General features: G+C 61.3%; 288 protein-coding genes, 4 tRNA genes and 3 pseudogenes. 113 read left to right on the forward strand and 182 right to left on the reverse strand.

The features are described from left to right. The first annotated feature begins 182 nt into the window (after positions 1 to 182). Positions 183 to 1643 (forward strand): ribonuclease G, encoded by a 1461-nt coding sequence (rng, locus tag ERD78_RS15000; RefSeq protein ID WP_129970156.1) that lies wholly within the window; start codon positions 183 to 185, stop codon positions 1641 to 1643. A 3-nt stretch (positions 1644 to 1646) separates the two neighbouring features. On the opposite strand, the gene ERD78_RS15005 is transcribed toward rng, so the two are convergent. Next, positions 1647 to 2153 carry a hypothetical protein gene (locus ERD78_RS15005; protein ID WP_129970157.1) on the reverse strand — a complete coding sequence of 169 codons (507 nt, stop codon included), beginning with the start codon at positions 2151 to 2153 and terminating at the stop codon, positions 1647 to 1649. Positions 2154 to 2247: 94 nt separating this feature from the next. After that, the gene (msbA, locus tag ERD78_RS15010) at positions 2248 to 4023 is read right to left on the reverse strand and encodes a lipid A export permease/ATP-binding protein MsbA (RefSeq protein WP_129970158.1); all 1776 of its coding nucleotides are present in this window, start codon (positions 4021 to 4023) and stop codon (positions 2248 to 2250) included. A gap of 108 nt (positions 4024 to 4131) precedes the next feature. On the opposite strand from msbA, the gene ERD78_RS15015 reads away from it, so the two are divergent. Continuing rightward, a complete protein-coding gene (locus ERD78_RS15015) occupies positions 4132 to 5112 on the forward strand; it encodes a glycosyltransferase family 9 protein (RefSeq protein WP_129970525.1) in 981 nt (326 codons plus the stop codon). Positions 5113 to 5122: 10 nt separating this feature from the next. Further along, positions 5123 to 5887, forward strand: a complete 765-nt coding sequence (locus ERD78_RS15020; RefSeq protein ID WP_129970159.1) for a YdcF family protein — start codon at positions 5123 to 5125, stop codon at positions 5885 to 5887. 54 nt (positions 5888 to 5941) lie between these two features. Here ERD78_RS15020 and ERD78_RS15025 read toward each other — a convergent pair whose 3' ends face one another. Genes ERD78_RS15025 through hrpA form a run of 5 tightly spaced genes read right to left on the reverse strand, consistent with a single transcriptional unit; the run spans position 5942 to position 16027 of the window. After that, entirely contained in the window at positions 5942 to 6688 is a 747-nt protein-coding gene (locus ERD78_RS15025) for a glycosyltransferase family 2 protein (protein ID WP_129970160.1), read from the reverse strand. Then, on the reverse strand, positions 6685 to 7524 hold the full coding sequence (locus ERD78_RS15030; RefSeq protein WP_129970161.1) for a polysaccharide deacetylase family protein: 840 nt from the start codon (positions 7522 to 7524) through the stop codon (positions 6685 to 6687). Before ERD78_RS15030 ends, ERD78_RS15025 begins: the two co-directional genes overlap by 4 nt. Then, positions 7521 to 8624: a glycosyltransferase family 4 protein gene (locus ERD78_RS15035; protein WP_129970162.1), complete on the reverse strand. Its 1104-nt coding sequence runs from the start codon at positions 8622 to 8624 to the stop codon at positions 7521 to 7523. The genes ERD78_RS15030 and ERD78_RS15035 overlap by 4 nt, the downstream gene beginning before the upstream one ends. Continuing rightward, the gene (gene dnaE, locus ERD78_RS15040) at positions 8624 to 12115 is read right to left on the reverse strand and encodes a DNA polymerase III subunit alpha (protein ID WP_129970163.1); all 3492 of its coding nucleotides are present in this window, start codon (positions 12113 to 12115) and stop codon (positions 8624 to 8626) included. The genes ERD78_RS15035 and dnaE overlap by 1 nt, the downstream gene beginning before the upstream one ends. 48 nt (positions 12116 to 12163) lie before the next feature. Then, positions 12164 to 16027, reverse strand: a complete 3864-nt coding sequence (gene hrpA / locus ERD78_RS15045) for an ATP-dependent RNA helicase HrpA (protein WP_129970164.1) — start codon at positions 16025 to 16027, stop codon at positions 12164 to 12166. 131 nt (positions 16028 to 16158) lie between these two features. On the opposite strand from hrpA, the gene argA reads away from it, so the two are divergent. Both argA and ERD78_RS15055 read left to right on the forward strand, forming a co-directional pair. Then, a complete protein-coding gene (gene argA, locus ERD78_RS15050) occupies positions 16159 to 17517 on the forward strand; it encodes an amino-acid N-acetyltransferase (RefSeq protein ID WP_129970165.1) in 1359 nt (452 codons plus the stop codon). Positions 17518 to 17667: 150 nt separating this feature from the next. Next, positions 17668 to 17946 carry an oxidative damage protection protein gene (locus ERD78_RS15055; protein WP_129970527.1) on the forward strand — a complete coding sequence of 93 codons (279 nt, stop codon included), beginning with the start codon at positions 17668 to 17670 and terminating at the stop codon, positions 17944 to 17946. 102 nt (positions 17947 to 18048) lie between these two features. On the opposite strand, the gene phoU is transcribed toward ERD78_RS15055, so the two are convergent. From phoU to alr, 13 genes are all read right to left on the reverse strand, one after another. Next, positions 18049 to 18774 carry a phosphate signaling complex protein PhoU gene (gene phoU, locus ERD78_RS15060; RefSeq protein WP_129970166.1) on the reverse strand — a complete coding sequence of 242 codons (726 nt, stop codon included), beginning with the start codon at positions 18772 to 18774 and terminating at the stop codon, positions 18049 to 18051. Between the two features lie 81 nt (positions 18775 to 18855). Continuing rightward, complete coding sequence (gene rpiA, locus ERD78_RS15065) at positions 18856 to 19539, reverse strand: ribose-5-phosphate isomerase RpiA (RefSeq protein WP_129970167.1); 684 nt, start codon at positions 19537 to 19539, stop codon at positions 18856 to 18858. 49 nt (positions 19540 to 19588) lie between these two features. Further along, positions 19589 to 19945 carry a Spx/MgsR family RNA polymerase-binding regulatory protein gene (locus tag ERD78_RS15070; RefSeq protein ID WP_129970168.1) on the reverse strand — a complete coding sequence of 119 codons (357 nt, stop codon included), beginning with the start codon at positions 19943 to 19945 and terminating at the stop codon, positions 19589 to 19591. Then, entirely contained in the window at positions 19942 to 20757 is an 816-nt protein-coding gene (locus ERD78_RS15075; protein ID WP_129970169.1) for an ABC transporter permease subunit, read from the reverse strand. The genes ERD78_RS15070 and ERD78_RS15075 overlap by 4 nt, the downstream gene beginning before the upstream one ends. Then, positions 20754 to 21671: an ABC transporter permease subunit gene (locus tag ERD78_RS15080; RefSeq protein WP_129970170.1), complete on the reverse strand. Its 918-nt coding sequence runs from the start codon at positions 21669 to 21671 to the stop codon at positions 20754 to 20756. Before ERD78_RS15080 ends, ERD78_RS15075 begins: the two co-directional genes overlap by 4 nt. Continuing rightward, on the reverse strand, positions 21668 to 22798 hold the full coding sequence (locus ERD78_RS15085) for an ABC transporter ATP-binding protein (RefSeq protein ID WP_129970171.1): 1131 nt from the start codon (positions 22796 to 22798) through the stop codon (positions 21668 to 21670). Before ERD78_RS15085 ends, ERD78_RS15080 begins: the two co-directional genes overlap by 4 nt. A 4-nt stretch (positions 22799 to 22802) precedes the next feature. After that, positions 22803 to 23903, reverse strand: coding sequence for a polyamine ABC transporter substrate-binding protein (locus ERD78_RS15090; protein ID WP_371734619.1), 1101 nt, complete (start codon positions 23901 to 23903; stop codon positions 22803 to 22805). Positions 23904 to 23963: 60 nt separating this feature from the next. Next, on the reverse strand, positions 23964 to 24683 hold the full coding sequence (locus ERD78_RS15095; RefSeq protein ID WP_129970173.1) for a 3-deoxy-D-manno-octulosonic acid kinase: 720 nt from the start codon (positions 24681 to 24683) through the stop codon (positions 23964 to 23966). After that, positions 24683 to 27187 carry an ABC transporter permease gene (locus tag ERD78_RS15100; RefSeq protein ID WP_129970174.1) on the reverse strand — a complete coding sequence of 835 codons (2505 nt, stop codon included), beginning with the start codon at positions 27185 to 27187 and terminating at the stop codon, positions 24683 to 24685. Before ERD78_RS15100 ends, ERD78_RS15095 begins: the two co-directional genes overlap by 1 nt. Next, positions 27184 to 27960 carry a sulfite exporter TauE/SafE family protein gene (locus ERD78_RS15105; RefSeq protein ID WP_129970175.1) on the reverse strand — a complete coding sequence of 259 codons (777 nt, stop codon included), beginning with the start codon at positions 27958 to 27960 and terminating at the stop codon, positions 27184 to 27186. Before ERD78_RS15105 ends, ERD78_RS15100 begins: the two co-directional genes overlap by 4 nt. Before the next feature lie 33 nt (positions 27961 to 27993). Next, positions 27994 to 29355, reverse strand: coding sequence for a DNA repair protein RadA (gene radA / locus ERD78_RS15110; protein WP_129970176.1), 1362 nt, complete (start codon positions 29353 to 29355; stop codon positions 27994 to 27996). Positions 29356 to 29423: 68 nt separating this feature from the next. Beyond that, the gene (locus tag ERD78_RS15115; protein WP_129970177.1) at positions 29424 to 30143 is read right to left on the reverse strand and encodes an SDR family oxidoreductase; all 720 of its coding nucleotides are present in this window, start codon (positions 30141 to 30143) and stop codon (positions 29424 to 29426) included. Then, positions 30140 to 31336: an alanine racemase gene (gene alr / locus ERD78_RS15120; protein WP_129970178.1), complete on the reverse strand. Its 1197-nt coding sequence runs from the start codon at positions 31334 to 31336 to the stop codon at positions 30140 to 30142. Before alr ends, ERD78_RS15115 begins: the two co-directional genes overlap by 4 nt. An 86-nt stretch (positions 31337 to 31422) precedes the next feature. Here alr and hpnC point away from each other — a divergent pair, with 86 nt between their 5' ends. The 3 genes from hpnC (at position 31423) to hpnE (ending at position 34630) form a co-directional block, all read left to right on the forward strand. Next, positions 31423 to 32292 (forward strand): squalene synthase HpnC, encoded by an 870-nt coding sequence (gene hpnC, locus ERD78_RS15125; protein WP_129970179.1) that lies wholly within the window; start codon positions 31423 to 31425, stop codon positions 32290 to 32292. Positions 32293 to 32337: 45 nt separating this feature from the next. Beyond that, positions 32338 to 33204 (forward strand): presqualene diphosphate synthase HpnD, encoded by an 867-nt coding sequence (hpnD, locus tag ERD78_RS15130; RefSeq protein ID WP_129970180.1) that lies wholly within the window; start codon positions 32338 to 32340, stop codon positions 33202 to 33204. An 88-nt stretch (positions 33205 to 33292) separates the two neighbouring features. Continuing rightward, the gene (gene hpnE / locus ERD78_RS15135; RefSeq protein WP_129970181.1) at positions 33293 to 34630 is read left to right on the forward strand and encodes a hydroxysqualene dehydroxylase HpnE; all 1338 of its coding nucleotides are present in this window, start codon (positions 33293 to 33295) and stop codon (positions 34628 to 34630) included. Between the two features lies 1 nt (position 34631). Here the strand turns inward: hpnE and thrC are convergent, their stop codons facing one another. From thrC to alaC, 3 genes are read right to left on the reverse strand one after another with little or no spacing between them, the layout of a single operon-like run. Beyond that, on the reverse strand, positions 34632 to 36044 hold the full coding sequence (thrC, locus tag ERD78_RS15140) for a threonine synthase (protein WP_129970182.1): 1413 nt from the start codon (positions 36042 to 36044) through the stop codon (positions 34632 to 34634). Positions 36045 to 36095: 51 nt separating this feature from the next. Further along, complete coding sequence (locus ERD78_RS15145) at positions 36096 to 37406, reverse strand: homoserine dehydrogenase (protein ID WP_129970183.1); 1311 nt, start codon at positions 37404 to 37406, stop codon at positions 36096 to 36098. Beyond that, positions 37403 to 38590 (reverse strand): alanine transaminase, encoded by a 1188-nt coding sequence (gene alaC, locus ERD78_RS15150; RefSeq protein ID WP_129970184.1) that lies wholly within the window; start codon positions 38588 to 38590, stop codon positions 37403 to 37405. The genes ERD78_RS15145 and alaC overlap by 4 nt, the downstream gene beginning before the upstream one ends. A 132-nt stretch (positions 38591 to 38722) precedes the next feature. On the opposite strand from alaC, the gene ERD78_RS15155 reads away from it, so the two are divergent. The 5 genes from ERD78_RS15155 to ERD78_RS15175 all read left to right on the forward strand — a co-directional run bounded on the left by ERD78_RS15155 (position 38723) and on the right by ERD78_RS15175 (position 43449). Continuing rightward, positions 38723 to 39172: an Mth938-like domain-containing protein gene (locus tag ERD78_RS15155; protein ID WP_129970185.1), complete on the forward strand. Its 450-nt coding sequence runs from the start codon at positions 38723 to 38725 to the stop codon at positions 39170 to 39172. After that, the gene (locus ERD78_RS15160) at positions 39169 to 39636 is read left to right on the forward strand and encodes a peroxiredoxin (RefSeq protein ID WP_129970186.1); all 468 of its coding nucleotides are present in this window, start codon (positions 39169 to 39171) and stop codon (positions 39634 to 39636) included. The genes ERD78_RS15155 and ERD78_RS15160 overlap by 4 nt, the downstream gene beginning before the upstream one ends. A gap of 58 nt (positions 39637 to 39694) precedes the next feature. Then, positions 39695 to 41353: a PhoH family protein gene (locus ERD78_RS15165; protein ID WP_129970187.1), complete on the forward strand. Its 1659-nt coding sequence runs from the start codon at positions 39695 to 39697 to the stop codon at positions 41351 to 41353. Positions 41354 to 41358: 5 nt separating this feature from the next. Continuing rightward, entirely contained in the window at positions 41359 to 42363 is a 1005-nt protein-coding gene (pdxA, locus tag ERD78_RS15170) for a 4-hydroxythreonine-4-phosphate dehydrogenase PdxA (RefSeq protein WP_129970188.1), read from the forward strand. 81 nt (positions 42364 to 42444) lie between these two features. Beyond that, positions 42445 to 43449 (forward strand): bile acid:sodium symporter family protein, encoded by a 1005-nt coding sequence (locus tag ERD78_RS15175; RefSeq protein WP_129970189.1) that lies wholly within the window; start codon positions 42445 to 42447, stop codon positions 43447 to 43449. Here the strand turns inward: ERD78_RS15175 and ERD78_RS15180 are convergent. The 6 genes from ERD78_RS15180 to ERD78_RS15205 form a co-directional block, all read right to left on the reverse strand. After that, on the reverse strand, positions 43430 to 44809 hold the full coding sequence (locus ERD78_RS15180; protein ID WP_129970190.1) for a replicative DNA helicase: 1380 nt from the start codon (positions 44807 to 44809) through the stop codon (positions 43430 to 43432). The two genes, ERD78_RS15175 and ERD78_RS15180, sit on opposite strands and share 20 nt — an antisense overlap. Positions 44810 to 44924: 115 nt before the next feature. Then, positions 44925 to 45380, reverse strand: a complete 456-nt coding sequence (gene rplI, locus ERD78_RS15185; protein WP_129970191.1) for a 50S ribosomal protein L9 — start codon at positions 45378 to 45380, stop codon at positions 44925 to 44927. 14 nt (positions 45381 to 45394) lie between these two features. After that, positions 45395 to 45667: a 30S ribosomal protein S18 gene (gene rpsR / locus ERD78_RS15190; RefSeq protein ID WP_129970192.1), complete on the reverse strand. Its 273-nt coding sequence runs from the start codon at positions 45665 to 45667 to the stop codon at positions 45395 to 45397. A 93-nt stretch (positions 45668 to 45760) separates the two neighbouring features. Continuing rightward, entirely contained in the window at positions 45761 to 46078 is a 318-nt protein-coding gene (priB, locus tag ERD78_RS15195; RefSeq protein WP_129970193.1) for a primosomal replication protein N, read from the reverse strand. Positions 46079 to 46093: 15 nt separating this feature from the next. Then, on the reverse strand, positions 46094 to 46471 hold the full coding sequence (gene rpsF, locus ERD78_RS15200) for a 30S ribosomal protein S6 (protein WP_129970194.1): 378 nt from the start codon (positions 46469 to 46471) through the stop codon (positions 46094 to 46096). Between the two features lie 179 nt (positions 46472 to 46650). Next, entirely contained in the window at positions 46651 to 47787 is a 1137-nt protein-coding gene (locus ERD78_RS15205) for a YhdH/YhfP family quinone oxidoreductase (RefSeq protein ID WP_245152493.1), read from the reverse strand. 58 nt (positions 47788 to 47845) lie between these two features. Between ERD78_RS15205 and ERD78_RS15210 the strand changes: the two genes are divergently transcribed. Continuing rightward, on the forward strand, positions 47846 to 49075 hold the full coding sequence (locus tag ERD78_RS15210) for an acyl-CoA dehydrogenase family protein (RefSeq protein WP_129970195.1): 1230 nt from the start codon (positions 47846 to 47848) through the stop codon (positions 49073 to 49075). Positions 49076 to 49085: 10 nt separating this feature from the next. Here the strand turns inward: ERD78_RS15210 and ERD78_RS15215 are convergent, their stop codons facing one another. After that, positions 49086 to 50318, reverse strand: coding sequence for a CaiB/BaiF CoA transferase family protein (locus ERD78_RS15215; RefSeq protein ID WP_129970196.1), 1233 nt, complete (start codon positions 50316 to 50318; stop codon positions 49086 to 49088). A gap of 117 nt (positions 50319 to 50435) precedes the next feature. Here ERD78_RS15215 and ERD78_RS15220 point away from each other — a divergent pair, with 117 nt between their 5' ends. Genes ERD78_RS15220 through ERD78_RS15235 form a run of 4 tightly spaced genes read left to right on the forward strand, consistent with a single transcriptional unit; the run spans position 50436 to position 54614 of the window. Beyond that, positions 50436 to 51275: an IclR family transcriptional regulator gene (locus tag ERD78_RS15220; protein WP_371734616.1), complete on the forward strand. Its 840-nt coding sequence runs from the start codon at positions 50436 to 50438 to the stop codon at positions 51273 to 51275. Positions 51276 to 51300: 25 nt separating this feature from the next. After that, a complete protein-coding gene (locus ERD78_RS15225; RefSeq protein WP_129970197.1) occupies positions 51301 to 52467 on the forward strand; it encodes an acyl-CoA dehydrogenase family protein in 1167 nt (388 codons plus the stop codon). A gap of 45 nt (positions 52468 to 52512) precedes the next feature. Continuing rightward, positions 52513 to 53496 carry a Bug family tripartite tricarboxylate transporter substrate binding protein gene (locus ERD78_RS15230; RefSeq protein WP_129970198.1) on the forward strand — a complete coding sequence of 328 codons (984 nt, stop codon included), beginning with the start codon at positions 52513 to 52515 and terminating at the stop codon, positions 53494 to 53496. Next, a complete protein-coding gene (locus ERD78_RS15235) occupies positions 53493 to 54614 on the forward strand; it encodes a nitronate monooxygenase (RefSeq protein ID WP_129970199.1) in 1122 nt (373 codons plus the stop codon). The genes ERD78_RS15230 and ERD78_RS15235 overlap by 4 nt, the downstream gene beginning before the upstream one ends. On the opposite strand, the gene folE2 is transcribed toward ERD78_RS15235, so the two are convergent. The 4 genes from folE2 to ERD78_RS15255 all read right to left on the reverse strand — a co-directional run bounded on the left by folE2 (position 54611) and on the right by ERD78_RS15255 (position 58643). Next, positions 54611 to 55432, reverse strand: coding sequence for a GTP cyclohydrolase FolE2 (gene folE2 / locus ERD78_RS15240; RefSeq protein ID WP_129970200.1), 822 nt, complete (start codon positions 55430 to 55432; stop codon positions 54611 to 54613). The genes ERD78_RS15235 and folE2 overlap by 4 nt on opposite strands. Positions 55433 to 55538: 106 nt before the next feature. Further along, complete coding sequence (gene dxs / locus ERD78_RS15245) at positions 55539 to 57398, reverse strand: 1-deoxy-D-xylulose-5-phosphate synthase (RefSeq protein ID WP_129970201.1); 1860 nt, start codon at positions 57396 to 57398, stop codon at positions 55539 to 55541. A gap of 60 nt (positions 57399 to 57458) precedes the next feature. Continuing rightward, positions 57459 to 58373 carry a polyprenyl synthetase family protein gene (locus tag ERD78_RS15250; RefSeq protein WP_129970202.1) on the reverse strand — a complete coding sequence of 305 codons (915 nt, stop codon included), beginning with the start codon at positions 58371 to 58373 and terminating at the stop codon, positions 57459 to 57461. 3 nt (positions 58374 to 58376) lie between these two features. Beyond that, a complete protein-coding gene (locus ERD78_RS15255; protein ID WP_129970532.1) occupies positions 58377 to 58643 on the reverse strand; it encodes an exodeoxyribonuclease VII small subunit in 267 nt (88 codons plus the stop codon). 235 nt (positions 58644 to 58878) lie between these two features. On the opposite strand from ERD78_RS15255, the gene ERD78_RS15260 reads away from it, so the two are divergent. Continuing rightward, on the forward strand, positions 58879 to 60030 hold the full coding sequence (locus tag ERD78_RS15260) for an aromatic ring-hydroxylating oxygenase subunit alpha (RefSeq protein WP_129970203.1): 1152 nt from the start codon (positions 58879 to 58881) through the stop codon (positions 60028 to 60030). A 235-nt stretch (positions 60031 to 60265) separates the two neighbouring features. Here the strand turns inward: ERD78_RS15260 and ERD78_RS15265 are convergent. Continuing rightward, positions 60266 to 61096, reverse strand: a pseudogene (locus ERD78_RS15265) (DMT family transporter); the annotation flags it as partial. Positions 61097 to 61242: 146 nt separating this feature from the next. Here ERD78_RS15265 and htpX point away from each other — a divergent pair. Together htpX and ERD78_RS15275 are read left to right on the forward strand one after the other, a co-directional pair. Next, positions 61243 to 62124, forward strand: coding sequence for a protease HtpX (gene htpX, locus ERD78_RS15270; protein WP_129970204.1), 882 nt, complete (start codon positions 61243 to 61245; stop codon positions 62122 to 62124). Positions 62125 to 62287: 163 nt separating this feature from the next. Next, the gene (locus ERD78_RS15275) at positions 62288 to 63961 is read left to right on the forward strand and encodes a Na/Pi cotransporter family protein (RefSeq protein WP_129970205.1); all 1674 of its coding nucleotides are present in this window, start codon (positions 62288 to 62290) and stop codon (positions 63959 to 63961) included. On the opposite strand, the gene ERD78_RS15280 is transcribed toward ERD78_RS15275, so the two are convergent. Next, on the reverse strand, positions 63958 to 64743 hold the full coding sequence (locus tag ERD78_RS15280; RefSeq protein WP_129970206.1) for a dienelactone hydrolase family protein: 786 nt from the start codon (positions 64741 to 64743) through the stop codon (positions 63958 to 63960). The genes ERD78_RS15275 and ERD78_RS15280 overlap by 4 nt on opposite strands. A 93-nt stretch (positions 64744 to 64836) precedes the next feature. After that, on the reverse strand, positions 64837 to 67554 hold the full coding sequence (polA, locus tag ERD78_RS15285; RefSeq protein ID WP_129970207.1) for a DNA polymerase I: 2718 nt from the start codon (positions 67552 to 67554) through the stop codon (positions 64837 to 64839). Here polA and ERD78_RS15290 point away from each other — a divergent pair. From ERD78_RS15290 to pdxR, 5 genes are all read left to right on the forward strand, one after another. Further along, the gene (locus tag ERD78_RS15290; RefSeq protein ID WP_129970208.1) at positions 67553 to 68233 is read left to right on the forward strand and encodes an LOG family protein; all 681 of its coding nucleotides are present in this window, start codon (positions 67553 to 67555) and stop codon (positions 68231 to 68233) included. The genes polA and ERD78_RS15290 overlap by 2 nt on opposite strands. Before the next feature lie 281 nt (positions 68234 to 68514). After that, entirely contained in the window at positions 68515 to 69561 is a 1047-nt protein-coding gene (tauA, locus tag ERD78_RS15295; protein ID WP_129970209.1) for a taurine ABC transporter substrate-binding protein, read from the forward strand. A 23-nt stretch (positions 69562 to 69584) separates the two neighbouring features. Then, positions 69585 to 70409, forward strand: coding sequence for a taurine ABC transporter ATP-binding protein (locus ERD78_RS15300; RefSeq protein ID WP_371734615.1), 825 nt, complete (start codon positions 69585 to 69587; stop codon positions 70407 to 70409). After that, positions 70402 to 71229 (forward strand): ABC transporter permease subunit, encoded by an 828-nt coding sequence (locus ERD78_RS15305; protein WP_129970210.1) that lies wholly within the window; start codon positions 70402 to 70404, stop codon positions 71227 to 71229. The genes ERD78_RS15300 and ERD78_RS15305 overlap by 8 nt, the downstream gene beginning before the upstream one ends. 4 nt (positions 71230 to 71233) lie before the next feature. Further along, positions 71234 to 72766, forward strand: a complete 1533-nt coding sequence (gene pdxR / locus ERD78_RS15310; protein WP_129970211.1) for a MocR-like pyridoxine biosynthesis transcription factor PdxR — start codon at positions 71234 to 71236, stop codon at positions 72764 to 72766. Between the two features lie 25 nt (positions 72767 to 72791). Here the strand turns inward: pdxR and ERD78_RS15315 are convergent, their stop codons facing one another. Together ERD78_RS15315 and ERD78_RS15320 are read right to left on the reverse strand one after the other, a co-directional pair. Further along, positions 72792 to 74201, reverse strand: a complete 1410-nt coding sequence (locus ERD78_RS15315; protein ID WP_129970536.1) for an NAD(P)/FAD-dependent oxidoreductase — start codon at positions 74199 to 74201, stop codon at positions 72792 to 72794. Between the two features lie 58 nt (positions 74202 to 74259). Continuing rightward, positions 74260 to 74652: a nuclear transport factor 2 family protein gene (locus ERD78_RS15320; protein ID WP_129970212.1), complete on the reverse strand. Its 393-nt coding sequence runs from the start codon at positions 74650 to 74652 to the stop codon at positions 74260 to 74262. Between the two features lie 309 nt (positions 74653 to 74961). On the opposite strand from ERD78_RS15320, the gene xsc reads away from it, so the two are divergent. Together xsc and pta are read left to right on the forward strand one after the other, a co-directional pair. Continuing rightward, positions 74962 to 76758 (forward strand): sulfoacetaldehyde acetyltransferase, encoded by a 1797-nt coding sequence (gene xsc, locus ERD78_RS15325; protein ID WP_245152494.1) that lies wholly within the window; start codon positions 74962 to 74964, stop codon positions 76756 to 76758. Positions 76759 to 76776: 18 nt separating this feature from the next. Next, positions 76777 to 77754 (forward strand): phosphate acetyltransferase, encoded by a 978-nt coding sequence (pta, locus tag ERD78_RS15330; protein WP_129970213.1) that lies wholly within the window; start codon positions 76777 to 76779, stop codon positions 77752 to 77754. On the opposite strand, the gene ERD78_RS15335 is transcribed toward pta, so the two are convergent. The 3 genes from ERD78_RS15335 to ERD78_RS15345 all read right to left on the reverse strand — a co-directional run bounded on the left by ERD78_RS15335 (position 77751) and on the right by ERD78_RS15345 (position 81279). Next, positions 77751 to 79454, reverse strand: a complete 1704-nt coding sequence (locus ERD78_RS15335; RefSeq protein ID WP_129970214.1) for a cobaltochelatase CobT-related protein — start codon at positions 79452 to 79454, stop codon at positions 77751 to 77753. The two genes, pta and ERD78_RS15335, sit on opposite strands and share 4 nt — an antisense overlap. A gap of 4 nt (positions 79455 to 79458) precedes the next feature. Continuing rightward, positions 79459 to 80406: an AAA family ATPase gene (locus ERD78_RS15340; protein ID WP_129970540.1), complete on the reverse strand. Its 948-nt coding sequence runs from the start codon at positions 80404 to 80406 to the stop codon at positions 79459 to 79461. Positions 80407 to 80472: 66 nt separating this feature from the next. Beyond that, positions 80473 to 81279: an IclR family transcriptional regulator gene (locus tag ERD78_RS15345; RefSeq protein ID WP_129970215.1), complete on the reverse strand. Its 807-nt coding sequence runs from the start codon at positions 81277 to 81279 to the stop codon at positions 80473 to 80475. A 63-nt stretch (positions 81280 to 81342) separates the two neighbouring features. Between ERD78_RS15345 and ERD78_RS15350 the strand changes: the two genes are divergently transcribed. From ERD78_RS15350 to ERD78_RS15375, 6 genes are all read left to right on the forward strand, one after another. After that, positions 81343 to 82425, forward strand: a complete 1083-nt coding sequence (locus ERD78_RS15350) for an FAD-dependent oxidoreductase (protein ID WP_129970216.1) — start codon at positions 81343 to 81345, stop codon at positions 82423 to 82425. After that, positions 82422 to 82640: a sulfur carrier protein ThiS gene (thiS, locus tag ERD78_RS15355; protein ID WP_129970217.1), complete on the forward strand. Its 219-nt coding sequence runs from the start codon at positions 82422 to 82424 to the stop codon at positions 82638 to 82640. The genes ERD78_RS15350 and thiS overlap by 4 nt, the downstream gene beginning before the upstream one ends. A 7-nt stretch (positions 82641 to 82647) precedes the next feature. Then, the gene (locus ERD78_RS15360; RefSeq protein WP_129970218.1) at positions 82648 to 83454 is read left to right on the forward strand and encodes a thiazole synthase; all 807 of its coding nucleotides are present in this window, start codon (positions 82648 to 82650) and stop codon (positions 83452 to 83454) included. 346 nt (positions 83455 to 83800) lie between these two features. Further along, positions 83801 to 85525: a transferrin-binding protein-like solute binding protein gene (locus ERD78_RS15365; RefSeq protein WP_129970219.1), complete on the forward strand. Its 1725-nt coding sequence runs from the start codon at positions 83801 to 83803 to the stop codon at positions 85523 to 85525. A 127-nt stretch (positions 85526 to 85652) separates the two neighbouring features. Further along, positions 85653 to 88187: a TonB-dependent hemoglobin/transferrin/lactoferrin family receptor gene (locus ERD78_RS15370; RefSeq protein ID WP_129970220.1), complete on the forward strand. Its 2535-nt coding sequence runs from the start codon at positions 85653 to 85655 to the stop codon at positions 88185 to 88187. Positions 88188 to 88271: 84 nt separating this feature from the next. After that, complete coding sequence (locus ERD78_RS15375) at positions 88272 to 89723, forward strand: surface lipoprotein assembly modifier (protein WP_129970221.1); 1452 nt, start codon at positions 88272 to 88274, stop codon at positions 89721 to 89723. 64 nt (positions 89724 to 89787) lie between these two features. Here the strand turns inward: ERD78_RS15375 and typA are convergent, their stop codons facing one another. The 8 genes from typA to scpB all read right to left on the reverse strand — a co-directional run bounded on the left by typA (position 89788) and on the right by scpB (position 101398). Beyond that, positions 89788 to 91608, reverse strand: a complete 1821-nt coding sequence (typA, locus tag ERD78_RS15380) for a translational GTPase TypA (protein ID WP_129970222.1) — start codon at positions 91606 to 91608, stop codon at positions 89788 to 89790. Further along, on the reverse strand, positions 91605 to 92366 hold the full coding sequence (gene truB / locus ERD78_RS15385) for a tRNA pseudouridine(55) synthase TruB (RefSeq protein WP_129970223.1): 762 nt from the start codon (positions 92364 to 92366) through the stop codon (positions 91605 to 91607). The genes typA and truB overlap by 4 nt, the downstream gene beginning before the upstream one ends. Before the next feature lie 33 nt (positions 92367 to 92399). Then, positions 92400 to 92807, reverse strand: a complete 408-nt coding sequence (rbfA, locus tag ERD78_RS15390; protein WP_129970224.1) for a 30S ribosome-binding factor RbfA — start codon at positions 92805 to 92807, stop codon at positions 92400 to 92402. 5 nt (positions 92808 to 92812) lie between these two features. Beyond that, on the reverse strand, positions 92813 to 95785 hold the full coding sequence (gene infB, locus ERD78_RS15395) for a translation initiation factor IF-2 (protein ID WP_129970225.1): 2973 nt from the start codon (positions 95783 to 95785) through the stop codon (positions 92813 to 92815). A 61-nt stretch (positions 95786 to 95846) separates the two neighbouring features. Next, entirely contained in the window at positions 95847 to 97331 is a 1485-nt protein-coding gene (gene nusA / locus ERD78_RS15400; RefSeq protein WP_129970226.1) for a transcription termination factor NusA, read from the reverse strand. Continuing rightward, the gene (rimP, locus tag ERD78_RS15405) at positions 97328 to 97810 is read right to left on the reverse strand and encodes a ribosome maturation factor RimP (protein ID WP_129970227.1); all 483 of its coding nucleotides are present in this window, start codon (positions 97808 to 97810) and stop codon (positions 97328 to 97330) included. Before rimP ends, nusA begins: the two co-directional genes overlap by 4 nt. 260 nt (positions 97811 to 98070) lie before the next feature. After that, a complete protein-coding gene (locus ERD78_RS15410; protein ID WP_371734618.1) occupies positions 98071 to 99822 on the reverse strand; it encodes a pseudouridine synthase in 1752 nt (583 codons plus the stop codon). A 685-nt stretch (positions 99823 to 100507) separates the two neighbouring features. Further along, positions 100508 to 101398, reverse strand: a complete 891-nt coding sequence (scpB, locus tag ERD78_RS20045) for an SMC-Scp complex subunit ScpB (protein ID WP_245152495.1) — start codon at positions 101396 to 101398, stop codon at positions 100508 to 100510. A 107-nt stretch (positions 101399 to 101505) separates the two neighbouring features. Here scpB and ERD78_RS15420 point away from each other — a divergent pair. Beyond that, a tRNA-Met gene (locus tag ERD78_RS15420) sits at positions 101506 to 101582 on the forward strand. 641 nt (positions 101583 to 102223) lie between these two features. Here the strand turns inward: ERD78_RS15420 and ERD78_RS15425 are convergent. Continuing rightward, the gene (locus ERD78_RS15425) at positions 102224 to 102946 is read right to left on the reverse strand and encodes a CobW family GTP-binding protein (protein ID WP_129970228.1); all 723 of its coding nucleotides are present in this window, start codon (positions 102944 to 102946) and stop codon (positions 102224 to 102226) included. Positions 102947 to 103079: 133 nt separating this feature from the next. On the opposite strand from ERD78_RS15425, the gene ERD78_RS15430 reads away from it, so the two are divergent. After that, the gene (locus tag ERD78_RS15430) at positions 103080 to 104309 is read left to right on the forward strand and encodes a GNAT family N-acetyltransferase (RefSeq protein WP_129970229.1); all 1230 of its coding nucleotides are present in this window, start codon (positions 103080 to 103082) and stop codon (positions 104307 to 104309) included. On the opposite strand, the gene ERD78_RS15435 is transcribed toward ERD78_RS15430, so the two are convergent. The 9 genes from ERD78_RS15435 to ERD78_RS15475 form a co-directional block, all read right to left on the reverse strand. Next, positions 104299 to 105723: a 4Fe-4S binding protein gene (locus ERD78_RS15435; RefSeq protein ID WP_129970230.1), complete on the reverse strand. Its 1425-nt coding sequence runs from the start codon at positions 105721 to 105723 to the stop codon at positions 104299 to 104301. The genes ERD78_RS15430 and ERD78_RS15435 overlap by 11 nt on opposite strands. A 15-nt stretch (positions 105724 to 105738) precedes the next feature. Further along, positions 105739 to 106593, reverse strand: coding sequence for an FTR1 family iron permease (locus ERD78_RS15440; protein WP_129970231.1), 855 nt, complete (start codon positions 106591 to 106593; stop codon positions 105739 to 105741). A gap of 15 nt (positions 106594 to 106608) precedes the next feature. Next, positions 106609 to 106953, reverse strand: coding sequence for a cupredoxin domain-containing protein (locus ERD78_RS15445; RefSeq protein WP_129970232.1), 345 nt, complete (start codon positions 106951 to 106953; stop codon positions 106609 to 106611). After that, positions 106953 to 107489 carry an iron transporter gene (locus ERD78_RS15450; RefSeq protein WP_129970233.1) on the reverse strand — a complete coding sequence of 179 codons (537 nt, stop codon included), beginning with the start codon at positions 107487 to 107489 and terminating at the stop codon, positions 106953 to 106955. The genes ERD78_RS15445 and ERD78_RS15450 overlap by 1 nt, the downstream gene beginning before the upstream one ends. 89 nt (positions 107490 to 107578) lie before the next feature. Further along, positions 107579 to 108154, reverse strand: a complete 576-nt coding sequence (gene phaR / locus ERD78_RS15455) for a polyhydroxyalkanoate synthesis repressor PhaR (RefSeq protein ID WP_129970234.1) — start codon at positions 108152 to 108154, stop codon at positions 107579 to 107581. Positions 108155 to 108232: 78 nt separating this feature from the next. After that, positions 108233 to 108970, reverse strand: a complete 738-nt coding sequence (gene phbB, locus ERD78_RS15460) for an acetoacetyl-CoA reductase (RefSeq protein WP_129970235.1) — start codon at positions 108968 to 108970, stop codon at positions 108233 to 108235. 83 nt (positions 108971 to 109053) lie between these two features. Then, entirely contained in the window at positions 109054 to 110682 is a 1629-nt protein-coding gene (gene phaC / locus ERD78_RS15465) for a class I poly(R)-hydroxyalkanoic acid synthase (protein WP_129970236.1), read from the reverse strand. Between the two features lie 65 nt (positions 110683 to 110747). Continuing rightward, complete coding sequence (pgeF, locus tag ERD78_RS15470; RefSeq protein ID WP_129970237.1) at positions 110748 to 111587, reverse strand: peptidoglycan editing factor PgeF; 840 nt, start codon at positions 111585 to 111587, stop codon at positions 110748 to 110750. Continuing rightward, positions 111575 to 112570 carry an RluA family pseudouridine synthase gene (locus ERD78_RS15475; protein ID WP_129970238.1) on the reverse strand — a complete coding sequence of 332 codons (996 nt, stop codon included), beginning with the start codon at positions 112568 to 112570 and terminating at the stop codon, positions 111575 to 111577. The genes pgeF and ERD78_RS15475 overlap by 13 nt, the downstream gene beginning before the upstream one ends. 111 nt (positions 112571 to 112681) lie before the next feature. On the opposite strand from ERD78_RS15475, the gene ERD78_RS15480 reads away from it, so the two are divergent. Then, positions 112682 to 113467, forward strand: coding sequence for an outer membrane protein assembly factor BamD (locus ERD78_RS15480; RefSeq protein WP_129970544.1), 786 nt, complete (start codon positions 112682 to 112684; stop codon positions 113465 to 113467). A gap of 35 nt (positions 113468 to 113502) precedes the next feature. Here ERD78_RS15480 and yoaA read toward each other — a convergent pair whose 3' ends face one another. Continuing rightward, positions 113503 to 115641 carry a DNA repair helicase YoaA gene (gene yoaA / locus ERD78_RS15485; protein ID WP_129970546.1) on the reverse strand — a complete coding sequence of 713 codons (2139 nt, stop codon included), beginning with the start codon at positions 115639 to 115641 and terminating at the stop codon, positions 113503 to 113505. 154 nt (positions 115642 to 115795) lie between these two features. Between yoaA and ERD78_RS15490 the strand changes: the two genes are divergently transcribed. Both ERD78_RS15490 and ERD78_RS15495 read left to right on the forward strand, forming a co-directional pair. After that, on the forward strand, positions 115796 to 118165 hold the full coding sequence (locus ERD78_RS15490) for a Tex family protein (RefSeq protein ID WP_129970239.1): 2370 nt from the start codon (positions 115796 to 115798) through the stop codon (positions 118163 to 118165). Between the two features lie 2 nt (positions 118166 to 118167). Continuing rightward, complete coding sequence (locus tag ERD78_RS15495; protein WP_129970240.1) at positions 118168 to 118698, forward strand: hypothetical protein; 531 nt, start codon at positions 118168 to 118170, stop codon at positions 118696 to 118698. A gap of 75 nt (positions 118699 to 118773) precedes the next feature. Here the strand turns inward: ERD78_RS15495 and ERD78_RS15500 are convergent, their stop codons facing one another. The 5 genes from ERD78_RS15500 to ERD78_RS15520 all read right to left on the reverse strand — a co-directional run bounded on the left by ERD78_RS15500 (position 118774) and on the right by ERD78_RS15520 (position 127014). Next, entirely contained in the window at positions 118774 to 120117 is a 1344-nt protein-coding gene (locus tag ERD78_RS15500) for a tryptophan--tRNA ligase (protein ID WP_129970241.1), read from the reverse strand. A 47-nt stretch (positions 120118 to 120164) separates the two neighbouring features. After that, positions 120165 to 121256, reverse strand: coding sequence for a cell division protein ZapE (zapE, locus tag ERD78_RS15505; protein ID WP_129970242.1), 1092 nt, complete (start codon positions 121254 to 121256; stop codon positions 120165 to 120167). 69 nt (positions 121257 to 121325) lie between these two features. Further along, positions 121326 to 122753 (reverse strand): dihydrolipoyl dehydrogenase, encoded by a 1428-nt coding sequence (gene lpdA / locus ERD78_RS15510; RefSeq protein ID WP_129970243.1) that lies wholly within the window; start codon positions 122751 to 122753, stop codon positions 121326 to 121328. A gap of 166 nt (positions 122754 to 122919) precedes the next feature. Beyond that, positions 122920 to 124107: a 2-oxoglutarate dehydrogenase complex dihydrolipoyllysine-residue succinyltransferase gene (odhB, locus tag ERD78_RS15515; RefSeq protein ID WP_129970244.1), complete on the reverse strand. Its 1188-nt coding sequence runs from the start codon at positions 124105 to 124107 to the stop codon at positions 122920 to 122922. Between the two features lie 36 nt (positions 124108 to 124143). Next, positions 124144 to 127014, reverse strand: coding sequence for a 2-oxoglutarate dehydrogenase E1 component (locus ERD78_RS15520; protein WP_129970245.1), 2871 nt, complete (start codon positions 127012 to 127014; stop codon positions 124144 to 124146). 307 nt (positions 127015 to 127321) lie between these two features. Between ERD78_RS15520 and ERD78_RS15525 the strand changes: the two genes are divergently transcribed. The 4 genes from ERD78_RS15525 (at position 127322) to ERD78_RS15540 (ending at position 132156) form a co-directional block, all read left to right on the forward strand. Further along, a complete protein-coding gene (locus ERD78_RS15525; protein WP_129970246.1) occupies positions 127322 to 129619 on the forward strand; it encodes an NADP-dependent malic enzyme in 2298 nt (765 codons plus the stop codon). Between the two features lie 199 nt (positions 129620 to 129818). Further along, positions 129819 to 130787, forward strand: a complete 969-nt coding sequence (locus ERD78_RS15530; protein ID WP_129970247.1) for a Bug family tripartite tricarboxylate transporter substrate binding protein — start codon at positions 129819 to 129821, stop codon at positions 130785 to 130787. Continuing rightward, the gene (locus ERD78_RS15535) at positions 130787 to 131461 is read left to right on the forward strand and encodes a 3-oxoacid CoA-transferase subunit A (protein WP_129970248.1); all 675 of its coding nucleotides are present in this window, start codon (positions 130787 to 130789) and stop codon (positions 131459 to 131461) included. Before ERD78_RS15530 ends, ERD78_RS15535 begins: the two co-directional genes overlap by 1 nt. Then, positions 131458 to 132156: a 3-oxoacid CoA-transferase subunit B gene (locus ERD78_RS15540; protein WP_129970249.1), complete on the forward strand. Its 699-nt coding sequence runs from the start codon at positions 131458 to 131460 to the stop codon at positions 132154 to 132156. Before ERD78_RS15535 ends, ERD78_RS15540 begins: the two co-directional genes overlap by 4 nt. Positions 132157 to 132279: 123 nt before the next feature. Here ERD78_RS15540 and ERD78_RS15545 read toward each other — a convergent pair whose 3' ends face one another. The 7 genes from ERD78_RS15545 to ERD78_RS15575 all read right to left on the reverse strand — a co-directional run bounded on the left by ERD78_RS15545 (position 132280) and on the right by ERD78_RS15575 (position 138047). Beyond that, on the reverse strand, positions 132280 to 133581 hold the full coding sequence (locus tag ERD78_RS15545) for a citrate synthase (protein ID WP_129970250.1): 1302 nt from the start codon (positions 133579 to 133581) through the stop codon (positions 132280 to 132282). A gap of 19 nt (positions 133582 to 133600) precedes the next feature. Then, the gene (locus ERD78_RS15550) at positions 133601 to 133861 is read right to left on the reverse strand and encodes an FAD assembly factor SdhE (RefSeq protein WP_129970251.1); all 261 of its coding nucleotides are present in this window, start codon (positions 133859 to 133861) and stop codon (positions 133601 to 133603) included. Between the two features lie 12 nt (positions 133862 to 133873). Further along, entirely contained in the window at positions 133874 to 134590 is a 717-nt protein-coding gene (locus tag ERD78_RS15555; protein WP_129970252.1) for a succinate dehydrogenase iron-sulfur subunit, read from the reverse strand. 13 nt (positions 134591 to 134603) lie between these two features. Next, positions 134604 to 136382 carry a succinate dehydrogenase flavoprotein subunit gene (gene sdhA / locus ERD78_RS15560; protein ID WP_129970253.1) on the reverse strand — a complete coding sequence of 593 codons (1779 nt, stop codon included), beginning with the start codon at positions 136380 to 136382 and terminating at the stop codon, positions 134604 to 134606. 3 nt (positions 136383 to 136385) lie between these two features. Then, positions 136386 to 136766 (reverse strand): succinate dehydrogenase, hydrophobic membrane anchor protein, encoded by a 381-nt coding sequence (gene sdhD / locus ERD78_RS15565; RefSeq protein ID WP_129970254.1) that lies wholly within the window; start codon positions 136764 to 136766, stop codon positions 136386 to 136388. Continuing rightward, on the reverse strand, positions 136766 to 137179 hold the full coding sequence (gene sdhC, locus ERD78_RS15570; RefSeq protein WP_129970255.1) for a succinate dehydrogenase, cytochrome b556 subunit: 414 nt from the start codon (positions 137177 to 137179) through the stop codon (positions 136766 to 136768). Before sdhC ends, sdhD begins: the two co-directional genes overlap by 1 nt. Positions 137180 to 137276: 97 nt before the next feature. After that, positions 137277 to 138047, reverse strand: a complete 771-nt coding sequence (locus ERD78_RS15575; protein WP_129970256.1) for a GntR family transcriptional regulator — start codon at positions 138045 to 138047, stop codon at positions 137277 to 137279. Between the two features lie 189 nt (positions 138048 to 138236). On the opposite strand from ERD78_RS15575, the gene ERD78_RS15580 reads away from it, so the two are divergent. Continuing rightward, positions 138237 to 139226, forward strand: a complete 990-nt coding sequence (locus tag ERD78_RS15580; RefSeq protein WP_129970257.1) for a malate dehydrogenase — start codon at positions 138237 to 138239, stop codon at positions 139224 to 139226. A gap of 105 nt (positions 139227 to 139331) precedes the next feature. On the opposite strand, the gene ERD78_RS15585 is transcribed toward ERD78_RS15580, so the two are convergent. Beyond that, positions 139332 to 140714: an FAD-binding oxidoreductase gene (locus ERD78_RS15585; protein ID WP_129970258.1), complete on the reverse strand. Its 1383-nt coding sequence runs from the start codon at positions 140712 to 140714 to the stop codon at positions 139332 to 139334. 246 nt (positions 140715 to 140960) lie between these two features. Continuing rightward, entirely contained in the window at positions 140961 to 143093 is a 2133-nt protein-coding gene (prpR, locus tag ERD78_RS15590) for a propionate catabolism operon regulatory protein PrpR (protein ID WP_129970259.1), read from the reverse strand. A gap of 418 nt (positions 143094 to 143511) precedes the next feature. Here prpR and prpB point away from each other — a divergent pair, with 418 nt between their 5' ends. From prpB to efp, 11 genes are all read left to right on the forward strand, one after another. After that, a complete protein-coding gene (gene prpB / locus ERD78_RS15595) occupies positions 143512 to 144408 on the forward strand; it encodes a methylisocitrate lyase (RefSeq protein WP_129970260.1) in 897 nt (298 codons plus the stop codon). A gap of 17 nt (positions 144409 to 144425) precedes the next feature. After that, positions 144426 to 145628, forward strand: a complete 1203-nt coding sequence (gene prpC / locus ERD78_RS15600; protein ID WP_245152497.1) for a bifunctional 2-methylcitrate synthase/citrate synthase — start codon at positions 144426 to 144428, stop codon at positions 145626 to 145628. An 84-nt stretch (positions 145629 to 145712) separates the two neighbouring features. After that, the gene (acnD, locus tag ERD78_RS15605) at positions 145713 to 148307 is read left to right on the forward strand and encodes a Fe/S-dependent 2-methylisocitrate dehydratase AcnD (RefSeq protein ID WP_129970548.1); all 2595 of its coding nucleotides are present in this window, start codon (positions 145713 to 145715) and stop codon (positions 148305 to 148307) included. A gap of 17 nt (positions 148308 to 148324) precedes the next feature. Beyond that, positions 148325 to 149524: a 2-methylaconitate cis-trans isomerase PrpF gene (gene prpF / locus ERD78_RS15610; protein WP_129970261.1), complete on the forward strand. Its 1200-nt coding sequence runs from the start codon at positions 148325 to 148327 to the stop codon at positions 149522 to 149524. A 65-nt stretch (positions 149525 to 149589) separates the two neighbouring features. Then, on the forward strand, positions 149590 to 151041 hold the full coding sequence (locus ERD78_RS15615; protein WP_129970262.1) for a bifunctional 2-methylcitrate dehydratase/aconitate hydratase: 1452 nt from the start codon (positions 149590 to 149592) through the stop codon (positions 151039 to 151041). 103 nt (positions 151042 to 151144) lie between these two features. Beyond that, complete coding sequence (locus ERD78_RS15620) at positions 151145 to 151540, forward strand: hypothetical protein (protein ID WP_129970263.1); 396 nt, start codon at positions 151145 to 151147, stop codon at positions 151538 to 151540. A gap of 15 nt (positions 151541 to 151555) precedes the next feature. Next, positions 151556 to 151834 (forward strand): GNAT family N-acetyltransferase, encoded by a 279-nt coding sequence (locus ERD78_RS15625; RefSeq protein ID WP_129970264.1) that lies wholly within the window; start codon positions 151556 to 151558, stop codon positions 151832 to 151834. A gap of 193 nt (positions 151835 to 152027) precedes the next feature. Continuing rightward, on the forward strand, positions 152028 to 154613 hold the full coding sequence (gene acnB / locus ERD78_RS15630; protein WP_129970265.1) for a bifunctional aconitate hydratase 2/2-methylisocitrate dehydratase: 2586 nt from the start codon (positions 152028 to 152030) through the stop codon (positions 154611 to 154613). Positions 154614 to 154739: 126 nt separating this feature from the next. Then, positions 154740 to 155939 carry a DUF2863 family protein gene (locus ERD78_RS15635; protein ID WP_129970266.1) on the forward strand — a complete coding sequence of 400 codons (1200 nt, stop codon included), beginning with the start codon at positions 154740 to 154742 and terminating at the stop codon, positions 155937 to 155939. A 1-nt stretch (position 155940) separates the two neighbouring features. Continuing rightward, positions 155941 to 157071: an elongation factor P maturation arginine rhamnosyltransferase EarP gene (earP, locus tag ERD78_RS15640; protein WP_245152498.1), complete on the forward strand. Its 1131-nt coding sequence runs from the start codon at positions 155941 to 155943 to the stop codon at positions 157069 to 157071. 154 nt (positions 157072 to 157225) lie between these two features. After that, complete coding sequence (gene efp, locus ERD78_RS15645) at positions 157226 to 157783, forward strand: elongation factor P (RefSeq protein WP_129970268.1); 558 nt, start codon at positions 157226 to 157228, stop codon at positions 157781 to 157783. Positions 157784 to 157938: 155 nt separating this feature from the next. Here the strand turns inward: efp and ERD78_RS15650 are convergent, their stop codons facing one another. The 7 genes from ERD78_RS15650 to ERD78_RS15680 all read right to left on the reverse strand — a co-directional run bounded on the left by ERD78_RS15650 (position 157939) and on the right by ERD78_RS15680 (position 167467). Next, positions 157939 to 158424, reverse strand: a complete 486-nt coding sequence (locus tag ERD78_RS15650; RefSeq protein WP_129970269.1) for a DUF1178 family protein — start codon at positions 158422 to 158424, stop codon at positions 157939 to 157941. Positions 158425 to 158477: 53 nt separating this feature from the next. Continuing rightward, a complete protein-coding gene (locus ERD78_RS15655) occupies positions 158478 to 160229 on the reverse strand; it encodes an ABC transporter ATP-binding protein (protein WP_245152499.1) in 1752 nt (583 codons plus the stop codon). Continuing rightward, positions 160226 to 161701 (reverse strand): ABC transporter permease, encoded by a 1476-nt coding sequence (locus ERD78_RS15660; RefSeq protein WP_129970270.1) that lies wholly within the window; start codon positions 161699 to 161701, stop codon positions 160226 to 160228. Before ERD78_RS15660 ends, ERD78_RS15655 begins: the two co-directional genes overlap by 4 nt. 3 nt (positions 161702 to 161704) lie before the next feature. Further along, on the reverse strand, positions 161705 to 162682 hold the full coding sequence (locus tag ERD78_RS15665; RefSeq protein ID WP_129970271.1) for an ABC transporter permease: 978 nt from the start codon (positions 162680 to 162682) through the stop codon (positions 161705 to 161707). Beyond that, a complete protein-coding gene (locus tag ERD78_RS15670; protein WP_129970554.1) occupies positions 162679 to 164889 on the reverse strand; it encodes an ABC transporter substrate-binding protein in 2211 nt (736 codons plus the stop codon). The genes ERD78_RS15665 and ERD78_RS15670 overlap by 4 nt, the downstream gene beginning before the upstream one ends. Before the next feature lie 110 nt (positions 164890 to 164999). Beyond that, a complete protein-coding gene (locus tag ERD78_RS15675; RefSeq protein ID WP_245152500.1) occupies positions 165000 to 165638 on the reverse strand; it encodes a thermonuclease family protein in 639 nt (212 codons plus the stop codon). 149 nt (positions 165639 to 165787) lie between these two features. Next, positions 165788 to 167467 (reverse strand): isovaleryl-CoA dehydrogenase, encoded by a 1680-nt coding sequence (locus ERD78_RS15680; protein ID WP_129970272.1) that lies wholly within the window; start codon positions 167465 to 167467, stop codon positions 165788 to 165790. 82 nt (positions 167468 to 167549) lie between these two features. Here ERD78_RS15680 and ERD78_RS15685 point away from each other — a divergent pair, with 82 nt between their 5' ends. Next, positions 167550 to 167924 carry a DUF423 domain-containing protein gene (locus tag ERD78_RS15685; protein ID WP_129970273.1) on the forward strand — a complete coding sequence of 125 codons (375 nt, stop codon included), beginning with the start codon at positions 167550 to 167552 and terminating at the stop codon, positions 167922 to 167924. Positions 167925 to 167970: 46 nt separating this feature from the next. Here the strand turns inward: ERD78_RS15685 and lptF are convergent, their stop codons facing one another. Next, positions 167971 to 169092: an LPS export ABC transporter permease LptF gene (gene lptF, locus ERD78_RS15690; protein WP_129970274.1), complete on the reverse strand. Its 1122-nt coding sequence runs from the start codon at positions 169090 to 169092 to the stop codon at positions 167971 to 167973. Positions 169093 to 169148: 56 nt separating this feature from the next. Between lptF and ERD78_RS15695 the strand changes: the two genes are divergently transcribed. The 3 genes from ERD78_RS15695 (at position 169149) to ERD78_RS15705 (ending at position 171964) form a co-directional block, all read left to right on the forward strand. Then, positions 169149 to 170654, forward strand: coding sequence for a leucyl aminopeptidase (locus ERD78_RS15695; RefSeq protein WP_129970275.1), 1506 nt, complete (start codon positions 169149 to 169151; stop codon positions 170652 to 170654). Positions 170655 to 170656: 2 nt separating this feature from the next. Continuing rightward, complete coding sequence (locus ERD78_RS15700) at positions 170657 to 171178, forward strand: DNA polymerase III subunit chi (RefSeq protein WP_129970276.1); 522 nt, start codon at positions 170657 to 170659, stop codon at positions 171176 to 171178. Positions 171179 to 171259: 81 nt separating this feature from the next. Next, the gene (locus ERD78_RS15705) at positions 171260 to 171964 is read left to right on the forward strand and encodes a Bax inhibitor-1/YccA family protein (RefSeq protein WP_129970277.1); all 705 of its coding nucleotides are present in this window, start codon (positions 171260 to 171262) and stop codon (positions 171962 to 171964) included. 34 nt (positions 171965 to 171998) lie between these two features. Here the strand turns inward: ERD78_RS15705 and rarD are convergent, their stop codons facing one another. The 20 genes from rarD to ERD78_RS15805 form a co-directional block, all read right to left on the reverse strand. Then, on the reverse strand, positions 171999 to 172910 hold the full coding sequence (rarD, locus tag ERD78_RS15710; RefSeq protein WP_129970278.1) for an EamA family transporter RarD: 912 nt from the start codon (positions 172908 to 172910) through the stop codon (positions 171999 to 172001). Further along, entirely contained in the window at positions 172907 to 173545 is a 639-nt protein-coding gene (locus ERD78_RS15715; RefSeq protein ID WP_129970279.1) for a PIN domain-containing protein, read from the reverse strand. The genes rarD and ERD78_RS15715 overlap by 4 nt, the downstream gene beginning before the upstream one ends. Further along, positions 173542 to 174126: a DNA repair protein RecO gene (gene recO / locus ERD78_RS15720; RefSeq protein ID WP_129970280.1), complete on the reverse strand. Its 585-nt coding sequence runs from the start codon at positions 174124 to 174126 to the stop codon at positions 173542 to 173544. Before recO ends, ERD78_RS15715 begins: the two co-directional genes overlap by 4 nt. Next, on the reverse strand, positions 174119 to 175006 hold the full coding sequence (era, locus tag ERD78_RS15725) for a GTPase Era (protein WP_129970281.1): 888 nt from the start codon (positions 175004 to 175006) through the stop codon (positions 174119 to 174121). The genes recO and era overlap by 8 nt, the downstream gene beginning before the upstream one ends. After that, complete coding sequence (gene rnc / locus ERD78_RS15730; protein ID WP_129970282.1) at positions 175003 to 175761, reverse strand: ribonuclease III; 759 nt, start codon at positions 175759 to 175761, stop codon at positions 175003 to 175005. Before rnc ends, era begins: the two co-directional genes overlap by 4 nt. Then, a complete protein-coding gene (gene lepB / locus ERD78_RS15735; protein ID WP_129970283.1) occupies positions 175761 to 176648 on the reverse strand; it encodes a signal peptidase I in 888 nt (295 codons plus the stop codon). The genes rnc and lepB overlap by 1 nt, the downstream gene beginning before the upstream one ends. 27 nt (positions 176649 to 176675) lie before the next feature. Then, the gene (gene lepA / locus ERD78_RS15740) at positions 176676 to 178469 is read right to left on the reverse strand and encodes a translation elongation factor 4 (protein WP_129970284.1); all 1794 of its coding nucleotides are present in this window, start codon (positions 178467 to 178469) and stop codon (positions 176676 to 176678) included. Between the two features lie 113 nt (positions 178470 to 178582). Next, complete coding sequence (locus ERD78_RS15745) at positions 178583 to 180103, reverse strand: Do family serine endopeptidase (protein WP_129970285.1); 1521 nt, start codon at positions 180101 to 180103, stop codon at positions 178583 to 178585. A gap of 24 nt (positions 180104 to 180127) precedes the next feature. After that, positions 180128 to 181159 carry a MucB/RseB C-terminal domain-containing protein gene (locus ERD78_RS15750; protein ID WP_245152501.1) on the reverse strand — a complete coding sequence of 344 codons (1032 nt, stop codon included), beginning with the start codon at positions 181157 to 181159 and terminating at the stop codon, positions 180128 to 180130. 14 nt (positions 181160 to 181173) lie between these two features. Then, positions 181174 to 181668, reverse strand: coding sequence for a sigma-E factor negative regulatory protein (locus ERD78_RS15755; RefSeq protein WP_129970286.1), 495 nt, complete (start codon positions 181666 to 181668; stop codon positions 181174 to 181176). 10 nt (positions 181669 to 181678) lie between these two features. After that, entirely contained in the window at positions 181679 to 182278 is a 600-nt protein-coding gene (rpoE, locus tag ERD78_RS15760) for an RNA polymerase sigma factor RpoE (protein WP_129970287.1), read from the reverse strand. Beyond that, positions 182275 to 182613: a hypothetical protein gene (locus tag ERD78_RS15765; RefSeq protein ID WP_129970288.1), complete on the reverse strand. Its 339-nt coding sequence runs from the start codon at positions 182611 to 182613 to the stop codon at positions 182275 to 182277. The genes rpoE and ERD78_RS15765 overlap by 4 nt, the downstream gene beginning before the upstream one ends. Positions 182614 to 182626: 13 nt before the next feature. Continuing rightward, positions 182627 to 183856 carry a beta-ketoacyl-ACP synthase II gene (gene fabF / locus ERD78_RS15770; protein ID WP_129970289.1) on the reverse strand — a complete coding sequence of 410 codons (1230 nt, stop codon included), beginning with the start codon at positions 183854 to 183856 and terminating at the stop codon, positions 182627 to 182629. A 150-nt stretch (positions 183857 to 184006) separates the two neighbouring features. Continuing rightward, positions 184007 to 184246 (reverse strand): acyl carrier protein, encoded by a 240-nt coding sequence (gene acpP, locus ERD78_RS15775; RefSeq protein WP_043680887.1) that lies wholly within the window; start codon positions 184244 to 184246, stop codon positions 184007 to 184009. 185 nt (positions 184247 to 184431) lie between these two features. Next, the gene (fabG, locus tag ERD78_RS15780) at positions 184432 to 185169 is read right to left on the reverse strand and encodes a 3-oxoacyl-ACP reductase FabG (protein WP_129970290.1); all 738 of its coding nucleotides are present in this window, start codon (positions 185167 to 185169) and stop codon (positions 184432 to 184434) included. Further along, positions 185162 to 186106 carry an ACP S-malonyltransferase gene (fabD, locus tag ERD78_RS15785; protein ID WP_129970291.1) on the reverse strand — a complete coding sequence of 315 codons (945 nt, stop codon included), beginning with the start codon at positions 186104 to 186106 and terminating at the stop codon, positions 185162 to 185164. The genes fabG and fabD overlap by 8 nt, the downstream gene beginning before the upstream one ends. 71 nt (positions 186107 to 186177) lie before the next feature. Further along, positions 186178 to 187152, reverse strand: coding sequence for a beta-ketoacyl-ACP synthase III (locus ERD78_RS15790; protein ID WP_129970292.1), 975 nt, complete (start codon positions 187150 to 187152; stop codon positions 186178 to 186180). Between the two features lie 20 nt (positions 187153 to 187172). Continuing rightward, positions 187173 to 188252, reverse strand: coding sequence for a phosphate acyltransferase PlsX (plsX, locus tag ERD78_RS15795; RefSeq protein WP_129970293.1), 1080 nt, complete (start codon positions 188250 to 188252; stop codon positions 187173 to 187175). Positions 188253 to 188300: 48 nt separating this feature from the next. Continuing rightward, the gene (gene rpmF / locus ERD78_RS15800; RefSeq protein ID WP_129970294.1) at positions 188301 to 188483 is read right to left on the reverse strand and encodes a 50S ribosomal protein L32; all 183 of its coding nucleotides are present in this window, start codon (positions 188481 to 188483) and stop codon (positions 188301 to 188303) included. 63 nt (positions 188484 to 188546) lie between these two features. Continuing rightward, positions 188547 to 189086 carry a YceD family protein gene (locus ERD78_RS15805; RefSeq protein ID WP_129970295.1) on the reverse strand — a complete coding sequence of 180 codons (540 nt, stop codon included), beginning with the start codon at positions 189084 to 189086 and terminating at the stop codon, positions 188547 to 188549. A gap of 83 nt (positions 189087 to 189169) precedes the next feature. Here ERD78_RS15805 and ERD78_RS15810 point away from each other — a divergent pair, with 83 nt between their 5' ends. The 3 genes from ERD78_RS15810 to ERD78_RS15820 are packed head-to-tail and all read left to right on the forward strand — an operon-like array spanning position 189170 to position 191424. Next, positions 189170 to 189751 (forward strand): Maf family nucleotide pyrophosphatase, encoded by a 582-nt coding sequence (locus tag ERD78_RS15810; RefSeq protein WP_129970296.1) that lies wholly within the window; start codon positions 189170 to 189172, stop codon positions 189749 to 189751. Between the two features lie 18 nt (positions 189752 to 189769). Then, positions 189770 to 190489 carry an SAM-dependent methyltransferase gene (locus ERD78_RS15815; RefSeq protein ID WP_129970297.1) on the forward strand — a complete coding sequence of 240 codons (720 nt, stop codon included), beginning with the start codon at positions 189770 to 189772 and terminating at the stop codon, positions 190487 to 190489. A gap of 44 nt (positions 190490 to 190533) precedes the next feature. After that, positions 190534 to 191424 (forward strand): N-acetylmuramoyl-L-alanine amidase, encoded by an 891-nt coding sequence (locus tag ERD78_RS15820; protein ID WP_129970299.1) that lies wholly within the window; start codon positions 190534 to 190536, stop codon positions 191422 to 191424. Positions 191425 to 191453: 29 nt separating this feature from the next. On the opposite strand, the gene ERD78_RS15825 is transcribed toward ERD78_RS15820, so the two are convergent. The 4 genes from ERD78_RS15825 to ERD78_RS15840 form a co-directional block, all read right to left on the reverse strand. Next, positions 191454 to 192140 (reverse strand): protein-methionine-sulfoxide reductase heme-binding subunit MsrQ, encoded by a 687-nt coding sequence (locus tag ERD78_RS15825; RefSeq protein ID WP_129970301.1) that lies wholly within the window; start codon positions 192138 to 192140, stop codon positions 191454 to 191456. Continuing rightward, positions 192085 to 193050, reverse strand: a complete 966-nt coding sequence (gene msrP / locus ERD78_RS15830) for a protein-methionine-sulfoxide reductase catalytic subunit MsrP (protein ID WP_129970303.1) — start codon at positions 193048 to 193050, stop codon at positions 192085 to 192087. Before msrP ends, ERD78_RS15825 begins: the two co-directional genes overlap by 56 nt. 226 nt (positions 193051 to 193276) lie before the next feature. Beyond that, positions 193277 to 193930 (reverse strand): HAD-IA family hydrolase, encoded by a 654-nt coding sequence (locus ERD78_RS15835; RefSeq protein ID WP_129970305.1) that lies wholly within the window; start codon positions 193928 to 193930, stop codon positions 193277 to 193279. Continuing rightward, entirely contained in the window at positions 193927 to 194883 is a 957-nt protein-coding gene (locus ERD78_RS15840; protein ID WP_129970307.1) for an RluA family pseudouridine synthase, read from the reverse strand. Before ERD78_RS15840 ends, ERD78_RS15835 begins: the two co-directional genes overlap by 4 nt. Before the next feature lie 494 nt (positions 194884 to 195377). Between ERD78_RS15840 and ERD78_RS15845 the strand changes: the two genes are divergently transcribed. Further along, complete coding sequence (locus tag ERD78_RS15845) at positions 195378 to 198464, forward strand: Rne/Rng family ribonuclease (protein WP_129970309.1); 3087 nt, start codon at positions 195378 to 195380, stop codon at positions 198462 to 198464. A gap of 157 nt (positions 198465 to 198621) precedes the next feature. On the opposite strand, the gene accD is transcribed toward ERD78_RS15845, so the two are convergent. From accD to ERD78_RS15865, 4 genes are all read right to left on the reverse strand, one after another. Beyond that, on the reverse strand, positions 198622 to 199500 hold the full coding sequence (gene accD, locus ERD78_RS15850; RefSeq protein ID WP_129970311.1) for an acetyl-CoA carboxylase, carboxyltransferase subunit beta: 879 nt from the start codon (positions 199498 to 199500) through the stop codon (positions 198622 to 198624). Positions 199501 to 199598: 98 nt separating this feature from the next. After that, positions 199599 to 200453, reverse strand: coding sequence for a tryptophan synthase subunit alpha (trpA, locus tag ERD78_RS15855; protein ID WP_129970313.1), 855 nt, complete (start codon positions 200451 to 200453; stop codon positions 199599 to 199601). A gap of 14 nt (positions 200454 to 200467) precedes the next feature. Next, the gene (gene trpB, locus ERD78_RS15860; protein ID WP_129970315.1) at positions 200468 to 201667 is read right to left on the reverse strand and encodes a tryptophan synthase subunit beta; all 1200 of its coding nucleotides are present in this window, start codon (positions 201665 to 201667) and stop codon (positions 200468 to 200470) included. A gap of 125 nt (positions 201668 to 201792) precedes the next feature. After that, positions 201793 to 204066, reverse strand: coding sequence for a RelA/SpoT family protein (locus ERD78_RS15865; protein WP_129970317.1), 2274 nt, complete (start codon positions 204064 to 204066; stop codon positions 201793 to 201795). A gap of 93 nt (positions 204067 to 204159) precedes the next feature. On the opposite strand from ERD78_RS15865, the gene ERD78_RS20250 reads away from it, so the two are divergent. Beyond that, a complete protein-coding gene (locus ERD78_RS20250; protein ID WP_371734612.1) occupies positions 204160 to 204852 on the forward strand; it encodes a flavodoxin family protein in 693 nt (230 codons plus the stop codon). Positions 204853 to 204880: 28 nt separating this feature from the next. Here the strand turns inward: ERD78_RS20250 and ERD78_RS15875 are convergent, their stop codons facing one another. Together ERD78_RS15875 and pncB are read right to left on the reverse strand one after the other, a co-directional pair. Further along, complete coding sequence (locus ERD78_RS15875) at positions 204881 to 205234, reverse strand: RidA family protein (protein WP_129970319.1); 354 nt, start codon at positions 205232 to 205234, stop codon at positions 204881 to 204883. An 85-nt stretch (positions 205235 to 205319) separates the two neighbouring features. Continuing rightward, positions 205320 to 206495, reverse strand: a complete 1176-nt coding sequence (pncB, locus tag ERD78_RS15880) for a nicotinate phosphoribosyltransferase (RefSeq protein ID WP_129970321.1) — start codon at positions 206493 to 206495, stop codon at positions 205320 to 205322. A gap of 208 nt (positions 206496 to 206703) precedes the next feature. Between pncB and fdxA the strand changes: the two genes are divergently transcribed. The 9 genes from fdxA (at position 206704) to ERD78_RS15925 (ending at position 214411) form a co-directional block, all read left to right on the forward strand. Next, positions 206704 to 207027 carry a ferredoxin FdxA gene (fdxA, locus tag ERD78_RS15885; protein WP_129970323.1) on the forward strand — a complete coding sequence of 108 codons (324 nt, stop codon included), beginning with the start codon at positions 206704 to 206706 and terminating at the stop codon, positions 207025 to 207027. Positions 207028 to 207089: 62 nt separating this feature from the next. Then, positions 207090 to 208310: a polyhydroxyalkanoate depolymerase gene (locus ERD78_RS15890; protein ID WP_129970325.1), complete on the forward strand. Its 1221-nt coding sequence runs from the start codon at positions 207090 to 207092 to the stop codon at positions 208308 to 208310. A 41-nt stretch (positions 208311 to 208351) separates the two neighbouring features. Continuing rightward, positions 208352 to 208984: an RnfABCDGE type electron transport complex subunit B gene (locus tag ERD78_RS15895; RefSeq protein WP_129970327.1), complete on the forward strand. Its 633-nt coding sequence runs from the start codon at positions 208352 to 208354 to the stop codon at positions 208982 to 208984. Positions 208985 to 208988: 4 nt separating this feature from the next. After that, complete coding sequence (nth, locus tag ERD78_RS15900; RefSeq protein ID WP_129970329.1) at positions 208989 to 209621, forward strand: endonuclease III; 633 nt, start codon at positions 208989 to 208991, stop codon at positions 209619 to 209621. 94 nt (positions 209622 to 209715) lie between these two features. Further along, the gene (locus ERD78_RS15905; protein ID WP_129970331.1) at positions 209716 to 210486 is read left to right on the forward strand and encodes an ABC transporter ATP-binding protein; all 771 of its coding nucleotides are present in this window, start codon (positions 209716 to 209718) and stop codon (positions 210484 to 210486) included. Further along, the gene (locus ERD78_RS15910) at positions 210486 to 211199 is read left to right on the forward strand and encodes an ABC transporter ATP-binding protein (protein ID WP_129970333.1); all 714 of its coding nucleotides are present in this window, start codon (positions 210486 to 210488) and stop codon (positions 211197 to 211199) included. The genes ERD78_RS15905 and ERD78_RS15910 overlap by 1 nt, the downstream gene beginning before the upstream one ends. Before the next feature lie 52 nt (positions 211200 to 211251). Beyond that, positions 211252 to 212463, forward strand: a complete 1212-nt coding sequence (locus ERD78_RS15915; RefSeq protein ID WP_129970335.1) for an ABC transporter substrate-binding protein — start codon at positions 211252 to 211254, stop codon at positions 212461 to 212463. An 86-nt stretch (positions 212464 to 212549) separates the two neighbouring features. After that, on the forward strand, positions 212550 to 213437 hold the full coding sequence (locus ERD78_RS15920) for a branched-chain amino acid ABC transporter permease (protein WP_129970337.1): 888 nt from the start codon (positions 212550 to 212552) through the stop codon (positions 213435 to 213437). After that, complete coding sequence (locus ERD78_RS15925; protein WP_129970339.1) at positions 213434 to 214411, forward strand: branched-chain amino acid ABC transporter permease; 978 nt, start codon at positions 213434 to 213436, stop codon at positions 214409 to 214411. Before ERD78_RS15920 ends, ERD78_RS15925 begins: the two co-directional genes overlap by 4 nt. A 222-nt stretch (positions 214412 to 214633) precedes the next feature. Here ERD78_RS15925 and ERD78_RS15930 read toward each other — a convergent pair whose 3' ends face one another. The 4 genes from ERD78_RS15930 to ERD78_RS15945 form a co-directional block, all read right to left on the reverse strand. Then, positions 214634 to 215413, reverse strand: a complete 780-nt coding sequence (locus ERD78_RS15930) for an ABC transporter ATP-binding protein (RefSeq protein WP_371734611.1) — start codon at positions 215411 to 215413, stop codon at positions 214634 to 214636. Beyond that, positions 215410 to 217257, reverse strand: a complete 1848-nt coding sequence (locus ERD78_RS15935; protein ID WP_129970341.1) for a branched-chain amino acid ABC transporter ATP-binding protein/permease — start codon at positions 217255 to 217257, stop codon at positions 215410 to 215412. Before ERD78_RS15935 ends, ERD78_RS15930 begins: the two co-directional genes overlap by 4 nt. Before the next feature lie 4 nt (positions 217258 to 217261). Then, entirely contained in the window at positions 217262 to 218299 is a 1038-nt protein-coding gene (locus tag ERD78_RS15940; protein WP_129970343.1) for a branched-chain amino acid ABC transporter permease, read from the reverse strand. A 174-nt stretch (positions 218300 to 218473) separates the two neighbouring features. Further along, the gene (locus tag ERD78_RS15945; RefSeq protein ID WP_129970345.1) at positions 218474 to 219640 is read right to left on the reverse strand and encodes an ABC transporter substrate-binding protein; all 1167 of its coding nucleotides are present in this window, start codon (positions 219638 to 219640) and stop codon (positions 218474 to 218476) included. 338 nt (positions 219641 to 219978) lie between these two features. Between ERD78_RS15945 and msrB the strand changes: the two genes are divergently transcribed. Genes msrB through ERD78_RS15965 form a run of 4 tightly spaced genes read left to right on the forward strand, consistent with a single transcriptional unit; the run spans position 219979 to position 222011 of the window. Next, positions 219979 to 220371 carry a peptide-methionine (R)-S-oxide reductase MsrB gene (gene msrB / locus ERD78_RS15950; protein ID WP_129970347.1) on the forward strand — a complete coding sequence of 131 codons (393 nt, stop codon included), beginning with the start codon at positions 219979 to 219981 and terminating at the stop codon, positions 220369 to 220371. Then, complete coding sequence (locus ERD78_RS15955) at positions 220371 to 220952, forward strand: septation protein A (protein ID WP_129970349.1); 582 nt, start codon at positions 220371 to 220373, stop codon at positions 220950 to 220952. Before msrB ends, ERD78_RS15955 begins: the two co-directional genes overlap by 1 nt. Then, positions 220952 to 221215, forward strand: coding sequence for a BolA family protein (locus ERD78_RS15960; RefSeq protein WP_129970351.1), 264 nt, complete (start codon positions 220952 to 220954; stop codon positions 221213 to 221215). The genes ERD78_RS15955 and ERD78_RS15960 overlap by 1 nt, the downstream gene beginning before the upstream one ends. 19 nt (positions 221216 to 221234) lie before the next feature. Beyond that, positions 221235 to 222011 carry a peptidylprolyl isomerase gene (locus ERD78_RS15965; protein ID WP_129970353.1) on the forward strand — a complete coding sequence of 259 codons (777 nt, stop codon included), beginning with the start codon at positions 221235 to 221237 and terminating at the stop codon, positions 222009 to 222011. 89 nt (positions 222012 to 222100) lie between these two features. Here the strand turns inward: ERD78_RS15965 and ligA are convergent, their stop codons facing one another. The 3 genes from ligA to smc are packed head-to-tail and all read right to left on the reverse strand — an operon-like array spanning position 222101 to position 228812. Further along, on the reverse strand, positions 222101 to 224224 hold the full coding sequence (gene ligA / locus ERD78_RS15970) for an NAD-dependent DNA ligase LigA (protein ID WP_129970355.1): 2124 nt from the start codon (positions 224222 to 224224) through the stop codon (positions 222101 to 222103). Then, positions 224221 to 225237: a cell division protein ZipA C-terminal FtsZ-binding domain-containing protein gene (locus ERD78_RS15975; protein ID WP_129970357.1), complete on the reverse strand. Its 1017-nt coding sequence runs from the start codon at positions 225235 to 225237 to the stop codon at positions 224221 to 224223. The genes ligA and ERD78_RS15975 overlap by 4 nt, the downstream gene beginning before the upstream one ends. Positions 225238 to 225287: 50 nt before the next feature. Next, positions 225288 to 228812, reverse strand: coding sequence for a chromosome segregation protein SMC (smc, locus tag ERD78_RS15980; RefSeq protein ID WP_129970564.1), 3525 nt, complete (start codon positions 228810 to 228812; stop codon positions 225288 to 225290). A gap of 244 nt (positions 228813 to 229056) precedes the next feature. On the opposite strand from smc, the gene lplT reads away from it, so the two are divergent. Continuing rightward, positions 229057 to 230370 (forward strand): lysophospholipid transporter LplT, encoded by a 1314-nt coding sequence (gene lplT / locus ERD78_RS15985; RefSeq protein WP_129970359.1) that lies wholly within the window; start codon positions 229057 to 229059, stop codon positions 230368 to 230370. A gap of 37 nt (positions 230371 to 230407) precedes the next feature. Here lplT and ERD78_RS15990 read toward each other — a convergent pair whose 3' ends face one another. Together ERD78_RS15990 and tsaB are read right to left on the reverse strand one after the other, a co-directional pair. After that, a complete protein-coding gene (locus tag ERD78_RS15990; protein ID WP_129970361.1) occupies positions 230408 to 231277 on the reverse strand; it encodes a uracil-DNA glycosylase in 870 nt (289 codons plus the stop codon). After that, positions 231274 to 232710 (reverse strand): tRNA (adenosine(37)-N6)-threonylcarbamoyltransferase complex dimerization subunit type 1 TsaB, encoded by a 1437-nt coding sequence (gene tsaB / locus ERD78_RS15995; protein ID WP_129970363.1) that lies wholly within the window; start codon positions 232708 to 232710, stop codon positions 231274 to 231276. The genes ERD78_RS15990 and tsaB overlap by 4 nt, the downstream gene beginning before the upstream one ends. Before the next feature lie 268 nt (positions 232711 to 232978). On the opposite strand from tsaB, the gene ompR reads away from it, so the two are divergent. The 3 genes from ompR (at position 232979) to ERD78_RS16010 (ending at position 235781) form a co-directional block, all read left to right on the forward strand. After that, the gene (gene ompR, locus ERD78_RS16000; protein ID WP_129970365.1) at positions 232979 to 233713 is read left to right on the forward strand and encodes an osmolarity response regulator transcription factor OmpR; all 735 of its coding nucleotides are present in this window, start codon (positions 232979 to 232981) and stop codon (positions 233711 to 233713) included. A 32-nt stretch (positions 233714 to 233745) separates the two neighbouring features. Beyond that, positions 233746 to 235155 carry an ATP-binding protein gene (locus ERD78_RS16005; RefSeq protein ID WP_167668957.1) on the forward strand — a complete coding sequence of 470 codons (1410 nt, stop codon included), beginning with the start codon at positions 233746 to 233748 and terminating at the stop codon, positions 235153 to 235155. A gap of 77 nt (positions 235156 to 235232) precedes the next feature. Beyond that, positions 235233 to 235781 (forward strand): peroxiredoxin, encoded by a 549-nt coding sequence (locus tag ERD78_RS16010; RefSeq protein WP_129970367.1) that lies wholly within the window; start codon positions 235233 to 235235, stop codon positions 235779 to 235781. A gap of 19 nt (positions 235782 to 235800) precedes the next feature. Here ERD78_RS16010 and ispF read toward each other — a convergent pair whose 3' ends face one another. Both ispF and ERD78_RS16020 read right to left on the reverse strand, forming a co-directional pair. Next, positions 235801 to 236295: a 2-C-methyl-D-erythritol 2,4-cyclodiphosphate synthase gene (gene ispF / locus ERD78_RS16015; RefSeq protein ID WP_129970369.1), complete on the reverse strand. Its 495-nt coding sequence runs from the start codon at positions 236293 to 236295 to the stop codon at positions 235801 to 235803. 58 nt (positions 236296 to 236353) lie between these two features. Continuing rightward, positions 236354 to 237088 (reverse strand): IspD/TarI family cytidylyltransferase, encoded by a 735-nt coding sequence (locus ERD78_RS16020; RefSeq protein ID WP_129970371.1) that lies wholly within the window; start codon positions 237086 to 237088, stop codon positions 236354 to 236356. A 50-nt stretch (positions 237089 to 237138) separates the two neighbouring features. On the opposite strand from ERD78_RS16020, the gene mfd reads away from it, so the two are divergent. Next, positions 237139 to 240597, forward strand: coding sequence for a transcription-repair coupling factor (gene mfd, locus ERD78_RS16025; protein WP_129970373.1), 3459 nt, complete (start codon positions 237139 to 237141; stop codon positions 240595 to 240597). Positions 240598 to 240636: 39 nt separating this feature from the next. Here the strand turns inward: mfd and serB are convergent, their stop codons facing one another. Continuing rightward, complete coding sequence (serB, locus tag ERD78_RS16030) at positions 240637 to 241539, reverse strand: phosphoserine phosphatase SerB (protein WP_371734609.1); 903 nt, start codon at positions 241537 to 241539, stop codon at positions 240637 to 240639. Positions 241540 to 241730: 191 nt separating this feature from the next. Between serB and ERD78_RS16035 the strand changes: the two genes are divergently transcribed. Next, positions 241731 to 242192 carry an Lrp/AsnC family transcriptional regulator gene (locus ERD78_RS16035; protein ID WP_129970375.1) on the forward strand — a complete coding sequence of 154 codons (462 nt, stop codon included), beginning with the start codon at positions 241731 to 241733 and terminating at the stop codon, positions 242190 to 242192. An 11-nt stretch (positions 242193 to 242203) separates the two neighbouring features. On the opposite strand, the gene ERD78_RS20255 is transcribed toward ERD78_RS16035, so the two are convergent. The 21 genes and pseudogenes from ERD78_RS20255 to ERD78_RS16135 form a co-directional block, all read right to left on the reverse strand. Beyond that, a complete protein-coding gene (locus ERD78_RS20255; protein WP_371734617.1) occupies positions 242204 to 242500 on the reverse strand; it encodes a DUF2818 family protein in 297 nt (98 codons plus the stop codon). A gap of 75 nt (positions 242501 to 242575) precedes the next feature. Further along, positions 242576 to 242752, reverse strand: a pseudogene (locus ERD78_RS20260) (DUF2818 family protein); the annotation flags it as partial. 25 nt (positions 242753 to 242777) lie between these two features. Next, complete coding sequence (gene nuoN / locus ERD78_RS16045) at positions 242778 to 244262, reverse strand: NADH-quinone oxidoreductase subunit NuoN (protein ID WP_167668961.1); 1485 nt, start codon at positions 244260 to 244262, stop codon at positions 242778 to 242780. A 9-nt stretch (positions 244263 to 244271) separates the two neighbouring features. Beyond that, positions 244272 to 245774, reverse strand: coding sequence for an NADH-quinone oxidoreductase subunit M (locus ERD78_RS16050; RefSeq protein WP_129970381.1), 1503 nt, complete (start codon positions 245772 to 245774; stop codon positions 244272 to 244274). Further along, positions 245771 to 247795, reverse strand: a complete 2025-nt coding sequence (gene nuoL, locus ERD78_RS16055) for an NADH-quinone oxidoreductase subunit L (protein WP_129970383.1) — start codon at positions 247793 to 247795, stop codon at positions 245771 to 245773. Before nuoL ends, ERD78_RS16050 begins: the two co-directional genes overlap by 4 nt. Positions 247796 to 247811: 16 nt before the next feature. Then, a complete protein-coding gene (nuoK, locus tag ERD78_RS16060; RefSeq protein ID WP_129970385.1) occupies positions 247812 to 248120 on the reverse strand; it encodes an NADH-quinone oxidoreductase subunit NuoK in 309 nt (102 codons plus the stop codon). After that, positions 248117 to 248758: an NADH-quinone oxidoreductase subunit J gene (locus ERD78_RS16065; RefSeq protein WP_129970387.1), complete on the reverse strand. Its 642-nt coding sequence runs from the start codon at positions 248756 to 248758 to the stop codon at positions 248117 to 248119. The genes nuoK and ERD78_RS16065 overlap by 4 nt, the downstream gene beginning before the upstream one ends. Positions 248759 to 248775: 17 nt before the next feature. Continuing rightward, entirely contained in the window at positions 248776 to 249264 is a 489-nt protein-coding gene (gene nuoI, locus ERD78_RS16070; protein ID WP_129970389.1) for an NADH-quinone oxidoreductase subunit NuoI, read from the reverse strand. A gap of 17 nt (positions 249265 to 249281) precedes the next feature. After that, positions 249282 to 250355, reverse strand: coding sequence for an NADH-quinone oxidoreductase subunit NuoH (gene nuoH / locus ERD78_RS16075; protein ID WP_129970391.1), 1074 nt, complete (start codon positions 250353 to 250355; stop codon positions 249282 to 249284). Further along, positions 250355 to 252682, reverse strand: coding sequence for an NADH-quinone oxidoreductase subunit NuoG (gene nuoG, locus ERD78_RS16080; protein WP_129970393.1), 2328 nt, complete (start codon positions 252680 to 252682; stop codon positions 250355 to 250357). The genes nuoH and nuoG overlap by 1 nt, the downstream gene beginning before the upstream one ends. Positions 252683 to 252696: 14 nt before the next feature. Further along, the gene (gene nuoF, locus ERD78_RS16085) at positions 252697 to 254064 is read right to left on the reverse strand and encodes an NADH-quinone oxidoreductase subunit NuoF (RefSeq protein ID WP_129970395.1); all 1368 of its coding nucleotides are present in this window, start codon (positions 254062 to 254064) and stop codon (positions 252697 to 252699) included. Then, a complete protein-coding gene (gene nuoE, locus ERD78_RS16090) occupies positions 254061 to 254555 on the reverse strand; it encodes an NADH-quinone oxidoreductase subunit NuoE (protein ID WP_129970397.1) in 495 nt (164 codons plus the stop codon). Before nuoE ends, nuoF begins: the two co-directional genes overlap by 4 nt. A 42-nt stretch (positions 254556 to 254597) precedes the next feature. Then, positions 254598 to 255854: an NADH-quinone oxidoreductase subunit D gene (locus ERD78_RS16095; protein ID WP_129970399.1), complete on the reverse strand. Its 1257-nt coding sequence runs from the start codon at positions 255852 to 255854 to the stop codon at positions 254598 to 254600. Between the two features lie 3 nt (positions 255855 to 255857). Continuing rightward, positions 255858 to 256469: an NADH-quinone oxidoreductase subunit C gene (locus ERD78_RS16100; RefSeq protein WP_129970401.1), complete on the reverse strand. Its 612-nt coding sequence runs from the start codon at positions 256467 to 256469 to the stop codon at positions 255858 to 255860. 36 nt (positions 256470 to 256505) lie between these two features. After that, a complete protein-coding gene (locus ERD78_RS16105) occupies positions 256506 to 256982 on the reverse strand; it encodes a NuoB/complex I 20 kDa subunit family protein (protein ID WP_129970403.1) in 477 nt (158 codons plus the stop codon). Positions 256983 to 257093: 111 nt separating this feature from the next. Continuing rightward, positions 257094 to 257453, reverse strand: a complete 360-nt coding sequence (locus ERD78_RS16110) for an NADH-quinone oxidoreductase subunit A (protein ID WP_129970405.1) — start codon at positions 257451 to 257453, stop codon at positions 257094 to 257096. A 204-nt stretch (positions 257454 to 257657) separates the two neighbouring features. After that, positions 257658 to 258794: a porin gene (locus tag ERD78_RS16115; RefSeq protein WP_129970407.1), complete on the reverse strand. Its 1137-nt coding sequence runs from the start codon at positions 258792 to 258794 to the stop codon at positions 257658 to 257660. Between the two features lie 431 nt (positions 258795 to 259225). Continuing rightward, entirely contained in the window at positions 259226 to 260377 is a 1152-nt protein-coding gene (locus ERD78_RS16120; protein WP_129970409.1) for a DUF1513 domain-containing protein, read from the reverse strand. A gap of 30 nt (positions 260378 to 260407) precedes the next feature. Beyond that, positions 260408 to 261559 carry an imelysin family protein gene (locus ERD78_RS16125; protein WP_129970411.1) on the reverse strand — a complete coding sequence of 384 codons (1152 nt, stop codon included), beginning with the start codon at positions 261557 to 261559 and terminating at the stop codon, positions 260408 to 260410. A 59-nt stretch (positions 261560 to 261618) separates the two neighbouring features. Beyond that, the gene (locus ERD78_RS16130; RefSeq protein WP_129970570.1) at positions 261619 to 263151 is read right to left on the reverse strand and encodes a di-heme oxidoreductase family protein; all 1533 of its coding nucleotides are present in this window, start codon (positions 263149 to 263151) and stop codon (positions 261619 to 261621) included. 143 nt (positions 263152 to 263294) lie between these two features. Next, positions 263295 to 264590 (reverse strand): imelysin family protein, encoded by a 1296-nt coding sequence (locus ERD78_RS16135; protein ID WP_129970413.1) that lies wholly within the window; start codon positions 264588 to 264590, stop codon positions 263295 to 263297. A gap of 314 nt (positions 264591 to 264904) precedes the next feature. Here ERD78_RS16135 and ERD78_RS16140 point away from each other — a divergent pair, with 314 nt between their 5' ends. From ERD78_RS16140 to ERD78_RS16165, 6 genes are read left to right on the forward strand one after another with little or no spacing between them, the layout of a single operon-like run. Further along, positions 264905 to 265714: an NAD-dependent epimerase/dehydratase family protein gene (locus ERD78_RS16140; RefSeq protein WP_245152502.1), complete on the forward strand. Its 810-nt coding sequence runs from the start codon at positions 264905 to 264907 to the stop codon at positions 265712 to 265714. Then, positions 265714 to 266445, forward strand: a complete 732-nt coding sequence (locus ERD78_RS16145) for an amino acid ABC transporter permease (protein WP_129970415.1) — start codon at positions 265714 to 265716, stop codon at positions 266443 to 266445. The genes ERD78_RS16140 and ERD78_RS16145 overlap by 1 nt, the downstream gene beginning before the upstream one ends. 9 nt (positions 266446 to 266454) lie before the next feature. Further along, positions 266455 to 267105 carry an amino acid ABC transporter permease gene (locus tag ERD78_RS16150; protein WP_129970417.1) on the forward strand — a complete coding sequence of 217 codons (651 nt, stop codon included), beginning with the start codon at positions 266455 to 266457 and terminating at the stop codon, positions 267103 to 267105. After that, complete coding sequence (locus ERD78_RS16155; protein WP_129970419.1) at positions 267089 to 267817, forward strand: amino acid ABC transporter ATP-binding protein; 729 nt, start codon at positions 267089 to 267091, stop codon at positions 267815 to 267817. Before ERD78_RS16150 ends, ERD78_RS16155 begins: the two co-directional genes overlap by 17 nt. 60 nt (positions 267818 to 267877) lie before the next feature. Continuing rightward, positions 267878 to 268675, forward strand: coding sequence for a transporter substrate-binding domain-containing protein (locus ERD78_RS16160; RefSeq protein WP_129970421.1), 798 nt, complete (start codon positions 267878 to 267880; stop codon positions 268673 to 268675). 21 nt (positions 268676 to 268696) lie between these two features. Next, on the forward strand, positions 268697 to 269437 hold the full coding sequence (locus ERD78_RS16165; protein ID WP_129970423.1) for a FadR/GntR family transcriptional regulator: 741 nt from the start codon (positions 268697 to 268699) through the stop codon (positions 269435 to 269437). Between the two features lie 326 nt (positions 269438 to 269763). Here the strand turns inward: ERD78_RS16165 and ERD78_RS16170 are convergent. Together ERD78_RS16170 and nhaA are read right to left on the reverse strand one after the other, a co-directional pair. Beyond that, positions 269764 to 269849 (reverse strand) — tRNA-Leu (locus ERD78_RS16170). A 456-nt stretch (positions 269850 to 270305) separates the two neighbouring features. Further along, the gene (gene nhaA, locus ERD78_RS16175) at positions 270306 to 271688 is read right to left on the reverse strand and encodes a Na+/H+ antiporter NhaA (RefSeq protein WP_129970425.1); all 1383 of its coding nucleotides are present in this window, start codon (positions 271686 to 271688) and stop codon (positions 270306 to 270308) included. Between the two features lie 180 nt (positions 271689 to 271868). Here nhaA and ERD78_RS16180 point away from each other — a divergent pair, with 180 nt between their 5' ends. The 5 genes from ERD78_RS16180 to ERD78_RS16200 all read left to right on the forward strand — a co-directional run bounded on the left by ERD78_RS16180 (position 271869) and on the right by ERD78_RS16200 (position 275640). After that, entirely contained in the window at positions 271869 to 272846 is a 978-nt protein-coding gene (locus ERD78_RS16180; RefSeq protein WP_129970427.1) for an NAD(P)H-quinone oxidoreductase, read from the forward strand. Positions 272847 to 272994: 148 nt separating this feature from the next. Further along, positions 272995 to 273747 (forward strand): triose-phosphate isomerase, encoded by a 753-nt coding sequence (gene tpiA / locus ERD78_RS16185; RefSeq protein WP_129970429.1) that lies wholly within the window; start codon positions 272995 to 272997, stop codon positions 273745 to 273747. 16 nt (positions 273748 to 273763) lie between these two features. Further along, positions 273764 to 274336, forward strand: coding sequence for a preprotein translocase subunit SecG (secG, locus tag ERD78_RS16190; protein ID WP_129970431.1), 573 nt, complete (start codon positions 273764 to 273766; stop codon positions 274334 to 274336). Between the two features lie 111 nt (positions 274337 to 274447). Then, positions 274448 to 274532, forward strand: a tRNA-Leu gene (locus ERD78_RS16195). A 205-nt stretch (positions 274533 to 274737) separates the two neighbouring features. Continuing rightward, positions 274738 to 275640, forward strand: a complete 903-nt coding sequence (locus ERD78_RS16200; protein ID WP_129970433.1) for a DMT family transporter — start codon at positions 274738 to 274740, stop codon at positions 275638 to 275640. Positions 275641 to 275770: 130 nt separating this feature from the next. Here ERD78_RS16200 and acs read toward each other — a convergent pair whose 3' ends face one another. From acs to ERD78_RS16215, 3 genes are all read right to left on the reverse strand, one after another. Then, entirely contained in the window at positions 275771 to 277750 is a 1980-nt protein-coding gene (gene acs, locus ERD78_RS16205) for an acetate--CoA ligase (RefSeq protein WP_129970435.1), read from the reverse strand. Between the two features lie 147 nt (positions 277751 to 277897). After that, entirely contained in the window at positions 277898 to 279124 is a 1227-nt protein-coding gene (locus ERD78_RS16210) for an MFS transporter (RefSeq protein ID WP_129970574.1), read from the reverse strand. Positions 279125 to 279183: 59 nt separating this feature from the next. Continuing rightward, positions 279184 to 279588 (reverse strand): GlcG/HbpS family heme-binding protein, encoded by a 405-nt coding sequence (locus ERD78_RS16215; RefSeq protein ID WP_129970437.1) that lies wholly within the window; start codon positions 279586 to 279588, stop codon positions 279184 to 279186. 344 nt (positions 279589 to 279932) lie between these two features. On the opposite strand from ERD78_RS16215, the gene ERD78_RS16220 reads away from it, so the two are divergent. Next, positions 279933 to 280571 (forward strand): C40 family peptidase, encoded by a 639-nt coding sequence (locus ERD78_RS16220; protein WP_129970439.1) that lies wholly within the window; start codon positions 279933 to 279935, stop codon positions 280569 to 280571. Positions 280572 to 280648: 77 nt separating this feature from the next. Here the strand turns inward: ERD78_RS16220 and ERD78_RS16225 are convergent, their stop codons facing one another. The 4 genes from ERD78_RS16225 to ERD78_RS16240 form a co-directional block, all read right to left on the reverse strand. After that, the gene (locus tag ERD78_RS16225) at positions 280649 to 281050 is read right to left on the reverse strand and encodes a DUF2325 domain-containing protein (RefSeq protein ID WP_245152503.1); all 402 of its coding nucleotides are present in this window, start codon (positions 281048 to 281050) and stop codon (positions 280649 to 280651) included. 79 nt (positions 281051 to 281129) lie between these two features. Beyond that, the gene (locus ERD78_RS16230) at positions 281130 to 282116 is read right to left on the reverse strand and encodes a CysB family HTH-type transcriptional regulator (protein WP_129970441.1); all 987 of its coding nucleotides are present in this window, start codon (positions 282114 to 282116) and stop codon (positions 281130 to 281132) included. A gap of 251 nt (positions 282117 to 282367) precedes the next feature. Then, the gene (locus ERD78_RS16235; protein ID WP_129970443.1) at positions 282368 to 283861 is read right to left on the reverse strand and encodes a CoA-acylating methylmalonate-semialdehyde dehydrogenase; all 1494 of its coding nucleotides are present in this window, start codon (positions 283859 to 283861) and stop codon (positions 282368 to 282370) included. A gap of 21 nt (positions 283862 to 283882) precedes the next feature. Then, positions 283883 to 285094, reverse strand: coding sequence for an ABC transporter substrate-binding protein (locus ERD78_RS16240; RefSeq protein WP_129970445.1), 1212 nt, complete (start codon positions 285092 to 285094; stop codon positions 283883 to 283885). Positions 285095 to 285300: 206 nt separating this feature from the next. Here ERD78_RS16240 and ERD78_RS16245 point away from each other — a divergent pair, with 206 nt between their 5' ends. Together ERD78_RS16245 and eda are read left to right on the forward strand one after the other, a co-directional pair. Beyond that, a complete protein-coding gene (locus ERD78_RS16245; RefSeq protein WP_129970447.1) occupies positions 285301 to 286221 on the forward strand; it encodes a LysR family transcriptional regulator in 921 nt (306 codons plus the stop codon). Between the two features lie 80 nt (positions 286222 to 286301). Further along, entirely contained in the window at positions 286302 to 286931 is a 630-nt protein-coding gene (gene eda / locus ERD78_RS16250) for a bifunctional 4-hydroxy-2-oxoglutarate aldolase/2-dehydro-3-deoxy-phosphogluconate aldolase (protein ID WP_129970449.1), read from the forward strand. A 30-nt stretch (positions 286932 to 286961) separates the two neighbouring features. Here the strand turns inward: eda and ERD78_RS16255 are convergent, their stop codons facing one another. From ERD78_RS16255 to ERD78_RS16315, 13 genes are all read right to left on the reverse strand, one after another. After that, a complete protein-coding gene (locus ERD78_RS16255; RefSeq protein ID WP_129970451.1) occupies positions 286962 to 287939 on the reverse strand; it encodes a 2-hydroxyacid dehydrogenase in 978 nt (325 codons plus the stop codon). A gap of 49 nt (positions 287940 to 287988) precedes the next feature. Continuing rightward, positions 287989 to 288957, reverse strand: a complete 969-nt coding sequence (locus ERD78_RS16260) for a sugar kinase (RefSeq protein WP_129970453.1) — start codon at positions 288955 to 288957, stop codon at positions 287989 to 287991. A gap of 89 nt (positions 288958 to 289046) precedes the next feature. After that, complete coding sequence (locus ERD78_RS16265; RefSeq protein ID WP_129970455.1) at positions 289047 to 289838, reverse strand: amino acid ABC transporter ATP-binding protein; 792 nt, start codon at positions 289836 to 289838, stop codon at positions 289047 to 289049. Positions 289839 to 289890: 52 nt separating this feature from the next. After that, positions 289891 to 290727, reverse strand: a complete 837-nt coding sequence (locus ERD78_RS16270) for a transporter substrate-binding domain-containing protein (protein WP_129970457.1) — start codon at positions 290725 to 290727, stop codon at positions 289891 to 289893. Positions 290728 to 290771: 44 nt separating this feature from the next. Further along, positions 290772 to 291425: an amino acid ABC transporter permease gene (locus tag ERD78_RS16275; RefSeq protein ID WP_129970459.1), complete on the reverse strand. Its 654-nt coding sequence runs from the start codon at positions 291423 to 291425 to the stop codon at positions 290772 to 290774. Beyond that, positions 291425 to 292096, reverse strand: a complete 672-nt coding sequence (locus ERD78_RS16280; protein ID WP_129970461.1) for an amino acid ABC transporter permease — start codon at positions 292094 to 292096, stop codon at positions 291425 to 291427. Before ERD78_RS16280 ends, ERD78_RS16275 begins: the two co-directional genes overlap by 1 nt. Positions 292097 to 292276: 180 nt before the next feature. After that, a complete protein-coding gene (locus ERD78_RS16285; protein WP_129970463.1) occupies positions 292277 to 293314 on the reverse strand; it encodes a LacI family DNA-binding transcriptional regulator in 1038 nt (345 codons plus the stop codon). Next, a complete protein-coding gene (locus tag ERD78_RS16290; RefSeq protein WP_129970465.1) occupies positions 293311 to 294456 on the reverse strand; it encodes a Gfo/Idh/MocA family protein in 1146 nt (381 codons plus the stop codon). The genes ERD78_RS16285 and ERD78_RS16290 overlap by 4 nt, the downstream gene beginning before the upstream one ends. A gap of 11 nt (positions 294457 to 294467) precedes the next feature. Next, a complete protein-coding gene (locus ERD78_RS16295) occupies positions 294468 to 295526 on the reverse strand; it encodes a sugar phosphate isomerase/epimerase family protein (protein ID WP_129970467.1) in 1059 nt (352 codons plus the stop codon). A gap of 12 nt (positions 295527 to 295538) precedes the next feature. Then, positions 295539 to 296507, reverse strand: coding sequence for a substrate-binding domain-containing protein (locus ERD78_RS16300; RefSeq protein ID WP_129970469.1), 969 nt, complete (start codon positions 296505 to 296507; stop codon positions 295539 to 295541). A gap of 71 nt (positions 296508 to 296578) precedes the next feature. Next, entirely contained in the window at positions 296579 to 297652 is a 1074-nt protein-coding gene (locus ERD78_RS16305; protein WP_129970471.1) for an ABC transporter permease, read from the reverse strand. Beyond that, positions 297624 to 299120 carry a sugar ABC transporter ATP-binding protein gene (locus tag ERD78_RS16310; protein WP_129970473.1) on the reverse strand — a complete coding sequence of 499 codons (1497 nt, stop codon included), beginning with the start codon at positions 299118 to 299120 and terminating at the stop codon, positions 297624 to 297626. The genes ERD78_RS16305 and ERD78_RS16310 overlap by 29 nt, the downstream gene beginning before the upstream one ends. After that, complete coding sequence (locus tag ERD78_RS16315) at positions 299120 to 300217, reverse strand: LacI family DNA-binding transcriptional regulator (RefSeq protein WP_167668958.1); 1098 nt, start codon at positions 300215 to 300217, stop codon at positions 299120 to 299122. The genes ERD78_RS16310 and ERD78_RS16315 overlap by 1 nt, the downstream gene beginning before the upstream one ends. Before the next feature lie 94 nt (positions 300218 to 300311). On the opposite strand from ERD78_RS16315, the gene zwf reads away from it, so the two are divergent. From zwf to ERD78_RS16335, 4 genes are read left to right on the forward strand one after another with little or no spacing between them, the layout of a single operon-like run. Further along, positions 300312 to 301772 (forward strand): glucose-6-phosphate dehydrogenase, encoded by a 1461-nt coding sequence (gene zwf / locus ERD78_RS16320; protein ID WP_129970475.1) that lies wholly within the window; start codon positions 300312 to 300314, stop codon positions 301770 to 301772. A gap of 3 nt (positions 301773 to 301775) precedes the next feature. Then, positions 301776 to 302450, forward strand: coding sequence for a 6-phosphogluconolactonase (gene pgl / locus ERD78_RS16325; RefSeq protein ID WP_129970477.1), 675 nt, complete (start codon positions 301776 to 301778; stop codon positions 302448 to 302450). After that, complete coding sequence (locus tag ERD78_RS16330; RefSeq protein WP_129970479.1) at positions 302431 to 303441, forward strand: glucokinase; 1011 nt, start codon at positions 302431 to 302433, stop codon at positions 303439 to 303441. The genes pgl and ERD78_RS16330 overlap by 20 nt, the downstream gene beginning before the upstream one ends. Before the next feature lie 56 nt (positions 303442 to 303497). Further along, positions 303498 to 303914 carry a DUF1488 family protein gene (locus ERD78_RS16335; RefSeq protein WP_245152504.1) on the forward strand — a complete coding sequence of 139 codons (417 nt, stop codon included), beginning with the start codon at positions 303498 to 303500 and terminating at the stop codon, positions 303912 to 303914. Positions 303915 to 303937: 23 nt separating this feature from the next. Here ERD78_RS16335 and ERD78_RS16340 read toward each other — a convergent pair whose 3' ends face one another. Further along, the gene (locus tag ERD78_RS16340) at positions 303938 to 304270 is read right to left on the reverse strand and encodes a YnfA family protein (protein ID WP_129970580.1); all 333 of its coding nucleotides are present in this window, start codon (positions 304268 to 304270) and stop codon (positions 303938 to 303940) included. Next, a complete protein-coding gene (locus tag ERD78_RS16345; protein ID WP_129970481.1) occupies positions 304270 to 304986 on the reverse strand; it encodes an HAD family hydrolase in 717 nt (238 codons plus the stop codon). Before ERD78_RS16345 ends, ERD78_RS16340 begins: the two co-directional genes overlap by 1 nt. A 338-nt stretch (positions 304987 to 305324) precedes the next feature. Between ERD78_RS16345 and ERD78_RS16350 the strand changes: the two genes are divergently transcribed. After that, positions 305325 to 305840 (forward strand): hypothetical protein, encoded by a 516-nt coding sequence (locus ERD78_RS16350; protein WP_129970483.1) that lies wholly within the window; start codon positions 305325 to 305327, stop codon positions 305838 to 305840. A 20-nt stretch (positions 305841 to 305860) separates the two neighbouring features. Here the strand turns inward: ERD78_RS16350 and ERD78_RS16355 are convergent, their stop codons facing one another. Continuing rightward, positions 305861 to 306460 carry a TetR/AcrR family transcriptional regulator gene (locus ERD78_RS16355; RefSeq protein ID WP_129970485.1) on the reverse strand — a complete coding sequence of 200 codons (600 nt, stop codon included), beginning with the start codon at positions 306458 to 306460 and terminating at the stop codon, positions 305861 to 305863. Between the two features lie 61 nt (positions 306461 to 306521). Here ERD78_RS16355 and ERD78_RS16360 point away from each other — a divergent pair, with 61 nt between their 5' ends. Continuing rightward, positions 306522 to 307748, forward strand: a complete 1227-nt coding sequence (locus ERD78_RS16360) for a glycosyltransferase (RefSeq protein ID WP_129970487.1) — start codon at positions 306522 to 306524, stop codon at positions 307746 to 307748. 77 nt (positions 307749 to 307825) lie between these two features. Here ERD78_RS16360 and icd read toward each other — a convergent pair whose 3' ends face one another. After that, the gene (gene icd, locus ERD78_RS16365) at positions 307826 to 309085 is read right to left on the reverse strand and encodes an NADP-dependent isocitrate dehydrogenase (protein WP_129970489.1); all 1260 of its coding nucleotides are present in this window, start codon (positions 309083 to 309085) and stop codon (positions 307826 to 307828) included. A gap of 143 nt (positions 309086 to 309228) precedes the next feature. Between icd and ERD78_RS16370 the strand changes: the two genes are divergently transcribed. Next, entirely contained in the window at positions 309229 to 309657 is a 429-nt protein-coding gene (locus tag ERD78_RS16370) for a DUF1841 family protein (protein WP_129970491.1), read from the forward strand. Positions 309658 to 309661: 4 nt separating this feature from the next. On the opposite strand, the gene ERD78_RS16375 is transcribed toward ERD78_RS16370, so the two are convergent. Further along, on the reverse strand, positions 309662 to 310021 hold the full coding sequence (locus tag ERD78_RS16375) for a c-type cytochrome (RefSeq protein ID WP_129970493.1): 360 nt from the start codon (positions 310019 to 310021) through the stop codon (positions 309662 to 309664). A gap of 12 nt (positions 310022 to 310033) precedes the next feature. Continuing rightward, complete coding sequence (locus ERD78_RS16380; protein ID WP_129970495.1) at positions 310034 to 310405, reverse strand: c-type cytochrome; 372 nt, start codon at positions 310403 to 310405, stop codon at positions 310034 to 310036. Between the two features lie 130 nt (positions 310406 to 310535). Between ERD78_RS16380 and ERD78_RS16385 the strand changes: the two genes are divergently transcribed. From ERD78_RS16385 to ERD78_RS16400, 4 genes are all read left to right on the forward strand, one after another. Then, complete coding sequence (locus tag ERD78_RS16385) at positions 310536 to 311408, forward strand: AAA family ATPase (RefSeq protein WP_129970497.1); 873 nt, start codon at positions 310536 to 310538, stop codon at positions 311406 to 311408. Positions 311409 to 311462: 54 nt separating this feature from the next. Continuing rightward, complete coding sequence (locus tag ERD78_RS16390) at positions 311463 to 312083, forward strand: GNAT family N-acetyltransferase (protein ID WP_245152505.1); 621 nt, start codon at positions 311463 to 311465, stop codon at positions 312081 to 312083. Then, on the forward strand, positions 312073 to 313245 hold the full coding sequence (locus ERD78_RS16395; RefSeq protein ID WP_129970499.1) for a vWA domain-containing protein: 1173 nt from the start codon (positions 312073 to 312075) through the stop codon (positions 313243 to 313245). Before ERD78_RS16390 ends, ERD78_RS16395 begins: the two co-directional genes overlap by 11 nt. A gap of 117 nt (positions 313246 to 313362) precedes the next feature. Next, the gene (locus ERD78_RS16400; RefSeq protein WP_129970501.1) at positions 313363 to 316356 is read left to right on the forward strand and encodes a M16 family metallopeptidase; all 2994 of its coding nucleotides are present in this window, start codon (positions 313363 to 313365) and stop codon (positions 316354 to 316356) included. 184 nt (positions 316357 to 316540) lie between these two features. Here ERD78_RS16400 and dnaJ read toward each other — a convergent pair whose 3' ends face one another. From dnaJ to hrcA, 5 genes are all read right to left on the reverse strand, one after another. After that, on the reverse strand, positions 316541 to 317656 hold the full coding sequence (dnaJ, locus tag ERD78_RS16405; RefSeq protein ID WP_129970503.1) for a molecular chaperone DnaJ: 1116 nt from the start codon (positions 317654 to 317656) through the stop codon (positions 316541 to 316543). 136 nt (positions 317657 to 317792) lie between these two features. Beyond that, positions 317793 to 319712, reverse strand: a complete 1920-nt coding sequence (dnaK, locus tag ERD78_RS16410; RefSeq protein ID WP_129970505.1) for a molecular chaperone DnaK — start codon at positions 319710 to 319712, stop codon at positions 317793 to 317795. Positions 319713 to 319860: 148 nt separating this feature from the next. Beyond that, positions 319861 to 320454, reverse strand: coding sequence for a nucleotide exchange factor GrpE (gene grpE, locus ERD78_RS16415; RefSeq protein ID WP_129970507.1), 594 nt, complete (start codon positions 320452 to 320454; stop codon positions 319861 to 319863). 138 nt (positions 320455 to 320592) lie between these two features. Beyond that, complete coding sequence (hemH, locus tag ERD78_RS16420) at positions 320593 to 321645, reverse strand: ferrochelatase (protein ID WP_129970509.1); 1053 nt, start codon at positions 321643 to 321645, stop codon at positions 320593 to 320595. Then, positions 321638 to 322645 carry a heat-inducible transcriptional repressor HrcA gene (gene hrcA, locus ERD78_RS16425; protein ID WP_129970511.1) on the reverse strand — a complete coding sequence of 336 codons (1008 nt, stop codon included), beginning with the start codon at positions 322643 to 322645 and terminating at the stop codon, positions 321638 to 321640. The genes hemH and hrcA overlap by 8 nt, the downstream gene beginning before the upstream one ends. 115 nt (positions 322646 to 322760) lie before the next feature. Here hrcA and ERD78_RS16430 point away from each other — a divergent pair, with 115 nt between their 5' ends. Further along, on the forward strand, positions 322761 to 323660 hold the full coding sequence (locus ERD78_RS16430) for an NAD kinase (protein ID WP_129970513.1): 900 nt from the start codon (positions 322761 to 322763) through the stop codon (positions 323658 to 323660). Between the two features lie 3 nt (positions 323661 to 323663). Then, entirely contained in the window at positions 323664 to 325307 is a 1644-nt protein-coding gene (gene recN / locus ERD78_RS16435; protein ID WP_129970515.1) for a DNA repair protein RecN, read from the forward strand. Between the two features lie 69 nt (positions 325308 to 325376). On the opposite strand, the gene fur is transcribed toward recN, so the two are convergent. After that, positions 325377 to 325817, reverse strand: coding sequence for a ferric iron uptake transcriptional regulator (fur, locus tag ERD78_RS16440; protein ID WP_129970517.1), 441 nt, complete (start codon positions 325815 to 325817; stop codon positions 325377 to 325379). Positions 325818 to 326003: 186 nt separating this feature from the next. Between fur and ERD78_RS20050 the strand changes: the two are divergent. Together ERD78_RS20050 and dapB are read left to right on the forward strand one after the other, a co-directional pair. After that, positions 326004 to 326331, forward strand: a pseudogene (locus tag ERD78_RS20050) (outer membrane protein assembly factor BamE); the annotation flags it as partial. 437 nt (positions 326332 to 326768) lie between these two features. Beyond that, positions 326769 to 327560: a 4-hydroxy-tetrahydrodipicolinate reductase gene (gene dapB / locus ERD78_RS16450; protein ID WP_129970521.1), complete on the forward strand. Its 792-nt coding sequence runs from the start codon at positions 326769 to 326771 to the stop codon at positions 327558 to 327560. Here the strand turns inward: dapB and murB are convergent. Then, positions 327503 to 328699: a UDP-N-acetylmuramate dehydrogenase gene (gene murB, locus ERD78_RS16455; protein ID WP_167668959.1), complete on the reverse strand. Its 1197-nt coding sequence runs from the start codon at positions 328697 to 328699 to the stop codon at positions 327503 to 327505. The genes dapB and murB overlap by 58 nt on opposite strands. 170 nt (positions 328700 to 328869) lie before the next feature. Here murB and ERD78_RS16460 point away from each other — a divergent pair. Further along, positions 328870 to 328945, forward strand: a tRNA-Gly gene (locus ERD78_RS16460). 90 nt (positions 328946 to 329035) lie between these two features. Here ERD78_RS16460 and ERD78_RS16465 read toward each other — a convergent pair. Then, positions 329036 to 329123, reverse strand: an 88-nt coding sequence (locus ERD78_RS16465) for an IS3 family transposase (protein WP_129970584.1), incomplete at its 5' end; no start/stop codon positions are given.

The following is a 329123-nucleotide window of genomic DNA, read 5'->3' on the forward strand; positions in this document are numbered from 1 at the left end:
CCGCCCTTGCCACACCGGCGCGCGCCCCCCGGGGCCCGCCCACACGCGCCCCATCGGGCGCCACGCCGCAGGCTGCGCCACACCGCCCGCTACGGCCGGCAAAAAGAAAATTAGATGCGCGGTTTGCACCCTCTATACTTCGTTCATTGCTTCTCTCTTATCGAATGACTTTCCGGCGCACCATGACAGAAGACATCCTGATCAACGTAACTCCTTTTGAAACACGCGTCGCCCTGGTGGAACAGGGTGCGGTCCAGGAGATTCACATAGAGCGCAGCGTGCAGCGCGGCCATGTGGGCAATCTGTATCTCGGCAAGGTCGTGCGCGTGCTCCCGGGTATGCAAAGCGCTTTCGTTGACATAGGCCTGGAGCGGGCCGCTTTCATTCATGTCGCAGATCTCCGGCAGAACCGTAGCGAGCGCAACAGTGGCGCGCCCGTCACGCCGATCGAGAAGCTGCTGTTCGAAGGGCAGTCGCTCGTGGTGCAGGTCATCAAGGATCCGCTGGGCACCAAAGGCGCGCGGCTTTCCACGCAGATCAGCATCGCTGGACGCCTGCTTGTCTATCTCCCCTACGAACCGCATGTGGGCATATCACAAAGAATCGGCTCAGAAGCGGAACGCAACGCGCTGCGCGAGCGGGTGCAGGCGCTGCGCGCCGAGGACGACGGCGGCTATATCGTAAGAACCCAGGCCGAAGATGCCAGCGACGACGCACTGCAGGCCGATCAGTCCTATCTGCGCACACTGTGGGCCAGCATACAGGCAAAAGCGCGCAGTCAGCCCGCGCCATCGCTGCTGTATACAGACCTTACTCTCGCGCAGCGAGTCCTGCGCGACATGGTGGGCCCGCAGACGTCATCCATCCGGGTCGACTCGCGCAGCACCATGCAGCATCTCGTTGAATGGGCAAACACCTACACGCCTGCTGTGCTGGATCGTATCAGTCATTACAGCGGCGAGCGGCCACTGTTCGACACGGCCAACGTGGACGAGGAAATAGCGCGCGCGCTGTCGCGGCGAGTCGATTTGAAATCGGGCGGCTATCTCATCATTGATCAGACCGAGGCGCTGACCACGGTGGATGTCAACACCGGCGGCTATGTGGGCGGCCGCAATTTCGACGACACCATCTTCAAGACGAATCTGGAGGCGGCGATTGCCATTGCACGCCAGCTGCGCCTGCGCAATCTGGGCGGCATCATCATTGTGGACTTCATCGACATGGATGACCCCGAGCACCGCAGCTCGGTGCTGGCCGAACTGAACAAGGCGCTTACCAAGGACAGAACCCGCATGACGGTCAGCGGTTTCAGCCACCTTGGCCTGGTGGAAATGACGCGCAAGCGCACACGCGACTCTCTGACGCACCAGCTGTGCGAGCCCTGCCCCACCTGCCAGGCCCGGGGCAGCGTGCGCACCGCGCGCACGCTCTGCTACGAGATATTGCGCGAAATTCTGCGCGAATCGCGCCAGTTCAATCCCAAAGAATTCCGCATCCTGGCATCGCAGGCGGTGGTGGATCTGTTTCTGGAGGAAGAAAGCGCCCACCTCGCCATGCTGGGCGATTTCGTGGGCAAGCCGATTTCGCTGGAAGTGGAAACGCAGTATTCGCAGGAACAATACGATATCGTGCTGATGTAGCGGTCAGTTGCCTTCTGGCGCCGCCGGTTCCTCCACGGCGCCCGCGCAGCGCCCGGGATCGGACAGGATTGTAAAAAGACTGCGCATGCGCTGCTGGGTCGCCTCGTCCATGTAGTAGCTGTATGTTTTTGCCCTCATGCGCGGGCCGTTGAAATGATTGGGCTGATACGCCACAAGATCAACAAGAATGGTGTGCGCATAATTGCTGGCGCCAGCCGGCCTGTCCATCAGTGTCGCGAAGCTGGTCTGCCCTTGATCCAACCTGAGTGTGGGCGACTCGCCGCAGGCGCGCTCGTGCGTGATCAAGGCCTTCTGCAGATCGGCGAACGAGCCGGGCAGGATGCGCTCATCCTGCAGATAGCGGTCGCTGCGCAGGTCCGTCAGGCGCAGGCCCGCCGGGTTGGTGCTCGACGCGCAGGCGGCCAGCATCGCCAGCGCCGCAGCCGCGGCCAGGCGGCCGGCTTGCCGCAACGATAGGAGAGAATGCGCTGGATGCCGGGTGTGCTTCATCAGGTGCTCCGAAAAACCCCGCCTCTGACGGGAAAACGATCAGGATAGTGCCCCGTACCCCGATGCATCCTGCAGCAGGGGTACGCGGCGGCTGTCAATCCGCGCGGAACTGCATGTGATAGAGCGAGGAATACAGACCGCCCTTCTCCAGCAGCTCTGTGTGCCTGCCCTGCTCCACGATGCGTCCGGCATCCAGCACGACAATGCGATCGGCCTTCTGCACCGTGGACAAGCGGTGCGCAATGACCAAGGTCGTGCGGCCTGCCATCAGGTGCTCCAACGAGGCCTGGACCTGCATTTCAGATTCATTATCAAGCGCTGAGGTCGCTTCGTCGAGTATCAGGATGGGGGCATCCTTGACCAGTGCACGGGCAATGGCCAGGCGCTGGCGCTGCCCGCCGGACAGCTGGCTGGCGTTTTCGCCCACCTGGGTATCCAGGCCTTCGGGCAGGCCGCGGACAAAGTCGCCCAGATTGGCCGCCTCGAGTGCCCGGACGATTTCCTCAGGCTGCGCTTCTCCCCAGGCTCCGTAGCCAACATTCTCGGCAATCGTGCCGTCGAACAACATGACGTCCTGGCTGACCAGGGACAGTTCGGCACGCAGCGCCGTGAGCTTCAGATCCTGGATGTCGTGGCCGTCGAGCAGCACCTGCCCGCCTGTTGGCCGGATGAAGCGTGGCAGCATATTGACCAGCGTGGTCTTGCCACTGCCCGACCGTCCGACCAGCGCAACGGTCTGGCCTGGCTCGACAATGAAAGACACATCGGAGAGCGTTTCATGCCTGGCATCGCCGAAACGATGATGCACGCCCCGAAACTCCACACGACCCTTGACCGGCTTCGCCAGCGTGCGCGTGCCTGTATCGTTCTCTGGCTCCTGGTCTATGAGCATGAACACACTTTCGGCGGAAATCAGCATGCGCTGCATGGAACTGGCAATCTTGGTCAGCCGCTTCATGGGGTCGAATATCTGCCCCAATGCAGCCATGAAAGCGGCAAAACTGCCCACCGTCAGGTTGCCCTCGTTTGCCTGATAGAGCGCCACGGCAATGACGCTGGCGACCGAGAGGGCTATGCTGAACTGCGACAGCGGCGACATGGCGGCGTCCGCGCTGGCTGCACGCATGGCAAAACGGCGCAGCCGCCCATTGACGTACTTGAAACGCTCGGACTCTCTCGCATAGCCGTTGAACAATTTGATGACGCGCTGGCCGGCGATGCCTTCGCGCACCACATGGGTCAATGCGGCGTTCATGCCTATGGTGTCGCGATTGATACGGCGCAAACGCCGGATGAACACGCGCATGACCAGCGTGGAAACAGGCAGCATGACCAGCACGATGAGCGTAAGCTGCCAGGACATGTATAGCAGGACGCACAGCAGGGCCACCACGACGAGTGTCTCGCGCACCACCACGGTAATGACTTCCGTGGCCAGGCTGGTGACCGTGCCGGCGTCGATGGTGAAGCGGTTCAGGAGGCGACCGGTATCCCCGCGTTTGAAATCCTCGTCGGACAGACCCAGCAGCCTGTCAAACATGTCCTTGCGCAGCCCAAGGAGCATATTATTGGCCACCCAGGCCAGCAGATAGCTACTGGCAAAGCTGCAGATGCCACGCAGCAGCATCAGACCGACCACGGCCAGCGGAATGGACCAGACATAGGAAGGCTTGGTCCCGGAGAATCCGTCGTCCAGGAGCGGCTTCATGATGACGGCGAGCGTGGGCTGGGTTGCCGCGGCAATACTGACCAGCACGACCGACAGCACGATCACTTTCCAGTACTGTGCAACACGGCTGTATATCCTGCGCCACAGACCGAGATTGACGGGCTCGGCGTTAGACTGCGCGGCATGGTCGGCTGGCTTCAAGAATAAACTCGCTTATATATACTATTGGACTGGCCATTTTAACGTTCCGCGATCCGCTGTCGCGAGATGCGGGCCTGGCATCTTTTCAACGCACCGTTCTTCATGCCCATGCAGCCATTGTCCGCCATCTATGTACGCTTCCCAAACTGGATTGGCGATCTTTGCATGAGCCTGCCCAGCCTGCACACGCTGCTGGACACCGGCGTGCCGCTGGTCGCCTGCGCCAGGCCGTGGGCGCGTGACCTGCTGGCCGCCTACGCCCTCGATGGCCACATTGACATGAAGGGGCGCTGGCGAGAGGACAGAGCGGCAGTGAACGCATGGCGCAAAAAGGCGCAGCATGCGCATCCGCACGGCCTGCTGCTGCCCGATTCGCTGTCCAGCGCCATGGTATTCAAGTTTGGCGGCGTACCCAGCGCCGGATACCGCGATGACGGACGCAGCCTCATTCTGCGCTGGCCGGTAAAGAAACCCGGCGGCGGCCTGCACGCCGTGCAATCGTGGCATTACGTCACGACTCAGGCCCTGCACCGCTGGGGGCTGCCGGCAAGCCCCTTGCCGGCGCAACGCCGGCTGGGACTGCGGCTGGCTCCCAGGCACCACCAGGAGGCACAAGCTGCGATGGCGCAGGCCGGCCTGCGCGGCGAACGGTTCATTCTTATTGCGCCCACCGCCACGGGTCTGCACCATGGAAAGGTCAAGGTCTGGCCGTATTTCGATGCACTCACCCGTGTGTTGCAGGACCAGGGCCATGTCGTGGCCATGTGTCCACCCGCCTCGGAACAGGCTGCCGCACGCGAGGCGGCCCCCACCGCGCAATGCCTGCCCTCCCTGAACCTGGGCGCGTTTGCTACACTCACCCGGCATGCATCTCTGGTCATCTGCAACGACTCGGGCGTATCGCATCTGGCCGCCGCCGCCGGGGCACGTCAATTGACACTGTTCGGTGTCACGCAGCCCGAGCGCACGGGCCCCTGGTCGGACACGGCGCAGTGCCTGGGATCGGCACATGCATGGCCCAACCTGGACCAGGTGCTGACGCAATTGCAGTCCATCCTGCCCCCGGCTGCCCAGTCGACCGCACTCTGAACAACCCGGCATGAATTTATCGAGTTTTCTCACCAACCTCGTCATTCCCGCAAATCTGTGTGCCGTCATGCTGGTGGCGGGCATGCTGTTATTCATCGCCCGTCTGCGCAAGACGGGCCTGGCCATCGCATGCACCGGCATAGCCTGGGCAGTATTCTGGTCTCTGCCCGCTTCTTCGCTGTGGGCCGGCGGCCGGCTTGAGCAGCTCTATGCGCCAACCCCGGCCGCAATGCTACCGCATGCGCAAGCCATCGTCGTGCTGGGGGGCAGCACGGCCAACAGCCGCAAAAACTGGTTTCAACCTTATGACGACGATACGGCGGTATCGCGCGTAGAAACCGCCAATATGCTCTACCACCAGGGCCTGGCGCCCAAGGTGGTGCTATCGGGCGCGGCGCTCGACGGCAATGTCAGCGAAGCGGAAATGATGGCGCGCTTCCTCAGACGCCATGATGTGCCCGAAAATGCGATTCTGCTCGAGACGCAAAGCTACACCACGCATGAAAATGGCGTGTACACGGCCAGACTGCTACGCAATGAGCATATCGGGCACATTCTTCTCGTTACATCGCCCCTGCACATGCCACGTGCCATGGCGGTATTCCGTAAGCTGGGCGTGGATGCCACGGCCGCCCCGTCGCCGCCCCAGATCGTCGTGCCTGATTCTCCGGGTTTTTCATTCTGGGTACCCAGCATGCGGGCGCTGTCTGCCAGCCGCTCCATCGTGAAGGAATATGTGGCGCTGGTGGTGTACTGGATACGCGGCTGGATCTAGCTGGACCGGCGGTGGCATGTCACCCCGGCCAGCCCATCCACGAGCCAGTGGCGGTCAGCCACGGCGGTTCAGAAACAGCAGCTTTGTGTAACGAAAATAGCTGCCAGCCGCCGCCATGCAGGCCAGGATGAAGCCCTCCCTGCCGTCAAGAAATCCGCGGCGAAGCACATAAATGCGAATGAAAGTCCACGTCGCATGGCCCCAGGCCCCTAATGCCGTCGTTCGCTTTCCACGCGCATGCATCATGCCGGCGGCCACACTGGAGTAATGATTGATCTTCGCGATAAAGCTTTCCAGATCGGCGTAGGGGTAATGAAGAAAATGCCCATCCAGGGTTGAGACGGCGCCTTCGGCCAACACGCTTTCATGCACCGGTACATCCTTGAAGCGTGCCGTGCCGCGGCGGAACAGGCGTATAACGTAATCGGGCCACCAGCCGCTGTGCCGTATCCAGCGGTCACCGAAGCGGGACAGCCGTGCAATCCGGTAGGCATCGGCTGCCGGGCTGGCCATGGCCCGCTGCACCGCCTGCGCGAGCTCGGCAGTGACCCTCTCGTCCGCATCGATGGACAATACCCACTCACATCGCGCCAGATCGAGGGCGCGGTTTTTCTGCGGACCGAAGCCGGGCCAGTCGGACGTGAGGGTAACGCGCGCGCCATGCGCCTGGGCAATCTCCCGCGTGCCGTCTGTGCTGCCCGAGTCGACCACGATGATCTCATCGGCAAAATCGACCGAATCGATGCAGGCGCCGATGTGGGCCGCCTCATTCTTGGTGATGATAATGACCGACAGACTCACTTGCCCTTCCTGAGGCTGCGCTTCCAACGTTTCCAGCGATTGAAGACAGGCCCGACAACCGGATTGGAGGCATACAGAATGCGCTGGCCCAGCGTCCCGCCGCCCCGGTTGCGTACGGCAAAGCGGTAAATATGCGCGGGATCGGCGCCTGCCCGATTCTGGCCGAAGGCATCGGTCGTGTACAGATAGCGAAAGCCTGCTTCGCGGGCCAGATCGATATAAGCGGGTTCCGTATAGCCCTGCGGCCAGCAAAAATGCTCGGAAACATATCCAAGGTTCTCGCACAGCGACTGACGCGAAAGCGCCAACTCCTGGCGCATGCGCTCAATGCGCCCATCGGGATCCTTGATGTCCCATCTCGTGTGTGTGTGCGTATGGCTGTGGAACTCGAACACACCCTCTTCGCGCATGCATCGCACCTCGCTCCAGCGCAGTATGGCGTCGTCGGCACGGCCAGCCGCAATGCGGCGCCCGCATTCCTTGTGCTCAGGTGTCTCGGGCAAGCCAGCCTGACCCATGCAAGGCCGGACATCGCCCTCTCCAACCCACGAGGTGACCAGAAACACCGTGGCCCTGAAGCCATATTTTTTCAGCAGAGGGAAGGCGTAGACCCAGTTATCGAGATAGCCGTCGTCGAAGGTGATGAGCAGGGATCTGGCGGGCACCGCATCGCCGCCCAGAAAGCCGGCGAACTGGTCGGTGGTCAGCGTATGAAAGCCTTTGGCTTTCAGCCACTGCAGTTGTCTTTCGAAGTTTGCGGGCGAGGTGGTGATCATGCCAGGCGAGGGCGAGACATGATGGTACATGAGTACCGGCACGCGGCGGGCGTGGGTCATGTCTCGCGCTCCTTGAGCCAGCGCAGGTAGCATGCCTCGATGCGCTCGCCCATCTTGTCCGGCCCAAAGCGGTCGCCATCGCGGCAATAAGCCAGGCCTGCCCGTCCCATCTGACGGCGCAGGATGGGGTCATCGATAAGCCGCATCAGGGCTTCGGTAAGCGACTGCCTGTCGTCCAAGGGCACGAGGATGCCTGTTTCGCCATCGCGCACCATTTCGGGAACGCCGCCCACCCGTGTGCCGACAACGGGCAAGCCCGCAGCGCCAGCCTCGACAAAGGCCGTACCGGATGCTTCGATGCGCGTGGCCAAGGCAAAAATATCAAATCCCTCGAGCAGGTTGGGCACATCGCGCCGCTGTCCGAGAAAATGAACGCGATCCTGGATTTCCAGGCCATAGGCGTGCGCCTTGACGGCGTCGACGACCGCCTGCGACCCGCCGCCGACGATAACCAAGTGGACATTGGGCCGCGCCCGGACAATGGGCTCCATGGCATCGAGAAGTTCCTTGTGTCCCTTCTGGAATCGCATGACCGCAACGCAGCCGACTATGATGTCGTCAGATCCCAGGCCAAGCTCGGTTCGCAGCGTGGAGCCCGCCGGCCGGGGCTGCAGGTCAACGGCGGGATACACGGTAGCCACATGCGCGCGCGGCACGCCGCGAGACACTAGATAATCGCTGACATAATCGCTGGCTGCCGTGACGCGATGAGGGATGACGGTATAGGACAGCATGGAACCCACCTTGCTGGCCAGATGGCGGGTGCGCACGATAAGTGGCGTGCCTGCAAGACGGCCACCCAGCCCGGCCACCAGCGTGTCGCGCCTGGAGTGGCAGTTGAGCACGTCGAACTTGCCGCGGCGAAGAATACCGCGCACGACACCTATGCTGCGCAGAAAATTCATGGGTGGATCCATGGGCGTCTCGTGAACAACGAAGCCTGCTTCGCGCACGCGCCCGCCCAGCGGCGCGCCAGGCTGGCAGACCAATTCAAGACTGTGGCCCCGCTCGCGCATCGCATTCATCATGCGCAGTATGTATTGTTCCTGGCCACCCATGCCGGTTGCCGCCTCGGAATGCAAGATACGCAGTGGCCTCATCAGTAATTGATCTCCACGCCGTCGGGCTGCGCCCAGTCTTCGAGCTGCTCAAGCATATTGTCTGCCATTCGCACGCGCCACTCTTCGCTCAGACGCACGACACAATCATAGTCGTCGCGCCGCAATCGTATTTCAACCGGCACGCCAGGTATGCCGTTCTCGGGTTCGGCGCGAAACGGATTGAGCAGTTGTCGAAGGCGCGTCGCATCGGCATTGCCATTCAGCGTAATGCGCAGGCTGCGAGCACGCGCCTCGCGCGCAAGCTGCAAATCGTAGATCGTCTCGGCTGAAACGCGCAGTCCGCCGGAATAGTCATCGTGGCTCACTTTGCCCTGGATGATGACCAGTTGATCTTCCTTCAACCGATTGCGGTGCTGTTCATACAGTTCGTTGAAAATAGCCACCTCGATCTGGGCGGAGCCGTCGTCCAGTCCCGCATAAAGCATCTTGCCTCGACGCGTCATCTTGGGGCGCACGGACGCAAGCACGCCGGCAAACCATTGCAACCCCCGGGATGGCTCCAGCCTCGCCAGGGGCTTGGGAGCAAAACGACGTACCTCGTCACGCCATGCGTCAAACAGATGGCCACTGAAATAAAATCCAAGCGCCGTCTTTTCTTCGCGCAGCCGCGTCTGCAGATCCCAGGGCGTCACCTTCGCCAGTTCGCCTTCGACAATATCGTTCGCGTCATCGGCAAACAGGGACACTTGATTGGCACTGCGTTCTGCCTGCTCGGCAGCCTCAAGCGCATTGCCGATGGTGGCCAGCAGGGCGGCGCGGTTTTCCTCGATGCTGTCGAACGCGCCTGCGCGTATCAGTGCCTCGATGGTGCGCCGATTAACCGTATGACGGTCGACCCGGCGGCAAAAATCGAACAGGCTTGTGAAAGGCCCGTCTTCCTCGCGCGCCCGGATTATCTCCTCGACCGCGCCTTGGCCCGTGCCCTTGACCGCTCCCATGCCGTAACGCATAGTGCGCGGCGGCTCGCCCAGCGCCGTGTGCTCATCGGCCACAGGCTCGAAGCGATACGCCGACGCATTGACATCGGGCGGCAACACCTGCACCCCGTTGGCCAGCGCATCCTTCCAGAAGACCTGAACCTTGTCGGTGTCATCCATGTCGGAAGACAGCGTCGCCGCCAGGAACTCGGCAGGATGGAATACCTTGAGCCAAGCGGTCTGGTAGGCAATGAGCGCGTAGGCCGCCGAATGGCTCTTGTTGAAACCGTAGCCCGCGAACTTTTCCATGAGATCGAAGAGCTTGACGGCCAAGTCCGGATCGTAACCCTTCTCGACGGCACCTTTCTCGAAAATGACGCGATGCTTGGCCATTTCCTCGGGCTTCTTCTTACCCATGGCCCGCCGCAGCAGATCGGCGCCGCCCAGCGTGTACCCACCGATGATCTGCGAGATCAGCATCACCTGTTCCTGATAGACGATGACGCCGTAAGTGCTTTTCAAGACGGGTTCGAGGTCGGGATGGAAGTAATCGACTTCGGCGCGGCCATGTTTGCGATTGACGAAGTCGACCACCATGCCCGACTCCAGCGGGCCTGGCCTGTACAGCGCCAGCATGGCGATGACGTCTTCGAAGGTGTTGGGCCGAAGATTTTTCAGCAGCTCCTTCATGCCGCGCGACTCTAGCTGGAACACCGCGGTGGTATTCCCTTCGCTGAGCAGGCGATAGGCCTGCGGGTTGTCCAGCGGCACGGCCATGATGTCGAAGTCGCGCTTGCTTTCATTATGCTGGCGCACGTAGCGTACAGCCCAGTCGAGAATGGTGAGGTTGCGCAATCCAAGAAAGTCGAACTTGACCAGCCCCGCCGCTTCGACGTCATCCTTGTCAAACTGCGAAACCGCGTTGCTGTCGGTGCCGGGCTGACAATAAAGCGGACAGAAATCGGTGAGCTTTCCCGGTGCGATGAGCACCCCCCCCGCATGCATGCCAATGTTGCGGGTCAGCCCCTCGAGCGGCCGGGCCAGGTCTATGAGCGCGCGCACTTCCTCGTCCTGCTCGTAACGCTCCTTGAAGGCGGGTTCGTCCGCAAGCGCACGCTCCAGCGTCCATGGATCGGCGGGATTGAAAGGAATGAGCTTGGACAGGCCGTCGCACATGCTGTAAGGCAGTTCGAGCACGCGTCCGACATCGCGCACGACGGCCTTGGCGCCCAGGGTACCGAAGGTGGCAATCTGACTGACCGCATCCTTGCCGTATTTATGCTTGACGTAGTCGATGACCCGTTCGCGGTTGTCCTGGCAAAAATCGATGTCGAAGTCGGGCATGGAGACCCGCTCGGGATTCAGGAAGCGTTCGAACAGCAGGTCGTAGCGTATGGGATCCAGATCGGTAATGCCCAGCGAGAATGCCACCAGCGACCCCGCCCCCGAGCCGCGCCCCGGGCCGACGGGCACGCCGTTCTGCTTGCCCCAGTTGATAAAGTCCTGGACGATCAGGAAGTATCCCGGAAAACCCATGCCGATGATGACTTTGCACTCAGTCTCAAGGCGCTCGGTGTATTGCGGGTAGGCAGCATTGCGTTCGGCTTCGTCTGGAAACAGCTGCTGCATGCGCCGTGACAGTCCGGTTTCAGCCAGGTGTATCAGGTGATCGTCCAGCGTCACCCCTTCCGGCGTCGGAAATTGCGGCAGTTGGGGTTGCCCCAGCACAAGCGTGAGATTACAGCGTTTGGCGATTTCGACAGTATTGGCGAGCGCTGAAGGCACGTCGGCGAAGCGGTTGGCCATTTCCTGCGAACTGAGCATGTATTGCTCGCGCGTAAAGCGGCGAGGCCGCCGGGCATTGCCCAACTGCTCCCCCTCGGCAATGCAGGTGCGCGCCTCATGGGCGCGGAAGTCGCTCTGTTCCAGGAACTGAACCGGATGCGTGGCTACCACGGGCAAGCCCTGCGCAGCCGCCAGGCGCAGAGCCGCCTGGACATAGGTTTCATCACCGTCATGGCCGCTGCGCTGGAGCTCGATGTAATAGGCGTCCGGGAAGTCCCGCGCCCAGGCCGCCGCCAGCGTGGCGGCTTCGTCGGGCTTGCCGGCCTCCAGCATCTGGCCCACATCGCCGTGCCGCCCACCCGACAGCACAATCAGCCCCGGCCTGTCGCGCAGCCATTCGCGCCGCACTTCGGCCCGCCCCCTGTATTGATTCTCCAGCCAGGCACGCGTCAGGATCTCGCACAGCGCCAAGTAGCCCGCATGATTGCGAACCAGCAGCAGCACGCGGCCAGGCTTGTCGCGGTCGGCTTCGTTTTCGAGCCAGACATCGCATCCACAAATGGGTTTTAGCCCTGCGCCACGTGCTTTTTTATAAAATTTGATGAAACCAAACAGATTGCATAGATCTGTAACTGCCAACGCCGGCTGGCCGAACTGAGCGGCACGCGCGACCAGGTCGGGGATGCGCGCAATGCCGTCAACCACCGAAAATTCGGAATGGACACGCAAATGAACAAACGGGGAGGCGGAAATGGCTGCATCGGTCATGACGGAATTGTACCCACCCCCGGGAAAAAATGACGCGCAGCCTTCCCGCTAGCGCTGCATGGCGCTCCACGCCTTCTGCAGGCGTTTGGCAGACACGGGCATGGGTGTTCGAAGCGCCTGCGCAAAGAGCGCCACCCTGAGTTCCTCCAGAAGCCAACGGAAGTTATCGAGCTGCGCATCGCGCGCACCCTTCAACCCGCCCGCAGCCCGATCGTACTGCGCCAGCAACGGCGCCATTTCGGCCATCAGGCGTGCGTCGCGCTCCGGGTCTGCCCGCAGCTTGTCGATGCGGGCTTGCGCAGCCTTGAAATAGCGCGGGAAATGCTTGAGCTGTCCATAAGGCGTGGCACGCAGAAACCATTTGCCCATCAGTTCGCCCTGCTGGCGCTGCAAATCCTTGTAGGCGGCCGCGTGCGGCCTGGCCTGAGGGAGTTTTTTCTGCAAAGCCGACCATTCCAACAGGATCTGGCCCGCAAGCCGGGCAACCTCCTGCGCCAGCAGGCCCAGGCGCTCCTTGCCCTCGGCGCGCCGCGCCTGGAACTGGGCCTCGTCCACGGGCCAAGGCTCGGCCAGACAAGCCTGCTCCAGCGCGCAATCGATAATCTGGTCGCGCAACGCTTCTTGCGTGCCCAGGCTCATATACAGCATGCTCATGCGCGTGAGATCGGGCAGGTTCTTTTCCTGAAACCTCACCTGCTCGCGCAGGGCCAGGCGGAACAGACGGCGCAGCCCGGCCGCGTGATACGTGCGGGCCTGCGCGGGGTCGTCAAAAACATCAAGATCGCAGTGCGTGCCGCGATCCACCAAGGCGGGGTAGCCTATGAACGACTGCCCTTTGCGGCGGATCTCCATAATGTCGGGCAGCGGACCGAAAGACCAGTCGGTAAGTTGCTCGTGGGCCAGTGCATGGGCGACGTGCTCATCCTTCGCTGCCACTTTCTGAAAAGATGCCTGCGCCTCCCGGCCGTGCTCGGCCTTCAGTTGGTCCAAATTGCGCCCGCCGGATAGCATGCGGCCATGCTCGTCGACTACCTTGAAGTTCATGAAGAGATGCGGCGGCAGCGTTTCCAGTTTGAAGTCGGCATTCTGTGGCCGGACCTTGACGTGCGACCACATGTCTTCGCCGATGGCCTCCAGTAATCCTATGCCTGGATCGCTTGCGCGATCAAACCAGCGCTCGAAGAAGGCCGCCGCATACTCCGGCAGCGGCACGCAATGGCGCCTGAGCTTCTGCGGGAGAGACCTGAGCAGCAGATGCGTTTTTTCCTTCAGCATACCCAGCACCAGCCATTCACAGCGTTGCGCGTCAATCTGGTTCAAGGCGAACAACGGCACGGTAAGCGTGACGCCGTCTCGCACCGATCCCGGTTCGAAGTGATAGTCCAGGGCCATGGTCACACCATTCCACTCGACCTGCCGGGGGAACACGTCTGTGGTGACCCCGGCGGCATCGTGCCGCATCAGATCGTCGCGGCTCAGCAAGAGCGCCCGTTGCCGCGCCTCGTCCAGGCTCCGATGCCATTTTTCCAAGGTGGCGGTCTGAAAGACATCAGCGGGAATATGCCTGTCGTAGAACGCGTATATCAGACTGTCGTCGACCAGAATGTCGGGACGGCGCGACTGGTGCTCCAGCTTCTCGATGGCGGCCGCAAGCTTGCGATTGTGCTGCACGAATGGAAGATGCGTTTCGATATCGCCCGGCACCAGCGCCTGGCGGATGAAAATCTCGCGCGCCTGGGCCGGATCGATGCGGCCGTAATGCACCCGCCGGCCATGATATACCTGCAGCCCGTACAGCGTGCCCCGCTCGTTGGCCACCACCTGGCCGGTTTTTTTCTCCCAGCGGGGGTCCGACCAATTGCGCTGGATAAGATGGGCGCCAACGCGTTCCAGCCAGACGGGATCGACGCGTGCAACGCAGCGGGCAAACAGGCGCGAAGTTTCGACCAGCTCCGCCGCCACGATCCAGCGGCCCGCCTTCCTGACCAGTCGTGATCCGGGATGGATCTGGAATCGGATGCCGCGCGCGCCCTGATAGCCCGGCCCTTCCTCGCTCTTCAGGCCGATGTTGCCCAGCAGCCCGGCCAGCAGCGCCCTGTGCACCTGCTCATGCGTCGCATCCACTGTATTCTGCCGCCAGCCCTGCTCTCCGGCCAGGGATGCCAGCTGGGTATGCACATCATGCCACTCCCGCAACCGCAAGGGTGAAAGATAGTTCTGGCGCAGCAGCGCGGCCAGCTTGCGCTGGGACGCCTTGTGTTCGACCTGCTCCGCATACCACCGCCACATCTTCACGTACGACATGAACTCCGACTTGTCGTCGGCAAAGCGGGCATGAGCCGATTCAGCGGCCTCGCGTTCCTGCATGGGACGATCGCGGGGATCCTGGACCGACAGGGCCGATGCGATGATGAGTATCTCGGTCATGCACTGCTGATCGCGGGCTGCAAGAACCATGCGCGCCACGCGCGGGTCTACCGGCAGGCGCGCCAGTGTCCGGCCTGTGTCTGTCAAGGCGTTGCCATCATCGATCGCACCCAGTTCCTGCAGCAAATGGTAGCCGTCGGCGATTGCCCTGCCGCTGGGCGGATCGACAAAAGGGAATGCTTCGATGCTGTCCAACTTGAGCGCCTTCATGCGCAGAATGACCGACGCCAGCGAAGAGCGGAGAATTTCAGGGTCGGTGAACGGCGCGCGAGCCTTGAAATCGTCTTCGCTGTACAGACGCAGGCACAGCCCCGGCCCGATGCGCCCGCAGCGGCCAGCGCGCTGATTGGCGGATGCCTGGCTGACGGGCTCGATGCGCAATTGCTCGACCTTGTTTCGCCAGGAATAGCGCTTGATGCGCGCCAGGCCGCTGTCGACCACAAAGCGTATGCCAGGCACGGTCAGCGAGGTTTCCGCCACATTGGTGGCCAACACAATGCGCCGCATATTGCCCCGAGGGTGGAAAATGCGCTCCTGCTCAACTTGCGACAGGCGCGCGTACAGCGGCAATATCTCGCATGCGGCCAACGGGCTTTTACGCAGTCCTTCAACAGTTTCACGGATTTCGCGCTCGCCGGGCAGGAAAACCAGCACATCGCCGGCGCCGTGGCGGCAGCATTCGGCAACGCCGTCCACAACCGCGTCGATGAGGTCGCGCTCTTCGTCCAAACTGGGGCGCCGGCCGGGACCCTGGGCAGCCGCCTTTCCGTCTGGACGCATCCGTGCAGGCCGCGCGGTGCTTTCTCCGCTTTCCAGACCTTCGTCTTCCTGCGCGGAGCCCGCGCCATCCCGCAGGACAGGCCGGTAGCGGATTTCGACCGGAAAAAGTCGCCCCGATACTTCGATGACAGGCGCCGGACGGCCCCCTCGACCGAAATGATCGGCGAACCGCGTCGCATCGATTGTGGCCGATGTGATGACCAGCTTCAGATCGCGCCGCCGGGCAAGCAGCTGCTTGAGAAACCCCAGCAGGAAATCGATGTTCAGGCTGCGTTCGTGGGCTTCGTCGATAATGATGGTGTCGTAGCGGCGCAACAAGGGATCGCGCTGCGATTCAGCCAGCAATATCCCGTCCGTCATGAGCTTGATGGCCGTGCCCGGGCCGCTGCGGTCGTTGAAGCGTATCTGATACCCCACCCAGTCGCCCAGCTCCGTGCCCAGCTCCTGCGCAATGCGTCGCGCCACCGACGTGGCCGCAAGCCGGCGCGGCTGTGTGTGGCCTATCATGCGATCCCGTCCGCGTCCGAGCTCCAGGCATATCTTGGGCAATTGCGTGGTTTTGCCCGACCCAGTTTCGCCTGACACGATCACAACCTGATGGTCGCGAATGGCCGCGGCAATATCAGCACGGCGCGCGCTGACAGGCAGATCCTCGGGATAGGACAGCGCCGGCAGCGGACGGCCTCCAGCTTTGGCCGATGCCATCCGCCCGCGCCTTTCCGGCGCGCGTTTGTGTTTGTTTACCGACAGTTGATCAGGCTCTTGCATCAAACTTCTTCATCTTGATTAACTGGTCATTATAATTTTGCTTGAAACAACCCCTCCCGGACGCAGCAATGACCGCCCCTGAAGCCGATATCACGCTTTCCGCCCACGACGCACCCGAATTCGCGCCCGCCCAGTTCGTGCGCTGGTTTCGCGAGGTCGCTCCCTATGTTCATGCATTCAGGGGCAAGACCTTCGTCGTGGCTTTTGGCGGCGAGCTCGTGCGGGACGGCGCCCTCAATGCTCTGATCCAGGATCTCTCCCTGCTGTCGTCTCTGGGCGTCAAGCTGGTGCTGGTGCATGGCTCGCGCCCCCAGGTCAACGAACAGCTCAAGCTGAAAGGCTACGATCAGCAGTTCGGTAGCGGCACCGAGCCAACAAGCGCTGAAGCGCTCGAATGCGCCAAGGAGGCGGCCGGCGAGATCCGCCTCGACATAGAAGCCTCATTCAGCCAAGGCCTGCCCAATACACCCATGTCGCATGCGCATATCCGCGTGATCTCGGGCAACTTCGTCACGGCGCGCCCTGTGGGCGTCATTGACGGCGTCGATTATCTACACACCGGCGCCGTACGCAAAATGGACATCGACGCCATCAAAAGCGTCATCAACCAGAGCGCCATCGTGCTTCTGTCGCCGCTGGGTTTTTCTCCCACCGGCGATGCCTTCAATCTGGCCATGGAAGACCTCGCCACTAGTGCGGCCGTTGCCCTGCGCGCCGAAAAACTCATTTTCCTCACGCCCGACAATACCGTGCACAATGCCGATGGGTCGGTGGACACCGAACTTGCGCGCGAGGACGCCGACCGCCTGCTGTCCGATGGATCGCTCGATGAGGAAACCTCCCGCTTTCTCAGCTATGCCTCGCTGGCGGTGAAGCGCGGCGTAGCGCGCGCCCATCTCGTCCCTTATCCGCTGGACGGCAGCGTCCTGCTGGAAATCTTCACGCACGACGGTGTCGGCACCATGGTGGTGGAGGATACGCTGGACGACCTGCGACCGGCCACCATGGATGACGTGGGCGCCATCGTTCAGCTCATCGAACCCCTGGAGGCAGATGGAACGTTGGTGCCCCGCGGGCGCGGCGTGATTGAGCGCGATGTGGAAAAATTTACCGTGCTGGAGCACGATGGCGTTATCTATGGATGCGTGGCGCTCATTCCCTACCTGGACGAAGGCATGGCGGAAATGGCCTGCCTGATCGTACATCCAGAATGGCAGAGCACCGGCGAAGGCGAAATATTGCTGCGCCATACCGAAGCGCGCGCGCGCGCCGCCGGCGCTCGACGCTTGTTTGTGTTGACCACGCGCACATCGCACTGGTTCATGAAGCGCGGCTTTGTGCGCGGCGGCATTGCCGACCTCCCTAGGGAGCGCCAGGCACACTACAACCACTCCCGCAATAGCCTCATCTTCATCAAGAAGCTCTGAGACCGGTTTTCGGGCCGCACGTCCTCTCGCATCTCGTCCATCCTGGCATGTGCCGCTTAGCAGGCGGTGGATGCTTGCATGCGCGGCTACAATAGGGGCATCTGCGGCATTGTGCCTATCCGATCCATTTTCCTTAAAGGCCTTACCATCATGGCACGCATGGTCAACTGTGTAAAACTCAAACGTGAAGCCGAAGGGCTGGATTTCCCGCCCTATCCGGGCGATCTTGGCGTACGGATCTGGCGGGACATATCAAAAGAGGCCTGGGCGCAATGGGTGCAGACCCAGACCAGGCTCGTGAATGAAAACCGCCTGAATCTTGCAGACGCGCGCGCGCGCAAGTATCTGGCCGAGCAAATGGAAAGCTTTCTGTTCGACGATGCCGACGTCGAAGCACAAGGCTACGTGCCCCCTTCCCAGGACGCTTGATTTCTCCCAAACGGCGCGACATTAAGGCACAAACCGTCACCCTTGCGTCCCCCTGGCTGTGAGGGTGCCTCGCGTGCAGCGCAAGCGTCGGGCCCGCGCCGCTCAAATGTTGTTTTCTTCTTCCGGCAACTCGCCCCGGGCGGTGCGTTCGGTGTTCTTGACACCCGTATGGCGCACGTCGTCGCCGCGCACCATGTAAATGACACGTTCGGACATGTTCTTGGCATGATCACCAATGCGCTCCAGCGCGCGCGCAATGAAGATGAGATCGATGGAATGGGAGATGGTGCGAGGATCCTCGATCATGTAGGTGATGAGGTGCCGCAGGGAACCCTTCCACTCTTTGTCCACCTCTTTGTCATTGCGCACCACGCGCGCGGCATGCACCGGATCCAGCCGAGCGAAGGCATCCAGCGAATCGCGTATCATCGCGGCCACGGCATTGGCCATGTGCCGTAATTCGATAACAGGCTCGTAGCCACCGCCGGATTCATGCAGACGGCGGGCCATCTTCGCAATTTTCTCGGCCTCGTCGCCGCAGCGCTCCATATCCGTCAGCATCTTGGACACCGAAAGCAGCAAGCGCAAGTCCACCGCAGTGGGTTGATTGCGGGCAATGAGCAGGCCGATGCGTTCGTCGATCTCCACTTCCAGCCGGTTGACGTCTTTTTCCCGCTCACGAACCTTGTCCACCAGGGCAAGATCGCCGGTGGCCAGGGCATCCATGCCTTCCTTGACCATGGACTCGACCAAGCCGCCCATCTGTAAGAACAGCGAACGGGTTGTTTCAAGGTCGGTATGAAATTGCTTGTTGGTGTGCTCGGTCATGGGGGCCTCTGGAATGAACTGCTGTGCAACAGCTTACAGTGCCATTATGACGCAATTGTGACGCTAAAAGACACCAGGCTGTCAGGCCGGCTGCCGGTCAATGCGGCGCACGCCGTCTTGCGTGGAAATCAACGCCACGTCGGCGCCATCCAATGCGAAGAGCCCGCAGCAAACCACACCCGGAATATTATTGACGCGTGCCTCGAGGTCAGCGGGATCGGGAATGCGCAAGCCGGCCACATCCAGTATCTGGCAACCATTGTCGGTGACGAATCCGTCGCGCAGCACCGGCCTGCCACCCAGCTCGGTCAGCCTGCGCGCCACAGCCTCCCGCGCCATCGGAATCACTTCGACCGGCAGGGGAAAACGGCCGAGACCTGCCACCAGCTTGGACTCATCGACAATGCAGACAAATTGCCCGGCCACCGATGCGACGATTTTTTCGCGTGTCAACGCACCTCCGCCGCCTTTGATCATGTTCAGTTGCGCATCGATTTCATCCGCACCATCGACATAGACCGGCATGGCCGACACCTCGTTCAGATCGAAAACAGTAATGCCGCGCGCGCGCAGGCGCACCGCGCTTCGCTCAGAGCTGGATGCCGCGCCACGAAACAGCGCCTTGTGCGCTTCCAACGCATCGATGAACAGGTCCACTGTGGATCCGGTGCCCACGCCCAGCACGACGTCGGGGCCGAGCAGAGGCTGAATATATTGAATGGCCGCCTGGGCCGCATTGTGTTTCAGTTGTGTTTGATCGAGCATGATTCCAGTCAATTCAGCGGCCCCAATCTGCAGCGGCCCAATCTGCGCGTTAGCGAAAGCGCTCAGTGTACTTCTTGTCGGAAAACCCCACGCCCGCTTCACCCTGGGCATCCACGGCGACGGGCCTGCGCACCAGCGCAGGGTACTCCGCAATCAGAGCCAGCCACTGCGCGTCCGTGCCGGGATTTTTGCGCGCCTGCGGTAAATTGCGCCAGGTCATGGACGCGCGGTTTACCAGCTTCTCCCAGCCGCCGAGCTGTTCGGCCCAGTCGCGCAGGACATTTGGATCGACAGGCGACTCGCGGTAATCCACGAAATCGTAGCCCACTTTGTGCTCGTCCAGCCACTGCATCGCCTTGATGCAGGTGCTGCATTTCTTGAGACCGTAAAGAACAAGCGTACTCATGATGATGTTTCCTTGCTGACACGCCGCCACTGCATGCGGTTGGCGACAACGACAAAAATACCGACCACCAGGATGAACAACGTGGCCAGCGCGTTGATTTCAGGCTTCAGACCGAGACGCACGCGCGAAAATACCTCGAGCGGCAACGTGGTGTATCCAGGGCCCGACAGGAAGGAGGCGATCACCACATCGTCCAGAGACAAGGTAAAAGCCAGCAGCCAGGCCGCCATGAGTGCAGGCGCAATGAGCGGCAAAGTGACATGAAAAAATACGCGAACCGGTGTGGCGCCGAGATCCAGGGCTGCCTCCTCGAGCGAGCGATCCAGATCGCGCAGGCGCGACTGGATGATGACCGCCACATATGCCATGCACAACGTGGTGTGCCCCACCCAGATGGTGAAGATGCCATTGCCCTCCGGCCAGCCGGTAAGATTGCCCAGCTCCACGAACATCAGCAACAATGAAATGCCAAGCACCACCTCAGGCATGACCAGCGGCGCGCTCAGCATGCCGATATACAGGCCGAAAGCGCGAAAGCGCCCCATTCTGGCCAGTACGTAGCCGGCCCAGGTGCCCACGATGACGGCTGCCGTGGCGGTGAGCGCTGCGATGATGAGCGACAGACGGGCCGCGCTCAGCAGGGCCTGGTCGTCCAGAAGCGCCCGGTACCATTTGAGCGAAAAGCCGCTCCAGGAGGTCATGAGCGAGGAGTCATTGAACGAGAAAGCCATCAGGCAGATAATGGGGATATACAGGAAGGCATAGCCTGCCACGAGCGTGCATGCGCGTAGCCATGCATTGGGCCGGGTCATCGTTCTCCCCTTCGCCGCGCTTCGAATTCGCGCACCTGGTTGTACTGGAATATGACCAGCGGCACCAGCAGCAGCATGACCATCACGCACGTGACCGCCGCCGCCATCGGCCAGTCGGCGTTGTTGAAGAATTCATTCCACATCACCCGGCCCATCATCAGCGTGTTGGCGCCACCCAGCATTTCGGGGATGACATACTCGCCAACGGTGGGAATGAATACCAGCATGGCGCCGGCGATGACACCTGGCATGGACAGCGGCAGCGTCACACGCAGAAAAGCGGTGATGGGACGCGCGCCGAGATCGTAGGCGGCCTCGAGCAGGCGCATATCCATCTTCACAAGATTGGCGTAAAGAGGCAGGATGAAGAATGGCAGATAGGCATAGACCAGGCCGATGTACACAGCCAGATCGGTGCGGTAGATTTCCAGCGGCGCGTCGATGATGCCAACCCACAGCAGCAGATTGTTCAGAAGCCCGTCGTTGCGCAGTATGCCCACCCAGGCATACACGCGCAGCAGCAGAGAGGTCCAGAACGGCAGGATGACGCCCAGCAGCAATATGTTGCGCACCGACGGCCGCGAACGCGCAATGTAATAGGCCATGGGGTAGCCCAGTAGCGCACACCATACCGTGGTGACGGCTGCCATCTTGACCGAATTCAGGTAAGTGGCAATGTACAGACTGTCGCTGAACAGCAGTGCATAGCCTCGCAGGCTCAGCGCCAGTGTCAGCGTCTCCTCCTTGAGTTCGGCCAACGGCGTATAAGGCGGAATACCGAAGCGCAAATCGGCAAAGCTGATCTTCAGTACCAGCAGGAAAGGCAGAAGCAGGAACAGCGCGAGCCATAGAAACGGCGGCCCTATGGTCAGCCAGCGCCGCGAAGGCGAAAGGCGCCACGCGATGCGCTTCATGATGGCAGCACCGTCGCGCTGTCGCTGGACCAGGAAACGTAAACCTCCTCATCGACGCCAGGCGCCTCTGATTGCACAAGCACCTGGCTGGGTACGTTGGCTTCGATGGTCTGGCCCGCATCCAGCCGCACCTGGTAGCGTACAAAAGCACCCATCCACGCCACATGCGTCACCATGCCATGGCCCCAGTTCGAGGCGGCATCCGGCTGCTGGCGCAGAACCCGGACATGTTCCGGCCGCACCGATACGTGCACAGCCATGCCCAGCGGTTCGCTGATGCCATGGTTGACATACAAGGGCCTGGCGAGACTGTCGCTTTCTATCAGGACATGGTCGGGCTCATCGACCGTAATGACGCCAGCGAACAAATTGGTCGAACCGATGAAACCCGCCACGAAACGGGTGCTGGGGAAGGCATAGACATCGTGTGGCGTGCCGCACTGTACGATCTGCCCTTCGGACATGACCGCCAGGCGATCCGCCATGGTCATTGCTTCTTCCTGGTCGTGCGTCACCATGATGCAGGTGACACCCACCTGCTCGAGAATCTTGACCAGCTCAATCTGGGTCTTTTGCCGTATCTGCTTGTCGAGTGCGGACATAGGCTCGTCAAGCAGCAACAGCTTGGGCCGCTTCACCAGGCTGCGCGCCAGGGCAACGCGCTGCTGCTGGCCGCCAGACAACTGGTGCGGCTTGCGCCGGGAATAACCCGCCAGTTGGACGAGATCGAGCGCCTCGAAGACACGCTCGTGGATCTCATTGCGCGGCACACCTTCCTGGCGCAACCCAAACGCCACATTGGCCTCCACCGTCATGTGCGGAAACAGCGCGTAGGATTGGAACATCATGTTCACCGGTCGCCGGTAGGGAGGCAGTCCCGTGATGTCCTCGCCGTCCAGGTAGATGCGGCCCGCGGTGACCTCCTCGAAACCGGCAAGCATGCGCAGCAGCGTTGACTTGCCGCAGCCTGAACTGCCCAGCAGCGCAAACAGCTCATGTCTGCGTACGGCGAGATTGACCGCACGCACCGCCACAGTATCGCCAAACAGCTTGTCCACATCCTCTATGCATACAAATGCATCGGCGTCGCCGGCCCACGGCACGGACTGGGTGTGCAGCGCCCCCATGGCCTCATCGCCCCGATTTCAGCTCGGCCCACATCCGAGTCTGCAGCCGCAGCACTTTCAGCGGCTGGGGCTTGAGGACATACAGTGTCTTCGAAACATCGGCAGGCGGATAAATCATGGGATTGTCGGCAACCTCCTTGATTACATACTTGCGCGCTTCCTTGTTGGCATTGGGATAGAACATGGTGTTGGTGATAGCCGCATGCACCTGTGGCGTCTCGATGTAGTTGATGAAGGCATGCGCTTCGTCGACATGGGCCGCGTCCCTTGGAATGGCCATGGTGTCGAACCACACGGGTGCGCCGCCCTCGGGTATATAGTAGTCAATCTTGTAGGATTTACCGGCCTCTCTGGCGCGGTGCGCGGCGATCATGACATCGCCCGAGAATCCGTAGACCATGCAAAGGTCGCCGGCTGCAAGCTCGTCGATGTATCCGGAGGAACTGAACTGGCGGATATAGGGCCGTATGGTCTTTAGCAGCGCAAGCGCCTGCTTGTAGTCCTCCGGATTGCTGCTGTTGGGATCCTTGCCCAGGTAATGCAGCACGGCCGGAAACACCTGCGCTGCCTCGTCCAGCACCGAAATACCACATGCCTGAAGCTTGCTGGCGTTCTCGGGCTTGAACAGGATATCCCAACTGCCAAGATCAGCGCCCTGACCGAGAATGTCTCGAACCCGGGTGACATTGAAGCCCAACCCATTGGTGCCGTATCCCCACGGAACCAGATATTGATTGCCCGGGTCGACGGCCGCTACGACGTTCATGATGTCCTGGTCCAGGTATTTCCAGTTTGGGATCTTGGACTTGTCTAGCTTCTGGAATAGGCCGCCCTGAATCTGGCGGGCGGCATAATGGGTGGAAGGGACAACAACATCGTAGCCCGACTTGCCTGTGAGCAGTTTGGCCTGCAAGGTATCGTTGCTATCGTAGACATCGTAGCGAACCGTGATGCCTGTTTCCTTTTCGAAACCGGACAGCGTGTCAGGAGCCGTGTATTCGGCCCAATTATAGACATTGACGACTTTTTCCTGCGCCCAGCCCGCTGGCGCGGCAAGCGCAAGTATGGCGCCCGCCGCAAGGGCCTTCACCATGCTCATGTCCATCATAGCCTTCCCTCCCCGACAATATGGAATCTGAAAGGCGAGATGATAAAGCCTTTTCGGCTACAGGTGTCCTCGGGCATGCGCGAGGGCATCGTAGGCCCGGCTCAGCCCTTCCCACCAGACCAGGCCCGGCTCCCCTGCCACCTTCACCAAGGAACGGCGCAACCGCAGTAGATTGGCGCGCCGCCGCTCCTCCGACAGCAACGGACGCACGGTGCTTTTGTCAAAGTCGATCAGCCATACCTTGTCATGGTCGTCGAACAGAATGTTGTAGGCATTCAAGTCCGCGTGCCACACTCCCTGTTCGTGCATGGCATGGATGGCCGCCGCCACGTCAGCGTGGTGATCGGGCTCCAGGGACTGCGCCAGTGTCCTGGCGCCAGCAATGCGCTGCACCAGTATGGCGGCGGTGTAGCTTGCCGCCGAACGCCAGTAGGCGGCAGCCAGGGGACGAGGCACGGCCAGGCCGTGCCGGTACAGAAAATGCAAAAGATCGAACTCCGCAAATGAGCGGGTGGCCTCCTCTCCTCCCCATATATAGCGATCCCTGCTCAGCTTCGCCATCAACCCTCCGCGCCTGTAGCGGCGCAATACCCCATCGCCAAACGTGCCATGTACGAACCACGCGGCGTTTCGCCCTCCTTCGGCCACCGGCGCCGCCGACAGCGCCTCGTGCGCCGGATCGAAAAGATACGCCCCGGGCTCGGTCACGATTTGCGCATCGTAGCGCATACTGCCTCGGGGAAAGGCCAGATCTCGCACCTGCAGGACTGTATTCATCAGGACTCTCTCAAAGACACCAAGGGTGGGGTGCGCAGAACACCGGCCAATGCCACGGCTCCGCCCATCCATGCAATCAAGACGCCAGCTGCCACGCCGGCTGCCCAGGGCCACCAGGACAGGGCCAAGGAAAAGTCGAATACCTCGCTGGCCAGCAGCAGCGCGGTCGCAACGGCGCCTGCCGCAGCCATGAGGCCGGCCATGGTGCCCAGCAATGCCAATTCCACCCGCAGCATGATGGAAAGCTGGCGCCGACTGGCCCCCAGGGCACGCAACAGAGCTGCCTCGTGCATGCGCTCGTCCCGCGTGGCCAGCAACGCTGCCCCCAGCACCAGGAGCCCCGCCGCCAGCGTAAACAAAAACAGCAACTGCACCGCCTGTATGGATTGATCCAGCACGCGTCTCACCTGGTTCAAAATGGCGCCCACATCGAATACGGTGAGATTGGGATACTGCTGCACCAGCATGCGCGCCAAGCCAGGACTGGCGGGCGGCAGGCGGAAGGCGGTGATATAACTGGCCGGCGTGTCGCGCAGCGCCGCCGGGCTGGCCACGGCGAAGAAATTGGCTTGGAAGGAATCCCAGTCCACCTCGCGCAGACCGCTGATGCGCACATCGATCAGGTCGCCGGCCACGTCGAAGCGCAGGCTATCGCCCACTTTGAGCTGGAGCGTTTCCGCAAGCCCGTTCTCGATGGAGACTTCCGCTGCGTCCGGATCGAGCCAGCGGCCGGCCGTCATAACATTGCCTTCAGGCAGCGTATTGGAATACGACAGGTTGAAATCGCGTTGTATCATGCGCCGCGCGCGCGCATCCTGGTAGTCGCCGGCGCGCGCCGGGCGGCCGTTGATGGCAACCAGCCGTCCCCGCACCATGGGCCACAATCGCGGATCGGGCACACCCGCCCGTGCAAGACTGTCGCTGACCTGCCTGACCTGATCAGGCTGAATGTTGATCAGGAACGTATCGGGTGCCTGCTCGGGCACCGTCTCCTGCCAGCCTTGCAGTAAATCAGTCCGCATGATGGCCAGCAGCAGGATGATCATCAGGCCGGCGGACAGCGCGCACACCTGCACGATAGTCAGCGCCCTGCGCCGCGCAAGCCCGGCCAGCGCCAGGCGGAAAGGCGCAAGGCGACCCTCGCCATGGCGCATCGAACTCACCGCGGCGAGGAGCAGCCATGCGGCGAATGCCGACACACCCAGGGCGGCAAGAAAACCTCCGGTGACGATGACAGCCAATGCAGGTCTTCCCGATACGACGAATGCCAGCAAGATCAGAACCGCCGTACCCGCCAGCACGCCGCGGCCGGGCGCGACATCCCGTCCGCCGCTGCGTAAAATACGCCCTGGCGCGATGCGGCGCAGCGCAGCCAGAGGCGGCAAGGCAAAGCCCAGCAACAACAGCAGACCAGTCGCCATGCCCAGCAGCGCCGGGCGCGGCGACGGTGGCGGCAGCGGCGCATCGAACCAGCCAGCCACGATCAGGACCAGCCCCTGATGTGCGAGATAGCCCAGCGCCACGCCGGCAAGCGAGGCAAGGAGCCCCAGCACTGCGAATGCGACGCACAGCATGCGGCTCAGCCACGGCCCGCTCGCGCCCATGCAACGCATCACCGCCACGCCGTCTTGGTGCCGTACGGCGTAGCGGCGGGCCGCAAGGGCCACGGCAACGCCGGCAATCATGACCGTCAGCACGGCAACCAGTGACAGAAACTGCCGGGCACGGTCAAATGTGCGGCGCATGCCCGACCCGCTGCTCTCCATATCGACAATCCGCTGGCCGGGTTCCAGTCGCGGAACAAGCCAAGTGCGATAGGCTTGAATCGCCTTCGGTTCGCCTGCCGCGAGCAGGTAATGCGTAACGCGGCTGCCGGATCCCAGCAAGCCGGCATCGGCCAGTTCATCCATGCGCATCATGACGCGCGGCGCCATGTTGATAAAACGCATGCCGCGATCTGGCTCGTAGGCCAGCACCCCGGCTATGCGCAGCGACAGATTGCCGACGGAAAGGGCATCGCCCACGCGCGCACCCAGCATGGCCAAAACCTGCTCATCGACCCACACGGCTCCGGTTGGCGGACCATCCGCAAGGCTGCGGGCCGGCCCGCCAGGCTCACTGGCCACCAGCACGCTGCCGCGCAGGGGATAATCAGGCGTCACCGCCTTGAGCGCAGCCAACTGCATGGCCTGGCCGTGGCCGACCATGGAAGGAAACTCCACCGTGCGCGCCACACTCAGGCCCCGCTCAAGGGCCTGCGAGGCCATCGCCTTGGGTATCGTGGCGCCCGAACGAAGCACCAGATCGCCGCCCACCAATTGAGCGGAATCGCGTTCCAGGGCGCCGCCCAGTCGGTCGGCCAGAAATCCAACGCTGGCCACGCATGCCACAGCCAGAACAACGGCCAGCGCCAGTAGCCGCAACTCACCCGAGCGCCAGTCGCGACGCAAGGCGCGCAGACCGGGAAGTAAAAAGCGGGCGAGGTGGGATGCGGTAGAGTTCACACGCTGACAAGCAGTAGCACCATAATGACCACCAGCATACACGCGAACAGCAGTTTGAGCCTGGGCTCAGGCAAGGCATACGCCAGGCGCACGCCATAGGGCACGAAGAATATGCTGCCTATCGCCAAGGGCACGCCGAGCAGCCAGTCCGCCTCGCCATGGGCGGCATAGGTGAACAAGGCCACGAATATGCCCGGCGTGATCATTGTCAGCGCAACCGCCTGCGCGCCCGTCTGGCTGAGCCTGAAGAAGGTGGTGAGTATGGGCACCGTGATCACCGAACCGCCCACACCGAATATCCCACCGGTAATTCCAGCCAGCATGCCCAGCAGCACAAACCATCCCTTGTGAAATGCCGAGGCCTCGCGGCGGGGTTTTTGGGGACGACCCGGCCGGCTGCCACGCAGGCTCTGATGAAAATAAAAAACGGCGATAAGCAGCACAAAGAGCGCGTAGATATTGCGCAGCATGGCGGGATCCAGTCCCAGCGCCACGCGCGCGCCCACCCAGGTGAACACAATGGAGCCCGCAGCGCCCGCCGCCGCGGAATGGAAATCGATGTGCGCGTTCTGATTGTACTTGCGTATGGTCTGCAGCACCGCGGGAAGCACCATGATAAGCGCGGTGCCCTGTGCCAGCTGCTGATCCATGCCAAGCACTAATCCGAGCAGCGGAATGGCCAGCAGCCCGCCGCCTATGCCCAGCACGCCGCCCGTAAAACCAATCAGGGCGCCCGATGCCAAGGCGCCCAGAACCAACCAGTACCACTCCATTTTTTGTTCCTGCCAGTTGACTGCAAATAGGGTTTAATCCAGATCGCGAAGACGCGCTATGGCGGCATCGATGCGGTCGACTGCGATGATGTCCAGCCCCTCGATGGGCTGCCGCGGCGCATTGGCCTTGGGTATGAGGGCGCGGCCGAAACCCAGTTTGGCGGCTTCGCGCAGGCGCTCCTGACCACGCGGAGCGGGACGTATTTCTCCTGCCAGCCCCACTTCGCCAAAGACAACCAGCCCGCGCGGCAGCGCCCGATTGCCAAGCGAGGACATGATGGCAAGCAGCACAGGCAGATCTGCCGCCGGTTCGGTGATCTTCACACCGCCCACGGCATTCACGAAGACATCCTGGTCGTAGGTAACGACGCCCGCGTGGCGGTGCAACACCGCCAACAACATCGCCAGTCTCGTGCTTTCCAGACCAACAGTCAGACGGCGCGGATTCGGCGCGTTGGCCGAATCGACCAGCGCCTGTATCTCGACCAGCAGGGGCCGCGTGCCCTCCTGTGTAGCCATAACGCAGGACCCGGGCACATTCTGTTCATGCTGCGAAAGAAACAGCGCCGAGGGATTGGACACCCCGCGCAACCCACGGTCGGTCATGGCGAATACGCCCAGCTCGTTGACGGCGCCAAAGCGGTTCTTGAAAGCACGCACCAGCCGGAAGGCCGAGTGTGTGTCACCTTCGAAATACAGCACAGTATCGACGATATGCTCCAGCACGCGCGGCCCGGCCAGTGTGCCGTCCTTGGTGACGTGGCCTATGAGCACAATGGCGGTTCCGGTCTGCTTGGCCAGCCGGGTCAGCTGGGCCGCGCATTCGCGCACCTGCGACACTGAACCCGGCGCCGCGCTCAGCTCACTGGAATAAAGCGTCTGGATGGAGTCTATGACGGCAATGCTGGGTTTTTGCTCCATCAGCGCCGCAGTAATGGTCTCGAGCCGGATTTCCGCCAGCAGGTCGACGCCCGCCGTCTGCAGTTCAAGCCGCCTTGCCCGCAGCGCCACCTGCTCTGCCGATTCCTCGCCCGTGACATAAAGCACTTTCACTGCCTTGGACAACGACACCAGCGCCTGCAGCAGCAGCGTGGACTTGCCTATGCCCGGATCACCGCCGATGAGAACCACGGCTCCCGATACCAGGCCGCCGCCCAGCACACGGTCGAATTCGGCAATGCCTGTAGGCTGGCGCGGCAGCTCACGGGCTTCGATTTCGGCCAGGCTGCGCACCGGGCTGGCCCCCGCCAGCGGCGCATAGCGGTGTGCGGGTGCAGCACTCTCCCGGGCTTCTTGCAGCGTATTCCATGCCCCGCAATGCGGACACTTGCCTTCCCACTTGGGGCAAACACCCGCACACTCGCTGCATACAAACAGAGTTTTGACTTTGGCCATGCCGCAGTTTAACCGCTGGGCCGTGCATCCCGGCGTGACGGGATACCCATTACGCGTGCCCGCACGCGTCAGGCCCGCCCTGCTAGGCTTCCGCCCCCGTCCACGCCAAGCACCTGCCCGGTGATATAGCTCGCAGCGTCGCCCAGCAAAAATGTGACCGCCGCTGCCACATCGGCCGGCGCGCCAAAGCGGCCCATGGGTATGGACGCCAGTGCGGACCTTTCTGCATCACTGCCAGCCGGATGGTTGACCCTGAATAGCTCTGTTTCGACCGGCCCCGGCGACACAGCATTAACGGTGACGCCGTAGGGAGCCAGCTCCAGCGCCCAGGTGCGCGTCAGGCCTATGAGGGCGCTCTTTGCGGCCGAATAGCTGCTGCGATTGATGCCGCCATGCGTGACACGGCTGCAGATATTGACGATACGACCCTCATGGCGGGCCTTCATGGCGGGCACAAATGCCTGCGTGACTTGCAGGGCCGCCCGCACGTTAAGGTCCAGCACCTGGTAAAGCGATGCCAGATCAACCTCGCCCAGAGGCTGGGGATTGACCAGGCCAACATTGTTGACGATGCCGTCCACGGGATATTTTTCCCGTATGACCCTAAGCATGTCCTCCGTTTCGCCCGCGTTGGACAGATCGCAGGCATACAGATAGCCCGGGAAATCGATGTCCTGCGCATTGCGGGCCAGGCCCACCACATGGCAGCCCAGATCGGCCAGATGGCGGCTTACGGCCCAGCCTATGCCCTTGGTCGCTCCGGTGACGAGTACGCATTTGTCTTTCATTGGGTGTCCTCGGTAGAGATGATGGTGCGCGGTACGCGCGGCGCCACCGCACATAGCAGCTCGTATCCTATGGTACCCGCGGCCGCGGCCACTTCGTCGACCGACGGGCCGCCCTCGCCCCAGAGCACCACCGTCGATCCAACGCGAGCCTGGGGGACGGCGTCGAGATCCACCGCCAGCATATCCATGGAAACGCGGCCAACCGTCACGGTGCGCACGCCGTCCACCGTGATCGGTGTGCCCGACACGGCGTGTCGCGGGTAGCCGTCGGCATAGCCGCAGGCCACCACACCGATGCGCATGGGTGCAGGCGCATGGAAAATATGCCCATAACCCACACCGGTGCCCGCCGGGATGTCTCGTACGCTGATAAGCGATGCACTGAGCGTCATGGCCGGCCTCAAGCCCAGCGCGTGCGCCGACCGCTGCGCGAAGGGAGAAGCACCGTACAGGCAGATGCCGGGCCTAACCCAATGGCTGGCTCGAGCGGCCATTGGCGTCTTGTCCTCCCTGGTGGGGCCGCCGCCGGAGTCCGTGCCGGCAGCGGCGCCCGCCTTCGCCCACAGGCCAGGCGTAAGCGTGCCGGCCGAATTGCATACGCTGATCGGGCCTGGCAGGCCCTGCGTGATCTGGTTGAAGACATCAAGCTGCGCCTGCGTGACGTCAGCGTCATCGTCTGCGCGAGCGAAATGGGTCATTTTGCCGAGCCTGCCCAGAATGCCCGCCTGCTGTGCCCGCAAAGCGCGCTCGAATGCGCTACGGTAGCTGGCTGGCGTGAAGCCGAGCCGGCTCATGCCGGTGTCCAGCTTGATGAAGGCATCGATGGGACGGCGCGGGTGCGCGCCGCGCTCAAGCATCTCCAACTGCTCGCTGCAGTGAATGGTGGTGTGAAGACGGTATTCGTCGAGGACGGCCACATCGGCGGCCTGAAAATGCCCTTCCAGCAACAGAATGGGGCCCGCCCAGCCGAGCTCGCGGCATTGCACGGCTTCCTCGAGATCCAGCATGGCCAGGCCGTCGGCGCCAGCGAAAGCCGAAACAGCGGATTCGATTCCATGCCCATAGGCTCTCGCCTTGATGACAGCCCAGACGCGAGGCTGCATACCCTGCCGCGCCTGAAGCTGTGACTGAACGACTTTCAGATTGTGACTCAGCGACGCCGGACGGATCGTGGCTGAAATAGGACGCGGCATACTTTCCTCTACTTTACCCGGATAGCGCAGTCTAAACCTTCGCGCCCGTGAACGGTAGCCCATGGCAGGCCTTATACTTCGCGCCTATGGCTGTTGATCATTATGAAAACTTTCCGGTCGCCTCGATGCTGCTGCCCCGGCGCCTGCGCCCCGCGGTGCATGCCATCTATCGGTTTGCCCGCAGCGCCGATGATATCGCCGACGAGGGCGATGCGCCTGCGCACGAGCGCCTGCGCCGCTTGACAGACTATCGCCGCGCGCTGGCGCAAGTGGCCAGCGGCACCGACCGCTGGCCGCCGGGCGACCCGCTTGGGGCGGTTTTCCAACCCCTGAGCCTCGCCATACAGCACCATGATCTTCCGCTGCAGCCTTTCGAGGACCTGCTCTCCGCCTTCGAGCAGGATGTTTCCACCACCCGCTATGGCAGCCAGGCAGACTTGCTGGATTATTGCCGCCGGTCGGCCAACCCGGTCGGTCGCCTGATGCTGCATCTGTACCGTGCCGCCGACCAGGACAATCTGCTGCTGTCCGATGCCATCTGCACAGGTCTGCAATTGGTCAATTTCTGGCAGGATGCGGCCGTGGACTGGCGCAAAGGGCGCATCTATATTCCTCAGGAGTCGATGTCCCGGCACGGCGTGGACGAACTTTACATTGCGCGGCGCATCAGTCTGGCAGACGGCATGGCGCGGGCGGCGCCCGGCGACCCCATCGCGGATACCACGTGGGCCGCCCTCATGGCAGAGCAGGCTGCCTGGGCGCAAGGCCTGCTGCTGGCGGGCCTGCCTCTCGCCAGCCGTTTGCGCGGACGCATCGGACTGGAGCTGAAACTGGTGGTGCTGGGTGGCCTGCGTATCCTCGAACGGCTGAACCATTTACACTATGACATATTCCTGCAGCGGCCCACACTCGCCCGACGCGACTGGGCGCTGCTGTGCTGGCGGGCGCTGCGCTAGAACCAAACCACAGGCCGGCCACCCGCCTCCAATCACAAGTCCCGCATGAATCCCGACGAATATTGCCAGAACAAGGCCGCCCAGAGCGGTTCCAGTTTTTATTACAGCTTCCTGTTCCTGCCGCCCGAAAGACGCAGGGCCATCACAGCGCTCTATGCCTTTTGCCGCGAGGTGGATGACGTCGTCGACGAGGTCACCGAACCCTCCGTGGCGCGCATGAAGCTGGCGTGGTGGCGCACGCAGGTCGAAGCCCTGCGCGGCGGCCAGGCCGAGCACCCCGTCATGCAGGCACTTGCACCGCATGTGCAGGCCTTCGGCCTGGACGAAGACAAGCTGCTGGCCGTCATCGACGGCATGGAAATGGATCTGGACCAGGCCCGCTATATGGACTGGGATGCGCTGCGCACCTACTGTTGGCATGCCGCCAGCGTGGTGGGCGAGCTGTCGGCCAGTATTTTCGGCTATACCCGGGAAGAAACCATGGTCTTTGCAGACAAGCTGGGCCTGGCATTCCAACTGACCAATATACTGCGCGATGTTGGCGACGACGCCCGTCGCGGCCGCATCTACCTGCCCGTCGAGGATATGGAAAAGTACAACGTGCCGGCATCGGATATTCTCCAGCGCCAGCACTCCGACCGATTCGAGGCGCTGATGCGTTTCGAAGCGCAGCGCGCGCGCCAGCACTACCGCGAAGCCATGCAGGCCCTGCCCGATGTGGACCGACGGGCGCAGCGCCCTGGTCTCATGATGGCTGCCATCTACCACACGCTGCTGGATGAAATCGAAAGGGAGAACTGGCGGGTACTGGATCAGCGCATCGCCCTGACCCCCATACGCAAGTTCTGGCTGGCCTGGAAAACCTGGGTGGGCGGCGGCGCGGGCGTCGTAAAGCGCCTGAGCCGCCCATGATCTGCATGCGCAACCCCGCCGCCACTGCGAACCGATGCCAGGCAACGGGTTTTGAGCCGGCCCGGCGCCGCCCGCAGGAACGGTGTTCATGAGGGTTGGCGTAGTAGGCGCAGGCTGGGCCGGGCTGAGCGCGGCATGGGCATTGCACCGGCGAGGCCACTGCGTACATGTGTTCGAATCGGGACGCACCCCTGGCGGGCGCGCGCGGGGGCTGTGGTCTTCTGCGCTGAACCGCCGTCTGGACAATGGCCAACATGTCCTGCTGGGAGGCTATACCGAAACACTCGCACAGATGCGCGAGCTGGGCCTGAACCCAGACCAGCAATTCAACCGCCTCCCCCTATCGCTGCACAGCGCCGACGGCAGCTTCAGCCTACGCGCGCCATCGCTGCCCGCCCCCATGCATCTGCTGACAGCCTTGCTCGGCGCGAAGGGACTGTCCTGGCCCGAAAAATGGCGGCTGACACGGCAGATTGCCACGCTGCGCGCCAGAGGCTGGCGCGTGCGGGAAGGGCTTTCCGTGGAGCACTGGCTTGTCCAGGGCCATCAAACGGAAAACTCGCGCCGCGTGTTTTGGAATCCGTTGTGCCTGGCGGCGCTCAACACACCTGCCGCCGCCGCCTGCGCACAACTGTTCGCCAATGTGCTGCGCGACAGCTTGGGCGGCCCGCGCCAAGCCAGTGACATACTCATTCCCGATGTGGATCTCACCGCATTGTGGCCGGCACATGCCGTGGCCGCGCTTACGCGGTGCGACGCGCATCCGCGGGCATGCGGGGAAAATAGCGTGGCGTTCGGACGCACCATACGGCGACTGGCCATCGACGGAAACCGAGTGATGCTGGATGACATGCCGTACGATGCCGCCGTCGTTGCAACACCACCCGTATCCGCCCGCCGGCTACTCCGGACGCTGCCGCAAAACACCGCATCGGCCCGCTACGACGACATGCTGGCCGCCTTTGCCTATATGCCCATAGCAACCATCACATTCAAGTTCACACACCCCTGGGCCTTGCCCCACCGCATGCTGCTGCTGCACGACCACCCTGGTGCGAACGCGCATGGGCAGTGGCTGTTCAGCCGAGGCGATCTCGCCCACGTCGTCGTGAGCGACGCCCGCGCCATGGCGGATGAAGCACAGCAGAGTATGGTGGCCGGCGTGCTGCGCCAACTGCGCGAACAGGCGGGTGGCCGCTGGCCCCTGCCCGATGTCAGCGGATATCATGTCATCGTCGAAAAACGCGCCACATTCGCCGCAGTCCCCGGCCTGAAGCGCCCCACCAACGCCACGGCCTGGCCGAATGTGTGGGTTGCGGGCGACTGGACGGATACCGGCTATCCAGCCGTCCTGGAAGGCGCCGTGCGCAGCGGCCGGCGCGCGGCGGCCATGGCCGGGGCCGCGCAAGAGACCCGGCGGATTTGAATCAGGCCGCGCTTGAGACGTGCTGCTGAATATATGCGCGCACCGCGTCCACATCGTGCTCCATGACCGTGACCCGCTGCGGCAGGGCCGACAGCGACGCAAGCTCCGGCGGCAGCGGCACGGAACGGCCCAAGGCCTCTTCGATGGTTGCGCCGAACTTGGCCGGCAGCGCGGTTTCGAGAACAAGCATGGGTACGCCATCCTCGACATGCGCAGCTGCCACCTTTACGCCGTCGGCCGTGTGCGGATCAATGAGCACGCCGCAGTCGCGATGGATGCGGCGAATGGTTTCAAGACGGTCGCCATGGCTGCTCGCACCCGCCACGAATCCGTATCGGCTCTCAAACTGATCGCGCAGGCTGCTGAGATCGAACTGACCGGTGCGCGACAAGGTGTCCCAGCAAGCGCTTACGCGTGCGGCATCGCGCCCCAGCAGATCAAACACAAAGCGCTCGAAATTGGATGCGCGCGAAATATCCATGGATGGGCTGGAGGTAGCCCGCGTCTGCTCGGCCGAACGCGGGCGGTAGATGCCCGTGCGGAAGAACTCTTCGAGCACGTTGTTTTCGTTCGTGGCCAACACCAGGCGCCGAATGGGCAGTCCCATTTCCCTGGCAAAGTGTCCGGCAAGAATATTGCCGAAGTTCCCTGAAGGAACGGCAAAGGAAACCTGCTGCCCTGGCGCCGATGTTGCCCGCAGCCAGCCCCAGAAGTAGTAGACGATCTGCGCCGCGATGCGGGCCCAGTTGATGGAGTTGACCGCACCGATGCGATAGCGGCTCTTGAAGTCGAGATCGCCCGCCAGTGCCTTGACGATGTCCTGGCAGTCGTCGAATACGCCCTTGATGGCAATATTGTGTATGTTCTCATCCTGCAGCGTGTACATCTGTGCACGCTGAAAGTCGCTCATGCGGCCGTGAGGCGACAGCATGAAGACCGCAATACCGCGCTTGCCGCGCAAGGCATGCTCGGCAGCCGAGCCGGTGTCTCCCGACGTGGCGCCAAGAATATTCAGGCTGGTGCCGCGTCGTTTGAGCACATACTCGAAAACCTGGCCCAGAAACTGCATGGCCATGTCTTTGAAGGCGAGCGTGGGGCCCTGCGACAACCCTAGCAAAGACATGCCGCCGTCCAGCGGCTTGAGAGGAACCATATCAATGCCGAAGACCTCTGGCCTGTATGCCGCGTGCACAAGCTCATCAAGGTCGCCGCGCGGAATGTCGTCAATGAACAAGGCCAGGACGCGCGCCGCCAACTCCGCATATGACAGCGAGCGCCAGGAAGCCAGGGTTTCGGCGTCGACGACGGGGATGCGCTCGGGGATGGCGAGGCCGCCATCGGTGGCCAGGCCTTCGAGCAGGATGTCCGAGAATGGCTGCGGCTTCATGCCGCCGCGGGTCGAAAGATAATGCATGCTGTCTAATCCGGCGGATCCGGCGCCCTATGGCGGGCATGCCGGCAATGATCAGGAAAGGTTCTCCACGCGCAGTCGGGTGACGTCGGAGTGAACGAAGGGAAGCCCCACGATGCGCTGCAGCGCACTGTCGATATCGCCCTCACGAGCCTGATGCGTAAGGAAAATGATATCGGCCTCGGTATCGCCATGGGGCTCCTGGAACATGGAACCAATGGAAATGCCGACATCGGCGAGAATGCGCGCCACGTCAGCCAGCACCCCGGGCCTGTCCTGAACCCGCAGGCGCAGATAGTACGACGACAGCACGTCGGCCATGGGCAGGACAGGCGTGTCGTCCATGGCGTCCGGCTGAAATGCCAGCGGCGGCACCTGATGGCCCGGATCAGCCGCCTGCAGGCGGGTGACATCGACCAGATCGGCGACCACCGCCGACGCCGTCGGCAAGGCGCCCGCGCCTTGACCGTAATAGAGCGTCGGACCAACTGCGTCACCCTGGACGAGTACGGCATTCATGGCGCCCTGCACGCTGGCGAGCATGTTTTCCGCAGGCACCAGCGTCGGATGGACCCGCAGCTCTATGCCCTCGGGCCGGCGGCGTGTTATGCCAAGCAGTTTCACGCGGTAGCCCAAGCGCTCCGCGTGAGCCAGATCCTCCTGGGCGAGACGCGCGATGCCCTCTGTGTAGGCCTTGTCGAACTGCACGGGTATGCCGAAGGCGAGCGATGCAAGCAACGTCAGCTTGTGCGCGGCATCTATGCCCTCGACGTCGAAGGTCGGATCGGCTTCGGCATAACCGAGGCGCTGCGCCTCGGCCAGCGCCTCCGTGAAAGGCTCGCCGCGGGCGCGCATTTCTGAAAGAATGAAGTTCGTCGTGCCGTTGATGATGCCGGCCAGCCATTGGATGCGATTGGCGGCCAGCCCTTCACGAATGGCCTTGACGATGGGAATGCCGCCGGCAACCGCGGCCTCGAAGGCCACCATGACGCCCTTGGCCTGCGCCGCCGCAAAAATCTCGTTGCCGTATTCGGCGAGCAGTGCCTTGTTGGCTGTGACGACATGCTTGCCATGCGCGATTGCCTGCATGATCCAGTCGCGTGCCAGGCTATGGCCACCCATGAGTTCGACCACAATATCGATGTCCGGATGCGTGGCCACCTGGGCGCCATCCTGGACCACCAGAATGTCGTCGCCCACCAGACGGCGCGCTTTTTCAATGTCGCGCACCGCCACCGCGGCAACCTCGATGCGCCGTCCGGCGCGCCTGGCGATTTCCTCGGCGTTCTGATTCAACACTTTCCAGGTGCCGCCACCGACGACACCAAGACCCAGCAGTCCTACCTTGATTGGATGCGCACTCATTTTCCGACACCATCCTTGCGGAACATTTCCTTGATGCCACGCACCGCCTGGCGCGTGCGCTGCTCATTTTCGATCAGGGCAAACCGCACGTATTCGTCGCCGTAGTCGCCAAAGCCGATGCCGGGCGAGACGGCAACCTTGGCATCGGCCAGCACCCGCTTGGAAAACTCGAGCGAGCCGAGTTGCTGATAGGCCTCGGGAATGCGAGCCCAGATATACATGGATGCCTTGGGGATATCCACCATCCATCCTGCCTCGTGCAGGCCTTTGGCCAGCACGTCGCGGCGGCGTTGGTACTGAGCCACCACCTCGGTGACGCAGTCCTGTGGCCCCTCGAGGGCGGCGATGGAGGCGACCTGGATGGGCGTGAACATGCCGTAGTCATGATAGCTCTTGATACGCGCCAGCGCATTGACAAGCTCCCGGTTGCCGACCATGAAACCCACCCGCCAGCCCGCCATGTTATAGCTTTTGCTCATGGTGAAGAACTCGACTGCCACGTCGCGCGCGCCGGGCACCTGCATGATGGATGGCGCGACATAGCCATCAAAGGTGATGTCGGCATAGGCCAGGTCGTGCACCACCAGAATACCGTGCTCGCGCGCAAGCTCGATGATGCGCTCGAAAAAGGACAGGTCTACGCACTGGGCGGTGGGATTGCTGGGAAAGCCCAGAATCATCATCTTTGGCTTGGGAATGGCTTCCCGGACCGCGCGCTCGATTTCCTCGAAGAAATCGAGCCCTGGCGTCATGGGCAGAGAGCGAATGTTTGCGCCAGCGATGACCGCGCCATAGATGTGTATGGGATAGCTTGGATTGGGTACAAGCACGGTATCGCCGCGATCGAGCGTAGCCAGCATAAGGTGGGCCAGGCCTTCCTTGGAGCCGATGGTGACTATGGCGTTGGAATCGGGATCGATGTCCACGCCATAGCGGCGGCCATACCAGCCCGATATGGCCTTGCGCAAACGGGGAATGCCCTTGGAAACCGAATATCCGTGCGTATTGGGCCGCGCCGCCGCCTCGCAAAGCTTGTCCACGATATGCTTGGGCGTGGGTCCGTCCGGGTTGCCCATGGACATATCGATGATGTCTTCCCCACGGCGCCGCGCGGCCATCTTGAGTTCGCCGGTAATATTGAATACATAGGGCGGCAGGCGCTCGATGCGCGGAAAGGTGGTCATGATCTTCCTTGGGATGGGAAAAAGTGGCGTGGGGACCGGTGAATCAGCTAGTTTAATCCATCCAAAAAAAACTGGAAAATGCCATTGGACCGCATGTGTTTGCGCTATGATCGAATTGAATCGGAGCAATCTGTGCAATTACAAAGTGAATCCAATCCCGCCCTGAACACCGTAACCGCGTACGGGGAAGGCTATATCGAAATCAACCGGGTGTCCTACGCACATCCCGTGTATTTTGCCCCCGAAGGCGAGATCCATACGTGGCAGGTGCAGGCCGCCGCCGAAATAACGGCCGATGCCTTGCGTACGCTCACGGGCCTGAACGATGCGCGCCCCGATCCCATGGCTTTTCTCAACGGCGCGGATGGCGCCGGAAAGCCGGATGATGCGCCCGAGGTGGTCATTATCGGCACTGGCGGTCGGCAGCACCTGCTTCCCGCCCACGTCATCGCGCCGCTGCTGCGCGTGGGCATAGGCATCGAGGCCATGAGCACGGAAGCCGCGGCCCGCACCTACAACATCTTGATGTCCGAAGGGCGCCGCGTTCTCGTCGCCCTGTTGCCCAATCAGGAGACTGCATGACTCAGATCGCCACAGGAAAAACCGTACCGGCCTTTACCGCCGCCAGCACCCAGGGGGAAATCTCGCTGGACAGCCTGCGCGGACACCGCGCGGTGCTGTATTTCTATCCCAAAGACAACACGCCGGGCTGCACGACAGAAGCCCAGGATTTTCGCGACCAGTACCAGCATTTCGTCGATGCGGGTTGCCAGATCATCGGCGTGTCGCGCGACTCGCTCAAATCCCACGCCGGCTTCACTGACAAGCAGAGCCTGCCCTTCCCGCTCATATCCGACGACGCCGAGGCGCTATGCGAGCTGTTCGGCGTCATGAAGCTCAAGAATATGTACGGCAAACGAGTGCGTGGCATTGAACGCAGCACGTTCCTCATCGGCGCCGACGGCGTGCTACTGCGCGAATGGCGCGGCGTGCGCGTGCCGGGTCATGTGGACGCCGTTCTCCAGGCCGTGCGCGACGCTGCCTAGGCGATCGCCGCCTTCCGTCACACAGACATCTTTCAGCCAGCCCAGGAGCGCCTACTCTATGCCGTTGCCCAAGTTGCCGACCCGCATGGGTACCGTGGTTTCCACCGCCACGTCCGACAACGACACACCCGCCACCGTACGCAAGCGCCCGACAGGCCCCGTGGCGGGCAGGCCAGAGACCGGCGCGCCGGCCCGCGCATCATCAACTAGCCCCGAGCCCCGTTCCGGCAAGCAAGGTGCCCTGCTGACGCCGCCGCCCGAGCCGCCGCCCGCCCTGCGCGTTGTGTCGCCCAAGCCGGCGCGCAAGGCGCGCCTGGCAGTTGCCAAGCGCAAGCTGTTCGTGCTCGACACCAATGTGCTGCTGCACGACTCCAACTCGCTGTTCAAGTTCGAGGAACACGACATCTTCCTGCCCATGATGGTGCTTGAAGAACTGGATCACCAGAAAAAAGGCATGTCCGAGGTCGCGCGCAACGCCCGCCAGGTCAGCCGCTTTCTGGATGGGCTCATCGAAGGCAGTACCTCGCTCGACGAAGGCGTGGAGCTCGACGCACTGGGCAATCAGGAAGCGCTGGGCAAACTGCAGTTCCAGACCACGCTGCTGCAATCCAAGCTGCCTGTGGAACTGCCCATGGGCAAGGCGGACAACGCCATCCTCATGGTGGTGCATGCACTGCAGGCGCGCTATGCCAAGCGCCAGGTCATTCTGGTGTCCAAGGACATCAACATGCGGCTCAAGGCCCGCTCCCTTGGCCTGCGCGCGGAAGACTACCTGAATGACCACGTCCTGGATGATTCCGATCTCCTTTACGACGGCGTCATGCCGCTGCCGGAAAACTTCTGGACCAAGCATGGCAAGGATGTCGAATCGTGGCAGCAGGGCGGCACCACCTACTATCGCATCAAGGGCCCTCTTTGCTCGGAATTCATCGTCAACGAGTTCGTGTACTTCGATGGCGAGATGCCGATGCAGGCGCAGGTCAAGGAGGTGAGCGGCCGCAGCGCGGTTCTGGCCACGCTGCGCGACTACAGCCACGGCAAGAACAATGTGTGGGGCATCACCGCGCGCAACCGCGAGCAGAACTTCGCACTCAATCTGCTGATGAATCCAGAATGCGACTTCGTCTCCCTGCTCGGCCAGGCAGGCACGGGCAAGACGCTGCTCGCGCTGGCCAGCGGCCTGACCCAGACGCTGGAGACCAAGCGCTACAACGAAATCATCATCACGCGCGCCACTGTGCCTGTAGGCGACGACATCGGCTTCCTGCCGGGCACCGAAGAAGAGAAAATGCTGCCCTGGATGGGCGCGTTGGAGGACAATCTTGAAGTGCTGCACTTGGGCGCGGGCGGCGGCGATGCCGGCGCTGGCCAGGACTGGTCCAAGAATTCCACCATGGAAATCATTCGTTCACGCATCAAGGTCAAGTCGCTCAATTTCATGCGCGGCCGCACCTTCCTGAACAAGTTCCTCATTATCGACGAAGCCCAGAACCTGACGCCCAAGCAAATGAAGACGCTGGTCACGCGGGCGGGACCGGGTACCAAGATAGTCTGCCTCGGCAACATTGCCCAAATCGACACCCCCTATCTTACCGAAGGCAGTTCGGGCCTCACCTATGTGGTGGATCGCTTCAAGGGCTGGCCCCACGCCGGCCACATCACGCTGCAACGCGGCGAGCGTTCGCGCCTGGCCGATTACGCCAGCGAGGCGCTGTAGCCGCAATGAGCACGCTGTCCGCGCTTCCGGTCGGATTCACCATGGGCGATGCGGCGGGCATAGGGCCCGAAATCATCGCCAAGACATTCGCTGGCGGCCTGACCGGTCCGGCGGTGGTGTATGGCGACGCTGGCGTGATGTCCGCCACACTGGCCAGGCTGGGCATGGGCGACGCGCTCCAGGTACGCATCGTGAGCGCGCCGGCACTGGTCAAAGGCGAGGATGGAATTATCCCCGTCCTGAACCGCTGGCAAGCCTTGTCCGACATCGTGCCTGGCCGCGCCAGCGCCCAGGCGGGAAGGGGCGCATACGAGTATCTGTGCCACGCCATGGACGACGCGATGTCCGGCGAACTGCGCGCCATCGTTACCGCGCCGCTTAATAAAAAAACCATGCAGGCTGGCGGCGCCGATTATCCCGGCCACACCGAGATCCTCGCTGAACGCAGCGGCACCAAGCACTATGCCATGATGCTCGCCAATCACGAGCTGCGGGTGATCCTGGTCACGATTCATGTGGCGCTGGCCGATGTGCCCGCGCTCGTCACCCTCGACACCGAATTACAGACCATACGCCTTGCGCATCGCGCATGCCGCCAAGCGGGCGTGGCCCATCCGCGCATCGCCGTCGCCGGCCTGAACCCGCATGCGGGCGAGGAAGGCCGCTTCGGGCTCGAGGAGGCGGAAATCATCGCGCCCGCCGTGCGACTGGCCCGGGAGGAAGGCCTGGACGCGAGCGGGCCGTGGCCCGGCGATACCGTATTCATGCGGGCGCGGCGCGGCGAATTCGACATCGTCGTGGCGCAATACCACGACCAGGGCCTTATTCCGGTAAAATACTTGGGCTTGGACGCCGGGGTCAATGTCACAGTCGGCCTGCCGTTTGTGCGTACCAGCGTAGACCATGGCACCGCCTTCGACATCGCCGGCTTGGGCGTCGCCGACCCTTCATCGCTGCGCGCCGCCTATGACCTGGCCCTTGCCATGACTGTCGGCACGACGCCCACCTGAATACCAACCATACCGCCTATCCGATTTATCACCGCAGCGCCTTCGCGCATCGCCTATCCGGATACGGCTCCCGCGCATTTCATGACCTCCCGCTTCAACATAGACCCCTTCGTTCTCCGGCTTCTTGCCGCCATAGCACTTGCCAGCCTGTTTCCGGCGCATGGCGTCGGCGTGCCCATCTTTGGCTGGGCAACCAATCTGGCCATCGCCCTGCTTTTTTTCCTGCACGGCGCGCGGTTGTCCCGAGAGGCTGTGGTGGCGGGCATGTCGCACTGGCGCCTGCACCTGAGCATTCTGTCCGTCACATTTGTCGTCTTCCCGGTGCTCGGGCTGGTGCTGGGGCTGCTGGCCGCGCCGCTGCTTACGCCCGATCTCTACACCGGCGTCGTTTTTCTGTGCTGCTTGCCTGGTACGGTGCAGTCCGCTATTGCCTTCACCTCCATCGCACGCGGCAATGTCCCGGCGGCCATATGCAGCGCTTCCGCATCCACACTGTTGGGTGTCTTCCTCACGCCCCTGCTGGTAGGCTTGATACTGGCAGGCGCGGGCAGTGCGGCGGGCGGGCTATCACTGGATGCCATCGGCAAGATCATGCTGCAATTGCTGGTGCCCTTTGTGCTGGGTCAAGCGGCCCGCCCCTGGATAGGCGGATGGGCGGTGCGCAACAAACGTGCACTGAAGGTGGTCGATCAGGGATCGATTCTGCTGGTGGTCTACACCGCCTTCTCCAATGCGGTCACCGCCGGCCTGTGGCAGCATACGCCATTGAGCGCGCTGGCCAGCCTGGCGGGCCTGTCGGCGATACTGCTCGCGCTGGTCATGGCGGTGGCACTCGGCATGGGCCGCATTTTTGGTTTTTCGGCGCCTGACCGCATCACACTGCTGTTTTGCGGGTCCAAGAAAAGCCTCAGCTCGGGCATCCCCATCGCAAACATCCTGTTCGCCGGACATGCCGTGGGCGCCATCGTTCTGCCGATTATGATTTTCCACCAGATACAGCTTTTCGTCTGCGCCCTCATCGCCGGGCGCTATGCCCGCCGCCCCGAAGGGCCAGCCTCCCGCGCGCTCAATCCATCGCGGACGTGAAATTCAGGAAGCGGGTGCTGCTGCCTTGGAAGGTCAAGCGCACCGTGCCTATCGGGCCATTGCGCTGCTTGCCGATGATGATCTCCGCCGTGCCTTTGTCGGGGGAGTCGGGGTTATAGACTTCGTCGCGATAAATGAACAGAATCAGGTCGGCATCCTGCTCGATGGCGCCTGATTCGCGCAGATCGCTCATGACGGGCCGCTTGTTGGGCCGCTGCTCAAGGCTTCGGTTAAGCTGAGACAGCGCGATCAGCGGGCAATTCAACTCCTTGGCAAGGCCCTTGAGCGAGCGGCTGATTTCCGATATTTCCGTGGCGCGGTTCTCGCCCGTGGAACTGGCGGACATGAGCTGCATATAGTCGATGATAATCAGCCCCAGTTGCCCACACTGCCGCGCCAGGCGCCGAGCCCGTGCGCGCACCTCCATGGAAGTGAGCGCAGGCGTTTCATCTATGTATATCTGCGCCTCCTGCACGCGCTGCACGGCATGGGTCAGCCGTGGCCAATCCTCGTTGGTGAGCTTGCCCGTCCGCATGCGATGCTGGTCCAGCATCCCCACAGACCCAACCATGCGCATGGCCAGCTGCACTGCGCCCATTTCCATCGAAAACACCGCCACGGGCAGGCCCTGTTCGATTGCCACATGTTCTCCGATATTCATGGAAAACGACGTCTTCCCCATGGAAGGGCGTCCGGCGACAATCACCAGATCGCCCGGCTGCAGGCCCGAAGTCATGCGATCCAGATCGTTGAAACCCGTGGGCACGCCGGTAATATCGGAATCGCCCTCGCGGTGATAAAGCTCGTCTATGCGTTCGACAACCTGACTGAGCAACGGTTGGATGTCCTGGAAACCCGTGGTGCCACGCGCGCCCTCTTGGGCAATCTGGAATACCCGCGACTCCGCCTGGTCCAGCAGCTCGCGCGCCTCCTTGCCCTGCGGATTGAAGGCAGCCGCCGAAATTTCATCCGCCACGGAAACCAGCTTGCGCAGCATGGATCTTTCACGCACGATCTCCGCATAGCGCCTGATATTCGCTGCAGAGGGTGTATTGTGCGCGAGTGCATTGAGATAGGCGAGCCCGCCGGCGTCCTCGGCCTTGCCGGCGCTGGTCAGCGATTCATTCACCGTCACGACATCGGCGGGGCGCGCCAGCTCGATCAGCCTGGCTATATGCTGCCAGATGAGCTTGTGATCGTAGCGATAGAAATCATCGTCATGCAGCACCTCGGCGACCCGATCGAAAGCGGCGTTGTCCAGCAGCAGTCCGCCCAGCACCGACTGCTCCGCCTCCACGGAGTGCGGCGGCACGCGTAAATAGTCGAGTTGCGGTTCGCTGTTGAAAGTCTTGCTGTCCAAGTGAGGCTCCGGAGTCAGGCCAGTCTAAATGAAAAAAGCCGGCATGCGCCGGCTTTTGCACTGCGGGGCGCCGGGTACATTCAGGAATGAATGTACCATGCGCGGGCAATTGCGCTCAGGCCATTTCGCCTTGCACAAGCACGTTGATGTCGGCCACGACATCCGCGTGCAGCGCCAGTTGGACGGGAAACTCGCCCACAGCCTTGAGCGGACCGCTCGGCAGGCGCACCTGGGCTTTCTCGACAGAGTCAAAACCTTGCTGTTGCAGGGCTTGCGCAATGTCGCCATTGGTCACGGAACCGAACAAACGACCGTCCACGCCAGCTTTCTGGGAGATGGTGATGGTCTGGCCCGACAGCTTTTCCCCCACCGCCTGGGCGGCAGCCAGCCGTTCGGCCTGGCGCTTTTCGAGCTCGGCGCGGCGCGCTTCAAATTCTTTCAAGGCGGCGTCGGTGGCACGGCGTGCGATTTTCTGAGGAATGAGGTAATTGCGGGCATAGCCGTCGCGTACGCGCACGACGTCGCCAAGATTGCCCAGGTTTACGACTTTTTCGAGCAGAATGACTTGCATGACGTAGCCTCGGATTATTTGTGGTTATCGGTGTAGGGCAACAGGGCCAGGAAGCGCGCACGCTTGATTGCCGTGTCGAGCTGACGCTGGTAGTGCGCCTTGGTGCCGGTCAGGCGGGCAGGAATGATCTTGCCGTTTTCCTGAATGAAATCGCGCAGGGTGTCCAGATCCTTGTAGTCGATTTCCTCGACGCCAGCCGCGGTGAAGCGGCAGAACTTGCGGCGCTTGAAGAGCGGATTCTGATGCCCGAACTTGCGTTTTTCCTTGCCTTTCTTGAAGTAAGCCATGATGTGCCTCTTAAGTTCCCGGGGCGCGGCCCCGGGTCGTGTATGTTGTGTGCGCCGGCATTCGAGTTCGCCTGCGCCTGGTAGTGATGGAACCTAGACGACTGTCGTGGCTCCGCCTGGATAAGCCCGATCGGCCTGCTGTATGTGCAGCACCAGCTTGGTGGAACCCTTGCGCACCGGGGCCAGAAAACCCTCGATCGCCAGTGTTGCGCCCAGCGGCGTGTCTGACAGCAGCAACGCGACGTCTCCGAGCGCCACGGCGGAAATGCTCAATTCGATGCGCCGGCTATGCCCGGCTTCGATGACTTCCGATTCATGGGCCAGCAGCATTTCCACTGCTGGCAAGCCCGCTGGCGTATACCTGAGAGGATGAACCTCCAGGGCGACAGCCTCGAGCCTGACCCGGTTCACGCGCGACCGCGCGGCCTAGCGCGCCTGGGCCGGTGCTGCGGCCTCGGCATTCGCCTTGCGTGCCTCTTCGCGCTCGACAGACTTCATCATGACCGAAGGCTCGGTCTGCACTTTCTTGGTTTTGACAACCAGATGGCGCAGGATGGCGTCGTTGTAGCGGAATGAATGCTCCAGATCGTCGAGAACAGCCTGGCTGCACTCGATATTCATGCAGACATAATGGGCTTTGACGAGCTTCTGGATGGGATAGGCCAGCTGGCGGCGGCCCCAATCTTCCAGGCGATGTACCTGGCCACCATTGCTGGTGACAGTGGATTGATAGCGCTCGATCATGGCGGGCACTTGCTCGCTTTGATCGGGATGCACAATGAACACTACTTCGTAGTGACGCATGGAACACTCCTTGTGGATGTCTTGCGCCGCCGCGTAAGCGGCACAAGGGTCAGCCCGCCCGTAAGGGCAACGCCGCGCCGCAATGCGATTGCGCCGCAACGCCCTACCCTGGATACGGATCGAGCAAGAAACCGTTTATCATAGCAGTTTTTTAATAAAGGAAGCAAGCACAAGGCTGCTTAGCACTCTGCCGCGCCAGAGGCTGGCCCAAAATCCACCAGGATGCGCCCCCCTGGCCCTTCTCCTCTTAAGCGGTGTGTTACATGATCAAGCAGGTGTTCCAGGTCGACCATGTGCACATGTGGCGCCAATGCTGCCATATCGGGACGCCATTGATGGGATAGCCTGGACCAGATATCATGCCGAACCGGCCAATCAGCGTCGGCAACAATGCCAAACATGTGTATACGGCGCATAATAAAAGGCAGAACACTGCCAGCAAATGCATTGTTGCTGGCATTCCCTACCGAAGCCAGCATTCCATCCTTGCGTAGCGAGCGCAGTAGCCAGGCAAGCAGGTCCCCTCCTGTGTTGTCGATAGCTGCAGCGAATCGCGCACTCTCCAGAGGCCGTTTCGATGCGACGGCGGCGGCCGCATCCACGATGTCAGTGGCGCCAAGCTGCCTGAGCGCACTTCCATGATCGGCACGGCGCGTGATCGCAGCCACCTGATAACCCGCTCGAGACAGAATGGCTATCGCCATAATGCCCACGGCACCTGCTGCACCACTGACGGCAATCTCACCTAAGCCCGGGCGAAGGCCGAGAGACTCAAACTTCTGCAACGCCAAGCCAACCGTGAATCCCGGCACGCCCAGGACGGCAGCGTCGTGCATGCTCAATCCATCTGGCACATGCATGACGTGTTCGCCGGGCGCCCTCAAAAACTGCGCAAATCCTCCGTCAAATGCAATGCCGGTTTTAAATCCGTGCACAATCACCGCATCACCAGGCTTGAATTTCGCATCAGCACTGCTGACTACCGAGCCAACGCATTCAATACCCGCAATGCGTGGGAATTCGCCGATGATTTTAGCTGCACCCAGAACAGCCAGGCAGTCTTTGTAGTTAACACCCGCGTACCGTACGCGAATCACCACCTCACCTTGACTTAACTCAGCGACACTAATGCGTTCAAGCCGGCTTTCAATACGCTCGCCATGACGATGCGTGCGTAAGGCCAGAAAGTGTTCGGTTGTTTGAGGTGCTGATGACATGATATTCCTGGAAAGCCTGAGAAATAAAGCCATCTCACCATGGGCTAATAAAACATGCAATATGGCATTTTGACTGTCGAAACAGTCTCTCGACTTCATGTGAATTTGCATCGAATATATCCGCTAATCCAAATCCATCGAGCAGGAGTCACACCGCATGAATAAGTCCAAGAAGGAGCGTCTGTTTGGAGATCACTTCCGACAAGGATTGACCGAGGCAGAACAGGCGCTTATCGAGCAGGTACGAGAACTGTGCCGCGAGCATATAGGGCCAAATGCGGCTGCCGTGGCACAGGAAGATCGCTTCTCCTGGGATACATTCCATTTGCTTGCCCGTTCAGGCGTCCTCGCCACCGCATTTCCAAAAAAATATGGTGGAAGCGAAGCGCGCCAAGTTGTACGCATTCGCATTCTGGAAGAGTTGGGTCGCACATGCAGTACTGCGGCCTCCATGGTTACAGGCGCAGACCTCTCCACGCGCGCGATTGTGGCAGGAGCATCAGAGAGGTTGAAGGAACAGCTCCTGCCGCAGCTCTGTACGGGAAAAACACAATGCGCTTTTGCACTAACCGAGCCGGGCGCCGGCTCGGACGTTCGGGGCATACAGACCAAAGTGCACAAGGAAGGATCCCGATATGTGATCAGTGGCAGCAAAAAATTCATTACCCGCGCCTCAACAGCGGACTGGTTCGTGGTGATAGGCCGCCTCACCGAATCGGACGCAAAATTCGTGGCATTGATAGTGCCCCGAGACGCGCCTGGCTTGACCATTAGCGAGGACGAGCCGAAGCTGGGCTGGTATGGCGTACCGATCGCTTCGCTGGAACTGCGCGACGTAGCCATTGCAAACACCCACCGTCTCGGCGAAGAAGGTGATGGCTTCAATCTGGCGCAGGATGCGCTGTTGCGCGCCCGCATCGGCCACGCAGGCATGGCCCTGGGCCGCGCCATGGGTGCGCTGGAAATAGCGTCCAGTTATGTGGTTGAGCGCCAAGTGTCTGGCAAGCGCTTGAGCGAACACCAGGGAGTGCAGTGGATGCTGGCGGAAATGGTGGTTCAGGTTGAAGCGACACGCGCTTTATTGACACTCACAGCGGAAAAATATGACAGGGAAGCGCCTGATGTAGCCCTGTTCGCATCCATGGTCAAATTGCAGGCCACCGACCTGTGCATGAAAGTTGTCACGGACGCTTTGCAGCTTACGGGAGGACGAGGCTTCTTGAAAGCGTTTCCCCTGGAGCGTTTCTTCCGCGACGCAAAACTAAACCAAATTGGGGAGGGGTCCAGCGAAGTACACAAAACCATCATTGGGCGGGACATCGTGCGCCGTGCTGTTGCCGCAGAACGCCACCCGTGCCTAAAGCCCGGTCCTCTTGTCGATTATTGAGCAAGTACTCTCAGATTACGCCCTTGCTGCGCAACTCTTCCAGCAGGTCCTCCGACAGGCCGAGGCTGCCATACACCATGTCATTATGTTCGCCGACATCAGGCCCTGTTCTAGGAATGGGTAGCTCCCGACCGGCCACACGAGGGACAATGCAAGGCGCTGGCAGGCTGCCATAGTCGTGATCAGGTAGCCGCACAATGGTGTGGCGCGCCTGAAAGTGTGGATCGGACTCGATATCCGCTATGTTATATACCTTACTAAAGGGAATGCTGTGAGCGTCAAGCGCTTTCGCGATTGCATCATATGAACGCTCCTGAAACCATGGAGACAGGCGCGCCTCAAGCTCATTCACATGGCGCACGCGATCCGGGTTCGTTCGAAAACGCACATCCTCCGACCACTCCGGGTGCCCAAGCGCAATACAGAGCCGACGAAAAACGGGATTGGACGAGGCCACGAGAGAAAAATACACGCCATCCTCACTGCGATACATATTGGACGGCGCAGTATAGGATGCACAATTGCCTACCGGCTCCCGCACAAAACCCAGCTGCTCATGCTCGACGGGTAATGGGTCTAGTAGCCGAAACAGCGCTTCTGTAGCGGACAAATCAATCTCCACACCGCCTGCCTGTGGGTCGTCACGCAAGCGCACCATCTCGGCTGCGATCGAAAATGCGGCGAACAATCCCGCAACGGCATCACCGACCGGAAAGTTGCAATGCAGCGGTGGCCCGCCCGCAAAACCATTGAGATTGGTAAATCCGCTCATGGCTTCAAAAATTCGTGCAAAACCGGCTCGCGAACTATACGGGCCATTCTGCCCAAAACCGGTCAACCGCAGAATAACAAGGCGCGGGTTGTGCCGGAATAGTGTATCGGCATCCAGGCCCCAGCGAGCCATCGTCCCCGTCCTAAAGTTCTCCACCAGTACGTCGAATGACGGCAGCATCTTCAAGAACACATCCCGCCCAGCGGGCGTCCGCACATCCAGCGTGATACCGAGTTTGCCGCGATTTGCCACCTTCCACCACAAGGCCCGCCCATCCTTGATCGGCTGAAGCCCCCGTAAGGCGTCGCTACCGTCGGGCAACTCCAACTTAACGACCTCCGCGCCTAAGTCGCCGCATAACGTGGCGCCAAAAGGCGCTGCCAAGACTGTGGCCATGTCAAGAATGCGCACACCCGAAAGCGGGCCGGACTGTTCAGTTGCATGTGAAGAGGTAGTCAATGGCAGCTCCATTATCGTCGCGTATTGAAAGTCTTGTTTTTGCCTGATCTATGATAGAACTGCAATCTAAATTTCGCTAAGCGAAATGCTATTTCTAAATTATTGACCTACGTTTCACTCGAGGAGATGATGAAAACCGTGCAAGACAAGAACTCTATTGCGTCCATGATTCATTTGCCAGGCCTCGTGAGTCCGCATGACCTTTCCACTGATCGTCAGTTCTCTATGAACCTCGCTCGTGGTCTCGAAGTGCTGCGCGCATTTACACCATTGGACGCCGTATTGGGCAACCGGGATATATCCGACCGAACAGGCCTGCCAAGACCCACCATATCGCGTCTGACCTACACCCTGACGCTGCTCGGATACCTGAGCTACGACGAGCGGCTGCAGAAATATCGCTTGGGATCGGGGGTGCTATCCCTGGGCTATCCGTTACTGGCCAGCATGCGCATTCGGCAGATTGCGCGGCCCTTCATGGAACATTTGTCCAAGGACACGGGCTGCACGGTGAACCTGGGGATGCGGGACAGAAGCAACATCGTCTATGTGGAAACTTGTCGCCTGGACGCGGGAAACGCATATCAGCCAGACATCGGCAGCACGCGGCCGCTGCTCTCCACCGCGATGGGGCGGGCGTTGCTGATGGCGTGCTCGACGACTGATTGCAATGCCATATTGAACCGTCTGCAAGTCATGGACCCAGGAAGTTTTGCAAAGGACAAACCCAGTTGGGACCGGGATAAAAAGGCCTTTTCACGTCGCCATTTCTGCCATTCCCAGGGAGACTGGCGCGAAGAAATACACGCTATCGCTGCACCAATCCGGCAGCCTCACAACGAACCGCAAGTTGCCCTGAACTGCACAATGTCCGCGATCCGGCTTAGCAAAAATTCGCTGGAAGAGGAAGCCGCTCCTCGAATGCTGGAAGCAATACGGCAGATTGAAGGCGCATGTGGAATTCACTGACAATCAACCATAGGACAGCCGTTTCATGATCCGCGATCCGTATAAGCTGGAGCAACTGCTCGCTGAAGTCAGGCAGTTTATTAAAGAGGAGTGCATACCGTGTGAGCGCGAGGTGGATCAAGCCGACGAGATCCCTTCACATATTGTCGCCCGCATGCGGTCTCTAGGACTGTTTGGCCACAGTATTCCTGAAGCATATGGCGGTGGAGGATTGACAAGCGAAGAACTGTGTCTTGTGAATATGGAGGTTTCACAAGCAGCCACAGCTTTTCGTGCCCGCTTCGGCGGGAATACGGGCATCGCGTCCGAATCGCTAGTCGTTGATGGCACGGAAGAACAGAAACAGCACTATCTCCCGCGCCTGGCCTCGGGAGAAATAACGGGATGTTTCGCCCTGACCGAACCCGGGGCGGGCTCGGACGCCACCGCTCTGAAGACCACTGCTGTCCGTCGAGGTGGTGACTACGTGCTCAATGGCCTCAAGTGCTACATCACCAACGCGCCTATCGCCGACCTGTTCACCGTGTTTGCCCGCACAGACCCGGAAAGCCGGGGTGCGCATGGAATAAGCGCTTTCCTCATAGAAAAAGGCACATCAGGTCTGGCGGTGTCATTGCCATATAGAAAAATGGGCCAGCACGGCTCTCCCGTTGGCGAAGTCATACTGACCGATTGCAGCGTTCCTGCTTCTTCGATTGTGGGGGAAATGGAGAACCAGGGCTTTCGTACCGCCATGAAAGCACTGAACAAGCAGCGAATCAATCTGGCTGCCCTGTGCATCGGTCCGGCAATACGTCTGCTGGATGAAATGGTTTCCCGGGCAGCGAGCCGGCAGCAGTTTGGACAAAATATCGCCGAATTTCAAATGATCCAACAGATGATTGCACAGAGCAATATAGAAATTCATGCTGCAAGGGCTCTGCTGATGGAAACCGCTCGCAAACGGGATGCAGGCGCGGATGTGACCATGGAAGCGTCCATGTGCAAGTTTTTTGCATCGGAGATGTGTGGCCGCGTCGCAGACCGCGCTGTGCAGGTTTTTGGTGGAGGGGGCTATATCGCGGATAACGCTGCCGAACTCTTCTATCGGGACGTTCGTCTGTTCCGCCTGTACGAAGGCACTAGCCAGATCCACCTCATTAATATCGCCAAACGTACCATGGCGACCGCCCATGAGCCATCCGGCTCGTGAACCACGCTTGAAGAAGCAAATCATAAATAGAACTGGAGACAATTCATGAAAAACCGCAAACCACAACTTGCCGCATTTCTTGCGCTAGCGCTGCCAGCCATCTTCATGAGCGCGCCTTCGCAGGCAGCCAGTTATCCCGAGAAGCCAGTCACCATCATCGTGCCCTTTAGTCCTGGTGGCGTGGTGGACACAATCACACGCATAATTGGAGATAAGCTTTCCGCACGATACGGCCAGCCCGTCGTCGTTGAAAACAAAGCGGGAGCAGGAGGCACCATCGGCACCGGATATGTGGCACATGCGCCGGCCGATGGCTACACTTTGTTGAGTGTCAGCCCAGGCCATGCAGTGGCTCCCAGTCTTTATAAGAACCTTGGATGGAATCCAATTCGAGATTTTAGGGCGGTTGAAGGATTCGGCATTGTTCCTAATGTATTCGTCGTGCCCCCCAGTGTGCCTGCCAAGAATATGGCGGAACTCATCGAAATGGCGAGAAAAAGTGATACGCCACTGACCTATGCCACGGCGGGCATTGGAACCTCAAACCACCTGTCAGGCGCACTCCTTTCAGAAATGGCTCACATCAAGCTGGAGCAGGTGCCATACCGAGGTCAGCCCTTGGCCCTCAACGACCTGCTCGCCGACCGAGTAACGATGATGCCACTTACCATCGCGCTGGCAAAACCCCGTATTGAATCAGGCAAACTGCGTCCGCTTGCAGTTACTACAGCTCAAAGAGCCACCGCGTTACCTGATATCCCCACCGTGGCGGAAGCCGCAAACCTGCCGGACTATGCAGTAGGTACGTGGTTCGGTTTTGTAGCGCGCAAACAAGTTCCAGATGACATTATCGATAAACTGTCCAAGGACATCGCGGAAACCCTTGCCATGCCAGAGGTCAAGGAAAAGTTGACCGGCATCGGCCTGCAAATTCAACCACAAAACCCGCAAGAATTTGACGCCTATATTGACGCCGAATATAAGAAATGGTCGCGCGTTCTTAAACAGGCAGGAATCAAACCACAATGAACGCCGCTATCGAAACCGCCTTCACGACGCCGCTATGTCGCAGGCTGAGAGTGCGCTTTCCTATATTCGGATTCTCGCACTCCGTCGATGTGTGCGTTGCCATTGCCCGAGCAGGCGGCTTTCCCGTTGTTGGGCTGGCTCGGGAAATGCCTGAAGAGATACCGGATATCATCAAGAGCCTGGAACGTAAGATGCAAGGCATGCCTTATGGCATAGACCTGATGCTTCCTGGCGGTGTCCCCGAACATGGCAACCATGCGTCACTCCAGGAAGCACTTCCGATTGAACAACGCAATTTCGTTTCCGCGCTGCGCCAACGCTTCGAGATCAAGCCTCCAAGTCAGCCAAGCTTTTTCACTACGCAGGTGCGCACGCAGGCATTGTTCGACCAGCAGATCGAGCAAGTGCTCGCATCGAACGCAACCGCTATCGCTACTGCGATCGGGCTGCGTGCGGACTTGATCGTGCGCGCCAAAGCGGCAGGGAAAATGACTTTTTCCTTGATCGGCTCGCCGCGACACGCTGCAAAGGCACTGGACATGGGCGTGGATGTGCTCGTGGCCCAGGGATACGATGCGGGAGGCCATACGGGTCCCATCGGTACTATGTCGTTAATTCCACAAATCGTCGAGCTTGCGGGCGACACACCCGTACTCGCTGCCGGAGGCATTGCCACTGGCGGCCAGATACTTGGCTCTATGGCCATGGGGGCCCAAGGGGCGTGGCTGGGAACGCTGTGGATGGCGGCAAAGGAAAACCACACGCCCTCCGCCCTACTCGAACGCCTGGTAAACGCCGCCAGTGACGATACCGTAGTAACGCGCGCCCATAGCGGCAAACCTTGCAGAGTCGTGCGGAGTGCCTGGATCGACGCTTGGGAGCAAACAGATGCTCCCGCCCCCTTGCCGATGCCCTTTCAGCAAGTGCTAACGGGCGATGTGTTCACATCCATCCATGAAACCAACGACAATCGGCTTATCTACGAGGCGGCCGGGCAGAGCCTGTTCGCAATACGCGGCCAAACCACCATAGCGGCTCAATTTGAGCAGTTGGTCTCCGAAATGCGCGAAGCGTGGCTGTCTTTGCAACCATGGGCAGGTGGAGAAACCTCGGCCTAGACCTCCACCACGGCATACGCCGAGTGGTTGTGGATGGATTCGAAGTTTTCCGCCACGACGCGCAAGTGGCTGATGCCGGGCGTACCCCGAAGGTGTGCAGCCACGTCGCGTACGAGATCCTCGACAAACTTCGGGTTCTCGTAGGCGCGCTCGGTGACGAATTTTTCATCGACGCGCTTGAGCAGTCCCCACAGTTCGCAGGAAGCCTGCTGCTCTACGCCGCGGATGAGCGTGTCGACCTGTACGTTTTCAGGATGGTCGAATACGACCGTGACCGACACATGCGAGCGCTGATTGTGGGCGCCGTAGTCGGAAATGGCCTTGGAGCAGGGGCACAAGCTGGTGACGGGCACCGTGACGTGGAGTTCGAATTCGGTGGCGGCAGGCATGCCGTCCCGCCCTTTGCGCGCTCTTGCCGTCCAGGCGATCTCGTAGTCCATGAGGCTGGGGACGCCGGACATGGGTGCGATCTTCGTCAGGAAATAGGGAAAAGTAACGGAAATATCGCCTTTGTCGGCATTGAGCAGAGGGAGCATGGCCTGTGCCATTTCGCAAAAACGCTGTGGTGTCATGGCCGTCTGGCGATATTCCTCAAGCAGGGCAACGAAACGCGACATATGCGTGCCCTTCTCGGTCGCCGGCAGTGCCACGGTAAGCTCCCATGTACCCACCGTGGGCTGCGCCTGCCCATCTGAATTCTGCACCAGCATGGGATGGCGGACTCCCCTGACCCCCACGCGCTGGATAGCGATATGGCGTGTATCAACGCTGCTCTGCACGTCCGGCATGGCGACAGCGGAGTCAAGTGGAATATTCATTGTTCAAACCTGTATGCGAGGCGGAAATTGCCCGTGATATTGATCTATATCAAGTATGCGGCACCGCCGCAATGCATGACTTTATAACCACAATGGTAACAGGCTCTTAGGCTAAATCGGGATACCGGCTGCGTATCGACCGCTCCACGCCGGCCGCGTCCAGTCCCAATTCGGCCAGGAGCGCAGCCTGGTCGCCATGGTCTATAAACTGGTCAGGCAGCCCAAGCTGAAGCACCGGCACCTGCAAACCTTTCCTTGCCAGAAACTCGAGCACCGCACTGCCGGCACCGCCCATGATGGCTGCCTCCTCGAGGGTGACAATCGCCTTGTGGCTCGTGGCAAGACGTTCAACCAGCGCTTCGTCCAGCGGCTTCACGAACCGCATGTCGGCAACGGTGGCATCGAGTCGCCCAGCTGCCTCCATGGCGGCCTGGCACAGTGTGCCGAACGCCAGAATGGCAATCTGCTTGCCTTCCCGGCGCACGATGCCCTGCCCCAAGGGCACCGCGTCAAGCCCGGCCCTCACTTCGACGCCCGCACCCGCGCCCCGTGGATAACGCACCGACGCAGGACCGGGATGCCGGAAGCAGGTATTGAGCAACAGGCGCGTCTCGTTTTCGTCCGAGGGCGTCGCCACAACCATATTGGGCACGCAGCGCAGATAGGCGATGTCATAGTTGCCGGCATGCGTGGCGCCATCCGCGCCGACAATGCCCGCTCTATCGAGGGCAAAGGTGACGTCAAGGTTCTGCAGGGCCACATCATGAATAAACTGGTCGTACCCTCGCTGCAGGAAGGTGGAATAGATGGCGACCACGGGCTTCTGCCCTTCGCAGGCCAGTCCGGCGGCAAACGTCACAGCATGCTGTTCGGCAATGCCCACATCGAAATAACGCATCGGGAACTGCTTTTCGAACTCCACCAGGCCGCTGCCCTCGCGCATGGCGGGCGTAATGCCCACCAGGCGATCATCCGCTGCAGCCATATCGCATAGCCACCGGCCGAATACCTGGGTGAAGGTCTGGCGCGCGGGCGTTCCCGGCTTTTGTATGCCCACTGATGGATCGAACTTGCCCGGTCCGTGATAAAGCACCGGATCGGCCTCGGCCAGCTTGTAGCCCTGCCCCTTGCGGGTCACGACATGCAGAAACTGCAAGCCGCCCAATGCCTTGAGGTTCTCGAGCGTGGGTATCAGCGCATCAAGGTCATGGCCATCGATGGGGCCCACATAATTGAAGCCAAGTTCCTCGAACAAGGTCGAAGGGGACACCATGCCCTTGGCATGTCCCTCGAACCTGCGCGCCAGTTCGAGCACAGGCGGGACGTGCTGCAGAACCGCGCGCCCCACATTTTTGGCCGCCGCATAGAAGCCGCCGGACATCAGTCGAGCAAGATAGCGGTTGAGGGCGCCGACCGGCGGCGAGATCGACATGTCGTTGTCATTGAGGATGACCAGGACATTGACCCCGGGCGTGACACCCGCATTGTTGAGCGCCTCGAATGCCATGCCGGCGGTCATTGCGCCGTCGCCAATCACCGCAATATGCTGGCGGTCTTCGCCTGCGTTACGCGCGGCCACGGCCATACCCAGCACGGCGGAAATAGACGTCGATGAATGCGCGGTACCAAACGCGTCGTACTCGGACTCGCTGCGCCGGGGAAATCCGGATATGCCGCCACGCTGGCGCAGGCCCGCCATGCCTTCGCGGCGGCCAGTCAGTATCTTGTGCGGATACGATTGATGACCGACATCCCAGACAATGCGGTCGTAGGGCGTGTTGAATACGTGATGCAGTGCCACCGTCAGCTCGACCGTGCCCAGGTTGGACGACAGATGCCCCCCAGTCCGGGAAACCGACTGCAGAACGAAGTCCCGCAGTTGGTCCGCCAGCTCGCTGAGTTCGGAGCGGTCCAGGGCCCGCAAGTCGGCAGGGCTATTGATCGTGTCGAGAGAGACAGTGGTCATACAGATTCAACAAGAGTTTGCTAAGGCCATTTTAGCCCCAGGCCGGCATGCGCCCCGATCTCAATGGTCACGGCCCACAATATAGTCGGCAATACACCCAAGATGCGCCGCGGCGGGCCCCAACGGCAACAGGGCGGCGCGCGCCTGGGCATGCAGGTCCTTGAGCAGGCCGCGCGCACCGTCCAACCCCAGGGCACTGACATATGTGGGCTTGTTGCCGGCCGCGTCCTTGCCGGCGGTCTTTCCCAAGGTGGCCGTATCCGCAGTCACATCCAGGATGTCGTCAACGACCTGAAAGGCGAGCCCGACGGCGCTGGCGTAGGTTTCCAGGCCCTGGCGCGCCGACGAGCCCGCCCCCGCCACGATGCCGCCCAACAGCACGCTCGCTTCCAGCAACGCGCCGGTTTTCATGCTGTGCATTTGCCGCAACGCCTCGGGGGTGAGCGTGCAGCCCACGCTCGCACAATCTATGGCCTGGCCACCGACCATGCCCAGGCTGCCGGTAGAGCGCGCCAGCAACTGGGTGCCCTGTACAACCAGGGCGGGCGCAATGGGCATCATGCCCAGCAATTCGAATGCCAGCGGCTGCAGGGCGTCGCCAGCCAGCATCGCCGTGGCTTCGTCAAATTGAACATGTACCGTGGGGCGGCCGCGCCGTAACGCATCATCGTCCATGCAGGGCAAGTCGTCATGGACCAGGGAATAGGCGTGGATAAGCTCGACGGCAGCGGCAGCATGGTCCAGCGCAATCTCCTGGGCGGATGCGGCCGTGCCCGGTTGCAGGGAGGCCTCGCCGGCCGCATATACAAGTGCAGCCCGCACGCGCTTTCCGCCGCCCAGGACGGCATAGCGCATGGACTCGTGCAGCCGCGCCGGCGTTGTCGTAGCGGGCGGCAGCACTTGATCGAGAACGGTTTCTATGTGCTGGACGCGGCCAGCCAGCCAGGCGGGAAAATCAATGGATCTGCGCGGCATGCCCTACTCTTCTTCGCCGCCGTCGCCATCGCCATAAGGCTTGAGCAGATTGTCGCGCAGCACCTTGACCTGCTGCTCCGCCTGATCCAGGCGCCGCTGGCAGATGCGCGCCAATGCAACACCCTGCTCGTAGGCAGCCAGGGATTGCTCAAGAGGGAGGGATCCGTTTTCCATTTGCGCAACCAGTGTTTCCAGCTGAGCCAGCGCTGTTTCGAAATCCTGTGGCAGCGCCGTGTCGTCGGCCTGTCCCGCCGCGGTATCCGGTGGCATGTCAGTCATATCAGTATCCGGGCGCGCCCTGCGCCGCCCCGTTTGTCGTGTCTCATGAACGGGATTGTACGGGATGCGCATGGTGCGCTGAGTAACAAAATGCCTGAATCAAGCCATCGACACGCAAATACGATACAATGTTGGGTTTCCTAATTTTCATCGGGCAATCCGATTTTTTCTTCGCGCCGGGTCCTTTTCTGGTATTGCTGCCTGGTTCATCACTGCGGGGGGAATCATGACCGACATCGGAAGGCAGGCACACGTGATGCCTGCGCAATCCCAACTTCCAGTCAACAGCTATTTCGACGAGCGCATTTTCGCCCTCGAGCAAGCGCGCATCTTCGGGCAGTCCGCAAGATATGTGGGCCACGAAAAATTCGTACCCGAGCCCGGCGACTGGCGCACATTGGCCCAGGAAGAGGCAGGCCGGGTGCTGGTGCGCAATCCGAACGGCGTGGAGCTTATTTCCAACGTGTGTCGTCACAGGCAGGCTATCATGCTGGGAGGCCAGGCGGGCGATGTCAGCAGCACCGCACTGTCCAAAGGCAATCTGCGCCAGATGGGCGGCAACATCGTCTGCCCGGTGCATCGCTGGACCTACCGCAATGACGGCAAGTTGCTGGGTGCGCCCCAGTTTCCCAGCACGCCCTGCATGGATCTGCAACGTTTTCCGCTCAAAAACTGCCACGGGCTGCTGTTCGAAGGCCCGCGCGATCCTAGCCGCGACATGGCGCCGTTATTCCAGCGCCCCGAGTTCGATTTTTCCGATTACGTGCTGGACCACATCGAGGTTCACCATTGCCATTACAACTGGAAGACCTTTATCGAGGTCTACCTCGAAGACTACCATGTGGGTCCGTTTCACCCAGGCCTCGGGAAATTCGTCACCTGTGACGACCTGACCTGGGAATTTGCCGACTGGTACAGCTGCCAGCGGGTGGGTGTGCATGAAGCGCTGGGACAACCCGGCACGGACGTCTATCGCGCCTGGCACGATCGGCTGCTCGATTACCGCAGCGGGGACCAGCCCGATTTCGGTGCGGTATGGGTCACGTATTTTCCCACCCACATGATCGAGCTGTATCCGCATGTGCTGGTGCTGTCCACCCTGCACCCGGTCAGCCCCCAGGAAACGTTGAATATCGTCGAATTTTATTATCCCGAAGACATAGCGGCATTCGAACCCGATTTTGTGAAAGCCCAGCGGGCCGCCTATATGGAGACCGCCATCGAGGACGACGAGATCGCCGAGCGCATGGATGCGGGCCGCAAGGCGCTCATGCGGCGAGGCGTCAACGAGGCCGGCCCGTATCAGTCTCCGATGGAAGACGGCATGCAGCATTTCCACGAATGGTATCGTCGCACCATGGGCGCCGCCGCGCTCTAGTCGGCAGGCAAGCCAGCGTCTGTCAGGCGCCGGCCCCCTGGCCGGCTGGAAGGCTCGCGGCGCGGCCCGGCATGTCGCCGGCGCCTTCCGCGAGATTTTCATCGGGTGCCACCCTTTCATTGGCGACACGCGCCTCGTCGGGCGCAAGAGCCTGCAGCGGTGCGTCATCTGGCGATGGGGGCGTGTTTTCAGGCGCCATCGCCACATCGCCCCGCAGCACCCTGTCTTCGCTATACGTGCGCCAAATGGACAGCAGGCCGGAGGAAATAATGAGGGCCATGCCTGCCCAGGCGATGATATCGGGCACCGTGCCCCAGATCGCCATGCCAAGCAAGGCCGCGAAGATGATGGTTGTGTACTGCAAGGCCGCAGTCAGCAGCGCCGAGCCCAGTCCGAAGGCGCGCGTCATGGCAAGCTGGCCCACCAGGCCCAGCACACCTATGCCGACCAGGGCGGCCCAGGCGGAAGGACTGATATCGTTTACGCCCTGTATCGCCAGTTGCGGCACGCTGGACAGACACACAAAGCATGAGAAGATAAACACAGTGCGCCATTCGGGTTCGCCAACACGCCCCAATTGACGTATCTGCATCATGGCGACTGCCGACATGGCGCCTGCGCCAAGCCCCAGTGCGGCGGCCAGCAAATGTTCATGCTCGAGGCTGGGCCGCAGCACGGCCAGCACGCCCAGGAAACCCAGCGCCACGGCGGCGATGCGGATGGGATCGCGCTGTGTGCCGCCCCATCCGAGCATCCAGCCGGCAATGAACAATGGCGCCGTATAGTTCAGGCTGATGGCGGTGGACAAGGGCAGGTGCGAAATGGCATAGAAGCCCAACCACATGGAGCATATGCCCGAAATGTTGCGCCAGATGTGCAGGCGCCAGCTTGTGGGTGCCAGACTGCGATGCGTGTAGCGCGTCCAGATGAACAGCAGCAGCACGGAGGGTATGCCGCGAAAAAGCACGACGTGCGCAAGCGATGCGCCATGATCGGACGCGATCTTGACGCAAGCCCCCATGCCAGCAAACATGACACTCGCCAGTAACATCCACAGAGACTGCATCTGACCCAACCGAGACTGAAGAACGGAACGCGAAACCCCATACTATACTCTCTTGCTCGCTCGGAGTATGCGTCCTCCTTTAAAATCCGGAACCTGGCCGCATTTGCAGGCTCCAAGCACAACGCTCGCAATCACGGAAAACCACAATGAAACGGATCTTCCTCTTCCTGCTGACCAACATCGCCGTCATGATCGTCCTCAGCGCGTCCATGAACGTGCTGGGTGTTGGCCGCTATCTCACCGCAAACGGCCTGAACCTGTCCCAGCTGCTTATCTTTTCGGCCATACTGGGGTTTGCCGGCGCCCTCATTTCACTTTTCATCAGCAAATGGATGGCCAAGCAAAGCACCGGCGCGCGCGTCATCGACCCGCAGCATCCCGCCAATGCCCAGGAAGCCTGGCTGCTTGATACCGTGCATCAATTGGCCGACCGCGCAGGCATCGGCCGCCCCGAGGTCGCCATCTACGAAGGTGCACCCAACGCCTTCGCGACTGGCGCCTTCCGTAACAATGCACTGGTGGCAGTGTCCACCGGACTGCTGGACAGCATGACCGAGGCCGAGATTACAGCCGTGCTCGGGCACGAGGTGGCGCATGTTTCGAACGGCGACATGGTCACGCTCACTCTCATCCAGGGCGTGGTGAACACCTTCGTCATCTTTCTGTCGCGCATTGTCGGCTATTTTGTCGATCGTGTGGTGTTCAAGAACGAACGGGGCGTCGGCATGGGTTATTACCTCACCGTCATCGCCTGCGAACTCGTCTTCGGCATTCTTGCATCCCTGATCGTCGCCTGGTTCTCGCGGCAGCGCGAATACCGTGCAGATGCAGGTTCCGCCCGGCTGCTCGGCTCCCGCGAGCCCATGATACATGCGCTTGCGCGGCTGGGCGGCATGGAACCCGGCGACCTTCCCAAAGCCTTCCAGTCCTCAGGCATCTCCGGCCGGCGCTCGGTCAGCGCGGCCTTTGCCTCGCATCCGCCGCTTGAGGCGCGCATCCACGCGCTGCAGGCCGCCCAAAGCTTCTGACAGGCCAGACGCGCCTGCGCGCATCCGTCCACGACCAGCCCGATCGCGACGCTCGGACGCGTCTGGTTTATCATGATCAAGCATAAGCGCAGGCTGCTGTCCTGAAAAAAACAGGGAACAACCCGCAATATGTGGCCATGAGGCGCGCCGTCACGGATCCCGAATGAAAGAATTCTTCGCCCTGCTCGATTTCGGTGGCTATATCGCACTGCTTCTCTGGGGCGTGCATATGGTCCAGAGCGGCGTGCAGCGCGCTTTCGGCGCCGCGCTGCGTATCTGGATGGGCCGCGCCCTCGATACGCGCGGCAAGGCATTCTTCACGGGGCTAGGCATTACCGCCGCCATTCAAAGCAGCACGGCCACGGGCCTGATGATCAGCAGCTTCGCGGCCGGCGGCTTGCTGGCCCTGGTGCCGGGCCTTGCAGCAATGCTGGGCGCCAATGTCGGCACCACGCTCATCGTCCAGCTCCTGTCTTTCAATTTCACCGCGCTGGCGCCAGGCCTGATACTGATCGGGGTGTGGCTGTTCCGCCGCAACCAACCCAGCCGGCGCCGCGATCTGGGGCGCGTGTTCATCGGCCTGGGCCTTCTGCTGCTGGCCCTGCACGAACTCATGCGGCTGTTCCAGCCCATCCAGGATGCGCAGCTACTTCGCATCGTGCTTGATGCGCTTTCAGACCAGCCCGTGGCCGCGCTGATTCTATCCGCCGTTCTGGCCTGGGCCTCGCACTCCAGCGTGGCGGTGGTCGTGCTGATCATGTCGCTGGCCAGCCACGGCATGATAGGCATGCCGCTGGCCTGCGCGCTGGTTCTGGGCGCCAACCTGGGCACTGCCATCAATCCGGTGCTGGAGACCAGTGGCGGCGACGATCCGGCGGCCAGGCGCCTGCCCCTGGGAAACCTGGGCACACGGCTGGCGGGATGCATGGTCGCGCTGCTGTTCCTGCACTGGGTAGGCCCGCTCATGGAACATCTCTCCGGCGGCCCTGCGCGCGCGGTTGCCAACTTCCACACGTTTTTCAATGTGATCGTGGCGCTGATTTTCATGCCGTTGCTCGACCCCTATGCGCGTCTGCTGCGGCGCATGCTGCCCAAGCGATCCGACCCCAACGATCCGGCCCGTCCCCAGTACCTGGATGAATCGGCTGGCGAGGTGCCCAGCATTGCCCTGGGCAATGCCGCGCGCGAAGCACTACGCATCGCGGACATGGTACAGAGCCTGCTGTCCACCGCGCGCGCCGCATTTCAACGCGACAACCGGCATAGGCTAACCCATGCGCGTTATATCGAAAACGCAGCGAGCCAACTGGACAGCCTCATTACAGCCTATCTGGCTTCGCTGGACGTCGATAACATGAACAACGACGACCACCGTCGGCTTGACGAGGTGGTCGCGTTTTCTTCCAATATGGCCCATGCCGCCAACCTGATTGCCAATGGGCTGATCGGCCACACAACCACCATGCGCAAGAAGGCCTGGGTGCTCAACGACTGGCAAAAAGAGCAGTTGCTGGCGGCGCTGGAGCGCCTGATGCGCAATGAACGCCAGAGTGCCGCGCTGTTCGTGGCTGAAGACATCAAGAGCGCACGCTATCTCGCGTTCGAGAAAGATCACTTCCGCGAACTCGAGACCGCCGCCGCCGAACAAAACCTGCAGGCAATCAAATCGGGCAAGCTGGAGGACATTGAACAGGGCTCATTCTTCCTGGACATCCTGCGCGATGCGAAGGCCATCAACTCCTGCCTGGTCGGCGCCAGCGCCTACCCCATTCTGGCCAAGCACGACGAGCTACTGCCCAACCGCCTGCGCGACAACGAGGCGCCGGCCGATACCTAGGTCAGGTACCTGGCGAACCAGGCCAGGCATCGCTCCCAGCCGTCCTTGGCATCGGCAGGGTTGTAGCTGGGCCGGTAATCAGCAAAGAATGCGTGCCCCGACGCCGGGTACACCACGATCTGCGAGGCCTGCGCCGCTTCCCCGCCCTTGGCGAGAGCCCCCTCCATGCTGCGCACATCCTCAAGCGGTATGCTGGCATCCTTGCCGCCATACAGCCCCAGCACCGGACCGTGCAATTGCCCGGCCACGTCGACCGGATTGCGCACCTGCAGCGGACCATGCCCCGTAGCCAGTCGGCCATACCACGCCACGCCGGCCTTGCAGACGGGGTTGTGCGCGGCATACATCCATACGATACGCCCGCCCCAGCAGAAACCACTGATGCCGACGCGCTCAGTATTCGCGCCCTGCTCGCCGGCCCAGGACACAGCGGCATCAAGATCGGCCATGACTTGCTCGTCGGGCACTTTGGATACAATTTCCTTGATGAGGCGGGCATTGTCGTCGTAGCTGCTGGCATCACCCTGACGCTGATACAGTTCAACCGCCACCGCCATATACCCCTGGTGCGCAAAGCGACGGCAGATGTCCTGGGTATGCTCATTCACGCCAAAAATCTCCTGGACCACCAGCACGAGCGGGAAGCCGCCCTCTCGGGTCTCCCCTGGCGCAGCATAGTATGCCTGTATCGGCTGGTCGAAGGAGGGTATGTCCACCCTACCCGTGCGCAAGCCTTCGGCGCTGGTGTGCAGTGTGGTTTGCGTACCCGATGCATGTGACATGTCTGCTCCTTTAAAAACGTGATTGACGACGGCCTCATATGCCGTTGCGGCGAGCCGGAGCCAGCCGCCATGGACAGGCTCCAGCCAAAAATTTCAGTGCGCCTGCTCCCAGTTCGGCCCCGCCCCCACCTCGGCCACAAGGGGAACAGTCAATTGCGCAACGTTGCTCATGAGCTGAGGCAATTCCCGTTCCACGACAGACACTTCGTCGGCAGGCACGTCCAGAACCAGCTCATCATGAACCTGCATGACAAGCAGACTGCGCATGGCCTTGGCCTGCAGCCAGTCCTGGACCGCCACCATGGCCATCTTGATCAGATCAGCCGCCGTGCCCTGCATGGGCGCGTTGATGGCGGCACGCTCCGCCGCCGCACGGCGCGGGCCCTTGGCGCCACGCAACTCGGGCAGCCACAGGCGGCGGCCAAACACCGTCTCGACGTAGCCGAGTTCCTGCGCCATGGCCTTGGTCTGCGCCATATAGGCCGCCACGCCGGGATAGCGTGCAAAATAGCGATCAATATAGGAGCGGGCCGCATCGCGCGTAATACCCAGGTTGGCCGCCAGGCCGAATTCGCCCATGCCGTAGATCAGTCCAAAATTGATGGCCTTGGCCGCGCGGCGCTGTTCCGCCGTGACCTGCGCCTGCGCCACGCCGAAGACTTCCGCCGCCGTGGCCCGGTGAATATCGTCGCCGCGCTCAAAAGCCTGGCGCAGATTGTCGTCGTCGGAGACGTGCGCCATGACCCGCAACTCGATCTGGGAATAGTCCGCTGACACAATGCTGCCGCCGGTGGCGACAAACGCCGCACGCACGCGCCGCCCTTCCGCGGTGCGCACGGGGATATTCTGCAGATTGGGGTCCGAGGACGCCAGCCTTCCGGTAATGACCGCGGCCTGCGCATAGCGCGTATGCACCCGCCCGGTGGCGGGATTGATCATGCGCGGGAGCTTGTCGGTATAAGTGGACTTGAGTTTGGCGAGGCCGCGATACTCCAGCAGCAGGGCGGGCAGAGGATAATCGCGCGCCAACTTGTTCAACACATCCTCGTCGGTGGAGGGCGCGCCGCTGGCGGTCTTGCGCACTACCGGCAAAGCCATGCGCTGAAAGAGTATCTCGCCCAATTGTTTGGGAGAGTTGAGATTGAAGGGCTGGCCAGCCAGCTCATGGGCGCGTTGTTCAAGCTCCAGCAGTTGCTTGCCCAGCTCGGCGCTCTGTTCAGCGAGCAGCCGCGCGTCGATGCGCACGCCATTGTGTTCCATGACAGTCAGCACACGCGAGGCCTGTACTTCAAGCTGATAAATGCGCTCCAGGCCGGGATCGGCCGCCACCTTGGAACGCAGCACACCGTGCAGTTGCAAGGTGAAATCGGCGTCCTCGCTGGCATAGAATGCCGCCTTGCCGACATCGACCTCGTCGAAACCGATCTGCTTCGCTCCCTTGCCGCACAAGTCCTCGTAGGTCGTGCCAGTACGGCCTAGCCAGCGCTCGGCCAGCTCTTGCATATTGACGCGCCGGTGGGACTCAAGCACATAGGCTTGCAGCATGGTGTCGTCGGTGATGCCCGACAGTGCAATACCCTCGTTGAGCAACACATGCGTATCATACTTGGCGTTGTGCAGCAGCTTGGCGGCTCCCGCATCCTCGAGCCAGGGGCGCAGCCGGTCGAGCACGTCTTTCTTGGGCAATTGCGGCGTATGGTCCGGTCCGCGGTGCGCTACCGGTATGTAGCAGGCATGGCCCGGCTCGGTGCTGAGCGAAAGACCCACAAGCCGTGCACACATCGGATCCAGCGACGTGGTCTCGGTGTCCAGCGCCACGAGTTCGGCTGCCTGAATGCGCGCCAGCCAGCGAGACAGGCTGTCCATGTCGAGTATTGTTTCATAATGTGTCTGCATAGGCGCCGCCGGCTGGTCGGCCGCTTGGCGGCTGTCCTGTTCGGGGATGCGCTCGGGGTCTCCGGTCAGTTCGCGCAGCCAGGTACGGAAGCCATATTCCTCATACAGCTGCACAAGCGCATCGCGATCGGGATCGCGCGGCAGCAGTTCGCCAAGCCCGTGGGGCACTTCGGGAATATCGCAATCAGTGCGTATGGTCAGCAGTTCGCGCGTCAGCGGGAAGTTCGGCACCGCAGCCTGCAGGTTCTTGCCGGCCACGCCCTTTATTTCCGCTGCGTGCTCGATCAGGGTTTCCACGCTGCCGTACTGGGTCAGCCACTTGGCGGCAGTCTTGGGGCCGACCTTGTCCACGCCCGGGACATTGTCCACCGCATCGCCCGTAAGCATCAGGTAATCGACGATCTGCGCGGGCGTAACGCCAAACTTGCGTATGACGCCCGCAATATCCTGGCGATCGCCGCTCATGGTATTGACTAGCTCGACGTGCTCGTCGACCAGTTGGGCGAGGTCTTTGTCGCCTGTGGAAATAATAGTGTGCACACCTTCGCGCGTGGCCCGGCAGGCAAGCGTGCCGATGACATCGTCGGCCTCCACGCCCGGAATGCTTAGGACGGGCCATCCCATGGCTGTCACCGCACGATGGATGGGGGCGATCTGCGCAGCCAACTCCTCGGGCATCGATGGGCGGTTTTCTTTGTACAACGGGTAGATATCTTCCCGGAACGTCTTGCCTTTTGCATCGAAAACGCAGGCCGCGTAATCCGCCTTGTAATCCTGTGCCAGTCTCCGTAACATAGAGATGACACCATACAGGGCACCAGTCGGTTCTCCCCTGGCGTTACGCAAATCCGGCATGGCGTGGTACGCACGGTAGAGATAGCTGGACCCATCAACAAGCAACAAGGTTTTTTTCATGACAAACAATAAAGTAGTCCGGCTGCCGGCCTCGCAGCAAATTCCCCGAATTATGTCAGAGCTGCAGGAAGCGGCCGATACATTGCGGGAAATCGGCTGGTCAGTCAGTATATTCGGGAGTGCTCGCATACGCCCCGATTCGCCGTACTACGCGCTTGCGGAGAATCTCGGCGCCCGTCTTGCCAAGGCCGGCCTGACTGTCATTGCCGGCGGCGGCCCCGGCATCATGGAGGCCGCCAACAAGGGCGCCTTCGAGGCTGGCGGCACCAGCATAGGCCTCAATATTAAACTGCCTCACGAAGCCGCCAACAACCATTACCAGACACGCAGCCTGCATTTCGATTATTTCTACTCGCGCAAGGCAACCTTTTTCATGCACAGTGCGGCCTACATCGTGCTGCCCGGCGGCTGGGGCACGATGGACGAAGTATTCGAGGTCATGACCCTGGTCCAGACGCGCAAGATTCCGCCCGCCCCCATCATACTCATGGGCTCCTCCTACTGGAACGGTCTTATCGACTGGATGCGCGAGCAAATGCTCGCCAGCAAATATATCGGCCCGCACGATATCGATCTGCTCACGATCACCGATGACATCGGCGTTGCCCTATCCGCAATCGAAACCTTCTGCGCCGAATTCCGCCACGAGCGTGAAGAGGCCCCAGCCCTGCCCGAGTAACACCACCCTCCCTCCCCGCCTTGCGGCCTGGCATGCCAGGCGCCAGCCGCATGGGCATTTACCCTTACTGCATTCACGGTACCTTGCACTGCGGGTATAGTTCAGCACTCTGACACGGCACAGCTGGCTGATGCCCCGCCGCGCGGCGGCGGAAAACTGGCCCTATCTAATGAAATCATCTGGACCTAGTCTCATTCCCCGACTATAGGCACTATCCATTCACGAGGCGGCACCTTGCGCCACAAGCACCGCGTGTCGCTATAACCCGAATGGAGAGAGACATGAAAACGATGTTTGGACGTATACGCGAATACACTGTGCTGGGATTGGCGGCGGGCGCGCTTGGCCTGGCCTCTGCCGGCGCGGCTGCACAGACCAAGGTCGTGGTCGGCTATCAGCAGATCGTGGGACCATTTGTCAGTGCCATTGCCGACGGCAGTTTCGACAAGGCAGCCAAGGAAGCCGGCTACGACATAGACTGGCGCCAGTTCAGCTCGGCTGGCGATATTTCCAGTGCCTTTGCCTCCGGCGACGTGCCTGTTGGCGTACTTGGATCCACGGGGATCACCGCTGCCGTGACGCGAGGGGTGGATGTCGAACTGTTCTGGATCCTGGACAATATTGGAAAGTCCGAGGCGCTGGTGGCACGCAACGGATCGGGCATCACCAAGCCCGCCGATCTGGTGGGTAAAAAAGTGGGCGTACCGTTTGTATCCACATCCCACTTTCACCTTCTGATCGCGATGAAGGATATCTGGAAAATCAATGCCAAGGACGTGCAGATCCTGAATATGCAACCTCCACAGATCGTGGCGGCGTGGCAGCGCGGCGACCTGGACGCCGCCTATGTCTGGCCGCCGGCGCTGACGGAAATACAAAAGACGGGCACGACCATCGCGGATTCGGCCGAGATCGGAAAAAAGAGCGTTCCCACCTTTGACGGCATCATCGCCAACAAGGACTGGGCGAAGAAAAATCCGAAATTCATGGAAGCTTTCACGCGCGTGCTGGCTAAAGCATACAAGGACTATAACGCGAACAGCGCCAACATCACCGCGGATTCGGACACTGTAAAGGGCATCGTCAAGATGATAGGCGGCAAGCCCGACGACATCGTTTCCGCGCTCAAGCTCCTGCTGTTTCCGGATGCCACCGAACAGGCTTCCAATGCATGGCTTGGCGGGGGCAAGGACAGCGGCGCAGCCAAGGCATTCGCGGCCAGCGCGCAGTTTCTGAAGGACCAGCGCCAGATCAACAAGCCGCTTGACGACTATACGCCGTTTGTCAACGCGAGCTACGCGGAGGCGGCAGCCAAGGCGCAGCAATAGGCCAAAACACAAGGAGCGGAACCATGACTTCTCCCATGCCCAACCTCAGTGTCAAAGGTGTCAGCGTCACCTATCCCGCCCAGCAGCATGGCGGGTCGGTGACCGCGCTCAGGGACGTCAATCTGGAAATCGACGCAGGCGATTTTGTCGTGGCGCTGGGTGCCTCGGGTTGCGGGAAAACCACCTTGCTCAATGTCCTGGCGGGCTTTCTCTCTCCGACGGAGGGAGAAATACTGCTGGGCGGCGAGCCCATACAGGGGCCCGGTTCCGACCGAGGCGTTGTATTCCAGAAGCACGCCCTGCTGCCTTGGCTGAATGTCATCGACAACACGGAGTTCGGCCTGAAGCTGCAGGGTGTAAACAGGTCGCGCCGGCGGGACATCGCCGCCCGCAACCTGGAGCTGGTGGGCCTGCAGGACTTTCATCGCCACATGATCTATCAGTTGTCGGGCGGCATGCAGCAGCGTGTCGGCATCGCCCGCGCGTTGACCTGCGACCCGGCCATGCTGCTCATGGACGAACCCATGGCGGCATTGGACGCGCTGTCGCGCGAGACCATACAGGAGTTGCTGCTTGACGTCTGGCAACACACGCACAAGATGTTCTTCTTCATTACGCACAGCGTCGAGGAAGCACTGTTCCTGGGCTCACGCCTGATCGTCATGTCGCCAAGGCCGGGACGAATCACCAACACCTACGAACTGGATTTCAATAAACGCTTTCTTGAGACGAGGGATGCCCGTGCTATCAAATCAAGTAAGGACTTCATCGAAATGCGCGAGACCGTTCTGGGCATCATCTACGGCGACGAACGCGAAGCTGGCGAAGCCGGGGTCCTCCATGTTTAACAAAGTCATGGCCCGCAAGCCTGCAATGCCGGGCAAGGTGTACGGTGCGCCGGGCGCCGGCTACAGTGGCTTCATCAGCATGATGACGGCCATCGTCCTGATCGCGCTGTGGTTTCTCATCACAGGCATGGGATGGATCAAGCCCATATTCCTGCCTTCGCCATTTGCCGTGTATGACAAGTTTGTCGAAGCACTCACCATAGGGGTTGCCAACTCGACCCTGGCGCAACATACCGCCGCAAGTCTGGGGCGCGTCATGGGCGCCTTCCTGCTCGCGCTGATCACCGCGGTGCCCGTGGGGATATTGATGGGGGTGAATCGCGTGATGCGGGGCCTGTTTGATCCCATCATCGAGTTCTACCGGCCGCTGCCCCCCTTGGCCTATCTGCCGCTGGTCATCATCTGGTTTGGCATCGGCGAGTTTCCCAAGGTATTCCTGATCTTCCTGGCCATTTTCGCGCCCATGGCCATCGCCGCGCGGGCAGGGGTTCGCTCCGTTTCCATGGAGCAAATTCACGCCGCCTATGCGATGGGCGCCTCGCGCAGCCAGATCATTACGCACGTTATCCTCAAGGCCGCCCTGCCCGAAATCTTCACCGGCATGCGCATCGGCATCGGGGTGGGATGGACCACCCTGGTGGCCGCCGAAATGGTGGCATCCGCCCGGGGCCTGGGCTTCATGGTCCTGAACGCCGCCCAATACCTGGCCAGCGACACCGTGATCATGGGCATACTCGTCATCGGCTTCTTCGCACTGCTGTTCGATATGCTGCTGCGCTATCTGGAACGCATGCTGATTCCATGGAAGGGGAAAGTCTGAATTCATGACGACACATCTCCCCCCAGGGCTACCCATCCAGTGGCGCACCCTGTTCGATCGGGCTGGCGACTCCAGCCTGAGCCTGCAGGGGCGCATAAGACAGATGCTGGTATCGGCGATCCTGAGCGGCCACCTGCCGCCGGGGTCGCCTGCGCCGTCCAGCCGTCATCTGGCCGAGAGCCTGGGCATCGCGCGCAACACAGTGGTATTTGCCTATCAGCAGCTTGTGGCCGAAGGCTATCTGGTATCCCGCGAGCGCAGCGGGCATTTCATTGCGGACGATGTGCTGCGCACACACGTGCGCGAGCTGGAGGCAGACCCCGCCCCGTCAGCGCCAAGCTGCACGTCCAAGGCAATCACGACAAGCTGGAGCAGCCGCATGGTGTTCCATCCGTCGCGCCAGCGCAATATCGTCAAGCCGGCCAACTGGCAAAGCCAGCCCTATCCGTTTGTCTATGCGCAATTCGATGCGAGCCAATTTCCCACAGCCGAATGGCGTGAGTGCTGTACAAAGGCGTTGTCCATACTGGATATACGCAGTTGGGCGCCGGATCTCGTCACCAATGACGATGCGGCACTGATAGAGGAAATACGCACGCAGGTGTTGCCGCGACGCGGCGTCTGGGCGGAAACCGACGAGATTGTCATCACCGTTGGCGCACAGCATGCGCTCTACCTGCTGGCGGACTTGCTGATGCACGGCCACACGGTGGTAGGCATGGAGGATCCAGGTTATCCCGATGCCCGCAATACCTTTGCCCACCGCACCGAGCGCCTGATGCCGCTCGCCATCGATCAAGAGGGGCTATGCATCACACCGGCCCTGGCAGATTGCGACTATATATTCCTGACACCCAGCCACCAATGCCCCACCACGGTCAAGCTGACCATGGAGCGGCGCATGGCGCTACTGGCGCTGGTAGAGAAGTCGAACGGCATCATCATCGAGGACGACTACGAGACCGAAAACAGTTACGACAACGTCCCCTCCCCTGCGCTCAAGAGTCTGGACCGAAACGAGCGGGTAATCTACATCGGCAGCCTCTCCAAGAGCTTTGCCCCCGGCCTGCGCATTGGCTACATCGTTGCGCCGCGTGCGCTAACCCATGAGCTTCGGGCTTTGCGCCGCCTCATGCTGCGCCACCCCTCCGCCTACATTCAGCGCGCCTTCGCCATGTTCATCTCATTGGGGCATCACCACACCCTGTTGCGACGGCTTTCCGTGCTGCACGCGGAGCGGGCTGGCGCGCTGACCAGGGCGCTGGCCGAGCATCTGCCCGAGTTCGATCTGGTACCGATCAGCGGCGGGTCGTCATGCTGGGTACAGGCGCCTGGCGTGGATACGCAGCTTCTTGCAGACGCCGCACTGAATCAGGGTGTGGTCATTGAGCCTGGTCATGTGTTCTACCATCGCCAAGGCTCGCACAGCGTCAACCACTTTCGCATGGGCTTCGCTTCCATAGCCAGCGAGCGGATTCCCGAAGGCATAGCACGCCTGGCCGAGGTCTACCGAAGCTTGAATGCCCCCGCCAGGTAGGCGGGGACGATCGGCCGCCTCTCTTTCAGAACATCTCATCGCGCAGATAATAGTAGCGGTACAGCATAGCTTGGCCAAGACGGCGGAATGGCGCGAACAGATGGCCCGGCAACGGTGAGTTGTAGATGGGCAGATTCCACTGCCGGCCATCCTTGCCCACGACTCGCTCGGCGAGCCGGCGGCCAGCATGAGCGGAAAACGATACGCCGTTGCCTCCATAGCCAAAAGCATAGAACACCTGCTGCGCCGGATCCGGCTGGACCACCCGCGGCATCATGTCATGACTGACATCCACCCAGCCCCACCATGAATAGGCGATGGGTATATTGGCCAGGGTCGGAAATTTCCGGGCAAGACCGTGCTTGAGCAAATCAAGATGGCGCGGATTGCGGGCGTCTGCCCCTTTCAGCGCACTGCGGCTGCCTATCTGCATGGAACCGTCGGGCAGCAGGCGATAGTAGAAGCGCAGGGTGCGGGTGTCGGTGATGAACGTCGTGCTTCGAAGCCCCGCTTCCTCCCTCTCCTGCGGGGTCAGCACGCGCGTCACCATCGAGTTGGACAGAATGGGCATGATGCGGTTGGTCAGCAGCGGATGCAGCCCTTGAGGCGTATAGCCGCCTGTGGCCACCGCCACGCGCCGCGCCCGCACGGTTCCGCCCGGCGTGCGCAAATGATGAATGCCATTGATGGTTTCCCAGCCCAGGACGGGGCTGCCCGAATGCAGCTTCACACCCAGTGCGCGTATTCGCCTTATGTAGCCGAACGCCAGCTTGAGCGGATGCACACCGATACCATCGGGTTCGTGCAGCGCACCCGCCGCTTCTTGATCGGCGGCATAGCGCTCATGCAGTTCGGCCCGGCTAAGCATACGGGTGTCATAGCCAAAGATATCGCGCATGACACGGCATTCGTTCTCAAGAAACGCCATTTTCTTGGCCCGGTGCGCAGTGTACAGATGTCCGCCTGGCTGGGCATCGCAATCCAGGGTTTCGATCAGGCTCTTCCAGTATTCGAACCCGCCGCGAATTTCCGCGTCCAGGCGTTTGGCCACATCCAGCCCCCAGCGCGCGATCCACTGCGATCGGTACAGGCGGCCGGACGCGTTCTGGCCCTGGCCGCCATTGCGGCTGGTGCAGCCCCAAGCGGCCTTGTTGGCCTCCAGCACCACTGCCCGCACGCCATGCTCCTGGGCCAGATTGAGCGCCGTCACCAGCCCAGTGAAGCCCGATCCGATGACCACCACATCGGCGTCGAAGTCCTGGCTGACCGGTCCATCGTCCTGCGGCGGAGGTCCGGCGGTTCCAACCCAGTATGTGGGCGCATATGCCTGCCCGCGCCCGGTGGGTGAAACCAGCGGATCGTAGGTGGGATCGTAGGGACTACCTGCCGGTGTGGCCGATGACGAAGGTTCGGCGGTGACGGGATTGGCTGCCATCATGACTCCATATTGAGTGAATGGCCCAGCGGATCTGGACATGCCGGGCACGACCTGCTCAGCCCTTGGCCGGCAGATGGGGGCGATTCTTGCGGTATGCGTTTTTCAGGATGATTTTGCCGTCGCGGAAATACAGCAGGTCGACCATGTTCGCCTCGATGCGGGAGCCATCGGCAGCGGTACCCGTAAAGGTCGATTCCATGACGCCTCGATCATCGCTCCCCCAGCACTTTGCGTCGCGCCACTGCGCATCGGGTATGGTTTGCCAGGCGGCCTCAAAGGCCTTGCGCACGGCCTCCCTGCCTTCATGGCGCGCGCCGCAGGCCAGCGGACCCGCCACCGTCTCAAACACGCAATCGTCGTGCATGAATGACATCAGTGCATCGATATCGTGCCTGTTCCATGCATCGCCAAAGGCTTTGATGGTGTCGATCAGATTCTGCTTGGGCATCGGTTTCTCTCCTCGCTTCAGTGCCACGCCGGTTTCGAAGGGAATCCGGGCTGTTGACGACTAAGGTAGGAGATCGCTCCAGCATGGTCTAGGGCCAGTATTGACGTTTCAGATGCGCCAGATGCGCTGCACGCCGACGTCTTGTCTCTCGTACTGATAAATTCCGAGATATTTAATTCCGAAAACAATATTTTTCTATTGACTTGGCGATTTTGTTGTTTAGAATTGAGCTAAAAGAATAATTATCGGAATGTTTTATCTCATAAATTAATCACTGCAATCGTGGTGAAGGTACTCAGGAAGACAATCATGAAATCAGATACCCGCAGCCCCGTGACGGGCATACAGAAGATGACGCCTTCGGAAGCCTTCGTGGAAACGCTCGTGTCATACGGGGTAACCGAGATGTTCGGCATTATGGGCTCGGCCTTCATGGACGCCATGGACATCTTTGCACCCGCCGGCATACGCCTCATTCCCGTCGTCCACGAACAGGGCGCCGCGCACATGGCCGACGGCTACGCACGCGTCAGCGGACGCCACGGCGTCGTCATCGGCCAGAACGGCCCCGGCATCAGCAATTGCGTCACCGCCATCGCGGCAGCCTATTGGGCCCATACGCCCGTGGTGATTGTCACCCCCGAGGCCGGCACCATGGGCATAGGTCTGGGCGGCTTCCAGGAGGCCAATCAATTGCCCATGTTCCAGGAATTCACCAAGTATCAGGGCCATGTCACCCACCCCGCGCGCATGGCCGAATACACTGCGCGCTGCTTTGATCGCGCACTGTCGGAAATGGGTCCCACACAGTTGAATATTCCGCGCGACTATTTTTATGGCGAGATCAAGGCGGAGATCCCCCAGCCGCGCGTTCTGGAGCGCGGCGCCGGCGGCGAACAGTCGCTGGACGAGGCGGCCAGGCTGCTTGCCTCGGCGCGCTTCCCCGTCATTATTTCGGGTGGCGGCGTGGTCATGGGCGATGCGGTGGAAGAATGCAAGGCGCTGGCCGAGCGGCTTGGCGCACCGGTGGTGAACAGCTATCTGCACAATGACTCCTTTCCCGCCAGTCATCCCCTGTGGTGCGGGCCGTTAGGCTACCAGGGATCGAAGGCAGCTATGAAACTCATTTCCCAGGCTGACGTCGTCATAGCGCTTGGCACGCGACTCGGTCCATTCGGCACGCTGCCCCAGCACGGCATGGATTATTGGCCCAAGGAAGCCAAAATCATCCAGATAGATGCAGACAGCAAGATGCTGGGCCTGGTCAAGAAGATCACCGTCGGCATCTGCGGCGACGCCGGCGCTGCCGCGTCAGCGCTGCTTGCGCGTCTGGAAAAAGCGGAGTTGGCCAGTGATGCGACGCGCGAGGAGCGGGCGGGCCGCATCAAGGCGGAGAAAGACGCATGGGAGCAGGAACTGACCGAATGGACGCACGAAAAGGACGCTTTCAGCCTGGACATGATAGACGAGCAAAGCAAGGAGGAAGGCAGCTATCTGCATCCTCGCCAGGTATTGCGCGAGCTCGAAAAGGCCATGCCTGATGATGCGATGGTGTCCACCGACATCGGCAATATCAATTCCGTTGCAAACAGCTACCTTCGTTTTGAAAAGCCGCGCAGCTTTTTCGCACCCATGAGCTGGGGCAACTGCGGTTATGCATTGCCGACCATCATCGGCGCCAAGGTAGCCGCGCCCGAGCGCCCTGCCATCGCCTATGCCGGAGACGGCGCATGGGGCATGAGCATGTCGGAAATCATGACCTGCGTACGCCATGACATCCCCGTTACGGCTGTAGTCTTTCACAACCGGCAGTGGGGTGCGGAAAAGAAAAACCAAGTGGATTTCTACAACCGCCGCTTCGTGGCCGGGGAACTGGACAACCAGAGTTTTGCCGGCATCGCGCAGGCCATGGGCGCGCAAGGCATCGTCGTGGACAAGCTGGAGGATGTGGGGCCCGCACTGCGCAAGGCGGTCGAAGCGCAGATGAACGAGGGCAAGACCACCGTGGTGGAAATCATGTGCACACGCGAACTGGGAGATCCCTTCCGCCGCGATGCGCTGTCCAGGCCGGTACGGCTGCTCGAGAAATACAAGGACTTCACCTGACCAGCGCGCAGCCCGGACATGGAACCGCTGAAACGTCTTTGGGACAGGGCTCGCCGCCAGCCCATGCGCATCGTGTTGTGCGAAAGCGACGATGCCCGGGTTCGGGCGGCAGCGCAGCGGGCGGCGGCCGACGGCCTTGCCCGTGTCACGCTGGTGGGCCCGCCTACTGCCGGTGGAGCCTGTCCAGACTGCGACTTCATAGATCCGCAAGCATCGCCATGGATTGAAGCGTTTGCGCAGACGATGGCTGAACTGTCGCAAAAGCACGGCATGACTATGGAGCAAGCTCACCAGGCGGTACTCGATCCGCTCACGTTTTCCATGTTGATGGTGCGCCTAGGCCATGCCGACGGATCGGTGGCGGGCGCCACGCACACGACGGCGGACGTCGTCCGGAGCGCCATACGCATCATCGGCATGCATCCGGACTCCAGGCTGGTTTCCAGCTTCTTCGTCATGATGCGCGAGCAACCCTTTCATGGCACGACGCAAGCCATGATTTTCTCGGATTGCGGCCTGGTCATCGATCCAAGCAGCGAACAGCTGGCCGAAATCGCACTCGCGGGCGCGGAAAGCGCGCGCCGACTGCTGGGCATCGAGCCCAAGCTGGCCATGCTGTCGTTCTCGACCAATCACAGTGCGTCGCACAGCGAGGTGGAGAAGGTTCGAGATGCCACGGACATGATCAGATCCAGACATCCCGAATTGGCTGTGGATGGCGAAATACAGCTGGACGCGGCCATCGTACCCGAGATCGCTCAACGCAAGCTGCCGGACTCGCATATCGGCGGCGCGGCGAATGTATTGATATTTCCGAATCTTGCGGCGGGCAATATTGGCTACAAACTGGCCGAGCGTCTGGGGCAGGCGGTTGCCTTCGGTCCGCTGCTGCAAGGGTTGAACCGGCCAGCCAACGACCTGTCGCGTGGCTGCGCCGAAGACGACATCTACAATGTGATCGCCATCACCGGCATCCAGGCGCAGCCGCAGCGCTAGGCGCGCCCACCATGGCCGAGTAGTCTCAGGAACGCGTCAAAAAAGGCATTATCCAGTCCATCAGCCAGATCGACAGCCAGCGATTTCGTGTAGTACGGGCTGAGATCCAGCCCCACGCCCAGGCCGAAGACTTCCACGCCCTGTTCGCGCGCAGCCTGGCGGACAACGGCCTTCAGATGATTATCCAGATAGAACGCATCATTGGCCAGATTGGTGGCGCTGTCCATGGGCGAGCCGTCGGAAACGACCACAAGCAGGCGCCGCCGCCTATCCTGCTCCAGCAAACGGGTGCAGGCCCACTGCACCGCCTCGCCATCCACGCCTTCGCGAAACATATCCTGCTTCAAGAATGCGCCCAGCGCCGGTCTGGCGCGCCGCCACGATGTCGATGCGTCCTTGAAGATCAGATGGCAGACTTCGTTCAGCCGGCCCGGCGCGGCAGGACGGCCCTGCGCCGCCCACTGCCTTCGCGGACGCCCGCCGTTCCAGCTGCGCGTGGTGAACCCCAGTATCTCGATTTCAACGCCAGCCTGGCTGAAGGCACGCATGAAGATGTCCAGCATCATCGCCACAGCCAGGCCATGCTGTTTCATCGAGCCTGAGCAGTCGACGAGAAAAGCCACAGCGCAGTCGGAGAGCGGATAATGGCGGTCCTGGCGAAATAGCCGCCGCTCGGTGGGTGAACTGACCAATTGCGACAAGCGCCGCCCGTCCACCACACCCTCCTCTTGCCCGAACAGCCAGCCGTCCCGCTGCGGCCTGGCCAACACCGCACGCAGGCCGCGGGCAAGCCGGCCAATGTTGATGCCCAATCCCGCCAACGCGCCGTCCAGTATCCCGCGATTCGCGGCCAGCACCGCCGGCCGCACGTGTTCCGCCACATGCTCCTGCACATCGAATTGCCGGGAAAATATGCGGTAGCGCCCCTGCGCTGCCCGGAACAATAGGCTTTCGCCACCCTGCGCAGGCTGAAAGCCGGCGCCGTCGCATGGGTCGATATCCAGCGACAGCGAGAAATCACCCCTGTGAACATTGCGCGAAGCAGGGTCGTCCTCGTATTCGGACTGTACCCGCGCAGCCAATTCATGCGCGATCCGGCGCGCGAAACGCCCGCAGGCCGCCTGATCGCCGCGCTGACGCCGGATGGCAGCCAGCCAGCCGCCAATGGCAGGCCCCAGCGCGGCGCGGGTCGGTTCGAGCAGGTCATCCACATCCTCCGGCAGCGGCTGCGCCATGATGCGGCTCCAGGCCATCTGCGAGAAGGCGAACAGCAGAATGCCGAGACTGGATTCCGCCGCACCCGAGTCCAGAAATGCCGCAGACCATGCCCGGTATCTGCCCACCACATTGCGATGCATACCCGGCAGGCTGGCCGGCGCCATCGCTTCGGTGCGCAACTGCTCCAGCCACTCGAAAATGAATCGCTCGACCGGGTCGTCGGGCGCCAGGCGCTGGTGCAGTGCCGGATCCGAATGGCGCAGCCTCAGCGCCAGGCCATCGGCAATACCCCGATAGTCCGCCACGCTGCGTTCGCCATCCCGCAGTTGCAAATGCGGGGCACGGTCTGGCAGTGGCCGCGCGTCATCGAATGGCCGGCCACCTTCGAAATGCAAGCCTGCGCGGCCAGTCAGGGCCCGCATGACCGCGGCCGACAATTCTTCGGCGTACTGCTGCCTTATTCTTGACCGGGCGGCTTCCATGCGGTCAGCGCGCGGCGATCAGGCCGTCGCCGGACATGTCCTCGCCGAACGACCGCTGGAAGTACTCCTGCACAATGGCGCGCTCGGCGTCTTCGCACTTGTTCAGAAAGGATAGGCGAAAGGCCAGGGCAACATCGCCGAATATCTGCAGATTCTCGGCCCAGCTTATGACTGTGCGCGGCGACATCAGCGTGGACAGGTCGCCCAGTTCAAAGCCCTTGCGTGTCAGCGCGGCCACGCTGATCATGGCGCTGATGATGCCGCGCCCGCGCGCGTCGCTCAGCGCGGGCACCCGGGCGACCACGATGTCGAGCTCGTCCTGTGGCGGCAGAAAATTGAGGTTGGCGACGATATTCCATCGATCGAGCTGGGCATGATTGAGAAGCTGGGTGCCATGGTAAAGGCCGGTGGTGTTGCCCATACCTAATGTATTGGACGTCGCAAACAGCCTGAAGCCGCCGTGCGGCGCAATGACTCGGTTTTGATCCAGCAGGGTCAGCCGGCCGTCGCGCTCCAGCAAACGCTGTATCACAAACATGACGTCTGGCCGGCCCGCATCGTATTCATCGAGCACCAGCGCAACGGGCCGCTGCAGCGCCCATGGAATAATACCTTCCTGGAATTCGGTGACCTGCAGGCCGTCGCGCAGCACGATGGCGTCGCGGCCGATCAGATCCAGGCGGCTGATATGGCCGTCCAGATTCACGCGCACGCAAGGCCAATTCAGCCTGGCTGCGATCTGCTCGATATGGGTGGATTTTCCGGTGCCGTGCAGGCCCTGCACCATGACCCGGCGATTGCGGGCAAATCCCGCGAGTATCGCCAGTGTCACATCGCGATTAAAGCGATAGGCCGTATCGATCTCCGGAACATGCTCCTCGCGCTGCGCGAAGACGGGCACGCACAAGTCGCTGTCTATGCCAAACAGCTCGCGCACCGGCAACTGCCGCATCGGCGCATCCTCGCCGGCATCCACCGAAGCTTTCTGTTGTGGCGTCATGGCTTCTTCCTTGCGATTTCAGGAACCAGGATGGTTCTCGGCTTCAATGTGGGCCAGCGCGGTTGCCGCGCGCTGAAGCGCAGGCAGGCACAGCAGCGACTTGTCGACGGTCATGCGCATGATGGGCGCCTGGATGGCGACAGCCATGTTCGATACGCCTTCGGCCACCGGCACGAGCACCGCAACGCACAGCAGGCCAGGCAGGAACTCCTCGTCGTCCATGGCATAACCGTCGCGGCGCACGCGCTCAATCTCCGCATCAAGCTGCGCCGGTTGCGTCAGCGTCTTCTCAGTGTACTTCTGCAGTGCGCCATGGGCGAGCAGACGCCGGCGCTGCGACGGCGTCATCTGCGCAAGAAACAGCTTGCCGCTGGCGGAGCAGTGCAAGGGAACGCGGGAACCCGGATGCAAATAGAACCGCAGCGGCGCTGCTGTCTCCACCCGGTCGAGATACAATACCTCATCACCCGAGCAGGTGGTTATATTGCAGCTCTCACCGACCTCTTCCACCAGTTGGCGCAGCACAGCGTGGCGCGCGCCATGCACCGTGTTGTTCAATAGCAGGCTTTCCGCCATGCGGCGCAGTCTCAGGCCAGCGCTGTACTGCCGCCCGTCACCGTCGCGCTGTATCATGGCTGCGCCCTCCAATTGCTGGAGCATCCGGTGCAAGGTGGGCTTGGGCAGGCCCAGCTCCTCCACCAGGCTTTGCAGCGTAAAGTACTGGTTTTTCCGGGCTATGACTTCCAGCAGGGAAAAAAGACGCATCGTGGGCGTATTGCCGTCTATCTTCGATTCGTCGTCTAGGATGTGTGGACGTGCGGCCATGATCACTCTATATTCCAATAATAGGAATAAATTGTACCGTTTTTTGTAGAATCAGGATATCAAATGCACATCGCTATAGTAGGGGCCGGAGCACTGGGGCGTCTTCTGGCTTACCTGCTGTCCCGGCAGCCGACGCATCGCATCAGCGTTTTCGACCCGGCCGATGGCCCCGAGGGGCGCGGTGCCGCGGGATGGACGGCGGCGGGCATGCTCACACCCACCGCCGAACTCGAGTGTGCCGACCTCGATGTCTTCAACCACGGCCTGCGATCGCTGGAGCTTTGGAGCCGGATCATGCCATCGCTGCCCGGCGATGTCTCCTTTGCGCGCGACGGCAGTCTACTCCTGGCCCATCGGCACGACAGCGGCGCGGCCCAGCGCACGGTCGGCCTGCTCAAACAGAAGGCCCCGCAGCCCTACCGTCCTGTCGCCCTCCTGCCCGCGCAACTGGCCGAACTGGAGCCTGACATACATGGCCCCAGCCTTGCCTGGATGCTTCCGGGTGAAGGCGTGCTCAACGCCGTCGAAACCATGCGCGGGCTGTATTCAGCGGCGGCGGACAAAGTGACATGGCACTGGAACCACACCATCACCCAGGTTGCACCGGGCCTGGTGGGCAATGGCACGCAATCCTGGACCTTCGACCACGTTTTCGACGCGCGCGGCCTGGGCCAGCGCCCTCCCGGCATGTCATCCTCCGATAATGCACTTTCCTGCCAGAATGTGCGCGGCGTGCGCGGCGAGATCTTCTGGCTGCACGCGCCCGGCGTTGTACTGAATCGCCCTGCCCGCCTGCTGCATCCCCGCCACCGCGTCTATGTCGTACCCCGGCGCAACGACATCATCGTGGTTGGTGCAAGCGAGATCGAGAGCGAGGACCGTTCGCCGGTGTCGCTGCGCAGCACGGTAGAATTATTGGCGGCGGCGCACAGCATGATGCCGGGGCTGGCCGAGGCGCGGCTAGTGCATACGGAAACCAACCTGCGTCCCGCGCTCGTCGACAATCTGCCGCGCATCGAACATGAGCCGGGCCTGACGCGAATTAATGGGCTGTTTCGCCACGGCTGGCTGATCGCGCCTGCGATAGCGGAAAAAGCGCTTGCGCAGGCTTTGCCGGATAATACGCTCATCCAGGTATCACCATGACCACAATACAGATCTTCCTGAACGGCCAGGCGCACCACATAGCGCAGGGGCTGACCCTCGCGCAGGCGCTGGAACAGTTGCTGGACGCCGCCGACACCGCACTGCCTTACGCCAGCGCGGTCAACGGCGAGCACGTCGCGCGCCAGGTGCGCCAGAATGTCATCCTCAATGACCAAGACAGCATCACCACGTTTGAACCAATCACTGGGGGTTGAAAACACCATGACATGGACCATCGCCGGCACACAGTTGGACAGCCGTTTCTTCCTGGGCACGGCCGGCTATCCATCACCGCGCATACTCGAGCAATCGATTCAGGCATCGGGCGCGCAGGTTGTAACGGTAGGGTTGAAGCGCCAAATGGCGCACGGCGAGCCGTCGCCCGGAAGCGATGGCCAGAAGCCCGGTGGGCAGGCCTTCTTCCAACTCATCCGCCAGAGCGGCGCCCGCCTGCTCCCCAATACGGCGGGCTGCCACACCGCCGCCGAGGCCATCGCGCTCGCGCGTATGGCCCGGGAAGTCTTCGACACCCACTGGCTCAAGCTGGAAGTCATCGGAGACCACTACACGCTGCAACCCGATCCCTTCGAATTGGTCAACGCGGCCCACACGCTGGTCAAAGAGGGATTCGAAGTCTTTCCCTACTGTACGGACGATCTTGTCACCTGCCAGCGCCTGCTGGACGCAGGCTGCCGCATTCTCATGCCCTGGGGGGCGCCCATAGGCTCCGGCCAGGGGCTCATCAATCAGTACGCCCTGCGCACGTTGCGCGATCGCATCACGGACGTGCCGCTCATTATCGACGCAGGCATCGGTTCGCCCATGGACGCCGCACAGGCCATGGAAATGGGTTTTGACGGCGTGCTGCTCAACTCGGCTGTCTCCCATGCGCATAACCCTCCCCTTATGGCCGAGGCATTCAAGCTCGCGATCGAAGCCGGTCGCAAGGCCTTCGAGGCAGGCATCATGGCGGAACAAGACATGGCCATCGCCACCACGCCAGTCACGGGACGCCCTTTTGTGCTCTAGCCCTATGCGCCGGATTTCGAGTCCGGCCCGCCATTCAGTCCCTTCCTGTGTGATATAGCCTCTTCGGCCCATTCGCCGTAGAGCCTGCGCAATGGCCATTGGGGCTCTGGCGGCGCATGGGCCTGCGCTTCTCCTGGCTTTTCCGCCACGGCTACACGCCGTCTTTCACTGTTCATTTCTGGCTTGCCGCCTCGTGCTTGCGGCGTGGCCGGGCTGCTTCGCACTCGATAGATATCTTTTCAATAAGCCTTGCTTACATTATCCTGAATATTTTATTGATAATGCGTTTCATTACTGATAGAATTTTCAGATAAAAATAACAATATATTTTCACATTAAGTAGCATATGCTTGATATCAAACCGATTCGCCTACAGCGCCATCTCATGCTTATCACGCTCGCTGGCCTATGCACAGCCTGCGCCACAGGCGGTGGCAGTTTCGACAGGCACGCACTGCCGTCACCCATCGTCATCAACACCTGGGATACCGGCCCGTCGGAGCAAGATCATGTCCTCGAGGGCGTGCTGCAACCGCCGCCGTCCGCCCATCCGGAATACGGTTTCACCGCAGCCGAGCCCTATATCATCCGCACCAGTAACGCAGCCCAGCCGGTCGACCCCGATCGGGCCACAGCCGACCAGGACGACCAATTCGACACCACGCTCTATCACCGGCATCCCGACACGGTCAGCGATACCCACCCCGCCTCTGAACGAATCAGCATCAACCCCGAAACGTGGCGAGCCAAGCCGGGTATACAGGACTACACCAGTTATCTTGAAGGCGACAACGACGGTCAATATCTTCTATTGGCCGACGCAAGCAACGTCCTGAAAACAGCCACATTTACTTATACGCGTCTGGGCATGGTCCAACTTGCACCAGAGAATCGCTACGATCCATCGCTATCCAATATTTTCTACAAGGGCTCGCTCCGGCCGGAGGCCATTCCTGTTTCCGGGCGGGCCACCTACGAAGGCTATTGGGAACGTGCCCTGGCCACGCTGGCCAATGACTACGTGAACGGCTACCGTGGCAATACACTCACTGTCAGCAAGGCCTCCTTCGAGGTCGACTTCAGCACACGCAAGCTGAGCGGCACGCTTGACGGCCGAAACGGCGAGCGCCGCCAAGGCTATACCATCCAGGCCGACATCACAGGCGCCGATTTTCTCGGTGTGGCCACGCCGCTCGAATACAGCAATGTTCAAGAAGATGCTGTCCTGTCCGGCAGTTTCTTCGGCCCCCAGGCCGCCGAACTGGCGGGCCGTCTTGTCGGCATCCACCGCAACGCCGTCGGCGTTTTTGCCGCCCGCCAGACGTCCGCCAGCAACATAGTCGAGGGCGAGGCTTCCAGCCTGGCAATCGGGCTGCACGCCGATGCCTCAGCAACCGAAGCCCCCACTTCCGTGTTCCAGGATGCGCGTACCCTTGCTTATTCAGGCAACATTCACGTGCTTCGCTTCAACGGCACAGACATCGACCTAAGACAGCTTTCCACAGACCAGGGCTTGTCATGCTGCGTGGAGCCTCAATTCCAATTCATACAGATCGGTGCCCTGCCTGTCGATTCCGATGGACAGAAATCTGAAAAAGTCATGTATTTCACTCAAGGCACGCTGACCCCGCTCGCCGACATGCCCGCGTCTGGCCAGGCCAGCTACCGCGGCCGGTGGCTGGCCTTTGGCCGAGCGCCAAAGGGCCAGGCCTATATCGCTTCCACGGAGCATGCCGCGCGCTTTACTGCCGATTTTGATGCCAGGACACTGACTGGCACGCTCCAAGGCCCGTCAGGTGCCGATCTCATCGATGTGCGCGCCAACATCCAAGGCAACCGTTTCAACGGCACAACGCACATCCTGAGCCGTTTGTCGTCGGACAGCCAAGGAATAAATATCGCGTCCGATGCCGTTATTCGCGGCAGTGGACAGCTATCGGGCGCTTTTCACGGCCCGGGAGCCAACGAGCTTGCCGGGCATTTCATCAACGAAGACAAACGCTTCGGGGGCGTTTTTGGCGCCAAGCAGCGCATACCCCTCAAGACGGCTGCCGAAGGCCGACACCCTTAACAGCCCAACTGGGGCGTTACCGCATGGTTGCATTTGCGCTGTGTGTGCCCTCCACGCGTTGATCACTTTGCAGCACGACATTTACCTTATTTGTATCTAATCTTATTATTTAAATACTATATATTTCATGATGAGCCCATCAGTACTGTCTTCACCGCGTAAAAGACTGGCTCTCCTTGCCCTGGCCGGCATGCCGTTGATCGCCGTTGCCAACATCGAGTCACCCGTCAATCAGCTCGATACCATCACTGTTCAAGGACAGGTGCCAATACGCCCCGACGATGTCACCGGTGTTGCCCGCATTGAGAAAACCGCAGACGATCTGGACAAAGAGCAAGTTATGGGTATACGGGACTTGCTACGCTACGATCCTGGCATTTCCGTCAATGAGTCTGGCGGACGCGGCACGTCAACAGGCTTTTCCATGCGCGGTGTGGACAAGGAGCGCGTAGCGGTCACAATCGACGGCATGGCACAGGGCCAAACGCTCACACGCCAGCACGCTGGCCCCTGGGGCAAAGGCCAGGGGCGCGGCAGTGGGGCCAAGAACGAAGTCGAATACGAAAACCTCAAGCTGGTCGACATCAGCCAAGGCGCCAATTCGGTATTGGCCGGCAGCGGTGCGCTTGGCGGTGCAGTCATGATGCAGACCAAAGACCCCGCCGATTTTCTACATGATGGCAAACCGTTTGGCGCGCACAACAAGATAGGCTACACCAGTAAAGACGGCCGCTGGATGCGATCCTTAGGCATGGGTTTCCGTTTTTCGGACATGGAAGGCATGATGCAATATACAACCCGCGCCGGGCATGAAATCCGTCCACACCGTGCTGTCTATGACAGCAGCATCGACATCGTGCGCTATGACACCGATGCCTCCGGCCTAGTCACCGAATCTCTTTCCGCCCGTGATATCTCGGGCCCCGAGCGTCAGGCGCCTAATCCAATGACCTATCGCAGCGCTTCGTGGCTGACCAAACTCAATTATGCATTCACGCCCGCTCATGTCGCGGGGATTGTGCATGAACATACCCGGCAGCGCTACGACTTGCGCGATTTTTTCGAGCGCAACTATTGGTCGCTGCACGCCCATGAAAGCGACAACAATATTTTCATGACCAGCGGTAATATCCAGGCACTTGCCTACACACCGACCCGTTTTGTCTATGACCGGCATCGGTACGATCGCACCGGACTCGAATACCGGTTTCTACCCGCCAAGGGTGCCACCTGGCTGGACTCTATGCGCGTACGTCTCGATCGCCAGGCAATCACGACAAACAGCCATGTCCACAATTTGCTCTGCGCACCCTACCCCAAGGCTGATCCCGAATGCCGTCCCGCGCCCCTCGCCACCGGCACGCGCATGTATCTGAGCGATACGCGTTTCACGCAAAAACTGCACCGATTCGACCTGATGGCCACAAAATCTTTCACCGCATGGCGCAAACATGCACTGTGGGTGCACGCTGGCATTGAACATGGCAAGGCTGTTGTGGCCGACCGAGATCGCAGCGCCCATGCCTACCGGGAGTACAACCATGTAGACGGACGCGTCCATGATCTATACAGCAATAGCGAACTCGCCTACATCACACCACCCATCCAATCACGGCATGTATTCCTCGCAGTCAACGATGCTATCCGATTAAGCAACACATGGCGGCTCGGCGCCGGGCTACGCTACGACCGCCATACGCTCAATGGCATCCCAGGCATCTTCGATGAAACCGCCAGCACAGCAAGCCCCTACAGCGACCTTCCCCGCAGTCGCTATAACAACCTCTCTTGGGACATCGGCCTGACCCACCACCTCACACCGCATATCGACCTGGCGTATAAATCCACATCAGGATTCCGTGTCCCCAGTGTAGGCGAGCGGCTGGGCCCCGGCTTCAATCGCCGCATGATGCGCCCGTCGCAACCCGAGCTCAAGGCCGAAACATCACGCAACCATGAAATCGGCCTGCATATGGACACCCGATACGGCACATTGTCAGCCAGTTACTTTCATGCGCAATATGCCAATCTAATTGACGTCGGCATGCCTTCACCTGAATCCGGCCTGCCCCAGACGCCGCTCTTCCATAATCTGCAATCAGTCAAGACCAAGGGCGTAGGCGTCAAGGGAGCAATCAATCTTCATGAGGCATGGCAACGCATGCCCGATGGGATGCAGGCAATGTTCGCGCTCAGCTATATAAGGCCGCGTGGCGACGCACCTTCCAACACTGACTTCATTGGCGCCGCAAGCTATGCGCTCGATATGCTGCAGCCACTGCGCGTGGTCTACGGGCTGGAATACAACCATCCATCCAGCAACTGGGGTGCCGCGATAAAAACCACCTACTCGGCGGCCAAGAAGACGGACGAGCTCCTACGAAACGCAGTAACGGGCGGGCTCATTACCCGACATGACAGCACAGCCAGCTTCGGCACGCCCAAATGGATCGTTACCGACCTGAGCGGTTACTACCGTTTCAACAGATATGTAACCCTGCGCGCCGCGGTCCATAACGTGTTCGATTATCGCTACATTACCTGGGAATCCGCCCGTCAGGCGGAGCGCAGCGTCATGAACAACAATCTCAGCGAGGTCAACCCGCTGGCTCTTGCCGCGCCTGGCCGCAATTACGCTGTCAATCTCGAAATCAAGTACTGATATTCCCGGCAATACCGCAGGCACGCCCAGCCGCAAACCTCATGGCAATGCGGGATAGGTCGCTTGCCTGTTGCCAGCACACATATGAAAAACTGGTCCTACCGCATGGCGCCCCAACTATCGGGCGTCTTGCTTCTGTTCGCGCTCACGTTCCCGTCAAGGACTGCCATGGCTGTTTCTCCCGATGATGACATGTCTGCCAGGCTGCCCATCCATACCTCGCATTCATCCGCCGGCGCCTCAGCCGCCGCGCTGACGCACTTGACCGCAACATCAACCACAGCCGAGCCAGTCGAAGTCGACGAACTGGGATTGCTGGCGCAACCCGCGCTGCTTCACCAAGCGATGGCAGCGGCTATTCACGCTGGCCATGCCGCTGGCATACGGGTGCTGTTACCTGTATATGAAAAGCGCCAAGACGCCGATCCCGCCATGCTTGCGTATGCACGTGCCATCGACGCGCGCCTGCGCAAGCAGCCCGGGCTCGCGGCTGCGTACTACAACGAGTCGCTATACCATCAGCCAAGCGCGCATGGCATCCGGCTACAGTTGGCCGAGATATTGATTGAGGATCAAAAGAATAGTGAGGCGGCACATCAGCTGGCCCTGCTTCCTGCCGCCATGCTGCCGGAAACACTGCAACATCGTGTTGCCGGATACCAGTCATTGCTTGCCCGACGCAGTGCGTGGTCTCTGCAAACAGGCATCCGTATCCTGAACGAGGAAAACATCAATAATGCACCCCGCCGGCGCACGGCGGGCAACTGGACTTTCGACGCGCCCGTACACGGCCGGGGACTTGCCTGGGACGCGGACGCCGCCAAGCTGTGGACACTGACTGGCGGGCGATTTCTATCAATGGATATCAGCGGCTGGGGTAAACACTACATCGGTCATAAACGCTACGACGATGCCATGCTACGGCTTGCTCCCGGGCTGGGCCATGCGGACATGGCGAACCAGCTGAGGCTGTTTCCATTCCTGGCCTACCGTCGTTTTGGTCAGCGGATCTACTCACGCAATGCCGGCGTTCGTGTCCAATGGGATCATCACTGGGCGCCTCGCTTGAAAACCATGGCTGCCATGGAGGCGGGCCGCCAGATTCATCCCCGGCGCCGCTTCCTGGATCACCGAAGCCACCTGATCTCTGTTGCCGCGATTTACCATACTAACGCAGCACAATCTCTGCTGCTTGGCCTGGACACCTACCGCGAGTGGGATACACCAGACGTCGCCGATCGCTTTCATATGCATAGTCTACGCGTCGACTGGGCCAGGCAATGGCCCAACGGCATAGGGGCTCGCCTGCATTTCAATACAGGTCTGCGGACATACCGCGGGCCAACGCTATTGACCCATGACGACCGCAGGCGCGACCATATTCTTGGATCGGCGCTTTCCGTATGGCACCGAAAGATCGACATGGCTGGGTTCACACCAAGACTGACGCTCTCCCACCAGCGCATCCGCAGCAACAGCGCGCTGCACGATTGGCGTAAACGCCAGATTGCAGTCGAGCTTCAGCGTGCGTTCTGAACGCTCACGCCATGCATGTCTGGCTTGGACATCTACGCACTTCACAGCACCCGACGTCGAATGCTTAGGCGCTTTCCCGCGCCATGCGCCGGCGCTCGTGCTCCTGCAGATAGCGCTTGCGCAAGCGAATGGACTTGGGCGTCACTTCGACAAGCTCGTCATCGCTGATGAACTCTACCGCATACTCCAGCGTCAGCTGTATAGGCGTCACCAGATCGATATGCTCATCCTTGCCCGAAGCACGAACGTTGGTCAGCTTCTTTTCCTTGATCGGGTTCACCACCAGGTCATTGTCGCGACTGTGGATGCCTATGATCATGCCTTCATACAACGGATCCTGAGGGGAGACGAACATGCGCCCGCGCTCTTGCAGCTTCCATAGGGCGTAAGCGACGGCGGCGCCGTCGTCCTGGCTGATCAATACGCCGTTGCGTCGCTCGCCGACGCCGCCTTCCCGCATGGGGGCGTAATCGTCGAAAATATGGCTCATGAGGCCAGTTCCACGCGTCAGGGTAAGAAACTCGCTCTGAAAGCCGATCAAGCCGCGCGCCGGAATGCGATACTCCAGACGGGTGCGGCCTCGGCCATCAGGCTGCATGTCCTGCAGGTCACCCTTGCGGCGCCCCAGCTCTTCCATGACGCCGCCTTGGTGGCCGTCCTCGACATCGACGGTAAGCAGCTCATAGGGCTCGAGCCGCACGCCATTTTCTTCCTTGAAAACGACGCGCGGACGCGAAACGGCCAATTCGTATCCTTCGCGGCGCATGTTCTCGATGAGAATGGTCAGGTGCAGCTCACCCCGCCCGCTGACCTCGAAGACCGTATCGTCGTCCGTGTCCTTGACGCGCAAGGCGACATTGGACTTCAGCTCACGCTCGAGCCGGTCGCGCAACTGGCGGCTGGTGACGAACTTGCCTTCCCTTCCCGCCAATGGCGAGGTGTTGACCATGAAGTTCATGGTCAGCGTCGGCTCATCGATGCGCAGCATGGGAAGCGGCTCGGGATTGGCCGGATCCATGACCGTGCAGCCAATGCCTACGTCCTCTATGCCATTGATAAGCACGATGTCGCCGGCCTGCGCCTCGTCCACCAGCACACGATCCAGGCCATGAAACTTGAGCACCTGATTGACACGCCCTTTAATGGGATCGCCTTCGGGACCGAATTTCACGATGACGTCCTGGCCGGCGCGCATGCGACCGCGATTGATGCGGCCCACGCCGATCTTGCCGACATAGCTGCTGTAATCCAGCGAAATGATCTGCATCTGCAAAGGGCCGTCGGGATCGTCCTCGCGCTGCGGAACATGCTTGAGTATCGACTCGAACAGCGGACGCATATCACCTTCCCGGACATCGTCGGTGAGACCCGCATAGCCGGCCAGCCCCGATGCATATACCACCGGAAAGTCCAGTTGCTCTTCTGTTGCACCCAATTTGTCGAACAGATCGAATGTGGCGTTGATGACAAAATCGGGCCGCGCACCGGGACGGTCTATCTTGTTGACGACGACAATGGGCTTGAGGCCTAGCGCAAGTGCTTTCTTTGTCACAAAGCGCGTCTGCGGCATCGGCCCTTCCACCGCATCCACCAGCAAGACCACGCCGTCCACCATGGACAGCACACGCTCGACCTCGCCGCCGAAGTCGGCGTGCCCCGGTGTGTCCACAATATTGATGTGGGTGCCTTCGTATTCGACGGCACAGTTCTTGGCGAGGATGGTAATGCCGCGTTCCTTTTCAATATCGCCGGAATCCATGACGCGTTCGGCAATCTGCTGATTGTCTCGGAAAGTACCCGATTGCCGCAGCAGTTGATCGACCAGCGTGGTCTTGCCATGGTCGACGTGGGCGATGATGGCTACATTACGCAAAGCGCGATTCATAATTGTTCCTTTCGTTGTTCAGTTGCCGACAGCAGGCCGGCGGGCAGGGCATCCAGCCCGACAAGGACGGACTGCGGGTTGGGCATGTCCTGCAGGGTTTCCAGTTCGATGGCATCCCGGATATCAAAAGGGCCGGCCTGCGTACGACGCAGCGCAGCCAGGTGTGCACGGCATCCGAGCGCGCGGCCGATGTCTTGCGCCAGGGTGCGAATATAAGTACCTTTGCTGCAATGGACGCGGATCTCCGCCATGCGTCCGTTGTCAAAGCAGCGCAGCAGTTCCAGGGCGTGTATGGTGACGCGGCGAGGCGGGCGCTCAAGTTCGATGCCCTGGCGCGCATACTCGTACAGCGGCTTGCCGTCGCGCTTGAGCGCGGAATACATGGGAGGAATCTGCTCGATCTCCCCCCGGAAGGCGGCCAGGGCCTGCTCCAGCTCCGCAGCATCCACACCGGTAAACTCGGGGCCGGCCTGCGCCACGACATGGCCTGTGCAATCGCCGCTATCGGTTTCTTCGCCAAACTGCAGCGTGGCAATATAGGTTTTGTCGGCGTTGAGCATGGCGCCGCAGATTTTGGTGGCGCGCCCCATGCAGCAGATCAGCAGCCCCGTGGCAAAAGGATCGAGCGTTCCCGTGTGCCCGGCCTTGCGCGCATCAAGCGTACGCTTGGCGCGCTGCAGCGCATGGTTGCTCGACAAGCCCGCGGGTTTGTCGAGCAACAGGACACCATCGAGCATCTGCCCGCGTCGGGAAGCCATCGTTCTTGAAATCCTGGTAAAAAACGACAGCCCTCAGGGCTGTTCGTCCGGGTCCTCGGGTTCCGAGGGCGTGAAGACCTGGGCAGGCCGATTGGCCTGATCGATCAGTTGGGACAGCGCGATGCCACGGGCAAGCTGATCGTCGTGAACAAAACGCAGGGTGGGTACCGTATGAATGTGCAGCATCTTGAATAACAGCGAGTGCAGCCAGCCCGCCTTGTCGTTCAGGACGGACGCCGCGGTCGCCGGTTCCGCGCCCATGACGGTGAAATACACCTTGGCATGGGCGTAGTCTGCGGAGAGATCGACGCCTGTGAGCGTGATAAGGCCCGCGCGGGCCACGTCAACCTCGCGCTGGATAAGACCGGCCAGATCCTTTTGAATCTGGTCGGCCAGCCGGGTATTGCGGCCAGGATTGGGTTTTGATTTGTGACGGCCCATAATGATTACAGTGTGCGGGCGATTTCCCTGATTTCGAAGAACTCCAGCTGGTCGCCGATTTCGATATCATTGTTGCCCTTGAGCGTGATGCCGCAGTCAAAGCCCGATTTGACTTCCTTGACGTCATCCTTGAACCGGCGCAAAGAATCGAGCGAGCCCGTCCATTGCACAACATGGTTGCGCAGCAGCCGAACCTGGGCATCGCGGCGCACAACGCCGTCGATAACCATGCAGCCCGCAATATTACCCACGCGCGACACATGGAACACCTCGCGGATCTCGGCCGTGCCGATGACTTCTTCACGCTTCTCGGGCGCCAGCATGCCCGACAGGGCATTGCGAACATCATCCACGGCATCGTAAATGATGTTGTAGTAGCGCAAATCGATGCCATTGCTATCGGCAAGCTTCTTGGCGCTTTGCTCGGCCCTGACATTGAAGCCGATCACCACGGCGTGCGAGGCAATCGCCAAGTTGACATCGCTTTCGGATATACCGCCAACAGCGGCGTGCACAACCTGCACACGGACTTCGTCGGTAGACAGCTTGACCAACGACGCAACCAACGCTTCCTGCGACCCCTGCACATCTGTCTTGACAATAAGCGCCAGCGTTTGCACGCCTTCGCCTATGTTGTCGAACATGGATTCAAGCTTGGCCGCCTGTTGCTTGGCCAGCTTCACATCGCGGAACTTGCCCTGCCTGAACAGTGCGATTTCGCGCGCCTTGCGCTCATCGGACATGGCAATGACCTCATCGCCTGCGGCTGGCACCTCGGTAAGACCCTGTATCTCGACGGGGATGGAAGGCCCTGCGCTCGACACCGGCTTGCTGTTCTCGTTGAGCATGGCGCGGACCCGGCCATAGCTGGCACCGGCCAGCAATGCATCGCCGCGTGACAGCGTACCGCTTTGAACCAGAACCGTCGCCACCGGACCGCGTCCCTTGTCCAGGCGCGCTTCGATCACGATGCCCTTGGCGGGTGCATCGACGGGAGCCTTGAGTTCGAGTATTTCCGCCTGCAGCAGCACATTCTCGAGCAGATCATCAACCCCCTGGCCTGTCTTGGCAGAAACACCGATGAAAGGCACATCGCCGCCATATTCCTCTGGCACGACCTCTTCCGCAACGAGTTCTTGCTTGACGCGCTCGGGATTGGCTTCGGGCTTGTCGATCTTGGTAATGGCGACCACCAGCGGCACGTTGGCGGCCTTGGCGTGGTGTATGGCTTCCTTGGTTTGGGGCATGACGCCGTCATCGGCAGCCACGACAAGAATGACAATGTCGGTGGCTTTGGTGCCACGGGCACGCATGGCCGTAAAGGCCTCGTGCCCCGGCGTGTCCAGGAAGGTCACCATGCCACGATCGGTCTTGACGTTGTAGGCACCGATATGCTGCGTAATGCCGCCCGCTTCGCCCGATGCCACCTTGGTCCGGCGCACATAGTCGAGCAGAGAGGTCTTGCCATGGTCGACGTGGCCCATGACCGTGACGACTGGCGCACGCGGAAGGGCCTCGGCCTCGGAAGCCTCAACAGTGTCCAGAAAGGCCTCGGGATCGTCCAGCTTGGCGGCGATGGCGGTGTGTCCCAGTTCCTCGACCACTATCATGGCCGTTTCCTGATCCAGCACCTGGTTGATGGTAACCATCTGCCCCAGCTTCATGAGATGCTTGATGACCTCGGACGCCTTGATGGACATCTTGTGCGCCAGGTCTGCCACCGTGATGGTCTCGGGCACATGCACTTCGCGCGCAATGAATTCAACGGGTTGGACTTCCTTGCGTTCCGGCTGCGCATTGCGCCCGCGTCCGCGGGCCCCCTTGCCGCCCTTGCCCGCCTTGCCGCCGGCGCGCCAGCCTTCACGGCCAGGCGCGGAGGGCGCATTCTCGTTGCGGGCAGCCGGTTTCTTGCGGCCGCCGTCGTCCGACCAGGAGGAAGAAACCTCGGTCGCCTTGATAACTTTCTTGACGTCCCCAGCCTTGGCATCCTTCTTCCCCTTCGCGCCGGCTGGCTTGTGCAGCGTACCGGAAATACCCTGCGCTTCCGGTTCCGGCGCTTTGAGGACCTTGCGGGGGCGATGCAGCATGGCCCTCAGCGCAGCCGCCTCGGCTTCGGCCGCTCGGCGGGCGCGTTCGCGCTCGGAGTCTGCGGCAGAGGTATCGGCTCCGCGGCGGGCAGCGGGCTTGCTTTTCGGGGCCGCCGGCGCAGTTTCTTCCGGTTCGGCCGGCTTCACGGCTTCGGTCTGCTCGGGCGCTTCGGGCGCTTCGGGCGCGGCGGTGGCTTGCGCTTCCTGGGCCGGCTCTTCGGATTCCTGGGAAACAGCCTGCTCCGCCGCTGGCGCATCTTCGACGGGCTCGGACGGCACATCGGATTCAGCAGCGGGTTGATCAGCATCGACCACCTGTGGCTGCGTTTCTTCGTCCCGCACCGGCTCGGCCTTGGCTACCGTCGCCTCGGGTTCTGGGGAGGATTCGGCTGCGGGCGGCGTCGCGTCGTGGTGCTGCGGTTCAGCAGCAGTTTCCGCTGGCTGCGGCTGCGCCGGTTCGGCTACAACGGCAGGCTCGGCCACCGGTTGTGCAGGCACGGCGGATTCAACCGCGTCTGCCTGGGCCGCGACAGCATCCGCGTCAGCCGCCGCAGCTGCCTCTGCCTCCGCCCTGGCTTCAGCCGCCAGTTCCGCTGGATCCCGCTTGACAAAAACGCGCTTCTTGCGCACCTCTACCTGTATCGTGCGGGAACGTCCGGATCCGTCGGCCTGCCGGATCTCGGAGGTTTGCCGGCGGGTCAGCGTGATTTTCTTGCCCTCGGATCCGCCGTGGGCACGGCGCAACGAATCCAGTAGTTTCGCCTTGTCCGCGTCGGTGACGACATCTTCGACCGACTTGAGGTCAACGCCCGCGCCACGCAGCTGCTCCAGCAGTACGTTGGCAGGCATTTTCAGTTCGACGGCGAACTGGGCGACGGTGTTACTCGGCATTCGATTCTCTCTTGCTTTCTCAGCTACTTTTCAATAAACACTGACTCATATATGCATATGGTCAGGCCTCGTCGTCAAACCAATGTGCCCGGGCGCGCATGATCATTTCGCTGGCCGCCTCGCTGGGCAAGCCTGTCATCTCGGACAACTCGTCGGTGGCCAGCTCGGCCAGATCATCCAACGTCAGCACCTGGTTCTCGGCCAGGCGGGCAATGATTTCCGGCGTGATGCCCTCGACCTCGCGCAGGTCCTGCGCCACCGTCTGGGCCACTTCCTCGTGTGCGATGGCCTCGGTGAGCAGGGCATTGCGGGCGCGAGTGCGCAACTCGTTGATGGTGTCCTCGTCGAAGGCTTCGATCTCGAGCAATTCCTGCATGGGCACGTAGGCAATTTCCTCAAGCCCGGTAAATCCTTCATCGATCAGGATGTCGGCAACCTCTTCGTCAACGTCAAGCTTGCTGATGAAGGTCTGACGCACTGCGCTGCGCTCCTCTTCCTGGCGATTCTGGCTTTCTTCCGGGGTCATGATGTTGATCTGCCAGCCGGTGAGCTCGGAGGCAAGCCGTACGTTCTGCCCGCGTGCGCCAATGGCTTTGGGCAGGTTCTCGGCGTCGACCACGACATCCATGGCATGCTTGTCCTCGTCGACCACAATGGATTCGACATTGGCTGGCGCCAGCGCGCCGATGACGAACTCGGCCGGGTCCTCAGCCCACAGGACGATATCGACCTGCTCGCCGCCCAGCTCGTTGCGCACCGCCGTCACGCGCGAGCCCCGCATACCCACGCAAGTGCCGATGGGGTCTATGCGCTTGTCGTAGGCGATGACCGCGATCTTGGCGCGCACACCCGGGTCGCGGGCCGCCGCCTTGATCTCCAGCAGCCCCTGCTCGATCTCGGGGACTTCATTCTCGAACAGCTGGCGGATGAACTCCGGCGCAGTGCGAGACAGAAAAACCTGCTGGCCGCGCGCGGCATGATCCACCTTGAGCACCCAGGCGCGCACCCGATCGCCTACACGTATGTTTTCCTTGGGAATCATTTCGCTGCGCGGCAGGCGCGCTTCGATCTTACCCGTTTCGATGATGGCATCGCCCTTGTCCATGCGCTTGACACTGCCAGACACAATGGTTTCGCCGCGCTCGAGGAAATCGTTCAGCACCTGCTCGCGCTCGGCGTCGCGAATCTTCTGGAGAATGGCCTGCTTGGCGGCCTGCGCACCGATACGGCCGAATTCTTCGGGTTCAAGCGGCTCTTCGATGTACTCGCCCACCTCGATGCCGGGCACGATCTCCTGGGCGTCGGAATACAGCTCCTGTTGATCCGGTTCCTGCAGGCCCGCGTCATCGGGCACCACCAGCCAGCGGCGGTAGCCTTCATGCTCGCCGGTGTCGCGATCGATAGTCACGCGGATATCCGCCTCTTCCTTGAAGCGCTTTTTCATTGCAGACGCCAGAGCGCTCTCGAGCGCGCCAAACACGACTTCGCGTTCTACATTTTTCTCACGCGCTAAGGCGTCAACCAGCAAAAGAATTTCGCGACTCATCGCTTTTTACCCTTGAAATCGAGAATGGGATCCAGTTTGGCACGTTCGACGTCATCGAAAGTGAAATCAAGCACCTGGCCATCACCATCGTGCTGTTCGAGCTCCAGCGCGAACGCCGCTGGCGCCGACGCGCCGGCATCGGCGGGCGCGCGCAGAGTACCCACGAACACCTTGCGGTTGCCGACTGCGGTGCGCAGCCTGACTTCCACGCGCTGGCCCGAGAAACGCGTGAAATCGGCCACGCGCTTCAAAGGCCTGTCGGTGCCGGGAGAGCCTACTTCAAGACGCTTGTAATCAATGTCTTCAACCTCGAACACCCGCGACAGCTGCCGGGATACCTGCTCGCAGTCTTCGATGCGCACACCTTCCGGCCGATCGATCGTGACGCGCAGCAACCCCATGGGCGCACGCTCGACATCGACCAGCTCGATGTCCGAACCCGACAGTGCCTGTTGAGTCAAAGCAAAGATATCCGCCATAAATTCCAAAAAAAAATGGGCTGTACGCCCCAGCCCACTGATATTGCACCTGCGGTTCGAGGCCTGGCACCAAGCGCATGCCATGCATGCGCGGCCGCCAACCCCTACCAGGAAGCATTCGATAATGTGCCGCTACCATCGCAAATGACCATGGTCAAAAAAACAATGGAGCTGTAAAGCCGTCCATTCTAACAGAAATTTGGAAAATTTCCTGTGATGTCCGGACTTTACAGGTAAAAAGCAACACTGGCCGCCTGCCTTTATCTTCCCCGGCCGCCTCCAAGCTTGCCCAGATGAGATTCATGCGCAAAGGCCCCCCGAGGCTGCCAATCGTCACCGCGTGTCGCCGTGCCGGTGCGGCCGGTTCGCCGCTTTCCGCCCTTGCGCCCTTTCTCGGTCCCGCCGCCCTGGGCAGCGGCACCACTTTGCCCGCCGCCAGGGTTGCTGGCCGAGCGGGCGCCCGGCCCCCTGCGGCGTTGCTCCGCGCCCCCTGGTTTGCCGCGCGCCTTGCGTCCCTTGCTCTTGCCCTTTCCCGACGGCGCGCCCCCATTTGGATGCCCGTTGGGCAGGCCGCCACTGAACATCAGGCCGGTCCCGTAAGGGTCCGACGGGAAGGCGTCGTGGACAGCGGCCCCAACACCACGGCCACCGGAAAGCTTGCCGCGACGGCTGATCTTGGCGCCATTCATCCCATTGCGCTCGATCGTGCCAAAGCCCGGAGGCAATGCGCTATCGTACGACAAGGGCTGGCGCTCACGCCGGCCGCGTCCCCCGTCGCTGTCGTCGTCATCGCCGCGCAGCAGACCCAATTGAAGCATCAGGGCGGTAACCAGACTGCTGTCCAACTCCTCCCAACGCCCGCGGCGCAGTGTCCGCGGCAGAACGACCTCGCCGAACCGGGTACGGATCAGGCGACTGACTGTCACGCCCGCCTGCTCAAACATGCGGCGCACTTCGCGGTTGCGACCCTCCTTCAGCGTGACGCGATACCAGCGATTGCTGCCTTCTCCACCGATGTAGTCCAGCGTCCCAAAACGAGCCGGTCCATCTTCCAGCTGCACGCCGTCAGTCAAGCGGGCCTTCTGCTCGTCTGTCAACTCGCCCAGGACGCGCACTGCGTATTCACGCTCCGCACCATAACGGGGGTGCATCAGCCGGTTGGCCAGATCCCCAGAGGTGGTAAGAATAAGCAGCCCCTCAGTATTGAGGTCAAGACGGCCCACGGACAGCCATTTGCCCATTCTTACCTTGGGCAGACGTGCAAATACGGTGGCGCGTCCCGCGGGATCATCATGGCTGACAATTTCTCCGGCCGGCTTGTGGTACAGAATGATGCGGGGCGGCTTCTTGGCGTTGGGCCGCGCCACGGGTTTGCCATTGACCCGCACCAGGTCATTGGCACCCACGCGCTGACCTATATGGGCGGGCTCGCCATTGACGGAAACGCGCCCCGCAATGATGAGCTCCTCCATCTCGCGACGCGAGCCTATGCCGGCATCCGCCAGGACCTTGTGCAACTTGGGCATGAGCAGGTCGCTGCCAAGGTATTTGTTCAGCCGCTGGCTCATGTGGGCGGCATTGTCCAGGTACGACAGTGCCAGTTCCGTTTCCTGCTCGCTTTCTCCATTTTCATGACGGCGCCGATTGCGGCCACGATGGCGTCCAGCTTCGCCGCCAGCGGCTGTCCGGTTATCGGCGGCCTGAGCGTCCTGCCCTTGCCTGCCGCGTCTGCGCCCGGCAGGGTCGCGGTATGCCGGCTCCTGCCTGTCGGCCGCAAACGATGCCTGCTGATCCGGTTCGGCCTGTGCGCCCTCGGCAATGCCGCCCTGCGGCGCATTCTGGGCATCGCCGCGCCGCCGGCGAAACGGCGTGCGCAGCTTGCGTCCACGGCTTCTGTTCACACCCAGCCCCGCCGCATCGTCCGATGCCTGCGCCTGTGCGGACGCGCCGGCGTCCCCTGCATCAGCCTGCCTGAAGACCGAAGACGCCGGGTCTGCCGCCGCCGGCGGCAAAGCAGACGCGTCGCCCACCTGGCCGGAAACCTGCGCCTGTACTTCCGGCGCAATGGTCTGAACAGGCTCGCGAGACGCCGCATTCGCGCCAGCCCCTGTATCCGCCACTGGCTTGCGGCGCGCCTTGCGTGCCGGCGCGGGCGCATCAGGCGCTGCGCTTGTCTCCGGCGCCATCGCATCAGCCTGCAGGGCGGCTTTTGTGCGCCGGGGCCGCTTCACGGGCTCGGCCACTGCGGCGTCGGATGGCGCCGCAGCCATGGTAGGCTGGACTGGCATTGCGGCAGGCGATATGGCCACCGCGTCGCGCGCGCCGCTGTCCGCCTGGGCAGCATCCGCTTCGCTGCCGGGGCTCGCTGCTGCCTTGCGCGCCGACGATGCACGCGACGTCCTGGTTACCGTCCCGCTGGCTACCTTCTTGGCCGCCGTCTTCCTGGTGGTTTTCTTTGCCGCGGTCTTGGTGGCGGTCTTGGTGCCGGTCTTGGCTGTCCCCGCTTCAGGCATCTCTCCCACGGCTTTCCCTGCCGTTTTCGCGGCCGCCCTGCCCGACGTCTTCCTGACCGTGTCGCCCGCCACGCCGCCGCCGGACTCGTCGGAAGAGGCGGACTTCTTTGCTCGCGTCGCCCTTTTCTTCGGGCTGGCTTTCACCGGAATATCACCCAGTGGCAAGTCGAATTGTTCCGTGGATTCAGTCATTTTCTTTCAAGTACTCCGTATTTATTTCTTCTTCCAACCCCGCTTTGGCGGAATCAGCAACGTCCGATGCGCCGGGTTCCGGCTGCATAGCGGCAACATCCTGTGTGCCGCTCCCAATCTGTTCATTACGCGCGGCCGTGAGTTCGCCATCGTCATTCATATCGACAAAAGCCTCATCATGGTCGTCCGCATTGCGGCCGACCACTTCCTCAACTGCCGCATTGTCAGCACCCTCGCCATCTGCCACACCCTCGCCATCCGCGGCATCCTCGTCAGTCTCACCAGCCTCGGTTGGCGCGGAGTCAACCGCACCGCTGGGCGCCTCTTCAACCACTTCGAGCGCCAAGCCAGCCAACGCCACGACCTTATCGTGCGACTCGAGTTCGGGCAGGTCATCCAAGGCCTTGAGGCCAAGGTCATCCAGAAACTGACGTGTCGTGCCAAGCAGCGCCGGGCGCCCCGGGGCGTCGCGATGGCCCAGCACCTCGATCCAGCCTCGATCTTCAAGCGTCCGAACGATCTGCGACGACACGGTCACACCGCGTATGTCCTCGATGTCGCCGCGGGTGACGGGCTGGCGCCAGGCAATGATGGCCAGGGTCTCCAGGACAGCCCGCGAATATTTGGGAGGCTTTTCGGGATTCAGGCGCCCCAGATAGCGCTGCATCTCAGGGCGGCTCTGGAAGCGCCAGCCCGAAGCCAGGCTGACCAGTTCCAGTCCGCGATCCTGCCACATCTGCTGCAGCGATGCCAGATGCGCTTTCAGATCGTCATTGGAAAGGTCTTCGGTTGCGAATAACTTGCGCAACTCACCCAGCGGCATGGGCTGGTCGGCGCACAGCAGTGCGGTTTCAAGTGCCCGGATGATCTCGGTTTCAGTCATCAAATCGATTCAACATTCAAGGTGCTGCCCGTATCCAGAAGGGGAGGAGTCAGGGCTGGCGTTGCTTGCAACATGCCATGGTTAGTGTTAATATCTTTTTTTCCAGACGCGGGGTGGAGCAGTCTGGCAGCTCGTCGGGCTCATAACCCGAAGGTCACAGGTTCGAATCCTGTCCCCGCAACCAGATTCCCAAATGGGCCGGCCATGCGTCAAAGCAGCCGGCCCATTTGTTTTGCCGCTAGCCGCATCAACGCAAATACAGGCAATGGAACCGACCGCACCGCGAACACGATCGCGCCAGCACCCTCGCACCACAATATTATTCGCGTCAGCCACGTTCTTGCGGATCCTGCCCTCGCTGACGAGCGCCAACACAAGCCTGCGCGCGGCCGGAAAAGCATGATAGCCGCCACCGATGGCGTTCATATGTGCGATAAGCCCGCGCAAAACCCGGCTTATGCGCGCATGCCAGCCTGCTCCAGTCGTGCATTGCGTGGACAGACCATCGGATGTATGCGGAATATCAGCCATTATTCCCGTATTGGTGCAGAACCGGCTTTCCGGACCCTCGCCCTGCATGCCTGCAATGGCTGCCGGGTGATTAACGCAGAATAGCAACGGGCTGCTTTCGAGCCGCCTGACCGATGCCTGTTGGCATGCGGTTGAGCGAAAGCGCTTGCTTAAATTGTTCAATTTATATTGCAGTGGCTCGGGAACGGAACCCTGGAGCCGGCCAGCAGGCGCCTTGCATGCGTCGTGGTTAAAAGACCTAAGGGGCCAAGGGCTGCAAACCAGATTGCGTTACCCTGCCTGTGGCATATGTTTTCAATTACACCATCTGTACGCGCGCAATGCAACTGGGCCGTTGGGCCAGTTGCTGCCAGACCACAAGCTGGCCCGCGCTGAATGCATCAGACGCGCAGCGCCAGATCCTGCGCCAAGCCCCTCCAGAGACAATACACCCCCTTGGCCAGGCCCCACAGCGGCCGGCAGACCGTTGCCTGCAAGACTGTACAGTGGCGCATCAATACCTGCGGTGGACAGCGCCTGAAGCAAGTCGTTGGACGGCTGCCCATCCGCGATAACCAGCGCGTCCGCCAGGGCCGCCTGCCGCATCATGTCTCGCATCGGCGACGCAGTGCCAAGCACGGCAATACAGCCTCCGTAGAGATACCTGTCATTCAGAAAGGGGTCGTAGCGCAGCGTGTGCATGACGGGCGCCGCATCTTCCGCCGTGGCGCAGGACACAACAATGCGCTTGAATGGCGCCGACCTGCGGGAAAGGGCGTCCATAAAGCACTCGCGTAAAACCCGGGCCAATCCGGTGCGCATGGTGCAGCAGGGGCAATCGCCCCGGTTGATACGGGGTGTGTCGACGAGGGCCCGTGTGCGCGCAAAGGCCAGCCCAGGCAGATCGCCAGACGGCGCAAGCACGATGGCCGAGACGTCCGAATCGTCCGCACAAGGGGCAAGCAGGCGGCTGATCAGCGCCTGCCTGGCATGGGCCGAGGCCGCCGTCACCGCCGTCACGACAATTGCTCCCGCCATGTTGTATGCACACTCCCCGTCCTGTCAGCCGCATGGTCCCTCATTGCGGACATGGCCGCCCACCGCAAACCTTCAAGCAGGCAGTGGCGTCCTCAAAATCTCGCGGCAATTGACGCTATCATACTCTTGGCGGATGCATCCGCCCCGTGCATGTACTACTTTCCATATCGCCTTGACTCCTGAATTCAAGCTGATCCGCAATCTGCATGAAATTGATGCGCCATCGTGGAATGCGCTGGCTGGCACACATCCCTTTCTTCAGCACGATTTTCTGCTGGCCTTGGACGCCAGTGGCTGCGCCACGCCCGAAACAGGCTGGTCTCCGCACTACTTGCTGATGCATCGCGGTGGCGGCCTCGCAGGCGCGATGCCCCTGTATCTGAAGTCACATTCGCGCGGCGAATATGTCTTCGACTATGCCTGGGCGAACGCCTTTGCCCAGCATGGGCTGACGTATTATCCCAAGCTGCTTGCGGCAGTACCCTTCACGCCGGTGCCGGGCCCTCGCCTGCTGGCTGGCGACACGGCAGACCGAGTGTTGCTTGCGCGCGCGGCCGCGGCTATCGCGCGCGACAACGGCCTATCGTCCCTGCATGTTCTCTTTCCCGACTCGGATGACCAGGTCGCGCTGCAGCAGGCGGGATTCCTCATGCGCGAGAGTGTCCAGTTTCACTGGTTCAACCAGGACTACCGCAGCATGGACGATTTCCTGGCTCGTCTTACACAGCCGAAGCGCAAGAAAATAAAGCAGGATTGCAAGAAGGCCGCACAGGCCGGCGTCCGGTTTCGCTGGCTGCACAGTGGGCAGATCAGCCAGCGCGATCTCGACTTCTTCTATCGCTGTTATCAACAGACTTATCTCGATCATGGCAACCCGCCCTATCTGAGCAAGACATTTTTTGAACGCCTGCGCGCATGCATGCCGGACGCCCTGCTCATTGTGCAGGCCGAGCGCAACGGCCACCCCATCGCCGCCGCACTCAATATATGCGGAGACGATCGCCTTTATGGACGATACTGGGGCAGCATCGAATATGTGCCTGGACTGCATTTCGTGACGTGCTATCTGCAGGGCATCGAATACTGTATCGAAAAGGGCCTGGCGGTGTTCGAAGGCGGCGCGCAGGGAGAACACAAACTGTCGCGCGGCATGCTGCCCGTACCCACCCGGTCCGCGCACTGGATAGCCGATGAACGATATGCCCGCGCCATCGCCGACTTTCTCGAACGCGAAGCGCAGGTTATGGATGCATATATCGACGAGCTGAATGAGCACGCGCCGTATCGGAACCGGGCCGACTCGCAGCCTGCACACCCGGATGCGCGCCACGCCGCCGCCGCGAATAAAGACGCTACCAAATAACGAAGAACATCAGCCAGGCAACACAGAATGGAAGCGTGCCTGCGGCCACCAAGGCTAGCGCCGCGACACGCCGATGCAGGGCAGCGCCGCCCGAAGCGGAGATGCGCCAGACGAGCCGCAGGCTCCAGGCAAGCGCCAACCCCAGCAGAATGAACCGCAATGCCGTGGCCCAAGGCGTGCTTACGCCTTCGTTGTGCAGCAGCGTTAGGGTCGTGGCGGACAGTCCGAGAAACACGCCCACGCCCGCCGCCGGTATAAGCCCTTGCGCAAGGCGATGCAGATTGGCCCGCCCGACAGGCGCTCCCTTGGCATCATGCACGGCGGGCCCCGTGCACTGCGCGGCAGGGCGTGCGCCTCGAAGCAGGCGGCTTGCCATCCACAGAGAGCCATAAAGCGGCCCGCCGACAGCCAGCGCGGCACCAAAGATGAATAACAGGATCACCTGCCCGTCAAGCCAACTGAAACTGTCGTTCACATCGGGGTAGTGGGTAAGAATAAACCAAGGCGCGTTCTGCGCCAGCGGCCAGTAGATGTCGTGTTCCACCAGCCATGTTGCCTCCGCCTGCTTGATGGTGATGAACCAGGGGCTCGCGCTCCATAGAAACGCGCCGACGGCCAACCCCATGAGCCCGAACACGATCAGCGCGGTCTGCCAGTTGTCGCCCTGCGCGATGTGCACCACCTCGGCTTCGGGCGAACGCGGCGTAAGATGCACAGCGCCGCGATAGTCGCTGCAGCGGCCGCACATATGGCAATCGCCGGCGCCTTTCATGTGGCGCAGTGGAACCAGCGGCGCACAGTTGATGGCTGCGGTTCGGCGCTCTGGATGGCGCCATGCATCCTCGCTGACTTTGTAATGCCATGGCGCGAGCTTGGCAAGCAACTGGAACACGCCGTTGACCGGGCACAGATATTTGCACCATACACGCTTGCTGCGGCCATAGCGATAGCCCACCACCATCGCTGCGGCCGTGGATCCGCCCAGTACGGCCAATACAGCCAGCGGATACTGATAGACACTGACCAACTGGCCATAGATGGTCGTGAGCGAGAAGGCGACAAACGGCCACCCGCCCCATCTCATCCATCGGGGAATGGCATGCCCCTGGCCGTGTTCGCTGGCCCATTCAGTCAACATGCCCTCGGGACAGAACCAGCCGCACCATGCGCGGCCCAGCAGAGGCATGGACAAGAGCACAAATGGCCACCATACCCCCCAAAAAGCAAACTGCGCAAAAACAGTGAGGCTATTGAACACAGACGCCGTGCGGTCCGGCAAAGGCAGTAGGGCCGGCACGACAAGCAGCGTGAGATAAAAGCCAACGATGATCCATTGCAGGCGCCGCAGCCAGCGCGCGTGGTCGCGCAGGAAGTTGGCGAAGCCGGTCGCGCCCGAACGCAGTGCATGCAGCATGCCGCTCGCTCCGCACTAAGCCCTGGCCGATGCCGATGCCGCGCGCACCGTGCCAGAACTCGCATCCGCGCGGCGCAGCAGCAGATAGACTGTCAGCCAGTAGGCAAGCCAGAGAATCAGCTGCGACAGGCAGGGGTATGCACGATAGCCCGCGAAGTCGGCCAGCACTTTGCCCAGGTCGCCGCTGGTATCCAGCAGCCAGCTGCTGTCCCATACCGGGTCGACAAGCGTGGGCAGGACACCCAGGGAGATAAGATGATCAGCGCCGGATATCAGCAACGCGCTGGCCAGCAGGAGCAGCAGTATTTCCGTAAGCTTGAAAAAACGGCGCCAGGTAATGAGCCTGCCGCCAGCCTGCAGCAGCCAGAACGAAATCAGCGCCGCCACGAATCCCAGAGCACCGGCCAATGCGAGCATAGCGCCGGAGCCCTCGGCAACGCCGGCCATGATGGTGCCGTAGAGAAACACCACGGTTTCGCTGCCTTCGCGAGCCACGGCAATCGCAACCAGCACCAGCAGCCCCCACCAATTGTTGCTGGCCACATCCTGGCTGGCCCCCTGCTCCAGTTCGCGCTTGAGCCCGCGGCCATGGCAGCGCATCCAGTACACCATCTGCACCACCAAAGCGCAGGCGGCGAAAGCCATGATGGCCTGGAACCATTCCTGGCCAGTGTCCGAAAGCCAGGAAGATATCCCCAGCAGCACGAGCGCAAGCAGCACGGCCAGACCCAGCCCCGCGGCTACGCCCCCCCACAGCCAAGGCATTCCCTTGCGGCCCTCGGGACTGGCCCGAAGCCATGTGTACAAAATGCCCACGACCAGAAGGGCTTCGACGCTTTCACGCCAGACGATGAATGCAACTTGTTCCATAAATACCCATAGGGGTCACGGCTTGGGCAGCACGACCAGTGTGCCTTTTACATCTTGATGGAAGTCATCAAAAAAGGGGTACTCGCCAGGGCGCGAGATCGTAATGACCACAAACGAACTGACGCCAGGGCCCAGCACCTTTTCCTTGCGCAGCGGCAGGCTTTCGAACTCGACGGGCTGCTTGCTTTCGTTGATCAGCTTGATCTTGAAACGACCGGCCGGCACCTCGAGCCGCGCCGGCTCGAACGTGCCGTCATCCTTGAAACGCAATTCAAAGGTGGGCAGCCCGGCAGCCAGCGCAGGCCCGGCCGCGCACAGCAGGAGCACCGCCATCAACAAGCTGCGCAGCAACTTCGCCATCAGTAGCCGCCTTTCTTGCCTGTGCCTGCAAAGACGAACTCATAATGTTCTTCGAATGGCTTGAACCATGGCGCAACGCCGGTCTCTTTATCGACGTGGCGTCCGAAGTGATTCATCTTGTTGGCTTCCGGCGACGCGATGAAGAAAGTCAGTGTGTACTTGCCCGGCCCGTCGAGCTTGACGTTGTCGCCATAGTGTGGGCCATCATTGGCCACCATGGGCATCAGGTCGCCTTCGATAACCTCGTCGCTGCCCTTTTTCTGCAGGCGATACTTGATGTTCAGATACGGTGCCCAGGCGCCTTCCGGCAAGCCATTCTTGTTATCGGCCGTGGCATGGATGTCCGCCTCAAGATGAATGTCGGAATCCTTGGCATCGCGCATGACGCCCTCGGGTTCCATGGTCACCGGCTGAAGATAGACGGCGGCCACTTCAAGCCCCGCATGCTCGGCAGGCTGGCCTATCGGATATTCCAGCGCAAGCGCGGGCATTGCAAGCCCTGCACCCAATATCAATGTCGCCAAATGTTTGTACATGCCTCGCACTCCATTAACAAGATTCATTCTCATTATTATGAAGCAAGGCGTCTTACATGAATCTGAATGGGGCCGGATGCGGCAGTGGCCTATCCTTCGTTCTTGTCCTTGTTTTTGTCGCCAGGCGTTACGCCGAACGGGAAGACGGAGAACATGTTTCGCGTCTGGTCCTGCATTTGATCCTGCATCTGTACGAACAGGTTCTTGCTTTGATCCACGTAGTTGCTCATCATGTTCTGCAGTATCGGCGCCTGCACGTTCATGAATTGCGCCCAGGCCTCTGGCCCGAACTGCTGCCCGTAGAGGCCCTTGGATTGTTCCGCCATGCGCTCCTGGATCTCGATGAAGGCAGCAACATTCTTCTCCAGAAACGAACCCATCACGCCCTGCATGGCGTGTCCGTAGAATCGGATGATCTGCGACAAGGTGGTTGCCGAAAACATGGGCATGCCGCCGCTCTCCTCCTCGAGAATGATCTGGAGCAGGATGCTACGCGTGAGTTCCTGGCCTGTCTTGGCATCCACCACCTGGAACTGTTCTGCGTCCAACACCATCTGCTTGACATCGGCCAACGTGATGTAAGCGCTGTTGCGGGTGTCGTAAAGCCGTCTGTTGGGATATTTCTTGATCAGGCGTATTGCGCTTTGCGCGTCGGATTGGGTCATGACTCGAGCCGGTTAATGGGTGTCCATAGTAATAATTTTACAAACAGGGCGGGGCCATGAGAGCCCCAAGCCCAGAGGTTACCCCATATGCAGCCCGCCGTTCAGAGAAAAGTCGGCGCCCGTCGCAAAACCCGATTCGTCCGAGGCCAGCCAGGCCACAATGGAGCCAATCTCCTCCGGCGTGCCAAGACGGCGCACCGGGATGGTGGCTACGATCTTCTCCAGGATATCCGGGCGCATGGCCCTGACCATGTCCGTACCGATGTAGCCAGGCGACACGGTATTGACGGTAACGCCCTTGCCCGCCACTTCCTGGGCGAGGGCCATGGTGAAGCCATGGATGCCGGCCTTGGCTGTTGAGTAGTTGGTCTGGCCGAACTGCCCCTTCTGTCCGTTCACCGAGCTGATGTTGATAATGCGGCCCCATTGGCGATCGACCATGTCCTCGATGACCTGCTTGGTCACATTGAACAGGCTGTTCAGATTGGTGTCGATGACCGCCCGCCAGTCTTCGTGGCTCATCTTTCGAAACAGCCCGTCGCGCGTTATGCCGGCATTATTGACCAGGACGTCCACCGGCCCGAGGTTCTCCCGGATCTGGTTGAATGCCTGCATCGTGGAATCCCAGTCCGAGACATTGCCGACAGAGGCATGAAAGGTGTAGCCCTGTGCCGCCTGGTCATCGAGCCACTGCTGAAAATTGCGGCTGGGGCCGCAGCCTGCCACCACCGTAAAGCCATCCTTCGCCAAGCGCTGGCAAATGGACGTGCCTATGCCTCCCATCCCCCCCGTCACATAAGCAAGTTTGCCACCCATAGCCTTCTCCTTCTTCTTCATCAGTGTCTACAATGTCCCGCCAGCTTAGCTGGCGAATGTTGAAACCAGATTTAAATTTACAGCTAGGTTGCGCGTGTCGCGGCATAGCGTCCAGGCGCGGGCTCGATGGCCTTGTAGCCTGCGCCGCCCGGCTTGCGCGAGGCACGCACCATGGCGCCCGAATGACCGGCCAGCCAGGCGCTCCAGTCCGGCCACCAGCTACCGGGCCGCTCCTGTGCACCCGCCATCCAGAGGTCCGGGTCGCCGGGCAGCCCGTCGTCACAGGCATCGTGCACCCAGTGGCTGCGCCTGCCTTTGTCGGGCGGATTGATGACGCCCGCAATATGCCCCGAAGCCCCAAGCACGAACCGCGTTTCCCCGCGCAGCAACTGGCTGCTGGCATAGGCGGAGCGCCAAGGTACGATATGGTCGTCGCGCGAACCATACAGGTAAACGGGCATGCGCAAGCGGCCCAGATCCAGGGGATGGCCGTCAACCTTGATGCGACCCGGTATCTTGAGATTGTTCTCCAGGTAGGTATTGCGGAAATACCAGGCAAAGAACGGGCCGGGCAGATTGGTGCCGTCGGCATTCCAGTACAGAAGGTCGAACGCGGGTGGCGTGTTGCCCTTCAGATAGTTGCCGGCCACATAGTTCCAGACCAGTTCCGCCGGCCGCAGAAAGGAAAACGTGGTGCCAAGCTCGCGCGCGGACATGAGACCGCCGGCGCCAAGCTGCTGTTCCCGCGCCTGCGCATGCGCCTCGTCCACAAACACGCCGAGCACGCCGGTATCGCTGAAGTCGAGCAGCGTGGTGAGCAGCGTAAGTGCGCGCACGGGATCATCTCCGCGCGCCAGCGCCAGCGCCAGCGCCGACGCAAGCAGCGTCCCCCCGACGCAGAACCCGAGTGCATTGATCTGCGGTTGCCCCGACACCTCTCTCGCAACCCGCACCGCCTCGAGTACACCGTCACACAGATAGTCGCGCCATGTAGCGGCATCGATGCCGTCCCCATCCGACGGCAAGGGATTGCGCCAGGAAATCAGCATGACGGAAAACCCCTGCTCAAGCGCGTGGCGCACGAAGGAGTTGGCAGGCTGCAGATCCAAAATATAGTACTTGTTGATGCAGGGAGGCACGATAAGCAGCGGCGTGCGGTACGTCCGGGCGTTGCGGGGCGTGTACTGTATAAGCTGTATTAACTCGTTCTGGAAGATGACGTGCCCTTCCGTCGTGGCCAGCGACACGCCAAGCTGAAAGCCCGATTCATCCGATTGCGTCAGGCGCCCCCGCTGCATGTCTTGCATGAGATTGCCGAGCCCGCGCAGCAAGGACTGACCGCCAGTCTCAAGCAGCGCCTGCTGCGCCTCGGGATTGGTGGCGATGAAATTACTCGGTGAACTGGCCTCCGCCCATTGCATCACGGCAAAACGCAGCCGGTTGCGTGCCGCCTCCGGCAGTTGCGCCGCCTCGACCATATCGGAAAGCGCTTTCGAGGAAAGCGTCCACGCGTGAGCCATGAAGGCATGGCGAGGATCGCTGGCCCAGGCCGGATTACTAAACCGTCTATCGCGAGGTGGTTCCAAGCCGCCTTGCTGTGCCTGCGCACAGAGGGTGTGCCATCCCCGCGCAAACTCTGCCTGAATTTCCGCAAGCCTGTCCGGCGCGATGCCGACCGGCATAGGCCGTGTTGACGAATATGAAGCACTCAATTCAGACACCTTGGTAATGCAACGCTCTGTGGGTCAATGGTGTCCGTCGCGCAGGAGGCTGTCAATCAGGGTAAGTCGCTAGCACCCGTCAGCCAGGCCAGCGTTGCCATGCGTCCGGTCACGTGCTCGCGCCGATACGAATAATACAATCTGTCCCGCCTGTACGTGCATTCACCGCTGAGTTCGATGTCACTCACGCCGGCGCGCTGCAGCCTGTATCGCGCCAGGCCTGCCAGATCCGCCAGCCATTTGCCACCGGCAGGCCGTGCCGCGAAGAATGTGCGGGCGCCAGAATCCTTGCAAGTGAAAGCATCGAGTACATCGCCACCCACCTCGAAATGCACCTGGCCGATGCCAGGCCCTATCCAGGCGCGCCACGAAGCCGCTTGTGGCGCACGTTTGCGCAGGCATCCCAGGGTATTCTCCAGCACGCCTGCCGCCAGACCCTTCCAGCCCGCATGCGCAACGCCAAGCGCCCTGCCATCGCTGCTTGCTATGACGATGGGCAAGCAATCGGCGGTCAAAATTGCCAGCACCTGCCCGGGACGTTCCGTGATCGACGCATCGGCGGGCGGGGCAGCCTCCCCTTCCGGCCCGCCGCGGGCGGCGCCATCCGCGCCGGTCGGGCATACGGCATAGCAGCCCAGATCAGCATCCCAGACGGCTGCGCCGTGCACTTGACGCAGCCAGCACGGCTCGCCCGGCAGGCCGGCACGCAGCACCTGACGATTGGCTGCCACGTCCGTGGGGTCGTCGCCTGCATGCTCGCCGAGATTGAACGACGTCCAAACCCCGCGACTGCCGCCTCCGGCGCGCGTCGTGCAAAAATAATTCACGCCCGGCCATGCCTGGCCTGAAATGGTTGCCGGTGCGTCCGTATCGTCATGCCGCGTCAAGTTTGCCATGCAATAGTGTCCAGTACATGCTGAAGATCGGCTGCCAACTCGGACTCGAAAGCCAACCGCTCGCCAGTGGAAAAATCGTCGAAACGCAAGGCGCGCGCATGAAGTAGATGGCGGGCCACGCCCTCGGCCATGCGCCCTCCGTATAGCGTGTCGCCCAGCAGGGGATGGCCTATGCTGGCCATATGCACGCGAATTTGATGCGTGCGCCCTGTCTCGAGCGCACACACGACTTCAGTGACGGGCCAGCGCGGCCCGGCCTGTCCGCCATCGCATGCCCCATTCTGCTGCAAGTGGCCCGACCTGAGCGGTGTGTAGTGCGTTACGGCCGGCTTGGGTGCAATAGGGCGTTCCGCCGACATACGCACCGGGACACGCGGATCTCGGCCTATCTGCGCGCGTACGGTGGAGGCTTGCCGCAGCTGGCCATGCACCAGCGCAATATACTCCCGGCTGACACTGCGCGCCTGCAGCTGACGCACCAGATGGGTTTGCGCCCGTTCATGGCGTGCGACGACCAGCAGGCCCGAGGTGTCCTTGTCCAGGCGATGCACTATGCCCGCCCGCGGCACCGAGACCAACTCCGGATAGCGGAACAGCAGGCCGTTGAGCAGGGTACCGCTCCAGTTGCCCGCTCCCGGATGCGTGACCAGGCCTGCTGGCTTGTCAACCACGATCCAGTCGGGGCTTTCGGCGATGACGCCGAAAGCCACATCCTGAGCCGTGAAGGCGAGGGATTCGGGCGACGCCTGGATCCAGACGGTAAGCTCGTCGCCCGGGTAGACGGCTTGCTTGCGCTTGCCCGTCTGCCCGTTGACCAGCACCTTGCCGTGCTCGATCCACCCCTGCAGGCGGCTGCGGGAATGTTCGGGCAGCAGCCGCGCCAGCGCCTTGTCCAGGCGCTCGGCGGGCGCGTCCGGCGCAAGCCGGAACATAATGGGCTGGGACGCCGGGGAACGTTGGTGGGCGTTTTCCGTCTCAGGCATAATGAGTAACCGTATAATCAGCGTGCAATGCTAACACCAAGGATGCTTTCTGTGACCCGAACCGATTCCTATTCGCTGCGCCACCCTGGCCATGCACGCCTGTGGCTGGCCATGCTGGGGCTGATTGCCATCATGCTGCTTTCCGCCTGCGGAACGACCAAGCCTGAACGCGACGAAACGGCGGGCTGGACGGCCGAGCAGTTGTACAAGGACGCCCGCAATGAGATGTCTGCCGGCAACTGGGAAAAAGCGCGTACGCGACTGGAAACAATCGAGGCGCGCTACCCGTTCGGCCCTTATGCGCAGCAGGCGCTCATCGACCAGGCCTATGTCAACTGGAAGGATGAAGAGCCGGAACAGGCACTGGCCGCCATCGATCGCTTTCAGCGCCAGTATCCCAACCACCCCGGCTCCGACTACATGCTCTATCTGAAAGGGCTTGTTACCTTTACGCCACCCAGCGCTGCATTCTCGAAGATCACGCGCCAGGACCCCAGCGAGCGCGACCCCAAGGGACTGCGCGAGTCCTACGAGGCCTTCAACGAGCTCATCAAGCAGTATCCAGACAGCCGCTACGCAACAGACGCCCGCCTGCGCCTCACCTGGCTCGTGGACACCATTGCCAAGAACGAGGTGCATGTTGCGCAGTACTATTACGAGCGCGGCGCGTATGTGGCGGCTGTCAATCGCGCCAAGACCGTGATCTCCGACTTCCAGGGCGTTCCCGTCGCTGAAAAGGCGCTGTACATCATGATGCTGTCCTACGATAAGCTGAATCTGCCCAAGCTGCGCGACGATGCCAAACGCGTGTTGGACACCAACTATCCCGACAGCAAATACTACAAGCAAGGGTTGGACGAAGAAGGAAGCGCCTGGAATCCGATCAACTGGTTCTAGCCCTGCCCGGCGCGTTGGCCAAGCGCGCTGCCCGCTCAGGGCGGCAGCGTTTCCGCCGCAACTGCGTGACTGCCGGCCTGCTTCTCCCGCAGGAATGCCAGCGCCTGCCCTGCTTCCCGTGTGCGGGAAAAAGGCGGCAAGCCCCGCCACAACAGGCGTCCGTAGGGCTTATCAACCAGGCGTGTATCACCGACTAGCAGCACGCCCCAATCAGCCTCGGAGCGTATCAGCCTGCCTGCGCCTTGCTTGAGTGCAATGGCCGCCTCGGGCAATTGATACTCCATGAATGGGTTGCCGCCCTGGGCACGGCATTGGTTCAGGCGCGCCGCGAGCACGGGGTCGTCAGGCGGTGCGAAGGGCAGCTTGTCGATTGCAACCAGCGTAAGCGCATCGCCCGGCACATCGATGCCCTCCCAGAAACTCGCGCTGCCTACCAGCACTGCATTGCCCGCCTGGCGAAAACGCTCCAGCAGGGCTCTGCGTGCGATGTCGCCCTGTTTCAGCAGCAAGCGATCCATGCCCACGTCCTCGAAGCACGCTTCAAGCAAGGAGGCAATATGGTCTACTGCCCGCAGGGTCGTGCATAACACCAGCACGCCGCCTTGCGCCGCGGTAACCAGCGGCATCAGCGTCTCGACAAAACGCTGATTGAAGCGCTGATCGCCAGGCAGCGGCAGATTGCGCGGCACGTAGAGAACGCCCTGCGACCCGTAATCGAATGGTGAATCCCAGTGCATGGCCGCGGCCTCTGCCAGACCCAGCTGGCGGGTGAAATGGCCAAAATCGCCATTTACCGACAGTGTGGCGGAGGTAAGCACCCACGCCTGCCCGGGGCGCCGGTAACGCGAGAATATCTGCGCCACCGACAACGGCGCGCTGTGCAGGCGCAGATGGCTGGGCCCGAGCTCGGCCCAGCGGACCGACGGTACGCCGCGCAGGCCTGACACAGCGGGCGCCTGCAGGTCCGGCGAAACCGCTGGCGCATTGAGCTCGAAGCTGCCCGCAACGGAGGGCAGCGGCGCGAGTGGATCATCGTCCCGCGTTAGGCCAGGCAGCGGCCGCGCCAAGGCATTGTTTCCAAGACGATCAGGCTGGCTCCACAGAAAAAGCCGGGCGCGTAAATCCAGGCATGACTTCAGGGCGGCGGCCAGATCGGGATGTTTGTCCCGCACCACGCCCAATAGTTGAGCGCTGCGATCGAGTGTCGCCAACAGCTGCGCCAGGCCCTCGTCGAAGGCCTGGGCCTCAGGCATGGCCTCGAACGTGGCCTTGCGCCCGGGCAGCTTGTCTATGGGCGCGGCAGCCAGCCTGAGATTGCGGGCGGCCTGTTCGATTTCCTTGCCCACGAGGCTCCAGTTGGTTGCTTCGCGTGCATGGGCAAGCCCGGCCGCCTCGGTGCCGCGGGCGAGATCGAGCAGTTGGTGCGTCGAAACGCTGGTCCCGAGGAACCGCGTGGCGATGTCGGGCAACTGATGCGCTTCGTCGAACACCACAAGATCGACATCGGGCAGCAAATCGGTGATGCCTTCCTCGCGCAGCACGATGTCCGCCATGAACAGCGCGTGATTGACGACCACGAGATCTGCATCCTGGGCCTGGCGACGCGCCTTGAGAACGAAGCAGTCCTTGACGTGAGGACACTCCTGCCCGAGGCAGTTTTCACGCGTGGAGGTCACGCGGTTCCAGATATCGGCGTCTTCGGGCACTTCGGCCAGATCGCCGCGATCGCCAGTGGCGGTACGGCCTGCGAAAACCTGGATGCTGCGCAACTGGCCGATTTCAGCACGGGACTTGAGCGCGCGGTCGTCGCCCGCCAGCCGGCCCAGATGATAATGGCACACGTAATTGCCTCGCCCCTTGAGCAGGGCGACGGAAACCGGCAGGGCCAGGGCCTCGCGCAGCCGGGGCACATCGCGGCGAAATAACTGGTCCTGCAGCGTGCGGGTGCCCGTGGAGACCAGCACCTTGCCGCCGCTGAGAAAGGCCGGCACAAGGTAAGCCCACGTCTTGCCCGTACCCGTTCCGGCCTCGGCAATGAGCGTGGAGCGCTCCTGGAGCGTTGACTCGATGGCCTGAGCGAGCTCGAGCTGGGCCTGGCGGGGACGATAACCCGGCAGAGCCTGGGCAAGCGGCCCATCGGCGGCAAACAAGTCGGACAATTCCTGGAAAAGCATCGAAAGGTAAATAAGAGGAAACGCGGTCGAGGCGCGTACGCCAAAAACGGTAAAGTATGGCCTGGAGGCGCAAGCCATGATGATAACCCTGTATTTATTCCCAGGCTTGCCGTTGTGGCAGAATGCGCCGCGTACCCCTCATTTTTTTTGACCAATGACTGACACACTCGCTCATCCCGTATCCGACGCCATCGCCCCTCATCAAACCGATCCCGCGCGTATTCTTGCCCTGCTTGCCACCGAGTTGGGCATACGCCCGGCACAGGCGGCAGCGGCGGTGGATCTGCTGGACGGCGGCGCCACAGTGCCTTTCATCGCCCGCTACCGCAAGGAAGCCACCGGCGGCCTCGACGACACCGTGCTACGCAACCTCGAAGTGCGCCTGTCCTATGTGCGCGATCTCGAAAGCCGCCGTGCCGCCATCCTGGATTCCATCTCCCAGCAGGGAAAGCTCACACCCGAACTCGAACAGACCCTGCGCGCGGCCGACACCAAGCAGCGTCTGGAAGATCTTTATGCGCCCTACAAGCCCAAGCGCCGCACCCGAGCCCAGATCGCGCGCGAGGCGGGCCTGGAGCCTCTGGCGGACGCCATTCTTGCCGATCGGGCCTGCGATCCGGCCGCGCTTGCCCAGGGCTATATCAACCCCGAGACGGTAAAAGATGCCAAAGCCGCGCTGGATGGCGCACGGGACATTCTTGCCGAACGCTACGCGGAAGACGCCGACCTGCTGGCCGATTTGCGCGAACATTTGTGGAACACCGGCCTGCTCTACGCAAAGGTCGTCGAGGGCAAGGAAACCGAAGGGGCGAATTTCCGCGATTGGTTCGATTTCAGCGAACCGCTGCGCTCAGTACCCTCCCACCGCATGCTTGCACTGTTGCGCGGACGCCAGCAGGGCGTATTGGACATACGGTTGGGCCTTGATGCGGAACTCGAATCCCTCACACCGCATCCCTGCGTCGAACGGATAGCCCGGCGCCTGGGCATGGGCGCTGAGTTCGGTCCCGAGGCCTCGCCGCGCGGCCGCTGGCTTGGCGAAGTGTGCCGCTGGACGTGGCGCGTCAAACTATTGACGGCATTCGAATCCGAGCTGATTGGCCGGCTGCGGGAGCAAGCGGAAGAGGAAGCCATCCGGGTTTTTGCAGCCAACCTGAAAGATCTGTTGTTGGCTGCGCCGGCCGGCCCCAAGGCCGTGCTGGGCCTGGACCCGGGCATACGCACCGGTGTCAAGGTGGCGGCCATCGATGCCACCGGCAAGGTGCTTGCCACGGCCACCGTCTACCCATTCGAACCTCGCCGCGACCGGGAGGGGGCCATCAATACGCTGGCAGCGCTCATCGCGCGCCACAAGCTGGAACTCGTGGCCATAGGCAATGGCACCGCCTCGCGTGAAACCGAGAAGCTGGTTGTAGACATGCAGGCCAAGTTTCCTGAGCTCGCCCTGACGCGCGTCATGGTCTCGGAGGCTGGCGCCTCGGTGTATTCCGCCTCTGAACTGGGTGCTGCGGAATTCCCTGATCTTGATGTCAGCCTGCGGGGCGCGGTTTCCATTGCGCGCCGGCTCCAGGATCCCCTGGCCGAGCTGGTCAAGATTGAACCCAAGGCCATCGGCGTCGGGCAATACCAGCACGATGTCAATCAGCGGGAACTGGCCAGGTCGCTGGACGCGGTCATCGAGGATTGCGTGAACGCGGTAGGCGTCGACCTGAACACGGCCTCCGCTCCGCTGCTTACCCGCGTCTCGGGGCTGAACAGCCTGCTTGCCCGCAATATCGTGGCTTGGCGGGACGAAAACGGCGCCTTCGCCGACCGCAAGAGCCTGCTCAAGGTGCCCCGTTTCGGCGACAAGGCCTTCGAGCAGGCGGCTGGCTTCCTGCGTGTGCGAGAGGGAAGCAACCCTCTGGACGCCTCCAGCGTTCACCCCGAGGCCTATCCGGTGGTCGAGCGCATTCTGGCACGCATCCAGGCCGACGCTCGCGACATCATGGGTAAACAGGGCACGCTGAAGGGCATCTCGCCATCCGAATTCACGGACGAGCGTTTTGGCCTGCCAACCGTTCGCGACATCTTCCAGGAACTCGAAAAACCAGGCCGTGACCCTCGTCCCGAATTCAAGACGGCGCAGTTCAAGGAAGGCGTCAATGCCATTTCAGATCTGCATGAAGGCATGATTCTGGAAGGGGTGGTCACTAACGTCGCCAATTTTGGCGCATTCGTCGACGTCGGCGTGCACCAGGACGGCCTGGTGCATATCTCCGCCTTGTCCAACCGCTACGTCAAAGACCCGCGCGATGTCGTGCGCGTGGGCCAGACGGTGAAGGTCAAGGTGCAGGAAGTTGATGTGCCGCGCAAGCGCATCGGCCTCACCATGCGGCTGGACGACGATGCGCCGCCAGCCCGGCGATCTGCGGGCGGCGACCACCGCCCATCAGGCGCTTCCAGGCGTGCAGGCGCTGGAGGCAAGGCGCAGGCTGAAGGCATGGGAGCCATGGCGGCGGCATTTGCACGGTTGAAGCGGTAGCCATGAACACGCCTGACCTGCCCCACGCGCCCGTGCACGAGCTGCTGGCCTCTCTGGTGGGCATGCTTTCCTGCGGCGATCTGGACACACACGAAATCGGCCGGATCGCCGCCCTGTGCCAACACGCCAGGGACGACGCCGAGGCCGTCTTGCATCGCGAATACGGCCCCGAGGCCGCACGCCTGGCTGGCCAGCCCTCGCCCGCCATAACGGCTTTCATTATTTTTGTGGAGCTCGAAGATTATTTCGCCGTCGCCGATACGGTGGACGAGCTCTATGAGCAGATCGTGGCTGCTTTCGAGCGGCCCTTGCTGCCGCCCTATCCGTACGATGACAACGACTTCCAGACGGTCGACGATTTCTATCAATGGACCGAAGCCCAACTGCGGATGCATCATCCCCGCTACCGCCTTCTTGCTTTCGGCCAAAGCTACACGCACGATTTTCAGGTCATACTCGTGCTGCGCGAGCAGGTTGACGATATCCTGGCCCTGTGCGGTCAACTGGGGCTTTACGCGGAGTTATGCGCCTGAACTCGCAGCCCTGCGGCCACGCGTTTGCGCCGCGGGCGCTTCATCGCGCCCGCGAGCGATGCAAAAGCGAGTGGATCAAGCCTCGGCGGTTTGCGCGATGGCGTCGCGCACCAATGGCAACAGTGCCGTTTCGAACCGGCTGATCACCGCATCGCCCAGACGCACCGTCACCATGCCTTCGGCTTCAGTGGCAAGCGCATCCAATGGTTCGAGTTTGAGTGTGCTCATGGCCTTGCCCGCAGCCTTGGCATCATTGAAGGCGGCCGACAGCATCAGCTCCTGCCCATCTGCGCCAAGCAGGCGAAAACGAAACTGCCCCGCTTCATCCCTAAAGCTGACAAAACGCGCCTTCCTGGCTTTTGTTTTTTTCTTCGCCGTCGCGCCTGCGCCCGCCACGCCCGGACCCGCCACCGCGCGCAAGCCAACCGCCTCGCGCAACTGGTCCATGAATGGACGGGACAGCTTGCGGGCCTTGTCGGCGCCTGCCTGCAGAATATCTTCAATCCGGTCGGGGCGAGCCGTCAAGGCAATGTAGCGCTCGCGCATCGGCGCCAGTATATTCTCCAGATAATCATAAAGCTGGGTTTTGGCATCGCCCCAGCCCATGCCTTCCTCAAGCTGCCTGCGGAACTGCGCCGCCTCGTCGCGGGACGCAAAAGCCCGGTAAAGCATATAGAGATGCGACTGCTCGGCATCCTTGGGTTCGCCGGGTCCGCGCGAATCCGTAACGATGCGCATGATGGCCGCGCGCAGCGCCTTGGCGCCGCCCTCGAACAGCGGAATGGTATTGTCGTAGCTCTTGGACATCTTGCGCCCGTCGAGCCCCGGCAGCGTGGCCACGTCGTCATCCACCTGCACTTCAGGCAGCACAAATAAATCCCTGCCCCCGCCATATAGATTGTTGAAACGCTGCGCGATATCGCGCGTCATTTCCAGATGCTGGATCTGGTCGCGCCCCACGGGCACCTTGTTGGCGTTGAACATGAGAATATCGGCCGCCATGAGCACCGGATAGCTGAACAACCCCATCGTGACACCGTCGTCGGGATCGGTGCCACGCAATGCATTCTGGTCGACATTGGCCTTGTAGGCGTGTGCGCGATTCATCAGGCCCTTGGGTGTCACGCAGGTGAGCATCCAGCACAGTTCAGGGATCTCGGGGATATCGGATTGACGATAGAACGTGACATGCTCCGGATCAAGGCCGGCCGCCAGCCAGGTCGCCGCAATCTCGAGCCTGGAGCGGGCAATGCGCTGCGGATCATCGCATTTGATCAAGGCATGGTAGTCGGCCATGAAATAAAAGGCATCCACGCCCGGCTGCGTGCTGGCCTCGATGGAGGGGCGCATGGCACCCGCGTAATTGCCCAGATGTGGGGTGCCTGAAGGAGTGATGCCGGTAAGTACGCGTGTATTCATGGGTGAAATGACAAATACGGTTCGGGGGAAACAGGATACAGCATGGATTAGAGTACAACCGCCTCCCGGCGCGCCTCCTCCAGATATTCGCGCGACTGCATTTCCTGAAGACGCGACACCGTGCGTTGAAATTCGTTGGCCATCGGTCCTTTGACATACAGCTCATCGGCCGGACATTCGGCGGAAATCACCAGCTTGATCCTGTGGTCGTAGAACACATCGACCAGCCATGTAAACCGGCGCGCTTCGGAGGCATGGCGCTCGCCCATGCGGGGAACATCAGAAAGTATCACGGTCTGGAAACGGCTGGCGAGGTCGAGATAGTCGTTCTGGGACCGCGGCCCTGCGCACAAGGTGGCGAAGTCGAACCATACTATGCTGCCGCCCCTGGCCAGCGCCCGCAGCTCGCGATGCTCGACAGTCAGCACCGGGTCCAAGGGCGCCGTGTCCAGCAGACGTTCGAAAATGGCCCGCAGCTCCGCTCTGGTGTCATCCGTGATGGGCGTCAGATAAGCACGCACCTGCTCAAGCGCACGGCGGCGATAGTCCGTGCCGACATCGACATTGAGTACATCCATGCGCGCCTGGATCAGCTTGATGGCGGGCAGGATGCGGTCACGATGCAGGCCGTCGGGATACAGTGTGGAAGGCTCGTAGTTGGATGTCATGACAAAGGAAGTGCCATGGTCAAACAGGCCTTGCAGCAATTTATGAAGAATCATCGCGTCGGCCACGTCGGACACATGAAACTCATCGAAGCAGATGAGCCGGTAGCGTGACGCGATCCGTCGCGCCACCTCATCCAGCGGGTCCTGCTGCCCGCGCAGCGCCCGCAACTCCGCATGCACACCGCGCATGAACTCGTGAAAATGGACCCGCGTCTTACGCTTGACCGGAACGGTCAGGTAGAACGCGTCCATCAGGAAGCTCTTGCCCCGGCCCACGCCACCCCACATGTACACGCCGCGCGGCACATCGGGCCGCCGGAATATCTTCTTCAGGCGTGACGATCGCGCCTTCTTGAAATTGACCCAGGCATCGTAATAACGCTGCAACCGCGCCACGGCGGCCTCTTGTGCCGCATCGGGCTGATAGCCTCTGTCGAGCAGGGCTTTCTCGTAATATTGACGAACGTTCATCTGGTGTGTGAAAGACAAAGGGCGAGCCCGCCGCCCGCCCCTTGCGTAATCTGGCCGCGCGGTGCGCAATCAGAGGTTGAGGGTACGCTTGTCCACCGCCAATGCCGCTTCCTTCATGGCTTCGGACAACGTGGGATGGGCATGGCAGATACGGGCAATGTCCTCTGCTGCGCCACGGAATTCCATGATGGTCACGGCTTCGGAAATCAGCTCGGAAGCCATGGGTCCGATGATGTGCACCCCCAGCACCTCATCACTCTTCGCATCGGCCAGCACCTTCACGAAGCCTGTGGTGTCGCCCAACGCCCGGGCGCGCCCATTGGCCATGAAGGGGAAACTGCCTGCCTTATATGCGCGGCCTTCGGCCTTGAGCTGCTGCTCGTTCTTGCCAACCCAGGCAATCTCGGGCGAGGTATAGATGACAGACGGAATGGTGGCGAAATTGACGTGACCGTGCTGGCCGGCGATACGCTCGGCCACGGCAACGCCCTCTTCTTCTGCCTTGTGCGCAAGCATGGGGCCGCGCACGACATCACCCACCGCCCACACATTGGGCAGATTGGTCTTGCAGTCGTCATCGACCGCAATGAAGCCGCGCTCATCGCGTTTCAGGCCCACTGCATCGGCGCCCAGGCCATCAGCATTGGGCACCCGCCCAATGGACACGATCAGTCTGTCAACCACCAGTTTTTGCTCCGCACCGGCTGCGTCCGTGTACGGAACGGTAACGGACTTGGCGGTCGTCTTGACCTCGCCGATCTTAACGCCTGTATGTATGGCCAATCCCTGCTTCGTGAGCACTTTTTGCGCTTCTTTGGCGACCTGCTGGTCGGCCACGGCCAGAAAGTCGGGCATGGCCTCAAGCACGGTGACCTCGGCGCCCAGGCGCCGCCACACACTGCCCAGTTCCAGGCCGATTACGCCCGCGCCAATAACGCCCAGCTTCTTCGGCACGGCAGGAATGCGCAGCGCGCCATCGTTGGACAGGATCTTGTCTTCATCAAAAGAAAGGCCGGGCAGTTGGCGCGGTGAAGAGCCCGTGGCGACGATGACATGTCTGGCAAGCAGCGCTTCCTCGGCCTTGCCTGCCACCTTGATGGACCAGCCGTCGTCGGCCTTGCCCACAAACGAGCCGATGCCATGGAAGAAGGTCACTTTGTTCTTCTTGAAGAGATAAAGTATGCCCTCGTTATTTTGCTTGACCACCGTATTCTTGCGGCCCAAAAGCGTATCGAGCTTGAGACCCACACTCTTGACTTCGATGCCGTGCTCGGCGAAATGATGGTTGGCCTGCTCAAAATGCTCGGACGACTGCAGCAATGCCTTGGATGGAATGCAGCCCACATTGGTGCAGGTACCGCCGGGAGCCGGCTTGCCGTCCGCGGTGGCCCATGCATCGATGCAGGCCACAGAGAGGCCCAGTTGCGCGGCGCGAATGGCCGCGATATACCCGCCGGGGCCGGCGCCGATGACGACTACGTCAAATTGTTTTGCCATGTTTTTTCTCGGTGAATGAGCGCCTTGCGACGCTGCGTACGATGGTGCCGCGAACCTTGCGCCAGGCTGGCTGGCGAAGTGGCGCCTGTGCCGGCGCCGGCGGAACCGCAATGAAGCATGCCGGCAGGCCGCCCCGTTTCACGAGGCAGCCTGAAAAGGCACTGGTCTAGACATCAAGCAGCAGGCGTTGCGGATCTTCCAGCGCTTCCTTCATCGCCACCAGGGCAAGGACAGCCTCGCGGCCGTCAATAATGCGATGGTCGTAGGACAGGGCCAGATAATTCATGGGGCGAATCACAACCTGGCCATTTTCTGCTACAGGGCGATCCTTGGTGGCGTGTATACCCAGAATGGCCGATTGAGGCGGATTGATGATGGGCGTGGACAGCATGGAGCCGAATACACCACCATTCGAAATGGAGAATGTGCCGCCCGTGAGCTCTTCGAGCGTCAGCTTGCCGTCGCGTGCCCGATTGCCGAAATCAGCGATCTGTTTCTCGATTTCGGCAATGGAAAGCTGGTCGGCATTGCGCAGGATGGGTACAACCAGGCCGCGAGGACTGCCAACGGCAATGCCGATGTCGAAATAACCGTGATAGATGATGTCCTTGCCATCGACCGATGCGTTGACCACGGGATACTTTTTCAGCGCGGCAACGGCGGCCTTGACGAAGAAAGAGGTAAAGCCCAGCTTGACGCCATGCTCTTTCTCGAACTTGTCCTTGTACTGTTTGCGCAGGTCGAGGATGGCCTGCATGTTGACTTCGTTGAACGTGGTGAGAATCGCGTTCTCGGACTGCGACTGCAGCAGGCGCTCGGCGACGCGGGCGCGCAGTCGGCTCATGGGCACACGCTGCTCGGGGCGGCCGTCCAGCGACAGCGTGGGGGCCGCTGCGGGTGCGGCGGCCTGCTTAGCGGGTGCGCTGCCGGCCTCGAGTGCATCGCCCTTGGTGATGCGCCCGCCACGGCCGGAGCCTTCGACGGTTGCCGGGTCAACGCCCTTGTCCGCGAGAATCTTGCCGGCAGCCGGCGAAGTGATGGTCGAGGCGGCTGGCGCGGCGGCGGATTCCTGCTTGGCAGGCTGCTCTGCGGGCTCGGCGGCAGCGGCCTTGCCATCGGTATCGATGCGGGCCAGCACTTCGCCGGAGGTGACGGTGCTGCCATCACCCTTCACGATTTCCTTGAGTACGCCCGATGCAGGCGCAGGCACTTCCAGAACCACCTTGTCGGTTTCGACCTCGATCAGTATTTCATCGGCCTGCACCGCTTCGCCGGGCTGCTTCTTCCACTCAAGCAGCGTGGCTTCCGAGATCGATTCGGACAGCTGGGGTACGAGAACATCTGTAATAGCCATGATTAGTATTCCGTTGTATTGGTAGGTGGTTGTTCTTTACTTGGTCAGCATGAAGCCCTTGAACCGCGGGGCCAGTGCCTGCTCGAGCAGCGCACGCTGCTGTTCCTGGTGCTTGGCGAGATAGCCTACCGCTGGTGAGGCGGAGGCGGCGCGTCCCGCGTAGCCCAGCTTCTGGCCTTCGGCCATATTCTCGTACAGATGATGTTGCACATAGAACCAAGGTCCCTGGTTCTGCGGCTCGTCCTGTGTCCAGACAACCTCTCTGGCATTGGGATACTTCTGCATTTCAGCCTGGAACGACTTGTGGGCGAACGGATAGAGCTGCTCGACGCGCAGGATGGCAACATCCTTGCGACCCGCCTCCTCGCGCGCATGAACCAGATCGTAGTAGACCTTGCCCGAGCAGACGACCAGGCGCTTGACCGCAGCCGCGTCGATATTGGCGTCCTGTTCGCCGATGACCGGCAGGAACTGGCCGGTGGCCAGATCTTCCAGGGGCGATGTGGCTGCCTTGTTGCGCAGCAGCGACTTGGGCGTGAAGATGACCAACGGCTTGCGGAAAGGCCGAATCATCTGGCGGCGCAGAACATGGAAAATCTGGGCGCCGTTCGTTGGCTGCACGACCTGCATATTGTTGTCGGCACAAAGCTGCAGAAAGCGTTCGACACGCGCCGAGGAGTGCTCAGGGCCCTGTCCTTCGTAGCCGTGCGGCAGCATGAGGGTCAGGCCGCATTGGCGCCCCCACTTGGCTTCGCCGGATGAAATGAACTGATCGATTACCACCTGCGCGCCATTGACGAAATCGCCGAACTGCGCCTCCCAGATGGTCAGCGTGTTGGGTTCCGCGGTGGCGTAGCCATATTCGAACCCCAGAACTGCCTCCTCGGACAGAACCGAGTCAATGACGGTAAATGGCGCCTGGTTGTCCGATACGTTCTGGAGAGGGATGTAAGTGCCATCGTTCCAGCGCTCGCGCTTCTGGTCGTGCAACACCGCATGGCGGTGCGTGAACGTGCCGCGCCCGGAATCCTGGCCGGTGATGCGAATGGCATAGCCGCTCGCCACCAAGGTGGCGAAAGCCAGATGCTCGCCCATGCCCCAGTCGACATTCTGCTCGCCATGCGCCATCTTGCGCCGGTCGGTCAGCAGCTTGTTGACCAGTGTATGGACCGTGAAATTCTCGGGGAGCGTCGTGATGCGTTCACCGATGCGCGTGAGCTCCGAAAGCGGCACGGCGGTGTCGGCCTGATCTGTCCATTTGGCGCCCAGGAAGGGCGACCAGTCGGTGGAGTACTTGTTCTTGTAGTCGGTAAGCACCGGCTCTATGGTGCGTTGTCCGTCCTCCATGAGCTGGCGGTAGTCCTTGACCATCTGGTCGGGCTCGTTTTCAGCCAGGATGCCCTGCGCCACCAGCTTGTCGGCGTAGACCTTGCGCGTGCCGGGGTGCTTGCCGATGCTCTTGTACATGAGGGGCTGGGTAAGCGATGGTGTGTCCTGCTCGTTGTGGCCCAGCTTGCGGAAGCAGACGATATCAACGACAACGTCGTGCTGAAATTTCATGCGGTAGTCGAGCGCCAACTGCGTGACATACACGACCGCTTCGGGGTCATCGCCATTGACATGGAACACTGGCGCCTCGATCATTTTCACGACGTCGGTGCAATACAGTGTCGACCGGGTGTCGCGCGGGTCAGACGTCGTGAAGCCGATCTGGTTGTTGATGACGATGTGCAGGGTGCCGCCTGTACCGTAGCCGCGCGTCTGCGCCAAGTTCAGCGTTTCCATAACCACGCCCTGCCCCGCGAAGGCTGCATCGCCATGCACCAGCACGGGAAGCACTTGCAAGCCGTCTTCATCGTTGCGCCGGTCCTGGCGGGCGCGCACGCTACCCTCGACCACAGGATTGACGATCTCGAGGTGCGATGGGTTGAATGCCAGAGAAAGGTGAACGGGACCGCCACGCGTGGACAGATCGCTGGAAAACCCGTTGTGATACTTGACATCGCCATCGGTAAGCCCCTCGGCGTGCTTGCCCTCGAATTCGGCAAACAGGTCGCCGGGCATCTTGCCCATGATATTGACCAGCATGTTGAGCCGGCCGCGGTGGGCCATGCCAACCACGATTTCCTGGATGCCGTTTTCGCCGGCTTGATGCACCACCTCGTCCATGGAGGCAATGAAGCTTTCTCCGCCCTCAAGGGAAAAGCGCTTCTGGCCCACATACTTGGTATGCAGGAAGCGCTCCAGGCCTTCGGCTTCGGTGATCTGCTGCAGGATGTGGCGCTTGCGGTCGGCTTCGTAGCTGGGAACGCCCAACGTGGATTCGAGGCGTTCCTGGATCCAGCGCTTGGCGGCAGGATTGGAAATGTGCATGAACTCGGCGCCGATGGTCCGGCAATAGGTGTCACGCAAGGCCTTGAGCATGTCACGCATGGTCATGGTGTCGGCCTTGGTGAAATACGTGTTCGTGGCCGAGTACACCTGATCCAGATCAGCTTCGGTCAGGCCGTAGAACGCGGGGTCGAGCTCGGGAATATCGGGGCGCTCGCGGCGCTTGAGCGGGTCGAGATCGGCAAAACGCACCCCCAGGGAGCGATACGCTGCGATAATGGACTGCACATAGACTTGCTTGCCCGCCACGGCCAGATCGGGCTGGGCCGCGTGCGAGACAAAGGCATTGGCCTTGGCGCGCTGCGCAAACGACGCCACGACGGGCGCATGGGCCTGATCGCGGGTACTTTCACTGCCATCGGCGGCAGGCAGATGCTGAAGCTGGTCAAAGTAGATTCGCCACTGATCGGAAACCGAACCGGGATTATCCAGATAGGACTCGTAGAGTTCCTCGACGTAGGAGGCATTGCTGCCGAAAAGATATGAATTGGATGAAAGTTCTTTTTCCGATGACATTTTATTTACGCTTCACCTGTCCGAGCGTCTCGCTCGTTATGATGCAGGACAACCTTCCGCGACACGGCTTGACCGGTTAGCGGATAGCGGGGGGCAGAAGGCAACGGTACGACGCCTTGAATAGCCGTAGTCACGGTAGTATACCCCTGATGTCATATGGGGATAACCCCAGGCCGGGAAAAGCCGGGGAAATCGGGAAAAGCGTTGGCTTTAACAAACACATCTCCCGGTGGCCGCCGTTTTTTTCCACCCGGGCCTTACACAAGGCAGTAAGGTTCTTTTTTTCGCGATAAGCAGGAGTTTTTGTATGGATGCCAATGCAGATATGGCCAAACTGGCCCTGGATTACCACGCCCAACCCGTGCCGGGCAAGATATCGGTAATGCCGACCAAGCCCCTGGCCAACCAGGACGACCTCTCCCTGGCCTATTCGCCGGGCGTGGCGGTTGCCTGCACCACCATCCATGCACAGGGTGAGGACGCGGCCTCCATGTATACCTCGCGCTCCAACCTGGTCGGCGTGGTCACCAATGGCACCGCCGTGCTTGGCCTGGGCAATATCGGCCCGCTGGCCGCCAAGCCGGTCATGGAAGGCAAGGGCTGTCTGTTCAAGAAGTTCGCAGGTATCGACGTGTTCGATATCGAACTGGCCGAAACCAATCCGGACAAGCTGGTCGATATCATTGCCGCGCTTGAGCCCACACTGGGTGGCATAAATCTTGAGGACATCAAGGCGCCCGAATGCTTTTATATCGAGAAAAAACTGCGCGAGCGCATGAAGATCCCGGTTTTTCACGACGACCAGCACGGCACTGCGATTATTTCGGCCGCTGCAATCCTCAATGGCCTGAAAGTGGTCGGCAAGGATATTTCCCAGGTCAAACTCGTATGCTCCGGCGCGGGCGCCGCGGCAATTGCATGCCTGGACCTGCTCGAGAAACTCGGCGTGGCGCATGGCAATATTTATGTCGTCGACTCCCGAGGGGTGATCTTCAACGGCCGCGACGAAAACATGGAGGCGAACAAGGCCCGCTATGCGCAGCAGACCGAGGCGCGCACGCTGGCCGACGTCTGCAGGGACGCCGATGTATTCCTGGGATGCTCTGCACCCGGTGTGCTCACCGGCGACATGGTCAAGACCATGGCCGATCGACCGCTCATTCTCGCGCTGGCCAACCCCGAGCCGGAAATCCGTCCCGAGGTCGCAAAGGCCGCGCGGCCTGACTGCGTAATGGCCACGGGACGGTCCGACTATCCCAATCAGGTCAACAATGTGCTGTGCTTCCCCTTCATCTTTCGGGGCGCACTCGATGTTGGCGCCACCGTCATCAACGAGGAAATGAAGCTCGCGTGCGTCAAGGCCATTGCCGAACTGGCCGAAGCCGAACAGAACGACGAGGTTGCCACGGCCTATGCGGGCCAGGAACTGGCCTTCGGCCCCGACTACATTATTCCCAAGCCCTTCGACTCGCGCCTTATCGTCAAGATCGCACCCGCTGTGGCCGAAGCTGCCGCCGCTTCGGGCGTGGCGCGACGCCCTATCGAAGACATGGAGGCGTACCGGCAGAAGCTCATGAGCCTGGTCTACCATACCGGACAGCTCATGCGCCCTCTCTTCATGCAGGCCAAGAAGGCCCCTAAGCGCGTCATCTACGCCGATGGCGAAGACGAGCGGGTTCTGCGCGCGGCGCAGACCATTGTGGACGAGAACATCGGCCATCCCATCCTGGTGGGCAGACCGTCGGTCATCGACATGCGCATACGCAAGTTCGGCCTGCGCCTGGAAACGGGGCGCGACATCGAGATTGTCGATCCAGAAGACGATTCCCGCTTCAACGAAACCTGGAGCGCCTACTACAAGCTCAAGGGACGCGACGGCGTCACCCCCGAAATCGCCAAGGCCATGGTACGCAAGCACAATTCGCTCATCGGCGTCATGCTGCTACAGCGCGGCGATGCCGATGCCATGATCTGCGGCGTGAGCAGCCGCTTCGACAACCAGCTCAAATATGTCGAGGAGGTCATCGGCTTGAAGCCCGGCGTCACGACCTTCGCGGCCATGAATGTGCTGATGCTGCCCACCCAGACGCTGTTCATCTGCGACACCCATGTCAACGAGAACCCGAGCGCGGAGCAGATTGCCGATATGACCATACAGGCCGCCCAGGAGATGCAACGGTTCGGCGTCGTGCCCAAGATCGCCCTGCTTTCGCATTCCAATTTCGGCAGCCGCCGCACGGCTTCGTCGCGCAAGATGGCCCAGGCGCGCGAGCTGTTGGCGCAGCAGGCGCCCGAACTCGAGGTGGACGGCGAAATGCACGCCGACTCGGCACTGTCGGAAGCCATACGGCTGAAGTCATTCCCCGACTCAACACTGAAGGGCCCTGCCAACCTTCTGATCACCCCGAATCTCGACACAGGCAACATCACCTACAACATGCTCAAAATGACGGGCAGCAACGGCGTTGCCATGGGACCCGTGCTGCTGGGTGCGGCTCGACCGGTGCATATCCTCACCACAAGCTCCACCGTGCGTCGCATCGTCAACATGACGGCGCTGGCCGTTGTCGACGCCCAGCAAGAGGCCGGACAAGTGTCGCTGTAGCCTCCGGCAGCCGCTCTTAATCTTCCTGGAACGCCGCCCTCGTCAAAACAAAATTCCGATTTGGGACAACTGAACCGAGAATGACGAGGCGGCAAGCCAACTGCAGCGCCGATCTGGCGCAGCAGTCCGGCCCGCGACGTTCATTCCGACCTGGCCGGCGCCGCCGGCGCATATGCGGTCGACAACAGGGAGATACAACATGAAGCTGACCCGATTTGCGCCCGCGCTGGCGGCCCTGGCACTTGCGCTGCCCATGGCCGTCCAGGCGGCCTGGCCCGAGCACCCCATCAAGATCATTGTCCCTGCGGCCCCTGGCGGCACGACCGATATGTCGGCCCGCCTGATCAGCGAGACCATGGCCAAGGAACTGGGCACCACCGTTGTCGTCGAGAACAAGGCGGGTGCTGCGGGCATCATCGGATCCCAGGCGCTGGGCAAATCCAGGCCGGACGGCTATACATTGATCATGGGCAATATAGGCCCCAATGCAATCAACTACAGCATGTATAAGGAGCTGCCGTATACGCCTGACGACTTCAAGGCCATCACGCTGGTCATTTCCGTACCGAATGTGCTGGTGGTCAATGCCGACACGCCGGTCAAAAATGTACAGGAACTCGTGGCCCTGGTGAAGTCGAACCCCGACAAGGCCACTTTCGGCAGCTCCGGCACAGGACAATCGCCGCACCTGTCGGCCGAGATGTTCCGCCAGCGCGTGGGACTCGAGGCCACACACGTGCCCTACAAGGGCGCGGGGCCCGCTGTATCGGCCTTGCTGGCCAATCAGTTCACCTTCATGATAGACAATCTGCCCAGCTCACTGCCTTTCGTCAAGGAAGGCCGGCTGCGCGCGCTGGCCGTCACGGGCGACACGCGGTCGGATCAGTTGCCCGATGTCCCCACCATGGCTGAAGCCGGCGTAAAGGACATGGTTGTCACGGCGTGGTTCGGCCTGATGGCGCCCAAGGGCACGCCCGACGACGTGGTTCAGAAAATCTATCAAGCCGCCAAGGTGGCGCTGGCCTCGCCCGAGGTCCTGAGCCATTTCAAGACCATGGGTGGCAAGGCAGGCGGCAACACGCCCGCCGAGTTCGAGGCATTCATTGCCGCTGAACGAGCCAAGTGGAGCAAAACTGTCGAAGCCGCCGGGCTGGCCAAGAGCCGATAATGATCAACAAAATTCAGTCTTCGCTCTCGGAGGCGGTCAGCGCTATTCCGGATGGCGCCAGTGTGATGATAGGCGGCTTTGGCGATGCGGGCATTCCCTTCGAACTCATCGATGCTCTGCTCGAACGGGGAACACGCGACCTGACGGTCATCAGCAACAATGCTGGTGCGGGCGAAATCGGCATCGCCAAGCTGATCAAGGCGGACCGCGTAAGAAAAGTAATCTGCTCGCACCCTCGGCCGCCGAAATCGGAAGTGTTTGCCGCTGCCTATCGCGCCGGGCGCGTGGCGCTTGAATGCGTTCCGCAAGGTACGCTGGCCGAGCGCATGCGCGCGGCCGGGGCGGGGCTGGGACCTTTCTTCACGCCCACCGGCTACGGCACGCCTCTGGCCGAAGGCAAGGAACAGCGCGTCATAGACGGACGAGGCTACGTCCTGGAGCAGCCCCTGTCAGCCGACTTCGCGCTGATCCGCGCCCACGAGGGAGACCGCCTGGGAAACCTCACTTACCGACTGGCAGCGCGCAATTTCAATCCCGTCATGTGCATGGCTTCCAGGCATGCCATCGCGCAGGTCGACATTATTGTCGAGGCTGGCGCCATTGAGCCCGTACATGTGATGACGCAGGCCATCTTTGTGCAGGCCGTGGTGCTGGCAAGAGGAGCAACGACATGACCGACTCCCTGGTATTGAACCGCGAGCAGATCGCGCAACTGGTCGCGCAGGACATCGCCGAGGGAGCCAGCGTCAATCTGGGCATCGGCATGCCGACCCTGGTTTCCGACTATCTGCCCAAGGAGAAGGAGTTCTTGCTGCACAGCGAGAATGGTATTCTGGGCATGGGCCGCACGGCGCAAGGCGACGAAATCGACCCTGATCTCATCAATGCGAGCCGCGTACCAGTCACGCTGCAGACAGGCGCATCCATCACCGAGCATACTGTCTCATTTGCCATGATGCGCGGCGGGCACCTGGATTATTCGATTCTCGGTGGCTTCCAGGTTGCACCCAATGGAGACCTCGCCAACTGGATCACCGACGCGCCGGATGCCATACCGGCGATAGGCGGCGCCATGGACCTGGCGGTGGGCGCGCGGCGGGTGCTGGTCATGCTGACGCACAATACCAGGGATGGCGAACCTAAACTCGTCTCCTCGTGCAGTTATCCGCTGACGGGGGTTGGCGTGGTCACCACGGTGTATACGGACCTGGCCATCGTGGATATTGTCGGCGGGCGCTTCGTGACACGCGCGATGGTGCAAGGGATGCGTTTCGACACCTTGGCCGAGAGGACGGGTGCCCCCATCGCGCCGGCAGCTGACATGCGGACCATAGTGCTGGATGTCGAGGGACGACCTGGGCTGGCCTGACAGGTCAGCCGAAAGTGCACGGCAGGCGCGGCGGCAAGCCGCAAAAACAAGAAAGCCGGCATGCCTTGCAACAAGGCATGCCGGCTTTCTTGTTAGCGGGCGCCTCGCACCCGCGCAGCCTTGTCAGCGGCTCGGCACGTCGCGGACCTGCGGCCCGACGTACAGCTGACGCGGACGGCCGATCTTGTAGTCGGGGTCGGACAGCATTTCGTTCCATTGGGCAATCCAGCCAACAGTGCGCGCCAATGCGAAGATGGCCGTGAACAGCGAGGTGGGAATGCCAATGGCACGCTGCACAATGCCGGAATAGAAGTCGACGTTCGGATACAGCTTGCGCTGCACGAAGTAATCGTCTTCCAGGGCAATGCGCTCGAGCTCCATGGCCAGTTTGAACAAAGGATCGTTTTCCAGACCCAGCGATGCCAGCACTTCCTTGCAGGTTTCTTGCATGAGCTTGGCACGCGGATCGTAGTTTTTGTAGACACGATGGCCGAAGCCCATCAGGCGCACGCCTGAATTCTTGTCCTTGACCTTTTCCATGAACTCGCCGACCTTGGCCACGCCACCGTTGGCCTGCAGGTCTTCGAGCATCTGCAGGCAGGCTTCGTTGGCGCCACCGTGGGCGGGACCCCATAGGCAGGCCACGCCCGCCGCAATCGCTGCGAACGGATTGGTGCCCGACGAACCGCACAGGCGGACGGTGGATGTGGAAGCGTTCTGCTCGTGATCGGCATGCAGAATGAAGATGCGGTCGAGCGCGCGCTCCACCACTTCGTTGACCTTGTACTCCTCGCAAGGCGTGGCAAACATCATGCGCAGGAAATTGCCGGTATAGGACAGATCGTTTTGTGGATAGATGAAAGGCTGGCCTTGCGAATACTTGTAGGCCATGGCCACCAGCGTAGGCATCTTGGCTATGAGCCGGATGGCCGACACTTGGCGGTGATGCGGATTGGTGATGTCGGTGGAATCGTGATAGAACGCCGACAACGCGCCCACCAGGCCGGTCAGCACGGCCATGGGATGGGCGTCGCGGCGGAAGCCGCGCAGGAAGAAATGCAGTTGCTCATGCACCAGCGAATGGTGCGTGACGAGAGAATCGAACTCGGCCTTCTGTTCCTTGTTGGGCAGGTCGCCGTTCAGGATGAGATGGCAGATGTCGAGAAAGTCGCATTTCTGCGCAAGCTGGTCGATGGGGTAGCCGCGGTACAGCAGTTGACCCTTGTCGCCGTCGATGTAGGTGATGCCCGACTCGCACGAAGCCGTGGCCAGGAAGCCCGGATCGTAGGTGAACATGCCGCTTTGCCCATACAGCTTGCGGATGTCAATGACGTCCGGCCCAATGGTGCCCTGATAGACAGGAAACTCTATGGGCGCGCTGCCGTCCGAGAAGGACAGGGTGGCTTTCTTGTCTGACAATTGCATTATCAATCTTCCTTATAAATTACAACTCTTGCATCTGCCTGACCATGCGCCGCAAAGGAGGAATGTCATACTTCCCCTCAAGCTGGGCACGCTCCAGCAAGACGTCGAGCAATTCGTTGTCGCCCATGTCGAACAGCAGGGACAAGGCGGAAACATCTTCGTCAGTCAGGTCCGATTCGTACCGATCGAGAAATCGGGTAATGATCAGATCGTTTTCCAGCAAGCCTCTTCGGGCCCGCCAGCGCAACCGCGCGCGTTCGGATTCGGACAGCTTTTTCATCAACCGTATAGCCTAGATGGTGCGACGGACCAGAAGTTCCTTGATCTTGCCTATTGCCGCCGAGGGGTTGAGTCCCTTGGGACAGACATCTGCGCAGTTCATGATGGTATGGCAGCGGAACAGACGGTATGGATCTTCCAGATTGTCCAGACGCGCGCCGGTCGCCTCGTCACGGCTGTCGACAATGAAGCGGTAGGCCTGCAGCAGGCCGGCGGGGCCGACGAATTTATCGGGATTCCACCAGAACGATGGGCATGCGGTGGAGCAGCAGGCGCACAGAATACATTCGTACAGCCCATTGAGCTCTTCGCGCGCCTCCGGACTTTGCAGCCGCTCTCTTTCGGGCGGCGGCTGGTCGTTGATGAGGTAGGGCTTGATGGAATGATACTGGTTGAAGAAGTGCGTCATGTCGACGATGAGATCACGCACCACAGGCAGGCCGGGCAGCGGCTTCAGGACGATGGGTTCCTTGAGCTCGCGCAGATTGGTAATGCAGGCCAGACCATTCTTGCCATTGATATTCATGGCATCGGAGCCGCAGACCCCCTCGCGGCACGACCGGCGCAGCGCAAGGCTATCATCGACATTGTGCTTGATGCGAACAAGCGCGTCGAGCAGCATCTTGTCGGTGGGCAGCAGCTCGACCTCGAGTTTCTGCATGTAAGGGCGCTCGTCCTTGTCGGGATCGTAGCGGTAGATTTCGAATTTGACGATACGTTTTTCGCTCATTTCTATATCCTGCTTAGAAGGTCCGGGCCTTGGGCGGGAAGCTGTCTACGGTGAGCGGCTTCATCTGCACGGGCTTGTATTCCAGGCGGCGGTCTTCGGAGAACCACAGCGTGTGGCGCAGCCAATTTTCGTCGTCGCGTTCCGGGTAGTCGGCAAGCGCATGGGCGCCGCGGCTCTCGAAGCGGTTGGCCGCGGATTTGGTCGTGGCCAGGGCTACCTCTTTCATGTTTGCCAGTTCCAGGGCTTCGATGCGTGCCGTATTCCAGACCTTGGACTTGTCCTTGAAATAGACGTTGTCGCAACGGTCGGCGATCTGCTCGATCTGGGTGACGCCCTCGTTCAGCAGATCGAGGGTGCGGAATACACCGCAATGCCCCTGCATGCTGTTGCGCATGGCATTGTGCACTTCATAGACGTTTTCACCCGAGCTGCGGGTTTCGAGTTCGTCAACGCGCGCTATCGACTTGTCTATGCTGGATTGCGGAATGGGCTGGTGCGAATGCTGGCGCTCGGGATGCGAGGCCACGATATGGTTGCCCGCCGAACGGCCGAAAACAATGAGGTCGAGCAGCGAATTGGTGCCCAGGCGGTTCGCGCCGTGCACGGAGGTAGCCGCGCACTCCCCGACGGCATAAAGGCCCTGCACAGGCGTGCTTTCGCCATTGACCCAGCTCATGACCTGACCATGAATGTTGGTGGGCAGCCCGCCCATCTGGTAATGAATGGTGGGAATGACAGGAATGGGATCCTTGATGGGATCGACATTGGCAAACTTGATGGCGATCTCGCGGATGGACGGAAGTCGCTTCATGATGGTTTCGGCGCCGATGTGGTCCAGCTTGAGCAGGATGTGATCGGCGTCGGGACCACAGCCCCTGCCTTCCTTGATTTCCTGATCCATGGACCGGGAAACGAAATCGCGCGGCGCCAGATCCTTCAGCGTGGGCGCATAGCGCTCCATGAAGCGTTCACCGTCCTTGTTGAGCAGAATACCGCCTTCGCCACGCACACCTTCGGTGATGAGCACGCCCGCACCCGCCACACCGGTGGGATGGAATTGCCAGAACTCCATGTCTTCGAGCGGGATACCCGACCGCGCCGCCATGCCCAGGCCGTCACCGGTATTGATGAAGGCGTTGGTCGAAGCGGCCCAGATGCGGCCGGCACCACCCGTGGCCAGCACAGTCTGCTTGGCCTCCAGCACGTAGATGTCGCCAGTTTCCATTTCCAGGGCGGTAACGCCTAGCACATCGCCCGCCTCGTTGCGAAGCAGGTCGAGCGCCATCCATTCGACAAAAAACTGGGTACGTGCGGCGACATTGCGCTGATACAGCGTGTGCAGCATGGCATGGCCCGTGCGGTCGGCGGCGGCACAGGCACGCTGGACGGGCTTTTCGCCATAGTTGGCTGTATGGCCGCCGAACGGACGCTGGTAAATGGTGCCGTCGGCGTTGCGGTCGAAAGGCATGCCGAAATGCTCGAGCTCGTACACGGCATTGGGCGCTTCGCGGCACATGAACTCGATGGCATCCTGGTCGCCGAGCCAGTCGGAGCCCTTGACGGTGTCATACATGTGCCAGAGCCAGTGGTCTTCGCTCATGTTGCCAAGCGAGGCGCTGACGCCACCTTGCGCAGCCACCGTATGCGACCGTGTGGGAAAGACCTTGGACAGCACGGCCACGGAAAGGCCAGCCTGGGCAAGTTGAAGGGAGCAACGCATGCCGGATCCGCCGGCACCCACCACCACTACATCAAACTGGCGGCGTGGTAAGGAAGTATTGACAGCAGCCACGGCTTATAGACTCCAGAGAATTTTTGCAAAAAAGACGACGGCGGCCACCAGCCACAGCACCGTCAGCACCTGCAGGAGCAGGCGCAGGCCGGCTGAGCGGATGTAGTCCATCCAGATATCGCGCACGCCAATCCAGGCGTGCCACGCCAGCGACAGGAAGAACAGCGTGGCCAGCAGTTGGCCGACCGGCAAGCCGAGGCAATGGAAGGTGAACAGGCCGCGCCAGCTTTCGAAATCCATTTCAGGGGTGAAAATGATTCCGAAAAACAGCACGATCGTGTAGACGGCCATGATGATGGCCGTGACCCGTTGCACGAGGAAGTCGAATGCGCCGTAATGCGCGCCAACCACCAGGCGCTTGGTACCGAGAAGTTCTTGTGCCATTACCACACCCCGAACAGTTTAAGACCGAAGACCAGCGTGAGCGCCAGGCTCACACCAAACACGACGCCTGCGCTCTTCTGCGCGGTGACCTTGTCATTGCCGATATGAAGATCAAGCACAAGATAACGGATGCCGGCGCAAAAATGGTGCAGGAAACCCCAGATGAGCACCAGCAACAACAGCTTGAACAGCGGGTTGGCCACCCATTCGCGCATTTCGGCAAAACTGTCCGGCGAGGTGACGCTAAGGGAGAACAGCGGCAGAATCACCAAGGGAATACAGAGGAACAGCAATGCGCCGCTGATGCGGTGCAGAATTGACGATTTGCCGGCCAGCGGCAAACGGTAGCTCAGGATCTGCGGCACGCTGATATTGCGGTACTGCGGACGCGGCTTTGAAGCGGTATCGGACATGATGGCCTCGAGGTTTAACAAATTAATTCATTGCAAAGCGCAACTGGCATTTTCGCCTATTTGGCATGGCTGTTTCAAATGAAGCACCCATTGGCGCCTAGTTCAGACTGTTTCGATAATGGAACTGCTCTGTCAGGTAGAGGCCGCGCCTCACTTCCATGGGGCGGTCGCCATAGGTGTACGAAACGCGCTCGACGCGCAGCAGGGGCGCGCCCGGCTCGATCCGCAGCAGTTGTGCCTGTTCGTCGCTGGCGGCGACAGCCTTGATTTTTTCATCTGCCCGGACCATGCTGACGCCAAATTCGGATTCGAACAGCGCGTACAGCGGACTGCGCAAACGCTGCATGGACTCCGCCGTGAGCCCCTTGAAGACGGCACCGGGCAGCCAGATATCGTCCAGAATGGTGGGCGTATCCTCGAAGGATAGCAGACGCCGCAGACTGACGACGGCCTCCCCGTTGCGCAGGTCAAGCAGCGCGGCGATGTCGGCAGGCGCCTTCACACGCCTGCAATCGAGCACCTGGCTGGCCGAGCCGCGCTGGCGCGCATCATCGGGCGTGAGACGCAGGAAGCGGAAACGCACGTTGGCCTCGTGATGGGTGGCCACAAACGTGCCCTTGCCCTGGCGGCGCACCAACAGGTTATCCGCAGCCAGTTCGTCGATAGCCTTGCGCACCGTGCCCTGGCTGACCTGAAAACGCGCGGCGAGATCGAGCTCGCTGGGGATGGCCTCGCCGGGTTTCCATTCGCCCCTATCCAGGCTTTGCAGCAGCAAGCCCTTGATCTGCTGGTACAGCGGACTGAAGGCCGCACTGCCGGCAGAGCGATCGGGGACGTGGCCGCGATCTGGATGGGTGGATTCGGACATGGAAGTAACAAAATGAGCAAACTTCGCTATTTTCGCATGCCGCGCGTTTTATGTCTAACACTCTTCTGTCTTATATAAGATATAAGATATTTGACGCCGAAAGGAATATTCGCTACGCTTTTCGGTTGTCCGTGCCAGACGTTACACTGGCAAGCCACCCAGTTTCTCATACCCTACCGGGAGATTTTAATGTCCAAACCCGCCATGCGCGTCGCCGTCACCGGTGCTGCCGGCCAGATCGGCTACGCCCTGCTGTTTCGTATTGCCTCGGGCGAGATGCTCGGCAAAGACCAGCCGGTCATTCTGCAACTGCTCGAAATTCCCAATGACAAGGCTCAGGCCGCGCTCAAGGGCGTCATGATGGAACTGGACGACTGCGCATTCCCGCTGCTGGCGGGCATGAGCGCGCACAGCGATCCGCGCGAGGCCTTCAAGGATGCCGACATCGCCCTGCTGGTGGGCGCGCGCCCCCGCGGCCCCGGCATGGAACGCAAAGACCTGCTGCATGTCAACGCCCAGATATTCAAGGAGCAAGGCAAGGCCCTGAATGATGTCGCCAGCCGCAACGTCAAGGTGCTGGTTGTCGGCAATCCCGCCAACACCAATGCCTACATCGCCATGAAGTCGGCGCCCGATCTGCCCGCCAAGAACTTCACTGCCATGCTGCGCCTGGACCACAACCGCGCGCTGTCTCAACTGGCCGCCAAGTCTGGCAAGCCCGTTGCCGACATCGAAAAGCTCATCGTGTGGGGCAACCACTCGCCCACCATGTATCCCGACATCCGCTTCGCGACCGTGGGCGGCCAGAGCCTGGCCCAGCTCATCAACGACGACGACTGGAACCGCAACACGTTCATCCCCACCGTTGGCAAGCGCGGCGCGGCCATCATCGAAGCGCGCGGCCTGTCCTCCGCCGCGTCGGCCGCCAATGCGGCGATCGACCATGTGCATGACTGGGTGCTGGGCTCGAACGGCAAGTGGGTCACCATGGGCGTGCCGTCCGACGGCTCATATGGCATTCCCGAAGGCCTTATTTACGGCGTGCCTGTGATTACCGACAACGGCGAATACACGCGTGTCGAAGGCCTGGAAATCGATGCTTTCTCGCGCGAACGCATGGATTTCACGCTCAAGGAAATTACCGAAGAGCGTGACGGTGTGGCCGAGCTGCTGAAATAGAGCGGCCGCGCCGCACAGCCGCGCAAGGCGCGCTGTATCCGCACCCCAAAGGCTGGGCATCGATCACCCCGCCTTTGGGGTGTTTTCATGACGGCCCCGCCCTTTCTATGGCCGGATGTTCTGATTCACATGGAACAAATTTTCCGGATCATATAGCTGCTTTGCGCGAACAAGCCGCGCATAATTGCTGCCGTAGGCATCCTTGACGCGATCGCCCTCTTCGGCAGTCATGAAGTTGACATAGGCACCGCCCGAGGCATGGGGTCCGACTTTCTTGAACAAGTCGCGCGCCCAGCCGATGCACGCCTCGTCCTGCCCGGCATCTTCCCATCGGGCGTGGACATTCATCACAAACTCGGCGTCGCGCTGAACGTACGCCGTCGCATTGGCGGGAACACGGTTGGCCGCGCCCGCAATATGCCCAATGAAAAGCTCGCATTGCGGCGACGGCAGCGCGGCGGCCGCATCGGTCATGATGTCCAGCGCCTCGTCGTTCAGCTTCGTAAAATTGTGCGTTTTCCAGTAGTTTCTTGCACCCGATGCCAGCAGCGGATCGAACGCCTGCTGCCACTGTGCATACGGCTGTACGCCGACATGCCGGCCCACGGGATCGCCAAAGCCGAAAATGGGTTCGATAACGCCTTCGCCCTTGGCTGTGTCGCCCGTGTAGGCCAGCGCCAGCGCCAGAATGGGCTTGCCGTGGATGGCTTCGGGCAGAAATGGAAGCGGGGGAGCTTGGCGCAGCAAGGCCCATACACACAGATCTTCCGGGGCGCCGGCAACAAACTCACGATATTGTTGCAGCACCCGCTTTGCCTGCTCGATGGGAAACACGATGAGCCCGGCCAGTATCTCCGGGCCCACCCGGTGCAGATTGAACTCAAAGCGCGTCACCACACCAAAGTTTCCCCCGCCGCCTCGCAACGCCCAGAATAGCTCCGGGTTTTCATCCTGGCTCGCGTGCAGCTTCCGGCCATCCGCCATGACAGCGTCCGCCGAGAGCAGATTGTCGACTGTCATCCCCAGCCTGCGGGTCAGCCAGCCAATGCCGCCCCCCAAAGTCAGGCCCGAAACGCCCGTCGTGGAATTGATGCCAAGCGGCGTTGCGAGACCATCGCGCTGCGTAGCCCCATCCAGATCAGCCAGCGTGGCGCCAGGTTCCACATAGGCCCGCCGGCGTGGCGGATCGGTCTGCACATTCTTCATTGGAGACAGGTCTATCATCACACCGCCATCGCAAAGTGCGTTTCCGGCGATATTATGCCCCGCGCCCCGGATGGAAATTTCCAGCGCGCTCCGTCGCGCATATTGCACGGCGATGGACACATCGTCGGCATTGATGCATTGCAGGATCAGCGCGGGACGCCTGTCTATCATCCCGTTCCAGACGCGACGGACCTCATCGTAATCGTTGTCTTCCGGCCGTATCACTCGGCCCTGCATTCCCGCCAGGCTGTCCCGGCCATTTTCCTCGCTGGTGTTCTTCATGGTGGCTTGCCCCTGCGCGAGTTTCAGGCAGCCGGCGCCGCGTCAGCAGGCAGCGCCTTTGCGCTGAACCGCTTCAATAGTTGTGGCCCGGTGTATTTTTTCAAACGTAGCGCAAAGAAGAAGCGATCTGCCCGCGTTCTCGTCCGAAACACTGGAAATCGGAAGGTGGCGGAGAAAAAGGGTGGCCGGCCTGCGGAGAATTGAATTGAGGGAGGCTACGGCGCCACTTGTGGTTATTTTTATCCTTCAAAAGGTATTGGGCAATCGGTAATTCCGCGCACCCGCCTCCATGCGCTTGAGCCTGCGCCAGAGCGTGGTTCTGCTAATGCCAAGCGCGGCGGCCGCCGCTGCACGGTTGCCGTCGCATGCCTTCAATGCTTCCAGCACGGCTTGTGGCGTAAGCGCGGCTGTATCTTTCAGCAGACGGTCAGCATAAAAGACTTTTTCGCCAGACGGCTCTTCGGGCGCGCCCTTCTCATTCAACGCAGTCGCCGCCCCCTTGGTGAGAACCCCCGCCACAGCGAGCGCTGCCTGCCTATTGCCCGGCACCGGCCGTTGCGCCCCGCCGGCGGCCATAAAGAGCTCGGGCGCAATACTGCGCAACTCAATCGCGGCATCGCCGCCAGCGGGCGCGGACTCGCAAAATACCATCACGCGCTCAATCAGGTTTTCAAGCTCGCGGATATTGCCGGGCCAGGCATAACCGCGCGCCGCCTCGACGATGGCCTGGACGACTTCCCGGCCTCCCCCGGCGGCGTGACCAGCCTCGCCCAGCGTCGACTCCACGCTGTTGCTCACACCAAGACGCCGGGCGATTTTTTCGTGAAGGTGGCTCACCAGCAGAGGCAGGTCGCTCAGGCGCTCGCGCAATGGCGGTAGCGTCAGCAGAAGGATATTCAGCCTGTAGTACAGGTCGCTGCGAAAGTGTCCGGACCGCGCGCGCTCGGCCAGGTCCTGGTGCGTGGCGGCGATGATGCGCACGTCAACCGGCGTGGGCTGGGTCGCACCAATACGCAGCACTTCGCGCTCCTGCAACACGCGCAGCAGGCGTGTCTGCAGCGGTAGGGGCATTTCACCGATTTCGTCCAGAAACAGCGTGCCGGTATGTGCTGCCTCGAACAGTCCCACCTTGCCGCCACGCGAGGAACCGGTGAAGGCTCCGTCGACATAGCCGAAGAGCTCGCTTTCAAGCAGACTGTCAGGGAAGGCCGCGCAGTTGACGGCCACGAACGGCTGGGCGCGGCGGTTGCTGGCATTATGTATGCCCTGCGCAAGCAGCTCCTTGCCTGTGCCGCTCTCGCCAATGATGAGCACCGTGGCATCGCTGCGCGCGCAGGTTAGTGCGCGCTGGCGCACTCGGCCGATGGCGGGACTGCGCCCGACCAGCTGCTCCAGACCGTAGCGCGCCGCATTGGAGCGCGGTTTGCCGCGCGAACGCAGACTGCGGTCCATACGTTGTATGGCGACCGGATCCTGGCAGACCAGCACGGCCCCGGTGTGGCGTCCCTGCTCGAGCACAGGCATGCGCGTGAGCACCACCGTCTTGCCCCCGACCTGGCGCACGAGTTCGGCCTCCGTCTGGCCCGTGCGCAAGGTGTCCTGCAGGCTGAGCACGCTGTTCACCATGCCCAGCCGCTGCCCGACAAGCTGGTCAGCCGGACGGCCCAGCACGGCAGCCATGGCGGGATTGATGATTTCGATGCGCTCGTCCAGATCCACCGCCACGACACCGTCCTTGAGCCGGCCCAGTATGGTATTGAGTTTCTCGCGTCGTGCGGATTCCAGCCTGGAGATGCGCGCCACCTCGACAGCGTCTTCTATGGCCTCGCGAACGGCGCCCTGCGAATACAGCAGTATGCCCTCGATGCCGTATGAGCGTGCCAGATCGGTCACCAGCCCGTGACCGATGATGGACTCGACGCCAAGCGCCAGCAGTTCGCGCACACAGCCCTCCGCCTCCTCTTCCGCGCTATATGCCCGCAGCGCCACGCCAAGGCCGAAAAGGTCATTGAAATGCCGCAACTCGGGCGGCACGGCGCCGTAGGCCACCAGCCCGATACGGCGCGAGCCGCGCGACGCCCTGGCCAACCCGCGCATGATGTCCAGGCCGCCCGCCTTGACCATGACCACAGGGATGTCCAGATGCTGTCTGAGAAAGCTGCCGTTGGTGCCCGCGGACACAACGATGTCCACGCCCTGGTCCTGGCGCATGGCCTGAATATCGCTCACTGCCTGGCTATAGCCCTTGTCGATAATGGTGATTTCCGCCACTGGGCTGTATTGGGGCGCCACCTCCTCGAACAGCAGGCGCAATTCATGCATGCCGGCCGCCACGAGCCGCAGCCGCGTTCCCTGTGAAGCCGTGAAAACCGAAGACATAGCGCTATCGTTCCTGATTGCGGCGGGGCCCGGCATGCCCGCGCCTGCATGGGGTGGTGAAGTCAGGTCGGCCGTCGCACTCGCGAACATGATTGTCTTGTGGCTCGACGGATGGGATCCGTCTCCACCGGCCCACCGAGTGAGACAAGCGAGCAATTGGCCGGCGATCAGCAAGATGAAACATTTCAGCCTTTATTTTGAAACTTGATTGAAACATTGATGAAACAACATGGAACATTAACTGAAACAGCAGCCGCAACACAAGCGGTATTCACAATCCCGACGCTTGCGGAAATGCCGGCTATGCATTGCAATGGAGAATCTGGCCTTGCCTGCGCTCACCGTGCCAATTTCTGGCACGTATTTTGCTTGAAATCATGGCAAACCATCCGCAAACCCATAGCGAGGAACCTTCATCGTGCCCGACCTCTCCCTCTCCGCTGGCGGCCGTTTCCGCCAGGCTCTCCAAGAAGAACATCCCTTGCAGGTCATTGGCGCCATCAACGCCAATCATGCCCTGCTGGCCAAGCGTGCGGGCTATCGCGCCATTTATCTGTCGGGAGGCGGCGTCGCGGCGGGATCGCTGGGGCTGCCCGACCTTGGTATCAATACGCTTGATGACGTCCTTACCGACATCCGCCGCATCACCGACGTCTGCGATCTGCCGCTCATGGTCGACATCGACACCGGTTTCGGGCCGTCGGCCTTCAATATCGCACGCACCATCAAAAGCCTGATCAAGTTCGGCGCAGGCGCCTGCCATATCGAGGACCAGGTTGGCGCCAAGCGCTGCGGCCATCGTCCCGGAAAGGAAATTGTGAGTCAAGGCGAAATGGTGGACCGGATCAAGGCGGCAGTGGATGCGCGCACCGATCCGGCGTTTTTCATCATTGCGCGCACCGACTCCATTGCCGTCGAGGGCGTAGACAAGGCGCTGGAGCGCGCCCACGCGTTCGTCGAGGCCGGCGCGGACGGCATTTTTGCCGAAGCATCGTATGATCTGACTACGTACGAGCGATTCAAGAAGGAACTGAGCGTACCGGTACTTGCGAATATCACCGAGTTCGGCAAGACGCCGCTGTTCACTGTCCAGGAACTGGCCGGTGTCGGCGTGGACATCGTGCTGTATCCGCTGTCCGCCTTCCGTGCCATGAACAAGGCTGCGGAAACCGTCTACGAAGCCATACGCCGCGATGGCCACCAGAAGAACGTGGTGGATATGATGCAGACCCGCGAAGAACTGTACGATCGAATTGGTTATCACGAGTTTGAATCCCGCCTCGATGCGCTTTTTCAACAAGCCAAATCGAAGTAACTTTCAGGAGTAGAGATATGGCAACAAAAGCAGCCGCCAAGACCACCGCCAGGAAAAAGCAGGAGGTCGCGGCAACGGCGCCCAACGGTCCCAAGCCCAAGAAGTCGGTCGCGCTCTCGGGCGTGGTTGCCGGCAACACGGCCCTATGCACAGTGGGCCGCAGCGGCAATGACCTGCACTATCGCGGATACGACATCCTGGACATCGCCGACACATGCGAGTTCGAGGAAGTTGCTCACCTGCTGGTTCACGGCAAACTCCCCACCAAGACCGAGCTGGCTGCCTACAAGGCCAAGCTGCGCAAGCTGCGGGGTCTGCCGGCCCAGCTTCAGGTGGCGCTGGAATCGCTGCCCGCCAACAGCCACCCCATGGATGTCATGCGCACTGCGGTCTCTGTGCTGGGATGCGTACTGCCCGAAAAAGACGACCACAACCTGCCCGATGCGCGCGACATCGCGGACCGGCTTATGGCCAACCTCGGCTCGGCGCTGCTGTATTGGTATCACTATAGTCACAATGGCCGCTACATCGACGTGCAGACAGACGACGACAGCATAGGCGGGCACTTCCTCCATCTGCTCCATGGCGAAAAGCCGAGCGACGAGTGGGTCCGGGCCATGCACACGTCGCTGATTCTGTATGCGGAGCACGAATTCAATGCTTCCACGTTCGCATGCCGTGTCATTGCCGGCACGGGCTCTGATATGTACTCCGCCATTACCGGCGGCATCGGCGCCCTGCGCGGCCCCAAGCACGGCGGCGCAAACGAAGTGGCATTCGAAATCCAGAAACGCTACGACTCTCCCGACGACGCCGAGGCCGACATCCGTCAGCGCGTTGAAAACAAGGAAGTGGTTATCGGCTTTGGCCATCCGGTCTATACCGTGTCGGACCCGCGCAACAAGGTCATCAAGGACGTCGCGCGCAAGCTGTCGAAATCGCAGGGCAACATGAAGATGTTCGATATAGCGGAGCGCCTGGAAAGCGTGATGTGGGACATCAAGAAAATGTTCCCCAATCTCGACTGGTTCTCGGCCGTGTCCTATCACATGATGGGTGTGCCCACGGCGATGTTCACGCCCCTGTTCGTCATTGCCCGCACCGCCGGCTGGTCGGCACATATCATTGAGCAGCGTGTCGATAACAAGATCATCCGTCCGACGGCAAACTACGTCGGCCCGGAAGACAAGAAATTCGTCCCGCTGTCCAAACGCCGCTGATCCGGCGCCGACAGAGCAGCACCAGGCGGCGCATCCGTGCCGCCTGGTGCTGCCCTGCCCGCTCACCCTTCTTCCTCGCATGCCATGAACACCGCCTACCGCAAGCCGCTGCCCGGCACACTGCTGGATTATTTCGACACGCGCGCAGCCGTCGATGCCATTGAACCCGGCGCATACGACAAGCTGCCGTATACATCACGCATCCACGCAGAAAATCTCGTGCGCCGTTGCGATCCGTCGATACTCACCGACTCGCTGCGCCAGCTTATCGAGCGCAGGCGCGAGCGCGATTTCCCCTGGTATCCGGCCCGCGTCGTATGCCACGACATCCTTGGCCAGACGGCGCTGGTGGACCTTGCGGGGCTGCGTGACGCAATTGCCGCGAAAGGCGGCGACCCCTCGCTGGTCAATCCAGTCGTGCCCACGCAGCTCATTGTCGATCACTCCCTTGCCGTGGAGCACGGCGGCTACGACAAGGATGCCTTTGCCAAGAACCGTGCCATTGAAGACCGCCGCAACGACGATCGCTTCCATTTCATCAACTGGACCAAAAAAGCATTCAAGAATGTCGACGTGATTCCGCCAGGCAACGGCATCATGCACCAGATAAATCTGGAGCGTATGTCGCCCGTCGTGCATGCCCGCGACGGCGTGGCCTTCCCCGATACGCTGGTAGGCACCGACAGCCATACGCCGCATGTCGACGCGCTGGGCGTGATTGCCGTGGGTGTGGGCGGGCTCGAAGCGGAAAGTGTCATGCTTGGCCGCGCATCCTGGATGCGTCTGCCCGACATCATCGGTGTCGAGCTGACCGGCAAGCTTCGGCCCGGCATCACCGCCACCGACCTTGCGCTGGCGCTGACCGAGTTCCTGCGCAGCCAGAAAGTCGTTTCCTCCTACATCGAATTCTACGGCGAGGGCGCATCCAGCCTGACGCTGGGCGACCGGGCCACGATTTCAAACATGACACCCGAATATGGCGCCACCGCCGCGCTGTTCTATATCGACCAGCAAACCATCGACTACCTGAAGCTTACAGGCCGGGACGATGCACAGGTCAAGCTCGTGGAGACCTACGCCAAGCATGCCGGCTTCTGGGCGGACAGCCTGGCGAGCGCCGAGTACGAACGCGTACTCAAGTTTGACCTATCAACCGTCGTGCGCAATATTGCCGGTCCATCCAATCCGCACCGGCGTGTTTCCACCTCCGACCTGGCCGAGCGCGGTATTGCGGGCAAAGTGGAGAACGTACCCGGACTCATGCCCGACGGTGCCGTCATCATTGCCGCCATTACCAGCTGCACCAATACCAGCAACCCCCGCAACGTGATTGCCGCCGGACTGCTGGCACGCAATGCCAATGCGCGCGGCCTGGCACGCAAGCCCTGGGTAAAGACGTCCCTGGCGCCCGGTTCCAAGGCTGTGCAACTCTATCTCGAAGATGCAGGCCTGATGGCCGAGCTGGAAGCACTCGGCTTTGGCATCGTGGGCTTTGCCTGCACCACCTGCAATGGCATGAGCGGCGCGCTCGATCCGAAAATCCAGAAGGAAGTCATAGATCGCGACCTTTATGCGACGGCCGTATTGTCAGGCAACCGCAATTTCGACGGACGCATCCATCCTTACGCCAAGCAGGCTTTCCTGGCATCGCCACCGCTGGTGGTTGCCTATGCGATTGCCGGCACGGTGCGCTTTGACATTGAAAAAGATGTGCTTGGCATGGACAAGGACGGCAAGCCGGTCACGCTGAAGGATATCTGGCCTGGCGACGAGGAAATCGATGCCATCATGCGTGCCAGCGTCAAGCCCGAATTCTTCCGCCAGGTCTATGAGCCGATGTTCGCATCCAGCGTGCGCAGCAACGAGCAAATCAGCCCGCTCTACGACTGGCGCCCCACCAGCACCTATATACGCCGCCCGCCCTACTGGGAAGGCGCACTGGCCGGTGAGCGCACGCTCAAGGGCATGCGCCCTCTGGCCGTGCTCGGCGACAATATCACCACCGACCACCTGTCTCCCTCGAATGCCATTCTGCCCAGCAGCGCCGCAGGCGAATACCTGGCAAGGATGGGATTGCCTGAGGAGGATTTCAACTCCTACGCGACCCATCGCGGCGACCACCTGACCGCGCAACGCGCCACATTTGCCAATCCGAAACTGCTCAACGAGATGGTCATGGACAACGGTGAAATCAGGCAAGGATCGCTGGCCAGGATCGAGCCGGAAGGCAAGGTCACCCGTATGTGGGAAGCGATAGAAACCTATATGGAACGCAAGCAGCCCTTGATTATTGTGGCGGGCGCCGACTATGGCCAAGGTTCCTCGCGCGACTGGGCCGCCAAGGGCGTGCGCCTGGCTGGCGTGGAGGCTATCGCGGCCGAGGGCTTCGAACGCATTCACCGCACCAATCTTGTCGGCATGGGCGTGCTGCCGCTGGAGTTCCAGCCAGGTACGACCCGCAAGACACTCGGCATCGACGGCACCGAAACCTACGATGTCATTGGCAAACCCAGGCCTGGAGCCACGCTGTCCCTGATCGTCAACCGGCGCAATGGCGAACGCATCGAGGTCCCGGTGACCTGTAGGCTGGACACCGCCGAGGAAGTCTCCATCTACGAGGCGGGCGGCGTACTGCAGCGCTTTGCGCAGGACTTCATTCAATCGTCGGCGGCCGTTTGATACCACAGGAACAGACCATGGCTCACGCACCTCAGATCAGCATTCCCGCCACCTATATGCGCGGCGGCACCAGCAAGGGCGTCTTCTTCCGCCTTCAGGACCTGCCGCCGGCCGCACGGCAGCCCGGCCCGGCACGTGACGCCCTGCTGCTGCGGGTGATCGGCAGCCCCGACCCCTACGGCAAGCAGACCGACGGCATGGGCGGCGCCACGTCGAGCACGAGCAAGACCGTGATACTGTCGCGCAGCACGCGTCCCGACCACGAAGTGGATTATCTCTTCGGCCAGGTTTCCATTGACAAGCCCTTCGTGGACTGGAGCGGCAATTGCGGCAATCTGTCCGCCGCAGTGGGCCCCTTTGCGCTGACGCGCGGGCTGATCGATGCTGGACGCATACCCCGCAACGGTATTGCAACCGTGCGCATCTGGCAGGCGAACATCGGCAAGACCATTGTTGCCCATGTGCCCATCACGAACGGCGAAGTGCAGGAGACTGGCGATTTCGAGCTGGACGGCGTCACGTTCCCCGCCGCCGAAGTGCAGCTCGAATTCATGGACCCCGCCGATGACGGCCCCGACGGCGGCGCCATGTTTCCAACCGGCAATGTGGCGGACGACCTGGACGTGCCAGGGATAGGCATCCTGCGCGCCACCATGATCAATGCCGGCATTCCCACCATTTTCATCAATGCCACCGACATCGGCTATACGGGAACGGAACTGCAGGGGGCCGTTAACGGCGACGACAAGGCGTTGGCCATGTTCGAAACCATACGGTCGCACGGCGCATTGCGCATGGGTTTGATCGGCGATCTGGCCGAAGCGGCCACACGCCAGCATACGCCCAAGGTCGCTTTCGTGGCCTCGCCCGCAGACTACGTAGCCTCAAGCGGCAAGGCCGTTGCCGCGCGCGACATCGATCTGCTGGTTCGGGCGCTGTCCATGGGCAAGCTGCATCATGCCATGATGGGCACGGCGGCGGTGGCCATCGGCACGGCTGCCGCCATCCCCGGAACACTGGTCAATCTTGCGGCTGGCGGAGGTGACCGCGAGGCGGTACGCTTTGGCCATCCGTCCGGCACACTGCGCGTGGGCGCGCAGGCATCGCAGGAAGACGGCGAATGGAAGGTCCGCAAAGCGATCATGAGCCGCAGTGCGCGCATACTGATGGAAGGCGCGGTGCGTGTGCCTGGCAGCGTTCTTGCACCCGGCTTGTAGGCCGCTGGCCTGCCGCCCCCGTAGCCTATTTGTTCTTCATTTTCAGCAACACAGGAACCATCATTATGTCCGCTCCCATTTCCAATGTTCGGCCCGATCCCGATCAAGTGCTGGTTGACATCGTCGACTATGTGCTCAATTACGAGATCAAGAGTGAGCTGGCCTACGAAACCGCCCGCAACTGCCTCATCGATACGCTGGGCTGCGGCCTGGAGGGGCTGGAGTATCCGGCCTGCACCAAACTCATGGGCCCCATCGTGCCCGGCACGGTCGTCCCCAATGGCGCCAAGGTACCGGGCACCCAGTTTCAGCTCGATCCGGTGCAGGCCGCCTTCAACATCGGCGTCATGATACGCTGGCTCGACTTCAATGACACATGGCTGGCCGCCGAATGGGGACATCCCTCCGACAATCTGGGCGGCATACTGGCCATGGCCGACTGGCTTTCGCGCAACGCTGTTGCCGCCGGCAAGGCGCCGCTTACTATGCGCGACGTGCTCACGGGGCTGATCAAGGCGCACGAAATTCAAGGCTGCATCGCGCTGGAGAACTCCTTCAACAAGGTCGGCCTGGACCACGTCGTACTGGTCAAAGTGGCCTCCACGGCAGTGGTTTCCAAGATGCTCGGCCTGTCGCGGGATGAAATCATCAATGCTGTCTCGCTGGCCTGGGTTGACGGCCAAAGCCTGCGGACCTACCGACATGCGCCCAACACCGGCAGCCGCAAGAGCTGGGCGGCGGGCGACGCCACCAGCCGCGCGGTTCGCCTGGCCCTCATCGCCCGCACCGGCGAAATGGGCTATCCCTCGGTGCTCACGGCCAAGACCTGGGGTTTCTACGACGTACTGTTCAAAGGCCAGCCATTCAAGTTCCAGCGGCCCTACGGCAACTACGTCATGGAGAACGTACTGTTCAAGATTTCCTTTCCGGCCGAATTCCATTCGCAAACGGCGGTGGAATGCGCCATGCAGATTCACGATCAGATCAAGAAGGCCGGCAAGACAGCCGCAGACATACGGAAGATCACCATTCGGACTCACGAAGCGTGCATTCGCATCATCGACAAGAAGGGGCCGCTGAACAACCCGGCTGACCGCGATCACTGCATACAGTACATGGTTGCCGTGCCCATTCTGTTTGGCCGCCTGACCGCTGGCGACTACGAGGACGATATCGCCGCCGACCCGCGCATCGACGTCCTGCGCGACAAGATGGAATGCGTGGAAGACCCCGCCTTCACCCGCGACTATCACGATCCCGAGAAGCGCTCCATCGCCAACGCGCTGACAGTGGAATTCGAAGACGGCAGCAGGCTTGACGAGATCGTGTGCGAGTACCCCATTGGCCACAAGCGCCGCCGCAAGGATGGCATCCCCCTCCTGGAGGCCAAGTTCCGCACCAATCTGGCGCGACGCTTCCCGGCCAAGCAGCAGCAGCGCATCCTGGATATATCCCTCGATCAGAAGAAACTCGAATCCATGCCTGTTCATGAATACGTGGACATGTACGTCATCTGACGGCAGGCAACCCGCCGCGACCCTCGGGAACGGCGGCGCCGCCAACGGGCCGGGGCGTCTTTTCCGGCGCCGCCATGCGCCGGCTGTGGCAAAATAACCGGTTATGTCTTCCACCATCATCCAATACACACTGGCCTTGTCCTTCACCGTCATGGTGGCCTGCGCATTGACCGCGCTGGTATCGGGACTCGTGCTGGTCTTTTTCCGGTTGCGCACCACCAATCTCACTTTGCGCCATCCCTACCTCGACCGCTACCCCTGGGAGCGCTATCCTTTCCCCATCAAGGCGGCCATGCTCATGGACTATTTCTTCCGCCTGAGCCTGCCTAAAAGCCGCTGGTGGGTCGTCGGCAATGCCAACCGGCTGCTTGCCCACGTCAATCCTGCCGAGGTGCCATCCCGCATAAAATGGCCGCTGTACGGCCTCTGGGGAGGCTGCTTCCTGGGTATTGCCGCCATGATCCTCCTGTGGATCATGATCCTGATTACAATGGCCTGACGCATAGGAACACACATGAGCCGCGCCATCGAACACAACACCGAAGCACAGCGCTTCCAATACACAGAAGAAGGCATGCTGTCCGTCCTCGACTACACATTGCGGGGCGGGATCATGGCCATCACCCATACTGGCGTGCCTGAGGCCGTGGGCGGCCGGGGCATCGCGGCCGATCTCGTCCAGGCTGCCCTCGACACCGCCCGCGAGAACGGCTGGATGGTCCGGCCCCTGTGCTCCTACGCGGCCGCCTACATCCGCCGCCACCCCGAACAGCAGGATTTGCTGGCCTCCTGATGCCCGCGGCAGGCCCTTCGGGCAGGCCACCGTACACCTGGCCGCGGCCGATCCCGTGCAAGAACGCAACACCTGGGCTGCGCTTTGTGCAACAAGTCTTATATAAGATATAAGACATTTGCCGAAACAGTGCCTCTGCCCTTACAATACGGCCATCAAGATACTCCTCATTCCTCAACACAAAGGCTACCCAATGCTGGACACCTACCGCCAACACGTCGCAGAGCGCGCCGCCCTGGGCATCCCTCCCCTGCCCCTCACCGCACAGCAAACCGCAGATCTCATCGAGCTCATCAAGAACCCGCCAGAAGGCGAGGCCGAGTTTCTGCTCGAGCTGCTCACGCACCGCGTGCCGGCCGGGGTCGACGATGCCGCCAAGGTCAAGGCGTCCTACTTGGCCGCCGTCGCCCTGGGCACGGAAACCTGTGCACTCATCAGCGCCAAGCGCGCCACCGAGCTGCTGGGCACGATGCTGGGCGGCTACAACATCAGCCCCCTCATCGATCTGCTCGACAACGACACCCTAGCCCAGGACGCCGCCGACGCCCTGAAGCATACGCTGCTGGTTTTCGATGCCTTTCACGACATCAAGGAAAAGGCCGACAAGGGCAACGCCTATGCGCGGCAGATTCTGCAAAGCTGGGCCGACGCCGAATGGTTCACCTCTCGTCCCGAGGTGCCTGAAAGCCTGCAGCTCACAGTCTTCAAGGTTACCGGTGAAACCAACACCGACGACCTCTCCCCCGCGCCCGATGCCTGGAGCCGTCCCGACATTCCGCTGCATGCGCTGGCCATGCTCAAGAATCCTCGTCCCGGTATCGAGCCCGACGAGCCGGGCAAGACCGGCCCCATCAAGCTCATCGAAGCGCTCAAGCAAAAAGGCAATCTCGTCGCCTATGTCGGCGACGTCGTGGGCACCGGCTCATCCCGCAAGTCCGCCACCAATTCCGTGCTGTGGCACGCTGGCGAAGACATCCCATACGTTCCCAACAAGCGTTTCGGCGGCGTTTGCCTAGGCAGCAAGATCGCGCCCATCTTCTACAACACCATGGAAGATTCCGGCGCCCTGCCCATCGAGCTGGACGTCTCGCAAATGGACATGGGCGACATCATCGAGCTGCGCCCCTACGAAGGCAAGGCACTGAAAGACGGCAAGGTTATCGCCGAGTTCGAACTCAAGTCCGAAGTACTGCTCGACGAGGCCCGTGCAGGCGGCCGCATCCCCCTCATCATCGGCCGCGGCCTCACCGCCAAGGCGCGCGAGGCGCTGGGTCTCGAACCTTCCACGCATTTCCGCCTCCCGCACAACCCGGCCGACAGCGGCAAGGGCTACACATTGGCTCAGAAAATGGTCGGACGCGCCTGCGGCCTGCCGGAAGGCAAAGGCGTGCGCCCCGGCACATACTGCGAACCACGCATGACTTCCGTGGGAAGCCAGGATACCACCGGCCCCATGACCCGCGACGAGCTCAAGGATCTCGCCTGCCTGGGCTTCTCGGCCGACTTGGTCATGCAGTCGTTCTGCCATACGGCCGCCTATCCCAAGCCGGTCGATGTCAAGACCCACCACGAGTTGCCCGCCTTCATCAGCACACGCGGCGGCGTCTCGTTGCGTCCTGGCGATGGCATCATTCACTCCTGGCTCAATCGCATGCTGTTGCCCGATACCGTCGGCACCGGCGGCGACTCGCACACGCGTTTCCCCATAGGCATCAGCTTTCCCGCCGGATCCGGCCTGGTGGCCTTTGCTGCCGCGACAGGCGTCATGCCACTGGATATGCCCGAGTCCGTACTGGTGCGCTTCAAGGGTGAGTTGCAGCCTGGCGTCACCTTGCGTGATCTGGTCAATGCCATTCCGCTGTATGCCATTAAGCAGGGTCTGCTCACCGTCGAGAAAAAAGGCAAGAAAAACATCTTCTCCGGCCGCATCCTCGAAATCGAAGGCCTGCCCAATCTCAAGATAGAGCAGGCTTTCGAGCTTACCGATGCATCCGCGGAGCGTTCTGCAGCGGGCTGCACCGTACGTCTGAACAAAGAGCCCATCATCGAATACATCAACAGCAATATCACGCTGCTGAAATGGATGATCGCCAATGGCTACGAAGATGAACGCACCCTGGCGCGCCGCGTGCGCGCCATGGAGGCATGGCTGGCCGATCCGCAACTGCTCGAACCGGATGCCGACGCCGATTACGCCGCCGTCATCGATATCGATCTGGCTGACATCGTCGAGCCCATCGTCGCCTGCCCCAACGACCCCGACGATGTAAAGACATTGTCAGACGTGGCTGGCACGACCATCGACGAAGTGTTCATCGGCAGCTGCATGACCAACATTGGCCACTTCCGCGCGGCATCCAAGCTGCTCGAAGGCAAGCGCGACATCCCCACCAAGCTGTGGGTGGCGCCGCCCACCAAGATGGACCAAAAGCAACTCACCGAGGAAGGCCATTACAACACGCTGGGCACTGCGGGCGCGCGCATGGAAATGCCGGGCTGCTCGCTGTGCATGGGTAATCAGGCACAGGTGCGCGAGGGCGCCACCGTGATGTCCACCAGCACACGCAATTTCCCTAATCGCCTTGGCAAGAATGCCAATGTGTTTCTGGGTTCCGCTGAACTGGCTGCCATCTGCTCCCGCCTGGGTCGCATCCCCACCCGCGAAGAGTATATGGCCGATATGGGCATCATCAATCAAAGCGGCGCGCAGATCTACCGCTACATGAACTTCGACCAGATCGACGACTTCAAGGAAATCGCCGACGCCGTCGGGGTCTGACCATCCAGGGCCGGCAGGCCCTTTCCACGACGACAAAGCGCGGGCGGGGTTTAGTCCCCGCCCGCGCTTTATTGCGACCGCAAGGTTACACTAGTCTTATTCATCCCGAACCTCGCTACATGCCGTATGACCGCACCCTCCCCTTCCCGCTTTTCCCGTGACGCCCAACGCCTTCTGGCCCTGACCACGGCGCTCGCTCGCTCGGGCAGCCGGCTCGAAGATATATTCTGGGAGAACCAGCTTGGCGCACTGCTGGACAAGATCCTGCTCGGAAAGAAAAGCCGGACGCTGGAAAACGCCCTCGAACATCTGCTAGCCACGGACACCAATGCCTACGAGATCCTGGTCGAACAGGCGGAAACCCTGTCCGAATCAACAACATTGCGGCTCAAGGACCAATCCTGGGACGCACTGCTGTTTTCCGCGCCGATTGTTGCCTGGACGCGCTACCAGTTACCCGTCGGCACGCTGAGGCCGGCGCAGCATGCGCAACTGCTCGATCAGATAAAAACGCATATTGCGGCGTCCGGCACGCGTGTTGCCGTGCTGCCGCAGTTGGTGGGGTTTGACCAGATGCCGCAGACATTCCAGGACACGCGCGCTTGGACCCAACGCCTTGCCAGCGAGGCACTGGACCAGAATGGCGACCTCCAAGGCTTGATCAAGTCCGTCGACGCCGACAGCATGCTGGCCGATGCGCGCTTTGTCGTCGGTATTCTGGTAGCGCCTCACGGCGAACCGCTTTTCCGCTGGCAAACAACCCAGGACGGCCAGGCGGCAAGCCGCGAGGCATGTCGTGAGGCCTGGGTGGAGGCGGCCAATCCAATTTTGGCGCCACTCTTCACAGGCTGCCAGATGGAATACCTGCAGCCGGACGCCTACTATGTCAACAGCAGGGAAGCCGACCGCCGCATACGGCCGCTGGCGCTCAAGGCCGCCGTCACCTGGCTGCACAACGCCGGGCCCGTGCTCGATCAGGGCGTAAGAGCCGTCATTGCCGCCTGCGGCGAATCCGTTATCGAGGAATATCGTATCGGCTTCAGCCTGAAGCAAAGTAACGAAGTCATCTACGGCTGCGTATGGCCCGTGCTTAGCAAGGAAGAAGCCGTGGCGGATGGCATGGAAACCGGCCAGGTGGACGTGCCGGACGAAATCGCGGCGCTGCTCAAGGAAATGGACGTGCGCGACGTGCGCCGGCTCCCTGGCATATATCCCGCCGAATTCTGCGATGACTGCGGCGCACCCTACTTCCCCAATCCGCTGGGCGAGATGCTGCATCCCGAGTTTCCCGAGGAGGCCGATCCGGGGCCTATCCATTTTCACTGATGTGACGCATCCTTCCTTCGATCTGTTCTGCCGCGTCGTCGACAACTTCGGTGATATCGGCGTGTGCTGGCGGCTAGCCCGCCAGCTGGCCCGTAGGCCGGACACCGGCCCGGTTCGCATTTGGGTGGATGACATGGCCGCCTTTTCCTGCATCGAGCCGGGCGCAGCGAGCGCAATCCCGTCGGCTTCCGCCACGATGCGCATTGCGGATGTGGACATCGTGCCCTGGCGGCCCGACACCGCCTTGCCTGCTCCCCATGATGTCGTGATCGAGGCTTTCGCCTGCGATCCACCTGCGGCATTTGTAGCCTCCATGGCCAGCCGCGACAGCTTCTGGATCAATCTGGAATATCTCAGCGCCGAGCCCTGGGTGCGTGACTTCCATGCATTGCCCTCGCTGCGCCCGGATGGCCTGCGCAAGGCTTTTTTCTTTCCGGGCTTCGAGGCGGGGACGGGCGGCCTGCTGCGTGAGCCTGGCCTGCTGTCGCAGCGGGACCAATGGCTTGCCGATCCCGATGCACGCTGGTTCACGCTGTCGCAAGCAGGCGTGCCAGCACCGGCCCTTGCCATGCTGCGCGAAGGGGCGCGGCAGATCATGCTGTTCTGCTACCCGCATGCGCCAGTCAACGGGCTCGTCCATGCGCTGCAGGCGCAGCCGCAGCCCAGCGTCATGCTTGTTCCCGCAGGCGTATGCCCGGCACTGCGTCGCGGACAGCATGGTTCACTACTCATAACGGAGATCTCTTTCGTCAGCCAGGATATGTTCGACCGGCTGCTTTGGAGCAGCGATCTGAACTGTGTTCGTGGAGAGGACTCCCTGGTCCGCGCGCTATGGGCAGCGCGTCCCATGCTCTGGCATGTTTATCCTCAGGCGCAGGATGCCCATATGGCCAAGCTGCGGGCATGGCTGGCCCTGGCGCCCTACGATCCCACCGTTGGCCAGGTCATGCGCTGCTGGAACACGGAAGACGACGATGCATTGTGTGCGGCACTGTCCGCCTGTCTGGGCGCGGTCCAGTACCAGGCGTGGGCCAAAGCGAGCGAAGCATGGTGCAAGGCGCTCTCAGCGCAGCGGGATCTTGCTAGCGCCTTGCTCGATTTCTGGCGACAGGCCCGAAAACTGAACCGCTAGTCCCAAGTCATTGACATGTATCCCTTTTTTTATTCTGCGACGGGCTTCTTGCAAGCAGAAAACGGCCAAACGCGCTAAAATAATCAGCTTTGCAAGTCTGCTCCGGCCCGCAGCGTCACCTGGCGGAGCAATCATCCCCGGAGTCCCAAGTTTTATGAAAACCGCACAAGAATTGCGCGTCGGCAATGTCATCATGGTTGGCACCGATCCCTTGGTCGTGCAGAAAGCCGAATACAACAAATCGGGCCGTAACGCGGCTGTCGTCAAGCTCAAATTCAAGAACCTGCTTACCGGGTCGGGTAGCGAATCCGTCTACAAGGCCGATGAAAAATTCGAGGTGGTTGTTCTTGATAAAAAAGAATGCACCTACTCCTACTATGCCGACCCCATGTACGTCTTCATGGACGAGGAGTACAACCAGTACGAGGTCGAGGCCGAAAGCATGGGTGATGCGCTCAGTTATCTTGAGGAAGGCATGCAGGTCGAAGTCGTGTTCTACGAAGGCCGGGCCATCTCTGTCGAGCTGCCCACCATTGTCGTGCGCGAGATCAGCTATACCGAACCCGCAGTGAAAGGCGATACCTCCGGCAAGGTGCTCAAGCCCGCAAAAACCAACACGGGCATGGAAATCTCCGTTCCTCTGTTCTGCAACATCGGCGACAAGATTGAAATCGATACGCGTACAGGCGAATATCGCAGCCGTGTCATGTAATAGCGGTACATACAAAAAAGGCAGCGCATATGCGCTGCCTTTTTTGCCTCGGGCCAGTCCGAGCCAGCCCGGGGATCGGTATCGAGAACACTCCGCACCGTCGTCCAAGAAGCACAGCCCGCACCGCCTCGCAACGCGGATAGGGTTTTCCGGTTCTATTGCAGGCGATCGTCATCCAGAAACGCAGGGATGGGCATGATCGCGATGCCCTCCTGAGCCAGGGCTTCTTGCTCGCTCGGCGTGGCGGTGCCGCGTATGGCGCGCTCTGCCACTTCTCCTTCATGCATGCGGCGGGCCTCTTGCGCGAAACGGTCGCCCACATTTTCCGTGTTGCGGATAATTCCGCGGATATGGCGCAGCACTTCGGCCTGAAGCTTCGCCAGCTGGGCGCCGCCGGGCGCGGCAACGGCATTGGCCGCCTGCCGGGAGGCGCCCTGGGGAGCGGGCGCTTGCGCTTCGGCCCGCAGATGGCTGACATTTAGTCTCGGCGCGGACAACTTGCGCTGAACATTTGTGCTATCGCAGACAGGGCAGGACAGCAGCCCGCGAGCGCGCTGCGTTTCGTAATTGTCTTCCGACCCGAACCAGCCTTCGAAGACATGCCCGTGGTCGCATTGAAGGTCGTAAACTTTGAGTGCCATGAAGTCAATATGGGGGTGAATGCAGATAATTGCAAGGCCTTGCAGCAAACGAACTACAGGCGGGGAACGGCCTGCAGCAGCCGGCGCGTCTGCGCATCGGCAGGCTGCGCCAGTACTGTCTGTGCCGGCCCGGACTCTACGATGCGTCCTTCATGCATGACTGCGATACGGTCGGCCAAGTACTCCACGACGCCGAAATTATGCGTGATGAACAGATAGGCTATGCCGAACTCCGCCTGCAGCTCCCGCAACAGATCGAGAATCTGAGCCTGAACCGATACATCCAGCGCTGAGGTTGGCTCGTCGCAAACCAGAACCCTGGGCTCCACCGCAAGCGCCCGTGCAATGGCGATACGCTGGCGCTGGCCGCCCGAGAACTCATGCGGATATCGGGCGGCGGTATCCCTGGGCAGGCCCACGCGATCGAGCAGGCCACGGATGAGATTTTGCCGCTGCGTGCGAGATCGTTCAGGATGCAGCGCCGCCACGCCTTCTTCAAGAATCTCGCCCACCAGCATGCGCGGGTCCAACGACGCATAGGGATCCTGGAACACGATCTGAATATGCCGTCGCAGGCGCTTGAGCCCAGCACCACGGGCCTTTATCAGATCCACGCCCTCCATCAAGGCCTGCCCGCGAACGATGGCCTGTTTCTCCAGCAGCCGAAGCAAGGCCTTGGCTGTTGTTGTCTTGCCACATCCCGACTCGCCCAGCAGTGCCAGCGTTTCCCGGGGCCGCAACGTGAAGCCGACATCCCGGACGACATGCAGGCCAGCACGGCCTTGGCCAAACCAGCGCCGTTTTCCAGCATATTCCACAGACAAATTCCTGACTTCCAGCAAGACCGCGCCCGCCGCCCGCGCCTGCTTGCCGGCCGCGGTACCTTCTAGCGGCGCTGGTTCGCCGCCGGGCGCGGCGCCAGCCTGCCCCTCATTCCGAGCCCGGTGCGATCCGCCCGACAATCGCCGCCCGCGCTTGGCAAGACCCGGAATGGCCGACAGCAATTCCCGCGCATAAGGATGCCGGGGATTGTCAAAGAACTGTGCCGCGGCAGACGTCTCCACGATCTCGCCGGCCCGCATCAAGGCGACCTGATCCGCCACATTTTTGACCACGGCCAGGTCATGCGTGATAAGCAGCAGGGCCAGCCCCATGTCTCGCTGAATGTCCGCCAGCAAATCCAGTATCTGCGCCTGTACCGTCACATCAAGCGCCGTGGTGGGTTCGTCGGCAATGAGCAGCCTAGGCTCCGCTGCCAACGCAATGGCGATCATGATGCGCTGCTTCTGGCCGCCGGAAAATTGATGCGGGTAATCCTTCAGCCGCTGCCGCGCCTGCGGAATGCCCACCCGCTCCAGCCACCAGGCGGCGCGCGCTTCCTGGGCCTTCCCCCGGTATGACGTATGAACGCGCAATGTTTCGCTTAATTGCTGCCCCACGGTCATGACGGGATTCAGGCTAGTGGATGGCTCCTGGAAAATAATACCTGCCTGGCCGCCACGGACTGCCCGCATACCGCGCTCTGGCAGGCTGTTGAGCTCCGTGTCGTCCAGCCAAACACGGCCCGCCCCTATGCGCGCCGCCTCGGGCAACAGACGCAGCAAGGCCAGGGCCGTCATGCTCTTGCCGCATCCGGACTCTCCCACCAGAGCAAACGTCTGCCCTCGCGCAATGGTCAGGCTCAATGCCTTGACAGCCTCCTGGACGCCCGTCTCGCCGGCTATCTGCACGGAGAGTTCACGCACGGTCAACACCGCGTCAGGCCGCCCTTCGTCGCCGGGGTGATATGCGCCGGCGGCCATCATGACGGCGCCCCGTTCGACCGCGACTCAGCGGGTTGAGCCGATGGGGCCGCAGCCAGCCGGCTGACGCGGAATCGACGCATGCGCGGATCAAAGGCGTCCTGCACGGCATCGGCGAAGATATTGGCCGATAGCACCAGCGTCAGCAGGAATACAAATGCGCCCAGCAGATTCCACCAGATCATGGGATCGCGCGACATTTCGACCCGCGCCGCATCGATCATCGTGCCGAAGGACGGTGTACTCGGATCAACACCTATGCCAAGATAGGACAGCACCGCCTCGTACAGCACCAGGCCCGAAAACTCGAGAACCAACGTGATCAGGATTATGTGCATGACATTGGGTAGCAAATGGCGCCTCATGATGCGCCAATGCCCAACACCGAACGCACGGGCCGCCTGTACATATTCCAGCTCGCGCAGCTTCAGTGTTTCGGCCCGCAGCAGCCTGCACAGCCCGGCCCAGCCCGTCAGCCCCAATATCATGCAAAGCAGAAACAGGCGCAGGTCGGCTCTTGCCTGTATGGAGTCGAAAAGCGTCGGATTTTTATCGATGTATACCTGCATCATCAGCACGCACGCAGCAATCAGCAGAACGCCCGGAATGGAGGTCAGCGTTGTGTAGATATACTGGATGATATCGTCGACACGCCCCTTGAAATAGCCGGCCGCGATACCGAAACACAGCGCGGGCGGCAGCATGGCCAGCGTGGTCAGCGTGCCGATGACCAGCGCGGTGCGTATGCTCTTGATGCAGCGCCACAAAACGTCTCTTCCGCTGCGGTCTGTACCCAGCACATGATAGTTTGTGCCAAGCGCGATGGCCACGCAGGCAAGCATCAAAATAATGGACAACGTTAGCCATATGGCGCGCCAGGGCACGCCCGATTCATTGTGCCACCATGCCCGGCAGGCCTGCCCCGCGCGTCTTGTGCGCATATGGCACAACGTAAGCAGCATGGCCGCAACCGCCATCGCGATCAACCCGCAGGCCAGCCCCGCGCCCAGACGCAGCCAGACATCGCGCCAGTGCGTGGCGCCATCCTGCACGCCCTGCCCGGCGTGTTTGAGCCGCGGAAAGTCGCGAACCGGGCTGCCGTGGACCAGTTCGGTCTCTTTGGTGAACTGGCGTATGGCCAGGGGGGCCGAATATGTTTTCTCCTGCCCCGACATCTGGGTCAGCCCCAGCAGATCATCCAGTGCGGAACGCGCGATCGGCGCATAAACCGGCGCGGCTGCCGCCTGCCCGGGAACGGGCGGTAGCCTCGGCTGATAATGCACGGAGTCGAGCATCCCGGCCAGCGCGAAGAAGGCAAGCACCACGGCGGCGCACATCGCCGAAGGCGACTGCGCCACCTGTCCCCAGGCGCGGCGCAGCGATGTGCTGCCCCGCACCCGCCATGCATAGGCCAGCAGCGCGGCCAATAGCAGGTAGATGAAGATATCTGTCCAGAAAAAAATGAACTTGGGCATAGGCTACTCGAATCGAACGCGCGGGTCGGCAATCGTGTAGGAAATATCAGCCAGAATGAGTCCCACGATATAGAGCGAAGATCCCAGAAAAACCATGGCGCGCACAATGGAAAAATCCTGCGCGTTGATGGCATCGATGGTATAGCTGCCAAGCCCCGGGATACCGAAGAATGATTCGGAAATCAAGCTGCCCATGAACAGAAGCGGTATGGCGGACACTGTGCCCGTGAGAATGGGCAGCATGGCGTTTCTTAACACGTGCCTGAACAGGACGGCCGCCTCGCCCAGCCCCTTGGCGCGCGCAGTCCGCACATAATCCTTGCCCGCCTCCTCGAGAAAAAGGGTGCGGTAAAAGCGCGCCTGCCCGCCCAGGCCCGACAGAATACCCACCAGCACCGGCAGCACCAGGAAGCGCAGGCTCTCCCAGCCCTCCACGTAGCCCGAATACGGCACCCATCGCAGTATCTTCGCAAACAGCCATTGGCCTGCAATGATATAGAAAAGCCCCGAAATGGACAGCAGCACAACGCAGACCACCACGCCTGCAAAGTCCAGCCGGGAGCCACGGAAAAACACCAGCAGCAGCGAGAAGGCAATACACGCGACTAGACCCAGCAAAAAAGTGGGAACAGCTAATGCCAGACTGGGCATCATCCGCGTTGCAACCTCGTGCCCGATGTCATGCCCCTGATCCGAAAAACCAAAGTCGAATCGCAGCAGCGGCACCGAGCGGGCATAGAAAATCGTGTCCGTCCATTGCGTCACGCCCTCGGCATCGCTGTTGAAGAACAGCGGCCGGTCGTAGCCGCGTTCCGCCTTCCAGCGCTCCACCGCTTCCGGACTGACACGCTGCCCTCCGATGGCCAGCCGCGCCATGTCATCGGGCGTGTTGACCGCAAAGAACAGAACAAAGGTGAGAAGGTTGACGCCGACCAGGATAAGCACACCATACAGCAGGCGACGGGCAACGTAGCGCATCATTGGCGGCTCCCCTGGGCGGGGCGCACGGCCACGGCGCGATCGCGCCGGCGCGCGGCCCGCCAGACCAGCACGACGGACACCAGCGCCATGCCCGCAAGCAGCCAGAGAGGCCACCATACCGGCGTGTTCCATCGCCGGATATCTGTGGCCCGCAGTTGTGGATCGATGCGCAGATACTGAAGCACATTGCGCACCATTTGCGTGGGCTTGGCATTGTGCACCCATGGCTGATAGGCACCGCCCTGCTTTGGAAAATAGCCGAACATCCAGGGCGCATCACGCTGCACGATGTCCACCATTTCATGGATCAGCGTCGCCTTCTCAGGGCCGTCATCCAGGTAGCGCATCTGCTCGAACAGCCTGTCGTATTCCGGGTTCTGATAATTGGCGGCATTTTCACCGCCATGACTGGCCTTGGCATTCGGCCCATAGAGCAGGAAAAGAAAATTCTCCGCATCCGGATAATCGGCCACCCATCCCCACATGAACAACTGCGCACTGCCGGTACGCATCTTGTCCTGGAATCGGTTGTAGTCGGTGGCGCGCACTTCAAGCTGCACTCCGATCTTGCCCAGCTGGCGCCGCATCCAGTCAAGCATGGCGCTGGATCCGCGCCCGCCCGCCGAATCGAAATGCAGAATGAGTGGATGGCCGGTGCGCGCATCGCGCCCATCGGGGTAGCCCGCCTCCGCCAGCAACCGTTTGGCCTCTTCAATAGGCTTGCGTATCGCATGGCCATTCTCCAGCGTATAGACCGACTCGTTCAGGCCACCGGGCAAATCCTGATATCCCGGCACACCCGGCGGTACCGGGCCGTATGCCACCTGGGCCTGATCATTCTCGAAGATGCTGACAAACTGCTCCCAGTCGAAGGCTATGCTGACGGCCTGACGCAGCTTGCGATTCTTTTCTTGTTGCGCTGGCGTGCCGCTGCCGCCCACCACGGGATCAAGCCAGTTGAAGCCCAGGTAAAACATCTGCGGCTCCGTCGCGCTGCGTATCTGCAGGCCGTGACTGGCATAGAGCGCCGCCTTTTCTCGAGAATCTCCGGCGGCCACGTGCATGGCTACGCCATACTCGCCCCGTTCTACTTGAGGCAGATCATAATAGCCCTGGATGAACTTACCCATCAGGGGCACGCTCTCCTTTTCGATGGAAAACACAACGCGATCCACGAACGGCGTCTTCTTGCCGCAGTCGTCGAGCAGGCCCGCCTCGCGATCGCCGGGCGCGCCCTCGCAAGGATAGGGTTCGCCGCGATAATTCGGATTGCGCGCCAGCACATGACGCCGATTCGGAATGGACTCGACCAGCATATAGGGGCCGGTGCCGGCCGGCCAGGTATTCAACGACAGATTATGTTCGGCCATGCCCTGCTGGTGATAAAAGCGATCCGCCTCCCAAGGCACGGGCGCGGTGAATGTCATGGCCAGCCAGTACTTGAATTGTGGATATTTTCCCTTGACCTTGATACGTAGCGTGTGCGCGTCCAACGCCTGCACACCCTCGAAGTCCTCGCGTCGCAAATCCATCCAGGGCACGTAACCCTGGCCCGCCTCGGCCTTGAGCGACTGATCCACCTGCTTGAGGCGCCCGGCCAACTCGCGCATGCCAATGACATGCTCCGCCATGATGCTGTAGATGGGCGATACCACCCTAGGGCTGGCAAGCCGTTTGAATGCATAGACGTAATCGGATGCCATCAACTCGCGCGTGCCCGTGTGCGGAAAATCCGTCAAGGCATACCGGCCATCAAGCTGGCCAGGCTTGAGAGGCCAATAGAGATAGGCGCCCGACGCGTCGCGCGCGAAAGCGGGGTGCGGGGCGAAAAGAATACCAGGCTTGATGCGGATGTCATAGACGCTGACCGCCACCCGCTCGCCCGCCACGTCGTCCGGCAGGCGCTGACCGGTCGCATCATAATAAACAGGTGGCGCAATGGCCTGCGCCGCGGCGGGTATGAGCTCATAAGGACGCTTCAGGTAATGATAGCCATAGAGCGGCTCGTAGATTGAATAGGTAAAGGGTGTTTCGTCCGTCGAGTATGAACTGGCTGGGTCAAGATACTTGGGGGAACGCTGCGTGAACGCGGTGTAGAGCACGTTCTGCGCTTCATCGCGGCTGGCATAGGGGCTATTGACTGGCGTACGTGAACACGCGGCAAGAAGCAACGCAAGCGCAATGATCACCAGGGCGCCGATGGCCATGCGCGCAAGGCGGGGGGCGCCGTCGCGCCAGCCGTACCGCCCTGGCGCACGGCTGGCGAAAAGCCCCCGAAGGTCGATGCGAAATGGCCGAGGGCCGGTTATGCCGCCACTTAGCACTGCTGCTTCTGCCAGCAGCGATAGCGCCACTCCCAGGGCCGTACTGGCGCCTGGTCGCGCCAAATGCCCAGCTTCTGCCCACGCGCCTTGTTTTCCAGTTCCGGAAGGGATTCGTCGCGCATGAAGCGTCCTTGCTTTTCCATATTCGCCCACGCCATGCCCGCCTCGACCTGGCGCCGGTTGGCAGTGCTTCCGTCCGGCAGGGGTACGTTGCAGATGCTGCGCTCGTAGCGATCGCGCTCGTAGCACTGCAATGTCAGCGTGCGGCCGGCCAGCAGATCGGAAAGCGCCTTGCGCGATGCCTGAGCATAAGGCTGCCCCGGACGGTCGGCATCCTTCGTGGTTTCGGGCGCGTCAATACTGGCCATGCGGATGCGTTCGCGCCGGCCATTGACAAGCAACGTAAAGGTATCGCCGTCGGCCACATGCACGACGCTTCCCGTCAGGGAAAACCCCGGCTGCGTCGGCGATGCATCCTGGCGCTCAGCCTGGGCATCGGCGTTCAACGCCGGAAAAAGGCCCGCATACGCGGCAATGGCCAGCACCACGGCAACCGCCGCCACACGCCCCCAGCGCCTGGCCATCAGCGCCCGGACCAGCTGGCGCGATAATGAATTCAGAAAATTGTTCACTGCACTCCCGAAAACATGCCGTCAATGCCCTGACCAGCCATCATGAGTCAGGCGCACTGATTATAGGGTGTCGGGACAGCAGACAACAGACGGTTATTCCCGCATCTCGCCCATGTCGGTGCCAGAGCATCAGTTCGGCCGGGCGCGGGCTACTGGGGCCAGGCGCGCGCGATCAGAGCGCGCGCGCTTTCGTCATCGCACGGCGCGGTGCCAAACAGCCCGCCCATACGATCAAAACGCGTGTCGATAAAGGCGTCGGCAACCAACGAGGGCGCGTGTTGCATGAGCAGACTGGCCTGGGTCAGCAAGACCAGTTCCTGTGCGATCGCCCGAGCATGAGGGGAAACGTCGCCGCCGCGCGCCAGATGCGCGGCAAGCGGACGCAGGCGCTCGCGCAATGCAGGCCGCTGCGTAAATACACGATCAAGCAGCCCCATAAGCGCCCGAACGGCGTGAGGCTCGCGCGCGCAGGCGCGCAGCACGTCCAGGCACATGATATTGCCCGAGCCTTCCCAGATGGCATTCACCGGTGCCTCGCGGTACGGGCGGGCCAGGGGACCGTTCTCGATATATCCATTGCCGCCCAGCACCTCCATGCACTCGGCTATGCCGCCAACGGCCCGCTTGCATATCCAGAACTTGGCCGCCGGCGTCAGAATGCGGCGCAGGGCCAGATCAACCAGCGCCTCGTCTTCCTCCGCCCCCGCATCCGTGGCGGCCTCGGCATCAAAGGCACGCGCCAACCGCAAGGCAAGCACGGTCGCCGCTTCGCTTTCCAGCGCCAGATCAGCCAACACGGTCTGCATGAGCGGCTGATCCGCCAGCGGCTTGCCGAAAGCCGTGCGATGGCGCGCGTGGTGCAACGCCTGCACGAGCGCCTGGCGTAGCAGCGCAGCGCTGCCCAGCACGCAATCCAGGCGGGTATAGGATGCCATGCGCACAAGCGTGGCAATGCCCTTGCCCGGCTCGCCGACCAGCACACCCAGGGCATCCTGGAATTCGGCCTCGGCACTGGCATTGCTGCGGTTCCCCAGTTTGTCCTTGAGGCGCTGCAGGTGAATGGCATTACGGTCTCCATCCACCCAGCGCGGCACAAAAAAGCAGGAAAAGCCAGCGTCCTCGCCATCGGCCGTGCGTGCCAGCACCAGATGCGCATCGGACGTCGGCGCGGAGAAGAACCATTTATGGCCGGTAATGCGGTAATGGCCGCCGCGTCCGCCCATTGCCAGGGGCGTGGCCCGGGTGGTGTTCGCCCGCAAGTCGGATCCGCCCTGTTTTTCCGTCATGCCCATGCCTATCGTCATGGACAGCTTGTCCTTGAGCGGCATATCGCGGCCATCGAAGTGTCGCGAATAGAGAAAGCCCCGCAGCGTATCGAAAATCGGCTCGTTACGCAGTACGGGAATGGCCGCCGAGGTCATGGTCGTGGGGCACAGCGACCCGGCCTCGATCTGCCCATGGACAAGGTAGGCCGCGGCCCGCGCCACCTGCGCGCCCGGGCCGGGCCCGGACCAAGCGCTGCAATGCATCCCTTGCCCGAAAGCCATCGCCATGAAATGATGCCAGGCGGGATGGAAATGAACGCGGTCCACACGCCGCCCCTGGCGATCATAGGCTTCGAGCTCGGGTCCGCAGCGGTTGGCCTGATGCGCCAGCTCAAGGCACTCCCGCCGGCCCAGGGCTTCGCCATAGGCAGACAGCGCCGAAGCAGCCCGCGCGTCCGCCCCCTCGCGCCGCACGCCCTCGGCAAGCGCGACATCGGTGTCGAACAGATTGTAGTCGCCCAACTCGGGCGGCTGATTGCTGACGGTGTGGGTTATCCAGCTCATGACGCGCCTCGTTGTATGGTACGCGACAGTCCTGCTACAGTAGCAGCCCGCTCTCTCGTCATGATATCAAGGAAACCGCGTCATGCCCCACCGCTTCCTCATCGCCCTTGCCGCACTCCTGCTGCTGACCGGCGTGGCAGCCGGCGCCTTCGGTGCGCATGCGCTCAAGCGCATGGTCGCTGCCGACATGCTGGCTGTATGGCATACCGCCGTGCTCTACCAGCTTGTGCATGGGCTGGGCATGCTGCTGATAGCCGTTCTTGCAGGCCAGCACGGGGCTCCGCTCATGGCGCTGGCCTGCAAGATCATGTTCGCCGGCGTGCTGGTGTTCAGCGGCAGCCTCTACGTGCTGGTGCTCACGGGTGCGGGCTGGCTCGGCGCCATCACGCCCCTGGGCGGCCTGGCATTTCTGGTGGCATGGGCCATGGTTGCCTGGGGCGCGCTGCGCGCGGGATGACACCGGCATGAAGCCCGGGAACGCGGGTCATTCGCGCCCCGCCTCCTCAGGCCCTGCCCGCACCGCCCTTGGGCCGGCGAGGCGGCCGCACGCGCAGCTTGCGCCACATCATGAAGCACATCAGCAGCGCGAAGATCGCATGCACCAGCCATAGGCCAAGGCGGTAGTCCAGTATGCCGCTACCTATCCAGCCACGCGACAGATTGATGAGGTTCATGTACAGCAACCCGACCAGCCCGGCAATGAGGATATCGCCCGAACGTCCCAGGCGCGGATTGACAGCGCCAAGCGGAATGGCCAGCAATGCAAGGTTGAGCGCGGCCAAGGGCAGCGCGAGGCGCCACATGATCTGCGAGCGCGCATTATCGTTATCATCGTCAAACAATTGCATGGTGGGCCGCGCCTTCATCTTGCTTTCGGCAAGGCGCCGCACAGCCTCCGCGGAGCTGGCCTCCGACCGGTTCTCGAGACGAATGCCATAGCGCTGAAAGTCCACCATGCGAAACTCCGGCATGCCCGGCTTCAGATCATAACGATGGCCGGAACTCAAGACCAGGAAGCGATCGCCGTTCGGCTCCGTTTCAATGGAAGCGCTCTGCGCGGTGATAACGCTGAGCCAGTCGCCGTCCAGCACCCGCGCCACGATATTGCCCATTTCCTCGCCTTTCTTTGCCGGCTCCTCGGCAAAGAACACGCGGTCTCCGTGCTCGGTCTCTATGAACTGCCCCACCGTGACCTTGGCCAAGTCCGAGCGCTGCTCATAGCGCTGCCGATACTCGCTGATCTGCCGGTAAGCCCACGGCGAGGCCATCAAGGTCAGTATGGAAATAACCACGGCTACCGGGACCGCGCAACGCAACACCGGCCCTATCCAGTCCTTGAGCGACAGGCCGCTGGCAAACCACACCACCATTTCGGACTCACGGAAGTTGCGGGTGACGGTCGTGAGCACGGCAATGAACAGCGACACCGACAAAATGACGGGCAGCGCCGTGATGCTGGAAAACGTGGCCAGCCCGAACACGACATCCGCCCCGATGCTGCCATTGGCCGCTTCGCCCAGCAGCCGGACGAGCAGGACGCTGAGCCATACCACCAGCAGGGTGGAGAACACCACGCCGGCATGGCTCATGATTTCCGAGACGACGGAACGCTTGAATAGGGTCATGAGAGAATATGAAGGATAATCGTCAGTATCCTTTCAGACACTTCCGGGAAATTTGCATGGAATTTAGCACACAGACCTCGGCTTCTTTGCATCAAATCAAGACAGCGGCTCTCGCCGTCGGGGTATTTTCCGACGGCATTCTCACTCCGGCCGCCGATGTCATCGACCGTGCCAGCGATGGCGCGATCCGGGATATCGTCAAATCAGAATTCAATGGCAAGCCCGGCACCCACCTGGCACTGCATACTCCCAAGGGCGTGACCGCCGCACGTGTCGTGCTCGTGGGCCTCGGGAAACAGGACGCCTACAGCGCCTCCGTACAGGCGGATGCCGAGCATGCCTTTGCACGCTACTGCGTCCAGGCGGAAATCGCCGAGGCCGTCACCACACTGGCAGCCACGGAATGCGCCGATACAACGTTGCGCGACCGCGCCCGCGCCGCCGCCACAGCCGCCCTTCGCGCGGTCTACCACTACGATGCCACCTTCGGCAAGCGCAAGGAAACGCCGCCGCGCCTGCGCAAGCTGGCTCTGTCAGTCACTCGCGCCCAGTCCGCGCAAGCTCAACAAGGGCTGGCCGAAGGGCGCGCCATTGGCAATGGCATGAATCTCACCCGCCTGCTGGGCGATCTGCCGGCCAATGTCTGCACCCCTTCTTATCTAGGCCAGACGGCCCGCAAGCTGGCGCGCGAGTTCAAGAGCCTGAAGGCGGAAGTGCTGGACCGCAAGGGCATCGAAGCCTTGAAGATGGGATCCTTCCTGTCCGTGGCGCGCGGCTCCTACGAACCGCCCGCCTTCATCATCCTCAAGCATACACCCGCCGCCGCGCGTGGGGCGTCTCGCAAGCGCAAGCCGCCCATAGTCCTTGTGGGCAAGGGCATCACCTTCGACGCGGGCGGCATCTCGCTCAAGCCGGCGGCGGCCATGGACGAAATGAAGTACGACATGTGCGGCGCCGCCACGGTACTGGGCACCTTGCGGGCGGCGGCCGAACTCGAGCTCGACCGGGAGGTCATCGGCCTGATCGCTTCCTGCGAGAATCTCCCCAGCGGACGGGCAAACAAGCCCGGCGACATTGTCACCAGCATGTCGGGCCAGACCATAGAGATCCTGAACACCGATGCCGAAGGCCGGCTTGTGCTGTGCGATGCCCTCACCTACGCGGAACGCTTCAAGCCCGCCGCCGTTATCGACATCGCAACGCTCACGGGCGCCTGCGTCGTGGCGCTGGGGCACGTCAACACCGGCCTGTTCAGCAAGAATGATGCGCTGGCCGATGGCCTGCTCAAGGCTGGCCGCGAGGCGGGCGACACCGCATGGCGCATGCCGCTCGAAGACGCCTATCAGGCGCAGCTCCAGTCCAATTTCGCCGACATGGCCAATATCGGCGGGCGCGATGGGGGCGCTGTCACCGCGGCCTGCTTCCTGTCACGCTTTGCCGAAAGCTATCCGTGGGCGCACCTGGATATCGCGGGAACCGCCTGGCGCAGCGGCAAAAACAAGGGTGCGTCGGGGCGCCCCGTCCCCCTGCTGGTTCATTATCTGCTGGCGGAGGCTGCCTGAGCATGGCCACGCGCGTCGATTTCGCCTTCGGCGCTTCCGACCGGCTGCGCATGGCCTGCGAGGTCGTGCGCAAGCATCATGCGGCCGGGCGGCGCGTAGTGGTGTATACGCGCGACATGCAGCACCTGGTCCGCTTTGACCGCCTGCTATGGGGGTTTGACGCCACGGCCTTCGTGCCGCACGTCATGGCGGACGATCCGCTGGCGCAAGATACCCCGGTTCTGCTGGCCACGTCCCTGGCATCCTTGCCGGCTGCCGGCAGCTCGCTTGACGCCAAGCCCGACGGGGGCGGTCCGCCGGCGGAACAGGAACCTTTCAGCCCGAAGCCGGTCGATACGACGGACAGCTGGTGGCTGTTGAATCTGGACCACGACTGCCCGCCTGAAGCGCCCGTGTTCGGGCGTATACTGGAAATCGTATCCAATCAGGAAGACGACCGGCAACAGGCTCGGGCTCGATGGCGCCAGTACCACGCAAGCGGCCATGCGCTGCATGCGCACGACGTATCTGGCCGCCAGCCCTGAAAGGCGCACAGCGCACTTGCATGTTCAGTTATTTGTAAGGTACTCTTGCAACAAAGTATTTACTTCAAGAAGGAATCATCTATGACCGACTTCCGTCAAACCGCCGTCGACCGCGGCCACTACGGCAGTGCAAGCCAGGTCATGCGCAATCGCGTCATGCGCAATACGTACTGGCTGCTGGCTGCCTCCATGGTGCCCACTGTGCTGGGCGCGCTGGTCGGGCTAAATACAGGCATCAATCAGGTCATGGGCGCCAGCCCAGGCACCAGCGCCATCGTATTCCTTATCGGCGCCTTCGGCCTCATGTACATGATAGAGCGCAACAAAAACAGCTCGCTTGGTGTGGCCTTGCTGCTCGCATTCACGTTTTTCATGGGTATCATGCTGTCGCGCCTGCTGGGCCATGTCATCGGCCTGCAAAATGGCTCTCAGCTCATCATGCTGGCCTTTGGCGGCACGGCCGCCGTATTCGGCGTGATGGCCAGCGTCGCCAGCACCAGCAAACGCGACTTCTCGGGGATGCAGAAATTCCTGTTCATTGGCGTGGTCATGCTGATCGTGGCATCGCTGGCCAATATCTTCCTGCAACTGCCCGCGCTCATGCTAACGGTTTCGGTGCTGGCCATCGGCATATTCTCCGCCCTGCTGCTGGTCGATCTGCAGCGCGTTATCAACGGCGGGGAAACCAATTACATTTCGGCCACGCTGGCCATTTACCTGGACCTTTACAATATTTTTGCCAACCTGCTCATGCTGCTGGGCGTGTTCGGGGGCAATCGCGAATAGGGACGCTGCATCTGCAGCCTTGCACAAACCGGGCTCAGGCCCGGTTTTTTTTAGCCAGCCACGCAACCCCAGCCTCTCCCGCGATCAGCATTACTGCCAGCCAGATAGGCACATAGGTCAGCAGCGCCTGGCCCGACACGGGTTCGCCCAGAAAGAGCACCGATACCCAGAACAACAACACGGGCTCCACATATCCAAGCAAGCCAAACAGCCCCAAGGGCAGGATGCGGCTGGCCGAAATATAGGCCGCCACGGCAACCGAGCTGATAATGCCCAGCAGCAGCACCAGCAGAATCAGCGCCGGATAGGCAATCAGCAGGCCAAAGCCATTGCGCTGCGCCGCGCCTGGCGCAGGCCCAGCCGCCAGTAGAACCAGCAAAGCAACCGGCGCCAGCAGCAGCATGTCAAACCACAGCATACCCATGGAGCCTGCTCGCAAATAGCGCCGCAGCGCAAAATAAGGCGGATACCCCAGAACCACGATTGCCGTGGCCCAAGAGAAAGCGCCCGTATGCAACAGCTCGTGGGCCACCCCCAGGGCGGCCACAAGAATGGCAACATGCTGCGTCCTGCTCAGGCGCTCCTTATAGGCGATTCGGCCCAGCAATGCCATGGACAGCGGCAACAGAAAGTAGCCCATGGCCACATCGAGGGCCTTCTGGTTGACAGGCGCCCAGACAAACAGCCAGAACTGTACACCAATCAGTCCCGCGCTCAGTGGCAACCACAGCCACAGAAGGCGCTCGCGGCGCAGCCTGCCGGTAATCTCCCTGACCTGCCCCCATGCCCGGCCACGGGCCAGGATAATCGCCAGGGCGGGCAGCGCCAACAATATCCGCCATGCAAAGATCTGAGCCCCCGTCATGGGCGCCAGCAATGTTGTATAAAAGTAAAGCAAGGCGAACAGGCAGGACGACAGAATCGAGAATCCGACTCCCAACCTCATGGTGACGATCCGCTTGACCGGGATGGCGATGACAAAGTTTGCGCCGGCGCATCATCTTGGGCCAGCCAGAGCTTGGCGAACCTGAACAGGCGCTCGCGCTTCAATATATCGACAATCGAGGGCGCGCGTTCTTGGTACTGGCGCACGTAGCCAGGCATGTCGGCCACCATATCCCGTGTTTGTGTCGGATAGGCTTCCAGGCAGCGCACCAGCAACTGATCTGGATCCAGAAGCGCAATGCCCAGATGGCGCAGCTCGGCCCGATGGAAATCGCGGACATTGCGAGTCACAATGCCCACCGTGCAATCCTGCGCCGCCCCGGCCTTGGCCTTGCGGGCCGCAGCGATGACATGCCAATCCTTGGGATCGCTGTGCTCCAGCCCCTGCTTGAAGGCCGTGACATCGCCCTGGTCGGCCAGTGGGCAGGCTTGTTGCAGGCATTCCCATTCCCGCTGGACATCCTGAGTGCTTATCTTCCAGACACGCGCCGCATTGCGGCGCCACTCATCGCCTATCACTGTGCTCCAGGCAACGTCGAAGCAGCCCGCCTGCCCCAGGCGCACCAAGCCCCGGCGCAAGACGCTGGAAATCAGCGTGCAAGTGTCGAGAATCAGTATTCGAGGTACCGCGTTCAATATTTCTGTAGCTCCATCAATATCTTGCGCGTCTGCAGAGGATGCTGCAGCAAGGCATCAAGACGCTGGCGCAGCGCCTGGCGCACAGCGGGCTCGGTCTCCGGATTCTGAAAATCAGGCATGGGCTCATCCACACCGTATCCTGTCTCGTTGAGCAAGACCCACTCAAAACGCCGTAAGGCACTGGCGGCGCCGCGCTGGCCGGTCAGCAGCAGCAAGGCCTCGTCATAAGCATCAAAGAGCAAGGGATGCGCATCTTCACGCGGCAGCAGGCGCAGCAGCAATTCATTCATGTACCAGGCCGACATATGTGCCCGCCCCGACAGGGGACGAATGCCGGCCGATTCGGCGCGAGTAAGCGTCTTGACCTCGCCGGAGCCGCTCCATGACAGCAATAGCGGTTGAAAGGCGCTGAGCACGGGCCGCAATACCGAATGCGGGCGTTTGGCTCCCTTGGCCACCAAGGCCACCACGCCGTGCGAACGCGTGAAAACCTGGATAATGAGGGACGTTTCACGCCACGCCGCCGCATGCAGCAAATAGCCCGCCGCATCCTGCACGCGCAACGCACGCTTACTCATAGCCCAATTCGCGCAGCGCGCTCTCCCTCTCCGACCAACCCTTGCGCACCTTGATGTACACATCCAGATGCACGGGCTTTTCAAGCAGCTTGAGCATGTCCTGCCGGGCTTCCGTGGCAATGCGCTTCATGTGCGCGCCACCCGCCCCCAACAGTATCGGCTTGTGCGCCTCGCGCTCCACGACAATGCAGGCGGCAATGCGCGCGCCCTCTTCGGTTTCGTCCCATTGCTCAATCACGACGGTGCAGCCGTAGGGTAGCTCATCGCCCACGAGACGAAATATTTTCTCGCGCAGGATTTCAGCGGCGATGAAGCGCACTGGCCTGTCCGTGAGCGCATCCGCTTCGAACATATGCTCTCCGGCGGGCAGGCGATCGGCGATTTCCGCAAGAAGATTCTCAAGCTGCACGCCGCGCAGCGCACTGACCGGCACAACCGCGCCATACGTGAACTGCGACATGATCTTGCCAACATAGGCGAACATGTCATTCTTGTTGCGCAAGGCATCCACCTTGTTGACGGCCAGTATGGTCTTGGCCGGATCAGGCAGCAGCGGCAGCACCTGGGCATCGCCTGAAGACCATTTCCCGGCCTCCGCCACATGCACGACCACGTCAACCTCGGCCAACGTGCGGGTGACAACCCGGTTCATCATGCGGTTCATCGCGCCACCATGACGGGTCTGAAAGCCCGGCGTATCCACAAACACGTACTGATCCCGGCCGCGCGTCAGCACACCATGGATGCGATGGCGCGTGGTCTGCGCCTTGCGCGACACAATGGAAACCTTGCTGCCTATCAAGGCATTGACCAATGTGGATTTGCCGACATTTGGCCGGCCTATGACCGCCACGAAGCCGCAGCGGGTGGGTTCAGTCATTTTTTCTCCTGGGCGACGGCGACGGGTAGCGTCAGTTGCGCCGACTTGCGTGGCCGGGCACCGCGCCCCGTACGGGCCGGCGCCAGCGCCTTGACGGCAGCGATAGCCTTTTCCGCAGCCAGTTGCTCGGCGGCGCGGCGGCTGGCACCGCCCGCTGTAACCTGTATATCAAGCTTGGGCACGCGGCACTCCACCTCGAAGGTCTGGCTGTGCGCGGCGCCATGCGTGGCCAAAACGGTATAAGTAGGCAGGTCCAGCTTGCGTCCCTGCAACAGCTCCTGAAGCAGGGTTTTGGGATCTTTTCCCAAGGTCTTGGGGTCTACATTTTGCAGTATCGGCTCATACTGGTGCTCAATGACCTTTTGCGCGGCATCGAATCCGCCGTCCAGAAACACGGCGCCAAAAATAGCCTCGACCGCATCGGCCAGGATGGAAGGCCGGCGAAAGCCGCCACTTTTGAGCTCCCCCTCCCCCAGACGCAGATACTGCGACAGCTGGAGCCGGCCCGCAATCTCGGCCAGGGCTGCCTGCTTGACCAGATTGGCACGCAGCCGCGACAGGTCGCCCTCATCGATGCGGGGAAAACGCTTGAACAACAGCGCCGCCACGACAAAATTCAGCACGGAATCGCCCAGAAACTCCAAGCGCTCATTGTGGCGCGCGCTGTGGCTGCGGTGCGTCAAAGCCTGTTCAAGCAACGCCGCGCTGCCGAACCGATAGGCCAGGTCCGCTTGCAGGGAGTCAGGGCCAGACATCAGTGAAACCCGCCTATACGGCTGGGTGAGCCGAAGTTCATCCAGATGAAGAAAGCCCGCCCGACAATGTTCTGGTCTGGCACAAACCCCCAGTAGCGACTGTCCAGGCTGTTGTCGCGATTATCGCCCATCATGAAATAATGATCCGCGGGCACCGTGCAGCGCACCCCGTCGGACAGATATTCGCAGTTGTCGCGATAGGGGTAGTCGGTAATGGGCATATAGTCCTGGCGAGCCCGCTTGTTGAGCAGAATGCTGTGCGATACCTTGCCCAGTTGCTCGGTGTAGCGCCCGACATATGAAGAGCGATCAGGCTCGAAGAAGTCGCCGTCGCGCATGTGGGCCACCTCCTTGCCATTGATGGACAGTACTTTGTTTCTATACTGTACAACATCGCCGGGCAAGCCCACTACCCGCTTGATGTAGTCGACATCCGGATCCACCGGATAACGGAAAACCATGACGTCCCCACGCTGCGGCGTACCTATATCGATGATCTTCTGGTCGATAATGGGCAGGCGTATGCCATATTGAAACTTGTTGACCAGAATCAGGTCGCCATCCTGTAACGTGGGCAGCATGGACCCGGAGGGAATGCGAAAAGGCTCGACGACAAAGGAGCGCAGCAAAAAGACAAAGAGGATGACAGGGAAAAAGCTGACGCAATACTCGACCCACCACGGCGCCTTGATGGCCTGGTCATAGGCTTCTTGCCGTATGCGCGTGGCCTCGCCTTCGCCCAGGCCTTGCACCGCGGGTGCCGTGGCCGCCATGGCAGCCACGGCATTGGCTCTGCGGCGCCGTCGAAGGCAGAAAAAATCCAGGCACCAGACCACACCTGTAACAACCAGCAACAAAAATAGTATCAGCGCAAAATCCCAGCTCATGCCCACTTCACCTTGTTGTTTTTCAAGTTATTTATCCTCGACTTGCAGTATGGCCAGGAAGGCTTCCTGGGGTATTTCGACATTGCCGACCTGTTTCATCCGCTTTTTGCCTGCCTTCTGCTTTTCCAGCAGTTTCTTCTTCCGGCTTATGTCGCCACCATAGCACTTGGCAAGCACATTCTTGCGCAAGGCCTTTACATTTTCGCGGGCAATGACCTCGGCGCCGATAGCCGCCTGAATGGCAATGTCGAACATCTGGCGGGGAATGAGGCCGCGCATCTTGGATACGACCTCGCGACCCCGGAAGCGGGCGTTGGCCCGGTGCACGATCATGGACAGCGCGTCGACGCGGTCGCCGTTGATGAGCAGATCGACCCGCACCACGTCCGCCGCGCGATATTCCTTGAACTCGTAGTCCATGGATGCGTAGCCGCGCGATACCGATTTGAGCCGGTCGAAGAAATCGAGCACGATTTCGCCCAGCGGCATTTCATAGGTGAGATGAACCTGGCGGCCATGATAGCCCATGTTCTTCTGAATGCCGCGCTTGGCCACGCATAGCGTCATGACCGGCCCGACATAATCCTGGGGCATGAACAGGGTGACGGTCACGATGGGTTCGCGGATCTCGACAATATTGCCGACCTCGGGCATGCGCGAGGGACTTTCTATCATCAGCATCGAACCGTCGCGCTGCTCGACCTCGTACACCACGGACGGCGCCGTAGTGATAATGTCCATGCGGAATTCGCGCTCCAGCCGCTCCTGCACGATTTCCATGTGCAGCAGCCCCAGAAAACCACAGCGAAACCCAAAGCCCAGCGCCTGAGACACCTCGGGCTCGAACATCAGCGATGCATCGTTCAGGCGCAGTTTTTCCAGCGAATCACGCAACTGATCGTATTCGCTGCTTTCAACCGGATAAAGCCCCGCGAAAACCTGAGGCTTGACTTCCTTGAAGCCGGGCAAGGCCTTGGGGGACGGCTTGCCTGCCAGCGTAATGGTGTCGCCGACCTTGGCATGGGCCAGCTCCTTGATCCCCGCAATAATAAAGCCGACCTGCCCAGCGGACAATGCATCGCAAGCGACGGCCTTGGGTGTAAATACGCCGAGCTCTTCGCACAGATGTGTGGCGCCGGTAGCCATGAGCAGTATTTTGTCCTTGGGCCGCAATACGCCATTGACGATGCGCACGAGCATGACCACGCCCACATAGTTGTCAAACCAGGAGTCGATAATCAGGGCCTGCAGCGGAGCGTCGGTATTCCCCTTGGGCGGCGGCACGGTAGCCACAATCTGCTCCAGGATATCGTCTATGCCCATGCCGGTTTTCGCACTGCATAAAATGGCTTCGCTGGCATCGATACCGATCACATCCTCGATTTCCGCGCGGGCATTGTCCGGCTCCGCGGAAGGCAGGTCCATCTTGTTGAGCACAGGCAAGACTTCGACACCTAATTCAATGGCCGTGTAGCAGTTGGCCACTGTTTGCGCCTCGACGCCCTGGGACGCATCAACCACCAGCAGCGCACCTTCGCAGGCGGAGAGCGAACGGCTGACCTCGTAGGAGAAATCCACATGTCCCGGCGTGTCGATGAGATTCAGGGCATAGACCTTGCCATCCCGCGCCTTGTAGCTCAGGGCTGCGGTCTGGGCCTTGATGGTAATGCCCCGCTCGCGCTCGATGTCCATGGAATCGAGAACCTGCATGGACATCTCGCGGTCCGCCAGCCCTCCGCAACGGTGTATGAGGCGATCGGCCAGCGTGGACTTGCCGTGATCAATGTGGGCAATAATGGAAAAGTTGCGGATATGATCCATAAAGGCGGCAAAAAAACCGTATTTGATAGTAAAAGGCAGAAAGAAGCATAAAAAAGGGAGCGCTAGAGGGCGCTCCCTTCCGCTTTGCGCTATTTTAGCGGTTTCCGCCGAATTTATTTTTCTGGCTTGATTGCCACCCACTGGGATTGTCCGCTGCGAAACACCAGCAACGCCGCCTTGCTTGTCTTGCTGAGCCCCGCTACCACCTTGGCGTACTGCTCGGGGCTGGTGATATCGACGTTGTTGACGGTGGCGATGATGTCGCCGGGTGCCAGACCCGCCTCAGCCGCCGGCCCGCGCGCCTCGACCACCTTCACGCCGCCCGAGATATGCAGCTTGGCGGCGGTCGCGCCGTCCACGCCGGTCACCTTCAGCCCAAGCGCATCGGCCTGCGACACCTTGGGTGATTTGTCGGTCTGACTGGCGGCCTGCTCCTGCTCGGCGGAAGGCATTTCACCCACCTTGACGCTCAGCGACTTGGCCTTGCCCTTGCGCCATACCTCGAGATCGACCTTGGAGCCAGGCTTGGTGCTGCCCACGATGCGCGGCAGGTCCGTCATGTGGTTGATGTCCTTGCCGTCGAACTTGATGATGACATCGCCCGGGCGAACGCCGGCGTCGGCTGCCGGACCGGAAGGATCGACCTTGCTGACCATGGCGCCCTTGTCGTCAGCCAGGCCTATGGCCTTGGCCACATCATCGGAAACGGGGCCGATCTGCACGCCAATGCGTCCGCGCGTGACCTTGCCGCTTTCCTTGAGCTGCTTGATCACATCCATGGCTTCGTCGATGGGAATGGCCAGGGATATGCCCATGAAGCCGCCGCTCTGAGAAATGATCTGCGAATTCACACCCACTACGCGCCCGGCCAGATCGATAAGCGGGCCGCCGGAATTACCCGGATTGACAGCCACGTCAGTCTGGATGAAAGGCAGATAGTCGCCCGTATCGCGGTTGATGGCGCTGACAATGCCCGACGTGACCGTGGAATCGAGGCCGAAGGGCGATCCGATGGCAAGCACCCACTGCCCTTTCTTCAAGGCGTCGGAGTCGCCGATCTGCAGCGGTGTCAGGCCGTGCGCGTCGATCTTGATCAGCGCGATGTCGGTGCGCTTGTCGGTGCCAATAACCTTGGCGGGATATTCCTTGCCGGACGTCAGTGTGACAAAAATGCCGTTGGAATCCGCAACCACATGGTTGTTGGTAATGATGTAGCCATCTTCCGAGATGATGAACCCGGATCCAACTCCGCGGGGCACGGTGCGCTCTTCAGGCTGGCTGGATGAATCGTCGTTGCCGCCGCGGTCGCGCGGCGAAGGGCCGAAGCCCGGCGGCATGAAATCGGGCCCGAAAAACCAGCGGAACATATCGTAGGGATCGTTGCTGTTGGGGCCCATGCCGGGACGGCGCACAGGCACGGCCTCGGTGGTGCGAATGTTGACCACCGATCCTTCGGTTTCCGCGACGACCTTGGTGAAATCGGGCACACTCAACGTGGGCGCCGGTGCGCTCGCGCCGGCCTTGGGGGATTCGCTGGTAACAGCCCCCACTGCGGTGCACGCAACCAGCAGGCCCACGGAGGCGCTGGCGAGAAGCCGCTTGACTGACAGTTTTCCTATAGAAGCTTTGGGCATCTTGGAACTCCTTTACAAATATTTTTATTGATGCTTGGCCAACGGTACATACTGGGTGTGCTCGGCAATTTCACGTACGGTTTGCGCCGGGACCTCTCCCAGGGAAGTCAGCCAATGATTGCCTATCCGCGTCCGGAATATATTCATGGCCCCCGTGCTGACCGCCTCGTTGGCAAAGGGCGGATCCTTGTCCACCCGATGGGGTTCGATAAAAACTGAAATGGAAGCCAGACCGTCGGTCAGGACCAATTGGTTTACGCGACGGCTGGCTTTCTTGATGTTGCGCGAGACCTCCAGAACAGGCTCATAACCAGGCGGAAACGGGATTCGCCATCCCGATTTGGCCAGGTCGACAGGCGCCATGTCGGATTCGAATATTTTCCAGCCCTTGGTGTCCCAGCTGGGGGCCAGCCCTTCGGGCGCCACCTGCTTTCCTGTACGAAGCGAGGTGAAAGCGATCTGATCGACAACGCCATCCGGCCCAACCACCTGCGCCTTCAGAAGCAGATGCGTTTCGGTATCGGTACAGAGGCGATAGCCATATCGCTGCGCGTCCTTGGGAACAAGCTCCAGCAAGACGCATTCCCGGCCAGCGATGCGGTGACCGCCCGATCCGGTGTGAATCTCGTAGAACTCGGGGATGCGTTTCCCGTTGCCGAGGATGAGCGCAGGGAAGCGATCGCCGCGGCGATGCTCCATGATGACCAGCTTCTTGGCGGGGACCAGGCACTGGGTAACTTCGTTGTGGCGTATGAACTCTCTGGGCTCGCCGTCCAGCAGCTCGATGCGTTCGCGCTCCCCCGTGCCATCCACGATATGGACAATACGGGACGATTGCATGGCTGCGCCCTGCTGGTAGGTATAGGTGCCGGAATAATCGAGTTGGCGGGCGGCGTTCTGGACTTTTTGAAGCAGCGCCAGGCCCTGCGGGTCGTCCAAGGCTTCCGCGCTTGCCAGGGATGGGGCGCCTATCGCGCAGGCCGCCGCGAGCATTAAGGTGCCATAGGCACGCGCCATGTCGGGCCAATGCGGCCGCAAGCCAGTGGAATCAGTCATGCACACGCCTGCCATCAACGTCCCACCTCGAAGGATGCGCGACGAATGGGGCTTGCGCCAACCACTTCGCGATGCGCCTCCAGATAGTCGCCCAAACCAGGGTCTTCGGAGGCGCTGGCCATGACCTGCACCTGCCGGGACGGATTTTCGTCGGAAAAATAGGGAAGCGCCACCCAGACCACGGTCGCCACGGCCGCAGCCACCGCCAGCCCTGACAGGCCCGCGCGCAGCGCGCCATGGCGCAGCGCACGTGGCGCAACGACATGCGGCTCGGCATCGATGGCCTTGGACACGCGGGCGTAGAAGAAATCGCTGGGCCTGACCGCGAGGTCGGGGTTGCGCAGGGTATCGCCGATAAGATGGTAGGTATCCCATACCTGCCGGCCATAAGGGCTGTCGAGATCCTCCGGGCGGATTTCACCCTCGCCGTCTATCCATGACGATACCGAAGCTTCCCAGGAGGCCTGCTCGGTGTCGGCTTCGTGTTTTGACTGATGGGCGACTTGCATAGGTAGCTCCTTACCAGCGGCGCTCGGATTCATTGCCCAGCACAGGCCTCAGCTGCGCCGCGATCGCCTCGCGCGCACGGAAGATGCGTGAACGCACGGTACCGATGGGGCACCCCATGCTTTGTGCAATGTCTTCGTAGCTCATACCTTCAATCTCTCGCAACACGATAGCAGTTCGTAATTCGTCGGGCAGCGCATTCATGGCCGCATTGACCGTTTCGACGATCTCGCGGCTGGCTACCATGGATTCCGGCGTGCTATTGTCTGTTAGGTTGTCAATCTGGCTAAAAGTTTCACCGTCTTCGTTTTCCATCGTATTCAGCGTGGCGGGACGGCGCGCGCGAGCCGCCTGCCAGTTGCGCGCGGTATTGATGGCAATGCGATAAAGCCAGGTGTAGAACGCACTGTCGCCCCTGAATTGCGGCAGGGCGCGGTAAGCCTTTATGAAAGCGTCCTGGGCCACGTCTTCTATTTCGGCTGGATCGCGAATAAGACGGGACAGCAGGCGCATGATTTTGCGCTGATATTTCAGAACCAGGAGATCGAAGGCGCGCTTGTCTCCGCGCTGTACGCGGGCAACCAGTTCTGCGTCGACATCCCGTTCACTCATTGTGTTTCCTTGGTGACGGCCCGCATGGACAGGCTGGCCTGCCGGGCGAGCTGCCGGTGCAATGCGCGCCAAGCGCTGTCTGACAGGGCTGGCCGCCACAACGCCACATCGACGAGCTTGCGCTCGGCAGCGGTAGCGCTAAAACGCAAGACCGTCCATGCACCGCATGGCCAGGCACGTTCAAGGCACAGGGCCTCGCCCGGGCCTGGATCAAGCCGCCAGCAACCGTCAGGCTGCAGCGTCACTATACCCGCAAATGGGCGCGGCCTGGTCCCGAGCAGGCCAAGCATGGCGAGACGGCGCAAAGGCCGAACCCGCCACTGCATGGAGAGCATGTGCGTCTCCAGCCTACAGCCTCCGGACAACCATGGAGCCGTTTGTGCCGCCAAAGCCGAAGGAGTTGGACAAGGCAACGTCGATCTTCATGTCACGCGCCTCGTTGGCGCAGAAATCGAGATCGCACTCGGGATCCTGATTGAAGATGTTGATAGTGGGCGGAGAAACCTGTTTGTACACCGCCATCGTGGTGAACACCGCTTCTATGCCGCCGGCGGCCCCCAGCAGGTGGCCGGTCATGGATTTGGTGGAGTTGACCACGAGCTTGCGAGCATGATCGCCAAATGCCAGCTTGAGCGCATCGGATTCGTTTTTGTCGCCCAGGGGCGTGGACGTACCATGCGCGTTGACATAGTCGATCTCGTCCGGGTTGATGCTGCCGCTGCGCAAGGCGTTGACCATACCGCGGCGCGGGCCGTCTTTGTCGGGCGAGGTGATGTGGTGCGCATCGGAACTCATGCCGTAGCCCACCAGCTCGCCATAGATGCGGGCGCCGCGCTTGCGGGCATGCTCGTACTCTTCCAGCACCAGGGCGCCTGCCCCTTCACCAAGCACGAAGCCATCGCGATCACGATCCCAGGGACGGGACGCGGTCTGTGGATCGTCGTTGCGGGTGGACAGCGCGCGCATGGCCGCGAACCCCCCGATGCCCAGCGGAGACACGGTGGACTCGGCGCCGCCGGCAATCATGACATCGGCATCGCCATATTCGATCAGGCGACCTGCATCGCCTATGGAATGCAGGCCCGTCGTGCATGCCGACACAACCGCGTAGCTCGGCCCCTTCAGGCCAAGCAGGATGGACAACTGGCCCGACACCAGATTGATGAGCGAGCCCGGCACAAAGAATGGCGATATACGACGCGCGCCCCGCGCCAGATACTCCGACTGGGTATCCTCGATGCGAGGCAGCCCGCCTATGCCAGACCCCAGTATGACGCCGTAGCGGTCGGCTTGGTCTTCGGCAATCTCGATGCCGGCATCGCGCCACGCCTGCAATCCCGCGGCCACGCCATAATGGATGAACGTATCCATCTGCTTGGCTTCCTTGGCGGAAATATACTGCGTTACGTCGAACCCCTTGACCTCACCCGCAATGCGCGCGCTCAGCGCAGACGCGTCGAAGCGCGTGATGGTGCCGATGCCAGAGCGTCCGTTGACGATATTGTCCCAAGCGCTGTCCAGATCGTTGCCGACAGGTGACACGATGCCCAGGCCGGTAATGACGACACGTCGTTTCACGGATGACTCCTGAATTAAAAAAGCGGCTCTGAGTGGATAGCCACGCATCCCGGCAGGCGACTGCGCCCCGCGCGGGAATACGGAACTACCCCCTTGGAAACCGCTTCGGGATGGCGCTGCGGTATACCGCGGCGCTTCCAGTGAATTTTATTACTGCTTGCTGTGCGAGGTGATGTAATCAACCGCCTGCTGAACCGTCGTGATTTTTTCGGCCTCTTCGTCCGGAATTTCCGTTTCGAATTCGTCTTCGAGTGCCATCACGAGCTCGACCATATCGAGCGAATCGGCACCGAGGTCGTCAAGAAAAGAAGATTCGTTCTTGATCTCGGCTTCGTTGACGCCAAGTTGTTCAGCGACGATCTTCTTGACGCGCTGTTCGATGCTTTCCATGCAGATCTCCAAGTTGGGAAAATTCCCGCGAATTATAGCCAAACGTTAAAGTGAGTGGTGCTGGCCTTGACAAAAAACGGTGCTGCCTGCCTGGGAACCCCTGCGCCGATGCGCGGGATCAGCCCGGGCGCAATACCTCTGGGCTGAACAGATTTTACCCCAGTATAGGTATCTGTTCGGATTTGCTACATATACATGCCGCCATTGACGTGCAGTGTCGTGCCCGTGATGTAGGCGGCCCTGGGGCCGGCCAGGAAGGCTACGGCGGCGGCCACGTCATCGACGTCGCCCAGCCTGCCCAGTGGGATCCGGGCCAGAATGGCATCCGCCTGCTCGGCACTCAAGGCGCGTGTCATGTCGGTATCGATGAAGCCGGGCGCTACGCAGTTCACGGTTATGCCGCGGCTGCCGAGTTCGCTGGCCAGAGCGCGCGACAAGCCCGCGACACCCGCCTTGGCGGCCGCGTAATTGGCCTGCCCAGGGTTGCCGATGGAGCCGATGACCGAGGTGATATTGATGATGCGGCCCGCCCGCGCCTTCATCATGGCCCGGGTGACGCCCCGCGCAAGACGGAAAACGGCGGTCAGGTTGGTGTCGAGCACCGCCTGCCAGTCGTCGTCCTTGAGACGCATGGCGAGATTGTCGCGCGTGATGCCGGCATTATTGACCAGAATGTGCGGCGCGCCGTCCTTGGCCAGCTCAGCCACCAGCGCGTCGCAGGCCTGAACATCGGTAACATCGAGCACCGCACCGCGACCGCCGCTGGCGGCGAGCGCCTCGCTGATGGCCTCGGCGCCCGCGGGCGAGGTTGCGGTTCCCACGACCGTGGCGCCCTGCCCGGCCAGTTCGCGTGCAACCGCCTTGCCTATGCCGCGCGTAGCACCCGTTACCAGGGCAATTCTGCCTTCCAGCGGTTTATCCATTGCGCTGCTCCTTCAGTACGTCCAGCGTGGCGGCCAGGGAGGCCGGATCCGTCATGGACAGCCCCACCAGGTCGCGATCTATGCGTTTTACCAGACCCGCCAGCACCTTGCCGGGGCCGCATTCGACAATATGGGTGACGCCTTGCGCCTTCATGGCCTGGATGGTCTCCACCCAGCGTACGGGATGCCAGGCCTGGCGCACCAGCGCGTCCTTGATGGCTGCCGGCTCGGTGGGCGCAGCCACGTCGACATTGTTGATCACCGGCAAGGCGGGCGCCTGGACAGGCGTTTCCGCCAAGGCCCCGGCAAGTACCGATGCGGCCGGCTCGAGCAGGCTGGAATGAAAAGGCGCCGACACTGGCAACACCAGGGCGCGCTTGGCGCCTTCCTCGCGCGCCAGCGCACAGGCACGCTCGACGGCCGCCTTGTGGCCGGCGATGACAACCTGAGACGGCGCATTGAAGTTGACTGCTTCGACGACCTCGTCGCCAGCGGCGCGGGCGCAGACGTCCCTGACCTGCTCGTCGGCCAGACCAAGGACTGCCGCCATCCCGCCCGTGCCGACGGGCACCGCCGCCTGCATGGCGTCTGCACGGATCCGCACCAGCCGTACTGCGTCGCCCAACGTCAAGGCACCTGCGGCCACCAGGGCGGAGTATTCCCCCAGGCTGTGTCCGGCGGCAATGGCGGGCGGCAGGCCACCCGCCGCCAGCCACGCCTGGTAGATCGCCACGGCTGCGGCCAGCATGGCCGGCTGCGTGTTGGTGGTGAGATTGAGTGCCTCGGCCGGGCCTTCGGCAATGAGCGCGCCAAGATCCTGCCCGAGGGATGCCGATGCCTGGCCGACGACGCCGGCGACGGTGTCGTTGTCTCGCCATGCATCAAGCATGCCAACGGATTGCGAACCCTGACCAGGGAAGACAAAAGCGATTTTCATGGTGCAAACAGGCAAAGATGAGGTTGAGGAATCGCGGACTGAATCAGCCCGAACGAGCAGACGCAAGCCGCCTACATGCGGGCCAGCACAGACCCCCATGTGAAGCCACCGCCAACGCCTTGCATGAGGACAAGGTCGCCCTGTCGGATGCGCCCATCGCGCCGGGCAACATCCAGCGCAAGCGGAACGCTGGCCGCCGAGGTATTGGCATGTTTGTCGACTGTGATCACGACCTTGTCATCGCTCACGCCAAGGCGCCGGCCAAGAAAATTGATGATGCGCACATTGGCTTGGTGCGGCACCAGCCAATCGATGCGCTCGAATGAGATGCCGGCCTCCTCGCAGACCTGATGAGCCGATTGAGTCAGCGACGTGACGGCCAGCTTGAAGACGGCCTGACCGTCCATGCGCAGGAAGGGATCCCCAACGACCTCGCCGTGGGAAACATTGCCTGCCGCGCAAAGTATTTTCATTTGACTGCCATCCGCATCCAGACGTGCGCCAAGTATGCCGGGTTCCTGGGAAGCGCGCAGCACCACCGCGCCGGCGCCGTCGCCAAACAGAACACAGGTGCTGCGATCGTTCCAGTCGAGAATGCTGGAGAAGACTTCCGCGCCGATGACCAACGCGCATTGGGCCCGGCCAGCCTGGACAAAGGCGTCGGCCGTGGCAAGTGCATAGACGAAACCGCTGCAGACCGCCTGCACGTCAAAGGCCGCGCCGCCTTTGATGCCCAGGCCCGCCTGTACCAGGCAAGCGGTGCTGGGAAATACGAAATCGGGCGTCGAGGTGGCAACGATGATGAGATCGACATCGGAGGCGGCCACGCCCGCGTCTTCAAGCGCTCGCCTGGAGGCTTCGATGGCCAGCTGGCTGGTGCTGACGCCTGGATCGGCGATATGCCGCTGCCGGATACCCGTGCGCTCGACAATCCAGGTGTCGGACGTTTCGATCTGCCGCGTCGCAAGTTCGGCAGCCAGTTCGTCGTTGCTTACAACCCGCGGGGGCAAATAGCCGCCGGACCCGATAATCTTCGCATAAGGCATGATGATGTCCGAATACCTGTCTAAGTCGCAGGATCAGATAGATCGTTGGGAATGTCGCCCGCGGCGGCTGCATCGCGCAGGCTCTGCCGCAGGTTGTCGATGGCGCGCGTGGTGCCGTCGAGCAGACCGTTCTGCACCGCCTCGTGAGCGCGCTGCAGTGCCCAGCCAAACGCATAGGCGTCCGCGGAGCCATGGCTCTTGATGACGATGCCACGCAAACCAAGCAGTGCCGCGCCATTGTAGCGCCGGTTGTCGACGCGGTCGCGGAGCCGGTTGAGCGCGGGCTTGGCGAGCAGCCCGGTAGCCATGGACCAGGCATCGCGGGTGAATTCGCCGCGCAGCATGGTTGCGATCATGCGCGCCACACCCTCGATGGACTTGAGCACCACATTGCCCACGAAGCCGTCGCACACGATGACGTCGACCGTGCCCTTGCAGATATCGTCGCCCTCGACATTGCCGTGGAAGTTGAGGCCGCTGGCGCGCAACAGCTCGGCGGCCTGCTTGACCACCTCGTTACCCTTGATGACTTCCTCGCCGATGTTGAGCAGGCCCAGGGTGGGCTGTTCGCGATGATCGACGATCGAGGCCAGTGCCGAGCCCATGATGGCGAACTGGAGCAGATGCTGCGCTGTGCAATCGACATTGGCACCCAGGTCCAGCATCGTCGTAGCACCGCCCTTGACATTGGGAATAGAGGTTGCAATGGCGGGCCTGTCTATGCCATCCAGCGTCTTCAGCACATAACGCGAGATGGCCATCCAGGCGCCGGTGTTGCCGGCCGAGATGCAGGCGTCGGCCCGGCCGTCCTTGACCGCCTGGACGGCGATCCGCATGGAGGAATCCTTCTTGCGGCGCAACGCAACCTCGACCGAGTCGTCCATCAGGACAACCTCGGAGGCGGGCAGAATCTCGTACCAGTCCCGCGTCGGGCCCTGACTGGCTTGCAGTTGGGCCTCGATGGCCGCGGGGTCGCCCGCAAGCAGGAAGCGCGTATCGGCGTTCCGCTGGGCAAAGGCAACGGCAGCCGGTATCGTGACCGGCAAACCCACGTCGCCCCCCATGCAGTCGACGGCAATCCGGATGTCAGTTGCGGGCATCAGTCACGCAACTCGTGGCGTTGCAACATTGTGTGCAATGCGGACGGCTTACTCGTCGTTCTTGGTCTTGATGACTTTACGGCCGCGATAAACGCCGTTGGGGCTGATGTGGTGACGAAGATGAAGCTCGCCGGTAGTGGGCTCAACCGCTGTGGCAGGACCCGAGATGAAGTCGTGCGAACGGTGCATGCCACGCTTGGACGGGCTTTTCTTGTTTTGCTGGACGGCCATGTAATGCTCCTGTAAACGGACGGCGTATTGTACGCGACGCCCGCATGTTGAATGCTGCTAAATTCAATGCTTCTTCAGTTTTTCCAGAACCGCGAAGGGCGAGGGCCTGGAATCGCCGCCGCCATCCGCTTTCAGCGCATCGGGCAGCGACGGGCATACGTCATGCTTGGGGACATAGGGCAGCGAGAGAATCAGCTCATCCTCCACCAGAGCAAGCACATCAAGGCGACGCGACGCCACGATACGCTCAACCATGTCCTGGTCGTCCAGGCCGCTGGCTTCGTCGCGCGCATCCAGGGCCTCAAGCTCGGCCTCGGACGCCACCAACTGCAGGCTGGTGTCGGCCTCGAGGGTGCAGACAAAGGGCTGCATACAGCGTTGGCACACCAAGGTGGGCGCGGCGTGCGCTCGCACATGAAGCCAGCGCTCGTGCTCACCCGCGGCATCGCCGCTGGCGCTCCCCCGTACCGACCAGGTTACCGGACTGTCCGGCTGCGGTTGGGCCGGCAGGCCATCCAGCAGGCGCACAAACTGCGAAAGCGGTGTCTGGCCACTGATCCCCTGGCCCAAGCGCACAAGCTCAAGGCTGTCGACAAACTGCACGGTCTTTCCAAGCACTAGGAAAACATGAGAATATAGCGTGTTTAGCCATTTTCAGTCAAACAGGCCCCGTCCTGAACCAGTCCATGCGTCTCATCCTCGCATCAAGTTCTCCTTACCGGCGTCAGATGCTCGAGCGCCTGGCCGTTCCTTTCACCTGCGTATCGCCCGATATCGACGAAACGCCAGGCGACGGCGAGGCGCCGGCGGCACTCGCTTTGCGCCTTGCGATCGCCAAGGCGCGGGCTGTGGCGGCAACGCATCCAGACAGCCTGATCATCGGCTCAGACCAGGTGGCCGCGCTGGACGATGGCTCTCCCATTGGCAAGCCGGGCACGCATGCCAGGGCCCAGGCCCAATTGCGCAGCCTCAGCGGACAAACCGTCTCCTTCCACAGTGCGCTGTGCGTCACTGACGGCCACCGCATCGAAACAGACGATGTCGTGACCGTCTGTCGCCTGCGATCCCTGTCAGATGCCGAGATCGACGCCTATCTGCGGCACGAACGCCCGTACGACACGGCCGGCAGCGCCAAGGCCGAAGGCCTGGGCATCGCCCTCATGGAGCGCATGCACGCCGACGACCCCACCGCCATCATAGGGCTGCCGCTCATTGCCTTGTCGCGCATGCTGCGAAGCTTTGGCCTGAACCCGCTGCTTCGCTGCTGAACGCCTCGCCACACTCCCATGAAAAAAACCGGAATCCTACATCTCATTCCCGTTGGCCTGGGCAACGCGCCCATTTCCGCCTGGCTGCCGTGTTCGGCGCGCGAAGCCGCTGCCCGACTGGACACTTACATTGCCGAAAACGCCAAGACAGCCCGCGCCTTTCTCAAGCTGATCGGCACGCAGCGTCCCCTGCAGGAAATCACCGTGCATACCCTGGACAGAAAGGCCGATGCACGACAGATGCGAGCTTGGTTGCAACCCCTGCTGACAGGCGGAGAAATCGGCCTGGTTTCCGAGGCCGGATGTCCCGCCGTTGCCGACCCCGGCGCGCGGGTGGTGGCCCTGGCGCACGATATGGGCCTGCAGGTTCGCCCCTGGGTGGGCCCGTCGTCCATCCTGCTCGGCCTGATGGCCAGCGGGTTGGACGGACAACGCTTCGCCTTCCACGGCTATGCGCCTGTCAACCCGGCTGAGCGCGCGCGCCAGATCAGGGCCTGGGAACAACTGTCGCGCAAACATTCCCAAACACAGATTCTTATCGAAACGCCTTACCGCAACGACGCAATGCTGACCACCCTGCTGCAGACACTTCAGGGCGAAACCCGACTGTGCGTCGCGCGTGCACTGACCACGCCCGATGAGTGGATCGCCAGTCACGCCATATCGCGATGGAAGACACTGCCTCCACCGGATCTGGCAAAAAAGCCGAGCCTGTTTCTTTTTCTTGCAGGCGGATAAGCCCAGGCAGACTCAGAAAGGCGCGGCTGGAGTAACATGCCCGCATGTTCCCATGCGCCTTTTTTTTCATTCGCCCATTCGTGCGCCGCACCGCGACTTCTCCCTCTGGCCCTCGCCCAGGCGCCGCCCGCGCCGACTCGCGTCCCTCTCCGCCTCCATGGCGCGCTGCCCTGAGCGCGTGCCTGTTGCTGGCATTGGGCGCCTGCGCAAGCTACGATCCATCCAAACTCGACATAGACCGCAGCATCCAGGCCAAAAGCCAGAACAGCCGCGTGGAAATGGTCGTGCTGCACTATACGTCCAGCGGCAACGAAGCGGCGCTCAAGACGCTGTCGCAACTGAATGTCAGCAGCCACTATCTGGTTACCAATGCACCGCGGCCTCATGTCTATCAGCTCGTTGACGAAAGCCGGCGCGCCTGGCACGCCGGGGTAAGCGCATGGTATGAGCGCAGCGATGTCAACAGCGCCTCTATCGGCATCGAAATCGTGAATGACGGGAGGCGACGCGACGGCACATGGGCGCCCTATCCCGCCGTGCAGATCAAAGTGGTGGCTGCACTGCTGAAGGACATCATCCGCCGACACCAGATCAAGCCGCGCAACATCGTCGGCCACAGCGACGTCGCGCCCCAGCGCAAAATAGACCCCGGCCCGCTGTTCCCATGGCGTGAACTGGCACGCCAAGGCATAGGCCGCTGGTACGACGAGGATCTGGCGCGGCGGTACGCGCTGCAGTTCCAGCAGCAAGGCCTGCCCGATGCGGCATGGATACAGGGTGCGCTGCGCCGGGCCGGCTACGATACACCGTCTAGCGGCGTGCTGGACGAGGCCACGCGGAATGTCATTGCTGCATTCCAGATGCATTACCGCCCTTCCGACTATGGCGGCGAACCCGATGCGCAAACGTTGGGGATATTGAAAGCCCTACCCTGACCCTCTGGCCCGTCGGAATGCGCCCTCCTCTACGGCGTGGCATGCTGGCGCAGAACGCGATATCCCAGTCTGAACAGCAGCAGCGCCGCCAGAACGGCCATGTAGGCATAAGGTTCAAGAAAATCGTTCTTACCCGCGCGCACAAGCCAGAAATGCCATACCGACAGCGCGGCGATTATATAAATGCTGCAATGCAACATTTGCCAACCCCTGCCCAAGCGCCGCATCCACCCGCGGGTGGAAGTAAAAGCCAGCGCCAGCATGGGCACAAAGGCCAGCATACCCACTGTAACGAAAGTGCGCTCAATGACGTCGTCCCACATGGCGGCCGGGGAGAGACCCCGCTCCCATAAGGCCCAGGCAGCCAGATGGAGGCAGGTGTAGAAGAAGGCGAATAGCCCCAGCATGCGACGCAGGCCGACCAGGGCCGGCTGTCGCAGCATTCTGCGCAGCGGCGTGACCGCCAGCGTCAGCAGCAGCGCAACCAGCCCCCAGACACCCGAGGACCGGATAAGAAACTCCGGTGGATTGGCGCCCAGCCCGCCGCTGAAACCAAGCCAGAACCATCGCGCCAGGGGATAGAGGCATAACAGAAACAGCGGCGGTTTGAAGCGCGCGACGCGTCGCGCTGTCCACGCGGCATGGCGGGCCGGGACAGAACTAGAAGTGCTTGACAAGATCCATGCCCTGGTAAAGCGACGCCACCTGCTCGCCATAGCCGTTGAATTTGATGGTGTCGGCGCGCGGAGCAAAAAACCCCGCGCCTATGCGCCTTTCGGTGGCCTGGCTCCAGCGCGGATGAGGCACTTCCGGATTCACATTGGCATAGAAGCCATACTCGCTGGATGCGGCCTTGACCCAGCTGGTCAGTGGCATGTCAGCGGTGAGCCGGATGCGCACAATGGACTTGCCCGACTTGAAGCCATATTTCCAGGGTACCGCGAGCCGCAGCGGCGCACCGTTCTGATTGGGCAGCACCTTGCCGTACAGGCCGAACACCAGCATGGCCAGCGGATGCATGGCCTCGTCCATACGCAGTCCTTCGACATAGGGCCAGTCCAGGATGCCGCGCCGCACGCCGGGCATGACATCAGCCTGCTCGGCAGTGATGAATGCCACGTATTTCGCGCGCGAGGTCGGCTGAACCTGATTCAACAGCTCGGACAAGGAATAACCGATCCAGGGAATGACCATGGACCAGGCCTCGACACAGCGCAGGCGGTATATGCGTTCCTGCATGGGCGCGAGCTTGAGCAAATCATCGATGTCAAAAGTCCGCGGGCGCATGACCTCACCCTCGACCACGACAGCCCAGGGACGCGTGCGCATCTTGCCCGCGTAATCCATGGGATCGGTCTTGCCGGTGCCGAATTCATAGAAATTGTTGTAGGAGGTGATGTCCTGCTCGGAAGTGAGGGGCTCATCGACGCGAAAATCGGGGTTGGGTGTCGCATGCAGGGACGCAAGATCGTCCGGCGCCGGGCCGGCGACAGCGGGGGACAGTCTTCCGGCGCCCAGCGCCGCCACGCCAAGGCCGGCGCGCTGCAGCCAACGCCGTCTGGAGAGCCAGACTCCTTCGGGTGTTATTTCAGAGGGCGGTATTGTTGGCTGATTGATGCGCGGCATGACGGTGCTCCGGGGTATTGGCCGCGTCCAGAGGGTCGTGTTGTCTCCGGGCGGATCTTTCTGCTGAGGGCTTCCCGATTATGACGCATCTCGTGTCCGGAAGTTTCACGGCGCCGCCTTCGAAATCGGGCATGCCGCATCGGCATTGCCACGCCTGCGCTCGCGGGACGGGCATTCTGACCGACGCAGGCAGCGTTGCATGCGCCAGGCGCCCGGTTCCGGATATTCAGATGCGGTCCAGTATCCAGGATTGCATTTCCCGCACATTGCCGACCAGCACAGTGGGTTGGGCCTGCACCAGGGTGCGCTTGTCGTGCGCGCCATACGTGACAGCCATGCTGTCCACGCCCGCCGCAGCTGCCATCTGAATATCGTGCGAGGTGTCGCCCACCATCAGAATCTGCTGTGGCTCCAGGGACAGCGTACGCATGATTTCCAGCAGCATGGCCGGATGCGGCTTGCTATGGCATTCGTCCGCGCAACGGGTTACGGTGAAATAGGGTTCGAGTCGCATGGCGCCCAGGATGCGGTCCAGCCCGCGCCGGCTCTTGCCCGTCGCCACCCCCAACGACACCTGGCGGTCCCGCAGGGTGCCAAACAGGTCGAGAATGCCATCGAACAGTTGGATTTCAGCGTCGCGCAACATGAAATGATGGCGGTAGCGCTCCAGGAACAGCGGCAACTGCTCAGCTGTCAACGTGGGAACGCATCGGTACAAAGCGCTCTCCAGCGACAAGCCTATGACCCAGCTGGCTTCCCGGGCCTCGGGCACGGGAAGGCCGACATCGGTACAGGCGGACTGAATGGCCGTCACGATACTGTGCGTGGAATCCATCACGGTGCCGTCCCAATCGAACACCACCGCCGCGTACTTCTTCATTTATTGCTCCCTTCCAGATAGCGAAGTATAGCCATACATTCCGGAGGCAGCGGCGCGCGCAGGCTCAACGGCTCTCCTGACAGAGGGTGCGGGATATCGAGACTGCCCGCATGTAGAAACATCCGGTGCAGGCCCTGGCGGGCAAATGCCTGACGCACCTCGTCGGCGCCGTATTTCTCGTCGGCCACGATGGGAAAACCCGCTGCAGCCAGGTGAACCCGTATCTGATGCGTGCGCCCCGTGCGCAATTCGGCACCCAGCAGGCTGTAGCGGCCAAACCGTCGTTCCAGGGTGATGATGGTATGGGCGGGTTTGCCACCCGGATCGACCCGCACCCGGCGCTCGCCGCTCGGCGTCAGATACTTGTAAAGCGGTTGGCGCAGATGCTGCCGGTCGTTGACCCAATCGCCCACCACCAACGCCTGGTAGCGCTTCCGCCCGCCGCCTTCACGCATCATGTCATGCAGGCGGAGCAGCGATTTGCGCTGCTTGGCCACCATGATCAGCCCCGAGGTCTCGCGATCGAGCCGATGGGCCAGTTCGAGGAACCGCGCCTCGGGGCGGGCGGCCCGCAATTGCTCGATGAGCCCGAACGATACCCCGCTGCCGCCGTGCACGGCCAGGCCCGCCGGCTTGTCCAGCACTACCAGCGCCTCGTCTTCGAAGACGACGGGAAAGGCGGCGGGGGGTACCGGCCGGGCCGCCCCCGGCGCGGGCAGCCTCAGGGGCGGGATGCGAACCTGGTCGCCGGCGGCCAGTCGGTAGTCTGCGCTGGTGCGCCCCTTGTTCACGCGCACCTCTCCGCCTCGAATGGCCTTGTAGATGTGACTTTTGGGCACGCCCTTGCAGACGCGGAGCAGGAAATTGTCGATGCGTTGACCCGCCTGCTCGGCGCCGATTTCGACAAAGCGCACACTGGGGGCCGGCGCGGAATCAACAGCAATTTTGCGCATGAGGAAAAGGGGAATATAATCGCGTCAGCCTATAGAGGCTGGAAAACGGCGTCCGTAGAGATGCAAGGGTGCGTCTCCGTATGCCGCAAAGGCCATATTGTACTTGTAATGCCTCGATTCCAGCCCCTGGGTCATTAGGTCGCCGGGGCAAGGGCGGTCTGTCGGGCAGTGGCGTAAAACGTAACCCGCTGCCGGCAACCCTGCCGCCACCCGCGTGCGACGCGAGATTTGCAGATTGTCATCGTTTTATGCACCAGCCGCGCCACCAGCGCGTCTGCCGTTCCCAGCAATACCTGTCAACCACAAACGTGAACCTGACCTCCATGCTGATTGAACAGCGTATGTCGCAACCGTACGCCGTGCCTCCCAGACACAGGGAGAGCGCGGCCTGACGGCGTCAGACCCGCTCTCCACGCAGATTTAGCGCCACACACCGAGTGACCCGCGGTCGTGCGCCGTTTTTACGGTGCGCCATGACTACGGAGAATCACCTCATGAAACGGATGTTGTTCAATGCAACGCACCAAGAAGAATTACGCGTTGCCATAGTCGATGGTCAGAAGCTCATAGACCTGGACATCGAAACCGCCGGGCGCGAACAGCGCAAAGGCAATATCTACAAGGGCGTCATCACACGCATCGAGCCGGGCCTCGAGGCCTGCTTCGTCAACTACGGCGAAGAGCGTCATGGCTTCCTGCCATTCAAGGAGGTGGCGCGCAGCTACTTCAAGGAAGGCGTGGATGTACGCAGCGCGCGCATCCAGGATGCCCTGACCGAAGGCCAGGAGCTTATCATCCAGGTCGAGAAGGAGGAACGCGGCAACAAGGGCGCGGCGCTGACCACCTTCATATCCCTGGCGGGCCGCTACCTGGTACTCATGCCCAACAATCCGCGCGGCGGCGGCGTTTCTCGCCGGGTCGAAGGCGAAGACCGGCAGGAGCTGCGCGAAACGATGGACCAGCTCAATCTGCCCTCGGGCATGAGCATCATCGCCCGTACCGCCGGCATAGGCCGCACGGTCGAGGAGCTCCAGTGGGATCTGTCCTATCTGCTTCAGCTCTGGAATGCAATCGATGCCGCCGCGAAGGACAACGCAGCGCCCATCCTGATCTATCTCGAATCCAGTCTGGTCATCCGCGCCATCCGCGACTATTTTTCGCCTGAAATCGGTGAAATCCTCATAGATACCGACGACATCTACGAGCAGGCCACGGCATTCATGAGCGTGGTCATGCCCGACAGCGTTCAGCGCGTCAAGATGTACCGGGACGACATTCCCCTCTTCTCCCGCTTCCAGATCGAACACCAGATCGAAACCGCCTATTCGCGCACCGTGCAGCTGCCGTCCGGTGGCTCGGTCGTCATCGATCACACTGAAGCCCTGGTCGCCATCGATGTGAACTCGGCCCGCTCCACGCGCGGCTCCGACATCGAGGAAACGGCCATGCGCACCAATCTCGAGGCCGCGGACGAGGTAGCCCGCCAACTGCGGTTGCGTGACCTGGGCGGTCTGATCGTCATCGACTTTATCGACATGGAGGACAACAAGAACCAGCGCGCTGTCGAACAGCGCCTGCGCGATGCCCTGCATTTCGATCGCGCCCGCGTACAGATGGGCAAGATATCCCGGTTCGGCCTTATGGAACTCTCGCGCCAGCGGCTGCGCCCGGCGCTGAACGAGGGCTCGCATGTCACCTGCCCGCGCTGCAATGGCACCGGCGTCATTCGCGATGCCGAATCCAGCGCCCTGCACGTGCTGCGCCTGCTCCAGGAAGAAGCCATGAAGGAAGGCACAGCGGCCCTGCACGCGCAGGTGCCCGTCGATGTGGCCACTTTCCTGCTCAATGAGAAGCGCCGCGACATCGCCCTGATCGAATCCCGGCTCAAGATCAACCTGATACTCATCCCCAACAAAAACCTCGAAACGCCACATCATCACATCGAGCGCCTGCGCCACGACGATCCACGTCTCGAAGACAACAAGACCAGTTTTGAGCTGGTCACGCAGCCTGAGGCGCCCGCCACCTGGTCTCCAAGCCGTGCCACCGAGGCCAAAGCCAAACCCGAAGCGCTGGTCAAGAGCATTGCCCACACCCAGCCGGCGCCGATGCACGCCCCCTCCGCCGCCCAGGCGGCAACCTCCCTTGTTTCGGACGGCGGCGGCCTGTTCAAGCGCATCATGGGCTGGTTGACAGGCGCGACCCCAGAGCAGGAGGCCAAACCAGAGGAAGCCGCCAGCGCCACACCTTCGCAAGGCAACCGCACACGCTCCGGGCGTAACAAGTCCGAGCGCGGCGACAGGCCCTCCGAGCGTGGGCGTAACCGGCGCGGCGAACGCCGCCAGGACGCCCGCACAGAGGCCAGCGCACCTGCCTCGCGATCCCGTCGCCAGGCAGGGGCCGATACAGAAGCGGGTGCCGAGAACCAACGCCCGGCGGCGCAGGAACAGGACGCCGCCAATGGCAATCGCGGCCGCAACCGGCGCTCCGGGCGCGGACGCAATCGCCGCGACGAAAACCGCAACGATCAGGCCGAAACCGAGTCCACCGCCGTCGCAGCCGTGGCAGTTGCCGCCGCGAGCACCACGGGCACCGCTCCCGAAGCCGGAACTGCCGCACCGTCAACGCCGCAGGCCCAGCAACCCGCGGAAACCCAGGACAATGTCCAGGACATTGCGCAGGCGGGTAGCAACGAGACGGCCGGCACGGCCGCGGGCAATGGCGAGCAGACGGATCCGGAACGCCGGCGCCGTCGGCGCCGCAGCCGTCGAGGCAGGCGCGGCACTGACGCGGCGGATGCCAGCGTGGCCAATGCAGAGAACGGCGACAGTGACGTGGCAGCTCAACAGAACCAGGCAGACGATCTGGCAGATACCACGGCAGCCCGTGAGCCGGACACTGGCACAAGCCAGGAACCCGCGCCGGCGCCACAGCTTGCCGAAGCTGCCGAAAGCGTTGCCGCGCAAACCGGACAGGATGAAGCTTCTGTAGTCGAGGCTGCTTCCACCGCCGAAGAAAGCGGCGTGGCAGCCGAAGCCGCGCCCGTGGCAGCCGCTGATGCCGCCAAGGCCGATGAACAATCCACCCAAGCTGGGCCGGCTGATGTGACAACGCCCGACGCTCCCGCCCCTTCCACGCAGGAATCCGCAGCACTTGCAGCAGCCGCGCCAGTGTCTGACGACGGCACAGCCAGCATGCCGCAGCCTGATGTCGCCGAGCATGAAGCCACTAAGCCTGCGCTGGAAGAAGCCACCGGGCAGGACACGGTGACCACAACGCCCGCGGACGCCTCTGTGGAGGAAGTCACGGAAGTGCCTGCCAGCGTGACAAAGGCCATCAGCCTGGGCAATGGCATTCATACGCCCGCCGCGACAGCGGATGCCGAAGGCCGCACCCTCTCACCGGCCAATGGCAGCGCCAGCACGCTTGACAACATTCTCGCGAACGCGGGCATGCAACTCATCGAGACGCGCGCGGCGGCGGCGCCCCCGGCGCCCGAACAGCCCCAGCGTCTCGGACGCGCCCGCAAACCGGTCGCGAAAGTTGCGGACGAACCCCTGCAACAGGTGGAAACCCACTAGCCGCCCGTGCGGCGCATGGCAGCCTATGCGGCGGCCATGCAATAAAAGCCCGTTCAACAAAATTGAACGGGCTTTTATTTGGGAGGCCACCATTGCATTGGAAGGTCGCCACTGCAATGCGGCCCCCATGAATTCGGGCGGGTTGGCCTGTCGCCGGCTACGATGTTCTGGCCACGGCCTCGATGGGCTGGCGCACAAGCAGCGCAATGAGATGAGCCAGTTCGGTGCGCATTTCGCGCCGGTCCACCACCATGTCTATCGCGCCCTTCTCCAGCAGGAATTCAGCGCGCTGGAAACCTTCGGGCAGCGTTTCCCTGACTGTTTGCTCGATGACCCGCGGACCAGCAAAGCCAATGAGCGCCTTCGGTTCGGCAATGACGATGTCTCCCATGAATGCAAAACTCGCGGACACGCCGCCCATGGTCGGATCTGTAAGCACGCTGATGAAAGGCAGCCCTTCGGCGGACAGGCGGGTCAGCATGGCATTGGTCTTGGCCATCTGCATCAGCGAAAACAGGCTCTCCTGCATGCGTGCGCCGCCCGAGGCCGCCACGCAAACAAATGGGGTACGGTTCTTGATGGCCTCTTGAACGCCGCGCGCAAAGCGCTCTCCCACCACAGAGCCCATGGATCCGCCCATGAATTCGAACTCAAAGCAGGCTAGCACCACAGGCATAGCCAGAATGGATCCACCCACGACCACCAGCGCCTCGGTTTCATCGGTCTGTTTGACCGCTTGAGCGACACGCTCCGGGTACTTGCGACTGTCCTTGAATTTGAGCGGGTCCATGGGGCGGGTATTCTGGCCGATTTCAACGCGGCCCTCCGCATCAAGCAGCGACTCGATGCGTGACCTGGCCCCAATGCGCATATGGTGATTGCACTTGGGGCAGACATTTAGCGTTGCTTTCAGGTCTTCCTTGTACAGTACCGACTCGCAGGCCGGACATTTGACCCAGAGCCCTTCCGGCACCCGCCGCCCGCCATCACTGTTGCGATTGATGCGCGGGGGCAAAATCTTGTCGATCCAACTCATGTATTTATCCCTTTTACGCCCGGCTCCCCGCCGGGATTTTCATTCTGTTTTACCCTTGCACCGCGACTTGCCGCAAGGTGGGGCCGCGAATGTTCCGATCAGCCGGTACGCTGCAATGCACGAGAAATCGTGCCCAGCCAGTCTTGCGCCGCCTCGATGGCCGCAACATCGGCACCCGTATCGTCCTTGCCCTGTTGTTGCGCATCCGCCACGGCGGACTCCATGGTTTCGATCAATTTGCTGCCGATGACCACCGCATCCGCGCAAGCCGCAAGCCGGCAGGCGCTGGCGGCATCACGGATGCCAAACCCCACGCCCACGGGAATCGAGACATGGCGGCGTATACGCTCGAGATGGCGGGCCACATCGTCGATGTCGATATGGCCCGCGCCTGTAACCCCCTTCAGGGACACGTAATAGACATAGCCGCGCGCAACCTGCGCGACCCTGGCAATACGGCCGTCTGTCGAGGTGGGGGCCAGAAGAAAAATGGGATCGAGTCCGTTGCCCGCGAGCTGGGCGGCAAACTCCTCTATCTCTTCGGGAGGGTAATCAACCACCAGCACGCCATCGACGCCGGCCTTGGCAGCAGCCTGTGCAAAGGCGGCCTGCCCCATGTGTTCGATGGGATTGGCATAGCCCATAAGCACGACAGGCGTCTCGACGTCGTCGCGGCGGAATACCGCGACCATATCAAGAACCTGCGACAGGCCTGTGCCCTTTGCAATGGCACGCTCCGTGGCACGCTGTATGACAGGCCCATCCGCCATCGGATCGGAAAATGGCACGCCAAGTTCGATGACATCGGCGCCAGCCTTGACCAAGGCGTGCATCAGCACCGGGGTCGCCTGCGGCGAAGGATCGCCGGCAGCAACATAGGGGATGAGCGCGGCACGCTTTGCGGCGCGGGTACGTTCGAACGCGGCAGCGAGCCGCGAATTGGAAGCAGTCATGTGAGCAGGCCCATCTACAGGGTAATGCCGCTGAAGTCGGCAACAGTGTGCATGTCTTTGTCGCCCCGGCCGGAAAGGTTCACAAGGATAATCTTGTCTTTTGGCAGCGTGGGGGCAAGCCTTGCCGCATGGGCAATGGCGTGCGCCGATTCGAGTGCGGGCATGATGCCCTCGAGCCGGCAGCAATCGTGAAAAGCTGCCAGGGCTTCGCCATCCTCGACGCCAACATAGGTGGCACGCCCGGCGTCTTTGAGCCACGCATGCTCCGGCCCCACGCCGGGATAGTCGAGCCCTGCCGAAATGGAATGCGTTTCGATGACCTGGCCGCTGCCGTCCTGCATGACATATGTGCGGTTGCCATGCAGGACTCCCACCTGGCCCGCATTGAGCGAGGCGGCATGGCGCCCCGAATCCAGACCCTCGCCGGCGGCCTCGACGCCTACGAGCCGTACGTCGTCATAATCGATGTAAGGATAGAAAATGCCCATGGCGTTGGATCCGCCGCCCACCGATGCCACGATGTAATCGGGCTGGCGTCCGGCATGGCGCGGCATCTGCTCAAGGCACTCGTCGCCGATGACAGCCTGGAAATCGCGAACCATCTTGGGGTATGGATGAGGGCCCGCCACCGTGCCGATAATGTAGAACGTATTCTCGACATTGGTGACCCAGTCGCGCATGGCCTCGTTGAGCGCATCCTTGAGCGTGCGCGAGCCAGAGTTGACCGGTACCACGGTGGCGCCCAACAGCTTCATGCGATAGACATTGGATGCCTGGCGGCGCACGTCCTCGCTACCCATGTAGACCACACATTCAAGACCATAACGCGCTGCCACTGTCGCCGTGGCAACGCCATGCTGGCCGGCGCCGGTCTCGGCAATGATGCGGGGCTTGCCCATGCGCCGGGCCAACAGTATCTGGCCCATGCAGTTGTTGATCTTGTGGGCGCCGGTGTGGTTAAGGTCTTCGCGCTTGAACCATATCTGCCCTCCTCCCAGCTTCTCCGACCAGCGCCTGGCATGGTACACAGGGCTTGGGCGGCCCACGAAATGCTCGAGCTCGTAGGCAAACTCGGCCAGGAACTCCGGGTCGGACTGGTATTTTTCGTATGCGATGCGCAGCTCGTCCAGGGCGTGCACCAGCGTTTCGGCTACGAAGGAGCCGCCATAGCGGCCGAAATGTCCGGTGGCATCGGGCAGGGAATAGGATGTCAAGGCTATGCTCTCTTTACGCATTGTGGCAGCAATACGGGCAGCCACCTTCGAGATAAACAAGCATTTTACCAGCCCCGGGGCGTAACAAAGGCGCGCCGCGCTCGTGGCGGCGGCGTCGCATTCCGCTACTGCCTGCTCGCCGTCACGCCAGCCAACTCGTTGAGCGCCGTCAAGGCGCGCGCGATCTGCTCCCCGTTGTTCACCTCTATGGTGAATACCATATGCGCCAGCGAGCGGCGGCTGTGCGTGTTGACGCCAACCACGCGTATGCGCAGGCGCGCCAGAACCTCCGACAGGTCGCGCAGCAAATTGGCCCGGTCTGGCGCATGGATGGCAATGTCCACCGGATACAGGGCGTCCCCCGTATCACCCCAGTCGACATCGATGAGGCGTTCTGGATGACGCGCGGCCAGCGCCGCGTACGACGAGCAGTCGTGCCTATGTATGGAAACGCCACGTCCCCGTGTGACGAACCCGACGATGGGATCGGGCGGTGCGGGTCGGCAGCAGCGTGCCAATTGCGTCAGCAAGGCATCCACGCCCACCACCAATACGCCGCTGCGTCCGGTGCGCACCACATTTTCGGTGCCGCTGGCATACACCCGAGCCTCGGGCTGCGGCGGGCCCGCATCGGCCGCCTCGCCCGCTTTTCCTCGCCCCGTCAACAGATAATCGATCTGCCGCAGGCTGAATTCTTCCTTGGCCACGGCCACATACAGATCGTCGGCGCGGGCGAAATCCAGTTGCTGGGCAAGCTGTTCCATATTGATAGCGGTCTTGCCCAGGCGCTGGAGCTCTTTTTCCACCAAGGTCTGGCCCTGCGCGATGCGCTGCTGGAGTTCGATGGCATTGAACCAGGCTCGCACCTTGGAGCGCGCCCTGGGGCTGGCCAGAAAGCCAAGCTGCGGGTTGAGCCAGTCGCGCGAGGGCCCGCCGGACTTGGCCGCCGTGATTTCCACTGTCTGCCCGGTCCGAAGCCGTGTCTGCAGCGGCACCATCTGCCCGTCGACCCGCGCGCCCCGGCAACGGTGACCAAGATCCGTATGCAGGTGATAGGCAAAATCGACCGGCGTGGCCCCGGCGGGCAACTCAATGACACGCGCCTGGGGCGTCAGCACATAGATGCGCTCGTCCTGCCTGCGACCCGACCTGGCGGCAGGCGTCCCGGGCGTAGCGGCGCCATCCGCCTGCGCGCCAGGATCGTGATCCCAGGCGAGCAATTGCCGCATCCACGCAATTTTTTGATCATAGGCGCCGGCCGCGGCCACCTGGCCACCGCGCGGCCCCGACTCCTTGTAGCGCCAGTGCGCCGCCATCCCGTACTCGGCGAACTCATGCATCTCGCGCGTGCGTATCTGGATTTCGAAGCTGCGTCCCCGCCCATCGGCCACGACGGTATGCAGAGAGCGATAGCCATTGGGCTTGGGGCGAGAAATATAATCGTCGAATTCGTCCGATACAGGCGTCCAGAGTGAGTGCACCAGCGCCAGCGCGCTGTAACAGGCGCGCTCGTCCTCGACAATGACACGCAGCGCCCGCAAATCGTGGAGTTGTCCGAAGGATAGATTCTTGTTCCGCATCTTGTTCCAGATGCTGAAGATATGCTTGGGGCGCCCACTGACCTGCGCGGCGATATGCGCCTCGGACAAGGCGCCGCGCAATTGCTCGACCATGGCGGTAATGGCGCTTTCGCGCTCGACACGCTTTTCCTCGAGTTGCCTGGCGATGGATTTGTAGATATCGGGCTCAAGGAAGCGAAAAGCCAGGTCTTCCATTTCCCACTTAAGCTGCCAGATGCCGAGTCGGTTCGCCAAAGGCGTGTACAGCTCCATGGTTTCACGCGCGAAGGCCCGCGGACACGGCGTGCGCGTTGCTGCATACCAGCGCAGGGACTGCAGCCGGGAAGCCAGCCGCATGAGAACAATGCGCAGATCTGCCGCCATGGCCAGAAGCATCTTGCGCCGCATTTCCTTCTGGTCGGTGCCGGCATCGTCTGCCGGCGCCGCCTGGCCGGCCAGGCGTCCCAGGTGAAGCAAGGCGCGGGTGCCTTGCACCAGGGCCAACACATCAGCCCCGAAACGCTTGCGCAAGGGGTGATTGCGCGACGGCCCCGTCTGGGCCCCCGGCGGCGCATCATCAGGCAACACCGCCAACAGCGCGCTTGCCCGCGTTTGCGCATCGCCACCCATGCCGGCCAGTATGCATGCAACCTGCGCGCTGTGCGAAGCCAGCGGCTCCCCAGTCGTGGCATACAGGGAAGCAAGCGGCTCGCGCACCCACAGCGCAGCTTTGTGCAGCAGGGCGAGGCCATCGTCATCCAGGCCTGCGCCGGCCTGCTCCAGCCAGGCGGCATCGAATGGCGGCGTATCGAGCGTTTCGTCGGATGAGATTGTGGACATGTCGAGAAGCTGTGCAGCGCGCGGCATACCGGATGCCACACGCCTCTATACTACCGTGCATTGGCTCGCATTTGGGCCGGCAAGGGCGACAGAATGAAGGACACTGGCGACAAAACCATTCTCATGATCTGGCATTCACGCACCGGCGCGGCGCGCCAGATGATGCAAGCAGCAGCGCGCGGCGCCCTCGATGTGGCCAGGCAGTTGGCCGTCCCCACCGCCTCCCCTGGGCAAGCCGGCGCACAGACGCGACTGCCGCCCGCGGCGCGCAAAGCCCATGATGGCGCACGCCTGTCGCAGGTCCGCGACATGCCGGCGCAATCGGGCATGGCCCTGCTGGACAGCGTCAGCGACATCCGTGGCGATCCACTGGCCCGCGCCGATTTTCAGGAACAGGGACTGCGGTTGTGCATACGGCATGCCTGCGAGACCCATGCCGAAGATCTCCTTGCGGCTGATGCCTATTTATTCTGCGCGCCTGAAAACCTGGCTGCGCTGGCCGGCGCAATGAAGGAGTTTTTCGACCGGACCTACTACGCGGTACTGGACATGTTGAATGGACGCCCGTACGCCTTGATGATCAGCGCGGGGTCCGACGGCAGCGGCGCAGCCCGGCAAGCGGAACGCATCTGCACCGGCTGGCGTCTTTCGCCCATCGCGCCCGCACTGGTGGTGAACTTTCGGGCCCAGACCGCCGAGCGCATCTGGGAACCGAAGATGCTGGAGCCAGCCGACGGCCAGGCTTGCCACACGCTGGGCGGCACCCTGGCCGCACTGCTGCTCTAGCGGCAGGCGGCTTGGAATGCGCGCCCGTTCAGGGCAGCGCAGCCGTCACCACGATCTCGACTTTGTAGTCGGGATTGGCCAGCCTGGCCTCGACCGTGGCGCGCGGCGGCGCGTTGCCGGCGGCAACCCAGGCATCCCATGCCTTGTTCATGCCATCGAATTCCTTCATGTTGGCAATGAAGATCTGCGCCATGAGGATGCGCGACTTGTCCGTGCCGGCGGTGGCCAGCAAACGGTCTATGGTTTCCAGCACCTGCGTGGTCTGGCCCTGCATGTCCAGTGACGCGTCATCGGGCACTTGGCCGGCCAGATAGGCCACACCATTGAAAATGGCCATGTCGGACAGGCGCTTCTCGACGTTGACTCGTTCCACTTCCTTCATTGTTTCACTCCGTTGAAAATCAAGATATCCCGACCGTGTCCAGGGCCAGGCCCTGGCGCGGTCCGGCGTTCGGAACCACGCTGCCTCAGGCAGGCGGCAATTGGAATACCTGGCGCAAATAGGCCAAGTAGGCAGGATCATCACACATCGTCTTTTCAGGCGCATCCGACACCTTGGCCACGGGCTGGCCGTTGCAGCGCACCATCTTCATCACGATCTGAAGCGGTTCGTGGCCCAGGTCGTTGGTGAGATTGGTGCCGATGCCGAAGGAGACCCGGCATCGGCCGGCGAAGCGCTTGGCAATCTCAATGGCGCGCGGAATGGTCAGCGAGTCCGAGAACACAAGCGTCTTGGTGCGCGGATCGGTGCGGTTGGCCTGATAGTGCGCCAGCAGGCGCTCGCCCCAGACAAAAGGATCGCCGGAATCATGCCGCGCGCCGTCGAACAGCTTGCAGAAGTACATGTCGAAGTCGCGCAGGAAGGCATCCATGCCATAGACATCCGACAGCGCAATACCCAGATCGCCCCGATACTCCTTGGCCCATACCTCGAGCGCGTAGACCTGGGAATCGCGAAGCCTGGGGCCCAGGGCCTGACAGGCCTGCAAGTATTCGTGCCCCATGGTGCCCAGCGGCGTAACGCCATGCTTGCGGGCCAGCAGGACATTGCTCGTGCCTGCAAAATGCGGCCCCATTTCGGCCTTGAGCGTATTCACCACTTCTTCATGCCAGGTGCGGGAGAAGCGCCGGCGCGTGCCATACTCGGCCACGCGGAAATCGGCCAGATCGGGATCCCCGGTGACCAACTGCATCTTGGTGCGCAGCCGCTCCCGCCCTTCCTTCCAGTTGGGCTCGCGCGATGTATTGCGGAAATACACCTCGTTCACGATGGCGAGCACCGGTATCTCGAACAAAATAGTGTGCAGCCAGGGGCCCTTTACCGTGATGTCGATTTCTCCCGGCACCGCGCTCGGTTGCACCACGATGCTTTTCTCGGGCAAATGAAACAGTCCCAGGAAATCGACAAAATCGCTTTTTATGAAACGCAAGCCGCGCAGATACTGCAGCTCGGGCTCGGTAAAACGCAACTGGCAAAGCGCATGAATCTCCTGGCGGATCTCCTCGATATAGGCCACGAGATTGATGCCAGGCGTGCGGCATTTGTAGCGGTATTCGACATGAGCCGCCGGAAAATGGTGCAGGACGACCTGCATCATCGAAAACTTGTAGAGATCGGTATCAAGCAGCGAGGTGATGATCATGACGCACGGGAGAAAATGTTTCAGCTACGTTAGCACATAGCAGCCAGTGTATTCGATGCGCCCAGGCGGGCGACTTCAGGATGCCTGCGCGGTTCGAGGAATGCGCATGGCCTGTGCCGCAGCAAAGACCTGTCGCCGGCATGACTATATCGGGTAATGGCCAGGAGGATTGGTTAAAATCGTCAGTATCTGAAGTTGGAGCACCACAATGACTCATGTAGTCACCGAAAACTGTATCAAGTGCAAATTCACCGACTGCGTCGATGTCTGTCCCGTGGATTGTTTCCGCGAAGGTGAAAATTTTCTTGTCATCGACCCCGATGAATGCATAGACTGCGCAGTGTGCGTAGCCGAATGCCCCGCCAACGCGATTTTCGCCGAGGAGGACGTGCCCGAGGACCAAGTTCAGTTCATCGCGCTGAACGCCGAGCTCTCGCCTGAATTCGGCACCATCAATCGCTCCAAGAAGCCTTTGCCCGATGCCGATGAATGGAATGGCGTGCCCGGCAAGCTGAAGGATCTGATACGCTGATGCATGCGCGGGGCCCAGCCTTGTTGCATAAAACCAACATATTCAAATGCAAAGAGCGCAACATGCTGTATGACCTGCACGAGCTACAACGGTCCTTTCTGACGCCGCTGTCCATGTTCACCGAGACCGGGGCGCAAATGTTCTCGCATCCCTGTAGCCCCCTCGCCTACACGCCCATGTCCCGGCACATCGCTGCCACCTACGAACTCATGCATCGATTGGGCAAGGATTACGAAAAACCCGCCTGGGATCTGCCCTTCACCGAGATCGACGGCAAGCAGGTTGCAGTCAGCGAGCAGGTTGCCGCCTCCCGCCCCTTCTGCCGGCTCGTCCATTTCAAGCGCCAGGGCATTCCCCAGGATCGCGATCCGCGTGTGCTGCTGGTGGCGCCCATGTCGGGCCATCACGCGACGCTGCTGCGCGATACGGTGCGCACCCTGCTGCCTCATCACGATGTCTATGTCACCGACTGGATAGACGCCCGCATGGTGCCGCTCTCGGAAGGCGGCTTCGGTCTTGACGACTACGTACACTACATCCAGGCCTTCATTCGCAAGCTTGGGCCCGACCTGCATGTCATGTCGGTATGCCAGCCCACGGTGCCCGTACTGGCAGCCATCTCGCTGATGGCCGCCAGCGGCGACAAGGCGCTGCCGCGCAGCATGGTCATGATGGGCGGGCCCATAGACCCGCGCAAGTCGCCTACCCAGGTCAACAAGCTCGCCACCACCAAGCCGTACTCATGGTTCGAGGACAATGTCATCGAACGCGTGCCCGCGCGCTTCCCCGGCGCCGGCCGCCGGGTGTATCCCGGATTTCTCCAGCATGCGGGCTTCATCGCCATGAATCCCGACCGCCACCTGCAATCGCACTACGACTTCTACATGGATCTGGTCAAGGGCGACGAAAGCGATGCCGAGGCGCACCGGCGCTTTTATGACGAGTACAACGCGGTACTGGACATGGCTGCCGAGTTCTATCTGGACACGATCAGGATCGTGTTTCAGGAATACCGGTTGCCGCGCGGCGAATGGACCATTGACGGCCAGACGGTGCAGCCCTGCGCCATCGAGTCGGTGGCGCTGCTGACCATCGAGGGAGAACTCGACGATATTTCGGGCCAGGGACAGACGCGCGCGGCACACGGCCTGTGCGACCATATTCCGGCGGAACGCAAGCAGCACTACACCGCAAAGGGCTGCGGGCATTACGGCATATTCTCCGGACGGCGCTGGCGCAAGGATATCTATCCTAAAATAGCCGCATTCATCCGTCAGGCTTGATGCGTGCCTCACCAGGGGCCGTGCTCCGTCAATCTGCCCGTATGTCCAGCAACACCCTCGTCGATCGCATCGACGCCATACTGCCTCAAACCCAATGCACCCGTTGCGGCTTCGACGGATGCCTGCCCTATGCGCACGCCATGGCGAATGCGCAGGCGCCCATCAATCGTTGTCCGCCCGGCGGCGATGAAGTCATACGCAAGCTCGCTGCCCTGCTGGACACTGAAACCATCGCGCTGGATCCCGACTGCGGCCAGCACGGCCCCCCCTTGCTGGCCGTCATTGACGAAGCGCATTGCATAGGCTGCACGTTGTGCATCCAAGCCTGTCCGGTAGACGCGATAATCGGCGCCAACAAGGTCATGCATACCGTGTTGCCCGATCAGTGCACGGGCTGCGAACTGTGCGTAGCGCCATGTCCTGTGGACTGCATCGCCATGGAGCCCGACCCGCAACCCTGGAGTGACGCGCGCGCCCATGCAGCACGTGTGCAGCACCGCGCCCGCGAGGCTCGGCTCAGCAGGCTGCATCATGAAGATTCCGCGCTGGCTGCGCGGACCCTGGCCAACAAGGCCCCGGTGTCCGCACATGCGGCCGACGATGCCGATGCGCGCCGGCAGGCCATAGAGCGGGCCCTGGCTCGCGCGCGGGAACGGCGTCGACAATTCCAGTGAAACCATGAACCAGGCCAAGCGCACAGAAATCTTTCGGCGGCTGCAGGCTGCCAACCCCGCACCCACCACTGAACTGGAATACAGCTCCACCTTCCAGCTGCTGATCGCCGTCATTTTGTCGGCCCAGGCAACCGACAGATCCGTTAACCTGGCCACGCGAAAATTCTTCCCGCAGCATGGCACGCCGCAAGGCTTGCTCGATTTGGGGGAGTCGGGGCTGTCGGACTTCATACGCACCATCGGCCTGTACCGGACCAAGGCCGCCAACGTCATCAAGACCTGTCACATATTGATGGCGCAACATGGCGGCGAGGTGCCGCAAGACCGTGCAGCGCTTGAAGCGCTCCCCGGTGTCGGACGCAAGACAGCCAATGTGGTGCTCAACACCGCCTTCGGCCTGCCGACCATCGCGGTGGACACGCATATCTTCCGCGTTGCAAATCGCACCGGTCTTGCACGCGGCAACACGGTGCTGGAGGTGGAACGCAAACTGGAGAAGGCCACACCCGCGCCCTATCGCCTGAATGCGCACCACTGGCTCATCCTGCATGGACGCTATATCTGCGTGGCCCGCAAGCCCAAATGCCCGCAATGCGGCATTGCCGATCTGTGCGAATACAAGGAAAAAACAATCTGAAGCAATTCCACCTATGAAAAACCCGCATGGCGCAACGCCAGGATAACTCGCATACTTGCGGTCAACTTTAGACAAATAACCATAACCGGCCCGCATGAGCAAATATATCCTGGAGACGCAGCACCTTACGAAGGAATTTCGTGGTTTTGTCGCGGTCAACGACGTCAGCCTGCAGGTGGAGCGAGGGCACATCCACGCGCTGATCGGCCCGAACGGCGCGGGCAAGACAACCTGCTTCAATCTGCTGACCAAGTTCCTGACGCCTACATCGGGCAAGATATTCTTTTCCGATCACGAGATCACCCACGAGAAGCCCGCGCAGATCGCGCGCCGCGGCATCATTCGCTCGTTCCAGATTTCGGCTGTGTTTCCGCAGCTCACCGTGCTGGAGAATGTACGCATCGGCCTGCAGCGCGCCACCGGCCTGTCCTATCAGTTCTGGCGCAGCGATCACGCACTGGACCATCTGAACGACCAGGCGCGCAGTCTGCTCGACCAAGTCGATCTGGGCCAGTTCGCGGACGAACTGACCATCAACCTGCCCTATGGCCGCAAACGCGCGCTGGAGATTGCCACCACGCTGGCCATGGAGCCGGAGCTGATGCTGCTGGACGAACCAACACAGGGCATGGGTCACGAAGATGTCGATCGCGTCACGCAACTCATCAAGAAGGTGAGTGCCGGCCGCACGATACTCATGGTGGAGCACAACATGAGCGTGGTGTCGCGCATTGCGGACCGCATTACCGTGCTGGCGCGCGGCGCCGTACTGGCGGAAGGACCTTATGAAGAAGTGTCCCGCAATGCCGACGTCATGGAGGCATACATGGGCACCACGGCGGGCGAACTCGAGGGAGCACACTGATGACTGCCGTCTCGCTTGAAATTTCCGACCTGCACGCCTGGTACGGCGAATCGCATGTCCTGCATGGCGTGAACCTTCACGTCAACAAGGGCGAAGTGGTCACGCTGCTGGGCCGCAACGGTGCGGGCCGCACTTCCACGCTGCGCGCCATCCTGGGCCTGACTGGCTCGCGCAAGGGTTCCATCCGCATTCAGGGCACCGAATCCATCGACCTGCCCACCTACCGTATTGCACACCTGGGCATAGGCTATTGCCCTGAGGAGCGCGGCATCTTTGCCGGCCTCACGTGCGAAGAGAACCTGCTGCTGCCTCCCGTGGTCGGCGACACCCTGGGCGGCGGCATGTCGCTGGCGGAAATCTACGCCATGTTTCCTAACCTGCATGAGCGCAGGCATTCGCCAGGCACCCGGCTCTCGGGCGGCGAGCAGCAAATGCTGGCCGTTGCACGTATCCTGCGCACCGGCGCCAACCTGTTGCTGCTGGACGAGATATCGGAAGGGCTTGCACCAGTCATTGTCCAGGCGCTTTCGCGCATGATTTCCGCGCTCAAGCAGAAGGGTTATACCATCGTCATGGTCGAGCAGAATTTCCATTTTGCGGCACCCCTCGCCGATCGCTTCTATGTGATTGAACACGGCCAGGTCGTGGAAGAGTTCGCCGCGTCGGAGCTGGCTTCCAAACAGGACACCCTCAATACCCTGCTGGGTGTCTGATCGACAATCTACCCACCGGCACAACCGGTATCAACAAGAAGGAGACTCCCACATGAAACTGCGCACTCTCAGTTCTGCGCTGGCACTGGCCGGTCTGGCTTTTGCGGGCACGGGACACGCAGCCGGCATATCCGACGATGTGATCCGCATAGGATTCATCACGGACATGAGCAGCGTCTACTCCGACATCGACGGCCCCGCCGGCGTCGATGCGGTGAAGATGGCCATCGAGGATGCCGGCGGATCGATCGACGGCAAGAAAATCGAACTGATCACAGCCGACCATCAGAACAAGGCCGATGTTGCGTCCGCCCGCGCGCGCGAATGGATAGACGAGCGCCACATCGATCTGCTTCTTGGGGGCACGAACTCAGGCGTCAATCTGGCCATGGCGGGTGTGGCCAAGGAAAAGCATGTGCCGTTCATCGCGGTCGGCCCCGGCTCGTCCAATCTCACGAATTCTCAGTGCTCGCCCTACACCATTCACTACGCCTACGATACCGTGGCCCTTGCCCGCGGCACGGGCGGAGCTGTGGTGAAAAACGGCGGCAAGTCCTGGTTCTTCCTCACCGCCGATTATGCCTTCGGCCACTCGCTCGAACGCGACACGACCAAGGTCGTGAAGGATGCGGGCGGCGAAGTGGTAGGCAGCGTGAATGTTCCGCTGGCCACCACGGACTTCTCGTCCTACATGCTGCAGGCGCAGTCCTCGGGCGCCAAAATCCTGGGCCTGGCCAATGCGGGCGGCGACTTCGTCAACTCGGTCAAGGCAGCCAAGGAGTTCGGCGTCTCGAACACCATGAACCTGGCTGGTCTGCTCGTGTTCATCAACGATGTGCACGCACTGGGACTGGAAGCCACGCAGGGCATGTACCTGACCTCAGCCTGGTACTGGGATCAGGACGACGCCTCGCGCAAATGGGCCGAACGCTTCTTCGAGCGCAATAAGCGCATGCCGTCTTTCCTGCAGGCGGGTGACTACTCGGCTGTCAGCTATTTCCTGAGGGCGGTCAAGGAAGCCGGCACGGATGACGCGGACACGGTCATGAAGTGGATGAAGTCCAACAAAATCGACGACTTCTTCACGCACGACACCACCGTGCGCGCCGACGGCCGCGTGCTCAACCAGATGTATCTCATGCAGGTCAAGACACCGGCGGAATCCAAGAAAGAATGGGATTACTACAAGGTGGTGGCGAAAATGAAGGGCGAGGACGTCTATACGTCGCCTGAAGAGTCCACTTGCCCGCTCCTCAAAAAATAACAATCCTGGACACCGGGGCTGCCGCGGGGCAGCCCCGCGCTGCGCACAGAGGCGGCTGGGCCGCCTCACCACGGACTTCATGATTTATGACTGCAATATTCGGCATACCCATCCAGGCCCTGCTGGGGCAACTGCTGCTGGGGCTGGTCAACGGTTCGTTCTATGCGGTACTGTCGCTGGGACTGGCCGTCATCTTCGGGCTGCTCAACATCATCAACTTCGCGCACGGCGCCCTGTACATGCTTGGCGCATTCGTAGCCTGGATGGGCCTGCAATACCTGGGCCTCAACTACTGGTTGATGCTGCTCGTGGCGCCGCTGGTGGTGGGACTTGTCGGGATAGTGCTTGAACGCACCCTGATCCGCCATCTTTACAAGCTGGACCACTTGTACGGCCTCTTGCTGACCTTCGGCCTGACCCTGCTGATCGAAGGACTGTTTCGCAGCCTGTACGGCGTATCGGGCCAGCCGTATGCCACGCCCGAACTGCTCAAGGGCGGCGTGAACCTGGGCTTTATGTATCTGCCCATCTATCGCGGCTGGGTGGTGGTGGCCTCCATTGTCATATGTCTGCTGACCTGGTACGTCATAGAGCGCACGCGCCTGGGCGCGCTGTTGCGCGCGGGTACGGAAAATCCCAAACTGGTCGAAGCCTTCGGCGTGAACGTGCCGCTGCTGGTAACACTGACCTACGGCTTTGGCGTTGCCCTGGCCGGCTTTGCCGGCGTGCTGGCTGCGCCCATCATGCAGGTTTCGCCGCTCATGGGCTCGAACCTGATCATTGTCGTGTTCGCCGTGGTCGTCATCGGCGGCATGGGATCCATCATGGGTTCCATTGTCACCGGACTGGGGCTGGGCGTGATCGAGGGATTCACCAAAGTGTTCTGGCCCGAGGCTTCCAATACGGTCGTCTTCATCATCATGGTCATTGTCTTGCTGCTGCGTCCGGCCGGGCTGTTCGGGAAGGAAAAATGAATCGTCAATTCTTGGGCTATCTGCTTGCCGTCATCTTGATCGCGATATTGCCTTTCATCGGCGCCTATCCGATCTTCATCATGAAAGTGATGTGCTATGCGCTGTTTGCGTGCGCATTCAATTTGCTGCTGGGCTACACCGGCCTGCTGTCCTTCGGGCACGCGGCCTTTCTGGGCGCGGCCGCCTATGCCCTGGGCCACGCGCTGGCGGTGTGGGGGCTGCCAACGATAGGCGGCCTCATATTCGCTACCGCCGTAGCTGCGCTCATGGGTCTGCTCATGGGCGCACTGGCCATACGAAGAAGCGGCATCTACTTTGCCATGATCACGCTGGCCATGGCGCAGATGGTATTTTTCTTCTTTTTGCAGGCGCCCTTCACCCACGGCGAGGACGGCCTGCAGGGCATTCCGCGCGGATCGCTGTTCGGACTCGACCTGCACTCCGACCTGAATCTCTACTACGTGGTCATGGCCATCTTTATTCTTGGCTATTTCATATGCTGGCGCACCGTCAACTCACCCTTCGGCCAGGTGCTCAAGGCCATTCGCGAGAACGAGCCCCGCGCCATCTCGCTGGGTTACAACGTCGACCGCTTCAAGCTGCTGGCCTTTGTGCTGTCGGCAACCCTGGCGGGCCTGGCGGGCGCCACCAAGGCACTGGTGTTCGTCTCCGCCACATTGTCGGATGCCACATGGCAAATGTCCGGTATGGTCATCCTCATGACCCTGATCGGCGGGTTGGGCACCTTTACCGGGCCTGTGTTGGGCGCCATCATCATCGTGGTGCTGGAGAACAAGGTGGGCGAGTTCGGGCGCTTTCTCGCCGAGGCCACCGGCTTCATGTGGTTCCGGTCGCTCGGCGAGTCAGTCACCATTGTCATCGGCTTCATTTTCATCGTGTCCGTGCTGGCGTTCCGCCGCGGCATCATCGGCGAAATCGCCCATCACTTCAAGCTACGCCGGGCCGGCACCTGAGAATACGGGCGCCGGTGGAAAATCGGCAGCCCATGCATGCCACCGCGGGAACCGGACTGAGTCGCACCCCAAACGTTGGATATCAATCTCCAACCTTTCGGGGTGTTTTCAATGAAATGCAGTGCCGATTTCGGACGGAAGGGGTCTCATCGTCACATACGCCGCGCCCTCCCCGCGCGGCGGGCAAGCCTAGCCGCTCAATACGCAAGGTTGCCTGGGCACTTATTTGCGCGAGGCGCCCAGCCCCAGATAGCTTTCGGCCACGCGCGGATTGCTGGCCAGATCGGCCGCCTGCCCTTCCATGACGATCTCGCCAGTTTCCAGCACATAGCCATAATCGGCCACCTGCAGGGCCGCTCGCGCGTTCTGCTCCACAAGCAGTATGGCCACGCCCGTGCTGCGCAGGCGCGCGATGATCTGGAATATCTCACGCACAATGCGCGGCGCCAGGCCCAGGCTGGGCTCGTCCAGCATCAGCAGCGCCGGCTGCGCCATGAGCGCTCTGCCCACAGCCAGCATCTGGCGCTCCCCGCCAGACAGCGTGCCGGCCTCCTGCCTGCGGCGCTCCTGCAGCCGGGGAAAGAGTTCGAACACTTCGTCCATGGTATCGCGCCAATTGCGCTGCCTGGCGCGATACAGGCGAAAGCCGCCAAGCAGCAGATTGTCTTCAACCGACATGCTGGCAAACAACTCCCGACGCTCCGGCACCAGCGACATGCCGCCGGCGACGCGGCGCTCCACCTGCCAGCCCGAAACCTCCCCGCCCAGATAGCGCAGCGAGCCGGCACTGCTCCCCGTGGCGGGAAGCGCACCCATGATGGCGTTGAGCAAGGTGGATTTGCCTGCGCCGTTTCCGCCAATGACCGTGACGATACTGCCGCGCTGGACACGGATATTGGCATCGGACAGTGCGGCCATTTTGCCGTAGCGCGCCGAGAGCCCGCTCACCTCAAGAACGAGATCCGCGCCCGCCATGGCTGCCGCTGATTTCCCTTGACTCATGCCGGCCTCCCCTGCGGCGCCTGTCCGGCATGGCCGGGCGCTTCGATCGCATCATCATCGTCGTCCACGCCGCCCAGATAGGCTTCCAGCACCGCGGGATCGCTCTGGATGTGGCTGGGCGTGCCCTCGGCAAGCTTGGTGCCGAAATCCATGACCACAATGTGATCGGTCAGATTCATAACAAAATCCATGTCGTGTTCGACGAGCAGGATACTCATGCCCTCTTGACGCAGTTGATCCAACACCCTGGCCAGATCCTGCTTCTCCTTGTAGCGCAGGCCCGCTGCGGGCTCGTCAAGCAGCAGCAGCACCGGATCGGCAGCAAGCGCGCGAGCAATTTCCACAATGCGCTGCTGCCCCAGGGCGAGATTGCCGGCCTGCTCGTACAGATAGTCCCCCAGACCCACGCGCTGAATCTGGCGCGCAGCCTCGTGAAGCAGTTCCGCCTCCTGGCGCCGGTCCGAACGCAGCACCGCCGGCAGCACACCGACCTTGCGGCGCAGATGCGCGCCCAGCGCAACATTCTCGAGCACGGTCATGCTCGGCAGCAGCTGCACATGCTGGAATGTGCGCCCCACGCCCAGTGCGGCGATGTCCCGCGCGCGCAGCGTGTCCAGACGGTGCCCAAGAAAGTCCACCTTCCCTGCAGTCAGCGGCAGCACGCCTGAGATGAGATTGAAGGTCGTGCTCTTGCCCGCGCCGTTCGGGCCGATCAGCCCCATGATCTCGCCGGCCTTGAGGCTGAAGTTGATGTCGTTCACCGCAACCAGGCCACCGAACTCCTTGCGCAGGTCGTCCACCCGCAACACCTGCGTGCCTTTCTCCGGGCGGGGACGCTGCGCCAACTCGGGCGCGGCCGCCGGCGGTGCCTGGCCGCGCAGGCTTGTCTGGCCGATCAACGACGCCCACCACCCCGCCAAAATCGGCCACACGCCGTGGCGCGCGTACTGCAGGACCAGCACCATGATGATGCCGAAAGCCACCAGCTCGAAGTTGGCCGTCGTGTTCAGCAGCTTGGGCAGCACATTCTGCAGTTGGTCCTTGAGCGTCAGGATCAGGCCCGATCCCACCACGGCGCCCCATACGCTGCCTGTTCCGCCCACCACGGCCATGAACAGGTATTCGATGCCATAGTTCAACCCGAAGGGGCTGGGACTGACAGCGCGCTGCATGTGCGCATACAGCCAGCCGGATACGCTTGCAAGGAGCGCGGCATAGACAAAGATAATGACTTTGTACGCGGCCATGTCCACGCCAAAAGATTCGGCCATGCCGCCGCCGCTGCGCAGCGCGCGGATGGCACGGCCCGGGCGCGAATCCAGGAGGTTGCGTGTGCCCCACATGGCGAGCAGCACGCACAGCCAGATCAGATAGTAGATCCGCCTGCCGTGTCCAAGGGAAAAACCGAAAACCGAGATGGGTTCGATGCCCGCGATGCCATCGTACTGTCCCAGGAATGCCAGGTTGCCGAACAAGTAGTACAGCGACAGGCACCACGCTATGGTGCCCAGGGGCAGGTAGTGCCCGGAAAGTCGCAGCGTAATGGCACCCAGCAGATAGGACACGGCAAAGGTAATGACCAGCCCCAGCAGCAAACCCAGCCAGGGCGACGGCACGACCGCGGTGGTAAGCCATGCGGAGGCATAGGCGCCGATGCCCACGAACGCGGCCTGGCCGAATGAAGTCAGCCCCGCAATGCCGGTCAGCACGATCAGGCCCAGCACCACCAGACTGGCCAGCCCGATATAGTTGAGGTGAGTGATCCAGAAGGTTGGTGTGGCGGGCAACAGAGGCAGCAGCAGCAGAATGGCCACCACAACAAGAAGCAGCAGGCGGTTCTTCATGCCTTTACTCCTCCTCGTCCACGGCGCGGCTGCCGAAGGATCGCCACACAATCACGGGAATGATCAGCGTAAAGACGATGACCTCCTTGTAGGCGCTGGCCCAGAACGATGAAAACGCTTCGAGTATGCCGACGAAAAGCGCGCCGCCCGCCGCGATGGGATAGCTGACGAGACCGCCAAAGATAGCCGCCACGAATCCCTTTAGCCCGATCAGAAAGCCAGTGTCATAGTATATGGTGGTAACCGGTGCGATGAGCATGCCCGACAGCGCGCCGATTGCGGCCGCCAGGGTGAAGGTCAGGTTGCCCGACATATTGGTGCTGATGCCCACCAGGCGGGCACCGCGGCGATTCACCGCTGTTGCCCGCAGTGCGCGGCCATAGAGCGTGCGCCCGAAGAATATCCATAGCGCGAGAATCAGCACGGCACACGTGGCCAGCACGAAAAATGTCTGAGCCGTCCAGTTGACAGGTCCCAGCTGTATGTTGCCCTCCATGAACGGCGGCGTGCGCCATCCTTCCGCGCCGAAAAACACCAGCCCCAGCCCCGTCAGCACGAAATGCAGTGCCACGGAAATAATCAGCAGCACCAGCACGCTTGCCTCGGCCACAGGCTGATAGACCAGGCGATAGAACATCGGCCCCATTGGAATGACCAGCGCCAGCGCGAAGATCACATTGAGCCACAGGGGCGTATCCTTGGCCACGATGTGCGGTGCGAGCAGATACAGGGCGATGGGAAGCGCCAGCGTCCAGAGAGCGGTGCGCCCCAGGCTTCGCCACATCTGGTGCCGCCAAGCGGAAAGGCATTCGATCAAAAACACGAGCACGCCCAGAATCAGCAGCAGGTTCACCGTCCCGGGCATCTTGCCGTTGACCAGAAAGGCCAGCGTCAAGGCGCCGAATGCGACAAACTCCCCTTGCGGGATGAAGATGACCCGCGTGACAACAAACACCAGCACCAGGGCCAGCGCGAGCAGCGCATAGATGGCGCCGTTCATGATGCCGTCCTGCAGCAGGATCAGGATGATAGTGAGATTCATGAGGGTACAGCCGTCATGCGTGAATGAAAAAACAGCCATGCAAGCCCGGGCTGCGCAGACCGGACGCTGCCTGGGGTGCCGGCCACGCCGCGCATCCAGCGAAAAAACGCGCGCCGCCGCCATGACAGCATGGCGAACGGCGCTGTCGCCGGAAAGCCTGTGGCGTTCCGGCCTTTACAGATCGGGTTGGTAGGTCCACTTGCCGTCGACGACCTTGACTATGACGCGTGCACGCTTGTCAAAGCCGGCGTGGTCGGTCGGGCTCATGGTGAACACGCCCTGCGATGCGGGCAGGTCTTTGGTCTGCTCGATGGCATCACGCAAAGCCTTGCGGAATTCGGGCGTGCCCGGCTTGGCGCCCGTCTTGAGCGCGCCCGGGATGGCGGTGGAAATCAGTAGGCCTGCATCCCACATGTGGCCGCCGAAGGTGCTGATGGTGCCCGCGCCGTACTTGGCCTCGTAGGCATTCTTGTAGGTCAGCGCACTCTTCTTGACCGGATTGCTATCGGGGAGCTGGTCGGCAACCAGCAGCGGGCCCGCAGGCAGGATCATGCCTTCGCAATCCTTGCCGCAGACGCGCAGAACGTCATTGTTGGCGGCCCCGTGGGTCTGGTACATGATGCCTTTGTAGCCCCGGCTCTTGAGTTCGCTTTGCGGCAACGCCACAGGCGTTCCCGAGCCAGCCACCAGAATGCCGTCGGGGTTGGCGGCGATCAGCTTGAGAATCTGGCCTGTCACGCTGGTGTCGGTGCGGCCATAGCGCTCGACCGCGGTCATTTCTATGCCCTTGGCCTTGGCGGCTTCGGTCATGACATTGAGCCAGCCCTGGCCGTACGCATCGGTGTAGCCGATGAAGCCCAGGGTCTTGATGCCTTGCTTGGCCATGGCGTCGGCCAATGCCTGAGCCATCAATTGATCGTTCTGCGGCGTCTTGTAGACCCATTTGCGCGGGCCCTCGACAGGCTCGACGATTTTCGCGTTGGCCGCCACGCTGATCATGGGCGTCTTGGTTTCGCCCGCCACATCCACCATGGCCAGCGAGCCGGGCGTCACTGACGTGCCCACCACAATATCGACCTTATCGTCGGTGATGAGCTTGCGCATGTTCTTGACCGCCACGGTGGTATCGGTGCCGTCATCCAGTACGATGTATTCGATTTTCTGGCCTGCGACCTCCGTGGGCAGCAGCGAAACCGTATTGCGCTCGGGAATGCCCAGGGAAGCGGCGGGGCCGGTGCTCGCCACCGTGATGCCCACCTTGATCTGGGCCGAAGCGAGCATGGGCAGGGCCATGACGACGGCGCCCGCCAGCACCGAAAGCCGTACCGAAGTGATAGTCATTGTTGTCTCCAAGAAAATTGCGCGCATTGCCTTTCCGTCCAAACGGCGACTCGGCGCAGAATGTTATACAGAATCTGCTCCGTCGTTCAAAATAGCGTATCAATTTACGACAGTGCAATACATTAGTATTTACCAGATAGTTTAGGTTTCTAGCACATCGGCGCTGGAAAGAGCAGCATTATGGCCCGGAAGATGGCTGCGCGCCTCCCCGGGGATTCCCTGCCCTCCCGCACGCCACCGGCGGCGGAAAGGACCGGTTGCAAGGGGAACCAACTGGCCTCGGCCAAAGTCGATTAACATTGTATTTGTCACTTTTCTATTTTTCGGCAGGTAAGCAAGTGGACAAGATAGTCAAGAGCGATGCGCAGTGGCGCGCCGATCTGGCCCCGGAAGAATACGCCGTCGCGCGCCAGAAAGGCACCGAGCGCCCATTCACCGGGCGCTACTGGAACACCACGGAACCCGGCATCTACCGATGTGTCGGCTGCGGCACGCCGCTGTTCCGCTCCGACACCAAGTTCGACGCCGGCTGTGGGTGGCCCAGCTACTTCGAGCCGCTGGACCCGGATAATGTGCGCGAGGAAACCGATACCAGCCACGGCATGGTGCGCACCGAGGTGCTGTGCAATGTGTGCGACTCTCACCTGGGGCACGTATTCCCCGACGGCCCGCCTCCCACCGGCCTGCGCTACTGTATCAACTCGGTTTCGCTCAAGTTTGAGCCCTCCTGATGAAAAAATTCCTATTTGATCTTTTCCCGCTGCTGCTGTTTTTTGCGGCATTCAAGTTCTCGGACATCTTCACGGCGACCGCCATTGCCATGATCGCCGCCGTCGGGCAGCTGGCCTGGCTGAAGGCGCGCGGCAAGGCCATAGAAGCCATGCACTGGATCAACCTGACCGTTATCATTGTGTTTGGCGGTGCAACGCTGCTTTTTCACAACGATGCCTTCATCAAGTGGAAGCCCACGGTGCTGTACTGGCTGTTCGGGTCCATCCTGATCGGCGCGCGCGTGCTGTTCAAGCGCAACCTCATGCGCAAGCTCATGGGAGACAAAGTGTCCATGCCCGACGCTGTCTGGGACAGGCTAAACGCCAGTTGGGCCGGCTTCTTCCTTCTGTCCGGCATACTCAACCTGTATGTTGCCTTTTCCGGCCAGTTCACCGAGGCGCAGTGGGTCAACTTCAAAGTGTTCGGCCTGATGATCCTGCTGCTCCTTTTTGTCGTGCTCCAGTCGCTCTGGCTGGGCCGGCATATCAAGGAAGACGCTGCGCCCAATAAGGCCCTGGCCGAAACAGAGGATCCATCCTGATGACCGAGGATCGCAAATCCCTACTGGCGCAACGCCTCTCGGTGCTGTCTCCCACCCGGCTGGACATCACGGATGAATCGCATCTGCACGCCGGACATGCCGGCGCGCGCGAAGGCGCCAGTCATTTTCGCGTGCGGATCTGGACACCCGCCTTCGAAGGGCTGGGTACCGTGGCCCGGCACCGCATGGTGTACGATCGCGTACAGGATCTCATGCCCTATCCCATCCACGCCCTGGCCATCGACGCCCGGGCGGATACTTGAAAAACCCAAAAGGAAACACATGAAACGTCTCGCCGTCCTGGCTGCCGCCTGCGTCATTGCCTTGCCCCTGCACGCACAGACCGTGGCCACTGTCAACGGGCAAACCATCTCGCAACAACAGCTCGATCAATTTGTCACACTGCTCATTTCCCAAGGTGCGAAAGACACGCCCGAGCTGCGCACCCAGGTGAAGCAGGAAATGGTCAACCGCCTAGTTGCGGTGCAGGCTGCCGAAAAAGCGGGTATAGACAAGAAAACCGACGTCAAGCAGGAAATCGAGCTTGCGCGCCAGGGTATCCTGGTGCGCGCGCTCATGGCCGATCATCTGGAAAAAAACCCCATCACGGATGCCCAGATGAAATCCGAATACGACAAGATCAAGAAGGCGCAGGCTGGCAAGAAGGAATACAAGCTGCGCCATATCCTGGTCGACGATGAACAAAAAGCCAAGGATCTGACCGCGGAAATCAAGGCCAAGAAAATCTCCTTTGCCGATGCGGCCAAGCAGGATTCCAAGGATCCCGGCAGCGGCAAGAACGGCGGCGAACTCGGCTGGGGCCCGGTCAGCAACTACGTTCCCGAGTTTGCGGATGCAGTCAAAAAGCTGAAGAAAGGCGAAATCACCAGCGCACCCGTCAAGACGCAGTTTGGCTGGCACATCATCGAGGTCGAAGACATGCGCGACGTGAAATTCCCCGACTTCGAGGACGTCAAGCCGCAACTGGAGGAAATGCTGCGCCAGGAAGAACTGGCAAAATTCCAGCAGGACCTCATCAAGAAGGCCGATATCAAGTAAGTGGCGGCCTGGCTCCCGCAAAGCCCGTTGCGGGAGCGCCCATCTGCCACCCGCCCGGGCCGTTGACTGTCGGTCGGTGCGGGACGGCGCTATTGGCCCAGGAGCGCCTTGAGGCCATCCTCGTCCAGGATGGCCACGCCCAGGTCCCGTGCCTTGGCCAGCTTGCTGCCCGCATCCTCTCCGGCCACCACATAGGATGTTTTCCGCGACACCGAGCCACTGACTTTCCCGCCGGCTGAAAGTATGTGCCGCGTTGCCTCGTCGCGCGTCCAGTTCGGCAGCGTTCCCGTAAGAACAAAAGTCCTACCGGCCAGGCGCACGCCCGCCTGGCTGGGACGTTGCGGCGAACGGGGCTGAACGCCCGCCGCCAACAGCGCTGCCACGACCTCCCTATTATGCGGTTCGGCAAAGAAGCGGATAATGGAACCGGCAACCACTGGTCCTACGTCGTTAACCTGGAGCAATGCGGCCTCGTCCGCGTGCATGACAGCATCGACGGAGCCGAAATGCAGCGCCAGGTCACGCGCCGTGGCCTCCCCCACATGCCTTATGCCCAGCGCGTACAGCAGTCGGCCAAGCTCGGGCGTGCTGGCGTCATGAAGCGCCGCAACCAGATTCTCCGCCGACTTGCGCCCCATCCTGTCATAGAGCGCAAGCTCTTCGGCGGTCAGCGTAAAGAGGTCTGCGAGCGTCTTGACACGCTCGCTGTCCACGAGCTGATCCACCAGTTTTTCGCCAAGCCCTTCGATATCCAAGGCCTTGCGGCTGGCAGCGTGGCGCAAGGTCTGCTTGCGTTGAGCCGCACAGAAAAGTCCTCCGGTGCAGCGGGATACCGCCTCGTCTTCGGGCCTCTCGATGGCTGACCCGCAAATCGGGCAGGTGTCCGGCATGACAAACTGCTTGGCATCGGCGGGCCGAGCCTGCACGACAGGCCCCACCACCTCCGGAATGACGTCGCCAGCCCGGCGGACAATCACGGTGTCGCCGATGCGTACATCCTTGCGGCGCACCTCGTCCTCGTTATGCAGCGTCGCATTAGTGACAGTAACACCGCCCACGAAGACCGGCTTGAGCCGGGCCACGGGCGTTATGGCGCCGGTGCGGCCCACCTGAACCTCGATGCCGAGCAACTGCGTAGTCTCTTCCTGTGCGGGAAATTTGTGCGCAATGGCAAACCGCGGTGCGCGCGAGACAAAGCCCAGCACCGCCTGCGCCGCCAGCGCATTTACCTTGTAGACAACGCCATCGATGTCAAAGGGCAGCCGGCCACGCTCCCCGCCCTGCGCATCATAGTAGCTGAGCAGGCCCTGCACACCGCGCACGGCCTTGCGGCCCGGACTTGCCGGCAAACCCAGGCTGGCAAGCCAATCGAGCATGCCCGCATGGGTATCGCGCGGCAGGCCCGCCAAACCATCTTCTTGACCAAACAATTGCGCCTGCGCTGTATCGGTGGACGGACGATCGCCCTTGGCGCCGCGTACCGCACCCAGAATCTCGCCCCAGCCATAGGCATAGAAGCGCAGCGGACGTTGTGCCGTAATACGAGGATCAAGCTGGCGCAGACTGCCAGCCGCCGCATTGCGCGGATTGACGAAAACCTTGTCGCCGCGCGCCCGCTGGGCCTCGTTGAGCCGTTCGAAATCGCCACGGCTCATGAGCACCTCGCCCCGCACTTCGAGCACCTCGGGCGCCTTGCCGCGCAGCGAAAGCGGTACTGAGCGCAAAGTACGAATATTGCTGGTGATATCCTCGCCCGTACGCCCGTCGCCCCGCGTCGCGGCACGCACCAGGCTGCCTTGTTCATAGCGCAGGCTGACCGCAAGCCCATCAAACTTGCGCTCCGCCATATACTCGACCTCGCCATCCTCCCCCGCCATGCCGGCCTCGCGCAAGGTGTCGGCGACACGCTTGTCAAAGGCCTCGATATCTTCGCGGTGAAAGGCATTGCCCAGGGAGAGCATGGGAACGGCATGCCGCACGCTGTCAAACGCGGCAAGAGGCGCCGCCCCGACGCGCTGTGTGGGCGAATCGGGCGTGATCAGATCGGGATGATCGGCCTCCAGCGCCTGCAGCGCATTCATGAGCCTGTCATAGGCCGCGTCGGAAATGCTTGGCGCATCCTCGACGTAATACCGGTGATTGTGCTCGGCAATCTGGCTGCGCAGATCGTCAATACGCTGCGCCGCCGAGGGTTCTCCCTCTTTCTTTGTCACGAAAATACCCTGATCGTCCGCTCCGAACCTGCCACAAAGCCGGCCTGCCCGAGGCGCTCGTACATTTCAAGCAATTGGCCGTCAATCGCCTGATCAGCGCTTTCGGAAACCGGCCGCCCCTGGTCATCCAGCAGCTCGGCATCCAGGCGGCGGGCCAGATCGCGCCCCACGCTGGCCATGCGGCTGAAAGCCTGCTCATCGGCGGGGCTGTTGGGCAGGTCGAGCAACAGGTCGACGCGGTTGACGCCGTCCGCCTGCACATCGGATAGATGCACGCCGTCGAAAAGCACGGTAAAGCGCGGCCTGCCCTGGTCGGACATCCAGGCAAGCTGACCCTGGTAAGGAAGAAAGCCGGCATCCTTGAGCACACGCGACACATCGGACAGCGAGCGCGTCTGCGGCATGCGCAACGCCAGGCCGACCTGGGCATCGAGTCCGGCACACAGGGCATCCAGTTCCTGGGCCTGCTGCATGACGGGCGCCTGCTCTGGTCCTTCCACCGCGCCATCGAAGCGCTCGGCCAGGCCTTGCGCCTGCGCCCACAGCTGCGACCACTCTATATCCGTCAAGGCCCCCCGGCGATTGGCCAACAGCACGGCAAGCTGCATGGACACATAGGATTCCTGTGGCCGCAGGCGGCTGCGATGGCCGCCTCCCTCGCGCTCCACAATGACGCGCACCGGCTTGGTACCCACCTTGTCCAGCGACGCGATGGCTTCATAGAGTTGCTCGGAGGGTACCGGCTGTGCAAAGGCGATATCGATGACCGCTTCGGTGACGCCGTCGACCTCGGCTTCACCGCCCGCATCGTCGTCAGGCGCACGCTGCGCGAGCCCGGGCTCGCGCCGGTCAGCGCCGGCCTGGGCGTGGCTCATGAGAGGATCCTGCTCGCGTTCAGGAAAATGTTCCTGCATTTTCCGGCGTATCCGCCTGTCCTGCCACCAATTGAAGATGAGTACGATCAGGATCAGTATGACGCCAAGAAGTATCAAACCTATCTGCAAGTCACTCATTATCGGCCTCGTATTTTTCTTGCCATGCTGTATAGGCGCGCATTCCGCGTTCAGGCTTCCGCCAGTTGCAGCGCGGATTCGATATCGACCGCCACGATGCGCGAAACACCCTGCTCCTGCATGGTAACCCCAACCAATTGCCGCGCCATCTGCATGGCAATTTTATTATGCGATATGAACAGGAACTGGGTGTGCTCGCTCATGCTGCTCACGAGATTGGCATAACGCTCGGTGTTGGCGTCGTCCAGCGGCGCATCCACCTCGTCCAACAGGCAGAAGGGCGCGGGATTGAGCTTGAAGAGTGCAAAGACCAGCGCAGTGGCCGTCAGCGCTTTCTCGCCCCCCGACAACAGATGTATGGTGCTGTTGCGCTTGCCGGGCGGCTGTGCCATGACCTGGACCCCTGCATCCAAAATTTCGTCGCCAGTGATCGTGAGCCGGGCTTCCCCACCACCGAACAGGCGGGGAAAGAGATCGCCAAAGTGCCCGTTCACTGTATCGAAGGTCGCTTGCAGCAGTTCGCGCGTTTCCCGGTCTATCTTACGGATGGCGTCTTCCAGTGTCTCGATGGCCGCCGTCAGATCCGCGTGCTGAGCGTCCAGGAACTGCTTGCGTTCCCGCGCGGCCTCCAGTTCGTCCAGTGCGGCCAGGTTGACTGCGCCCAAGCCGTCGACCAGACGGGAAATGCGCTGCACTTCCGATTGCAGCCAGTTTGTGCGCCGCCATTCGTCAGGCTTGTCGGCCAGCATCTGGCGCAGTTGGTCGCGGTCGACGCCCTGCCCGTCCAACTGCTCTGCAAACTGCTCCACCGCCAAGCGCGCCGCCTGCTCCTGAAGCTGCAGCTCCGTGATGCGGCCCCTCAGGGGCTCGAGCGCGCGCTCCTGGGCAATCCGCTCCTCATCAGCGCTGCGCAGCGAAGCCGAGAGATTATCAAGCTCGATACGAGCCAGATTGAGCGCTTCCTCGCGCTCCGCACGCAATGCCACGGCATCCTGAAGCCCCGCCTGCGACGCGGAGGCATCGAGTTCGAAGAGTTCGCCCTGCAGGCCCTCGAGTTCGGCCTGGGCACGCTGCGCCTGATCGGCAGCCAGCTGCATGTTGCGCTTGAGATCGGCGATACGCGTGTGCAGTGCGCGCTCTGCGTACTCCGACTCCTGCACAGCCCGTTCTTTTTCACGCAGAGCCTGCCGCGCCTGCTCGGCCTGCGCCTGCAGATCCTCGCCGGATATTTCCGCATCGGCAAACCGGGATTGATGCTCACCAAGCTGCTCATCCAGCGTCTCGAAGCGCGTCTCGGCTTCTTCTCTTGCGGCGCAGAGCTCTTCACGCTGCGCGCGGATCTCGGCCAGCTCTTCGTGTATGCGCTGCGCCCGCTCGCCGGATTGCTCGGCACGCTGCCGCAGACGCGAATAGTCCAATTGCACATCATGCAGGCGCCGGGTGAGTTCGGAGACACGCTGGCGCACCGGCCCCTGTGATTGCGACAGCTGCTGCCAGGCGGTGTCGGCGCGCGCTGCGGCGCCCAGCGCTTCGTCGGCGATGAGCTGACTGGCCCTGATGTCGCGGCGTAGGTTCTCGATTTCCTGCTGGCGCGCCAGCATCCCCGACTGCTCGGAATCGGGCGCATAGAAGCGCACGCTGTGCCGGTCGACGAGATGTCCGGCCTTGACGACAAACACGCCGCCCTCGGGCAGGTTCGCACGCAGAGACAACGCCTTCTCGACGTCGGGGCAGATGTAGACATGCAGCAGCCAGTCATTCAGCAACGTACGCAACTCGGCGTCGCTAATGCGCAGCAGTCCAGCCAGCGGCTCCATGCCGGCGGCCGGCGTGGCCGCTGCGTCGGGCACGGGCAATTGATAGAACGCCAGTCGCGCGGGCGGCGCATCGGCAGCAAAGGCGCGGGCATGCTCGAGCTGGCGCAGCTCCAGCCCGGCCATGCGCTCGCGCAGCACCGCCTCCAGTGCGTTTTCCCAACCTGGCTCGATATGCAGTTTCTGCCAAAGCCGTCCAAGCTTGTCCAGCTCATGATGCGCCAGCCAAGGCTCAAGCGCGCCCTGCTTCTGTACGTCTTCTTGAAGCTTGGTCAAGGCGGCGAGACGCGCGTCCAGACGGCCCACGACCTGGCCGGCCTCCTGGGAGGCCCTGTGCGCCTCGATGCGCTGCGTATCCAGTTCGGGCAGCCGTTCCTCGAGCTCGGCCAACTGACCCTGCGCTTCCTGCAGCTGTTCCTCCATGGCCGCCGCGTCACCGGCCAGCCGCGCTATATCGGCGGGATCGGGCGTGTCCATGCCGCGCATTTCCTGCTCGAGCCGCTCCTGGCGAACCTCAAGCGCCTGGATCTGGCGGTCTGCGTCTCGCTGGGTTTGCGCAGCCAGGGCAAGCTCCTGCTCAACACGGGCCAGCCCCACACGCATCTCGTCGCGCGAGGCCGCAGCATCGCGAACGCGCGTTTCAATGTCGGGCAGCCTGGCCTGCGCATCATCCGCGGCGGCGCGCGCCTCTTCGGTGCGGGCAGCGGCTGCCTCCAGGTCCGCTTCGGACTGTCCGATTTGCTCCGTGCAATGCGTTTGCTGGTCGGCCCATTCCTGCATCTGCTCCTGCAGCTGGCTGCGGCGGGACTGAAGACGATTGCGGGCATCGACGACATGGCGAATCTCGGCTTCAAGCCTGCTGACCTGGGCGCCGGCCTCATACAGCAGACCCTGCGCGGCATGCACGGCATCGCTCGCGGCGTAATGGGCCTGCCGGCGCGACTCAAGGGCAGATTCGCCCGCGCGCAGGCCCGCAATGGCCTGCTCAAGGTCCGCCTGGGCCTGTTCGATGGCGGCAGACTTGGCCTGTTGGTCTTCTCTTGCCTTGCTTTCCCTCAAGAGCCACAGGGCATGCTGCTTCTGCTCGCCCTCTTCCTGAAGCCCCCGATACTGGCGCGCTACCTCGGCCTGTCCCTCCAGCTTTTCGAGATTCGCCCCCAACTCGCGCAGAATGTCTTCGACCCGAGTCAGATTTTCTCGCGTATCCCCGAGACGATTCTCGGTTTCCCGGCGGCGCTCTTTGTAGCGCGATACCCCTGCCGCCTCTTCCAAGTAGACACGCAGCTCCTCGGGCCTGGCCTCGATAAGCCGGTTTATCATGCCCTGGCCGATGATGGCATAGCCGCGCGCGCCTAAGCCGGTACCCAGGAAAATGTCATGAATGTCGCGGCGCCTGACCTGCTGATTATTGACCAGATAGCTGCTGGTGCCGTCGCGCGTAAGCACGCGGCGCACGGCAATTTCGGCATATGCGCTCCATTGGCCGGCCGCCCTGCCCTCGGCATTGTCGAACACCAGTTCGACCGAGGCGCGCGCGGCTGGCTTGCGGTTGCCGGATCCGTTGAAGATGACGTCCTGCATGGACTCGCCGCGCAATTCGGAGGCGCGGGTCTCGCCCAGCACCCAGCGCACCGCATCGATGATGTTGGACTTGCCGCAGCCATTGGGGCCCACCACGCCGACGAGTTGGCTCGGCGTGGGAATAACCGTCGGTTCGACAAACGATTTGAAACCGGCTAGTTTGATTTGGGTCAGACGCACAATAAGGAAATCGAAAAGAAGGATATCGGCGGCCAGGTGCCCCGGGGCGGCAACTGCCTGCCATGGATCGGCCGGCCCGCCCTGCGGCGCGAGCACGTATGATAACGCACCCGCACCGCCATCCACGGTCCGGTTTGAAAACACGTTATCATTTTCCGTTTATGGGCGCTTCGGGCGCTATACTCGTTAACATTTTTTTGCCGTCTGCATCATTCGGCACCGCACCATCCACCGGGACCATTCATTGAAAAAAGGCTTTTATCTGGTCATGCTGGCGCAGGCGCTATCGTCCGTGGCCGACAATGCCCTGCTGATCGCCGCCATCGCGCTGGTCGCCGATCTACATGGGCCCCATTGGATGGCACCCATGATGAAATGGTGGTTCGCGCTGGCCTATGTGGTGCTTGCGGCCTTCGTTGGCGCCTTTTCCGATGCCTACCCCAAGGGCCGGGTCATGTTCATGACCAACGCGGTCAAAGTGTGTGGCTGCCTGCTCATGTTCACCCACGGCTGGTACAACATGGATGACGGCGGGCAGCTTCTGCTGGTGTTCGTGGCCTATACACTCGTGGGCATCGGCGCGGCGGCTTATTCGCCGGCCAAATACGGCATCGTCACGGAGATGCTGCCTCCGGAACTGCTGGTCAAGGGCAACAGCTGGATCGAAGGCCTGACCGTCCTGTCCATCATCGTGGGCACGGTCCTGGGGGGCGTCCTCATCAGCCCTTCCGTGTCGGCTGCCATGCTCGCACATCCCTTGCTGGGCGTGGTCGTCTCCACGCGCACCGAGGCCGCCATCTTCATGATCGCTCTGGTCTACCTGGCCGCGGCGGCCACCAATCTGCTGATCCCGCGCACAAACGTGCGCTATCCCAGGCAGCAGCGCAACCCCATTGCCCTGACCCGCACCTTTTGGGGCTACGTCCGCATTCTCTGGCATGACAAACTGGGCCAGATCTCCCTGGCGGTGACCACGTTGTTCTGGGGTGCTGGCGCAACATTGCAGTTCATCGTCATCGAATGGGGTGCGCGGCATCTCGGATACCGCCTCGACCAAGCCTCGCTGTTGATGGGCGTGGCGGCATTGGGCACGGTGGGCGGCTCCATGGTGGCCGGCCGCGTGCCGCTTAAGCGCGCGCTTTCGGTCTTGCCGGTAGGCGTGGCCATGGGATTTGCCGTCATGCTGATGCCCATCGTGCGCGAGCCCTGGTCCGTGTATGGCGTGCTGCTGCTCATCGGCGCACTGTCGGGCTTTTTCGTGGTGCCCATGAACGCCCTGCTGCAGCACCGCGGCCATGTATTACTGTCGGCGGGCCATTCCATCGCCGTGCAGAACTTCAATGAACAACTGAATATTCTGCTCATGCTGGCGTTCTACAGCTTCCTTCTCTGGCTGAACCTTCCCATCAACGCCATCATCATTCTGTTCGGGCTGCTGGTCGCCATCCTGATGCTCGTCATCATCCAATGGAACCTCAGCAACCACCGGGCTGATCCAGGGCTGGAAAACACCATAGGGCAGCACGGCCACGGCCAGGCGCTGCGGCACCCGAGATAGCCTAGCCGCCACTTTGCGCCTCCGGACCGTGCCGCGCTCAATGCAGATTGCGCATGAGGTTTAGATCTCGCCACGCATCCAGCTTGTGCTGGGGGCGCAGCAACAATGAAGCGGGATGATAGGTCACCAGCGACGGGATATCCTGACCCGCCTCCGACCTGTATGAATGGACGCGGCCGCGCAAGGCATCCAGCTCGTCGCGCGTGCCCAGCAGGGTTTGGGCGGCAAGCCGCCCCAGCAGCAGCAGGCGCGCCGGCCGCAACAAGGCAATCTGCCGGCTGAGCGCAGGCATGCAGGCCTCGATTTCCTGCGCACTGGGCGGCCGGTTGCCCAGCGGCCTGCACTTGACCAGGTTGGTGAAATAAACGGATGCCTCGGCACCCAGCCCCGCTGCAGCCAGCATCGCCCTCAGCAGGGCGCCGGCCTTGCCCTGGAAGGGTTGGCCGGCCCGATCATCGTGATCGCCTGGCGCCTCGCCGATGACGAGCCAGTCGGGCGCCTGGGGCGCGCCAGCCCCAAACACCACCTGCCCGCGCGCCTCGTGCAGGCCGCAGCGCTTGCACGAGGCCACATGGGCCGCGAGCGCATCCCAATTCTGCGGCAGCGGCCCTGCCGGTTGGGCCAGGGATTGAACCGGGCCGGCGGGCGCGGCCTGGGGCTGGCGCTTGGCCGCGCGCTGCGCCACCACCTTCATCGCGTCGGCAGGCCCGCCAGAATCCGTTGCCGCCTTGCTGGGCGCGGAATCGGCGTCGCCGCGAGCCGGCATCGCCGGCGTCGTGCGCGGCGCAGGCTCGGCAACAGGGCTGCCGGCCGCGGGAATCGCGGACAGCCGCGCCAGCATATGCCGGTCAAGGCCGATTTCTTCCAGCCATGTGCGCTGCAGTTCGGACAACCGGGGCGCGCTCATGCCGTATCCAAGGTCTTGCTCATGACGTACGCATCCTCGCGCCGGCCATGTCCGGCCGGGTAGTAATCTTTGCGGGTGGCGAGCACGGCATATCCGCGGGCGCGATAAAAGCGCAACGCATTGTGATTGGACGGGCGCACTTCAAGCATGATGCGCTGCAAGCCCCTGCCGATCGCCTCCTCTTCGCAGCGCCGCAGCAGCAAGCCGCCCGCTCCCTTGTTTTGCGCGTCGGGCTGGACAGCAATGACCAGCAGATGGGCCACATCCGGCGCCAGCAACATCATCGCAAAACCCACCACCTGCTGATTATTCCGGGCAACCCATGCCTGATAGCCCGCCTTCAGCCCATCCGCAAAATTGCCCCGCGTCCAGGGAAAAGACTGCACGGAGCCTTCGATCGCCGCCACGTCGTCGAGATGCGCCGCCGTCATGGGCATGAGCCGCAGGGCTGGCGCGGCCTGACCGCCGGCCTCGGCAGCCGCGGCCAGCGGCACACCGGCCAGGCCATGCGCGCGCGGGTTGCCGCCCGCCCCCGCCTCCCGTTCCCGCACCGTGAACGCGACTTTGTCACGCACATACAGCGGCGCAGCCAGATCGGGCTGCATGCCGCGCCCCGCCTGCCAGTCTTCAAATGCCAGCCATGCGATGGACGACGCATCTGCGCGCAGCGGCGAGCCTATTTCCAGCCACTTTCGCAACACGCAGGCAACCGCGGCATCATCGCCTTCCTGCGTGTCCCGGGCGTGCGCGTACTCCGATTGCGTGCCGCCCGCGGGTGCGAGCCGGGCGAGTTCCGGATAGGCCTGCAGCGCGTCGCCAAGCAGGCGCACGCTGGGCTGGCTGCCGTCTGTATTGCCGCGGTCCAGGCCGTCCAGCCACAGGCCCACGTCGTCCAGCCCCAGCAGCATGGGCGCATGCAGTGTTTCCCATGCGCCGTCGTGACGATAGGCGGCCAGATAGGCTTCCCGCATACGCGCATCCTGTGCCACCACGCGGATGAGCGGTTCTGGGGCTGCCTGCCCCTCCTGCCGCCCCAGTTGCCCGCCAAGGGCCGCACGCGTATGCGCCATGCCGGAGGCGCCCGGGCTTGTCTGCCCATTGCAGGACCGGTCGCGCGCCGCGACGGCCAGCAGGGAAGGCACGGGCAGCACCGGAATATCCAGCGCGAATGCCATGCCCTGCGCCACGCCACAAGCCACGCGCAGGCCGGTAAACCCGCCGGGGCCCTGCCCGAATGCCACCGCCGAAAGCTGATGCCGGCCGATGCCGGCCTCGCGAAGCAGGTCATCGACCAGCGGCAGCAACCGCTGGGCGTGCTCGGCGGTTGCCTCGTGCTCGCGCGCCCACAGCAGGGTCTGGCCGTCGCGACAGGACAACAGCGCAACGCCGCAAAGACTGGACGAGGTTTCCAGCGCAAGAATATTGACAGTCATGGAATGGCATTTTATACGCTGGCGGCGGCGCGCGGCCGCAAGGAGGGATGCGGTTCCTCCGCAAAAATATACCGTTGCACGCATATAGCCGGTAAAATGATCAATCAGGCCAGTCCTGGGTACAACCTGGTTGACGCCAAAACAAAACCAACAATGTGCGGCCGGTATTTCCGTACAGATGTAACATCAGTTCGTACCAGAAGAATAATATGTAATTTCTTGCTACGCCCCTCTATGCGGGTTAACTCTACGCTGTTACATTTTCCCCATGAACACTCAAAACCAAACTCTCTCCCGCAAAATCCTCATCGTTGACGATGATCCGCGACTGCGCGACCTGCTGCGCCGGTACTTGTCCGAACAAGGCTTCAATGTCTTCGTCGCCGAAGATGCCAAGGAAATGGGCAAGCTCTGGCAGCGCGAGCATTTCGATCTGCTGGTGCTCGACCTCATGCTGCCCGGAGAAGACGGCCTGTCCATCTGTCGTCGCCTGCGTGGGGGACATGACAACACGCCCATCATCATCCTCACGGCCAAGGCCGAGGAAATCGACCGTATCGTGGGTCTGGAAATGGGCGCGGACGATTACCTGTCCAAACCTTTCAATCCGCGCGAGCTACTCGCCCGGGTAAATGCCATTCTGCGCCGCAGGGGCACAGAAGAACATCCAGGCGCTCCCAGCCAGGAAAACGAATCCATCGAGTTCGGGCCTTACGTGCTCAACCTGTCCACCCGCACCCTCACCAAGAATAATGAGCAGGTGCCTATTACCACGGGCGAGTTTTCCGTTCTTAAGGTTTTCGCGCGCCATCCCAAGATCCCGCTTTCGCGCGACAAACTCATGGAACTGGCCCGCGGACGCGAGTACGAGGCCTTTGACCGCAGCCTCGATGTGCAGATATCGCGGCTGCGCAAGCTGGTTGAACCCAACCCCTCCAAGCCGGTCTTCATCCAGACGGTGTGGGGCCTGGGCTATGTCTTCGTACCTGACGGGGGCAATTGATATCCTGCCTGTAGCCTGAGCAGGGCCCCTTCATGGTGCAAGAACTCACACACAGGCCCCAGAAGCAATCTCGTTTCCGACTGGGGCTATTCAGCCGCTCATTCCTGTTGCTGGCCGGCCTGATGCTGGTCAGCCTGGGTGCGTGGCTGCAGGTGTTTTTCAGCATGGAGGAAGGCCCGCGCGCCAAGCAAATGGCTCAGCGGGTGGCAACAGCCGTCAGCATCACGCGTTCCGCGCTCATCTACGCGCCTCCCAGCGTGCGCCCCGCGCTGCTCCTTGATCTGGCCACCAAAGAAAGCCTGCGTGTACAGCCGCGCGAACCCACGGACACACTGGCTCCACTGCCCAATTCCAACTACTGGAATCACGTCGCCGCCGAAATTAAAGACCGCCTCGGGCCCGACACCTATATCATGTGGTCCGTCAACGACGCTTCCGGCATATGGGTCAGCTTCGAAATCAACAACGACGAGTACTGGCTGGTGTTCGACCGCGAGCAGATCGGCCTGACCGCGGGGGCGGAATGGCTGGGCTGGGGCGCCACGGCCTTGCTGCTGGCACTCATCGGCGCAGCTGTCAGCGTGCGCTTTGTCAACAGGCCCCTGGCGCAGTTGGCCAAGGTTGCCCGCCAGCTGGCGCGCGGCGAAACGCCCTCGCCCCTTCCCGAGAAAGGCCCGGCCGAAATCCGCGACATGAATATTGCCTTCAACCGCATGGCTCGCGACATCCGCCAGACCGAGGCAGACCGGGAGATCATGCTGGCCGGTATTTCGCACGATCTGCGGACCCCGCTTGCCCGCATGCGCCTGGAAATCGAAATGAGCGCAGTGTCTGACGAAGCCCGGCAAGCCATAGACGAGGATCTGGCGCAGATCGACCACAGCATAGGACAATTGATGGAGTACGCGCGCCCGGCGGGCATGGTGCCCGAGCAGGGCGTGGATGTGTCCTCCGTGCTGCGCGACGTGTACGAGCGCGAGCGCAGCCATACCGAAACGCTGGGCGACATGCTCACCGCGTCGATCGAATCAAATCTCTATGCGAAAATCAATGCGCATGATCTGAAGCGCATCGTGACCAATCTTATCGAAAATGCCCGACGCTACGGGCGCTCTCCGTCGGATGACAAGGCACGCATCGAACTGACTGCCGGCCAGCAGGGCAATATTCTGGCGATCGAGGTTCGCGACCACGGCGCGGGCATTGCACCCACCGACGTCCAGCGTCTGCTGCGGCCTTTCTCCCGAGGCGACTCCGCCCGCACCGGCGTGAGTGGCGCCGGCCTTGGGCTGGCCATCGTGGAGCGCCTTCTGGGCCATGTGGGCGGCTCGCTGGAGTTGATTTCACGTCCGACCGGCGGCCTGGTAGCCCGCATAGAGCTGCCCAAGGCCCGCACACGCGGCATGGCGGCAGACGCTGCGGGCAGCCACGGCACGGCGTGAATCCTGTCCTCCGAATCGCGTAGAATCTTCTGTCAGGCCCCACAACGGCTGGCCAGACACACAATCAGGATCTCTTCATGAAAACCATAGGCGATAAACTCGAACCCTTCAAGGTCATCGGCGTAAAGCCCGGGTTCACGCAAGCTGAAGAAAACGGCGTCTCCGCTTTCGAGGACATCACCGAAAGCTCATTTCCAGGCAAGTGGAAAATCATCTACTTTTATCCCAAGGACTTCTCCTTCGTGTGCCCGACGGAAATCCTCGGCTTCAACAATCTAGCACCGGACTTTGAAGACCGAGACGCCGTCCTCATGGGCGGTTCCGTGGACAATGAGTTCGTCAAGCTGGCCTGGCGCCGCGAAAACCCCGACCTGGCCAAGCTGATGCATTATCAGTTCGGCGACACCAACGGTGCGCTGGTCGACCAACTGGGCATACGCGACCGCCACGATGGGGTTGCCTATCGCGCAACCTTTATTGTCGATCCAGACAACCTCATCCAGCATGTGTCAGTCAACAACCAAAGCGTGGGCCGCAACCCCGAGGAAGTGCTCCGGCTGCTCGACGGCCTGCAAACCGAGAAGCTGTGCCCATGCAACCGTGCCGTGGGCGGCGACACCCTTTGATTTCCCGCCGCCGCGACGCTCACTGGCCGTCGCGGCGCACAATCAGCGCGGCAACCGACGCCGCGATCCCTTCCTTGCGTCCCAGGTAGCCCAGGCCTTCATTGGTTTTTCCCTTGATGTTCACGTCCGCCGGCGATATATCCAGATCGGCGGCGATATTAGCCGCCATATCGGCTGCATGGGGCGCAATCCTGGGTGCCTGGGCGTGCACGGTGGCATCGATGTTCACCACGCGCCAGCCCGCCTTCGATACCTTGGCCCAGGCCGTGCGCAGCAACAGGCGGCTGTCCGCGCCCTTGTAAGCCGGATCATTATCGGGAAAATGCCGCCCGATGTCGCCCAGCCCCGCCGCGCCCAGTATGGCGTCGGTAACGGCGTGCAGCAGCACATCGGCATCGGAATGTCCCTGCAATCCGTGCGTGTGCGGAATGCGCACGCCGCCGATGATCAGAGGCCGTCCTGAAACCAGCGCGTGCACATCGGTACCCTGCCCGATCCGAAAGGAAAAACTCATTTCAACTCCAGATAATGTGTTGCCGCAGCCGCTGTCGGCCCCTGAGGCGCAGCGACTTCTAAAGCCATTTTTCCATCAGCACGAAGTCCTCCGGCCACGTGACCTTGAAATTGCGTACTGATCCGGGCACCAGACATGGTGCATAGCCGGCGCGTTCCAGCGCCGATGCCTCGTCGGTAAGCTGCGACAAGGCCGTGCCCGCCGCCTCAAGCGCGCCGAGCAGCAGGCCTGCGGGAAACATCTGCGGCGTCTGGGCCAGCCACAGCGCATCGCGGGGTACCGAGGCCTGAACGACCTGCGGCGCCTTCGCCTCGCCCGCATCGGCATCGCGCGCCCGCTTGACAGTGTCCGCCACCTGCTGCGCCAGCAGTCCCCCGGCGCCGTGCGCAAGACATGTATCGATAAGGCGTTCCAGGGCGCTAGGCGGCAGGCCCGGCCGGGCCGCGTCATGCACCAGCACCCAGTCGCCGGCGTCCAGGGCCGCATCGCGCAGCGCCGACAGGACGGTCTGGGCTCGCGTGGGGCCGCCACAGGCACGCCACACGGTGCGGGGCAAGCCAGACAGCGCCTGCGCAACCCATGGATCACCTTGGGCGACGGCGACCCTGACCTGCGCTATACGGCTGTCGGCCAGCAGCGCGCGCACCGAGCGACGCAGCATGGGCTCGCCCTTGAGCATCCGGTACTGCTTGGGCATGGTCTTGGGCGCAAGCACCGCGCCGCCCGATCGAGCCGCCTGCGCACGTGCGCCCACGCCCGCAGCAGGCACGATGGCAACAAGTTTGCTGGACATCTGTATTCCCGCCTCCAGAAATTCCAAGGCATTTTATAATGAGTGTCTACATGCTTACAGACACCGCAACTCCCGCAAGCCTCAACGTCATCCGTCCCATACTCAAGGCACTCAAGCCCGGACAGCGGCTGGCTCACCCTCTGCCCCCCGGTTCAGGCGATGCCTGGCTTCTGGCGGACCTTGCACGCGCCTGCGGCAAGACCCTGGTGGTGGTTTGCGCCGATCCCTTGGCGGCACAGCGGCTAGCCGATGAAATCGTGCTGCTGTCCCCGGATCTGCGCGTACGCCAGTTGCCGGACTGGGAAACCCTGCCCTACGACAGTTTCTCGCCCCACCAGGATTTGGTGTCGGATCGGCTGCGCACCCTCCATGCGCTCATGCAGCGCGCCGTGGACGTGCTGCTCGTGCCTGTCACCACAGCGCTGTACCGGCTGGCCCCGCCCTCCTTCATGGCGGCGTATACGTTTTCGTTCAAGCAGGGCGACACGCTGGACGAAGAAGCCTTGCGCCAGCAACTCATGCTGGCCAATTACAGCCATGTTACGCAGGTTACCGCACCGGGTGAGTTCTGTATACGCGGCGGCCTCATCGACCTGTTTCCCATGGGTTCCGTGCTTCCCTATCGGCTCGACCTGTTCGACAGGGAAATCGAATCCATTCGAAGCTTCGACATCGATACCCAGCGCAGCCTGTATCCGGTCAAGGAGATACAATTGCTGCCCGGCCGCGAGTTCCCCATGGACGAAGCGGCGCGCAATCACTTCAGGGCGCGCTTTCGCGAAACTTTCGAGGGTGACCCGTCCCGGGCACTACCCTACCGCGACATTGGCAACGGCATCGCATTCTCCGGCGTCGAATACTACCTGCCGCTATTTTTCGAGCATACCGCCACATTATTCGACTATTTGCCCGAGGAAACCATCACGGTCACGCTGGGCGATATCAGTCAGGCTATGCAACGCTTCGCCCAGGATACGCACAGCCGCTATCAATTCCTGAAATCGGACCGCGAACGGCCCGTTCTTCCGCCAGACCAGCTGTTTCTGGACGAAGAGGCCTTGTTTACGCAGCTCAAGGCCTTTGCGCGCCTTGCGCTGACCGCCGGCGAGCCGCATCCGGACTTTGCGCGTGCGCCGGGCGTCGCAGTGGCGCGCCGCGCGGACGACCCGCTGGCCAGCTTGCGCGCGGTTGTCCAGACCCGCGATCATCGCATCGTGCTGTGCGCCGACTCTGCCGGCAGACGGGAAACACTGCTGCAGATGCTGGAGGAATTCGGTATCAAGCCCGATACCGGCATTGAGACCCTGCAGGACTTCCAGTGCGCCGACAGCCACTTTGCGTTGATTGTTGCACCGCTCACCACAGGCTTTACCGTTCTCGGCCAGCATCTCGTCCTGCTCACCGAAAACGACCTGTATCCCGAACAAGGCCGTTCGCCGCGACGGGGCCGCCGCGCCCAGGAACACAGCTCCGATGTTCAAGCCATGGTTCGGGATCTTTCCGAACTGCGCGCGGGCGACCCTGTCGTCCATGCCCAGCACGGTATCGGACGCTATCAGGGCCTGGTTGAAATGGATCTGGGCGAAGGCCAGATGGAGTTCCTGCATCTGGAGTACGCAAGCGGAAGCACACTGTATGTGCCGGTTTCGCAATTGCATGTCATCGCACGCTACAGCGGCGCCGATCCGGAGCACGCTCCCCTGCATCAACTCGGTTCCGGCCAGTGGGACAAGGCACGGCGCAAGGCCGCCAGACAAGTTCGGGACGCGGCGGCGGAACTGCTTGCCCTGTATGCCCAGCGGGCGGCGCGCGAAGGCTACCGCTTCAAGCTCCCGCCAGCCGACTACCAGACTTTCGTCGAAGGCTTCGGCTTCGACGAGACGCCCGACCAGAGCGCCGCCATCGAAGCCGTCATCGGCGACATGACTTCGGGCCGCCCCATGGACCGCCTTGTCTGCGGCGACGTCGGCTTCGGCAAAACCGAGGTTGCGCTGCGCGCCGCATTTCTTGCGGTCATGAACGGCAAGCAAGTCGCTTTGCTCTGTCCCACGACCTTGCTGGCCGAACAGCATGCCCAGACCTTCTCGGACCGTTTCGCCGACTGGCCGGTGCGTGTGGCCGAGCTCTCGCGCTTCCGCTCCGGAAAGGAAGTCGCCGCAGCGGTGGAAGGGCTGAAGGAAGGCCGGATAGACATCGTTATCGGCACCCACAAGGTACTGTCCAAGGATGTCAAATTCAAGAGCCTGGGCCTGGTCATCATCGATGAAGAACATCGCTTCGGCGTGCGCCAAAAAGAAGCGCTCAAGGCGTTACGCGCCGAAGTCGATGTGCTGACCCTCACTGCGACCCCCATTCCGCGTACGCTGGGCATGTCGCTGGAGGGAATACGCGATTTCTCGGTCATCGCCACAGCGCCGCAGAAGCGCCTGGCCATCAAGACATTCGTGCGCCGCGAGGACGGAAGCACCATCCGGGAAGCCATTCTGCGCGAGCTCAAGCGCGGCGGTCAGGTGTATTTCCTTCATAACGAGGTGGCAACCATTCTCAACCGCCAGGCCATGCTTGAAGAGCTTGTCCCTGAGGCGCGCGTGGCCGTGGCCCACGGTCAAATGCCCGAGCGCGAGCTCGAGCAGATCATGAAGGGTTTTTATCAGCAGCGCTACAACGTGCTGCTGTGTACGACCATTATCGAAACAGGCATAGATGTTCCATCGGCCAACACCATCGTGATACACCGCGCCGATCGCCTGGGGTTGGCGCAGTTGCACCAGTTGCGTGGACGCGTCGGACGGTCGCATCACCAGGCCTACGCCTACCTGCTGACGCCTGGCGAAGATGCCATGACATCGAATGCCAAGAAACGTCTGGAAGCCATACAGGCCATGGAGGAACTGGGCGCTGGCTTCTTCCTGGCCATGCACGACCTGGAAATCCGCGGCACTGGCGAAGTGCTGGGCGAATCGCAGTCAGGCAATATCCATGAAATCGGCTTCTCGATGTACTCGGACATGCTCAATGCGGCGGTCAGAGCCCTGAAGTCAGGCGAAGAGCCTGATCTCGACACGCCTTTTTCCGCGCTGTGCGAAGTCAATCTGCACGCATCCGCATTATTGCCGGCGGACTACTGCCCCGATGTGCACGCTCGTCTGGGGCTTTACAAGAAGCTTGCCCATGCAGCCAACGAGGATGATCTCCTGCGCATACAGGAAGAACTAGTGGATAGATATGGCAAGCTGCCCGACGCCGCGCGCACTTTGCTGGCAACCCACCGCCTGCGCATTGCCGCCGAGCGGCTGGGCGTCATCAAGATCGACGCCAGCGAAGCCACTGTCTCCATCCACTTCTCCGCCAAACCCAATGTTGATCCGCTGCGCATCATCGAACTGGTGCAAAACCGGCGCGATGTGAAGCTGGCGGGACAAGACCGCTTAAAGGCCGAGATCAAGCAGGGGCAGAAAGTGGAAGCGCGCATCGAGGCGGTCAAGGCCTTGCTGCGTGCCCTCGCGTGATGGGCCCGGGCCGGAAGGCGCCATTGTGCGCTGATGGATTCAGTGACGAAGACGAAACCAGTTCAGTACGGCGTCCAGGGGGCTGAAGTTCAAGGCAAAGCGCGCCTGTTCGCGCACCACAGGCTTGGCCCGGTAGGCCACGGAATACTCCGCCAGGGCAAGCATGGCGAGATCGTTCGCGCCATCGCCCATGGCGATGATGTGTTCGGGATCGGCGCCCATATCCTTGGCCAGCGCTTGCAAATGCGCCGCCTTGGCCGCGCCGTCGACGATAGGCCCCTCGACCTCCCCTGTCAGCTTGCCCTCATGGACCTTCAACACATTGGCATGACAGTGGTCCAGTCTCAGGCGCTCTTGCAGCCTGCGGGTAAAAAATGTGAAGCCGCCTGAAACCAGGAGCGTGGCAAGCCCATGGCCGCGTGCGGTTTCCACCAGGCGTTGTGCGCCCGGGTTCAATTGCAGCCTGTGCTCGTAGACTTGATGCAAGGCCTGCTCGGGCACGCCTTTCAGCAATGCAACACGCCGGCGCAGGCTCTCGGCAAAATCCTTGATCTCGCCGCGCATGGCCGCTTCGGTGATGGCTGCCACCTCCGCCTTGCGTCCCGCCGCCGCCGCGATTTCGTCTATACATTCTATGTTTACCAGCGTCGAATCCATGTCCATCGCAAGAATGCGGCAATCGGCAATGTGCCGGATCCGGGCCAGGTAGGCGCAGTCCATGCCTGCCTGCAGGCATAGCGCCTCGACCTGAGCACGCGTATCGTCCTGCGCGTGCAGCAGGCGAACCGCCGTGGGTCCCAGGGCCTGCACGCCTTCGGCGCTTGCCAGCGCCGCCACTTTTTCCACTTGTGGCGCATAAAGATGGGGGGACTGAAGAATGATGTGTACGGACATGGGCAAAGATGGGAATACGAAACAGGCGCACGCGGCGAAGGCGCTCATTTTACCTTCTTCATCGGCGCCGGCTGCCATGGCTCGCAGGGGTGCAGGCCTCGGCAGCATCGCTGCCTGCTGTCATGCGCAAATAGAAGTGCCCAGCGTTACCGCTTGCGGGGCACCCGCATGCTTGCCACAATGCGCCATATACAGGTACCATATTCTTCATATCTATTTATTCATGGATGAATATTCGAATGGACAAGGTAGATAGAAAAATTCTTTCCATTCTCCAGCAGGATGCGGAAACACCCATCCATGCTATCGCCGACGCGGTCAATCTCTCCCCCACCCCGTGCTGGCGGCGCATTCAAAAACTGAAGGAAAGCGGCATCATCCGCAAGCAGGTGGCGCTGTGCGACGCGGCCAAACTCAATCTGGGCGTCACGGCATTTATTTCAATCAAGACCAGCCAGCATACGCAGGCCTGGCTCGACAACTTCGCCCGAGAGGTCGTGGACATCCCCGAAGTGATTGAATTCTACCGAATGAGCGGCAACGTCGACTACCTGATACGCGTGGTGGTGCCGGACATCGCCAGTTACGATGCCGTGTATCGCAAGCTCATACGCATAGCAGACCTGTTCGATGTCAGCTCTTCGTTTTCAATGGAACAGATCAAATACACCACCGCCCTGCCGCTTGATTATGCCGAATAGCCCTTCGCGGCTTACGCTTTTCTGCTTGCGGCCTTTCGCCGGCGCAGCAGATAGCGCACCACAAACCCCGGATATCCCAGCACCAGAAACAGGCTGAGCGTCACGGCATAGAATTCCCAGGTCTGCGCAAAAGGGTTGCCGATATTGGCCTCCAGCGCAAAACCCAGCACGCCGGCCAAACCATAGAAGACAAGCACCTCAAGCAGCCGGTCAAAAAAGGATTTACGCACGGCCAGGCCGCGGCTGCGCCAGCCCGGAAAAGATAGCAATGCCGCAAGCACAATAAATGCGCCTGCAACACGCGCCATGAACGAAAACAGGCTGCCGATGTCGCCAGCAAGGATAATGGCGCCGGCCAAAAGCGAGTACGCCAACCATCCCAGGGCTATCAGCAGCCCGAAAAAGATCAGCGAGACAATCAAGCGCAGCCAGGCCGGCATGGGTGCCTCGCCGGGCTGTGCCCAAGGCAGCATCAGAAAGGGTCGCTGCACGGCGAAGGGCAAATTGGCCGTAAGCAGCGAGAACAATATCACCAACCAAACCGCGAACGACTGACTCATGACCCTGACCTGTGGTGCGCCGCCTTCAGAAGCGCAGCGAACTCTCGATGACGCGGACGCACAGTGCCATCAGTCCGCCCGGCAATATGCCCAGCGCAAGAATGAGCAGACTATTGATGGACATGACACCGCGCGTGATAGCGCCGAGCTCGATGCTGGCGGGCTCGCCCTCGGGCTCATCGAAGTAGGCCATCTTCACGACGCGCAAGTAATAAAATGCGCCGATCAGCGAGAACATCACCGCGACCACGGCCAGGGCCACATGGCCCGCCCCTACTAATGCCTGCAGCACGGCGAGCTTGGCATAAAAACCAGCCAACGGAGGAATACCCGTCAAAGAAAACATGGCCAGCAGCAGCATGCCGGCAAGCACCGGGTTGCGTCGATTCAGCCCCTTCAGGTCGGCGATATCCTCGCTTTCAAATCCGCTGCGGCTCAGCAGCAGGATCAGGCCGAACGTCACCAATGTCGTCATGACGTAAATGATGACGTAGAACAGCGAAGATCCATAAGCCAAGGACAGCGATGCGCCCTGCCCGCCTTCACCGGACAGCAGGCCCAGAAACACAAAGCCCATTTGCCCTATGGTGGAATAGGCCAGCATGCGCTTGAAGTTCGTCTGCACGATGGCGGTCAGGTTGCCGATGGCAAGCGATAGCACCGCCAGCACCATGAGCATCGGCTGCCAGTCGATCGCAATGCCATGCAGGCCTTCAATCAGCAGGCGCAGGGTAATGACGAACGCGGCCAGCTTTGGGCCTGCAGCGACGATAAGCGTGACTGCCGTCGGCGAACCCTGATAGACGTCGGGCGTCCACATATGAAACGGCGCGGCGGCAAGCTTGAATGCCAGGCCGGCGACAATGAACACGACGCCGAACACCAGAGGCAGACGCTCCGCATTGCCGCTGGAAATGACCTGGGCGATAAGACGCAGATTCAACTGCCCTGTGGCGCCGTAAATCATGGACATGCCATACAGCAATATGCCCGAGGCCAGGCAACCCAGCACAAAATACTTCATGGCTGCCTCGGTAGCATTGACATCATCGCGGCGAAGCGCCACCAATGCATACAGTGCGAAGGACATCAGCTCGACGCCCAGATACACCGTCAGCATGCTGCCGGCTGAAATCATGACATACTGCCCCAGCAGGGCCAGCAGCGATAGCGAATAAAACTCTCCGCCGTTGCCCACCATGCCACGCACCTCGACGTACTCCCGGCCATAGATCAGTGTCGCGGCCACCACAGCGCAGGACAGCGCCTTCAGCAGGTGCGACAGCGGATCGGCCACATACAGGCCGCCGAATGCATTGCCCTGCACGCCGCTGTTCCATTGCCAGAGCGACAGCAGCGCCAGTAGAAGTACCGAGCCGATACTGACCAGGAATGTGCCGTGCCGTCTGTCCGACTTGCTGAAGGCATCGAACAGCAGGGTCGCGCAGGCCAGGACCAGCAGCAGTATCTCGGGCGCAGCCATGGCGAATTGATATTGGTTTTGCATGATAGTTCAGGTCTACAGTTTCGAGACGGAGACATGCTCCAGCAGGTGTTGCACCGAGACGTGCATGACGTCAGTGAACGGCTTCGGATAGATGCCCATGTACAGCACCGCAATGGCCATCAGGCCCAGGATGAAGAATTCCCGCGCGCTGAGATCGGACATGCCGCGCACGTTATCGTTGGCGATATCGCCGAAGGCCACGCGCTTGACCATCCAGAGCGAGTATGAGGCCCCAAGTATCAGCGCCACGGCCGCAAGCAGGCCAACCCAGAAATTATGCTGGACCGCGCCCATGATGACCGTGAACTCGCCGACAAAGCCGCTGGTTGCGGGCAGGCCGGCATTGGCCATGGAAAACAGCACGAAGTACGTGACGAAGCGCGGCATGACATTGATAACGCCGCCATAATCGGCAATACGGCGCGTATGCAGGCGGTCGTAGAGTACACCTATGCAAAGAAACATGGCGCCCGATACAAAGCCATGCGAAATCATCTGAATGATGGCGCCCTCGACACCCGCGGTATTGAAGATGAAGAAGCCCAATGTGACAAAACCCATGTGCGCGACCGAAGAATACGCCACGAGCTTCTTCATGTCGTCCTGGACGATGGCCACCAGACCGATATAGATGACGGCAATGAGGGACAGCACGATCATCATGCCAGCCAGGCTGTGCGAGGCATCCGGCGTGATCGGCAGGGAAAAGCGCAGAAAACCGTAGGCGCCCAGTTTCAGCATGATGGCCGCCAGCACAACCGAGCCGCCTGTGGGCGCTTCGACGTGCGCATCGGGCAGCCAGGTATGCACCGGCCACATGGGCACCTTGACGGCAAAGGCTGCAAGCAGCGCAACAAAGATTAGGATCTGCGGCGTATAGCCAAGGCGAACCTCATGCCACTTCATGATATCGAATGACCCACCCGATGCGTGCCATAGATAGATGAAGGCAATCAGCGTCAGTAGCGAGCCCAGCAGCGTGTACAGGAAGAACTTGAGCGCCGCGTATACCCGGTTCGGGCCGCCCCATACCCCAATGATCAGATACATCGGAATGAGCGTGGCCTCGAAGAAGACATAGAACAGCATGCCGTCCAGGGCGCAGAAAACGCCCACCATGAGGCCGGACAGGATCAGGAATGCCCCCATGTACTGGGCGATGCGGCTGGTGATGACTTCCCAGCCTGCCAGAACGACGATGATGGTGATGAAGGCCGTAAGCAACACGAACCACACCGAAATGCCATCGATGCCCAGGTGGTAGTTGATCGAGAAGGTTTCGATCCAAGGCCTGAGCTCGACGAACTGCATATTGGCCGTGGAAGGATCGAACCCGGTATAGAGCGGCAGCGTGACCAGGAAAGCCAGCACGGAGCCGATCAACGCCACGGTACGCGTCATGCCCGGGCGGTCGTCGCGGCCAACGATCAGCACAACAAGCCCCGCAATGATGGGGACAAAGATCGCGAGCGTTAACCAGGGAAAAGTAGAGGACGCCATGTCGCTAGCCATCATTGAACCGTCAATACGAAAAAGGTGATTAGAGCCATGATCCCGATGATCATCGCAAAGGCGTAGTGAAAGATGTAGCCGGACTGCAGATGCCGTCCGACTGCCGCCACCCAGCCCACGACACGCGCGCTGCCGTTGACCATGACGCCATCGATAAGGCCGCGATCGCCCGCACGCCAGAATCCGCGGCCCAGCGCGCGGGCGCCGCGCGCAATCACCTGCTCGTTGAACCAGTCGGCGTAGTACTTATTGTCGAGAATCCGGTTGATGAACGACAGCCGGCTGTGGATGGCCGCAGGTACGCTCGGATTCACGAGATAGCAGTACCAGGCCACGACCAGCCCTGCGATCATGAGCCAGAACGGCAGCGACGTGAAGCCATGCAGCGCGAACGCCACCCAGCCGTGCCAATGATGTGCCAGATCTTCCATGGCCGGATGCTGGGGCAGCGTGGCGATGACGCCTTCGAAATAGCCGTCGAACAACAGTGGGTCTATGAACCAGGCGCCTGCAACGACCGAAGGTATGGCCAGCAGCACCAGCGGCAGGGTCACCACCCAGGGTGATTCATGCGGCGCGCCGCCGTGGTGGCCATGGCCGTCGTCCTCGTGCGCGTCGTGCCCATGGGCATCGTGACTGTGCGATGCGTGCGCATCGAAACGCGCCTTGCCATGAAAAACCAGGAAATAGACGCGGAAGGAATACAGCGATGTCACGAACACGCCAATGGTGGTGGCGTAATACGCAAAGCCCGCACCCCAGACATCGGCCGCGCCCGCGGCCTCTATGATGTGCTCCTTCGAGTAGAAGCCCGAGAAAAACGGCGTACCCACCAGAGCGAGCGTGCCTATCAGGAAGGTGATCCAGGTAATGGGCATGTACTTGCGCAACCCGCCCATGTTGCGGATATCCTGATCATGATGCATGCCGATGATCACCGACCCCGCACCCAGGAACAGCAGCGCCTTGAAGAACGCATGCGTCATCAGGTGGAATATCGCGGCCGAATACGCCGAAGCCCCCAGCGCCACAGTCATGTAGCCAAGCTGGGATAGCGTGGAATAGGCAATGACGCGCTTGATGTCGTTCTGAACAATGCCGAGCACGCCCAGGAACAGCGCTCCGATTGCACCGATCACGATCACGAAGGACAGCGCCGTGTCAGACAGCTCGAATACCGGCGAGAAGCGCGCCACCATGAAGATGCCGGCCGTGACCATGGTCGCCGCGTGGATCAGCGCCGAGATGGGTGTGGGGCCTTCCATGGAATCGGGCAGCCATGCATGCAGCGGAACCTGGGCCGACTTGCCCATGGCGCCGATGAACAGGCAGATACATGCAACCGTCAGCAGTTGCCAGCCGGTGCCGGGGAATGTCATGCCCGCAAGCTTGTCGGCCTGCGCAAACACCTCGCCGTAATGCATGCTGCCCGTGTAGGCAAACAGCAGCGCAATCCCCAGCACGAAACCAAAATCGCCGACGCGGTTTATGAGAAAGGCCTTGAGGTTGGCAAACACCGCTGTTGGGCGCGTGTACCAGAAGCCGATCAGCAGGTACGACACCAGGCCCACCGCTTCCCAGCCAAAAAACAGCTGCACCATGTTGTTGGACATGACCAGCATGAGCATGGAGAACGTGAACAGCGAAATATAGGCAAAGAAACGCTGGTAGCCCGGATCGTCCGCCATGTAGCCTATGGTGTAGATGTGCACCATGAGCGACACCGACGTGACAACCACCATCATCAGCGCGGACAGCGGATCGATCAGGAAGCCAAGCTCCCATTTCGTCGTGCCGATCACTGTCCAGGTGTAGAGTGCGCCGTCGAAGGTATGGCCGTCCAGCACCTGGAACAGTACAATGACCGAGCCCACGAAGGAAATGGCCACACCCGTAATGGTGATGAGATGCGAGCCGCGGCGGCTCACCAGCCGGCCCAGGAAGCCCGTGCCGAACAACCCGGCGAGAATGGCGCCTGCGAGGGGAGCCAGGGCGATCAGAAGATAGAGACTTGTCGAATTCATAGTATGTGCAATCCCATCAACCCTTGAGCTGGTCAAGTTCTTCGACGTTGATCGTTTTCAGGTTGCGGAACAGCAACACCAGAATCGCCAGGCCGATGGCGGCCTCCGCGGCGGCAACGGTCAGGACAAAGAATACGAACACCTGCCCCGCCGGGTCGCCCGACCAGGTGGAAAACGCCACAAAGTTCATATTGGCCGCGAGCAGTATCAGCTCGATGGACATGAGCAGAATGATCAGATTGCGGCGGTTGAGAAAGAAGCCAAAAACGCCAATGGCAAAGAGGATGGCGCCCAATACCAGGTAATGCGCGAGTGTGAGTGTCATGTGTTGTCCCCTTGAGCCGGCTCAGCCTGGACGGGCGCGGCAGGCGCTTCCGTCTGCGATGCGATGCTTACGAGGCGCACGCGGTCCTGCGCCCGCACACGAATCTGCTCGGAGGGGCGCGTACGCTTGTAGTCTGCGCGCTTGCGAAGTGTCAGCGCGATGGCGGCGATCATGCCCACCAGCAGGATCACCCCGCCAACCTGAACAGCAAAGACATAATCGGTGTACATGGCCACGCCCAGCGCGCGGGTGTTGTCGTAATCGTTGGCAATCTGTGCGGCCGGCCCGGCATCCAGCCATGTGCTGACCACCACAAACGCCATTTCCAGCACCATAACCAAACCGATGACCAGGCCCAGCGGCAGATAGGTCTTGAGGCCCGCGCGCAGCTTCTCCATGCGCATGTCAAGCATCATCACGACAAACAGGAAAAGCACCATGACGGCGCCCACATACACAAGCACCAGCAATAGTGACAGGAACTCCGCGCCTTGCAGCATCCAAAGCATGGACGCGGTGAAAAATGTCAGGATCAGGTGCAGCACGCCGGTCACGGGGCTGGTGGCCGTTATGACGCGAAAGGCCGCGATGACCAGGATGATGGCCAGCAGATAGAACAGGACTGTAGAAAAAATCATGGGTGTCGGGTCCGCCATCAACGATAAGGTGCATCTTCGGCGCGACGGCGCGCAATTTCGGATTCGTACCGATCGCCGATGGCCAGAAGCATGTCTTTGGTGTAGTACAGGTCGCCCCGCTTTTCACCGTGATACTCGGAAATGTGTGTCTCGACAATGGAGTCGACCGGACAGCTCTCCTCGCAAAAGCCGCAGAAAATGCATTTTGCCAGGTCGATGTCGTAGCGCGTGGTGCGGCGCGTGCCGTCCTCACGCTCGGCCGACTCGATGGTGATGGCCAATGCCGGGCAAACCGCCTCACACAGTTTGCAGGCGATGCAACGCTCCTCGCCGTTCGGGTAGCGGCGCAATGCGTGCAGGCCGCGAAAACGGGGCGATGCGGGCGTCTTCTCCTGGGGATAGCGCAAGGTGATCTTGCGGCGGAAAAAGTACTTGCCCGTGAGCTTCATGCCCTTGAACATCTCGGACAGCATCAGGCTGCCGAAAAAATCCTTGATAGCTTCCATAATCTTGTCCCTGTGTCCTATTGCCAAATATTCCAGGGCGTTTGCATCCAGATCGCCACGAGCAGCAGCCATATGCCGGTAAAAGGAATAAATACCTTCCAGCCCAGGCGCATGATCTGGTCATAGCGATAACGGGGGAACGTCGCACGGAACCATATAAACATCGAAACCACGACAAATGCCTTCAGGCCCAGCCACAGCCAGCCGGGAACCCAGGTGAAGGGCGCGAAATCCAGTGGCGGCATCCAGCCGCCCAGGAACATGATGGATGCCAGCGCGGACAGCAGAATCATGTTGGCATACTCGCCCAGGAAAAACAGGGCAAAACCCATCCCCGAATATTCCACCATGTGCCCCGCCACGATCTCCGACTCTCCTTCGACCACGTCGAAGGGATGGCGGTTGGTTTCCGCCACGGCTGAAATGACGTAGATGATGAACAGCGGCAGCAGCGGCAGCCAGTTCCAAGACATGAAACTGATGCCGTGCTCGGCAAACCAGCCTCGCGCCTGGCCTTCGACGATGCCGCTCATGTTGAGCGTACCCGACACCAGCAGCACGGTAACCAGCACAAAACCGATGGCCAGTTCGTAGGACACCATCTGCGCCGCCGCACGCAGCGCACCCAGAAATGCGTACTTGGAGTTGGAGGCCCAACCCGCCACGATGACGCCATAGACGCCCAGGGAAGTAATGGCCATGAGGAAAAGCAGGCCCGCATTCACATTGGCCAGCACCATGTCGGGCCCGAAGGGGATGACGGCCCAGGCTGCCAGCGCCGGCATCAGCGTAACGACCGGCGCCAGTATATACAGCACCTTGTTGGCCTTGGAAGGAACAATAAGTTCCTTGGTAAGCAGCTTGAACACATCGGCGAAAGGCTGCAGCAAGCCACGGTAGCCCACGCGGTTCGGCCCCATGCGCACATGCATGGCGCCAATCATCTTGCGTTCCCAATACGTCAGATAGGCCACGCACAGAATGATGGGCACCGCTATGATCACGATCTTGACGACCGTCCAGACTACCAGCCAGGGCGTCGGCCCGATAAGTTCGGTGCCGAAGTTATTGATTGCAGTAAGCCACTCCATCAGGCACGCTCCACCGTAAGTTCACCAAAGCCGCCACCCAGCGGTTGTGTGAGCGCAAAGGCCGTCGAGATATGCACGCAGCCAGGCGCCACTGTGTCGTCCAGTTGGGCGGACAGGGTGATCTGCCCTTGCGCCGACTTGAACTTCAACACATCGCCATCCTGCGCGCCAATGCTGGCCAGCGTTGCGCCGCTGATGCGCGCACGCGGCGCACGCGATGCGGCTGTGGCCTGAAGCGCCTCGGCACGGCGCACGATGGCGTCGCTGCGGTATATGGGCACGTCGGCCACGCGCTCGATGCCCGCCGGTTTCGACGCAAGACCTGGCTTGACAGCCACCTCGTTGGACAGCCGCGCTTCCACGCCGCCGACCATGACCGTGTCGCGCACGGACTCTGACGTTTCGTCCTCAAAGCCGGGCAGTTCAAACAAATTGCCCAGAACGCGCAGCACTTTCCAACCCGGACGGGTATCGGCATAAGGCGCCGCCACGCCCTTGAAGCTTTGCACACGGCCCTCGGCGTTCACGAAGGTACCGGAGGTTTCGGTAAACGGCGAAACCGGCAGCATGACATCGGCCCATTCCTCGGCTGCCGAACGGTATGAAGTCAGCGCAACCTTGAAGCCCGCCGCCTTCAATGTGTCTAGCGCCCTGGCGCCATTGTCGCTGTCCAGGCCAGGCTCGGCGTGAAGCACAATGTAGCCTCTGAGCGGTTCGCGCAACATCTGCTCGGCGGTCAGGCCACCTTGCGCAGGCGTTGCGCCTGCCAGATAACCGCCCACCGTGTTGCCACCTGGTGTGAGGAAGCCCAATGTCGCGCCTGCCGCGCCAGCCACGGCGGAGGCATTGGCCGCAACCAGGCTGGCTTGCTCAAGCGACACAGCCATATTTCCGATCAGCACCGCAACCTTCTCGCCAGAAGCCAGGCTGGCGGCAATAGCCCGGGCCGCCTCACTGGCCTGTATGCCCTCGAAGGATGCCGGCGCTGCCTGCTGGGAAGCCTCGGCCAGCGCGACGGCCACTTCCGCCAGCGCGTTGGGCAACTGGCTGGGCGCCACATTGATGCGTGCCTGGACAGGGAACAGCGGCTCATCGGCCACGGAGCCAATAAAGGACACCTGCGTGCCTGTCTTGCAGGCCTGGCGCAGGCGCTGCGCCATCAGCGGGTGATCAGCGCGGATGAAAGAACCCACGACGAGCACGCGGTCGAGCTTGCCCAGATCAGCCACCGGCATGCCCAGCCAGGGAATGCCCTTGATCGCCTGGTCAAAACCGGGGTCGGTGACGCGAAGGCGGAAATCGACATTCTCAGAGCCCAGCCCGCGCGCCAGTCGGGCCAGCAAGGCCAGTTCCTCGACGGTGGCAATGGGACTGCCGATGGCGCCGATCTGATCGGCGCCGAAATTCTCGCGCACCGCATTCAGTCCGCGCATGGCGACCTGCAGCGCATCGGCCCAGGACGCTTCGCGCCACTGGCCGTCTTCACCCTTGATCATGGGGTGCGCCAGACGATCCTCGACGTACAGTGCTTCGTAGGAAAAGCGATCCCTATCGCTGATCCAGCATTCATTGACGGCCTCGTTCTCGAACGGAACCACGCGCAACACGCGATCCAGCTTGGACTGCACCACCAGGTTCGCACCGAGGCTGTCGTGAGGACTGACGGAGAAGCGCCGCGCCATTTCCCAGGTACGGGCCGTAAACTTGAACGGCTTGGACAGCAGTGCGCCGACCGGGCAGATATCAATCATGTTGCCCGAAAGCTCGGATTCCACGGCCTTGCCTACGAACGTGGTGATCTCGGCGTGCTCGCCGCGGTTGATCATCCCGATTTCCATGATGCCGCCGATTTCCTGGCCAAACCGCACACAGCGCGTGCAATGAATGCAGCGCTGCATGGCTTCGGTGGAAATGAGCGGACCCATTTCCTTGGCCACCACAACGCGCTTGGCTTCCTTGTACCGCGAAGCCGACGCGCCGTAGCCGACAGCCAGATCCTGCAACTGGCATTCGCCGCCCTGATCGCACACCGGACAATCCAGCGGATGATTGATGAGCAGGAATTCCATCACGCTCTTCTGGGCCGCCACAGCCTTCTCGGAGCGTGTGCGCACTACCATGCCGTTGGTGACAGGGGTGGCACAGGCAGGCAACGCCTTGGGCGCCTTTTCGACGTCCACCAGGCACATGCGGCAATTGGCCGCCACGGACAGCTTCTTGTGGTAGCAAAAATGTGGCACATACACACCGAGCTTGTGAGCGGCCTGAATGACCATGCTCCCCTCGGGCGCTTCTGTCTTTATGCCATCGATGGTGATTTCAACCATTGGAATGTCCTGACCTACAAATATTTGGGCACCACACAGCGCTTGTGCTCGATGTGGTGCGCGAACTCGTCGCGGAAGTGCTTGATGAAGCTGCGTACCGGCATGGCGGCCGCATCGCCCAGGGCGCAAATGGTGCGGCCCATGATATTGCGCGCCACGTCGTCGAGCACATCCATGTCCTCGGGGCGTCCGTGGCCATACTCGATGCGCTCGACCATGCGGTACAGCCATCCCGTGCCTTCGCGGCACGGCGTGCACTGGCCGCAGCTTTCCTCGAAGTAGAAATAAGACAACCGGAGCAGCGACTTGACCATGCACCGGGTTTCATCCATGACGATCACGGCGCCCGAGCCCAGCATGGAGCCGGCCTTGGCAATGGCGTCGTAGTCCATGTTGGTTTGCATCATGATGTCGGCGGGCAGCACAGGCGCGCTGGAGCCGCCGGGAATCACCGCCTTGAGCTTGCGCCCGCCCCGCATGCCGCCGGCCAGCTCGAGCAGCTTGCTGAAAGGCGTGCCGAGCGGGATCTCGTAGTTTCCAGGCAGCTCGACATCGCCGGTGATCGAAAAAATCTTGGTGCCTCCAGCATTCGGAACCCCCATCTCCAGGTATTCCTGGGCGCTGTTGCGGAAAATCCAGGGCACCGCGGCGAACGTCTCGGTGTTGTTGATGGTGGTGGGCTTGCCATACAGGCCGAAGCTGGCGGGAAATGGCGGCTTGAAGCGCGGCTGGCCTTTCTTGCCCTCCAGCGACTCAAGCAGCGCGGTTTCTTCGCCGCAGATATAGGCGCCATAGCCATGAAAGGCGTGCAATTGGAAGTCGAAGCCGGATCCGAGGATATTGTCGCCCAGAAAGCCGGCCTGTCTCGCCTGTTCGAGCGCCTGCTCGAAGCGCTCATAGATCTCGAATATTTCCCCGTGTATATAGTTGTAGCCCACGCTGATGCCCATGGCGAAGGCGGCGATGGCCATGCCTTCGATCACGATATGCGGATTGAAGCGCAGAATGTCGCGGTCTTTGAAGGTGCCCGGCTCGCCCTCATCGGAATTGCACACCAGGTATTTCTGGCCTGGCAGCGTGCGCGGCATGAAACTCCATTTCAGGCCAGTGGGAAAACCAGCCCCGCCCCGCCCGCGCAGGCTCGAGGCCTTGACTTCGGCAATGACGTCCTCGGGCTTCATGCCCGTGGTGAGGATCTTGCGCAGCGCCTCGTAGCCGCCACGCTTGACGTAGTCCTCGATGCCCCAGTTGCTGCCGTCAAGCCCGTCCAGAATCTGCGGCGACATGTGCCGGCCATGAAAAATCATGCTGGTCGAGAGGTCACCCGATGGAACAGGCGTCAAGCCCTGTGAAAACTGCTGCAAGAAGCCCGCGCTGCTCATGCCGACTCCCCATGTTCTTTGAGTTCCTGAATCATTGCATCAATCTTTTCCGATGACATCCGAACACACATATGCTTGTTGTTCATGGTCATGACAGGCGCATCGCCGCAGGCGCCCATGCATTCGCCTTCCATCAGGGTAAACATGCCGTCAGGCGTGGTCTCGTCGAAATCGATGCCCAGCTTCTGCTTCAGGTAATCGGCTGCCTTGACGCCATCGCGCAGGGCACAGGGCAGATTGGTGCAGACCGTGATCTTGAATCGGCCCACTGGATGCGTGTCGAACATGTTGTAGAACGTGGCGACTTCCTGGACAGCGATAGCGGGCTGGCCCAGATAGGCGGCGACATCATTGATGACGTCTGTGGAGACCCATCCTTTTTCGTCCTGGGCGATGGCGAGCGCGGCCATGATGGCTGAGCGCTTTTGGTCATCGGGAAACTTCGTGAGTTCCTGGTCGATTCTCTGATAGGCTTGTTCGGAAAGCAGCATAATTTGAATCCGGTATTTATACCCTGGCGTGTGCCGTGTAATTTAACGGTCGATCTCGCCAAACACGATATCTTGTGTTCCTATGATGGTGACCGCGTCGGCAATCATGTGTCCGCGCGACATTTCGTCCATGGACTGCAGATGTGCAAACCCCGGCGCGCGTATCTTCATGCGATAGGGCTTGTTGGCGCCATCCGACACCATGTAGATGCCGAACTCGCCCTTGGGATGCTCGACGGCCGCGTATGCTTCGCCAGCAGGCACATGCATGCCCTCGGTGAACAGCTTGAAATGGTGAATGAGATCTTCCATGCCGGTCTTCATCTTTTCACGCCGCGGCGGCGCCACCTTGTGGTTGTCGACGATGACGGGACCGGGGTTGTTGCGCAGCCACTCCACGCACTGGCGGATGATACGGTTGCTCTCGCGCATTTCGGCGATGCGCACCAGATAGCGATCGTAGCAATCGCCGTTGACACCCACCGGAATATCGAAATCGAGCCGATCATAAACCTCGTAGGGTTGCATGCGGCGCAAATCCCACTCGACACCCGATCCGCGCAACATGGGGCCGGTAAAGCCCAGCGCCTTGGCGCGGTCGGGGTCGACCACGCCGATGCCCACCAGGCGCTGCTTCCAGATGCGATTGTCGGTCAACAGTGTTTCGTATTCATCGACGCAGGTCGGAAAACGGTCGGTGAAATCCTCGATAAAATCCAGCATCGAGCCCGAGCGGGCGTCGTTCATGGCCTTGAGTTCTTTTTCGCCGCGGTACTTGCTGGATTGACCGTACTGGGGCATGGCATTGGGCAGATCGCGATAGACACCGCCCGGCCGATAGTAGGCCGCGTGCATGCGCGCGCCCGACACCGCCTCGTAGCAGTCCATGAGATCTTCGCGTTCGCGGAAGGCGTACAGGAATACAGCCATGGCGCCCACGTCAAGCGCATGCGACCCAAGTGACATGAGATGGTTCAACAGGCGCGTGATCTCGTCGAACATGACGCGGATATACTGCGCACGCAAAGGCACCTCGATGCCCAACAGCCGCTCGACAGCCATGACATAGGCGTGCTCATTGCACATCATGGACACGTAGTCGAGACGATCCATGTAGGGCAGCGCCTGCAGATAAGTCTTGTGCTCTGCCAACTTCTCAGTCGCGCGGTGCAGCAGGCCGATATGCGGATCGGCCCGTTGTATGACCTCGCCATCCAGCTCGAGCACCAGGCGCAAAACGCCGTGCGCGGCCGGATGCTGCGGCCCGAAGTTCAGTGTGTAGTTTTTGATTTCAGCCATGTTCTAGCGCCCTGCTCCGTAACCTTCTTCACGCACGATGCGTGGTGTGATCTGCCGTGGCTCGATGGTGACGGGCTGGTAGATCACCCGCTGCTGCTCGGTGTCGTAGCGCATTTCGACATTGCCGCTGAGCGGGAAATCCTTGCGGAAGGGATATCCGATGAAACCATAATCGGTCAGGATGCGGCGCAAGTCGGGATGGCCCTCGAAGACAATGCCAAACAGGTCGAAGGCCTCGCGCTCGTACCAGTTGACGCTGGGCCAGACATGCACAAGGGTGGCAATAACGGGAAACTCGTCGTCGTGCACATAAGCGCGTACGCGCAGGCGCCAGTTGTGGCGCACGGACAGCAGATGCACCACCACCGCAAAGCGCTGCGGATGCAGGCCTGGCTCGGCAACCAGCGTGGGCGCTCCCCAGCCGGAGTAGTCGATGCCGCAAAGGTCTATGCATGTATCGAAACCCAGAGAGTCGGTGTCGCGCAAGATAGTACAGACGTCGACCCACTTCTTGGCGGGAACCTCAAGCGTCAGCTCGCCAAGGGCGAGCTTGAGCGCGGCGGACTCGCCCAGTGTCGCGAGCAGATTCTGGTGTAGCGTTTCAAGCCGGGTCATAATGTAATTCAGCGTTGGATGTTGGCTACCAGGCGACTATCGCGCGATGGTATTGGTATTGCGGATTTTCGTCTGCATTTGGAGCAGGCCGTATACCAAGGCCTCGGCGGTGGGGGGGCAGCCTGGCACATAGACGTCCACGGGCACGATGCGATCACAGCCGCGCACGACGGAATAGGAGTAATGGTAATACCCGCCCCCATTCGCACAGGAACCCATGGACACAACCCAGCGCGGCTCGGCCATTTGGTCGTACACCTTGCGCAGCGCGGGCGCCATCTTGTTGCACAGCGTGCCCGCCACGATCATCAGGTCGGACTGCCGGGGGCTGGGGCGAAAAATAATGCCGAACTGATCCAGGTCGTAGCGAGCCGCACCCGCATGCATCATTTCCACCGCGCAACACGCAAGACCAAACGTCATGGGCCACAGCGAACCCGTCTTGGCCCAGTTGAGGAACTTGTCCGCACTGGTGGTAATGAAACCTTCTTTCATGATGCCATCTATAGCCATAATTTTGCCTCTATGCCAATGCCGGGCGCGAGCCTGGTGCCGCGCAGCCGAGCCCGCCAGGAGCGCGGGCTGTAAACCGGGCGGCATTCCTGCCGCCCGGTTTTTTGCAATCTATTCCCAGTCCAGTGCGCCCTTTTTCCATTCGTAGACAAAGCCCACGGTGAGAATGGCAAGAAACACCACAACCGTCCAGAAACCAACCAGACCCACGACGCCGTTGGCGATGGCCCACGGAAAAAGAAATGCAATTTCCAGATCAAACATGATGAACAGAATGGCGACCAGGTAGTAGCGCACATCGAATTTCATGCGCGAGTCGTCGAAGGCGTCGAAGCCACATTCGTACTGAGACAGTTTTTCCGCATACGGACGATGCGGCCCAAGTACTCTGCCTGCACCCAACAGGGCAAAGCCTATGCCCGTGGCCACAATAATAAAGAGCAGAACAGGGAAGTACTGTTGCAGGTTCATACCATGCTTCCAATCTCAATGAGTAAACTCTCGGATTGTAGCATTTTGAGAGCGTCATTCTGCTGAATGCAAGCTGTCGGACACACATCAGGCCAATAAAAAAGCCATCCTTGCGGATGGCTTTTTTGCATACAGCTATCTGCCTGTTCGTGACGGCCCGGCAAGCCGGGCCGCATCGATGCATGGACATGCCATGCAAGCCGATTAGAACTGGTGGCGGATACCGACGCCGACCAGGGTCGAATCGAGGTCGTCGATGAACAGCGCGTTCTTGGCGTACGAACCGATGGCGTACAGGTTGGTGCGCTTGGACAGGTTGTAGGTGTAGCCCAGGGAGTAGATCTGGGTGTCTTCCCAACGGCCGGTGCCCGAGGGCGCGTCGGTGGGATCAGCAACTTGCCACGAAGCCAGCACCTTGCCGTTGCCGACCGGAGCGGACAGACCCAACAGGTAGGAGTTGACCTTCAGGCCGTCAACACCAACGAAGGTGCCTTGGGGCAGAGGGCCGAAGCTGCCGCCTGCGAACCAGCCGTCCTTGGTTTGACCGAAAGCGCCCGAAACCTTGAGCACTTCGAAGTCATAGGCACCGCCGATGTTCCATTCCTTGAACTTGACTTCGTTGCCAAAGCCGTCGTCATCAACCTTGATCTGGTCATAGGTGGCAGCCAAGCCGATGGGGCCGTTGGCGTAGCGCAGACCAGCCGTGATGCCCTTGCCGTCCATATCAGCCGGGTTGGGGTTGGCACCGTCGATGTCCCAGCCTTGACCGCCTGCTACGCTAAACGAGTAGCCGACGCCCAGTTGGAAACCGGAGAAGTTGGGGGTTTGGTACATGACCATGTTGTCCCAACGCATGGTGTTGGCCGAGCTGAAGGACGTACCGACGTTGGCTTGGCCGAAGCCGCCGCCGAAGGGGTCAACAATACCGGGCAGGTACTTGGAAGCGATGTTGGTTTGACGACCAAGGTCCAGACGGCCCCAGGAATCGCCAGCCAGACCGACGGTGGCTTGACGGCCGAACAGACGGCCACCCTGGGCGCTGTTACCGGTACCCAGATCGAAGCCGCTTTCCAGTTGGAACACAACGCTCAGGCCATCGCCCAGGTCCTCAACACCCTTCAGGCCCCAGCGGTTGCCGGACTGAACGCCGTTGATGAGGCCGGTCTTCTTGGCTTCGTAATCGGTGTAGTTACGCGGCGTCTGACGGTAGTAGGCGGGGCCATCAACCTTTTGGTAGCCGATACCGCCGTCCAGGATACCGTACAGGGTAACCGACGTTTCTGCTTGAGCAACGCCGGCAAAGCCGACGACGAGAGCAGCAGCGAGCAGAGTCTTTTTCATGTAAGAAATCTCCGTAGATTTGAGTAACCAGAGCAGCGACTACCTAACTGTGCTGCTGCCCTTTCTAACTCCGCGATGGGAAGTTGCTGCTATTGCATCAAAATTCCCGCGACATGGCTATTGCCCCGGCGGCAAAAATGCGGTTTTTCGCCGATCGCGTTGGTTATAAACAACAAAACCGTGAATTTCCGGAAAAATTGTGCGGGTTTACCCGCATTTCATCTGTGGCGCGGACACTACAGAAAAGTCGCTTGGCTTTCCTTAAGCCTTTTTTCAAGTTCATTCTGTAATCCCTTGTTTTCATTGAAGGTTTGAGGCACTTCCAAACATTGCCAATTAGCCCTGAATTTTCAATGATTTACCGTCCGCGGCGAAGGCCAGGATGCCCTTGGAGCGGCGACGCGATGCGCCCCGCGGCAGGGGAACGCGAATCAGATGATGCGGCGCATGTGATTATCCCAGGACAAGCCTGTTTGCCGAGGCTTGATCGTCACCGGAACCGGCACGCGATCCCGGTGTTCCAGGGGCACGGCGCCGGACGGCCAGGCAATGGCGACAAGTGCCCCGCCTCCATTGCTGGCCAGGAACCCCCCATCCTTGCGGGGCGCGACGCCGCATCCATCGTGAAATGACGTCCTTCCCAGGCATGCGCCCGACGAGGCATCCCAGAACACGATGCAGTTGCCCACCGGACTGGAGGTGGCAATCCGGGTGCCAGATGCATCGCAAGCAACAGAACCCACATAATTGTCCATGCCGCGCAGCACGTCGGGCGGGCCCGCGAACAGATCCGGGTTGGCGCCGCGCCGGTGGCGCCCCACCAATGGGGGCCGTTCAGCCGCCGGGCCGGTATGCTGACAGCCGAACCACACCGCGCCCGCCGCGTCCACCGTCATGTGCCGTATGGAAAGGCGATTGAATTGCGGCGCCAGCGCGACCTGCTCCAGCAGGTCGCCGGTATGCAAGTCGATATAGGCGAGGGAAGGATGCATGTCATGCGCATTGAGCGCCAGCTTGCCGTAGTCGGGATGCGTCAGAATACCGCCGTTGGCCACGCACAGCGTCTGGCCGTCCGGCAGCAGAACCACTTCGTGCGGACCAACGCCGCCGCTATCGAACTCGCCGATCCGTCGATAGCCGCCACCCTCGCTGGCATCATATAGGCCCAGCACACCCTTGCCAGCTTCATAATCATTCTCGGTCGCGATCATCAGCTTGCCGTCGGGAGAAAAAACACCGTGGCCGAAGAAATGCCGCCCGGACTCTGCAGCCATGGCCTTTGGCGGGCCTTTGCCGTCAAAGGCGAATGCGACAGCGAAAAACCCCGGTTGGCGTCCGAATGCGACCGCCCTGCCACGCGCCGCATCAATCGCGAAGCTGTGTCCCCTGTCGGGCATGGGCACCACCAGGTGGTCCCGGCCGTGCGCATCAAGCACGACAGCCTGGTATTGCTGTCCTCGCTTGCGCGCCGCCAGATAAAGCGCCTCCTGCCCTGCCAGCACCGCCGCCGGTGCGAGCGCGCCAAGTCCGCAGGCTCCCATTGCGGCCAGGAACCGGCGCCGGTCCATTTCCCTCATGTACATGTGCTCAACTCCTGTTCTGATTCGGTGCGCTCAATCGCCATCCAGGGCATTGAAGCCTATGCTCACGCCAAAAGCCGGCGCCATGTGGGCATCAACGATATTCTTGGCGTTGTCCAGCAGAAGCGACTGGAGCGTGAGCCGCCGGTAGCCATCCTCGGTGCCCAGGAAAGCATCCAGACTTTCCGGCATGGCGGCAAACCCCTGCGCCGCGCGCTCCAGCTCGTCCCGCAGGCTGGCGCCTATCCAGCTTTCATCGCCCTTGTACTCAAAGCCTGTAGCTTGTGCGAATGCCGCCATTCCCTCCATCGAGGCCTGCATGGACTGTGCGAACAGGCCGCTGCGCCAGAATGGTGCCCGTTTCTCGCGCGCCGCCTGGCGGTTTTTGCCAAGCACAGGCATTATCTTGACATCGCGCGCGAACTGCAGCCCTGTGGACAGGGCTTTCATCGCTTCCGCAGCGACCTCCTGCTGATTGCGGTACAGCGGGTTCTCAGGCCCTGGCTGCGAGAACCAGCCCGCATACTCGCCACCCTCACCCCACGTTTGCACAAGCGTGGCGCCCACCCGGGCCAGATTCCCGGCCACCGCCACCGCATAGGTGCAAGCGGCGGAAAAATCGGCCTGTCCGCGTGCATCGTCGGCCACCAGGCCATGGTCCCGATACAGAACATACTCGAGGGCAGGCAGACCCTGCAGTGCAACGCTGTGGGTGGCAAGCGTCTCGGCATCCGGAATGGCGGGGTGTCCCGCCTCATCCGACGACCGCCCACCAGCCTCGTCCTTCCCACCAGCCTTGTCCTCCGCACCGGCCAGCAGGCCCTGGACCTGCCGCAGCGTCAGGCCGCGCGGATCTGGCCAGAATGCGATACGTTCGTAACGGTTCTCCGCCACAAGCGGTCCGAAGCGCAGGAACTCTATACCTGTCCACGCACGCACCAGCGCCGAGAAACCGTCGCGCACCCGGCCAGCCGGCGCAGGCTTCTGCGCCACGCAGTAGTCGTTTATGGCCGCCTGCATCTGTACCGCGGCTTCGTGAAAGCGCATCATGGCGGGCGCAATATATCCGCGCAGCAGATTCCCTCCAAGATCCTGTGGCAAGGGTGCCGCCTTGGCGCCAAGCGCGCTCAGCGCCAACAGCAGCCCCGCCGCCACGCGAAGAGGGGATGGAGAGAACATGCTCATGAAAAACCTCCATGGGAGACATTGCAGTGAATCATTTCAGGCAGCCGGCTGCGGTCCGGCTATAGCGATTCCAGAAAACGAATCAGGTCGGCACGCTGCGCCGGCGTCATGGCGACCACGCGGTCGCGCGCGGCCTGCGCCTCCCCGCCATGCCACAGGATGGCCTCAAGCAGAGTGCGCGCCCGGCCATCGTGCAGCCAAGTTGCATTCGGATTGACCGTCTTGGTCAAGCCTATTCCCCATAGGGGCGGTGTGCGCCATTCCCGGCCGCTGGCGTCGCCTTCGTCCTGGCCATCGGCAAGGCCCGGCCCCATGTCGTGCAGGAGCAAGTCGGTATAAGGCCAGATCAGTTGGAAGCGATGCTCGGGCCGACTGGCATCGCGACTGGTGACATACTTGGGTACGTGGCAGGCAATGCAGTTGGACGCATAGAACAGCGCCTTGCCCGCCAACACGCGCTCATCATCGACATCCCTGCGCTGCGGCAGCGCAAGATTGACGGAATAAGTCGTGACGAAATCCATCAGCCGGCCGGGCACCTCGTGCTCGCCCAGATGTGGCTGGGCGCCATGAGGCATGCGGGCACAGTCGGGCTGCGCTTCGGTGCAATCGCCATAATGACTGGGAAAAAGCGGTGTCGACAGGCCCATATCTCCGGAAAATGCATTGGCCGATTGCCGCTCCACGGTGGGCTGCCCGGCCTTCCAGTTGAATCGGCCCAGCACGCGCTCCCCGGTTTTTGGGTCGGTCAGCCAGTTCGGGCGCCCCGAAACGCCGTCGCCGTGATTTTTTGCTGCATGCGCGAGAATGTCGTCGATATGGATGGCTTCGAGCAGCCCCAGCCCCAGCATGGGCGGCGCAAGGCGCGGCGAAAGACGCGTGTCAGGATGCAGGGGGCCGTAGGCAAGGTTTTCGACGCGGTACGAGGGATCCATGAGGGTGACGGTCTCTCCGCCATTCAGCATCACAGGAACCTCGGTGTAGTCGATGGCAATCTGACCCTCGGCAGGGATCCCGGCCACGGCAAATGGCTGCAACTGATGGCCATAGACGGGATCGGGCAAGGATGCGACTTCACCCTGCCCATGCTCGGGCAAGGCCGCCTTTTGAGACGCTCCGCCGGCCGCCGCCGCCGCGGCTAGGATGCGGGCATCGCGCTGAATGCGCGTACGTGCTTGCTGCACACTGCCGGGCAACGACAGACGCACGAGCAGTGCCACGGCGTCGGCGCGCTGGTCGGGATCGAAGCCCGGCACCGTGCCGCGTCCGTCCTTGACATGACAGGCCTGACACGATCGTGCATTGAACAAGGGCCCCAGCCCGTCGGATGCCTGCGTGGAAGCCGGCGACGACACCCAATCCTTGCGAAACAGGCCGTTGCCCACGAGAAAGGCCTGGCGCCCCTCGAAGTCGAGGTTGGCCGAAGGATGCGAAAAAATGTCGCGGTTGATCAACTTGTCGACCGTGCCCGCGCCGCCCTGCATGAGCTCAAATGGCTCTGCCCGGTCAAACTGGGTGGCCGGCTGCGTGACCTTGGCAACCCGCAGCCGGTCGGCCGCGGACAGGTCGCCGCGCGCCGGGCGGCCCAGCATGGACCATGGATCGGGATGCCCAGCCTGCGCCGGCGCCTTGGAGGACGGCTCGTCAGTCGACTGGCTCGCGTGGCCTGCCATATTGGGTGCCGCACACAGAACGGCACCCAGGACGAATACTGCTGCGTATCTGGCCACGATGACTACTGGAATACGGCGTTGGGATTATCCAGGCTGTCCGATCCTTCGAGCGCGATATCGCCGAGTTCGAGTGTGGCGATCACGCGCTCGATGCTGCGGGTCTGCGAGACCAGGGCGTCGATGACATGCTGAACGACGGCATTACCCTCCGCGTTGCCCTGCCCGATCATTTGATCATAGGTTTCGATGGTTTCCGCCCGCGTCTTCATGGCCTGCATGGCACTGTGGGTGGCCGCCAGCCGTTCGCGCATTTCCTTATCGAGCGCGGGATCACGCGCCTGAACGAGCGCGGACAGGCTGGGCCCTTCGACTGTCGAACCGTTCGCGCGCCGGTATTGCCCCAGATATACATTCATCATGCCCACCTGGTTGTAATAGTGCGAGTTGTGCGTGTTGTCGGAAAAGCAATCGTGCTCCTCCTCGGGATCATGTAGCATCAGACCCAGCTTGATGCGCTCGCCGGCCAGTTCTCCGTACGACAGGCTGCCCAGGCCCGTGAGCATGGCCGCCAGTCCCGCTTGCGGATCGTCCTGAACCGCCTTGCGCGCAGCGCCGTCGGCCTGCCAGTTCCCCACCATTTCCTGAAGATCTTCGACCAGCATGGCGGTGACAACCTTCAGATATTGCACACGTCTTTCGCAATTTCCGCCCGTGCAGTTCGCTGGGTCGAAATCGGTGTGCGGCCTGTCGCCGGCGTGGCGCTGCTGGGGCGTGCCTTCGCGTCCCTCGGGTGCGGGGCCTGTTCCGTTGAGATCCTGGCCCCACAGCAGAAACTCGATGGCGTGATAGCCGGTGGCGACATTGGCCTCGTTGCCGTCGGCCTCATGCAGCACCTCGCGCAGCAGCGTTGGCGTAATCTCGCTGGTATCGACCTCTTTGCCGCCCACATTCAGCCGCGTATTCGCAATGACGTTGACAACGTAATAAGCGTTGACATCGGACTCCACGCCATAGGAGGCGTCAACGTAGTCGATCATGCCTTCGTCCAGCGGCCAGGCATTCACGCGACCCTCCCAGTCATCGACGATGGGATTGCCGAACCGGAAAGCCTCCGTCTGCTGATAAGGCACGCGCGCCGCGATCCATGCCGCCCGCGCCGCATCGAGCGTCTGCGCCGAAGGCTGTGCGGCCAGCATGTCAATGGCCTCTTGCAGCGCCTGCGCCGTTGACAGCGAATCCTGATACTTGGCAAGCGCCAGATCGGCATAATGGGCTGTAACCGCCTTGGGCTCGGGCGCGGCCCAGACCGTTGACATGAAAAGCGCGGCCATGCCCACGCCTGCGATGAGTTTACGCATGCTGCAAATCCCCCGGAAGATTGTCTGGCCAGGCGGCACTGAAGAGAAACGCCACCGCGCAACCGACCCGAAATCAGGCCCTCGCGCAGGCACGAAATAATGCGACATGCCGCCCGCCCTGCTGATGAACAGTATTTGCCGCCAGGCCAGCCCCACGCCAACCATTCAGCAAAACGTAAGTGTAAACGATTTGCATTTCGTGCCAACCACCCGGCTCGTGTCAGTGTCCTTAACTAGGGAAATTGCGCATATGCAGTTGTACGACAACTGATAACAATATGAGCACTGCCTTAACCGCAACAGGATAGACTTGCGTGGACATCTCTCAAACTTTTGATCGCCTCCTGCTGACCGGCGCCGCGGGTGGCCTGGGCACCGTGCTGCGCGACACCCTGCAGCCCTGCACCCGCATCCTGCGCCTGTCCGATATCGTGCCTGTTCAGGCCGGGCCGGATCAGGAGGCGGTTACTTGTGATCTCGCGGACAAACAGGCTGTGGACAAACTGGTCGACGGCTGCGATGCCATTGTCCATATGGGAGGGGTGTCTGTGGAACGCCCTTTCAAGGAGATACTTGAAGCCAATATCAAAGGTGTCTTTCATATTTACGAGGGGGCCCGCCGGCATGGCGTGAAGCGTGTCGTCTTTGCCAGCTCCAATCATGTCATTGGCTTCTACAGGCAAACCGAACGCATAGACGCGCAAGTTCCCCGCCGTCCCGATGGCTATTACGGCCTTTCCAAGGCGTATGGCGAAGAGATGGCCAGCTTCTACTTCGACCGCTATGGCATCGAGACCGTCAGCATAAGGATCGGATCGTGCTTTCCGGCTGTGAAGGACAGGCGCATGATGCATACATGGATCAGCGCCCGCGACCTGACACAGATCATCCTGAACGGCCTGATGGCCCAAAAAGTGGGCCACACCATTGTTTATGGCATGTCCGCGAACAAGAATGTCTGGTGGGACAACCGTTGCGCCGACCACCTGGGATACTTGCCGCAGGACACGTCGGAGGTTTTCCGCGATCAAGTCGAGCGCCAACCCATGCCTACTCCGGACGATCCGGTCAGCGTCTACCAGGGCGGGGCATTTACCGCCGCCGGCCCCTATGGGGACGACTGATGGTTGCCTACCATTTCGACTTCCCTGGCCTGCTGCCTTACTGGCACATGTTTCTGCAAGGCGCGCTGCTGACGCTGGAGCTGACACTTGCCTCCACCGTATTCGGACTGATTATCGGCATACTGTGCGCGATCGGACGCCGCAGCGCGCTTCGCCCCCTTGCGGTCGTCTGCGGCGTCTATGTAGAGGCGGTTCGCAATACGCCCTTTCTCGTACAGATTTTCATCTTCTATTTTGGCCTGTCCAGCCTGGGGCTGCAGATGCCTGCGTCCGTTGCTGCCGTCATCACCATGGTAATCAATGTCGGGGCGTACTCGGGCGAAATCATACGCGCCGGCATGGACGCCATACCGCGCGGGCAGATTGAGGCTGCCGAATGCCTGGGCCTGTCGCGCCCTCGCATCTACTGGCATGTGATCATGCTTCCGGCCTTCGAAAAGGTCTACCCATCGATCACTAGCCAGTTCATCCTGATGATGCTGATGTCCTCCGTGACGTCGCAGATATCGACCGAAGAGTTGACGGCCGTGGCCAACAACGTACAGTCCATCACCTTTCTGTCGCTCGAGGCCTATATCGTCGTTGCTGTTCTGTATCTGATCCTGGCGGTCATCCTGCGCTTTCTGTTCGTGTTGGGGGAAGTCTGGCTGTTTCGCCGCAAGCGTGTGCTGGCCCTGGCACGGCGCCGGCTGGCTGCCGCCCCCATCGCGGCCGACACGGCCAGCGCGTGAGGCGCCATCATGGAACACTTTACGCTCATTCAGTTCATCTACATGCTCAAAGGCGTCGGCTGGACCTTGATTCTGTCGCTGATCTCCTTCGTACTGGGCAGTGCGGGAGGGTTCGGCGTGATGCTCGCGCGCATCTCACGCGTCGGATGGCTGCGGTTTGCCACGTCGCTCTTCATTCAGACCATACAGGGCATACCTTTGCTCGTCTTGCTGTTCATCGTCTATTTCGGTGTGGGCGTATTCGGTCTGAATGTCGAACCGCTGGCAGCGGCCAGCATCGCGCTCATGATCTATGTCAGCGCCTTCCTCGGCGAGATATGGCGCGGCAGCGTGCAATCCATTGAAAAAACGCAATGGGAAGCATCCGAGTGCCTGGGCCTTTCACGCTGGCAATCACTGCGGCTGGTGATCATTCCGCAGGCGGTCAGGCTTTCGTTGCCTGCTACGGTCGGCTTTCTTGTGCAGGTCATCAAGTCCACGTCCCTGGCATCAGTGGTCGGGTTCGTTGAACTGACGCGCGCGGGCCAGATTATCAATAACTCGCTGTTCCAGCCATTTCTTGTCTTCACGCTGGTGGGCGTACTGTACTTCGCGCTCTGCTACCCGTTGTCGATATGGAGCCGGGCCATGGAAAGGAAACTCAATGTCGGCAATCGTTAAAGTCGAGAACATTCGCAAGCGCTTCGGCGGGAACGAGGTGCTCAAGGGCGTGTCCTTCGATATCCAGAAAGGGCAGGTGGTGGCGATCATCGGCCAGAGCGGTTCAGGCAAGAGTACCGCCCTGCGCTGCATCAATCATCTGGAACTCATCAATGGCGGCTCCATACAAGTGTGCGGCCATGAAATCGGCTCGCCGCATATCGACTTGCGGCGTCTGCGGCAGGACGTGGGCATCGTATTTCAAAGCTACAACTTGTTCCCTCACCTGACGGTCAGGCAGAACATCATGCTCGCGCTCAAGCATGTCAAGAAGCTGTCGCGCCGCGTTTGCGAAGAAAAGGCCGATATGGTGCTGCGCAAGGTTGGCCTGTCCGAAAAGGCGGAACAGTATCCGGAACAGCTTTCCGGTGGCCAGCAGCAGCGCGTGGCTATCGCGCGGTCACTGGCCATGGAGCCGCAGGTCATGCTGTTCGATGAAGTGACCTCGGCACTGGATCCGCAGCTGACGGGCGAAGTGCTGCGCGTCATCGAGGACCTCGCCCGCGGTGGGATGACGATGATTCTGGTCACACACGAAATGGCATTCGCGCGCCGCGTGGCGGACAAGATCATCTACATGCATCAGGGTCTGGTGTGGGAAACAGGGGGCCCTGAAATGCTGGAAAACCCGCAAACGCAGGAATTGCGGGACTTTGTGGGTACCGGTCTGTAGCGACCCGGCACCCGGATTCTTCTCGTTCAACCAGAAACCATCATTACCATGAGGCAATCAATGCGCATTTCCAAAACTCTCAGCAAACTCGCGTTCTGCTCCGGCGTACTCGCCCTGTGCGCCACGGCGCACGCGGAGGATGCTCTGGACCGAATCAAGGACGCGGGCACCATTCGGGTCGCCGTGGCCATGGGCGTGCCCATGTTCAGCTATGCCAACGCAAACATGCAGCCCGAAGGCTCGGATATCGACACCGCGAAGCTGCTTGCCAAGGACCTGGGCGTCAAGCTTCAACTGGTGGAAATAACCAATGCCGCGCGGGTTCCCACCATCCAGACGGGCAAGGCCGACATCGCTGTCGCCAATCTTTCCATTACGCCACAACGCCAGAAGGTCATCGACTTTTCCATACCCTATGCATCGCTGCAGACCATCGTAGCTGCGCCCAAGGATGTGAAGATCAAGGACTACGCCGACCTCAAGGACGTGACCATCGGCGTGACGCGAGCCACGGTAAACGACGCGGATATCAGCAAGAATGCCAGCGACGCAAATATCCGCCGCTTCGAGGATGACGCCACCCTGGTGACCGCAGCCGTGACGGGTCAGGTACAAGCGATTTCCTCGCAATGGCCCAATGTGGCAGAAGTGAACAAAAAGCTGACCGACAAGCCTTACGAAACCAAGTTCGTGCAGCATGAGTTCATGCTGGGCATTGCGCTGCCAAAAAACAATCCTAAACTGCAGGCTTGGCTGAACGATTGGATCAAGGCCAATCTGGCCAATGGAAAACTCAATGGCATCTATAAAAAGTACCATGGCAGCGACTTGTCCGGCAAAGTGGTAAAAGGCCAGTAGCACACTACAATCACTGTCGTCATGAGCGTTCTCACTTCCACATCCACGGCAATACGCCCGCGCCGCCGCGCCCGAAGCTTGGCGCAGGAGGTCGTGGACAGCCTGCTGGGGCAGATACAAAGTGGGGAACTCGGCAAAGGCGACCGGCTGCCCACCGAATCCGAGCTGATGCGCATGCTGGGTGTGAGCAGGACCGTGGTGCGCGAGGCCATATCCCGGCTGCAGGCGGCCGGCGTGGTCGAGACTCGCCACGGCATCGGCTCGTTCGTGCTTGAGGTGCAAGCGCCCCATAACTTCCACATTGATCCCAAGGAACTGGTCACGATTCACGACATCCTCGATGTCCTTCAATTGCGTCAAAGTCTGGAATCCGCCGCGGCGGGCATTGCGGCCATCAAGCGCAGCCCGCAGGATCTAGATCACATGCAGGCCATTTTGAGGGAATTCCGGGCGTTGCTTGAGGCGGGCAAGGAAACCGTGGACGCGGATTTTCGCTTCCATCTTGCCATCGCGCAGGCAACCGGCAACCGGTACTTCGTCGAGTTCATGTCCTACCTTGGACAGACAGTCATTCCGCGAACGCGCATCAACACAGCCTCCTTGGGCAAGGAAACCCAAGCGCGCTATCTGGAACGGGTGCATTATGAGCATGAGGAAATCGCGCGCGCCATCGCCATGCAGAATGCGGTGGTTGCCAGCAGCGCGATGCAATTGCATTTGAACAACAGCGCGGAGCGGCTGCGCTCGACGCTAGAAGGCTAGGGGGCGCGCGATGCCTGGCGACCGAGGGCGCCGCCCTGCCCAGCCCCAGATCCCTTGAGCGAGCGGAATCCAGAAACCGTTCGCAAAGCACGCAGCCTTCAGCACTGGCATGGCACTGGAAACACAACTCCAAACAGCGCTTCACATGACAGCGTGACCTATGGTTGTACGACAACAGATAACAAATGGCGCTTGCTCAGAAAAAGAAGAAGAGTCAGCGCCGAAGCGCCTAACAAAACGTGTATGAAAGATCTTTGGCTATGGCAACATGGGGAATAAAAATCCCCGTAAACCAATGGTTTATGGGGATTCTGTGCTTTATTCAATGGTGCCCGAGACCGGAATCGAACCGGTACGATCAAAGATCGAGGGATTTTAAGTCCCTTGTGTCTACCAATTCCACCACTCGGGCGCAACGCGGATATCGAACCCGCATCACATATAACCTGCCAGGGCCTGGCCCCACGGACCGACCAGCACGCTTCTAGCGGCGTTTCCGCCGAGGGCATGCGCGAGAGGCGGAAAGCCCGCGCGACTGGCGGAAGGTCAGGGATTCGAACCCTGGAGGGGCTTGCGCCCCTGCCGGTTTTCCTTGCCACTATAGCTTTCGCTACCAGGCTGCACGCCTGTTTGATGGTCTGGACTTTGTCTTCGCCGTGACCCTGCGGGTTTTAGGCGGGAGCCGTCAAGTCTCTACACGTTCCTGATCAGGCCAGGCTTCGCTCGGCGTTGCCTCGGACATGCGCATATCCAGGGGGTTCGCCGAATTTGACTCCTTACATCCACCACGTTTCCATGGCGGCGCTCGATTGAACAAGACCGGTGCATTCGACCACTCTGCCAACCTTCCGTCGGGCTGAATTGTACCTTATGCCGACGAGGGATCCGGGCCACGGGAATGCGACCTTGTCCTGCGCACAACAACTGCCCTGCCCCATGCAAGCCCGAGTAGCGCGGACAGGACCGAGGCCATCAGCACGCCCAGCTTGGCGGCCGCGAGAAGATTAAGGTTCTGAAAGGCCAGCGTGGCAATGAAGATGGACATCGTGAAGCCTATGCCCGCCAACAGGCCCACCAGCCAGACCGCCGGCCAGTTCATTCCTTCCGGAAGCTGGCAGCCGCCCACGCGTACGGCCAGCCAGCTTGCCGCCACGACGCCCATCGGCTTGCCCAGCGCCAGCGCCACCAACACGCCAGCCAGAACTGCGCGGGAGCCATCGGCAGCCAGATTGATACCATCCAGCGTGACACCCGCATTCGCCAGTGCGAACAAGGGCATCACGCCAAACGCCACCCAGGGATGGAGCGCCATTTGTACTCGGGTAACCGGAGGCAACATGTCGCGCTGCGCAAGCCGAAGCTGCCTGAGCGGTACGCCAAGATGATGAGGGTCGTGCTCAGCGCCGGCCTGACGTGCCTGCAGATCTCCGACGGCGCTGGCGGCGAGATGGAGTGGCGCGTGATGCGCCGGACGCAAGGCAACAGGCGTCAGGAGACCCAGCACGACCCCGGCAAGCGTGGGATGGGCGCCCGTCATGAGCAGGCCGGTCCAGAGTACCGCCCCCGGCACGATATAAGCGAGGGCGGAGCCCGCGCCGACACGCTGCAAGCCCAGCACCATGGCTATGCCCAGCGCCGCCACTGCCAGGCCAGTGTAGTCGAGACCGCCGGAATAGAACAGGGCGATGATGAGCACGGCGACGATGTCATCGATAATGGCCAGCGCCAGCAGAAATATACGCACGCTGCCCGGAATGGCGCGCCCAAGCAGCGCCAGCACCCCTACGGCAAAGGCAATGTCGGTGGCGGTGGGCACGGCCCAGCCCACGCGTGTGGCGGGGTCCGTATTGAAAACGAGATATATCGCCGCCGGCAGCAATACGCCGCCCACTGCTGCGGCCAGCGGGAGACTCGCAAGGCGGATGCTGGCCAGGGCGCCTTCGTGAATCTCGCGCCGTATCTCCATGCCCACGACCAGGAAGAATACCGTCATGAGGGCGTCGTTGATCCAGAAATGCAGCGACTGCACATAGGAGAAACCGCCGATGTCGACGCCGATGCGCGCATGCCAAAGCGCATGATAGCTGTCGCTGTAGGGAGAGTTTGCCCAGATGAGGGCAGCGGCGGCGGCAATCAGCAGCAATATGCCGCTGACGGCTTCGATGTGCAGGAACCGGGACAGCGCGGCGAATGCGTTCTCGGCGAATACCTGCGCGCGCGGCGGGGTGCGGTGAGGGAAATTGCTGGCCATGGTCGCAATGTCTCCGCGCGGCGGCCCGACCTGCGCTTGAACCTGCCCACTGCACCGTGCAATGCGACACCCGGCGCAATTCTAACCGAGTTCGCGAGCGCGATGCCAGCCCTTTGCCAAACTGGCGCCAAAGCGCTGTGACGGTAATAATGACGGTTTGACCCATTTGCAGGAGCAAGTATGAAAGCAGTGGAAATCTCAAAGCCCGGCGGACCCGAGGTGCTGCAGCTGGTCGACCGTCCCCAACCCGAGCCCAAGGCGGGAGAAGTCCTCATCAAGGTTTCCGCCGCAGGCATCAACCGGCCCGATGTGTTTCAACGCAAGGGCAACTATCCACCGCTACCGGGCGCGTCCGACCTGCCCGGCCTCGAGGTTGCCGGCGAGATCGTCGGCGGCGATGTCGGCGACACCGGCCTGTCCATCGGCGACCGGGTCTGCGCGCTGGTCTCCGGCGGCGGCTATGCCGAGTACTGCGCGGCACCGGCCGCCCAATGCCTGCCTATCCCTGCCGGCCTGTCCGACATCGAGGCCGCGGCACTGCCCGAAACCTACTTTACGGTCTGGACGAATGTCTTTGACCGCGGCGGCCTGTCGGATGGCGAAAGCCTGCTGGTTCATGGCGGCGCCAGCGGCATAGGCACCACAGCCATTCAACTGGCTGCGGCTCTGGGCCACAAAGTGTACGCAACAGCGGGCAGCGACGAGCGTGCCCGCGCAACGGAAAGCCTCGGGGCCGTGCTGGGCATCAACTACCGCACGCAGGACTTCGTGGAGGAAGTGCGACAGGCAACCGACGGAGAAGGCGTCAACGTAATCCTGGACATGGTGGCCGGCGACTATATCAACCGCGATCTTTCCTGCCTGGCCGACGAAGGCCGCATCGTCATCATCGCCCTGCTCGGCGGCGCGAAGGCCACCCTGGATTGCAGCCAATTGATGCGCCGGCGGCTTACCGTCACCGGTTCCACGCTTCGACCGCGGCCCGTAGCCTTCAAGGCGCGGATTGCACAGTCACTGCGCAAGCGCGTCTGGCCGCTGCTGGAAGCCGGCACGGTGCGCCCCGTCATCCATGCCACATTTCCGCTGGCCCAGGCCGCCGATGCGCATGCCCTGATGGACGCGGGAGAACAGATAGGCAAAATCGTCCTAACCGTCTAACACGCAGCATCGTCGTACGGCGGGAGGATGATGCCGCGGCGCACGCTACCGGGCAAGGCGGCAGCAAGCGCCAGGCCCGTGCGGCCGTGCGCCGCATCGCTTATCACGCTACAATGCCGGGTTAACCCAATTTCCGACTCTGGCACCCATGAGCTCATCCCCAAATCGCCGACGCCTGGTCATAGGCAACTGGAAAATGCACGGCACCCAGGCCGGCAATGCCACGCTGCTCGACGGCCTGCGCTCTGGCGCGAGCATGGCGGACGACCGCGACGTGGCCGTCTGCGTACCCTTCCCCTATATCCCCCAGGCCAGTACCCTGCTTCAGGGCAGCGGCATCACCTGGGGCGCGCAAGATGTCAGCATGCATGCCCAAGGCGCCTATACTGGCGAGGTATCGGCGGCCATGCTGGCAGACTTCGCCTGCAAACTGGTGCTCGTGGGGCATTCCGAGCGCCGCAGCATGCATGGCGAAAGCGACAAGCTCGTCGCGGACAAGGCAGTGGCGGCGCTGGGAGCGGGGATCACACCCGTCATCTGCGTCGGGGAAACACTCGAGGAACAACAGGCCGGGCAGACCAAGGATATCATCGCGCGCCAGCTGGCGCCGGTTCTTGCGCTGGGTGCGCAAAAGCTCGCGCACGTGGTGCTTGCCTATGAGCCCGTGTGGGCCATCGGCACGGGCCTGAGCGCCACGCCCGAGCAGGCTCAGGAGGTTCATGCTTTCATCCGCGACCGCCTTGCCGGTCAAGGATCCGCGCACGTGCGCATCCTGTATGGCGGCAGCGTCAAGCCCGACAACGCCGCCAGCCTCTTCGCCATGCCCGATATCGACGGCGCGCTCGTGGGTGGCGCCTCGCTCAAGGCACAGGATTTCTTACATATCGCAGCGGCCGCCTAGGCCCGGAGTTCTCTACATGCATTGGTTGTCATCCGTACTACTGGCGATCCAGGTCATATCGTCACTGAGCATCATCGTGCTGGTCCTGCTTCAGCAAGGCAAAGGCGCCGACATGGGCTCATCCTTCGGCAGCGGCTCAGCTGGCAGCGTATTCGGCGCCAGCGGCGCGGCCAACTTCCTCTCGCGCACCACCAAATGGGCCGCCATCATCTTCTTCGTGTCCACGGGCGGCCTGGCCTACATCGCACACCATCCCGCCAGCAAGGCCAAAGTAGAAAGCGGCGTCATGCAGGGCTACGAAGCGCCCGCCGTGCCAAGCACCGGCTCCGAGGTACCTGGCGGCGCCAACACAGGCGCATCGGTACCGTCCGCGCCGGCGCCTCAGGCGGCCCAGCCCCAGAGCGATGCCGCTCCCGCCGAGGGCGCCTCCGCAAACCCGGCCGGCAGCGTACCGGATGCCGCATCTACCAGCGCCCCGGCAACGGCGCCTTCCGCATCCGCGTCAACCGATACGGCCCCCGCTAACGCCGCAGCGGCCGACGGCGCAGGCTCGGAGTCCGACGCGTCAGGCTCCGAACCGAAACAGTAGCGTCTCTCCCATTTTGGCCCCTGCCTGAATGCCTCCCGGGAAACGGCATCGCAGGCAGATCAGGGGCATCAGCAACCGCCGGCAATTCATGCTAGAATTGCCGTCTTTCAAGCCGACGTGGTGGAATTGGTAGACACGCTATCTTGAGGGGGTAGTGGCGAAAGCCGTGCGAGTTCGATTCTCGCCGTCGGCACCAGCTTGGAATAGATAAAAGCCTATAGATCATTGATTTATAGGCTTTTTTATTTTCGTGTAGATAAATTCTGCGCAAAGCTGGTGCCCCGGCGTCTTAATGCAACAGGTGTATAGTGCTGAAGTCCCGGCTTTCGATCAGGAAGCGTCAACCCGCCGCACAGGTGTCGCAAACATATCGCATGCCGTGATTCAACTGTGGAGTCGAAGTGAAAGCTGGTGATACCGATCGCGGGGCACTCGTCCTGATGTTCCTGACCGTAGTGCTCTGGGCGTTCAGCTGGATAGCCATGAAAACGCTTGCGACCCTCATCGGCCCCTTCACCCTGGTCATGGTGCGCTATGCCATCGCCTTCGTGGTATTGCTCATCATCATGGTCGCTACCGGGCGCTCGCTGAAGCTGCCGCCGCTGTGGTTGATGCTTGGCATAGCCGTTTTCCAGACAGTCGCCTTCCAGTGCCTCTGTCAGCTTGCTCTGCAAACGGGCGGTGCCGGCCATGTCGTCATGCTGGCCTACACCATGCCATTCTGGGTCGTTGTATTCGCATGGCCCATGCTGGGCGAGCGGCCCACAGGCCGGCATATCACGGGCTTCGCGCTGGCAGGCGCAGGGCTCATCGGCATTATCGCACCCTGGGAGGGGCTGGGCACGATCACGGGGTCTTTGCTCGCCCTGCTGGGCGGTGCATCATGGGGGCTGGGCGCGGTCCTGTCCAAGATCATGTTCCGGCGGCATGCGCCGGAGGTCATGAATCTGGCTGTCTGGCAGATGCTGCTGGGCGTCGTCCTGACCTGGCCGCTCACCCGTATCTTTCCGCAGCAGGACATTGTATGGGGGCCAACCCTGTACTGGGGCCTGGCCTACATGGGCATCATGGCTTCCGCATTGGGATGGTGGCTCTGGTTATCGGTTATCAAACGCGTCAGCGCAACCGCAGCCGGTATGTCCAGCTTGGGCGTGCCCGTGCTGACCATCGTCTTCGCGTGGCTGCTGCTGCATGAGCGACCCACCAGCTGGGAGCTGGCAGGCGTGGTCATGATCATGGCCGGACTCGTGGTCGTGACGCTTGCCGGCGGAAAGCCAGCCGCCAGCCCGGCCAAAACACGCTAGCCGCCGGCAAATTCCGGCTGCGTCGGCGCCGCCGCCCCTACCCTGCCTCGACGGCAGCATCACTGGACGGCATGCGCGAAACCGCCATCCCACAGCACGGCACTGCGTCGCGCAAGATGGCGGTAATACCCTAGCGGGCTTTGGACAACTGGTCCAGAATAGCTGGATTCTCGAGCGTGGACGTATCCTGCGTGACGGGTTCACCCTTAGCCACCACACGCAGCAGACGCCGCATGATCTTGCCCGAGCGTGTCTTGGGCAGGTTTTCCCCAAAACGAATGTCCTTGGGCTTGGCAATGGGTCCGATTTCCTTGCCCACCCAATCACGCAATGTCTTGGCGATGGTTTCGGCTTCGCTGTCGTCGGGCAGGTTGCGGTTCAATACCACAAAGGCCACGATGGCTTCGCCCGTGGTGGCATCCGGTCGTCCAACCACTGCAGCCTCGGCCACCAGATCGTGCGCCACCAGGGCCGACTCGACCTCCATGGTGCCCAAGCGGTGACCAGACACATTGAGCACGTCATCGATACGGCCCATAATCCAGAAGTAGCCGTCGCTGTCGCGCTGAGCGCCGTCTCCTGCAAGATAGTAGCCCTTGAGTTCGGGTGGAAAGTAGCTTTTCTTGAAGCGGTCCGGATCGCCCCAGATGGTTCGTATCATGCCCGGCCAAGGGCGCTTCATGACCAGAAAACCGCCCTTGCCCCGCTCGACTTCATCGCCCGCTTCGTCCACGATGGCCGCCTCGATACCCGGCAAAGGCAGCGTGCAGGAGCCCGGCTTGAGCGGCGTGACGCCTGGCAGCGGCGTGATCATATGCGCGCCGGTTTCGGTCTGCCACCATGTGTCCAGCACCGGGCAGCGCTCCCCACCCACATTGGTGTAGTACCACATCCAGGCCTCCGGGTTGATGGGTTCGCCGACCGAGCCAATAATGCGCAGGCTGGTGAGATCGTATTCACGCGGATGGCGTTCCGGCGTCGCTTCCGCCGCCTTGGTCAACGAGCGAATGGCGGTGGGGGCGGTATAGAAGATCGAGACCTTGTGCCGCTGTATCATGTCCCAGAAGCGCCCAACATCGGGATAGGTCGGCACGCCTTCGAAAACAACCTGTGTCAGGCCCGCCGCGAGCGGCCCATAAGTGACATAAGTATGTCCGGTAACCCAGCCCACATCGGCTGTGCACCAAAACACGTCGCTGTCCTTGGCGTCGAATGTCCATTTGACCGTCAACAAGGCCCACAGCAGGAAACCCGCGCAGGCGTGCTGTACGCCCTTGGGCTTGCCTGTGGAACCCGAGGTATAAAGAATGAATAGAGGATGCTCGGCATTGAGCTGCTCTGGCTCGCAGGTATCGGCCTGATTGCCGCATACATCGTGCATCCAGAGGTCCCGTCCATCCCGCCACTGCACCTGGCCGCCGGTTCTACGGTAAACAATGACATGGCGCACACCTTCGCATCCACCCATCTCCAGCGACTCGTCCACTGCGCTCTTAAGTGGAATGCTCCGGCCACCGCGCATTTGCTCGTCGGCCGTGATCACCAGCGTGGCGCCCACGTCCACCGTGCGCTCATGCAGACTCTTGGACGAGAATCCGCCGAAAACGACGGAATGGATGATGCCCAGCCGCGCGCAGGCCTGCATGGCCACCACCGCCTCTATGGACATGGGCATGTATATGATGGCGCGCTCGCCCGCCTTGTATCCAAGCGCCTTGATGCCGTTGGCAAACTGGCAAACGCGAGCGTGGAGTTCCTTATAGGTGATCTGAGTGACCTTGCCGTCATCCGCCTCAAAGATAATGGCGGTTTTGTTGGCGGTGGGGGTGCCAAGATGTTTGTCCAGGCAGTTGGCTGACACGTTCAGTTCGCCATCTCCGAACCAGCGGTAAAACGGCGCCTTGCCGTCATCCACAATCTGCGTGAACGGTTTATCCCACACAAGATGCTCGCGTGCGAGCTTTTCCCAGAATGCATCCGGATTCTTGCGCGCATCCTCGCACATGGTCTGGTAGGCATCCATGCCGGAAATGGCTGCGCCCTTTACCAAGTTCGGAAACGGCGGAAATACGCGGTTTTCGATCAAGACGGATTCGATTTCAGTAGACATGTTGATTTGGCTCCTTGCTGTGTATTTGTTCGATTTATCGGCTCACCGTAGCGCGCGAGGCTTACTTCAGCCTGACAAATGCGGGCGCGTGCGCCCAATCGTTCGCACACGGCCGATGCGGCAGCACATCATCGACCTGCTGCCCAACTAGACAGCGATAGTATCGCGCACACGGACGCCTCGGGCAAAATCGAGCCGGCTCAGAACGATAAGGGCGGCCACAAAGAACAGCCCGGTGCAAAGCAAGGCCATGCGATGATTTCCGCCCGTCAACCAGCTGACCAGGCCGTAGAACAGCGGTCCCACCACGGATGCCAACTGCGTTGCAAATGTCCAGAGAGAATAAAATTCGGCCAAACGCGCGCTCGGCGCCAACGCGCCCACCATGGCGCGGCCCGCGCTTTGGCTGGTGCCCATGCAAAGCCCCGCCACCATGGCGGCAACCCAGAACATGGCAGCCGAGACGGCTTGGCTGGCCAGCAGGACCATGACCATCCACCCGCACAACGTGATGGTCAGCGCGCGCTTGTGGCCGATGCGGTCCTGAATGAAGCCAAACAGAAAAGCGCCTATCGCCGCTGCGATATTGACAACGAATATCAGCACCATGGTCTGGGCGATGGTAAAGCCCATGGCCTGGGTGGCATAGACGGATGACAGGGTAATCACCACCGAAATACCGGCCTGATAACAGGTGCAGCACATTAGCAGGCGGCGGAAATCCGGAAAATTGTCGCGAGTGTCGCGCCACCCCGACGCCAGGCGTACCAGCATTTTCTCCACTGGCCTTGCGCTCGGCGGCGTGCGCTCACGCAGGAACAGAAAGGACGGCAACGCTGCTATCGCAAAGATGGCTGCGGTCAGCAGCATGACCCACGCCACAGCCTGGTGCGTCTGCAAGCCACGTCCAGTTGCGTAGTTGACCAGGGCAATGGACAGCCCAAGCGTAAGCATGCCGCCCACATAGCCGAAACTCCATCCCCAGCCCGACACGCGTCCAAGCGCCTCCCGGCGGGCGATCTCGGGCAGAAAGGCGGCAACGGAAGATTCGCCCACGCTATAACAGTAGTTGGACACGGCGACAAAGACCAGACCCCACAGAATGTCTCCCGGCCGGGTCAGGCCCAGCAGCGCCGTGGCGATAACACAGCCCACAGTGCTGGTAAACAGCAGGCGGCGCTTGGCAGCGCGCGCGTCGGCGCGCGCACCCAGGGAGGGCATGGTCAACATGACCAAAAGATAGGACAGCGAGAGCGCACAGGTCAGCGCCAAGGTGCCCCAGCTTCGCCCCGCCGCCACCGAGCCCACGAAGTAGGCACTGAACACCGTGGTAAGCACCACGGTGGTATAGCCCGAATTGGCGAAGTCATACATCGCCCAGCTCCAGGCTTCGCGGGGCGATACGCCTGGATTCAGGGCCTGGCGAAACAAGCTCACAATTTCAGTGCCGCGATGCCCGCACGTGCAATTTCCACGTCCTCGGTGGATTTGACTCCGGATACACCCACAGCGCCAATGACATGCCCATTGGCAATAATGGGTACCCCGCCCTCCAGGATGGCCTCGAGCGGCACGGATAGAAATGCGGTACGGCCCTGATTGATGCTTTCTTCATAAAGGCGGGATTCGCGTCGGCCCAACGCAGCCGTGCGCGCCTTGCCCGGAGATATCTGCGCGGAAATCGGCGCCGCCCCATCAAGACGGGACAGACCCAGCAAATGCCCTCCATCATCCACCACGGAGATGGTGACGGCCCAGTTCCGGCCCTGGGCATGTTGACGTGCTGCTGAGAGAATGGCATCGACATCGCTAGCGGTAAGTACGGGTTTGGTATCCATTGCAGTCCTGCGTAAAAGTTATTGATTGACCGTCAAGAAGAGGCCGCCGGCCATGGATGAGGATAGCCATGCGGCGGCACTATAGACTAGCCTGCCCGCTGAATTGCGTAAAGGCGCGACCGTGCCGGCGCCGCGTCCTTCCCGCCAGTAACAAATTAGGGAGAGGAAAGTTCTTTACCTTCTCTTGACGTTTGGTTAAACTTTCCCGGTCCCTCAGTTTAATTTGCGTAAAACCGGCCTTTCGGGCACAGTTTGCGTCTAATTTTGTGGTTTTTAGTTGTTTTAATGCAACTTTCCACGTATTAGGCCAAAAGGCGGTTTTACCCAGACTCAAACGAACGCTCATGCCGCCACATCGAACACGACGCCTATCCCCGTACCTATTCATTCCCGATCAACTGTGGCGTAGTGCTCGATCACTGCTTATAGTCTCCACGCTGGCACTCGCTGGCTGTGCCACTACTCAGGGCCCTCAGTTCGCAGATTCCTCTCCCAGCCGTCTGGCTCGCGACACCTACCTCTCAAAAACGCAATCCGACCCGCTTGGCGCCTACCTCTCCCGCCAGGCACTCAGCTATCCCGCCGCGCCATCCGCCCAAATCGGACGCGACTCTCTTGTTGCCACGGCACTCAGCCTGCTCGGCACCAAGTACCGCTATGGCGGCGAGGCGCCCAGCACCGGCTTCGACTGTAGCGGCCTGGTCATATACGCCGCCGAAAAATCCCTGGGGTTGAAATTGCCCCGCCGTGCCCGCGATATCGCGCATAAGGGCAAGGCGGTCAAGCGCACAGAACTCAAGCGCGGCGACCTGGTCTTCTTCAACACACTGGGTCACCGGTACTCGCATGTCGGCATTTATCTGGGCAACCAGAAGTTCGTGCATGCGCCACGCACCGGCTCCGTCGTGCGCATCGAGGACATGGATGTGTCGTACTGGAGAAAGCGCTATAACGGCGCGCGTCGCTTGGCTGCCATTAACTAGCCCTTGGGTTCGCCCCGTAAAGCAAAAATGGCTGAAGCATGTGCTTCAGCCATTTTTTGTACAGCAACGTAATGGTTTCAGCCATTCATGCGTACCCGAGGCGAGCCTCCCTGTCGTTTTCCATTGGCCCTGTAGTTGAGTGGCTGAGCCGCCGCCTCGTTGGCAACCGGACAAGTTTCACAGTACCCGCATTGATTAAGCGCCTGCTTCATGCTGCATACCGAGCGGCGGCAGGCCAGCACGCGAATGCCGGCGCGCTGTGCCGCGGCGCGGAAGGTTTTCATGACATTGTGGCCAAGAAAATCGGTGAGAAGAATAAGGAGCTCTGTGCCTGACGGCAACTGCAGCGTCTTTTTTTGATGAGAAGGATCGCGTCCGCTGATATGGTGGCGTATAGCGATGTTGTGTCCCTTTAGCAACTCGGGAATGTTGCCGAGCCGATCGGCACCGACCACCACTGCGCTGACAAGTTGAGACATGGGAAGACTCCGGAACAAGAAAGTCTGGTAACGATAATCATTCTTATTTCCATTGTCAACGGGGCAACGCTGTAAAACTTCATTTCCCTCCGGAAACCAGGGGCGGAGACGCCAATCCGTCGGCCCTGGGCGACTCGTCTATCGCCTTTTGGACGACCTCTCGGGTGAGTTCGGGAGCAAGCATCTCGAGCAGGACGTAGACGTAATCACGCAGAAAGACACCCGACTTGACGGCGACATTGGTGACATGGGTGCCGAACAGATGGCCCGCCGGCAGGCCCACCAGTCCCTTATCGCGGCGAGGATCAAAAGCCATACCGGCAATGATGCCTATGCCCATGCCCACGTCGACATAAGTCTTGATGACATCGGCATCAATGGCTTCCAGCACAATATTAGGCACGACATCGTGAGACGCAAAGACCTCGTCTATAGTGCGGCGCCCGGAAAACGCGTGGTCATAGGTGACGATGGGGTACTGTGCCAGCCGCGCCAGGCTCAGGTCGCGCGCCTGACTCGAGGTGAGTTCCGCAAGCGGATGATCAGGTCGCACGACGATAACGTGCTCCCATGAGTACACCGGCAGGGCGGCCAGCCCAGGCGTGGTGGAGAGTGTTTCCGTGGCAATGGCGACGTCTGCCTGCTCATGCAGCACCATGCGCGCCAAGTGAGGCGGGTTCCCTTCCGCCAGCGACAGACGCACCTTGGGAAAGCGCTCGAGAAACGGCGGTATGACGCGCGGCAGAATATAGCGCGCCTGGGCATGGGTGCAGGCGATGACGAGCCCTCCTTCGTCCCGGCGGGCAAATTCGTCGCTGACTTTCTTGAGATTATCGACTTCGCGCATGATGCGGTCGATGACCTGGGCAACTGACTGACCGGGCTTGGTCAGCCCCTTGATACGTTTACCGTGGCGTTCGAATATCTTGATGCCGAGTTCGTCCTCGAACTCGATAATGGCCTTGGAGACGCCGGGTTGTGAAGTAAACAGCGCCCGCGCTGCCTCTGTTAGATTGAAATTACGGCGTATCGTTTCGCGCACGAAGCGAAATTGCTGGAGATTCATATGTGATGGCCTATTTTGATCAGCCATTATATGGAATATAGAAACAAGTTTATATCAATTCTAGTTATTAGTTTACGCCTGGGAAACACGGCGCGCTCGCCCCCGGTTCGTGCCCACATGCAGGACGGAAAAAAATAAAAGACCCGAGTCCGGCAAAACGCCAGACCCGGGCCTAGCCCCGACTCTCAGCACCATGTGAGTTGTCGGGATGACGCAATGGCCAGCCTTGTGGGCTCGGCCATGCTGCTGGCTTATTTCATGGAAATCGTCGTATTGACTTCCTTGGCATGGGCGGACCAGCGCGCGGTGACAGTCTTGGTTTGAGTCCAGAAATGAACCGCCTGTTTGCCGTTCGGACCCAGGTCACCCAGCTTGGATGCCCGCGAACCGGTAAAGCTGAACCAGGCCACTGGCACCGGAATGGGAATATTGATGCCGATCTGGCCTACATCGATATTGTGCTGGAAATAGCGGGCAGCGCCGCCATCCTGCGTAAAGACAGCCACGCCGTTGCCGTTGGGGTTGGCATTGATGAACGCCACAGCCTCTTCCAGCGTGTCGACGCATACGACGCACAGCACAGGTCCGAAGATTTCTTCCTGGTAAATCGACATCCCGGCCTTGACGCCACTGAAAACGGTGGGCCCCACGAAGTTGCCCTTCTCGTAGCCCTTGACCGACAGGTCGCGTCCATCGAGCAGCAGTTCGGCGCCTTCATCCACCCCTTTCTGAATCAACCCCTCGACGCGTGTCCGTGCGTTGGGCGAGACCAGCGGCCCGAGGTCCGCGCCGCGGTCCGAGCCGACATTGACCTTGAGTTTCTTTGCCCGCTCCACAAAATCGGGCAGCCAGTCCTTGGCGGCGCCCACCATGACGGCCACAGAGGTGGCCATGCAGCGTTGGCCTGCCGCGCCGAATGCGGCGCCCACCAGCTGGTTCAGCGCCACATCGCGATCGGCATCCGGCAGAATGACGCAGTGATTCTTGGCACCCATCATGGCTTGGCAGCGCTTGCCCGCCTGGGACGCGCGCTGATATATCTGCGTGCCCACATGCGTGGAGCCGATGAATGACACCGCCTTTATGTCGGGATGGTCGCAAATGCCGTTGGCCATGTCAGGGCCACCGTGCACGACGTTGAGCACGCCTGGCGGCAGACCCGCCTCCAGCGCCAATTGCGCCAGCATGAGGGACGAACTTGGATCCTGCTCGGAAGGTTTGAGGATGAACGTATTGCCCGCGGAGATTGCCATGGGAAACATGAAGCACGGCAGCATGATGGGGAAGTTGAAGGCGGTTATGCCCGCACACACGCCCAGCGGCTGGATCAGCGTATAGACATCGATGCCGGTAGCCGCGTTTTCGGCATACTCGCCTAACTGCAGCGAAGCCATGGCGCATGCATGTTCGATCACTTCAAGGCCTCGGCCGACTTCGCCTTCCGCATCGGGCAGCGTCTTGCCGTGCTCAAGCGAAATGGACTTGGCCAGTGCCGCTGTATTGTCGCGCACGAGCTTCTGCAGATTAAGCATGACCCGTGTGCGGGTTGCCTGGCTGGTATTGCGCCACTTTCCGTAGGCTTCCTTGGCGTTGGCCACGGCCTTGTCGAGCTCTTCACGGGTGGCGAAGGGTACCTTAGCCACGACCTCCTGGGTAGCGGGGTTAAGCACATCCCGCCACTCGGTAGTCTTGGATTGCACCAGTTCGCCACCGATCAATAGCGGTATGCGGGGAACTTCACTCATTATTGCGTCTCCTGAAAAAAATCAACTTTTCTTGACCAGCGGGCATGTGGATTCTGACAGCGGCTGGAAAGCATCCTTGGCGGGGATGGTCGCCATGAGCTTGGACAGATCCCACTCGCCCTTCGATTCCGAGGGCTTCTTCACCTCGTATAGATACATGTCGTGGATGACGCGGCCATCAGGACGTATGGATGCATTGTGCATGATTGGATCCTCGATGGGAATCTCGCGCATCTTGGCCGCCACCTCCTTGCCTTCTACGGAACCCGTGGCCGCCACGGCCTTGAGATAATGCAGCACGCTCGAATAGACGCCAGCCTGGGTCATGGTGGGCTTCAAGCCATCGAATGCGTCGGCAAACCGCTTGGACCATGCGCGCGAGGCATCGTCGAAATCCCAATAAAACCCATCAACGTACGACAGGCCCTGGGCGTTTTCCAGGCCCAAGGCGCGCAAGTCGGAGAGGAATATCAGCAGGGACGCCAGCTTCTGTCCGCCCTCCACGATGCCAAATTCACGTGCCTGCTTGATCGCATTCACAGTGTCGGCCCCGCCATTGGCCAGCGCAACCACCTGCGCGCCGGAACTCTGGGCCTGCAGAAGATAAGAGGCGAAATCGGGCACATTGAGCGGATGGCGCACCGCGCCGACGACTGTCCCACCCAGCGATTTCACCATGTCCGACGCGCCCTTCTCCAACGAATGACCGAAGGCATAGTCCACCGTGATGAAATACCAGGACTTTCCGCCCTTGTCTATCATCGCCTTCACACCGCCTACAGACTGCGAGTAGACGTCGAACATCCAGTGAAAGCCCACCGGCGAGCAATGGTCGTTCGTCAGGCCGGTTGTGGCCGGGCCCGAAAACATCACGACTTTGTCTTTTTGTTTCGCGATGTCCTGCACCGCCAGCGCCACCGCTGAGTTGGTCAGATCGGCAATGGCCGTCACGCCGTCGCGGTCAAACCACTCCCTGGCCTTGGCAGCTCCCACATCGGCCTTGTTCTGGTTGTCCGCCGATACCAGATCGATATCCATGCCCTTGCATTCAGCCTTCAGGCAATCGTCGATGGCCAGCTTGGCGGCCACCACCGATCCCTTGCCGCCCATGGACGCATACGTGCCGGACATATCGGTGAGGATGCCTATCTTGACCGGAGGCGTCGCCGCCTGAGCCACGCCTGCAATGCCCATGCATGTGCCCAGCGCCAGGAACAATCGGGATAGCTTCATACCTGTCTCCATATTTCTATTGTTGTGAGGTTGGGGTTTGACGTCCGGCATGGCCGCATTTTGTCTGGCCAGCGTCCCCACTACGCCGCCGTATATGCCTCTACTATTCGCGGCCCCACCGCTACAGGCAGTGTAGTTGTGTAAAAAACATATTTCCATGAGAATATTTGCACATTCATTGCTAATAAATGCGCAACGGAGACATCATGCTCGATTGGGATGGGCTGAGATATTTTCTGGAAGTGGCCCGCACGCAGCGTGTCAGCACCGCCGGCGCCCGGCTTGGCGTGCGCCATTCAACCGTATCGCGCCGCATCCAGGCGCTGGAACGCGAACTGGATACACTGTTGTTCGAAAAATCCAAGACCACTGGCTACACCCTGACGGAAGACGGCAGTCGGTTCCTGGCCTATGCCGAGCAGATCGAAGGCACGTTGAACTCGGCGCGCGAGGACATCGCCGGGCAATCGCGCACGCTGTCGGGGCATCTGCGCGTGGGATCCACGGAGGGCTTCGGCAGCTATGTGCTCTCGCCGCTCATGATCGACTTCCAGAACCGCTATCCCGCGATTACGCTCGATATCATGCCCGTGCCTCGATTCATCAGCCTGTCCAAGCGCGAGGCTGACATCGCCATTGCGCTGGAACGCCCGCAGCGCGGCCCTTACCTATGCACCAAGCTGCTGGACTACAGCCTGAAACTGTATGGGCACCGCGACTACCTGGCCCGTAACCAGCCCATCCGGACGCGAGGCGACCTGGCGCACCATGCCTTTATTGGATATGTCGACGAGCTGGTGTTCAGCGATCATTTACGCTATCTGGAGGATGTCGTTGCGCACACGCGCGTTATTTTTCGCAGCACGAGTGTGATTGCACAATATCATGCCGTGCTGCAGGGCCGATCCCTGGCCATCCTGCCATGCTTTATGGCGGAACAGGATGCGCGCCTGCAAGTGGTGCTCGAACAGGATGTCGCGGTGACGCGCAGTTTCTGGATGTACTGTCATGAGGATCTGCGCCATTCCGCGCGCGTCATGACGCTGTGGGACTTCCTCAAGCGCGCGGTGCAGTTGAACGCTCCGCTGCTCCGGGGTGAGTCAGGCGCGCTGCGGTTCCTGGACTGAGCACCGTCTTCGCGCTGGACGCTCCCCGGGCTGCGGACACATTGCTTACAATAATGCTTTCCCTTCCGTCGGCCCCCGCCATGAATGCACTGCAAGTACTCGAATCCAGCCCCGTCCTGCCGGTGATTGTCATCCATGACATGGACGTCGCTGTCGAGCTGGCGCATGCGCTGGTACGAGGAGGCGTAAGCTGCCTGGAAATCACGCTGCGCTCGGAAGCGGCGCTCGAAGCCATCGCACACATCAGCCGCGAGGTACCCGAGGCGCTGGTTGGCGCAGGCACCCTGCGCAATGCCCGGCAACTTGAGGCCGCCCTGCGCGCCGGCGCTCGTTTCGGTGTGAGCCCTGGCCTGACACCCGAACTCGCGGCTGCGGCGCGCAACGCCGACGTTCCATTCCTGCCCGGGGTCGCAACAGCGTCGGAATCCATGATCGCAGCCGATGCAGGCTTCACGGTACAGAAGCTGTTTCCCGCTCAGGCCGTCGGCGGCGTGGCGCTGCTCAAGGCTTTGTATGGCCCGATGCCGGATATCGCATTCTGCCCAACGGGCGGCATCAACGCGACCAATGCAGGCCAATACATGGCGCTGCCCAATGTGAAATGCGTGGGCGGCTCATGGCTGACGCCCGACGACGCGGTGGCGCGGCGCCAGTGGGATGAGATCACCGCGCTGGCCCGGCAAGCGTGCGCGCTGCGCACGGCCTCATAGCTCGCGCAGCGTTGCACGACATCCTGCCCGCTAGTCGGCCTTGTCCAGCGGATAGGCCGCCGGCGGTGTGTCACCGCGCAGCACGCACAGAAGATTGTCCACCGCCATGTGCGCCATCGCGGCGCGGGTTTCGTGCGTGGCGGATCCGGCATGCGGCAAGGCCAGCACGCTTGGATGGTCCCGTAGCGGAGAGTCTGCGGGCAAGGGTTCAGTGTCAAAGACGTCGAGCCCCGCCGCGCGCAGGCGGCCATGATCCAATGCATCCAGCAAGGCATCCTCTTGCACCACCGGGCCGCGGGCCGCATTGATCAATATGGCTTCCGGCTTCATCATGGCCAATTGCGCGGGCCCGATCATGCCGCGCGTGGCTTCCGTGAGCGGCAACATGACAACCAGAAAATCCGATTGCGCCAGGACATCGTTTAAAGATGCCGGGCATGCCTTGCCCTCCGGCAACCCACTATCGACCGCACTGCGCGTGTAGTACAGCACCGGCATGCCAAAGCCCAGTGCGGCCCGCCGCGCCACTGCCTTTCCGATGCGGCCGTAGCCGAGTATACCCAGCGTCTTGCCGTGCACATCCCAGCCATACTGCGCAGCCGTTATGCTCCGCCGCCAGCGGCCCTGTTGCACATAGCGGCCAAGTTCAAGTACACGCCGGCTCGTGCCGAGTATCAGCGCAAAAGTCAGATCGGCAACCGCTTCGGTAAGCACGCCAGGCGTGTGGCACAGCGTCACGCCGCGCTTCTTCATGGCGTCCAGAGCGAAATGATCTATCCCGACCGAAATAGTCGATATCACCTTGAGAAGGGGCGCCCGCGCCAGCAGAGAATCGTCGATGCGGTAGCCTGAGCCTATCAGGCCATGCACGAAGGGCAGCGCCTCGAAAAAAGCCTGTTCCTGCGCCTCCTGGCGTGGATCGGCCTCGATGACGTCGTGTTCGGCACGCACCCGCTCCAACTCTTGCGCGGGAAGCCCCCGGTATACCAGTACTTTCTTTCTGTCCATGTGATTATCCAGCAACAATGCGTGAGCCAGCAGACAACATGGTAGCCGATCAATCCATCCGGGCGAGCTCCGCGCGCGTCGGCAGGCCTTCCGTATCGCCCCTGACCTGGACCGCGCGAGCGCCTATCCATGCGCCGCGCCGCACGGCTTCGGTCAATGGCAAACCTTCAAGCAGCCCGCTGATAACACCCACTGCGAAACCATCGCCCGCGCCCACCGTGTCCACCACCTGCGCAACGGGGAACCCGGGCACATAGCCTTGCCCCGCTGCGTGGCTGAAGTAGGCGCCCTGCGCGCCCAGCTTGACGACCACCACCTGCGCACCGAGATTACGGTAATGCGCGGCAATCTCCTCGGGCGTATCGCATCCAGTCAGCAGGCGCCCTTCCTCGATACCCGGAAAGATCCAATCGGCGTCCGCCGCAAGCGCATTGATGCCTTGGCGCATATGCGCCGTGGAGGCCCACAGCGTTGGGCGCAGATTGGGATCGAAAGAGACGATCCCGCCCGATTTCCGCATCATGGACATGGTCTGGCGGGCCACCTCCATGCAGTTGCCGGAGATGGCGGCAAAGACGCCAGTGGCATGCAAGAGGCGCGCGGCACACAGCCACGCGGCATCGATTTCATCAACCCGCATAAGGCTGGCCGCCGAGCCCTTGCGGTGATATTCGACGGGAGGATCGCTGCCGTCGATAACGCGCCCCTTGAATTGAAAGCCTGTACGCTGCGCATCAGCGCATACGACATGCGAGCAGTCTATGCCCTCGCGTTGCATTTCCGCGAGCAGATACCGTCCCATCGTATCGTTTCCGAGGCGGCTGGCCCAGCCCACCTTGAAACCCAGACGTGCCAACCCGATGGCGACATTGGTCTCCGCGCCCGCCGTGCGCTTGTGAAAAAGCATGGCCTGTTCGAGCGGGCCGGGTTCATCGGCCACCAGCAAGGTCATGGCCTCGCCGAAGGTGATCACATCCAGCGCGTCAGTCTTGCGGTTTTCCCTCAACCGGGAAGTCATGATTCGTGTTCCTTTGCAAGTCCAATGTCAAAGACGTGTGGCCGGCCGTTTCTTTGCCGCCAACAGGGTCGCATTGATCGCGGCGCCGGTCAGGAGTTCAGTATCTGCCCGAGAAAAGTACGTGTTTTGTCGTGTTTCGGATTGCCAAAAAACTCGGCGGGCACGCCTTCCTCGACAATACGGCCATCCGCCATGAAAATCACGCGGTCCGCCACACTGCGCGCAAACCCCATTTCATGCGTCACGCACAGCATGGTCATGCCGTCCTGCGCAAGCCCTATCATGGTGTCCAGCACTTCCTTGACCATTTCCGGATCCAGCGCCGATGTGGGTTCGTCGAACAGCATGATTTTTGGCGTCATGCACAGGGCACGCGCAATCGCGACGCGCTGCTGCTGCCCGCCCGAGAGCTGGCTGGGATATTTGGCAGCCTGGTCGGCAATGCGCACGCGCCTGAGGTAGGTCATTGCCAGTTCCTCGGCTTGCGCCTTGCTGGCTCCGCGCGAACGCATAGGCGCCAACATGCAGTTCTGCAGCACCGTCATGTGCGGAAATAGGTTGAACTGCTGAAAGACCATGCCCACTTCCTGGCGCACAGCCTCTATGTTGCGCTCACCGGCCGTCAGCGCAATATCGTCGACCACGATCGTGCCCTGCTGTACCTTTTCCAATCCATTGATGCAGCGAATCAGCGTGGACTTGCCTGACCCCGACGGCCCGCAGATCACGATGCGTTCGCCCGGGGACACAGCCAGGGAAATATCCGTTAGGACCTGAAAATGGCCAAACCATTTGTTCAGGCCCTGGATACGGATGATGGGTTCCGAAGACCCCGCTTCCCGACGGACCGGCGCCGCAGCGGCTGTATTCGTATCAGTCATGGTGGGGAAAACCTCCGGAGATCGTTCGATTCATGACGATGGCGCGAGTCGCCTACTTCGAGCCCTTGGCTGCGGCGGTGCCGTCCGACAGCTTGGGCAGTGGGCTTCCCAGCCATTTCTGATAAAGCTTGTCAAAAGTACCGTTGTCGATGTTCTGCGTAATGAGCTTGTTGAATGTGTCCAGCGTCTTGGGTTCACCCTTGCGCATGGCCACCGCCATCTCCTGCTGCAGCAGCACAAATTTGGTGTCGAACTTGCCTGGCGCACGCTTGGCAATCTGACCGGCAACCGTGGTGGAACAGCCGATGGCATCGACCTGGCCGGAAAGCAGGGCCTGCATGGCGGAGGCGTCGTCATCGAAGCGCCGAATCTCGGCATCTTTGGGCGCTACCTTGGTCACGGCGATATCCTGCGTGCTGGCGCGCGCGACACCCACCCGCAATCCCGACAGATCCTCGGCCTTGCCGATTTTGTCGTCCTTGGGTCCAAACAGCACAATCTGCGCCGCCGAATAAGGATGCGAGAACTGTACCTGCTCCGCGCGCTTCGGTGTAATGGCCAGCGACGCAACGAGCACGTCGACCTTACCGGTCAGGAGAAAGGGAATGCGATTCGGCCCCGTCACGGGAACCAGTTCTATCTTTACGCCCAGGTCCTTGGCGAGTTGACGCGCCACATCCGCATCATAGCCATCCGGCTTGTTTTCTGCATTCAGGATGCCATAGGGCGGGAAATCCACCAGCAGCCCTGCCCGCAGCACACCGTTCTGCTTGATGGTGTCGATTGTTTCAGCGGCCGAGGCCGGCGCGGCTGCGGACAAGGCCAACGCGCCACAGCCCGCGAACAGGGCACTGACCAGGAAATTGCGTATCTTATTGTTCAGGAACATGATTTTGCCTCCATTAAAAATTCAACCGCCCGAAGCCGGGACTTCTAGCGCGCCAGCGATGCGGCCAGACGCCGCTCCATATAGCCCGCCAGCAGCGACAGCGGCCAGCACAATGCGAAATAAATAACAGCCACCACGGAAAACACCAGCATGGGCTGGAACGTGGCATTGTTGATGATCTGGCCCGCGCGGGTCAGCTCGGTAAAGCCGATGATGGCAGCCAGCGACGTGCCCTTGACGATCTGCACCAGATAGCCCACTGTGGGCGGCACGGCGATCTTCAGGGCCTGCGGCAGAACGACATCGCGCATCCTGTAGCGATAGGACAGGCCCAGCGCATCGGCTGCCTCCCATTGTCCTCGGGGAATAGCCTCGATGCAGCCTCGCCAGATTTCGCCCAGAAAAGCCCCGCTGTTCAAGGTCAGCGCCGTGGCGGCCGCAATCCAGGGATTGACTTCCAATCCGATCACGGGCGCGCCAAAGAACACCAGAAAGAGCTGCAGCAGCAGCGGCGTGCCGCGAAACAGCTGGATGAAGCCCATGGCCAGCCGCCGCGGGAGCGCATGTTCGGACGTCCGTGCCAATGCCACGGCAAGACCGACAATGCCTCCTCCAACGAATGCCATCAGCGACAACAGCACCGTCCATTGGGCTGCCTCAAGTATGAAAAGAAAGTCGGGGAGGCCGAAGATGCGCATTATCGTCTGTCCGGATAGTTCAGCCCCCACTGGAATACCAGCCGGAACAAATAGGAGAATGCCAACGTCAGGGCAAGATAGATGCCGGTGACAACGATATAAATCTCAAAATTGCGGAAGGTTTCGGACGTGAGATTGGCCGCCACCGAAGTCAAATCGTTGGCGGAAATGACCGACACCACGCTGGATGCGAGCATCAGGAGGATGAACTGGCTGGTCAGGGCCGGATAGATGGCCCGCAGTGCGGGCTTCAGGATCACAAACCGGAACACTTCCACGCGCGAAAGATTCAGCGCCAGCCCCGCTTCGATCTGGCCTCGGGGAATGGACTCAATGCCAGCGCGGACAATCTCCGTTGCGTAGGCGCCCAGATTGAACACCATGGCGACCAGCGCGGCGTAATAGGGAGACCAGCGTATGCCGATCGCCGGCAGGGCGAAAAAAAAGAAAAAAAGCTGTACGAGGAAAGGCGTGTTGCGGATGACCTCAATATAGACGCTGATGAGCCAGCGCAATGGCCGGGGACCGGCCGTTTTTCCCCACGCGCACAGAACGGCCAGCGCCAGCCCGAGAATCATGGCCGAGAACGACAGCTGTATCGTCATCCATGTGCCGCGCAGCAGGAGCGGCCAGGCGTCGAATACGGGACCGAACTGGAAATCGTAGTTCACGTTGTGCTGTATCCGTGTAATCGCGAGCGGCGAAACGTATGAAACCGGTTTCAGACTGGCATGAAAAGAAAACGAAATTGTAGCATCGACTTTTTTGCGACAGGCGTGAAACCGGGTTTTCCCCGAGCCTGGCCCATCATGCAATGGCTTGTCCGCCGGGGCAGCCATCCGCCTCTATTTCTACTGACGGCGTGTTGATCCTCGCGCAGCCAGAAGGCCTGGCAGCAACATACGGCGGGCCGGCGTGTCCAGCCCTCCTACACGCTGCAAAAGACACTGCGCGGCCAACTGCCCGATGCGGTCTGTAGGCTGCGCCATGGCGCTGATGCCGGGTCCCACAAAAGGCGCCCAGGGCGTATCGTCGATGCCGATGAGACCGATGTCGCGCCCGAGGCGCCATCCGAGCCGGGCGACTGCGGCAACCACCTGTAGTGTTACCACGGCATTGCCGGAAATCACCGCGGGAGACGCGCCCGCGGCACGCCGGCGCAATGCCTGCAATGCCTGCACCAGCGTTTCCTGATCGTCGACAGCGCTGTCCAGGCTTTGGCCCGAAACCGCCTGGCCGGGCATTGCATGCTGCACCAGAAAATCCTCGAATGCCCGTGATCGCTCGATGCGCGAACTGACCGCGCCACGCGGCTCTGTCACAAACAACAATTCACGATAGCCGCGCGCAAGCAGGTGCGAGGCGCTGTCGCCGATGGCCTGCCGGTTGTCGAGCGACACAAAATCCACATCAAGTCCGGGATGCAGCCGGTCCACCAGCACCACAGGTTTGCCTTGCGTCGCTGTTTCAAGCAGGGAGCCCGTGTCGTGGCCCATGGTGTTCAGGATGTAGCCTTCGACTTTGTACGAAGCAAGCGCCTTCAGGCCGGCACTTTCACGCTCGCGCTCATTGCCCAGGTTGAACAGCATGACCAGGTAGCCCGCCTTGCGGCACGCCTGCTCCGCGCCCCGCAGCACCGCCACGGAATAAGGATTGGCGATATCGGCCACGACAAGCCCGATGAGGCGGGACCGACCGCGCTTGAGCGCCTGGGCCATGGGACTGGGCACATAGCCCAGCTCGGCCACGGCGGCCTCCACGCGTGCGGCGATTTCCGGTGAAAGCAACGCGTCGCGATGATTCAGGAACCGCGATACGGTGGCCTTGGAGACGCCCGCGTGGCGCGCAACGTCGGCAATGGTATTGCGGCGGCTGGCAGGCTTGCTCATGCCAGGCTGACCCAGGCACTGTCCGCATGACTGCTATCGAGAACGGCCTGGATGAAGCGATGCCCCATGACGCCGTCGCGAAAATCGGGTAGCAGACCTTCAGGCGTGCTGCCGCGCCCGCCTGCCTGAATGCGGTCCGCCGCGTCGCGGTACAGCTGCGCAAACGCTTCTATATAGCCCTCCGGGTGTCCGGCGGGAATGCGCGTGGCATGCAGGGCATCCTGGCCTTGCACGCGTCCGCGCGTAAGCCGCTGCGCGGCGCCGCCCTGGGGCGTCAGCCAAAGCTCATTGGGATTTTCCTGTTCGAATCGCAACTGCGCATGCGTGCCATAGATGCGCAGCGTCAGGGCATTCTCGCAGCCTGTGGCGACCTGGCTGGCCCATAGCGTGCCGCGCGCGCCATTGGCATAGCGCAGCATGACTTGCACGTGATCATCCAGTACCCGGCCGTGCCCGAATGTGCTGAGCTCCGCAGCCAAATGACTGGGCTCCACACCACTGACATAAGCCGCCAACTGGTAGGCATGCACGCCCACATCACCCAATGTGCCCGCTGGCCCTGCCATGGCCGGATCTTCCCGCCAGGCGCCTTCGCCCGTGATGGCCGGCCCGCCCGCCCACCAGTCTTGAGCGTATTCGACCTGAAGCAACCGCAGTTCGCCTATTGCGCCCTGCCTCACAAGCTCGCGCGCATGCCGGACCATGGGATAGCCCGTATAGGTGTGCGTGAGCACGCAGACCAATCCACTGCGGGCTGCCTGCGCCTGGAGCATTTCGGCCTGAGCCAGCGATATGGCCAGCGGCTTGTCGCAAATGACGTGTATTCCCTGCGCCAGAAAAGCGCTGGCCACCGGGGCATGCAGGTGATTGGGCGTGACGATGGAAACGACATCGATGCCGCCCTGCCCCGCGCGCCGTAATGCGCCTTCGCATTCGGCCATCTCCTGCCAATGCAAGTAGCTGCGTTCCGATGCAATACCCGCCTCTGCGGCGCTGGCGGCACTTTTTTCCGGACGGCTGGACAGCGCACCGGCAAGCAGCTCGTAGCGATCATCCAGGCGGGCAGCCATGCGATGCACCGCGCCGATGAATGCCCCCTGGCCGCCGCCAACCATGCCCCATTTCAGTTTCTTGCCCATCATCTTTCCCGCATTCAGGCATCCAGTCCCAGCATGGCCCGCCGTTGGTCCGCCGAAACGCCGCTGTCGACAAAATCGTCAAAAGCGCGTTCCGCTACACGAATAAGATGATCGCGAATGAAGGACGCGCCCTCCGCAGCGCCCTGCTCCGGATGCTTGAGACAGCACTCCCACTCCAGGACCGCCCATCCGTCAAAATCGTACTGCGCCATACGTGAAAAAATGCCGGTGAAATCCACCTGGCCGTCGCCAAGAGAGCGAAAGCGACCCGCGCGCCCGAGCCAGGAAGCGTATCCCCCATAGACGCCCTGCCGGCCCGTGGGATTGAACTCCGCGTCCTTCACATGAAAGCATTTCACGCGTTCGTGATAAATGTCCAGGAAGGCCAGGTAGTCCAGTTGCTGCAGGAGGAAATGACTTGGATCATACAGAATATTGGCCCGCTCATGACCGCCGACGCCTTCCAGGAAACGCTCGAAGCTGATGCCGTCATGCAGATCCTCTCCCGGATGCAGCTCAAAACCGATGTCGACCCCCGCGTCGTCAAATGCGTCGAGTACCGGTCGCCAACGCCGCGCCAGCTCGTCAAAAGCATCCTCGACAAGCCCGGCGGGCCGCTGTGGCCATGGATAGAGATAGGGCCACGCCAACGCGCCTGAAAATGTGGCATGCGCGCGCAATTCCAGTCTGCGCGACGCCTGGGCGGCCAGCAGCAATTGCTGGTGTGCCCAGGCTTGCCGCGCCTTGGGCTTGCCGCGCACCGCCGCAGCGGCGAACCCGTCGAACAGCGTATCGTAGGCGGGATGCACCGCAAGCAGCTGCCCTTGCAAATGCGTGGACAGCTCGGTAATGGCCACGCCGGCGTCGGCCAGCATGCCCCGTACATCGTCGCAGTATGACTGGCTATTGGCTGCCTGCTCCAAATCGAACAGCGCCGGATCATTGGTGGGTATCTGCACCCCTTTGTAGCCCAGGCCGGCCGCCCATGCGGCCAGGCCCTTCAAGCTGTCAAAGGGGGCCTTTTTCCCAGCAAACTGTGCCAGGAAAATAGCCGGACCTTTGATGGTTTTCATGCACGACTCCGTTCAGAATGGCGAATCAGGAAAGTAGAAGTCCTTCGCATTTTCCTTGGTGATCAGGACCGAAGGAATGATGGTCTTGGCGGGCAGGGCTTCGCCCTTCAGGCGCGCCTCGGCAGTCAGCTTGATTGCGTCGTAAATGAACTTCGGCGAATAGGAAACATCAGCCTTGATGAGCGGATTGCTGTCGTCCAGTATGGTCTTGACCATGCCCTTGGCACCCGCGCCGCCAAACACGATCTTGATGTCCTTGCGATCCGCCTGGCGTATCGCCTTGAGCACGCCAACAGCCATATCATCATCAGCCGCCCAGACTGCATCAATGTGCTTGAAACGCGTCAGGTAATCCTGCATGACCTTGAAGGCGTCGTCGCGATTCCAGTTGCCGTAGCGCGCATCCAGTATCTTGATGTCCGGATGCTTGTCGGTCACCGCCTTGAAGGCGTCCATGCGCTCATTGTCAAGCGTGGTGGGAATGCCTCGCAGCACAACGACATCGCCCTTGCCGTTCAGTTGCTCCACCAGATACTCGGCGGCCAGCCTGCCGAACGCCGTGTTGTCGCCCGACACATAGGCATCCTGGGCGCTGGTGTCCGTCAGGCCGCGGTCGACCACGGTAATGTACACACCCTTTTTCTTAAGCTGCATGACCGGTTGGGTCAGCGAAGCCGACTCAAAGGGCATGATGACCAGCGCGTTGATCTTGTTCACCGTGAGCAGATCCTGCAGCTGATTGGCCTGCTGCGGCGCACCGCTGGATGTCTTCACAATGACCTTCAGCTCGGGATGCGCTTTCTCCAACTCTTTCTTGGCCTGTTCCGACCACCACACCACGCCGGCTGTAAAGCTGTGCGTGGCGGCGGGGATGGACACACCCAGCGTGACCGGCTCGGCGGCCGGTGCCGCGGTGCTCCACATGCCCAGCATGGCGATGGCGCCCAGGCCGGCTGCAATACTGCGTAGCGATCGTTTCATTGTTACCTCCAGGTTTGGCTTTTTTAGGAAGAAAACCGGATACGCGGCCAGAAGGCGTGACCCGGAATAGCTCAGGTTCGGCGCCGTTGCAGGAACGCCACGATGATAATGACGAACCCCTGCACCGCCGCGTTCAGATAAACGCTGATGATGCTGGTGAGATTCAGGATATTGCCGATCACGGACAACAGGATGGCGCCCACAACCGTGCCCGTCATGGTTCCCGACCCGCCCTTTAGCGCCGTGCCGCCCACAATGACCGCGGCAATCGCCTCCAATTCCCATAGCAGCCCGGTGGTGGGCGTTGCCGATCCCAGACGCGGCACATACAGCACGGTGGCAATACCCACGCAAATGCCCAGCAGAACATAGGTAAGCGTCTTGGTCAGGTCCACGTTCACCGCGGCATAGCGGGCCACCTGTTCATTCGAGCCTATGGCTTGCACATAGCGCCCGAAGGCGCTGCGGTTCAACAGCAGGCCGCCCAGCAGCGCGATGGCCAGAAACACCCATACGGGGACAGGCACGCCGAGCAGGCTTGCGTAATACACAGGGCTGTATGCATCCGACAGATTCATGTCCAGCGTGATCGCGCCACCGTCGGACAGATAGGTCAGATAGGCGCGAAAGATGCCCAACGTGCCCAGGGTGACAATAAAGGGTTCAATGCGCCCCCGGGTAATGAGCAGCCCGTGCGCGAGGCCCAGCACACCCCCCAGCAGCAATGCGAAGGCCATGCCTATGGCAATTACCAGTGCCGGGGATGCAACGGCCCCCGTGAGCCCATTCATCACCAGAATCATGCTGCCGGCAATCAGTGCCGCCATCGAGCCGACAGAAAGATCGATGCCACCGGAAATGATCACAAAGCACATGCCTACGGAAATAATCCCGATGAACGATGTGCGTGTCAGCACATTCATGATGTTGTCGACATCGGCAAAACTGCTGTTAAGCAGCGTACCCGCAACGCACAGCAACACGAGGCCGGCGATGGGACCCAGACCGTGCAGGCGCCCGCCCCAGCCCGATCCGGAAAGCCGCGGCAGGCTGCCGCGCTCGTTCGCCGCCGCGGCGGTCTCTGACTTGGAGGGCGCTGCCGGGCCGCGTCCGCCCTCAGCTGGATTGGTGTGTTCCGGTTGCATGCGCAATCAGCTCCTTCTCGTTCAGTTGCTCCGCATCCAGCATGGCCGTGAGATATCCCGTGCGCATCACCGCTACCCTATGGCATAGCCCGATGAGCTCGACCAGCTCGGACGAAATCACAATGACTGCCAAGCCTTGCCTGGCCAGGTCATGAATGAGGAAGTAGATGTCGCGTTTGGCGCCTATGTCCACGCCACGTGTCGGCTCGTCCAGAACGACAATGCCGGGGCCGGGATGCAGTACCTTGGCCAATGCCAGTTTCTGCTGGTTGCCGCCCGACAATGAAGAGGCGAGCGCCTCCGGGTCTCGCGCGCGTATGCCGAACGCCTGAATGGCCTGCTCCATGGCGCGCCGCTCCGCAGCCGCGTCCAGGAGCGGATGCGTGTAGCGCTGAAGCGCCATTAGCGTAAGATTCTGCCGCATCCCGAAGGACAGAACAATGCCCTTGCCCTTGCGGTCCTCGCTCAGGTAGGTCAGCCCCTGGCGTGCCGCATCGCGCGGATTGCGAATCTGCGTTTCGCGCCCGCCTATGCGTATGCGTCCCGACGTGCGGCGCCGCAAGCCAAGCAAGCCTTCGAACAATTCAGTGCGGCCGGCGCCTACCAGGCCAGCAAAGCCCAATATCTCGCCCGGCCTGACCGAAAAACCGACATCATGCGCCCATCCCGGCACCTCGATTCCCTGGACCTCCAGCGCAAACTCCGCGTTTTCCGGAGCGTGAGCCTTGGATGGAAACAGGTCCTCGAGTTCGCGCCCGACCATCAGGTTGGCCATCTCCCGGCGTGAGACGGAGGCGGTGGGCCGGCTTGTGACGTAGGCGCCATCGCGCATGACGACAATGTCGTCGGTGATGCGCGCCACCTCGTCCAGCTTGTGCGATATATAGATGACGCTGCAACCCCGGCCCCGCATCTGGCTGATGAGGCCGAACAACCGGTCAGTCTCGGTGGGGGTGAGCGTTGCCGTCGGCTCATCCATGATGAGCAATCGCGCATCCCGGGCCAGTGCCTTGGCAATTTCCACCAGCTGCTTTTCAGCCACGATCAGTTGGCTGACGCGGGCATCCGGATCCACGTTCAGCCCGACACGCTTGAGCAGTGCAGCAGTTTCCGTGCGCATGCGCGCCGCGTCCAGGAATAGACCGCGCCGGTGCTCGCGGCCAAGAAAAATATTCTCGGCGATGGTGAGATCCTCGGCCAGGTTGATTTCCTGGTGGATAAGTACGATGCCCAGCATCTCCGCCTCACGTGGCGATGCGAAATCGCACGGCTTGCCGTCCACCCACACTCGCCCTTGCGTCGGACGCTCATAGCCACCGAGAATTTTCATCAGCGTGGACTTGCCGGCGCCGTTTTCCCCGAGCAGGCCGTGTACTTTGCCTGGCGGTAAAGAGAAGCTCACGTCGCGCAGCACGCGCACAGGGCCGAAATCCTTGCTGACCGATTCGAATGCTATCGTCAGACTCATCAAGCGCTCTCCCGAAGTACCAGGCTGTGCGGCAGAATGATGCCTTCCGCGCCGGATTTCTGTGTATCCAGCCTGCGCAGCAACAAGGCGGCGGCATGCCTGCCGAGATCGCGCATGGGCTGCGCCACCGTCGTCAACGACGGACAGGTCTGGCGCGCAAGATCAATATCATCGAACCCCATGACCGCCATGTCGCCGGGAACGCTCAGCCCACTGTCGTGCAGACCGCGCATCACGCCCAGCGCCAGTGTGTCGGACACCGCGAAAATGGCGGTAGGCGGATCAGTCAACGCCAATAGACCCGCAACCGCGCTGCGGCCGGCCGCGAAATCCAGCCCCTCGGCGCGAACCAGATATTCATCCTCGACCTCGATGCCCGCGGCGGCCAGCGCATCCATGTATCCCTGCAGCCGCTCGCGCGCATACATATAGCGGGTATCGGAATTGACGAAGGCGATCCGGCAATGGCCCTTGTCCAGCAGATATGCTGCCGCCTCGCGCGCTGCCGCGCGGTTGTCGATGCCCGCATAGGGAATGCCGGCGCCACGATCGAATTCGCAGCAAGCCACCCAGGGAAAATGCAGCGCCTCGGCCTGCCGCGCCTGCTGCACGGTATCCGGATCCAGGCAGATCGCCCCGTCGGCCCGGCGCGTGTGCAGCAGATCGAGATAGCGCCGTTCCCGGAACGGATCGCCATTGGTCTCGCACAGCAACAGCGCATAGCTGCGCGCCTGCACAGCCTCGTCTATGCCCTGCACGATCTGCGCATAAAAAGGATTGCCAATATCGGGCACCATCACCAGCAGCAAACGGCTTTCATCGGTGCGTAGGCTGCGAGCGAGTTGATTGACGCGATAGCCAAGTGCGTGGATGGACGCCGTGACCCGTGCTCGCGTGGACTCGCGCACGGCTTGGCTCGCGTTGAGCACGCGCGATACCGTGGCCACCGATACGCCGGCGTGCGCCGCCACCTGGGAAATGGACACTTTGCCTTCCCCTGCGGCGTCCCCGTCGAGCTGATGATGCTTGGCGCCCACTGCTTGTTCCACATTAATGTAATCGATTACATTATCCTGGGCGGCGCTGCCTTTTCCCATGCGGGCTTACCCTAAAGCCGTCCCGTCATTACAATGGGGTAACAATGGCGCCGCCAGGCTGATTCAGGCGCGCCGCGCGTAATGAAGGAAGTTCATGGCAACGACTCCAGCCTTCGATATCGTCTTTTTCGGTGGCACCGGCGACTTGGCCTTGCGCAAGCTGTTGCCGTCGCTCTACCACGCCCACAAGGATGGTGTCCTGCATCCCGATGGACGCATCCACGCCCTGGGTCGCAAGGCACTGGGGCAGGACGGCTACCTGGCGCTCCTTGAAGAGCGCGTGCGCCCGCGACTGGGCGAGCACGCCGACGAGCCGATGTGGAAAACCTTTCTGGCGCGCGTGCATTTCCATGTTCTCGACGCTCAGCAGCCCCAGCATTACGCCACACTGGCCAATGTGCTGGGACCTCCGTCGGACCGTGTCGTCGTGTGCTATCTGGCCACGGCGCCATCACTGTTCATCCCAATCTGCGAGCATCTCGCGGCGGCTGGTTTGAATCACTCCAACGTGCGGGTGGTGCTCGAGAAACCCCTGGGACACGACCTCCCCTCCTCCAACGCTATCAACGAAGCGGTGGGCCAGTGCTTCACCGAGAATCAGATCTACCGCATCGATCATTACCTGGGCAAGGAGTCGGTGCAGAATCTGCTTGCCGTGCGCTTTGGCAACACGCTGTTCGAGCCGCTGTGGCGGCGCGAGTGGATAGACAACGTCCAGATCACCATCGCCGAGGAGCTGGGCGTCGAAGAGCGCGGCGATTTCTACGACCGCACCGGCGCACTGCGCGACATGCTGCAAAGTCATCTGCTGCAATTGCTGTGCATGGTGGCCATGGAACCGCCAGCGAGCCTCACCGAAGACGCTGTGCGCGACGAAAAGCTCAAGGTGCTTCGATCGCTCAAGCCATTCACACCCGAAGACGTGCTCACCAAGGCTGTGCGCGGACAATACCGCAGCGGCGCCATCAACGGCAGGCCTGTGCCGGCGTATCGGGACGAGCCCCATGTCGACCCGGCCAGCAATACGGAGACCTTCGTAGCGCTGCAGGCCGAAGTATCGAACTGGCGCTGGTCGGGCGTGCCGTTCTTTCTACGCACCGGCAAGCGCATGCAGGAACGCGTTGCGGAAATCGTCATCAACTTCCGCCGCGTCCCGCACACGCTGTTTCCCATGCCCATAGGCCTGCAGTCGGGCAACAGGCTCGTCATCCGGCTGCAGCCCAAAGAGGGCGTGCGCCTGTATTTCCTTGCCAAGCAGCCAGGCGATGCGATGAGCCTGCAGTCCACGTATCTGGATCTGGACTTCCATGCGATGTTCAAGGCGCGCTGGTCCGATGCGTACGAGCGCCTGCTCCTGGATGTGATACGCGGGCGGCTTGCGCTCTTCATGCGACGCGATGAGCAGGCCCAGGCATGGTCCTGGGTCGAACCCATTCTTGACTGCTGGAGCAGGCACGCCATTGCGCCCAAGATGTATACCGCAGGCAGTTGGGGGCCCGCTGCATCCAGCGGCCTGCTTTCGCGAGCGGGCGTAGCCTGGCACGAGGAGGCCTGAATCATGTGGCGCGAATTTGAATCCTCCGTGGACTGCGCGCGGGCTCTAGCCACCGACATCGGCACCCGGCTCGAGCGCGTGGTCGAACGCAATGGCAGCGCAGGCCTGGCGGTATCCGGTGGCCGTAGCCCGATTGCGCTTTTCGAGACCCTCAGCGGTCTGGATCTGCCCTGGGCCGCCATCAACATCTCCCTGGTGGATGAGCGTTTCGTGCCCACCGACAGCGAGGACAGCAATGAACATCTTGTGCGCACGCACCTGCTTCGCGGCAGCGCGGCCCATGCGCACTTTACCGGGCTGGTCACGGACGCGGACGATCTTGCACACTCGCTCGAGACAGCCAACCTGGCCGAGGGCGATCCCGCGGTCGTTGTGCTGGGTATGGGCGACGACGGCCATACCGCGTCGCTTTTCCCCGGCGCGCCTCAACTTCCTCAAGGCCTGGATCCGCGCAGCCCCCAGCGCTACGTGCACATAACGCCTCCCCATGCCCCGCACGAACGCATCAGCATGACGCTACGCGCCATTCTGTCCGCGCGCCGCATCATTCTGCTCATCTCAGGCGCGCATAAACGGGAGGTATTGGGACGCGCCGCCACCGGACCCGATCCCGCCCTGCCCGTGAGCTATGTCATCAACCAAACCGGAGTTCCCTTCGATGTCTACTGGCACGCCTGACACCCCCGCGCCCGCGGCCTCACGCCAACACGAATGCCACCTGGTTGCCGACGTGGGCGGCACACACGCCCGTTTTGCGCTTTGCACCAGCGTCGACGACATTCACGGTATCGAGGTCCTCGGCAGCGACGATTTCCCCACCATGGAAGCGGCCATCCGCCAGTACCTGGCCAACCAGGGCAACCCCCATGTGCGGCACGCCGTCATCGGCATCGCCAACCCCATCCTGGGTGACCATATCAAAATGACCAATGCGAGCTGGGAGTTTTCCATTGAACAGTTGCGCAAGGCCCTGAAGTTCGAGAATCTGCATGTCATCAACGACTTCACCGCGCAGGCGCTGGCCATCCCGCATCTGCACGCCAACGAACTATACAAGGTTGGCGGCGGCGAGGCCGTGCCGGGCGCGGCATTGGGCGTTCTGGGCCCCGGAACCGGACTGGGCGTGTCCGGGCTCGTGCGCACGCCGAGAGGCCGATGGATTCCTCTTGCGGCCGAGGGCGGACATGTCAGCTTTGCTCCGCAGGACGACCTCGAAGCCATGCTCTGGCGCGCAGCGCGCGGCAAGCATCCCGACCATGTATCCGTGGAGAGATTGGTTTCCGGCCCCGGCTTGGCCTTCATCTATGAATGTCTGTGCAACGATGCCGGGCAGGCTGTGCAGGACTACTCCCCGTCCCAGATCAGCGAACACGGCATCGCCAATACCGATAGAATCTGTCGTCTTGCGCTGGATACCTTCTGTGCAATACTCGGCACCGCCGCCAGCGATCTGGCGTTGACCCTGGGTGCACGCGGCGGCATTTACATTGGCGGTGGCATCGTCAAGAAGCTGGGAGACTATTTTCATCAGTCCCCCTTCCGCATGCGATTCGAAGACAAGGGGAGGTTCAGCGGTTATCTTGCCGCCATTCCTGTCCATGTCATTGATGCACGTCAGCCCGCCTTGCGGGGCGCGGCCGCGTACTTCGAAACGCTGGCCAACGAATAGCACCGAACCACCCCGCACGTCAGCCAGCGCCAAGTCGCTGTCATGCCGTTAATGTCTTGATACACCAACCCACTCCCAGCATCCGTTCGGATTTCTTTCGGCGCTACGATAAGGGTGTGGCGCATTCCACAGGCAGAACCAATCGTGCGTCATCGGCACAATCCAAGATGGAGGTCACCATGGGCGAGTTCGCCAAGAAGACAGAAGCCAAATTCGAGGACGACTGCATACGTTTCAGTTGGGACAACGCCGACGGTAGGAGAGACTATGAGATCTCCGGCGCTGCGCTGCGCCAGGTGTTCGGTGCGCGTGACAACACAGGCAGCGAGCTACTTGAAGCATTTGAACGGGGTCGTGAACAAATAACCCGGGCGGTGGCCTTGTCTCTCAATGCCCCCACCGACGGCGTCACGGAACTGGGTACCGGGGATTTCGGGCAAGAAGAAAACAGCAACGGTATGGCGCCGCCGTAGCAGTTCTCGCGGTCGCCCAAGCTTCAGCCCGGCGGCTTCTGCCAGCCCAGCACTATGACGGCCATGCCCAGCAAGGCGATGGCCGCCCCAAGCCAGTCGTGCATGGACAGCTTCGCGCCATCCACGAAGCGCAGCCACAGAAGTGCCGTAACCACATACACGCCGCCGTACGCTGCGTAAACCCGCCCGCTGGCGGCGGGGTGCAGGCTGAGTAGCCATACGAACAAGCCCAGGCTGATGACGGCTGGAAATAACACCCACCAGGGGCCGCCTTTGCGCAGCCACAGATAGGGCAGATAGCACCCCACGATCTCCGCGAGCGCGGTGGCGAAGAACAGTGCCGCCGTCTTCAACATCATGGCGAGATCCCCATTGCGGCAGACACGCCGCCACCCCGCAGCGCACGCAACACGTCCTTGAGCTCACGCATGTCGTGCAGCACGACGCCGGCGCCTGCATCGGCCAGGCGCTGGGCCTGATCAGGCTCGTGATGGGATGCGCCGACGTAGCCCACCACCCGCATGCTGGCGGCCCGGGCTGCCTGCACACCCGCCTGGCTGTCCTCGATGACCATGCAATCCTCAGGTGCAAACCCCATTTCCTTCGCAGCAAATAAAAAGATATCAGGCGCCGGTTTGCCTTGCGCCACCTGCGCGGTACTGAAGATATGCGGCGAAAAGTCATCCCATAAGCCCGTCTGCCGCAGCGTAGCCCCCAGTTTGCCAGGTTGGCTGCTGGAAGCGACACAAAACCTCATGCTCCAGGACTTCAGTGTGTCCAATACATCGCGCACCCCGGGCAGAATGTGTAACTCCTGCTCGAATGCCAGCTGCAGCATAGGGCCAAAGCGCGTGCTGAAGTCATCCGGCAGGCGGACGGCATGCTCGCGCTGCAGCTCGGCCCACATGTCTGCATCGGGTATTCCGGAGAATCGTCGCGCCACCTCGTCCGGGGAAATGGCAATCCCATGATCGGCCAGTGCAGCGGACTGTACTTTGGCCGAGATGTATTCGCTGTCGACGAGCACGCCGTCGCAGTCGAAAATAAGAAGGAGAGGAATGTTCCGCATCATGCTCAACCCATTCGTTGATCGCAGCAGTCTCGGCCCTGAGTGGCCCGACGCGGCGACCTCAACCTTGGCATGATACAGGAGCCCCACCCGAAGCCGCCACGCTGTCGCCGAGCCTCGCACAGGTCCGGCGCAAGTCCATGGACAGCCACCAAGCCGTACGAGCAAAGACGTCTTGTCGTGTTCTGTTTCAATTTCATTTCGTCGGGTTTCATCGGCGCATCATTCGAGGCCTCCTGTTTCGCGAGATTTCATCCCTCCCCGCTGGCCGCAAATTTAAGGGTAGGATGATTCCAGAGTCTGTGCGGTCTGGCCGTACAGGCATATTCAGGGAGGCGAACATGTCCTTGACCCATTTCAGATACATGCGAACCTGGCCGCGCGCCGGCACTGCACTGCGCATGGCCCTGGCGGTGTGCCTTGCACTTGCCCTGTCGGCGTGTGCCTATGACGATCCGTTCTATGGTGGCTCCCGCGGTTACGGCGGCGGCTATGACCAGGACTACTACGGCGGCTACAACGACGGCCCTTACTACAACCGCGGCTATTACAGTGGGCGGGATGACTGGCGCGCCCGCGAACGATATCGCGCTGAACAACGACGGCATGTCGCCGAACAGCGCAGGCATCACGAAGCGCAGCGTCGCCGCATAGAAGAGCAACGTCGGCACCAGGCTCGCCAAGAACAGCGCAGACGTGCGGATCGCCATCGTTCAGGCACGCATGGCTCCGACTGGCGGCAACGCCGCCACGCAACGCCTGGTATTCATGGGAACGGGCAACCCTGGGTAAAGCCCGTGCCCCGCAAAAACCACTCCATGAGAAGGCACGGCGTGGATGAATTCGGAAACCGCTGAACTGGATGGGGTAGTCGGGCTTAGGCAGCCTGGCCCTTTGCGCCCTCGACGAATAGATCGACCACCGTATTGAACTCTTCCTCCAGATCGAGCTGCGGCCGGGTGAGCCAGCGCATAAGCGCGCCAAGATACAGATAATGAAAATAGACGCTCAATTGCGCCGACGATACGTTCGACCGCAGCTCTCCCCGCGCTTGCGCTGCGTCAATGAGCGATGCCCACACCGGCACCAGATCATTGTCTTTCCTTGAGACCGCAGTGGGATCGAAGCTGCGGAACTTATGACGGATGTAAGGCAGCAGATAGTCCGCATGCCGCTCACACCAGTGTGCGGACGCCTGAAGCAATACGCCAACGCCGGTACGAAAGCTGGCCTGTTCCATGTATGGCGTGCGTTGCGCCAAATCTTCCGCAAGCTGTGCCTCCAGCACGCTTTCCAGCAGAGCCTCCTTGACCGGGAAGTATTTGTACAAGGTCCGCTTGGAGACCTTCGCTTGACTGGCAACCTGCTCCATCGTCACACGCTCGTAGCCTTCTGATTCAAACAGGATGCGCGCGACCCGATGGATATGCGCGGGCATCTCCACGCGGCGCCTGGGACGATCAGGTATGAATGCCATATCTCAATGCATAATTAAATGCTAAAGTATACGACGTTTACTTTAGCATTTATCCTGGCTTATGAAAATCGCGATGCTTACTTATGGAACAGAGGGGGATACACGCCCATTGGCTGCGCTGGGTCACGCCTTATGCGAAGCGGGTCATGATGTCTGCCTGCTGGGGGATGCGCACAGCCTGGGCTCGCAACACCGCTTCGAAGGGCGGATGATGCCGCTTTCCGGCGACATTCAGGCGCTGTTCGGCAAGGGGGGACGACCAACCGGAGGGCGAGACACAGCCAAGGCATTGATCAGTTTGACCAATACACATGCGGCAGCCTGGATGAAAGAAACGTTGTCTGCAGCGCGCGAGTGCGACGCAATCGTGACTTCGGGGTTGGCCGGTTTTGTCGGACTCTCGGTCGCGGAATACCTGAAAATTCCAGTCTTGGGTGCAGGCATGATTCCTTTGACGCCTTCGCGGGCGTTCCCTTCTCCCTTCCTGCCGCCCGCCTGGATCCCCGCCCCGCTCAACAGGGCAAGCCTCGTCCTAACGAACCAATTGTTCTGGCTTGCTTTCAAGAAGACGCTTAATCGTGCCCGGGCACAGGTTCTGGGACTGCCTCCAAGAGCGAAGCTATGGACGGATCACTCTATGCTTTACGGCATCTCGCCAACGATATTGCCACCACCTGACGATTGGCCTTCCCATGCGCATCTTTGCGGACAATGGCGGCGTCCGGCCGACGCTGGATACACACCCCCTGACGCTCTGCGGGACTTCCTGGCCTGCGGCACGGCACCGATCTATGTGGGGTTTGGCAGCATGGCCGGAATCGATGTACCGCGCACGCTGGAAAAAATAATCGCCGCCTTGAATGGGCGCCGGGCCGTGGTCTGGCCCGGACGGCGTGATTCAAGATCAATGGATCTTCCTGACAATATCCTCCATATCGACGCGGTACCGCACGACTGGCTGTTTCCCAGAATGGCCGCTGTGATTCATCACGGCGGATCGGGGACATCGCACTCGGCCGTACGCTCGGGAAGACCATCCATCATCGTTCCGTTTACCGGTGACCAGCCTTTCTGGGCGCACCGTCTTCATCAACTTGGCGTAGCGCCCGCGGCAATTTCCCCGGCACGCCTGGACGCGAGCACCCTTCTCGCCGCCATCGATTTTGTGGAAAAGCCCGCTGTCGTCGCCCGCGCGGCCGAACTGGGCCGAAGAATGGCACGTGAAGATGGACTTATTGCCGGCGTTGCGCTGGTCGAAAAGATCTTTGCGAAGACAGGGAAAGCGTAATCGAAAAAGCCCCACTTCCCGGAAGAAAGTGGGGCATGGCAACATACGGCCCGCCGCGGGCAGCGGCCGGCGTCAGACTAGTCCATATTGTCTATCATGACTTGGCCAAAGCCGGAGCACGACACTTGCGTAGCACCTTCGAGCAGGCGAGCGAAGTCGTATGTGACCTTCTTGGACAGAATGGATTTTTCCATGCTGGAAATAATAAGGTCGGCCGCTTCCGTCCAGCCCATGTGACGCAGCATCATTTCAGCCGACAGAATTTCCGAACCCGGGTTGACGTAATCTTTGCCGGCATACTTGGGCGCCGTGCCGTGGGTGGCCTCGAACATGGCGACGGAGTCAGACAGATTCGCGCCAGGAGCGATGCCAATACCGCCCACCTGGGCGGCCAGCGCGTCGGATACATAATCGCCGTTGAGGTTCAGCGTGGCAATGACGTCGTACTCGGCGGGGCGCAGCAGAATCTGCTGCAGGAAGGCATCGGCGATCGAATCCTTGACCGTGATCTCGCGACCTGTCTTGGGATTTTTGAATTTGCACCATGGGCCGCCATCGATGGGCTGCGCACCGAACTCCTTCTGCGCCAGCTCATAGCCCCAATCACGGAAGCCGCCTTCCGTGAACTTCATGATGTTGCCCTTGTGAACCAGCGTGACCGAGGCGCGATCGTTGTCGATAGCGTACTGGATGGCCTTGCGCACGAGGCGCTGCGTGCCTTCGCGCGAAACCGGCTTGACGCCGATGCCGGAGGTTTCGGGAAAGCGAATCTTCTTGACGCCCAGCTCGTTCTGCAGAAATGCGATGAGCTTCTTGGCGTTGGCGCTCTCGGCCTCGAATTCGATGCCGGCGTAGATATCTTCCGAATTTTCGCGGAAAATGACCATATTGGTCTTCTCAGGTTCGCGCACCGGCGATGGAACACCCTTGAAGTACTGGATCGGGCGCAGGCAGACGTACAGGTCCAGCTGCTGGCGCAGGGCAACGTTGAGCGAACGAATGCCACCGCCCACGGGCGTGGTCAGCGGGCCTTTGATAGACACCACATACTCTTTCACCACATCGAGTGTTTCTTCGGGCAGCCAGACATCGGGGCCATATACCTTGGTGGACTTTTCACCGGCGTACACTTCCATCCAGTGGATTTTGCGCTTACCGCCATAGGCCTTGGTCACAGCCGCATCGACCACCTTCAGCATGACGGGAGTGATATCCGCACCAGTGCCGTCGCCTTCGATGTAGGGAATGATGGGCTGGTCAGGAACGGCCAGCGAGGAATCGGCATTGACCGTGATTTTCTGGCCCTCGGCAGGGACCTTGATGTGCTGATAGGACATGAATGCTCCAGTTGCTCCACGAAGCGTGGGATATCGTCAAAATTACAATAAGTGAATTTCTAGTCTTATATAAGAGTAGTTTAACGTACTTTCGGGCACGGTTAAAATAAAGGGTTCACAGGCAGTTTTACACGGAATCAGGCATGTTCAACCCCTCCCGCGAGCAGGTGCGGCAGTTTTTCACCGAGGCGTGGCACAAACGCAGAAACCACGGTGTGCTGACGCCGCTGGAAACCATGGCGGCGGATCTGGTCGAGCTGCATCCGGAGTACCACGCCGACCTCGAGGACCCCGAGCGCGCAAACGCGGATTTCACCGTTGAGGAAGGCCGCAGCAATCCGTTTCTGCATCTGTCCATGCATCTGGCAATCAATGAGCAACTGTCCATTGATCAGCCGCCGGGTATCAAGTCTGCATTCGAAGCATTGCTGGCCAACCACGATCCACACGATGCCGCCCATATCATCATGGAAGCACTGGGCGAAGTAGTCTGGGAAGCACAGCGGCTAGGCAAGCCGCTGGATTCCGACAAATACATCGACCTGGTAAGGCGGCACGCCACGCGCCGCTAAAGCGCTATTTTTCCACCGACAGAGATGAAGGCAAGCTGGCCAGCCAGGCGGTCACATTTTCGATATCGGTTGCCGACAGTTGGGCGGCCATGGCGCCCATGACGGCATTCTTGCGAATGTTGGAACTGGCGGGCTCGTTGTTGTTGCCGCGCTGGTATGCCTTGAGCGCATGAGCCAGATAATCCTGATGCTGGCCAGCCAGAATGGGATAGGCGGGCATGACGGGCGACTTGGCGTCGGCACCATGACAGGATGCACAGGTTTTCTCGAACAAGGCCTTGCCCGCATCCAGATCGGCTGCCGCGCTTATTCCCGAGGCAGCCAGCAAAGCGGAGCCGGCGATGGCGATTAACAATTTCTTCATACGGGCCCCCGATTACTTGAAGCTGGAATAATGAGCGGCAATGTCGGCCATGTCTTGAGGAGACAGGCTCTTCGCGATGGCTTCCATGGTGGGGAAGGTACGGGCACCGCTTGCATATTCCTTGAGGGCTGCCACGATATATTCGGCGTTCTGGCCCGCTATCATGGGTACGTGATACACCTCGGGAAAACTGGATTTATATCCCTTGATACCATGGCAACCTATGCACATGGATATTTTGCCCAGTGCTGCCTGCGCATCGCCCACGGGCGCGGCGTCCGCCGGTGCCTTGGCATCGGCGGCGAAGGCCTGGCCCATGATCGCACAGGATGCCAGGACGACCAACGCAGACAGACTGCGCTTCAGAGATGTTCGCGACGTCATAATAGCTCTTGTTTTGGCGTTATAAATTGAAAACGTTGACTTGAATCAACCACCCTTTGGAAAAACCCGATTGTACGATAATTGAGACAAGCAATACATCCCGACCTCCTTGTCCATAAAATCATGGAACATGCCAATGACCTCAGCAGCACCCGCAAATCATAATGAACGCTATACCGGCAGCGAGCGCTACGTTGCCACGGACGACCTGAAAATGGCCGTGAATGCGGCGCTTGCGCTGCAACGACCATTGTTGATCAAAGGCGAGCCCGGCACCGGCAAGACCATGCTGGCCGAAGAGGTTGCCGCATCCTTGGGCAGGCCATTGCTGCAATGGCATATAAAATCCACGACCAAGGCGCACCAGGGCCTGTACGAATATGACGCGGTGTCGCGCCTACGCGATTCGCAGTTGGGCGACGAAAAAGTGCGCGACATCGGCAACTATATCGTCAAGGGAATACTCTGGCAGGCTTTCGAATCTGCCCAGCCCGCCGTCGTGCTTATCGACGAAATCGACAAAGCTGACATCGAATTTCCCAATGATCTTTTGCGCGAACTCGATCGCATGGAATTCCATGTGTATGAAACCCGCCAGACCATCCAGGCCCGCCATCGTCCGCTCATCATCATCACATCCAACAACGAAAAAGATCTTCCCGACGCATTTTTACGCCGGTGCTTCTTCCATTACATCAATTTCCCGACGCCCGAAACCATGCGGGAGATTGTCTCCGTGCACTATCCCGATCTGCGCGAAGAAGTGCTGCGGGCGGCGCTGGATACGTTCTTTGCTTTGCGCGAAGCACCGGGCCTCAAGAAAAAGCCTTCCACGTCCGAGTTCCTTGACTGGCTTCGTCTGTTGATCAACGAAGGCGTGCCCGTCACCGACATCGCCGACACCACGCAGGACCTGCCGGTGCTCGCGGGCGCACTACTCAAGAATGAACAGGATCTGACATTGCTTCAGCGCCTGGCCGCCATGACGCGCCAGCGGCGCTGATGCCGGCGCGCACGCTTTTTTATCCAGATGTCCTCTCTCGTCGGAAACCTACACATGACCCACTTGAACGCAGCATTTCACCTTATGCCAGAGCCCGTTACCCTCAGCGGCAACGGTGTCAGCCTGATCCCGCTCGAGCCGCAGCATGCAGACGCCCTGCGGGACGCCGCCCACGATGGAGATCTCTGGACGTTGCGCGTGACATCGGTGCCTGAACCGGGCACCGAAGGTGCCTATATTGAGACGGCGCTGCGGGGGCAGGCGGACGGGCACATGCTGCCTTTCGCCGTCCGCGATGATCTGAGCGGCAAGGTGATAGGCACCACGCGCTATCACGATATCGTGCCGGCCATTGCCCGCCTGGAGATCGGCCACACATGGTATGCCAAGCGCTGGCAGCGCACGCACGTCAACACCACCTGCAAGCTGCTTCTGCTGCGCCATGCCTTCGAGACGCTTGGCGCCAGCATCGTTGGATGGCGCACCGACAACTACAACTTCGCATCCCAACGCGCCATCGAACGCCTGGGCGCCCGCAGAGACGGAGTCCTGCGCCATCATGCCTTACGGCGCGATGGCAGCGTGCGCGATACCGTCGCCTACAGCCTGCTGGCTGGAGAATGGAAGGAAGTGGAAAAGCACCTGGAATACCAGCTGACGCGCCATGCTCACTGACTTTTTCTATCACCTGCGCGCCCATCGGCTGCCGGTTTCGGTTCAGGAATATCTGACTCTGCTCGAAGCCTTGCAGGCCGGCGTGATGTCGCCTTCCATCGAAGATTTCTATCACATGGCGCGCATGACGCTGATCAAGGACGAAACCCAGTTCGACCGCTACGACCAAGCCTTCGCCGCCTACTATCGGCAGCTGAAGGTGGCCCTGCCCGCCGGCAAGGAAATCCCGCTGGACTGGCTCATCAAGGAATTCCAGAAAAACCTCACGCCCGAAGAAAAGGCTGCCATCGAGAAGCTTGGCTGGGACAAGCTCATGGAGCTGTTCAAGCAGCGCCTCGAAGAGCAGAAGGAGCGCCACGCCGGCGGCAGCAAATGGATAGGCACGGGCGGCAGCTCTCCCTTCGGGCATGGCGGCTACCATCCCGAAGGCATACGCGTGGGCGGGCCGTCGGCCGGCAACCGCACGGCCCTCAAGGTGTGGGAGCGGCGCGAGTATCGCGACTACGACGACCAGCAGGCGTTAGGCACTCGCAACTTCAAGATGGCCTTGAGACGCCTGCGCCGGTTTGCGCGCGAAGGCGCCGAACTCGAACTCGATCTGGACGACACGATCCGCAGCACTGCACGCAATGCGGGCCTGCTCGACCTGCAAATGGTGCCGGAGCGGCACAACACAGTGAAAGTGCTGATGCTGCTGGATGTGGGCGGCAGCATGGACGACCACATTGCCCGCGTGGAAGAACTTTTTTCGGCGGCGCGCAGCGAATTTCGCAATCTCGAGGTGTACTATTTTCACAACTGCCCCTATGAGTCGCTGTGGCAGGACAACCGCCGGCGCCATGCCGAGCGCACCGATACCTGGGACATACTGCGCAAATACAACGAAGACTGGCGCCTGATCATCGTGGGCGACGCCACCATGAGTCCCTATGAAATCCTGCAGCCAGGCGGCTCGGTGGAGCACTACAACAAGGAAAGCGGAGCCACATGGCTGCAGCGCCTGCTCGAGAACTGGCCCAAATCCGTGTGGCTGAACCCTGAGCCGGCTGGCTACTGGGAGTACCGTCAGTCGATTGCCATCATCAAGAATATTATGCACGACCGCATGTTCAGCGTCACAGTCAGCGGCCTGGAATCGGCCATGCGCAGCCTGTCCCGCTAGCGCGCGCCCACGCTCTTCGAGGCAGTACAGCTGAACTTTGGCGCAGAGACGGCGTCGAATCGGGCTGCTGTGTTAAAAGAGCAGAAGTAGTACCCTTACCTCACGGAAGCCTGAGCAATGACCAAGATTCTGCCTAAAGCCCTGGCCCGGGCCAGTGCCCTTTTTCTGTTCACTGCGCTGGGTGCCATCGCACATGCAGCCAGCCTTCCGCAGGGCGTCACGCAAGGCCCGTCGGTGGAAGGAGTCACGCAATATATGCTGGCCAATGGCCTGAAGGTGCTGCTTGCGCCCGACCCCTCCAAGCCCAGCACCACGGTAAACATGACGTATCTGGTCGGCGCACGCCAGGAAAACTACGGCCAGACCGGCATGGCGCATCTACTTGAGCACATGCTGTTTCGCGGCACGCCCACCACACCTAATGCACTTGCAGAGTTTTCGCGCCGGGGCCTTGCCGCCAACGGCTCCACAACCAGCGACCGAACCAACTACTATGCCAGTTTCGCAGCCGATCCGGAAACACTCGACTGGTTCCTCGGATGGCAGGCCGATGCCATGGTCAACTCCCTCATTTCCAAAAAGGATCTGGACTCCGAAATGACGGTGGTGCGCAACGAAATGGAGCGCGGCGAAAACAACCCCTTCCAGATCCTGCTGCAAAAAATGCAGGCCACTGCCTACCAGTGGCACAACTACGGGCATAGCACCATCGGCGCCCGCTCGGATGTCGAAAACGTCGATATCAAGCAACTGCAGGCCTACTATCGCGAGTACTACCAGCCCGACAATGCCGTGCTTATCATTACGGGCCGCTTCGATCCCGACACCACCCTGAAGACCGTTGCGGACGCATTCGGAAAGATCCCCAAGCCCTCTCGCACGCTGCCCCCGGAATACACAGTCGAACCGGTGCAGGACGGCGAGCGCGCCGTCAGCCTTCGCCGCCATGGCGGCACGCCTATTGTCGCGGCCCTTTATCACGCGCCTGCCGCAGGCAGCGACGACTTCACGGCACTGGACCTGGGCGTGTCCATTCTGGCGGACACACCCTCAGGACCGCTCTACCACAACCTGGTCCGTGAAAACCTGGCTGCCAGCGTATTCGGCTTCTCGGCGGACATGAAGCAGCCTGGCTACGTCTTTTTCGGTGCCCAACTGGAAAACGGCATGGACCAGGACAAGGCGCTGTCGGTGCTCGAACAGACGGTTGAATCAGTCGGCAAGCACCCCTTCACCGACCAGCAGCTCGAACGCGTGCGCAATCAGTGGCTGACAGAATGGTCTCAAATCTATGCCAATCCGGCACAACTGGCCAGCGCGCTGTCCGAGATGGTGGCAGATGGCGACTGGCGCCTGTTTTTTCTGGCACGCGATCGCATCACAAACATGAAGCTGGACGACGTGCAGCGTGTCACCGCCGCCTATCTCACCGCCAGCAATCGCACGAGCGGCAGATACATCCCCACGGCGCACCCCGTGCGCGCACCCAAGGCTACACAGCCCGACCTGGCGTCCATGCTCAAGGATTACAAGGGCAAGCAGTCAACGGGCCCCGTCACGGCGGCTTTCGATGTATCGCCCGAAAACATTGATGCCGCAACCGACCGCACTCCCTTGATGCTGCCCAACGGCGAGGTCAAGCTGGCGCTGCTTCCTAAGCCTACGCGCGGTAATCGTGTGCATGCGAATCTACGCATACAATTTGGCACCGCGGATACGCTGATGGGCGAGCGCGAGGTTGCCACTGCCGTTGCCGCGCTGCTGGATCACGGCACCACATCCATGTCCCGGCAGGAAATCCAGGACAAATACAATGCCCTGCAGGCGCAGGTCGGATTTGGCGGCGGCGGTGGCGTGCTGACCGTGAGCATGTCCACTGTACGAGAAAACCTTCCCGCGCTGCTCGACCTTGTGCTGCACGTTGTACGCGAGGCCGATTTCCCCACGAGAGAACTGGTTGAGTACCAGCGCCAAGCGGCGGCGGCCATTTCAAGCGCCATGTCGGAGCCCACGTCTCTGGCCTCGCGCGCCCTGGCCAGGCACGACAACCCTTGGCCAAGGGAAGATGTGCGCTACACACCCACCTTCCAGGAAGAGCGCGACGAAATAGCTGCCTTGACACGCCAGAGCCTGGAGAAATTTCATGCAAAATTCTACGGAACGGGCAATATTCTTTTCTCCGCGGTGGGCGATTTCGATGCCGAGGCAGTAAAAAAAGCATTGACTCAGGGTTTGAAGGGCTGGCAGGAAGCACCCGCTTATGAACGCGTAGACAATCCCTTCCATGTGGTGCCGCCGGAGCGTTTCGACATCGATACGCCCGACAAGGCCAATGCGTTCTATCTGGCGACCGCACCTTTGGAACTGCAGGATACAGACCCCGACTTTCCTGCCCTGTACTTGGCCAACTATCTTCTGGGCTCATCGGAAACCTCGCGGCTGTGGAACCGCATTCGGGTACAGGACGGCCTGTCCTACGATGTACGCAGCCAATTGAGCGCTTCGGCCTATGAGCCGTCTGGCAGCTGGACCATCTATGCAATCCATGCGCCGGAAAACAGCAAGAAGCTCATCGCCGACGTGGACGAGGTGCTTCAGAACGTCCTGAGCAAAGGATTCACCGAGCAGGAAGTCCGGGAAGGCGCTCAAGCCTTGCTCAATTATCGCAAGCTGGCGCGTGCACGCGATGGCACGCTGGCGGCTGCATGGATCAGTTACCTGGACACCGGCCGCACTTTTGCCTGGTCGCAGAAAATCGACGATGCGTTGCGCAAACTGAATGCAGACACCATCAATACAACCCTGGAACGCTGGCTCAAGCCCAAGCAGTTCAGCGCGGCGCTGGCTGCAGACAAAAGCAAGTGGAACTCGGCACCCAAACGCCTGGATGCCGAGCCCGCGGCACAGGAGCCCCGGAAGGACACGCCACAGGCAGATATGCCTGCCATCAATGCAACCGCAGAGCAATCGCACGCACCTGCATCGCCACACTCCGCTAAAACCCGCGGCGCGACGGCGGGCGACGCGGGGACGGGCAGCAAGGGCTCGGTTGCGCCTCAGACCAACAAGGCCAAAGATACGTCTGAACAGGCCAGCGCCGCGGCTGGCTAGGTGCGGCCGGCTAGGTGCGGCCGGCTAGGTGCGGCCGGCTAGGTGCGGCCGGCGAGGTGCGGCCGGCGAGGTGCGGCCAGCCAGGCCAACACCTGGTTCCGAGCGCCCCGTCCAGGTCTCGGTTTCATACAAAAAATTGGGCCGGCATATGCCGGCCCGGTTTTTCTATTGAATAAAAGTGCTATCAGGAAAAGAAGTTCTTGACCCGATCCGTCCAGGACTTGCTGTTGGGAGAGTGCTTGGCGCCGCCCTGCTCCAGGGAGGCCTCGAACTGCCGAAGAATCTTCTTCTGCTCATCGGATAGCCGCACAGGCGTTTCGACCGAAATATGGCAATACAGGTCGCCCGGATAGCTGCCCCGCACGCCACGTATTCCCTTGCCGCGCAGCCTGAACAGCTTGCCGGATTGCGTGCCTTCCGGAATGCTGATCTCGCCTTTGCCGGACAGGGTAGGCACTTCCAGGTTGCCGCCCAATGCGGCGGTCGTGAACGGAATGGTAAGTTCGCAGTGCAGATCGTCTCCATCGCGCTGGAAGATATTGTGCGGCTTGAGATGGATCTCCACGTACAAATCGCCCGGAGGCCCGCCGTTAACCCCGGGTTCTCCATTGCCGCTTGAGCGAATACGCATGCCGTCGTCTATACCAGCGGGAATCTTGACCTGCAGCGTCTTGTTCTTGCGGATGCGGCCCACCCCATCGCATGCTGTGCAAGGATCGGTGATTTCCTTGCCGGTACCGTGACAGGTCGGGCAGGTTTGCTGCACACTGAAAAAGCCTTGCTGCATACGCACAGTGCCCACGCCGTTGCAAGTATGGCATGTCTTTGGCGAGGTGCCGGGCTTGGCGCCCGATCCATGGCAGGTATCGCAGGTTTCCCAGCTGGGTACCCGGATTTCCGTATCGAAACCGTTGGCTGCCTGTTCGAGTGTGATGTCCAGGGAATACTTCAGATCGGCGCCCCGGTATACCTGCGGGCCGCCGCCTCGTCGGCCGCCACCGAATATTTCGCCGAAAATATCACCAAACGCATCGGCAAAACCCGCGGAACCCATGCCCGCGCCCATGCCGGAATTGGGATCGACGCCCGCATGGCCAAAGCGGTCGTAGGCGCCACGCTTCTGCTCGTCGGAAAGAACTTCGTAGGCTTCCTTGGCCTCCTTGAACTTTTCCTCAGCCTCCTTGCCCGGATTACGATCCGGGTGGTATTTCATTGCCAGCTTGCGGTAGGCCTTTTTGATTTCATCATCCGAAGCGTTTTTGGCCACACCCAGGATTTCATAGTAATCGCGTTTTGCCATGTGAATTGCTTTGCGTGCGTAACGCCTGTGTATTCTTGGGGCCCGGCATGCGGCCCGGGCCTCGTTGTGTGAACGAGAACGCCCGATTTCCGGCAAACAGCCAGAAACCGGGCACCATGAGAACTACAAACGAGCCTTACTGATCGCGCTTGACCTCTTTGAAGTCGGCATCGACCACATCGTCTTCAGCGGGCTGCGCATTGCCAGCTCCCTGCTCCGCTGCGGCCTGGGCCTGCATGTCGGCATACATCTTCTCGCCCAGCTTCTGCGCGGCGGCAGTCAACGCTTCGACCTTGCTGTCGATGGCAGCCTTGTCGCCGTCCTTCAGAACATCCTCGAGTTCCTTGGCGGCGTTCTCAATGGCTTCCTTCTCACCGGCATCCAGCTTGTCGCCATGCTCTTCCAGTGACTTGCGCGTGGAATGCAGCAAGGCGTCAGCCTGGTTACGGGTAAGCGCCAGTTCGGCCACGCGATGGTCTTCCTCGGCATTGGCCTCGGCATCCTTTACCATGCGCTCGATCTCATCATCGCTCAGGCCGGAATTGGCCTTGATGGTGATCTTGTTTTCCTTGCCCGTACCCTTGTCCTTGGCGGATACGTGCAGGATGCCGTTGGCGTCGATGTCGAAGGTAACCTCGATTTGCGGCGTACCACGCGCTGCGGGCGGAATGCCTTCGAGATTGAACTCGCCCAACGCTTTGTTGCCCGCGGCAATCTCGCGCTCACCCTGGAACACCTTGATGGTCACGGCCGGCTGGTTGTCGTCTGCCGTCGAGAACACCTGCGAATACCGCGTGGGTATGGTGGTGTTCTTCTGGATCATCTTGGTCATGACACCGCCCAGCGTCTCGATGCCCAGAGACAGGGGCGTCACGTCAAGCAGCAGGACGTCCTTGCGATCACCCGCCAGCACGGAACCCTGAATAGCGGCGCCAGCGGCAACTGCCTCATCGGGGTTGATGTCCTTGCGCGGATCCTTGCCGAAGAATTCCTTGACCTTCTCTTGCACCTTGGGCATACGCGTCATGCCGCCAACCAGAATGACGTCGTCGATTTCCGACACCTTGACGCCCGCGTCCTTGATGGCGATGCGGCACGGCTCGATGGTGCGATCGATGAGTTCCTCGACCAGGGCCTCGAGTTTCGCGCGAGTGATCTTCAGGTTCAGATGCTTGGGGCCCGAAGCGTCGGCCGTAATGTACGGCAGGTTGATCTCGGTCTGCTGAGTGGAAGACAGCTCGATCTTCGCCTTTTCAGCGGATTCCTTGAGACGCTGCAGCGCCAGCACGTCCTTGGACAGATCAACGCCGCTTTCCTTTTTGAACTCGCCGATGATGTAGTCGATGATGCGCTGGTCGAAGTCTTCGCCACCCAGGAAGGTATCCCCATTGGTGGACAGGACTTCGAACTGCTTTTCACCGTCGACATCGGCGATTTCGATGATGGAGACGTCGAACGTGCCACCGCCCAGGTCGTACACCGCTATCTTGCGGTCGCCCTTTTCGCTCTTGTCCATGCCGAAGGCCAGCGCCGCCGCAGTCGGCTCGTTGATGATGCGCTTGACGTCCAGCCCCGCAATGCGGCCTGCATCTTTGGTGGCCTGGCGCTGGCTGTCGTTGAAGTAGGCCGGCACCGTGATGACAGCCTCGGTGACTTCCTCGCCCAGGTAGTCCTCGGCAGTTTTCTTCATCTTGCGCAGAACGTCGGCCGATACTTGGGGAGGCGCCAGCTTCTTGCCTTGGGCCTCGACCCATGCGTCGCCGTTGTCAGCCTTGATGATGCTGTACGGCATAAGGTCGATGTCTTTCTGGACGGCCTTTTCGTCAAACTTGCGGCCGATAAGGCGCTTTACGGCAAACAGCGTGTTCCTGGGATTGGTGACGGCCTGGCGTTTTGCAGGCGCGCCGACCAGGATCTCGCCGTCCGGCATATAGGCCACGATGGAAGGCGTGGTGCGCGCGCCCTCGGCATTTTCGATAATCTTGACGCTGGTGCCATCGATGACGGCCACACAACTGTTGGTTGTGCCCAGGTCAATACCAATAATTTTGCCCATGATGTTATTACCCTGCTATAAATTTTGAATATGTAAACAAGCTGATGAAAGCCAGATGGGGACGTCTGTCGGGATTTCAAGGCTGCGCGCCGCAATTTTTGCTGAGACGGCCTTCCCGGTCGCCACGGCCACACCCCCTGCCGCCGCTTTATCCTTGCTGGCCTGGGCCGGCAGAAACCATGACCAGCGCGGGCCTCAGCACACGCTCGGAAATGGTGTAGCCCTTTTGAAGCAACTGAACGACTGTGCCCTCTGGCTGGCTGGAAGGAACCGACGATATGGCCTGATGCTGGTGCGGATCGAACTTGTCGCCCTCGGCTGGCGCCACTTCCTTCATGAGGTTGCGCTCGAACGCGGTATTGAGTTGGCGCAAGGTGGCTTCGACCCCTTCCCGCCATGCTTCCGCAGTCTGATCCGTCAGCGCCAAGGCAGCTTCAAGGCTGTCCCTGACGGGAATGAGACTCTCGGCAAACGATTCCGTGCCAAACTTGCGGGCCTTGGCCACGTCTTCCTGTGCACGGCGGCGAATGTTTTCCACCTCGGCGCGCGCGCGCAGCAGGTCCTCGTGGTAGGCTGCCACGCGCTCCTGGGCGTCGGCCAGCAATGCCGACAGGTCTTCGGCGGATGCCTGTTCACCCGGTTCGGCGGCATTACCGCCGGCATCATTGACCTCAAGCTGCTCAGAGGTGTCCACCGATGGACCCTGTTGCTGCGGGTCTAAGGGTTTCTGGGGTGCCGACATAAAAGAATCTCCACAAAACTGATGTAATTGGTCGCAATAAAAGGCAGTTGGGGGCGCATGCCCCCAATTTCAAGCTCAAGACCGCATGGGATTTTACTCGGGCCGTGCGGCAAGCCCTGCAGGTCTGGCCACGTGCCCTCAGGTTTGCCAGCCGGCCAGGCTCTGGCGGATGAAAGAAGCGAACCCCTCTGCCCACCTGGCATCGCCATTCAAGCAAGGAATGTAACGAAACGCCTGCCCTCCTTCGGAAAGAAAGGCATCACGGCACTGCATCTGGATTTCCTCCAGGGTTTCGAGGCAATCGGCCAGAAAGCCCGGACACATAACGTCCACCCGCTGTACACCTTCCCGTGCCCAGGCGCGCAACGTGGGTTCAGTATAAGGTTTGAGCCACTCCTGGGCGCCGAAGCGGCTCTGGAAGGAGACATGCACCAGATGCCCGTCCGGCCCGAGCCGCCCGCGCAGTGCCTGAGCGGTTTCCATACAGTCGCGATGATAGGGATCGCCTCGCGCCACGGTAACACGAGGCAGCCCATGGAAGCTGAGCAGCAGACGGTCGGGCATGCCGTGCTCGTCCCAGTGCCGCCGAACGGACTCGGCCAGGGCGTCGATGTAGGCTGGCAAAGTGTTGTAGCGCTTCAGGAATCGCAGTTCGGGCTGATTGCGCAGGCGCGCGGCATACGCGGCCACTTTGTCCACAGCCGTTGCCGTGGTGCTTGCTGCGTATTGGGGATACATGGGCACCACCAGCATGCGTTCGCAACCTTGCGCCCTCAGCGCGTCCATTGCCGAAGCCACCGAAGGGTTGCCGTACCTCATGGCCAACCCGACGCGCACGGCGTCTTCGCCGCCCAGGTGCTGCTGCAGGCCCTGCGCCAGCCTCTGGCTATAGACCAGCAGCGGCGAACCTTCCTCAAGCCAGATTTCGCGGTATCGCGGGGCCAGCGCATGAGGCCGGCGCAGCACCACCACGGTTCTCAGGATGGGTTGCCAAAGCCACTGAGGGATTTCGATGACGCGCCGATCCGACAGAAACTCGATGAGATAGCGCCGGATGGATGCCGGCGTCGGCGCATCAGGCGTACCGAGGTTGACGAGCAGCACGCCCAGGGGGCCGTGCGGGCGCGGCGCGGGCGCCGGCGCGAAGGCGTCGGGGTCCTGCGGCTCGGCCAGAAAACGAGATTCAGGCATTGTGGCTCAGTGCGTTGGAGAGCAGGCGGGATGTAATGTCGACTATGGGAATGACCCGCTCATAGGCCATGCGCGAGGGCCCTATGACGCCGAGCGTGCCAACGACCTTGCCATCGACGCCGTAAGGCGCTGTAATGACCGAGATATCATCGAGCGGCACCAGGCGCGAATCGCCCCCGATGTAGATCTGCACACCCTGGGCGCGGCTGGACACATCGAGCAGTTGAAGGAGTTCGGTCTTCTTCTCGAACAGCGAGAACATGCCTCGCAGGCGGTCCATGTCGGATGCAATCTCGGAAATGTCGAGCAGCTTGCTTTCCCCGGATATGACCAGGTCATCGTCGGACTCGCCCATGGCCGTGCCAGCCTCGACCGCCGCCTGCATGAGCCTCGAAATATCCGCCTGCAGGGATGACAGCTCTTCGGTGATGGCCATGCGCACCTCGTCGAAGGACTTGCCTGCGAAATGCTGGTTGAAGAAATTACTGGCCTCCAGCAGCTCCTGTTCGCTGTAGTCGCGATGCACAAACAGGATGCGGTTCTGCACGTCTCCATCGGGTGTCACAATGATGAGCAACACGCGTTTGTCGGACAGCCGGATAAACTCCATGTGGCGAAACACCTGGGCCCTTTTGGGGGCCAGCACCACGCCCGCGAACTGCGACAGGTTCGAGAGCAGTGCGGCCGCCGCCGTTACGGCGCGGCTGGGCTCGGCGGCGGGAAGCATTTCCCGTATCTGGCTGGGCGGCAGGACCTCGAAGCGCTGCACCGCAAGAAGTCGGTCTACGAACACCCTGTACCCCTTTGGGGTGGGAACTCTGCCTGCGGATGTATGCGGACTATGGATGAGGCCCAGGTCTTCCAGATCGGCCATGACGTTGCGTATGGTGGCCGGCGAAAGATCGAACATCTTGGACAGCGTGCGCGAGCCCACGGGCTGTCCTTCCGCAATGTAACGTTCTATGAGCGCCCTGAGGAGCGCATTGGCTCTATCATCCATGTGACTATTTTATTCAATATTGCCGGAACGGGCTGCATTTGGCCCTCTGACAGAGGGCAATGGACTCTATAATCAACGCAGGCCTTACTTCCTCACACATTCAGGTACAGGGTTCATGCACTTCAAAACCGTTGCAATTGTAGGACGGCATCAGGATACAGGACTGGACGCCCCCTTGCTCGAGCTGGCAGCCACCTTACACGCGCTGGGCTGCGAGGTGCTCATCGAGGCCGACACAGCCCGCAATACCGGCGTAGGGCAGCTGCCGGTGGCAAGCTACGACGATATCGGCAAGCAGGCCGACCTGGCAGTCATCATGGGCGGCGATGGCACCATGCTGGGAGCAGCCCGCAGGCTGGCCCACAGCGGTGTGCCGCTGATCGGCATCAACCACGGCCGCCTGGGCTTCATCACCGACATCCCCCTGTCCAGCGCCCACGATGCGCTTTCCAGCGTCATCCAGGGAAATTACGAGTCCGAGGAGCGCACGCTTCTCGAGGGACGGGTTACGCGCGCCGGCGAAACGCTGTTTTCCGGGCAGGCCCTCAACGACGTCGTACTGAATCGAGCCGGGCGCGGGGGCATGATAGAAGTGCGGGTCGAGCTGGACGGCACTTTCATGTACAGCCAGCGGGCCGACGGCCTGATCGTCGCCACGCCGACCGGCTCCACCGCCTATTCGCTGTCGGCAAGCGGCCCCATCGTCCATCCCCGCCTGAATGCCATCCTGCTGGTGCCCGTGGCACCCCAGACCCTCTCCAACCGGCCCATCGTGCTGCCGGACACTGGCACCCTGAGCCTCACCATCACGGCGCTCGGACGGGTCGAATCAGGCGCAAGCGTGCACTTCGACATGCAGACATGGTCCGATTGCCAGCCAGGCGATCGCATCGACGTGCGGCGAGCCGCGCATCGCGTCCGCTTCCTCCATCCAGAGGGCTACAGCTTCTTTTCCACGCTTCGGCGCAAACTATATTGGAACCATATGCCCCAACCCACGGACGAGGCCGAGTGATTCATGCTGCGCACCCTGCATATCCGCGACTTTGTTATTGTCGACGAAGCCCAGCTGCATTTTGATGCGGGTTTCACGGTATTTTCGGGCGAAACCGGGGCAGGCAAGTCTATCCTCGTGGATGCGCTCTCGCTGGCACTGGGCGCGCGCGGCGACGTCATGGTCCTGAGGGAAGGCGCCAGCCGCGCCGACATCACCGCGGTCTTCGAGCCTCCGCTTGCGCTGCACGATTGGTTGCGGGAGCACGAACTGGATCCCGACGATGCCCTGGTCCTGCGCCGGGTCATCGATAACCAGGGACGCAGCCGCGCATTCATCAACGGCCTGCCCGTGGCGCTGACCCAATTGCGGGAATTAGGCGCATTCCTGGTCGATATACATGGCCAGCATGCCCACCAAAGCCTGCTCAAGGCATCCAGCCAGCGCGAACTGCTCGACGCGCACGGCGGTCACGCGAATCTGGCAAGAGATGTGCAGCAGGCCTGGCATGCGTGGCAGCAGGCGCAGAAATCGCTGGAAGATGCCCGCCGCAATGCCGCTGCACTGCAGGAGGAGCGTGAAAGGCTGGCTTGGCGGCTCGAAGAACTCGACCGCCTGGCCCTGGGTGATGGCGAATGGGACACCATCAGCGCCGAACACAGCCGGCTGGCGCACGCCCAGGCACTGCTCGAAGGGGCGGGCGCCGCATTATCCACGCTCGACGATGAAAACGGCTCGGCGCGCCAGGCGCTTGGGGCAGCCGCCCAGCACATACGCCATCTGCTCAAGCATGATCCGCAACTGCAAGGCATCCACGACGCCATCGAATCCGCGCTGATCTCCACCGGCGAGGCGGTTTCTGACCTGAACAGCTACCTGGGCCGACTCGATCTCGACCCCGAGCGCCTGGCACAAGCCGAGCAGCGCATGGCAGCCATTTTTGATATCGCACGCAAATTCCATAGCGAGCCCGCCGAGCTTCCGGCCCTGCGCCTGCAACTGGCCGAAACGCTACAGGCCAGCCAGCAAGCCGCCGACCTTGAGGCGCTGCAGGCCAGCAGCGACGCCGCAGCTGCTCAATATGAAACGCTAGCAGGCATGCTGGGCAAGGCAAGGCGCAAGACTGGCAAGACGTTGGCACGCCGCGTGACGGAAGCCATGCAGACGCTTGCCATGCAGGGTGGCCGCTTCGACGTTGCCTTGCAACCGTGCCCCGCAGGCCCCCATGGCACCGAATCGGTGGCGTTTCTGGTGGCGGGGCATGCGGGTACCACGGCCCGTCCGCTGGCGAAGGTAGCCTCGGGCGGCGAGCTGGCACGCATCGCATTGGCGCTGTCGGTCATTGCCAGCCAAGCCGCGCGCGTCCCTACCCTGATTTTTGACGAAGTCGACACTGGCATAGGCGGCGCCGTCGCCGATGTCGTGGGCGGATTACTACGCCAGCTCGGCCAGAGGCACCAGGTATTATGCGTGACGCATCTTCCGCAGGTTGCCGCGCGCGGCATGCATCACTATGAAGTCAGCAAGACGACTTCCGGAGCGGGCACGGTGTCGAACATCGTGAGCCTGGACGATGCGGGTCGCGTAAATGAGGTGGCCCGGATGCTGGGCGGGCTGAAAATCACCGACACAACACGCAAGCACGCCAGAGAGATGCTGGCGAACTGAATGCAGCCAGCCCTCGCTGCGGGTTGCCCGCGGCAAGGGTCAAGACGGAGCCTGACAAACGACGCGTCCTCAGGCCGCGCTTTTCGTTTGGGTTCGTGCCGTCTGGCAATCAGGGCAGATACCGTACAGTAGCATCGTGTGGCTTTCGAGGATGAAATCTTTTTCCTTGGCTACCTTGTGCTGCCGCTTTTCGATCTCGGGATCGGTAAACTCGACCACCTTGCCGCAATTGGTGCAGATAAGATGGTCGTGGTGATCGCCGTCGTTCAGTTCGAATACCGCCTTGCCGCCATCGAACTGACTGCGCACCAGAATGCCAGCCTGTTCGAACTGCGTAAGGACGCGATATACCGTTGCCAGGCCGATGTCCACATCTTCGGCGATAAGCGTGCGGTAGACATCTTCCGCACTCTGGTGACGCTGGTCTGCCCGTCGAAAGATGTCGAGAATCTTCAGGCGCGGAAACGTCGCCTTCAGCCCCATGTTCTTCAATTCGCTTTGGTCGTTCATAGATAAAATGTCTCGGACGGGTGGATAACTTCCGGGCAAAGCACGAGCGTTTGGACGCCCGGAGCCGAAAGACGCTGATGCATCTATTGTTTTACCCTTTATGATAACGGTTTTATTCGATCTGGATAACAGGGGCGCCTAGTGCTCAACACAGAGAAACCAATTCGCCGCGCGATACGCGCATGCTTGGCGGCCAGCGTGCTCGCCACGACACTTGCCGCCTGCGGGACCGCCAACTGGGGCTTTCCCTATCGCCCGGATGTGCAACAGGGCAACTGGCTCACTTCCGAGCAAGTAGCCCAGTTGCGCCAGGGCATGACCCGTGATCAGGTCCGCTTCATCCTGGGCACACCCACGCTCCAGGACATTTTCCACAGCAACCGCTGGGATTATCCCTATTACAACCAGCCCGGATACGGAAAAGAACAGTTGCGCAATTTCACCGTTTGGTTCGACGGCGACCAGCTGGTGCGCTGGTCCGGCGACGAGCAGCCCGATCGCCAACCATTCGAAAGAACCGACACCGGCATGACGCCGCCAGACGGCGAAGAAAAGGACCGCGACACAGCCCAAACACAAGCGGAACCGGCTGCAGCAGCCGATGCTACCGCGCAGGCCAGTCAGACGCCTGATGCCGAAAGCATGGCCATACCCGACGCTACGCCGCTTGCGCCAGCCAGCGGAGCCCTTATCGACGGATCCCAAGTCACGCTGCCCGAGAGCGCGGATGCCGCGGCAAGCGGGCAGCCCGCAGCGACAGGGGATGCGCCACCCCCCGCCCCGAGCATCCAGGAAACGGAAGCGGCCATACAGGCCGAAAAAGACAAGGCGGAAGAACGCCGCTCGGGGCCGCGCCGCCCCCTGCTCAACAACCCTGACGCGCCCCGCAATCCGCCCGGATCCTATATCCCGGGCCAGCGTGCAAACGAACCTCTGCGATAAGGAACAACAATGCGTATTGCCATTTCAGGTGCTGACGGCCGCATGGGCCGCATGCTGATTGAGGCGGTGCTGAACAGCCCCGATCTCGAGCTCACCGTTGCCTTGGACCGCGCCGGTGCCCCCGGCGTAGGCCAGGATGCGGGCTCATTCCTGGGGCGCGATACGGGTGTGCTCATTACAGACGACGTGGAGCAGCTTGCGCAGGCGGACTGCCTGATAGACTTCACACGCCCGGAAGGCACGCTCGCGCATCTGGCCGCCTGCGTGCGGCATGGCACGAAATGCGTCATCGGCACCACCGGCTTTGATGACAAAGGCAAACAAGCCATTCAGGCCGCCAGCCAGAAAATTGCCATTGTATTCGCGCCTAACATGAGCGTGGGCGTCAATGCCACGCTCAAACTTCTCGACATGGCCGCCCGGCTTCTGAACGAAGGCTACGACGTCGAGGTGTTCGAGGCGCATCACCGCAACAAGGTCGATGCGCCGTCAGGCACCGCCCTGGCCATGGGAGACACGGTGGCGTCTGCATGGGGCAAAAAACTGGACGATATTGCGGACTGGGCCCGCCACGGCGTAACCGGCCCGCGCGAGACAGGCCGCATAGGGTTCTCGGTGGTGCGCGGCGGCGACATGGTGGGCGAACACACCGCCTATTTTTGCGGCACAGGTGAGCGCATCGAAATCACGCATCGGTCCAACAGCCGTGCAACGTATGCGCAAGGCAGCCTGCGGGCGGCCCGCTATCTAGCACGCAAAGATTTCGGGCTCTTCGACATGCAGGATGTGCTGTCCACCTGAACCGGCTCCTGCTCCAGCTCAACACCAAATCGTGCCCTGACGTCACTCTTGATGGCATGAGCAAGGCGCACAATGTCCTCCGCCTGCGCGCCGCCATGGTTGACCACGACCAGCGCCTGGCGATCATGTGTTCCCACCTGGCCCAGGCGGCGCCCCTTCCAGCCGGCCTGCTCGATGAGCCAGCCAGCCGCCAGCTTGTAATGGGATCCGCCCGGCTGGGCGTAGGAAACAAGGCCCGGATACCGTGCAAGCAGCGCATCCCGGCTGGCCGCAGTTACAACAGGGTTCTTGAAAAAACTGCCTGCGTTGCCCAGGATAGCCGGATCGGGCAACTTGCGCCGGCGTATCTCGCATACAGCTTCGTAAATGGCGCGCGGCGATACACCCGAAAATGGCGCGCCGATATTCGCACCGGGACGTTCCGCAGCCTTCCGCATGCTCTCGGCGCCAAACCCGGCAGTGCGCAGGCTGGCCAGGGCGTCGTTTCCGGCGCCAGCTCCTTCATCTGTCGCAGACGTCAGAAGCGCGCGTACGGCGGGGTGCTGCCTGAGATCAGGGTATGTAACAACCGGCTGCCATGGCCGGGGCAGCCGGAAGCGAACAGCCGCAATTAGCCAGCGGCCAGGTTCCGCATACTTGAACACGCTGTCGCGATAGGCAAACCCGCAATCGGGGGCGGCCATCTCAATGGCCCTACCCGCCCGCAAATCCCAGGCGACGAGGCTGTGGAAGCGCTGATCCAGTTCCACACCGTAGGCGCCAATGTTCTGTACCGGTGCCGCGCCCACAGTGCCGGGAATCAGCGCGAGGTTCTCCAGCCCAAACCATCCCTGGTCAAGGCAATGGGTGACAAAGTCATGCCAGACCTCACCCGCCTGGGCCTCGACAATCCAGGCGGTATCGGTTTCTTCCAGAAGGCGAATACCGCGCGTTTCCACCTTGATGACCAAGCCTTCCAGACGCGGCCCCAACACAACATTGCTGCCTCCACCCAACACGAACACGCATCGGTGCGCCTGCGCCAAAGCGCATAACGCGGGCAATTGATCCGGGCTGCGCAAGCGCAACAAGGTGGTCGCCAGAGACGGCAGGCCCAAGGTATTGCAAGCGGTCAAGTCCTGTTGGACGGTTTGCAGCACATTGATTTCCATGAGATGAGAGGCCGGCTGATCCGACTCGTGTGAAGCGCCTCATTGTAAACCGCGCGGTCTTCGAAGCCATGTTTTCGCGTCCGGCCAGGCTTGAGCGGAACAGAAAAATTCTGCTATAATTTTTTGCCTTGGCTGCTTAGCAGGTTGCCAGGCAGATTGCGGGAATAGCTCAGTTGGTAGAGCGCAACCTTGCCAAGGTTGAGGTCGCGAGTTCGAGACTCGTTTCCCGCTCCAATTTTTGATCTACAGACTTCCACTGGTGTCTGTAAGTCGTTGAAAAAAGGGCCGAAATGAACTGACCCCTAGAAGTTGGACGGTTACAGATTAGGTGGCCAAGGCCTGAATACGGTATTGCACCGGACTCAGGCCTTTTAGTTTTATTTTGATGCGGTCGTGATTGTAGTAGTGAATG

This window comes from Allopusillimonas soli (assembly GCF_004153445.1).
GTDB classification, from domain to species: Bacteria; Pseudomonadota; Gammaproteobacteria; order Burkholderiales; family Burkholderiaceae_B; genus Allopusillimonas; species Allopusillimonas soli.

Bases quoted from the DNA above. Each gene is read 5' to 3' on its own strand.
- hemH (WP_129970509.1), bottom strand. From the start codon at position 321,645: ATGCCTGAATCTCGTTTTCTGGCCGAGCCGCAGGACCCCGACGCCTTC.
- ERD78_RS15680 (WP_129970272.1), bottom strand. From the start codon at position 167,467: ATGAGCTGGATAACCCACACCGTCAGCAATCAGCCGCCCGAGTTGGGC.
- ERD78_RS15250 (WP_129970202.1), bottom strand. From the start codon at position 58,373: ATGCCGCGCAGATCCATTGATTTTCCCGCCTGGCTGGCTGGCCGCGTC.
- ERD78_RS15895 (WP_129970327.1), top strand. From the start codon at position 208,352: ATGTCCAGCAACACCCTCGTCGATCGCATCGACGCCATACTGCCTCAA.
- trpA (WP_129970313.1), bottom strand. From the start codon at position 200,453: ATGACTGCTTCCAATTCGCGGCTCGCTGCCGCGTTCGAACGTACCCGC.
- icd (WP_129970489.1), bottom strand. From the start codon at position 309,085: ATGTCCTATCAGCACATCAAGGTCCCTGCCGAGGGCCAGAAAATCACG.
- ERD78_RS15335 (WP_129970214.1), bottom strand. From the start codon at position 79,454: ATGGAAGCCGCCCGGTCAAGAATAAGGCAGCAGTACGCCGAAGAATTG.
- ERD78_RS16315 (WP_167668958.1), bottom strand. From the start codon at position 300,217: ATGGGAAAAGGCAGCGCCGCCCAGGATAATGTAATCGATTACATTAAT.
- ERD78_RS15235 (WP_129970199.1), top strand. From the start codon at position 53,493: ATGAACGCCGCTATCGAAACCGCCTTCACGACGCCGCTATGTCGCAGG.
- pgl (WP_129970477.1), top strand. From the start codon at position 301,776: ATGTGGCGCGAATTTGAATCCTCCGTGGACTGCGCGCGGGCTCTAGCC.
- ERD78_RS16115 (WP_129970407.1), bottom strand. From the start codon at position 258,794: ATGAAAAAGACTCTGCTCGCTGCTGCTCTCGTCGTCGGCTTTGCCGGC.
- ERD78_RS15280 (WP_129970206.1), bottom strand. From the start codon at position 64,743: ATGTCACATGCATCGGGTACGCAAACCACACTGCACACCAGCGCCGAA.
- ERD78_RS15840 (WP_129970307.1), bottom strand. From the start codon at position 194,883: ATGCGCAAAATTGCTGTTGATTCCGCGCCGGCCCCCAGTGTGCGCTTT.
- ERD78_RS15365 (WP_129970219.1), top strand. From the start codon at position 83,801: ATGCTTGATATCAAACCGATTCGCCTACAGCGCCATCTCATGCTTATC.
- ERD78_RS15445 (WP_129970232.1), bottom strand. From the start codon at position 106,953: ATGGCGAAGTTGCTGCGCAGCTTGTTGATGGCGGTGCTCCTGCTGTGC.
- ERD78_RS15660 (WP_129970270.1), bottom strand. From the start codon at position 161,701: ATGCCCAAGTTCATTTTTTTCTGGACAGATATCTTCATCTACCTGCTA.
- acs (WP_129970435.1), bottom strand. From the start codon at position 277,750: ATGTCTACTGAAATCGAATCCGTCTTGATCGAAAACCGCGTATTTCCG.
- acnB (WP_129970265.1), top strand. From the start codon at position 152,028: ATGCTGGACACCTACCGCCAACACGTCGCAGAGCGCGCCGCCCTGGGC.
- ERD78_RS15055 (WP_129970527.1), top strand. From the start codon at position 17,668: ATGGCACGCATGGTCAACTGTGTAAAACTCAAACGTGAAGCCGAAGGG.
- thrC (WP_129970182.1), bottom strand. From the start codon at position 36,044: ATGCATTATCTTTCGACCCGCGGCGGCATGAAGCCGCAGCCATTCTCG.
- ERD78_RS15290 (WP_129970208.1), top strand. From the start codon at position 67,553: ATGACAAACAATAAAGTAGTCCGGCTGCCGGCCTCGCAGCAAATTCCC.
- dnaJ (WP_129970503.1), bottom strand. From the start codon at position 317,656: ATGGCAAAACGCGATTACTATGAAATCCTGGGTGTGGCCAAAAACGCT.
- ERD78_RS15790 (WP_129970292.1), bottom strand. From the start codon at position 187,152: ATGCCTTATGCGAAGATTATCGGGTCCGGCGGCTATTTGCCCCCGCGG.
- ERD78_RS15695 (WP_129970275.1), top strand. From the start codon at position 169,149: ATGGAATTTAGCACACAGACCTCGGCTTCTTTGCATCAAATCAAGACA.
- hrcA (WP_129970511.1), bottom strand. From the start codon at position 322,645: ATGGATGATAGAGCCAATGCGCTCCTCAGGGCGCTCATAGAACGTTAC.
- ERD78_RS16430 (WP_129970513.1), top strand. From the start codon at position 322,761: ATGCACTTCAAAACCGTTGCAATTGTAGGACGGCATCAGGATACAGGA.
- ERD78_RS15615 (WP_129970262.1), top strand. From the start codon at position 149,590: ATGTCCGCTCCCATTTCCAATGTTCGGCCCGATCCCGATCAAGTGCTG.
- ERD78_RS16240 (WP_129970445.1), bottom strand. From the start codon at position 285,094: ATGAAGCTATCCCGATTGTTCCTGGCGCTGGGCACATGCATGGGCATT.
- ERD78_RS16355 (WP_129970485.1), bottom strand. From the start codon at position 306,460: ATGGCATTCATACCTGATCGTCCCAGGCGCCGCGTGGAGATGCCCGCG.
- argA (WP_129970165.1), top strand. From the start codon at position 16,159: ATGACCGCCCCTGAAGCCGATATCACGCTTTCCGCCCACGACGCACCC.
- dapB (WP_129970521.1), top strand. From the start codon at position 326,769: ATGCGTATTGCCATTTCAGGTGCTGACGGCCGCATGGGCCGCATGCTG.
- rpsR (WP_129970192.1), bottom strand. From the start codon at position 45,667: ATGGCTTACTTCAAGAAAGGCAAGGAAAAACGCAAGTTCGGGCATCAG.
- rpmF (WP_129970294.1), bottom strand. From the start codon at position 188,483: ATGGCCGTCCAGCAAAACAAGAAAAGCCCGTCCAAGCGTGGCATGCAC.
- ERD78_RS15865 (WP_129970317.1), bottom strand. From the start codon at position 204,066: ATGTCCACAATCTCATCCGACGAAACGCTCGATACGCCGCCATTCGAT.
- ERD78_RS15915 (WP_129970335.1), top strand. From the start codon at position 211,252: ATGAAACTGCGCACTCTCAGTTCTGCGCTGGCACTGGCCGGTCTGGCT.
- hpnC (WP_129970179.1), top strand. From the start codon at position 31,423: ATGGCTGTTGATCATTATGAAAACTTTCCGGTCGCCTCGATGCTGCTG.
- ERD78_RS15670 (WP_129970554.1), bottom strand. From the start codon at position 164,889: ATGGCCATCGGCGCCCTGGTGATCATTGCGCTTGCGTTGCTTCTTGCC.
- ERD78_RS15755 (WP_129970286.1), bottom strand. From the start codon at position 181,668: ATGCAAGTCGCCCATCAGTCAAAACACGAAGCCGACACCGAGCAGGCC.
- ERD78_RS15665 (WP_129970271.1), bottom strand. From the start codon at position 162,682: ATGATGCGCTACGTTGCCCGTCGCCTGCTGTATGGTGTGCTTATCCTG.
- scpB (WP_245152495.1), bottom strand. From the start codon at position 101,398: ATGACTGAAACCGAGATCATCCGGGCACTTGAAACCGCACTGCTGTGC.
- ERD78_RS15575 (WP_129970256.1), bottom strand. From the start codon at position 138,047: ATGTCCGAATCCACCCATCCAGATCGCGGCCACGTCCCCGATCGCTCT.
- ERD78_RS15020 (WP_129970159.1), top strand. From the start codon at position 5,123: ATGAATTTATCGAGTTTTCTCACCAACCTCGTCATTCCCGCAAATCTG.
- acpP (WP_043680887.1), bottom strand. From the start codon at position 184,246: ATGGAAAGCATCGAACAGCGCGTCAAGAAGATCGTCGCTGAACAACTT.
- ERD78_RS15705 (WP_129970277.1), top strand. From the start codon at position 171,260: ATGACCGACTTCCGTCAAACCGCCGTCGACCGCGGCCACTACGGCAGT.
- ERD78_RS16380 (WP_129970495.1), bottom strand. From the start codon at position 310,405: ATGACGTCGCGAACATCTCTGAAGCGCAGTCTGTCTGCGTTGGTCGTC.
- ERD78_RS15035 (WP_129970162.1), bottom strand. From the start codon at position 8,624: ATGAGGCCACTGCGTATCTTGCATTCCGAGGCGGCAACCGGCATGGGT.
- ERD78_RS16050 (WP_129970381.1), bottom strand. From the start codon at position 245,774: ATGATGGCTAGCGACATGGCGTCCTCTACTTTTCCCTGGTTAACGCTC.
- ERD78_RS15430 (WP_129970229.1), top strand. From the start codon at position 103,080: ATGCATCCGCCCCGTGCATGTACTACTTTCCATATCGCCTTGACTCCT.
- ERD78_RS16375 (WP_129970493.1), bottom strand. From the start codon at position 310,021: ATGAAGAAATTGTTAATCGCCATCGCCGGCTCCGCTTTGCTGGCTGCC.
- nth (WP_129970329.1), top strand. From the start codon at position 208,989: ATGAACCAGGCCAAGCGCACAGAAATCTTTCGGCGGCTGCAGGCTGCC.
- zapE (WP_129970242.1), bottom strand. From the start codon at position 121,256: ATGAACGTTCGTCAATATTACGAGAAAGCCCTGCTCGACAGAGGCTAT.
- ERD78_RS15700 (WP_129970276.1), top strand. From the start codon at position 170,657: ATGGCCACGCGCGTCGATTTCGCCTTCGGCGCTTCCGACCGGCTGCGC.
- ERD78_RS15145 (WP_129970183.1), bottom strand. From the start codon at position 37,406: ATGAGTGCGCATCCAATCAAGGTAGGACTGCTGGGTCTTGGTGTCGTC.
- polA (WP_129970207.1), bottom strand. From the start codon at position 67,554: ATGAAAAAAACCTTGTTGCTTGTTGATGGGTCCAGCTATCTCTACCGT.
- recN (WP_129970515.1), top strand. From the start codon at position 323,664: ATGCTGCGCACCCTGCATATCCGCGACTTTGTTATTGTCGACGAAGCC.
- ERD78_RS15625 (WP_129970264.1), top strand. From the start codon at position 151,556: ATGAGCCGCGCCATCGAACACAACACCGAAGCACAGCGCTTCCAATAC.
- ERD78_RS15260 (WP_129970203.1), top strand. From the start codon at position 58,879: ATGACCGACATCGGAAGGCAGGCACACGTGATGCCTGCGCAATCCCAA.
- nuoI (WP_129970389.1), bottom strand. From the start codon at position 249,264: ATGGAAGCTATCAAGGATTTTTTCGGCAGCCTGATGCTGTCCGAGATG.
- ERD78_RS15815 (WP_129970297.1), top strand. From the start codon at position 189,770: ATGAAAAAAACCGGAATCCTACATCTCATTCCCGTTGGCCTGGGCAAC.
- nuoG (WP_129970393.1), bottom strand. From the start codon at position 252,682: ATGGTTGAAATCACCATCGATGGCATAAAGACAGAAGCGCCCGAGGGG.
- ERD78_RS16400 (WP_129970501.1), top strand. From the start codon at position 313,363: ATGACCAAGATTCTGCCTAAAGCCCTGGCCCGGGCCAGTGCCCTTTTT.
- ERD78_RS16125 (WP_129970411.1), bottom strand. From the start codon at position 261,559: ATGAGCATGTTCTCTCCATCCCCTCTTCGCGTGGCGGCGGGGCTGCTG.
- ERD78_RS15255 (WP_129970532.1), bottom strand. From the start codon at position 58,643: ATGCCACCGGATACCGCGGCGGGACAGGCCGACGACACGGCGCTGCCA.
- ERD78_RS16395 (WP_129970499.1), top strand. From the start codon at position 312,073: ATGCTCACTGACTTTTTCTATCACCTGCGCGCCCATCGGCTGCCGGTT.
- efp (WP_129970268.1), top strand. From the start codon at position 157,226: ATGAAAACCGCACAAGAATTGCGCGTCGGCAATGTCATCATGGTTGGC.
- ERD78_RS16110 (WP_129970405.1), bottom strand. From the start codon at position 257,453: ATGAACCTGCAACAGTACTTCCCTGTTCTGCTCTTTATTATTGTGGCC.
- ERD78_RS16245 (WP_129970447.1), top strand. From the start codon at position 285,301: ATGCTCGATTGGGATGGGCTGAGATATTTTCTGGAAGTGGCCCGCACG.
- hpnE (WP_129970181.1), top strand. From the start codon at position 33,293: ATGAGGGTTGGCGTAGTAGGCGCAGGCTGGGCCGGGCTGAGCGCGGCA.
- ERD78_RS15320 (WP_129970212.1), bottom strand. From the start codon at position 74,652: ATGCCCAAGCAGAATCTGATCGACACCATCAAAGCCTTTGGCGATGCA.
- lepA (WP_129970284.1), bottom strand. From the start codon at position 178,469: ATGGATCATATCCGCAACTTTTCCATTATTGCCCACATTGATCACGGC.
- ERD78_RS15835 (WP_129970305.1), bottom strand. From the start codon at position 193,930: ATGAAGAAGTACGCGGCGGTGGTGTTCGATTGGGACGGCACCGTGATG.
- ERD78_RS16345 (WP_129970481.1), bottom strand. From the start codon at position 304,986: ATGATGCGGAACATTCCTCTCCTTCTTATTTTCGACTGCGACGGCGTG.
- ERD78_RS15495 (WP_129970240.1), top strand. From the start codon at position 118,168: ATGAACACGCCTGACCTGCCCCACGCGCCCGTGCACGAGCTGCTGGCC.
- rnc (WP_129970282.1), bottom strand. From the start codon at position 175,761: ATGTCTGGCCCTGACTCCCTGCAAGCGGACCTGGCCTATCGGTTCGGC.
- rpiA (WP_129970167.1), bottom strand. From the start codon at position 19,539: ATGCTCGATCAAACACAACTGAAACACAATGCGGCCCAGGCGGCCATT.
- ERD78_RS16270 (WP_129970457.1), bottom strand. From the start codon at position 290,727: ATGTTCCTGAACAATAAGATACGCAATTTCCTGGTCAGTGCCCTGTTC.
- ERD78_RS16120 (WP_129970409.1), bottom strand. From the start codon at position 260,377: ATGTACATGAGGGAAATGGACCGGCGCCGGTTCCTGGCCGCAATGGGA.
- nuoF (WP_129970395.1), bottom strand. From the start codon at position 254,064: ATGAGCAGCGCGGGCTTCTTGCAGCAGTTTTCACAGGGCTTGACGCCT.
- nuoH (WP_129970391.1), bottom strand. From the start codon at position 250,355: ATGGAGTGGCTTACTGCAATCAATAACTTCGGCACCGAACTTATCGGG.
- nuoK (WP_129970385.1), bottom strand. From the start codon at position 248,120: ATGACACTCACACTCGCGCATTACCTGGTATTGGGCGCCATCCTCTTT.
- nhaA (WP_129970425.1), bottom strand. From the start codon at position 271,688: ATGGCCAGCAATTTCCCTCACCGCACCCCGCCGCGCGCGCAGGTATTC.
- ERD78_RS20250 (WP_371734612.1), top strand. From the start codon at position 204,160: ATGAAGGACACTGGCGACAAAACCATTCTCATGATCTGGCATTCACGC.
- prpR (WP_129970259.1), bottom strand. From the start codon at position 143,093: ATGTCTTCGGTTTTCACGGCTTCACAGGGAACGCGGCTGCGGCTCGTG.
- ERD78_RS15175 (WP_129970189.1), top strand. From the start codon at position 42,445: ATGACCTCCCGCTTCAACATAGACCCCTTCGTTCTCCGGCTTCTTGCC.
- ERD78_RS16235 (WP_129970443.1), bottom strand. From the start codon at position 283,861: ATGAGTGAAGTTCCCCGCATACCGCTATTGATCGGTGGCGAACTGGTG.
- ERD78_RS16390 (WP_245152505.1), top strand. From the start codon at position 311,463: ATGACCCACTTGAACGCAGCATTTCACCTTATGCCAGAGCCCGTTACC.
- ERD78_RS15500 (WP_129970241.1), bottom strand. From the start codon at position 120,117: ATGAATACACGCGTACTTACCGGCATCACTCCTTCAGGCACCCCACAT.
- ERD78_RS15650 (WP_129970269.1), bottom strand. From the start codon at position 158,424: ATGGCACTCAAAGTTTACGACCTTCAATGCGACCACGGGCATGTCTTC.
- ERD78_RS15845 (WP_129970309.1), top strand. From the start codon at position 195,378: ATGAAACGGATGTTGTTCAATGCAACGCACCAAGAAGAATTACGCGTT.
- ERD78_RS15450 (WP_129970233.1), bottom strand. From the start codon at position 107,489: ATGTACAAACATTTGGCGACATTGATATTGGGTGCAGGGCTTGCAATG.
- pdxA (WP_129970188.1), top strand. From the start codon at position 41,359: ATGAGCACGCTGTCCGCGCTTCCGGTCGGATTCACCATGGGCGATGCG.
- nuoE (WP_129970397.1), bottom strand. From the start codon at position 254,555: ATGCTGCTTTCCGAACAAGCCTATCAGAGAATCGACCAGGAACTCACG.
- typA (WP_129970222.1), bottom strand. From the start codon at position 91,608: ATGAATCGCGCTTTGCGTAATGTAGCCATCATCGCCCACGTCGACCAT.
- eda (WP_129970449.1), top strand. From the start codon at position 286,302: ATGAATGCACTGCAAGTACTCGAATCCAGCCCCGTCCTGCCGGTGATT.
- ERD78_RS15085 (WP_129970171.1), bottom strand. From the start codon at position 22,798: ATGGGGGCGCTGCACACCCAGTCCGTGCCGTGGGCCGGCGACGCCGAT.
- ERD78_RS15520 (WP_129970245.1), bottom strand. From the start codon at position 127,014: ATGTCATCGGAAAAAGAACTTTCATCCAATTCATATCTTTTCGGCAGC.
- ERD78_RS16130 (WP_129970570.1), bottom strand. From the start codon at position 263,151: ATGCTGGGCCGCCCGGCGCGCGGCGACCTGTCCGCGGCCGACCGGCTG.
- pta (WP_129970213.1), top strand. From the start codon at position 76,777: ATGGAACCGCTGAAACGTCTTTGGGACAGGGCTCGCCGCCAGCCCATG.
- phaR (WP_129970234.1), bottom strand. From the start codon at position 108,154: ATGACCCAATCCGACGCGCAAAGCGCAATACGCCTGATCAAGAAATAT.
- ERD78_RS16295 (WP_129970467.1), bottom strand. From the start codon at position 295,526: ATGAAAACCATCAAAGGTCCGGCTATTTTCCTGGCACAGTTTGCTGGG.
- ERD78_RS16095 (WP_129970399.1), bottom strand. From the start codon at position 255,854: ATGGCTGAAATCAAAAACTACACACTGAACTTCGGGCCGCAGCATCCG.
- prpF (WP_129970261.1), top strand. From the start codon at position 148,325: ATGGCTCACGCACCTCAGATCAGCATTCCCGCCACCTATATGCGCGGC.
- ERD78_RS15925 (WP_129970339.1), top strand. From the start codon at position 213,434: ATGAATCGTCAATTCTTGGGCTATCTGCTTGCCGTCATCTTGATCGCG.
- ERD78_RS15305 (WP_129970210.1), top strand. From the start codon at position 70,402: ATGTTTAACAAAGTCATGGCCCGCAAGCCTGCAATGCCGGGCAAGGTG.
- ERD78_RS16065 (WP_129970387.1), bottom strand. From the start codon at position 248,758: ATGATTTTTTCTACAGTCCTGTTCTATCTGCTGGCCATCATCCTGGTC.
- pgeF (WP_129970237.1), bottom strand. From the start codon at position 111,587: ATGGCAAACTTGACGCGGCATGACGATACGGACGCACCGGCAACCATT.
- alaC (WP_129970184.1), bottom strand. From the start codon at position 38,590: ATGACCACCTTTCCGCGCATCGAGCGCCTGCCGCCCTATGTATTCAAT.
- ERD78_RS15230 (WP_129970198.1), top strand. From the start codon at position 52,513: ATGAAAAACCGCAAACCACAACTTGCCGCATTTCTTGCGCTAGCGCTG.
- ERD78_RS15920 (WP_129970337.1), top strand. From the start codon at position 212,550: ATGACTGCAATATTCGGCATACCCATCCAGGCCCTGCTGGGGCAACTG.
- lepB (WP_129970283.1), bottom strand. From the start codon at position 176,648: ATGAGCTGGGATTTTGCGCTGATACTATTTTTGTTGCTGGTTGTTACA.
- msrP (WP_129970303.1), bottom strand. From the start codon at position 193,050: ATGCCGCGCATCAATCAGCCAACAATACCGCCCTCTGAAATAACACCC.
- ERD78_RS15360 (WP_129970218.1), top strand. From the start codon at position 82,648: ATGACATGGACCATCGCCGGCACACAGTTGGACAGCCGTTTCTTCCTG.
- ERD78_RS16180 (WP_129970427.1), top strand. From the start codon at position 271,869: ATGAAAGCAGTGGAAATCTCAAAGCCCGGCGGACCCGAGGTGCTGCAG.
- rpsF (WP_129970194.1), bottom strand. From the start codon at position 46,471: ATGCGTCACTACGAAGTAGTGTTCATTGTGCATCCCGATCAAAGCGAG.
- thiS (WP_129970217.1), top strand. From the start codon at position 82,422: ATGACCACAATACAGATCTTCCTGAACGGCCAGGCGCACCACATAGCG.
- folE2 (WP_129970200.1), bottom strand. From the start codon at position 55,432: ATGAATATTCCACTTGACTCCGCTGTCGCCATGCCGGACGTGCAGAGC.
- ERD78_RS15580 (WP_129970257.1), top strand. From the start codon at position 138,237: ATGTCCAAACCCGCCATGCGCGTCGCCGTCACCGGTGCTGCCGGCCAG.
- ERD78_RS15090 (WP_371734619.1), bottom strand. From the start codon at position 23,903: ATGGACATGAGCATGGTGAAGGCCCTTGCGGCGGGCGCCATACTTGCG.
- ERD78_RS16160 (WP_129970421.1), top strand. From the start codon at position 267,878: ATGCGCATTTCCAAAACTCTCAGCAAACTCGCGTTCTGCTCCGGCGTA.
- ERD78_RS15910 (WP_129970333.1), top strand. From the start codon at position 210,486: ATGACTGCCGTCTCGCTTGAAATTTCCGACCTGCACGCCTGGTACGGC.
- ERD78_RS16230 (WP_129970441.1), bottom strand. From the start codon at position 282,116: ATGAATCTCCAGCAATTTCGCTTCGTGCGCGAAACGATACGCCGTAAT.
- ERD78_RS16385 (WP_129970497.1), top strand. From the start codon at position 310,536: ATGCCAATGACCTCAGCAGCACCCGCAAATCATAATGAACGCTATACC.
- ERD78_RS16210 (WP_129970574.1), bottom strand. From the start codon at position 279,124: ATGTATGACTTCGCCAATTCGGGCTATACCACCGTGGTGCTTACCACG.
- ERD78_RS15205 (WP_245152493.1), bottom strand. From the start codon at position 47,787: ATGAAGTCGAGAGACTGTTTCGACAGTCAAAATGCCATATTGCATGTT.
- ERD78_RS16155 (WP_129970419.1), top strand. From the start codon at position 267,089: ATGTCGGCAATCGTTAAAGTCGAGAACATTCGCAAGCGCTTCGGCGGG.
- plsX (WP_129970293.1), bottom strand. From the start codon at position 188,252: ATGCCCGCAACTGACATCCGGATTGCCGTCGACTGCATGGGGGGCGAC.
- dnaK (WP_129970505.1), bottom strand. From the start codon at position 319,712: ATGGGCAAAATTATTGGTATTGACCTGGGCACAACCAACAGTTGTGTG.
- ERD78_RS15685 (WP_129970273.1), top strand. From the start codon at position 167,550: ATGCCCCACCGCTTCCTCATCGCCCTTGCCGCACTCCTGCTGCTGACC.
- ERD78_RS15075 (WP_129970169.1), bottom strand. From the start codon at position 20,757: ATGACCCGGCCCAATGCATGGCTACGCGCATGCACGCTCGTGGCAGGC.
- htpX (WP_129970204.1), top strand. From the start codon at position 61,243: ATGAAACGGATCTTCCTCTTCCTGCTGACCAACATCGCCGTCATGATC.
- ERD78_RS16255 (WP_129970451.1), bottom strand. From the start codon at position 287,939: ATGGACAGAAAGAAAGTACTGGTATACCGGGGGCTTCCCGCGCAAGAG.
- ERD78_RS15530 (WP_129970247.1), top strand. From the start codon at position 129,819: ATGAAGCTGACCCGATTTGCGCCCGCGCTGGCGGCCCTGGCACTTGCG.
- rpoE (WP_129970287.1), bottom strand. From the start codon at position 182,278: ATGAGTGAACGGGATGTCGACGCAGAACTGGTTGCCCGCGTACAGCGC.
- ERD78_RS15810 (WP_129970296.1), top strand. From the start codon at position 189,170: ATGCGTCTCATCCTCGCATCAAGTTCTCCTTACCGGCGTCAGATGCTC.
- sdhD (WP_129970254.1), bottom strand. From the start codon at position 136,766: ATGGCACAAGAACTTCTCGGTACCAAGCGCCTGGTGGTTGGCGCGCAT.
- ERD78_RS15435 (WP_129970230.1), bottom strand. From the start codon at position 105,723: ATGCTGCATGCACTGCGTTCGGGCGCGACCGGCTTCGCCAACTTCCTG.
- hrpA (WP_129970164.1), bottom strand. From the start codon at position 16,027: ATGGCATCGGCCAAAGCTGGAGGCCGTCCGCTGCCGGCGCTGTCCTAT.
- ERD78_RS15275 (WP_129970205.1), top strand. From the start codon at position 62,288: ATGAAAGAATTCTTCGCCCTGCTCGATTTCGGTGGCTATATCGCACTG.
- ERD78_RS16005 (WP_167668957.1), top strand. From the start codon at position 233,746: ATGGTGCAAGAACTCACACACAGGCCCCAGAAGCAATCTCGTTTCCGA.
- ERD78_RS15940 (WP_129970343.1), bottom strand. From the start codon at position 218,299: ATGAATCTCACTATCATCCTGATCCTGCTGCAGGACGGCATCATGAAC.
- radA (WP_129970176.1), bottom strand. From the start codon at position 29,355: ATGGCCAAAGTCAAAACTCTGTTTGTATGCAGCGAGTGTGCGGGTGTT.
- ompR (WP_129970365.1), top strand. From the start codon at position 232,979: ATGAACACTCAAAACCAAACTCTCTCCCGCAAAATCCTCATCGTTGAC.
- ERD78_RS15540 (WP_129970249.1), top strand. From the start codon at position 131,458: ATGACCGACTCCCTGGTATTGAACCGCGAGCAGATCGCGCAACTGGTC.
- ERD78_RS15535 (WP_129970248.1), top strand. From the start codon at position 130,787: ATGATCAACAAAATTCAGTCTTCGCTCTCGGAGGCGGTCAGCGCTATT.
- ERD78_RS16105 (WP_129970403.1), bottom strand. From the start codon at position 256,982: ATGGCTATAGATGGCATCATGAAAGAAGGTTTCATTACCACCAGTGCG.
- acnD (WP_129970548.1), top strand. From the start codon at position 145,713: ATGAACACCGCCTACCGCAAGCCGCTGCCCGGCACACTGCTGGATTAT.
- xsc (WP_245152494.1), top strand. From the start codon at position 74,962: ATGAAATCAGATACCCGCAGCCCCGTGACGGGCATACAGAAGATGACG.
- tsaB (WP_129970363.1), bottom strand. From the start codon at position 232,710: ATGACTGTCAATATTCTTGCGCTGGAAACCTCGTCCAGTCTTTGCGGC.
- ERD78_RS16305 (WP_129970471.1), bottom strand. From the start codon at position 297,652: ATGCAACCGGAACACACCAATCCAGCTGAGGGCGGACGCGGCCCGGCA.
- ERD78_RS16150 (WP_129970417.1), top strand. From the start codon at position 266,455: ATGGAACACTTTACGCTCATTCAGTTCATCTACATGCTCAAAGGCGTC.
- fabD (WP_129970291.1), bottom strand. From the start codon at position 186,106: ATGAAAATCGCTTTTGTCTTCCCTGGTCAGGGTTCGCAATCCGTTGGC.
- phbB (WP_129970235.1), bottom strand. From the start codon at position 108,970: ATGGGTGGCAAACTTGCTTATGTGACGGGGGGGATGGGAGGCATAGGC.
- ERD78_RS15015 (WP_129970525.1), top strand. From the start codon at position 4,132: ATGCAGCCATTGTCCGCCATCTATGTACGCTTCCCAAACTGGATTGGC.
- ERD78_RS15480 (WP_129970544.1), top strand. From the start codon at position 112,682: ATGCTGGGGCTGATTGCCATCATGCTGCTTTCCGCCTGCGGAACGACC.
- ERD78_RS15820 (WP_129970299.1), top strand. From the start codon at position 190,534: ATGTTCCCATGCGCCTTTTTTTTCATTCGCCCATTCGTGCGCCGCACC.
- ERD78_RS15875 (WP_129970319.1), bottom strand. From the start codon at position 205,234: ATGAAGGAAGTGGAACGAGTCAACGTCGAGAAGCGCCTGTCCGACATG.
- ERD78_RS15440 (WP_129970231.1), bottom strand. From the start codon at position 106,593: ATGGAACAAGTTGCATTCATCGTCTGGCGTGAAAGCGTCGAAGCCCTT.
- lpdA (WP_129970243.1), bottom strand. From the start codon at position 122,753: ATGGCAAAACAATTTGACGTAGTCGTCATCGGCGCCGGCCCCGGCGGG.
- rarD (WP_129970278.1), bottom strand. From the start codon at position 172,910: ATGAGGTTGGGAGTCGGATTCTCGATTCTGTCGTCCTGCCTGTTCGCC.
- dxs (WP_129970201.1), bottom strand. From the start codon at position 57,398: ATGACCACTGTCTCTCTCGACACGATCAATAGCCCTGCCGACTTGCGG.
- ERD78_RS15585 (WP_129970258.1), bottom strand. From the start codon at position 140,714: ATGAAGAACACCAGCGAGGAAAATGGCCGGGACAGCCTGGCGGGAATG.
- dnaE (WP_129970163.1), bottom strand. From the start codon at position 12,115: ATGACCGATGCAGCCATTTCCGCCTCCCCGTTTGTTCATTTGCGTGTC.
- ERD78_RS16220 (WP_129970439.1), top strand. From the start codon at position 279,933: ATGCCGCCACATCGAACACGACGCCTATCCCCGTACCTATTCATTCCC.
- pdxR (WP_129970211.1), top strand. From the start codon at position 71,234: ATGACGACACATCTCCCCCCAGGGCTACCCATCCAGTGGCGCACCCTG.
- ERD78_RS15745 (WP_129970285.1), bottom strand. From the start codon at position 180,103: ATGCCCAAAGCTTCTATAGGAAAACTGTCAGTCAAGCGGCTTCTCGCC.
- ERD78_RS15890 (WP_129970325.1), top strand. From the start codon at position 207,090: ATGCTGTATGACCTGCACGAGCTACAACGGTCCTTTCTGACGCCGCTG.
- rbfA (WP_129970224.1), bottom strand. From the start codon at position 92,807: ATGGGCCGTCACAAATCAAAACCCAATCCTGGCCGCAATACCCGGCTG.
- ERD78_RS15935 (WP_129970341.1), bottom strand. From the start codon at position 217,257: ATGAAGAACCGCCTGCTGCTTCTTGTTGTGGTGGCCATTCTGCTGCTG.
- prpC (WP_245152497.1), top strand. From the start codon at position 144,426: ATGGCAACAAAAGCAGCCGCCAAGACCACCGCCAGGAAAAAGCAGGAG.
- ERD78_RS15165 (WP_129970187.1), top strand. From the start codon at position 39,695: ATGCCGTTGCCCAAGTTGCCGACCCGCATGGGTACCGTGGTTTCCACC.
- ERD78_RS16300 (WP_129970469.1), bottom strand. From the start codon at position 296,507: ATGAAACGATCGCTACGCAGTATTGCAGCCGGCCTGGGCGCCATCGCC.
- ERD78_RS15220 (WP_371734616.1), top strand. From the start codon at position 50,436: ATGAAAACCGTGCAAGACAAGAACTCTATTGCGTCCATGATTCATTTG.
- ERD78_RS15370 (WP_129970220.1), top strand. From the start codon at position 85,653: ATGATGAGCCCATCAGTACTGTCTTCACCGCGTAAAAGACTGGCTCTC.
- fur (WP_129970517.1), bottom strand. From the start codon at position 325,817: ATGAACGACCAAAGCGAATTGAAGAACATGGGGCTGAAGGCGACGTTT.
- ERD78_RS15215 (WP_129970196.1), bottom strand. From the start codon at position 50,318: ATGGAGCTGCCATTGACTACCTCTTCACATGCAACTGAACAGTCCGGC.
- ERD78_RS16290 (WP_129970465.1), bottom strand. From the start codon at position 294,456: ATGATGGGCAAGAAACTGAAATGGGGCATGGTTGGCGGCGGCCAGGGG.
- ERD78_RS16310 (WP_129970473.1), bottom strand. From the start codon at position 299,120: ATGAGTCTGACGATAGCATTCGAATCGGTCAGCAAGGATTTCGGCCCT.
- serB (WP_371734609.1), bottom strand. From the start codon at position 241,539: ATGAGCGCCTTCGCCGCGTGCGCCTGTTTCGTATTCCCATCTTTGCCC.
- odhB (WP_129970244.1), bottom strand. From the start codon at position 124,107: ATGGCTATTACAGATGTTCTCGTACCCCAGCTGTCCGAATCGATCTCG.
- ERD78_RS16165 (WP_129970423.1), top strand. From the start codon at position 268,697: ATGAGCGTTCTCACTTCCACATCCACGGCAATACGCCCGCGCCGCCGC.
- ERD78_RS15945 (WP_129970345.1), bottom strand. From the start codon at position 219,640: ATGACTATCACTTCGGTACGGCTTTCGGTGCTGGCGGGCGCCGTCGTC.
- ERD78_RS15490 (WP_129970239.1), top strand. From the start codon at position 115,796: ATGACTGACACACTCGCTCATCCCGTATCCGACGCCATCGCCCCTCAT.
- ERD78_RS15905 (WP_129970331.1), top strand. From the start codon at position 209,716: ATGAGCAAATATATCCTGGAGACGCAGCACCTTACGAAGGAATTTCGT.
- ERD78_RS15375 (WP_129970221.1), top strand. From the start codon at position 88,272: ATGAAAAACTGGTCCTACCGCATGGCGCCCCAACTATCGGGCGTCTTG.
- ERD78_RS15825 (WP_129970301.1), bottom strand. From the start codon at position 192,140: ATGGCGAGCAGGTGGCGTCGCTTTACCAGGGCATGGATCTTGTCAAGC.
- ERD78_RS16215 (WP_129970437.1), bottom strand. From the start codon at position 279,588: ATGGATACCAAACCCGTACTTACCGCTAGCGATGTCGATGCCATTCTC.
- tauA (WP_129970209.1), top strand. From the start codon at position 68,515: ATGAAAACGATGTTTGGACGTATACGCGAATACACTGTGCTGGGATTG.
- yoaA (WP_129970546.1), bottom strand. From the start codon at position 115,641: ATGCTTTTCCAGGAATTGTCCGACTTGTTTGCCGCCGATGGGCCGCTT.
- ERD78_RS15340 (WP_129970540.1), bottom strand. From the start codon at position 80,406: ATGCGGCAGTTGCCGGTGCGCGAGCTGTTTGGCATAGACAGCGACTTG.
- ERD78_RS15105 (WP_129970175.1), bottom strand. From the start codon at position 27,960: ATGGAGTGGTACTGGTTGGTTCTGGGCGCCTTGGCATCGGGCGCCCTG.
- ERD78_RS15210 (WP_129970195.1), top strand. From the start codon at position 47,846: ATGAATAAGTCCAAGAAGGAGCGTCTGTTTGGAGATCACTTCCGACAA.
- ERD78_RS15655 (WP_245152499.1), bottom strand. From the start codon at position 160,229: ATGATGGCCGCCGGCGCATATCACCCCGGCGACGAAGGGCGGCCTGAC.
- accD (WP_129970311.1), bottom strand. From the start codon at position 199,500: ATGAGTTGGATCGACAAGATTTTGCCCCCGCGCATCAATCGCAACAGT.
- ERD78_RS15975 (WP_129970357.1), bottom strand. From the start codon at position 225,237: ATGAGTGACTTGCAGATAGGTTTGATACTTCTTGGCGTCATACTGATC.
- ERD78_RS16330 (WP_129970479.1), top strand. From the start codon at position 302,431: ATGTCTACTGGCACGCCTGACACCCCCGCGCCCGCGGCCTCACGCCAA.
- ERD78_RS16010 (WP_129970367.1), top strand. From the start codon at position 235,233: ATGAAAACCATAGGCGATAAACTCGAACCCTTCAAGGTCATCGGCGTA.
- hpnD (WP_129970180.1), top strand. From the start codon at position 32,338: ATGAATCCCGACGAATATTGCCAGAACAAGGCCGCCCAGAGCGGTTCC.
- rplI (WP_129970191.1), bottom strand. From the start codon at position 45,380: ATGCAAGTCATTCTGCTCGAAAAAGTCGTAAACCTGGGCAATCTTGGC.
- ERD78_RS20255 (WP_371734617.1), bottom strand. From the start codon at position 242,500: ATGGCGCGTGTTGCAGGCGCATTTATTGTGCTTGCGGCATTGCTATCT.
- ERD78_RS16360 (WP_129970487.1), top strand. From the start codon at position 306,522: ATGAAAATCGCGATGCTTACTTATGGAACAGAGGGGGATACACGCCCA.
- ispF (WP_129970369.1), bottom strand. From the start codon at position 236,295: ATGAGTTTTTCCTTTCGGATCGGGCAGGGTACCGATGTGCACGCGCTG.
- mfd (WP_129970373.1), top strand. From the start codon at position 237,139: ATGCTTACAGACACCGCAACTCCCGCAAGCCTCAACGTCATCCGTCCC.
- ERD78_RS15070 (WP_129970168.1), bottom strand. From the start codon at position 19,945: ATGAGTACGCTTGTTCTTTACGGTCTCAAGAAATGCAGCACCTGCATC.
- ERD78_RS15225 (WP_129970197.1), top strand. From the start codon at position 51,301: ATGATCCGCGATCCGTATAAGCTGGAGCAACTGCTCGCTGAAGTCAGG.
- ERD78_RS15930 (WP_371734611.1), bottom strand. From the start codon at position 215,413: ATGAGTCAAGGGAAATCAGCGGCAGCCATGGCGGGCGCGGATCTCGTT.
- ERD78_RS15635 (WP_129970266.1), top strand. From the start codon at position 154,740: ATGACCGCACCCTCCCCTTCCCGCTTTTCCCGTGACGCCCAACGCCTT.
- ERD78_RS16370 (WP_129970491.1), top strand. From the start codon at position 309,229: ATGTTCAACCCCTCCCGCGAGCAGGTGCGGCAGTTTTTCACCGAGGCG.
- ERD78_RS16225 (WP_245152503.1), bottom strand. From the start codon at position 281,050: ATGTCTCAACTTGTCAGCGCAGTGGTGGTCGGTGCCGATCGGCTCGGC.
- ERD78_RS15005 (WP_129970157.1), bottom strand. From the start codon at position 2,153: ATGAAGCACACCCGGCATCCAGCGCATTCTCTCCTATCGTTGCGGCAA.
- nuoL (WP_129970383.1), bottom strand. From the start codon at position 247,795: ATGAATTCGACAAGTCTCTATCTTCTGATCGCCCTGGCTCCCCTCGCA.
- sdhC (WP_129970255.1), bottom strand. From the start codon at position 137,179: ATGTCCGATACCGCTTCAAAGCCGCGTCCGCAGTACCGCAATATCAGC.
- ERD78_RS15620 (WP_129970263.1), top strand. From the start codon at position 151,145: ATGTCTTCCACCATCATCCAATACACACTGGCCTTGTCCTTCACCGTC.
- ERD78_RS15095 (WP_129970173.1), bottom strand. From the start codon at position 24,683: ATGAATACAGTCCTGCAGGTGCGAGATCTGGCCTTTCCCCGAGGCAGT.
- rng (WP_129970156.1), top strand. From the start codon at position 183: ATGACAGAAGACATCCTGATCAACGTAACTCCTTTTGAAACACGCGTC.
- ERD78_RS15300 (WP_371734615.1), top strand. From the start codon at position 69,585: ATGACTTCTCCCATGCCCAACCTCAGTGTCAAAGGTGTCAGCGTCACC.
- zwf (WP_129970475.1), top strand. From the start codon at position 300,312: ATGGCAACGACTCCAGCCTTCGATATCGTCTTTTTCGGTGGCACCGGC.
- ERD78_RS16145 (WP_129970415.1), top strand. From the start codon at position 265,714: ATGGTTGCCTACCATTTCGACTTCCCTGGCCTGCTGCCTTACTGGCAC.
- ERD78_RS16135 (WP_129970413.1), bottom strand. From the start codon at position 264,590: ATGCGTAAACTCATCGCAGGCGTGGGCATGGCCGCGCTTTTCATGTCA.
- ERD78_RS15960 (WP_129970351.1), top strand. From the start codon at position 220,952: ATGACCGAGGATCGCAAATCCCTACTGGCGCAACGCCTCTCGGTGCTG.
- era (WP_129970281.1), bottom strand. From the start codon at position 175,006: ATGACTGAACCCACCCGCTGCGGCTTCGTGGCGGTCATAGGCCGGCCA.
- nusA (WP_129970226.1), bottom strand. From the start codon at position 97,331: ATGAGTCGCGAAATTCTTTTGCTGGTTGACGCCTTAGCGCGTGAGAAA.
- secG (WP_129970431.1), top strand. From the start codon at position 273,764: ATGCATTGGTTGTCATCCGTACTACTGGCGATCCAGGTCATATCGTCA.
- ERD78_RS15115 (WP_129970177.1), bottom strand. From the start codon at position 30,143: ATGAAAGACAAATGCGTACTCGTCACCGGAGCGACCAAGGGCATAGGC.
- ERD78_RS15425 (WP_129970228.1), bottom strand. From the start codon at position 102,946: ATGGCGGGAGCAATTGTCGTGACGGCGGTGACGGCGGCCTCGGCCCAT.
- fdxA (WP_129970323.1), top strand. From the start codon at position 206,704: ATGACTCATGTAGTCACCGAAAACTGTATCAAGTGCAAATTCACCGAC.
- ERD78_RS15765 (WP_129970288.1), bottom strand. From the start codon at position 182,613: ATGCTCTCCATGCAGTGGCGGGTTCGGCCTTTGCGCCGTCTCGCCATG.
- ERD78_RS15955 (WP_129970349.1), top strand. From the start codon at position 220,371: ATGAAAAAATTCCTATTTGATCTTTTCCCGCTGCTGCTGTTTTTTGCG.
- ERD78_RS15080 (WP_129970170.1), bottom strand. From the start codon at position 21,671: ATGAAGCGCATCGCGTGGCGCCTTTCGCCTTCGCGGCGCTGGCTGACC.
- ERD78_RS16100 (WP_129970401.1), bottom strand. From the start codon at position 256,469: ATGACCCGGCTTGAAACGCTACACCAGAATCTGCTCGCGACACTGGGC.
- rimP (WP_129970227.1), bottom strand. From the start codon at position 97,810: ATGGCGGATATCTTTGCTTTGACTCAACAGGCACTGTCGGGTTCGGAC.
- alr (WP_129970178.1), bottom strand. From the start codon at position 31,336: ATGCCGCGTCCTATTTCAGCCACGATCCGTCCGGCGTCGCTGAGTCAC.
- ERD78_RS15030 (WP_129970161.1), bottom strand. From the start codon at position 7,524: ATGACCCACGCCCGCCGCGTGCCGGTACTCATGTACCATCATGTCTCG.
- ERD78_RS15525 (WP_129970246.1), top strand. From the start codon at position 127,322: ATGGATGCCAATGCAGATATGGCCAAACTGGCCCTGGATTACCACGCC.
- tpiA (WP_129970429.1), top strand. From the start codon at position 272,995: ATGAGCTCATCCCCAAATCGCCGACGCCTGGTCATAGGCAACTGGAAA.
- ERD78_RS15315 (WP_129970536.1), bottom strand. From the start codon at position 74,201: ATGGCAGCCAATCCCGTCACCGCCGAACCTTCGTCATCGGCCACACCG.
- grpE (WP_129970507.1), bottom strand. From the start codon at position 320,454: ATGTCGGCACCCCAGAAACCCTTAGACCCGCAGCAACAGGGTCCATCG.
- pncB (WP_129970321.1), bottom strand. From the start codon at position 206,495: ATGATCATCACCTCGCTGCTTGATACCGATCTCTACAAGTTTTCGATG.
- ERD78_RS16340 (WP_129970580.1), bottom strand. From the start codon at position 304,270: ATGTTGAAGACGGCGGCACTGTTCTTCGCCACCGCGCTCGCGGAGATC.
- ERD78_RS16275 (WP_129970459.1), bottom strand. From the start codon at position 291,425: ATGCGCATCTTCGGCCTCCCCGACTTTCTTTTCATACTTGAGGCAGCC.
- ERD78_RS15545 (WP_129970250.1), bottom strand. From the start codon at position 133,581: ATGCAATTGTCAGACAAGAAAGCCACCCTGTCCTTCTCGGACGGCAGC.
- ERD78_RS15750 (WP_245152501.1), bottom strand. From the start codon at position 181,159: ATGACTGATTCCACTGGCTTGCGGCCGCATTGGCCCGACATGGCGCGT.
- ERD78_RS15160 (WP_129970186.1), top strand. From the start codon at position 39,169: ATGACTCAGATCGCCACAGGAAAAACCGTACCGGCCTTTACCGCCGCC.
- phoU (WP_129970166.1), bottom strand. From the start codon at position 18,774: ATGACCGAGCACACCAACAAGCAATTTCATACCGACCTTGAAACAACC.
- fabG (WP_129970290.1), bottom strand. From the start codon at position 185,169: ATGGATAAACCGCTGGAAGGCAGAATTGCCCTGGTAACGGGTGCTACG.
- ERD78_RS16020 (WP_129970371.1), bottom strand. From the start codon at position 237,088: ATGTCCAGCAAACTTGTTGCCATCGTGCCTGCTGCGGGCGTGGGCGCA.
- ERD78_RS15345 (WP_129970215.1), bottom strand. From the start codon at position 81,279: ATGGCCGCACGTCCACACATCCTAGACGACGAATCGAAGATAGACGGC.
- ERD78_RS16265 (WP_129970455.1), bottom strand. From the start codon at position 289,838: ATGACTGATACGAATACAGCCGCTGCGGCGCCGGTCCGTCGGGAAGCG.
- ERD78_RS15350 (WP_129970216.1), top strand. From the start codon at position 81,343: ATGCACATCGCTATAGTAGGGGCCGGAGCACTGGGGCGTCTTCTGGCT.
- recO (WP_129970280.1), bottom strand. From the start codon at position 174,126: ATGAGTAAGCGTGCGTTGCGCGTGCAGGATGCGGCGGGCTATTTGCTG.
- ERD78_RS15550 (WP_129970251.1), bottom strand. From the start codon at position 133,861: ATGAAAAAGCTGTCCGAATCCGAACGCGCGCGGTTGCGCTGGCGGGCC.
- infB (WP_129970225.1), bottom strand. From the start codon at position 95,785: ATGCCGAGTAACACCGTCGCCCAGTTCGCCGTCGAACTGAAAATGCCT.
- truB (WP_129970223.1), bottom strand. From the start codon at position 92,366: ATGGCTTCCCGACGCGGGCAGATGCTCGATGGTGTCCTGTTGCTCGAC.
- ERD78_RS15990 (WP_129970361.1), bottom strand. From the start codon at position 231,277: ATGAGCGCGCCCCGGTTGTCCGAACTGCAGCGCACATGGCTGGAAGAA.
- ERD78_RS15965 (WP_129970353.1), top strand. From the start codon at position 221,235: ATGAAACGTCTCGCCGTCCTGGCTGCCGCCTGCGTCATTGCCTTGCCC.
- ERD78_RS16285 (WP_129970463.1), bottom strand. From the start codon at position 293,314: ATGAGCAAGCCTGCCAGCCGCCGCAATACCATTGCCGACGTTGCGCGC.
- ERD78_RS16350 (WP_129970483.1), top strand. From the start codon at position 305,325: ATGTCCTTGACCCATTTCAGATACATGCGAACCTGGCCGCGCGCCGGC.
- ERD78_RS15475 (WP_129970238.1), bottom strand. From the start codon at position 112,570: ATGCCTGAGACGGAAAACGCCCACCAACGTTCCCCGGCGTCCCAGCCC.
- lptF (WP_129970274.1), bottom strand. From the start codon at position 169,092: ATGACCCTATTCAAGCGTTCCGTCGTCTCGGAAATCATGAGCCATGCC.
- ERD78_RS15555 (WP_129970252.1), bottom strand. From the start codon at position 134,590: ATGAGCGAAAAACGTATCGTCAAATTCGAAATCTACCGCTACGATCCC.
- ERD78_RS16035 (WP_129970375.1), top strand. From the start codon at position 241,731: ATGGACAAGGTAGATAGAAAAATTCTTTCCATTCTCCAGCAGGATGCG.
- ERD78_RS16260 (WP_129970453.1), bottom strand. From the start codon at position 288,957: ATGACTTCCCGGTTGAGGGAAAACCGCAAGACTGACGCGCTGGATGTG.